The 453973-nt window shown below is 72.2% G+C and carries 420 protein-coding genes, 5 tRNA genes and 1 pseudogene (1 of these 426 running past the window's edge); 174 read left to right on the top strand and 252 right to left on the bottom strand.

Going from position 1 to position 453973, the window contains the following annotated elements; translation table 11 throughout:
* A protein-coding gene (locus EUA93_RS08580; protein ID WP_129399745.1) for a M20/M25/M40 family metallo-hydrolase crosses the window boundary here: on the top strand, positions 1–666 show its 3' portion. Its footprint begins 693 nt before the window's first position; 666 of the gene's 1359 nt are visible here — the last part of the coding sequence; its start codon lies off the left edge, out of view; the stop codon is at positions 664–666.
* Positions 663–2132, top strand: coding sequence for an MFS transporter (locus tag EUA93_RS08575; RefSeq protein ID WP_129399744.1), 1470 nt, complete (start codon positions 663–665; stop codon positions 2130–2132). The genes EUA93_RS08580 and EUA93_RS08575 overlap by 4 nt, the downstream gene beginning before the upstream one ends.
* A 44-nt stretch (positions 2133–2176) precedes the next feature.
* Here EUA93_RS08575 and EUA93_RS08570 read toward each other — a convergent pair whose 3' ends face one another.
* From EUA93_RS08570 to EUA93_RS08530, 9 genes are all read right to left on the bottom strand, one after another.
* Positions 2177–2812, bottom strand: coding sequence for a maleylpyruvate isomerase family mycothiol-dependent enzyme (locus EUA93_RS08570; RefSeq protein ID WP_129399743.1), 636 nt, complete (start codon positions 2810–2812; stop codon positions 2177–2179).
* Between the two features lie 32 nt (positions 2813–2844).
* Positions 2845–3519: a maleylpyruvate isomerase family mycothiol-dependent enzyme gene (locus EUA93_RS08565; protein ID WP_129399742.1), complete on the bottom strand. Its 675-nt coding sequence runs from the start codon at positions 3517–3519 to the stop codon at positions 2845–2847.
* Positions 3520–3535: 16 nt separating this feature from the next.
* Entirely contained in the window at positions 3536–3787 is a 252-nt protein-coding gene (locus EUA93_RS08560) for a PspC domain-containing protein (protein ID WP_129399741.1), read from the bottom strand.
* Between the two features lie 64 nt (positions 3788–3851).
* A complete protein-coding gene (locus EUA93_RS08555) occupies positions 3852–4535 on the bottom strand; it encodes a response regulator (RefSeq protein ID WP_242497290.1) in 684 nt (227 codons plus the stop codon).
* Complete coding sequence (locus tag EUA93_RS08550) at positions 4508–5857, bottom strand: histidine kinase (protein WP_129399740.1); 1350 nt, start codon at positions 5855–5857, stop codon at positions 4508–4510. Before EUA93_RS08550 ends, EUA93_RS08555 begins: the two co-directional genes overlap by 28 nt.
* A complete protein-coding gene (locus tag EUA93_RS08545) occupies positions 5854–6861 on the bottom strand; it encodes an acyltransferase family protein (protein WP_207208634.1) in 1008 nt (335 codons plus the stop codon). Before EUA93_RS08545 ends, EUA93_RS08550 begins: the two co-directional genes overlap by 4 nt.
* Positions 6858–7799, bottom strand: coding sequence for a D-alanine--D-alanine ligase family protein (locus EUA93_RS08540; RefSeq protein ID WP_129399739.1), 942 nt, complete (start codon positions 7797–7799; stop codon positions 6858–6860). Before EUA93_RS08540 ends, EUA93_RS08545 begins: the two co-directional genes overlap by 4 nt.
* Entirely contained in the window at positions 7796–9037 is a 1242-nt protein-coding gene (alr, locus tag EUA93_RS08535) for an alanine racemase (protein ID WP_129399738.1), read from the bottom strand. Before alr ends, EUA93_RS08540 begins: the two co-directional genes overlap by 4 nt.
* Positions 9034–9660 carry a M15 family metallopeptidase gene (locus EUA93_RS08530; RefSeq protein ID WP_129399737.1) on the bottom strand — a complete coding sequence of 209 codons (627 nt, stop codon included), beginning with the start codon at positions 9658–9660 and terminating at the stop codon, positions 9034–9036. Before EUA93_RS08530 ends, alr begins: the two co-directional genes overlap by 4 nt.
* A gap of 120 nt (positions 9661–9780) precedes the next feature.
* On the opposite strand from EUA93_RS08530, the gene EUA93_RS08525 reads away from it, so the two are divergent.
* Positions 9781–10356 carry a DnaJ family domain-containing protein gene (locus EUA93_RS08525; protein WP_129399736.1) on the top strand — a complete coding sequence of 192 codons (576 nt, stop codon included), beginning with the start codon at positions 9781–9783 and terminating at the stop codon, positions 10354–10356.
* 9 nt (positions 10357–10365) lie between these two features.
* On the opposite strand, the gene EUA93_RS08520 is transcribed toward EUA93_RS08525, so the two are convergent.
* Positions 10366–10728, bottom strand: a complete 363-nt coding sequence (locus EUA93_RS08520; RefSeq protein ID WP_129399735.1) for an NADH-quinone oxidoreductase subunit A — start codon at positions 10726–10728, stop codon at positions 10366–10368.
* A 213-nt stretch (positions 10729–10941) separates the two neighbouring features.
* Between EUA93_RS08520 and EUA93_RS08515 the strand changes: the two genes are divergently transcribed.
* The 3 genes from EUA93_RS08515 to EUA93_RS21545 all read left to right on the top strand — a co-directional run bounded on the left by EUA93_RS08515 (position 10942) and on the right by EUA93_RS21545 (position 13159).
* Positions 10942–12033: an HpcH/HpaI aldolase/citrate lyase family protein gene (locus EUA93_RS08515; protein WP_129399734.1), complete on the top strand. Its 1092-nt coding sequence runs from the start codon at positions 10942–10944 to the stop codon at positions 12031–12033.
* Entirely contained in the window at positions 12030–12896 is an 867-nt protein-coding gene (locus EUA93_RS08510; protein ID WP_129399733.1) for an HpcH/HpaI aldolase/citrate lyase family protein, read from the top strand. Before EUA93_RS08515 ends, EUA93_RS08510 begins: the two co-directional genes overlap by 4 nt.
* A 116-nt stretch (positions 12897–13012) precedes the next feature.
* Positions 13013–13159, top strand: a complete 147-nt coding sequence (locus EUA93_RS21545) for a hypothetical protein (protein ID WP_165355095.1) — start codon at positions 13013–13015, stop codon at positions 13157–13159.
* Between the two features lie 68 nt (positions 13160–13227).
* Here the strand turns inward: EUA93_RS21545 and EUA93_RS08505 are convergent, their stop codons facing one another.
* On the bottom strand, positions 13228–15024 hold the full coding sequence (locus tag EUA93_RS08505; RefSeq protein WP_165355094.1) for a glycerophosphoryl diester phosphodiesterase membrane domain-containing protein: 1797 nt from the start codon (positions 15022–15024) through the stop codon (positions 13228–13230).
* 27 nt (positions 15025–15051) lie between these two features.
* On the opposite strand from EUA93_RS08505, the gene EUA93_RS08500 reads away from it, so the two are divergent.
* Positions 15052–16407 (top strand): MFS transporter, encoded by a 1356-nt coding sequence (locus tag EUA93_RS08500; protein WP_476703582.1) that lies wholly within the window; start codon positions 15052–15054, stop codon positions 16405–16407.
* A 3-nt stretch (positions 16408–16410) separates the two neighbouring features.
* Here the strand turns inward: EUA93_RS08500 and EUA93_RS08495 are convergent, their stop codons facing one another.
* Positions 16411–17448 (bottom strand): M48 family metallopeptidase, encoded by a 1038-nt coding sequence (locus EUA93_RS08495; RefSeq protein ID WP_129399730.1) that lies wholly within the window; start codon positions 17446–17448, stop codon positions 16411–16413.
* A gap of 77 nt (positions 17449–17525) precedes the next feature.
* Between EUA93_RS08495 and EUA93_RS08490 the strand changes: the two genes are divergently transcribed.
* On the top strand, positions 17526–18791 hold the full coding sequence (locus EUA93_RS08490; RefSeq protein WP_129399729.1) for a phosphotransferase family protein: 1266 nt from the start codon (positions 17526–17528) through the stop codon (positions 18789–18791).
* A 177-nt stretch (positions 18792–18968) separates the two neighbouring features.
* Here the strand turns inward: EUA93_RS08490 and hutU are convergent, their stop codons facing one another.
* A complete protein-coding gene (gene hutU, locus EUA93_RS08485; protein WP_129399728.1) occupies positions 18969–20675 on the bottom strand; it encodes a urocanate hydratase in 1707 nt (568 codons plus the stop codon).
* Between the two features lie 53 nt (positions 20676–20728).
* On the opposite strand from hutU, the gene EUA93_RS08480 reads away from it, so the two are divergent.
* On the top strand, positions 20729–21214 hold the full coding sequence (locus EUA93_RS08480) for a hypothetical protein (RefSeq protein ID WP_129399727.1): 486 nt from the start codon (positions 20729–20731) through the stop codon (positions 21212–21214).
* 11 nt (positions 21215–21225) lie between these two features.
* On the opposite strand, the gene hutH is transcribed toward EUA93_RS08480, so the two are convergent.
* Positions 21226–22773 carry a histidine ammonia-lyase gene (gene hutH, locus EUA93_RS08475; protein ID WP_129399726.1) on the bottom strand — a complete coding sequence of 516 codons (1548 nt, stop codon included), beginning with the start codon at positions 22771–22773 and terminating at the stop codon, positions 21226–21228.
* Positions 22774–22932: 159 nt separating this feature from the next.
* Between hutH and EUA93_RS21540 the strand changes: the two genes are divergently transcribed.
* The 3 genes from EUA93_RS21540 to EUA93_RS08460 all read left to right on the top strand — a co-directional run bounded on the left by EUA93_RS21540 (position 22933) and on the right by EUA93_RS08460 (position 26993).
* The gene (locus EUA93_RS21540) at positions 22933–23595 is read left to right on the top strand and encodes a hypothetical protein (RefSeq protein WP_165355093.1); all 663 of its coding nucleotides are present in this window, start codon (positions 22933–22935) and stop codon (positions 23593–23595) included.
* Between the two features lies 1 nt (position 23596).
* The gene (locus tag EUA93_RS08465; protein WP_129399724.1) at positions 23597–24358 is read left to right on the top strand and encodes an IclR family transcriptional regulator; all 762 of its coding nucleotides are present in this window, start codon (positions 23597–23599) and stop codon (positions 24356–24358) included.
* A gap of 76 nt (positions 24359–24434) precedes the next feature.
* Entirely contained in the window at positions 24435–26993 is a 2559-nt protein-coding gene (locus tag EUA93_RS08460) for an amidohydrolase family protein (RefSeq protein WP_129399723.1), read from the top strand.
* Positions 26994–26996: 3 nt separating this feature from the next.
* On the opposite strand, the gene EUA93_RS08455 is transcribed toward EUA93_RS08460, so the two are convergent.
* From EUA93_RS08455 to EUA93_RS08440, 4 genes are read right to left on the bottom strand one after another with little or no spacing between them, the layout of a single operon-like run.
* Positions 26997–27851, bottom strand: a complete 855-nt coding sequence (locus tag EUA93_RS08455) for a hypothetical protein (RefSeq protein WP_129399722.1) — start codon at positions 27849–27851, stop codon at positions 26997–26999.
* Positions 27848–28207, bottom strand: coding sequence for a hypothetical protein (locus EUA93_RS08450; protein ID WP_129399721.1), 360 nt, complete (start codon positions 28205–28207; stop codon positions 27848–27850). Before EUA93_RS08450 ends, EUA93_RS08455 begins: the two co-directional genes overlap by 4 nt.
* A complete protein-coding gene (locus EUA93_RS08445; RefSeq protein WP_129399720.1) occupies positions 28204–29820 on the bottom strand; it encodes a putative T7SS-secreted protein in 1617 nt (538 codons plus the stop codon). The genes EUA93_RS08450 and EUA93_RS08445 overlap by 4 nt, the downstream gene beginning before the upstream one ends.
* A 1-nt stretch (position 29821) precedes the next feature.
* Positions 29822–30145 carry a WXG100 family type VII secretion target gene (locus tag EUA93_RS08440; protein WP_129399719.1) on the bottom strand — a complete coding sequence of 108 codons (324 nt, stop codon included), beginning with the start codon at positions 30143–30145 and terminating at the stop codon, positions 29822–29824.
* A gap of 151 nt (positions 30146–30296) precedes the next feature.
* Between EUA93_RS08440 and EUA93_RS08435 the strand changes: the two genes are divergently transcribed.
* The 5 genes from EUA93_RS08435 (at position 30297) to EUA93_RS08415 (ending at position 36590) form a co-directional block, all read left to right on the top strand.
* Positions 30297–30614 carry a WXG100 family type VII secretion target gene (locus EUA93_RS08435; RefSeq protein WP_129399718.1) on the top strand — a complete coding sequence of 106 codons (318 nt, stop codon included), beginning with the start codon at positions 30297–30299 and terminating at the stop codon, positions 30612–30614.
* Entirely contained in the window at positions 30611–30910 is a 300-nt protein-coding gene (locus tag EUA93_RS08430; RefSeq protein ID WP_129399717.1) for a hypothetical protein, read from the top strand. Before EUA93_RS08435 ends, EUA93_RS08430 begins: the two co-directional genes overlap by 4 nt.
* A gap of 127 nt (positions 30911–31037) precedes the next feature.
* Positions 31038–34943: a heterodisulfide reductase-related iron-sulfur binding cluster gene (locus tag EUA93_RS08425; RefSeq protein ID WP_207208633.1), complete on the top strand. Its 3906-nt coding sequence runs from the start codon at positions 31038–31040 to the stop codon at positions 34941–34943.
* 161 nt (positions 34944–35104) lie between these two features.
* A complete protein-coding gene (locus EUA93_RS08420) occupies positions 35105–35653 on the top strand; it encodes a toxin-antitoxin system HicB family antitoxin (protein ID WP_129399716.1) in 549 nt (182 codons plus the stop codon).
* 103 nt (positions 35654–35756) lie between these two features.
* On the top strand, positions 35757–36590 hold the full coding sequence (locus tag EUA93_RS08415; protein ID WP_129399715.1) for a DUF4097 family beta strand repeat-containing protein: 834 nt from the start codon (positions 35757–35759) through the stop codon (positions 36588–36590).
* 216 nt (positions 36591–36806) lie between these two features.
* On the opposite strand, the gene EUA93_RS08410 is transcribed toward EUA93_RS08415, so the two are convergent.
* The 6 genes from EUA93_RS08410 to dcd all read right to left on the bottom strand — a co-directional run bounded on the left by EUA93_RS08410 (position 36807) and on the right by dcd (position 42555).
* Positions 36807–37757 (bottom strand): siderophore-interacting protein, encoded by a 951-nt coding sequence (locus EUA93_RS08410; RefSeq protein WP_129399714.1) that lies wholly within the window; start codon positions 37755–37757, stop codon positions 36807–36809.
* A 162-nt stretch (positions 37758–37919) separates the two neighbouring features.
* A complete protein-coding gene (locus EUA93_RS08405) occupies positions 37920–38732 on the bottom strand; it encodes an ABC transporter ATP-binding protein (RefSeq protein ID WP_129399713.1) in 813 nt (270 codons plus the stop codon).
* On the bottom strand, positions 38729–39778 hold the full coding sequence (locus EUA93_RS08400; protein ID WP_242497289.1) for a FecCD family ABC transporter permease: 1050 nt from the start codon (positions 39776–39778) through the stop codon (positions 38729–38731). The genes EUA93_RS08405 and EUA93_RS08400 overlap by 4 nt, the downstream gene beginning before the upstream one ends.
* Entirely contained in the window at positions 39775–40788 is a 1014-nt protein-coding gene (locus EUA93_RS08395) for a FecCD family ABC transporter permease (RefSeq protein WP_242497288.1), read from the bottom strand. The genes EUA93_RS08400 and EUA93_RS08395 overlap by 4 nt, the downstream gene beginning before the upstream one ends.
* A 22-nt stretch (positions 40789–40810) precedes the next feature.
* Positions 40811–41875, bottom strand: coding sequence for an iron-siderophore ABC transporter substrate-binding protein (locus EUA93_RS08390; RefSeq protein ID WP_129399712.1), 1065 nt, complete (start codon positions 41873–41875; stop codon positions 40811–40813).
* Between the two features lie 104 nt (positions 41876–41979).
* Complete coding sequence (dcd, locus tag EUA93_RS08385) at positions 41980–42555, bottom strand: dCTP deaminase (RefSeq protein WP_165355092.1); 576 nt, start codon at positions 42553–42555, stop codon at positions 41980–41982.
* Between the two features lie 57 nt (positions 42556–42612).
* On the opposite strand from dcd, the gene EUA93_RS08380 reads away from it, so the two are divergent.
* The 6 genes from EUA93_RS08380 to EUA93_RS08355 all read left to right on the top strand — a co-directional run bounded on the left by EUA93_RS08380 (position 42613) and on the right by EUA93_RS08355 (position 47373).
* On the top strand, positions 42613–43374 hold the full coding sequence (locus EUA93_RS08380) for an SGNH/GDSL hydrolase family protein (RefSeq protein ID WP_129399710.1): 762 nt from the start codon (positions 42613–42615) through the stop codon (positions 43372–43374).
* 42 nt (positions 43375–43416) lie between these two features.
* Positions 43417–43489: transfer RNA gene (locus tag EUA93_RS08375), tRNA-Gly, on the top strand.
* 190 nt (positions 43490–43679) lie between these two features.
* A complete protein-coding gene (locus tag EUA93_RS08370) occupies positions 43680–44912 on the top strand; it encodes a cysteine peptidase family C39 domain-containing protein (protein ID WP_129399709.1) in 1233 nt (410 codons plus the stop codon).
* A 13-nt stretch (positions 44913–44925) separates the two neighbouring features.
* Positions 44926–46053: a hypothetical protein gene (locus EUA93_RS08365; protein ID WP_129399708.1), complete on the top strand. Its 1128-nt coding sequence runs from the start codon at positions 44926–44928 to the stop codon at positions 46051–46053.
* Between the two features lie 10 nt (positions 46054–46063).
* Positions 46064–46702 (top strand): DUF2461 domain-containing protein, encoded by a 639-nt coding sequence (locus EUA93_RS08360; protein ID WP_129399707.1) that lies wholly within the window; start codon positions 46064–46066, stop codon positions 46700–46702.
* On the top strand, positions 46699–47373 hold the full coding sequence (locus EUA93_RS08355) for an HAD family hydrolase (RefSeq protein WP_129399706.1): 675 nt from the start codon (positions 46699–46701) through the stop codon (positions 47371–47373). Before EUA93_RS08360 ends, EUA93_RS08355 begins: the two co-directional genes overlap by 4 nt.
* A 3-nt stretch (positions 47374–47376) precedes the next feature.
* On the opposite strand, the gene EUA93_RS08350 is transcribed toward EUA93_RS08355, so the two are convergent.
* Positions 47377–48735, bottom strand: a complete 1359-nt coding sequence (locus EUA93_RS08350; RefSeq protein ID WP_129399705.1) for an SLC13 family permease — start codon at positions 48733–48735, stop codon at positions 47377–47379.
* Between the two features lie 116 nt (positions 48736–48851).
* Between EUA93_RS08350 and EUA93_RS08345 the strand changes: the two genes are divergently transcribed.
* The gene (locus EUA93_RS08345; protein ID WP_129399704.1) at positions 48852–49469 is read left to right on the top strand and encodes a FadR/GntR family transcriptional regulator; all 618 of its coding nucleotides are present in this window, start codon (positions 48852–48854) and stop codon (positions 49467–49469) included.
* 3 nt (positions 49470–49472) lie between these two features.
* Here the strand turns inward: EUA93_RS08345 and EUA93_RS08340 are convergent, their stop codons facing one another.
* Entirely contained in the window at positions 49473–50258 is a 786-nt protein-coding gene (locus EUA93_RS08340; RefSeq protein WP_129399703.1) for a hypothetical protein, read from the bottom strand.
* 13 nt (positions 50259–50271) lie between these two features.
* Entirely contained in the window at positions 50272–50778 is a 507-nt protein-coding gene (locus EUA93_RS08335) for a SigE family RNA polymerase sigma factor (RefSeq protein WP_129399702.1), read from the bottom strand.
* A gap of 167 nt (positions 50779–50945) precedes the next feature.
* Here EUA93_RS08335 and EUA93_RS08330 point away from each other — a divergent pair, with 167 nt between their 5' ends.
* Positions 50946–51482, top strand: a complete 537-nt coding sequence (locus EUA93_RS08330; RefSeq protein WP_129399701.1) for a hypothetical protein — start codon at positions 50946–50948, stop codon at positions 51480–51482.
* Positions 51483–51589: 107 nt separating this feature from the next.
* Here the strand turns inward: EUA93_RS08330 and EUA93_RS08325 are convergent, their stop codons facing one another.
* Positions 51590–52048 (bottom strand): RrF2 family transcriptional regulator, encoded by a 459-nt coding sequence (locus EUA93_RS08325; protein WP_090968254.1) that lies wholly within the window; start codon positions 52046–52048, stop codon positions 51590–51592.
* 218 nt (positions 52049–52266) lie between these two features.
* Between EUA93_RS08325 and EUA93_RS08320 the strand changes: the two genes are divergently transcribed.
* The 5 genes from EUA93_RS08320 to EUA93_RS08300 all read left to right on the top strand — a co-directional run bounded on the left by EUA93_RS08320 (position 52267) and on the right by EUA93_RS08300 (position 57704).
* Positions 52267–54141 (top strand): acyl-CoA dehydrogenase, encoded by a 1875-nt coding sequence (locus EUA93_RS08320; RefSeq protein WP_129399700.1) that lies wholly within the window; start codon positions 52267–52269, stop codon positions 54139–54141.
* Positions 54142–54353: 212 nt separating this feature from the next.
* Positions 54354–55235 (top strand): ABC transporter ATP-binding protein, encoded by an 882-nt coding sequence (locus EUA93_RS08315; protein ID WP_129399699.1) that lies wholly within the window; start codon positions 54354–54356, stop codon positions 55233–55235.
* Positions 55232–56047 (top strand): ABC transporter permease, encoded by an 816-nt coding sequence (locus tag EUA93_RS08310; RefSeq protein ID WP_242497287.1) that lies wholly within the window; start codon positions 55232–55234, stop codon positions 56045–56047. Before EUA93_RS08315 ends, EUA93_RS08310 begins: the two co-directional genes overlap by 4 nt.
* Positions 56044–57102 carry a sensor histidine kinase gene (locus EUA93_RS08305; RefSeq protein WP_129399698.1) on the top strand — a complete coding sequence of 353 codons (1059 nt, stop codon included), beginning with the start codon at positions 56044–56046 and terminating at the stop codon, positions 57100–57102. Before EUA93_RS08310 ends, EUA93_RS08305 begins: the two co-directional genes overlap by 4 nt.
* Positions 57099–57704, top strand: a complete 606-nt coding sequence (locus EUA93_RS08300) for a response regulator transcription factor (protein WP_129399697.1) — start codon at positions 57099–57101, stop codon at positions 57702–57704. Before EUA93_RS08305 ends, EUA93_RS08300 begins: the two co-directional genes overlap by 4 nt.
* 63 nt (positions 57705–57767) lie before the next feature.
* Here the strand turns inward: EUA93_RS08300 and EUA93_RS08295 are convergent, their stop codons facing one another.
* Positions 57768–59399 carry a carboxypeptidase regulatory-like domain-containing protein gene (locus EUA93_RS08295; protein WP_129399696.1) on the bottom strand — a complete coding sequence of 544 codons (1632 nt, stop codon included), beginning with the start codon at positions 59397–59399 and terminating at the stop codon, positions 57768–57770.
* 163 nt (positions 59400–59562) lie between these two features.
* Between EUA93_RS08295 and EUA93_RS08290 the strand changes: the two genes are divergently transcribed.
* Positions 59563–60375, top strand: coding sequence for a maleylpyruvate isomerase family mycothiol-dependent enzyme (locus EUA93_RS08290; RefSeq protein ID WP_129399695.1), 813 nt, complete (start codon positions 59563–59565; stop codon positions 60373–60375).
* Positions 60372–61301, top strand: a complete 930-nt coding sequence (locus EUA93_RS08285; RefSeq protein WP_129399694.1) for an oxidoreductase — start codon at positions 60372–60374, stop codon at positions 61299–61301. The genes EUA93_RS08290 and EUA93_RS08285 overlap by 4 nt, the downstream gene beginning before the upstream one ends.
* A gap of 115 nt (positions 61302–61416) precedes the next feature.
* On the opposite strand, the gene EUA93_RS08280 is transcribed toward EUA93_RS08285, so the two are convergent.
* From EUA93_RS08280 to EUA93_RS08265, 4 genes are all read right to left on the bottom strand, one after another.
* Positions 61417–62922 (bottom strand): hypothetical protein, encoded by a 1506-nt coding sequence (locus EUA93_RS08280; RefSeq protein WP_129399693.1) that lies wholly within the window; start codon positions 62920–62922, stop codon positions 61417–61419.
* A 67-nt stretch (positions 62923–62989) separates the two neighbouring features.
* Entirely contained in the window at positions 62990–63235 is a 246-nt protein-coding gene (locus tag EUA93_RS08275) for a hypothetical protein (RefSeq protein ID WP_129399692.1), read from the bottom strand.
* A 543-nt stretch (positions 63236–63778) separates the two neighbouring features.
* Positions 63779–65020 carry a fatty acid desaturase family protein gene (locus EUA93_RS08270; RefSeq protein ID WP_129399691.1) on the bottom strand — a complete coding sequence of 414 codons (1242 nt, stop codon included), beginning with the start codon at positions 65018–65020 and terminating at the stop codon, positions 63779–63781.
* Positions 65021–65054: 34 nt separating this feature from the next.
* Positions 65055–66173 (bottom strand): ferredoxin reductase, encoded by a 1119-nt coding sequence (locus tag EUA93_RS08265; RefSeq protein WP_129399690.1) that lies wholly within the window; start codon positions 66171–66173, stop codon positions 65055–65057.
* A 137-nt stretch (positions 66174–66310) separates the two neighbouring features.
* Between EUA93_RS08265 and EUA93_RS08260 the strand changes: the two genes are divergently transcribed.
* Complete coding sequence (locus EUA93_RS08260) at positions 66311–67459, top strand: RsbRD N-terminal domain-containing protein (RefSeq protein WP_242497286.1); 1149 nt, start codon at positions 66311–66313, stop codon at positions 67457–67459.
* Between the two features lie 140 nt (positions 67460–67599).
* Here EUA93_RS08260 and EUA93_RS08255 read toward each other — a convergent pair whose 3' ends face one another.
* The 6 genes from EUA93_RS08255 to EUA93_RS08235 all read right to left on the bottom strand — a co-directional run bounded on the left by EUA93_RS08255 (position 67600) and on the right by EUA93_RS08235 (position 76742).
* A complete protein-coding gene (locus EUA93_RS08255; RefSeq protein ID WP_129399689.1) occupies positions 67600–69978 on the bottom strand; it encodes a GNAT family N-acetyltransferase in 2379 nt (792 codons plus the stop codon).
* Complete coding sequence (locus tag EUA93_RS08250; protein ID WP_165355091.1) at positions 69975–71744, bottom strand: IucA/IucC family protein; 1770 nt, start codon at positions 71742–71744, stop codon at positions 69975–69977. Before EUA93_RS08250 ends, EUA93_RS08255 begins: the two co-directional genes overlap by 4 nt.
* Positions 71741–72274, bottom strand: coding sequence for a GNAT family N-acetyltransferase (locus tag EUA93_RS21535; RefSeq protein ID WP_207208632.1), 534 nt, complete (start codon positions 72272–72274; stop codon positions 71741–71743). The genes EUA93_RS08250 and EUA93_RS21535 overlap by 4 nt, the downstream gene beginning before the upstream one ends.
* On the bottom strand, positions 72271–73575 hold the full coding sequence (locus EUA93_RS08245) for a lysine N(6)-hydroxylase/L-ornithine N(5)-oxygenase family protein (protein ID WP_129399688.1): 1305 nt from the start codon (positions 73573–73575) through the stop codon (positions 72271–72273). The genes EUA93_RS21535 and EUA93_RS08245 overlap by 4 nt, the downstream gene beginning before the upstream one ends.
* A complete protein-coding gene (locus tag EUA93_RS08240) occupies positions 73572–75044 on the bottom strand; it encodes a pyridoxal phosphate-dependent decarboxylase family protein (protein WP_129399687.1) in 1473 nt (490 codons plus the stop codon). Before EUA93_RS08240 ends, EUA93_RS08245 begins: the two co-directional genes overlap by 4 nt.
* A gap of 195 nt (positions 75045–75239) precedes the next feature.
* Positions 75240–76742, bottom strand: a complete 1503-nt coding sequence (locus EUA93_RS08235; RefSeq protein WP_129399686.1) for an amidohydrolase — start codon at positions 76740–76742, stop codon at positions 75240–75242.
* Positions 76743–76797: 55 nt separating this feature from the next.
* Between EUA93_RS08235 and EUA93_RS08230 the strand changes: the two genes are divergently transcribed.
* Both EUA93_RS08230 and EUA93_RS08225 read left to right on the top strand, forming a co-directional pair.
* Complete coding sequence (locus tag EUA93_RS08230; RefSeq protein ID WP_129399685.1) at positions 76798–77448, top strand: hypothetical protein; 651 nt, start codon at positions 76798–76800, stop codon at positions 77446–77448.
* Positions 77449–77451: 3 nt separating this feature from the next.
* Positions 77452–78090: a hypothetical protein gene (locus EUA93_RS08225; RefSeq protein WP_129399684.1), complete on the top strand. Its 639-nt coding sequence runs from the start codon at positions 77452–77454 to the stop codon at positions 78088–78090.
* An 18-nt stretch (positions 78091–78108) separates the two neighbouring features.
* On the opposite strand, the gene EUA93_RS08220 is transcribed toward EUA93_RS08225, so the two are convergent.
* Positions 78109–79569: a serine/threonine-protein kinase gene (locus EUA93_RS08220; RefSeq protein ID WP_129399683.1), complete on the bottom strand. Its 1461-nt coding sequence runs from the start codon at positions 79567–79569 to the stop codon at positions 78109–78111.
* Positions 79570–79592: 23 nt separating this feature from the next.
* Here EUA93_RS08220 and EUA93_RS08215 point away from each other — a divergent pair, with 23 nt between their 5' ends.
* Together EUA93_RS08215 and EUA93_RS08210 are read left to right on the top strand one after the other, a co-directional pair.
* Complete coding sequence (locus tag EUA93_RS08215; protein WP_129401150.1) at positions 79593–80168, top strand: RNA polymerase sigma factor; 576 nt, start codon at positions 79593–79595, stop codon at positions 80166–80168.
* The gene (locus tag EUA93_RS08210) at positions 80165–81694 is read left to right on the top strand and encodes a M1 family metallopeptidase (RefSeq protein ID WP_129399682.1); all 1530 of its coding nucleotides are present in this window, start codon (positions 80165–80167) and stop codon (positions 81692–81694) included. The genes EUA93_RS08215 and EUA93_RS08210 overlap by 4 nt, the downstream gene beginning before the upstream one ends.
* 335 nt (positions 81695–82029) lie before the next feature.
* Here the strand turns inward: EUA93_RS08210 and EUA93_RS08205 are convergent, their stop codons facing one another.
* From EUA93_RS08205 to EUA93_RS08175, 7 genes are all read right to left on the bottom strand, one after another.
* On the bottom strand, positions 82030–82359 hold the full coding sequence (locus EUA93_RS08205) for a GIY-YIG nuclease family protein (protein WP_129399681.1): 330 nt from the start codon (positions 82357–82359) through the stop codon (positions 82030–82032).
* Between the two features lie 316 nt (positions 82360–82675).
* A complete protein-coding gene (locus EUA93_RS08200) occupies positions 82676–84013 on the bottom strand; it encodes an LLM class flavin-dependent oxidoreductase (RefSeq protein WP_129399680.1) in 1338 nt (445 codons plus the stop codon).
* Positions 84014–84038: 25 nt separating this feature from the next.
* On the bottom strand, positions 84039–84875 hold the full coding sequence (locus EUA93_RS08195) for an ABC transporter permease (RefSeq protein ID WP_207208631.1): 837 nt from the start codon (positions 84873–84875) through the stop codon (positions 84039–84041).
* Positions 84868–85707 carry an ABC transporter ATP-binding protein gene (locus EUA93_RS08190; protein ID WP_129399679.1) on the bottom strand — a complete coding sequence of 280 codons (840 nt, stop codon included), beginning with the start codon at positions 85705–85707 and terminating at the stop codon, positions 84868–84870. The genes EUA93_RS08195 and EUA93_RS08190 overlap by 8 nt, the downstream gene beginning before the upstream one ends.
* The gene (locus EUA93_RS08185) at positions 85704–86753 is read right to left on the bottom strand and encodes an ABC transporter substrate-binding protein (protein ID WP_129399678.1); all 1050 of its coding nucleotides are present in this window, start codon (positions 86751–86753) and stop codon (positions 85704–85706) included. The genes EUA93_RS08190 and EUA93_RS08185 overlap by 4 nt, the downstream gene beginning before the upstream one ends.
* Before the next feature lie 201 nt (positions 86754–86954).
* A complete protein-coding gene (locus tag EUA93_RS08180) occupies positions 86955–88010 on the bottom strand; it encodes a coiled-coil domain-containing protein (protein ID WP_129399677.1) in 1056 nt (351 codons plus the stop codon).
* Positions 88011–88046: 36 nt separating this feature from the next.
* Positions 88047–89540, bottom strand: coding sequence for a coiled-coil domain-containing protein (locus tag EUA93_RS08175; protein WP_129399676.1), 1494 nt, complete (start codon positions 89538–89540; stop codon positions 88047–88049).
* Between the two features lie 140 nt (positions 89541–89680).
* Here EUA93_RS08175 and EUA93_RS08170 point away from each other — a divergent pair, with 140 nt between their 5' ends.
* On the top strand, positions 89681–90628 hold the full coding sequence (locus EUA93_RS08170) for an NAD-dependent epimerase/dehydratase family protein (protein WP_129399675.1): 948 nt from the start codon (positions 89681–89683) through the stop codon (positions 90626–90628).
* 115 nt (positions 90629–90743) lie between these two features.
* Here the strand turns inward: EUA93_RS08170 and EUA93_RS08165 are convergent, their stop codons facing one another.
* The 3 genes from EUA93_RS08165 to pdhA are packed head-to-tail and all read right to left on the bottom strand — an operon-like array spanning position 90744 to position 94474.
* A complete protein-coding gene (locus tag EUA93_RS08165; RefSeq protein ID WP_129399674.1) occupies positions 90744–92321 on the bottom strand; it encodes a dihydrolipoamide acetyltransferase family protein in 1578 nt (525 codons plus the stop codon).
* A gap of 10 nt (positions 92322–92331) precedes the next feature.
* Positions 92332–93318 carry an alpha-ketoacid dehydrogenase subunit beta gene (locus tag EUA93_RS08160; protein WP_090968278.1) on the bottom strand — a complete coding sequence of 329 codons (987 nt, stop codon included), beginning with the start codon at positions 93316–93318 and terminating at the stop codon, positions 92332–92334.
* Position 93319: 1 nt separating this feature from the next.
* Entirely contained in the window at positions 93320–94474 is a 1155-nt protein-coding gene (pdhA, locus tag EUA93_RS08155) for a pyruvate dehydrogenase (acetyl-transferring) E1 component subunit alpha (RefSeq protein WP_129399673.1), read from the bottom strand.
* 552 nt (positions 94475–95026) lie between these two features.
* On the opposite strand from pdhA, the gene EUA93_RS08150 reads away from it, so the two are divergent.
* The gene (locus EUA93_RS08150; protein ID WP_129399672.1) at positions 95027–96112 is read left to right on the top strand and encodes a family 43 glycosylhydrolase; all 1086 of its coding nucleotides are present in this window, start codon (positions 95027–95029) and stop codon (positions 96110–96112) included.
* Positions 96113–96137: 25 nt separating this feature from the next.
* On the opposite strand, the gene EUA93_RS08145 is transcribed toward EUA93_RS08150, so the two are convergent.
* Positions 96138–97127: a glutathione S-transferase family protein gene (locus tag EUA93_RS08145; protein ID WP_129399671.1), complete on the bottom strand. Its 990-nt coding sequence runs from the start codon at positions 97125–97127 to the stop codon at positions 96138–96140.
* 113 nt (positions 97128–97240) lie between these two features.
* Between EUA93_RS08145 and EUA93_RS08140 the strand changes: the two genes are divergently transcribed.
* Positions 97241–97807, top strand: a complete 567-nt coding sequence (locus EUA93_RS08140; protein WP_129399670.1) for an ArsR/SmtB family transcription factor — start codon at positions 97241–97243, stop codon at positions 97805–97807.
* Positions 97804–99057: an MFS transporter gene (locus EUA93_RS08135; protein ID WP_129399669.1), complete on the top strand. Its 1254-nt coding sequence runs from the start codon at positions 97804–97806 to the stop codon at positions 99055–99057. Before EUA93_RS08140 ends, EUA93_RS08135 begins: the two co-directional genes overlap by 4 nt.
* A 132-nt stretch (positions 99058–99189) precedes the next feature.
* Here EUA93_RS08135 and hisC read toward each other — a convergent pair whose 3' ends face one another.
* Together hisC and EUA93_RS08125 are read right to left on the bottom strand one after the other, a co-directional pair.
* A complete protein-coding gene (hisC, locus tag EUA93_RS08130) occupies positions 99190–100266 on the bottom strand; it encodes a histidinol-phosphate transaminase (protein WP_129399668.1) in 1077 nt (358 codons plus the stop codon).
* Between the two features lie 9 nt (positions 100267–100275).
* Positions 100276–100830, bottom strand: coding sequence for a VanZ family protein (locus tag EUA93_RS08125; RefSeq protein ID WP_129399667.1), 555 nt, complete (start codon positions 100828–100830; stop codon positions 100276–100278).
* 191 nt (positions 100831–101021) lie between these two features.
* Between EUA93_RS08125 and EUA93_RS08120 the strand changes: the two genes are divergently transcribed.
* From EUA93_RS08120 to EUA93_RS08100, 5 genes are read left to right on the top strand one after another with little or no spacing between them, the layout of a single operon-like run.
* Positions 101022–101411 carry a phage holin family protein gene (locus tag EUA93_RS08120; protein WP_129399666.1) on the top strand — a complete coding sequence of 130 codons (390 nt, stop codon included), beginning with the start codon at positions 101022–101024 and terminating at the stop codon, positions 101409–101411.
* Entirely contained in the window at positions 101411–101932 is a 522-nt protein-coding gene (locus tag EUA93_RS08115; RefSeq protein WP_129399665.1) for a low molecular weight protein-tyrosine-phosphatase, read from the top strand. Before EUA93_RS08120 ends, EUA93_RS08115 begins: the two co-directional genes overlap by 1 nt.
* Positions 101932–102795 (top strand): fructosamine kinase family protein, encoded by an 864-nt coding sequence (locus EUA93_RS08110; protein ID WP_129399664.1) that lies wholly within the window; start codon positions 101932–101934, stop codon positions 102793–102795. The genes EUA93_RS08115 and EUA93_RS08110 overlap by 1 nt, the downstream gene beginning before the upstream one ends.
* A gap of 60 nt (positions 102796–102855) precedes the next feature.
* The gene (locus EUA93_RS08105) at positions 102856–103551 is read left to right on the top strand and encodes a response regulator transcription factor (protein ID WP_129399663.1); all 696 of its coding nucleotides are present in this window, start codon (positions 102856–102858) and stop codon (positions 103549–103551) included.
* Complete coding sequence (locus tag EUA93_RS08100; RefSeq protein WP_129399662.1) at positions 103548–104948, top strand: HAMP domain-containing sensor histidine kinase; 1401 nt, start codon at positions 103548–103550, stop codon at positions 104946–104948. Before EUA93_RS08105 ends, EUA93_RS08100 begins: the two co-directional genes overlap by 4 nt.
* Before the next feature lie 57 nt (positions 104949–105005).
* On the opposite strand, the gene EUA93_RS08095 is transcribed toward EUA93_RS08100, so the two are convergent.
* The 4 genes from EUA93_RS08095 to EUA93_RS08080 all read right to left on the bottom strand — a co-directional run bounded on the left by EUA93_RS08095 (position 105006) and on the right by EUA93_RS08080 (position 110659).
* Positions 105006–106265: an anthranilate synthase component I family protein gene (locus EUA93_RS08095; protein WP_129399661.1), complete on the bottom strand. Its 1260-nt coding sequence runs from the start codon at positions 106263–106265 to the stop codon at positions 105006–105008.
* Entirely contained in the window at positions 106262–106822 is a 561-nt protein-coding gene (locus EUA93_RS08090) for an anthranilate synthase component II (RefSeq protein ID WP_129399660.1), read from the bottom strand. The genes EUA93_RS08095 and EUA93_RS08090 overlap by 4 nt, the downstream gene beginning before the upstream one ends.
* A 25-nt stretch (positions 106823–106847) precedes the next feature.
* Positions 106848–108554, bottom strand: coding sequence for a sulfatase-like hydrolase/transferase (locus EUA93_RS08085; RefSeq protein ID WP_129399659.1), 1707 nt, complete (start codon positions 108552–108554; stop codon positions 106848–106850).
* Between the two features lie 209 nt (positions 108555–108763).
* On the bottom strand, positions 108764–110659 hold the full coding sequence (locus EUA93_RS08080) for an anthranilate synthase family protein (protein WP_129399658.1): 1896 nt from the start codon (positions 110657–110659) through the stop codon (positions 108764–108766).
* A gap of 130 nt (positions 110660–110789) precedes the next feature.
* Between EUA93_RS08080 and EUA93_RS08075 the strand changes: the two genes are divergently transcribed.
* Both EUA93_RS08075 and EUA93_RS08070 read left to right on the top strand, forming a co-directional pair.
* Positions 110790–112160: an O-antigen ligase family protein gene (locus EUA93_RS08075; protein ID WP_165355090.1), complete on the top strand. Its 1371-nt coding sequence runs from the start codon at positions 110790–110792 to the stop codon at positions 112158–112160.
* Between the two features lie 45 nt (positions 112161–112205).
* Entirely contained in the window at positions 112206–113108 is a 903-nt protein-coding gene (locus EUA93_RS08070; protein WP_129399656.1) for a dTDP-4-dehydrorhamnose reductase family protein, read from the top strand.
* A gap of 28 nt (positions 113109–113136) precedes the next feature.
* On the opposite strand, the gene EUA93_RS08065 is transcribed toward EUA93_RS08070, so the two are convergent.
* The 11 genes from EUA93_RS08065 to EUA93_RS08015 form a co-directional block, all read right to left on the bottom strand.
* Positions 113137–114171: a GNAT family N-acetyltransferase gene (locus tag EUA93_RS08065; RefSeq protein WP_129399655.1), complete on the bottom strand. Its 1035-nt coding sequence runs from the start codon at positions 114169–114171 to the stop codon at positions 113137–113139.
* Positions 114168–115109: a DegT/DnrJ/EryC1/StrS family aminotransferase gene (locus EUA93_RS08060; RefSeq protein ID WP_207208630.1), complete on the bottom strand. Its 942-nt coding sequence runs from the start codon at positions 115107–115109 to the stop codon at positions 114168–114170. Before EUA93_RS08060 ends, EUA93_RS08065 begins: the two co-directional genes overlap by 4 nt.
* A gap of 23 nt (positions 115110–115132) precedes the next feature.
* Positions 115133–115930 (bottom strand): GNAT family N-acetyltransferase, encoded by a 798-nt coding sequence (locus EUA93_RS08055; RefSeq protein ID WP_129399653.1) that lies wholly within the window; start codon positions 115928–115930, stop codon positions 115133–115135.
* Positions 115927–117753 (bottom strand): sugar transferase, encoded by a 1827-nt coding sequence (locus tag EUA93_RS08050; RefSeq protein ID WP_129399652.1) that lies wholly within the window; start codon positions 117751–117753, stop codon positions 115927–115929. Before EUA93_RS08050 ends, EUA93_RS08055 begins: the two co-directional genes overlap by 4 nt.
* A 3-nt stretch (positions 117754–117756) precedes the next feature.
* Positions 117757–119127, bottom strand: coding sequence for an O-antigen ligase family protein (locus tag EUA93_RS08045; protein WP_129399651.1), 1371 nt, complete (start codon positions 119125–119127; stop codon positions 117757–117759).
* Entirely contained in the window at positions 119124–120428 is a 1305-nt protein-coding gene (locus tag EUA93_RS08040) for a lipopolysaccharide biosynthesis protein (RefSeq protein WP_129399650.1), read from the bottom strand. The genes EUA93_RS08045 and EUA93_RS08040 overlap by 4 nt, the downstream gene beginning before the upstream one ends.
* A gap of 5 nt (positions 120429–120433) precedes the next feature.
* On the bottom strand, positions 120434–121549 hold the full coding sequence (gene wecB, locus EUA93_RS08035) for a non-hydrolyzing UDP-N-acetylglucosamine 2-epimerase (protein ID WP_129399649.1): 1116 nt from the start codon (positions 121547–121549) through the stop codon (positions 120434–120436).
* Positions 121546–122589 carry an SDR family NAD(P)-dependent oxidoreductase gene (locus EUA93_RS08030; protein WP_242497285.1) on the bottom strand — a complete coding sequence of 348 codons (1044 nt, stop codon included), beginning with the start codon at positions 122587–122589 and terminating at the stop codon, positions 121546–121548. The genes wecB and EUA93_RS08030 overlap by 4 nt, the downstream gene beginning before the upstream one ends.
* A complete protein-coding gene (locus EUA93_RS08025; protein ID WP_129399648.1) occupies positions 122586–123740 on the bottom strand; it encodes a DegT/DnrJ/EryC1/StrS family aminotransferase in 1155 nt (384 codons plus the stop codon). The genes EUA93_RS08030 and EUA93_RS08025 overlap by 4 nt, the downstream gene beginning before the upstream one ends.
* A complete protein-coding gene (locus EUA93_RS08020; RefSeq protein ID WP_129399647.1) occupies positions 123737–125473 on the bottom strand; it encodes a polysaccharide biosynthesis protein in 1737 nt (578 codons plus the stop codon). The genes EUA93_RS08025 and EUA93_RS08020 overlap by 4 nt, the downstream gene beginning before the upstream one ends.
* A gap of 135 nt (positions 125474–125608) precedes the next feature.
* Entirely contained in the window at positions 125609–126688 is a 1080-nt protein-coding gene (locus tag EUA93_RS08015) for an NAD-dependent epimerase/dehydratase family protein (RefSeq protein ID WP_129399646.1), read from the bottom strand.
* 60 nt (positions 126689–126748) lie between these two features.
* On the opposite strand from EUA93_RS08015, the gene EUA93_RS08010 reads away from it, so the two are divergent.
* Entirely contained in the window at positions 126749–127681 is a 933-nt protein-coding gene (locus EUA93_RS08010) for a DMT family transporter (RefSeq protein WP_129399645.1), read from the top strand.
* A 13-nt stretch (positions 127682–127694) separates the two neighbouring features.
* Here EUA93_RS08010 and EUA93_RS08005 read toward each other — a convergent pair whose 3' ends face one another.
* Together EUA93_RS08005 and EUA93_RS08000 are read right to left on the bottom strand one after the other, a co-directional pair.
* A complete protein-coding gene (locus EUA93_RS08005) occupies positions 127695–128519 on the bottom strand; it encodes a hypothetical protein (RefSeq protein WP_129399644.1) in 825 nt (274 codons plus the stop codon).
* Between the two features lie 116 nt (positions 128520–128635).
* The gene (locus tag EUA93_RS08000; protein ID WP_129399643.1) at positions 128636–130816 is read right to left on the bottom strand and encodes a HelD family protein; all 2181 of its coding nucleotides are present in this window, start codon (positions 130814–130816) and stop codon (positions 128636–128638) included.
* 184 nt (positions 130817–131000) lie between these two features.
* Here EUA93_RS08000 and EUA93_RS07995 point away from each other — a divergent pair, with 184 nt between their 5' ends.
* A complete protein-coding gene (locus EUA93_RS07995) occupies positions 131001–132005 on the top strand; it encodes a hypothetical protein (RefSeq protein WP_129399642.1) in 1005 nt (334 codons plus the stop codon).
* 28 nt (positions 132006–132033) lie between these two features.
* Entirely contained in the window at positions 132034–133482 is a 1449-nt protein-coding gene (gene gndA / locus EUA93_RS07990) for an NADP-dependent phosphogluconate dehydrogenase (RefSeq protein WP_129399641.1), read from the top strand.
* A gap of 9 nt (positions 133483–133491) precedes the next feature.
* On the opposite strand, the gene EUA93_RS07985 is transcribed toward gndA, so the two are convergent.
* From EUA93_RS07985 to EUA93_RS07975, 3 genes are read right to left on the bottom strand one after another with little or no spacing between them, the layout of a single operon-like run.
* Positions 133492–133926, bottom strand: coding sequence for a DUF1772 domain-containing protein (locus tag EUA93_RS07985; RefSeq protein ID WP_129399640.1), 435 nt, complete (start codon positions 133924–133926; stop codon positions 133492–133494).
* Positions 133923–134609, bottom strand: a complete 687-nt coding sequence (locus EUA93_RS07980) for an SDR family NAD(P)-dependent oxidoreductase (protein ID WP_129399639.1) — start codon at positions 134607–134609, stop codon at positions 133923–133925. Before EUA93_RS07980 ends, EUA93_RS07985 begins: the two co-directional genes overlap by 4 nt.
* Positions 134610–134633: 24 nt before the next feature.
* The gene (locus tag EUA93_RS07975) at positions 134634–135392 is read right to left on the bottom strand and encodes an enoyl-CoA hydratase-related protein (RefSeq protein ID WP_338036344.1); all 759 of its coding nucleotides are present in this window, start codon (positions 135390–135392) and stop codon (positions 134634–134636) included.
* A gap of 104 nt (positions 135393–135496) precedes the next feature.
* Between EUA93_RS07975 and EUA93_RS07970 the strand changes: the two genes are divergently transcribed.
* From EUA93_RS07970 to EUA93_RS07915, 12 genes are all read left to right on the top strand, one after another.
* On the top strand, positions 135497–137464 hold the full coding sequence (locus EUA93_RS07970) for a glycosyltransferase family 4 protein (RefSeq protein ID WP_129399637.1): 1968 nt from the start codon (positions 135497–135499) through the stop codon (positions 137462–137464).
* A 61-nt stretch (positions 137465–137525) separates the two neighbouring features.
* On the top strand, positions 137526–139067 hold the full coding sequence (locus EUA93_RS07965) for a molybdopterin-dependent oxidoreductase (RefSeq protein ID WP_207208629.1): 1542 nt from the start codon (positions 137526–137528) through the stop codon (positions 139065–139067).
* A gap of 206 nt (positions 139068–139273) precedes the next feature.
* Complete coding sequence (locus tag EUA93_RS07960; RefSeq protein ID WP_129399636.1) at positions 139274–139933, top strand: fasciclin domain-containing protein; 660 nt, start codon at positions 139274–139276, stop codon at positions 139931–139933.
* Positions 139934–139960: 27 nt separating this feature from the next.
* Positions 139961–140587: an ECF RNA polymerase sigma factor SigK gene (sigK, locus tag EUA93_RS07955; RefSeq protein WP_129399635.1), complete on the top strand. Its 627-nt coding sequence runs from the start codon at positions 139961–139963 to the stop codon at positions 140585–140587.
* Positions 140584–141297, top strand: a complete 714-nt coding sequence (locus EUA93_RS07950; RefSeq protein WP_129399634.1) for an anti-sigma factor — start codon at positions 140584–140586, stop codon at positions 141295–141297. Before sigK ends, EUA93_RS07950 begins: the two co-directional genes overlap by 4 nt.
* On the top strand, positions 141294–143294 hold the full coding sequence (locus EUA93_RS07945; RefSeq protein ID WP_129399633.1) for an FAD-dependent oxidoreductase: 2001 nt from the start codon (positions 141294–141296) through the stop codon (positions 143292–143294). The genes EUA93_RS07950 and EUA93_RS07945 overlap by 4 nt, the downstream gene beginning before the upstream one ends.
* Positions 143291–144664 (top strand): SAM-dependent methyltransferase, encoded by a 1374-nt coding sequence (locus tag EUA93_RS07940; protein ID WP_275937864.1) that lies wholly within the window; start codon positions 143291–143293, stop codon positions 144662–144664. Before EUA93_RS07945 ends, EUA93_RS07940 begins: the two co-directional genes overlap by 4 nt.
* Entirely contained in the window at positions 144661–145971 is a 1311-nt protein-coding gene (locus EUA93_RS07935) for an SAM-dependent methyltransferase (protein ID WP_129399632.1), read from the top strand. Before EUA93_RS07940 ends, EUA93_RS07935 begins: the two co-directional genes overlap by 4 nt.
* 7 nt (positions 145972–145978) lie before the next feature.
* Entirely contained in the window at positions 145979–146770 is a 792-nt protein-coding gene (locus EUA93_RS07930; RefSeq protein WP_242497284.1) for a DUF1295 domain-containing protein, read from the top strand.
* Positions 146771–146809: 39 nt separating this feature from the next.
* Positions 146810–147265, top strand: coding sequence for a helix-turn-helix domain-containing protein (locus EUA93_RS07925; RefSeq protein ID WP_242497283.1), 456 nt, complete (start codon positions 146810–146812; stop codon positions 147263–147265).
* A gap of 10 nt (positions 147266–147275) precedes the next feature.
* A complete protein-coding gene (locus EUA93_RS07920; protein WP_129399631.1) occupies positions 147276–147737 on the top strand; it encodes a VOC family protein in 462 nt (153 codons plus the stop codon).
* Positions 147734–148213 carry a cupin domain-containing protein gene (locus tag EUA93_RS07915; protein ID WP_129399630.1) on the top strand — a complete coding sequence of 160 codons (480 nt, stop codon included), beginning with the start codon at positions 147734–147736 and terminating at the stop codon, positions 148211–148213. Before EUA93_RS07920 ends, EUA93_RS07915 begins: the two co-directional genes overlap by 4 nt.
* A gap of 1 nt (position 148214) precedes the next feature.
* On the opposite strand, the gene EUA93_RS07910 is transcribed toward EUA93_RS07915, so the two are convergent.
* Positions 148215–148592 (bottom strand): MmcQ/YjbR family DNA-binding protein, encoded by a 378-nt coding sequence (locus EUA93_RS07910; protein ID WP_129399629.1) that lies wholly within the window; start codon positions 148590–148592, stop codon positions 148215–148217.
* A gap of 119 nt (positions 148593–148711) precedes the next feature.
* A complete protein-coding gene (locus tag EUA93_RS07905; RefSeq protein WP_129399628.1) occupies positions 148712–149059 on the bottom strand; it encodes a winged helix-turn-helix transcriptional regulator in 348 nt (115 codons plus the stop codon).
* Positions 149060–149123: 64 nt separating this feature from the next.
* Between EUA93_RS07905 and EUA93_RS07900 the strand changes: the two genes are divergently transcribed.
* Complete coding sequence (locus tag EUA93_RS07900; RefSeq protein WP_129399627.1) at positions 149124–151376, top strand: LLM class flavin-dependent oxidoreductase; 2253 nt, start codon at positions 149124–149126, stop codon at positions 151374–151376.
* Here the strand turns inward: EUA93_RS07900 and EUA93_RS07895 are convergent, their stop codons facing one another.
* From EUA93_RS07895 to EUA93_RS07885, 3 genes are all read right to left on the bottom strand, one after another.
* On the bottom strand, positions 151377–151946 hold the full coding sequence (locus EUA93_RS07895; protein WP_165355089.1) for a dihydrofolate reductase family protein: 570 nt from the start codon (positions 151944–151946) through the stop codon (positions 151377–151379).
* A gap of 129 nt (positions 151947–152075) precedes the next feature.
* Positions 152076–153089, bottom strand: coding sequence for an agmatinase (speB, locus tag EUA93_RS07890; protein WP_129399625.1), 1014 nt, complete (start codon positions 153087–153089; stop codon positions 152076–152078).
* A 60-nt stretch (positions 153090–153149) separates the two neighbouring features.
* Positions 153150–153518, bottom strand: coding sequence for a DoxX family protein (locus EUA93_RS07885; RefSeq protein ID WP_129399624.1), 369 nt, complete (start codon positions 153516–153518; stop codon positions 153150–153152).
* A 101-nt stretch (positions 153519–153619) separates the two neighbouring features.
* Here EUA93_RS07885 and EUA93_RS07880 point away from each other — a divergent pair, with 101 nt between their 5' ends.
* On the top strand, positions 153620–153997 hold the full coding sequence (locus tag EUA93_RS07880) for a winged helix-turn-helix transcriptional regulator (RefSeq protein WP_129399623.1): 378 nt from the start codon (positions 153620–153622) through the stop codon (positions 153995–153997).
* Positions 153998–154009: 12 nt separating this feature from the next.
* Here the strand turns inward: EUA93_RS07880 and EUA93_RS07875 are convergent, their stop codons facing one another.
* Positions 154010–154534: a VanZ family protein gene (locus EUA93_RS07875; protein WP_129399622.1), complete on the bottom strand. Its 525-nt coding sequence runs from the start codon at positions 154532–154534 to the stop codon at positions 154010–154012.
* 161 nt (positions 154535–154695) lie between these two features.
* On the opposite strand from EUA93_RS07875, the gene EUA93_RS07870 reads away from it, so the two are divergent.
* Entirely contained in the window at positions 154696–155994 is a 1299-nt protein-coding gene (locus tag EUA93_RS07870; protein ID WP_129399621.1) for an aspartate aminotransferase family protein, read from the top strand.
* 52 nt (positions 155995–156046) lie between these two features.
* A complete protein-coding gene (locus EUA93_RS07865; protein ID WP_129399620.1) occupies positions 156047–156397 on the top strand; it encodes a TIGR03618 family F420-dependent PPOX class oxidoreductase in 351 nt (116 codons plus the stop codon).
* Positions 156398–156523: 126 nt separating this feature from the next.
* Here EUA93_RS07865 and EUA93_RS07860 read toward each other — a convergent pair whose 3' ends face one another.
* Positions 156524–157345 carry an alpha/beta fold hydrolase gene (locus EUA93_RS07860; RefSeq protein WP_129399619.1) on the bottom strand — a complete coding sequence of 274 codons (822 nt, stop codon included), beginning with the start codon at positions 157343–157345 and terminating at the stop codon, positions 156524–156526.
* A gap of 101 nt (positions 157346–157446) precedes the next feature.
* Here EUA93_RS07860 and EUA93_RS07855 point away from each other — a divergent pair, with 101 nt between their 5' ends.
* Entirely contained in the window at positions 157447–157893 is a 447-nt protein-coding gene (locus EUA93_RS07855; RefSeq protein ID WP_129399618.1) for a MarR family winged helix-turn-helix transcriptional regulator, read from the top strand.
* A gap of 10 nt (positions 157894–157903) precedes the next feature.
* On the opposite strand, the gene EUA93_RS07850 is transcribed toward EUA93_RS07855, so the two are convergent.
* Complete coding sequence (locus tag EUA93_RS07850) at positions 157904–159394, bottom strand: MFS transporter (RefSeq protein WP_129399617.1); 1491 nt, start codon at positions 159392–159394, stop codon at positions 157904–157906.
* Entirely contained in the window at positions 159391–159978 is a 588-nt protein-coding gene (locus EUA93_RS07845; protein WP_129399616.1) for a TetR/AcrR family transcriptional regulator, read from the bottom strand. Before EUA93_RS07845 ends, EUA93_RS07850 begins: the two co-directional genes overlap by 4 nt.
* A gap of 125 nt (positions 159979–160103) precedes the next feature.
* Between EUA93_RS07845 and EUA93_RS07840 the strand changes: the two genes are divergently transcribed.
* On the top strand, positions 160104–160541 hold the full coding sequence (locus EUA93_RS07840) for an SRPBCC family protein (RefSeq protein ID WP_129399615.1): 438 nt from the start codon (positions 160104–160106) through the stop codon (positions 160539–160541).
* Between the two features lie 56 nt (positions 160542–160597).
* Positions 160598–160873 (top strand): DUF7218 family protein, encoded by a 276-nt coding sequence (locus tag EUA93_RS07835; RefSeq protein ID WP_129399614.1) that lies wholly within the window; start codon positions 160598–160600, stop codon positions 160871–160873.
* A gap of 19 nt (positions 160874–160892) precedes the next feature.
* Here the strand turns inward: EUA93_RS07835 and EUA93_RS07830 are convergent, their stop codons facing one another.
* A complete protein-coding gene (locus EUA93_RS07830) occupies positions 160893–161735 on the bottom strand; it encodes a DICT sensory domain-containing protein (RefSeq protein ID WP_129399613.1) in 843 nt (280 codons plus the stop codon).
* Between the two features lie 107 nt (positions 161736–161842).
* On the opposite strand from EUA93_RS07830, the gene EUA93_RS07825 reads away from it, so the two are divergent.
* Positions 161843–162040 (top strand): hypothetical protein, encoded by a 198-nt coding sequence (locus EUA93_RS07825; RefSeq protein WP_129399612.1) that lies wholly within the window; start codon positions 161843–161845, stop codon positions 162038–162040.
* Positions 162041–162162: 122 nt separating this feature from the next.
* Positions 162163–162336: a CsbD family protein gene (locus EUA93_RS07820; protein ID WP_129399611.1), complete on the top strand. Its 174-nt coding sequence runs from the start codon at positions 162163–162165 to the stop codon at positions 162334–162336.
* Here EUA93_RS07820 and EUA93_RS07815 read toward each other — a convergent pair whose 3' ends face one another.
* Both EUA93_RS07815 and EUA93_RS07810 read right to left on the bottom strand, forming a co-directional pair.
* Positions 162337–163512, bottom strand: coding sequence for a hypothetical protein (locus EUA93_RS07815; protein ID WP_129399610.1), 1176 nt, complete (start codon positions 163510–163512; stop codon positions 162337–162339).
* Positions 163509–164249, bottom strand: a complete 741-nt coding sequence (locus EUA93_RS07810; RefSeq protein WP_129399609.1) for an ABC transporter permease — start codon at positions 164247–164249, stop codon at positions 163509–163511. The genes EUA93_RS07815 and EUA93_RS07810 overlap by 4 nt, the downstream gene beginning before the upstream one ends.
* A gap of 76 nt (positions 164250–164325) precedes the next feature.
* Here EUA93_RS07810 and recC point away from each other — a divergent pair, with 76 nt between their 5' ends.
* The 5 genes from recC to EUA93_RS07785 all read left to right on the top strand — a co-directional run bounded on the left by recC (position 164326) and on the right by EUA93_RS07785 (position 175425).
* A complete protein-coding gene (gene recC, locus EUA93_RS07805; protein ID WP_129399608.1) occupies positions 164326–167676 on the top strand; it encodes an exodeoxyribonuclease V subunit gamma in 3351 nt (1116 codons plus the stop codon).
* A complete protein-coding gene (locus EUA93_RS07800; RefSeq protein ID WP_129399607.1) occupies positions 167676–171023 on the top strand; it encodes a UvrD-helicase domain-containing protein in 3348 nt (1115 codons plus the stop codon). The genes recC and EUA93_RS07800 overlap by 1 nt, the downstream gene beginning before the upstream one ends.
* Positions 171020–172777, top strand: coding sequence for an exodeoxyribonuclease V subunit alpha (gene recD / locus EUA93_RS07795; protein ID WP_129399606.1), 1758 nt, complete (start codon positions 171020–171022; stop codon positions 172775–172777). Before EUA93_RS07800 ends, recD begins: the two co-directional genes overlap by 4 nt.
* An 86-nt stretch (positions 172778–172863) precedes the next feature.
* Entirely contained in the window at positions 172864–173457 is a 594-nt protein-coding gene (locus EUA93_RS07790) for an ACT domain-containing protein (RefSeq protein WP_420819076.1), read from the top strand.
* Positions 173458–173736: 279 nt separating this feature from the next.
* Positions 173737–175425 carry a sensor histidine kinase gene (locus EUA93_RS07785; RefSeq protein WP_129399604.1) on the top strand — a complete coding sequence of 563 codons (1689 nt, stop codon included), beginning with the start codon at positions 173737–173739 and terminating at the stop codon, positions 175423–175425.
* A gap of 103 nt (positions 175426–175528) precedes the next feature.
* Here the strand turns inward: EUA93_RS07785 and EUA93_RS07780 are convergent, their stop codons facing one another.
* The 29 genes from EUA93_RS07780 to EUA93_RS07640 form a co-directional block, all read right to left on the bottom strand.
* Positions 175529–177574, bottom strand: a complete 2046-nt coding sequence (locus tag EUA93_RS07780; RefSeq protein WP_129399603.1) for a flagellar biosynthesis protein FlhA — start codon at positions 177572–177574, stop codon at positions 175529–175531.
* A gap of 78 nt (positions 177575–177652) precedes the next feature.
* Positions 177653–178828 (bottom strand): EscU/YscU/HrcU family type III secretion system export apparatus switch protein, encoded by a 1176-nt coding sequence (locus EUA93_RS07775; RefSeq protein ID WP_129399602.1) that lies wholly within the window; start codon positions 178826–178828, stop codon positions 177653–177655.
* Between the two features lie 6 nt (positions 178829–178834).
* Positions 178835–179602: a flagellar biosynthetic protein FliR gene (locus EUA93_RS07770; RefSeq protein WP_129399601.1), complete on the bottom strand. Its 768-nt coding sequence runs from the start codon at positions 179600–179602 to the stop codon at positions 178835–178837.
* A 3-nt stretch (positions 179603–179605) separates the two neighbouring features.
* Positions 179606–179875, bottom strand: a complete 270-nt coding sequence (gene fliQ, locus EUA93_RS07765) for a flagellar biosynthesis protein FliQ (protein ID WP_129399600.1) — start codon at positions 179873–179875, stop codon at positions 179606–179608.
* 6 nt (positions 179876–179881) lie between these two features.
* On the bottom strand, positions 179882–180754 hold the full coding sequence (gene fliP, locus EUA93_RS07760; RefSeq protein ID WP_242497282.1) for a flagellar type III secretion system pore protein FliP: 873 nt from the start codon (positions 180752–180754) through the stop codon (positions 179882–179884).
* Positions 180751–181245: a FliO/MopB family protein gene (locus EUA93_RS07755; protein ID WP_129399599.1), complete on the bottom strand. Its 495-nt coding sequence runs from the start codon at positions 181243–181245 to the stop codon at positions 180751–180753. Before EUA93_RS07755 ends, fliP begins: the two co-directional genes overlap by 4 nt.
* A 1-nt stretch (position 181246) precedes the next feature.
* Positions 181247–182074, bottom strand: a complete 828-nt coding sequence (gene fliN / locus EUA93_RS07750) for a flagellar motor switch protein FliN (protein WP_129399598.1) — start codon at positions 182072–182074, stop codon at positions 181247–181249.
* A complete protein-coding gene (locus EUA93_RS07745) occupies positions 182071–183039 on the bottom strand; it encodes a flagellar motor switch protein FliM (protein WP_129399597.1) in 969 nt (322 codons plus the stop codon). The genes fliN and EUA93_RS07745 overlap by 4 nt, the downstream gene beginning before the upstream one ends.
* A 51-nt stretch (positions 183040–183090) precedes the next feature.
* Positions 183091–183531, bottom strand: a complete 441-nt coding sequence (locus EUA93_RS07740; protein ID WP_129399596.1) for a flagellar basal body-associated FliL family protein — start codon at positions 183529–183531, stop codon at positions 183091–183093.
* Positions 183528–184439, bottom strand: a complete 912-nt coding sequence (locus tag EUA93_RS07735; protein WP_129399595.1) for an OmpA/MotB family protein — start codon at positions 184437–184439, stop codon at positions 183528–183530. The genes EUA93_RS07740 and EUA93_RS07735 overlap by 4 nt, the downstream gene beginning before the upstream one ends.
* Before the next feature lies 1 nt (position 184440).
* Positions 184441–185217 (bottom strand): motility protein A, encoded by a 777-nt coding sequence (locus EUA93_RS07730; RefSeq protein WP_129399594.1) that lies wholly within the window; start codon positions 185215–185217, stop codon positions 184441–184443.
* The gene (locus EUA93_RS07725) at positions 185217–185492 is read right to left on the bottom strand and encodes a flagellar FlbD family protein (RefSeq protein ID WP_129399593.1); all 276 of its coding nucleotides are present in this window, start codon (positions 185490–185492) and stop codon (positions 185217–185219) included. Before EUA93_RS07725 ends, EUA93_RS07730 begins: the two co-directional genes overlap by 1 nt.
* 194 nt (positions 185493–185686) lie before the next feature.
* Entirely contained in the window at positions 185687–186526 is an 840-nt protein-coding gene (locus EUA93_RS07720) for a flagellar hook protein FlgE (RefSeq protein WP_129399592.1), read from the bottom strand.
* Positions 186527–186551: 25 nt separating this feature from the next.
* Positions 186552–187013 (bottom strand): flagellar hook assembly protein FlgD, encoded by a 462-nt coding sequence (locus EUA93_RS07715; RefSeq protein WP_129399591.1) that lies wholly within the window; start codon positions 187011–187013, stop codon positions 186552–186554.
* 9 nt (positions 187014–187022) lie between these two features.
* Complete coding sequence (locus EUA93_RS07710; RefSeq protein ID WP_129399590.1) at positions 187023–188318, bottom strand: flagellar hook-length control protein FliK; 1296 nt, start codon at positions 188316–188318, stop codon at positions 187023–187025.
* Positions 188315–189283, bottom strand: coding sequence for a transglycosylase SLT domain-containing protein (locus tag EUA93_RS07705; protein ID WP_129399589.1), 969 nt, complete (start codon positions 189281–189283; stop codon positions 188315–188317). Before EUA93_RS07705 ends, EUA93_RS07710 begins: the two co-directional genes overlap by 4 nt.
* Entirely contained in the window at positions 189280–189768 is a 489-nt protein-coding gene (locus tag EUA93_RS07700; RefSeq protein WP_129399588.1) for a flagellar FliJ family protein, read from the bottom strand. Before EUA93_RS07700 ends, EUA93_RS07705 begins: the two co-directional genes overlap by 4 nt.
* On the bottom strand, positions 189768–191069 hold the full coding sequence (locus EUA93_RS07695; RefSeq protein ID WP_129399587.1) for a FliI/YscN family ATPase: 1302 nt from the start codon (positions 191067–191069) through the stop codon (positions 189768–189770). Before EUA93_RS07695 ends, EUA93_RS07700 begins: the two co-directional genes overlap by 1 nt.
* Positions 191066–191650 carry a FliH/SctL family protein gene (locus EUA93_RS22200; RefSeq protein WP_129399586.1) on the bottom strand — a complete coding sequence of 195 codons (585 nt, stop codon included), beginning with the start codon at positions 191648–191650 and terminating at the stop codon, positions 191066–191068. The genes EUA93_RS07695 and EUA93_RS22200 overlap by 4 nt, the downstream gene beginning before the upstream one ends.
* The gene (fliG, locus tag EUA93_RS07685) at positions 191634–192656 is read right to left on the bottom strand and encodes a flagellar motor switch protein FliG (protein ID WP_129399585.1); all 1023 of its coding nucleotides are present in this window, start codon (positions 192654–192656) and stop codon (positions 191634–191636) included. Before fliG ends, EUA93_RS22200 begins: the two co-directional genes overlap by 17 nt.
* Positions 192653–194236, bottom strand: a complete 1584-nt coding sequence (gene fliF / locus EUA93_RS07680; RefSeq protein ID WP_129399584.1) for a flagellar basal-body MS-ring/collar protein FliF — start codon at positions 194234–194236, stop codon at positions 192653–192655. Before fliF ends, fliG begins: the two co-directional genes overlap by 4 nt.
* The gene (gene fliE / locus EUA93_RS07675) at positions 194233–194574 is read right to left on the bottom strand and encodes a flagellar hook-basal body complex protein FliE (protein WP_129399583.1); all 342 of its coding nucleotides are present in this window, start codon (positions 194572–194574) and stop codon (positions 194233–194235) included. The genes fliF and fliE overlap by 4 nt, the downstream gene beginning before the upstream one ends.
* On the bottom strand, positions 194574–194966 hold the full coding sequence (locus EUA93_RS07670; protein WP_129399582.1) for a flagellar basal body rod protein FlgC: 393 nt from the start codon (positions 194964–194966) through the stop codon (positions 194574–194576). Before EUA93_RS07670 ends, fliE begins: the two co-directional genes overlap by 1 nt.
* Positions 194966–195325, bottom strand: a complete 360-nt coding sequence (locus tag EUA93_RS07665) for a flagellar basal body rod protein FlgB (RefSeq protein WP_129399581.1) — start codon at positions 195323–195325, stop codon at positions 194966–194968. Before EUA93_RS07665 ends, EUA93_RS07670 begins: the two co-directional genes overlap by 1 nt.
* A 239-nt stretch (positions 195326–195564) precedes the next feature.
* Positions 195565–195894 carry a hypothetical protein gene (locus tag EUA93_RS07660; protein ID WP_129399580.1) on the bottom strand — a complete coding sequence of 110 codons (330 nt, stop codon included), beginning with the start codon at positions 195892–195894 and terminating at the stop codon, positions 195565–195567.
* Positions 195891–196310: a flagellar export chaperone FliS gene (gene fliS / locus EUA93_RS07655; protein WP_129399579.1), complete on the bottom strand. Its 420-nt coding sequence runs from the start codon at positions 196308–196310 to the stop codon at positions 195891–195893. Before fliS ends, EUA93_RS07660 begins: the two co-directional genes overlap by 4 nt.
* 13 nt (positions 196311–196323) lie before the next feature.
* Complete coding sequence (fliD, locus tag EUA93_RS07650; protein ID WP_129399578.1) at positions 196324–197658, bottom strand: flagellar filament capping protein FliD; 1335 nt, start codon at positions 197656–197658, stop codon at positions 196324–196326.
* Between the two features lie 97 nt (positions 197659–197755).
* Positions 197756–198544, bottom strand: coding sequence for a flagellin N-terminal helical domain-containing protein (locus tag EUA93_RS07645; protein WP_129399577.1), 789 nt, complete (start codon positions 198542–198544; stop codon positions 197756–197758).
* Between the two features lie 134 nt (positions 198545–198678).
* Positions 198679–199536, bottom strand: coding sequence for a sigma-70 family RNA polymerase sigma factor (locus EUA93_RS07640; protein ID WP_242497281.1), 858 nt, complete (start codon positions 199534–199536; stop codon positions 198679–198681).
* 259 nt (positions 199537–199795) lie between these two features.
* Between EUA93_RS07640 and flgN the strand changes: the two genes are divergently transcribed.
* The 5 genes from flgN to csrA are packed head-to-tail and all read left to right on the top strand — an operon-like array spanning position 199796 to position 203317.
* Positions 199796–200305, top strand: a complete 510-nt coding sequence (gene flgN / locus EUA93_RS07635; protein ID WP_129399576.1) for a flagellar export chaperone FlgN — start codon at positions 199796–199798, stop codon at positions 200303–200305.
* 1 nt (position 200306) lies between these two features.
* On the top strand, positions 200307–201707 hold the full coding sequence (gene flgK, locus EUA93_RS07630) for a flagellar hook-associated protein FlgK (protein ID WP_129399575.1): 1401 nt from the start codon (positions 200307–200309) through the stop codon (positions 201705–201707).
* The gene (gene flgL / locus EUA93_RS07625) at positions 201707–202606 is read left to right on the top strand and encodes a flagellar hook-associated protein FlgL (protein WP_129399574.1); all 900 of its coding nucleotides are present in this window, start codon (positions 201707–201709) and stop codon (positions 202604–202606) included. Before flgK ends, flgL begins: the two co-directional genes overlap by 1 nt.
* Positions 202603–203037 (top strand): flagellar assembly protein FliW, encoded by a 435-nt coding sequence (gene fliW / locus EUA93_RS07620; protein WP_129399573.1) that lies wholly within the window; start codon positions 202603–202605, stop codon positions 203035–203037. The genes flgL and fliW overlap by 4 nt, the downstream gene beginning before the upstream one ends.
* A 37-nt stretch (positions 203038–203074) precedes the next feature.
* Positions 203075–203317, top strand: coding sequence for a carbon storage regulator CsrA (gene csrA, locus EUA93_RS07615; protein ID WP_129399572.1), 243 nt, complete (start codon positions 203075–203077; stop codon positions 203315–203317).
* Between the two features lie 14 nt (positions 203318–203331).
* Here the strand turns inward: csrA and EUA93_RS07610 are convergent, their stop codons facing one another.
* Together EUA93_RS07610 and EUA93_RS07605 are read right to left on the bottom strand one after the other, a co-directional pair.
* On the bottom strand, positions 203332–203991 hold the full coding sequence (locus EUA93_RS07610) for a response regulator (RefSeq protein ID WP_129399571.1): 660 nt from the start codon (positions 203989–203991) through the stop codon (positions 203332–203334).
* Entirely contained in the window at positions 203988–204428 is a 441-nt protein-coding gene (locus EUA93_RS07605) for a nitroreductase family deazaflavin-dependent oxidoreductase (RefSeq protein WP_129399570.1), read from the bottom strand. The genes EUA93_RS07610 and EUA93_RS07605 overlap by 4 nt, the downstream gene beginning before the upstream one ends.
* A 61-nt stretch (positions 204429–204489) precedes the next feature.
* Here EUA93_RS07605 and EUA93_RS07600 point away from each other — a divergent pair, with 61 nt between their 5' ends.
* The 3 genes from EUA93_RS07600 to EUA93_RS07590 all read left to right on the top strand — a co-directional run bounded on the left by EUA93_RS07600 (position 204490) and on the right by EUA93_RS07590 (position 206944).
* A complete protein-coding gene (locus EUA93_RS07600) occupies positions 204490–205434 on the top strand; it encodes a 1,4-dihydroxy-2-naphthoyl-CoA synthase (RefSeq protein WP_129399569.1) in 945 nt (314 codons plus the stop codon).
* Between the two features lie 16 nt (positions 205435–205450).
* A complete protein-coding gene (locus EUA93_RS07595) occupies positions 205451–206137 on the top strand; it encodes an NAD-dependent deacylase (protein WP_129399568.1) in 687 nt (228 codons plus the stop codon).
* Between the two features lie 72 nt (positions 206138–206209).
* Complete coding sequence (locus EUA93_RS07590; protein WP_129399567.1) at positions 206210–206944, top strand: hypothetical protein; 735 nt, start codon at positions 206210–206212, stop codon at positions 206942–206944.
* On the opposite strand, the gene EUA93_RS07585 is transcribed toward EUA93_RS07590, so the two are convergent.
* The 3 genes from EUA93_RS07585 to EUA93_RS07575 form a co-directional block, all read right to left on the bottom strand.
* Positions 206934–208685, bottom strand: coding sequence for a sensor histidine kinase (locus EUA93_RS07585; protein ID WP_129399566.1), 1752 nt, complete (start codon positions 208683–208685; stop codon positions 206934–206936). The two genes, EUA93_RS07590 and EUA93_RS07585, sit on opposite strands and share 11 nt — an antisense overlap.
* Positions 208686–208820: 135 nt before the next feature.
* On the bottom strand, positions 208821–209681 hold the full coding sequence (locus EUA93_RS07580) for a M15 family metallopeptidase (protein ID WP_242497280.1): 861 nt from the start codon (positions 209679–209681) through the stop codon (positions 208821–208823).
* Between the two features lie 4 nt (positions 209682–209685).
* Positions 209686–211473 carry a sensor histidine kinase gene (locus tag EUA93_RS07575; RefSeq protein ID WP_129399565.1) on the bottom strand — a complete coding sequence of 596 codons (1788 nt, stop codon included), beginning with the start codon at positions 211471–211473 and terminating at the stop codon, positions 209686–209688.
* 116 nt (positions 211474–211589) lie between these two features.
* Between EUA93_RS07575 and EUA93_RS07570 the strand changes: the two genes are divergently transcribed.
* Genes EUA93_RS07570 through EUA93_RS07560 form a run of 3 tightly spaced genes read left to right on the top strand, consistent with a single transcriptional unit; the run spans position 211590 to position 214087 of the window.
* Positions 211590–212735: an acyl-CoA dehydrogenase family protein gene (locus EUA93_RS07570; RefSeq protein ID WP_129399564.1), complete on the top strand. Its 1146-nt coding sequence runs from the start codon at positions 211590–211592 to the stop codon at positions 212733–212735.
* 2 nt (positions 212736–212737) lie between these two features.
* Positions 212738–213304 (top strand): RNA 2',3'-cyclic phosphodiesterase, encoded by a 567-nt coding sequence (gene thpR, locus EUA93_RS07565; protein ID WP_129399563.1) that lies wholly within the window; start codon positions 212738–212740, stop codon positions 213302–213304.
* Positions 213305–213352: 48 nt separating this feature from the next.
* Positions 213353–214087, top strand: a complete 735-nt coding sequence (locus EUA93_RS07560; protein ID WP_207208628.1) for a VIT1/CCC1 transporter family protein — start codon at positions 213353–213355, stop codon at positions 214085–214087.
* A gap of 18 nt (positions 214088–214105) precedes the next feature.
* Here EUA93_RS07560 and pntB read toward each other — a convergent pair whose 3' ends face one another.
* From pntB to EUA93_RS07475, 17 genes are all read right to left on the bottom strand, one after another.
* Positions 214106–215518, bottom strand: coding sequence for a Re/Si-specific NAD(P)(+) transhydrogenase subunit beta (gene pntB, locus EUA93_RS07555; protein ID WP_129399562.1), 1413 nt, complete (start codon positions 215516–215518; stop codon positions 214106–214108).
* A gap of 4 nt (positions 215519–215522) precedes the next feature.
* Positions 215523–217073, bottom strand: coding sequence for a Re/Si-specific NAD(P)(+) transhydrogenase subunit alpha (locus tag EUA93_RS07550; protein WP_129399561.1), 1551 nt, complete (start codon positions 217071–217073; stop codon positions 215523–215525).
* A gap of 122 nt (positions 217074–217195) precedes the next feature.
* Entirely contained in the window at positions 217196–222283 is a 5088-nt protein-coding gene (locus tag EUA93_RS07545) for an alpha-L-rhamnosidase-related protein (protein WP_129399560.1), read from the bottom strand.
* A gap of 78 nt (positions 222284–222361) precedes the next feature.
* Positions 222362–228193, bottom strand: a complete 5832-nt coding sequence (locus EUA93_RS07540) for a family 78 glycoside hydrolase catalytic domain (protein WP_129399559.1) — start codon at positions 228191–228193, stop codon at positions 222362–222364.
* 23 nt (positions 228194–228216) lie between these two features.
* Positions 228217–233685, bottom strand: a complete 5469-nt coding sequence (locus EUA93_RS07535) for an alpha-L-rhamnosidase (RefSeq protein ID WP_129399558.1) — start codon at positions 233683–233685, stop codon at positions 228217–228219.
* Positions 233686–233867: 182 nt separating this feature from the next.
* Positions 233868–234452: a LutC/YkgG family protein gene (locus tag EUA93_RS07530; RefSeq protein ID WP_129399557.1), complete on the bottom strand. Its 585-nt coding sequence runs from the start codon at positions 234450–234452 to the stop codon at positions 233868–233870.
* The gene (locus tag EUA93_RS07525; RefSeq protein WP_129399556.1) at positions 234449–235951 is read right to left on the bottom strand and encodes a lactate utilization protein B; all 1503 of its coding nucleotides are present in this window, start codon (positions 235949–235951) and stop codon (positions 234449–234451) included. The genes EUA93_RS07530 and EUA93_RS07525 overlap by 4 nt, the downstream gene beginning before the upstream one ends.
* Positions 235952–236037: 86 nt before the next feature.
* Complete coding sequence (locus EUA93_RS07520; protein WP_129399555.1) at positions 236038–236820, bottom strand: (Fe-S)-binding protein; 783 nt, start codon at positions 236818–236820, stop codon at positions 236038–236040.
* Between the two features lie 54 nt (positions 236821–236874).
* Positions 236875–237084, bottom strand: coding sequence for a LuxR C-terminal-related transcriptional regulator (locus tag EUA93_RS07515; RefSeq protein ID WP_207208627.1), 210 nt, complete (start codon positions 237082–237084; stop codon positions 236875–236877).
* Positions 237081–238553 (bottom strand): rhamnulokinase, encoded by a 1473-nt coding sequence (locus EUA93_RS07510; protein ID WP_129399554.1) that lies wholly within the window; start codon positions 238551–238553, stop codon positions 237081–237083. Before EUA93_RS07510 ends, EUA93_RS07515 begins: the two co-directional genes overlap by 4 nt.
* The gene (locus EUA93_RS07505; RefSeq protein WP_129399553.1) at positions 238550–240592 is read right to left on the bottom strand and encodes a bifunctional aldolase/short-chain dehydrogenase; all 2043 of its coding nucleotides are present in this window, start codon (positions 240590–240592) and stop codon (positions 238550–238552) included. Before EUA93_RS07505 ends, EUA93_RS07510 begins: the two co-directional genes overlap by 4 nt.
* 39 nt (positions 240593–240631) lie before the next feature.
* On the bottom strand, positions 240632–241810 hold the full coding sequence (rhaI, locus tag EUA93_RS07500) for an L-rhamnose isomerase (RefSeq protein WP_129399552.1): 1179 nt from the start codon (positions 241808–241810) through the stop codon (positions 240632–240634).
* A complete protein-coding gene (locus EUA93_RS07495) occupies positions 241810–242184 on the bottom strand; it encodes an L-rhamnose mutarotase (protein WP_129399551.1) in 375 nt (124 codons plus the stop codon). Before EUA93_RS07495 ends, rhaI begins: the two co-directional genes overlap by 1 nt.
* Positions 242185–242258: 74 nt before the next feature.
* A complete protein-coding gene (gene rhaS, locus EUA93_RS07490; RefSeq protein ID WP_129399550.1) occupies positions 242259–243308 on the bottom strand; it encodes a rhamnose ABC transporter substrate-binding protein in 1050 nt (349 codons plus the stop codon).
* A 19-nt stretch (positions 243309–243327) separates the two neighbouring features.
* The gene (locus tag EUA93_RS07485) at positions 243328–244398 is read right to left on the bottom strand and encodes an ABC transporter permease (protein WP_129399549.1); all 1071 of its coding nucleotides are present in this window, start codon (positions 244396–244398) and stop codon (positions 243328–243330) included.
* Positions 244395–245477: an ABC transporter permease gene (locus EUA93_RS07480; protein ID WP_129399548.1), complete on the bottom strand. Its 1083-nt coding sequence runs from the start codon at positions 245475–245477 to the stop codon at positions 244395–244397. Before EUA93_RS07480 ends, EUA93_RS07485 begins: the two co-directional genes overlap by 4 nt.
* Positions 245474–246991, bottom strand: coding sequence for a sugar ABC transporter ATP-binding protein (locus tag EUA93_RS07475; protein ID WP_129399547.1), 1518 nt, complete (start codon positions 246989–246991; stop codon positions 245474–245476). The genes EUA93_RS07480 and EUA93_RS07475 overlap by 4 nt, the downstream gene beginning before the upstream one ends.
* A 187-nt stretch (positions 246992–247178) precedes the next feature.
* Between EUA93_RS07475 and EUA93_RS07470 the strand changes: the two genes are divergently transcribed.
* Positions 247179–248192, top strand: a complete 1014-nt coding sequence (locus tag EUA93_RS07470) for a LacI family DNA-binding transcriptional regulator (RefSeq protein ID WP_207208626.1) — start codon at positions 247179–247181, stop codon at positions 248190–248192.
* A 170-nt stretch (positions 248193–248362) separates the two neighbouring features.
* Here EUA93_RS07470 and EUA93_RS07465 read toward each other — a convergent pair whose 3' ends face one another.
* On the bottom strand, positions 248363–249379 hold the full coding sequence (locus EUA93_RS07465) for a LacI family DNA-binding transcriptional regulator (RefSeq protein ID WP_129399546.1): 1017 nt from the start codon (positions 249377–249379) through the stop codon (positions 248363–248365).
* Between the two features lie 212 nt (positions 249380–249591).
* On the opposite strand from EUA93_RS07465, the gene EUA93_RS07460 reads away from it, so the two are divergent.
* From EUA93_RS07460 to EUA93_RS07440, 5 genes are all read left to right on the top strand, one after another.
* Positions 249592–250875: a sugar ABC transporter substrate-binding protein gene (locus EUA93_RS07460; RefSeq protein ID WP_129399545.1), complete on the top strand. Its 1284-nt coding sequence runs from the start codon at positions 249592–249594 to the stop codon at positions 250873–250875.
* An 84-nt stretch (positions 250876–250959) separates the two neighbouring features.
* Entirely contained in the window at positions 250960–252564 is a 1605-nt protein-coding gene (locus tag EUA93_RS07455; RefSeq protein WP_207208625.1) for an ABC transporter permease subunit, read from the top strand.
* Entirely contained in the window at positions 252564–253475 is a 912-nt protein-coding gene (locus tag EUA93_RS07450; RefSeq protein WP_129399544.1) for a sugar ABC transporter permease, read from the top strand. Before EUA93_RS07455 ends, EUA93_RS07450 begins: the two co-directional genes overlap by 1 nt.
* 7 nt (positions 253476–253482) lie before the next feature.
* On the top strand, positions 253483–254676 hold the full coding sequence (locus tag EUA93_RS07445; RefSeq protein WP_129399543.1) for an ABC transporter ATP-binding protein: 1194 nt from the start codon (positions 253483–253485) through the stop codon (positions 254674–254676).
* Between the two features lie 12 nt (positions 254677–254688).
* Entirely contained in the window at positions 254689–255633 is a 945-nt protein-coding gene (locus EUA93_RS07440) for a glycoside hydrolase family protein (protein ID WP_129399542.1), read from the top strand.
* A gap of 69 nt (positions 255634–255702) precedes the next feature.
* Here EUA93_RS07440 and upp read toward each other — a convergent pair whose 3' ends face one another.
* A complete protein-coding gene (upp, locus tag EUA93_RS07435; RefSeq protein WP_129399541.1) occupies positions 255703–256344 on the bottom strand; it encodes a uracil phosphoribosyltransferase in 642 nt (213 codons plus the stop codon).
* 97 nt (positions 256345–256441) lie between these two features.
* Between upp and EUA93_RS07430 the strand changes: the two genes are divergently transcribed.
* The 3 genes from EUA93_RS07430 to EUA93_RS07420 all read left to right on the top strand — a co-directional run bounded on the left by EUA93_RS07430 (position 256442) and on the right by EUA93_RS07420 (position 257951).
* Complete coding sequence (locus EUA93_RS07430; RefSeq protein ID WP_129399540.1) at positions 256442–256927, top strand: tRNA adenosine deaminase-associated protein; 486 nt, start codon at positions 256442–256444, stop codon at positions 256925–256927.
* Positions 256924–257412 carry a nucleoside deaminase gene (locus EUA93_RS07425; protein ID WP_129399539.1) on the top strand — a complete coding sequence of 163 codons (489 nt, stop codon included), beginning with the start codon at positions 256924–256926 and terminating at the stop codon, positions 257410–257412. Before EUA93_RS07430 ends, EUA93_RS07425 begins: the two co-directional genes overlap by 4 nt.
* A 74-nt stretch (positions 257413–257486) precedes the next feature.
* Positions 257487–257951: a GNAT family N-acetyltransferase gene (locus EUA93_RS07420; protein WP_129399538.1), complete on the top strand. Its 465-nt coding sequence runs from the start codon at positions 257487–257489 to the stop codon at positions 257949–257951.
* Here EUA93_RS07420 and EUA93_RS07415 read toward each other — a convergent pair.
* From EUA93_RS07415 to EUA93_RS07405, 3 genes are read right to left on the bottom strand one after another with little or no spacing between them, the layout of a single operon-like run.
* Positions 257930–259327 (bottom strand): wax ester/triacylglycerol synthase domain-containing protein, encoded by a 1398-nt coding sequence (locus tag EUA93_RS07415; protein WP_129399537.1) that lies wholly within the window; start codon positions 259325–259327, stop codon positions 257930–257932. The two genes, EUA93_RS07420 and EUA93_RS07415, sit on opposite strands and share 22 nt — an antisense overlap.
* On the bottom strand, positions 259324–260757 hold the full coding sequence (locus EUA93_RS07410) for an HAD-IB family hydrolase (RefSeq protein WP_165355088.1): 1434 nt from the start codon (positions 260755–260757) through the stop codon (positions 259324–259326). Before EUA93_RS07410 ends, EUA93_RS07415 begins: the two co-directional genes overlap by 4 nt.
* A 46-nt stretch (positions 260758–260803) precedes the next feature.
* A complete protein-coding gene (locus EUA93_RS07405) occupies positions 260804–262699 on the bottom strand; it encodes a lysophospholipid acyltransferase (protein ID WP_129399535.1) in 1896 nt (631 codons plus the stop codon).
* Between the two features lie 117 nt (positions 262700–262816).
* On the opposite strand from EUA93_RS07405, the gene EUA93_RS07400 reads away from it, so the two are divergent.
* Positions 262817–262906 (top strand) — tRNA-Ser (locus tag EUA93_RS07400).
* 46 nt (positions 262907–262952) lie between these two features.
* Here the strand turns inward: EUA93_RS07400 and EUA93_RS07395 are convergent.
* The gene (locus EUA93_RS07395) at positions 262953–264098 is read right to left on the bottom strand and encodes a S1C family serine protease (protein WP_129399534.1); all 1146 of its coding nucleotides are present in this window, start codon (positions 264096–264098) and stop codon (positions 262953–262955) included.
* Between the two features lie 209 nt (positions 264099–264307).
* Positions 264308–264775 carry an aminoacyl-tRNA deacylase gene (locus tag EUA93_RS07390; protein WP_129399533.1) on the bottom strand — a complete coding sequence of 156 codons (468 nt, stop codon included), beginning with the start codon at positions 264773–264775 and terminating at the stop codon, positions 264308–264310.
* A gap of 128 nt (positions 264776–264903) precedes the next feature.
* On the opposite strand from EUA93_RS07390, the gene EUA93_RS07385 reads away from it, so the two are divergent.
* Both EUA93_RS07385 and EUA93_RS07380 read left to right on the top strand, forming a co-directional pair.
* Positions 264904–265596, top strand: a complete 693-nt coding sequence (locus EUA93_RS07385; RefSeq protein ID WP_129399532.1) for a TetR/AcrR family transcriptional regulator — start codon at positions 264904–264906, stop codon at positions 265594–265596.
* Positions 265589–268063: an MMPL family transporter gene (locus EUA93_RS07380; protein WP_129399531.1), complete on the top strand. Its 2475-nt coding sequence runs from the start codon at positions 265589–265591 to the stop codon at positions 268061–268063. Before EUA93_RS07385 ends, EUA93_RS07380 begins: the two co-directional genes overlap by 8 nt.
* Here EUA93_RS07380 and EUA93_RS07375 read toward each other — a convergent pair.
* Positions 268060–268425, bottom strand: a complete 366-nt coding sequence (locus tag EUA93_RS07375) for a metallopeptidase family protein (protein ID WP_207208624.1) — start codon at positions 268423–268425, stop codon at positions 268060–268062. The genes EUA93_RS07380 and EUA93_RS07375 overlap by 4 nt on opposite strands.
* Positions 268426–268508: 83 nt before the next feature.
* Here EUA93_RS07375 and EUA93_RS07370 point away from each other — a divergent pair, with 83 nt between their 5' ends.
* Entirely contained in the window at positions 268509–269279 is a 771-nt protein-coding gene (locus EUA93_RS07370) for an HAD-IIA family hydrolase (protein WP_129401135.1), read from the top strand.
* 109 nt (positions 269280–269388) lie between these two features.
* Here the strand turns inward: EUA93_RS07370 and EUA93_RS07365 are convergent, their stop codons facing one another.
* Together EUA93_RS07365 and EUA93_RS07360 are read right to left on the bottom strand one after the other, a co-directional pair.
* Positions 269389–270876 carry a fused MFS/spermidine synthase gene (locus EUA93_RS07365; protein ID WP_242497279.1) on the bottom strand — a complete coding sequence of 496 codons (1488 nt, stop codon included), beginning with the start codon at positions 270874–270876 and terminating at the stop codon, positions 269389–269391.
* 151 nt (positions 270877–271027) lie between these two features.
* Positions 271028–271288 (bottom strand): GlsB/YeaQ/YmgE family stress response membrane protein, encoded by a 261-nt coding sequence (locus tag EUA93_RS07360; RefSeq protein ID WP_129399530.1) that lies wholly within the window; start codon positions 271286–271288, stop codon positions 271028–271030.
* A gap of 147 nt (positions 271289–271435) precedes the next feature.
* Between EUA93_RS07360 and EUA93_RS07355 the strand changes: the two genes are divergently transcribed.
* Positions 271436–273181 (top strand): choice-of-anchor A family protein, encoded by a 1746-nt coding sequence (locus tag EUA93_RS07355; RefSeq protein ID WP_129399529.1) that lies wholly within the window; start codon positions 271436–271438, stop codon positions 273179–273181.
* Between the two features lie 3 nt (positions 273182–273184).
* On the opposite strand, the gene EUA93_RS07350 is transcribed toward EUA93_RS07355, so the two are convergent.
* Complete coding sequence (locus EUA93_RS07350) at positions 273185–274084, bottom strand: cation diffusion facilitator family transporter (RefSeq protein ID WP_207208623.1); 900 nt, start codon at positions 274082–274084, stop codon at positions 273185–273187.
* A gap of 134 nt (positions 274085–274218) precedes the next feature.
* Between EUA93_RS07350 and EUA93_RS07345 the strand changes: the two genes are divergently transcribed.
* On the top strand, positions 274219–274842 hold the full coding sequence (locus EUA93_RS07345) for a vitamin K epoxide reductase family protein (protein ID WP_129399527.1): 624 nt from the start codon (positions 274219–274221) through the stop codon (positions 274840–274842).
* 14 nt (positions 274843–274856) lie between these two features.
* Here the strand turns inward: EUA93_RS07345 and EUA93_RS07340 are convergent, their stop codons facing one another.
* Complete coding sequence (locus EUA93_RS07340) at positions 274857–275189, bottom strand: ArsR/SmtB family transcription factor (RefSeq protein ID WP_129401133.1); 333 nt, start codon at positions 275187–275189, stop codon at positions 274857–274859.
* Positions 275190–275258: 69 nt separating this feature from the next.
* Here EUA93_RS07340 and EUA93_RS07335 point away from each other — a divergent pair, with 69 nt between their 5' ends.
* Positions 275259–276524 carry an MFS transporter gene (locus EUA93_RS07335; RefSeq protein ID WP_129399526.1) on the top strand — a complete coding sequence of 422 codons (1266 nt, stop codon included), beginning with the start codon at positions 275259–275261 and terminating at the stop codon, positions 276522–276524.
* A 51-nt stretch (positions 276525–276575) separates the two neighbouring features.
* Here the strand turns inward: EUA93_RS07335 and EUA93_RS07330 are convergent, their stop codons facing one another.
* From EUA93_RS07330 to EUA93_RS07310, 5 genes are all read right to left on the bottom strand, one after another.
* Entirely contained in the window at positions 276576–277586 is a 1011-nt protein-coding gene (locus EUA93_RS07330) for an aldo/keto reductase family protein (protein ID WP_129399525.1), read from the bottom strand.
* Positions 277587–277631: 45 nt separating this feature from the next.
* Complete coding sequence (locus tag EUA93_RS07325) at positions 277632–278288, bottom strand: Pr6Pr family membrane protein (protein ID WP_129399524.1); 657 nt, start codon at positions 278286–278288, stop codon at positions 277632–277634.
* A gap of 39 nt (positions 278289–278327) precedes the next feature.
* A complete protein-coding gene (locus EUA93_RS07320; protein WP_129399523.1) occupies positions 278328–278555 on the bottom strand; it encodes a biotin/lipoyl-binding carrier protein in 228 nt (75 codons plus the stop codon).
* 69 nt (positions 278556–278624) lie between these two features.
* Positions 278625–279866: a hypothetical protein gene (locus EUA93_RS07315; RefSeq protein WP_129399522.1), complete on the bottom strand. Its 1242-nt coding sequence runs from the start codon at positions 279864–279866 to the stop codon at positions 278625–278627.
* Between the two features lie 11 nt (positions 279867–279877).
* The gene (locus EUA93_RS07310) at positions 279878–280645 is read right to left on the bottom strand and encodes a carbon-nitrogen hydrolase family protein (RefSeq protein WP_129399521.1); all 768 of its coding nucleotides are present in this window, start codon (positions 280643–280645) and stop codon (positions 279878–279880) included.
* A gap of 34 nt (positions 280646–280679) precedes the next feature.
* Here EUA93_RS07310 and mobA point away from each other — a divergent pair, with 34 nt between their 5' ends.
* From mobA to EUA93_RS07290, 4 genes are all read left to right on the top strand, one after another.
* The gene (mobA, locus tag EUA93_RS07305) at positions 280680–281243 is read left to right on the top strand and encodes a molybdenum cofactor guanylyltransferase (protein ID WP_242497278.1); all 564 of its coding nucleotides are present in this window, start codon (positions 280680–280682) and stop codon (positions 281241–281243) included.
* 71 nt (positions 281244–281314) lie between these two features.
* Positions 281315–281638: a DUF6457 domain-containing protein gene (locus EUA93_RS07300; protein WP_129399520.1), complete on the top strand. Its 324-nt coding sequence runs from the start codon at positions 281315–281317 to the stop codon at positions 281636–281638.
* 4 nt (positions 281639–281642) lie between these two features.
* On the top strand, positions 281643–282611 hold the full coding sequence (locus tag EUA93_RS07295; protein ID WP_242497277.1) for an NAD(P)H-quinone oxidoreductase: 969 nt from the start codon (positions 281643–281645) through the stop codon (positions 282609–282611).
* Positions 282612–282798: 187 nt separating this feature from the next.
* A complete protein-coding gene (locus tag EUA93_RS07290; RefSeq protein WP_129399518.1) occupies positions 282799–283434 on the top strand; it encodes a bacterial proteasome activator family protein in 636 nt (211 codons plus the stop codon).
* 44 nt (positions 283435–283478) lie between these two features.
* Here the strand turns inward: EUA93_RS07290 and EUA93_RS07285 are convergent, their stop codons facing one another.
* The 4 genes from EUA93_RS07285 to serS all read right to left on the bottom strand — a co-directional run bounded on the left by EUA93_RS07285 (position 283479) and on the right by serS (position 287036).
* Positions 283479–284066, bottom strand: coding sequence for a hypothetical protein (locus EUA93_RS07285; RefSeq protein ID WP_129399517.1), 588 nt, complete (start codon positions 284064–284066; stop codon positions 283479–283481).
* A 69-nt stretch (positions 284067–284135) separates the two neighbouring features.
* The gene (locus EUA93_RS07280) at positions 284136–284933 is read right to left on the bottom strand and encodes an HAD family hydrolase (RefSeq protein ID WP_129399516.1); all 798 of its coding nucleotides are present in this window, start codon (positions 284931–284933) and stop codon (positions 284136–284138) included.
* A 1-nt stretch (position 284934) separates the two neighbouring features.
* Positions 284935–285774, bottom strand: coding sequence for an HAD family hydrolase (locus EUA93_RS07275; protein WP_129399515.1), 840 nt, complete (start codon positions 285772–285774; stop codon positions 284935–284937).
* The gene (serS, locus tag EUA93_RS07270) at positions 285771–287036 is read right to left on the bottom strand and encodes a serine--tRNA ligase (RefSeq protein WP_129399514.1); all 1266 of its coding nucleotides are present in this window, start codon (positions 287034–287036) and stop codon (positions 285771–285773) included. Before serS ends, EUA93_RS07275 begins: the two co-directional genes overlap by 4 nt.
* A 101-nt stretch (positions 287037–287137) precedes the next feature.
* Here serS and EUA93_RS07265 point away from each other — a divergent pair, with 101 nt between their 5' ends.
* Positions 287138–288670 carry a bifunctional phosphatase PAP2/diacylglycerol kinase family protein gene (locus EUA93_RS07265; protein ID WP_242497276.1) on the top strand — a complete coding sequence of 511 codons (1533 nt, stop codon included), beginning with the start codon at positions 287138–287140 and terminating at the stop codon, positions 288668–288670.
* A 111-nt stretch (positions 288671–288781) separates the two neighbouring features.
* Here the strand turns inward: EUA93_RS07265 and EUA93_RS07260 are convergent, their stop codons facing one another.
* From EUA93_RS07260 to EUA93_RS07230, 7 genes are all read right to left on the bottom strand, one after another.
* The gene (locus EUA93_RS07260; RefSeq protein ID WP_129399513.1) at positions 288782–289477 is read right to left on the bottom strand and encodes a response regulator; all 696 of its coding nucleotides are present in this window, start codon (positions 289475–289477) and stop codon (positions 288782–288784) included.
* Entirely contained in the window at positions 289474–291975 is a 2502-nt protein-coding gene (locus EUA93_RS07255; protein ID WP_129399512.1) for an ATP-binding protein, read from the bottom strand. The genes EUA93_RS07260 and EUA93_RS07255 overlap by 4 nt, the downstream gene beginning before the upstream one ends.
* 4 nt (positions 291976–291979) lie before the next feature.
* Positions 291980–292576 (bottom strand): potassium-transporting ATPase subunit KdpC, encoded by a 597-nt coding sequence (kdpC, locus tag EUA93_RS07250; RefSeq protein ID WP_129399511.1) that lies wholly within the window; start codon positions 292574–292576, stop codon positions 291980–291982.
* 8 nt (positions 292577–292584) lie between these two features.
* Positions 292585–294663: a potassium-transporting ATPase subunit KdpB gene (gene kdpB, locus EUA93_RS07245; protein WP_129399510.1), complete on the bottom strand. Its 2079-nt coding sequence runs from the start codon at positions 294661–294663 to the stop codon at positions 292585–292587.
* On the bottom strand, positions 294663–296318 hold the full coding sequence (gene kdpA, locus EUA93_RS07240; protein ID WP_129399509.1) for a potassium-transporting ATPase subunit KdpA: 1656 nt from the start codon (positions 296316–296318) through the stop codon (positions 294663–294665). Before kdpA ends, kdpB begins: the two co-directional genes overlap by 1 nt.
* Positions 296315–296407, bottom strand: coding sequence for a potassium-transporting ATPase subunit F (locus EUA93_RS07235; RefSeq protein ID WP_129399508.1), 93 nt, complete (start codon positions 296405–296407; stop codon positions 296315–296317). The genes kdpA and EUA93_RS07235 overlap by 4 nt, the downstream gene beginning before the upstream one ends.
* Before the next feature lie 80 nt (positions 296408–296487).
* Positions 296488–296880 (bottom strand): DUF4446 family protein, encoded by a 393-nt coding sequence (locus tag EUA93_RS07230; protein ID WP_129399507.1) that lies wholly within the window; start codon positions 296878–296880, stop codon positions 296488–296490.
* 69 nt (positions 296881–296949) lie between these two features.
* Between EUA93_RS07230 and EUA93_RS07225 the strand changes: the two genes are divergently transcribed.
* From EUA93_RS07225 to EUA93_RS07195, 7 genes are all read left to right on the top strand, one after another.
* Positions 296950–297795 carry a prephenate dehydratase gene (locus EUA93_RS07225; RefSeq protein ID WP_129399506.1) on the top strand — a complete coding sequence of 282 codons (846 nt, stop codon included), beginning with the start codon at positions 296950–296952 and terminating at the stop codon, positions 297793–297795.
* Between the two features lie 107 nt (positions 297796–297902).
* Entirely contained in the window at positions 297903–298502 is a 600-nt protein-coding gene (locus tag EUA93_RS07220) for a TMEM165/GDT1 family protein (RefSeq protein ID WP_242497274.1), read from the top strand.
* Positions 298484–299635 (top strand): GNAT family N-acetyltransferase, encoded by a 1152-nt coding sequence (locus tag EUA93_RS07215; protein WP_129399505.1) that lies wholly within the window; start codon positions 298484–298486, stop codon positions 299633–299635. The genes EUA93_RS07220 and EUA93_RS07215 overlap by 19 nt, the downstream gene beginning before the upstream one ends.
* Positions 299636–299801: 166 nt before the next feature.
* On the top strand, positions 299802–300728 hold the full coding sequence (locus EUA93_RS07210; protein WP_129399504.1) for a hypothetical protein: 927 nt from the start codon (positions 299802–299804) through the stop codon (positions 300726–300728).
* A gap of 114 nt (positions 300729–300842) precedes the next feature.
* On the top strand, positions 300843–302069 hold the full coding sequence (locus EUA93_RS07205) for an arginine deiminase (RefSeq protein WP_129399503.1): 1227 nt from the start codon (positions 300843–300845) through the stop codon (positions 302067–302069).
* A 69-nt stretch (positions 302070–302138) separates the two neighbouring features.
* Complete coding sequence (locus tag EUA93_RS07200) at positions 302139–302513, top strand: cyclic nucleotide-binding domain-containing protein (RefSeq protein ID WP_129399502.1); 375 nt, start codon at positions 302139–302141, stop codon at positions 302511–302513.
* Positions 302514–302518: 5 nt separating this feature from the next.
* Positions 302519–303550: an adenylate/guanylate cyclase domain-containing protein gene (locus EUA93_RS07195; RefSeq protein ID WP_242497273.1), complete on the top strand. Its 1032-nt coding sequence runs from the start codon at positions 302519–302521 to the stop codon at positions 303548–303550.
* Between the two features lie 127 nt (positions 303551–303677).
* Here the strand turns inward: EUA93_RS07195 and EUA93_RS07190 are convergent, their stop codons facing one another.
* The gene (locus tag EUA93_RS07190) at positions 303678–304610 is read right to left on the bottom strand and encodes a DUF5926 family protein (RefSeq protein WP_129399501.1); all 933 of its coding nucleotides are present in this window, start codon (positions 304608–304610) and stop codon (positions 303678–303680) included.
* Positions 304611–304662: 52 nt separating this feature from the next.
* Positions 304663–305496 carry a glycerophosphodiester phosphodiesterase family protein gene (locus EUA93_RS07185; protein ID WP_129399500.1) on the bottom strand — a complete coding sequence of 278 codons (834 nt, stop codon included), beginning with the start codon at positions 305494–305496 and terminating at the stop codon, positions 304663–304665.
* Between the two features lie 231 nt (positions 305497–305727).
* Here EUA93_RS07185 and EUA93_RS21530 point away from each other — a divergent pair, with 231 nt between their 5' ends.
* Positions 305728–305865: a hypothetical protein gene (locus EUA93_RS21530; RefSeq protein WP_165355087.1), complete on the top strand. Its 138-nt coding sequence runs from the start codon at positions 305728–305730 to the stop codon at positions 305863–305865.
* A 115-nt stretch (positions 305866–305980) separates the two neighbouring features.
* Complete coding sequence (locus tag EUA93_RS07180; RefSeq protein ID WP_129399499.1) at positions 305981–310039, top strand: beta strand repeat-containing protein; 4059 nt, start codon at positions 305981–305983, stop codon at positions 310037–310039.
* Between the two features lie 6 nt (positions 310040–310045).
* Here EUA93_RS07180 and EUA93_RS07175 read toward each other — a convergent pair whose 3' ends face one another.
* Positions 310046–310399: a UBP-type zinc finger domain-containing protein gene (locus EUA93_RS07175; RefSeq protein WP_129399498.1), complete on the bottom strand. Its 354-nt coding sequence runs from the start codon at positions 310397–310399 to the stop codon at positions 310046–310048.
* Between the two features lie 17 nt (positions 310400–310416).
* Positions 310417–310866: a DUF2087 domain-containing protein gene (locus EUA93_RS07170; protein WP_129399497.1), complete on the bottom strand. Its 450-nt coding sequence runs from the start codon at positions 310864–310866 to the stop codon at positions 310417–310419.
* A gap of 239 nt (positions 310867–311105) precedes the next feature.
* On the opposite strand from EUA93_RS07170, the gene EUA93_RS07165 reads away from it, so the two are divergent.
* The 3 genes from EUA93_RS07165 to EUA93_RS07155 are packed head-to-tail and all read left to right on the top strand — an operon-like array spanning position 311106 to position 313047.
* Positions 311106–311600 (top strand): hypothetical protein, encoded by a 495-nt coding sequence (locus EUA93_RS07165; RefSeq protein ID WP_129399496.1) that lies wholly within the window; start codon positions 311106–311108, stop codon positions 311598–311600.
* A gap of 43 nt (positions 311601–311643) precedes the next feature.
* A complete protein-coding gene (locus tag EUA93_RS07160) occupies positions 311644–312267 on the top strand; it encodes a LysE family translocator (RefSeq protein ID WP_129399495.1) in 624 nt (207 codons plus the stop codon).
* Between the two features lie 18 nt (positions 312268–312285).
* On the top strand, positions 312286–313047 hold the full coding sequence (locus EUA93_RS07155) for an endo alpha-1,4 polygalactosaminidase (protein ID WP_129399494.1): 762 nt from the start codon (positions 312286–312288) through the stop codon (positions 313045–313047).
* An 18-nt stretch (positions 313048–313065) separates the two neighbouring features.
* Here the strand turns inward: EUA93_RS07155 and EUA93_RS07150 are convergent, their stop codons facing one another.
* Positions 313066–314043: a TerC family protein gene (locus EUA93_RS07150; protein ID WP_129399493.1), complete on the bottom strand. Its 978-nt coding sequence runs from the start codon at positions 314041–314043 to the stop codon at positions 313066–313068.
* Positions 314044–314238: 195 nt separating this feature from the next.
* Here EUA93_RS07150 and EUA93_RS07145 point away from each other — a divergent pair, with 195 nt between their 5' ends.
* The gene (locus EUA93_RS07145; RefSeq protein ID WP_129399492.1) at positions 314239–315654 is read left to right on the top strand and encodes a dihydrolipoyl dehydrogenase family protein; all 1416 of its coding nucleotides are present in this window, start codon (positions 314239–314241) and stop codon (positions 315652–315654) included.
* A 351-nt stretch (positions 315655–316005) separates the two neighbouring features.
* Here EUA93_RS07145 and EUA93_RS07140 read toward each other — a convergent pair whose 3' ends face one another.
* Positions 316006–317199, bottom strand: coding sequence for an ATP-binding protein (locus tag EUA93_RS07140; protein WP_129399491.1), 1194 nt, complete (start codon positions 317197–317199; stop codon positions 316006–316008).
* 85 nt (positions 317200–317284) lie between these two features.
* Here EUA93_RS07140 and zwf point away from each other — a divergent pair, with 85 nt between their 5' ends.
* From zwf to EUA93_RS07125, 3 genes are all read left to right on the top strand, one after another.
* Positions 317285–318793 (top strand): glucose-6-phosphate dehydrogenase, encoded by a 1509-nt coding sequence (gene zwf / locus EUA93_RS07135; protein ID WP_129399490.1) that lies wholly within the window; start codon positions 317285–317287, stop codon positions 318791–318793.
* Positions 318794–318880: 87 nt separating this feature from the next.
* Positions 318881–320326, top strand: a complete 1446-nt coding sequence (locus EUA93_RS07130) for an APC family permease (RefSeq protein ID WP_129399489.1) — start codon at positions 318881–318883, stop codon at positions 320324–320326.
* A complete protein-coding gene (locus EUA93_RS07125; RefSeq protein WP_129399488.1) occupies positions 320323–321207 on the top strand; it encodes a universal stress protein in 885 nt (294 codons plus the stop codon). The genes EUA93_RS07130 and EUA93_RS07125 overlap by 4 nt, the downstream gene beginning before the upstream one ends.
* 4 nt (positions 321208–321211) lie before the next feature.
* On the opposite strand, the gene EUA93_RS07120 is transcribed toward EUA93_RS07125, so the two are convergent.
* Positions 321212–321475, bottom strand: coding sequence for a hypothetical protein (locus EUA93_RS07120; RefSeq protein ID WP_129399487.1), 264 nt, complete (start codon positions 321473–321475; stop codon positions 321212–321214).
* Positions 321476–321521: 46 nt separating this feature from the next.
* On the opposite strand from EUA93_RS07120, the gene EUA93_RS07115 reads away from it, so the two are divergent.
* Positions 321522–322406, top strand: coding sequence for an Fpg/Nei family DNA glycosylase (locus tag EUA93_RS07115; protein ID WP_129399486.1), 885 nt, complete (start codon positions 321522–321524; stop codon positions 322404–322406).
* Between the two features lie 108 nt (positions 322407–322514).
* Here the strand turns inward: EUA93_RS07115 and EUA93_RS07110 are convergent, their stop codons facing one another.
* The 3 genes from EUA93_RS07110 to aat all read right to left on the bottom strand — a co-directional run bounded on the left by EUA93_RS07110 (position 322515) and on the right by aat (position 324189).
* Positions 322515–322901 carry a hypothetical protein gene (locus EUA93_RS07110; RefSeq protein WP_129399485.1) on the bottom strand — a complete coding sequence of 129 codons (387 nt, stop codon included), beginning with the start codon at positions 322899–322901 and terminating at the stop codon, positions 322515–322517.
* Between the two features lie 103 nt (positions 322902–323004).
* The gene (locus EUA93_RS07105) at positions 323005–323493 is read right to left on the bottom strand and encodes a hypothetical protein (protein WP_129399484.1); all 489 of its coding nucleotides are present in this window, start codon (positions 323491–323493) and stop codon (positions 323005–323007) included.
* Between the two features lie 9 nt (positions 323494–323502).
* Entirely contained in the window at positions 323503–324189 is a 687-nt protein-coding gene (gene aat / locus EUA93_RS07100; protein ID WP_338036343.1) for a leucyl/phenylalanyl-tRNA--protein transferase, read from the bottom strand.
* Between the two features lie 84 nt (positions 324190–324273).
* Between aat and EUA93_RS07095 the strand changes: the two genes are divergently transcribed.
* Positions 324274–325620: a calcium-binding protein gene (locus tag EUA93_RS07095; RefSeq protein WP_129399482.1), complete on the top strand. Its 1347-nt coding sequence runs from the start codon at positions 324274–324276 to the stop codon at positions 325618–325620.
* A gap of 21 nt (positions 325621–325641) precedes the next feature.
* Positions 325642–326319, top strand: coding sequence for an EcsC family protein (locus EUA93_RS07090; protein ID WP_129399481.1), 678 nt, complete (start codon positions 325642–325644; stop codon positions 326317–326319).
* A 4-nt stretch (positions 326320–326323) separates the two neighbouring features.
* Here the strand turns inward: EUA93_RS07090 and EUA93_RS07085 are convergent, their stop codons facing one another.
* The 8 genes from EUA93_RS07085 to EUA93_RS07050 are packed head-to-tail and all read right to left on the bottom strand — an operon-like array spanning position 326324 to position 335963.
* Positions 326324–327514, bottom strand: a complete 1191-nt coding sequence (locus tag EUA93_RS07085) for a hypothetical protein (RefSeq protein WP_129399480.1) — start codon at positions 327512–327514, stop codon at positions 326324–326326.
* Positions 327511–328620 carry a hypothetical protein gene (locus tag EUA93_RS07080; RefSeq protein WP_129399479.1) on the bottom strand — a complete coding sequence of 370 codons (1110 nt, stop codon included), beginning with the start codon at positions 328618–328620 and terminating at the stop codon, positions 327511–327513. The genes EUA93_RS07085 and EUA93_RS07080 overlap by 4 nt, the downstream gene beginning before the upstream one ends.
* Entirely contained in the window at positions 328617–329708 is a 1092-nt protein-coding gene (locus EUA93_RS07075; RefSeq protein WP_129399478.1) for a hypothetical protein, read from the bottom strand. The genes EUA93_RS07080 and EUA93_RS07075 overlap by 4 nt, the downstream gene beginning before the upstream one ends.
* Positions 329709–329732: 24 nt before the next feature.
* Positions 329733–330662 carry a hydroxymethylglutaryl-CoA lyase gene (locus tag EUA93_RS07070; protein WP_242497272.1) on the bottom strand — a complete coding sequence of 310 codons (930 nt, stop codon included), beginning with the start codon at positions 330660–330662 and terminating at the stop codon, positions 329733–329735.
* Complete coding sequence (locus EUA93_RS07065) at positions 330659–332476, bottom strand: acetyl/propionyl/methylcrotonyl-CoA carboxylase subunit alpha (protein ID WP_129399477.1); 1818 nt, start codon at positions 332474–332476, stop codon at positions 330659–330661. Before EUA93_RS07065 ends, EUA93_RS07070 begins: the two co-directional genes overlap by 4 nt.
* A gap of 5 nt (positions 332477–332481) precedes the next feature.
* Positions 332482–334047, bottom strand: a complete 1566-nt coding sequence (locus EUA93_RS07060; protein ID WP_275937862.1) for a carboxyl transferase domain-containing protein — start codon at positions 334045–334047, stop codon at positions 332482–332484.
* Positions 334048–334056: 9 nt separating this feature from the next.
* On the bottom strand, positions 334057–335271 hold the full coding sequence (locus EUA93_RS07055; protein ID WP_129399476.1) for a sensor histidine kinase: 1215 nt from the start codon (positions 335269–335271) through the stop codon (positions 334057–334059).
* Positions 335268–335963 carry a response regulator transcription factor gene (locus tag EUA93_RS07050; RefSeq protein ID WP_129399475.1) on the bottom strand — a complete coding sequence of 232 codons (696 nt, stop codon included), beginning with the start codon at positions 335961–335963 and terminating at the stop codon, positions 335268–335270. The genes EUA93_RS07055 and EUA93_RS07050 overlap by 4 nt, the downstream gene beginning before the upstream one ends.
* Positions 335964–336301: 338 nt before the next feature.
* Here EUA93_RS07050 and EUA93_RS07045 point away from each other — a divergent pair, with 338 nt between their 5' ends.
* The gene (locus EUA93_RS07045; protein WP_242497271.1) at positions 336302–336853 is read left to right on the top strand and encodes a TetR/AcrR family transcriptional regulator; all 552 of its coding nucleotides are present in this window, start codon (positions 336302–336304) and stop codon (positions 336851–336853) included.
* A gap of 24 nt (positions 336854–336877) precedes the next feature.
* Positions 336878–337390 carry a ferritin gene (locus tag EUA93_RS07040; protein ID WP_129399473.1) on the top strand — a complete coding sequence of 171 codons (513 nt, stop codon included), beginning with the start codon at positions 336878–336880 and terminating at the stop codon, positions 337388–337390.
* A 39-nt stretch (positions 337391–337429) separates the two neighbouring features.
* On the opposite strand, the gene EUA93_RS07035 is transcribed toward EUA93_RS07040, so the two are convergent.
* The 3 genes from EUA93_RS07035 to EUA93_RS07025 all read right to left on the bottom strand — a co-directional run bounded on the left by EUA93_RS07035 (position 337430) and on the right by EUA93_RS07025 (position 342502).
* Complete coding sequence (locus tag EUA93_RS07035; RefSeq protein WP_129399472.1) at positions 337430–338998, bottom strand: Calx-beta domain-containing protein; 1569 nt, start codon at positions 338996–338998, stop codon at positions 337430–337432.
* A gap of 76 nt (positions 338999–339074) precedes the next feature.
* Positions 339075–339809: an SWIM zinc finger family protein gene (locus tag EUA93_RS07030; RefSeq protein ID WP_129399471.1), complete on the bottom strand. Its 735-nt coding sequence runs from the start codon at positions 339807–339809 to the stop codon at positions 339075–339077.
* Entirely contained in the window at positions 339806–342502 is a 2697-nt protein-coding gene (locus tag EUA93_RS07025) for a DEAD/DEAH box helicase (RefSeq protein ID WP_129399470.1), read from the bottom strand. The genes EUA93_RS07030 and EUA93_RS07025 overlap by 4 nt, the downstream gene beginning before the upstream one ends.
* 136 nt (positions 342503–342638) lie before the next feature.
* Here EUA93_RS07025 and EUA93_RS07020 point away from each other — a divergent pair, with 136 nt between their 5' ends.
* From EUA93_RS07020 to EUA93_RS07005, 4 genes are all read left to right on the top strand, one after another.
* Positions 342639–343808 carry a dipeptidase gene (locus EUA93_RS07020; protein WP_129399469.1) on the top strand — a complete coding sequence of 390 codons (1170 nt, stop codon included), beginning with the start codon at positions 342639–342641 and terminating at the stop codon, positions 343806–343808.
* Positions 343809–344085: 277 nt separating this feature from the next.
* Positions 344086–345588, top strand: coding sequence for a DHA2 family efflux MFS transporter permease subunit (locus EUA93_RS07015; protein WP_129401126.1), 1503 nt, complete (start codon positions 344086–344088; stop codon positions 345586–345588).
* Positions 345589–345772: 184 nt separating this feature from the next.
* Positions 345773–346138 (top strand): YciI family protein, encoded by a 366-nt coding sequence (locus EUA93_RS07010; protein WP_129399468.1) that lies wholly within the window; start codon positions 345773–345775, stop codon positions 346136–346138.
* Between the two features lie 7 nt (positions 346139–346145).
* The gene (locus EUA93_RS07005) at positions 346146–347369 is read left to right on the top strand and encodes an RNA polymerase sigma factor (RefSeq protein WP_129399467.1); all 1224 of its coding nucleotides are present in this window, start codon (positions 346146–346148) and stop codon (positions 347367–347369) included.
* 38 nt (positions 347370–347407) lie between these two features.
* Here EUA93_RS07005 and EUA93_RS07000 read toward each other — a convergent pair whose 3' ends face one another.
* From EUA93_RS07000 to EUA93_RS06980, 5 genes are all read right to left on the bottom strand, one after another.
* Complete coding sequence (locus EUA93_RS07000) at positions 347408–349567, bottom strand: RecQ family ATP-dependent DNA helicase (RefSeq protein ID WP_129399466.1); 2160 nt, start codon at positions 349565–349567, stop codon at positions 347408–347410.
* Positions 349568–349617: 50 nt separating this feature from the next.
* Positions 349618–350118: a SigE family RNA polymerase sigma factor gene (locus EUA93_RS06995; RefSeq protein WP_129399465.1), complete on the bottom strand. Its 501-nt coding sequence runs from the start codon at positions 350116–350118 to the stop codon at positions 349618–349620.
* On the bottom strand, positions 350105–351100 hold the full coding sequence (locus EUA93_RS06990; RefSeq protein ID WP_129399464.1) for a hypothetical protein: 996 nt from the start codon (positions 351098–351100) through the stop codon (positions 350105–350107). Before EUA93_RS06990 ends, EUA93_RS06995 begins: the two co-directional genes overlap by 14 nt.
* Positions 351101–351171: 71 nt before the next feature.
* Positions 351172–352185 carry an SGNH/GDSL hydrolase family protein gene (locus EUA93_RS06985; protein ID WP_129399463.1) on the bottom strand — a complete coding sequence of 338 codons (1014 nt, stop codon included), beginning with the start codon at positions 352183–352185 and terminating at the stop codon, positions 351172–351174.
* A 120-nt stretch (positions 352186–352305) separates the two neighbouring features.
* Positions 352306–353100 carry a 2-phosphosulfolactate phosphatase gene (locus EUA93_RS06980; RefSeq protein WP_242497270.1) on the bottom strand — a complete coding sequence of 265 codons (795 nt, stop codon included), beginning with the start codon at positions 353098–353100 and terminating at the stop codon, positions 352306–352308.
* A gap of 120 nt (positions 353101–353220) precedes the next feature.
* On the opposite strand from EUA93_RS06980, the gene EUA93_RS21525 reads away from it, so the two are divergent.
* Complete coding sequence (locus EUA93_RS21525; RefSeq protein ID WP_165355086.1) at positions 353221–355011, top strand: collagen-like protein; 1791 nt, start codon at positions 353221–353223, stop codon at positions 355009–355011.
* Between the two features lie 134 nt (positions 355012–355145).
* Here the strand turns inward: EUA93_RS21525 and EUA93_RS06960 are convergent, their stop codons facing one another.
* Both EUA93_RS06960 and EUA93_RS06955 read right to left on the bottom strand, forming a co-directional pair.
* Positions 355146–356195 (bottom strand): hypothetical protein, encoded by a 1050-nt coding sequence (locus EUA93_RS06960; protein ID WP_129399461.1) that lies wholly within the window; start codon positions 356193–356195, stop codon positions 355146–355148.
* A 171-nt stretch (positions 356196–356366) separates the two neighbouring features.
* Entirely contained in the window at positions 356367–358310 is a 1944-nt protein-coding gene (locus EUA93_RS06955; RefSeq protein ID WP_129399460.1) for a M13 family metallopeptidase, read from the bottom strand.
* A 161-nt stretch (positions 358311–358471) separates the two neighbouring features.
* On the opposite strand from EUA93_RS06955, the gene EUA93_RS06950 reads away from it, so the two are divergent.
* Entirely contained in the window at positions 358472–359944 is a 1473-nt protein-coding gene (locus EUA93_RS06950; protein ID WP_129399459.1) for a hypothetical protein, read from the top strand.
* A gap of 1 nt (position 359945) precedes the next feature.
* Here the strand turns inward: EUA93_RS06950 and EUA93_RS06945 are convergent, their stop codons facing one another.
* The 8 genes from EUA93_RS06945 to EUA93_RS06910 all read right to left on the bottom strand — a co-directional run bounded on the left by EUA93_RS06945 (position 359946) and on the right by EUA93_RS06910 (position 368520).
* Positions 359946–360923: an NADPH:quinone oxidoreductase family protein gene (locus tag EUA93_RS06945; protein WP_129399458.1), complete on the bottom strand. Its 978-nt coding sequence runs from the start codon at positions 360921–360923 to the stop codon at positions 359946–359948.
* Between the two features lie 105 nt (positions 360924–361028).
* Entirely contained in the window at positions 361029–362282 is a 1254-nt protein-coding gene (locus EUA93_RS06940; RefSeq protein ID WP_129399457.1) for a M15 family metallopeptidase, read from the bottom strand.
* A 21-nt stretch (positions 362283–362303) separates the two neighbouring features.
* On the bottom strand, positions 362304–363692 hold the full coding sequence (locus tag EUA93_RS06935) for an MFS transporter (protein WP_129399456.1): 1389 nt from the start codon (positions 363690–363692) through the stop codon (positions 362304–362306).
* Between the two features lie 9 nt (positions 363693–363701).
* On the bottom strand, positions 363702–364274 hold the full coding sequence (locus EUA93_RS06930) for a TetR/AcrR family transcriptional regulator (RefSeq protein ID WP_129399455.1): 573 nt from the start codon (positions 364272–364274) through the stop codon (positions 363702–363704).
* 33 nt (positions 364275–364307) lie between these two features.
* Positions 364308–365777 (bottom strand): fatty acid desaturase, encoded by a 1470-nt coding sequence (locus EUA93_RS22265; protein WP_129399454.1) that lies wholly within the window; start codon positions 365775–365777, stop codon positions 364308–364310.
* 189 nt (positions 365778–365966) lie between these two features.
* On the bottom strand, positions 365967–366725 hold the full coding sequence (locus tag EUA93_RS06920) for an ABC transporter permease (RefSeq protein ID WP_129399453.1): 759 nt from the start codon (positions 366723–366725) through the stop codon (positions 365967–365969).
* The gene (locus tag EUA93_RS06915; RefSeq protein ID WP_129399452.1) at positions 366725–367732 is read right to left on the bottom strand and encodes an ATP-binding cassette domain-containing protein; all 1008 of its coding nucleotides are present in this window, start codon (positions 367730–367732) and stop codon (positions 366725–366727) included. Before EUA93_RS06915 ends, EUA93_RS06920 begins: the two co-directional genes overlap by 1 nt.
* 137 nt (positions 367733–367869) lie before the next feature.
* Positions 367870–368520, bottom strand: coding sequence for a PadR family transcriptional regulator (locus EUA93_RS06910; RefSeq protein WP_242497269.1), 651 nt, complete (start codon positions 368518–368520; stop codon positions 367870–367872).
* A 122-nt stretch (positions 368521–368642) separates the two neighbouring features.
* Here EUA93_RS06910 and ppgK point away from each other — a divergent pair, with 122 nt between their 5' ends.
* Positions 368643–369398: a polyphosphate--glucose phosphotransferase gene (ppgK, locus tag EUA93_RS06905; RefSeq protein WP_129399451.1), complete on the top strand. Its 756-nt coding sequence runs from the start codon at positions 368643–368645 to the stop codon at positions 369396–369398.
* 4 nt (positions 369399–369402) lie between these two features.
* Here ppgK and EUA93_RS21520 read toward each other — a convergent pair whose 3' ends face one another.
* The gene (locus EUA93_RS21520) at positions 369403–369885 is read right to left on the bottom strand and encodes a MarR family winged helix-turn-helix transcriptional regulator (protein WP_242497268.1); all 483 of its coding nucleotides are present in this window, start codon (positions 369883–369885) and stop codon (positions 369403–369405) included.
* A 189-nt stretch (positions 369886–370074) separates the two neighbouring features.
* On the opposite strand from EUA93_RS21520, the gene EUA93_RS06895 reads away from it, so the two are divergent.
* Positions 370075–372099 carry an MMPL family transporter gene (locus EUA93_RS06895; protein ID WP_129399450.1) on the top strand — a complete coding sequence of 675 codons (2025 nt, stop codon included), beginning with the start codon at positions 370075–370077 and terminating at the stop codon, positions 372097–372099.
* Between the two features lie 20 nt (positions 372100–372119).
* Here the strand turns inward: EUA93_RS06895 and EUA93_RS06890 are convergent, their stop codons facing one another.
* Entirely contained in the window at positions 372120–373493 is a 1374-nt protein-coding gene (locus EUA93_RS06890; protein ID WP_129399449.1) for an NAD-dependent malic enzyme, read from the bottom strand.
* 51 nt (positions 373494–373544) lie between these two features.
* Here EUA93_RS06890 and EUA93_RS06885 point away from each other — a divergent pair, with 51 nt between their 5' ends.
* Complete coding sequence (locus tag EUA93_RS06885) at positions 373545–373847, top strand: GNAT family N-acetyltransferase (RefSeq protein WP_129399448.1); 303 nt, start codon at positions 373545–373547, stop codon at positions 373845–373847.
* Positions 373848–373850: 3 nt separating this feature from the next.
* Here EUA93_RS06885 and EUA93_RS06880 read toward each other — a convergent pair whose 3' ends face one another.
* The 4 genes from EUA93_RS06880 to EUA93_RS06865 all read right to left on the bottom strand — a co-directional run bounded on the left by EUA93_RS06880 (position 373851) and on the right by EUA93_RS06865 (position 377245).
* Positions 373851–374870 carry a right-handed parallel beta-helix repeat-containing protein gene (locus tag EUA93_RS06880; RefSeq protein WP_129399447.1) on the bottom strand — a complete coding sequence of 340 codons (1020 nt, stop codon included), beginning with the start codon at positions 374868–374870 and terminating at the stop codon, positions 373851–373853.
* A complete protein-coding gene (locus EUA93_RS06875) occupies positions 374870–375346 on the bottom strand; it encodes a glutathione peroxidase (protein ID WP_129399446.1) in 477 nt (158 codons plus the stop codon). Before EUA93_RS06875 ends, EUA93_RS06880 begins: the two co-directional genes overlap by 1 nt.
* Positions 375343–375978: a nitroreductase family protein gene (locus EUA93_RS06870; protein ID WP_242497267.1), complete on the bottom strand. Its 636-nt coding sequence runs from the start codon at positions 375976–375978 to the stop codon at positions 375343–375345. Before EUA93_RS06870 ends, EUA93_RS06875 begins: the two co-directional genes overlap by 4 nt.
* 106 nt (positions 375979–376084) lie before the next feature.
* Complete coding sequence (locus tag EUA93_RS06865; protein WP_207208621.1) at positions 376085–377245, bottom strand: S1 family peptidase; 1161 nt, start codon at positions 377243–377245, stop codon at positions 376085–376087.
* Positions 377246–377365: 120 nt separating this feature from the next.
* On the opposite strand from EUA93_RS06865, the gene EUA93_RS06860 reads away from it, so the two are divergent.
* A complete protein-coding gene (locus EUA93_RS06860; protein WP_129399445.1) occupies positions 377366–377641 on the top strand; it encodes a YciI family protein in 276 nt (91 codons plus the stop codon).
* Positions 377642–377644: 3 nt separating this feature from the next.
* Here the strand turns inward: EUA93_RS06860 and EUA93_RS06855 are convergent, their stop codons facing one another.
* The 4 genes from EUA93_RS06855 to EUA93_RS06840 all read right to left on the bottom strand — a co-directional run bounded on the left by EUA93_RS06855 (position 377645) and on the right by EUA93_RS06840 (position 379973).
* Positions 377645–377935, bottom strand: coding sequence for a biopolymer transporter Tol (locus tag EUA93_RS06855; protein WP_129399444.1), 291 nt, complete (start codon positions 377933–377935; stop codon positions 377645–377647).
* Complete coding sequence (locus EUA93_RS06850) at positions 377932–379167, bottom strand: RNA polymerase sigma factor (protein WP_207208620.1); 1236 nt, start codon at positions 379165–379167, stop codon at positions 377932–377934. The genes EUA93_RS06855 and EUA93_RS06850 overlap by 4 nt, the downstream gene beginning before the upstream one ends.
* Positions 379168–379171: 4 nt before the next feature.
* Positions 379172–379552 carry a YciI family protein gene (locus EUA93_RS06845; RefSeq protein ID WP_129399443.1) on the bottom strand — a complete coding sequence of 127 codons (381 nt, stop codon included), beginning with the start codon at positions 379550–379552 and terminating at the stop codon, positions 379172–379174.
* A 97-nt stretch (positions 379553–379649) separates the two neighbouring features.
* Complete coding sequence (locus EUA93_RS06840; RefSeq protein ID WP_129399442.1) at positions 379650–379973, bottom strand: hypothetical protein; 324 nt, start codon at positions 379971–379973, stop codon at positions 379650–379652.
* A gap of 142 nt (positions 379974–380115) precedes the next feature.
* Here EUA93_RS06840 and EUA93_RS06835 point away from each other — a divergent pair, with 142 nt between their 5' ends.
* Entirely contained in the window at positions 380116–381987 is a 1872-nt protein-coding gene (locus EUA93_RS06835) for a helix-turn-helix domain-containing protein (RefSeq protein WP_129399441.1), read from the top strand.
* A 6-nt stretch (positions 381988–381993) separates the two neighbouring features.
* On the opposite strand, the gene EUA93_RS06830 is transcribed toward EUA93_RS06835, so the two are convergent.
* Positions 381994–382704 carry an alpha/beta fold hydrolase gene (locus EUA93_RS06830; RefSeq protein ID WP_129399440.1) on the bottom strand — a complete coding sequence of 237 codons (711 nt, stop codon included), beginning with the start codon at positions 382702–382704 and terminating at the stop codon, positions 381994–381996.
* A gap of 205 nt (positions 382705–382909) precedes the next feature.
* Positions 382910–382996 (bottom strand) — tRNA-Leu (locus tag EUA93_RS06825).
* A 187-nt stretch (positions 382997–383183) separates the two neighbouring features.
* Between EUA93_RS06825 and EUA93_RS06820 the strand changes: the two genes are divergently transcribed.
* The 7 genes from EUA93_RS06820 to pknB are packed head-to-tail and all read left to right on the top strand — an operon-like array spanning position 383184 to position 391782.
* The gene (locus EUA93_RS06820) at positions 383184–383903 is read left to right on the top strand and encodes an FhaA domain-containing protein (RefSeq protein WP_129399439.1); all 720 of its coding nucleotides are present in this window, start codon (positions 383184–383186) and stop codon (positions 383901–383903) included.
* Positions 383896–384372 (top strand): FHA domain-containing protein FhaB/FipA, encoded by a 477-nt coding sequence (locus EUA93_RS06815; RefSeq protein ID WP_129399438.1) that lies wholly within the window; start codon positions 383896–383898, stop codon positions 384370–384372. Before EUA93_RS06820 ends, EUA93_RS06815 begins: the two co-directional genes overlap by 8 nt.
* The gene (locus tag EUA93_RS06810; protein ID WP_129399437.1) at positions 384369–385628 is read left to right on the top strand and encodes a PP2C family protein-serine/threonine phosphatase; all 1260 of its coding nucleotides are present in this window, start codon (positions 384369–384371) and stop codon (positions 385626–385628) included. The genes EUA93_RS06815 and EUA93_RS06810 overlap by 4 nt, the downstream gene beginning before the upstream one ends.
* Positions 385629–385641: 13 nt before the next feature.
* Positions 385642–387060 (top strand): FtsW/RodA/SpoVE family cell cycle protein, encoded by a 1419-nt coding sequence (locus EUA93_RS06805; RefSeq protein WP_129399436.1) that lies wholly within the window; start codon positions 385642–385644, stop codon positions 387058–387060.
* Entirely contained in the window at positions 387057–388517 is a 1461-nt protein-coding gene (locus EUA93_RS06800) for a peptidoglycan D,D-transpeptidase FtsI family protein (RefSeq protein WP_129399435.1), read from the top strand. Before EUA93_RS06805 ends, EUA93_RS06800 begins: the two co-directional genes overlap by 4 nt.
* The gene (locus EUA93_RS06795) at positions 388514–389983 is read left to right on the top strand and encodes a serine/threonine-protein kinase (protein WP_129399434.1); all 1470 of its coding nucleotides are present in this window, start codon (positions 388514–388516) and stop codon (positions 389981–389983) included. The genes EUA93_RS06800 and EUA93_RS06795 overlap by 4 nt, the downstream gene beginning before the upstream one ends.
* Positions 389980–391782 (top strand): Stk1 family PASTA domain-containing Ser/Thr kinase, encoded by a 1803-nt coding sequence (gene pknB, locus EUA93_RS06790; protein ID WP_129399433.1) that lies wholly within the window; start codon positions 389980–389982, stop codon positions 391780–391782. Before EUA93_RS06795 ends, pknB begins: the two co-directional genes overlap by 4 nt.
* A 12-nt stretch (positions 391783–391794) precedes the next feature.
* Here the strand turns inward: pknB and EUA93_RS06785 are convergent, their stop codons facing one another.
* Entirely contained in the window at positions 391795–392547 is a 753-nt protein-coding gene (locus EUA93_RS06785; protein WP_242497265.1) for a DUF881 domain-containing protein, read from the bottom strand.
* Positions 392548–392609: 62 nt separating this feature from the next.
* Here EUA93_RS06785 and EUA93_RS22195 point away from each other — a divergent pair.
* Positions 392610–392867: pseudogene (locus EUA93_RS22195) on the top strand (cell division protein CrgA); the annotation flags it as partial.
* Entirely contained in the window at positions 392859–393092 is a 234-nt protein-coding gene (locus EUA93_RS22190) for a cell division protein CrgA (protein WP_338036348.1), read from the top strand. The pseudogene EUA93_RS22195 and the gene EUA93_RS22190, both read left to right, overlap by 9 nt.
* 289 nt (positions 393093–393381) lie before the next feature.
* Here EUA93_RS22190 and EUA93_RS06775 read toward each other — a convergent pair whose 3' ends face one another.
* Positions 393382–394335 (bottom strand): rhomboid family intramembrane serine protease, encoded by a 954-nt coding sequence (locus EUA93_RS06775; RefSeq protein ID WP_242497264.1) that lies wholly within the window; start codon positions 394333–394335, stop codon positions 393382–393384.
* 36 nt (positions 394336–394371) lie between these two features.
* Positions 394372–394884, bottom strand: coding sequence for a peptidylprolyl isomerase (locus EUA93_RS06770; RefSeq protein WP_129399431.1), 513 nt, complete (start codon positions 394882–394884; stop codon positions 394372–394374).
* 164 nt (positions 394885–395048) lie between these two features.
* Here EUA93_RS06770 and EUA93_RS06765 point away from each other — a divergent pair, with 164 nt between their 5' ends.
* A complete protein-coding gene (locus EUA93_RS06765) occupies positions 395049–395813 on the top strand; it encodes a hypothetical protein (protein WP_129399430.1) in 765 nt (254 codons plus the stop codon).
* A gap of 168 nt (positions 395814–395981) precedes the next feature.
* Here the strand turns inward: EUA93_RS06765 and EUA93_RS06760 are convergent, their stop codons facing one another.
* The 5 genes from EUA93_RS06760 to EUA93_RS06740 all read right to left on the bottom strand — a co-directional run bounded on the left by EUA93_RS06760 (position 395982) and on the right by EUA93_RS06740 (position 399480).
* Positions 395982–396314, bottom strand: coding sequence for a DUF3817 domain-containing protein (locus EUA93_RS06760; RefSeq protein WP_129399429.1), 333 nt, complete (start codon positions 396312–396314; stop codon positions 395982–395984).
* Between the two features lie 5 nt (positions 396315–396319).
* A complete protein-coding gene (locus EUA93_RS06755) occupies positions 396320–397084 on the bottom strand; it encodes an SURF1 family protein (protein WP_129399428.1) in 765 nt (254 codons plus the stop codon).
* A gap of 70 nt (positions 397085–397154) precedes the next feature.
* Positions 397155–397868 (bottom strand): siderophore-interacting protein, encoded by a 714-nt coding sequence (locus EUA93_RS06750; RefSeq protein WP_129399427.1) that lies wholly within the window; start codon positions 397866–397868, stop codon positions 397155–397157.
* A gap of 9 nt (positions 397869–397877) precedes the next feature.
* Positions 397878–399128, bottom strand: coding sequence for an RNA polymerase sigma factor (locus tag EUA93_RS06745; RefSeq protein WP_129399426.1), 1251 nt, complete (start codon positions 399126–399128; stop codon positions 397878–397880).
* A gap of 1 nt (position 399129) precedes the next feature.
* Positions 399130–399480 carry a YciI family protein gene (locus EUA93_RS06740; protein WP_242497263.1) on the bottom strand — a complete coding sequence of 117 codons (351 nt, stop codon included), beginning with the start codon at positions 399478–399480 and terminating at the stop codon, positions 399130–399132.
* 106 nt (positions 399481–399586) lie between these two features.
* Here EUA93_RS06740 and EUA93_RS06735 point away from each other — a divergent pair, with 106 nt between their 5' ends.
* Complete coding sequence (locus EUA93_RS06735; protein ID WP_165355084.1) at positions 399587–400201, top strand: TMEM175 family protein; 615 nt, start codon at positions 399587–399589, stop codon at positions 400199–400201.
* A gap of 3 nt (positions 400202–400204) precedes the next feature.
* Here EUA93_RS06735 and leuE read toward each other — a convergent pair whose 3' ends face one another.
* From leuE to EUA93_RS06720, 3 genes are all read right to left on the bottom strand, one after another.
* Positions 400205–400888, bottom strand: coding sequence for a leucine efflux protein LeuE (leuE, locus tag EUA93_RS06730; protein WP_129399423.1), 684 nt, complete (start codon positions 400886–400888; stop codon positions 400205–400207).
* 87 nt (positions 400889–400975) lie between these two features.
* Positions 400976–401533: a TlpA disulfide reductase family protein gene (locus tag EUA93_RS06725; protein WP_207208619.1), complete on the bottom strand. Its 558-nt coding sequence runs from the start codon at positions 401531–401533 to the stop codon at positions 400976–400978.
* A gap of 11 nt (positions 401534–401544) precedes the next feature.
* Entirely contained in the window at positions 401545–402090 is a 546-nt protein-coding gene (locus tag EUA93_RS06720; RefSeq protein ID WP_129399422.1) for a carboxymuconolactone decarboxylase family protein, read from the bottom strand.
* Positions 402091–402186: 96 nt separating this feature from the next.
* Between EUA93_RS06720 and EUA93_RS06715 the strand changes: the two genes are divergently transcribed.
* The gene (locus EUA93_RS06715) at positions 402187–402858 is read left to right on the top strand and encodes a MarR family winged helix-turn-helix transcriptional regulator (RefSeq protein WP_129399421.1); all 672 of its coding nucleotides are present in this window, start codon (positions 402187–402189) and stop codon (positions 402856–402858) included.
* Here the strand turns inward: EUA93_RS06715 and EUA93_RS06710 are convergent.
* From EUA93_RS06710 to dnaA, 11 genes are all read right to left on the bottom strand, one after another.
* Positions 402846–402921 (bottom strand) — tRNA-Ala (locus EUA93_RS06710). The two genes, EUA93_RS06715 and EUA93_RS06710, sit on opposite strands and share 13 nt — an antisense overlap.
* A gap of 15 nt (positions 402922–402936) precedes the next feature.
* Positions 402937–403062, bottom strand: coding sequence for a DLW-39 family protein (locus tag EUA93_RS21950; protein ID WP_242497262.1), 126 nt, complete (start codon positions 403060–403062; stop codon positions 402937–402939).
* Positions 403063–403094: 32 nt separating this feature from the next.
* A tRNA-Ile gene (locus tag EUA93_RS06705) sits at positions 403095–403168 on the bottom strand.
* Positions 403169–403250: 82 nt separating this feature from the next.
* Positions 403251–403811, bottom strand: a complete 561-nt coding sequence (locus tag EUA93_RS06700; protein ID WP_242497261.1) for a DUF3566 domain-containing protein — start codon at positions 403809–403811, stop codon at positions 403251–403253.
* A gap of 7 nt (positions 403812–403818) precedes the next feature.
* Positions 403819–406545 (bottom strand): DNA gyrase subunit A, encoded by a 2727-nt coding sequence (gyrA, locus tag EUA93_RS06695; protein WP_129399419.1) that lies wholly within the window; start codon positions 406543–406545, stop codon positions 403819–403821.
* A 59-nt stretch (positions 406546–406604) separates the two neighbouring features.
* Positions 406605–408800, bottom strand: coding sequence for a DNA topoisomerase (ATP-hydrolyzing) subunit B (gene gyrB, locus EUA93_RS06690; protein ID WP_420819066.1), 2196 nt, complete (start codon positions 408798–408800; stop codon positions 406605–406607).
* A gap of 287 nt (positions 408801–409087) precedes the next feature.
* On the bottom strand, positions 409088–409642 hold the full coding sequence (locus EUA93_RS06685; RefSeq protein ID WP_129399418.1) for a DciA family protein: 555 nt from the start codon (positions 409640–409642) through the stop codon (positions 409088–409090).
* Entirely contained in the window at positions 409632–410759 is a 1128-nt protein-coding gene (gene recF / locus EUA93_RS06680) for a DNA replication/repair protein RecF (protein WP_129399417.1), read from the bottom strand. The genes EUA93_RS06685 and recF overlap by 11 nt, the downstream gene beginning before the upstream one ends.
* Positions 410760–410765: 6 nt before the next feature.
* A complete protein-coding gene (gene gnd, locus EUA93_RS06675; RefSeq protein ID WP_275937884.1) occupies positions 410766–411767 on the bottom strand; it encodes a phosphogluconate dehydrogenase (NAD(+)-dependent, decarboxylating) in 1002 nt (333 codons plus the stop codon).
* A 15-nt stretch (positions 411768–411782) separates the two neighbouring features.
* The gene (dnaN, locus tag EUA93_RS06670; protein ID WP_129399415.1) at positions 411783–412919 is read right to left on the bottom strand and encodes a DNA polymerase III subunit beta; all 1137 of its coding nucleotides are present in this window, start codon (positions 412917–412919) and stop codon (positions 411783–411785) included.
* Positions 412920–413329: 410 nt separating this feature from the next.
* On the bottom strand, positions 413330–414757 hold the full coding sequence (gene dnaA / locus EUA93_RS06665) for a chromosomal replication initiator protein DnaA (protein ID WP_420819065.1): 1428 nt from the start codon (positions 414755–414757) through the stop codon (positions 413330–413332).
* A gap of 505 nt (positions 414758–415262) precedes the next feature.
* On the opposite strand from dnaA, the gene rpmH reads away from it, so the two are divergent.
* The 8 genes from rpmH to EUA93_RS06625 all read left to right on the top strand — a co-directional run bounded on the left by rpmH (position 415263) and on the right by EUA93_RS06625 (position 420554).
* Positions 415263–415400 carry a 50S ribosomal protein L34 gene (gene rpmH, locus EUA93_RS06660; protein ID WP_056156542.1) on the top strand — a complete coding sequence of 46 codons (138 nt, stop codon included), beginning with the start codon at positions 415263–415265 and terminating at the stop codon, positions 415398–415400.
* Between the two features lie 24 nt (positions 415401–415424).
* Positions 415425–415778 (top strand): ribonuclease P protein component, encoded by a 354-nt coding sequence (gene rnpA, locus EUA93_RS06655; RefSeq protein ID WP_129399414.1) that lies wholly within the window; start codon positions 415425–415427, stop codon positions 415776–415778.
* Complete coding sequence (yidD, locus tag EUA93_RS06650) at positions 415775–416041, top strand: membrane protein insertion efficiency factor YidD (protein WP_129399413.1); 267 nt, start codon at positions 415775–415777, stop codon at positions 416039–416041. Before rnpA ends, yidD begins: the two co-directional genes overlap by 4 nt.
* Before the next feature lie 36 nt (positions 416042–416077).
* Entirely contained in the window at positions 416078–417013 is a 936-nt protein-coding gene (gene yidC / locus EUA93_RS06645; RefSeq protein ID WP_242497422.1) for a membrane protein insertase YidC, read from the top strand.
* A gap of 65 nt (positions 417014–417078) precedes the next feature.
* Positions 417079–417657, top strand: a complete 579-nt coding sequence (locus EUA93_RS06640) for a Jag family protein (RefSeq protein ID WP_420819064.1) — start codon at positions 417079–417081, stop codon at positions 417655–417657.
* An 89-nt stretch (positions 417658–417746) separates the two neighbouring features.
* Positions 417747–418430 carry a 16S rRNA (guanine(527)-N(7))-methyltransferase RsmG gene (gene rsmG / locus EUA93_RS06635; protein ID WP_129399411.1) on the top strand — a complete coding sequence of 228 codons (684 nt, stop codon included), beginning with the start codon at positions 417747–417749 and terminating at the stop codon, positions 418428–418430.
* A gap of 205 nt (positions 418431–418635) precedes the next feature.
* A complete protein-coding gene (locus tag EUA93_RS06630) occupies positions 418636–419571 on the top strand; it encodes a ParA family protein (RefSeq protein WP_129399410.1) in 936 nt (311 codons plus the stop codon).
* Positions 419568–420554: a ParB/RepB/Spo0J family partition protein gene (locus tag EUA93_RS06625; protein ID WP_129399409.1), complete on the top strand. Its 987-nt coding sequence runs from the start codon at positions 419568–419570 to the stop codon at positions 420552–420554. Before EUA93_RS06630 ends, EUA93_RS06625 begins: the two co-directional genes overlap by 4 nt.
* Before the next feature lie 101 nt (positions 420555–420655).
* On the opposite strand, the gene EUA93_RS06620 is transcribed toward EUA93_RS06625, so the two are convergent.
* Positions 420656–421429: a lysophospholipid acyltransferase family protein gene (locus tag EUA93_RS06620; protein ID WP_129399408.1), complete on the bottom strand. Its 774-nt coding sequence runs from the start codon at positions 421427–421429 to the stop codon at positions 420656–420658.
* 75 nt (positions 421430–421504) lie between these two features.
* A complete protein-coding gene (locus EUA93_RS06615) occupies positions 421505–422719 on the bottom strand; it encodes a pyridoxal phosphate-dependent aminotransferase (protein WP_129399407.1) in 1215 nt (404 codons plus the stop codon).
* A 43-nt stretch (positions 422720–422762) separates the two neighbouring features.
* Here EUA93_RS06615 and EUA93_RS06610 point away from each other — a divergent pair, with 43 nt between their 5' ends.
* Entirely contained in the window at positions 422763–423407 is a 645-nt protein-coding gene (locus tag EUA93_RS06610) for a GNAT family N-acetyltransferase (RefSeq protein ID WP_129399406.1), read from the top strand.
* A gap of 6 nt (positions 423408–423413) precedes the next feature.
* Here the strand turns inward: EUA93_RS06610 and trxA are convergent, their stop codons facing one another.
* Positions 423414–423737, bottom strand: coding sequence for a thioredoxin (gene trxA, locus EUA93_RS06605; RefSeq protein ID WP_129399405.1), 324 nt, complete (start codon positions 423735–423737; stop codon positions 423414–423416).
* 121 nt (positions 423738–423858) lie between these two features.
* Between trxA and EUA93_RS06600 the strand changes: the two genes are divergently transcribed.
* The 4 genes from EUA93_RS06600 (at position 423859) to EUA93_RS06585 (ending at position 428096) form a co-directional block, all read left to right on the top strand.
* Positions 423859–424308, top strand: a complete 450-nt coding sequence (locus EUA93_RS06600; RefSeq protein WP_129399404.1) for a MarR family winged helix-turn-helix transcriptional regulator — start codon at positions 423859–423861, stop codon at positions 424306–424308.
* Complete coding sequence (locus EUA93_RS06595) at positions 424305–424922, top strand: hypothetical protein (protein WP_129399403.1); 618 nt, start codon at positions 424305–424307, stop codon at positions 424920–424922. Before EUA93_RS06600 ends, EUA93_RS06595 begins: the two co-directional genes overlap by 4 nt.
* A 274-nt stretch (positions 424923–425196) precedes the next feature.
* Positions 425197–427416 carry an ATP-binding protein gene (locus EUA93_RS06590; RefSeq protein ID WP_207208618.1) on the top strand — a complete coding sequence of 740 codons (2220 nt, stop codon included), beginning with the start codon at positions 425197–425199 and terminating at the stop codon, positions 427414–427416.
* A gap of 35 nt (positions 427417–427451) precedes the next feature.
* Positions 427452–428096 carry a helix-turn-helix transcriptional regulator gene (locus EUA93_RS06585; RefSeq protein WP_129399401.1) on the top strand — a complete coding sequence of 215 codons (645 nt, stop codon included), beginning with the start codon at positions 427452–427454 and terminating at the stop codon, positions 428094–428096.
* A 34-nt stretch (positions 428097–428130) separates the two neighbouring features.
* Here EUA93_RS06585 and trxB read toward each other — a convergent pair whose 3' ends face one another.
* The 6 genes from trxB to EUA93_RS06555 form a co-directional block, all read right to left on the bottom strand.
* A complete protein-coding gene (gene trxB / locus EUA93_RS06580; RefSeq protein ID WP_129399400.1) occupies positions 428131–429144 on the bottom strand; it encodes a thioredoxin-disulfide reductase in 1014 nt (337 codons plus the stop codon).
* A gap of 104 nt (positions 429145–429248) precedes the next feature.
* A complete protein-coding gene (locus tag EUA93_RS06575; protein ID WP_129399399.1) occupies positions 429249–429965 on the bottom strand; it encodes a hypothetical protein in 717 nt (238 codons plus the stop codon).
* Positions 429966–430022: 57 nt separating this feature from the next.
* Positions 430023–430688, bottom strand: a complete 666-nt coding sequence (gene sigM / locus EUA93_RS06570; protein WP_129399398.1) for an RNA polymerase sigma factor SigM — start codon at positions 430686–430688, stop codon at positions 430023–430025.
* Positions 430685–432622, bottom strand: a complete 1938-nt coding sequence (locus EUA93_RS06565) for a protein kinase family protein (protein WP_129399397.1) — start codon at positions 432620–432622, stop codon at positions 430685–430687. Before EUA93_RS06565 ends, sigM begins: the two co-directional genes overlap by 4 nt.
* An 81-nt stretch (positions 432623–432703) precedes the next feature.
* Positions 432704–434335 carry a murein biosynthesis integral membrane protein MurJ gene (gene murJ, locus EUA93_RS06560; RefSeq protein WP_242497260.1) on the bottom strand — a complete coding sequence of 544 codons (1632 nt, stop codon included), beginning with the start codon at positions 434333–434335 and terminating at the stop codon, positions 432704–432706.
* On the bottom strand, positions 434332–436476 hold the full coding sequence (locus EUA93_RS06555) for a DUF6049 family protein (protein WP_129399396.1): 2145 nt from the start codon (positions 436474–436476) through the stop codon (positions 434332–434334). The genes murJ and EUA93_RS06555 overlap by 4 nt, the downstream gene beginning before the upstream one ends.
* Positions 436477–436679: 203 nt before the next feature.
* Between EUA93_RS06555 and EUA93_RS06550 the strand changes: the two genes are divergently transcribed.
* A complete protein-coding gene (locus EUA93_RS06550) occupies positions 436680–438131 on the top strand; it encodes a CCA tRNA nucleotidyltransferase (RefSeq protein ID WP_129399395.1) in 1452 nt (483 codons plus the stop codon).
* A gap of 106 nt (positions 438132–438237) precedes the next feature.
* Here EUA93_RS06550 and EUA93_RS06545 read toward each other — a convergent pair whose 3' ends face one another.
* Together EUA93_RS06545 and EUA93_RS06540 are read right to left on the bottom strand one after the other, a co-directional pair.
* Entirely contained in the window at positions 438238–439320 is a 1083-nt protein-coding gene (locus EUA93_RS06545; protein WP_129399394.1) for an inositol-3-phosphate synthase, read from the bottom strand.
* A gap of 45 nt (positions 439321–439365) precedes the next feature.
* Positions 439366–439983, bottom strand: coding sequence for a PadR family transcriptional regulator (locus tag EUA93_RS06540; protein ID WP_129399393.1), 618 nt, complete (start codon positions 439981–439983; stop codon positions 439366–439368).
* 71 nt (positions 439984–440054) lie between these two features.
* Between EUA93_RS06540 and EUA93_RS06535 the strand changes: the two genes are divergently transcribed.
* On the top strand, positions 440055–442370 hold the full coding sequence (locus EUA93_RS06535; RefSeq protein WP_129399392.1) for a transglycosylase domain-containing protein: 2316 nt from the start codon (positions 440055–440057) through the stop codon (positions 442368–442370).
* An 8-nt stretch (positions 442371–442378) separates the two neighbouring features.
* A complete protein-coding gene (locus EUA93_RS06530; protein ID WP_129399391.1) occupies positions 442379–443638 on the top strand; it encodes a hypothetical protein in 1260 nt (419 codons plus the stop codon).
* Here the strand turns inward: EUA93_RS06530 and EUA93_RS06525 are convergent.
* The 4 genes from EUA93_RS06525 to EUA93_RS06510 all read right to left on the bottom strand — a co-directional run bounded on the left by EUA93_RS06525 (position 443549) and on the right by EUA93_RS06510 (position 447665).
* Entirely contained in the window at positions 443549–444628 is a 1080-nt protein-coding gene (locus EUA93_RS06525; protein ID WP_129399390.1) for an alanine racemase, read from the bottom strand. The two genes, EUA93_RS06530 and EUA93_RS06525, sit on opposite strands and share 90 nt — an antisense overlap.
* Positions 444628–445764: a lipid II:glycine glycyltransferase FemX gene (locus EUA93_RS06520; protein ID WP_242497258.1), complete on the bottom strand. Its 1137-nt coding sequence runs from the start codon at positions 445762–445764 to the stop codon at positions 444628–444630. The genes EUA93_RS06525 and EUA93_RS06520 overlap by 1 nt, the downstream gene beginning before the upstream one ends.
* Before the next feature lie 135 nt (positions 445765–445899).
* Positions 445900–446712, bottom strand: a complete 813-nt coding sequence (locus EUA93_RS06515; protein WP_129399388.1) for a deoxyribonuclease IV — start codon at positions 446710–446712, stop codon at positions 445900–445902.
* Positions 446709–447665 carry a serine/threonine-protein kinase gene (locus EUA93_RS06510; RefSeq protein WP_242497257.1) on the bottom strand — a complete coding sequence of 319 codons (957 nt, stop codon included), beginning with the start codon at positions 447663–447665 and terminating at the stop codon, positions 446709–446711. The genes EUA93_RS06515 and EUA93_RS06510 overlap by 4 nt, the downstream gene beginning before the upstream one ends.
* Positions 447666–447850: 185 nt before the next feature.
* On the opposite strand from EUA93_RS06510, the gene EUA93_RS06505 reads away from it, so the two are divergent.
* The 5 genes from EUA93_RS06505 to rplI all read left to right on the top strand — a co-directional run bounded on the left by EUA93_RS06505 (position 447851) and on the right by rplI (position 450511).
* Complete coding sequence (locus tag EUA93_RS06505; protein WP_129399387.1) at positions 447851–448504, top strand: hypothetical protein; 654 nt, start codon at positions 447851–447853, stop codon at positions 448502–448504.
* A 220-nt stretch (positions 448505–448724) separates the two neighbouring features.
* Positions 448725–449015, top strand: coding sequence for a 30S ribosomal protein S6 (gene rpsF, locus EUA93_RS06500; RefSeq protein ID WP_090968586.1), 291 nt, complete (start codon positions 448725–448727; stop codon positions 449013–449015).
* Between the two features lie 112 nt (positions 449016–449127).
* The gene (locus tag EUA93_RS06495) at positions 449128–449727 is read left to right on the top strand and encodes a single-stranded DNA-binding protein (RefSeq protein WP_129399386.1); all 600 of its coding nucleotides are present in this window, start codon (positions 449128–449130) and stop codon (positions 449725–449727) included.
* A gap of 86 nt (positions 449728–449813) precedes the next feature.
* Positions 449814–450050: a 30S ribosomal protein S18 gene (gene rpsR / locus EUA93_RS06490; RefSeq protein WP_056603689.1), complete on the top strand. Its 237-nt coding sequence runs from the start codon at positions 449814–449816 to the stop codon at positions 450048–450050.
* Positions 450051–450064: 14 nt separating this feature from the next.
* Entirely contained in the window at positions 450065–450511 is a 447-nt protein-coding gene (gene rplI / locus EUA93_RS06485) for a 50S ribosomal protein L9 (RefSeq protein ID WP_129399385.1), read from the top strand.
* A gap of 75 nt (positions 450512–450586) precedes the next feature.
* On the opposite strand, the gene EUA93_RS06480 is transcribed toward rplI, so the two are convergent.
* From EUA93_RS06480 to EUA93_RS06470, 3 genes are read right to left on the bottom strand one after another with little or no spacing between them, the layout of a single operon-like run.
* Positions 450587–450991, bottom strand: a complete 405-nt coding sequence (locus EUA93_RS06480) for a hypothetical protein (RefSeq protein ID WP_129399384.1) — start codon at positions 450989–450991, stop codon at positions 450587–450589.
* Positions 450992–451031: 40 nt separating this feature from the next.
* Positions 451032–452240 (bottom strand): hypothetical protein, encoded by a 1209-nt coding sequence (locus tag EUA93_RS06475; protein WP_129399383.1) that lies wholly within the window; start codon positions 452238–452240, stop codon positions 451032–451034.
* 34 nt (positions 452241–452274) lie between these two features.
* A complete protein-coding gene (locus EUA93_RS06470; RefSeq protein WP_129399382.1) occupies positions 452275–453600 on the bottom strand; it encodes an MATE family efflux transporter in 1326 nt (441 codons plus the stop codon).
* Positions 453601–453973: the final 373 nt, after the last annotated feature.

The raw sequence follows: 453973 nt of genomic DNA, 5'->3' as shown, positions 1-453973 counted from the left end.
GCCCGCGCCATCCTCAACGTCGAGAAGGCGCCCTTCCCGGCGTCGGCACCCGCGCCGACGCTGGAGCTGATGCGCCGGCTCGCACCCCACGTCCCGCTCCCGCTGCGCCCGGTCCTCAAGCCGCTCCTCGGCAACGCCGACAGGCTGGCGCCGGTGGTCACCCGGGCGCTGCTGGCCGCCGGACCCGAGGCCGCCGCGATGACACGGACGACGGTCGCCACCACCACGCTGAGCGGATCGCCCGCCCTCAACGTGATCGCCTCGACCGCCAAGGCCGGGCTCAACATCCGGGTGATGGTGGGCGACACGGTCGCCGGCGTGGTCGAGCACGTCCGCAGGGCCGTGGCCGACGACTCGATCCGCATCGACGTCGTCGAGGCCGGTGAGCCGTCGCCGATCTCGCCGATGGACGAGGCCTTCGAGCTGGTCGAGAGCTGCATCACCGCGGTGTTCCCCGAAGCCGTGCCGACGCCCTACGTGATGATGGCGGCGACCGACTCCCGGCACTTCACCGCGATCAGCGAGCACGTCTACCGCTTCGCCCCCTTCCGGATGACCAAGGCCCAGCGCCAGGCGATCCACTCCTACGACGAGCACATCGGCGTCGCCGACCTCGTCGACGGAGCGCGCTGGTACCAGCTGCTGATCGAGAGGCTCCCCGCATGAGCACGACGAAGCCCGCTGCGACGACGGCCGTCAAGGGCCTGGCCGCGATCGTCGGCTTCCTGGTGCTGGTGGAGTTCGCCAGCGGCATCCTGCAGGGCTACTACACGCCGATCTACCCGCAGATCGCCGAGCACCTGTCGATCCACGAGGGCGACATCAACTGGTTCGAGGCCGCGCAGCTGATCGTCAGCGCGCTCTGCATCCCGCTGCTGGCGCGGCTCGGCGACCTGGTCGGCCACAAGAAGGTGCTGCTGATCTCGACCGCGGTCACGGCCGTCGGCTCGTGGTGGCTGGCGTTCGCGCCCGGCTTCACCAGCTTCCTGCTCGGCTGGGCGATCCAGGGCGCGTACGTCGTCTGGCTGCCGCTGGAGATCGCGATCATCCACCGCCGCACACGCTCGTCCGGACGCCAGGAGCTGCTGACCCGGAGAGGGGCCGCGATCCTCGTCGGCTCGCTGGAGCTGGCGGTGATCGTCGGCGCGCTCACCAGCGGGCTGCTGGTCGACTCCCTCGACATGAACGTCCTGCTCGCGATGCCCGCCGTCGTCGTCACCGCCGTCTTCTTCGTGATCCTCGTCGGCATCGAGCAGGCGCCGGGCGACGACACCGGCGGCGGCATCGACTGGGCCGGCCTCGGCCTGGTCACCGTCGCGCTCGGCGTGCTGATGGGCGGACTGGTGTGGCTCCGCCTCGACGGTGGCGGCAACCTGCTCGGCTGGCTGACGATCCTGGTCTCGTTCGCCGTCTTCGCGGCCTTCTGGCGCTTCGAGGCCCGCCACCCCGAGCCCATCGTCGACGTGAGGCTGTTCTCCAGCTCGGCCCAGTGGCCGGTGCAGCTGACGGCCTTCCTCTTCGGCGTCCCGGTCCTCGGCGGCCAGATCCCGCTGTCCACCTACGCCCAGGCCGACCCGGCCGTGCGCGGCTACGGCCTCGGCGCCGACTCGGCCTTCATCTCGACGCTCATCGGGTTGTACGTCGTCACGCTGGCGATCGGCGCGTTCACCCTCCCGCTCACGACGCGGCTGCTGGGTGGCGTACGTCGTGCCCTCGTCGTCGCCTGCTGCCTCGTCGGCGTCGGCTACCTGCTGTGGCTGCCCTTCCACGACCACACCTGGCAGGCGCTCATCAACATGGGCATCGCCGGCCTCGGCTCGGGCGCGCTCGTCGCCGCCCTCCCGGCTGCCGCCGCCGCGGCCGCACCGCCCGAGCGCACCGGCATCGCGACCGGCATGACCAACGGCACCAAGACCGTCGGTGGTGCGATCGCCTCGGCGATCTTCGCCATCGCGCTCACCGCCACCGGCTCGCTCGACGCGACCGCCGAGAAGGTCGCGCCGCTCAGCGGCTACCTCACCGTCTGGGCCGTCTGCGCCGGCGCGTCCTTCCTCGCCGCCCTGGCCCTCCTGGCCGCGCCGAAGCACGCCTTCAGCGATGCGCCCGCCGCCCCTGGAGTGATCCCCGGCTGACCGGGGATCACTGAACATGTCGGCCTGTGCAACGCCTGACATGTTCAGGAAGACCCTGACAACCCCTGCTCCAGCCGGCCCGTCCCCGGGCCGGACAGGTCCCCGAGCGCCTGCGCGCGACCGGAGACGACCATCAGGAGCGAGACGAGCGGACCGCTGACCTCGGCCCCGTCGCCGTACGACAGGTCGGCGTCGGTCGCGACGAGGCGCAGCCCGGCCGCGCGCTGCTTGCCGCCACCCAGCCCGACCGACGTCCTGAGCTGGTGTGCCAGCGCACGCGAGACAGTCTCCTCGGGGTAGGCGCGGCGGATGCCGAGCGGCCGACGGACGTCCTCGCCGTGCACGACCTCCTCGACCAGGCGGCTGTCGAGCGGCGCCGGCGGGGTCGTCGTACGTCCCGCGACCTCGCGCAGCCGCGCATGGGTCTCGGCAGGCGTCGAGCCCTGCCAGCGCGCGACGCCGTCGTCGTTCTGCCGGTCGAAGTCGAAGCGCGCCCGCGCCATGGCGAGCACGATCCCGAGCCGGGTCGTGCGGGCGTTGTCGACGAGGTGGGCGGCCACGTCGTGGACCGTCCAGCCCCCGCACCACGACGGCACGTCCCACTGCTCGTCGGCCAGCCCGGCCAGGTCGTCGATCAGCGCCTCGCGCTCGGCGCGCACCAGCTCCCACACATCGGTCATGGCCACACCCTGTCAGGCAGCGGCGACAGCCCTCAGGGAGTGACGGGACCGGCGAGCAGCTCGGCCGTGCGGGGGTCGAGGCCGTCGACGGGGGCCCGGTGCCACAGCAGCCGCAGCAGCACCTCGGCCCGGTCGCGTACGACGAAGGCGCCGCGCCCGGTGCCGAGCCGCACGTCGGCGTCGACGTCCGTCGCGACGAGCAGGAGCTGATCGGCCAGCGGGGCGATGCGACCGAGCCGCACCTGCCGGGGGTACATCACCTCGACGACCTCGAGCACCCCGTCCCAGGCGACGTCGGGGTCGAGCGGCGCCGCAGCGCCGAGCGCCTCCTCGGCGTCCCACGTGTGCATCACGGTCTCGTGCACCTGGCGGCGTCGCCAGAAGCCTGCGGTCCGGTCGTTCTTGTCGAGGGTCCACGCGGGCGTCCCGGGAGGCGTCGAGGCCAGCACCTCGACCAGGTCGGACGCGTGGCGTCGGTACCAGGCTGCGAGGTCCGTGCCGGACGGCACCGGCTCGGCCTCGAACTCGGGGTTGCCGTCGACGACGGCGTGGGCGGCCCACTGGTGGACGCCGCCCAGGTGGTCGACGAGGTCGTGGAGCGTCCAGTCGGGGCACCAGGTGATGCGGGTGGCCGGGTCGGCGCCGTCGACCACCGCGGCGAAGCGGTCGGTGGCCTGCCGCAGGAGCGCGAGCCAGTCGTGTGCCATGCAGCAGGCCTGGAGGTCAGCGCGCGAGGTGCGGCGAGCTGGTGGCGGCGACGAGGCTGTTCTGGCTCGGCATCACGAACCAGAGGATCGGGTAGACCAGGAACTGGCTGCCCGGGATGACGACGAGGCTGATCAGGAAGAGCAGCCGGGTCACCCACGGGCCCAGGCCGAGGCGGCGGCCGACGCCCGCGCACACGCCACCGAGGATGCCCCGGTCGGCCGAGCGGACGAGGCCCTGACGGGCGAGGGAAGCACGAATCTTGTCCATGCCCCCAGCCTGCGTCACCGCTGGGCGCCGCACCATCCGGATCGACCCCGGCTCGACCCCGAGGTCAGTCCCCGACGAGCCCGTGCTCGTGCGCGAAGACCACGATCTGCACGCGGTCGCGGAGCGAGAGCTTGCGCAGCACCGAGCCGACGTGGGTCTTGACCGTCGACTCGGAAGCGAAGATCAGGCCGGCGATCTCGGTGTTGGAGAGCCCGCGCGCGACGGCGGTGAACACCTCCCGCTCTTTGTCGGTCAGGGAGAGGTACGCCGCCGGGGCGGGGGCGCGCGCGACGAACTGGCCCTGCAGCAGCAGGGACAGGTCGGCGGGGGCGAGCACCGCGTTGCCGGCGTGCACCGTGCGGATCGCGTCGCGCAGCATCACCGGCGTGGTGTCCTTCAGCAGGAACCCGCTGGCGCCGTAGCGGATCGCCGTGGCCGCGCGGTCGTCGAGGTTGAAGGTGGTCAGCACGACCACCCGGAGCGGGTTCTCGCGGCGGGAGACCCGGTCGGGCGCGAAGAGCTGGCGGGTCGCCTCGACACCGTCCATCTCCGGCATCCGGATGTCCATCAGGACCACGTCGGGCTGGAGCTCGTCGCACACCTGCACGGCCTCGAAGCCGTCGCCCGCGACGCCGACGACCTCCATCCCGTCCTGGGCGTCGACGATCACCCGCACGCCCTCGCGGAACAGCTCCTGGTCGTCGACCAGCACGACCCGGATCACGCCCCGCCCCGGACGGGCACCCACGCGGTGGAGGTGAACGTCGTGCCGCCGGCCTCCTCGCGACGGCGTACGTCGAGCTTGCCGCCCACCGCCTCCAGCCGTCGGCGCATGCCGTCGACCCCCTGCCCGGGGGTCGGGACCGGGACGGCTGCGGTCGGGTCGGAGGACACCGACCGGATCGGCTGGGTCGCGTCGGGCACGGGCTCGCCGCCGACCACGTTGCGGACCTCGATGCGCAGCTCGCCCTCCCAGTGGCGTTCGACGGTGACCGGGGCGTCCCGGCGACCGTGCTTGATGGCGTTGGTCAGCATCTCCTGCAGGACACGGTAGGCGACCGTCTCGAGCTCGGGCGGCAGGGGCTGCGGCTGCCCGACGACGGTCGAGACCACCTCGTGGCCGCTGGAGCGGACCCCCTCGATGAGCGAGTCGAGGCTGCCGCTGCGACCGGACGCCGTCTGGTCCTTGGTCGTGGTCAGCACCTGGCGCACGTCCTGCAGCGAGGTGCGCGCCGACGTCGCGATGGTCGCGAGGGTGTCCTTGAGCTTGTCGTTGAGGGCACCGGCGTCGGCGTCCTTGAGGTACTGCGCGGACTCGGCCTGGGCCAGGATCACCGCGAGCGAGTGGCCGACGACGTCGTGCACGTCGCGCGCCATCCGGGTCTGCTCCTCGCGCAGGCGGGCGATCTCGCGTGCCTGCTCCGACTCCTGCACCGCCCGGGCCGCGTGGTCCTCGGCGGCGACCTGCGAGACCCGCGACTGCTCCGCGCGCGAGCCGAAGCGCAGCGCCAGGCCGAGCAGCCACGGCGAGCCGAGGACCAGCATCCCCAGGAAGGCCGCGCCGATCTGCCACGTGGCCCCGAAACGGTAGGCCCCGTTGATGATGCTGTTGTAGTCGATGAACCCGGCGAGGACGTCGTAGACCTGCGACGCCGCGAGGAGCACCACGACCGCGGCGCCCAGCGGGATCGACAGGCCGCTCAGCAGCACCACGACGGTGCTCCCCCAACGCGCGGCGCCGAACGCGACGGCGGCGATGGACAGCTGGGTCAGCAGCACCGGCGTCCCGGTCCAGAGCTGCAGGAAGCAGATGACCCACACCAGTCCCAGCGCGATCCCCGGCATCCGTCGGCTCAGGCCCACCGCGACGGCGGTGGCGAGCACGAGGAGGACCAGCGGGAACCGACTGCCGTAGACCTGCACGGTGCTGACGGCCTCGAGGAAGCCGAGGACGAGCACGACCGATCCGAGCGCGAGCTCCGGTCCCCAGCCGCGCAGCTGCTCGAGCTGCGGGTGGTCCCCGGCAGGTCGTCGGTAGTCGGTCCCCGGCCCGGGTGCGGCGCCGCTCATGCCGCCACCTCGTGGCGGGTACGACGCATGCGCTGGGCCGGCTGCTCCACGAGCCGCCAGCTGGTCGCCGCCATGGCCAGGGTCAGGACCGCCGCCACCGGGCCGGCGTACGACTCGAGCGAGGGTCGCAGCCACAGGGTGAGGGGGTAGTTCCAGAGGTAGGCGCCGTAGGACACCGTGCCGAGGACGACCAGCGCCCGCGCCGGCCCCGTCACGGAGGTCCAGCTCCGCCACGACAGCAGCAGGACCGCGGTCAGCGCAGCGATGGCGGGGCCTCCTGCCAGGTAGGTGAGGGCGTGACCCCGCAATGGAACCACGCTGAGGACCGCCAGTCCGACGAGTGCGGCAGGCGCCGCCCAGGACGGTACGACGACCCGGTGGCCGACGATCCGCGTCGCACCGCCGATGACGAAGCAGACCGCCCACGACGTCGGCAGGGCGTAGGCCAGGTCGGGTGCCTCCCGCAGCCAGACGAGCGTCGCGACGCACGCGAGCACGCAGGCGGCGGCGACGAGCAGCAGTGCGAGCCGCACGCGCCCACGGTCGTACGCGATCACCAGGACCGCCGGCCAGAGCAGGTAGAACTGCTCCTCCGTCGCGAGCGTCCAGAGGTGGAAGGTCGCGTCGCTCGCGTGCCCGAAGGGCAGGTTCGCCGTCCACGTGAGCGCGACCAGCACGCTCTTGCCGAGCTCGCCGCGGTCGCCAAGGGGGTCGATCAGCAGCGTCACCACGACCACGCCCACCACCAGGAACAGCAGCGCGGGCACGAGTCGTCGGGCGCGGCGCAGGTAGAAACGGCGGAGGTCGACCCGGCCGGTGCGGTCGAGCTCGTCGACGAGGAGCCCGGTGATGAGGTAGCCGCTCAGCGCGAAGAACATCACGACGCCGACCACCCCCGCGCCGGGGAACGCCGAGGGCCACGCGTGCCGGAGCATCACCAGGCCGATGGCGACCCCGCGCAGCAGGTCGATCCCGTCGATGCGCCCCGTGGACCGCGCGCTCACGCCGGCAGCACGTCGCGGACGAGGCGGTCGAGCAGGTCGGCGTACGACATCCCCGCCGCGGCGAACATCTTCGGCACCTGCGACTGCTCGGTGAAGCCGGGCATGGTGTTGACCTCGTTGAGCACCGGCCCGTCCTCGGTGACGAAGAAGTCGACGCGGGCCACGCCGGCGCAGCCGAGGGCGTCGTACATCGCGAGCGCGGCCTCCTCGAGCTCCTTGCGCTCGGTGTCACCGAGCAGGGCGGGGATGCGGAAGTCGGCGCCACCGCCGTACTTCGCCTCGAAGTCGAACCAGCCGTCGACCACGATCTCCAGCGCCGGCGAGACCACGCGCGCGCCGTCGGCGGTGCCGAGCACGGCGATGTCGACCTCGCGGCCCACGACGACGTCCTCGACGAGGATCCGGTCGTCGAGGGCGAGGGCCGCTGCGACGGCATCGGCGAGCTGTGCCTCCTCGCGGACGAGGGAGACGCCGTGGCTCGAGCCGGCCGCGACCGGCTTCACCACGACCGGGTGCGTCCAGGCGTACGTCGACGCGGTGGCCGCCGTCAGCAGCCGACCCGGCGCGGTGGCGATGCCGAGCGCGCCGGCGACGAGCTTGGTCGCCCACTTGTCCATCGCGAGGGCGCCGGCGCCGACGCCGGACCCGACGTAGGCCACGCCGGCGAGCTCGCACAGCGCGGCCAGCGAGCCGTCCTCGCCGCGGGGGCCGTGCACGACCGGGAGCACGGCGGCGCACGACTGGAGGATCGCGACGGCGTCGCCCAGCGTCAGGCGACGCTCGCCCTCGTGCCAGGCGCCGTCGGGCGCGATGGTCAGCCGCACGACGTCGTACGCCGTCGGGTCGAGCGCCGCGGCGACGGCCGCCGCGGAGGCGAGGGAGACCTCGTGCTCGCAGTTCTGGCCGCCGCCGACGACAGCGATGCGGGGCGTCGTCACGACAGGCTCCTGAGGCGGGCTGGTGCGGTGGTGCCGGCTGCGGGGGCAGCGGTGCGGTGGACGCGGGAGCCGATGCCGGTGACGACCTCGTGCTCGATGGAGTCGGACCAGCCGGCCCACTCCGCGACGGTCGGCTCGCCCGCGGCGCCGGGCCCGAGGACGGTGGCGGTCTCGCCGGGACGGACGGCCTCGTCGCCGAGGTCGACGACGACCTGGTCCATCGAGATCCGGCCCACGACCGGGCGACGACGGCCGCGGAGCAGCACCTCGGCGCGACCCGACGCGACCCGGGGCAGGCCGTCGGCGTAGCCGAGCGGGAGCAGTGCGAGGTGGGTCGCCGCGGGCGCGATCCACGTGTGGCCGTAGCCGACGCCCGTTCCTGCACGGACGCGGCGGACGCTGACGACGGGCGCGGTCAGGGTGAGGCCGTGGGACAGGGCGGTCGTCCCGGTCGGGTCGATCCCGACCAGTCCTGCGCCGATGCGGACGTGCGTGTGGTGGCTGCGCGGATCGAGCAGCGTGGCCGCGGTGGCGGCGAGGTGGCGCATCGTCGGCCGGAGCCCGGCGCCGCGCGCGACCTCGAGCCCCCAGGCGAACCGTCGCCGCCCGAGCGCGTTGGCCTCGTGACCGGGGTCGTCGGCGCAGCCGAGGTGGCCCATCACGCCGACGACCTCGAGCAGGCCGGCCCGCTCGGCCCGACGGGCGGCGCGGCACAACGTCGGCCAGACCGACGGTTCGGCGCCGTCGCGGGCCATGCCGGTGTCGAGGTGCAGGTGGACGCGCGCGGGGCGCTGGAGCGAGGCGACCCGCAGGACCGCGTCGAGGTGCTCGCGCGACGGGACGGCGAGGTCGACGTCGGCGACCAGCGCGGCGCCGTACGACGCATCCAGCGGGTTGAGCCAGCTGAGGATCCGGCCGCCGAGGCCGTCGGCGCGCAGGGCGAGCGCCTCGTCGATGCTGGTGACGCCGAGCGAGGTGGCGCCGCTGGCGAGTGCCGTGCGCGCGACGTCGGCCGCACCGTGGCCGAAGCCGTCGGCCTTGACGACCGCCATCACCGCGGCGTCGGTGCGCGCGGCGAAGAGCCGGGTGTTCGCAGCGATGGCGGAGAGGTCGACCTCGAGGCGCGGGCCGTGGGTCGTGCCGGCGCTCGGCACCACGGCGAGCGCACTGCAGTTGGGGTCCCCGCGGCGTTGTTCGGGGGAGCGGAGCGGAGGAGAAGAACGCAGTGGGGTGTTCATGCCGCCACCGCGGCGGTGTCGACGGGACCGTGGAGCGCCGCGTCGGCACCGGTGACGAGCGCCCAGTAGCGGTCGCCGAAGCTCCAGTGCCACCACTCGGTCGGGTAGTTCACCAGCCCGGCGCCCCCGAGGACCTCCGCGAGCAGGTCGCGGTGCGCGCGGGCGTCGGCGCTGATGCCGGCCGCGGCGAAGTAGCAGGCACCGTCGGACTGCTCGGGGGTCGCGTCGATCGGCGTACCCATGTCGAGCTCCTCGCCCGTCACGTCGACCAGCGTCAGGTCGACCGCCGCGCCGGCGACGTGCGGGGCGACCGCCACCGGCGAGACGAAGCGGCTGGTGAGGACGTCGAGGTCGGCGGGCGAGATGCCGGGGTGCGCCGCGCACACCTCGGCGGAGTAGGCGTCGATGATCGACTGCTGGTCGGCGACGGCGCGGTGGCCCTCGACCACCCTGATCGCGAGGCCGGCCGGCAGGGCGCCCTGGGCCTGCGCGAGCCGGTGGGCGAGGCCCTCCCGCACGAGTGCCCGCGCCGGGCCGAAGGAGCGGTCGAGGTGCACGAGCGCCTCCCCCGACTCGTGCAGGGGTACGGCGCCGACGCGCGGGTCGGAGAGCAGGATGATCATGGCGTCCACGCTCCCCGCCGGACCCGGGTCCGCACCTCCACCTCAGGTGCCGCGTGCCTGTCCTCGAGGACGAGATGTCTGCGCCCGATGGCCGCGAGACCGGCCACGTAAACTGGCGCCATGCCGGAGCAGGACCGGAAGGACGACGGGTTCGAGGTGGCCGACGCCGAGGAGGTGCGGCGCGAGTCCGAGCGCGATGCCCGGACCAGCCGCTCGGCAGCCGCGGCCAGGATCGCGCAGCAGGCGACCTGGGTCGACCTGCAGGTGCGCCAGGCGATGGAGCGCGGCGACTTCGACGACCTGCCCGGTCAGGGCAAGCCGATCGAGGGCCTCGGCGTCGAGCACGACCCCGACTGGTGGGTCAAGAAGCTCGTCGAGCGCGAGAACATCGCCGTCCTCCCGCCCGCGCTCGCGCTGCGCAAGGAGGACGCCGAGCTGGAGGCGAGGCTCGACCGGATCACCGCCGAGACCGAGCTGCGTCGCGAGCTGGACGACTTCAACAAGCGGGTCGTCGAGGCGCGGCGCCAGCTCCAGGGCGGCCCGCCCGTGGTGACCCCGACCCGTGACGTCGACGCGGAGGTCGTCGCCTGGCGCGAACGTCGTACGGCCCGGATCGAGGCCCAGCGCGCGGCGAGGGCCGCCGCCGACGAGGCCGCACCGCGGCGCCCGTGGTGGCGCCGGGTCACCGGTCGCTGAGCGACCCGGTCAGTCCCACTCGAGGCCGCCGCGTCGCCACTCGTAGGCGTAGGCGATCGAGAGGTTGAGGACGAACAGGACGACCGCGAGGTAGCCGAACGTGCCGAGCTGGTCGAAGTGGATGGCCCACGGCACCAGGAACATGATCTCGATGTCGAAGATGATGAACGACATCGCGATCGTGTAGTAGCGCACCGGGATGGTGCGCCTGCCCCGGCCCGGGTCGTCGACCGGCTGGATCCCGCACTCGTAGGACTCGAGCCGGACCCGGTTGTAGCGGCGCGGTCCCACGACCGAGCTCATCAGCACCGAGCCGACCGCGAACAGCCCGGCGATCAGCGACAGCACGATCACCGGCAGGTAGAGCTCCATCGTGACTCCTCGTCGTCGGGGGCCTACGACACAGAGTCGTACAGGAAATACCAAAGGACGAGAGGGGGCTTCGCACCCCGGTTTCACGGTTGTCGGCCGAGATCTCGGCCGACAAGCGTGAGAGTCCCCGGATATCCGGTGACTCGAGCGAGACCACGATCCGAGAGACATGCGTCATATCCGCGGTCCGCTACGCGGCGGTAGTTTGCGCCCATGACACGACCCGCCAAGGACTTCTTCGCCCCCCTGGCCGTCGGGGCGCCCGCGCCGCTGCGCGAGATCCCGGCCCGCCCGAGCCGGGCGATCCACTTCTTCGACCCGGGCAACGAGAAGATGGCGGCCAAGGTCCCCGACATGGTCGGGACCGTCGACGTCCTCCTCGGCAACCTCGAGGACGCGGTCAAGGCGGAGAACAAGGAGAAGTCGCGTCAGGGCCTGGTCGACATCGGCAAGGCCAACGCCCACCTGGGCAGCACCGCCGGGCCGACCCAGTTCTGGACCCGGATCAACTCCCTCGACAGCCCGTGGGCGCTCGACGACCTCACCACGCTGGTCCCCGAGATCGGCGACAGGCTCGACGTGATCATGGTGCCGAAGGTGCAGGGCGCCGAGGACATCCACTACGTCGACCGGCTGCTCGCCCAGCTCGAGGCGAAGGCCGGCCTCACCAGGCCGCTGCAGGTGCACGCGATCCTCGAGACCGCGCGCGGGGTGGCCAACATCGAGGAGATCTGCGCGGCCAGCCCTCGCATGCAGGGCCTCTCCCTCGGCCCGGCCGACCTCGCCGCCGACCGCCGGATGAAGACCACCCGCGTCGGTGGCGGGCACCCCGGCTACCTCGTGCGCCAGGACCCCCCGCGCGACGACCTCGGCGTCCAGCAGTACGACGCCCCGCGGACGTCGTACCAGCAGGACCTGTGGCACTACACGATCGCCCGGATGGTCGACGCGTGCGCGATGCACGGGATCTTCCCCTACTACGGGCCGTTCGGGGACATCAAGGACACCGTCGCGTGCGAGGACCAGTTCCGCAACGCGTTCCTCCTCGGCTGCGTCGGGGCGTGGAGCCTGCACCCCGTCCAGATCAAGATCGCGCACCAGGTCTTCTCCCCCAGCGTCGAGGACGTCGCGCACGCCCGCCGGGTCATCGCCGCGATGGGCGACGGCACGGGCGCGGTGATGATCGACGGGAAGATGGAGGACGACGCCTCGGTCAAGCAGTGCCAGGTGATGGTGCGGCTGGCCGACGAGCTCGCCGCGATCGACCCGGACCTCAAGGCGCTCTACGACGGGATCGACGCATGAGTGACTTCACCCCCCTCCGCTCGGTGCTCTACATGCCCAGCTCCAACGAGCGGGCGCTGGAGAAGGCGAAGTCGATCGCCTGCGACGCCCTGATCCTCGACCTCGAGGACGCCGTCGCCCCCGACGCGAAGTCCTCCGCTCGTGAGGCCGCCGCCGCGGCGGCCGCCAGCGGTGACTACGGCCGGCGCACGGTCGCCATCCGGGTCAACGGCATCGGCACCGAGTGGCACGCCGCCGACCTCGTCGCCGCGGCCGCCGCCGGTCCCGACGCGATCGTCGTGCCCAAGGTCGACACCCCCGACCAGGTCCGTGGCCTCGCCACCGCGCTCGAGTGGGCCGGCGCCCCCGAGCACACGAAGCTGTGGGCGATGATCGAGACGCCCCGGGCGATCTTCGACGTCCGCGAGATCGCGGCCGCGTCGCCGCGGCTCACGGCGCTGGTCGTCGGCACCAACGACCTCGTCAAGGAGCTGTACGCCGAGCACGTCCCGGGGCGGGCGCCCATCCTGCCGAGCCTCCACACGATCCTGCTCGCCGGCCGTGCTGCCGGCATCGCGGTGATCGACGGCGTCTACAACGACGTGAAGGACACCGAGGGCTTCCTCGCCGAGTGCACGCAGGCCCGCCAGATGGGGTTCGACGGCAAGACGCTCGTCCACCCCGGCCAGGTCGAGGGGGCCAACACCGCCTTCGCCCCGAGCGAGCAGGCGGTCGAGGACGCGCGAGGCCTCATCGCCGCCTTCGAGGACGGCAAGGGGGCCGGTGTGGTGACCTACCAGGGCAAGATGGTGGAGAACCTCCACGTCGAGTCGGCCAGGCGCACGCTGGCGATCCACGAGGCGGTCGGCGCGCTCGACGGCTGAGACGTCCGACTTCCGGACACCACCCTCAGGGATGGAGCGAACTTCACAATCCGGCGCGACATCGGCAGAGTGGCCGGGCCGCCCAGCGCGGGCGGCAGAACAAAGGAGTGAAGACCATGGTTGTCCTCGGACTGATCCTTCTGATCATCGGACTGCTCGTCGCATCGGCCAAGATCCTCGTCACGATCGGCCTGATCCTGATCGTCGTGGGCCTCGTGCTCAACTTCGTCCCGATCGGCGGCACTAACCGCCGCGTCTTCTAGCGGCTCACCCCAGCCGCTCACAGGCCCCGGACACCTGGTGTCCGGGGCCTGCGTGCGTCCGGAGGACCTCAGGAGCGGGGGCCGAGGATCCGCAGCGCGCCGTCGAGGAACTGGCCCACCGGGCTCTCGACCATCGCGCCGAGCTCGCGGTCGGCGACGGCCGAGCCGACCCGGTCGGTGATGATCCCGTCGACGCCGCGGCGGATGTAGGACCGCAGCAGCCCGGAGTCGTTGACCGTCCACACCCAGACGTCCTTGCCGGCGTCCCGACCCTCACGGCGGATCCGGTCGGAGAAGGACCAGTCCTCGACCACGACGAAGTCGGCGCTCGTGGCCGGCAGCGCGCCGATGTTGAACGGCACGACGTAGCCCACGTCCTGGGGCACCAGCTCGCCGACCTGCTCGACCAGGTCCCGGTCGAGCGACTGCACCAGCCAGTCGTCGGGGACGTCGAGCGCCGCGAGGTCGGCGGCCACCCGCTCGGCGAAGCCGGGGGCCTCGTGGCCGTGCGGCTTCAGCTCCACCAGGAGGCGGACGCCGAGCTCCTCCGCGCGGGCGGCGTACTCCTCGAAGGACGGCAGCGTCGCCTCGAGACGTCCGACCCGCAGCGGCGTGCCGACGAGGTCCGCGAGGTCCTCCTCCCACACGTCGACGTCCTTGCCCGCCAGCCGCCCGAGGTTCACGTCGTGCATGACCACGAGCTGCTGGTCCCTGGTCTCCAGCACGTCCATCTCGACCACGTCGGCGCCCGCCTCGGCGGCCGCCTCCAGCGCCGGGATCGTGTTCTCGACGGCCTCGGCGGTGTAGCCGCGGTGCCCCACCACGACGGTTGAGGACGGGTCACGCACGACCCGCAGGTCCGCAGCGTGGGCAAGCGTCCCGATCCCGAGCGCGACCGCAGCGACCAGCCCGGCCGCCGCCGTGACCAGCCGCCGGTTGCGCGGTCGCATCCGCCGAGGCCGTACGTCGGGCTCGTCGGTGAGGTCACGCTCCCAGGACACCAGCCAGAGGGTCACCCAGGCCGCCGCGATGCCGAGCGCGACGAAGCGGGCGAGGTCGACGAGCGCGAGCGAGAAGCCCGGCCACCAGACACTCTCGCTGCCACCGACCGAGGCGGCCAGCGCCGTCACCACCAGCGCCAGCCCGGAGACGAGGGCGAGCACGACCACCAGCACCGCGGCCGCCCCGGCGAGCACGACCGCGGGTCGCCACGGCACCCAGCCGGTGGCACGGAAGCTGTCCCGCATCGCGCCGGGCAGCCTGCGTTCGGAGCCGAGGAAGATCGCCAGGGTGAGGACCAGCCGCAGCGCCAGGTAGACGATCACGGCGTTGAGCAGCCACCACGTGATCGCGCCGCCGGTGGTCTTGGTGAGCTCGCCGCCGATGAAGGCCGGCACCGCGACGTGCGTGGTGAGTCCGCTGGTGATGCCGATGTTGGCGAGCGGGAGGAGGAAGACCGCGTAGAGCGCGAAGAGGAGCACCGACGTCACGTCGAGCTTGCGGACCATGTGCAGCAGGTCGTCGACGAAGCCACGCAGCTGGATGCTGTCGCCCTCGAGGTGCCGCTGGGCGGCCAGCGTCAGCACGGCCAGCTCCAGGAAGACCAGCGCGATGGCCACGGCGGAGAAGACCACCAGCACCAGGACGGTCAGCGGGCTCAGCAGCACCGAGCTGATCGAGTCCATGTTGACCGCACCCTCGTCGACGGTGTCGAGCGCGAGGTCGAAGAGACGACCCAGGAGGGGCATGGCCACCCCGAGGACGAAGGCGTGCACGAGCGCGACGATCGAGAGGTAGCCGACGAGGTGTCGCCGGAGCACGCGCGTCGCCACCCGTGCCGGGGGTACGCCGATCAGCGGTTCCACGCGCACCAGTATGGGTCCGGAACCCGCGTGCCAGCTGTCGGAGGTCACCGGCATGATCATCGGGTGAGCTCCTCGGTGACCCTGCGCCAGTTCTGGACCCAGCTGTCGCGCGAGGGTCGCTGGCTGCTCTCCACCGTGGCCGTCCAGACGCTCGGGCGCGGGCTGACGCTGCCCTTCACCGTCATCTACCTCCACGAGGTGCGCGGCTTCTCCCTCGACCTCGCGGGCGCCCTCATGGCGTTCATCGCGGTCGTCGCCCTCCTGGTGACCGGTCCCGGCGGTGCGCTCACCGACCGCGTCGGCGCCCGGGCGGTCCTGCTGCTGGCGACCACCTGCCAGCTGGTCGGCTGCGCGATCCTCGCCTTCGCGACGACACCCGTCCTCGCCGCCCTCGCGATGGCCTTCCTCGGCATCAACTTCGGGATGTCGTGGCCGGCGTTCAACTCGCTCATCGCCGCGGTCACCACCGGCGAGATGCGCCAGCAGTACTTCGGCATCAACTTCGCCCTGGTCAACCTCGGCATCGGGGTCGGCGGCATCATCGGCGGCATCTACGCCGACGTGTCGCAGCCGCACACGTTCACCGTCATCTTCCTCGCCGACGCCGCCAGCATGCTCGTGCCGATCGGCCTCCTCCTCGGGCCGCTGCGCCACGTCACCAGCCGGCACGAGACGCCTGACGATGCCGAGGTCGGCAGCGGCTCCTACCTCGCGATCCTGCGCAACCCGGCGGTGATCGGGATGACCGGCCTGACCTTCATGGCGGTCTTCGTCGGCTACGCCCAGCTCGAAGCCGGGTTCCCCGCCTTCGCGCGGACGGTGGGTGGCGTGTCGACCGGCGTGATCGGCTTCTCCTTCGCGATCAACACGGCCGTCATCGTGCTGCTGCAGTTCCTGGTGCTGCGCCGCATCGCCGGGCGCCGTCGTACGCGCGTCATGCTCGTGATGTGCGTCCTCTGGGCGCTGTCGTGGACGACGCTCGGTGCCACGGGCCTGGTCCCGGGTGCAGCGGCCTCGATCGGGGTGCTGACGTTCATGGCGCTCTTCGCGCTGGGCGAGACGATGATGCAGCCGACCATCCCCGCGATCACCAACGACATGGCGCCCGACCACCTGCGCGGCCGCTACAACGCGGTCAACGCCGGCGCCTTCCAGGCCGGCGCGATCGGCGGTCCGCTGTTCGCCGGCTTCGTCCTCGACCGGGGGTGGAGCACCGCCTACGTCGCGTTGCTGGTCGCGGGCTGCGCCGTGATCGCGGTGCTCGCGCTGGTGGTCGAGCGGCTGATCCCGCCCTCGGTCAACGGTGTGCCGGACGAGCCGGTCCTCACCGCAGACCCGGCCACGGGTGAGCGGGCGCCCCAGGGGCAGCCCGGGACGACCTGACGATCAGGCGACGTCGCCGTCGCCGCTGCCACGGCGGAACCGGTCGTTGAGCCAGCCGCTCGCCTGACCCATCCAGCCGGCCAGGTCGTGGACGAGCCTGCCGAGGGTGTCCTGCGTGCGCTCGAAGGCGTCGGAGTAGCTGGCGGCCGCCTCCTGCGCGGCCGCGCTGACCGAGGCGGTGTCGTCGTCGGCGCGGCGCGGGTAGTCGCCGCCGAGGATGGCGGTGTAGGCGCCGGTGTCGATCCAGCGACGCAGCTCGGTGGCGCGCACGACGGCGAACGGGTGGGTCTGCTGCTGGAGCAGCGACAGCTTGATGAGCGACTCGCGGACGTCGCCGCCCTCGTCGTACTCCGCTCCCTGCTGGAGGAAGGAGGTGACGTCGAGCTCCTCGAGCTCGCCGCCGCTGGCCAGCTTCATGTGCGTGCGCAGCGCCGCGGTCGGGTCCTGGCTGGCGAGCAGGCCGGCACGGTCGGCCGACAGCTCGGCCTTGCGCGACCACTCGAGCAGGCCGACGGTGACCATCCGGATGCCGATGGCGCCGCCCGGGATGGCGTTGAGCAGTCCGCCGAGGCCGAGCAGGCGCAGCAGTAGCGTGCGGTAGACCGCGTGGCCGCTGATGGCGTGGCCGAGCTCGTGCCCGATGACGAAGCGCAGCTCGTCGTCGTCGAGGTGGTGCACCAGGCCCGACGACAGCACGATGATCGGCTTGTCCATCCCGATCGTCTGGGCGGTCAGCGTCGGGTCGGCCTGGACGTACAGCTCCGGCAGGGTGGTGCAGTCGAGGCTCCGACCCACCTCGGCGAGCAGCCGGTGCAGACGGGCGAACTGCCGCTCGTCGACGCGCACCGCCGAGCCGAGCAGCGTGAGCCGCCACGCCCGCTCGCGGAACACTCCCGACATGGTCTTGAGCAGCACGTCGAAGCCCTTGAGCCTGCGCAGCGCGACCAGCGCACCCCGGTCGGCGGGGTGCTCCCACGCGCGCGAGCTGATGTCGGTCAGCACGGCGCGCTGACGCGCCGGCTTCTTGTCCCCCGTTGCCATGCCCGCATCCTCACCCATGGCGCCGGGAAAGTCAGCCGTTCGAAAGTCTTGCCCCCGCGGTGTGCCACGCTGCTGGCATGGCCCGGCCGCCGCGCACCGTCCACGTCGCGCTGACGGACGGTGAGCGGCTGTGGGTCGGACCTGATGGCGAGCTGCCGCACTTCGTGCACGACCCTGAGGCGGGCGGACCGACCCCCACCGCCACCGCCAGCAGCCTGCTCACCGACGCGGTCCACCTCGCTCCGGTGGTCACGCTCGACGAGGGCTCGCGCCTGCACGTCGTGGGCTCCCGCGGGGGTACGCCGACCGACGGGCGCTGGATCCGCGTGGACGCCCTGCCCGACGAGCTGCACGCACGCGTCGCGACGGCGGCCGGCCAGCACTGGGGCACACCGCCGGAGCGCCGTCCGGCCTGGTACCGACCGGGCTGGCACGAGGCGGTCGAGACCTGGGTCGACGAGGCGCTGTCGGCGACCGACCGGACCCGGACCGGTCGTCTCCGAACCCACCGCGTGTGGAGCATCTCCGCGGTCCACACGATCCCGACCGACCGCGGGTCCGCCTGGTTCAAGGCCAGCTGCGACCACTTCGGCGCGGAGGCGGCCATCGTCGCGACCGTCGCGACACACCTGCCGGGCCTGGTCCCGCAGGTGATCGCCGTCGACCGGGAGCGATCCTGGCTGCTCACCGAGCCGCTCCCGGGAGTCTCGGAAGACGGCGCGTCGCCGGACGCCGCTGAGGCCCTCTCCCCGCTGTGGGCAGCCGCCCAGCTGGACTCGACCCGCTGGCTCGGCGAGCTCCGCAGCGCCGGCGCTCCCGACCGCGGGTTGGAGCCGACACTGTCCGCGTGGCGCGAGGCCCTGGCGACCAATACGGAGCTCGACGAGCTGACCGACGACGAGCGCGGCCAGCTCGCCTCGGCGATCCCCGTGGTCGAGTCGCGGCTCCGAGAGCTCTGGGCCTGCGGCTTCCCCGACACCCTCGCCCACGGCGACCTCCACTCGGGCAACGTGGCCCACGACGGCCAGCACCTGCGGATCTTCGACTGGAGCGACGGGTGCACCACCCACCCGTTCCTCGACGGCACCCACCTCGCCCACTGGCTCGCGGAGGCGGACGGCACACCGGCCGAACAGCATGTACGCACCGTGCTGGCGCCGTGGCGCGAGGCGTTCCCGGCCGCCGACTTCGAGCGTGCGGTCGAGCTGGCGCCGCTCGCCGACCTCGTGTTCCAGACGGTGACCTTCGACGGGCTCACGCGGTCGATCGAGCCGGGCACCGGTGACTTCGACGGGATCGTCGCGATGCTGACCCGCAAGGTGCTCGCGGTGGTCTCCGCCTGAGTCGAGGGCGACCGTCAGGGCCGTTGCCGAGAGCCTGCCGGCCACCAGGGCGCGGCGGGTCGCTGACGACGTACGGCGTGTCGCGGGCCGTCGACGCCTCAACGGGCCCCAGCGGCCGAGTCGTCGTCCACGTGCCGCACCCTGCCACTGGGACCGGCCAGTGCCGTCCCGAGACCCTCAGCCGCGGGACACCGGCGCGACCGGGATCCTCACCCCGCGCTCGTCGGCGACCTCGATGGCGCGGTCGTAGCCCGCGTCGACGTGGCGGATGACACCCATGCCGGGGTCGTTGGTCAGCACCCGCTCGATCTTCTCCGCGGCGAGGTCGGTGCCGTCGGCGACCGTCACCTGGCCGGCGTGGAGCGAGCGACCGATGCCGACGCCGCCGCCGTGGTGGAACGACACCCACGTTGCGCCGGAGGCGGTGTTGACCAGCGCGTTGAGGATCGCCCAGTCGGCGATCGCGTCGGAGCCGTCGAGCATCGACTCGGTCTCGCGGTAGGGCGAGGCGACGGAGCCGCAGTCGAGGTGGTCGCGGCCGATCACGATCGGCGCCTTCAGCTCGCCGCTGGCGACCATCTCGTTGAACTTCGCGCCGGCCTTCGCGCGGTCGCCGTACCCGAGCCAGCAGATGCGCGCCGGCAGGCCCTGGAACTGCACGCGCTCGCGGGCCATGTCGAGCCACGCGTGCAGCCGGGCGTACTCCGGCTTCTCGTCGGCCGGGAAGAGTTCCTTGATCGCGCGGTCGGTGGCGTAGATGTCCTCGGGGTCGCCCGACAGCGCGGCCCAGCGGAACGGGCCCTTGCCCTCGCAGAAGAGGGGCCGGATGTAGGCCGGGACGAACCCGGGGAACTCGAACGCCCGGTCGTAGCCGCCCTTGCGGGCCTCGTCGCGGATCGAGTTGCCGTAGTCGAAGACCTCGGCGCCGGCGTCCTGGAGCTCGACCATCGCCCGGACGTGGCGGGCCATCGACTCCTGGCTGCGCTTGGTGAAGCCGCGCGGGTCGTCGGTGCGCTCGCGCTCCCAGTCGTCGTACGACGTCCCGGCGGGGAGGTAGAAGAGCGGGTCGTGGGCCGAGGTCTGGTCGGTGACGATGTCGATCAGCGGTCCGTCCCCGGCTTCGCCCCGGTCGAGGTGGCGCTCCAGCAGCTCGGGCAGCAGGTCGGCGGCGTTGCCGAGCAGGCCGATCGACAGGCCACGGCGGGCGTCGCGTGCCTCGAGCGCGAGCTCGATCGCGTGGTCGAGGTCGCGAGCCTGGACGTCGAGGTAGCGGGTCTCGAGGCGGCGGTCGATGCGGTGCTGGTCGACCTCGACGCAGATCGCGACGCCGTCGTTCATCGTCACCGCGAGCGGCTGGGCGCCGCCCATGCCACCGAGGCCGGCGGTGACGGTGATCGTCCCGGCGAGGGTGCCGCCGAACTTCTTGTCCGCGATCGCGGCGAAGGTCTCGAAGGTTCCCTGGAGGATGCCCTGGGTGCCGATGTAGATCCACGACCCGGCGGTCATCTGGCCGTACATCGTCAGCCCTAGGTCCTCGAGCCGGCGGAACTCCTCCCAGTTGGCCCAGTCGCCGACCAGGTTGGAGTTGGCGATCAGCACGCGCGGCGCCCACGCATGGGTGCGCATCACCCCGACCGGCTTGCCCGACTGCACGAGGAGCGTCTCGTCGTCCTCGAGGTCACGCAGCGTGCGGAGGAGGGCGTCGTACGCCTCCCAGCTGCGCGCGGCCCTGCCGGTGCCGCCGTAGACGACCAGGTCCTCGGGCCGCTCGGCGTTGTCGGGGTCGAGGTTGTTCATCAGCATCCGCAGCGGCGCCTCGGTCTGCCAGGACTTCGCCGTGAGCTCGGTGCCGTGGGCGGCGTGGATGGGCAACCTGTCGTTCATCGGGGGCTCCTCGGGCACTGTCGGAAGGTGGGTCGGGGGTCTAGGTTCTGGACATGCGAGATCTGGTGCTGGTGCGGTCGGCGGACGACCGTCGCAGGTACGACATCGAGGGCGTGGGCTCGCTGCGCCGGGTCGGACTCTTCTCGCGGACCACGCTGCTCCTCCCGGACGGCGACGAGCCGCTCACCGCTCAGTCGCGCGTCTCGCTCAGCGGCCAGGCCGAGGCGGTCGCCGCGGGCGGTGACGTGGTCGGGGAGTTCTCCGAGCAGACGCTCCTGGGCCACGGCGGAGAGGTCGTCTGGCGCGGCCGCAAGCTCCGGCTCGAGTCCGGCACCGTGCTGATCAGTCGTTACGTCCTGCGCGACGGGAGGACGAGGCTGCTCGAGGTGCAGGCGCGGGGCTGGGGCGACAAGCCGGCCGACGTGACGCTGGGCGACGAGCCGGTCGACCCGGGCCTCGTGCTCTTCGTGCTGTGGCTGGCCCAGGGCTTCGTGGACCACGACTCCGGCACCGGCGTCGCCACGGCCGCGGCCACCTGAGACGGCGCCCCTCACCGCAGCTCCCCGACGACCGCCTCGGCCGCTGCGAGCACCGCGCCGGACTGCACGAGCCCGACGACGGCCTCGATCTCGGGCGACAGGTGCCGGTCGGGCCCGGGCCCGGCGACGCCGCTGGACCGGAGCAGCCCGACGACCGCACCGGTGGCCGGCGACGGGGTCAGCGGAGCTCGCAGGTCGAGCGCGCGCGCGGCCGTGAGCACCTCGATCGCGACCACGCGGGACAGCCCGTCGACGGCCGTGCGCAGCTTGCGGGCGGCATTCCAGCCCATCGACACGTGGTCCTCCTGCATGGCGCTGGAGGGGATCGAATCGACGGACGCCGGCACGGCGAGACGCTTGAGCTCGGAGACGATCGCGGCCTGGGTGTACTGCGCGATCATGTGGCCGCTGTCGACGCCCGGGTCGTCGGCGAGGAACGGCGGCAGCCCGTGGCTGCGCGCCTTGTCGAGGAAGCGGTCCGTGCGCCGCTCGCTGATCGAGGCCACGTCGGCCGCGACGATCGCCAGGAAATCGAGCACGTAGGCCACCGGGGCGCCGTGGAAGTTACCGTTGGACTCCACGCTCTCGCCGATGACCACCGGGTTGTCGATCGCGCTCGCCAGCTCCCGGCCGGCGACCATGGCTGCGTGCTCCACGGTGTCGCGCGCGGCGCCGTGCACCTGGGGCGAGCAGCGCAACGAGTAGGCGTCCTGCACCCGGTTGCAGTCGCCGGTGCGGTGCGACGCCACGATCGCCGAGTCAGCCATCAGCGCGGTCAGGTTGGCCGCGGACAGCGCCTGGCCGGGGTGGGGTCGGATCGCCTGGAGCCCGGGCGCGAAGACCCGGTCGGTGCCGAGCTGGCCCTCGACGCTCATCGCGGCGGCGATGTCGGCGGTGCGCAGCAGCATCCGTAGGTCGGTGATCGCCATGACGAGCATGCCGAGCATCCCGTCGGTGCCGTTGATGAGGGCCAGGCCCTCCTTGGCGACGAGCTCGACCGGCTCGAGCCCCGCTGCGGCCAGCGCGTCCGCGGCAGGCATCAGCGTGCCCGCCGCATCACGCACCTCACCTTCGCCCATCAGCGCCAGCGCGCAGTGCGACAGCGGCGCCAGGTCGCCCGAGCACCCGAGCGAGCCGTACTCCCGCACGACCGGGGTGATGCCGTGCGACAGCAGGTCGGCGATCAGCTGCGCCGTCCCCCGTCGTACGCCGGTGTGGCCGGTGGCGAGCGTGGAGAGGCGCAGCAGCATGAGCCCCCGCACGACCTCGCGCTCGACCTCGGGACCCGAGCCGGCGGCGTGCGAGCGGACGAGGGACCGCTGGAGCTGTGCCCGCATCTCGGTGGGGATGTGGCGCGTGGCGAGGGCACCGAAGCCGGTGCTGACGCCGTAGGTCGGGGTCTCCGCAGCGGCGAGGGTCTCGATGACGCCTCGGGCGTGGTCGATCGCGCCGAGGGCCTCCTCGGTGAGCTCGACGGACGCGCCGTCACGGGCGACCCGGACGACGTCGTCGAAGGAGACGGGACCGACCCCGACCTGGACGGACTGGCTGCTCTGCATGGCTGCCATCAAACTCCCGGCGACCGGAGCGCCACCAGAGCCCCGCGCCCACCCGGGGTCTGACATACGAGACTCGTCCCGAAGGACGGTCGTCGGCGGTGCGCGCGGGGCCGGCCGCCTGCCAGACTGAGGACACCCCTGTCGAGCGAAAGAAGAGTCGTGACTCCCATCGTGATCGTGGTCATCGTGGTGCTGGTGGTGCTGGCCGGAGCACTCGTCCTCGGGCAGCGTACGAGGAGACGGACCGGCATCGAGCGGTCCGAGGAGGTCCGGACGCAGGCCGCGACCGATGCTGCCGCCAGCGTGCCGCAGGCGCAGGAGCACGCCGCCGTGGCCGAGGCCCGGGCAGACGACGCGCGCGCCGAGGCCGACGCCGCCGAGGCTCGGGCCGCCCGGGCGGAGGTCGAGGCGGAGCAGGCGCGGGTCGCGGCCCAGCAGGCCGAGGCCGCCCACGAGGACCAGGTCCGCGAGGCCGACCAGCTCGACCCGCGCGTCGACGAGACCGCCGACGACTACGCACCCCAGGTCCCCAGCTCGGTCGACCAGCAGCCCGCGCCGCCCCCGCCCGCCACCGAGGTGGCCACGGATCCGGCACCCGAGCTGGCACCCGAGCACGCACCAGAGGCGGCACCCGAGCACGCAACCGAGGCAGCACCCGAGGCGGCACCCGAGGCGGAGGCCGACCGGACCCCGCTGCTCCCCCGCCGCACCCCGGGCGCGCAGGAGATGCCGGGCAAGCCGATCGAGCAGACCGACGCCGGCGGCGGCTGGTTCACCAAGCCGTCGTCCCCGGACAGCACCCGGGACGACACCCGGTCGTGACGTGAGCCAGGTCCCGGCCGCGACCCGCACGCTGCGGGTGCTGCGGTTCCTGGCCACGCAGGCCGACCCGGTCCCGCTCGAGCGGATCGTGCGCGCCTGCGACCTGCCGCGGAGCACGGCGTACCACCTGCTCAACACGATGATCGACGAGGGCTTCGTCGTGCACCTGCCCGACGAGCACCGCTACGGCCTCGGCGTCGCGGCGTTCGAGGTCGGCAGCGGCTTCACCCGGCAGGAGCCGCTCGCCCGGCTCGCCCGCCGCCCGCTCGCCGAGCTCGTGGACCGCGCCGGGCACGGCGCGCACCTCGCCGTCCTGCACGGCCGTGACGTGCTCTACGTGATCGAGGAGCGCGCTCCGGGACGGCCGCCGCTGGTCACCGACGTCGGCGTACGGCTGCCGGCGCACCTGACCGCCTCGGGACGCGCGATCCTCGCGGCCCTGCCGGCGAGCCAGGTCCGCGCGCTCTACCCGGACCGCGACGCGTTCGTCGACCGGCACGGCAAGGGTCCCGCGTCGTTGAGCGCCCTGCGGAGCGTGCTGTCGGAGACCCGGCAGCGCGGCCACGCGACCGAGGACGGCGAGGTCACGCCCGGACTGCGGAGCGTCGCCGCGGCCGTGCTCGACCACAACCGGCACCCGGTCGCGGGGGTCGCCGTGACCTTCCCCAGCGACGCCGGCGCCGACGTCGGTGCCATCGCCACGGCCGTCGCCCGGACGGCGACCCGGCTCACCCGACGCGTCAGCGGAGGGGTCGCCCCGTGACCCTGCGCAGGTGACCGTCGTTGGCCCAGCGACGACAGGAGCTCTCGTGGACCGGACGCCTCGCCCCCTTCAGCACGTGCTGATCTCCCTCCTCGCAGCAGGAGGGCTGGTGACCGGCGGTGTCCTGTCCGCGGTGCCCGACGGCGAGCCGTCGGCCGACCTGATCACGACCTACGACGCCGAGAGCCGGGCGCGCGCGGCTGTCCCGGCCGGTCCGGCGCCGATCACCGACCCCGGCGCGATGGCGCTCGCGACGGCCGCGGGGACCGGGCGGCTCGACGGGCACGGCCACGTCCACAACGACCCCCGCACGAAGAACGCGATCAGCCGCAGCGAGGAGGCCGTCGCCCATCCCGACCCGACGACGCCGGCGCAGCGGGAGGCGAGCCGCGCCCGCGTCGCGACCCAGCGCACGTTGAAGGAGCCGAGGCTGACGAGGGTGCCGCTGCGCAGCAAGCGGCAGGTGGTCCCGGAGAGCAGGTACGCCATGGCCGGCGGCTGCTACGACCTCGGCGGGCGGCCGACGACCTTCCAGGCGACCGGGCTGGGGACCTACCTGCTCTACGCCACCGACCGGACCTTCCTCGCCGCCTCCGGCGCGGACGGCGCGACGCAGGCGACGAGCCCGTCGGCCACCTCGGACTGGACGGTCCGCACGGCAGGCCGGGGCAGCTTCACCTTCACCCTCGCGGACGGCCGGTCGCTGCGGCGTACCTCTGGCGGGTTCGCCACCACCAGCGGCGCTGCCAGCCCGATCGGACTCCGCCTCACCGAGGGCTGCACCGCCTTCCCCGAGGTCGAGACCAACGTCAGCGGGCGGCCGTTCGGCGGCGTGACGTCGTTCCAGGAGGTGCGCGGCTACGTCGACCCGCACGTCCACGGCCAGACCCACGAGTTCCTCGGTGGCCGGGTCATCTGCAGCCCGCCGTTCCACAAGTACGGCGCCGCCGCCGCGCTCGTCGACTGCCCCGACCACCAGGTCGCCGACGGTCGCGGCGCGCTCCTCGAGGACGTGCTGGCCAGCCGGACCCCCGGCACCGGCCACGACCCCGTGGGCTGGCCGACGTTCTCCTACTGGCCCAACCCGCACTCGCTGACCCACCAGCAGGTCTACTACAAATGGCTCGAGCGCTCGTGGCGCGCCGGCCTGCGCGTCCACACCAGCCTGCTCACCGAGAACAACGTGCTCTGCGCGATCTACCCGCTCAAGAAGAACTCCTGCGACGACCGCGACGCCGTGCGCCTCCAGGCCCAGGACATGCGCGCCATGCAGGACTACATCGATGCGCAGTACGGCGGCCCCGGCCGCGGCTGGTACCGCATCGTCGGCGATCCGTTCGAGGCCAGGAAGGTCATCAACGAGGGCAAGCTCGCGGTGGTCATGGGCATGGAGACGTCGGTCCCGCTCGGCTGCAACGTGCAGCTCGGGCGACCGACGTGCACCGAGGAGCAGATGCTCGAGGAGCTCGCGCAGATGAGGGCGCTCGGGGTGAGCCAGATGGAGCTCACCAACAAGTTCGACAACGCCTTCACCGGCGTGGCCGGCGACGCAGGGTCCACCGGCACGCTGACCAACGCGGCGAACTTCCTCAACACCGGGTCGTTCCTGCGGATGCGCACGTGCCCCTCGACCAACGCCCCGGGTGTCGAGGACCGGCTCCAGTCGCCGAACCTCGGCGACCTGCCGAGCCCGCCCGGCGGCGAGCAGCTGCCCGACCAGGACGCGATCTTCGGCGCGATCTGGAAGCTCTTCGGCGACACCGGCGTCCAGCCCGGGCCGATCTACCCCGCCGGCCCGCACTGCAACCAGCTCGGCCTCAGCCCCCTCGGCGAGAAGCTGCTGTCGGCGATGATCGACCAGAAGATCCTCTTCGACCCCGACCACATGAGCGTCGCCGGCCGCACCGCCGCGCTCGACTACATGGAGGAGCAGCAGGCCGCCGGCCGGACGCCCGGCGTCGTCTCCTCCCACTCGTGGTCGACGCCCGACGCCTATCCGCGGATCTACCGGATGGGGGGCTTCGTCGCCCCCTACGCCGGTGACTCCACCGGCTTCGTCGAGAAGTGGCGCCAGCACCTGGGGTGGAGCGACCCGCGCTTCTACTTCGGCTTCGGGTTCGGCTCGGACATGAACGGCTTCGGCGCCCAGGGCGACCCGCGCGGAGCCGGCGCGGCCGACCCGGTGACGTACCCGTTCACCGGTCTGGGCGGCGTGCGGATCGACCGGCAGCGCAGCGGCGAGCGGGTCTTCGACATCAACACCGACGGCGTCTCCCACTACGGCCTGTACGCCGACTGGGTCGAGGACGCCGAGCACGTGGCCGGCGCCGACGGTCCCGCCCTCGCCGCCGACCTGGCGCGCGGCGCGGAGGCCTACCTCCAGACGTGGGAGCGCGCCTTCGGCGTCGCCCCCGACTCGTGCCGCAACCCGGGCCTGCGACAGCGGGCGGGTGCCTTCACGAGGGCCGCGACGCCGGGGATCCGCACGCGCGAGCTGATGCGGCGCGTCGGACAACCGTGGCAGCGCCTGGGGCGGGAATTCACCTACTGCGCCACGGCGCCGGGTCGGCAGCGCGTGCTGATGACGGTCGAGCTGTCCCGCGGCGGGAAGGTGAAGACGGTCCGGCGAGCGTGACCGTCAGGCGCGCGGGGCGCGCTGGGTCGGCACCGGGTCGGAGCGGACGCCCTCGGTCTCCGTCAGCTCGGCGGCCGGGGCCACCGCCTGGTAGACGCCGGGCTCGACCTCGGCCGCGCCGAGCTCCTCGACGTCGGCGGCGGACTCGGGAGTGACGAGCACGAGGACCTCCTCGCCCACCTGCTGCAGCACCCGCACCGGGTGGTCGCGCCACCGGGCGACGAGGGCGATGTCGAAGACCTCGCACGCGGAGACCGGGAGCACCCGGACGTGGATGCCGGGGCGGACCTGCGCGAAGCCCTCGGGCACCTGCTCGTCACCGACCCACACCATCTCGACCGACTGCTGGTCGGCGGTGTAGGAGCAGGGCAGGTCGAGGCCGCCGTGCTGGGCGCGCGGCCCGACGAGGTGGAGCGGCGGGATGTAGCCCTTCGCGCCCTCCCACCCGCGCGCGGCGCCGTGGAACCGGGAGAACTCCTGCTCGGAGCCGTCGAGGGAGACCCGGACGAAGCGCGCACTGACCGGCATCCGGGTCATCGTCAGGATCCAGACCGGGGCGGCGTTGCGGAGGAAGCCGGTGGGGTAGGTCGGCCACGGCACCTCGGCATGACCCGGTGCGTTGGTCGGGATCCGCAGGTCCATGAGCGGGTTGGTGCCGAAGCGGATCACGTCCACGTGGTCGGGCGCCTCGCCGAACGGGCCGTCCGCACCGTCGAGGCCCAGGGCCTTGACCCGCTCGACGGGGGTCAGCCCGATCATGTCGTCGGGGCGGTAGACCGCTCCGGTGAGCTCGTCGTGGCCCTGCTCGACGATGCGTCGCGAGAGCTCGGGGACCAGGAGCTTCTCCAGGACGGTCATGCCTCGCGCCTCCTCGGGTGGATGGACGACACCCTCTCAGTCACCTCGGACAGCTCGGCCACGGGGGCAGCGCCGTACCAGCCGTCGCGGGGGCTGCCGCCGAGGCCCTCGCGCTGGGCGAGCTCGCCGTCGTTGGTGAGGAAGCCGACCTCGTCGCCGCCCGCGTCGACGGCGTTGACCGAGATCTCCCCGCCGCGCCAGTGCGCGCGGACGTTGACCGACAGCAGGTCGTCGAGGTCCTCCATCTCGCGGCGTACGCCGTCGATCCAGACGTGGTCGCGCCCGCTCGCCGACACCAGGACCTCGGCGCCGTCGACCACGGCGTAGTGGCCGGGCGCCCTGATCGCGCCGGTCATCGGGGGACGGCGTTCCAGCCGGTGGGGCCGTACTCCGCCACGAGGTGCTGGTTGCCGAGCTTGTCGACGCTCCAGATCTGGTCGCCGACCCGGATCTGCGACGGGTCGACGTTCTTGAACTCGGGGATGCCGCCAGAGGTGTAGCCGTTGCCGGTGAACGGGTTCTCGGGGTTGAGCGCGTCGTCGTTGTACTTCGGGTCGCCACCGAGGTCGGAGTGCCGCGGGATCTCGAACTGGTCGGGGCTGTCGGCCTCGTAGCGCAGCACCTTGATCTCGTCCTGGTCGGGGCTGAACGGCGTCTTGTCGTAGTCGAGGCCGAGCTTCTCGTACATCTCGCGCGGCGTGCGCAGCCCGGAGACGTCCTCGGCACGCGAGGTGAAGCCGAAGGTCTGGTCGGACTTGAAGTAGGGGTTGGTGTCCGAGGAACCCCGCAGGTAGTCCTGGTAGGTGCTCTCCGGGATCACGCGCTGCATCGGCGTCCCGGGCTCGATCCTGATGGCGTTGCGAGCCTCGGTCAGGCGCTGGATCTCGCTGGGGCTCAGGTCGCCGATCGGCTTGTCGACGAGGTGGCGCAGGTCGTCGGGCAGGTTGTCGAGGCGGCGCAGGTCGGCGAGGTCGTCGAGTCGGTTGAGCTTGCCGAGGTCGGACAGGTTGTCGAGCTTGTTGAGGTCGCTCAACGCGTCGATCGCGTCGAGGCCGCCCTTGGCGCCACGCGAGGCGACCGCGCCGGTCCCGGCGGTCGCGACGGCGATGATCGCGTCCGGCACGAGGTGCCCGATCGCGCGAGCGGGGTCGTCGGCCCAGGTGTCCCAGTCGAGCAACGCCTTGCCGAGCTCCTTGCCGAAGCCGAGCGGGTCGGTGGTGAGGCCGGTGTAGATGCCCTTGGCCATGTCCCAGGCGTTCTCCGCGGAGAGCTCGTACTTCTTCATCAGCTCCTCCGGCGTGAGGTCGCCGGTGGCCAGCTTGTAGGAGTCGATGACCAGGTTGACCGGGCTGAAGGGGAACATCGTGAGCAGGTCCCACACGGCCTCGCCGGCACCCTCGAGGATGCCGCCGACGAAGCGCAGGCCCGACTCGAGCCAGTTCGGCTCCTCGGGGGCGTCGGCACAACCGGCCTTCACCTCGCCCGCGCAGATGGAGGCGGCGTTGTCGAGGTCGGACCTGGCCGAGGCGAGGTCGCGCAGCGCCTGCTGCTGGATCGGGTCGCCCCAGTCGTTGAAGGGCTCGGCCTGGTCGGTGCCCCCGCTGGCCCAGTAGGTGCGCATCTGGCCCATGTAGCTGTCGTACTGGTTGCGCGCGCTCTCGGACTCGCGCTGGCCGCGCTCGTACTCCGCCTTGGCCTCGGCCGCCCGTCGCTGCACGTCCTCGAGGACACCGGCGTACGTCCTCAGCCCGGCGGCTGCGCGCTTGAAGCCGTTGCCCGCCTTGGTCCAGCGCTCCGGCTCGAGGTCGTGGGCCTCGCGGAACTGGTCGGCCGCCCGGCCGGTCCAGCCGGAGACGTCGATCTTGCCCAGCGCGTCGCCGGTGTCGTAGAAGAGCTGACCCTTCTGGTCCATCGTCGTCGAGCGCGAGCGGACGCCGACGGGGTTGCCCTTGACCTCGAAGTCCGGCACGTCACATCACCTTGACCGCGGTGATGGTGCCGACGATCCCGGTGAGCGCCTCGTGGCCGGCCTTGTCGGTCTCGAAGTAGTTCATCGCGATCTTGCCGAGCCGGCCGGACATCTCCTCGACGTCCTTGCAGAGGTTGTTCATGCCCTCTTCCCACCGGCCCTTGAACTCGTCGAGCGCGTCCCACACGACGTCGCTGCCGACGTCGTCCTTGCTCGGCACGAGGTCGTCGACGTCCTTGTCCTTGAACAGCTTCACGGTGTCGTTGAGGCCCTGGGCGGCCTTGCCCATGCTCTCGAGGTCGACTTCGTAGTCGTAGGACGGCATGGGTGTGGAGTTCCCCGCGGCGCGACCGCTCAAACCAGCGGCCGTCCGGGCAAAACTGGCGCGTGTGAACCCCCGGTTCCAGGGGTAGGAACGCAGCAGCACCCCTCGACACACACCTCACCCCCGAAGATCGACCGAAGGGAGGCGGCCCGTGGCCGTCGGACTCGTCTACTCCGAGATGCAGGCGGCAGCCCAGGCTGCTGCCGATGCGGTCGATCCGCTCCAGCAGACGCTGCGCGACCTCGCCGCCACGGTCGAGACCGAGGCGGGCAAGGGCTTCAAGGGCCAGGCCGCGGTCGGCTTCGGCGAGGCGATCAACGAGTGGTTCAACGTCGCCGTGACCCTCGCGCCGATCCTCGAGGGCTACGGGCAGAACCTGATGTACGTCGCCCAGGAGCACGCCACCAACGACACCGAGCAGGCGACCCGGGCCGGGCAGCTCGCCGACCGCCTCGGCGGTCCGCGATGAGCGAGCGCGGGCTGGTCGTGCACCAGGGCTCGCTCTCCAGCATGGAGACGGCGATGGCCGACGCGACGACGAAGATCACCGAGCAGATCGACGCGCTGCTCACCCAGGCCGAGTCGCTCACCCCCGGGTGGGACGAGTCCAGCGAGTCGCACATCGCCCACCTGGAGTACCAGCAGAAGCTCCGCGACGGCGTGAAGCGCCTGACCGACGCGCTCGACCAGGTGAAGTCCAAGGTGGCCACCTACCGCGAGGACGCGCGCGAGATCGAGCTGGAGAACGTCGCGATCTCGAACTGATCGCGCCCACCCCCCGGGGTGAAGTTACCTGCGGGTAGGATTCTTCTCACTCGTGGGAGCCTGCCGTCGGTGCGCATGCCGGCCATATGCTCCGGCTCTGTACGTCCCGACCGAGGAGCAGCCCTTCATGCAGATCGTCGCGATCGTCGTCTCGCTCGCACTCACCGTCGCCGCCGTCGCCATGCTGGTGCCGGCCGTACGACGGATGCTGGGCGTGATCCGCTCGGGCCAGCCGGCTCCGGGCCGCACCGGGAACCCGACCGGTCGCGCGGCGACGATGCTGAAGGAGACGTTCCTCCACACGCGGATGCTCCAGTGGCACTGGGTCGGCGTCATGCACTGGTTCGTCTACGCGGCGTTCCTGTTCCTCAGCACGGCCGTCCTGGCGGCGTACTTCCAGCTCTTCTCGCCCTCGTTCGCGTGGCCGATCATCGGCCACTGGTACCCCTACGAGTGGTTCAGCGAGCTCATCGGCCTGCTGAGCACGATCGGCATCGTCTACCTGATCGTCTACCGCCAGAAGCACCACCCGCGCTCCGAGGGCCGCAGGAGCCGCTTCTTCGGCTCGAACTTCTGGCAGGCCTACTTCGTCGAGGCGCTTGCGCTGCTCGAGGGTGCGGCGATCCTGTTCGTCCGCGCCGCGGAGTGGAAGCTCGACGAGGACGCCGGGCGCTCGCACTACCCGATCGCCTCGTGGATCGGCGACGCGCTCTACACCAACGACGCCTCCACCCTCGAGAACCTCATCTACTTCATCGCCGCCTTCAAGATCGCGCTGGCGATGATCTGGCTGATGGTGATCGCCCGCAACATCACCATGGGCATCGCGTGGCACCGCTTCACCGCGTGGTTCAACATCTACTTCAAGCGCGAGGACGACGGCAGTACCGCGCTCGGCGCGATGAAGCCGCTCACCTCGGCCGGCAAGCCGGTCACGCTCGACGACATCGACGACCTCGACGAGGACTCGGTGCTCGGCGCGGGCTCGATCGAGGACTTCTCCTGGAAGGGCATCCTCGACTTCACCACCTGCACGGAGTGCGGTCGCTGCCAGTCGCAGTGCCCCGCCTGGAACACCGAGAAGCCCCTCTCGCCCAAGCTGCTGATCACCGCGCTGCGCGACCACGCGTACGCCAAGGGCGACCCGAAGTCCGAGGGTCACGAGGCGCACGCCGAGCGCCAGCTCGTGGGCGTCGGCTCGAAGGGCGAGAGCGCGGGCTCCGGCACCGACGTGCTCGACTACTTCTACAACCCCGCCGACGGCGACTTCGTCATCGACGAGGACGTGCTGTGGAGCTGCACGTCGTGCGGCGCCTGCGTCCAGCAGTGCCCGGTCGACATCGAGCACGTCGACCACATCATGGACATGCGGCGCTACCAGCTGCTGGTCGAGTCGAACTTCCCCGCCGAGCTCAACCAGCTCTTCAAGGGCCTGGAGAACAAGGGCAACCCCTGGAACATGTCGGCCTCGGCCCGCATGGACTGGGCCAAGGGCCTCGAGTTCGACGTGCCGGTCGTCGGGGAGGACCTGGAGTCCCTCGAGTCGGTCGACTGGCTGTTCTGGGTCGGCTGCGCGGGCGCGTACGAGGACCGTGCGAAGAAGACGACCCGTGCGGTCGCCGAGCTGCTGGACATGGCCGGCATCTCCTTCGGCGTCCTCGGCAACGGCGAGACCTGCACCGGCGACCCGGCCCGCCGCGCCGGCAACGAGTTCGTCTTCCAGGGCCTCGCGCAGCAGAACGTCGAGACCTTCAAGGAGTACAAGGTCAAGAAGGTCGTCTCGACCTGCGCCCACTGCTTCAACACGCTCAAGAACGAGTACAAGGACTTCGGCATCGAGCTCGAGGTCGTCCACCACACGCAGCTGCTCAACCGGCTCGTGCGCGAGGGCAAGCTGACCCCCGTCAAGGAGGGCGCGGGCGCCGCGAAGCGCTCGATCACCTACCACGATCCCTGCTACCTCGGCCGCCACAACCAGGTCTACTCGCCGCCGCGCGAGCTGCTCGAGATCCTGCCCGGCGCCGAGTTCGTCGAGATGGAGCGCAACTCCGAGCGCTCCTTCTGCTGCGGCGCCGGCGGTGCGCGCATGTGGATGGAGGAGAACCTCGGCGAGCGGATCAACATGAACCGCACCAAGGAGGCCGTCGGCACCGGTGCCGACCAGATCGCCGTCGGCTGCCCCTTCTGCCGCGTGATGCTCTCCGACGGGCTCACCTCCCAGCAGGCCGCGGGCGAGGCCCGCGAGGAGGTCGAGGTCCTCGACGTGGCGCAGATGCTGCTCGCGTCGGTCAAGGGCGAGCAGGCGACCAAGGCCGCGCCGGGCTCCTCGCCCGCCGCCGCCCCGGCCGCCGCCCCGGCCGCCGCCCCGGCCGCCGCGCCGGCCGCGAAGTCGGCAGACGTCGCGACCAAGGACGAGCCGGAGGCCGGTGACGTCACGATCACCGAGGACACCGTCACCGAGACCGCGGACGTCGGGCCTGCCGCGAAGGCGTCCGGCGGGTCGTCGCTCTTCGACACCCCGGCCACCGAGCCCGCCGCCGAGCCCGCGAAGCCTGCCGAGTCCGGTGGCTCGCTCTTCGACACTCCCGCTCCCGAGCCCGCCAAGCCCGCCGAGCCGGCCAAGCCCGCCGAGTCGGGTGGCTCGCTCTTCGACACTCCCGCTCCCGATCCCGCCGCCGAGCCCGCGAAGCCTGCCGAGCCCGCGGCAGGCGGGTCGCTCTTCGACGTACCCACCACCGAGCCCGAGGCTCCGGCCCCGACGGCTCAGGCACCTACCGCGAAGGCTGCACCGGCCACCGACCTGGGCAGCGGCGGGTCGCTCTTCGACGTGCCCACCACGGAGCCCGAGGCCCCCGAGGCCCAGGCACCTGCCGAGCCGGAGGCGAAGGCCGCACCGGCCACCGACCTCGGCAGCGGCGGGTCGCTCTTCGACGTACCCACCACCGAGCCCGAGGCCCCCAAGGCCCAGGCGCCTGCCGAGGCTGTCGAGCCCGAGCCCGAGCCGGAGGCGAAGGCCGCACCGGCCACCGACCTGGGCAGCGGCGGGTCGCTCTTCGACGTACCCGCCACCGAGCCCGAGGCCGCCCCCAAGGCCGAGGCGACTGCCGAGCCTGCCGAGCCGGAGGCGAAGGCCGCACCGGCCGAGGCGGCGCCGGCGGCGAAGCCCGCGGCCGACCTCGGCAGCGGCGGGTCACTCTTCGACATCGCCGCTCCGGAGCCTGCCTCCGAGCCCACGACCGAGCCCGCAGTGGCGCCTGAGTCTCCCAGCGACTCACGTGCGAGCGCGGCAGAGCCGACCACGCCTGCGAGCACGGACGGAAGCTACGGATCGCTCTTCGACGTCGCCAGCCCCGAGCCCGCCGTCGCCCCTGAGTCCCCCAGCGACTCAAGCCCGAGCGAGGCCACGGTCGACGTTGAGTCTCCCAGCGACTCGAGCCCCAGCGAGGCCGCCGAGGAGGCGCCTGAGGCAGCACCCGCGCCCGTGGCGGAGGCACCGGCCTCGAGCGGTACGACGTCCGCGCCGAGCACCGACGTCGACATCACGAGCCTCGGCTCGCTGTTCGACGTCCCCGCCCCCGAGGCGACCCCGGCCGCTGCGGCGACGAGTGACGAACCGGCGGCCCCGACCGCCTCTTCGTCCCACGTCGCCGAGGACAGCGAGCCGGAGCCTGCGCCGGAGCCGGAGCCGGAGCCGGAGGTCGCCGAGGAGGCAGCTGCTCCCAGTGCGCCCCCGAGCGGCGCGGACCTCAGCCAGGCGGCGTCGTTCTCCGAGCCGTCCGAGCCCACTGCCGAGCCCAGCGCCGCGGCCGGTGGGGAGGTCCCCGAGGCGGAGCCCGCAGCGGAGCCCGAGGCCACCGTCGAGGACCCGGAAACGGTCCTCGACGCAGATGACGACGCAGGCGCCGAGCAGGCCGACGAGGTCGACGAGCCCGATGCCGAACGGCCGAAGCCGACCGCGAGCCCGGACGCCCCGGCCCACACGCCGAAGACCGACGTCGACATCAACGGCTCCGGCTCACTGTTCGACCTCTAAGTCCTGCTGTAACGCCGGGTTCGCAGCTGTACCCACCCCTCTGCAGCAGGGGTGGTACAGCCATGAACCCGGCGTTACAGCGCGACGGTGACAGCATGCTGCACCCGCATGACATCACCATCTGCTTGACATGACATCACGGTGATGTCATGGTGGTGCACATGGACATCACCCCGTACGTCGACACCCTGCGCCGCGACCTGGTCGCCGCGGCCGAGGCGGGGAGCGACGAGCTGAAGCAGGCCGCCGAGCGGCTGGCCTTCGCCCTCGACCCGAGCGCCCGGCTCGCGCTGATGGAGGCCATCTCGCACGCGGCCGCCGAGATCACCGCCGAGCTGCCCGAGGGCAGCGTCGACGTCCGGCTGGTCGGTCGCGAGCTCGACTTCGTCGTCGAGGTCGCCCCGGCCGCCGCCCTCCCCACGCCTCCCCCGCCGCCGGTACCGCCGGCCGCGCCCGAGGAGGACGACGGCGACCTGTCCCGCATCACGCTCCGCATCCCCGAGGCCGTCAAGGCTCGCGCCGAGGAGAAGGCCGCGGCCGCCGGGCAGAGCCTCAACACCTGGATGGTCGGCCTGGTCCGCAGCGCCACCAGCGAGCACGCGATCAACGTCGACATCGACCTCAGCAGCGTCCCCTTCGTGGGCTACGACCCGTTCGCGGCCCACCGCAAGCAGGGCAACAACAGCCGCCGGATGAGTGGCTGGCAGTGACCGCCCCACACCCGTCCTCGAGGGCCTGACCGGCCCACCCCACCGCACACCGCGGACCGGCACCCGCCGGCCCGTCGGACGAACACACCCTCAGGAGCCCTCCATGAGCAACGTCCTCGACCACAGCTTCGACACCCCGGCACCCATCGGCCTCTACGTCGAGAACGGCCGCGGCCGCCTCGACGTCACCGCGACCGAGACCACCGAGACCACCATCCGGATCACCGGCGACCGCGCCGAGGAGTTCGACGTCCGCGACCTGGGCGACCGCATCGCGATCATCGCCCCGCGCCGCAACAGCGGGCTCTTCGGCCGCGAGCCCCAGCACGACATCGTCGTCGAGGTGCCCGTCGGCAGCGGCCTCAACGCGAAGGTCGGGAGCAGCGACATCGCGACGCACGGCCGCTTCTCCGACACGAAGATCGACTGCGGCTCGGGCGACGTCTCGCTCGACCTCGTCGACGGCGAGACCGACGTGCGGACCGGGTCCGGCGACGTCGTCGCCCGGCACCTCGCCGGCGAGGCCCGCGTGAAGTCCGGCTCCGGCGACGTCCTCGTACGTCGCTCCGACGCCAGCCTGGTCGTCACGACCGGCAGCGGCGACGTACGCGTCGAGGCGTCCACCGGCGAGCTCGCCATCAAGACCGGCTCCGGTGACGCCGAGGTCGGCGCGGTCAGCGGCGACGCGATCTTCACCACCGGCTCGGGCGACTTCGCGATCGGCCAGGCCTCGGCCGGTCGGATCACCGCCAAGACCGCCAGCGGCGACGTCCGCATCGGCGTCCGCGCCGGGCTCCCCGTCTGGACCGACATCCGCACCGCCAGCGGCACCCTGTCGTCCGACCTCCCGCGCACCGGCGAGCCCGCCCCCGACCAGCCCTACCTCGAGGTCCGCGCCACCACGGCCTCCGGCGACGTCACGCTCCACCAGGGCTGACGCCCGCCCGCGCGGCACCACCACCCAGACCCACCCAGACCCACCCCGACCCACCCCGACCCGCAGACCCACCTCACACAAGGAGAACCGCCATGCACGACTCGTTCACCGACATCGAGCTCATCGCCCGCCACCGCATCTCCGAGCGCGTGCGCTACTCCCCCCGCGCGCCCAAGCGTCGCTGAGCAGGACCCGCAGGGGCGCCGCGACCGGTGGTCAGGACTTCATGGCCACGCCGCGGCGCCAGTAGCCCATGAAGGCCACCTGGCTGCGGTCGAACCCGAGCTCGTTGACGAGGTGCCGGCGCAGCCCGGTCACCACCTTCGACTCGCCCGCGATCCAGGCGTACGTCCCCACTTCGCAGGCAGCCCCGGGAGCACCGCCGCCCGCCACGTCCTCGCCGGACGAGGAGTGGGTGGGCGTCTCCCAGAGGTCGGGGTCGACCTCGTCCTCGCCGACCTCGACCCGGGCGCCCGGGATGCCGAGGTGCGCGACCACCGCGTCGTGGAGCCGGACCCCGAGCTCGGCGTCCTCCCGGGGAAGCCAGACGACCTCGACCCCGGCCGGCCCGATCGTGGTCTGTACGTCGCCGACGTGGGGCACCTCGAGGAAGGCCGTCCCGCGGGCGTCCGCCGGCAGCTGCTCGAGGACCGTGCACACCGCGGGCACCGCGGTCTCGTCGCCGACGAGCAGGAGCTCCGCACCCTCGGCGGGGACGAACTCGATGCCACCGTAGAAGTGGCCGCGGCGCGGCGCGAGCACCACGATGCGGTCGCCGACGGCCGCGGTCGAGGCCCAGGTCGAGCCGGGCCCGACGAGGTCGCCCTCGAGGTGCAGGACCATGTCGACGACGAAGGTCGTGGAGGCACCCGAGCCGCGCACGTCGCGGATCGTGTAGGTGCGCATGTGCCCGCGTTCCTCGGTCGGCTGCTCCATCCACGTGGAGAACCAGGAGGCGTCGGCGCCCTCGGTCGAGGTGATCGCGCCGGTCGCGGGGTCGGGGAAGATCAGCTTGATGCGCTGGTCGTAGCGCGGGCCCTCGACGCCGAACTCCGCGAGCTCGGGGCTGGCCAGCTCGACGCGGACGAAGGTCGGGCCCAGCCGGTCGACCGAGACGACCTCGACCTCGGTGAAGAGCAGGGGCAGGACTTCGGACGTCGTGGTCATCGCATCTCCTGGGCCGACGAGGGACGAGTCGGCGCCCCAGGCCTCCCCCCAGGGAACCCGGTGACGCCGACTCGCGGTGGAGCGGTCTTACTTAGGTAACCCTAACCCCATGCCACGGGGTTTACGCAACAGGGTCGTGCCGTTAATCACCGGCGACCTGGGTCACACCCGGCCGTTGCTGCGGTGCCGACCGATCGGGACCACGAGAGGAGTGCCGGAGACGGGGTCGTCGATGACGGCGCTCTGCATGCCGAAGACCTCCTGGACCAGCGTCGTGTCGAGCACCTCCGACGGGTCGCCGACGGCGTACACCCTCCCCTCGGACACGGCGATCAGGTGGTCGGCGTAGCGCGCGGCGAGGTTGAGGTCGTGGAGCACCATGACGACCGTCGTGCCGCGCTCGACGTTGAGGTCGTGGAGCAGGTCGAGCATCTCGACCTGGTGGGCGACGTCGAGGAAGGTCGTCGGCTCGTCGAGCAGCAGCAGGTCGGTGCCCTGCGCGAGCGCCATCGCGATCCAGACCCGCTGGCGCTGGCCACCCGAGAGCTCGTCGACCACGCGGTCGGCGAGCGAGGCGGTGTCGGTGAGGACCATCGCCTCCTCCACCGCCGCCCGGTCCTCGGCGCTCCAGCGCGTGAAGACGCCCTGGTGCGGGTGTCGTCCGCGACCGACGAGGTCGGCGACGACCACGCCGTCGGGAGCGATCGGGTTCTGGGGCAGCAGCCCGAGGACCTTGGCGACCTCCTTGGTCGGGCGCTTGTGGATCTCCTCGCCGTCGAGGATCACCGCCCCGCCCTGCGGTCGCACGAGCCGGGCCAGGCCCTTGAGCAGCGTCGACTTGCCGCACGCGTTCGGGCCGACGACGACGGTGACCTTGCCGTCGGGGATCTCGACGCTCACCTCGTCGACGACCTTGCGGTCGCCGTAGCCCAGGCTCACCGCCTCGGTGTGCAGCCTGCTGGTCGGGTCGGTCATCCGGTCCTCCCGGTCGCGGCGCCGCGCGCCAGTAGCCAGAGCAGGAACGGTCCGCCGACCGCTCCGGTCACGATCCCGACGGGCAGCACCACGCCGGGGATGAGGTACGCCGCGGTGTAGTCGGCGAGCAGCATGAGGATCGCCCCGACGAGGGCACCGGCGAGCAGGCTGTGCCGCCCGCCCATGAACGCGCGGGCGATCGGTCCGGCCATGAAGGCCACGAACGCCACGGGGCCGGCGGCGGCGACCGCGACGGCGGTCAGCAGCACGCCCACCAGCAGCAGCACGTCGGTGCGGTGCCGCCCGACGCCGAGCCCGGCGGCGGCGTCGTCGCCCATCTCGAGGGCGGGCAGGGCGTGGGCCAGCACCGCGAGCAATGGCAGCAGCACGGCGAGGACGACGGCGAGCAGCCCGATCGTCTGCCACGGCACGTTGTTGACGCTGCCGACCAGCCACCGCAGCGCGAGCTGGACGTCGTACGTGTTGGAGCGGGCGAGGAGGTACTGGATGACCGACACCATCGCGGCGGCGACGCCGACCCCGACCAGCACCAGCCGGTAGCCGCCGGTCGTGCCGGCGACCCAGCGCACCACCGCCGCGATCACGACGGCACCCACGACGGCGAACACCGACACCGCGCCGTCGCGCAGGTCGAGGGTGAGGATGGCGAAGATGCCGGCCGCGCTCGCGCCGAGGCTGACCCCGACGATGTCGGGGCTGGCCAGCGGGTTGCGCAGCAGCATCTGGAAGAGCGACCCCGCCGACCCCAGGGCCAGCCCGACGAGCACCGCCAGGACGGCACGCGGCAGCTTGCTCTCCATCAGGATGAAGGTCGAGACCGGCATCTGCTCGCCGAAGAGGATCCGGAAGAAGTCGGGGACCGTGAAGGTGTAGTCACCGAGCAGCACGCGCACCGCGAAGGCGGCGACCAGCCCCAGCGCGAGGCTGGCGAGGACGAGCAGCCGGCGCCGGCGCGGTCGCGCGGTGGCGGCGCGCATGTCGGCCCACGCTGCGGAGCGGGTGGCCTGGTCGAGGACGGTGTTCACAGCCCCATCCGTCCGCGCCGGACCAGCAGCAGGAAGAACGGCACCCCGATCACGGCCGTCATGATGCCGACCTGCACCTCCGACGGTGGGAGGACGATCCGCCCGACCGTGTCGGCGAGCAGCACCAGCACCGCGCCGTACCCGGCACTGAGCGGGAGCAGGTGGCGGTGGTCGGAGCCGGTGCGGGTGCGGACCAGGTGCGGGACGATCAGGCCGACGAAGGCGATGGGGCCTGCGGCGGCCGTGGCCGTGCCCGCGAGCAGCACGATGGCGAAGCCGACCAGGACCCGGTCGCGCGCGGTGTGACGGCCCAGGCCCTTGGCCATCTCGTCGCCGAGCGCGAGGGCGTTCAGCGTGCGGCTGAGCGCGAGGGCGAGCACGGCACCGACGACGAACATCGGCACCAGCGAGACCACGAGGTCCCACGAGCGGCCGCCGATGGAGCCGACCTGCCAGCGCCGCATCACGTCGAGCGTGGTCTGGTCGACGAGCTGCACGGCGACCGTCCAGCTGCTCGCGGCTGCGGCGAAGGCGGCTCCGGCGACCGTGAGCTTCGCGGGGGTCGCACCGTCGCGACCGACCCCGGCGATGGTGTGGACCGCCACCGAGGCGACCGCTGCGCCGACGAGGGCCAGGAGGACGTACGACGTCATGCTGCCCGCGCCGAGGTAGGCGATGCCCAGCACGATGGCCAGCGCCGCCCCGGCGTTCACCCCGAGGATGCCGGGGTCGGCGAGCGGGTTGCGGGTCAGGCCCTGCATGCAGGCACCCGCGAGGCCGAGCGCCACGCCGACGCACAGGCCGAGGGCGGTGCGGACCGCGCGCACCTGGAGCACGGTCTGGTCAGGCCCGTCGCGGAAGAGCTCGAGCGGTGAGAACAGGCGCGACCCGACGAAGACCGAGACGACGGAGGCCACCACGAGGAGCGCGAGCATCACGGCGTACGCCGATGCCGGGCCGGCCGCGGAGGTGCTCCGCGGCCGGTCCAGCAGCTCGGTGGTGGTGGCCATCGTCGGTGTCGTCAGGCAGCCGTCACGGCGTGGAGCCGTCGCCGTCGACGGCCGCGGCGACGTGCGGGATGTAGCGCTCCATGCCGACGGGGATCGACAGCGGCGAGGGGGCCGAGAGGCCGATCGCCTCGGTCACGTCGACCGTGGCGTACCAGCGGTTGTCGGCCACGGCCGGGATCTGCTGGACCAGCGGGTCGTCGGCGAGCTCCTGGACGTTCTCCTCCGAGTTCGCGTAGGTGAGGAAGACGTCGGCGTCGAGCTGCGCGGTGCGCTCGGAGGAGATGTTGAAGAGGAACTGGCCGGGCTCGCTGCGCTCCTCGACGAGCGGGGAGTTCACCATGCCGAGCTCGACGAGCAGGCGCGGCCGGTTGTCCATGGAGGTGTAGACGTAGAACGACGACGGGTCGGCGTTGGGGCCGGCGAAGGTGAAGGTCTTGCCCTCGAGCTGCGGGAACTCCGCCGCCGTGTCGGCGATGACCTGCTCGGTCTCGGCCTTGACCTCGTCGGCCAGTGCGGTGCGGCCCAGCGCCTGGCCGACCATCTCCAGCGACTCCTGCCACGTGGTGTTGTAGGGCGCGTTGGGGTAGGCGACGACCGGGATGCCCGCGTCGGTGAGCTTGTCGTACTCCTCCTGCGTGATGCCGGACTGCGTCGCGGTCACCAGGTCGGGCTGGAGCTTGACGATCTCGTCGACGGGCACGCCGTCGGCGGTGCTGAAGCGGGTCGGCTGCTCGGCGCCGTCGATCTCGCCCAGGGCCTCGTCGAACCAGTCCGACGAGTCGTTCTCGTTGCCGGCGTACTCGATCTTGTCGGCACCGACCGGGACCACGCCCAGCGAGAGCGGGTAGTCGGCCTCGGCGTAGCCGACGGAGACCACGCGGGTCGGCTCCTCCTCGATCGTGGTCGAGCCGAGCGCGTGCTCGATCGTCACCGGGAACGCGTCGGCGTCGACCGAGCTGGTCGCCGTCGGGGCGGCGTCGGTGTCGTCGGCACTGGTGGACCCGGTGCTGCAGCCGGCGAGCGCGGCGAGCAGGAGGGTGGCCGCAGCAGCCTTGAGGGCAGTGGGCGCGGCAAGACTTCGCTTCATCGGGGGCTCCGTGGGGCAGGAAGGTGAGGCTAACTTAGGGAAGCCTAACCATGCTCGGCCCGCGCGTCATCATCGGGCCGGGGGACGCCCGTCACACGGGCCGCTCAGATCTGCGTGCGGTGGAAGCCCTGGAACGACCGGCTCGGTGTCGGACCGCGCTGGCCCTGGTAGCGCGAGCCGTACTTCTCCGAGCCGTAGGGGTGCTCGCTGGGAGAGGTGAGCCGGAAGAAGCAGAACTGCCCGATCTTCATGCCGGGGTAGAGCTTGATCGGCAGCGTCGCGACGTTGGCCAGCTCGAGCGTCACGTGCCCGGAGAAGCCGGGGTCGACGAAGCCGGCGGTCGCGTGGGTCAGCAGCCCGAGGCGGCCCAGCGACGACTTGCCCTCGACGCGAGCGGCGATGTCGGCGGGGAGGCTGACCACCTCGTAGGTGGACCCGAGGACGAACTCGCCCGGGTGCAGGATGAACGGCTCGTCGCCCTCCGGCTCCACCTCGCGGGTCAGCTCGGACTGGTCGGCCGCCGGGTCGATGTGCGGGTAGCGGTGGTTCTCGAAGACCCGGAAGAACCGGTCGAGGCGTACGTCGACGCTGGACGGCTGCATCATCGCGGGGTCCCACGGCTCCAGGGCGATCCGGCCGGCGTCGATCTCAGCGGTGATGTCGCGATCAGAGAGCAGCACGCGGCCGACCCTAGCCTCCGTTTTCCACGCTGGGGAGCGCGTGGTCACAATGATCCGGTGACCTACCACCGCTTCGTCGCCCTCGGCGACTCCTTCACCGAGGGAGTCGGTGACCCCGACCCCGCCCACCCCAACGGCCTGCGCGGCTGGGCCGACCGGGTCGCGGAGGTCCTCGCCCGCCAGACCGACGACTTCGGCTACGCCAACCTCGCGATCCGCGGCCGCAAGCTCGGGCCCATCGTCGACGAGCAGCTCGACGCCGCCATCGCCCTCTCGCCCGACCTGATCACGATCCACGGCGGCGGCAACGACGTGCTCCGCCCGCGGGTCGACATCGACGCGATCGCAGCGACGTACGACGCCGCGATCGCGCGGCTGGTCGCGACCGGGGCACGCGTGGTGATGTTCACCGTCTACGACCCGGGCGCCGGCGGCATCTACGGACCCGTCCGCGGCCGGATGGCGGTCTTCAACGAGTGGGTCCGCGAGATCGCCGACAACCACGGCGTCACGCTCGTCGACATGTGGCGGATGCGCGACGTCGAGATCGCCGCGGCGATGGACACCGACCGGATGCACCTCAACGCCTTCGGCCACACCTACATCGCGCGCGCCGTGCTCGACGCGATCGGTGTCGAGCACGACATCCCGCCGGTCGAGCTCGACCCGCTGCCGGTCCTCGGCCGCCGCGACCAGCTGCGCGCCAACGCGCAGTGGACCCGCGAGTTCCTCGTCCCCTGGGTCCACCGCCGGGTCACCGGCCGCTCCTCGGGCGACACCGTCTCCGCCAAGCGCCCCGGGCTCAGCGAGGTCCGCTGACCAGGCTCCGGTAGTGTTCGGCCCGCCGTACTCGTACGGCATGCGGATGTAGCTCAGTTGGTAGAGCGCGACCTTCCCAAGGTCGATGTCGCGAGTTCGAGTCTCGTCATCCGCTCCGCGAATCCATGGAGTCACCGGATATCCGGTGACCGCCCCGGTTGTCGGCCCAGATCCAGGCCGACAAGCGGGAGACTCGGGTGCACAGTTCCCCGCGCACATACCCAACCTGTGACGCATGAGGAACTTGCGACTTCTGTGACCAGAGGGGACAGTGAGTCGATCCGCTTCTCGGAGGTTCCTTCCCCATGCCCCTTCCCCGACTCCTGCCCGGCCTCGCGCACCAGATCGCCGGCGGCGACCAACCGCGGCCCCTGTGGCGCCACCCGGCCACGATCGCGGCAGCCGCGCTCGCCCTGACGCTGGGTGCGGTTCCGTTCCTGCCGGACAGCAGCGGCGACGACGGCAGCCGACCGGGCGGGATCGCGCCGGCAGCCGACGCCACGCCGGCACCGTCCGGTGCCGGCCCCGGCGAGGTCACGCCCGAGATGCAGGCCGAGATCGACCGCGTGGTCGCCGCGGGCAGCCGTCTCGACCGCGCACAGGGACGTACGGCGACGGCTGACGCGTCCGTCCGCTGCGCGACCTTCGAGGGCCAGCGCTACTGCCTCGGCTTCGGCTGGACCCACCAGTCCCGCAAGGCCCTCGCCGCCCGCCTCGACGCCCCCACCCCGGCCGGGCGCGAGCAGACCGGCGACCTGGACGCCGACGGGCTCCTGGCCCGCGCCTCGCGACGTACGTCGACCGAGCGCGCCGAGGCCGAGCGCGCCGAGCTCACCGCGGCAGCCCGGGCGGTCGGCAAGGTCTGGCTGCTCCGCCACGAGATCCAGGGCGTCCCGCTGCCGGACGACTTCGCGCAGCAGCACCCGGACCTGGCGCTCGATGGGGTGAGCGCCCGGACGTTCGGGAGGAAGTACCCCCGCAAGGACAAGATCCTCACCAGCAGGGTCGCCCGGGCACAGAACGAGACGTGGTGGTGCGGCCCGGCGACGATGCAGGCGATCGGCTGGAGCTCGCAGGGCACCCGCAAGACCCAGTCCTACTGGGCCCGCCGCCTCGGCACCACGAGCGCCGGCACGTCGATCACCGACATGGTGCGCGTGGTCAACAACAAGACCCACTACGACGCGAAGAGGTTCGCCGGACCCTACGTGGTGCTCGACATCAGCGACTTCAGCTTCCGCCAGTGGTACCGCCTGATGATGCGCCACATCCACGACTACCGGGCGCCCGTCGTGCTCCACCCGGTCCTGCTCAAGCAGTACTACCCCTACCTCGACGACGACGCGAGCGGACACTTCCAGGTCGGTCGCGGCTTCGACCAGAACCCCGGGGGCAACCGCCAGATCGGCTACTTCGAGCCGTGGGACCAGTCGAAGTTCGACCCCAGCGAGCCGGCCATCTCACGCGTCCAGTGGCGCAATGCCTACCGCTCCTACCGCGCGAACCTCGACCACTTCCAGCGCAACGTGGGCGTGTGAGGGGGCGTCTGACGTGAGGCGTACGACGATCGCGCTGGTGCTGCTGGTGCTGCTGGTCGCGCTGTCCGCCTGCTCGTCGGGCGGGAGTCCGAGCGGAAGCCCGAGCGGAAGCCCGAGCGGGAGCCCGAGCAGCCAGGACGGGAGCCCGAGCGGCAGCCCGGGCGAGGCACCGACCGGCGGGACGCGCGAGGACCCGACCGTCGTGGAGCCGACCGAGGCCCTGCTCGACTGGACCGAGACCGGCAACGCCGCCGGGACGCCGTACCTCCAGGGGCCCGCGTGGACCGCGGCCACCACGGGCGGCGGCAGCAGCGTCGTGCTGACGGGAGGCGACCCGGACGTCACGGTCGAGGCCGGTGGCGGCCGCACCATCTCCGAGGTCCTCATGGACGAGGACTGGGCGGTCGTCGTGCGCCAGGACAAGGCCGAGACCGCCCCGAGCGAGGTCGTCACGGTCGACCTCACCACCGGCGAGCGGGGCACGGTCGCCACACCGCCGGCGGCGAGCGGCGGTTCGTGGGCGATGACCGGCGGCGACCTCTACTACCCGACCTACGGCGACGGGCGGGCGTACTGCCTGGCGACCTACGCGCTCGCCGACAGCAACGGCGAGGACGGGTGGTGCGCGCCGGGGAACACCGGCTTCTCCCAGCTGACCGCCAGTGACCTCGGCGTCGCGATGATGACCTTCGACGACGCCCGGCCCGTGGCCTGCCGCACCGCGAACCTCCTCGACGGCAGCGGGGTGCCGCAGCCGGTCGAGGGCCCGACCGAGTGCCGGGCGTGGGACGTCGCCGCGGCCCACGACGGCTACGCCTGGTCCGAGGTGCCGAAGCCCAGGCGGCAGGAGGAGGCCCACTTCTACGCCTCGGCCTACGACGCGTTCTTCGACCTCGGCCCCGGCACGACCGGCAGCCTCACCCCCTGCGGCGACTCCCTCTTCTTCGTCCGCGACCCGCAGACGGGCGACGAACCAGCGCGGCTGATGCGTTGGACGCCCGACCACACCCTCGAGGTCGCCTACGAGTCCACCTCCACCGGGAACGCGTTCCTCGGCGAGCCCGCCTGCGCCGGCGGCGTGCTCACGCTGTCGTCGTTCGGCGAGCAGGGCGACGAGCAGGTGTGGGCGCCGGTCGCCTAACGTGGGAGGGGTGAGCTTCACCGGATTCCCCGTCGCGGCGCTGGACTTCTACGACGACCTCGAGGTCGACAACACGAAGTCCTTCTGGGAGGCCCACAAGCACGTCTACCAGGAGTGCGTCGCCGCGCCGACGAAGGCGCTGATGGCCGCGCTGGAGCCGGAGTTCGGCACGGCCAAGGTCTTCCGCCCCTACCGCGACGTCCGGTTCGCGAAGGACAAGACGCCCTACAAGACGCACCAGGGCGCGTTCGTCGGCGCGGGTCCGGCCACGGGGTGGTACTTCGAGATCTCGCCGCGCGGCACGCGCGTCGGCGCGGGGTTCTACGACGCCGACGGGCGACGCCTCTCCGCGATCCGCGAGGCGATGGCCGACGACGGGACCGGCAGGGCCCTCGACCGGCTCCTGAAGAAGCTCGAGAAGGACGGATTCGAGGTCGGGGGCGACCAGCTCAAGACGTCACCGCGCGGGTACGACGCCGACCACCCTCGCATCCACCTGCTCCGTCGCAAGCAGCTCGTCGTCGGCCGTCCCTACGGCTTCGAGCCCGACGCCATCGACGCCGGCCTCGTCGACCGGGTGCGCGAGGACTGGCGTGCCCTCAAGCCGCTCGTGACCTGGCTGACCGCCGTCCGGGTCGAGCCCACGTGATCGTCACGTTCGACCTCTTCAGCGCCCTGACCGACACCCGCACCGGGGCGTCGAGGACGTTCGCCGGGATCGCCGCCGAGCGCGGCTGGAGCCAGTCCGGCGAGGACCTCTACGACGCCTGGGACGCGCACAACAAGGCCCTCCAGAAGGACGCGCGCCCGCCGCGGACCTTCCGCGAGGTGTCGCGCTCGGCGCTCGTCGCGGCGTACGCCGACCTCGGGCTCGGCGCCGAGCTCGCTCCCGGCGACCTCGCCCGCCTGCACGAGACGATCCCCGACTGGCCGCTGTGGCCCGACGTCGAGGCGGGCGTCGCCGGGGTCGCCGCGCTCGACCGGGTGTCGGCCGTCGGGCTGCTCTCCAACGTCGACGACGACCTCGCCCGGCTCACCCGCGCCCACGCCCTGGTGGACCCCGACCTGGTGCTGAGCTCCCAGCGCCTCGGTGCCTTCAAGCCGAGCCCGGACATCTACACCGCCGCGGTGGCTGCCGTCGCGCCCGAACGGCTGGTGCACGTCGCCGCCTCGGCGCGGGACGTACGCGGTGCGCTCGAGGCCGGCATCACGGCGGTTCGGCTCGCGCGCCCGGGGCACGTCGTGGATGCGACAGGTCCGCGGCCCCCAAACGAGGTGCAGGACGCCGCGGACCTGGCAAGCACGATCGTCGGGCTCTAGTCGCTAGACGGTCGGCACGACCAGCACGGCCCAGGCCACGACCGGCGCCACCACGACGATCGACATGCCCCACTGCATGAGCCGCTTGAAGACCATCTCGCGCTGGTCGGGCTCGGCGTTGGCGACCACGAGAGCGCCGTTGGTGGAGAACGGGCTGCAGTCGACCACCGAGCTGGAGATGGCCAGAGCGGCGATGAGGCCGACCGCGCTGACCTGGTCGGTGAGCAGGAACGGCACCGCCAGCGGGATGAGCGCTCCGATGATGCCGGTCGTGGAGGCGAAGGCCGAGACCACGGCGCCGATGAGGCAGATCAGCACGGCCGCGACGAGCGGGGCGCCGACGTCGGCCACGCCGTCGCCGAGCCAGTCGACGACGCCCTGGTTCTGCAGGAGCGTCACGTAGGTCACGATCCCACCGATGAGGAGCACCGTGCCCCAGCTGATCTTCTCGACCGCACCCTTGGCCGAGGCCGGGAAGGCGAGGGTGAGGGCGACGGCGATGGTGAGGGCGGTGAAGCCGACGTCGAGGTCGAAGCCGAGCGCGCCGACCATCAGCGCCACCAGGCCGACGAGGGTCACGATGCGCTGGGCGTTGAGCTTGCTCGGGTCGTCGACGTCGGAGGACGCCGCGACGGAGCGCTTCGCCTCGACCGCGGAGTGCGGGGTGCCGCCGCTGCCGCCCGAGCGCGTGGCGGCGTACGACGCCTGCTCGGCCTCGGCGCCCATGGCCGCGACCTGGACGTCCTCGCGTCCGCGGGCGATGAGGGCCCGGCCACCGAAGGCGACGTAGGTGACGACGGCGATCAGCGTGGCGGCGAGGAACGTCGAGAAGAACAGGAACGTCTGGCTGCCCGGCAGGTCGTTGCCCTCGACGACGCCGTTGGTGATCGAGCCGAAGATGCCGATCGGGGAGAAGCTGCCGGCGGTCGCGCCCTGCACCACCATCATCCCCATCATCACCGGGTGGATCTGGTAGCGGACGGCGAAGCCCATCGCGACGGGCGCGACGATCGCGACGGCGGCCGGGCTGACCGCGCCGATCGCGGTGACGATCGCACAGACCAGGAACATCGCCCACGGCACGAGCGCCACCCGACCGCCGACCGCGCGCACCGAGCCGTGCACGATCCAGTCGACCGTGCCGTTGTTCTTCGCGAGCGCGAAGAGGTACGTCACCCCGACCAGGATCACGAACAGCCCGCTCGGGAAGCCGGCGAGCACGTCGTCGGTCGTCGCGTCGTAGACCGCGAGCCCCACGATGAACGACGCCACGAGCGCCAGCGCACCCATGTTGACGCCGCGCACGGTGGCGACGAGGAAGACGATCACGAGGACCGCGAGGGAGATCAGTTCGTGGGACACACGTTCCACCTAGTCGAGTCGAGGATGTGACCGGGGCCACGTCGAGCATGTGACGCGCATCATGCCAGTGGCTAGGCCACCTAGCAACCGGGCCACAGTGCCACTAGGGTGGATCCATGCCTGAGCAGCCCTCGCGGAACCTGCCACCACTGCGGCGCGAGCGCCTCTACGAGAGCCTGGCCGCGCACATCTCGGACTTCATCGAGGCGCAGGGCCTCGTCGGCGGCGACCGGCTCCCGCCCGAACGCCAGCTCGCGGCCGACCTCGGCGTCAGCCGCGCCACCCTCTCCCGTGCCCTGGCCTCGCTGGAGACCCGCGGACGGATCGAGGTCCGGCACGGCGTCGGCGCCCTCGTCCGCGACGTCGACGGCGGGGCCGACTCGCGCCTGCAGGAGCGGGTCGACACCCAGCCGCACGCGGAGGTCGCGGTCGCGCGCGAGTCGATGCTCGCCGGCCTGGCGCGCGCCGCCGCCGTGCACCCCAACGCCTCGCTGCGGCTGGCGATGCTGGCCGACGACGGGCGTCCCCGCAGCTTCGAGCACACGTGGCGGTGCGTACGACGCCTCGCCGACTCGCCGCTGCTCGTCGACCTCGACGACCTGCTCGCCGACAAGGCGCCCCCGCCGGCCGACTCCCCGGACCTGCGTCACTCGCTCGACGTGCTCGCCGACGCCGTCATCCGTGGCGACGCGAGCGCGGCCGCGACGGCGTGCGCGGGGATGCTCGCCGGCTGAGGCCTAGCCGAACCAGGAGCCGCTCAGGGCCAGGGCCTCCATCTCGGCCATGGTCAGCACCGGTTCCCCCGCCACCACGTCGCCCTGCTTCTCGTCCGTGGTGTTGCGCGCGATCACGTCGATCTGCCACCCGTCGCTGGTCGCCAGGGTGAGCGACCGCTCCAGGAACGACTCCGGGACGCCGGTGCCGCCGCTCGGACGGGCCTCCTCGCGCAGCAGTCGCGACCCGTCCGGGAGGGTCGTGCAGTCGAGGTCCGCAGCGGGCTGGCAGATGTGGCTCGGGGCCAGGGGGTCGCCGCCGTCCTCGACGACGAGCGGGTTGTTGTACCACCGGATCCGGAACGACACCTGCGCCCCGTCGACGGTGGCGTAGTAGAGGCGTGGGAGGTCCTTCCCGGACTCGTCCACGTCGACGCGCCGCACCGTGGCGGCGCCGGTGAGCTCCTGGAGCGTGGAGGCCATCGCGTCCGGCGACACCAGCGGGCGGAGCTCGTCGGCGGGTGGCGGCCGGTCGGGGTCGGCGGCGACCTCCGTGCCGGCCGTCGTGGCGCCGTCGGCGATCTCGGGGTCGCGGGCGCTGTCGGGGTCCCCGAGCAGGGGTACGACGGCCGCCAGCCAGCCGACGACGCCGATCACGGCGAGCGAGGCGACCGTCGTACCGATCCGGGCGCGGCGCTGGCGTGAGCGGCCGCGGGAGACGCCGCCGCTGACGAGGCGGTCGACGTCGGGGGCGAGGTCGTCGCTGGCGCGACGCAACAGCTCGGTGACGCCGGTGTCGTGCTGGGACATCTGTGCTGCTCCTTCAGGTTTCCAGCAGGTCGGAGAGGGACGGGCCCAGCACCGCACGGAGTCGGTCGAGCGCACGCAGCGTGCGGTTGCGCACGGCACCGGGGCTCACCCCGAGGGCGTCCGCGGTGTCGGCCACCGACACGTCCTCGAGGTAGCGCAGGACCAGGACCGCGCGGTCCATCGGCGCGAGCTCGTCGAGCGCCGCCCGGAGGGCGAGTCGGGTGGCGGCGTCCCCATCCGTCATCGCCGTCTCGGGCAGGTGCTCGGTCGGTCTCTCGTGGGTGCTGCGGCGACGCTGGGCGCTGAGGTAGGTGCGCGCCAGCGTCGTGTGGGCGTACGCCACCGGGTGCTCGATCGGTGCGCCCAGGCGGCGGTGCCACCGGACGTAGACCTTCGCCAGGGTCTCCTGGACCAGGTCCTCGGCACGGTGGGTGTCGCCGCACATCAGCCACGCCGCACGGAAGAGCTGGGGGGTCCGCGCGACGGCGAACTCCTCGAACTCCTCGGTCGGGCGGGGCACGTCTCTCCTTGCGGCTGGTCGGGGTGGGCGGGGTCGGCGTCACCAGTGAGACGCGCCCAGCCGCGTCGACGTCACACCGAGGGCGCAACGAATCCACCACCGAAGAGTTCCGGACCCGGTCAGGGGCTGTTCACGTCCGGGTCGCCCACCGGCGAGAGGCTGGCGCCATGGCCAAGCGACTGTTCCTGCTCCACATCGGCCCCGACCCGGTCGACGTCTCGGAGATGACCGAGGCGCTCGCCCTCGGCCGGATCGCCGTCCCCGAGCTCGAGGCCGAGGTCTTCGAGCACGCTGGCATCGAGATCCGGCGTGCGCACAAGGCCGCCGGCCTCAAGCGCAAGCAGGTCGAGGGCTCATGGGCGAAGGTCGCCCGCCGTGCCTGGAGGACGAGGTCCGACTGCTTCGTCAGCATCCCCGACTTCTTCGGGGCCACGCCCGAGCAGGCCGCCCTCGCGCTCGACGGGCTCGCGGACTTCAAGGTCGTCCTGGTCGTGACCAGCGGCTTCGAGGTCGAGCCGGCCGCGGCGTGGACCGAGCTGGTCAGGGGCGACCGCACCCACGTGCTGCCCTCGCACCTCACCGACGAGCAGCTCGCCGCCCAGGTCGCGCGCATCGCGCTGATCGAGGAGGAGGCCCGCCTCGACAAGCGGCTGGCCAAGCTCTCCAAGCGGCGCAAGCAGGTCAACCGGCGCCTCGCCGCGTAGGTTCGGAGGCCTCGGGAGTCACCGGATATCCGGTGACCACCCCGCTTGTCGGCCCAGATCTGGGTGCCGAAGCGGGAGACTCGGGTGCACAGTCCACCCGACCAGGGTCAGTGGGGCTGCCAGGCGTCCTCGTCGGCCGTCAGGGCGGCGATGCCCTGCGGGAGCTTGCCGTCGGCGAGGTCCTGGATGGTGACCTGCTCGAACACGCTGCGCAGCGAGTGGCGGGCAGCGATCCAGACGTGCTGCAGCACCTGCGCCGAGTCGTCGTACTCCACCGCCTCCGGCCGCAGGCCGTAGACCGACACGAGCGGGCCGTCGACGGCGCGGATCACGTCGGCGACGGTCACGGTCTCGGGCTTGCGCGCGAAGCGCCAGCCACCGGACTGGCCGCGCTGCGACACCACGACGTCGGCGCGGCGGAGGTCGGCGAGGATGGCCTGGAGGAAGCCGTGGGGGATCTGCTGGGCCTTGCCGAGCTGCTCGGCGCTGACGGCGGTCCCGTCGGTGCGCACCGCGATCTCGATCAGGGCCCGCAGGGCGTAGTCGGCTTTGGCGGAGACGCGCATAAGACCAGTTTGTCAGATATCTCGGCAGGGACAGTGTTCTTCGCGCCGCGACGGATCCGAACCGCCCCGTCGGCGACCCGCAGCGCTGTGATCTGCGACATCGGGCGTTCGTGTTGCGTGACGGCCCATCGCGAGGCATCCTTTAGTTACCGGCGAGTAGCCCACCCGCGCACCCGCCCCCAGACCGCACCGCTACGTGACACGAACAGGTGGAAGCCGTGAGCCACTACAAGTCCAACCTCCGCGACATCGAGTTCAACCTCTTCGAGGTCCTCGGCCGCGACGACGTCCTGGGTACCGGCCCGTTCGGCGAGGTCGACGGCGAGACTGCCCGCGAGGTGCTGGCCGAGGTCGAGCGCCTCGCCCGCGAGGACCTCGCGGCGTCGTACGTCGACAGCGACCGCAACCCGCCCGTCTTCGACCCGGCGACCAACACCGCGCCCCTGCCGGAGTCGTTCAAGAAGAGCTACAAGGCCTGGGAGGACGCCGAGTTCTGGCGCCTGCAGATCAGCGAGGAGCTCGGCGGCACGCCGGCCCCCTCGTCGCTCATCTGGGCCATCGGCGAGATGGTGCTCGGCGCCAACGCCCCGATCTGGATGTACGGCGCCGGCCCGGCCTTCGCGGGCGTCATCCACCGCAACGGAAACGAGCGCGACAAGCGCATCGCCCAGCACGTCGTCGACCACGGCTGGAACACCTCGATGGTGCTCACCGAGCCCGACGCCGGCTCCGACGTGGGCGCCGGGCGCACCAAGGCCACGCCCAACGAGGACGGCTCGTGGAACATCGAGGGCGTCAAGCGCTTCATCACCTCGGCCGAGTCCGACCTGTGCGACAACATCATCCACCTCGTGCTGGCCCGCCCGGTCGGCGTCGAGGGCGCCGGCGGCCCCGGCACCAAGGGCCTCTCGCTCTTCATCGTCCCGAAGGTCCACTTCGACCACGAGACCGGCGAGCTCACCGGCGAGCGCAACGGCGTCTACGTCACCAACGTCGAGCACAAGATGGGCATCAAGGTGTCCAACACCTGCGAGCTCACCTTCGGTGACTCCTCCGTCGGTGGCGGCGAGCCCGCGAAGGGCTGGCTGCTCGGCGAGGTCCACGACGGCATCGCCCAGATGTTCCAGGTCATCGAGAACGCCCGCATGATGGTCGGCACCAAGGCCATCGCCACGCTCTCGACCGGCTACCTCAACGCGCTCGAGTTCGCCAAGGAGCGCGTCCAGGGCGCCGACCTGACGCAGGCCGCCGACAAGACCGCGCCGCGCGTGGCCATCACGCACCACCCCGACGTGCGCCGCTCGCTGATGACGCAGAAGTCGTTCGCCGAGGCGATGCGCGCGCTCGTGCTCTACACCGCCACCTGGCAGGACCAGGTCCTCGTCGCCGAGCACGAGGGCAACCTCGACTCCGAGGAGACCCGCCTGGCCGCCGCGGTCAACGACCTCCTGCTCCCGATCGTCAAGGGCTACGGCTCCGAGCGCTCGTGGGTGCTGCTGGGCACCGAGTCGCTGCAGACCTTCGGCGGCTCGGGGTTCCTGCAGGAGTACCCGCTCGAGCAGTACGTCCGCGACGCCAAGATCGACACCCTCTACGAGGGCACGACCGCGATCCAGGGCCAGGACTTCTTCTTCCGCAAGATCGTCAAGGACCAGGGCAAGGCGCTCGGCCACCTCGCCCAGCAGATCGAGGGCTTCATCGCCTCCGAGGCGGGCAACGGTCGCCTCAAGAACGAGCGCGCGCTGCTCGCCACCGCGCTCGAGGACGCCAACGCGATCGTCGGCCACATGATCAACGACCTGATGTCCTCGGCCGAGGAGCAGCGCAACATCTACAAGGTCGGCCTCAACACCTCGCGCCTGCTGATGGTGCTCGGTGACGTCGTCTGCGCCTGGCTGCTCCTGCGCCAGGCCGAGGTCGCGCTCGGCAAGCTCGGCGATGACGTGTCGGCCAAGGACAAGGTCTTCTACGAGGGCAAGGTCGCCGCTGCGCAGTTCTTCGCGCAGACCAACCTGCCGAAGATCGCCTCCGAGCGCGCCATCGCCGAGGGCATCACCCTCGACCTGATGGACCTCGACGAGGCCTCCTTCTGACACCTCCCCGGGTGGCGCCGCGCTGACGGTCCACCACGGGGTATCGGGAAGACAGCACGTCCCCCACGCAGCTGCGTGGGGGACGTGCTGTCTTCCCGATACCCCGTCGTGGAGCAGCAAGGGGGTGCGGGCCGACCGGATGACAGGTGTCACGGGGAGGTCGTGACAACTCCGTCAGGCCCGGAGGCCGGTACGGCGACAGGATGAGGCCCATGAGCACACCAGCCATCCACGCGAGCGGCCTGCGCAAGCAGTTCCGGACCACCGACGGGACGCAGGTCGTCGCGGTCGACGGCGTCGACCTGACCGTCCGGCCCGGCGAGATCGTGGCCTTCCTCGGCCCGAACGGTGCGGGCAAGACGACCACGGTCGACATGCTGCTCGGCCTGACCGACCCCGACGCCGGGACGATCGAGGTCTACGGCATGACCCCGGCGGAGGCGGTCCGCAACGGACGGGTCTCCGCGGTGATGCAGACCGGCGGGCTGCTCAACGACTTCACCGTCGAGGAGACCGTCCGCGCGATCGCCGCGCTGCACGGCCGCACCGACCGCGTCGAGGTCGTCCTCGAGCGGGCCCGGCTCACCGAGCTGGCCGGCCGCCGGGTCGAGGCGTGCTCGGGCGGTGAGCAGCAGCGGCTGAAGTTCGCGCTCGCGCTGCTGCCCGACCCCGACCTGGTGATCCTCGACGAGCCGACGACCGGCATGGACGTCGGCGCACGGCAGGAGTTCTGGCAGGCGATGCGCGCCGACGCCGCGCTCGGGCGCACGATCGTCTTCGCCACCCACTACCTCGCCGAGGCCGACGAGTTCGCCGAGCGGACCGTCCTGATGAACCGCGGCCGGATCGTCCACGACGCCGCGACCACCGACGTCCGCGCGGCCTACGGCGGGCGGACGCTGACCTTCCGGCCGCCCGCCGAGGTCGTCGGCACCGACGGCATCGATCCCGCCTGGCTGGCGCAGGTGCGCCACGCGCTCGAGCCGCTCGGCGTCACCGACCTCGAGGTGTCGGCCGCCAGCCTCGAGGCGGCGTTCCTGGCCCTGACGACCGAGACACCCAACTCCCCCGAGATGATCGGAGCCACCCGATGAGCACCACGCCCGACACCATGACCGCGGCCACGACCGCCGCCACCACCACCCGGGCCAGCACCGCGCCACGACCCGACATGGCGACGTACGCCCGGCTCGACCTGCGTCGCCAGCTGCGCGACCGGATGGCGATGTTCTTCATCGTCGGCCTGCCGATGTTCATGTACCTCGTGTTCGGCCTCGGCTCCGACGACAGGGTCGGCAGCGGCAACGTCGCGATGTACATCATGATCTCGATGGCCTGCTACGGCGCCGTCACCGCGACCACCGGCATCGCCGGCAGCGCCGCGACCGAGCAGATGATGGGCTGGGGCCGCCAGCTCGGCCTGACCCCGATGCGCCCGCTCGCGTTCGTGGCTGCCAAGGCGGGCATCGCCATGGTCGTCGCGGCCATGCCGGTCACCCTGATCTTCGCCATCGGCGCGCTCACCGGAGCGCGCGGCGACTGGAGCGACTGGCTGCTCGGCGGTGCGATCGTCTGGGCCGGATCCGCGCTCTTCGCGATCTACGGCCTCGCGGTCAGCCTGCTCTTCCGCGGCTCCAACGCACCCGGCATCGCCTCGGGGTTCATCGTGGTGATGGCGTTCCTCGGCGGCCTGTTCACGCCGATGAGCGGCCTGATGCTCGACATCGGCCGCTTCACCCCGCTCTACGGGTACGCCGCGCTGGCCCGCTTCCCGCTCACCGGCGGCGAGCTCCCGCTCGGCGGCAGCGACCCGCTGTGGCTCCCGGTCGCTAACGTGCTCGCGTGGATCGTGATCTTCTCGCTGCTGGCGACCTGGGGAGTACGCCGGAGCCGGGCGCGGACGTGACCAGCACGTCCGGCGGCGCCGAGCTCCCCGTCAACCCCTGGGAGAAGTGGGGGTGGGCGTTCGCGTCGATCTGGCTCGTCTTCCTGTTCTTCCCCATCAGCTCGGCCCTCGCCGCCGACGTCTCACCGCTCGCCACCGGTGTGACCCTGCTGCTCATCGCCGGGTTCGCCGTTGCGAACGTCCTGGGCTACAGCGGCAGGGTCTCCCCCTGGCTGGCGCTGGGCGCCATGGTGCTGATCGGCGCTGCCACGATGCCGGTGATCGGGGTCGGCGTCCTCTCCTACACCCCCTACCTCTCGATGCTCTCGGCGCTCGAGCTCCCGGCCCCCGCATGGCGATGGTCCGTCGCCTTCTGGAGCGTCGTGCCGCTCGTCTCCCTGCTGGACATCGACGGCTTCCCGACCTTCTTCTTCCTGGTGCTCTGGCCGGTGATGCTCGGCGGGGTGATGCTGCGCATCTTCGGCGAGCGGGAGCGGGTCGTCGAGGTGGCCCGCAGCGAGTACGCCATGGTGGCGGAGCGGGAGCGCGTCGCGCGCGACGTGCACGACGTCCTCGGCCACTCCCTCACCGCGCTGTCGGTGAAGGCCGAGCTCGCCGCCCGCCTCGTCGACGTCGACCCGGCTCGCGCGAAGGAGGAGCTGGAGTCGATCCAGGCCACGGCACGCCAGGCGCTCGCCGAGGTCCGCGCGACCGTGGGTGGCCTGCGGGCCGGCAACCTCGAGGCCGAGCTCCTCGCCGCGCCTCGCGTGCTCGCCGACGCCGGCGTCACCACGACCGTCGACGGTGACGTCGCCGACACCGATCCGCGGCACCGCGCGCTGCTGGCCTGGGTGCTGCGCGAGTCGGTCACCAACGTCATACGGCACGCGCGGGCCGGTCGCGTCGTCATCGAGCTCGGCCCCCACGGCATCGCCGTCGTCGACGACGGTTCCGGCTGCTCCGGCCTGGAGGGCAACGGCCTGCGCGGCATGCGCGAGCGCGTCGCCGGGGCCGGCGGCACGCTCACCATCACGCCGGCCTCGCCCGGCACCCGAGTGGAAGTAGGGCTCCCGTGATCAAGCTGCTCCTCGCCGACGACCAGGCCCTCGTCCGCGGCGCCCTCGCCGCGCTGCTCGACCTCGAGTCCGACCTCGAGGTCGTGGCCCAGGTCGGTCGAGGCGACGAGGTGGTCGAGGCGGCGCGAGCGTCCGGCGCCGAGGTCTGCCTGCTCGACATCGAGATGCCGGGGCTCAACGGCATCGACGCCGCGGCCGCCGTGCGCCGGGACCTTCCCGAGGTGCGCTCACTCATCGTGACGACCTTCGGCCGGCCGGGCTACGTGCGCCGGGCGATCGAGGCCGGCGCCTCCGGCTTCGTCGTGAAGGACACTCCCGCTCGGCAGCTCGCCGACGCCGTGCGCCGCGTGCACTCCGGGCTCCGGGTCATCGACCCCGACCTCGCCGCGGAGTCGCTCATCGATGGCCCGAGCCCGCTCACCGGCCGCGAGCGCGAGCTGCTGACGTACGCCCTCGACGGTGCACCCGTCGCGACCATCGCCGCGCGGGTGCACCTGTCGGAGGGCACCGTGCGCAACCACCTGTCTGCCGCGATCGGGAAGACCGGGGCGACCACGCGCAGCGAGGCCGCGCGCATCGCCCAGGACCGCGGCTGGCTCTAGGCGCACGCGACGAGGGCCGGATACCCCCGTGGGATCCGGCCCTCGTCGTGTCTCGGTCGGGCGTCAGCGCGCCTTGCCGAGGATCAGCTTCTTCGTGACCTTGGCCCCGGCGGCGGTCGCGGTGACCTTGACCGAGATCTTCTTGCCCTTCATCGCCGAGGTGATCTTCAGCTTGGACTTCGTGGCCTTCTTGATCGCCTTGGAGCCGGCGTACCACTGGAGCTTGTACTTCACCGCGGTCCGGAAGGACGCGTCGAGCCCGGTGAGCTTGACCGTGCTGCCGACCTTGGGGGCACCCTTGACGTCGAGGCTCTTGAGGATCGAGGTGAGGGCGGCCTCAGGGGCGACGGCCGGGGTCGGCGTCGGCGTCGCGACCGGCGGCACCGGGACCGGCGCCAGGGTGACGGGTGCCGTGCCGGCCGAGCCGGCGTAGCCGTTGTCGTGACCGTCGGCGTACGCCTCGACCAGCACCCCGATCACCTTGCCGAGATCGGCAGCGGTCGGGACGTAGGTCGCGGACGTGCCGCCCTGCACGAAGTCGTTGCCGGCGAACCAGTAGTACTCGTAGCTGGTGGGCGTGGGCGTCCAGGTCCCCGGGTTGGCGGTGAGAGTCGCGCCCACGTACGGAGTGCCGGAGATGGTCGGCTCGGTCACGTTGACGACGTAGGGGAGCTCGACCGGGACGTGCTCGCCCGCGATCAGCTGGGCGTCGATGCCGACCTCGTCGTCACCGGCGGCGAGGCCGAGGACGGTGGCGTCCTCCTCCTCGCCGACGTTGTCGTAGTACTCGTCGAGGTAGGTCTGGGTCGAGTCGTCCTCGTAGCTGAAGTACACGACGTAGCCGGCAGCCCGCAGGCCGTCGAGCGTGTATCCACCGTCGGTGTCGGCCTGGGTGATGTCGGCGGGGTCCTGGAAGTCGCGGTCCGCGTAGGCGATGACGTAGGTCCCGGGCAGGGGCTGGCCCTCGGCGCCGGTGACGGTGCCGCTGATCGTGGCGTCCTCGGCGAGCACGGCGTCGATGTCCGGGGTGGCCTCGCCACCTTCCACCTCGACGAGGGCGGCGTCATCGATCGTGGCGGCGTCGTCGAAGTACTCGGTCTGGTAGCCGTCGGCGCTGAAGTCGACGAGGTACGAGCCGGCCTCGAGCCCCTCGACCTCGTAGGAGCCGAGGTCGTTGGTGGAGGCCCCGTCCACGTAGTCCCAGTCGGTGCCGCCACCCGGCAGCGACACCTCGGCGTAGACGCCCACGGACGCATCGGCCAAGGGGCCGGCGCTGGACTCGACCACGCCGGTGATCTGTCCGGACAGGGCCATGTCGGCATCGATGCCCGTGACCGACTCACCGCTGGCGACGGTGACGGGGTCGGCGTCCTCGAACTGCGTGGCGTCGTTGTAGGCCTCGTAGACGTAGGTCCCGTCCGGGACCTGGAAGGTCACGACGTAGGTGCCGGGTGCGACGCCCTCCACGACGTAGTTGCCGTCCTCGTCGGGGTAGGCCTCCTCGCCTACCGTCTGGTCGCCATCGAGCGTGAACACCGAGACGTAGACGCCGTCGGTGAGGTCGACCCCACCGGTGGTGATGTGGCCGGAGATGGAGCCGTCCGCAGCATGGGCCGCGGGTGCGAGGCCGAGGACGCTGAGGGACAGCGTCGTCGCCAGGAGTGCGACGGCGGGCCGACGCAGGCGTGAAGACATGGGAGATGCCCTTCGAAGGGCCGCGAGGCCGCGGATCGGCCCGGTCGGTGACGGCGACGCTAGGCGGCTTGTGGATCTCACGTGGCTGAATGGAACAAAAGGGCCACAACGGGCCACTACGCACCTCCCTGCGGGTGACGCGAGTGGCCCTAGGCTCGGTCGCATGAGTGATCAGGAGCGCCTCGCGTCCTACGTCGCGGTGTGGTGGGAGGCGGTCGACGACTTCACCCGACTGCTCGAGGAGGTGGGCGACGACCAGTGGTCCCAGGCGACCGACCTGCCGGGCTGGGACGTCCAGGCGGTCGCGGCGCACACCGCGCACCTCGAGTCGCTGCTCGCCGGCCGGCCCCACGACGACGTCGAGATCGGCGAGGCGCCGCACGCCCACGGGACGATGGGCCAGTTCACCGAGCAGGGCGTCGTGGCCCGGCGGCAGGCGGCGACCGACGCGCTCATCACCGAGATCCGCGAGTCGACCACCGCCCGCCACACCCAGCTGCTCGCCGATCCCCCGACGGACGCCGCCGCCCCCGCCCCGGCGGTCTTCGGAGCGATCGGCTGGAGCACGGGCCTGCTGCTGCGCAACCGACCGCTCGACGTGTGGATGCACGAGCAGGACATCCGTCGCGCGCTCGACCTGCCCGGCAACCTCGACAACGCGCCCGCACTGCACTCGGTCGACTACCTGCTGGAGAGCCTGCCCTTCATCGTCGGGAAGAAGGCGCAGGCGCCGGAGGGCAGCGTCGTACGCCTCGAGGTGGAGGGGCACGCACCGGCCGTCGCCGTGGTCGGCGAGGACGGACGAGGGCGCCCGGGCAGCGACCACGACGAGCCGTCGGCGACCCTGGCGATGGACCGCGAGACCTTCGTCGTGCTGGCGGGTGGCCGCCGCGGCGCCGACCCCGACGGCGTACGCATCACGGGCGACACCGACCTCGGCGAGCGCGTGGTCGCCGCGATGGGCGTCACGCCGTGAGCCGTGACGCCTGGACGACCGCCGACATCCCGGACCTCACCGGTCGCACCGCGCTCGTCACCGGACCGACGCTCGGCGGGCTCGGCTTCCACACCTCCCTCGAGCTCGCCCGTCACGGTGCACGCGTCGTGCTCGCAGGACGTACGCCGGACAAGCTGGGCGCCGCGGCCGACGCCATCCGCGCCGAGGTGCCGGGCGCCTCGCTCGAGACCCTCGTCGTCGACCTCGCCGACCTCTCGTCGGTCCGCTCGGCCGCCGGGGAGGCGGCCGGGATCGGACCGATCCACCTGCTCGTCAACAACGCCGGCATCATGGCCAGCCCCTACCGGCGGACCGTCGACGGGCTCGAGTCGCAGCTGGCGACCAACCACTTCGGGCCGTTCCTGCTGACCGGTCTGCTGCTCGAGCAGCTCGTCGCGTCGGGCGACGGGCGGGTCGTCACCCTCTCCTCCCAGATGCACCGCGCGGCGCGCTCGGCCCCGCTCGGTGACCCGCGCGAGCGTCGCCGCTACAGCCGGTGGCGGGTCTACGGCCAGACCAAGCTGGCCAACCTGCTCTTCACCTTCGAGCTCGACCGTCGGCTGCGTCGGGCCGGCCTGCCGGTGCAGGCGATGGCAGCGCACCCGGGCTTCGCCGGCACCCACCTCGTCGTCAACGGTCAGCTCTCGTCCACGCAGGGTCGGGTCGCCTCGATCATGGACGCCGCCGTGCGGGCGGTCTCGCAGCCGGCGCACGCCGGCGCCTGGCCGACGCTGATGGCCGCGACCGACGACCTGCCCGGCGGGACGTACGTCGGTCCCGGCGGTCCCGGTCAGGGCAGCGGGGCGCCCCGGATCGTCGGCAGCACCCCGCTCGCCCGCGACGAGATGGCCCAGCGCCGGCTCTGGGAGACGAGCGAGCAGACGGTCGGCCTCGCCTGGCCCTGACCTCGGCGTCCTCGGCCCCGCGTATCTAGGGACGAAGTGGTGGGGAAATCCCGACCGAGACCTACCAGAACGTCCCTAGATACCTGGGCGGGGAGGGGACGGGGGACGGCGGCGGTCAGGAGCGGTCGCGGACCCGGACCAGCCCGGCGAGGGTGCCGAGCCAGGCCGAGCCGTCCGAGGCGAGGGTGATCGTCGAGCCGTCGCTGCCGGCGAGGAGGCCGGTGCCGGTGCGCACGCTCCACATGCTGCGGCCGCCGGCGGCGTCGATGGCGGTGAGGTACCACGCACTCACGCCGGTGAGCGAGGGCCGCTTGGTCCACGCGTAGACCAGGCCGTTCGGCCAGCTCGCCGTCACGCCGGAGCCGGGCGACACGGCCTCGCTCGTCCACTCGACGACGCAGCCGCCGTCGACGAGGTCGACGCGGGCGATGCCAGGGCTGCTGGTGAACCCGAGCAGGGCGCTGCGGGGCGAGGAGTAGTCGTCGTTGTTGGTGACCACGACGCCCGAGCCGACGGAGGCCAGGTCGCTGTCGGTGGCGCCGTGGCCCTTCTCGAAGACGGACTGTCGGCACACCTCCTCGCCACCGGCGCGGGACACGAAGACCACCTGCAGCCGGCCGTCGTCCTCGTCGGTGATGGCGACCACCCCGCCGTCGAGCAGCGTCGGCGCCGACCCGCTCTCGCCGGCGTGCTCGGTGCGCCACGCGTCCACGGGTACGCCGTCCGCGCCGGCCCCGAGCCGGTGCAGCGCCGCGTCGGTGACGACGTACACACCTTGCTGGTCGACGGCCATCGCGCGCTCGACGTGCTCGCCGAGGTCGAGGACGCCGACCGCCTCGGTCTCCGGGGTGATCGTGCCGACGAGGCCGTCGCGCGAGACCCACCAGAGCCGGCCCGTCCAGTCCGGCACGACGTCGACGAGGCAGTCGCCGTAGGGCACCCAGGGCTTGAGGTCCCAGCTGGCGTCGGTCGTGAGCTCGACCTCGCCCTCGCTGTCGCCGGGCGCCGTCGCGATGGCCATCACCTGCCGGTCCGACGTGGCGACGACCGCGCGGTCGCCGGCGTCGAGGTGGAAACCGGTCGTCGTGCAGCCGCTCCTCCCCGGGTCGGGCAGCTCGCGGGTGGCGCTCGGCCGCATCGATGCCGGGTCGATCACGCGCAGGCTGTCCCCCGACCTGCCGGCACACAGGGCGACCAGCGCGTCGGTGGAGGTCGGCTCGATCCGCCCGCAGCGCTGGAGCCCGAACCACGACGTCTCCACCTCGGGCTGCAGCCCCAGCGGTCCCGGCCTCGTGGACGAGGCGGTGGCCGCCAGGTGCGGGTTGGTCACCACCTCGGCGGCGACCGGACGCGCCGACGCGGGACGGCCGGTGTACGACGGCCCCGCCATCACGCCCGGTGCGGGCGGGATCGGCAGCCACCCGTCGGGGACGACGAGCACCGCGCCGACCAGGGCGACGACAAAGCCGGCGACCCAGCCGGCCGTGCGACGGTCGACGTAGGCGCGGTCCTGGACCCACCAGCGCAGTCGCGGGATGCCGAGCAGCAGCGCGGCGACGACCAGGACGACCGGTCCCCAGGCCATCCAGGCGAGCAGGAGCGCACCGACCAGCCAGACCACCGGGAGACTCTAGAGGCGTCGACCCCCGGGTCTGTGGAGGCGCAACGGCGCCCGGCTGTTCAGTCGGTCACTCGGACGCGGGACGCGGCCGCGGTGCGGTCAGCGTGAGCTCGGCGAAGGCGCCCTGCCCCTCGCCGCCGCGCAGGAAGATGCGCGAGCGACGCGGCGCCGGCACGCGCTGGCTCGGTGCGTCGGTGATCGGGATGGCGTCGGCCTCGGGCTGTCGCCGGGCGACCAGCGATCCGCTGAATTGGTCGAGGGACTTGATCCGTCCGGTGAGGTCCGTGACCTCGTCGATGCTCTCGCGCTTCATGACTCCCTGCTTCCCACCCTCGGTCCCCCACGGACCGCCTGCGACAAGGCTAGGAGCGGGGCGAGCGAGAAGCCTTTACTAATGGAAGCCTGACGGAAGTCTTCGAGGACGCGTCACGTCTTGAGGGAGCCGGCGCCCCGGACGTGCAAGAGGCTCGGGCCGACGGTCCCCCGACCGCCGGCCCGAGCCGTGCTTCTTGCTGGTGCGTGTGCCCGGCCGCCTCAGGCGGCCGGTGGACGCACCGCCGAACCGTTGTCCATCGACGTCCGCGGCCTCGGCACGGCAAGTGCCAGGTCACCCCGGACGTCGTACGCCGGCTCCCCCACGGAGCCGATGCGGATCACTGGTCCGCCCCTGTGTTCATCGTGTTGCTGGTCATCGTGTTCCCACCCCATGTGTTGCTCTCGCACTCAAGGATGCGCCAGGAGGCGTCCTGATACATCCGTGCAATTACTGAGGACTAGACCAGTGGAATCCTTGTCAACTGTCAAGAGATGCCGAGGAATCCGCCTCCGAACACGCGAGCGACGGGGGCAGCCAGCGTCAGGCGGCCTTCGACATCGCGCGCGACTCGCTCTCGAGCTTGCGGCCGAGGAGGCGGCGCGTCCGACGGTCACCGGTGGCCATCTTGTAGAGGACGGCGAGCTGCTGCGGCGCGTTCTTCTTGTTCGTCGTGGCGAGCCAGCCGTTCGGCAGCGAGAGCCGGATGACCTTGTGCCAGGCCGACGCGACCTGCTGCGGCATCGGACGCGCGCAGTAGGTGAGGTCGTACTTCTCGAAGAGGGCCTGGACCTTCGGCGCGATCTCCGCGTAGCGGTTCGAGGGCAGGTCCGGGAACAGGTGGTGCTCGATCTGGTGCGACAGGTTGCCGGTCATGATGTGCAGGGCCTTCGAGCCGGAGATGTTGGCGCTGCCGAGCATCTGGCGGACGTACCACTCGCCCTTGGTCTCGCCCTCGATCGAGCGCTTCTCGAAGGTCTCGACGCCCTCGGGGAAGTGGCCGCAGAGGATGACGGAGTTGGACCAGAGGTTGCGCACGACGTTGGCGGTGAAGTTGGCCGCGAGAGTCGGCAGGAACGAGCCGGTCGGGATCGACAGCGCGGGGTGGACGACGTAGTCCTTGGTGGCCTGCTTGCGGATCTTGGTGAGGACCTGCTTGGCGCGGCGGCGGAAGTCGGGGTCCTTGGTCTGCTTCTTGGCGATGACCGCGCCGAGCTCGAGGTCGTAGGCGGCGATGCCGTACTCGAAGAAGACGGCGTTGATGAAGCAGAACACCGGCTGGGCCAGCGAGGCCGGCGTCCAGGTCTGGTCCTCGTCGACGCGCATGATGCCGTAGCCGAGGTCGTTGTCCTTGCCGATCACGTTGGTGTACGTGTGGTGCAGCTCGTTGTGGCTGTGCTTCCACTGCTCGGCCGGCGAGGCCATGTCCCACTCCCAGACGCTGGAGTGGATCTTCGGGTCGCGCATCCAGTCCCACTGGCCGTGCAGGATGTTGTGGCCGATCTCCATGTTGTCGAGGATCTTGGAGACGCTCAGGCCGAGCGTGCCGAGGACCCAGGCCGGCGGGAAGGCGCTGAACAGCAGCACCGCGCGGGAGCCGAGCTCGAGCTTGCGCTGGGTGTCGATGACCTTGCGGATGTACGCCGCGTCGCTGGCGCCACGGGTGTCGAGCACCTCCTGGCGGATGGCGTCGAGCTCGTGGCCGAGCTGCTCGATGTCGGCCTCGGTGAGGTGCGCGATCGGGTTGGCCTGGCCGAGGACGGCCTTCTTCTGGATGGTGGTCATGTCGATCTCCTGGGGGTGTGGGAGAAGCAGTCGGTCAGTGGTCGAAGTGGCACGGGCCGGCGGCGGCGTTGATGCAGGTCTGCACCTTCACGGCGCCGCTCTCGCCGGGGACGGCGGTGGTGATGGCTCCGTCGCGCAGGTCGCGCACGCTGCCCTCGCGCAGCGGGATCACGCAGCCCATGCAGATGCCCATCCGGCAGCCGCTCGGCATGAGCTTCCCGGCCTCCTCGGCGGCGTCGAGGATGGGCGTCGCGCCGTCGAGGTCGAGGGTGGTGCCGCACGCGAAGGCGACGGTGCCGCCCTCGCCCGGCTCTACCCGCGAGGTGCGGAACTGCTCGGTGGTGAGGCTGATGCCCGCGCCCTCGTGGTGGGCGCCGAGGGCGTCGAGCAGGCCGGCCGGCCCGCAGGCCAGGGTCGCCCGCTCGGCGAGGTCGGGGACCAGGTCGGCGAGGTGGTCGACGTCGAGGACGCCGTGCTCGTCGTCGTACCGGGCCACGAGGCGGATCGCACCGGCGGCGTCGAGGGCCTCGAGGTCGCGGATGAAGATCGAGTGCGGGCGGCTCGGCGCGACGTGGACGACGACGATGTCGTGGACCGCGCTGCGGGCCGGACGCAGGACGCCCTCGTCGGTGCTCGGGAAGAGGTTGCGCAGCATCCCGATGACCGGCGTGATGCCGGAGCCGGCGGTGACCATGAGGAACTTGCCGCCGGCGGGAGGGAGGACGAACTCGCCGTCTGCCTGCTCGAGGTGGACGAGCGTGCCGGGCTTCGCCTCGTGGACGAGGTGGTTGCTGACCAGGCCGTCGGGCACGGCCTTGACCGTGATCGAGATGCGGCCGTCGCGGCGCGGGCCGTGGGTCAGGGAGTAGGCCCGCCACTGGCGTACGCCGTCGACGTCGATCCCGATGCGGAGGTACTGGCCGGGCACGTGGCCGGCCCAGTCGGCGCCGGGGCGGATCACGATCGTCGCCGCGTCGGCGGTCTCGGGGTGCACGGACTCGATGCGGCCACGGAGATCGGCGCCCGAGCGGAGCGGGGCGAAGAGGTCCATGAAGTCGGACGGGAGGTAGGGCGTGGTCGCGGCCTCGGCAGCGCGGACCAGGTGGTCGCGCATGCGGTTGCCCCTGACGGGCGGCTCGAGAGTCGTGCTCATGTCATCAAGAGTCGCGGATCCGCACCACATGTTCCTGCCCTGCGCACGTGAATCGGGGCTAGACTCTTGTTCACCGCGAACAATTGTCGCCCTGTGGAGTTCCTGTGACCGCTCATCCTGTGCGCCCGAGCACACAAGTGCAGAACGTGGTGGCCCTCGACGCCGAGGTGGCCGCCGCCCTCCGCGCGCAGCTGGCCGAGGTCGCGGACAGCGTGGTGCTGGCGATCATCGACGAGGTGCCGAGCTATGCCGGGGCCCTGACCGGGCGCATGGGCGAGGTGATCCGCAACGCGGTCCAGCTCGCGCTCGGCGGCTTCCTCACGCTGGCGTCGCAGCAGGGCCTCGAGGCGCCGCGCGCGCCGGCGATGGAGGGCGCCTACCAGCTCGGCCGCGGCGAGGCGCGCAGCGGTCGTACGGCCGAGGCGCTGCTCGCGGCCTACCGTGTCGGCGCCCGCACGTCGTGGCACGACATGGCCGACACCGCCGTCCGGGCCGGCATCGACGCCAGCCAGCTGGCGAGCTTCGCCGAGCTGGTCTTCGCCTACATCGACGAGCTGTCCGCGGCCTCGGTCGCCGGGCACACCGACGAGCTCGAGAGCAGCGGGCGTGTGCGGCAGCGCAACCTCGAGCGGCTCGCGCGCGCCCTCCTCAACGGCGCGCCGGCCGACGCGGTCAACGCCGCCGCCGAGCGGGCCGACTGGGAGCCGCCGGGCGCGCTGACGGCGGTGGTGCTGCCGGAGTCGCAGGTCTCCCACGCCCTCACCGCCCTCGACCCCCGCACGCTCCAGCCGACCGACGAGGTGCCCGGCCTGCCGGAGGGCCATGCGTCGCTGCTCGTGCCGTCGACGGGGTCGGCCACTGCGCGTCGTACGTTGCTCCGGGCCCTGCGCGGCACCGACGCGGTCGTCGGCCCGAGCACCCCCTGGCTCGAGGTCGCGGGCTCGCACCGGCGGGCGTTGCGCTGCGCGGCTCTGGGGCTCTCCGGGCTCGTCGACTCCGACGACCACCTCGCCGCCCTCGTCCTCGCCGCCGACGCCGAGGCCCGCGCCGAGCTCCGCGCCCGGGTGCTCGCGCCCCTCGCCGACCTGCGTCCGTCGACGGCCGACAAGCTCACCGACACGCTCCGCAGCTGGCTGCTCAACCACGGCCGCCGCGACGCCGTCGCCGAGGAGCTCTTCGTCCACGCCCAGACCGTCCGCTACCGCGTGCAGCAGCTCCGGGAGGTCTACGGCGACCGGCTCGAGGACCCGGCGTTCGTGCTCGACGCGACGCTGGCGCTCGCCTGAGCTCCGAGCGGTGAGTGAGCCACATTCCGGGCCGCTGGAATGTGGCTCACACACCGCTCGGGGGTGTGGCGCACGACGACGCGCAGGCTGGCGGTGGCCCAGCCACATTGGAGGCCGCGGGAATGTGGCTCACTCACCGCTCAGGCCGGGCGGGGCAGGAACGCGAACTGCGCCCTCTTGGCCGGCAGGTCGGGCATCGGCGCGGGGACCTCGGTGACCGGCCCGAGCTCGGCGCCGAGGCGCAGGAGCAGGGCGAGCGACCTGGTGTTGTCGACGTCGGGCTCGAGGACCACGCGGTGCACGGCGGGGTCGGCGAAGACCTGCGCGACGAGGTACGCCGTCAGCTCGGCCGTGTGGCCGGCGCGGGCGGCGTCGTCGGCGAGGAAGAGGTGCACGCCGAGGTCGCCGGGGCGCCGGTCGTAGTGCTCGCCGATCTCGTCCACGAACGGGTCGTAGGTCTGCACCAGCCCGACCGGGTGGTCGTCGAGGAGCGCGAGCCTGGCGGTGAGGTGCGGCTGCTCGGCGATCCAGCCGTAGATCTCGCCGACCTCCTCGAGCGTGCGGGCGCCCATGCCCCAGAAGGCCGCGCGCGGCTCGGTGAACCAGCCGTGCAGCAGCGGCGCATCCGTGGCGGGTGAGACCGCTCGGAGGGCGAAGGTGGGTGAGGTGGCAGGGAGTGGGGTGACAGGGAGCAAGGTTCCGTCCTTCCAGGCGGTGAGCTGGTCGTCGTGATGGGGATCGCCCGGGATCCCCGAGGCGCCCAGCGGGACCGCCCAGCGACTCCGCGCACGGCCGCCCGGAGGCGGGCTGAGGTCCCACACGAGGCGGGCGATCGGCCCGGAGACCGACATGTCGGTGCCGGGGATCCACGCGGTGGCGGCCACGCACTCGAGGTCGCCGTCGAGCGGACTGCCCGCGACGGAGGGGAGGTACGGCGCCACGTCGAGGCGCAGGTCGGCGTGCGCGTGGATCGGGGTGAGCCGGTGCCGATCGCCCCATGTCTGGTCGGGCAGCGCGGCGACCTGGGCGAGCGCCGAGCGTGCCATCTGGTCGAGGTCCAGCCCAGTCGGTGGGTCGCGCACGAGGTCGGGCAGCACGCGGGCGATCCGCGACGGCAGGTGCCACCACGGCGCGAGCACCTCGGCATGGATCGGCGGCGCGGCGGCGCGCGCCGGGGCCAGCAGCGGGTCGGCCACGATCGCGGCGACGACCGCGTCGCGGACGGCGGCGTAGGCACCGGCGACCACCGAGCCGGCCGCCATCGAGCCGTCCCACTCCCGGAGCCGCTCGACGAGGGCGGCGCTGGGCTCCGGCAGGTCGTCGAGCCCGATCAGCAGGTCGAGCAGGTGGCCGCCGGACGGGTCGTGGTGGTCGGTGAGCACGGAGGCCGCGCGTCCCACGTCGACCAGGTCTCCGTCGACCGGGCCGGAGGCGAGCAGGGAGGCGATCCGGTCGCGGCGCCACGGTGGGGCGAAGCGACCGGCCAGGGCGTCCCACCGATCGTCGGTGCGGTCGTTGGCGGTGACCGCGACCTCGTCGTGACCGACCTCGGTGCGCGGCAGGTCGACCCAGCCCGTCCACGCGTCGCCGGCTCGCACCGGCACCCTGCCCGCGACCCGGTGCAGCACGCGCCCGGTGGTGTCGGCGACGAGCACGTTGTTGACCGGCTCGACCCAGTGCTCGAGCGCGGCGTCGACGTCGGCGACCGTCCGCGCGCGCAGCAGCGGGAGGATCGCGCCGAGCCCGACGTCGCCGAGCTCGCTGGTCGGCGTACGCACGACCAGGCGGCCACCGACGACGGACACGTCCTGGTAGTCGGCCATCGCGTTGGTGACCGCCCAGGCGACATGGCCGGTGTGGCCGAAGTGCTGCACGCCCGGGACGCCGGGGAAGGCCAGTCCGACGACGTCGAGCTCGTCGCACGCGAGCCCGACCTGCTGGTAGATCCCCGGCGACTCGAAGACCCGGTGCGGGTCGGCGCCGATCAACGGGGCACCGGAGCGCGTCCGGGACGGCCCGACGGCGAAGGCGTTGCTGCCGTGCGGCGGCTCGACGCCGAGCAGCGAGGCGAGCCGCGGGTCGAGGCCGGGCTCCACCGACGCGGCCCAGAGCGTGGTCGGGAAGCCGGCGAAGAGCACGTGCTGCACCAGGAAGACCGCCAGCGACGACCACGGCTGCCACTCCCCCGGCGCGTCGACCGACGCGAGCTCGGGAGAGGTCGCGCCCTCGGCGAAGCCCGCGCGCACCCCGTCGGCGTACGCCGCGAAGAAGGCCTGCGACTCCGCGTCGAGCGCCGAGAGCCCGCGCTGGGCGGTGTCGGCGAGGTCGAGGTCGGCGGCGAAGGCGTCCCAGGCGGCAGACCCGCCCAGCGCGCCGACCCGGCCCTCGCCGCGCAGGCGCTCGACGGTGAGCTGCCAGGCGCGGTCGTGCGCGGTGACGCGGCCCTGCTCGAACGCGAGGTCGAGCAGGGTCGCGGCTCGGACGTGCGGAATGCCGTGCGGGTCCCGCCGGACGCTCACGTCCGCACGGCTGCGGGGTTGGCCAGCGTGCCCGCGTAGATCAGCGACTCGGCCTGGTCGGTGAGGTCGACCATCTGGAGCGTGTTGCGCAGCTGGAGCCGGTTGAGGCAGGAGTGCGCGAACTCCGCGCGCAGCAGGTCGTACGTCGCTGCCGCCTCCGCCAGCTCCGGGTGGTCGTCGAGGTGGCCCGAGACGGTCTCGCGCACCAGCTCCCAGAAGTGGTCGTCGCACAGCAGGTCGGCGCCGGCGAGGATCCCGCCGAGGTGGCGCAGGAACCCGTCGAAGACGTCGGTGTGGATCGCGAGGGCCGCTGTCGCCGGGGGTACGACGGACCGGATCCGCTCGACCTCCTCGGGCAGCGGCCGGTCGGTCAGCACCGCGACCTCCTCGCCGATGTCCTTCATGACCATCCGCACCGGCACGTGGTCGCGCAGCACCATCACGAGGTTCTCCCCGTGCGGCATGAACGCGAGGTCGTGCGCGAGCAGGCAGTGCACGAGCGGGCGGAGGTAGGCACGCAGGTAGGTCGCGACCCAGTCGGCCGGGTCGAGGCCGGAGGCGGCGACCAGCTCGCCGACGAGGGGTACGCCGTCACGGTCGCGGTGCAGCAGCGAGGCCATCGTGGCGAGCCGCTCGCCCTCGCGCAGCTGCGGGACCGGGCTCTCGCGCCACAGCGCCGCGACCATCTTGCGGTAGGGCGAGGTGACCGGGAGCCGGTGGTAGGCGTCGCCCGTCCAGCCGATCGCCGCGTGCTCCTTGAGCACCGTGAAGCCGAGGGACCCCAGCTCGTCGTCCCCCCGGACGAGGTCGGCGACCCAGTCGTTGATGGCCGGCGTGGCGGCCATGTAGGCCGGTGAGAGCCCGCGTAGGAAGCCCATGTTCTGCACGGCGAGCGCGACCTTCACGTAGGACCGCTCGGGGCGGTCGACGGGGAAGAAGGTGCGGATGGACTGCTGCGCCCGGTGCGCCGAGTCGACCTCGCCGAGGGGCACGACGGCCCGGCGCGCGACGTCGGGCGCGAAGGTCACCGCGAGTCGGTTGACCCACTGCCACGGGTGGACCGGGAGGTAGAGGTAGTCGACCGGGTCGAGGCCCAGGTCGCGCAGCCGCTTCTCGAAGTCGACGAGCACGTCGGTGCCGAGCTCCTCGGCGTAGTGCTGCGCCTCGGTGCGCCCCTCGGACAGCGACAGCTGCGCCTCGTCCCGGCGTACGGCGACCCAGTGCAGGCGCACGTCGGCACCGGTCTCCGGGGCGAAGGCGGCGTGGTCGTCGACCCCGAAGCCGATGCGGCCGTTGCAGGCCACGAACCCGGGGTGGCCCTCCGACATCGCGGCCTCGATCGACTGGTAGTCGGCATCGACGAGGTCGCGCGAGGAGAGCTGGTGGTGGGTGAGCTTCCACGTCGCGGAGGCGAGGGTGCCGGCGATCTCCTCGAGGTAGACCGCGAGCAGGTGCTCGGGGATCTCGAGCAGCTCGTTGCAGTCGACGACGAAGTCCTGCGCGTCGACGGCGGCCCGGCGCTCGCCGACGAGGCGGACGATCGAGGCCGGGTCGACGACCCAGTGCTCGAGGGCGTGCCGGCGCGCCTCGAAGAGGTACGACGACCCGCCGAGCGTGAGCTGCCAGTCGTCGCCGTCCGGCTCGGGTGCGAGCAGGCGCTCGTGGGCGAACTCGGCGATCGCCTTGGCGACGAGCTCGCGGTGGGCGCGCGCCATCGTCTCGGGAGTCAGGTGGTCGGTCAGGTGGTCGGTCGGGCTGTGCGTCATGCCGCCCCTCCCAGGGTGGATGCGTGGAAGGCCGCGCGGGTGCAGAAGCTCAGCGCGGCGGTCTTGTCGGGCAGCTGGACGTGGCGGGCGACGACGAAGCCGACCGCCTCGTTGAGCGCGGCGATGCGGTGGTTGCGGGCGTCGGGCTCGACCACGACGCGGCGCACGGAGGGGTCGGCGAAGCAGGCCTTCATCACCCGCCGCATCACCGCGCCGGTGAAGCCGTGGACCGGCGTGTCCGTCGGCGCGACCAGGACGTGCATGCCGACGTCGCCGGCGCGCAGCTCGGGCAGGCCGGCGAGCGGCGAGTGCGCGGGGTCGTACCTCTCCATCAGGAACGCCGGCGCGCCGTCGGCCCGACCCAGCAGGGCCTCGTGGTGCGGGTCGGCCGCGATGCGGACGTACTCGTCGAGGACCTGCTCGGCGGAGGCGTCCTGCATGCCCCAGAAGACCGAGCGAGGGTGCGTGACCCACGCGTGCAGGAGCGCGAGGTCGCGGCCGGGGTCGAGCCGTTCGAGGGTGAGCCTCACGATGCCTCCTCGTCCCGGTGGTCGGGGTGTCGGAACCGGTCGGGGATGCCCCACTCCTGGAAGGCGATCCGCTTCTCCACGGGGTAGGGCTCGCGACCCAGCACCTGGGCGAGGATCACCGAGTTGCGCATCGCCCCCATGCCGAGGTCGGGCGCGACGAAGCCGTGCGTGTGCTCCTCGGCGTTCTGCACGAAGACCTCGCTGTCGGCGTGGTCGACGGCGAAGGTGCCGCCGGCCAGGAAGCGACCGTGCTCGTCCCAGCGGATGCGGTCGCGGACGCCGTCGAGGAAGTCGGGCACCCGTGGCGCGTAGCCGGTCGCCAGCACGAGGGACTCGGTGGTCATCCGGCCCGTCGTGCCCTGCTCGGTGTGGCGCAGGTCGAGGGCGTAGGCCCGCCCGTCCCACCTCGCGGCGGTCACCTCGGTCGCGGTGAGGAGCGTCGTCTCGACGCCGGTGGTGGCCTCGCGGCGGTAGAGCTCGTCGAAGATCGCGTTGATCGTGTCGGAGCTGATCCCCTTCGACAGCGCGGCCTGGCCCTGCTGCACCTCGGCGCGGCGCGGGGCCGGGAGCGCCTGGAAGTACGACGACCACTCCGGCGAGGTCATCTCGAGGGTGAGCTTGGTGTACTCCATCGGGAAGAACCGCGGCGAGCGGGTGACCCAGCCGAGCTCGAACCCGTGGGTCTCCTGCTCGGCCAGCAGGTCGGCGTACACCTCCGCGGCGGACTGGCCGCTGCCGACGACCGTGATCGAGCCGGTGGCGAGCAGCTCGTCCTTGCGGGCGAGGTAGTCGGCGGAGTGCAGCGCCGGGCCGTCCACGTCGAACGGGATGCGCGGCGCGGTGCCGGTGCCGAGCACGAGGTGGCGGGCACGCCAGCTGCGACCGGTCGCCGATCGGACGACGTACGCCTCCCCGTCGTGCTCGACCGCGACCACGCGCTCGCCGAGCTCGATCGAGTCGAGGCGGTCGGCGGCCCAGCGGCAGTAGTCGTCGTACTCGCGACGCAGCGGGTAGAAGCTCTCGCGGATGTAGAACGGGTAGAGCCGGCCGACGTCCTTGAGGAAGGCGAGGTAGGAGAAGCGCGAGGTGGGGTCGGCCAGGGTGACCAGGTCGGCCAGGAAGGGCACCTGCAACGTCGCGTCGGGCAGCATCATCCCGGGATGCCACGAGAAGCCGGGCTCGGCCTCGAGGAAGACCGCGTCGAGGCCGGGGATCGGGTCGGCGAGGCAGGCCAGGCCGAGGTTGAAGGGGCCGAGCCCGATGCCGAGGAGGTCGTGGATCCTCGTCGCGCGGGCGGTCATCGCGCCACCGCCAGTCGTCCCCCGCGCGGGCGCGGGGCCGTGGGGCGCTCCTGCAGCCGCTCGCCGGTCTCGCGCACCATCGCGACGACGCCGAGCACGTCGTCGACGGTCGCGATCGGGTTGAGCAGGGTGAGCTTGAGGTACGCGCGCCCGTCGACCCTGGTGGCCGCGACGAGCGCGCGGCCGTCGTCGAAGAGCTCGGCACGGATGGCGGCGTTGTGGCGAGCGAGCCCGTCCTCGTCCCGATCGGGACCCGGCACGTGGCGGAACACGATCGTGCTCAGCTGCGGTGCGGCGGCGACGTCGATGTCGGGCATCGCGGTGAGCTCGGCGGCGACCGCGTCGGCGAGGTCGAGGACGGTGTCGAGGTGCTCGCCGATCGCGTCGGCGCCCATCACGCGCAGGGTCATCCAGAGCTTGAGCGCCTCGAAGCGGCGCGTGGTCTGGAGGCTCTTGTCGACCTGGTTGGGGTGCGCGGAGTCCTTCGGGTTGAGGTAGTCGGCGTGCCAGGTGACGTGGCCGAGCGTTGCGCCGTCGCGGACGACGAGGGCGCTGCAGGAGACCGGCTGGAACCAGGTCTTGTGGTAGTCGATCGACACCGAGTCCGCCAGCTCGATGCCGGCCAGCCAGCTGCGACGGCGCGGCGAGACGAGCAGCCCGCCGCCGTAGGCCGCGTCGACGTGGAACCACGCGCCGTGGGCCTTCGCCAGCGCCGCCACCTCCGGCAGCGGGTCGATCGCGCCGAAGTCCGTGGTGCCGGCGGTGGCCACGACGGCCATCGGGGTCAGGCCGGCCGCTGCCGCGTCACCCAGGGCCCTCGAGAGCGCGGCCGGGTCCATCCGGCGCGAGACGTCGACCGCGACCGGGACGACCGACTCGTCGCCGAGCCCGAGGATCCGGGCGGCCTTCTGGACCGAGAAGTGGCCGTCGGCGCTGGCGAAGATCCGCAGGCGCTCGGGCGCACGGCCCTCCTGCTGGCCGCGGGCCAGCAGGAGGGCCTGGAGGTTCGACTGGGTCCCACCGGTGGTGAAGACCCCGTCCGCGCGGTCGTCGTACCCGATCCGGGCGGCGGTCCAGTCGACGAGGTGGCGCTCGATGAAGGTCGCGCCGGCGCTCTGGTCGAAGGTGTCGAGGCTGGAGTTCACGCCGCTGATGAAGACCTCGGCGGCGAGCGCGGGGATGACCACCGGGCAGTTGAGGTGGGCCGCCGCGGCGGGCTCGTGGAACCAGATCGCGTCGTCGAGCCACAGGCGCGAGAGCTCCGCGAGCGCCTCCGGGCCGTCGCCGATCGGACGGTCGAGATCGACGTCGGTCGCGCGGGCGGCGGCCTCGCGCGGCGAGATCCCGGTCAGCGGGCGGCCGCCGGTCTCGCCGAGGTGGTCGACGAGGTGGTCCACCGCCGAGCCGACGGCCTCGCGGTAGCGCCCCGCGTTGGCGGGGTGGAAGAGGTGCTGCCAAGGTGAGCGCACGGGGGTACGTCCCTCCGAGTAGGGATTGAGTAAGGCAAGGCTTACCTTACTCAGACTCCCGGGTGGCGCCACGTGAGCGCCATCACATGGCTCGCCCCAGCCGCTGTAACGCCCGTTTACTGCTTGTACCCACCCTGCTGCAGAGGGGTGGCTACAGCCATCAACCCGGCGTTACAGCCGGCGCTGCAGCCGCGGCTACAGCGGCTCGCGGGAGTACGCCACCTCGCCGGCCACCCAGGTCACGGCGACGTGCGAGGCGAACTCCCTCAGCCGCAGGCCGTGCTCGCGGTCGGAGGCTCCGTCGAGGGGGTCGGCGTCGAGGAGCACCAGGTCGGCCGGGTGGCCGGCAGCCACCGTGCCCCAGCCGTCGGTCGAGGCGGCGAGCGCCTCGCGGGCGGTGACCGACTGCTCGGGGTGCCAGGGCTCGCGCTCGTCGCCGGAGCGGTGGACGGCCGCGGCGATCGCGAGCCACGGGTCGAGCGGCGAGACCGGGGCGTCGGAGCCGAGCACCACGTCGACGCCGGCGTCGAGCATCCAGCGCAGCGGGAAGCACCGCTCGGCCCGACCGGGCCACAGCCGCTCGGTGACGTCGCGGTCGTCGAGCAGGTGGGCGGGCTGCACGCTCGCGCGGATGCCGAGCTCGGCCATCCGGCGTACGTCGTCGCGCGTCGTGAGCTGCACGTGCTCGATCCCGCCCCGGGCGCCGGTGTCGGCAAAGGCGGCCAGCGCCTCGGTGACGGCCCGGTCGCCGATGGCGTGGACGGCGACGTCGAGCCCACCGTCCGCCGCCCGGGCGAGCAGCGCGCGGAGCTCGTCCGGCGACTGGTTGGGCTGGCCCTCCTCGGCGCCGGGCACGGCCTTCTCGGCGTAGGGCTCGCAGCACCAGGCGGTGCGGGTGTTGAGCGAGCCGTCGCTGATGATCTTCAGCGGCCCCATCGTCAGGCGCGGGTCGTCGGCGAGCGGGTCGCCCGACCGCAGCCCGCGGGCGAGCACGTCGTCGAGGCCGTCGGCGTAGCAGGCGTGCCGGATCCTCAGGAGCGAGGCGCCCTCGGCCCACCGCGCGGCCCAGTCGGCGACGCCGCCGCTGAACTCGAGGTCGACGAGCCCGACGACGCCCTGGGCCGCGGCCGCCTCCATCGAGCGCCGGTAGGCGTCCGGCCCGGTGCCGTCGGTGCCGAGCACGGACGCGAGGCGTCCGTAGGCCATGAACCACTCGGCCTCGCTGACCACGCTGTCACGGGTCGAGAGCGCGAGCATGTGCAGCGCGGTCGTGTTGAGCCAGCCGTGGTGGCCGTCGCCGGCGATCAGCACGATCGGCTGGTCGGTCCCGATCGCGTCGAGGTCGGAGACGGCCGGGTTCTCCGGCCAGGCGGTCGGCCGGTGCCCCCACCCGATCACCGGCAGGTCGGGCCACTCCTCGAGCCGCTCGCGCACCAACGCCACCGCCTCGGCGCTCGACCGGGCCGGTGCGAGGTCGAGCCGGGCGGAGGCGAGGGTCCACTGGCCGAGGTGCACGTGCTGGTCCCACATCCCCGGCGACAGCCAGCGCCCGGAGGCGTCGTGCTTCTGCTCGCCCGGGTGCTCGTCGTCGGCGAGCCCGGGCCCGACCTCCACCACCCGCCCGTCCTCGACCCGTACGTCGACGAGGCCGGGCACGACGTCGGTCACGGCGACGAGCCGGGCGTTGCGGATCAGCATGGGCCCACCGTAGGGAATGGGACGCGACGGTGAGGAGGGCGGATAGGTTGGCCCCATGGATTGGCGGGGGCCTGCGGTTGTCGTCGCGCTCCTCGCGATCGGCGCGGGGAGCGGCTTCGCCGCGGGCGCGGCCACCCGGGACACCACCGTCGGGTCCGGCGTACCCGACCCGGTGCCTGCCGCGCGGCCCGAGATGCCGATCGAGGCGCCGCGACCCTTCACGCCCGATCCCGAGCTCCCGGCACTGCAGCCGGGCATCGCGATGCGGCAGGCGACGCTGGGCATCGGCAAGTTCGAGATCCTCTTCCCGGCGCCGAGGGGCTGGCGGATCAACGCCGTCGCCAGCAACGAGTGGAAATGGAAGCAGCCGGGCACGCCCAACAACAGCTACGTCATGCGGATCGAGCAGATCGACAGCCAGGACATCGAGATCGAGGACGCCATCGACATCCGCATCGAGCGGATGCTCGACGAGCAGGAGGACGTCGTCGTCCTCGACCGCGGCGCGGACTCGCTCGAGTACACCTACCGCAGCAACGAGGGCAACAAGCGCCACAGCTTCATGCGCTGGCTCGACCTCGACTCGAGCGGCCAGGCCGACGTGGAGATCGTCGTGCACGGTCGCGACCAGGACGCGCGCGGCGCGAAGGACCTGATCGGCCGCGTCGCCGATGGCATGCGCGGCGCCACCGGCGGACCGGTCTGAGCCGTGACCGGACGTCGTGCGCTCCTCCTCGCGCTGGTGCTGGTGGTCGGCCTGGTCGGCGGGTTCGGTACGTCGTGGGTGCTGGGCGAGAACCCTCCGGGATCCGGCGCTGCGGCTCCCGTCGCGGCCGCCTCGCCGAGCCTCCCGGTCGACCCGGTGCCCGAGCTCCTGCCCGACCCCGACTACCCGCCGCTCGAGCCGGGCATCGCGCTGGCCGACACCACGGTCGGCCAGGGCGAGGACTTCCAGATGACGGTCCCGGCGCCCGAGGGCTGGCGGTTCGTGCCGATCGCCCTCAACGAGTGGCAGTGGCGACCCTTCGACCAGGAGCAGTCGTTCGGCTACGTGATGCGGGTCGAGCAGGTGCTCAGCAACCGGCGCTCGATCGACTGGACGCTCGACCGTCGCCTCGACGAGCTCGACGAGGACGAGCTCGACTTCCGGGTGGTCCGCCAGAGCGACGACAGCGTCCACTACACCTACATCACCAACAACCACCTCCGGCACGGCTTCCTCACCTGGCTCGACGTCACCGGGACCGACAACGCCCAGGTGGAGGTCGCCGTGAGCGGGCGGCGGGTCGACGAGGCCGGGCTCGCCGACCTGATCGAGCGGGTCGCGGCCGGCGTACGCCTGGGGTGAGGGCCTGGCCGGGACCCGTCAGACGCCGAAGGTCGTGACCGAGTCGAGCACCCGGTTGGCGGTCGCGCGGTCGTTGCTGCGGATCTGGATCCAGAGCAGCTGGCTGGCATTGACCTGCACGACGCGCTCGACGGTGACGCCTGGTCCCGGGCAGCCGGTGAAGGTCATCGTCATCGACTCGTCGCCGCCCTCGGTGTCGCGGATGGGCCCGACGGGCTCGCCGGTGCAGTCGCCGTGCTGCGGGACGCGGGTCGGCAGCTTCTCGCCGGGGAGGAGGCCCACGAAGACGCCGGGCGCGGGGTCGGTGGCGGAGTTCCAGCCCGCACGCGTGCCGGACGCGATCGACGGCTGCTCCTGCTGCCCCTCGATCGGCGTCCACTGCTCGGGGTCGACCTGGACGGTCCACGCCTCCGGGACGGTCACGGCCACCGTGCCCGTGCGGTCCTCGATCGTACGCTCGGAGGTGGCGGCCCGCTCGACGGCCCACCCGGCACCGGCTCCGCCGGCGAGGACGGCGACGGACGCGACGAGCAGCGGCCACCGGCGGCGAGGGGCCTGGGCGGCCCCGCGGACGTCCTCGTCGGTCGCGCCCGCGGTGACGTCCAGCGGGGTCGACTCGGTGAGGTCGGGATCGACGGGCATCCACGCCTCGGGCGCCTCGTCGACCTGGCCGCCCATCGCCTCGACGAGCGCGCCGGTGAAGCACTGCACGTCGTCGTAGCGGTCGGCGCGGTCCTTGGAGAGGCCCTTCTGCACGACGGCCTCGGCCTCCGGGTTGTCGATGCCCATCGGCGGCGGGGGCGTCGGGTTCTCGGCGGCCGCGAGGCTCGTGTGCTGGAAGGGCTGGCGACCGCTCAGCAGGTAGTAGGTGAGGGCGGCCAGCGAGAACTGGTCGGCGCGCGGGTCGAGGCCCTCGCCGAGGGCCTGCTCGGGCGCCACGTAGGTCGGGGTGCCGCCGACCATGGTCAGCCGCGACGACATGTCCATCGCCTTGCCGAGGCCGAGGTCGCCGACCATCGCGACGACCTGCGAGCCCTTGGCGTGCTCGATGCTGCGGAAGAGGACGTTGGCGGGCTTCACGTCGCGGTGCAGCACCCCGCGGTCGTGCAGCGCGGCGAGACCCTCGCCGACCTGGTGGATCACGGTCAGCGCCTGCGACGGCTCGAGGGCGGACAGCTCGAGCCGGTCGGCGAGCGTGCCCTGGTCGGCGTACGCCATCACGAGGTAGGGGCGTTCGTCGTCGAGCTCGCCCGCGTCGTAGACGGTCACGACGTGGGGCGACTCGACCTTGCGGAGGAAGCGTCCCTCCTCGAGGAAGCGCTGGCGGATGTGGAGGTCGCCGATCCAGTTGTCGGCGAGCACCTTGATCGCGACGGGCGAGTCGAGGTGCTCGTCGTAGGCCAGCCACACGGTCGCGAACGCCCCGGACCCGATGCGACGCCGCACCGGGTACCGACCGAGACGCGAGGGAGCGGACACCCGGGCATTATCGTGCAGGCGTGATGTATTCGGGGGACGGCGGGGCCGCGGCGACGCCGGACGAGATCGACGAGCTCGCTCGTCTCGCGCGCGACGGCGACCGTGAGGCGATGGAGCAGCTGCTCGGCGTGGTGCGTCCGCGCGTGCTCAACATCTGCCGGGGCGTGCTGCCCTACTCCGGCGACGCGGAGGACGCGTGCCAGGAGGCGATGCTCAACGTCGCGACCCGGATCGACTCGTGGGGCGGCCGCGGCCGGTTCACCACCTGGCTGCACATCGTGGCGGTCAACAGCGCGCGGACGACCTACCGCCGGCTGAAGAACCTGGCCACCCCCACCGACTTCGAGGACGGCTCGCACGACCGGCCCGACCCCCGCACGACCAGCGTGATCGCCGGCACCCGGCTCGACCTGCTCGAGGCGATGGACACCATCGGCAAGGACCACCCGCAGTACGTCGAACCGCTGCTGCTGCGCGACGTCTACGGCCTGCCCTACGAGGAGATCGCCACCCTCGTCGACGCGCCGCTCGGCACGGTCAAGGCGCAGATCCACCACGGCCGCAAGCTGGCCCGGCCGCTGCTCCGCGGCGAGAGATGAGAGCGCGTACGCCGCTCGCCCCTGCGGCCCTCGTCCTGGTGCTCGCCGCGCTGGCGGGCTGCTCCTCCGAGGCCGAGACGTCGTCCGACCTGTCCACGCCCGCACCGGTCACCGCCTCCGCCGCGCCCGACGACCTCGTCGCGGCCCCGGCCTCGGACCCGGTGGTCTCCGACCCGGTCGAGCCGGACCTCGACCTCGCGCTCTCCGACCCGGTCGAGGACAGCGTCTACCCCGGCGTCGGAGACCCGGGTGTCGACGCGCTCCACTACGACCTCGACCTGACCTGGGAGCCGGGCGACGAGCGGCTGACCGGCCGCGCCGTGATCGACTTCCGCGCCACCCGTCAGGCGCCCCGCTTCCAGCTCGACCTCTCCCCTGCGCTGACGGTCGGCGAGGTGTCGCTCGACGGGACGAGCGTGGGCTTCCGCCGTCGCGGCAAGGACCTCGTCGTCCGGGCGCCGGTCGTCGCCGACCAGCGCTACCAGCTCAGCATCGACTACGTCGGCACGCCCGAGGCGGCGCCCGCACCGACCACCCGCAGCGACTTCTCCACGACCGGCTTCACCATCACCGACACCGGCGAGGTGTGGACGATGCAGGAGCCCTACGGGGCCTACACCTGGTACCCCGTCAACGACCAGCCGTCCGACAAGGCGCTCTACGACATCACCGTGCACGCCCCGAGGAAGTGGACCGGGATCTCCAACGGGCGCCTCACCTCGCTCGAGCAGACCGACGGCCGCACGACCGCGTCGTGGCAGCTCACCGAGCCCGCGTCGTCGTACCTCGTCACGCTCGCGATCGGCGACTACGCGCACAGCAGCAACACCACCGCCGGCGGGATGACCGTCGACTACTGGACGCCGCGCGGCATGGTCGACCCCGTCGAGCTCGACAACCTCCAGACCGCCGCCGTCTCGATCGACTGGATCGAGGGCAAGCTCGGCGACTACCCGTTCGACTCGCTCGGACTCGTCGTCACCGCCTCGCAGAGCGCGATGGAGACCCAGACCATGGTGACCCTGGGCCACAACGACTACGTCCTCTCACCGCAGGTGATCGCGCACGAGCTGGTGCACCAGTGGTACGGCGACCAGGTCTCGCCCGCGGACTGGAGCGACGTCTGGCTCAACGAGGGCATGACCATGCTGCTCCAGTGGATCTACGAGGACGAGCACGACATCCGGCCACTGAAGGAGACCCTGCGCAACGCCCGCGCCGGTGACCAGGGGCTGCGCGACGCCTACGGCCCGCCCGGGGCGTACGACCCCGACCAGTTCGGCGGGTCAAACATCTACTACCCGCCGGCGCTCATGTGGAACGAGCTCCGCGTCGCGCTCGGCGACGAGGAGTTCTACTCCATCGCCCGCTCGTGGCTCGTCGACCACGACGACACCTCGGCCACCCGGGCGCAGGTCTACGACCACTGGGAGACCGCGACCGGGCTCGACCTCGGCTCGTTCTTCGACGCCTGGATCACGGGGCGTACGACGCCGAAGCCGGGCGTCCCGGGCGCTGCTGGTTGAGGAGGTCGCGCAGCGCGTGCACGCTGGTTGAGGAGGTCGCGCAGCGACCGTCACGAAACCCCCCGGCCCCGGTCGCCCGACCCGCGTCACCGGGTCTCGTGACGGGACTCCGTCCTTCCTCGACCAACGGAGCCGCTGGTCGAGGCGGTCGCGCAGCACGTACCCGTTGGTTGAGGAGGTCGCGCAGCGACCGTCACGAAACCCCCCGGCCCTGGTCGCACGACTCACGTGACCGGGTCTCGTGACAGGACTCCGTCCTTCCTCGACCAACGGAGCCGCTGGTTGAGGCGGTCGCCAGCCTGTGCCCGTTGGTTGAGGAGGTCGCGCAGCGACCGTCACGAAACCCCCCGGCCCTGGTCGCCCGACCCGCGGCGCTCCCTGATCGCGGCCCAGCTCCGGCTGGACAACGGCGTGAGGTCGTCGGTCCGGCCGTCGATCAGGGCCTGCCGCTTCGCCCGCGACCACCCCTGGATCCTCTTCTCCATGGCGTAGGCGTCCTCGACCCGGTCGTAGTCCCCGCACCACACGAGCGTCACCGGTCTGCGCCGTCTGGTGTAGGCCGCACCGATCCCGAGGTTGTGCTCCGAGACCCGGCGCTCGAGGTGCCAGGTGCTCCCGACGTAGAAGCTGTCGTCCGAGCACCGGAGGATGTAGACGTGCGGCATGTCCCCACGGTGGTCGGTCTCGGCCGCCGGATCCAGACGCCTCCGGCGATCTGTGGACAGGGTTGCCGGGTCTCGTGACAGGACTCCGTCCTTCCTCGACCAACGGAGCCGTCGGTTGAGGAGGTCGCGCAGCGCGTGCCCGCTGGTTGAGGAGGTCGCGCAGCGCGTGCCCGCTGGTTGAGGAGGTCGCGCAGCGACCGTCACGAAACCCCCCGGCCCCGGGTCGCCCGACTTACGTGACCGGGTCTCGTGACAGGACTCCGTCCTTCCTCGACCAGCGGAGGACACGACTCCGTCCGTCGTCGACCAACGGGGGTCAGGCGCTCGCCTCCAGCCGGGTCACCCGCGGCTGCGGGACCGGGAGGCCGTAGTGCTCGCGCAGCGTCGTACCGGTGTAGTCGTCGCGGAACAGGCCGCGCTGGCGCAGGATCGGGACGACGTGGTCGACGAAGGCCTCCAGGCCCGAGGGCAGGACCGCCGGCATGATGTTGAACCCGTCGGCCGCGCCGGAGGTGAACCAGAGCTCGATGTCGTCGGCGACCTGCTCGGGCGTGCCGGTGAAGGACCGGTGGCCGCGGCCACTGCCGAGCTTGAGCAGCAACTGACGGACCGTCAGGTCGTCGGAGCGGGCGAGCTTCACGACGAGCTCGTAGCGCGCCCGGTTGCCCTGGATGTCGCTCGCCGGGCGGATGTCGTCCGGCAGCGGCGCGTCGAGGTCGATCTCGTCGACCGGGATCCCGATGTCGGCCGAGAGCTGGTCGAGCGGGTGGTCGAGCACGACGAGGTCGTCGAGCTGCTGCTCGATCGCCTTCGCCTCGGCCTCGGTGCTGCCGATGATCGGCACCAGCCCGGGCAGGATCTTGATGTGGTCGGGGTTGCGCCCGGCCTTGCGGGTGGCCGCCTTCAGCTCGTCGTAGAACGCCCGTCCGTCGTCGATCGACGGCTGCGCGGTGAAGACCGCCTCGGCGTACGCCGCCGCGAGCGCCATGCCGGGCACGGACGAGCCGGCCTGCACGATCACCGGGTGGCCCTGCTCCGAGCGGCCGACGTTGAGCGGGCCGCGGACGCGGAAGTGCTCGCCCACGTGGTCCAGCACGTCCACCCTGGCGGAGTCGTGGAAGACGCCCGACTGCTTGTCGGCGACCGTCGAGTCGTCGCGCCACCCGCCCCAGAGGCCGAGCACGACCTCGAGGAACTCCTCGGCCCGGCGGTAGCGCTCGGCGTGGGACGGTGCCTCGGTCATCCCGAAGTTGGCGCCGGCCTTGAGGTCGGCGGTGGTGACCACGTTCCAGCCGGCGCGACCGTGGCTGATCGCGTCGAGCGAGGCGAACGTGCGGGCGAGGTTGTAGGGCTCCTCGTAGGTCGTCGAGGACGTGGCGACCAGGCCGATCCGCTCGGTCGCGACCGCCATCGCGGTGAGCAGGAGGGCCGGCTCGATCGCCTCGGCCGGACGTCGCTCGAGGTTCACCCCGAAGATCGACGGGCTGTCGGCGAAGAACACCGAGTCCATCTTTCCGCGCTCGGCGACCTGCGCGAGCCGCTGGTAGTGCGTGACGTCGCGATAGCTCGTCACGTCGGTCTCCGGCATCCGCCACGAGGCCTCGTGGTGGCCGGTGCTCATCAGGAACGCGTTGAGGATCAGGTGCTTCGACATGGGTCGGTGTCCTTTCCGGGTCGGGTCACGCGCGCCAGCGCGAGAGCCGGCGCTCGATGGCGACCAGCCCGAAGTTCACGGCGAGGCCGATCAGCGCGGTCGTGAGGATGCCGGCGTACATCTGCGGGATCAGGAAGTTGTACTGGCTGTAGTTGATGAGGTAGCCGAGGCCGGCCGTGGCGCCGATCATCTCGGCGGCGATGAGCACCAGGATCGCGGCGGCGCCGGCGATCCGGATGCCGGTGAAGATCGTCGGCACGGCGGCCGGGAAGACCACCTTGCGGAAGGTCGTCACCGGCGACATGCCCAGCACCCGTGCAGCGCGCAGCAGCTGGACGTCGACCGAGCCGACACCGGCGATCGTCGAGAGCAGCACCGGGAAGAAGCAGGCGAACACCACGATCGCGATCTTCGAGGTCTCGCCGATGCCGAGCAGCAGCACGAACACCGGCAGGATCGCCAGCGCGGCGGTGTTGCGGAAGATCTCCAGCACCGGCGTCAGCAGCTCGCGGACCGGGGAGTACCAGGCGATGACCGCACCGAGCGGGATCGCCAGCGCGAGCGCGAGGACGAACCCGACCCCGGAGCGGACGAGGCTGGCCTGCACGTGGGTCCAGAGCTGGCCGGTGGTGGCGAGCTCCCACCAGGCGCCGACGACGGTGCTGAGCGGCGGGACGAAGTAGGGGTCGACCAGGCCGAGGCGCGGCACGACCTCCCAGACGAGGGCGAGCAGCGCCAGCCCGGTGAGCCCCCGGGTCCACCGCAGGACGGCGGCTCGCTGCTTGGCCGAGTGGACTCCGGCGGAGGCCTCCTGGCGCTGGTTGGGTCGGGCCTCGGTGCGTTCGAGCAGCAGGTTAGGCAACGCGCTCGACCTCCTCCAGGTGGTGGTCGGCCGGGTCCTGCGCCGACTTGTTGGCCTGGCGCAGCAGCGTCCAGATCTCGTGGCGGTAGCGGGCGAACTCCGGCGTGGATCGCACGTCGACGTCGGCGGCCGCCGTGCGGTCGAGGTCGATCTCGACGAGGTCGCGGATCCGGCCGGGGCGCGCGCTCATCACGGCGACGCGCTGGCCGAGGAAGACCGCCTCGTCGATGTCGTGGGTGATGAAGACGACGGTCGTGCCGGTCCGCCTCCAGATGCCGAGCAGCTCCTCCTGGAGCCGCTCGCGCGTCTGCGCGTCCAGTGCGCCGAACGGCTCGTCCATGAGCAGCACCTCCGGCTGGTACGACAGCGAGCGCGCGATGGCGACGCGCTGCTTCATGCCGCCGGAGAGCTCGTGGGGGTAGCGGTTCGCGAAGTCCGACAGCCCGACCAGGTCGAGGAACTCGGCCGCCGTCCGTCGGCGCTCGTCGCGCCTCACGCCGGCCGCCTCGAGGGCGAGCTCGACGTTGCCCTGCGCCGTACGCCACGGGAGCAGCGTGTACTGCTGGAAGACCACGCCCCGGTCGAGGCCCGGCTCGGTGACCGGGGTGCCGTCGATCGAGACCGTGCCGAGGGCCGGCGTGGACAGCCCGCTGATCAGGTCGAGCACCGTCGACTTCCCGCAGCCGCTCGGGCCGACGATCGTGAGGAACTCGCCGGGCGCGACCGTGAGGTCGACGTCGGCCAGTGCCACGAACTTCTCCATCTGCTTGCTCTGGTCGTTGCGGACGTGGAACACCTGTCCCACCCCGCTCAGGTCGATCCTGCTGCTCATCGGGTGCCTTCCTCGTCTGCTGCGTGGTCTGCGTAGGGGTTGAACTCGTTGGTGAAGACGTCGTCGACGTCCAGGGAGCCGGGCTCGACCTCGCCGTTGGACTCGAGCCAGTCGAGCCACATCGAGAAGTCGTGCTCGGTCAGCACGCCGCCGTCGTTCGGCAGGCCGTTGCCCTGCCACAGGGCGTACGTCGCCAGCTCGGGCTCGCGACCGCGCTCGGCCAGCCAGTCGCCGTACACCTCGAGGACCTCGTCCTTGGTGTGCGTCTGCTGCCAGTGGATGGCTTCGGCGAGCGCACCCACGAACTCCCGGGTGATGTCGGGGTGCTGCTCGATGAAGTCGTCCATCAGCACGGTGCTGCCGCCGGTGTAGTCGCCGACGAAGTCGGAGTCGGTCGCCAGGTCGCGCACGCCACCGTTCTTGATCGCGCTGGCGCGGGCGCTGAAGGAGATCAGCGCGCCGTCGACCTGGCCCTGGCGCAGCGCGGCCTCGAGGGTCGCGCCGGGCAGCGGCACGAGCGTGACCTCCTCGATCTCCTCGCTCGTCAGCCCCTCGTCGGCGAGGTAGGTGTCGATCAGCGCCTCGGAGTTGGCGCCGAGCGTGTTGACGCCCACGGTCTTGCCGATGAGGTCGTGGCCGTCGCGCAGGTCGCTGCTCGCGAGCGTGAGGAGCGACATCTCGACGTCACCCGACGTGCCGTAGCTGCCGACCACGGCGGTCATGTCGAGCCCGGTGGACACGGCGCGGGCGATGGCTCCGTTGAACGGACCCACGGCGAACTCCGCCTGCCCGGTCGCGAGGCCGCGCAGCTGCTCGGGTCCACCCTGGGCGGTGCCGATGTTCTGCAGCTCGATGCCGTCGAGGTAGCCGAGCGCAGCGGCCAGCTCGGCGTAGTTCATCAGTCCGGGCGTGGCCTGGTAGCGCAGCGTGGTGACGCCGTCGGCGTCCGTGATCTGCGCGCTCGCGCCGCTGCACGCGCTCGCGCCGAGCGCCACGAGGGCGGTCGAGGCGACCGCCGCGGCGAGGCGACGTACGGGGTGGGGCATGGGTGTCTCCGTCCGAGTGCTGGGGCAACCCGGACCACCATAGCCAATTTCTAGTGACTTACTCGACTTAGGGGTGGAGACATGCGCCACGACCCGCCGCTCGGCCGTGAGTCTCCTGGAGACTCACGATGCATCCCGGGCGTGTCGCGAGAGGACGGGCGGTGCGTGGGCCACCTTCCGAGCGAGCGGAAGGTGGGTGGGTCACCGCTGCTCGGAGGACTCCTCGGTCTCGACGACCTCGTCGGAGGACTCGACGACCTCGGGCTCCTCCGACGGCTCGGGCTCGTCGGCTGCTGCCGCCGGCGCGGGTACGTCGTCCGCGACCGCGGCCGGCGCGGGCTCGCCGGGGAAGGCGATCCCCGGCACGGTGCCGGTGAGGGTGGCGAGCATCTGGCGGACGTTGGACAGCTGGGCGTTGATGCTGTCGCGGCGCTGGGCGGCGGCGGTCAGCTCGCGCTCGGACTCGGCGCGCACCCGGTCGGCGGTGCCGCGGGCCTCGCTGACCATGGCGGTCGAGCGCTCCTCGGCCTCGGCCAGCATCCGGGCGATCCGCGACTCGGCCTCGGCGCGCGAGCGCTCGAGCGCCGCCTCGGCGTCGCGGTTGCGGGCATTCATCGCATCGAGCTCGGCCTGGGTCGCGGCCTGCTGGGCCTGGAACTCCGAGGTCGCCTTCTGGCGGCGCTCGGCCAGGGTCGTCTCGAAGTCCGCGGCGGCCTGGGCGGCCTTGGCGCGCTGGTCCTCGTGGAGGGCCTCGGCCTCGGCGCGGCGGGCGGAGGCGTCGCGCTCGGCGGCGTCCCGCTCGGAGTCGGCCGCCGTGCGCGCGTCGCCCAGCACGCGGGCGCCCTCTGCGTCGGCGTCACGACGGGTCTCCTCGGCGTACCGGTCGGCGTCGGCGCGCAGCCGGCCGACCTCGGCCTCGGCCTCCTTGCGCAGCGACTCGACCTCTCCGACGACCCGGTCGCGGATCTCGGCGGCCTCCGTCTCGGCGAGGGAGAGGATCTGCCCGACCCGGTCACCGAGGTGGGCGTAGGTCGGGACCTCGGGCTCCTGCTGCTGCGCGGAGACCAGGGCGTCGCGGGAGGCCGAGGCCTCGTTGCGCGCGGTCTCGGCGTCACCCCGTGCCTGCTCGGCGGCGACCTCGGCGGCCTGGAGCCGCTGCTTGAGCTCGGCCAGCTCGGCCTGCACCTGGCCGACGGCCCGGTCGACCTCGGCCTGGTCGTAGCCGCGACGGACGATCGTGAACAGCTCTTCGGGCATCGGGGATCTCCTGTGGGGGCGGGGGAAGCGGTGTGATCAGGGGCGGTCGTCGGCGTCGAGGTCGGGCGAGACGGCGACGGGGCGGTGCGGGAGGGAGGGGCGCAGGGGCTCGGCGGTCGGGGCCGCCTCGGGCAGGGGTTGGAACGCGGTCTGCTCGCGCTCGGGCACCGAGAGCGCCTCGATCACGCCCGACAGCTGGCCGAGCTCGGCGGCGATGCCGTCGCGGCGGGTCTGCAGCTGGGCGATCTCGGCACGGGCGCGCTCGACGGCGCGGCGGGCTCCCTCGCGCAGCTGGTCGGCCTCGGCACGACCCTCGGCGAGGTGGACGACCGCCTCCTCGCGGGCCCGACGACGCTCCTCCGCCGCCTCGGCACGCGTGCGGGTGACCTCCTCGGCCACGAGGGCGCGCAGGCTCGCGGCACCGGACTCGGCCTCGGCCCGGCGACGCTCGAGCCGCTCGACGGCGCGCTCGGACTCGTCGGTCGCGTCGGCGATGACGCGGGCCGCCTCCGCCTCCGCCTGCTCGAGGGCGGTCCGCGCCTCCGCCCTCCGCTCGGCCGCCGCGTGAGCGGCGTCCTGGGCGGTCTCGTCGGCTCGCTGCTTGGCCTCAGCCAGCTCGAGCGCGACACGGGCGTCGACGGCGGCGATGACTCCCTGCAGCCGGTGGCGGACCAGGCGCACGTGGTCACCGGCCTCGGCGTGGCTGGCCTTGCGGATCGACTCCGCCTCCGTGGCCGCACCGGCCAGCACGGACTCGACCGTCTGGGTCGCCCACGCGGTCTGCTCGGCCGCGTGGCGGAGCTTCTCCTCGCTCTCCGTGCGGGCCGCGGCGAGCGTCTCCTCGGCGAGCCGGCGCATCTGGTCGACCTCCGACCCCGTCGTGCGGCGCAGCTCCTCGACGTGGAGCGCCGCCTCGTCGCGCATGCGGGCCGACTCGGTCGAGGCGCTCGCCCGCAACGACTCGGCCTCGGCGGCCGCGGAGTCGAGGTGCTGCTGGCCGGCGGTGCGGGCCTCCTCGACGAGACGCGCGGCGGTCTCCTGGGCGGAGCCGACGGTCGACTCGGCCTCGAGCCGGGCTCCCTCGAGCAGGTCGGCCCGGTCGGTGGCTGCGGTGTCGCGCAGCTCCTGCGACTCGGCTCGCAGTGCGGCTGCGTCGTCCTGGGCCTGGGCGCGGAGCTTGTCGCCCTCGCTCCTGGCCGCCTCGACCTGCTCGTCGCGCGCACCGGCGGCGGAGCTCATCAGCAGCCCGGCCTGCTCGTTGGCGTCGACGACGATCGCAGAGGCCTCCGCGGACGCACCGGCCAGCACCTGCTCGGCCTGGTGGCGTGCCCGGCCGGCCTCGGCGCGGTCGCGCTCGGCCTCGACCTTGAGCAGGCGGGCCTCCTCGCGGAGGCTGGCGAGGTCGGCGGTGAGCCGCTCGGCCTCCGCACGAGCCTCGGAGACGAGCTGGTCGGCAACCTGCTGGGCCCGCGCGAGCAGGGCCGACGTGGTGGGCTGGCCTGAGGACGCCGACGTGGCATCGAGGGACATGCGTGCCCACTCCTCTCACACGGTCCGGGGACGGCCATTGTCGCAGCGCCGGGCGATACCTACAAAGGGGTCGTCCACCCGTTGCGCCGACAGCGAACCCATCTTGTCGCACGCCCCGAAGGGTGGGTGGACTGGGCCACATGAAGATCCTCGTGCTCGGCGGTACCCGGTTCCTGTCCCGCGAGGTGGCCGCGCAGGCCGTCGCGCGGGGCTGGGAGGTCACCTGCGCCTGCCGTGGTCGCTCGGGCCCGGTGCCCGACGGTGCCACCCACCTGGCGTGGGATCGCACCGAGGAGGTCCCGGCCGCGATCGCCGACGGCGACTGGGACGCGGTCGTCGACGTCACGCGGCTGCCGTCGCAGGCGCGCAGCGCGGTGGACGCCACGTCGGGCGCCCACTGGGTGTTCGTCTCGACCATCAGCGTCTACGCCGACAGCTCCTCGCCGCTCATGGAGCCGCTCGTGGACCCGATCACCGACGACGTGGACCTCGCCGTCGACCCGGAGGCCTACGGCGGGATGAAGGTCGCCTGCGAGCAGGCCGTCCTGGCCGCGGCGTCGTCCGTGGTCGTCGTACGGCCCGGGCTGATCGTGGGTCCCGGCGACACCTCCGGGCGCTTCGCCCACTGGCCGCAGAGGCTGGCGCGCGGTGGCGAGGTGCTCGCACCCGGCTCACCCGACGACGTCGTCCAGGTGATCGACGTGCGCGACCTCGCCGCGTGGCTCCTGGTGCTCGCCGAGCGTCGTACGACCGGGGTGCTCGACGCGGTCGGCACCCCCGTGCCCATCTCGGAGCTGCTCGCCCAGGTGGCCGCCGGCGTCGGTTCCGACCCGACCCTCACCTGGGTGCCGACGGACTTCCTCGAGGAGCACGGCGTCCAGCCCTGGGCGGGCGAGGACTCGCTGCCGCTGTGGCTCCCGCGCCCGGAGCACGACGGCATGCTGGCGCACGACCCCGGCCCGGCCGTGGCTGCCGGGCTGGTGCTGCGACCCGTCGCCGACACCGCACCCGACTGCCTCGACTCACCGGTCACCGCGCTCACGGCCGAGCGCGAGGCCGAGGTGCTGGCCGCCTGGCACGCCCGCTGACCCCCGCTGTCCAGGGACGTTCTGCTGCGCCCTCTGACCCCCGCTATCCAGGGACGTCCTGGTGGGCGCGATGGGCCCCGGACCTACCAGTTCGTCCCTGGACAGCGGACAAGGGTCAGAAGAGCAGGGCGGTCCCCGGGTCGTTCAGGATCCCGGCGACGTCGGCGAGGAAGCGCGAGCCCTTCTCGCCGTCGATGTGGCGGTGGTCGAAGGACAGCGCCAGCGTCGTGACGTCGCGGACGACGATCTCGCCGGTCTCCTCGTCGACCCAGGGCCGCTTGTTGATCGCGCCGAAGCACAGGATCGCAGACTCGCCGGGGTTGATGATCGGGGTGCCCGCGTCGACGCCGAAGACGCCGACGTTGGTGATCGTGAACGTGCCGCCTGCCATCTCGGCCGGCTGCGTCCGCCCGTCGCGTGCGGTGGCGGTGAGCTCGCCGAGCGCGCCCGCCAGCTCGACCAGCGAGAGGCTGTCGGCGTCCTTCACGTTGGGAACCACCAGGCCGCGCGGCGTGGCGGCCGCGATGCCGAGGTTCACGTAGTGCTTGTAGACGACCTCCTGCGCGGCCTCGTCCCAGAAGGTGTTGATCTCCGGGGTGCGCTTCATCGCGAGGATGACCGCGCGGGCGAGGACGAGCAACGGGCTGACCTTGAGGTCACGCAGCTCGGGACGTTTCTTGAGGCGGGCCACGAGCTGCATCGCCGCAGTGACGTCGGCGGTGATCCACTCGGTCACGTGCGGGCTGGTGAACGCCGACTGGCTCATCGCCGTCGCCATCATCTTGCGCACGCCCTTGATCGGCTCGCGGGTCTCGCGCTCGCGCGGTCCGGCGTGAGAGCCCGCGCCGGCGGCGACGGGTGCGGACGGAGCAGTGGCGGGAGCCGGCGTACGACCGGACGCGCCGTGGGCGGCACCCTGCACGTCGTCGCGGGTGATCGAGCCCGACGGACCCGACCCCACCAGCGTGCCGAGGTCGACGCCGAGGTCCTTGGCGAGCTTGCGCACCGGCGGCTTGGCCAGGGCTCGTACGTCGCTGGGCTCCTGCACGGACGCCGGGACGAGCGCCTCGGCGGGCGCGGTGTGCTCCGGGCGCTGGTCGACGGCGGGGACCGGCGACTCGTCGGCCGGCATGACCTCGTCGGACTGGGCGCCACCGGGCGAGAAGGCACCCTGCACCTGCAGCTGGGTCTGGCTGCCGGCCACCGTGCTCGGCGACGCCGACCCGCGGCGGGCACGGCGCATCGGGCCGCGCTCGGCCTTGATCCGGCCGACGAGCGACGCGCCCTCCATCGACCCGGACGCGGCCGGGTTGGACAGGTCGATGTCGGCCGGGTCGACCTGGTCGGGGGCGGCGGCGCTGCCGCCCCAGCCCTCCGAACCACCGTCGTCGGCGCCGGCCTTCTGGGCCATGCCGAGGTAGGGGTCGGACTCGGTCTGCGGGGCGGTCGGCGCCTCACCGGGAGCACCGATCGAGATGATCGGGGTGCCGACGGGGATGGTCTCGCCCTCGGGGACGAGCAGCGCGAGGACGGTGCCCTCGAAGGGGGACGGCAGCTCGACGAGCGACTTGGCGGTCTCGATCTCGACGATCACGTCGTTGATCTCGACCGTGTCGCCGACCTTGACCTTCCAGGCCACGATCTCGGCCTCGGTGAGGCCCTCGCCGACGTCGGGGAGGAGGAAGTCAGACATGTCGTTCCTCTCAGTACGCGAAGGTGCGGTCGACGGCGTCGAGCACCCGGTCGAGGTCGGGGAGGTACTCCTCCTCGATCCGCGACGGCGGGTAGGGCATGTCGAAGGCGCCGACGCGGAGCACCGGGGCCTCGAGCGAGTAGAAGCAGTGCTCGGTGATCCGGGCGGCGAGCTCGGCGCCCATGCCGAGGTTGACGTGCGCCTCGTGGGTGACCACGCAGCGGCCGGTGCGGCGTACGGACTCCAGGACGGGACCCATGTCGAGCGGCGAGAGGGTGCGCAGGTCGATGACCTCGAGGTGGCGTCCCTCGGTCGCGGCGGCCTCGGCGGCCTTGAGCGCGGTCTTCACGGTCGGTCCGTAGGCGAGCACGGTGGCGTCGGTGCCGGCGCGCACGACGCGCGAGGTGAAGAGCGGCTCGGGCGTCGCGGTCTCGTCGAGCTCGGCCTTGTCGGCGTGGTACTGCCGCTTGGGCTCGAGGAAGATCACCGGGTCGTCGTGGGCGATCGCCTGCTGGATCATCCAGTAGCCGTCGACCGGGTTGGAGCAGGCGACCACCTTGAGACCGGGGGTGTGCGCGAACTGCGCCTCCGGGCTCTCGGAGTGGTGCTCGACCGCGCCGATGCCGCCACCGAAGGGGATGCGGATGACGATCGGCATCTTCACCTTGCCCTGCGAGCGGTAGGTGTACTTCGCGACCTGGCACACGATCTGGTCGTAGGCGGGGTAGACGAAGCCGTCGAACTGGATCTCGATGACGGGACGGTAGCCGCGCAGCGCCATGCCGACCGCGGTGCCAACGATGCCGGACTCCGCGAGCGGGCTGTCGATGACGCGGTCCTCGCCGAAGTCCTTCTGCAGGCCGTCGGTGATGCGGAAGACGCCGCCGAGCTTGCCGACGTCCTCACCCATCAGCAGGACCTTGTCGTCGTCCTCCATCGCCTTGCGCAGGCCCATGTTGAGGCCCTTGGCGAGGGTGATCTTCTGGTTGGTGCTCATCTCAGTGGCTCCCCTCGAAGGACGCGAGGTAGGCGGCGAACTCGTCGCGCTGGGCAGCGATCTCGTCGGTCATCTCGCTGAAGACGTAGCCGAACTGGTCGAGCGGCTTCGGGTCGGGCAGCGCCTTGCAGCCCTCGCGGAGGTGGTGGCCCAGCTCCTTGGCCTCGGCGTCGAGGTCGTCGAAGAACTCCTGGTCGACGAGGCCGTTGCGGCGCAGGTAGACCTTGAGCCGCTCGATCGGGTCCTTGAGCTTCCAGTGCTCGAGCTCGTCGTTGAGGCGGTAGCGGGTGGGGTCGTCGGTCGTGGTGTGCGCGCCCATCCGGTAGGTGTAGGCCTCGACGAACGACGGTCCGTTGCCCTCACGCGCGCGCTGCAGCGCGGCCTTCGTGACGGCGTACGTCGCCAGCACGTCGTTGCCGTCGACGCGGATGCCCGGGAAGCCGAAGCCCAGCGCCCGCTGGTAGAGCGGGATGCGGGTCTGGCGCTCGATCGGCTCCGAGATGGCCCACTGGTTGTTCTGGCAGAAGAACACGACGGGGGCGTTGTAGGACGCGGCGAAGATGAAGGCCTCGTTGACGTCGCCCTGCGAGGACGCGCCGTCGCCGAAGTGGGCGATCACGGCCGAGTCGCGGTCGGGGTCGCCGGTGCCGACGACGCCGTCGCGCTGCATGCCCATGGCGTAGCCGGTGGCGTGGAGGGTCTGCGCGCCGATGACGATGGTGTAGAGCCCGAAGTTGTTCTCGTTCGGGTCCCAGCCGCCCTGGTCGACGCCGCGGAAGAGGCCGAGAAGCCGCAGCGGGTCGACGCCCTTGCAGTAGGCGACGCCGTGCTCGCGGTAGGTCGGGAAGACGTAGTCCTGGGGACGCAGCGCACGACCGGCGCCGATCTGCGCGGCCTCCTGGCCGAGCAGCTGGGCCCAGATGCCGAGCTCGCCGTGGCGCTGGAGGGCGGTGGCCTCGACGTCGATGCGCCGGGTGAGGACCATGTCGCGGTAGAGCCCGCGGAGCTCCTCGGCCGAGAAGTCGTGGTCGAACTCGGGGTGGTGGACGCGCTCGCCCTCGGGCGTCAGCAGCTGGACGAGGTCGGGGCCGCCGTCGGACTGGGAGGGCCCGAAGACCTCCGCCAGGTCGGGGCCGAAGCTCTCATGTTCGGACAACGCAGGTACTCCTTCGACAGCTAGCGGCAGTCGCGGGATCGCCGGACGCCGACGGCTTGCAGCGTGATCGTCGGCGTGTGTGACCCCGACCACATGGTGGGCTCAACGTATCCGGAGCAGCGTGACAGCACCAATCCGGAGCGGGCTCGACGGACGCTGTGCAGTGGGCGGATGAGACCGGTGCCGACGGGCTCGTGGGTACCCGCCGGCACCGGCTCGGCCTCCGTCGCACCTGCGCCGAGGGCGTGGTCGGGGACGGAGACATCCGGGTGACGCGGGGGGAGCCACCTGGCGCCGGCAGCGAATGCCCGGAGCCGGCGGCTCGGGACCGCCGGCGCCGGGCTGTCGATCTTCCGACGAAGCTTTCGCGGGGCCGGCCCCCCAGCCAGCCCCGCGTCCGATCCCCCCAGACCGGAACAGGCACCACCCTGCACCGCGTGACACCGGCAGCGGAAGGCTCCGGACGAAGGCTGATGGGTGCGTTCGACATGTCTTGACGATCCGTCCCGGAAGAGCCCATCAGGAGGGGTTCGCGGACGTAGCCTGTGCGCGATGCGCGTCGCCACCGTCCTCCTCGCCCTGCTGGTCGGACCCCTGCTCGCGCCCCTCCTCGGCCCTGGTTGGAGCCCTGCCCGAGCCACCGCCGACGTCGTCGCCTTCCCGCCCCGTCCGCTGTTCTGGGAGCAGCCGCTCGCCGACCCCAGCGTCGTCCACGACGGCACCCGCTGGTTCGCCGCCGGCACCGGGTGGCGCGGCGGCACCGCCAGCAGCACCCAGGAGTACGCCGGCTGGGCACCCGGCGCGCCCCTGCTGGGTGCCCGCCCGGACTGGGCGCGCAACGGCGACGTGTGGGCGCCCGAGGTCGTCCGGGCCCCCGACGGCACGTGGCTGGCGTACTACTCGGTCCCGGTCACCGGGCTGCCGGGCACGGAGGACCGGTGCATCGGCGTGGCCACCTCGCCCGACCTCTCGGTCCCCTTCACACCGCTGCAGTCCCAGCCGCTCGCCTGCCCGTCGGGGGCCGCCACGGCGGTCGCGAGCGACGTCGTACCCCCCGAGCGCGGGCTGCCGCGGCGCGGGGTGATCGACCCGTCCTCGTACGTCGCGCCGGACGGGCGGCGGTTCCTGCTCTACCGCACCCAGGGCACGCCGTCGTCGATCCGGATGGTGCGGCTGACGGCGAGCGGGCTGCGCGCGGCCGGACCGAGCCGCGAGCTCCTGCGCGACCCGGGCGTGCTGGAGAACCCGGAGATGGTCGATGCCCGCGGACGGCACCACCTCCTGCTGAGCCGCGGCGACTTCGGCAGCTGCGGCTATCGCACGGTGTGGCGCGCCTCGACCTCGGTGCGTCGCGGCTGGCAGACGGCGCCTGAGACGACGCTGCTGGACCGTCGGACGACGGGGATCTGCGGTCCGGGCGGCGCGGACCACGTGCCCGGCCCCCCGAACCGCCTCTTCGTGCACGGCTGGGTGTGCGACGGCGCCAACGCGCCGTGCGAGGCGACGTACTCCTCCCACGACGACGTGGCGCTGCGCGGACGCCGCGTGCTCTACCTCGCGCGAGTGCGCTGGACGGCCGACGGGCCGGTGCTCGCGCGCTTCGGGCAGGGGCCGGCGTGGGTCCCGCCGCCGGGATGAGGGGCCCAGGCGGCCCCTGGTCCGCCTAGCCGCGGCCGTGGGGCGTGAGCCAGACGGCCGGGTCGGGGCCGGCCGGGACGATCTGCGTCGGGTTGATGTCGGTGTGGACGACGTAGTAGTGCCGCTTGATCTGCTCGAAGTCGACCTCGTCGCCGAAGCCGGGCGTCTGGTAGAGGTCGCGCGCGTAGCCCCAGAGGTTCGGCATCTCGGTGAGCTTGTTGCGGTTGCACTTGAAGTGGCCGTGGTAGACCGCGTCGAAGCGGACGAGCGTCGTGAAGAGCCGGACGTCGGCCTCCGTGATCGCCTCGCCCATCAGGTAGCGACGGTCGGCGAGGCGCTCCTCGAGCCAGTCCATCGCCGTCCACAGCCGCGCGTAGGCGTCGTCGTACGCCTCCTGGGAGCCGGCGAAGCCGCAGCGGTAGACCCCGTTGTTGACCTCGGTGAAGACGCGCTTCATCACCGCCTCCATCTCCTCGCGGAGGTCGGCGGGCCAGAGGTCGGGCGCGTCGGGGCGCTGGTGCTCGCGCCACTCGAAGGAGAGGTCGTGGGTGATCTGCGGGAAGTCGTTGGTGACGACCTGGCCCGACTCGACGTCGACGATCGCGGGCACCGTGATGCCGCGCGGGTAGTCGGCCTCGCGGGCGAAGTAGGCCTGCTGGAGGCGCTCGATGCCGAGCACCGGGTCGACCCCGCCGGGGTCGAGGTCGAAGGTCCAGCTGCGCTGGTCGTGCGTCGGGCCCGGCGCCCCCCACGAGATCACGTCCTCGAGGCCGAGGAGCGAGCGGACGATGATCGAGCGGTGCGCCCACGGGCAGGCGCGGGCGGCGACGAGGCGGTAGCGCCCCGGCGTGGCCTCCCACACGGGGACGTCGCGCGGGCTGTCCTTCGAGCCGCTCGGGAACTGCTCGTCGAGCGGGTCCAGCGACGTCGAGCCGGCCAGGACCCGGTCGGGCAGGTAGGTCATGTCGCGCTCGAAGGGCTGGCCCTGCTTCGTGTAGCTCGCCGTGTCGTTCATCCTTCAACCATACGTCGCCCCGCCGCGTAGTCCAGTGCGGACCGGCTGGACTGCCCCGCACTTCTACAAAGAAGTGTTTGCAAATGACTCTTTGCAGTCGTAGCGTGGCCGGCATGCCCTCCTCCATCACCCCCGACATCGCGGGCCTGCGCGCGCTGAGCCACCCGGTCCGGCTGAAGATGCTCACCCTGCTGCGGGCCGAGGGCCCGGCGACCGCGACCACGCTCGCGCAGCGCCTCGACCTCAACACCGGCGCGACGTCGTACCACCTGCGCCAGCTGGCCCAGCACGGCTTCATCGAGGAGGACGCCGAGCGCGGCACTGCACGCGACCGGTGGTGGCGCGCGGCGCACCAGAGCACCCGGACCGACTTCCGCGAGAAGCGGGTCGACGACACCGACGTCGAGGCCTACCTCACCACCGTCGCGATGCTGTACGCCGACCGCACGCGCGCGGCCGTGACCGAGCTGCCGTTCCTCCCGGAGGAGTGGCGCACCGCCGGCACCCTGAGCGACTGGGAGCTGAGGCTCACCGCGACCCAGGCCGAGCGGCTCGTCCGCGCGCTCGCCGAGGTGATCGAGGAGGCCGACGGCGGCACGGACAACGACGCCGACGCGAAGCCCTTCGTGGTCAACCTCAATGCCTACCCGCGGCCCGGCCAGGAGTGGGGCGAGTCGTGACCAGCCGCACCCCCCTGGTCGGCGCGCTCGTCGCCGAGGGCATCTCCTACGTCGGCACCCGGGTCTCGATGATCGCGATCCCGTGGTTCGTCCTGTCGACCACCGGGTCCGCGACCCAGACCGGTCTCGTGGCCGCGGTCGAGATCACGCCGCTGGTGGTCTTCAAGGCACTCGGCGGGCCCCTGCTCGACCGCCTCGGCCCGCGCCGCGTGACGCTCACCTGCGACCTCGTCTCCGCGCTCGTCGTCGGCGCGATCCCGCTGCTGCACCACCTCGAGATGCTGTCGTTCCCGATGCTCCTCGTGCTGGTCGCGTTCGCCGGAGCGCTGCGCGGTCCGGGCGACGCGGGCAAGGCGGCGATGACGCCGGAGATCGCGAAGACCGCCGGGTTCTCCCTCGAGCGCGTCGCCGGGCTGGCCGCGGCCGTCGAGCGCACCTCGACCATGGCCGGCGCCGCACTGGCCGGCCTGCTCGTCGCGTCCGTCGGCGCGGCCAACGCGCTCTACGTCGACGCCGCGTCGTTCCTCGTCTCATTCGTGGTCTTCGGCATCGCGACGACCGGCCTCGGCCGACCGGTCCGGCCCGAGGTCGACGCCGGCCCGACGTCGTACGCCACCGAGCTGCGGCAGGGCTGGGACTTCCTGCGCCGGGACCCGGTGCTCGTCTCGATCTGCGCGATGGTCGCGGTGACCAACCTCGTCGACCAGGCCTGGGTCGCCGTGCTCGCGCCGGTGTGGGCGAAGGAGTCCGGGGCCGGCGTCGCCGTGCTCGGCACGCTCTTCGCGGTGATGAGCGGTGCGTCGGTGCTGGGTGCGCTGGTGGCCGCGCGGTGGGGCGAGACGCTGCCGCGCTACCGGACGTACGTCGTCGCGTTCCTCGTCGCGGGCGCGCCACGCTTCGTGGTGATGGCGCTCGAGTCGCCGGTCTGGGCCGTCCTTGCGGTCACGGTCGTCGCGGGTGCGGCGTCGGGCTTCCTGAACCCGATCCTCGGAGCCGTGATCCTCGAGCGGATCCCCGAGCCGTTGCTCGGGCGGGTCTCCTCGCTCAACACCGCCCTGTGCTTCTCCCTCATGCCGCTCGGCGGGATCCTCGGCGGCCTCGCGGTCACCGGGCTCGGCGTGTCGCCCGCGCTCCTCCTCGCCGGGGCGGCGTACCTCGTCACGACGATGGCACCGACCCGGGTGCCCAGCTTCCGGCGGATGGACCGGGCGCCGACGGCAGCGCCGGACTCGGTGCCCAGCGGTGCGTGAGCCACATTTTCCGCGCGTCGAATGTGGCTGCGCCACCGCTCCCCGGCGCGTCCGTCAGCGACACCTCCACGCCGGTGCGTGAGCCACATTTCGTCGGACCGAAATGTGGCTCACTCACCGCCGGAGGCGAGGTCAGGTCGACGGCGCGAAGCGGGCGGCCACCTCGACCACCCGGTCGAAGGCCTCGGACTCGCCGATGCTGACCCGCACCCCGTCGCCGGCGAAGGGGCGCACCGAGATCCCGACCTCCCCGCAGGCGGCGGCGAAGTCGAGCGCGCGGTCGCCGAGCGGGAACCACACGAAGTTCCCCTGCGCGTCGGGCAGGTCCCAGCCGACCTCGCGGAGCCGGGCGACGAGGTCGGCCCGCCGTTCGACGAGGTCCGACACCCGCTCGAACAGCGCGTCCTGCGAGGCGAGCGAGGCGATGGCCGCCGCCTGGGCGACGTGGCTGACGCCGAAGGGCGTGGAGACCGCGCGGAGCGCAGCGGCCAGCGGCGCCGGCGCGACGGCGTACCCCACCCGGAAGCCGGCGAGCCCGTAGGCCTTGGAGAAGGTGCGGGTCAGGACCACGTTCTGGTGGCGGCGGTAGGTCGCGACGCCGTCGATCGCGTCGTCCATCCGCACGAACTCGAGGTAGGCCTCGTCCACGACGACCACGACGTGCGACGGCACCTGGGCGATGAACGCGTCGAGCTCGGCCTGCGTGACGGCCGGACCGGTCGGGTTGTTGGGCGTGCAGACGATGACGACCTTGGTGCGGTCGGTGACCGCGGCCGCCATCGCGTCGAGGTCGTGGCGGCCGTCGGCGGTCACCGGCACCTGGACGCTCGTCGCGCCCCCCGCGGTGACGGCGATCGGGTAGGCCTCGAACGAGCGCCACGCGTAGACGACCTCGTCACCGGGGTCGCAGAAGGCGTTGACGAGCTGGTAGATCAGCGCGACCGACCCGGTGGCCGCCGCGAGGTCCTCGGTCGGGACACCCATCGCCTCGCCGAGCGCGGCGTAGAGCGCGGTGCTGCCCATGTCGGGGTAGCGGTTCATGGACGCCGCCGCCTCGGTCGCCGCCTCCAGCACGCCGGGGAGCGGCGGGTAGGGGTTCTCGTTCGAGGAGAGCTTGTACGACGTCAGCCCGGGGCGGGCGACCGGCGGCTTGCCGGCGACGTACGCAGGGATGGCGAGGACGTTCGGCCGGGGCTGGGGCGAGGTCATGACCGCACCCTAGACAAGGCGCCGGCGCCACGGCTTGACCACCGGCAGGAGCAGCAGCCCGAGGGCGAAGCCGATCCCGGCACCGACGATGTTGTCGACCATGTCGGTGACGTCGCACGCGCGGTCGAGCCGGGCGAGCTGGAGCTGGGTGAGCTCGATGCCGAGGCTGTACGCCGCCAGCAGCCCGAGGCCGAGCGGGGCGAGCACCAGCCCGATCCACCACCGACCCACGGCGAGCACGAGGAAGAGGCCCGCCGGCACGAAGAGCAGCACGTTGAGGGTGCGCTGGTCGAGGCCGAGGACCTCGAAGGCGGCACCCGAGGGCCCGCCGTAGTCCCACGAGCAGGTCTCGCTCCGGGTCTCCGCCGGCACGAACCCGACGTCCGGACGGGTCGGCACCAGGGTGACCAGGGCGATCGCGACGAGCGACCACAGCAGCCCCGCGACCGACACCGCCGTGACCGTGCCGAGCCAGCGCCGGGTGGCGAGCGCGAGCAGCACGGCGACCACGGCGGCGACCAGCCCGCCGAGCACCATCACGCCCGTTCCGCCGATCGTCACCACCTCACGGAGGCTAGCGGGAGCCGGGTGGCCAACAGCCTCATCCAGCCACCACGCTCGGCGCGCTACCCCGTCGTGACTGACGAGCGAGCAAGCGTGACGAGCGCAGCGAGGCAGCGCCGTCGAGCGAGGAGGGTCGACGGGGTCCTCCAGCGCGGCGAGCACCGCGCGCGGAGCGCGCTAATGTCACAGCCATGCGCTTCATCACCTGGTTGCTCACCTACGCCGCGGGACTCGCGGTCGCGGCGTGGCTGCTCGACGGGATCCGCTTCGCGGGGGCTCGCAACGGGACCGCCGAGGTGCAGGACAAGATCCTGCCGCTGCTGCTGGTCGCCTTGATCCTGGGCCTCGTCTCGACCTTCATCGAGCCGGTGATCAAGCTGCTCTCGCTCCCGTTCATCATCCTGACGCTGGGCTTCCTGCTGCTGGTGATCAACGCACTGATGCTGCTGCTCACGGCCAGGCTCGCCGACGCCTTCGACATCGGCTTCCACGTCAACGGCTTCTGGAACGCGGTCGCGGGCTCGCTGATCATCACGATCGTCGGCTGGGGCGTCCGCTCGGCCCTTCCCGCCGAGCGCTGATGCCGGGGCTGCCTCCCGCCCGCACGCCGGGCAGCTACCGCATCGCCCTGGTCTGCCTGGGCAACATCTGCCGCTCCCCCACGGCCCACGTCGTCCTGAAGAGCCGGTTGGCCGACGCCGGCCTCGACGACCGCGTCGAGGTCGCCTCGTCGGGCACCGGCGGCTGGCACGTCGGCGACCCGATGGACCGCCGCGCCGCCGCCACGCTGAGCGCCGCGGGCTACGACCCGACCCGGCACCGCGCGCGGCAGTACGACGACTCGTGGGCGACGTCGTACGACCTCGTGCTCGTGATGGACGAGGCCAACCTGGCCGACGTCGGCGGCCGCACCGAGCGCATCGGCCTGTTCCGCGACCTCGATCCGGACGATCCGAGCGCCGAGGTACCTGACCCGTACTACGGTGGAGACGACGGGTTCGAGGAGGTGCTGGCGATGGTGGAGCGGACGAGCGACGCGATCGTGACGGCGCTCGACGAGGTGCTGGGCCGGGCCGACGGGCCGCCCGGGGACCCCGCCTGATGGCTCGCCAGCCACTGGTCGCCAGGCGTGCCGAGGAGCTCCTCGGCTCGTCGGTGGTGGCGACCTCTCCCGTGGCCGGCGGCGACATCGCGACCGCGACGCGGCTGCGCCTCTCGAGCGGCCAGACCGCGCTGATGAAGACGTTGCCGCACGCGCCCGAGGGGTTCTTCGAGGCCGAGGCGGCCGGGCTGCGGTGGCTCTCGGAGGTCGACGGCGGCGTGCCGCTGCCGGAGGTCCTCGGCGCGGCCAGCGACTGCGTGATCCTGGCGTGGGTCGAGCAGAGCGCGAAGACGCCGGTCGAGGCGGCCGTGACCTTCGGCCACCAGCTCGCGACCACCCACCGCGCGGGCGCCGACGGCTGGGGGCTCGACCAGGACGGCTTCATCGGCCGCCTGCCGCTGCCCAACCGGACGGCCGGCTCGTGGGCGGAGTTCTACGCGATCCGCCGGGTGCTGCCCTACCTCAAGCTCGCCCGCGACCGCGGCGCGATCGAGGAGGCCGACGCCGCTGCGGTCGAGAAGGTCGTCGGCCGGCTCACCGACCTCCTCCCCGACGAGGCGCCGTCCCGCCTCCACGGCGACCTGTGGAACGGCAATTGCCTGTGGGGTCAGGACCTCACCATCCACGTCATCGACCCGGCGGCCCACGGCGGCCACCGCGAGGCCGACCTGGCGATGCTGCACCTCTTCGGGCTCACCCACCTGCCGCGGGTCATGGCCGCCTACGACGAGGCGCACCCGCTCGCCGACGGCTGGGAGGACCGGCTCGGGATCCACCAGCTCTTCCCGCTGCTGGTGCACGCCTGCATGTTCGGCGGCGGCTACGGCGCCCGCGCCGGCACGCTGGCCGCGCGCTACGCCTGATCACCCGATCTTCAGCCTGCGCTCAGGACGCGGTGGCATCCTGTCCGCTGTGATGTCCCTGTGAGCGAGTCCAAGCCCCGCGTGCTGGTCGTCGACGACGACCGGGCCGTGCGCGACTCGCTGCGTCGCTCGCTCGAGTTCAACGGGTACGACGTCGCGCTGGCCGCCGACGGCGCCGAGGGCCTGGTCGCGGTCGGTGCCCAGCACCCCGACGTCGTGGTGATCGACGTGATGATGCCGCGCCTCGACGGCATCGAGACGACGCGGGCGCTGCGGGCGGCGGGCAACGACGTACCGATCCTCGTGCTGACCGCGCGCGACGCGGTGGGTGACCGGGTCGAGGGGCTCGACGCCGGTGCCGACGACTACCTCACCAAGCCCTTCGCCCTCGAGGAGCTGCTGGCCCGGCTGCGCGCGCTGCTGCGCCGCGTCGTCCCGGACCCCGAGGCGGACGCCGAGGTGCTCACCTTCGCCGACCTGTCGATGGACGTCGGCAGCCGCGACGTGTCGCGCGGGGGTCGGTCGATCGAGCTCACCCGCACCGAGTTCACCCTCCTCGAGATGTTCCTGCGGCGCCCGCGCCGGGTCCTCGACCGGTCCTTCATCCTGGAGGAGGTCTGGGGCTACGACTTCCCGACGAGCGCCAACTCGCTGGAGGTCTACGTCGGCTACCTGCGCCGCAAGACCGAGGCCGAGGGCGAGGCCCGGCTGATCCAGACGGTGCGCGGCGTGGGCTACGTGCTGAAGGAATCATGACGCAGGCCACGCCCTGGCCCGACGGGCGCTGGCACTACCGCCGGTCGCTGGCGTCGCGCGTCGCCGTGCTCACCACGCTGGCGATCGGCATCTCGATCGGCATCATGGCCTTCACCGCGTTCGTGGTGATGCGCCAGCAGCTGATGAGCTCGCTCGACCAGTCGCTGCTCAACCGGGCCCACAAGGCGACGTCGGTGTCGGCCCTGTCCGAGCTCACCGTCGGCGGTGTGCCTCCCTGGTGGCTCGGGGCCGCCGACGTGCGCATCATGATCGTGACCACCGAGGGCGCCTCCGGCACCGACATCCCGCACTTCAAGCTGGGCCAGCCGGAGTACGACGTCGTGACCGGGAAGCGCGAGTCGGCCGTGCGGACCCTCGTCACCACCGAGGGCGAGCGCTACCGCGTCGCGTCGGTCCAGTCCGGCAGCGGCCAGGCGCTGGTGATCGCGCAGTCACTCGCGCCCAACGACCGGACCCTCGGCAAGCTCGGGGGCGTGCTCTTCGTCTTCGGTGCGCTCGGCGTGCTGGCCGCCCTGCTCGCCGGCTGGCTCGTCGCCCGCAACGGCCTCAGACCCGTGCGCCGGCTCACGTCGTCCGTCGAGCGCATCGCGGTCACCGAGGACCTCACGCCGCTCCGCGTCGAGGGCGACGACGAGGTCGCGCGTCTCGCGACCGCCTTCAACCAGATGCTGCTGGCCCTCGGTGCGTCCCGCGACCGGCAGCGCCGGCTGGTGGCCGACGCGGGCCACGAGCTGCGTACGCCGCTCACCTCGCTCCGCACCAACCTCGACCTGCTGCGGCAGGCCGAGGGCAACACGGCACTTCCCGCGGAGGCACGCCTCGAGCTGCTCGACGACGTACGGGCCCAGATCGAGGAGCTCAGCGCGCTCGTGGGCGACCTCGTCGAGCTCGCCCGCGACGAGCCCACGGCCCACGTCGTCGCGGAGGTCGACCTGGCCGACGTCGTCGAGCGGGCGATCACGCGCGTACGCCGTCGCGCGCACGGCATCTCCTTCGACGTCCAGCTCGAGGAGTGGCGCGTCGTGGCCGACGCGAGCAGCCTCGAGCGCGCGGTGACCAACCTGCTCGACAACGCCGGCAAGTGGAGCCCGACCGACGGCACGGTGACCGTGCGGCTGGCCGACGGCATCCTCGTCGTCGACGACGAGGGCAACGGCATCGCCGAGGCCGACCGGCCGCACGTCTTCGAGCGCTTCTACCGCGCCGAGGAGTCGCGCACCATGCCCGGCTCCGGTCTCGGGCTCGCCATCGTGCGGCAGGTCGTCGATCGGCACGGCGGCCAGGTGCGGGTCGAGACGGCGCCCGGCGGTGGGGCCCGCTTCTCGCTCTGGCTGCCGGGGGTGGGCGTCGCTCGGGAGTCTCCGGATATCCGGTGACTCCCCCGCTTGTCGGCCCAGATCTGGGGGGCGAAGCGGGAGACTCGGGTGCACAGGTCAGTCGAAGACGCGCAGCAGGCGCTCGGCCTTCCACTCCGACTCGGCCCACTCCTCGGCGACGTCGGACTTCACGGTGATCCCGCCGCCCGTTCCTAGGCTCCAGGTGCCGCTCCCGTCGGTCATCAGCGAGCGGATGACGACCCCGAGGTCGGCCGGACCGTCGCCGCTGATCCAGCCGAACGCACCGGCGTACACCCCCCGCGGCGTCGACTCGACCTCCTCGACGATCTCCATCGTGCGCAGCTTCGGCGCGCCCGTCATCGAGCCGGCCGGGAAGAGCGCGCGCAGCGCGGCGACCGTGCTGACGTCGTCGCGCAACCGCCCGCGGACGGTGCTCACCAGCTGGTGCACCGACTCGTAGGACTCGACCTGCATCAGCGCCGGCACCTCGACCGACCCCACCTCGCAGACCAGGGACAGGTCGTTGCGCAGCAGGTCGACGATCATCAGGTTCTCCGCCCGCGTCTTGGGGTCGCTCGCCAGCCGCTCGCGGTGCGCCTCGTCCTCCTCGGGCGTCGTGCCGCGCGGGGTCGTGCCCTTGATCGGCTTGGTCTCGAGGTGGCGGTCGGCGGTCACCAGGGCGTACCGCTCCGGCGAGCTCGACAACAGCCACGCCCGGGCGTCGTCGACGTCGTGCTGGAGGAAGCCGGCGTACGGCGCGGGGTTGAGCTCGCGGAGCCGGAGGTACGCCGTCACCGGGTCGAGGTCGCTCGTCCGCGCGATCCGGTGGGTGAGGTTGACCTCGTAGGAGTTGCCCGCGTGCAGGTGCTCCTGGACGCGGGCGAAGGCGGCGGCGTAGGGGGCGGGAGGCCTCTCGCTGAACTTGTCAGGCGTTGCAACGGCCGACAAGCTCAGCGATCCCCGGTCAGCCGGGGATCGCTCCGGAGCGGGGACCTCGTGCTCGAACACCCGCACCCCGGCAGGCCGCATCCAGACCGCGTCGGGGAGGGTCGGGTCCGGCGAGGCGGGGAGGTCGGGACGCGCGGCGTAGCCGAGGTAGCCGAACCACTGCTCGCCCGGGCGCATCCACTCCTCGAGGACGGTGAAGACGTCGTCGCCGACGACGGCCGAGGTGCCGCCCGAGTGCGCACGGACCTCGCGCCGGGCGGCCGACCAGGTGAGGGAGACGTCGTCGTCGGTGAGCCAGCCGACGAGCGAGCGCCGGCCGGACCACTCGCGCGCCCCGCCGCCGTCGAGCCAGAAGCACCGCTCGTGCTCGGCGGCCACGGAGGTGAAGAAGGAGACCGGGTCGCTCACGAGAGGAAGTTCCCCACGAGCGCGGCGCCGTGCGCGGAGAGGACGGACTCCGGGTGGAACTGGACGCCCTCGAGCGGGAGGTCGACGTGGCGCACGCCCATCACCACCCCGTCGTCCGACCACGCGGTCGCGACCAGTGACGACGGCAGCGAGACGGCTCCCAGCGAGTGGTAGCGCACCGCGTCGAAGTCCTGCGGCAGCCCGGCGAACACGCCGAGCCCGTCGTGCCGGACCGACACGACCTCGCCGTGCGCGGGACGCAGCCGCTCGACCGTCCCGCCGTACGCCGTCACCAGTCCCTGCATGCCCAGGCACACCCCGAGCACCGGTCGCGTCCCGGACAGCAGCACCGCGGTCCCGACGGAGAAGTCCGCCTCCACCGACGGATGACCCGGCCCGGGCGACAGCACGACGTGGGAGTGGCGCAGCACGTCCTCGACCGAGACCTCGTCGTGCTGGACGACCGTGGGCAGGACTCCGGTCACGGACGCGACGAGGTGCACCAGGTTCCACGTGTAGGAGTCGTGGTGGTCGACCACGATCACGTCGGGCTGCACGCGCCAGACAGTAGTGCCAGTGGGGCTACTGGCGGACGGACCGACAGGCGGCCGACACCGGCTGGTCGCCGGACTCCTGGCAGGTGTCGAAGGCAGCGAGCTTCGCCATCAGCAGGTCCACCTCGGCGCGCCGCTTGGGGTTGGTGACGTTGTTGCGCAGCTCGAACCCGTTGCGCCGGTAGCTGTAGAACTCGTAGCCCCACTGCGCCCGGTCGGGTCGCGGGTCGAGGTCGAAGCGCGCGAGCAGCGCGGTGCGGCTGCGCACGGCGGTGTAGGACGGGATGCGGTCGAGCTCGGGGCCGCTGAAGGCCGCGTCGGGGTCGCCGCCCGTCAGCGTCTGCTGCGTGTGCTCGAGGAACGCGTAGCCCTGGCGCACGAGCTTCGGCTGCGCCAGCGTCGGCACGAGCGAGAGTCCGCTGCGGAACGGCGCCGGCCCCAGCCCCGCCAGCTCCTCGAAGGTCGGGGCGAGGTCGATGTTGCTGGTCACCTCGCGCCGCGCCCCTGGCACCACGCCCGGGCCGGTGACCAGCAGCGGCACCCGCACGTCGGTGTCGTACGGCGTCCCCTTGCCGCGACCGAGAGCGTTCTGGCCGAGGTGGAAGCCGTTGTCGGAGGTGAGCACGACGTAGGTGTCGGGCCCGACCGCCCCGAGGATCCGGTTCACCAGCCGGTCGGCCGACTGCGCCATCCGCGCCCGGTCGCGCAGGTCGCGCGTCGCGACGGCGGGGCGCAGGCTGCCGGCGGTGTTCCAGGCGCGGCCCTTCGTGCCGTCGGCCAGCCGCGGCCGGTTGTCGCGCGGGTCGTCACCGAAGCCGGGCAGGTCGTCGACCGTGAGCTTGCGGCACGCGACGCGACCGCAGCTGCGGTCGCCGGCCCGGTCACGGAACATCGGCGGGAACAGCGGGTCACCCGGGTAGTAGCCCTGCGGCTGCGTGCGGTTGTGGGGCGCGTAGAGCGCGACCTCGAGGAAGTAGGGCGCGTCCGACGCCTCGCCCTGGCGCAGCACCTGCATCGCCCGGTCACCGATCATCGTGCCGGCATAGGCCCGGTCCTTGGCCGCGTCGCTGGCGCTGGCGGGCGGCGCGGGGTGCTGCGTCACCCGGAGCCGACCGTCGGCGAGGGACGTGCTGGCGAAGTCCCAGCCGTCGTAGGCGGAACCGAAGACCGCGTTGAAGCTCGTCCAGCCCGGCACCACCGGTGGCAGCGCGCGGCCCGGCACCCACTCGTACTCGTTGAGGAACTTGCCCACGAAGCCGGTCGTGTAGCCGGCCTCCTGCAGCCGCACGTTGAACGCGCGCTCGGGGTTGCCGTGGGTGTCGTAGGCCGGCCAGCCGCCGAGCTGCGACGTGCCCTGGTTGGACGTGTTCGTGCGCACGCCGGTCTGGTGGGGGTACTGCCCGGTGAAGAAGCTCGACCGCGACACGCAGCACAGCGAGTCGGTGACGAAGGAGAAGGGGTACGACGCTCCCGCCTTGCGCATCCGCTGGGCCGACCGCATCGTCTGGACGAGGTCCATCGAGAAGTCGTCGAGCATGACGACCACGATGTTGGGCCGCTGGTCGCGGGTCGCCGCCGGCTGGAGGTCGCCGACCGCCGACGCACCGCTCGTCGTCCGCGGCGGGCGCGCGCCGTCGGGCGCACCGGAGCCGGCCTCGCCCGGGCCGCCGCAGGCCGCGACCGTCATCAGCGCGACCAGGCACACGCCCGCCCACGCTCGCTTGAAGTGCTGCACCTGACCCCCGTCATGTCCCCCGTTGCGTACGCAACAGTGACGCTCTGGGGCGTGGATCGGTTGCGTCCACGCCGAGGGTCAATGTCTATCATTTCAGTGGACTAAACCGGGTCCCGCCCCTCGGTATCCAGGGACGAACCGGTAGGGAACTGGGGCCGGGCACCTACCAGAACGTCCCTAGGTGTCCAGCGGGCGGGACGTGCGAGCAATCAGGCGAGCAGGAGGTCGCGGACCGCGGCGTGGAGGAGGTCGTAGCCGTTCTCGGTGAGGATCGACTCGGCGTGGAACTGGATGCCGCGGAAGTGCGGGCCGGAGATGGCGTGGATGTCGCCGGCGTCGTCGGCCTCCACGGTGACTCCGTCCGGCAGCGCGCCACCGGCGGGGACACGCCCCACGAAGGTGTTGTAGAAGCCGACCCGCTCGGTGCGGCCACCGATCCGGACGGGCGACTGGGTGCCCTGGAAGACGACGTCCTTGTAGCCGAGGTCGAGACCGAGCCGCTGGCACAGCGTCTGGTGGCCCAGGCACACGGCGAGGAAGGGCTGCTCGCCGGCGAGCAGGTCGTCGACCGCCCGACGGAACGACGCGATCTTCGGGTGCTCGCCCTCGCGCGGGTCGCCGGGACCAGGGCCGACGATCACCAGGTCGGCGCCGTCGAAGGCGCCAGACGTGTAGTCCTCGTGCCGCACCACGCGCGAGGTCATGCCGAAGACGCCGAGCACGTGGACGAGCATGTTCACGAAGTCGTCCTCGCCGTGCAGTATCACGACCTGCTTCCCGGCCAGGCCGGGGTCGGCGGGCTCGCCCGCCTGGTCGGTCAGCCAGAAGCGGGACAGCCGCTGGTTGCGCGTCCCCAGGGCGAGTACGACGTCCTCGTCCCGCGCGAGGTCGGCGATGGCCGCGCCGTCGGAGGTCGCCGCCGGCGCCAGGCCGAAGGCGCTGAGGATGCCGCCGGCCTTGGCCCGCGTCTCGGCGACCTCGTAGGCCGCGTCCGAGTCGCGCACGAGCGTCGCACCCGCGGTCACCTTGAGCTCGCCGGCCGGCGAGACGTCGGCGGTGCGGATCAGGATCGGGCTGTCCATCGTGGGCGTGCCGTCGGGCGAGCGGCCGAACAGCGCGAGGGCGGCGCCGTAGTAGCCGCGCCCCTCGGGCTCGTAGTCGGCGATCAGCCGGCAGGCGTTCTCGACGGGCGCGCCGGTCACCGTGGCGGCGTACATCGTGTCGCGGAGGATCTCGCGGTGGTCGCGCTCGGAGCGACCGGCGAGGAGGTACTCGGTGTGGATGAGGTGGGTCATCGGCTTGAGGAACGGGCCGAGCACCTGGCCGCCCTCGGAGCAGATGTCGCACATCATCTTGAGCTCCTCGTCGACGACCATGAAGAGCTCGAAGACCTCCTTCTCGTCGGCGAGGAACTCCAGCAGGCCGGCCTTGAGCTCGTCCTCGGAGAGCCCGCCGACGCGGAAGGTGCCGGAGATCGGGTTCATCCGGACGTCGCCGGAGCGCACCGAGACGTGCCTCTCGGGGCTGGCGCCGATGAGGAACCGCTCGCCGGTGAAGAAGCAGAAGGTCCAGTAGGCACCGCGCTCGCGCTCGAGCAGGCGCCGCAGGACGGTCAGCGCCCGGGTGGCGTCCCAGTCGGCTACGACCGCGCGGTAGTGGCGGCCGATGACGAGGTTGGCGCCCTCGCCCTGGCCGATCTCGTCGCGGATGATCGCCTCGACGACCTTGCCGTAGTCGTCGTCGCTCGTCGCGAAGCCGCCGCGGTCGGCGAACTCGACGGGTGCGTCGGGCAGGGCGGCGAGCAGGTCGTCGACCGACACCTCGTGCTCGGCCTCGATGTCGACCACCGTCAGCGGGGTGCCGTCGTCGATCGCGGCGAACCCGCGCTCGCGCACCTGGTGGAACGGCACGGCGACCAGCCGGTCGGCGCTGCGGCCGGGCTCGGGCGCGCCCGTCTCGAGCGGGATGTCGAGCAGCGAGGCGACCTCGTGCGGCGTGCCGCCGACCAGGCCCGCCGTGGGTGCGGCCTTGCGCCGGATGACCGCCCACGCGCCGTACCCCTGGATCTGCTCCAGGAGGTCGGGGACAGGCGTGGTCTCGGTCATGGCAGAGACCCTACGGCGGCCGTGTCGGCGCTCCTCGGGTGTCTCAGGTGTCCGGGCTCCGCCCTGGCCGTACGCTAGGCGCCGGTCCCCGACCGGTCCCACGCCCATGCCGTCCCCAGGAGCTCGCTTCGTGTCCGCCAGCGACGTCGCCCGCCGCGCGCTGCGTGGACCCAAGGCACTGCTGGACTGGCACGATCGCCGCCCCCGCGCGACGCTGACGTCCCCGCGGGGCTGGATCTGGATGGCGCTGATCGCCGCCCTGCTCTACTGGATGTCCAACCCGCTCGTCTTCATCCCGAGCTTCTTCTTCTCCTTCGAGCACGCGAAGTTCTGGACCAAGATCGCCATCCTGGTGACGCTGCCGTGGCTGCGACTGCCGCGCATCCCGTGGCCCTGGCTGCTGTTCCTCGGGCTCTGCTACCTCTCGCAGCTGTGGTCCATCAGCGACGCCAACACCGACCTGACCAACCTGGTCACGATGCAGGTCGCGCTGATGGCACTCATCGTGGCGGCCAACTGCGAGGCGCTCGTGGTCTGCTGGGGCCTGGGGCTCGGCGGGATCGTCGTGCTGGCGCTGTCGGCGTACGCCTACGAGCAGGAGCTGCCCGGCGCCTCCAACCCCTACCTGACCGGGTCCGACTTCGCAGGCGTCGGCACCAACGAGAACATCCTGGCCTACACGCTCGGCGTGTCGCTGGCCGCCGTGCTGGCCATCGGGTGGCCGCGCCGCACGCCGTGGCGGGTCCTGTCGGTGGCCACCACGGCGGCCCTGCTCTACGGGATCTACCGCGCCGCGTCCGGCACCGGCTTCCTCGCCGTGCTGGGCCTCGCCGGCATGGCGGCGCTCATCGCGGCGTGGCCGCGGCTGACGACACTGCCCCGCCGCGTCAAGGTCCTCGGCTCGCTCGCGGTCGTCGTCGTGCCGCTCGTCGCGGGCCTGGTGGTGTCGTTCGCCCTCGGCAAGGACCTCGGGACCGTCTCGGGGCGCGCTCCCTTCTGGCGCGCGGCCGTCGAGGCCTCGCTCGAGACCGCCCCCTGGTTCGGCTCGGGCTGGGGCGCGGTCTGGCAGCACCCGTGGAACGCGGCCCAGCCCAACGCCGTCGCGCAGCTGATCTACGACAAGGCCGGCTACGTGCTGCCCCACGGCCACAACTACTTCGTGGACGTGATGCCCGAGCTCGGGCTCGTCGGGGTGGCGATCGTCGTCGCGATGGTCGTCCAGGCCGTCACCACCGCACGCCGCACCGGCGTGCGCGAGGGCAGCGACCCGGTCGCGGGCCGGCTGGTCGTGCTCGTGCTGGTGTCGCTGATGGTCTTCGGCATCACCGAGCCCATGTTCAGCGTCCCGCTCGGCTGGTGGAGCCTCACGCTCGTGGTGGCGACGGCACGCCAGCGTGTGCTGCCGCGCCCGGAGCGGGGCGCCCGACGGTGGCCCTGGTCCCGCACCACCGGCAGGAGGCGGGCGGACGTGCCCCCGCAGGCCGCGACCGTGCACGGGTAGCATCCGGGACCCGTCCCCACGCCCCACCCACCCTCGGGAGACCCCATGACTGCCGCCTCGTCCGCCACCGGAGGAGTGCTCGTCCTCGGCGCGTCCGGGATGCTCGGGCACGCGCTGGTGCACGAGCTCCCCCGCCACCTCGACGGTGTCGAGGTGCGCGGGACGGTCCGCTCGCTCGACGCGGTGGACGAGACGTTCCGCGCCCAGGTGGAGCCCCGGCTCGTCGACGGCGTCGACGTCCTGGACCAGCCGTCGGTGGCGGCGGTGCTCGCGGAGCTGCGTCCTGACGTGGTCGTCAACGCGGTCGGGGTGATCAAGCAGGCACCCGGCGTCGACGACACCGTGCTGACCACGCAGATCAACGCCCTCCTCCCCCACCTGCTGGCACGGGACTGCTCCGCGGTGGGAGCGCGCCTGGTCCAGATCAGCACCGACTGCGTGTTCTCCGGTCGCGTCGGCGGCTACACCGAGGACGACGTGCCCGACCCGGTGGACTTCTACGGCAGGAGCAAGCTCCTCGGCGAGGTCGCAGCCCCCCACGTGACGTTGCGGACGTCGATCATCGGACCCGAGCTGCGGCACGGGGGCTCGCTGCTGGAGTGGTTCCTGAGCCGGGACGGCGAGCAGGTCAACGGCTTCAGCCGGGCCATCTACAGCGGTCTCCCGACCGTCGAGCTCGCTCGCGTCATGGGCTCCGTCGTGCTTCCGCGGCCGGGGCTCACCGGCATCTGGCAGGTGGCCTCGCAGCCGATCTCGAAGTACGACCTGCTCCGGCTCGTCGCCGACGAGTACGGCTGGACGGGCACCATCGAGCGGGAGGACGCCTTCACGCTCGACCGCTCCCTGTCGGCGTCGCGCTTCGCGGACGAGACCGGCTACGTCGCACCGTCCTGGCCGGACCTCGTGCACGAGATGCGCATCGCACACGAGCGCTGGACCGGTCGCTGACCGGACCGGGACCACCGGGCGACGGTGGTCAGGGGGACCGGTAGGCCGGGAAGAAGCGCGGGTCCACGTCCGGACGCAGGGCGCGCAGGCGCTCGTAGGTGTCGGTGGACGACGTGAGCCGGACGCCGTGGAAGGCCACCACCCCGTCGGGGTCGAAGGCCCGCTTGTAGCGGAAGATGCCGTCCCCCGGCTGGTAGCCGCCGCCCAGGACGTAGCCGGTCAGCCCGCTCCCGGCCGCGTGGTCGATCACCGCGTGCTTGAGGAGGTCGTTGGGCGCCATCGGGAAGGCGTCGGCGTGGGTGCCACCGAGGAACGAGTAGCAGCGGGTGTCGCTCCTGAGCACGAGCTCGGTCGAGACGACGCGACCCTCGAGGTCGCGCACGTCGGCGACCCAGTAGGACCCGGCGAGCCGGTCGCGGATGCCCTCGAAGTACGCGGCGTCGAACCAGTAGCGACCGTCGGCACCGCGCCGGTCCATCGTGCCGTGGTAGACCGACACGAACTCCGCGACGTCCCCGAAGTCGTCACGGACCTCGACGCGCAGGTCGTGGCGGCGCGCCTTGTTCACGTTCTTGCGCACCTTGCGGTCGTAGTGCTGCCAGCGGTCCTCCGGCTCCCTGTCCAGCGACACGACGACGTTGTCGGTGAGGTGGACGGCTTCGTAGCCGCCGGCCACGTCGTCCGGGGGCAGGCGCACCCCGAGGGAGGCGCGCACGAAGCCTGTCAGGACGTGCTCGTCGCGCATCCACCCCCGCAGCGCCGCGAAGAACGCCGCCAGGTCGGGTTCACCCGTGACGAACGGGCCGCCGTAGCCGTAGGGCGACACGGCGTCCGTCCAGTCCCCCTCGAGGTCCTGGAGGCCCGGGCCACTCGGCAGCGGGCGCAGCAGCAGGGGCAGCAGCACCTCGCCGCCGGCGTCGCTCCAGCAGACGCCGACCACCCGCTCGCCGGGTCCGGCGGTGAGGCCGAGGTAGGAGGGGTGCGCGAACGGCTCCCGACCGGTCGCCTCCCACAGCCGGTGCCACTCGGCCGACCCCGGCACCTCGATGCGCGGCGCCGTCATCGTGCCGGCAGGGACGCCAGCGCCCGGGAGAAGCTGTCGACGAGACCGGGATAGTCCTCCGGTGCGACGTCCTGGTGGACGGGGAAGTTGATGATGTGCCGGGACAGGTCCACCATCGCCTCGTGCTCGTGCAGCTCGGCGATGAGCGTGTGGTAGAGGCTCACCATCCCGTAGCCGTCGGCGTTCATCGAGGCGTACACGTGGTCGCGGTTCTCGCGCCCCGGACCGAGGATGCGCGCCGGAAGCGTCTGGGGCGCGTCGTCAGCGTCCAGGTGCGGCCACATGAGCTCGAAGGCCGCGCCGTGCTCGGGCATCGCCTCGAGCAGGGCCGTGAGCGTGCGGAAGTTCTCCTGCCGACGTCCGGCGATCGAGAGGGCGTCGTGGTCCAGGACGTGCCGCGCCAGCTCGCGCGCGGTCTCCTGCTGGCCGGTGATCCGGGCGGGGTTGCGATAGGCGATCATCCCGCCCTGCGCCTGCGGCATCGGCAGCATCTTGTGCAGCGAGTAGAGCGAGACCTCGCCCGTCCGGCCTGCCGGTCCGCCCAGGACGTGCGTGAACCACGCGTGCGCCAGGTCCTCGAGCAGGAGCGCGCCGTGCTCGTCGGTCAGCGCGCGGACGCGCTCGATCGAGCGCTCCGTCCTGCCGAAGTAGTGGATGACGACGACCACGTCGTAGTGCTGGTCGGACAGGCACCGCTCGAGGGAGGCGAGGTCGACGGCGAGGTCGTCGCCCAGGTCGTAGAAGCCCGGCTCCAGCCCCAGACCGCTGACGGGGTCGAACACGCCGCTTCCCTCGTTGGCCGACCATCCGATGAACGCGGGGAGCAGGATGCGACGTGGGGACGACCGCCACACCTCCGGCTGTGCCAGCAGGTCCTGCATCCCCTCCCGGGCCGCGCTGTAGAACAGGCACGGGGTGGAGAACCCGGTCGGGTCCACGGCCGTCTTGCTGATCCCGGTTGTCACATCGGCTCCCATCTCGTGCGGACATCGCTGGCTGTCATCCTGATCGAGCGGTTCACCTGCCGGAGCGGGCCGATGTCGCTGGGGGGCGGCTCGTCGCCCTCGAGCGTCACGAGCACCTCCGAGAGCTCGGGCAACTCGTCCACCACCGCCGCCAGCACCGCCGGCTGCAGGAGGAGCGCGGGGTCGGGGCAGCGCAGGACCGACCGGCTCGGTCGCGCGAGGGGCATGATCGCGTCGTCGACGGCGACCGCGAGCTCCGCGAAGCCGTACGTGTCCAGCCAGGCGGTGGCCGCGTGCAGCCCCTGCACCCGTGTGCCCGCTGCGGCGCGACGCGCGCGGGGGAGGTCGGCCACCCACCACGTGGTGGTCGCGACGGACTCGAACCCCAGTCGGTCGTAGAGAGCCCGGGCCGACGCGTTGTCGTCGAACACGTCGAGCTGCATCGAGACCACGTCGGGGTTCCGGTGCAGGTAGTCGCGCAACAGCGTCCCGGCGACACCCCGGCCGCGCGCGGGCTCGGTGACGCAGACGTACGACAGGTGTGCGGTGCCGGGGTCGACGACCTGGAGGTCGACGAAGCCGATCCGCCCGTCCTCGTCGGTCTCGGCCACGAGGAAGCTGCGCCCCGGGAACGCGGCGGGGTGGGAGAGCACGACCTCCCAGAAGCGGTCGATGCCGGGCTGCGCCGAGATGAGGAAGGGGTGCAGGCGGGACGCGAACGACGCGCGGCTGACCTCGGCGAGCCAGCCGACGTCCGTAGCGACGGCCGGCCTCACCCGCACGTCCGACGTCATGACGGGGCTCCCGCGCGACTCCGCCTCGCGTCGTCGAGGTTCTGCATGATCGACTCGGGGTCGGCCACCGCGCCCGACCTGCGGAACACCCCGACGACCGTCTCGGCGATGACGCGCAGGTCGAACCAGGGCGAGATCTTCTCGACGTACTCGACGTCCATCGCGAGGCGCTCGTCCCACGAGGCCAGGTTCCGGCCGCGCACCTGCGCCAACCCCGTGATCCCCGGCCGGACGTCGAGGCGTCGCCTCTCCGACTCGGTGAAGAACTCCGTGTAGCGGGTGAGCAGCGGCCTGGGGCCCACGAGGGACATCTCGCCGCGCAGGACGTTGACCAGCTCCGGCAGCTCGTCGAGGCTCGTCAGCCGCAGGAACGTGCCGAACTTCGTCAGCCGCTGGCTGTCGGGCAGCAGCTCTCCGTCCTCGTCCACGGCGTCGGTCATCGTGCGGAACTTCACCATCGTGAACGGCTCGCCGTGTCGCCCGGGCCGCTCCTGGCGGAAGATCACCGGGGTGCCCAGCTTGCGCCTGACAGCCACGGCGACCACCCCCATCGGGAGGGCGAACACCGACAGGGCCGCACCCGACCCGACGATGTCGGCGACACGCTTGGTGCGCTCGAAGCGGTGCCGGGAGCGGCTGCCCCGGTCGAGCACCTCGACGAGTCGGCCGGCACCCACCGCCAGGGAGAGGTTCTCCTGGTAGAAGTCCTTGCCGCGCGTGCCCATGGCGGCCAGGTCGTCGGACGGGAGGGCCGCCAGCCGACGCACCGCGTGCGCAAGCGCGGCAGGGTCCTCGGGCTCGAAGCAGACCCCGGCACCGGCGTCCTCGACCATCTGCGTGGCGTCACCGGACACGCCCATGAGGATCGGCTTGCCCGCCACCATGTAGGCCTGCGTCTTGGACGGGACCGTGATCTCGAAGAGCGGGTCCTTGCGGAGGTGCACGAGCAGCGCGTCGGCGGAGGCGAGCACCTCGCCGATCTCGGACGGAGGACGACGCGGGAGGAACGTGACGTTGGTGATGCGCTCGTCCCGCACGCGGGACGTCAGGCGCTCGACCTCGATCCCGCCCCCGACCATCACGAACCGCACCGCATCGGACTGCAGCAGCACCGCCGCGTCCAGGACGGTGTCGAGGGCCTGGGCCTTGCCCATCGTGCCGGCGAACACGACCGTGAAGGGTCCGCCGTCCGGCGCAGGTGCCGCCGCGCCGGCGATGTCGTCCTCGTAGGTCCAGGTGGGGATGACGGTGATCTTCTCGTCGGGCACGCCGCGCTCGCGCAGCCGCCCACGGAACCCCTCCGAGATCACCACCACCTCGCTGGCCAGGCGGTAGACCCACTTCATCCCGGCACCGACCAGGCCCAGGGCGCCGCCCGAGGACACCATGCCCGTGGAGGAGAGGGTGTCGGGCCAGAGGTCGTGCACGTCGTAGACGAACGGCACGCCACGCAGCACCCGCAGTGCCATCGCGGGGAGGGCGATGGTGCCGGGCGGGTGGTAGACGTAGGCCACGTCGGGACGACGCGCCACGAGTGCCGCCAGGGCGGCCGAGACGGCGAACGTGCCGTAGTTCATCAGGCGGCGCACGCCCGAGCCGTCGTGGCTGGGGTAGAGCGCCACGCGCGTCACCGGCACTCCGTCGACCTCGGTGCGCTCGAACGGACGGATGCGGTAGCCGTCGTAGACCCGGCCGCCGGGGTAGTTGGGGAAGCCGGTGAGCACCTCCACCTCGTGGCCCAGGCGCTGCAGCTCCTTGGCGAAGAGCAGTCCCTTGAAGGTGGGCTCGGGGTCGAACCACTGCGTGACGAGAAGGATGCGCACGGGTCAGCTCCTCCCGGACGGCTCGTACGACTCCACGCCCGCCGTGGCGTCGCCCGAGCGGACGACCAGGCGATCGAGCTCGAGCTGGCGGGCCGCGGCCCCCAGGACGAGCATGATCGCGACCCCCGTCCAGGTCTGGCTGATGTAGAGCTCGGTGAGCCCGGCGGGGATCAGGGCCATCAGGAAGGCCAGGACGGCGCCGTAGAAGGGGTTGAACTCGGCGGGATCGCTCCTGATCCACCGCCAGAACAGCAGCCAGGACGTCAGCGCCAGGAACGCGACCAGCAGGAGAAGTGCGGGCAGCCCGCCACGGATCCCGAAGTCGAGGTACTGGTTGTGCGAGGGGAAGAGCCGGTCGAAGTTGGCGACGGCTCCGCCGACCAGGTCCGAGCCGTGGGTCCTGAACGCGTCACCCACGAACGGGTTGCTCGCGATGCGTTCCGACGACTCCTCCGCCAGCGCGATCCGGTCGCTGTCGGAGGCCTGGAGGTCGTTGAGGCGGGTGCGCTGCTCGGTCAGGCCGACGGTGACGGTCGCCGCTCCCACGGCACCGAGCACGACGGCGGTCACGACGGCAACCCCGACCCGGCGACGCCACGTCAGTCCCCGGAAGTGGCAGAAGAAGATCGAGGCGACGAACGCGACCACGACCATCAAGATGCCCGCGCGCGACCACATGACGGGCAGCAGGCAGAGGCAGCCGACGATCGTGGCCACGGAGAGGACCCGGTCGGTGCGGACGTGGGCGACCGCCAGGGCGATCGCGAGGGCCACGAGCGCGGGGAAGTAGGCGCGGTACTGGGGGAACGGGTCCTCGAGGGCGATGGAGGAGTAGTAGGCGTTGTCGATGCCGCCGTCGAGGAGCGTGTAGCCGAGGGCGATGACGACCACCACCAGCACTCCCACCATGACGGCACGGGCCACCGTGCGTGGCGCGGGCGACACCCGGTAGGCGGCGAGCCAGGCGACCAGCGGGACGATGGTCTGGACGAAGAACACCAGGCCCACGAGCCCCGCGCCTTGGGAGAGGCCCCACGCGATGGAGATCGTGAAGCCCAGCACCATCAGCAGCACGAGGACGGGAAGCGGGCGGCGCAGGCTGGGTCGCCTCCGCAGCAGGCCCACGACCGCGAGCACCGCGACGAGGGGGAGCACGAGGTGCAGGCGGCTGCCCGCGGCGTCGGGCTCCCCGAAGCCCGTGACGAGCTGGAACACCGGCATCGTCCGTTGCGCGGCGTCGACGAAGAGGGGCAGCACGGCGATGAGGAACACCGCGCCGACCAGCCGGTCCGCACGCGTCGACACCTCCCCGTCCGGCTCGTGCCCGGGACGCGGGTGGGCGTCGGTCGTCGAGTGCTTCGAGAGGTCGCTCACGGGTGCTCCAGATTCTGCCGTCGGGACCGTGCTGGCCCTCCGATGGTCACGTACGAGGTGATCCCCGCCCCACGGCGGAGGGTGATGGCCATGGCGAGCCCGAAGGCGCAGATGGCGATCGACCATCCGGCCGCTGCACCGGCCGCGCCCCAGCGCAGGCCCAGCAGTGTCTCGACGAGCACGGCACCGGGCAGCGTCACGCTGAGCGCCACCATGGCATGGCGCTCGAAGCCGGTAACCAGGGGCAGGATCGAGGCGGGACCGAGCATGACGGCCCCCACCTGCCCGACCACCAGGATCATCAGCACCGTGGCTGCGCCGCCGAAGCCGGGGCCGAAGAGCGACACGACCAGCGGTGCGGCCACCACGAGCCCGACGCCGGCGACCAGGGCGATCACCGACGCACGGACGTTCAGCACGCGCAGCTCGGCGTTCGTCTCGGCCAGCCGGTGGTTGGCGACGTGGGCGGCGATGACCGGCAGGCCCGCCGTCAGCTGGATCGTCGGGACGAGGGCGATGAGGGTGGGGAACCTGGCCGCGGCGCCGAACCAGGCGACGTCGGTCTGCGTCGCGACGACCATCAGCACCGCGATCGGCGACCAGGTGAGCAGGTAGAACATCAGCGACGAGGTCATCATCGCCCCGAGCGAGGCGATCGACGGGCGCGCGACGGCCGACGCGTGGGCGTCGGCCTGCCAGACCGGGCGCGCGGCGACGAAGGCCCACGCGCAGACCACGACCCACGACCCGGTGAACGCCAGCGCGACCCGTGTCGGGTCCGCCGTCCCGGTCAGGCCCAGCACGACCGTGACGGCGGCGGCGATCCCCTGGGCCAGGCCGAACTCGGCGAAGGCTCCCCGACCGCTCAGGCCGCTCGCCCGCAGCAGGGCGGATGCCAGGACGCCGAGGCTCTGGAACGGCACGGACAGGGCGAACACGACGTAAGCCGTGCGGTCGTCCGGCGACGCCAGGAGCAGCGCTGCGACCGCCACCGCGCTGCAGCCGACCGAGCCGAGCAGGCACACGCGCAGCAGGTAGGGCCAGTGCAGCGCCGCCGGCGACAGCGCCCGGCTCGCGACGAGCGCGGAACCGTGGCGCAGGACGGCGTACTCCGTGCCGAAGCGGGCGAGCATCCCGAGTGCGCTCACGCCCACCACGGCGGCGTACACGGTGCCCGCGTCGTGCGGGCCGAGGGTCCGCCCGACCACCAGGCTGAAGGCGAAGGTCATGCCCAGCGCCAGGATCCTGGCGACGGAGGGGCTGCGCAGCCGGCTCGCTGCGCTGGACGGGTGCCGCGTCACCACCGTCACGACGGGTGGAGGCCCAACCAGCCCTCGTGCCGAGCGTGCGTCGAGAGGATGTAGCCGACCGTCCTGCGTGCACAGTCCGCGATCCGGTAGTCCTCGGGGGTGCGGGAGGCCCGGTCGTCGTCGGAGACGGCGAAGGCGATCGCCTCCACGACGATGTCGGGGTCGAGGCCGGTCATCAGGATCGACGCGGTGTCCAGCGCCTCCGGGCGCTCGATCGAGTCGCGCAGCGTCACCGCGGGGAAGTCCAGGAGCGCCGACTCCTCGGAGATCGTGCCCGAGTCGGACAGCACGCAGTAGGCGTCCTTCTGCAGCGCGTTGTAGTCGTGGAAGCCCAGCGGGTCGTGGAACTCCACGCCCTCGACCACCCGACCGAGCGCATCGAGGCGCTTGCGGGTGCGCGGGTGGGTCGAGACGAGGGCCGTACGACCGGTGGCGCGGACCGCGGCCTCGAGGCAGTCGAGCAGGCGGTTGAGCCGGGACGGGCTGTCGACGTTCTCCTGGCGGTGCGCGCTGACGAGGAGGTACTGGCGGGGCTCGAGCCCGAGCCGGTGCAGGACATCGGAGCCGGCGATGGCGTCGGCGTGTGCCTGCAGCACCTCCCGCATCGGCGAGCCCGTCTTGAGGATCCGCTGCGGGTGCAGCCCCTCGGCGAGGAGGTTGCGACGCGCGTGCTCGGTGTAGACGAGGTTGAAGTCGGCGACGTGGTCGACGAGCCGCCGGTTGGTCTCCTCGGGCACGTTCTCGTCGAAGGAACGGTTGCCCGCCTCCATGTGGTAGACGGGGACGTTCATGCGCTTGGCGATCACCGCGGCCAGCGAGCTGTTGGTGTCCCCCAGGATGAGCACGGCGTCGGGACGCTCCGCCAGCAGCGCCTCCTCCGTCTTGACCAGCACCCCGCCCAGGACGGTGCCGAGCGAGGTCGTGTCGACCTCCATGAAGCGGTCGGGCGCGCGCAGGCCCAGGTCGTCGAAGAACACCTGGTTGAGCGAGTAGTCGTAGTTCTGTCCCGTGTGGACGAGCACGTGCTCGACGGTCTCGTCGAGCAGCTTGATGGTCTCCGAGAGCCGGATGATCTCCGGTCGCGTGCCCACGATCGTCATGACCTTGGTCATCGTCGCGCCAGCTCCTCGTCGACCTCGGGAAGGGTGCGCAGGAGGGCCTGCGTGGCGGCGATGTCGAGGCGCTCGGTGTTGTCCGAGGCGTAGTCCTGTGCCTGGGGCACCCCGCCCGCACCCTCGGAGAAGTACTTCTCGTACTGGAGCCCGCGCGCGTCGAGCGGCACCTTGAAGTAGTCGCCCTGGTCCTCCGCCTGCATCATCTCCTCGCGGCTCAGGAGGGTCTCGTGCAGCTTCTCCCCGTGGCGGGTGCCGATGACACGGAGGTCCGCCTCGCCGTCGGAGAACAGGCCGGCGACGGCCCGGGCCAGGGTGTCGACCGTCGAGGCCGGGGCCTTCTTGACGAACAGGTCACCGGGGTTCGCGTGGAAGAACGCGTGCTCGACGAGGTCGACCGACTCGGCCAGCGACATCAGGAAGCGGGTCATCGTCGGCTCGGTGACGATCATCGGCTCGCCGGCCCTGACCTGCGACACGAAGGCCGGGATCACCGAGCCGCGGGAGTACATCACGTTGCCGTAGCGGGTGATAGACACCGTCATCTCGGACGTCGGGTTGTTGCGGGCGAAGGCCTGCGCGGTCTTCTCCATCAGCGCCTTCGACATCCCCATCGCGTTGACGGGGTAGACGGCCTTGTCGGTGCTGAGGCAGACCAGGGACCGTACGCCGGCAGCAGCGGCGGTCTCGATGACGTTGTGGCTGCCGACGACGTTGGTCTTGACCGCCTGCTGGGGGAAGAACTCGCAGGACGGGACCTGCTTGAGGGCTGCGGCGTGGAAGACGAAGTCGGCGCCGGTCACGGCGGCGCGCACGGAGTCGGCGTCGCGCACGTCGCCGAGGAAGAAGCGGACACGCTCGTCGTTGAAGGCGCGGCGCATCTGGTCCTGCTTCGCCTCGTCACGGCTGAAGATGTTGACCTGGCGCACGCCGCTCGTCAGGAGGTGTCGCGCCATCGCGGTCCCGAACGACCCGGTGCCGCCGGTGATGGTCACGCAGGTGCCCTCGAGGCTCTCGGCCGACCGGGGGGTGTCACTCACAGGTGCTCCTTGATGAACTGCTCGATCGAGTCCTCGATCCTGGTGAACTGCTCGTCGCTGAGGGCCGAGCCGCTGGGCAGCGACAGCCCGGTCCGGAAGAGGCGCTCCGCGACGCCGGTGACGTAGGCGGGGGCGTGCGCGAAGACGGGCTGCAGGTGCATCGGCTTCCACAGCGGCCGCGCCTCGATGTCGACCGCGGCCAGGTGGGCCCGGAGGTCCTCGGCGTCCCAGCCGGCCGCCTCGGTGTCCACGACGATCGAGGTCAGCCAGAAGTTGTCGTGGTCGGCGCCCGGCGACGCGTCACGCCCGTCCTCGCCGCCGAAGACGGAGATGCCGGCCACGTCCGCAAAGAGCCTCGCGTAGCGCCTGCGCCAGGTGCGGCGCCGCTCCATCATCGCGGGCAGCCGCTCGAGCTGCGCGCGGCCGACGGCGGCGAGCAGGTTGGACATCCGGTAGTTGTAGCCGACGTCGAGGTGCTCGTAGTGCACGACCGGCTGGCGGGCCTGGGTGGCGAGGTAGCGCGCCCGCGCCGCCATGTCGGGGTCGTCGCACAGGAGCGCGCCGCCGCCGGAGGTGGTCATGATCTTGTTGCCGTTGAAGGACACGATCGAGGCCACGCCGTCCTGTCCGGCCCGGCGCCCCTCGCGGGAGGCGCCGAGGGACTCGGCCGCGTCGACGAGCACGGGGACCCCGTGGCGCGCCGCGGCTGCCGAGATCGAGCGGTGGTCGGCCACCTTCCCGATGAGGTCGACCGGCACCACGGCGGCCACGCGGCTGCCCTGGCGGACCTGGTCGTCGAGCGCCTCGGCCAGCAGGTCGGGGTCGACGTTGCCGGTCTCGTCCGAGTCGACGAACACCGGCGTCGCACCGGTGTAGGTGATGGCGTTGGCGGTCGCGGCGAAGGTCATCGACGACGTGATCACCACGGTGTCGGGGCCGGCACCGAGCTGGAGCAGACCGAGGTGCAGCGCGGCACTGCCCGAGGAGAGCGCGACGGCGTGCGTCCTGCCGGTGTAGGCCGCGAGCTCGACCTCGAACGCATCGACCTCCGGACCGAGCGGCGCCACCCAGCCGGAGCGGATGGCACGCAGGAGAGCGTCCTCCTCGGCCTGGGTCACGTCGGGCGAGGACAGGTAGATCCGCTCGGTCATCGCTCTCCCGAGACGTGGGCCAGGTCGGTGAGCTCGGCCGGGTCGAGTGGCGGGACGCGAACGCTCCGGATCATCGGGTGGTCGGTCGCGGTGGCCGCCTCGGACTCCGAGAAGAGCACCTCGTGCAGCTTCTCCCCCGGGCGCAGGCCGGTGAAGACGATGTCGACGCCGCGGGCGCCCGACAACGTGATCATCCGCTTGGCGACGTCCAGGATCTTCACCGGCTCGCCCATCTCCAGCACCATCGCCGACCCCGACCGTCCCATCGAGCCGGCCTGGATGACGAGCTCGCACGCCTCCGGGATCGTCATGAAGTAGCGGGTGACGTCGGGGTGGGTCACGGTGATCGGTCCCCCGCCCTCGATCTGGGCGTTGAAGGTGTGCAGCATCGAGCCGCGCGAGCCCAGGACGTTGCCGAAGCGGACGCTGATGTACTGCCCGGACCCGCGGCTCGCCTGCCAGGCGGTCAGCTGCTCGGCGACCCGCTTGGTGGCGCCGAGGACGCTGCTGGCGTCGGCCGCCTTGTCCGTGGAGATGTTCACGAAGTACGACACGTCGTGCTCCGCCGACAGCTCGAGGAGGTTCAGGGTGCCGAGCACGTTGGTCTTCCACCCCTCGTCGGGGAAACGCTCCAGCATCGGCAGGTGCTTGAGGGCGGCACAGTGGAAGACGATCTCGGGCTGTTGCTCCTCGAACACCTTCGCCAGCGCCTTGCGGTCGCGGATGTCGACGAGGACGGTGTCCGGGCGGTCGAGCAGGCCGTGGCCGAAGATCGAGAGCTGGACCGCGTGGAGCGCGGACTCGTCACGGTCGAGCATCACCATCGAGGCCGGGCCGAAGCGGTGCACCTGGCGGGCGAGCTCGGAGCCGATCGAGCCGCCGGCGCCGGTGATCAGGACGCGCTTGCCGGTCAGGTAGCCGGCGATGTCGGTGATGCTCGTGGAGACCTGGTGACGCCCCAGCACGTCGCCGATCTCGACGGGACGGATGTCGGAGGCGCTGACGCGGCCGCCGATCAGCTCACCCAGTCGCGGCAGCACCTTGAACTCGAGCCCTGCCTCGTGGGCCTGGTCCTGGACGCGGCCGATGAACCTGCCGTTGGCGGTCGGCACGGCGAAGATCACGCCGTAGGCGTCCAGCTCCGAGGCGACCTCGGCCAGGTGCTCACCGGTGCCGACGACCGGGACGCCGCTGATCTTCAGGTGCCGCTTGCCGGGGTTGTCGTCGAGGAAGCCCACGACCGAGTCGTGCTCCGAGCGCATCAGCTGGAGCACCTGCCGCCCGGCGTCGCCGGCGCCGTAGATGAGGACCCGTCGGCCCTCGGTCGTCGCGGGGGCGCCGCGGTCGCGCAGGGACCGATAGGCGAAGCGTCCGGAGGCGGAGACCAGCAGCGCCATCGGAGGCGTGAGCACCACGACGCTGGGCGGCGCCGCTGGCGACATGACCAGCGTGGACACCACCGCGGCCACCAGCGCCACGGCGCCGAAGTGCAGGGCCAGGCCGAACGCCTCGTCGAAGGACCCCACCAGGTAGCGCCCGCGGTAGAACTTCGTGGCGTAGCCCAGCGCGACGAGGAGGACCGAGACGACGAGCCAGTAGATCGCGACCGAGTCCCACAGGACCTCCGTGAGCCGGAAGTCGTGGCGGACGCCGATCACCAGGGCCGTCGCCAGGGCCCACGAGCCGACGTCCCAGAGCGCTAGGGCCCCTCGGCGCGCGATTGCGTTGTCCATGTTCTCCCCGCCCCCGTGCGTGAAGCTATGCGGCTGCTGTCCGCCCCGGAGGGCCCAGTCATGCTAGCCGCGATGGGCTGCTGCGAGCGATTCGCGTGGGGCGACCGGCGTGTGGGCGGCCGTGCCGCACGCGCGTCAGTCGAGCTGGGTCGCGATCCACTCCTGGAGCCCGGCGACGCCGTCGCGGAGGCTGACGCGGGGCTGCCAGTCGAGCTGGCGGAGGGTGACCTCGACGTCACAGGACGCGTGCCGGACGTCACCGTCGCGGTACTGGCCGGTGACGTGCGGCTCGGGCGCGTCGTGGTAGCGCGCGACCTCGCGGGCGAGGTCGCCGATCGTCGTGCGCACGCCGCTGCCGACGTCGACGGTGCGCACGTGGTCGGCCGGCTTGTGGGCGATCGCGGCGACCAGCGCGCTGACCACGTCGTCGATGTGGACGAAGTCGCGGGTGATCTCGCCGTCCTCGTAGAGCGGGATCGACCGACCCTCGCGAGCCAGCCGCGAGAAGAGCGACACGATGCCGGTGTAGGGGTTGGACAACGACTGGCGCGGGCCGTAGACGTTCTGCAGGCGCAGCACCGAGAGCCGGGTGTCGTGCGAGCCGGTCCAGGCCGAGAGGATCTGCTCCTGCGCGAGCTTGGTGGCGCCGTAGACGTTGATCGGGCTGGGGTGCGTGCCGAGGACGGTGTTGGGGACGTGGGCGGCGCCGTCGCCGTGGTCCCACGCCCCGGACTCGAGCTGCGCGTGCGTGCGCAGCCCGGGCTGGAAGGTCGAGCCGTCGACGTTGCGCCACACGCCCTCGCCGTAGACCGCGCGCGAGCTGGTCAGCACGAAGTGGCTCGGCACGTGGCCCGCGCGGGTGAGCGCGTCGAGGAGCTGGGTGGTGCCGACGACGTTGACCATGCCGTGCCGCGTGCTCTCCGAGAGGGACTGGGCCGTGCCCGTCTCCGCCGCGAGGTGTACGACGGTGTCGGGCCGCAGGTCGGCCACGACGGCGTCCAGGTCGTCGGCGCTCGTGACGTCGCCGACCCGCAGGTCGACGGAGGCCGGCAGGTCGGCGGGCGGCTCGGAGCCGGGGTGCACCTGCGGGTGCAGGTTGTCGAGCACGACCCACTGCTCCGCGGAGTCCGCGAGCTCGCGCGCGAGCGTCGTGCCGATGAAGCCGGCACCGCCGGTGACGAGGACGCGACCGCCTGCGGTTCCTGGAGCTGCCATGCGTCTCACCCTAGGAGGAATCGGCGAGGGACGCGGGTCAACCACTGGAAGACTCCGCCCATGAGCCAGACCACACACCTCAGGGGACTGGCCGAGGTCGCGGCGGCGAGCGTGCTGTGGGGCACGGGCGGCCTGGCGGTGCAGCTGATCCGCGAGCACGACGCGCTGTCGCCGGTGACGATCAGCGCCTGGCGGATGGCGATCGCCGCCGCGGTGCTGCTGGTCGCGCTCGTCGCGCTGCGCCGGGTCGGTGAGCTCGTCGAGCTGGCCCGCGCCAGGCCGCGCCAGCTGCTCGTCGTGGGCGCCGGCACCGCCGCCTACCAGGGCTTCTACTTCGTCTCGGTCACCCAGGTGGGCGTCGCCGTCTCGACCGTCGTGAGCCTCGGCCTCGCGCCCGTGCTCCTGACCGTGGCGGAAGCGGTCCGCGATCGCCGCGCGCCCGCACCCGGGCGGCTCGGGGTGCTGGCCGCGGCGCTCGCCGGGCTGCTGATGGTCAGCGTCGCCGGGCACGCCTCGTCGACCGGCCCGGCCCCGGTCGCCGGTGTGCTGCTCGCGATCGCGAGCGGGACGACGTACGCCCTCACCACCGCTGCCGGGGGCTCCATCAGCAAGGAGTCCTCGCCGCTCGTGCTCACCAGCGGCATGACGCTGGTCGGCACCGCCGTCCTGCTGCCGTGCACGGCGCTCGTCGAGGGCCCGCACGCCACGACCGACCCCGCCGCGCTGGCGTGGCTGGCCTACCTCGGCGCACTGACGATGGCGCTGGCCTACGTCCTGCTCTACTCCGGGCTGCGGGTCGTCGCGCCGAGCACCGCCGTCACCGCGAGCCTGGTGGAGCCGGTCACCGCCGCCGTGGTCGCGGCGATCGTGCTCCAGGAGTCGCTCGGCCCGGTCGCGGTCGTCGGGATCCTGCTGGTCCTCGGAGCGGTCGCCGGCCTGGGTCGGCCCAGCGCGGCGGCGGTGCCGGTGCTGCCGGACCCGGAGCTCGACTGAGAGCCGGAGAGGGCTAGGGAACCTTCACGTCGAGCGCGACCCAGTCGACGAGCATGCTCGACCGGGTGCCGCCGGCGACGGCGTACTGCGCCTCGACGAGCTTGTTGGAGAGCCGCAGGTGGAAGGGGGCGGTGTTGCCCGGCACACGGCGCGCGTCGGGCGAGGAGGCGACGGAGTAGAGGACGTTACCCTGGCCGTCGACGGCGGTGTAGGTCGTCGTGTCGCCGCCGATGGTGAACTCGGCGGTGTACTGCCAGTAGGACTCCCACGGCATGGCGCCCGCCGGGAACGCCTGTGTCACCGGCCACAGCTCGGGACCCCGGCCGGTGGCGACGCACGCGTTGCCGACGGTGTCCGGCGCGTCGTCGTAGCAGATGTGCGAGCCGAGCTGGGCGCCCGTCGGCTTGAGCGGGCCGTAGCTCTCGATGACATCGATCTCCCGCGGGTCGACGCCGTTGGGGTGCTGCACCCAGAACGCGGCATAGCTGCTGCCGGTGTCGGGCATGAGCAGGCTCGCGGTGACCTTCACCTGCGTGCCGACCGGGAGGGTCCAGCCCTGGTTGGTGCGGATCTGCGCGACCTGGCCGACGTCGAGCTGGCCGAGCCCGTTGGGCAGCGCCGGGGTCTGGCCCAGCATGGTGTGCCACTGGTCGACCGGCGCGCCGGCGGGCGCATCGAAGTCGTCGCGGAAGACCGTCTCCCAGCCCCACGAGGGTGCCGGGTCCGAGTCGACCGTGTCACCGCGCGCGATCGACGAGGAGGCCGGCACGGCGTGTGCCACGACGAGGAGGACTGCTGTCGAGAGCGCGGCGCCGAGGGCGCGGGCGAGCCGGGACATCACCCTCCCCAGGTGTCCGTGGTGTGCATGACCGACGGTCCCGTGTGACAGGTGGGACCGCGCGGGAGATGCTACGGAGACCGGCCAACCACCTCGAATCGGCGAGGCGTCGACGCTCAGCTGACCGTCGTGAGCAGCTGCGTCGCGCGGGTCAGGACGACGTAGAGGGTGGCCCGGCCGGTGGCGGACTCGTCCTCGATCTCCTGCGGAGAGACCACCACGATGCCGTCGAACTCGAGACCCTTGGTGTCGAGGCCGGTCAGCACGACGATGCGGTCCTCGCCGCTCGGCGTGACGCTCGAGTCGACCGCGGCGCGAGCCCCCGCGGCGTCGGCGGCGTGCTCGGGCCACGACGCGAGCCAGGCGTTGACCTCGGAGCGCCTCGCCACGGGTACGACGATGCCCACCGTCCCCTGGACCCGTCCGCTGGTCGTGGTGACGGCCTCGCGCACGGCGGCCTCGAGGTCGTCGACCGGGCCGACGACCTGCGGCTCCTCGCCCGTGCGGCGTACGGCATCGGGGAGGTCGGCCTCGAGGCCCACGCGGCGGGCGTAGTCGGCGGCGAAGGCGTAGATCTCGGCGGAGTTGCGGTAGTTGGTGGAGAGGTGGAACTCGTGGAGCTCCTTGCCCTCGAGCGCCTCGGCGCGCGCGGCGGCGGCCTCCGGGGCGTCGGGCCACGACGACTGCGCGGGGTCGCCGACGATCGTCCAGCTCGCGGTGCGGCCGCGGCGTCCCACCATCCGCCACTGCATCGGCGTGAGGTCCTGCGCCTCGTCGATGAGGACGTGGGCGTAGCCGTCGTCCTCGATGCGGTGCGTCGGCGCCGACCAGGCGAGCCCGCCGGGGGCGTACTCGCGCTCCGAGATCGTGGTGAGCTCCTGGAGGTCGACGCCGCCCTCGAGCAGGCCGGTCTCGTCGAGGTCGCGCTCGTCGTCGGTGCGCTGCGGCACGTCGCCGAGGGCGTAGCGCAGCTCGTCGAGCAGCGGCACGTCCTCGATGGACGGACCGGCGGCGCCGTCCCACGACTTGAGCAGGAGGACCTGCTCCTCGCGGGTCACGACCCCCTCGCCGACGCGCGCCAGGAACTCGGGCTCGCGCAGCCAGCCGAAGACGGTGGGGGCGTCGAGCGGCGGCCACCACGCCGAGGCGAACTCGACGAAGCCCGTGTGGCCGAGCATGTCGTCGTCGAAGGCCTCGCGGCCGCGCTCGCGACCACGCTCGCCGGTGACCTGGCGCCACATCGCGTCGAGCAGCGTCTTCGCGACCCGCGGCAGCTGGCGGTTGCGGCGGCCCTGCGACATGAGCTGGCGGCGCAGCCGGCCGAGCACGCCCGGGTCGAGCACGATCGTCTCGTCGCGCCAGTAGATGCGGAAGCTCGTCGGGGCTCCCGGCGCGTGCTGGCGCGCGGTGCGGCGGAGCAGCTCGGCCATCTTCGTGGCGCCCTTGACGTCGGCGACGGCGGGCTCGTCGTGCCGGGTCGCGCGGAGCCCACCGACGACCTCGCCGAGGGAGCGCAGCGCGACGGCGGTCTCGCCGAGGCTGGGAAGGACGCGCTCGATGTAGCGCATGAAGACGCCGCTCGGTCCGACGACGAGCACGCCGCCACCCTCGTAGCGGCGACGGTCGGAGTAGAGGAGGAAGGCGGCGCGGTGCAGCGCGACGACGGTCTTGCCGGTGCCGGGTCCGCCGGAGATCGACACGACGCCCTTGCCGGGCGCGCGGATCGCCTTGTCCTGCTCGGCCTGGATGGTGGCGACGATCGAGTGCATCGACCGGTCGCGGGCCCGGGAGAGCTGCGCCATCAGGGCGCCCTCGCCGACGATCGGCAGGTCGGTCCCGATCTCCTGGTCGAGGAGCTCGTCCTCGACGCCGATCACGGTGCGGTGCTGCGAGCGGAGGACGCGACGGCGCACGACCCCGGACGGGGTGGCGGCGGTGGCCTGGTAGAACACGCCGGCGGCGGGGGCGCGCCAGTCGATCAGCAGGACGTCACGGTCCGCGTTGCGTACGCCGATGCGGCCGATGTAGCGCGGCAGCGCGTCGATCGCGGGGTCGAGGTCGAGGCGGCCGAAGACCAGCCCCTCGTGCGCGGCGTCGAGCTGGGCGATGCGCTTGGCGGCCTGGAAGACCATCGCGTCGCGCTCGACGAGCCCGCCCTCGTGCTCCAGCTTGCCGCGCTGGTGGCCCTCCGCGGCGAGCGCCCTGGCGCTCCGCGTGGACGCCTCCAGCTGCACGTAGACCTCGTCGACGTAGTGCTGCTCCGCCGCGATCTCGCGCGCCTCGAGCTCCTCGCTCACTCCAGCTCCTCATCCCCCGAAACCGACTGCCCGTACCCAGCGGGCAGACCGTCAAGAGTACCGGCGAGGTCCCCCGACCGCCGACTTACCGCGAATCCGTGGAACCGCCGTCACACGCTCGTCGTCCTCCTGTCACCGGGGCACCGGTCGGAGCCATCCGGTTGGATGGGCCGGAGGAGGGGCGATGGAGGACGAGCAGCCGGCACGCCGGGCGCGGTGGGTCGTGCCCGTCGCTGTCGCGGCGGTCGCGCTCGTGGTGACCGGGGCGTTCGCGCTCCCCCGCCTGGTCGACCGCGGGTCCGGACCCGCGGCCGCACCGACGACGGACTGCGTGGCGACGACCGACGCGCGCCCCACCGACATCGGCAACGGACAGGTGAGCTGGGTGCGCTTCTGCCCGCCCGCGGGGCCAGGCACCGCGCAGCTCCTGCGTCACCCGCAGGGCGTGGTGACCGGCGACCTCGCCGCCTCCATCGCCGGCACGCTGTGGGAGACCCAGGCCGACCGCCCGGTGTGCGACGCGGGCGAGGCGGCAGCGGGCCCGGCCGGACCTCCCGGCCACTTCCGGATCGAGGTCGGGCTCGCCGACGGTCGTGTCGCCGAGCTGGCCGGTGACGTCGGCTGCAGCACCCGCGACGCGCTGCTCTTCAGCCAGCTCGAGACGACCCTGCTCATGGACGCCGCGTCGCGCAGCGGCAGCACCGGTGCGCCGGTGCCCGACCCGGTGACCTGCCCCGAGCGGCTGACCACCGAGGAGACCAACCGCGACGGCGCCTCGGCCGACCAGCTCGTCGAGACCGACCCCGGGACCGTCGACCAGCCCTGGCTCTCCACCACCCCGATCCTGGCGATGCCCGCGGTCGCCGTCGACGTGTGTGCCTACGCCGGCCGCGGGCGCGGGCTGCGGCTCGTCGAGCAGTGGCAGGGCGGGTCCGCCCAAGCCGAGCAGATCCGCTCGACCGCCACCGTCGCGCACTGGCGCGGCGCGATGGCCGACTGCGACGTGGACCGGCCGCGACCGTCGTACGTCGTCGTGCTCACCGACGCCACCGGCACCGCCCGCACCCTCACCATCGACGGCCGGGAGTGCGGCGCCCTCGACGCCGCGATCGGCACGCCGGCCACCGACACCTGGCTCGGGCTCGCCGCCCAGGCGCTGATCGACAGCGTGGCGTCGAGCCGCACCTGAGTGGGACGGCCGTCGTAGGTTCGGACGCATGAGCAACGACGCACGCGCCACGATCGGACTCACCGGCCTGGCGACCATGGGCCGCAACCTCGCACGCAACATCGCCCGCAACGGGCACACGATCGCGGTGCACAACCGGACCACGGCGAAGATGACCGCGCTGGTCGACGAGTTCGGCGACGAGGGCGACTTCGTCGGGTGCGAGTCGCTGGAGGACCTGGTCGCCGCCATCGAGCGGCCCCGGGCGGTCGTCGTGATGGTCAAGGCCGGCGAGGCCACCGACGCCGTGATCGACGAGCTGGTCCCGCTGCTCGACGAGGGCGACATCGTCGTCGACGCCGGCAACGCGCACTACCGCGACACCCTGCGGCGGCAGGAGGCGTTGAAGGAGCACGACCTGCACTTCGTCGGCATGGGCGTCTCCGGTGGCGAGGAGGGAGCGCTCAACGGCCCCTCGATCATGGTCGGCGGGTCCGACCACGCCTACGAGGTGCTGAAGCCGGTGGTCGAGTCGATCGCCGCGGTCGTCGACGGCACGCCGTGCTGCGCGCACATCGGCCCCGACGGCGCCGGCCACTTCGTGAAGATGGTGCACAACGGCATCGAGTACGCCGACATGCAGCTGATCGCGGAGTCCTACGACCTGCTGCGCTCGGTCCTCGACCTCGAGCCGACCGAGGTGGCGGACGTCTTCGAGGAGTGGAACGGGGGTGACCTCGAGTCGTTCCTCATCGAGATGACGGCCGTCGTCCTGCGCCACACCGACGCCGAGACCGGCAAGCCCTTCGTCGACGTCGTGCGCGACGCGGCCGAGCAGAAGGGCACCGGACGCTGGACCGTCCAGGACGCCCTCGACCTCGGCGTGCCGATCACCGGGATCGCCGAGGCCACCTTCGCCCGCTCGCTCTCCGGCCACACCGAGCAGCGCGCCGCTGCCCGCGAGGTCTTCTCGACCACGCCCGAGGGCACCGACGTCGACCGCGACACGTTCGTCGACCAGGTGCGCGCCGCGCTCTACGCCTCCAAGGTCGTCGCCTACGCCCAGGGCTTCGACCAGATCGCCGCCGGCGCCGAGGAGCACGGCTGGGACATCGACCTCGGCGAGGTCGCGACCATCTGGCGCGGCGGCTGCATCATCCGCGCCCAGTTCCTCGACCGGATCCGTGAGGCCTACTCCGACGAGCCCGACCTCACGACCCTGCTGACCACCCCCTACTTCGCCGACGCGGTGAAGGACGGCGTGGACTCCTGGCGGGAGGTCGTCGTCGCGGCAGTGCGCGGCGGCGTACCGACTCCGGCGTTCTCGTCGTCGCTGGCCTACTTCGACGGCCTGCGCCGCGAGCGGCTGCCCGCCGCCCTCATCCAGGCGCTGCGCGACGACTTCGGCGCGCACTCCTACGAGCGCGTCGACCGCGAGGGCACCTTCCACACCCGCTGGGCCGAGGACGGCCGGCCGGAGGAGCAGCTCGACGCGTAGTCGACCGGCTCAGCCCGACCAGGAGAGCCAGGCCGCCCCCACGAGGCAGACCAGCGCCCCGGCCGTCCGTGCCCGGTCCGCGCGGACCAGGCGTTGCAGCAGCGGTTTCCGGGCGGCGGGCGACACCCGCGACAGTCGGCCGTGCAACGGGGCCGCCACGAGTGCCGTCGCCAGGACCGACACCACCCCGCCTGCCAGAGCGACCCACGTGCCGGGCGACCGTGGCTCGGCGAGGAGCGTCCAGGCGAGCAGCAGGACGAGGCCGGCGTAGATCCCCACGGCCAGCGGTAGGACCCGCCGTGAGTGCCGGTCGTGGGCGTGCTCCCACCCCTCGGGCGGGACCTCCGCCAGCGCCGGGTAGACCAGCACCGAGATCGTCAGCTGGAACCCCAGGTGCAGCGACGCGGCCAGCAGCAGCCAGGGGGCCGGGTCGGCCGGGCTCACCCGAAGGCGCTCGCGGCGAGGTCCGTCTCGCCCGCGACCAGCGCGTCCACCACGCGGCGGGCCACCTCGGCCGGGTCCTTGCCCACCGGCAGGTCGGGCGCGCTCCCGGCCAGCGGACGCGTCGCGAGCCCCGTCTCGGTGTGCGGCGGCCGGACGTCGTAGACCTCCACGCCCGCGCGGCGCAGCTCCGTGCGGAGGGCGGTGCCGACGGCGCTCAGCGCGGCCTTGCTCGCCGAGTACGCCGCCATGCCGGGCAGCGCCCGCTCGGCCACGACGGCGCTCACCTGCAGCACGAAACCGCGCGACTCCGTGAGCAGCGGGAGCACCCGGCGCAGCAGGAAGACCGGGCCCACGACGTTGGTCAGGAAGAGCTCCTCCACGACCTCGTCCGGGGTGTCCGCGAGCGGGCCGAAGGCGACGATGCCCGCGGCGTTCACCAGCCCGTCCAGCCCACCGAGACCCTCCCGTGCGCCCTCGACCACCGCGTCGCCGAGGCTCGCGTCGCCGAGGTCGCCGACGACGACGGGCGCGTCCAGCCCGAGGCCCTCGAGGCGTTCGCGGTCGCGACCCACGAGCAGCAGCCGGGCGCCACGACCCGCCAGCTCGCGCGCGAGCAGCGACCCCAGCACGCCCGAGGCGCCGACGACGGCCACCCGCGCGCCCTCCAGCTCACGACCGGCCATGGTCCCGACCCTAGCCCGGTCGTCTCATCGGGGGCGGGAGAGGAACGCCGTCATCGCCTCGCGGGCCTCGTCGCTGGCGAAGAGCCGGGCGCTCGTGGTGGCCATCTCCTCGCCGAGCGCGTCGATGCGTGCGACGAGGTCGCGGTTGAGGATCCGCTTCGACTCACGCAGGCCCTGGGGGGCACCGGTCGCCAGGCTCGCGCAGACCGAGGAGACCTCGTCGTCGAGGGCATCGGCCGGCACGGCCTTCGTCACCAGGCCGTACGCCGCCGCCTCGGCGCCGGTGAACACCTCGCCGCCGAGGGTGGTGAGGGCAGCGGCGCGCGGGCCCATCCGATGGTGGACGGTGAGGCTGATGATCGCGGCGGCGAGGCCGAGCTTGACCTCGGTCAGGGCGAAGGTGGCGTCGTCGGCGCTGATCGCGATGTCGGCGGCTGCGATGAGGCCGATCCCACCGGCGCGCACGGCACCGAGGTTCTTGGTCACGACCGGCTTGTCGAGCGTGGCGACCAGCCGCTGCAGGTCGACGATCCGGCGGGCGCCGACCTCCATGCCCTCCGTGCTCGCCTCGGCGAGGTCGGCCCCGGAGCAGAAGACCTTGCCGGAGCTCTGCACCAGCACCACGCGTACGGCCTCGTCGGCCCCGGCCCGCTCGAGGTGGCCGAACAGCTCGGTGACCAGCTGCCTGCTCAACGCGTTGCGGTTGGCCGGGCTGTCGAGGGTGATCGTCGCGATGGCGTCGTCGACGGCGTAGTGGACCAGTTCGGCGGGAGCATCGGTCATGCCCAGCATCCTGCCCCACCGCACCGGGACCTCGGCGGCAGCGGCGCGGCCCGCGGTGCTGCAACAATGCGCAGCGTGTCGATCACGAAGACGTGCCCGCAGCGATGACCGAGCAGCACCCGGACAGCCGTGGGCGGCGGCCCGACCTGCGTCGTGGACTGCGCGGCTCCCTCGACCTGCCGGCGACGACGATCCAGCACCCGGAGCGCGCCGAGGTCGGCGGCTGGGTCTACCACCAGCGCTCGGACGTCGTCCTCGTCGTCGTCCTGGCCGACGGCCGGATCGTCGGCACGGCCGCGTGCGACATCGAGCGCGAGGACGTCGCCTCCGCCCACGACGCCGCACCCCTGCGGTCCGGGTGGTCGGCCGTGGTGGACCTCGGGCAGGTCGGCGAGGAGGTGACCCTCTCCGCGCACGCCCTCGTCCGGAGGCTCTCGCGGACCGGTGAGGACCAGACCTCCGTGCTGCTCCCCTTCGCCGAGCGCACCATCGACGTGGCCCGGGGTGGGCTCGTCCGCGGCGAGGTGACGTTGCCCGACGAGGTCGCACCGGGCACGCTGCGGGTGACGGGCACGGCCGACGTGCGGCCGTCCCTGGCCCGCGTCGAGGTGCAGGTCGACGACGCCGCGCCGGTGCGGGCCCGGCACAGCCTCCCGAGCAGCGCAGCCGCCGGGGCGGGCGCCGAGGAGCGCGTGCGCGGATTCGCCGCGACCCTCGAGATCCCCGACGGGGCGACCGAGGTCGCGCTGCGCGTCTCGGCCGTGACGACGGACGGCACGCGGGTCGAGCTCGCGTCCTCGACCGTCCCCGTGCTCGACGATCCGTCCACCGCCCGGGGCGAACGTCTGCGCGAGGTGCGCGACGAGCGGCTGACCCGCTACGTCGACACCCTCCGCGACACCTTCCCGCGGGGCCGTCGCGTGCTCGTGGCCGCACACGACCTCGGCGTCGGCGGCGCCCAGAACTACCTCGACGACATCATGCGCGGTCTCCACGAGCGCGGGGTGGAGATGTGCGTGGTGGCCGGCAGCGGTGGCGCCCTGCTGGAGCGCATCGAGACGACCTACGGCGCGCCCGTCCTCGTGGTGGGCCCGCCGCCCGAGAGCCCCGAGCTGATCGCGACGCGGGTGCAGCTCGTGGCGGGCTTCGCCCTCGAGCAGGGTGCCGCCGCCTGCCTGGCCAACACCCTGGTCAGCTTCCCGGCCGTGCTGGCCGCGTCGCGACTGGGCCTGCCCACGACGTGGGCCATCCACGAGAGCTTCGCCCCGGCGGTCCTCTGGCACGAGTACCTGAACCGGCAGGCCGACCCCGCCGTCGTGGCAGCGACCGAGCAGGCGCTGGCGAGCAGCGACGAGGTGATGTTCGTCGCCGAGTCCACCCGGCAGATGTACGCCGACCTCGTCCCCGCGGCGTCCTCCGCGCTCGTCCCCTACGGGCTCGACATCGCCGCCACCGACGCGTTGCTCGCGGAGACCCCCCGGGAGCGGGCCCGTGCCGAGCTCGGCATCCCCCTCGACCGGCGCGTGCTGCTCTGCGTGGGCTCGGTCGAGCCCCGCAAGGGCCAGCTGGCGCTGGCGCGCGCCTTCCGGCGGCTCGGCAACGTGGCCGACCACGCCTCCCTCTACCTCGTGGGCGCCACTCCCACCGCCTACACCGAGGCCCTCCGCTCCTACGTCGACGACGCCGGACTGTCGAACGTCCACGTCGTCGACTCCGACCCCGACGTCATGCGGTGGTACGCCGCGGCGGACGTCCTGGTGTCGGCCGCCGACGTGGAGTCGATGCCTCGCACGATGCTGGAGGCGATGCTCGCGGGTCGTCCGGTTGCGGCCGCCTCCGTCTTCGGCGTGCCGGAGCTCGTCGAGGACGGGGTCAGCGGGTGGCTGTGCGAGCCCGGCGACCTGGCCGCGCTGACCGACCTGCTGCGTCGCGCCGTGACGGCCGGCACCACCCAGCTCAAGTCCATGGGCGCGGCCGCCAGGACCCGCGTCCAGGAGCGCCACTCCTCGTCCGGCTTCGTCGACCACGTCGCGACTCGGCTGCAGGGCTGGCTCGGGGAGAGCCCGCGCTGACCCGAGCCGCACTGCCAGCCGCGCGACCCATCCGGACGAGCGTCGGCGACGAACTCTCGCCATGCAGACCCCTGGCAAGCGATCGATCTGGCACGTCCTGCGCTTCGCGGCGTACGGCGTGCTCGCGACCCTCGTCGGGCTCGCGGCCGCCCACCTCGTCGCGGCCTTCACGATCCCCGCCGCCTCGCCGGTGCTCGCGGTCGGCTCGACCGTCATCGACCTCACGCCGACGCCGCTGAAGGAGTTCGCGATCCGGCAGTTCGGCACCGCCGACAAGCTGGTGCTCACCGGCTCGGTCACGATCGTCGTGCTGCTCCTCGCCGCGCTCGCGGGCGTCGTCGCCCGCAAGCGCGAGACACTCGGTCTGCTCATCATCGTGGGCCTCGCCGGCGTCGCCGGCGTGCTCGCCGTCCTGCGCCCGCAGTCCGGGCCGCTGGACCTCCTGCCTGCCCTGGTCGCCGCGATCGTGGGCGCCACGTCGTTGTGGTGGCTGCGCCGCGTCGACGGCCAGGCAGACCGTGGGACGTCGGACAGGGCCGACGGACCCACTCGGCGCGGGGTCGTGCTGGCCACCGGCGGTCTCGCCGCGGCCGCAGTGACCATGGGGGCGCTGGGCCGCTGGGTGACGTCGTACCGCCTCGGCGGCACCGACATCGCACTGCCGGCAGCCACCGACCCCGCGCCGGCCTTCCCGCAGGGCCTCGAGAAGATGTACGACGGCATCTCGCCGCTGCGCACGCCCAACGCGGACTTCTACCGGGTCGACACCCGCCTCACCGTCCCGGCCGTCGACGTCGACTCGTGGACGCTGACCATCGACGGCGACGTGGAGAAGGAGGTCACCCTGACCTTCGACGACCTCGCCGCGATGGACGTCGTCGAGCGCGACATCACGCTCACCTGCGTGTCGAACGACGTCGGTGGCCCCTACGTCGGCTCCGCGCGCTGGCTCGGGATCCCGCTCAAGGACGTGCTGGCGAAGGCCGGCATCGACGCCACGAAGGCCGACCAGATCCTCTCCACCGACGTCGACGGGATGACCATCTCGACGCCGCTCGACGTGGCGCTCGACGGCCGCGACGCGATCATCGCGATCGGCATGAACGGCGAGCCCCTGCCGCGCGAGCACGGCTTCCCGGCGCGCATGGTCGTGCCCGGGCTCTACGGGTTCGTCAGCGCCTGCAAGTGGATCACCCGGATGACCCTGACGACCTACGACGCCGAGCAGGCCTACTGGACCGAGCGCAAGTGGGCGATCGACGCGCCGATCAAGATCTCCAGCCGGATCGACACCCCGAAGCCGCTGTCCAGCAGCGACGCGGGCAAGGTCATCATCGGCGGCGTGGCCTGGGCACAGGGCGTCGGCATCGAGAAGGTCGAGGTCCGCATCGACGGCGAGGCCTGGCAGCCCGCCACGCTCGGGACACAGGTGACCGACGACTACTGGCGTCAGTGGTACCTCGAGTGGGACGCCGAGCCGGGCCAGCACTTCGTCGCGTGCCGCGCGACCAACAAGGACGGCGACGTGCAGACCGACGTCCGCATGACGCCGTTCCCCGAGGGCTCCTCGGGCATCCAGGAGATCTCGCTCAACGTGAGCTGATCGACGCAGCACAGCTCGCCGCCGGGCGGTGAGTGACGCAGGTACTGAGCCTCCAGGACCTGCGTCACTCACCGCCCGGCGGCTTTTCCCAACGTTGGACGAACTTTTTCTCCGCTGGCACCCATCCGTGGATGGGACCGTGCCGAACACCTCTCGACAGCGGGCCTCACGGCCCCCACGAATGGCCCCAACCGAAAGGCAACGCCATGAACACCAAGCTCCGCACCCGCACCCTGGGTATCGCCGCGATCGCGCTGACCGCCTCCATGAGCCTGGCGGCCTGTGGCAGCGACTCGGACACCGACAGCACCGCGTCCGACACCACCAGCTCGTCGCCGTCCGAGACCACCTCGGAGACGCCCTCGGAGACCACCTCCGAGACGCCGGCCGCCGACGACGCTCCCTTCGGTCCCGGCTGCGCCGGTGTCCCCACCTCCGGTGAGGGTTCCGTCGAGGGCATGGCCGACGACCCGGTCGCCACCGCCGCCTCGAACAACCCGCTCCTCAAGACGCTCGTCGCCGCGGTGACCGAGGCCGGCCTGGTCGACACCCTCAACTCGGCCGAGAACCTGACGGTCTTCGCGCCCACCGACGACGCGTTCGCCGCCATCCCGAAGAAGGACCTCAACGCCCTCCTGAAGGACAAGGAGGCCCTGACCCAGGTCCTGACCCACCACGTGATCGGCGAGCGCCTCAGCCCCGCCGACCTCGCCGGTGAGCACGAGACCCTGGCCGGCGACATGCTGACCGTCGACGGCTCCGGCGAGGACTTCACCATCGGTGACGCCTCCGTCGTCTGCGGCAACGTGCAGACCGCCAACGCGACCGTCTACGTCGTCGACCAGGTCCTGATGCCGCAGATGTGATCGTCCTCCGACGACCACACTGCAAGGATGACTGACGTGGACCACGTGAGGCCCGTACCGGACGGGGCGCCCCAGGACAAGATCCAGGGCGCCCCGTCCGGGGGCGACGCACCCAGGCTGGCCGAGCTCCTGAGCAAGGCGGCCCTCGGTGACGAGACCGCCTTCGCCGCGTTCTACGACGCGACGTCGGCCCGCGCCTACGGCCTCGCGCTCCGCGTGGTCCGCAACCCGGCCCATGCCGAGGAGGTCACGCAAGAGGCCTACCTCGACGCGTGGCGCTCCAGCACCAGGTACGACGCCGACCGCGGCAGCGCGGCCGGCTGGCTCCTCACCATCGTCCACCGCAAGGCGGTCGACCGGGTCCGCTCCGTCGAGGCCGCCACGGCTCGCGACGAGGGCTGGAACCGCGACACCACCCCGGTCGACCACGACCAGACCTCCGAGTCGGCCCACGCGTCCCTGGACGCGGCGCGGGTCCGCAGCGCGGTCGCCACGCTCACCGACGTGCAGAGACGCGCCGTGGAGCTCGCATACTTCGGTGGCTACACGCACACGGAGGTCGCCACCCTCCTCGATGTCCCGCTCGGGACGGCCAAGACACGAATACGCGACGGACTGATCCGCCTGCGAGACCTGATGGGAGTTGCCTCATGAGCGATCTGCACAAGCTCACGGGCGCCTATGCCGTGGACGCGCTCGACGAGCTCGAGCGCACCCGCTTCGAGCGCCACCTCGCCGAGTGCGAGGACTGCCGCGCCGAGGTCGCAGAGCTCCAGGAGACGGCCGCACTGCTGGCCGAGTCCACCGCCGTCGCACCCCCGGCGTCGCTGCGCACCTCCGTGCTCGCCGGGATCTCCCAGGTCCGCCCGCTCCCGCCCGTCGTACCCGTCCCGGTCACGACCTCACCGGCGGCAGTGCGGCACCGCTTCCCTCTTCTCGTGGCTGCCGCCCTGGTCCTGATCGCCGGCTTCGGCGCCGTCGTGTGGCAGCCCTGGTCCGACCCGGCGCCCCAGCTCACCGCAGCGGAGCAGGTCCTGCGCGCCTCCGACGCGCAGAACGTCTCCCTCGACCTGGGCGACAGTGGCAAGGCCACGGTCACCCGCTCCAAGGAGCAGGACAAGGCCGTCATCGTCACCGACGGCATGGCCCTGGCACCCTCCGACAAGGTCTACGAGCTCTGGCTGATGGACGCCGAGGGGAACTTCACCTCGGCCGGACTCATGCCCGACGCCGCCGACCAGACACTGGTGCTCGACGGCCCGGCCGGTGACGCCGCCGCCGTCGGCATCACGGTGGAGCCGGACGGAGGCTCCGAGCAGCCCACGACCCAGCCCATCGCCCTGTTCGACCTGGAGTCGACGTGACCCAGACCCCGCAGCGCCGGATCGCCGTCGTCGGCTCCGGCGTCGCGGGACTGACTGCTGCCTGGATCGCCTCCCGCACCGCGCACGTCACGCTCTACGAGGCCGACGACCGCCTGGGCGGGCACGCCGACACCCACCGTGTCGCCACCCCCGACGGCGAGCTCGCCATCGACACCGGCTTCATCGTGCACAACCGTCGTACGTATCCCACGCTGCTGCGCCTGTTCGCCGAGCTCGGCGTCGAGACCCAGCCGTCGGAGATGTCGCTGTCGGTCAGCGACGCCGGCACCGGGGTGGAGTACGCCGGTGCCCTCGGCGCCAAGGGCCTCTTCGCCCAGCGGTCGTCGCTCACCTCGCGCGACCACTGGCGGATGCTGGTGGAGATCCCGCGCTTCCACCGCCGCGCCAGGGCCCTCCTCGCCACCTCCTCGGACGACGGCGGCGACGACGACGACCAGACCCTGCGCGACTTCCTGCGCGAGGGCGGCTTCACCCCGGGGTTCGTCCGCCACTTCATGGAGCCGCTCGTCGCGGCCGTGTGGTCGTGCGACCCGGCCACGTCGCTGGACTACCCCGCTCGCTACCTCTTCACCTTCCTCGAGCACCACGGCATGCTCGGCGTCTTCGGCTCGCCCGAGTGGCGCACGGTCACCGGCGGCTCGGTGCAGTACGTCGCCAAGGTCGGCGCCGGCCTGCAGGAGATCCGCCTGGACACCAAGGTGACGTCCGTGCGCGAGCTCGCCGACCGGGTCGAGGTCACCGACGGCAGCGGCACCACGACGTCGTACGACGCCCTCGTGATCGCCACGCACCCCTCGCACGCGCTCGGGATGCTCGAGCAGCCGAGCGACCTCCAGCGCGAGGTCCTCTCCGCGCTGCCCTACAGCAGCAACCCGGCGCTCCTGCACACCGACACCTCGCTGCTGCCCTCCGCCGAGGGCGCCCGCGCCTCGTGGAACTTCTTCCGCCCGGAGGACGAGAACGGCGCGGTCACGGTCACCTACGACCTCACCCGCCTCCAGCACCTCCCCACCGACACCCACTACCTCGTGACCCTCGGCGGCGAGGACCTCGTCGACCCGGCCACCGTCATCGACCGGATGGAGTACGAGCACCCGCTCTACACCCCCGAGTCCGTAGCCGCCTCGCGCCGGCTGCCGGAGATCAACACCGACCGGATCGCGTTCGCCGGCGCCTACCACGGCTGGGGGTTCCACGAGGACGGCGCGCGCTCCGGCCTGGTCGCCGCGACCCACCTCGACCTGCCGTGGGTCCGCACGACCCACGCGGTTCCGCGGCCCGGTCGCTTCGAGACCGTGGTCCGCCACACCCGTCGTACGCCGTTCAAGCGGACGTTCGAGCACCGCTCGAGCCTCTGGCTCGTCGACATCGACGACCTGCCCTCGCACGGGCCCCTCGCCAGCTTCGAGGCGCGTGACCACCTCGGCTCGCCCGAGAGGTCTCTGCGCGCCAACGTGGAGGCGTTCCTCGCCCAGAACGAGGTGGCGCTCGGCGCCGGCGGCGGCACGATCATGATGGCCGCCCAGCCCCGCTCCCTGGGCTACGCCTTCAACCCGATCAGCGTCTTCTGGTGCTTCGACGACGAGGGCGCCCAGGCCGCCGTGGTCGTCGAGGTGCACAACACCTACGGCGACCGCCACGCCTACCTCGTCCACCCCGACGAGCAGGGCCGCGCGCGGACCGACAAGGCGATGTACGTCTCGCCGTTCCACGGCACCGACGGCGCGTACGACATCGCCGTCCCGATCCCGACCGACCGGCTCCACGTCGCCGTGACCCTGCGGGGCCATGACGACGGCGGCTCCGCGCCCTTCAGCGCGAGCCTGACCGGCACCCGCAGCGACGTCCCCGTCCGCAGGACCCTCGGCGCCGCGCTGCGCGGCAGCGCGCTGATCCGGGCGCACGGCATCTGGCTGTGGGCCCGGCGGCTGCCGATCCGTCCACGACCCACCCACTCCCAGGAGGGCGTGAAGTGACTCTCGACAAGACGCGGCCCGACCGCGCCCAGAACCCCAACCCCAGCCAGGGCGTCCCCGCGCTCGAGCAGCTGCGCCGCGGTCCCCGCACGGCCGTCTCCGCGGCCGTCGCGAAGCGCCTCTTCCGCGCCGCCGTCGGCCGTCTCGCCATCACCGTCGTCGACGAGCCCAGCGGGAAGACCTACGGCCGGGGCGGGCCGACCATGCGCCTGCACCGTCCCGACGAGTTCTACGCCCGACTCGGCCGTGACGGCCTCATCGGCTTCGGCGAGGCCTACCTCACCGGAGCGTGGGACGCCGAGGACCTCGCCGGCTTCCTGACCGTGCCGGCCGCACGGATGGCGACCCTGATCCCCGAGCCGCTGCAGAAGCTCCGCGCCTACGTGACCCCTCGCCTGCCCGACCACCACCGGAGCACCGAGGCCAACAGCCAGGCCAACATCTCCCACCACTACGACCTGTCCAACGACCTCTACGCGCTCTTCCTCGACGAGACGCTGAGCTACTCCTCGGCGCTCTTCGACACCTCGACGGTGCAGGCGGGCGCCGGTCCGGGCTCCGTCGGCGACCACCTCGTCGCCACGCCGCCCGAGCCGAACGACCGGCCCGACCCCGCACTCCACCACGAGGACCTCGCCGAGGCGCAGGGCCGCAAGATCGAGCGCCTCCTCGACGAGGCCGGCGTCACCGAGGGCTCCCGGGTCCTCGAGATCGGGACCGGCTGGGGCGAGCTCGCCATCCGCGCCGCCCGTCGCGGCGCGACCATCCACTCGATCACGCTGTCGGTCGAGCAGCTCGAGCTCGCCGAGGAGCGCATCGCCGCCGCCGGCCTCACCGAGCGGTGCCGCCTCGAGCTGATGGACTACCGCGCGCTCGGCGCCGACGGGGCGACGTACGACGCCGTGGTGTCGGTCGAGATGATCGAGGCGGTGGGCGCCGAGTTCTGGGGCACCTACTTCGAGACCATCGACCGGGTGCTCGCTCCCGGCGGCAGGGTCGCGATCCAGGCGATCACCATGCCGCACGACCGGATGCTCGCCACCCGCGACGGCGAGACCTGGATCAACAAGTACATCTTCCCCGGCGGCTTCCTGCCCAGCGTCGAGGTGATCGACCAGATCACCCGCGACGACACGTCGCTGCGGCTCACCGGGCAGCTCGAGATGGGCAGCCACTACGCCGAGACGCTCCGCCGGTGGGACCGCCGCTTCCTCGCGCAGGGCGACGCCGTCCGGGCGCTCGGCTTCGACGACGTCTTCATGCGGGTGTGGCACTTCTACCTGTCCTACTCGCAGGCCGGCTTCGCGAGCGGCTACATCAACGTCTCGCAGCTGACCTTCACCCGCGAGAACCAGCAGGAGAACCAGTGACCCAGACCGCCCAGCGGACCACCACCCACGAGGGCGTCGCCCACCAGCTCGCCGAGGCCGTCCGTCCGTTCATCGGCGGCGACCTCCCGGTCCGGCTGCAGGCCTGGGACGGCTCGGTCACCGGTCCCGAGGACGGCCCGCTCGTCGTGCTCCGCTCCCCCGACGCGCTGCGGCGACTGCTGTGGCACCCGGGCGAGCTGGGCGCCGCCCAGGCCTACGTCACCGGCGAGCTGGACGTGCCCGAGCAGGACGGCTGGGACCTCTCGGCCGCGCTCACGCACGCCTTCGCGGTGGGCAGGGAGCGCGGCCTGTCCGGCGTACGCCTCTCGCCCCGCGCGCTCGTCGACGCGATCCGCACCGCCGCCGGCCTGGGCGCGCTCGGCCGGCCGCCGGCTGCGCCCGCCTCGCAGGCGCAGATCAAGGGCAAGCTGCACAGCCTGGCCCGTGACCGGTCGTCGATCAGCCACCACTACGACCTCTCCAACGAGTTCTACTCGCTGATCCTCGAGCCGCAGATGGCCTACAGCTGCGGCTACCACGCGACGCCCGACGTCCCGCTCGAGGAGGCGCAGCGCGCCAAGCTCGACCTGGTCTGCACCAAGCTCGGCCTGGAGCCCGGCATGCGGATGCTCGACGTCGGTTGCGGCTGGGGCTCGCTGTCACTGCACGCGGCCGAGCACTTCGGGGCGCAGGTCACCGGGGTCACGATCGCCGCGGAGCAGAAGAAGTTCATCGACGCCCGCATCGCCGAGCGCGGGCTGCAGGACCGGGTCGAGATCCGGCTCCAGGACTACCGCGAGGTGCCCGAGCGCGACCACTTCGACGCCGTCGGGTCGCTCGAGATGGGCGAGCACGTCGGTGCCGGCAACTACCCGACCTACGTCGAGGTGCTCCGCCGTGCCGTGAGGCCCGGTGGACGCGTGCTGGTCCAGCAGATGTCGCGGCAGGGCGTCGGCGGTGGCAAGCACCCCGGCGGCGGCCCGTTCATCGAGTCGTTCATCGCCCCCGACATGACCATGCGCCCGGTCGGCGAGACCGTCGACCTCATCGAGTCCGGCGGCCTCGAGGTCCGTGACGTGCACGCCCTGCGTGAGCACTACGTCCTGACCGTCGCCGGCTGGATGGAGAACTTCGAGGCCAACATCGAGCGCCTGACCGAGCTCGTCGGCGAGGAGGTGGTGCGCGTGTGGCGGCTCTACCTCGTCGGCGGCGCGCTCGCCTTCCGCGACGGCCGGATGGGCGTCGACCAGATCCTGTCCGTGCGTCCGGGGGCTGATCACACCCTTCCCGCCGTGAGGACCTGGTGATCTCGTCGTGATCCAGGTGCTCGTCGCGCTGCTCGCCGCCGTCGGCGTCATGGGGGTGGCGGCGGCGGTGAGCAAGCGGCAGGACCGCGTCGCCGTCGTCGACGTCGCATGGGGGTCGTCGTTCGTCGCGGTCGCCATCGTCCTCGCGCTGGTCTGGCCGGACACCCACTCGTGGCTGCTCGCGCTGCTCGTCGCCGTGTGGGGCGGCCGGCTCGCCTGGCACATCGCCCGCCGCTCGCACGGCGCCGGTGAGGACCCGCGCTACGAGAAGATGCTCGGCGGACCGGGCTGGCACGCCGGGGCGGCCCAGGTGCTCGTACGGGTCTTCCTCACCCAGGCCGCGGTCGCTTTCATCATCTCCGCCCCGCTCCAGGCCGCGGCCATCGTCGACGTGCGCTGGTGGCCGGTCGTCTGGCTCGGCGTCGCCGTCTGGGCCGTCGGCCTGTTCTTCGAGGTGGTCGGCGACCGGCAGCTGTCGGCCTACAGGGCACGGCCTCGCGATGCGCGACCGAAGATCCTCGACACCGGCCTGTGGGGCTGGACCCGCCACCCGAACTACTTCGGCGACGCCTGCGTGTGGTGGGGCCTCTGGATCGCCGGGGCCGTCTCGCTCGGCTGGGTCCCCGGCCTGGTCACGGTCTTCGCACCGGTCGCGATGACGTTCTTCATCCGCAACGTGACCGGCGCCAAGCTGCTCGAGAAGACCATGTCGCAGCGCGAGGGCTGGAGCGAGTACGCCGACCGCGTCCCGCTGTTCTTCCCCCGCCCGCCTGCCGGTCGCGGCAAGCGCCGCGCCTGACCGAGCCGGGCCGTCGTACCCACCGGTTAGCGTCGCCTCGTGGAGCTCAGCGCGCGCGAGGACACCAACCGGCGGATGCTGCGCGCCCGCGACGAGATGGACCGGCGCTACGCCGAGCCCCTCGACGTGCCGACGCTGGCCGCGATCGCGCACCTGTCGGCCTCGCAGTTCGGGCGGGTGTTCAAGGAGGTCTACGGCGAGACCCCGCACCGCTACCTCCAGCGGCGCCGGGTCGAGCGCGCGATGACGCTGCTGCGGCAGACGGACCGGCCGATCACCGACGTCGCGTGGGACGTCGGCTTCGCCAGCCTCGGCACCTTCAGCCGCACGTTCAGCAACATCGTCGGCTGCTCACCCAGCGAGTTCCGCGCCCAGCACCCGCCGATCGCGGTGCCGTCGTGCTTCATCGCGGCCTGGACCCGGCCGCGGACCAGTGCGACCTCCCCGGCAGGGACAGTCGTTTCGGAGAAGCAGGAGGAGGTCGGCGCCGAATAGCGTCATCGTCATGACCGACAACCACATCTCCTCCCTCCACATCCGCTCCGTGCCCGTCCTCGACCAGGACGAGGCGCTCGACTTCTACACGACCCACCTCGGCTTCGAGGTGCGCGACGACATCGACATGGGCTTCATGCGCTGGCTCACCGTCGGCGTCCCCGGCCAGGACACCTCGATCCTCCTCGAGCTCGTCGGCGGCCCGCAGCACGACGAGGACACCGCCGCGCAGGTGCGCGAGCTCGTCACCAAGGGCGCGCTCGGCGGGCTGTTCCTGATCAGCACCGATGTGCACGCGACCTACGCCGCCCTGCGCGACGCCGGCGTCGAGATCACCCAGGAGCCGGTGACCCAGCCCTACGGCACCGACTTCGGCATCCGCGACCCCTTCGGCAACCAGATCCGCATCAACCAGTTCAACACCGCCTCCCCGGACGAGGTCCAGGAGGCCTACGAGGGGTCGACCGCGTGAGCTACCCGCCTCCGCTCTACGACGGTGAGTCCGGCGAGGTCTCCGCCCGCGTGGTGCGGGCGGGGATCGAGCCGGCGGTCGTCTACCCCAACGGCAACAAGGTCTTCCACCTCGCCCTCGGCAGCGGGACCCAGGGCACGTTCGGCCTCTATCGCTGGGAGTTCGCCGGGCCGCGGAGCGGGCCGGACCCCCACTTCCACCGCACGATCACCGAGTCGTTCTACGTCCTCGAGGGCATCGTCACGATCTTCGACGGCACGGACTGGGTGAAGTGCCACGCCGGGGACTTCGCCCACGTCCCGGCCGGCGGCATCCACGGCTTCCGCAACGAGGACGGCGCGGCCACGATGCTGCTGCACTTCGCTCCCGGTGCGCCGCGGGAGAAGTACTTCGAGGGCCTGTCCGCCGGCCTCGGCGACCTCGACGGCGACGCCTACGACCGGTTCATGGCCGAGCACGACAACCACTGGGTCTGACTCACGCGCCCGGGCGGGTGACCTGCTCGGCGAGGCTCGCCGGGGCCTGGATGCAGTAGGAGTCGGTGAGCATCTCGGCGAGCTCGTCCCAGTCGGTGTCGTCGTCGAGGACGATGCCGATCGCGTTGCCGCCCCAGCCGGAGCGGAAGTAGGGCGGACCCATGTGCTCGAAGGCCGCGACCTCGTCGGGCTCGCCGCGGAAGGTGATCCGGAAGACCTGGTCCTCTCCGCAGAAGACGTGGGCCACGGTCGCGCCGCCGACCCGCCACCGGGTGCCGGTCCACGCGCCCTCCTGCCGGCACCGGGGCAGCGCGCCGAGCACCGCGTCGATGCGCAGCACCCACTCCTCGGGGACGAGCGGTCGGTCGGCGAGGGCCACGGCACACACCCTGCCACCGGGCTCCGACACCCCGATACCTGAGGACGTCACGTACGGGGACGAGGCCGCTCGACGTACGCCACGTCCTCAGATGTCGAGCGGGGGTGAGGGTTCGGGGCTCAGTGGCCCCAGCGCAGCTGGTAGGCCATGAGCGGCTGCAGGGCGGCGAGCAGCTCGCTGCCGCGCTCGGTGAGCCGGTAGCGCACCTGGACCGGGGTCGTCGGGATCACCTCGCGCTCGACGATCCCGTGTGCCTCGAGCTCGCGGAGCCGGGCGGTGAGCAACCGTGCCGACAGGCCGTCGACAGCCGCCTCGACCTCGCCGAACCGTGAGGCGCCGCGGCCGAGGGCGAGCATGATCGCGCCGGTCCAGCGCCGACCGACGAACTCCAGCACCGGGGTCGCCTCGCGGCACGTGGCGTCGTCGATGAGTGCGGGTCGGGGCGGCGCGGACTCGGTCGTGGTCACTTACTCATCGTAACTCACTTACCCCGACTTGTCCGCTGCCGTGGGTGCGACGGATCCTTGACCCATGCCCGACTACGGCCACCCCCTGCGCTTCGGATCGTTCCTCACGCCCACCGCCGCCTCGCCCCAGCGACCGGTCGAGCTGACCGTGCTGAGCGAGGAGCTCGGCTACGACCTCGCCACCTTCCAGGACCACCCCTACCAGCCGTCGTTCCTCGACACCTGGACCCTGATGTCGTACGCCGCTGCGCGCACCGACCGCATCCACCTCTCGGGCAACGTGCTCAACCTCCCGCTCCGCCAGCCGGCCGTGCTGGCGAAGTCGGTCGCCAGCCTCGACCTGCTGACGGGCGGCCGGGTCGCGCTCGGCCTCGGCGCGGGCGGCTTCTGGGACGCGATCGAGGCCTACGGCGGCGGACGGCTGACCCCGGGCGAGTCGGTCGACGCGCTGGGCGAGGCGATCGAGGTCATCCGCGGCATCTGGGCCACCGACGACCGCTCGGTGCTCGCCGTTGCCGGCCGGCACCATCACGTGCGCGGCGCGAAGCGCGGCCCGGCCCCCGCCCACCAGGTGCCCATCTGGCTCGGCGCCCTCAAGCCGCGGATGCAGCGACTGATCGGCCGCTCCGCCGACGGCTGGCTGCCGTCACTGCCGTACCTCCAGGACGGCGACCTCCAGCGCGGCATGCAGGTCATCGACGAGGCCGCACGAGGCGCGGGCCGCGACCCCGCCGAGATCACCCGGCTGCTCAACGTCGGCGCCGACGCCGACGCGGACGACCTGGTCCGGTTCGCGACCGAGGACGGGGTCAGCACCTTCATCGTGATGGGCGACGACGAGGGCGGACTCCGCCACTTCGCCGGGCTCTTCACCGAGGTGCGCGAGCGGGTCGCCGCAGCCCGCGACGCCAGCGGCACCCGGGAGCGCTCGCACGTCCGCGGGCCGGCGGCCCTCGCCAGGCGCCACCCCGGGATCGCGTACGACGACCTGCCGGAGGCGCTGGCCGGGAAGGCCGTCGAGCCCGGCGACCGGGCGTACTCCCGCTACCGCTCCGGCTACCTGCGCGGCGGCGCACCCGGCCTGGTCCTCCGCGCCGGGAGCGTCGGGGACGTGCAGGCCGCGGTCGCCGTCGCACGGGAGCACCGCGAGGTGCCGCTCGGCATCCTCAGCGCCGGGCACGGCATCTCCGGGCGGTCGCTCAACCGTGGCGGCCTCGTGATCGACGTGAGCGCCTTGAACACCGTCGAGGTGCTCGATCCCCTGGCCGGCACGGTCCGGGTCGGGCCCGGCGCCACCTGGACCGAGGTGGCGCGCGCCCTCGCTCCGCACGGCCTCGCGATCAGCAGCGGCGACTACGGCGGCGTCGGGGTCGGCGGGCTGGCCACCGCCGGCGGCGTCGGGTGGTTCGCCCGGAAGCACGGGCTGACGATCGACCACCTCACCGCGGTGGAGGTGGTGCTCGCCGACGGCCGGGTGGTGCGCGCGAGCGCGGACGAGGAGCCCGACCTCTTCTGGGGGATGCGCGGCGCCGGACCCAACTTCGGGATCGCCACCTCCTTCGAGCTGACGGCCGCGAAGGTCGGGGCGATCGCCTTCGCGCAGCTGGCGTTCGACGCGAGCGACACCGCCGCGTTCCTCGAGGCCTGGGGTGCCGCGATCGAGGCAGCCGACCGCTCCGTCACGGGCCAGGTGATCCTCGGCCAGCGACAGGGCGGCCAGCGCATCGCCCAGGCCATGCTGGTCGTCGACTCCGACGACCCGGAGACGGTCGTCGAGCGGCTGCAGCCGATCGCCGAGGTCGCCCCGCTCGTCCAGCAGAACGTCGCGCTGGCGACGTACGACCAGGTGATGGGCCTGTTCAGCAGTGACGGCCCGCAGCGCGGCCAAGGTGAGCCGCACACCCACTCGGGCCTCGCCGACCACCTCACGCCCGAGCTGTCGGCGGAGGTCGCGGCGCTGCTCGACGCCGGGACGTCGTACTTCTTCTCGATCCGGGCGGTCGGCGGCGCCGTCAGCGACGTGCCGAGCGCGGCGACGGCGTACGCCGGTCGCAGCGCGAGCTTCTCGCTCTCCGGCTTCGGCGCGAGCGACCGGTTCGACGAGGCGTGGGAGCGGATGGTGCCGCACCTGTCGGGCAGCTACCTCAGCTTCGAGACCGGGATCGGCCCGCAGTGGGTGGAGCGCGCGTTCCCGCCCGCCCACCTCGCCCGGCTCCGCGAGCTCAAGCGGCGCTTCGACCCGACCGGGCTCTTCCGCGACAACTTCTTCATCGAGCCGGGTGCGGTCGAGACGACGGCCGCGGGACCTGCCGCGTGATCAGCGAAGCACGCGGTACGACGTCGCGACGTGACCCGTGGCCTGCGCCGTCGATCCCTCGAGCGCGAGCCGCTGCCGGCCCAGGGACGACGGGACGAACGACCGGCCCGCGCCGATCACGACCGGCACGGTGCGCAGCCGGAGCACGTCGACCTCGCCCGCGGCGAAGAGCGCGTCGGTGAGGTCGAGGCTGCCCCAGACCACGACGGAGTCGTAGCGCTCGCGGAGCGCGGAGACGGCGGCGAGGGCGCCGTCGCCGTGCACCTCGGCGGCAGCGTGGTCGCCCCACGGTGCGGAGTCCAGGGTGGCACTGACGACGTGCCGGGGAGCGGCGTTGATCCACTCCGCGACCGCGTCGCCGTCGGCGGCCGGGGTCGGCCAGTAGCTGCTGAACATCTCGTAGGTGCGGCGCCCGAGCAGGATCGCGTCGACGCCCTGCAACCACTCGAGCTGGCCCTGGTCGGTGCGGTCCCCGGTCTGGTCGAACGCGTCGAAGAAGGAGAGTCCCCCGTCGGGCTCCGATGCGTACCCGTCCGCGGTGACGATCTGGTCGACGGTGGTGATGCCCATGGTGCGCTCCTCGTGACGGGCGGTCCGGACGACCGCTTCAACCGGGAGACGGAGCGAGCGGCCGGTCCTCGACATGCTGCCCCGACAGAGGTGCTCCACGCACCTGCTGCACGAGGGCTCGCGTGACGATCACCCGCGGTCCAGGAGAGGCCGGGACGGGTCCCACGTCGTGCCGTCGCGCTCGTCCTGGCGCTTGCGGGCGATCGCGGACAGCGCCTCGAGCACGACCCGGTTGGCCAGGGCAGCCGTGATGTCCGCGTGGTCGTAGGGCGGGCTGACCTCGACCACGTCGACGCCGACGACCGGCAGCTCGAGGCAGATCCGGCGGACCGAGTCGAGCAGCTCGCGGGCCGACAGGCCGCCGGGCTCCGGCGTACCGGTGCCGGGCGCATGGCCGGGGTCGCAGACGTCGATGTCGACGGAGAGGAAGACGCCCTCGCACTCGTCGGTCGCGATGCCGAAGGCCTCGGTGAGGCACTCCTGCAGGCCGCGGTGGACGATCTCGGTCATCTCGTAGGACCGCATCCTCTCCGCGGCCATCCAGTCCAGCGTCTCGGGCCCGGGCCAGTAGCCCCGCAGCCCGACCTGGAGGAAGCGGTCGCCGCGCAGTGCGCCCGACTCGATCAGCCGGCGCATCGGCTGGCCGTGGCCCCACAGCGAGCCGAACTCGATGTCGCCGGTGTCGGCGTGCGCGTCGAAGTGGATCATCGAGACCCGCCCGTGGCCCAGGACGTTGGCGACCCCCTTCGCGTCGGGGTACGCGATGGAGTGGTCGCCGCCGAGCACGACCGGGATCGCACCCGAGCGGGTCACCGTCTCCACCGCCGCCTCGAGCCGGCCGAGCGTGGTCTCGATGTCGCCGGGGGGAAGCTCGACGTCGCCCGCGTCGTAGACCACCAGATCCCGGAGCCCGTCGGTGCGCAGCGCGAGCGAGGGCCGTGAGCCGTCGTGCGGGAGGTAGTCGGTCATCCGGATCGCCTGAGGTCCGAAGCGCGTCCCCGGCCGGTGCGACGTACCACCGTCGAAGGGGGCGCCGAGGATGACGACGTCCGCATCGTCGTACGTCGACGTGTCGTCGAGGTCGCAGGCGGGGACGCCGAGGAAGGTGATGTCCGGTCCGAACTGTGCGCCGTAGCGAGCCATGGCCCGACTCTAGGGATCTCCGCCGGCGGCGGACAGGCTCCCGATCGTCGACCCCGACCGCTAGGCGGTCGCGAGGGCGAGCCAGACAGCCGCAGCACCGGCGACGACGAGCACCGCGTTGAGCCACAGGTCCTTCGTCTCGCCGCGCGAGGCGTGGAAGCCGAGCGCCAGCACCTGCAGCACGGTGAGGCCGATCGCCGCCGCCACGGCCAGGCCGGGCGCGACGCCGGTCAGACGCGGCAGCACGAGCCCGAGTGCGCCCGCGACCTCGAGCACGCCGATCGCGCGGACGCCGGCCATCGGGATCGTGGTCCCGGCCCAGGCCATCATCGGCGCGAGCTGCTCCTGGCTCTGCACCACCTTGGTACCACCGGCGTAGAGGTAGAAGACCGCGAGCAGTCCAGCGAGGATCCAGTAGGCGATGTCCATGTGGGCTCCAATCGTTACGATCAGTAAGGAACCCCATCGTGGAGTACTTTCGGGGTCCCTGCAAAAGGCACACGGGTGTGCCTGACCGACCTGGAGGACACGTGTCGAGCTACGAGCGGACCTGCCTCATCCGCGGCGACGGCGGTCGGGCGATCCGCGGGATCCTCGACCGGATCGGCGACAAGTGGACCCTCCTGGTCGTGGCGACGCTCGACGGTGAGCGGATGCGCTTCACCGAGCTCCAGCAACGGATCCCCGGCATCTCGCAGCGGATGCTCACACGCACCGTGCGCCAGCTCGAGCGCGACGGTCTCGTCGAGCGGCAGGTGTTCGCGGAGGTCCCACCTCGGGTCGAGTACGCCCTCACCGACACCGGCCGCACCCTCATCAAGCCCGCCGTCGCGCTCGCCGAGTGGGCCATCGAGCAGAATCCGGCGATCGAGCGGAGCCAGGACGACTACGACGCCAGGCAGGGCTGAGCGCCGTCACGGTCAGCGCGCCAGCGGCTCCCGCACGTGCGGGTCGGACGCCGGCCGGGAGCCGGCAGCACGTCGGCTGACCGCCAGTGCGACAGCGGCGAGCACTCCGCCCAGCACGGAGCCGATCGTGTTCGACAGCCAGTCGTTGGTCGAGCACGAGCGGCCGAGCGCGGTCACGAACGCCTGGAGGGCCTCGATCCCGAAGGACGCCGTGCTCCCGACGAGCACGGCGAGCACCGGCCGCCGGAGGGCCACGGCCAGGAACAGCACCGGCGCCACGAACAGCACGACGTTCGCGACCAGCTCGACCCGGCCGAGCGTCGGCACCGACCACTCTTGGGCGCACCCCACCGGGAGGTCGCGGTCGGTGGGCCAGAGCGTCAGCACGGCGATCGGCAGCGCAGCCACTGCGGCGAGGACGTACGCCGCCCGCGGGCGGGTGGCGAGCCAGGCGGCGAGGGGCGTGCCGAGGACCACCAGCGCCACGAGGGCGACGGTCGTGAGCCAGGTGTGCGCGATGAGGAACGTCGTGATCACGGGACGACCCTAGGGATCCCGGGGGCCCGCTTCCTCCACCCGAGGTACCACCCCTCGGTCCCACGGTGCCGGCCCGACGTCCACGGCCGGCCGGGTCCCCTCGCGCCGACGCCGTTCCCTTGGCAGGGTGTGCCCACCACACCACCGGCGCGGAGGACCCCATGGCAGACGACACCTTCTGGCAGGACGCGGAGCGTCACCTGATCCGCTACGGCGGCGGCTTCACCCCGCGGGTGATCGCGCGGGCGGCCGGCTCCTGGGTGTACGACGAGCAGGACCGCGCGATCCTCGACTTCACCTCCGGCCAGATGAGCGCCGTGCTCGGCCACTCCCACCCCGAGGTCGTGCGGACCGTCAGCGAGTCGGTCGCCACCCTCGACCACCTCTACTCCGGCATGCTGAGCCGTCCGGTCGTCGAGCTCGCGAAGCGCCTGGCCGAGAGCCTGCCCGGCGACCTCGAGCGGATGCACCTGCTCACCACCGGCGGTGAGGCGAACGAGGCCGCGATCAAGATGGCCAAGCTCGCCACCGGCCGCTACGAGGTCGTCGCGCTCGACCGGTCGTGGCACGGCATGACCACCGGTGCGGCCGGCGCGACCTTCTCCGCCGGTCGTCACGGCTACGGCCCGCCGCCGGTCGGCAACCTCACGCTGCCCGCGCCCGACGCCTACCGCTCGCCCTTCCGCCACCCCGACGGCAGCCACGACTGGCAGACCGAGCTCGACTACGGCTTCGCCACCCTCGACCGCCAGTCGTCGGGCAGCCTCGCGGCGTGCCTCGTCGAGCCGATCCTGTCCTCCGGCGGCATCCTCGAGCTGCCGCTGGGCTACCTCGCCGCGCTGCACGAGAAGTGCCGCGAGCGCGGGATGCTCCTCGTGGTCGACGAGGCGCAGACCGGCCTGGGCCGCACCGGGACGATGTACGCCGTCGAGCGCGACGGGGTCGTGCCCGACATCATCACGCTGTCCAAGACCCTCGGCGCCGGCCTGCCCGTCGCGGTGGTCGTGACGACCGCCGAGATCGAGGAGCGCTGCCACGAGCGCGGCCACCTGTTCTTCACCACCCACTCCTCCGACCCGCTCGCGGCGGCGGTCGCCCTGACGGTCCTCGACGTCGTCGAGCGCGACGACCTCACGCAGCGCGCCCACGACCTCGGGAAGGTGCTGGCCGACCGGCTGCAGGACCTCCGGGACCGCTACGAGTGCGTGGGCGACGTACGCGGTCGGGGTCTGCTGCAGGGCGTCGAGCTCGTGACGGACAAGGAGAGCCGTACGCCCGCCGACGCGCTCGGCCGCGCCGTCACCACCGCCGCCCTCGAGCTCGGGCTGCACATCAACATCGTGCAGCTGCCCGGGCTCGGCGGCGTGATCCGGATGGCGCCTCCCCTCACCATCTCCGACGACGACCTGGACCTCGGCATCGACCGGCTCGAGGCCGCGATCGTCGGCGCGATCGCCTGATCGCACCCACCGGGGGGAGGCAGCCCTCCTGCCCGCGGGTGACCATGGGCGGATGAGCACCGCCCCCGCCGTCCTGCTCGATGACGCCCTGCTCGAGCTCCTGCGCTCGGCTGCCACCTGCTACGTCGCCACGACCATGCCGGACGGTTCGCCCCAGCTGACGCAGACCTGGGTCGACGTCGACGCCTCGGGAGCCCACGTGCTCGTCAACACGGTCGCCACCCACCAGAAGACCCGCAACATCGCGCGGGACCCTCGCGTCGCGGTGGCCGTGTCGGATCCCGCGAACCCCAGTCGCTACCACGAGATCAGGGGCCTCGTGGTGAGCACCACGACCGAGGGCGCGGTGGACCACATCGAGGCGCTGTCGCAGCGCTACACCGGTCAGCCCTATCCCTGGTAGGGCGGCCGTGACCAGCAGCGGGTGATCGTGCAGATCGTGCCCACCCGCATCAACACGATGGGGTAGCACCCGGACGAGCGACGCGCGCGTGGCCCCGCGCACCGGGCGGGGCCACGACGTCGCGAATCAGCGCGCGAGGAACTCCAGCAGCGCGCTGTTGAACTCGTCGCGGTGGCTGACGTTGAAGCCGTGCGGCGCAGCCGGTACGACGACGAGGGTGCTGTCGGCGATCGCCTCGGCCGAGCGCTTGCCCGAGACCTCGAAGGGCACGATGGCGTCGGAGTCGCCGTGGATGACGAGGGTCGGTACGTCGACCTTCGCGAGGTCGTCGCGGAAGTCCGTGCGGCCGAAGGCGCCGATGCAGCCGACGACCGCCTCGTCGCGTGCGGGCTTCTCCAGGGCCAGCGCCTCCTGGCGCTGCTCCTCCGTGACCACGAGCTCGCCGTCGACGCTGAAGAAGTTCGTCGTGAAGCCGTCGAGGAAGTTCTCCCGGTCGGTCCGGGCGCCCTCCTCCATGCCGGCGACGTCCTCCTCGCCGAGGCCACCGTCCGGGTTGTCGTCGGTCTTGAGCAGGTAGGGCGGGACGGCGCCGGCGAGCACGGCGGACCGGATCCGGCCGGAGCCGTAGGTGCCGAGGTAGCGGGCGACCTCACCGCCGCCCATCGAGAACCCGACGATCGTCGCGTCGGTGACGTCGAGGCCGTCGAGCAGCCCGGCGAGGTCGGCGGCGAAGGTGTCGTAGTCATAGCCGTCGGCCGGCTTGTCGGAGTCGCCGAAGCCGCGCCGGTCGTAGGTGATGACGCGGTAGCCGGCGTCGGTCAGGGCCGACACCTGGCCGGACCAGGAGGCGCCGCTGAGCGGCCAGCCGTGGATGAGGACGACCGGGCGACCGGTGCCGCCGCTGTCGGTGTAGCTGAGGGTGATGTCGTTCGCGGAGATGGTGGACATGCGAGGCTCCTCGGGTCGGCGTACAGTTGTCTTGTACACGACACAACGTTGCACGGGCCACCGCGGGAATCAAGGTGGTGTCACCCTGAGGGAGGGCAGGAATGACCGATCACGACGTCCTCGACGAGCTGGTGTGCTTCGACCTCTACGCCGCCTCGCGTGCCATGACTCAGCGCTACCGACCGCTGCTCGAGGCGCACGGGCTCACCTATCCGCAGTACCTCGTCGTGGTGCTGCTGGGCGGCACCGGCCCGAGCTCGATCAAGTCGCTCGCCGGCACGCTGCGCCTCGACCACGCCACCCTCACCCCGCTGCTGCGCCGGATGGAGGACGCCGGCCTCGTGGGTCGTCGGCGCGACCCCGACGACGGCCGGTCGTCGCTCATCGAGCTGACCGACCTCGGCCGCGAGGCCTGGGCCGGCGCCGAGGCCGTGCAGTGCCGGATCGTCGAGGACCTCGACATGTCGCCCGACGACGTGCGCGCCCTCCAGGTCACGCTGCGCGCGATCACCGCGTCGATGGACCGGGCCGTCGCCAGCGAGGCCTGACCCGGCGCGCTCAGTGGTGCACGTCGTCCAGGGAGAGGTCGGCCGGCACGAGCCGCCACACGGCGTACGCCGCCAGCGCGGTGAGGAGCGCGCCCACCGCTCCGACCGAGGCGAAGGCCGTCACGAACGCGTCGGCCGCGTCGGCGAACCACGGTCCGCCGACCGCGCCGGCCACCGACTCGCGCACCGCGCCGTCGGCCCCGGAGGGCAGGCCGGCCCGGTAGACCGCGCCGACGAGGCTGCCGAGGAAGGTGATGCCCAGGACGGCGCCGAGCTCGTAGGTGATCTCCTCGACGGCCGCGGCCGAGCCGGCCTGGTCGTCGGACGCCACGCCCATGATCAGCGCGGAGCCCAGGCCCAGGGCCGAGGTGCCAAGGCCGACGACGGCGAACGCCACGGCGACGAAGGGGTACGTCGCCGGCAGCAGCGCGAGCAGCCCGAGCCCGGCGGACAGGACGAGCAGCCCGCCCGCGAGCACGATCCGCGGACTGGAGCGCTCGGCGAGCGCCGGGGCGAACGGGGAGGCGATGATCGCGCCGACCGCGAGCGGCAGGAGCGCGAGGCCGGCCTGCAGCGGCGTACGCCCGTCGACGAGCTGCAGCCACTGGCTGCCGACGAAGAGCACCGACGCCATCGCCACGCTGCTGGCGAGGGCCGCGACGACACCGGCACGCAGCACCGGGTTGGCGAACAGGCGCACGTCGAGCATCGGCCGGTCGGACGCGAGGGCGGCGCGGACGAAGGCGGTGAGCATGGCGACGCCGAGGACGAGCAGCGCCAGCGTGGCGAGCGACGGCCCGTGCTTGCCGAGCTGCTTGACGGCGTAGACGAACGCGGTCATGCCGCCCGCGGACAGGAGCACGCCGACGGCGTCGATCCGGCCCGGGCGCGGTGACCGGTTCTCGCGCAGCAGCCACACGCCGGCCACGATCGCGACGGCCATCAGGGGCACGTTGACCAGGAACGCCGAGTGCCAGCTGAAGTGCTCGAGCAGCGCACCACCGACGACCGGGCCCACGGCGCCACCGAGCGCGGCGGATGCACCCCAGATGCTGAGGGCGAGCGTGCGCTCGCGGGCGTCGGCGAAGACCGAGCGGATCAGCGAGAGCGTCGACGGCATCACCATCGCGCCGCCGATGCCGAGCAGCGCGCGGATCGCGATGACGGCGGCCGCGCTGTCGGCCCACAGGATCGCGACCGAGCCGACGGCGAAGGCGGCGTAGCCCGTGACCAGCATCCGCTTGCGGCCCCACCGGTCGCCGAGCGCGGTGACCGGGATGAGGAGCCCGGCGAGCGCGAGGGCGTACGCGTCGACGACCCACAGCTGCGACACCGAGGTGAGCTCCAGCTCGGCGGACATCTCGGGCAGGGCGACGTTGAGGATGGTCATGTCCATCACGACCACCAGCAGGCTGGCGGCGAGGACGGCGAGCGCCCACCAGCGACGGGGGTCGGAGGCGGTCTTCGCGGTGTCGGAGGTGTTCGGGATCAGGTCGGTCATGGCGTGCTTCTGTTCCGGGTCGTTGCGGGCTGGACGATCCCTGCGAGCAGGGAGGAGAGGACGAGGTGGCCGACGTCGCGCCGGGCGACGTCGCCGATGCGGACGGCCTCGCGCGCGGAGACGAGGAGGCCGTAGATCGCATGGCCGAACCACCGCGGCGGCAGGTCCGGACGGAGCACGCCGACGCGCTGGGCCGCGGCGAACAGCACGGCCTCGCGGTCGGCGAGCACTCGGGTGCGCTCCTCGAGGTCGGCGTTGGCGAGGATCACGTGGTCGGTCAGTGCGAAGCCGAAACCGTCGGAGTCGTCGACGTAGCCGAGGACGAGGGTCTCGAGCGCGGCCCGGATCGCCGGGGCGTCGCCGGACGCCGCGAGCGCCTCGGCGTCGACCTCGTCGAGCCGGCCGGCCCACTGGTCGAGCGACCGGGTGCCGAGCTCGACGAGCAGCGCCTCGCGCGAGTCGAAGTGCCGGTGCAGGGTCGCGCGGCTGATGCCGGCGGCTTCGGCGACCGCGGACATCGAGGCGGAGGGGTCGGCGTTGAACGCACCCTGGGCGGCGCCCAGGATCTCGTTGCGGTCTGCCATGGCACGTCCTCGCGCTCGGACTCTTGATGAGACACTACTGTCTCACATGAGACAACGATGTCTCAACTCCAATTCCGGCCTCTCGGGGTGATCCGTCCCACCCGCCCGCTGGCTACGGTCGGGGCATGCCGTCCATCACGCGTGCGTTCGCCACCACCGCCAGCCCCGAGGCGGCGTTCGACTACCTCGCCGACTTCCGCAACGCCGAGGGCTGGGACCCGGGCACGAAGACCTGCCAGCGGACCGGCGGCGACGGCGGGGTCGGGACGACGTACCGCAACGTCTCCGGCTTCCTGGGCCGCGAGGTCGAGTTGACCTACACCACGGCCGAGCTGGTGCCCGGGCGACTGGTCCTGCTGACCGGCAGCAACGACTCCTTCGACGGGCACGACCGCTTCGAGATCGAGCGGTCCGGCGACGCCACCCGGATCACCTACAACGCCGAGATGCACTTCTCCGGCGCCTCGAGGCTCGCCTCGCACCTGGTCGCGGCCTACCTCCCGATCCTGGCGAAGAAGACCGTCGACCAGCTGCGCGACTGCCTCGACCGGCTGTCTGCCTGAGCCTGCTCCCCCGGCAGGGTGAGCCGGGGCCGGGTGCCCGCTGGCACGGTGGCGTCATGGCCGAGAAGAAGAAGGATGCGCGCCCGTCCGTCAAGGACGACGAGGTCTACGAGGCCCTGCGCGACGAGGGTGCCAGCAAGGAGAAGGCCGCCCGCATCGCGAACGCGGCAGCCAACGAGGGACGCTCGAAGGTCGGCGAGCGCGGTGGCGAGGCCACCGACTACGAGGACCGCACCGTCGCGGAGCTGCGCGAGCGTGCGGCCGAGCTCGACATCGAGGGCCGCTCGTCGATGACGAAGGACGAGCTGGTCGAGGCCCTGCGCCACCACTGATCGACGGTCGTGCTCGGGATCAGGCGCCCGGGTCGAGTCGCGCCAGCGCTCGCACCCACATCCGGTCCGGGTCGGCCCCGCCCGGGGGAGCCGTCCGGCCGGGCTCGCCGAGCAGGCGGTCGACGGCCGCCGGGGGCCGTGCCCCCGCCGAGCCCGCCGCCGCGGCGAGCACCCGCGCCGCGGCCAGCGCGACCGGTCGCTGGCTGCTGATCACCGACTCGTAGACGGCCTCGCTCCCCGGCGCGACCGGCACCTCCCACGCCGAGACGACCGCGGCGAGACCGGCGCTCACGGACACGACGGTCCACTCACGACGCAACGGGGACCCTGCGGGCAGCTGGCACCGCGCAGGCGTCGCCGACGGGTCGGCCGGCAGGTCGTCGTCGAAGTCCGCGACGACCGCTGCCCACGACGCCGTGCGTCCCAGCTCGTCCCACCGGTGACGCGAGCCCGCGTAGCGGTGCCCCTCCTGGAACGCGCCGAGCACCACCGGCCGGTCGGCGCGGGCGAGGGACTCGTCCTCCAACGCCTGCGAGACCGCCACCAGTGCGCGCCGACCGAGGCGCTGCACGCCGAGGTGCGGGAAGTCGCGCACCAGCACCGCGTGCACCGACTCGGGTGCGTCCTCGTGTCGTCGGCGTACCGCGTCGATCGCGGCCTGCAGGGAGACGCCGGTCGAGCGCGCCTCGGCGACCTCGCGCACCTGCTCGACGTCGAGGTCGCTGAACCTGCGGTGGCCCGCCGTCGAGCGCGTGCCCTCCGGGAACCCGAAGCGGCGGTCCCAGGTGCGCAGCACGGTCGGGGTGAGGCCCGTGCGGGCGGCGAGCGTCCCGATGCTGAACCCGTGCTCGTGCTCCGGCATCGCGCTCCCCGTCGACCTGGTCGTGGACACTGCTTGTGCAATGTGCAGAACTAACCTATACAGGTTTGTAGAGGTTTTCGCCTCTCCACCACAAGGAAGTGAACCCCATGGGCACTGTGATCCTGATCGGTACGGCGGCGATCGTCGTCGCCGTCGTCGGTTGCTTCTTCATCTGGCGCATCGATGCGTCGCGAGCCGAAGAGGTCGAGCACGTCACCCCGGTGCCGCAGCCCGCTCCCCCGCCGGGCCTGCAGACCGGGACGACGGACCCGGGGCCGACACCTCCGCGGACCCTCGGGTCCTGACACCGAGCCACCGCACCCGTCCGGACATCCCCCACCCGGACGGGTGCGGTTCGGTGCCCACCTGCGTGGCACGTTGGAAGGTGACCACTCAGGTCGGCACACACTCCACAGGAGGAACCACCATGGGACTCGACGACAAGATCGGCAACAAGGCCGAGGAGCTCAAGGGCAAGACCAAGGAAGCCACGGGCAAGGCGACCGACGACGAGGAGCTCCAGGCCGAGGGCAAGAGCGACCAGGCCGGCGCCAACCTCAAGCAGGCCGGCGAGAAGATCAAGGACGTCTTCAAGGGCTGATCACCCCTGGGGCTCACCCGCCCACACGTGCCCGCCGTCCCCGGCATCGCCGATGACGAGCAGGCTCCCGCCGCCGGCTGCCACCAACGTGTGGTCGCCGGCGGTCTGTGGTTCGAGGGGCACCTCGACGCGGCTCCAGTCGCGACCGTCGGCGGTCTGCCACATCTCGTAGCGCTGGCCGGTGCTGACGGTGGCGAGCATCCCGGCCGGCGTCGGCGCGAGCGAGGCGACGTACGGCGCTCCGGTCCAGGAGTCGGCCACCTCGCCGAACCTCACCGGCTCGCTCCAGCCGTCGTCGTCGCGCAGCCACGCCGCGAAGCGCCCCTCGCTCAGGCCGACCGCCAGCAGGTCGCCGTCGTCGAGCTGCGCGACCCGGTGCACGTCCTGCGCCCCGTCGTCGTCAGGCATCTCCTCCGGGCTCCAGGACAGCCCGTCGGGCGAGGACCAGGCGAGCGGCGCCTGCTCGAGGTGCCGGCCGGTCCGCGCGCCGCCGCCGACCACGACCCACTCGTCACCGGCCCAGCCGCCCGCCTGGGCGAGCGACTCGAGGTCGCCGTCGTCGGTGAGGCCGGGCTCGGCCTCGACGCGGGTGAACCCGCGCGGGTCGTCGGTGACCCAGACGCCGGGTCCCGACGTGCGGTTGCCCACGATCAGCCAGCCTTCCGGGCCGCCGGAGACCGGGCCGACGTTGGTTGCGCTGACGCCGCCGTACTGCACGAACGTGGTGGGTACGTCGACCAGCCTCCCGACGTCGGCCGCAGAGTCGTCGAGCCAGAAGGTCGTCACGCGGGGGTTGCCGTGCGCGCCTCCCGAGCGGGCCCCCACGATCGCGACGCGGTCGCGCGAGCAGGCGACCGAGTTGAGGATCGCGCGGCGGCCCCAGTAGGTGCGGGCGTCCACCGGCACCGACGTCCAGGTCTCGCGGTCGGGGGAGAACCACGCCGCGGGACGGGTGTCCCGGGTCTCGGTGGGCTCGTCGAGGAACACCGCACCGACCACCCACCAGCCGTCGCCGCACTCGACGGCGTCGCGGAGCACGTTGCGTCCCGGCGCCCCGGACGGTGCGGGCAGCTGCTTCTCGACCCACTGCACGGTGACCTCCTCCGGCGGTGCGGCGTCGGGGGTGCAGCCGGCCAGCAGCAGCGCGGCCGCCGCTGCGAGCGCGAGGTTCCTCATCCGACGACCTCCGTCACGACGTACGCCGACCGCCCGGCGAGGCGGGTCACCACGACCGCCGTGGTGAGCATCGTCAGCGCGATGCCGGCGAGCACGACGAGCTGGAACTGCGCGGCGACGACCGGCGACGCGCCGCCGAAGAGGGCACCGACGAAGGCTCCGGGGAGGGTGACGAGACCGGTCGACCGCGTCTGGTCGAGGTTCGGCAGGAGGGCCTCGCGGGCGGCGTCGCGGCCGATGTCGTCGTAGGCCTGCTGCGGGGTCGCCCCCAGGGACAACCAGGCCTCGACCTCGTCCCTGCGGGCGCGGGCGGCGCGCAGGAAGTTGCGCCCGGACAGGGTGGAGGCCGACATCGCGTTGCCGATGATGATGCCCGCGACCGCGACGACGTAACGCGCCTCGAGGTCGACGAGGCGCAGCGCGAAGACGAGCACGAGCGTGACGGCAGCGCCCGCGAGCACCCCCGTCAGGGCGATGACGTGGCCCCGTGGCAGCTCGACGAGACGGGAGCCGGCGGTCCACGACGCGGTGCTGAGCATCAGGACGACGAAGAGGACCACCGTCCACGGCACCGCCAGGACGCCCCGCAGGATCGTCGCGACGACGGCGAGCTGGACGACCGCCCGCAGCAGCGCGGTGAGCGGCAGCCAGCCGAGCGGGATCCGCGCCGCGCGGGAGAGGGCGTACGTGAGGAGCGCGAGGACGAGCAGCCCCGCTCCCCACCGCACGTAGTCCACGCCCTGATCCAACCCGACGACGGCGGCTGGGGACAGGGCCCACGCGGTGTCGGTCCGCGCTCATAGGGTGGCGCACGTGACCTTGCACCTGCACACCGCCGAGCGGACCGACGCGCTCGCCGACGCGCTCGCGGACCTGCTGGTCACCCCGCTGCCCGACCCGTTCGCCCGCGAGGTCGTCGTGGTGCCGGCCCGTGGCGTCGAGCGATGGCTGACCCAGCGGCTGTCGCACCGCCTCGGCGTGGGGCCGCGCGGCGGCGACGGCGTGTGCGCCGGCGTCGACTTCGTCTCGCCCCACTCGCTGGTCTCGATGCTGCTCGACCGCGACGCGGAGGACCCGTGGAGCCCCGACCGGCTCGCCTGGCCGCTGCTGGAGGTCATCGACGGCTCCCTCGACGAGCCCGGCTTCGAGGACCTCGGCCGCCACCTCGGCCACGGCGACCCGGCCGACGAGCGCTCGGCCCGGCGCTACGCGGTCGCGCGACGGCTGGCCGGGCTCTTCTCGTCCTACGCCACCCAGCGTCCGCAGCTCGTCCGCGACTGGCGCGCCGGCGACGACACCGACGGCGACGGCCACCCGCTGGACGCCGACCTGCGGTGGCAGGCCGACCTCTGGCGGCGGTTGGTGGAGCGGGTCGGCTCGCCGGCCCCGGACGTGCGCCACGCCTCGACCCTCGAGCGGCTCGCGGCCGGCGGGGACGGGCTCGACCTGCCCGGGCGGCTGTCGCTCTTCGGGCACACGCGGCTGCCGGTGACCGAGGTCGAGCTGCTGCGCGCCCTCGGCGAGCACCGCGACGTGCACCTGTGGCTGCCGCAGCCGTCGCCCGACCTCTGGTCCGCGCTCGCGCCGACCGGGGTGGTCGGGCCGGTGGCGCGCTCCGTCGACGACTCCGCCCTGCTGGTCGCCCACCCGCTCCTCGCCTCGCTCGGCCGCGACTCCCGCGAGCTGCGGCGCGCGCTCGGCGACCTCGGCACCGAGCAGCACGCCGCGGGACACGCCGACGCGACGACGATGCTCGGCTGGCTGCAGTCCGACCTGCGCGCCAACCGCACGCCCGACGCCGGGCTGCTCGCCTCGCGGGTGCGCGCGGACACCGACCTGTCGGTGCAGGTGCACGCCTGCCACGGCACCGCGCGCCAGGTCGACGTGCTCCGTGAGGTGCTCGTCGGCCTCCTCCAGGACGACCCCACCCTGGAGCCGCGCGACATCCTCGTGATGTGTCCCGACATCGAGACCTACGCCCCGTTGATCTCGGCCGGGTTCGGGCTCGCCGACGTCGCCCACGAGGACGTCGGCCACCCCGCCCACCGGCTGCGGGTGCGGCTCGCCGACCGGTCACCCGGTGCGACCAACCCGCTGCTCGGGGTCGCTGCCGAGCTCGTCGAGCTCGCGGCCGGCCGGATGACCGCGACGTCGGTGCTCGACCTCGCCGCGACGGAGCCGGTGCGGGCACGCTTCGGGTTCACCGACGACCACCTCGAGCGGATCACCCGTTGGGTCGACCAGGCCGCGATCCGCTGGGGCTACGACCACGACCACCGCGCGGCCTTCGGGCTCGACCTCGACGCCAACACGTGGCTGACCGGCCTCCAACGGGTGCTGCTCGGGGCGGCGATGTCGGGCGAGGGCCACCGCTACGTCCGCGGCACCCTGCCGATCGACGACGTCGGCGACGGCCACCTCGAGCTGGTGGGCAGCTTCGTCGAGATGGTCGACCGGCTGCACACCTTCGTCCGGGCCGCCGGCGCCGCGACGTCCGTCGCCGACTGGACAACGGCCCTCAGCGCGGCCGTGCACGGACTGACGGCCAGCGAGGCGGACGACGCCTGGCGGGTGGCGCAGTTCGACCGCGAGCTCGCCCGCATCTCGGCCGGCGTCGGCGACCACGAGACGCGGCTGCGGCACGCCGACGTGCGGGCGCTGCTGCGGCACCGGCTGCGCGGACGACCGACCCGCAGCAACTTCCGCACCGGCACGCTGACCGTCTGCACGATGGTCCCGATGCGCTCGGTGCCGCACCGGGTGGTCTGCCTCGTCGGGCTCGACGACGGCGTCTTCCCGCGGCTCGAGTCGGTCGACGGCGACGACGTGCTGGCCCGACGACCCCTGACCGGCGAGCGCGACATCCGCTCCGAGGACCGGCAGCTCCTGCTCGACGCGATCGGTGCGGCGACCGAGACCCTGGTCATCACCTACGCCGGACGCGGCGAGCACACCGGCGACGACAAGCCGCCGGCCGTGCCGCTCGGCGAGCTGCTCGACACGCTCGACCGCACCAGCAGCGGGCCCGTGCGCCGGGACCTCGTCGTGCACCACCCGCTCCAGCCGTTCGACGAGGCCAACCTCACCGCCGGCACGCTCGTGCCGGCCCACCGGCGACCGTTCTCCTTCGACCGCACGGCACTGGCCGGCGCGCGCGCCGCCCGGTCGCCGCAGCCCGCCCCCCGCGCGCTCGTGCCCGGCCCGCTGCCCGCGCCCGAGGTGGTCGAGGAGGTCTCGCTGGGCGACCTCCAGGACTTCTTCGCGCACCCGGTGCGCAGCTTCCTGCGCCACCGGCTGCGGGTGACGACGCCCTACGACGTCGACGAGACCAAGGACGCCGTGCCGATCACCCTCGACGGTCTGGAGAAGTGGCAGGTCGGCGACCGGCTCGTGCACGACGTGCTCACGGGTGGCGACCCGCAGGCCGCGATGGTGGCCGAGCAGCTGCGCGGCCTCCTCCCGCCGGAGGACCTCGGCGCTACGATGCTCACCGACATCGTCCAGCGGGTGCGTCCGCTCGTGGAGGCGGCCGTGCCCCTGCGCTCCGGTCCCACCCGCACGATCGACGTCGACATCGACCTCGGCGACCGCCGCCTCACCGGCACCGTCGGCAGCGTCTTCGGCAACAACCTGGTCGCCGTCAGCTACTCCAGCCTCGGCGCGAAGCACCGCCTCGCCGCCTGGCTCGACGCGCTCGCGCTCGCCGCCGGGCACCCCGACGAGAACTGGACCGCGCACACGATCGGCCGCTGGGGTCGGTCCGGCCGGCGCGCGCTGATCCCCCCGATGACCGACGACGAGGCCCGCACCGAGCTGCGCTCGCTCGTCGACGTGATGGAGCGGGGCCAGCGCGAGCCGTTGCCGCTGCCGGTGAAGACCAGCCTGGCGTTCGCCGAGGAGTTCGCGATCGGCACTCACGGCCACGCAGACCCGGACGCCAAGGCGGCCGCCGAGTGGGTCACCCCGCGCTTCAACGAGACCGGCTTCCCGAAGGAGGACGGCGACCAGTGGCACGTCCGTGCGTGGGGCGAGTCGGCCCCCTACGACGTGCTCGCGACACCGTTGCTCCCCGACGAGGAGGGCGAGGCTCCGCACCGGCTGGGCCACTACGCGCTCCGGGTCTGGTCGCCGCTGCTGTCGCACGAGCTGGTGAGGGGGATCTGATGGACGTCTTCGACATCACCGCCCCGCTGCCGACCGGCACCACCCTGCTCGAGGCGAGCGCCGGCACCGGCAAGACCTGGACGATCGCGGCGCTGGTCACCCGCTATCTCGCCGAGGGCGTCGCGACGCTGGAGGAGATGCTCGTCGTCACCTTCACCCGGGCCGCCAGCCAGGAGCTCCGCGACCGCGTCCGGCGCCAGCTCGACGAGGCGGCCGCCGTGCTCGCCGACCCGACCTCCGCCGACGCCGACAACCGGCTGCACGACTGGCTGCTCGACGCCGACGAGCCGGAGCGCACGATCCGGCTGGGCCGGCTCACCGATGCGTTGACGTCGTACGACGCCGCGACGATCGCGACCATCCACCAGTTCTGCCAGCTGGTGCTGCGCAGCCTCGGGGTGGCCGGCGACACCGACACGGGCGCCGTGCTCGTCGAGGACCTCGAGCAGCTCACGTCCGAGGTCACCGACGACCTCTACCTCGGCCTCTTCGCCCGCCGCGAGGCCACCACCTGGTCGCACGAGACCGCGCTCACGATCGCCCGCGCGGTGGTCGGCGACCCGCGTGCCAACGTCGCACCCCGGGAGGCACTGGCCGAGGACCCGGAGGGCCAGGCCGCCGAGCTTGTGCGGTTCGCCAGCGAGGTGCTCGACGAGATCGACCGTCGCAAGCGCCGCCTCGGCGTCCTGTCCTACGACGACCTGCTCGGCCAGCTCGCCGACGCGCTGGCGGCCGACGACTCCCCCGCGCGCGCCCGGATGCGGCAGCGGTGGAAGGTCGCGCTGATCGACGAGTTCCAGGACACCGACCCGGTGCAGTGGCAGGTCTTCGAGCGCGCCTTCCACGGCGCCTCCACGCTGGTCCTGATCGGCGACCCGAAGCAGGCGATCTACGCCTTCCGGGGCGGCGACATCGTGACCTACCTCCAGGCCGCGGAGCAGGCCACGACCCGCCAGACGCTGGGCGTCAACTGGCGCGCCGACCAGCCGCTGCTCGACTCGCTCCAGGTGCTCGTCCAGGGCGCGTCGCTCGGCGACGACCGGATCCCGGTCCACCCGATCACCGCCCACCACCAGGCCTCCCGCCTCGACGGCGCCGGCGCGCCGTTCCGCCTGCGGGTCGTGCGCCACGAGGAGCTGGGGCGCAAGAAGCCGCGCATCGGCGACTGGAGGGGGCACGTCCTCACCGACCTCGCCGCCGACATCAAGCGGCTCCTGACCTCGGGCGCCACGGTCGGCGCCGGCGACGAGGCGCGGCCCGTCGCGCCGAAGGACGTCGCCGTGCTGGCGGCGCGGCGCGCCGACCTGCTCGCCGCGCAGGAGGCGCTGGCCGCCGTCGGTGTCCCGTCGGTGGTCAACGCCGGCGGCTCGGTCTTCAAGACCGCGGCCGCCACGCAGTGGCTCACCCTGCTCGAGGCGCTGGAGCAGCCGCACCGGGCCGACCGGGTGCGGGCGGCCGCCCTGACCGACTTCTTCGGGCGGACCGCCGAGGACCTCCAGGGCGAGGCCGACCCGACCGACGACCTGAGCGACGCCGTGCGCCGCCTCGCCGACGTGTTCGCCGCCCGCGGTGTCGCGGCGGTGCTGGAGATCGCCGTGCTCGGCGGGCTCGTCGCGCGGGTGCTGGGCCGGGTCGGTGGCGAGCGCACGCTCACCGACCTGCGCCACATCGGCGAGGCGCTGCACAAGGTCACCGTCAGCGAGCGGCTCGGGGTGGTCGGCCTGCTCGGCTGGCTGCGCACCCAGGTCGCCGACGACAAGATCGAGGTGGCCTCCGAGCGCACCCGACGCCTCGACTCCGACGCGGCGGCCGTGCAGCTCGTGACGATCCACGGCAGCAAGGGCCTGGAGTACCCCATCGTCTACCTCCCGACGCTCTGGGACCGCTGGGTCCGCGACGAGGAGGTGCCGCTCTTCCACGACGACAGCGGCGAGCGGTGCCGCGACGTCGGCGGACCGAGCCGGTGGCGCGACGCCGCCGCCACGGCGAGTCGTCGCGAGGACGCCGGCGAGTCCCTGCGCCTGCTCTACGTCGCGCTCACGCGCGCCCAGTCGCAGGTCGTCGCGTGGTACTGCCCGACCGCCAACAACACGGCGTCGGCGCCACTGCACCGGATGCTCTTCGGCCGCGCTCCGGGCCACGCCCACGTCAACGACGAGCAGCCGGTCCTCGGCGACGACGAGGTGGTCGAGATCCTCGGTCGCTGGAAGGCGTCGGGCGGCCCGCAGCCCGAGCTCGCCACACCGGGCCCGGTCGACACCACGCCCATCGACCGCGAGCTGCTGCCGCTCGCGGTGCGGTCCTTCGACCGTGGCGTCGACACCGACTGGCGCCGCACGTCCTACTCCGCGCTGTCCGCGGCAGGTGCCCCGCACGCCGGTGCACCCGACCGGGTGCTGTCGGAGCCCGACGAGGTCCCCGAGCTCGACGACGTACCCCTCGACGAGCTGGTCGACGACGCGCCCGCCCCCGAGGTCGACGCCGCACTCAGCGCCGTGGCCTCGCCGATGGCCGACCTGCCGGTGGGTGCCGCGTTCGGCTCGCTGGTGCACGAGGTGCTCGAGCACGCCGACCCCGCCTCCCCCGACCTGCGCGCCGAGCTGCTCGCCCAGGTCGAGGAGCACCGCGCGTGGTGGGCCGTCGAGGTCGACGCCGACGCGCTGGCCGACGCGCTCGTGGCGGTCTGCGACTCCCCGCTCGGCCCGCTCGCCGGCGGCCTGACGCTGCGCGACATCACCCTCCCCGACCGGCTGCGCGAGCTGGACTTCGAGGTCCCGCTCGCCGGCGGAGACCTCGCGGCGCGCTCCGACGACCCCCGTGCGGCGCAGGTGGTGCTCGGCGACCTCGGCCCGCTGCTCCGCGCCCACCTCCCCGACGGCGACCCGCTGCTGGCGTTCGCCGAGACGCTCGACGGCGACGCCGACCTCGCCGGGCAGCGACTCCTGGGCTACCTGACCGGGTCGATCGACGTCGTGGTGCGGGTGCCGGTCGGGGGCCGCACCCGCTACGTCACGATCGACTACAAGACCAACTGGCTCGGTGACCGGGCGGCGCCCGCGACCGCCTGGGAGTACCGCCCGGAGGTCCTCGACGAGGCCATGGGCCACTCCGACTACCCGCTCCAGGCGCTGCTCTACACCGTCGTCCTGCACCGCTACCTGCGCTGGCGGCTCCCCGGCTACGACCCGGCCGAGCACCTCGGGGGCGTGCTGTACCTCTACCTCCGCGGGATGTGCGGGCCGGAGACGCCGAGCGTGGACGGCCGCCCGTGCGGGGTGTTCTCGTGGCAGCCGCCGGTCGCGCTCGTGACCGCGCTGTCCGACCTGCTGGACGGAGTCGCCCCATGACCGACCTCTTCGAGCCGGTCGACGCCACCGACGCGCGGCTGGCCCTCGGTGCCACCGGGCTGCTGGCCTCCTTCAACGCCGCCGGGGTGCTGACCAGCGCCGACGTCCACGTCGCCTCGGCCCTCGGCCGGCTCGGCCGCGAGTCCGACGAGCGGGTGCTCCTCGCCGTCGCCCTGGCCGTGCGCGCGGTCCGCGGGGGCTCGGTGTGCGTCGACCTCGCGACCGTCGCCGACCCGCCCGGCCTCCCGTGGCCGGACGCCGCCGACTGGGCCGCCGCCGTCGCCGCGAGCCCGCTCGTGGCGGCCGGGCTGGTCCGCTGGGACAACGACCTGCTCTACCTCGACCGCTACCACGAGCAGGAGACCCAGGTCGTCGACGACCTGCTCACCCGCGCCGCTTCCGCCCCCGACCACGACCCCGCCCTGATGGCGGCGTCGCTGGCCCGCCTGGTGGCCGCGATGCAGGCGGCCCGCCCGGGGACGTCCTACGACGAGCAGGTGGCGGCGTGCCTGTCCGCCGCCGGCCAGTGGACGACCGTGCTGACCGGGGGTCCGGGCACCGGCAAGACGACCGCGGTCGCCTCGCTGCTCGTCGGGCTGCTCGACCAGCACCCGAGCGGCCTGCGGATCGCCCTCGCCGCACCGACCGGCAAGGCCGCCGCCCGGTTGCAGCAGGCGGTGCACCAGGAGGCCGAGGTCTTCGACGAGGCCGACCGCGTGCGGCTCGCGGGCGTGACCGCGTCCACCCTGCACCGCCTGCTCCGGCCCGACCCGGGCAACTCGACCCGCTTCCGCCACCACCGCGGCAACCGGCTCCCCCACGACGTCGTGGTCGTCGACGAGTCGTCGATGGTGTCGCTCACCCAGATGGCGCGGCTCCTCGAGGCCGTCCGGCCCGACGCCCGCCTGGTCCTGGTGGGCGACCCGCACCAGCTCTCGTCGGTCGAGGCCGGCGCCGTGCTGAGCGACGTCGTGCGCGGCTTCCAGGACCGGCCCGACTCGCCGGTCGCCGCGCTCCGGTCGACCCACCGGTTCGGTGCCGAGATCCACGCGCTCGCCGAGGCGCTGCGCACCGGTGACGCCGATGGAGCGCTGTCCGTGCTGGCCGCCGGGCACGAGGCCATCGAGTGGATCGACGAGGCCGACCCGTCGTCCCGCATCCGCAGCACCGCGCTCGGCGCCGCCCTCGCCGTCCGCGACGCGGCCGAGCACGGCGACGTCGAGGGAGCGCTGCGGGCCCTCGACCGGCACCGCCTGCTGTGCGCGCACCGCGACGGCCCCTTCGGCGTACGCCACTGGAACCGTCGCATCGAGCAGTGGCTCACCGCCGAGACCGGCGACGGGCTCTTCGAGCGCGCCTACGTCGGCCGGCCGCTGCTGGTCACGGCCAACGACCACCAGCTCGGCGTCTACAACGGCGACAGCGGCGTGGTCGTGCTGACGCCCGCCGGACCGCGGGCGGTCATCGCGGCGAGCGACGGCCCGCGCGACCTGGCTCCGTCGCGCCTCGGCGACGTCGAGACGATGCACGCGATGACGATCCACAAGTCGCAGGGCTCGCAGGCCGACGTGGTGACCGTGCTGCTCCCCGACGAGGAGTCGCGCCTGCTCTCGCGCGAGCTCTTCTACACCGCCGTCACCCGCGCCCGCTCCACCGTCCGGGTCGTCGGCTCGGAGGCGGCGATCCGGGCCGCGATCGGCCGGCGGGCCCAGCGCGCGAGCGGGCTCGCCGTACGCCTCGCGGCAGCACCCTGAAACAGCACCGTGACACGCCCGTCCTCAGGGCAAGATGGCGAAACGTCTGCGACACACGCGCGGGATAGCCTCACGGCATGCCCTACCTGATGCGTGTCGAGCTCCCGGACGTCCCGGGATCGCTGGGCCGCGTCGCGACGGCCATCGGTGAGGCCGGGGGCGACATCGAGGCGATCGAGATCGTCGAGAAGCGCGACGGCTACGCCGTCGACGACGTGCTGCTCGAAATCGTCCCGGGCACGATGCCCGACTCCATCGTGTCGGCGTGCAGCCAGCTCGACGGCGTCAGCGTGCTGTGGATCAACCGCTACGCCGCCGGCGGCAACCTCTTCCTCGACCTCGAGGTCGTCGAGGCGCTCACCGAGGATCCCAGGACGGCGCGCGACCGGCTGATCGACCTGCTGCCCATCGCCTTCCGCGTCGACTGGGCCGCCCGGGTCCGGCACTCGCCGGCGGGCTGGGCCGTCGTCCACGCGACCGACGCGGCCCCCACCGACTTCGACCTCGCGCCCGTCACCTCGCCGACCCGGCTGCCGGGCGACGAGATCTACGTCGAGTGCGCGTCCCCCTTCGGCGACGACCACCTGCTCATCGGCCGTCGCGGTGGACCGGAGTTCCTCGACTCCGAGCTCGCCCGGCTCGAGCACCTCGTCGGCCTGGCGATCACGATCTCCCGCTGACCTCCCGAGGCGCGGCCCCGCTGCCCGCCGTACCGTCTGAGCGATCGAGCGGTGAGTGAGCCACCTTTCCGGGCGGCAGAACGTCGCTCACGCACCGCCGGCCCGCGCGTCGGAGCACGACACGCCCCCGAGCGGTGAGTCAGCCACATTTCCGGGCGCCAGAATGTGGCTCACTCACCGCTCGGGCCAGCACAGGGTCGAGGGACGACGACCGGGAGCACGACCACCCCGCGCGGTGAGTGAGCCGTGCCGTCGACGCGGCGCTGGTTCAATGAGCCCATGGTGTTCTCCGGCGACCCGGCGCAGCGCCGTACCGACCTCCTCTCGGTCGTGTCGGTGCTCGACATCGACACCGTGCTCCAGCGCGCCGCCACCATCGCCGCAGAGCGCACCCGCGCGGGCGCGGTGGTCCTCACCGTGGTCGACGAGGTCCTTCCGGGCACCGGCCCCTGGGCGCAGCCGATCGAGCCGGTCGAGCACGCCCGGGGCATCGGTCCCGACGAGGCACGTGCCCTGCGGGCGCGGATCGGGTCCGCCGGCCTGCAGGGCGAGCCGGGCGGCCGCCCGGAGCACGACGTGGTCAGGCTGATCGACCCCGACGGTGGCGGGGAGGTGCTGCGGGTGCCGGTGATCGTCGGCGGGTGCCTGTTCGCGGACCTGCTGCTGCTCTCGCCGCCCGAGGGCGGGTTCGCCGAGGAGGACGTCGCGAGCATCTCCGTGCTCGGCCGCGTGGCCGGCGTGGCCGTGCGCAACGCGCAGAGCTACTCCTTCAACGACCGGCGCCGCGAGGTGCTCGAGCTCGTGGCGGCCGTGGAGCAGTCGATCGAGCCGCCCTTCGAGCTGGACGAGCCCTACGCGCGGATCGCCGCCGCTGCCCAGCGGATCGCCAGCGCCCGCACGGCCGCGGTCGTGAGCACCACCTCGCGCAGCGTGGACGTGTCCGGCACGGCCGGGATCGTCGACGAGGTGCTCACCGAGACCCTCGACCGCCTCGCCGACCGGCTGCGGGTCGCGCAGGACCTCGACGTCGACCTCGTCGTGCGGGCCGGTCCGCACACGGCCTGGGGGATCCCGCTGCGGCCCGACCTCGCCCGCCCCGGCGTCGTGCTGCTCGTGCTCGAGCAGTCCCACGGCCGCCTCACCGGTGACGACCGCAGCCTCATGTCCGGCTTCGTCCGGCACGCGGCGCTGATCCTCGACCACGCCGTCCTGCAGGGCGAGCGGCAGCACGCGATGGTGGCCGCCGACCGCGACCGGATCGCCCGCGACCTGCACGACGTCGTCATCCAGCAGCTGTACGCCACCGCCCTCAAGCTGCGTGCCGGGATCCGCACCGACGGCGACCCGGGCGGTCACCGCGCCGACGCGGTCCGCGAGATCGGCGACTCGATCCGCGACGTCAGGGGTGCGGTCTTCCAGCTCGAGCAGCGTCGTACGGGCTCCCTGCGCGGTGACGTGCTCGGCATGACCCGGGAGTACGAGAAGGCGCTCGGGTTCGTGCCCATCGTGCGGACGTGGGGTGCGGTGGACTCGAGGGTGCCGCTCGCACTGGGCGACCAGGCGAGCGTCGTCCTGCGCGAGGTGCTGTCCAACTGCGCCCGCCACGCGCGGGCCACCCGGTGCGAGGTCGACCTGGGCGTCGACGAGTCCGGGTGGTTCAGCCTGGTCGTCGCCGACGACGGACGCGGAATCCCCGCTGACGCCGTCCCCGGCAGCGGGCTGCGCAACCTCCGGCTGCGCGCGGAGACCCTCGGCGGGGAGCTCGTCGTCGAGCCGGCCGACCCGCACGGGACGCGGGTGTCGTGGCGGGTCCCGCTCGGCGCTCAGCCGTCGCCGGAGCCGGACCCGGCGGGTGGTTCCTCGGTCGACGACGACGGCTCGGCCAGTGCCGGGGCCACGGGATCCGACCAGAGCCACTCGGCGGCGACCGTGAGCAGCAGCCAGGACAGGGCCGACACGACGAGGTAGCGGGCGAGGGCCTGGTCGAGCGGCATCTCGCCGGTGGCCGCCCCGACCAGCGCCGGCGAGGTCAGCACGGCCGCGACGACGAGCATGGTGCCCGACACGGGCCTCATGCTGACACCGCCACGCGGTCACCGGTGACGGTGCCGACCGAGCGGACCTGCGTCGCCCCGACGAGCTCGGTGTAGGAGAGCACGGCCGTGGTCGGCAGGGCCGGCGCGACCATCCGCCGCACGGCGGCCCGAAGCTGCGGGGCGCAGACCACGACGGGTCGCAGCCCCTGCTCCTCGGCGGAGGTCCGCAGCGTGACCAGCTCCCCCAGCACGGTCTGCGCGAGCAGCGGGTCGAGCGCCACCACGGCACCCATGTCCCCCGCACGCACCGCCTCGAGCATGCGCTGCTCGAGGGTGGGCTCGAAGCTGATCACGTGGACCGCTGCCTCGGTGAGGTGCGGCGCGACGATGGCGGGTCCGAGCGAGGCGCGGGCGGCCTCGACCAGGGCGTCGGGGTCCTTGGTGGACGGTGCCTTCAGCGACAGCGCCTCGAAGATGCGGACCAGGTCGCGGACGGCCACGCCCTCGACGAGCAGGCCCTGGAGCACGCGCTGCACCTCCCCGAGGCTCAGCTGCGCCGGGGTGAGCTCCTCGACCACGACCGGGTGGGTGCGGCGTACGAGCTCGGTGAGCGTCTTGACGTCCTCACGGCCCAGCAGCCGCGCGGCGTGCTGGCCGACGACCTCGGCGAGGTGGGTGGTGATGACGGACGCGCGGTCCACGACCGTCGCGCCGCTGAGCTCGGCCTGGACCCGCAGCTCGGCGGGGATCCACGACGCCTCGAGGCCGAAGACGGGTTCGCGGGTGGGCTGGCCCGGCAGCACGCCGACGTTGTCGCCGATCGCGAGCACGGTGCCACGTGGTGCCTCGCCGCGCGCGACCTCGATGCCGAAGAGGCGGATGGCGTAGGTGCCCGTCGGCAGGTCGATGCTGTCGCGGGTGCGCACCGGCGGCACGATGATGCCGAGCTCGCCGGCGATCTTGCGGCGCAGCGCCTTCACCCGGTCGAGCAGGTCGCCTCCGCTGGCGGGGTCGACCAGGTCGATGATGTCGGGCGAGAGCTCGAGGCCCAGCGGGTCCACGTGGATCTCGGCGGCCAGGACCTCCGGGGTGTCGGGGGGCGCTGCGACGACCTGCTCGACCCCCTCGACCGGCTCACCGTCCCCGGGCCGCTGGACCCGGCTGGATGCCAGCAGCATGATCCCGCCGGCGGTGACGAAGGGCAGCTTCGGCAGCCCGGGGATCAGGCAGATCGCGAGCGCGCCGAAGCCGGCGATCTGCAGCGGCATCTTGTTGGCGGTGAGCTGGCGCAGGATGTCGGAGCCCATGTCGGAGTCACCGGTGTTGCGGGTGACGATGAGGCCCGTGGCGGTGGACAGCAGGAGCGCGGGGATCTGGGAGACGAGGCCGTCACCGACCGACAGCAGGCTGTAGGTCGTGATGGCGTCGCCGAACGACATCCCCTTCTGCGCCATCCCGACCGCGAAGCCGCCGAGCAGGTTGACCATCGTGATCACGATCGCGGCGATCGCGTCGCCCTTGACGAACTTCGACGCACCGTCCATCGCGCCGTAGAAGTCGGCCTCCGCGTGCACCTCGGCGCGTCGCCGCCTGGCCTCGTCCTCGTCGATGAGCCCGGAGTTGAGGTCGGCGTCGATGGCCATCTGCTTGCCGGGCATCGCGTCGAGGGTGAAGCGCGCGCCGACCTCCGCGACCCGCTCGGCGCCCTTGGTGATCACCACGAACTGGATGATCAGCAGGATCGCGAAGACGATGAGCCCGACGATGAGGGAGCCGCCGACCACGAAGTGGCCGAAGGTGTCGATCACCTTGCCGGCGTAGCCGTCGAGCAGCACGAGCCGGGTCGCGCTCACGTTGAGCGCGAGGCGGAACAGCGTCAGGACGAGGACGACGGCGGGGAACGCGGCGAACTCGAGCGGCTTGTGCACGAACATCGCGACGAGGAGCACCAGCAGCGCGCTGGTGATGTTGAGCGCGATGAGCATGTCGAGGACGACCGCGGGGAGCGGCACCACGAGCATCACGACGATCATCACGATGCCGGCCGGTACGCCCAGCTGGAGCAGTGCCTTGGGGGCCACGGGGTGCCTTTCGGACGGGTCGCGGAACGAGGTGCGCCCTCCGTGGCACGGGTCGGTGCCGTCCTGGCACCACGGTCCTCATCGGCCGGCGGCGAGGACTCCTGAGGGGTTCGGCTCGGCCGCCTCGCCCGCGTGGGTCGTACGACGACGGCGTCCCGCGCCGGGCAGGACGGGCAGGTCGACCTCGGTGCGGGGGCTGCGGTGCTCGCCGCCGCGCACGCCGGCCGTGCGCCGGGAGATGACGAACGCGAGGACCTGCGCCACAGCGGCGTACAGCTCCGCGGGGATCTCCTGGCCCACGACGGTCGAGCGGTGCAGCGCACGGGCCAGCGGGACGTCGCGGACCAGCGGCACCCGGTGCTCGGCGGCCCGCTCGCGGATCTTCTGCGCCACCACCCCGGCGCCGCGCGCCACGACGCGCGGGGCGCCGCGCTCGGCGTCGTAGCGCAGGGCGACGGCGACGTGCGTCGGGTTGACCAGGACGACGTCGGCGTGGGCGATGTCGGCCATCATCCGGTTGCGCGAGGCGGCGAGCTGGCGCGATCGGATCGCGCCCTTGAGCAACGGGTCGCCGTCGGACTGCTTGCTCTCCTGCTTGACCTCGTGCTTGCTCATCCGGGTCTTCTTGCCCATCCGCCGCCGGATGACGGCATAGTCGGCGACGGCCATCACGAGCCCGGCCACGGCGACGCTGCGCAGCAGCGCCAGCACCCGCTCGTGCACCACCTCGAGCACGGCGGAGATCGGGACGAGCCCGCCGATGAGGGGCATCAGCGCCACCACGGCGCCGTACGCCACGAACCCGACGACCGCGCTCTTGAGCAGCATCTTCGCGCCCTCCCACAGGGCCTGGGTGCCGAAGACGCGCTTGAAGCCCTGGATCGGGTCGAGCTTCTTCAGGGACGGCTTGACCGACTTGGTGGCCATGAAGAAGCCACCCTGGGCGAGGGCGGCGGCGACCCCGACCACCATCACCGCGCACCCCAGGGTGACGAGGGTGACCATCACGTGCCGGGCGCCGCGACCGAGCAGGGTGGTCGCGTCGGCGACCTCGACGTGCCCGCGCAGGCTGAAGCAGTCGCGCATCAGCTCCGCGAGCGCGGTGAGCTCGCGTCCGAGCAGCCCCGGCAGCAGCATCCCGACGATCAGCAGGGTCGCCCAGCCGCCGAGCTCCTGGGTGCGCGGGACCTGGCCCTCCTTGCGCGACTCCCGGCGCTTCTTGGCGGTGGGTTTCTCGGTCTTCTCCTCCGACACCGGTCCTCACCCCCCGCCCACGAGCGCGAACTGCGCCTCGTTGGCCAGCTCGACGAGCCGGGAGACGGCCTCGGGGAGCACCGGGAAGGAGAGCCCGAGGAGCAGCAGGGTGAGGCCGATCTTGGCCGGGAACATCACGTTGATGGCGTTGAGGTGCGGCGCGACCTTGGTCAGCAGGGCGAGGCCGAGGTCGGCGACGAAGAGGACCGCGACGAGCGGCAGCGCGATCTGCACGGCGGTCACGAAGAACATCCCGAACGCCGTCAGCAGCACGTCGGAGGCGCCGTCGAGGCGGGGCGCCTCGCCGATCGGCAGCACGTCGAAGGTGCGCAGCAGTCCACCCAGGACCAGGAGGTGACCACCCGTGGCGAAGAGGATCATCACCGCGAGCATCTGGTGCAGCTTGCCGAAGACGGTGTTCATGTTCATCGACAGCGGGTCGAAGCCCTGGGCGAGCTGGAAGCCGCCGAAGGTGTCGATGAGCGAGCCGGCCGTGGCGATCGCGGCCAGCAGGACGTAGGTCACCAGGCCGAGGGCGGAGCCCACCACGACCTGGGTGAGGGTGGTGACGAGCAGCTCGCCGGTCGAGGTGGGGATGGTGCCCGCCTCGACCGTGGGGACGACGGCGAAGGCCAGGGCCAGCGACAGCACGACCTTGGCGAACGTCGGGACCGCCCGCCCGGCGAACGGCGGCACCAGCGCCAGCCAGGAGACGATGCGCACCGACGCCAGCAGGTAGGCCAGCAGCGGCTCACCCGCGACGGTCAGGGTCACCGGTCAGCCCAGCAGGGAGGGGACCATCGCGAAGAGGTCCCGGGTGAAGTCGACGAGGGTCTGCAGCATCCAGCCGCCGGAGACCAGGAGGGCGACGCCGACGCCGACGAGCTTCGGCACGAAGGCGAGCGTGAACTCCTGGATCTGGGTCATCGACTGGAACAACGAGACCGTGAAGCCGATGACGAGGGCGGTGAGCAGGATCGGCGCGGAGAGCTTCAGCGCGACCACCATGGTCTGCAGCGCGATGTTGATGACGGTGGTGTCGGTCATGGCGGCCTACTGGTAGCTGGAGACGACGGACGTGATGACGAGGCCCCAGCCGTCGACGAGGACGAACAGCAGGAGCTTGAAGGGCAGCGACACCATCACCGGCGGCATCATCATCATGCCGAGCGCCATCAGCGCCCCGCTGATCACGATGTCGATGACCAGGAAGGGGATGAAGATGATGAAGCCGATGATGAAGGCCTGCTTGAGCTCGCTCAGGACGAACGCGGGCACGAGCGTCGCCATCGACACGTCGGCGCGGCTGTCGGGCAGCTCGCGGTCGGCGACGCTCGTGAGGAGCCGCAGCTCGTCGTCGCCGGTCTGGTCGAGCATGAAGTCGCGGAGCGGTCCCACGCCGTCGGTGTAGGCGGCCGAGGCGGTCTTGTCGCCGTCGAGGTAGGGCTGGAGCCCGTCGTCGTTCATCTGGCCGAGCACGGGCGCCATGATGAAGAGCGACAGGAACAGCGCGAGTCCGGCCAGCACCTGGTTGGGCGGGATCTGCTGGAGGCCGAGGGCGTTGCGGGTCAGGCCGAGCACGACGAGCACCTTGGTGAAGCTCGTGCAGGTCAGCAGGATCGCGGGCAGCAGCGAGAGCAGGGTCATCGCGACGATGACGGTGACCGAGGTGCTCGGCTTGTCGGTGATGCCGCCGAGGTCGATCGTCACCGAGCTGTCCGTGCCGGGTGCGTCCGGCCCCTTCGGGGCCTTCGGTCCCTCGGGGCCCTGCGGCGCCATCGGCAGGCCGGTCAGGGCGAGCGAGGAGGAGGCCGGGAGGGGTGCGGCCGTCGCGGGAGCGGTCGCACCGAGCAGCACGGCCAGCGCACCGAGGCCGACGGCGAGGAGCGTGGCGAGGAGGTGCGCAACCCGGGTCCGGGCGCTCACGACGCCTTCCTGGTCGAGCTGCCCGTCGCGGCGGAGATCGCCTGGCGCCAGGTCTGCACCGAGAGGACCGAGCCGGCCAGGGCGCCGGCGTCGGCCGCGCGAGCGGGGGTGGTCGTACGACGCTGGGCGGGGGCCGCGCGGTGCGAGCCGCGGACGCCCGCGGCGGGGGCCGGCAGCGGCACTGGCGCCACGGCGGCCTCGAGGTCCGTGTCGAGCGCGAGGTCGAGGTCGAGGTCGCCGACCTCCAGCTCGTCGGGGTCGAGCTCGGTGAGCAGGCTGACCTGGTGGTCGGTCGTGCCGAGGACCAGCACGCGCCCGCCGACGGTGACGACCGCGACGGAGGCGCTGCGCGACAGCGGCTGGCGGTGGAGCACCTGGACGGGCGCGCCGTCCCGCGCCCCGTAGCGCTTGCCCACGAGGCGCGCCAGGAGCAGCATCAGTCCTACGACGATCGCCAGGGAGACGACCAGTCGCACGGTCAGCTCGAGCACGTCAGCCTGCTGCGCTCTCGTCGACGATCTCGGTGATCCGGAGGCCGAAGTCCTCGTCGACGACGACGACCTCGCCGCGGGCGATGAGGTGCCCGTTGACCAGCAGGTCCGCCGGGCTGCCGGCGGCGCGGTCGAGCTCGAGGACCTCGCCCGGGGACAGCGCCAGCAGCTCGCGCACCGTGAGCCGGGTGCGGCCCAGCTCGACGGTGACCTCCATGTCGACGCCGTGCAGCATCTCCAGGCCCCGCTGGGAGCTGCGCGTCGGGGCGACGGCCGCGGTCTCGTGGGCGACGGCGTCGCGCAGGGCGCCGGCGGCATTCGCCGCCTGGTCGCTGACCAGGAGCACGCCGGCGGTGAGCCCGCCGCCGAGGAGGGGGACGGCCGTGAAGGGACCGCCCAGGTCGGTGTCGACGAGGTCGGCGGACACCTCGCGGGCCGGGCCGCAGCCGGCGCCGAGCGCCGCGGCGGCGGCCTCCAGCGCGGGCTGGGTGGCCGCAGCGAGGTCGAGCCCTCCGAGCGGGCTCGCCGCGAGCGCCTCGACGAGGTCCGCGCCGACCAGCACGGCGAACCGGGGAGCGCCGGGGAGGTGCAGCTCGGCCACGACCGCACCGGCACCGCCGGCGCTGCTCCACTCCGCGCCGGGGACCGGCTGGCCGACCTCGAGCTGCGTGGGCGCCGGGAGGACCGCTGCGGCGGCGACGGCGGCGGAGAGGACGACCTCGCGGAGGTCGGCGCCGGCCCGCGCGGTCGTCCCGCGGACCGGGTCGAGCGCCAGGTCGTGGGCCGGGTCGTGGGCCGGGTCGTGGGCCAGGTCGTGGGTGGTGGTCATGCGTTCTCCTTGGTGGCGGCGGTGCCGACGACGAGTGCCGCCAGCCGGGCGCCGTGGCTTCCCGCGGTGGCGTGCGCGAAGGTGGCGTCCGCCACGACGACGTCGAGGGGCGCGGACGAGGGGTGCGAGAGGCGCACCACGTCACCGACGGCGAGGTGCGTGAGCGCGTCGGGGGCGAGCCGCGTGGGGCGGAACCGGACCACCGCGTCCACCGGGACGTCCTGGAACCGGCGGTCGACGAGCGCGGCGGAGCGGTTGCGCTGCACCCGCTCGTGGTCGGAGACCGGTGCGGGGGCGGCGGCCTCCACCAGTCGGGGGTGCAGGCCGGCGAACGGCAGGCACAGGGTGACCCGGTGGTGACGGTCCTTGATCACCAGGTCGAAGCCCGCCACGACGACGGCGTCGCCGGGAGCGGCGGCCTGGGCCAGCTGCGGGTGGTACTCGATGCCGACCAGGGTCGGGGTCACGTCGACGATCCCGGCGAGGCTGTGGCCGAGCTCGGCCAGCAGGCGGGACACGATCCCCTGCACGACGGAGCCCTCGATCTCGGTCAGCGGCCGACGCGGCTGGTCGTCCGAGCCCGGTCCGCCGAGCATGTGGTCGATCGCGCTCATGACCACGGGCAGCGGCAGCTCGAGGAGGCCGAGGCCCGGTAGCGGCTCGGCGCCCACCTTGACGGCGTACGTCATGGTGTCGAGGGCGTCGACGTGCTCGCCGTACGTCTGCTGGGCGATGCCCTGCAGCTCGGCGGTGCAGACGGCGCGCAGGGCGGCGGTGAACACCGTGCCCATCTGGCGGGCGAAGCCGTCGAGGGCGACCTGGAGCACCCGGGTGTGCTCGCGCGAGAGCTGGATGGGACGGCGGAAGTCGTACGCCGTCGGCTCGGCCCCGCTGCGGGCGCGCCGGCGCGCCCGGGCACCGGGGTGCACGGGGTGGCGAGGCGCGGGGGTCTGCACGGGGGTCACGAAGTCCCGTATCGGCCCCCGTCGACGGCACCTGAGGAGTTGGCCGCTCCTTTACTGGGTGACGAACTCGGTGAAGTACACCTCCAGCACGTCACCGTGGTAGTCCTCGTGGAGCTTCTCCTCGAGCTCGTGCTTGAGGTCCTGGCGCTGGCCGGCCTTCACCAGGGCGGACTGGTCGGCCCCGCTGAACAGGTCGATCGCGGCGTCGAGCGCCTTGCTGCCGTCGGCCTCGTGCGCGTCGGCCGAGAGCTGGAGCGCGAGGCCGAGCCGGAGGTAGTGGCCGTCGGCGAGGTTGACCTGGATCGGCTCGAGCGTCATCACCTCGCCCGGCTCGGGCTCGGTGGGTCCGCTGGGCCGGAGGAGGAACCACCAGCCGGCGGCGGCGCCGACAACCAGCACGAGGCCGATCACCAGCAGCTTCTTCTTCCCCTTCTTCGGCGGCTCGTCGGCCGACTCGGGGGCGGCGGTCCGGTCGAGGGTGGCGCTGGTCATGAGGATCCTCCTCCTTCGGTGGTGGCGGGACTGGCGGTGGGGCTGGTCGTCGTGCCCTGGATGTCGTCGAGCAGCTCGCGGGCGGCCGGCGGGAGGGCGGAGAGCACGACGATGTCGACGCGCTTGTTGATCCGCTGCGACCCGGGCTCGGCCGGGTCGACGAGGGGGACCTCGTGGCCGTACGCCGCCGCACTGAGGCGCTCGCCCGGGATCTGGCCGACCTCCTGGAGGTAGCGCAGGACCGTGATCGCGCGGGCCGAGGAGAGGTCCCAGTCGGTGGCGAAGTAGCGGGGCTTCACCGGCACCTGGTTGGTGTGGCCGTCGATGCGGAGGTCCTCGGTCGTGCCCCGGAGCACCGGTGCGACGACCTCGAGCACCCGCTGCCCGCGCGGGCTCAGCTCGGCCCGGTCGGGCTGGAAGACCACGTGGCGCGAGGTCAGGCTGAGCACCAGGCCGTCGCCGTCGATCCGGCGGGTGACGTCGTGGGCCAGGCCGGCGTCGCGCAGCGCCCGGGTGAGCTCCTTGCCGAGCTCGTCGAGCCGCGCCTTCTCGAGCCGGGCGGCGGCGTACTCCTGGGACTGCTGGTCCTGCTGGTCCTGCTGGGTGGACACGGCCTGCTTGGTCGAGCCCATGAAGTTCTCCGGGCGCACGGGGGCGATCGCGGACACGCCGGGCTGGTCGAGCGTCGACTCCGACCCGGTCATGACCGAGGTGGAGTCGCCGAAGCCAGCGGCGAGCCCGTCCTTGAGCGCGTTGAACTTCTTCTGGTCCACCGAGCTCATCGCGAACATCACGATGAAGAGCACCATCAGCAGCGTCACCATGTCGGCATAGGTCACCAGCCAGCGCTCGTGGTTCTCGTGCTCCTCCTCCTCCGCGCGGCGCTTGCGGCTGCCCCCGCTGCTCATGTCAGGCGGCCTTGTCGAGGGACGGCGGCTGCTCGCCGGCCGGCAGGAGCGAGGTCAGCTTCTGCGCGATCACGCGCGGGTTCGACCCGGCCTGGATCGCGGCGACGCCCTCGATGATGACCTCCATGCGGGCCGCCTCGAGCTCGGTGAGCCGCTTGAGCCGGTTGCCGATGGGCAGCCAGATCACGTTGGCGGACATGACGCCCCACAGGGTCGCGATGAAGGCGGCCGCGATCAGGTGGCCGAGCTCCTCGGGCTGGGCGAGGTTCTCCAGGACGTGCACCAGCCCCATGACCGTGCCGATGATGCCGATCGTCGGGGCGTAGGCGCCCGCGTCGGCGAAGAACTTCGCGGCGTGCTTGCCCTGCGCCTTGGCGGCGTAGACCTCCGACTCGAGGATCTCGCGCACCTCGTCGGGGTCGGTGCCGTCGATCGCGAGCTGCACGCCCTTGACCAGGAACGGGTCGTCCACCTTCTTGAGGTCGTCCTCGAGCGCGAGCAGTCCCTCGCGGCGCGCGCGCTCGGCGAGCGCCACCACCATCGGTACGACGTCGCCCGCCGGCCGGACCTTCGCGGTGAAGGCGGTCTTGAGCGAGGCGAGCGCGTGCTTGGCGTCGGGGATCGTGCCACCGGCGACGGTCACCATCAGCGTGGTCCCGAAGACCAGCAGCATCGGCGGGACCAGGAGGAGGCTCATCGGGTTGCCGCCCTCCATCACGTTGGCGGCGATGATGATGACGAGGCCGACGAGCACCCCGAGCAGGGTTGCCGGGTCCATCAGCCCTCACCTTCCAGCGTGGGGTGGTCGGACACGGCCGCGAGGTGCGCGCGGGGGGCCCACGCGGTCGGTGAGGCCTCGGCCATCGCGCCGGCGGCGATGATGCTGCCGCGCCAGGCGCGGACCTCGTCCACCACCTGCAGCAGGTCCTCGCCCACGACGTACTTCTTGCCGTCGACCAGCGTCACCACCGTGTCGGGGGTGCTGTCGAGGCGTTCGATCAGGTCGGCGTTCAGGACGAACGGCGAGCCGGAGAGTCGGGTCAACACAATCATGTTCGGTGCACCATCCCTGTGCGTGTACTCGAGGCCCGTCCGTGGGCCTCGTGGTCCTTCCATCGGCCGCGCGCCGGCCGACCTGAGGGGAACTCGCCGTGGATCCGGGCCCGTCGCTCCGCCATGGCATGCAGCAGCAACGGCCCGGCGGCCCCGAGGAGGGACCACCGGGCCGTGGGCCGGGAGACGACGCGTCAGCGCTTGATGTTGACGAGCTCCTCGAGCACCTGGTCGGAGGTGGTGATCACGCGCGAGCTGGCCTGGAAGCCGCGCTGGGCGAGGATCAGGTTGGTGAACTCCGCCGACAGGTCGACGTTGGACATCTCGAGCGTGCCGCCCATCAGGTCACCGCGGCTGCCCTGGCCGGCGACGCCGAGCTCGGGGGCGCCGGAGTTGGCGCTGGCCCGGAAGGCGGTCTCGCCGACGCGCTCGAGGCCCGCCGGGTTGGTGAAGTCGGCGATCGCCACGAGGGCGATGTCGCGCTGCACGTCGTCGGAGAAGGTGCCGCGCAGGACGCCGTCGCTGCCGATCGAGTACGACGTCATCTCGACGCCGGCGGGCAGGGTCGACTGGAGCGAGTCGAGGTTGATGTCGACGAGCGTGCCGCCCGCGTCGCCCGGGGCGTACCCCTGGACCTTCTTGCCGCTCGAGGAGACCAGGTTGCCCGCCTCGTCCCACGTGAAGGCCCCGGCGCGCGTGTAGACGCGGTCGGCGCCCGAGCCGAGGACGAACATGCCGTCGCCCTGGATCATCAGGTCGGTGGCCGCGCCGGTGGTCTGCGCCGAGCCCTGGCCGAAGTTGCCGCGGGTGGCGGCGACCTGGACGCCGAGGCCGACCTGGATCGGGTTGGTGCCGCCGCCGGTCGTGCCGGCAGCGCCGGCGCCCCGCATGACCTGGCTGAGGGTGTCCTGGAACACCGTGGTGGTGGCCTTGAAGCCGACCGTGTTGGCGTTGGCGATGTTGTTGCCGGTGACGTCGAGCATCGTCTGGTTGGCGCGGAGGCCGCTGATGCCGGAGAAGAGCGAGCGGAGCATTGGTGGTTCCTTTCGGAGGACGGCGTCAGGCCGTCGGAGTGGTGGTCGGAGGGGTCGGTGCCGGGGTGGTCGTCCCGACGGAGAGGAGCTGGGCCAGCGGGACCTGGGTGCCGTCGATTTCGAAGACCGGTCCCTGTGCGCCGAAGGTGACGCCGGAGATGGTGCCGTTGTGGGTCGTGGTGCCATCGGTGTCGACCCACGACACCTGCTGGCCGACCATGGCCCCCGCACCGAAGGCCATCTGCGAGCCGAGCAGCGCGCCCACGCGGTCGGAGACGTCCTGCATCTTCTCCAGCGCGGTGAACTGCGCCGACTGCGCGAGGAACTCACCGGAGTCGGCCGGGTTGAGCGGGTCCTGGTAGCGGAGCTGGGCGACCATCAGCTCCAGGAACATCTGCTTGTCCTCGGAGGTCGACGAGAGCGTCGTCGTGCCCGTCGGGAACGCGGTGGGCGTGCCGGTCACCGGCTCGTTCGCGGAGATCGTCACTTCCCCTCCTCACATGGTCAGGTCGATGCCCGGACGGGCAGCGGTGACCGGGTCGGGACGGAGCGCGGTCGCTCCGTCGGTGAGGCCGTCCCTGGCGCCTGCTCCACCACGCGTCCGTGCGTGCTGGTCCTGCTGTCCTGCGTCCCCGCGCGTCGACGGGGTGTCACCGCCGGCACCCGCCTGGGTGTCGTACGACGTCGTGGTGCCGGTGGTGCCCGGCTGGCCGGATGCCTGGCCGGATGCCTGGCCGGCCGTCTGGCCCGAGGTGTCGCGCACGACCACCCGGGCCTCGGTCACGCCGGCGAGCTCGAGGACCCGCCGGAGCTCCGGGGCGCCCTCGGCCAGGGCGCGAGCGGCGTCGTCGCCGCCGCTGAGGTGCACCTGGACGGCGCCGTCGCGGACGGTCATCGTCACGCGCACCTCCCCCAGCGCCTCCGGCTGGAGGCGCATGGTGAGCCGGTGGACGCCGTTGCCGCGCGAGACGAGCCGGGTGACCTCCGGGGCGAGCTGCGCGACGGGTGCGGCTGCGCGCGGCGGCTCGGCCTGCGGGCTCGCCGCGGCTGTCGGGAGCGTCGGCGCCGACACCGGGACCGATGCCGGGGTGCCTGGGACCGGGGTGCCCGAGACCGGGGCCGCCGCCGACGCGGTGGCTCCCGCACCGTCCGGTCGCTGCCACCCTCCCGAGCCGTCGGACGTCCCCGGTCCGGCCCCCTCCGAGCCGGACCCGCCGTCCCGGGGAGCGCCGGCCGGGAGCGGGCCGGCCCCGTCGGACGACGTGGCCGCGGCCTCGGGAGCGGAGGCGGGGTCGGCGCCGGGAGCAGCGTCGGGAGCCGGGACGGGCGCGGCCGCCTCGACGGCCCGGCCCGCGACGTCCGGGGCCGCGGTGGCCGGGGCCGGCACGGTCGTCTGGGGCAGGGGCGCCATGTTCGCGAGCAGCGCCGTCGGGACGGCGGTCGAGCCGGCCGCGTCGCCCGACGCCTCGTCGGCCTCCTTCCCGGTGGCCGGGTCGGTGGCCGGGTCGGTGGCCGGGTCGGTGGCCGGGTCGGTGGCCGGGTCGGTGGCCGGGTCGGTGGCCGGGTCGGTCGTCGGGTCGGTCGGCTCGCCGGTCAGCTGGTCCGCGAGCCCCGGCCCCCCAGGCACCGGGCCGGCAGGGCCGGCCGCGGCGGTCGACGTACCGAGCAGTCCGGCCACCAGCGCGGCGAAGCTGCCGGCCGCGGCGGGGTCGCTCGTGGCGGGGGCGCCGTTCGGACCGATCGGGATCGACCCGAGGTCCAGGGTCGCGACGGTCAGGGATGTGATGCTCATGCGGCTGCTCCTCCGAGCCAGTGGGCCATGACCGACTTCACGTAGTTCTGGGTCTCCGGGTACGGCGGTACGCCGTCGTAGCGGACGACGGCGCCGGGGCCGGCGTTGTAGGCGGCCAGGGACATCTCGATCGAGCCGAAGCGGGTGATCAGGTTGTCGAGGAGCTTGGCCGCGCCGTCGATGGCCTGGGCCGGGTCGAACGGGTCGGTGACGCCGAGGCCCTTCGCGGTGCCGGGCATCAGCTGCATGATCCCCTGCGCGCCCGCGGGGCTGACGGCCTTCGGGTCGAAGCCCGACTCCTGCTGCGCCACCGCGGCGAGCAGCGCCGGGTCGACGTGATGGGCGGCGCCGGCAGCGCGGAAGAGGTCGGCGTACGGCGTCCCGGGCGGCACGTCGCCGCTCGACCCGGCGACCGGGGACACAGGGCTGCTGGGGGTGACCGAGGACGCCTCCGGGATGACGCGGCGGATGTAGTCGGGCGGGGTGGTCACCGGGACCACCTGCACGTGCCCGCCGGGTCGGGGCGCCTCGATCATCTGGCCGTTGCCGATGTAGATGGCGATGTGGTCGGCGCCGACGTTGCGGCTGGAGTTGTCCCACGCGATGAGGTCGCCGGGCTTCGCGTCGGCCATGCTCGCGACCGGCGTGCCGGCCCGCGCCTGGTCGGCGGAGAGCCGGGGCAGGTCGATGCCGAAGGACGAGAAGACGGACTGCACGAGGCCGGAGCAGTCGACGCCCTTCTCGGGGTCGGTCCCGCCCCAGACGTAGGGCAGGCCGACCATCTCCCTGGCCTTCGCGACGACCTGGTCGCCGGTGACCGAGCCGCCCGTGGTCGAGGTGACCGAGGCGGCCGACGTCCGGTCCAGGGCGGTGGCGAAGCTGCTCGAGCCGACCGACGACCCCGGCAGCAGGGCGAGCTGCGACTGGATCTGGGAGATGCGCGCGGTGACGTCCGTGATGCTCATGCCGCGCCACCGTCCGCGCCGTCGACCGCGCCGTCGTCCGTGCCGCGGCGGGCCCGCAGCCACCGGGCGGCGACGAGGTCGTCGATCTCGACGCGCTCGCGGCGCGCCCGCTCCTCGCGGCGCTGCTCGACGCGCCGCTCGAGCAGGAGCTCGACGGCGTCGAGGCGGGCGCGGTCTCGCTGCCAGTGCTCGCGGGCGACCGCGGCGAAGGTGGTGAAGGAGGCGAGCGAGGCCCGCGACGCGGCGATGGCGGCGACCGCATCGCCCGCCGCCAGCCGGGCGGAGGCGAAGCCGGCGGGGTCGGTGACGGCAGGGTGGGTCATCGCGGCGAGGCGTACGCCGGCCGCGTCGAGGCGGCGGGCCGCCTCGAGCTCGTCGGCGACGGCGGTGGCCAGGCCGAGGCGGCTGTCGTGCTCACGCACGCCGCGCACGCGTGCGACCGCGCGCATCCCGGCGTCGGGGTCGGAGTCGGGGGTGCGTGCCATCAGGCCACCAGCTCTCGGAGGGACTGCCAGGTGTCGGCGAGGGAGGTGCTCTCGTCCATGTCCTGGCGGAGGAAGGCGTTGATCCGGTCCATCCGCGCGAGCGCGGCGTCGGCGTCGGCGTCCGCACCGGCGACGTAGGCGCCGATCTCGACCAGCTCGCGCACCGACCGGTGCGCGGCCAGCAGCTGCCGCAGCCGGGTGGCGTCCGCGCGCTGGTCGGCGTCGGTGACCGCGCGGGTGACACGGGAGATCGACTCGAGCACGTCGATGCTGGGGAAGTGCCCGGCGGTGGCGAGGCGGCGCGAGAGCACCACGTGGCCGTCGAGGATCGAGCGGGCGGTGTCGCCGATCGGGTCCTGCATGTCGTCGCCCTCGACCAGCACGGTGTAGAGGCCGGTGATGCTGCCGGTCGCGGACGTGCCCGCGCGCTCGAGCAGCTGGGGCATCAGGGTGAACACGCTCGGCGGGTAGCCGCGCGTGGCCGGGGGCTCGCCGGCGGACAGGCCGATCTCGCGCTGGGCCATCGCCACGCGGGTGAGGCTGTCCATCATCAGCACGACGTGGCGTCCGCTGTCGCGGAAGAACTCTGCGATCCGGGTGGCGACGCCAGCCGCGCGGAGCCGCTCGACCGGAGGTGCGTCGGAGGTCGCCACGACCACGACGGACCGCGCGAGGCCCTCGGGACCGAGGTCGTTCTCGATGAACTCGCGGACCTCGCGTCCGCGCTCGCCGACCAGGGCGATCACCGACACCTCGGCGTCGGTGCCGCGCGCGACCATCGAGAGCAGGCTGGACTTGCCGACGCCGGAGCCGGCCATGATGCCGATGCGCTGGCCGCGGCCGCACGGGGTGAGGGCGTCGAGCGCACGGACCCCGAGGCCGAGCTGGTGGTCGATGCGCGGGCGGCTCAGCGCGGCGGGTGCCGCGAGGCCGACCCCGACGAGCGGCAGCGCGTCGAGCGGCGGCCCGCCGTCGATGGGCCGGCCGAGGCCGTCGAGGACCCGGCCGCGGAGGGCCTCCCCGACGGGGATCCGCAGCGGTCCACCCGTGTGTCGTACGACGTCGCCCACCCGCAGCCCGCTGGTGTCACCCAGCGGCAGGCAGGTGAGACCGCCGGGGCCGATCGCGGCGACCTCGGCGAGCACGCGCGTCGCGCCCTCGACGGCGACCAGGTCGCCGACGGCGGCGGGGAGGCCGGTGACCCGGACCTGCAGGCCGAGGAGCTCGGCGACCTGGCCCATCCGCAGCGGGGCGACGGCCTCGAGGGCGCGGGCGCGCACGTCGGTCGTCAGGAGGCTCATCCGAGCACCTTCGCGAGGCGGGCGAGCGCCTCGTCGACGCGCAGGTCGACGACGTGGTCGTCGGCCTGGGCGACGGCGTCGGCCGGGCCGAGGGTCGGGTCGGCGACGACCTGGACGCCGAGCGCGGTGAGGTCGCCCGCGACGGCCGCGACCGACGGGTGCAGGCGCACCGAGGCCACGGCGTGCCCGGGCAGCAGCCCGGCGACCCGGTCGAGCACGTGGGCCGGGTCGGACCCGGCCGCGTCGAGCGTGGCGCCGACGAGGGCACGGGTCAGCTCGAGCGCGAGGGCACCTGCCTGCTCGTCGACCCGGACGCAGGCCGCGGCCAGCAGCTCGTGGGCGGCGGCGGCCGCGGTGGTGAGCGCGGCGACGGCGGAGGCGACCTCGGCGTCACGGCGGGCCTCGTGGGCCGCTGCCGAGCGGGCGAGCTCGTCGGACTCCGCGCGGGCGGCCGCCTCGGCGTCGCGGCGACCCTGCGCCCAGCCGACGGCGTAGCCCTGGGCGCGCGCGGTGTCGTGCGTCGCCTCCAGCGTGTGCAGCTCGGGCAGCCGCGGACGCAGGACGTCAGTCGACGAACTCATCGTCACCTCCCCGGCGCACGACGACCTCGCCACGCTCCTCGAGGGTGCGGATGGTGCGGATGACCGACTGCTGCGCCTCCTCGACCTGCGTGAGGCGGACCGGGCCGAGGATCTCGACCTCGTCGAGGACGTTCTCGGCCGCACGCTCGGACAGGTTGCCGGTGATCTTGTCGCGGACCTGCTCCGAGACCCCCTTGAGGGCGAGGGCGAGCTCGGCGGGGTCGACCTGGCGCAGGACCTGCTGCACGTCGCGGTCGGAGAGCCCGACGATGTCCTCGAACATGAACATCCGGCTGCGCACCTCCTCGGCGAGGCGCGCGTCGAGGGTCTCGAGGCCCTCGACGATCTGGCGCTCGGTCGAGCGGTCGGCGCGGTTGATGATGCTGACGAGCGGGCCGAGCCCGCCGACCTGCGAGGAGTCGGTGGTCTGCAGGACCGAGGAGAGCCGGCGCTCGAGCACCGCCTCGACCGTGCGGACGGTCTCGGGGTTGGCCCGGTCCATGACGGCGATGCGGTGGGCGACCTCGGCCTGCAGCTCGGGCGCGAGGCCGGAGAGCACCGTCGAGGCCTTCTCGGCCGTCATGTGCGCGAGCACGATCGCGATCACCTGCGGGTGCTCCTCGCGGATGAAGGAGCGCAGCTGGGCCGGGTCGGCGCGGCCGAGGAACTGAAAGGGCAGGTGGACCGCGCGGGCGGCGAGGCGCTGCACGGCCTCCTCGGCCCGGTCGTCGCCGAGCGCGCCCTTGAGCACGTCGCGGGCGAAGTCCATGCCGCCCTGCAGCATGTGCTGGCGGGCGCTGAGGAGCTCGGAGAACTCCCCCATGATCGAGTGCGTCTCGTCCGGCTCCACCGCGGCGAGCTGGGCGATCTCGGCGGACACCGCCTCGACCTCCTCGTCGCTCATGTGGGCGAGCACCTGGCTGGCACGGTCCTTGCCGAGGCGCACGAGCACGATGGCGGCCTTGCGGGCACCCTGGGTCGAGTGGCCGGTGGTCATGAGGGTCATGAAGGACGCTCCACGAGCCAGCCGCGCAGGAGCGAGGCGACCTCGTCGGGCTGGCGCTCGACGAGCGCGACGAGCTCGTCGCGCATCCCGTCGACCGGCTCGACGAAGGCGGGCAGGGCGAGCGAGGTCGGCGCCTCGGCGGCCTGGAGGGCGCGGGACGCCTGCTCCTGCCGCAGCTGCTCGACGACGTACGACGTCGCGTCCTCGCGGGCCTGCGCGTTCTTGCGCGAGCGCCGCCAGGCGAGGCCGACCAGCAGCAGGACCCCGCCGGCCAGGACACCGTTGCGGATCCACGTGTTGCGGGTCGCGGCGGCCTCGGCGGACTTCGCCGCCGCGAGGGCGGCGGCGTTGGCGTCGGCCACCGAGGTGTCGAACGGGATCGAGGAGGTCTCGATGGTGTCGCCACGCTCGGTGTCGAGGCCGATCGCCGAGGCGACCAGGTCGTTGATCTGGGCGGCGTCGACGGCCTGCTTGGAGGCGGTGTCGATGACGACGGCGGCGTGGAGCGAGGAGACGGTCCCGGGGGCGGTCTCGGACTGCTCGACGACCTTGTCGACGCCGTTCTCGCGCACGGTCGAGGAGTTCTGGTAGCTGCCGTCGCCCGTGCCGCCCGCGCCCGTCTCGAGCTGGCTGTCCGGACCGACCACGCCGCCGGGCGTGGTGCCCGGGGTGGCGCCGCCCGAGTAGGTCTCGCTCTGTACCGACTCCGACAGCGTCGGCGCGTCCTTCTTGCGGCTGTAGGTGGTCGTCTCGGTCGTCTTCTTGTCGAAGTCAAGGACCGCGGTGACCTGCACCGAGGAGTGGCCGGGGCCGAAGATCTGGTCGAGCATCTGCTGCGCCTTGGAGCCGAGCTGGTCCTGGTAGTCCTGCACCTGGCGGTTGCGGCTGCTGCTCAGCCCGCTCGCCGAGTCGCCGTTGTCGGACAGCACGCGGCCGGTGGCGTCGGCGACGGTCACCTTGGCCGGCTCGAGGCCGTCGATGCTGGAGGCGACCAGGTTGACGATCGCCTGGACCTGGTCGGGGCCGAGCTGGTTGCCACCGGTGTCCACCAGGACCGAGGCCGTGGCCGGGTCCTGCTCCTCGAGGAAGACCTGCTTGGGCGGGAGCGCGAGGTGCACGACGGCGGTGTCGACGCCGTCGATCGCCTCGATCGTGGCGGCGAGCTCGCCCTCCATCGCGCGCTTGAAGTCGGTCTGCTCCTTGAACTGCGACGTCGAGATGTCCTGCTCGTCGAGCAGGCCGTAGCCGCTGTCGCCGCTGGCGGAGGGGATGCCCTCGCCGCTCAACGAGATCCGCGTCGAGTAGACCTGGTCGCGCGGCACCGAGATGGTCCCGCCGCCCCCGCCGATCTCGTAGGGGATCCCGTCGGCGTCGAGCTGGTCGACGACGGCGGACGCGTCCTCGGACGAGAGGTTGCTGTAGAGCGGGGCGTACGACGGCGCGGCGGCCCAGCGGAACACCATGAACGCCGCGAGCAGCAGGGCCGCGGTCCCGACGATCGCCACGACCTTCTGGCCGGGCGTGAAGAGCAGGAAGGCGCGACGGTAGCGGTCGAGCACCTGCGTGATCCCGGCCCTCATCCGACCTGCATCCTCATGATGTCGTTGAAGGCCTCGATCGCCTTGTTGCGCACGGCGACGGTCAGCTTGGTTGCGGTCTCGGCCTCAGTGGCGGCCAGGGTGTAGTCGTGGATGTTGGGCAGCGTGCCGGACGCGGCGCGCACGGCGAGGCCGTCCGCCTTGTCCTGGATGCCCTCGAGCCGCTCGATGCCGTCGAGCACCAGGTTGCCGAAGTCGGCGCCCCGCTGCGAGGGAGCGGTCGCCGAGGCGCCGGCGGACGGTGCGGCGGACGGGGCCTGGACCACGGGCGCGGCGAGCGGCATGAACCCGCTGACCGCCTCGATCCCACCGATGCTCATCAGCGCTGCCCGATCTGGAGGGCCGCGTTGTAGGTGTCCTGCGCGGTCTTCGTGACCTGCACGGACGCCTGGAACCCGCGCTGGGCCTGCACGAGGGAGGTCATCTGGACCGACATGTCCATCGCCGGCGCCCGGACGTAGCCGTCCTCGTCGGCGAGCGGGTGGTCCGGGGCGTACTCGAGGATGCCCTCGGCGGCCCCGAGCTCGATGCCGCCGACGTCGACGCCGCCGTCGGGTCGCGCGGTCGCGACCACCAGCTGCTCCTGGAACGCGTCCTCGCTGGTCGCGCGCACGGTGTTGGCGTTGGCGATGTTGTGGGCCAGCGCGTCGAGCCAGGTCTGGTGCATGCCCAGGCTGCTGTTGGCGATCCGCAGCATGTCGAAGGCGCCCATCAGAACTGGCCCGCCGCGGTCGAGATGAGGCCGAAGTGGTCGGAGACCGCGCGCGTCATCACCTGGTACTGGAACTGCGTCTGCACGGCGGCCAGCGACTCCTGGCGCAGGTCCACGTTGTTGCCGTCCTGGCCGACGGGGGCGTTCGTCGCCTGGCTGGTGGGGGTGACACCGGACACCGGCATCTCGCCGCGCTGGAGGGCAGCGGCCAGGGAGGACTCGAAGTCGACGCTCGTGGCCCGGAAGTTCGGGGTGTCGACGTTGGCGATGTTGTCGGCGATCACGGTTTGCCGGGTCGCCAGGCCGTCGAGGGCGGTGGCGAGCACCGAGGTGACGGCGTCGGGCATGCCGAGGGACACGTGTCCTCCTGCAGGAGAAGCGGTGCCGGTCCGTCGGCGTCAAGGGGGCGAGCGTTCCGTGCTCACGGGTCGGATCGGCCCGCGGGCCGCCCGGTTGAGGGTTTGATGAGACTTTCTTGAGCGGCCGGACGAGTCCGGGACCTTGGTCCCGGCGCGGACCACCCCGGGGGACCACTCGAGGACCACCCGCGGACCACCCGAGGACCACCCGAGGACCGCCCGGGTGACCACCCGGCCGGCTACGCCGAGATGTCGACGTACGCCGCGATGGGCCGGCCGACGCCGCCGGCCGTGCGGGACAGCGTGGAGAGCTCGGCGCGGCGGGCGCCCATGGCCTGGCTGATCTCGAGCTGCACCTGCTCGAACTCGCGGAGCAGGTGGCTCACGCGCGGGACGAGGTGCCGCGGCAGCGGGCCGTCGACCTCGGGCGGGAACCAGCCGGTCGGCTCGTCCGCAGGGTCCCCACCGGGGCGGCGCACCACGGCAGCCGCCTCCTGGAGGGAGCGCTCGAGGGAGTCGAGGACCGCCTCCCACGTCGCGGTGGGACTGGCGTCGTCGACCTCGATCATGCCGACTGCACCGCGGTCGCGGCGGCGGCCTGGCGCCAGGCGTCGGCGAGGCCGTCGACCACCTCGAGGCAGTGCTCGGTGATCGTCACGTCCCGACGAACGTTGGCCTCCACCAGCTTCACCATGACGTGGGAGTAGAGGCCGTTCAGCGACTCCGCCCCGTCCCACCCGTCCGGACGCAGCGACGACTGGAGCTCGGCGACGATGTCCTGGGCGTGGAGCAGGTGCTGGTGGGCGGCCTGGTGGTCGCCCTCCTGCTGCGCCGCGACCGCGCGACGGCAGTCGAGCACGAGCCGGTCGTAGAGCATGACCAGGAGGCGGGCCGGACTGGCGGTCTCCACCGCTGCCTGGAGGTAGGCGTGCTGCGGCGCGGCCGTGGAGGAGTACGGCGAGGAGTAGTGGGTGGAGTAGGCCATGAGGGTGCCGTCCTTAGCTTCCCGAGGTCGTGAGTGAGGAGAGTTGGCCTGCCAGCCACGAGGACTGGCTGCTCATCTGGTTGAGCGCCGTCTCGAGGGCGGTGTACTGCCGGGTGAGCGCGTTCCGTCGCAGCTCGAGCCGGAGGTCCCACGCCTCGACGCCGTCGTCGAGGCGGTCGATGGTGGCCGTGCGACCGGTGATGGCGGTCGTGAGGGTGCCGTTGACCCGGTCACTGGCGGTGGCCGCGGCGGCGCGGACCCGGTCGACGAAGCCGGTCCCGGGAGCGGTCAGCCGGGCCTGCAGGGCGGTCGGGTCGGTGTCGTACGCCTTGCGCAGCGTCGCCTCGTCCAGCACCAGCCGGCCGGAGCGGTCGGTCTGGATGCCCAGGTCGGACAGCGAGGTGCCGTCGCCGGGGAAGACGCTGTTGAGCAGCTGGTCGCGCACGCTGCGGATGCCGGTGTCCCCGGCCAGGGGGCCGCGGGTGCCGCTCCCGGTCCTGCTCTGGGTGTCGATGTCAGAGAGGATCGAGTTCACCGCCGTGACGAGCGCCTTCACCGCGGCCGTCGTGGCTGCCGGGTCGCGCGCCAGGACCACCTGCGAGGTGGTCCCGCTGGCGGTGCCGCCCGCGAGGGTCACGGTCACGCCGGGGACGAGGTCGGCGAAGGTGTTCGACGACGAGGTGGCGACGATCGAGTCACCGATGGTGACCTGGGCGTCGCGCCCGGCCCGGACGGTCGCGCCGCCGAGGAGGTCCGAGCCGTCGGCTGCGTCGGTGAGGGTGAAGTCGCCGGCGGCGCCGGTGGCCGCGGACTCCACGACCAGGCGGTACTGGTCGGGGCCGACCTTGACCGCCGTGGCGCGCAGGCCCGTGGCGTTGGCCGGGTCGTTGATCGCCCGGGCGAGGCCGTTGAGGGTCCCGTCCGTGGCCAGGTCGACCGCAGGAGTGCCGTCGAGGCGATCGAGCCTCACGGTGGCGGGCACCGTGCCGGCGGTGCTCGCGCCGACGGCGGAGGCCATCTCGAGCCGGTGGCTGAGCGCGGTCCGGTCGACCCGCACGGAGAACGACCCGGGTCCGGCGGTGCTGGCCGCGCTGACCGCCACCTTCGTCTCGGAGCTGGTGGCCGTGACGGCGTTCCAGGCGGCGGGCTTGAGGAGGTCCGCTGCGGAGGTGGCGAGCGCGGCGACCTTGGTGTTGAGGGCCTGGAGCGTCGTGAGGACCGACTTCTCCGTGGTCAGGCGCGACTTCAGCCTGGTCTGGGGCACCGCCTCGAGCTGCATGAGCTGCTCGATGATCGAGGCCGTGTCTAGGCCGCTGCTGAGCCCGCTGATGCTGGCCGATCCGCTCATCGCCGTCGTCCCTCCTGGATCGTCGTCCCCGGGCGCCGGGCCGGTCGCGTGCGCGACCCGCCCGGCGTCCGGGTGCTGTTCGCTCCCTCAGCCGCGATCAGCGGAGGAGGGACAGGACGCCCTGCGAGGACTGGTTGGCCTGCGCGAGCATCGCGGTGCCGGCCTGCGAGAGGATCTGCGAGCGGGTGAAGCTCATCATCTCCGAGGCCATGTCGGTGTCGCGGATCCGCGACTCCGACGCCGACAGGTTCTCGATCGCGACGTTCACGCTGTTGATGGTGTGCTCGAAGCGGTTCTGGAAGGCACCGAGCGAGGCGCGCTGGGTCGAGATCGCCGTGATGGCGGTCTTCACGGAGTCGCTGTCGGTGATGACGGCGGCGGAGGTGTCGACGGCCGCGAGGGCGTCGGCACCGGTGACCGTGATCGCGTCGGCGGCGTCGCCACCGACCTGGAACTTCATGTCCGTCCCACCGAACAGCGACACGCCGTTGAACTTGGCGTTGTCGGTGATGCGGGTGATCTCCTCCTGCAGCTGGTCGAACTCGGCCGAGAGGGCCGCCTGCGAGTCGGTGTTCTGCGTGCCGTTGGCGTACTGCACCGAGAGGTCGTTCATGCGCTGGAGCATGGAGTGGACCTCGGTGAGGGCACCTTCAGCGGTCTGGACGACGGAGATGCCGTCCTGGGCGTTGCGGACGCCGACCTTGAGGCCGCCGACCTGCTGGCGCAGGCCCTCGGAGATGGCCAGGCCGGCTGCGTCGTCGGCAGCGCGGTTGATGCGGAAGCCGGAGGACAGCTTCTCGAGCGACTTCGACATCTGTCCCTGCGTGACCGAGAGGTTCCGGTAGCTGTTGACGGCGTCGATGTTCTGGTTGATGCGAAGACCCATGATGGATTCCTTCCGTGGTTTCTGGGATCACCTGCTGGAGTCCGTCCGTGGACTCCGTCGAGGTCCTACTTCGGCGGGCCGGTGGCCCACCTGAGGTTTCTGCCGAACTTTTTCTGCGGACGTGGTGGGGCGCCTCAGGCGCTGGTCGCGATGCTGGGGGCGAAGGGGCGCGCGGCAGCCGCCGCGTGGCGCTCGGCGACCGCGGCGAAGTAGGCCTCGCGACGACGTACGGCGACACCGCCCGGCTTGCCGTGCACCTGCACCTTCTCGGGGTCGAGCTGGGAGTTCAGGGCGTCGCGCAGCAGCACCATCGCCTCGGCGCGCAGCTGGGAGATGCGCGACTCGGTCACCCCCATCTCGGCGGCCAGGTCGGCCATCGGCTGCTCGGCGAGGAAGTAGCCCTCGACGACGCGGCGCAGGCGCTCGGGCAGCTCGACGATCGCCTCGGAGAGGTAGGTGAGGAGCTCGGCGTGCTCGACCGCCTGCTCGGGCGTCGGGGTCGACGACGGGAGGGCGGTGGCGTACGACCCACGCGACTCGTCGGCCTCGAGCGACATCACCTGGGCGCGCGCGAGGTCCTCCCGGTTGGCGAGCACCTGCTCGACCGGGATCCCCTGGGCCGAGGCGAGCTCGGCGTCGGTCGGGGTCCGGCCGAGGCTGTGCGTCAGCCGGCTGCGCGTCTCGTCGAGCCCGCGAGCAGTACGGCGGACCGCGCGCGAGGCCCAGTCGATCCCCCGCAGCTCGTCGACGAGCGCTCCCCGGATCCGGGTCGAGGCGTAGCCGGGGAACGGCACGCCTCGCGCGGGGTCGAAGGCCTGCGCCGCCCGGACGAGAGCCGTCAGCCCCGCGGAGGTCAGGTCGTCGCGGTCCACGTGACCGGGCACCCGGGCCAGCACCTCGCGGACGAGGTGCCCGACGAGGGGGATGTGGGAGGTGACGAGCTCGTCGACGCCCTGTGGACCGTCGACGCCGGAGATCGACGCGGAAACCACAGAAACGGGGAAAGAGGGGGCCGTGTTGTTGAGCACGAGTGGGATCTTGTCCGCGTTTGTGGACCGTTTGTTACCAAAGGAACGGAACTGATCCACGCGGAACACGTTTTGGGGACCGTGGTCCCGGGACCGGATGGCCCGAACGGGCCATGGCCCGGGGCACCCGTCCGGACCATCGGACACGGCCCGCCCCGGCCACCACGAGCGTGGGTCCACCCGTTTCCCTCAGGTCGCGGTCGCCGTGGTCGATGAGCACACCATGCAGGTCACCGACGACATCCGCACCGCAGCCGTGGAGAAGCTCTCCCTCGTGCTGTGGCGTGAGCGCGAGCTCCTCGAGGAGCTCCACTACCGGCTCGAGGTCGAGCAGCTGGTCCTGGCGAGCGGCCGCACCCGCTGGCTGGCACACGCGACCCGCGACATCGACGCCCTCCTCGCCACCGTGCGCGAGACCGAGGTGCTGCGCGCGGTCGCCGCCGACGAGGCAGCTGCCGCCGCCGGCATGCGCTCCAACCCCAGCCTCGCCGCACTGGCCGAGACGTGCGGCGAGCCCTGGCGCACGATCCTGACCGACCACCGCGACGCCTTCGTGTCCCTCACCGGCGACATCACCACGCTCGCCGACTCCAACCGGCACCTCATCTCCGCCGGCTACCGCTCGGCGCGCGAGACCCTGCTCGCCCTCGGTGACTCCGTGGACGGCTACTCCGCCGACGGCAGCGCCACGGCCGAGCCCCTGCGCGCGAGCCTCGTGGACCGGAGCCTCTGACGTGGCCGGCAGCTTCGGCTCCGTCAACACCGCGGCGAGCGCCCTGCGCTACCACCAGGCGGTGATGGAGGTCGCGAGCGGCAACATCGCCAACGTCACCACCGAGGGCTACGCCCGTCGCCGTGTCGTCGGGGTGTCCGTCGGCGCGCCCGCGCAGCCGGCGATGTGGAGCCGGTACGACGGCCACGGCGACGGCGTCCGGGTCGGGTCGGTCGACCGGCTGGTCGACCCGCTCCTCGACTCCCGCACCCGGCGCGAGCACGGCGCCCAGGCCTCCCTCGACACGCGGGCCACCGCGCTCGCCCGTGTCGAGGCCTCGCTCGGCGAACCGGCCGGCGCCGGCATCTCGAAGGCCCTCGCCGCCGTCCGGTCCGCGTGGCACGACCTCGGCAACAACCCCGACTCCGGCGCCGTACGGGCCCAGGTGCTGTCGACGTCGCAGGGGCTCGTCACCGCCGTCGCCGCCCAGCGGCACAACGTCGAGACGGAGGAGTCCGACCAGCGGATCTCCCTGCTCAGCGGCATCGGCGAGGCGAACACCCTCGCCGGCGACCTGGCCTCGACCAACCAGGCGATCACGGCCGCGCGGCTCTCCGGCAACGACGCGTCCAGCCTGCTCGACCAGCGCGACACGATGGCCCTGCGGCTCGCCGAGCTGACCGGCGGCACGGCCGTGGAGAACGGCCACGGCGGGCTCGACGTCACCGTGGGCGGCGTCGCGCTCGTGGCCGGCGGCACGGCCGGCGCACTGTCGGTCACGGCCGGCATCCATGCCGACGGCACCGCCGACGGCCTGCCCCTCGCCCTCGCCGTGACCCCTCCGGGCGGGACGGCGACCGGGGTCAGCGGTCTCGCCGGCGAGATCGGCGGGAGCGCCGTGCTGATCAGCACCACCCTCCCCGCGCTGCGCGCCGGGCTCCAGGACGTCGCCCAGCAGCTGGCCGACGCGGTCAACGCCGTCCACCAGTCCGGGTACGACGCCTCGGGCGCGCCCGGGCAGGCGTTCTTCGCCGTCGACCCGAGCGCGCCGGGCGGGCCGCTCGTCCTGCTGGTCGACGACCCGGCCGAGGTGGCGGCGTCCGGCATCGGCGGCGGGGCCAACCGCGACGGCAGCAACGCCACCGCCCTGGCGAGCGCGCTCGCCTCCCCCGAGCGCGGCTACCAGCAGTTCGTGACCACCCTCGGCAACGACGTCGCGTCCATCCGACGCCTCGCCGCCACCCAGCAGAACCTCACCGACCAGGTCGACGGCTCCCGCGACCAGCTCTCGGGAGTCAGCATCGACGAGGAGACCGTGACGATGATGCAGGCCCAGCGCGCCTACGAGGCCGCCGCCCGCGTGATGACGACCCTCGACTCGGTGCTCGACACCCTCATCAACCGGACGGGACTGGTGCGCTGATGGCCGCCATCGGCAGGGTCACGCAGACGATGCTGACCGACCGCTCGCTCACCCGGCTCCAGGGCAGCCTGTCGCGCCTGGGCGAGATCCAGGAGCAGCTGTCCACCGGACGGGTGCTCAACCGCGCCTCCGACAACCCGGCCGACGCGTCGTCGGCGATGCGGCTGCGCTCCTCGATCGGCGCCCAGCAGCAGTACGTCCGCAACGCGCAGGACGGCGTCGGCTGGCTCGACGCCCTCGACTCCTCCCTCGGCAGTGCCGGCGACCTGGTGCGCCGGGCGCGCGAGCTCGGCCAGCAGGCGATCAGCGGCGCCGCCGGGCCCGAGGCCCGCGAGGCCCTCGCCACCGAGATCGACCAGGTCCGCAAGTCGCTCGTCACCAGCGCCAACGTGCGCTACCTCGACCGGCCGGTCTTCGGGGGCTCGACCACCGGCTCCGCGGCCTTCACCGAGAGCGGCGGCACGGTGACCTTCGCCGGTGACGCCAACCCGGTCAACCGCGCCGTCGCGGACGGCGTGCTGGTCGACGTGTCCGTGGCAGGACCGGTGGCGTTCGGCCCCGACGGCGACAGCGTGTTCGACCACCTCGGGGCGCTCTCGGCGGCGCTGCGGGCCGGCGACCTGACCGCGGTGCGCACCGGGCTCGACGCGCTCGAGGTCGACGGCAAGCGCATCACGGTGGCGCGGGCGGACGTCGGCGCGCGCACCAACCGCGTCGAGCAGGCCGGCACCCGGGCGAGCGATGCCGAGCTCTCCCTCACCAACGCGCTCTCGGAGATCGAGAACGCCGACCTCCCCCGGACCACCGTCGCGCTGCAGATGCAGGAGGTGGCCTACCAGGCCGCCCTCGCCGCGACCTCACGCGTGCTTCAACCGAGCCTGATGGACTTTCTGAGATGATCGCCACGATGGAGACGACGACCCCGCTGGGCACCTCGACGGGTGCCCCCGAGATCCCCGTGATCGAGCTGGTGCAGCCGATGCCCGGGTTCCCCGACCTCGCGCGCTTCGCGCTCGTGCAGCTCGACGACGCCGGGGTGCTCTGCAGCCTGACCTCGCTGGAGCAGCAGGACCTGCGCTTCCTCGTGGTGCCGCCGGCGACCTTCTTCCCCGACTACGCCCCCGAGGTGGACGAGGGCGTCCTCGCCGAGCTCGGGTCGACGTCGGCGGGCGACCTGGTCGTCCTGTGCGTGCTCACCGCAGGCGAGTCGCTCGCGACCACGACCGCCAACCTGCTCGCACCCGTCGTGCTCGACATCGTGACCCGACGGGCCGTGCAGGTCGTGCTCGACGACCCCGCGCTCTCGGTCGCCACGCCCCTGACCGCGTGAGTGCGGCAGCCCGACCCGACTCCGGTAGCGTTGGCCCATGCTGGTCGTGAGCCGTCGTGCGGGTGAGAGCATCGTCATCGGCGACGACATCACGGTCACCGTCCTCGAGGTGCGTGGTGACGTCGTCCGGATCGGGATCGACGCCCCCCGGTCGGTCGCGGTCCACCGCGAGGAGCTGCTCGCCCAGCTGGCGCAGTCCAACCAGGAGGCGGCCTCGCCCGCCGACGACGCCGTCGACTCGCTGGCGAACGCGATCCGGGACCGCTCGACCGACGCCTGAGCGGTCGGGCCAGGTCAGGCCTTGCGGCTGCGGCCGAGCTGGGAGGCCAGCACCGCCGCCTGCGTACGACGCTGCACGCCGAGCTTGGCGAGCAGCGAGGTGACGTGGTTCTTGACCGTCTTCTCGGCGAGGTGCAGCCGGTCGCCGATCTGCTTGTTGGTGAGGCCCTCGGTGATGAGGTCGAGGATGTCCGACTCCACCTCGGTGAGCGCCGACAGGCCCTCCGGGGTCCGGCTCTCGGCGCGCATGCGCTCGATCACCCGCACCGCGACGGCGGGGTCGATGAGCGACTGGCCTTGGTGGACCGCGCGGATCCCGTTGACCAGCGCGCTCTCGTCGACCTGCTTGAGGACGTAGCCCCCCGACCCGGCGAGGATCGCGTTGAACAGCGCCTCGTCGTCGTCGTAGCTGGTGAGGATGAGCGCGCGCACCGCCGGGTTGGCCGAGCGCACCTGGCGGCAGACCTCGATGCCGTTGCCGTCCGGCAACCGCCCGTCGAGCACCGCCACGTCCGGGGCGAGACGCAGGATGTCCGGCACCGCCTCGGCGACCGTCCCGGACTCGCCGACCACCTCGAGGTCGTCCTCGAGCTCGAGCACCGCGCGCAGCCCTCGACGTACGACGGCGTGGTCGTCGAGCAGGTAGACCCTGATCGGCGACCGGCCGGTCGTCAAGCGCGCTCCAGCAGGAAGAGCGGGATCTCGCGGTCGGTCTTCGTCTGGTACTCGGCATACGTCGACCAGGTGGCGACGGCGTGCTCCCACCAGTCCGCGCGCTCCTCGCCGCTCAGCTCGCGGACACGGTAGGTGTGCTTCTCCGCCTTGTCCTGGAGGTCGACCTCGGGGTGCTGGCGGAAGTTGTCGGCCCACGCCGGGTCCTCCGGCGCGCCGCCCTTGGAAGCGACCGCGAGGTAGGAGCCGTCGCGCTCGACCCGCATCACCGGGTTCTTGCGGAGGTCGCCGGACTTCGCGCCGACGGAGGTGATCACGACGATCGGGTAGCTCGTGCCGGGCAGGGTGCCGGCCTTCTCACCGTCGGAGGCCTCGTAGTCGGCCACTTGGTTGCGGACCCACTCGGCCGCGCTCGGGGCGTACGTTCCAGTCAGTGCCATGCCCTCAACAACACCACGGGCGGCGGCGAACTTCCAGTGACGGCCCCGATAGCCTCCCGGCATGACTGCGATCGAGGGCGTCAGCGAGATCTTCGACCCCGAGGCCTGGGACGTCGTGCCCGGTTTCGAGGACCTCACCGACCTGACCTACCACCGCGCCCGCGAGCACGGGACGGTCCGGATCGCCTTCGACCGTCCCGACGTGCTCAACGCCTTCCGCCCGCACACCGTCGACGAGCTCCTGAGCACCCTCGAGCACGCCCGGATGTCGGCCGACGTCGGCTGCGTGATCCTCACCGGCAACGGCCCGAGCCCCAAGAACGGCAAGTGGTCCTTCTGCTCCGGGGGCGACCAGCGGATCCGCGGCAGGGCCGGCTACCAGTACGAGGACGTGGCCGCGGGTGCCGGCGACACCGGCGCCGAGGAGCCGAGCCCGATCGACAAGGCCAGGCTCGCCCGCCTGCACATCCTCGAGTGCCAGCGGGTCATCCGCTTCATGCCCAAGGTCGTCATCTGCGTCGTGCCCGGCTGGGCGGCCGGCGGCGGCCACAGCCTCCACGTGGTCGCCGACCTCACCCTCGCCAGCCGCGAGCACGCGCGCTTCAAGCAGACCGACGCCGACGTCGGCTCCTTCGACGGCGGCTACGGCTCGGCCTACCTCGCGCGCCAGGTCGGGCAGAAGTTCGCCCGCGAGATCTTCTTCCTCGCCGACGAGTACGACGCCGAGGAGATGCACCGGATGGGTGCGGTCAACCGCGTCGTCGACCACGCCGACCTCGAGAAGGTCGCGCTCGACTGGGGCCGCAGGATCAACGGCAAGTCCCCCACCGCCCAGCGGATGCTGAAGTACTCCTTCAACCTCCTCGACGACGGCCTCGTGGGCCAGCAGCTGTTCGCCGGCGAGACCACCCGCCTGGCCTACATGACCGACGAGGCGCAGGAGGGCCGCGACCAGTTCCTCGAGAAGCGCGAGCCCGACTGGTCGCCGTACCCCTGGTACTACTGAGCCGACGGGCGCACCCATGAAGGTCGTCGTGCTGACCGGAGCCGGGATCTCGGCGGAGAGCGGGCTGTCGACGTTCCGTGACTCGGGCGGGCTGTGGGAGGGCCACGACCCGATGCAGGTCGCGACCCCGGAGGCGTACGCCGACGACCCGGGGCTGGTGCAGAGGTTCTACGACGCGAGGCGGGCCGCGCTCGACACGGTCGAGCCGAACGCGGCGCACGTCGCCCTCGCCCGGCTGGAGGAGGCACTCGGTGACGACCTGCTGGTCGTCACGCAGAACGTCGACGACCTCCACGAGCGGGCCGGCTCACGACGGGTCCACCACCTCCACGGCCGGCTCCGATCGGCGTGGTGCACCGCGTGCGGCGTACGGCACCCGTGGGACGGGCCGCTGGCGGACGGGCCGCCGTGCCCGGCCTGCGGGGCACGCGCGCTGCGGCCCGACATCGTGTGGTTCGGTGAGATCCCCTACGGCATGGACCTCGTCGAGGACGCCCTCTCGGAGTGCGACCTGTTCGTCTCGATCGGCACCTCCGGGGTGGTCTACCCGGCGGCGGCGTTCGTGCACTGGGCACGGGGCGCGACCGTCGAGCTCAACCTCGAGCCGAGCGCCGGCGCCACGGACTTCGCCGAGTCACGTCAGGGCCCGGCCGGCGACCTGGTGCCCGCGTGGGTCGACGAGGTCCTGCTCCGACTTCGGTAGGGAGTTCCGCGAAACCCCTGCCGACCACCCGCGCGCGTGGTGGGATCACTGGTCGGGACCATGAGGAGCTGTATGCGCAGGAGCTGGCACGTCGTTGCCGCCGTCGTGCTCGCCGGAGCCGTGAGCGGCTGCGGCGTCGTCGACGACCTCCGCGCGACCGGCTTCTCCCGGCAGAGCGGGCTGGAGATCGCCACCGCTGCCAGCGAGGCGATGGCCGACGTGACGAGCATGCGCCTGACCGGCCAGCTCCGGGTCAACGGCAACCCGATCGTCCTCGACCTGAGCCTGGGCGACCGCACGTGCACCGGGAGCATGCGCTTCGACAAGGGGCACTTCGCCGTACGACGCGTGGGCGGGCGCGCCTGGGTCAAGGGCGACGCGACCGCCTTCAGCCGGATCGCCTCGACGCCGCTGTCCGCCGCGGCCACTGCGCAGCTCAGCACGACGTGGATCCCGGCGGACGACGAGGCGATCCTCGGCCTGTGCGACCTCGACCGCTACCTGGAGTCCTTCAGCCTCTCCGGCTCCGAGCAGGGTGGGAGCGGCAAGGGCAAGGGCAAGGGCAAGGACGAGGCGATCTCCTTCGACGACGTCACCGTCGGCGAGGAGACCACCCAGGACGGCGACCGGGTCGTCGAGGTCACGACCACGCCGACCGAGACGTCGTGGGTCCTGAGCGAGGCACCCCACTACGTGATCCGGGTCGAGGACCGCACCCCGCGTGACGGCGGCTTCCTCAACCTCTCCGAGTTCAACCGGGACGTCCACGTGGAGGCCCCGCGGGGCAAGGACGTCCTCAGGCCCTGAAGTGCAGGCGCACGGTCGTGCCGCGACCGAGGACCGAGTCGACCTCGACGTGGCCCCCGTGGCGCTGCATGATCTGGCGCACGATGCCGAGGCCGAGGCCCGTGCCGGGGCGCATCAGCGCCTCCTGGTTGGTGCAGCGGAACAGCGGGTCGAAGAGGTCGACCTGGTCGGCGGCGGAGATCCCGATGCCCTCGTCGCGGCAGGTGAAGGTCACCCCGCCGTCGTCGCGGTGCTCGATCCCGAGCCAGATCTCGTCACCGGAGTCGGAGTACTTCACGGCGTTGTCGACGAGGTTGGCGACGGCGCTCGCGACCTCGCGGGCGTCGGCCACCACCACGGTGGGGGTGGTCTCGCCGACGAGGTGGAGGGCGATGCCGGCGCGCTCGGCGACGGCGGACATCGAGCCGATCGTGTCCTCCACGACGCCGAGGAGGTCGACCTTCTCGAGGGCGGGCGCGTTCTGCGGGTCGCTCACCCGCGACAGCATGCCGAGCCCGTCGAGCAGGTCGCCGAGGCGCTCGGTGCCGCGAAGGATGGCCTGCGCCCGCTTGAGGTCGCGCTCGTCGGCGAGGTCGTTGGTCGCGAGGAACTCGGCGTTGGCGGCGATCACCGTCATCGGGTTGTTGATCTCGTGGGTGAGCTCGCGCAGGAAGCGGTAGCGCGACTCCTCGAGCTCGCGCAGCTCCTGCAGCAGGCGCCGCTCGCGCTGGGTGGCGTACGCGTTCGCCAGCGCCCGGCCCAGGTCGTGGCCGAGCTCGAGGGCGGCGAGCGACTCGCCGTCGGTCCAGCGTCGCGAACCGGTCCGACGCGCGCACACGACCATGCCCAGCACCTGGTCCTCGACCCCCACCGGGGCGACGACCAGCGTCTCGAGGCCCGCCGTCTCGAGCTGGGCCGTGAACCAGTCGCCGTGGGCCGCCTCGAGCTCGTCGTCCCCCCAGATCCGGCCCGGTTCGATGATCACGACCCCGTCCCGGTCGGACCACGTGCGTGTGGCCGCGGCGTGCAGGGCCCGGCGCACGTCCGGGTCGAGGGCGAGGCCGAACCCCCGGGTGGCCTCGATGCGGTCGTCGACGAAGACGTCGATCTCGAGCTCGTCGACCGAGAGCGCGTCGACCAGCGCCGTGCGCGCCTCGCTCAGCAGGTGGCCGACGTCGTGGCGGGCCGGGCTCGACTGCACCATCCGCCGGGTCGCGCGGATGCTGCGCGCGAGGTGGGCGAACTCCTCGCGCTCGATCACCGCGATGATCGAGCCGAGGGACAGCGACAGCGTGTCGGTGAGGGCCTCGAACCGCACCTGCGACAGGCGCCGCAGCCCGAAGGGCTCGTCGAGGTAGAGCAGGGCGCGCAGCGTGCCGCCCTCGTCGCGCACCTCGGCGACCAGCATGTCGAGGGGGTGCCAGTCGGCGTCGTCGTCGGTGCGGGGGATGTCGGGCACCCACGACGCGTCGCGCAGCGCCTCCTCGACGCCGGGCGAGTAGGCCTCCTCGGCCACGAAGGTCCACTCGCCGAAGGTCACGCCGTCGGCGATCGCGGCGATCATGTCCTCGACCCGCGACCCGGTCCCGAGGAGCTGGGCCGAGCCCTCCGGCTCCCCCGTGATGGCGACGAACTCGAGCAGGCCCTGCGGCCGGACGACCTCGAGCGCGGCGACCTTGAAGCCCGCGCGGGCGGCGGCGTCCGCGGTGATCTCGTGCAGCAGTGCACGCGCCCGCGCACCGCCCCAGCTCGAGTCCCGCATCCCTGTCCCCGCCCACCAGATCCACCTGAGGCCGTCTCCCGGTCGAGCCTCATCGGGGATCGTACGGGCACGCCGAGCGTGGACGGGAGGGTTTTGCCGTCAGTTTCAACCACTGGTCGCCACCCGGCGACCCCGCTACAGCCCGTTCTGGCTGAAGTGCATGTAGTCCTTGGAGTAGCGCCAGGCCCCGCCCCACTCCCACCCGATCCGGGCGAAGACGCGCACCACGGGGCCGTCCGGGGTGATCATCCCGGCCCGCACGCGGTCCCGGCGCAGGTAGGACGACGCCAGCTCGGGCAGCACCACATCGCCCTTCTCGTAGGGGTTCTGGAACGAGTTGAGGTCGATGGCGAGGCCGGAGGCGTGCTGGGAGAAGTAGGTGGCGCCGGTCGAGGGCCGGCACACGAAGGCACTGGTCTCGTTGCCGTCACCGGTCGAGGGCGCGTCGGGGTCGTAGGTGCGCGCGATGGCCAGCCGCTCCTGGGGGAAGCGCACCCGGTAGAGCGTGCGGAAGACCTGCACGAGGTCGTCGGCGACCGCGCTGCCGACCAGCAGCTCGCCGGTGTGGCGCTGCGCGTCGAACCCCCAGAACGTCACCCGCACCCACGCCAGGTCGGTGGCTGCGACCGGGCAACCCGGTTGCCACGTCGAGCGCGCGACCACGCGTCGCGGGGCCGGCGAGACGACCTTGCTCGCGAAGCCCGAGCCCGGGAGCATCCGCACGTCGTCGGGCAGGGTCCAGCGGCGGTTGCGCATCACCGACGGGGTCGGCCGGACCTCGCCGTTGCCGGTGGCCGGGTCGTCGGGCAACGGCCTCGTGCCGAGCCAGCGTGGCGCGACGCTGCCCCAGCCGGCGGCCGCCTGCGGCTGCGTGCCGTCGGTGGTCGGCTCGACCCGGGCGGGCGCTGCCGGTGCGTGGTCGGCGTACGGCACCGGAACGCCGGTCGCGGTCAGCACGACCTGCAGCACGGCGGCTACGAGCGCGTGGACGGACACCTCGTCACGGTACGTCGATGGGCGGGCCGACCGGGAGCCAGACCGTGAAGGTCGTGCCCTCGCCGAGGACGGAGGCGACCTCGATCGTGCCGTCGTGGCCCTTCACGACCCGCTCCATGATGGCCAGGCCCAGGCCGGTGCCCGGACGCTTGCGCGCCTCCGGGTCGGGCGCGCGGAAGAAGGGGGTGAAGACGTGCTCGAGGGCCGACTCGGCGATGCCGATGCCGGAGTCGGCGCAGACGAGACGCACTCCGGCAGGACCGTCCGACCCACGCGTCGCCGGCTCGAGGCGGACCCGGACGTCACCGCCTGCGGCGGTGTACTTGCAGGCGTTGGAGACCAGGTTGGCGACCATCCGCTGGAGGCCGTCCGCCTCACCCACGACGACCAGCCCGTCGGCGACCTCTGTGCGGAGGTGGACGCCGCCGCTGCTCGCGGTGGGCGCGAGGAACTCGCACGTGTCACGCACCAGGGCGGACAGGTCGACCGTCGCGATGTCGGCGGACCGGTCGGTGTCGCTCACGGTGGCGAGCGCCATCAGGTCCTCGATCATGCTGGCGATCCGGCGCGAGGCGCGGTCCATCGCGTCCATCGACTCCCCGATCGGCCCGTCGGACGCCTCGGGCACGTCCATCGCGAGCATCTCGAGGTGGGAGAAGAGCACGCTGACCGGGTTGCGCAACTCGTGCGCGAGGGTGAGGACCATGTCGCGCCGATAGTCGCTGATGTCGCGGATCTCGGCGTTGAGCTCGCGCTCGCGCTGCATCAGCCTGGCCTCGAGGACGACGGTCGCCACGTCGCTCGCGACGGCCTTCGCCGCGTTGATCTCGGAGTCGATCCAGCGTGCCTCGTCGGGCGCGCGGCCCAGGCCCATCGAGCCGAGGTACTCCTCGCCCATGCCGATCGGGACGAGCAGCCACGACCCGACGCCGCGACGCTCCATCGCCTCGGCCAGCACCTCGGGCGTGGCGACGGACCGCTCGGTGACGCCCCACGTCTGCGTCGGCTCGACCACCAGGTGCCCGTGGCGCAGCCACACCCTCCGCATGTGCTCCTCGAAGAACGCCCGGTAGGGCTCGAGGGCGGGAGCAGGCGCACCCGCCAGCAGCACGTCGACGGTGTGGACCTGCATCGCCGCCACCATCGCGCCCGACAGCTCGCCGAGGAACTCGCCGATCTCCAGCCCCGGACGGACGGCCTGGCGCGCCGCGCGCGCCTGCGACACCATCCGCACCTGCTCGCCGTAGAGCTCGCGCTCGACGATGCTCACCACCGCCTCGCACAGCACGGCGATCTCGGCGTTGACCGCGGCCATCGTGCGCTGCGTGGGCCGGCGACCGGTGCGCGGCTCGTCGAGGTAGAGGGTGCCGCGCAGCTCGCCGTCCTCGTTGGTGAGCAGCTGCACGAGCCGGTCCTCGCCGGTCCAGGCGTCCGGGAGGTCGGAGGGGGGCAGGTCGGGGATGTGGCCGTAGCCGGCGAGCCACTCGCGGGTGTCGTCGTCCATCGCCTCGCCGGGGATGAACTTCCAGCCGTCCAGGTCGGTGCTGAAGGAGACGATGCGGTCGAGGTCGAGCGGTGAGGCCTTGCCCAGCAGCTCGTCGCGCGCGTCGGCGTCGCCGGCGATGGCGACGAACTCCAGGTTGCCGTCGGAGCGGAGCGCCTCGATCGCGACCACCTTGTAGCCCGAGCGGCGCGCGGCGTCCTCCGCGATGGCGTGCAGGACCGCGCGTTGGGCATCGTTGCCCCACGCCTCTCCTCTTGGACGCGTCCACGTCCCCCTGTCAGCGGCCATGCGATCCCACCCCCGGAAACGAGCCGACCGTGCGAGGCTACGTGCCCGGACCCACCCGCGTGGGTGACTTCGGTGAGAATGACCCGAAGAGGTGACTGGCTAGTAACATCGGGGCCATGAAGCGCGAGATCTACGACGAGGACCACGAGGCCTTCCGGTCCTCGGTCAAGCAGTTCCTGGACCGCGAGGTCGTGCCGCACCTCGAGACGTACGCCGAGCACCACGGGCTCGACCGTGAGTTCTGGCTCGCCGCGGGCAAGCAGGGCTTCCTCGGCCTGGAGATCCCCGAGGAGTTCGGCGGCTCGGAGGCCGGCGACTACCGCTTCAACGCGGTGCTCACCGAGGAGCTCGCGAAGGTCAACATGTCCCTGCCGAGCTGCGTCGGCATCCACGCCGACATCACCGTGCCCTACCTCGTGCACCTCACCGACGACGAGCAGAGGGCGCGCTGGCTGCCGAGGGCCGCGAGCGGCGAGCTGGTCACCGCCATCGGCATGACCGAGCCCGGCGGCGGCTCCGACCTGGCCAACCTGCGGACGACCGCCGTGCGCGACGGCGACGACTGGATCATCAACGGCTCCAAGACCTTCATCACCAACGGCGGCTCCGCCGACCTCGTGCTCGTCGCGGCGCGCACCAGCCCGGAGAAGAAGGCCAAGGGCATCTCGCTCTTCGCCGTCGACACCACCCTCGACGGCTTCAGCGTCGGCCGCGTGCTCGACAAGGTCGGCCAGGACGAGTCCGACACGGCCGAGCTCGCCTTCGACGACGTCCGCGTCAGCAACGACGACCTCGTCGGCCCGCTCGACACCGGCTTCATCTCGATGATGCAGTTCCTGCCGCAGGAGCGCCTCGGCTCGGCCATCACCAACCTGGCCCACGCCAAGCAGATCCTGCTCGAGACGGTGCAGTACGCCAAGGACCGCCAGGCCTTCGGGCAGCCGATCGGATCCTTCCAGAACACCCAGTTCCTGCTCGCCGACCTGGTGACCCGCATCGACGTGACCGAGGCCTTCGTCGACCAGTGCGTGCTCGCGCACACCAAGAAGGAGCTCACCCCCGTCGACGCCGCCAAGGCGAAGTGGTGGACCTCGCAGGTGCAGAACGACGTCCTGGACCACTGCGTCCAGGTCCACGGTGGCTACGGCTTCATGAACGAGTACCGCGTGGCCCGCGCCTGGCGCGACGCCCGCGTCACGAAGATCTGGGCCGGGTCCAACGAGATCATGAAGATGCTGATCGGGCGCGACCTGGGGCTCTAGGGATGAGTCGCATGTTCGTCGCGGTCGTCCCGCCGCCGGAGGTCGTCGAGCACCTCGAGGAGTTCCTGTCCGTGCGCCGGGAGGCGGCGGCCTTCCGCTGGTCCGATCCCGCGCAGTGGCACGTCACGCTCGCCTTCGCCGAGGACGTCGCCGACCGCAGCCTCGACGACCTCGACGACCGGCTCACGGCGGTCGCGGGTCGTCGTACGGCGTTCGGGGTGCGGGTCGCCGGCGGCGGCGCCTTCCCCGACCCGGACCGCGCGCGCGTGCTCTTCGCCCGGCTCGACGCCACGGACGAGGCCGCGGCCACCCTGGACGCGCTCTCGACCGGGTGCCGCCAGGCGGTGTCGGCCTCCGGAGCCCGCGTCGACGGCCAGCGGTTCCGCCCGCACCTGACGCTGGGTCGGCTCGGCCGCCCGGACAACGTCACGTCGTGGGTGCGCCTGCTCGATGCGTACGACGGCCCGGCGTGGGTCGTCGACGAGGTCGCCCTGGTCGCCTCCCACCTCGGCGAGGGCCCACGCCGGCGCCCCCGCCACGAGGTCATGGGGACCTACTCCCTCGGCTGAGGCTCCCCTTCGTTGCGAGCCGCTCGTCGCCGGAGTTGGATCGAGGGCGTGAGCCTTGAGATCGGGACCGACGAGGAGCCGCAGCACTGGCACGAGGACGTCGACGACGACGTCAGCGGCCGGCTGAACTGGCTGCGGGCGGGCGTGCTCGGCGCCAACGACGGGATCGTGTCCACCGCTGGCGTCGTGATGGGCGTCGCGGGCGCGACCGACGACTCCGGCACGATCCTCATCGCCGGCATCGCCGCGCTGACCGCGGGTGCGCTGAGCATGGGTGCCGGTGAGTACGTCTCGGTCAGCACCCAGCGCGACTCCGAGCGATCCATCCTGGCGATGGAGCGCAAGGAGCTCGAGCAGATGCCCCGGACCGAGCAGGAGGAGCTCGCCCGGATGTACCGCGAGAAGGGGCTGTCCCCCGAGACCGCCGAGAAGGTCGCCGAGGAGCTCACCGCCCACGACGCGCTCGAGGCGCACGCCGACATCGAGTTCGGCATCGACCCCGACTCCCTCGCGAACCCGTGGCACGCAGCCCTCGCCTCGATGGTCGCCTTCACGGTCGGCGCCCTGCTGCCGCTGCTGGTCGTGGCCCTCGTCCCCGACGCCGCCCGCATCGTGACGACCGTCGTCGTGGTCGCGCTCGCGCTCGCCGGCGCCGGCGCGGTCAGCGCGAGGCTCGGCTACAGCCCGCGCCTGCCCGCCGTCGTGCGCAACGTGGCGGGTGGCCTGCTCGCGATGGGCGTGACGTACCTGATCGGCATGCTCGCCGGGGTCCACCTCGGCTGAGGGTCCCTCGCGGCCGACTCAGGAGAGGGCGGCCACGATCTCGTTGACCTTGTCCTTGGCGTCGCCGAAGAGCATCTGCGAGTTCTCCTTGAAGAACAGCGGGTTCTGCACGCCGGCGTAGCCCGTGGCCATCGAGCGCTTGAAGACGACCACGTCGCGCGCCTTCCACACCTCGAGCACCGGCATGCCGGCGATGGGCGAGCCGGGCTCCTCGAGGGCGGCGGGGTTGACCGTGTCGTTGGCGCCGATGACGAGCACGACGTCGGTGTCGGCGAGGTCGTCGTTGATCTCGTCCATCTCGAGCACGATGTCGTAGGGCACCTTGGCCTCGGCGAGCAGCACGTTCATGTGACCGGGCAGGCGCCCGGCGACCGGGTGGATGCCGAACCGTACGTCGACGCCCTTCTCGCGCAGCCGCCGCGTCAGCTCGGCGACGGGGTACTGCGCCTGCGCGACGGCCATGCCGTAGCCGGGGGTGATCACCACGGACGAGGCGTCGGCCAGCAGAGCGGCCACGTCGTCGGACTGGATCTCGCGGTGCTCGCCGTAGTCGCGGTCCCCCTCGCCGGCGGAGCCGCCGTCGGAGCCGAAGCCCCCGGCGATCACGCTGACGAACGAGCGGTTCATCGCCCGGCACATGATGTAGCTGAGGATCGCACCCGACGAGCCGACGAGCGCTCCGGTGATGATCAGCAGGTCGTTGCCGAGCATGAAGCCGGCAGCGGCCGCGGCCCAGCCGGAGTAGCTGTTGAGCATCGAGACGACGACGGGCATGTCGCCGCCCCCGATCGCGGCGACGAGGTGGAAGCCGAGCACGAGCGCGAGGACGGTCATGATCCCGAGCGGGGCGAGGCCGATCCAGCCGTCGGTGTTCGCGAACCAGACCAGCAGCACGGCCGAGGCCACGAGGATCGCGAGGTTGAGGAGGTGTCGGCCGGGCAGCGTCACCGGTGCGGACTTCATCTTCGCGCTGAGCTTGAGGTTGGCCACGATCGAGCCGGTGAAGGTGACCGCACCGATGAAGACGCCGATGAAGACCTCGCCGTCGTGGACGGCGTCGCTCGCGAAGTCGACCGTCTCGAGCCAGGTGTTGTAGCCGACCAGCACGGCGGCGAGGCCGACGAAGCTGTGCATCATCGCGATGAGCTCGGGCATCCCGGTCATCTCGACGCCGCGGGCGAGACGGATGCCGATGACGGCGCCGATCGTGCCGGCGACCAGGATGATCCCAACGCCGACCCAGCCGGCGGTGGAGCCGAGGTCGGAGACCTGGTCGAGCACCAGCAGCAGGGTCGCGACGACCGCGAGGCCCATGCCGGCCATGCCGAGCTGGTTGCCGCGTCGGGCGGTCTCGTGCTTGCTCAGTCCGGCGAGCGCGAGGATGAAGAGGAGCGCCGCGAGGATGTAGGCGCCCTGGACGAGCTCGACCACCGGTTCAGCCCTTCTGGAACATGTTGAGCATCCGCCGGGTGACCATGAAGCCACCGAAGACGTTGATGCTGGCGAGCAGGATGGCCACCCCGGCGATCACCTGGACCACGGGGTCGTCGATCGGCGCCTGCAGGATCGCGCCGACCACGATGATCCCGCTGATCGCGTTGGTGACGCTCATGAGCGGGGTGTGGAGCGCGTGGTGGACGTTGCCGATCACGTAGAAGCCGATGACGACGGCGAGCGCGAAGACGGTGAGGCTCGGCAGGAAGTACGCCGGCGCGGTCGAGGCGAGCGCGAGGAAGAGCACCGCGGCCAGCCCGGCGGCGTACAGCCTCCGGCGCGGGTCCGGCGGCGCCTTCGCGACGACCGGCGCCTTCGCACCCCCACCGGCGGCGACCGGTGCGGCCGGGGCCGCGGAGACCTGGACCGGCGGCGGCGGCCACATCACCTCGGCGCTGTCTCCCCGGGCGAGGGTGACCGCGATGCCCCGCTGGATCACGTCGTCGGTGTCGAGGGTCAGCACGCCGTCCTTGCCGGGCGTGAGCAGCTTGAGCAGGTTGACGATGTTGGTGCCGTAGAGCTGGCTGGTCTGCGCGGCGAGGCGGCCGGCGAGGTCGGTGTAGCCGAGGATCGTGACGCCGTTGTCGGTGACGACGCGCTGGTCCTTGACCGTCGCCGCGACGTTGCCGCCGTTGGCCGCGGCCATGTCGACGACGACCGAGCCCGGCTTCATCGCCGCGACCGTCTCGGCGCTCACCAGCTGCGGCGCGGGGCGGCCCGGGATCAGCGCGGTGGTGATGACGATGTCGGCGGCGCGGGCCTCCTCGTCGTACATCGCAGCAGTGGCGGCCTCCTGGTCGGCGGTCATCTCCTTGGCGTAGCCGTCGGAGGAGACCTCCTGCTCCATGTCGACCGTGACGAACTGCGCGCCCATCGACTCGACCTGCTCGGCCACCTCGGGGCGTACGTCGAACGCGCGGACGATCGCGCCCAGCGACCCGGCGGCACCGATCGCGGCGAGGCCGGCGACACCGGCCCCGACCACGAAGACGCGCGCGGGCGGGACCTTGCCGGCAGCGGTGACCTGACCGGTGAAGAGCCGGCCGAACTCGTGGGCGGCCTCGATCACCGCGCGGTAGCCCGCGACGTTGGCCATCGACGACAGCACGTCCATCGACTGCGCACGCGAGATGCGCGGCACGGCGTCCATCGCGAGGCCGGTGACGCCGGCGGCCGCGAGCTGCTCGACGAGCTCCGGGCTGCGGGCCGGCGCCATCAGGCTGACAACAGTGGCCCCGCTGCGCAGGCGCGCGATCTCGGCCTCGGTCGGCGCGTTGACCTTCACCACCACGTCGCTGGCCCACACCTCGTCGGCGGTGACGACCTGCACCCCGGCGTCGGTGAACGCGTGGTCGGGCTGGTCGGCCGCCGCACCCGCACCCGTCTCGACGACGACGTCGTACCCGAGCGCGGCGAGCTGTGCCGCCGTCTTCGCCGTGGCCGCGACCAGCGTCTCGCCGGGTCGTGACTCGCGTGGGATGCCGATGCGCACTGCTGCCTCCTGGGTGGGGGCTCCGACCTGGTCGGGACCGGAGCGGCGTGCGGGCCGGGGCACAACGTACCGAACGGACCGGGCCTGTCCGCACCGTCCCACGTGACGTGGACCACGAACGGTCAGGCCGCTGGTCTCCTCACCACCCGGACGGTGGTGCTCGCCAGGACATGGCCCGAGCGGTCGAGGACCCGCAGGACGGTCCGCCCGGAGAGGTTCCTCGGCACCACCCGGGTGACGACGACCTTGCCGCCCCTGACCTTCACGGTGCCGAGCTTCTTGCCGCCCAGCGTGATCGTCACCCTGCTGACGGCCAGGTCGCGGACCCGGATCTTCAACCGGGCCCCTGCCCTGACCTTCGCCTTCACCGTGATGCTCGGCTCGACGGCGGGTGTCGGCGTCGGGGTGGGTGTCGGCGTCGGAGTCGGGGTCGGCGTCGGAGTCGGGGTCGGAGTCGGGGTCGGCGTGGGGGCGCCGGCCGCGACGACCTCGTAGTCGAGGGTCGCGGTCGCCCGGTTCCCGGCCCTGTCGACGATCACCTGGGTGAGGGTGTGCGCGCCCACGGCCGTCGAGTACCCCGTGATGGTGCAGGAGGCGATGCCGGAGGTGGCGTCGGTCGCCCCGCAGGCGGGCTCGGCCGGCACCTCGCCCTCCGTCACCTCGCCCGTCGGGAAGTCGCCGAAGCCGGGGACCGGCGCGGTCGTGTCGACCTTGACCGCCAGCTCCTGCACCTCGGAGGCGTTGCCCGCCGCGTCGGTCGCGGAGTAGCGGACGACGTGGCTGCCGTCCGTGGCCACCGCCACCGGGCCGGCGTAGGCCGCCATCGGTGCGTCGTCGAGGGCGACCTGGATCGACGGGTCGGCGTCGGTGTCGTCGACCGCGGTCACCTCGACCTCGGTCGGCGCGACGATCCAGCCGTTGCGTCCGAGGACGGTCGAGTCGACCGGCGCGGCCGACACCGTCGGTGCGCGCTGGTCGAGGAGGTCCTCCGGTGCCGGCGAGACCCACACGTCGGTCAGCGACGGGTCGTAGAACTCGTCGTTGCCGCCGCGGTAGAGGTACTTCACGGTGACCTCGCCGTCGCCGTCGGCGTCGAGCGCGGCCGGGTCGTCGACGAGGACCTGGTAGCTCGCGAGCGTGTTGCCGACCACGCCCTCGTTGGGCACGAGGTACTTCACCCGCTGCACCAGGACGTCGTCGACGAGCACCTGGTAGGCCTTCGGGCGGGTCTGCACCTGCGCGAGCGTGGACGGGGCCGAGGTGTCCGCGGTCTCGCGCATGGTCAGCACGAACGGCTCACCCTGCTCGACGGCCAGGTCGATGCTGAACCAGCTGCCGTCGCGCGACCAGGTGAAGCGACGCGTCAGCCCGCCCTCGGTGTTGGTGCCACCGACCGGGATCGAGGGCTGGTAGCTCCACTGCAGGTCGTGCGCGAGCTCGGTCGGTCCGGGCCTCACGTTGGCCTGGGTGTTGCCGGTCGAGCCGGTCCCGCCGTCCCCGAGGTCGACGAAGTCCGTCGCGCCCTGGATCGCGCCGGCACCCGTGGCGGTCCAGCCCTGGCCCTGGGGGCCGTACCACTTCACGCGGGCCGCGCTGGCGCCCGTGGCCAGCACGGACCCCCGGTCGGTGAAGTCGACCGTCACGGACTGCATGATCGGCAGCCAGTGGCGCCCGCCGCCGTGCACCGTGACCGACACGTCGACGCTGGCGCCGGCGGGGATCGTCACCAGCCGTGACGGCGCGCCGGCCTCGAGGACGTCGTCGACGGATCGCGCCACGGCACGACCCGTCACCGGCGCGGTGCCGTTGTTGCGCACCGTCGCGGTCGCCGTCCACTCGCCCGTCGCGGGGTAGGCGCCCGCCCGGTCGCCGACGACCACCGCGGAGACCACCACGTCGGCGGCGACCTTCGCGAAGCCGGGCACCGACGTGGTCGAGGTCCGCTCCTGGTCGCCGTAGGTCACCGTGGCGCGCACCTCGGCGTCGTAGGTCGACCCGCTGCGCGCGCCCTCCGGCACCTCGATGCTGAAGTGCAGCTGGGCGGTCCCGCCGACGGCGACATCGGTGGCGGTGAGCTCGATCGGGTCGGTGAGGCCCGGCACGTCGAGCACGGCGTCGACCGTGTCGAGCGCGGCGGTGCCGGTGTTGGCGACCTCTACGACGCCGTCCACCCGCTGGCCGGGCCGGACGGTGCCGGCCTTGGCGAGGGTGACGGTCGCCGGCGGCGACGCGGCGGCGAAGGCGTGCTCGCCGGCGGAGACCCGCACGACCGTCTCGCCGGAGGTGTCGTCGACGGTCACCTCGAGCACCCCGTCGGCGTCGTCGAGCGACCCGCCGTCGAGGGTGATGTCCTCGGGGACCGTGGTGGGGAGGTGCACCTGCGCGACGGTGCCGGTGGGCACGGTCACCGCGAGGTCGTACGTCGTCGGGTCGCTCGCGTCGATCGCGACGGCGATCTCGCCGTTGACGCTGTGCACGTCGGCGGAGACCTTCTTCATCGTCCCGAGCTGGGGCCGCACGGCGAACTCGGTGAAGCCCGGCTCGACCTGCTGGATGCCCGCGGCGTAGCGGCTCATCATCGTGAGCGGGCCGCCGGTCCAGGCGTGGTTGAACGTGCCGGCCGCGTCCTGCTCGGGTCCGGCGAAGAACTCCCACAGCGTGGAGTGCTCCGTGCTGTTGACCATCGGCGCGTAGCGGTCCTTCATTCGCGCCATCGCGTCGTCGGCGTAGCCCATCAGGTAGAGCGCCTCGAGGACGTACTTGTCCATGTAGGGGCTGGACTTCTTCACGTTCACGAGCACGTTGCGGATCTGCTCGTACTGGCCGGGCTTCGCCAGCCCGGAGTAGACGGCGAGCGCGTTGGCGCGGTCGTCGGCGCGTCCGTCGCCCGTCGACTCGTAGTAGCCCTTGCCCGGCACCCACAGCTTGTCGATGTTGGCGCGGATCGAGTCGGCGCGGCCCTGCATCCACACCACGTCGGCATCGGTGGCGGGGACGCCGGTCTCGGCTGCGGACTTCAGCGTCGAGTCGAGCGCGATGTAGTACCAGAGCGTGTCGATGAGCCGGCCGTCCTCGCCCGAGCCCCAGTCGTGCCAGTGCCAGGTGCCGCCGTGGTCGTGCTGGAGCAGGCCGTCGGCGGCCATGTTGTAGGTCCGCAGATAGGCCACCGACGGCGCGTAGGTCTCGTCGAGCACCGACTCGTCGCCGGAGTACTCGTAGAACATCCAGAAGCTCATCAAGGCGGTCAGCGACTGGGCCGGCAGCTCGGAGAACGACGCGGCGGGTGCCTGGGTCGGGATGAGGTCACCGTTGCGGAAGCCCATGATGTTGCTGATGCCCTTGCGACCGAGCGCGGCGGCCGACGGGTCGAGGGCGTAGAACGCCTCCTCGAGCTCGTTGGTCGCGTCGCCCCACCACTGCGACCGCTCGCGGTCGGGGCAGTCCATGTAGGAGTCGCGCATCGTCACGTAGAGGGTGTCGCGCGCCATGGTCCAGAGCTTGTCCATGTAGGGGTCGTCCGAGGTGAAGGTGCCGTCGAACTCCGTGTCGTAGCCGGAGAACCGGTAGCCGATCTCCTCGACCTGCGCACCCGCCGGCGCGGTGACGATCAGCTTGTCGCCGTTCATCCAGACCAGCGACTCGTAGGCCTGGGCGCCGGCCCTCGTGACGTACTCGGCCTGCACGGCCTGCTCGGTGCCCGAGCCCTTCACGGTCGCGTGGTCGGTCTTGAGCCCGACGGTCCGGCCGGCCTGGGTGCCGGCGGCGAGCCGCACCCACGGGGTGAGCTGGTGGTTGACCGGCAGCCGCATCTCGTACGTCGTCACGCCGCCGCTGGTGGTCGCCGTGACCTTCGGGTCGGTGACCGGCACGGTCACCACGTCGGCGAACTTCAGCAGCGGGATCGGGTTGTCGACCAGCAGGTTCCAGGGCGAGGAGCCCTCGTTGCCCGCGGTGACGGCGGCAGGCCACGACGAGTCGTCGAAGCCGGCGCTCGTCCAGCCGTCCCAGCCGGCGACCTCCGCGCGGGCGTCGTACCGCACGTTCGGCTCGGCGAGGCGGTAGTTGGGCTGCACGCCCATCGAGCCGTAGGCGTCGAGGTCGAGCGCCTTCCACGTGTCGTCGGAGCGCAGGTCGAGGTCGGGGGACTCGAGGAAGAGCCCGGCGCGACCGGAGTAGGGCCCGGCGTAACCCCCCTTGCCGTAGGACACGGCGAGGATCGCGAGGGTGTTCTCGCCGGAGCGGAGGTAGGGCCGCAGGTCCACGTTGTCGACGTAGGAGTCGGACTTGTTGGGGCCGCGCTTCACGCTGCCCTCGAAGACGACGAGCTCGTCGTTGAGGTAGAGCCAGTACTTCGTCTCGGCGGCGATCCGGGCGTTGACGGCCGCGGGCAGCGCGGCCACGTCGGCGACGTCGAAGGAGGTGCGGAAGGCGGTCCAGCTGTTGACCGACGTGGCGTCGGCGCTCCAGATCCAGTAGGCGTCGTCCGGGGAGTCGGGCACGGTGCAGACCTCCACGATGCCCAGCCCGGGCCAGCCGGCCGCGGTGGCTCCGGCGCCGCCCGACTGACGGCCGTCGAAGTCGTCCGCGTAGAGGTATCGGTCGTTCGCCAGGTGGCGCACGACGAGGTTGTCGAGCGTTCCGGTCTCGGCGCCGGAGAGCCGGACGCCGATGGTCCCCGAGGCCGGGAGCCAGGGTCGGGAGTACTGCGCGACCTGCTCGCCGTCGATGGTGACCGTGACCTGCTGACCGCTGACCGCGATGCGGAAGTGGAACGGCACACCGGGCACGAGGGTCCCGGCCGGGAGGGGGATGGTGCCGTCGGCCTGCCAGCCGCCGTTGTTGAGCCGCAGCGGGCCGAGGGAGTTCTGGCCGGCCGAGAACTGCAGCGACGGGCCGTTGTTGCCGCTCTGCCGGAAGGACACCGCCACGGTGTTGGACGTGGTCGCATCGCCCTCGATGGCGTAGTAGGTCCACGCCGAGGCCTGCGCCGGCGCGAGGTAGCCACCCTCGTAGGAGTCCGCTCCCGTCCCGCCTGTCGCCGGCAGCCCCAGCAGCACCACGTTGTTCGTGCCGGTGTCGAGCGCCTTCCCGCACACGCGCGGCGGCGCGGCCTGGGCGGGAGCCGTGCCGGCGAGCACGACGAGGCCGGAGGCCAGCAGCGCGAGGAGCGCGAGGCAGGCGGAGAGGAGCTGTCGGGTGCTACGGGGCATGTCGCTGCCTTCTGCTGGTGGGGGGTGGGACGGGACGGGAGGCGCCGGCCGGGGGTGCCGACGCCTCCCGTGACGGGGTCAGCTCCCGCTGACGACCCGACGGGGCGACGTCGCCCTCGACACCGAGGCGGAGCCGAGGTAGCGGACGACGACCTTGTGCGTGCCCTTGCGGACCAGGACCGACGCCGAGGCCGTGCCGTTCCTCGCCAGCCTCACGGTGGCGACGACCTTGCCGTCGACGACGAACCGCACCTTGCCGCTCGCCTTCACGCCCGGCGCCTTGACCTTGGCGGTGACCGACACCCGCGTGTCGGCCCTCACCTTCGTCCTCGCGACCTTCGCGGTGACCGTGGCGGTCGCCTTGCGGACCGGCGCGGTCGCGACGGACGTCGCGCTTGCCGGGGTCACGCCCGCCTTGCTCGCGGTCACCTGCACCGAGAGCCGGCGGCCGCGGTCGGCCACCCCGACGGCGTACGACGTCGAGGTCGCGCCCGCGATCGGCGAACCGTCGCGCAGCCACTGGTAGGCGTGCTGCAGGCCACCCGTGCTCCACGACCCGGTGGTCGCGACGAGCTCCTGCCCGATGCGGGCGGTGCCCGACACCTGCGGCGCGAGGACCGAGGTCACCGTCCCGGGCGTGCCCGGCTCGGTGGGCGGCGCGGCGGCCAGGGTCAGCACCGCCTGCCGGACGACCTCGGCGTTGCCGGCCACGTCGGTCGAGGAGTACTGCACCGTGTGGTCGCCCACCCCCTCGACCGCGACAGGCTCGCTGCCCGCGACCTGCCAGGCACCGCCGTCCACGCGGTAGCGCGTGGTGGCCACGCCGCTGACGGCGTCGGTGGCGGCGAAGGCGAGGGTCGCCCGGTCGGCCCCGGCGGCGTCCTTGGCGGTGGTGACGGAGAGCACCGTGCTCGGCGCGGTGGCGTCGATGCCGACCGTGAGGGTGCGCGTGGTGGACGCGTTGCCCGCTGCGTCGCTCGCCCGGTAGGAGAGCACGTGCTCGCCCTCACCGGTGACCGCGACCGGGCCGACGTAGTCCTGCCAGCCGGCCGCGGACCCGGGGTCGAGACCGGTCTGGGCGACCGGCACGTCGTCCCGGTTGTCGACGGTGTCGACCCGGACGCTCACGTCCGAGCGGAACCACCCGTTGCTGCCCTGCGTGCCACCGGCGACGGTGGCCGAGACGTCCGGCGCCTGGGTGTCGTCGGGCATCTCGAGGACCCACAGGTCCGCGATCGACGGGTCGCCCTGGCTGGAGCCGTCCGCGGGGAACTCGAACCGGACCCGGACGTTGCCGTCGTTGCCGACCAGCGACGGGTGGTCGATGACGGCGTCGTAGACCTTGATGCCCTGGCCGCCCTCGGTGCGCGGCACCAGCTGGGTGTGCACGAGCACGCCGTCGACGTAGACGTCGTAGTCCTTGGTGACCGCCTTGTCGAAGGTCTCCACGCCGCGCAGCACGAACGGCTCGCCGGCCGGCACGTCGACGGTGGCGGAGAACCACGAGCCCACGACCGCGGAGTTGGAGTACCGGCGGCTGAGGCCGGCCTCGCTGCTGGTGCCGCTGCTCGGAGAGGCCTGGATCCCGTGCGCGTTCTCGGACGCGCTGTTGCCGAAGTCGACGTGGTCGAGCACGTCGGCCTCGGGCGGGCGGGGCAGGTCGACGGTGATCGAGCCGGTGCGGCTGGCGAGCACGTCACCTCGGCGGACCACGGAGACGCCTGCCTGGACGGTGCCGCCGACGAGGTCGAGCGGCACCACCACGGGCACCTCGAGGGTCACGGTTCCGCCGGCCGGCACGAGCGTGTCGGACGAGGGCACGGACTTCCACCCCTGCGGGAGGGTCACCAGCGCATGGGCGCGCACGTCGGCGGAGCCGGTGTTGGTGACCGGGACCGACACGGTGGCGTGCTCGGTCGGGTCTGCGCCGTCGACCCGGGCGGCGAGGTCGCCGATCGTGAGGCCGGACGTGACCGTGGCCCAGTCGGCCGTCGACTGCTCGACGGTGAAGGTGTCGCCGCCCGCGGTGTAGGTCAGCGACAGCGTGGCGTCGTGGCCACCGGGCCTCGCGTCCTCGGGAACCGCGACGGTGACCGGCAGCTGCACGGTCGCCCCCGCACCCACGGGACCGCCCGAGACCGCGGCGTCGCCGAGCCCGTCGACCGACACCGTGCCGGTCAGCCCGGTGAGCGGGACCGAGCCGTCGTTGGTGACGTCGACCGTCCCGGTGACCGTGCCGCCCGGGAGGACGGCGCCGGCCACCGGCGGGAGCGTCGTCGTGACGCCGAGCGCCGTGGTGAGCGCGAGCACGAGGCTGTTCTCGATGGCGCCGAGGCTTCCGTCGAGCGAGCTCTTCACCGGTCCGGCGACCGCCGACGAGGCGAGCCAGGCCCGCAGGTCGCGCAGCTCGGCACGGGCCGCTCGGAGCGCGGTGGTGGACGCCGAGCCGTCGCTGTCCACTGCGGCGAGCAGCGCGTCGGAGACGTGCCCGCGGACGGCGTCGATGCCCTCGTCCATCGCGCCGCGGTCGCCCGCGGTGAGGTCGCCGTCGTCGGCGAGGACACCGACGTGCGCCTTGAGGGCGTCGAGCTGCCCGAGGATCGAGCCGAGGCGCGAGTTGCCGGCCACGACGTCGAAGTCGTAGCTGCCGGAGCCGACCGTCACGGTGACGGTGTCGCCGTCGTCGACCACGGACTGCACGCCGTCGACGTCGGCGAGCAGCGCACCGCCCTCGAGGACGGCGTACGCGTTGTCGGCCGGCAGCACGACCTCGGCCGTGGTGCCGACCGGGACCTGCGCCGCGAGCGTCATGCCGTCGTCGGTCAGGGCCCAGTCGGTCGAGATCGGGCCGAAGGCCGAGGCGAAGTCACCGGCGCCGTGGGTCAGCCCACCGCCGACGACGGGGGCGATCCGCGACACCTTGTAGCCGGCCTCGACGGCCGTGATCCCGCCGATGTTCTGGTACATCCAGTCGCCGACCGCGCCGTAGGCGTAGTGGTTGAAGGAGTTCATCTCCACCGGCCCGAACGAGCCGTCCGGCATGATCGAGTTCCAGCGCTCCCACATCGTGGTGGCGCCCTTCTCGATCTCGTAGCCCCAGGACGGGTAGTCCTTGTGCAGGAGCATCGTGTAGGCGAGGTCGTCGCGGCCGATGCTGCTGAGGGCAGGGAGCAGCCAGGGAGTGCCGAGGAAGCCGGTGGTCAGGTGGTTGTTGCTCGCGGCGAGCTTGGCGACGAACTTGTCGGCAACCTTCGCGCGCAGGGCGGGGTCCGCGACCATGTCCATGCCGAGCGCCATCGCGTAGCCCGCCTGGCTGTTGCCCTGGACCGTGCCGTCCGGCTGCACGAACTGGGCGACGAACGCCTGGCGCACCGCCGTCGAGAGGGCGGCGTAGTCAGCGGCGTCCGCGTCCTCGCCGACCGCGGCGGCCATCTCCGAGAGCATCCGGGCGTCCTCGGCGTAGTACATCGTGCCGAGCACGCCGACGCCGGTCGGGTCGTCCAGGTTGAGCCAGTCCTCCCAGTGCCCGCGACCGGAGTCGATCAGGTCGGGGCCTGCGCTGGCGCGGACGAAGCCGAGGAACTTCTCCATCGCGGCGTAGTTCTCCCGCACGATGCGGCCGTCGCCCCAGGCCTTCCAGGTGGCGTACGGCACCGTGATGGCGGCGTCGGACCACCCGAGGCCCGAGCCGAAGTCGCCGGCGTTGGGCACGACCGGAGCGATGCCCGGGACGTTGCCGTCGGTGTAGGCGGCGTCGCGCAGGTCGGTCATCCACTTGCCCAGGAAGGACCGGGTGTCGCGCAGGTAGCTCGCCGTCGGCGCGAAGACGTTGATGTCTCCGGTCCAGCCGAGCCGCTCGTCACGGGCGGGGGTGTCGGTCGGGATCGACAGGAAGTTGCCGCGCTGGCCCCACGAGATGTTGCTGACCAGCCGGTTGAGCATCGGGTCCGAGGTCTCGAGGTCCCCGGTCGCGCGCAGGTCCGAGCCCCACACGACTCCGGTCACGTCGGCGAGCGCCGGCGCCGCCGTGGTGCCGGTGATCTCCAGGTAGCGGAACCCGTGCTGGGTGAACTTGGGCGTGTACGTCGCGGTCCCGGTGCTGGAGAAGGTGTAGAAGTCGGTGACCTTCGCCGAGCGCATGTTGGCGGTGTAGAGCGAGCCGTCGCGGTTGAGCTCCTCGCCGTAGCGGATCCGGACGGTCGTGCCGGCGCTGCCCTGGAGCTTCATCCGCGCGACGCCGACCATGTTCTGGCCGAGGTCGTAGATCTCGACGCCGGGCGCGGGCGTGGTGTGCTTCTTCGCCGCGATCTCGTCGGTGACCCGCACGGGCTCGTCGGGCTGCGGCACCAGGCGCGCGGTGGTGTTGGTCGCAGTCGTGACCTGGCCCCACGCGGCGTCGTCGAAGCCCGGCTCGTCCCAGCCGGTCTGCTCGGCGTTGGCGTCGTAGGTCTCGCCCTCGACGTTGTCGGCCTGCACGTAGGGGCCGAAGTGGCTCTTCCACGTGCTGTCGGTCTTGACGACCTGGGTCGACCCGTCGGTGTAGTCGATGCGCAGCTGGGCGATCAGGCCGAGGTTGGAGCCGTAGTTGTTGAAGCCGAAGGACGCGATCTTGCCCTTCCACCACCCGTCGCCGAGCTCCGCGCCGAACGCGTTGACGCCGCTGCGCACCTGGTCGGTCACGTCGTAGGTCTGGTGCTGGATGCGCTTGCGGTACTCGGTCCACCCGGGCGCCAGGAACTGGTCGCCCACCTGCTCGCCGTTGAGCCGCATCTCGTAGACGCCCTGCGCCGAGGCGTACACGCGTGCCGACTCGACCGTCTTGCCGGGCTCGGTGGTGAACGACGTCCTGAGGAGGGGCTTGTTGGAGTCGGGAGAGCGGTAGAGGACGTCCTTGCGGTCGGCGACGCGGAGCCCGCCGGCGGTCAGGGTGCCGCCGTCGAACGGGTTGCCGTCGGAGAAGTCGGTGTCGAGGAGCACGTCCCCGTTCTTGCGGGTGACGGTGACCTTCTTGATGTCGGCGGCCTCGTTGACGTTGCCGGCGTCGACGAAGTCCTGGCGGAAGCCGACGAAGCCCTTGCTGAACGAGGTGTCGGTGCGCTGGTCGATCTGGGTGCCGTCGAGCAGGGTCGTGACGGTGCTGGCGTCGACGGTGACGGACAGGCGGTGCGTGCCGTTCAGCAGCTGGGCAGCGGTGATGCCGGGGATGACCTTGTTGTCCAGGAGGGCGTAGCCGCCGTTCACGCGCTTGTGCGGCCGGAACCGCGGCGTGCCGTCCGCGACGGAGAGCTGCCACATGAGGGCGTTGCTCGTGTTGGCGGCGCGGATGAACACACCGACGGCCATGTCGGCGATGTCGAAGTCGATGTCGGTGGTGTAGTTGTCCCAGCGGTCGACCTCGCCCGATGCGGACCGGCCGATCCAGTCGCCCTGCCAGTCACCGGCGGTCAGCAGGCCGGTCTCGAAGGACGCCGGCTCGCTCCAGCCCGACGCCTCGTCGTCGCCGTTCCAGACCCGGACCTGCCAGGCGTAGCGGGTGCCCGACTCGAGGTCGGGGCCGCCGTAGGCGACGTCGACCTGCCGGTCGGAGACGACCTTGCCGCTGTCCCACAGGGTGGCGCCGCCGAGGTCGGCCTCGCTCGCCGCGACGCGGACCTGGTACGCCGACTGCACCGCGCCGCGGCCCGTCGACGTGGAGTGCCACGACAGGCTCGGCGCGTCGCCGGGGATGCCGATCGGGTCGACCCGGGCGTTGGTCTCGAGCCCGGTGACCGTGAGCGGCGTGGCCGCCGCGGCCGCCGTGGCCGTCGTGGCCTCCTCGGCAGTGGCCGCCGTCGGGGACAGCGCGCCGAGCCCGATCGTCAGCGCGAGCGAGCCGACGAGCAGGCGCGCGAGGTGGGGTGCACGGGACATGGGGGTGCCTTTCGACGAGGTCTTCATCGGCGCACCACGACCTTCGTGGTGGCCCGGGCGGCCTGCGGTGAGCCGAGGTAGGTGACCGTGACCCGGTGGCGGGTGCCCCGGCCGAGCGGCACCCGGAGGGTGGTCGTGCCCCGCGAGGTGACGCGGGCGACCCGCGCGCCGTCGACGCGGACGACGACGGTGCCGCGCGCCTTGACGCCGACCGCCGACAGGACGACCCGCAGTCGCGCGGACCGGGCCGAGGTGCCCAGGACGCGGACCCGGACCGTCGTCGTCGCCCGGGCGACCCGGTCGGTCAGGAGCGACGTCGCGTCCACCCGCGAGGCGCCGGCGGTGGCCGTCGCCCGGACGGAGATCCGGGCCTTCAGGTCACGCCTCCCCACGCGGTAGGTCGGCTCGATCGCACCGGGGATCGGGACGCCGTCGCGCAACCACTGGTGGGTGACGGTGACGTCGGCGCGGCTCCACGAGCCGTCGGTGGCCTTCAGCCTCCGGCCGATCTCGGCGGTCCCGCTGACCTGCGGCGGGGCCAGCGCGACGAGCTGCTGGCTGCCGTCGGTCGGGATCGCTGCGACCTGGGCGTGCTGCACGGTCTCGGCGTTGCCCGCGGCGTCGGTGGAGAACCACGCGACCTGGTGCGCACCGCGGTCCGGCAGGGTCACCGGTCCGCTGGCCTGCTGCCAGTCGCCGGCGTCGACCTTCACCATGGTCGCCGCGACACCGCTCGTCGCATCGGTGGCGGTGAGGCGCACCTGCGCGGCGGCGCTGCTGCCCGTCGGGACGACGACGTCGGCCACCGTCACCGGTGCCGTCTGGTCGACCCTCACCTCGACCGAAGCCGGCGCGGTGGCGTTGCCGGCCGCGTCCGTGGCGCGGTAGGTCACCGTGTGCTCGCCGTCGGCGGCCACCTGGACCGGGGCGACGTACGGCAACCAGGTGGCGCCGTCCTGCACCTCGACCCGCGGCTGCTCGTCGAGGTCGTCGAGCGCATCGACCTGCACCTGGACCGGGCTGGTGAACCAGCCGCCCTGGCCGGCCGTGCCGTTCAGCGTGGCACCGACGGCCGGGGCCTCGGTGTCCTTCGTCGGGTCCGCGACGACCCAGAGGTCGGCGACGGACGGGTCGAAGTCGGTGGCGTCGGTCGGGAACTCGATCTTGATCCGCGCCTTGCCGTCGGCCGTGGCGGCGAGCGCCGCCGGGGCGTCGACCAGGAGGTCGTGCGCGAGCCAGCCGAGGCCGCCCTGGGTGCGCGTGACGGAGTAGCGCCCGACCGGCACGTCGTCGACGTACAGGTTGAGCTCCTTGGTGCGCGCACCGTCGAAGGTCTCGATCATCCGGACCCCGAACGGCTGTCCGGCAGGCACGTCGACCAGCGCGGAGTACCACGAGCCCGGGAACTGCGAGTTGGCGTAGCGCCGGGTCAGCCCGGCCTCGCTGCTCGTGCCGCTGTTGGGTCCGGCCTGCACCTGGTGGGCGGTCTCGGAGGCGTTGTTGCCGAAGTCGACGTGGTCGACCGGTCCGGCCGGCGGCGTCGTGAGGCTGACCGCCAGGGTTCCCTGGCCGCTCGCGAGCACCTGGTCGCCCTGGACCATCTGCGCACCGATCGCCTGGGTCCCGGCGACGATCCGCTGGGCCACGCGCACGCGGGTGGTCACCGTGCGGGTCTCCCCCGGCTCGAGGGTCACCGTGGGGCCGGCCGGCGGCGTCGGCCACCCGGCAGGCACGGTGGCGCGCACCTGTCCGGTCTGGGCCCGGGTGCCCTCGTTGCGCAGCGTGACGTCGACCGGGACCAGGCGGCCGCGGGGGTCGGCCACGGAACCGGTGACCGCGTCGACGGCCACGCCGGCGACGATCTCGGCCCACGTCGAGGTCTCGGTGACCTCGTAGTCCTGGCCCCCGCTGGTGAAGGCCAGCACGACCTCCACCTCGCGGTCGCCGAGTCGCGCGTCCTGCGGGACGGCTGCGTCGAAGGTGAGCTCGGTCGAGGCCTCGGGCGCGAGGTCGGCCGCTCGCAGGTCACCGGTGATCTCGAGGTCGCCGGCGTCGACGGTGGCCGTCAGCCCGGTGATCGGGACGCCGCCCCAGTTGGTGACCACGATGCTGCCGGCCGCGTGCTCGCCACGGACGACGGGCTCGGTGAGCGGGGCGAGCGTCAGCCAGACGTCGCGCTCGGGGTCGGCGTCGGGCTGGACCCGGAAGTCGTACGACCCGGACCCGACGACCACCTCCGCGGCGCCGTCGACGATCGTGACGCTCTCCACGCCGTCGGCGTCCGCGACGGGTGCTCCGCCCTCGAGGACCTCCTCGGCGGTCGTCGCCTCGCCCAGCGGGAGTCGCACGGTCGCGGTGCTGCCGACCGGGACCTCGGCGTGCAGCTCGAGGGTGCGGCCGCGCTTGCGCCAGTCGGAGGTGACCGGACCGTAGGGGGTGTCGGTGGTGGCCCGCGCCGAGTCCATCTGCTCGGTCGTGGCGGGCGCGATGGTGACCTGGCGGTAGCCCTCCTCCTTCGAGGGCCGGATGCCGGCGGCGTACTGGTAGAACCAGTCGTCGACCGTGCCGAGGAAGTAGTGGCCCAGCGACCGCGCGTCGGTCGACCAGTGCTCCCACATCGACGTGGCGCCGTTGTCAAGCATGAAGCCCCAGCTGGGGTACGACGTCTGCTCGGCGAGGCGGACCGCGACGTCGGCGTAGCCGTGCTCGGTCAGCACCGGGAGGAGGTACTTGGTGCCGAGGGTGCCGGTGTCGAGGTGGTAGCCGCGCTGCTCGACGTCGGCGGCCAGCCGGGCCGCGACGGCCTCGGTGGTCTCCTCGTCCGGGGTCAGCCCGAAGGCGAGCGCGAGCACGCTGTGCACCTGGCGGTAGCGGTTGCCGTCCTGGCCGGCGCCGCGGTAGCGGTCACCGTCGAGGTAGGCGGTGTTGAAGGCGTCCTTGACGACGCCCGCGCGGGTGGCGAACTGGGTCGCGTCGGCCGTCTTGCCGAGGTGCTCGGCGACGGTCGCCATCTGGTCGAGCATCAGGTAGAGGTAGGCGCTGCCCTCGACCCGCTGGTCCTCACCGGGGGCGTGTCCACCGGCGGGGCTGCCCTCCGGGCTGACCCAGTCGCCGAGGCGGTTGCTGATGACGAGCCCGTCGGCCTGGCGACGGCCGTACTCGAGGTCGACGTAGGCCTTGATGTTGTCGTAGAGCTCGGTCATCACGCGGTCGTCGCCGCCGTACTGGTACAGCCACCACGGGATCATCACGTAGGCCGCGTGCCACGGCTGCGACGGACCCCAGGCGCCCCAGGTGCCCGAGCTCGGTGCGATCACCATCGGGGCGCCGTTGGCCTCGCGGGTCTCGTCGAGGTCGTTCATCCACTTGGCGAAGAGCTCGTGGGTGTCGAGGTTCAGCATGAACATCTCGGCACCGACAGCCGCGTCGCCCGTCCAGCCGTTCTTCTCGAACATCGGGGTGTCGGTCGGGATGCCGTGGATGTTGTTGTAGAGCGTGTTCACGACCGCCTGGTGGGTGCGGTTCATGACGTCGCTGGAGCTCTGGAACTCACCGGTCTGCGCGGCGTCGGTGTGCAGCCACTCGGCGGTGAAGGCGCTCAGCGGCGGCGCCTGGTCGCCGGGCCAGCCGGTGACCTCGACGTACTGGAAGCCCTGGTAGGAGAAGCGCGGCTCGAAGGTCTCCTCCGCGCCGGTGCCGGCGAGGGTGAAGGTGTCGGTCTGGAAGCCGAGCTGGAAGCCGCCGTTGTTGTCGAGGTTGACCCGGCCGTTGGCGCGGAGCTTCTCGGCGTGCGCGAGCGTGATCGTGGTGCCCGCCGGGCCCTGGGCGGTGACCCGGGTGCGCCCCGCGATGACGTTGGGGAACTTCAGGACGTAGACGCCGTCCTCGGGCTCGGTGACCGAGACCGGCTGCAGCACGCGGGTGACCCGGATCGGCTGCTGGCGCTGGCCGACGAGCTCGCCGCTGGGGCCGTCGACCTCGGCGGCCGCGGCCCAGGCGGAGTCGTCGTACGACACCGTGTCCCAGCCGGGGACCTCGTAGCGGGCGTCGTAGCGCTCGCCGGCGTAGAGGTCGTCGAGGCGGCGGGGGCCGCCGCGCGTGGTCCAGGAGTCGTCGGTGACGACGCGACCGGTCGTGCCGTCGGCGTACTCCAGCGCCAGTACGCCGCGGGCGCGCGGCTCGCCGTGCCACGGCGGGCTCTGCCAGTTCCACACGTTGCCGCCGAGCATGCCGAAGAAGCCGCGGCCGAGCTCCATGCCGAGGACGTTGTCGCCCTGGTCGAGCTGGTCGGTGACGTCGGTGCCGACGTACTGGACGGTGTCGTCGTAGTCGGTGAAGCCCGGGGAGAGGGTGTCGTCGCTGATCCGCTCGCCGTTGATGGTGACGTCGGCGTAGCCGCCGGCGGCGACGTACCAGGTCGCGTGGGCGACCGGCTTCGAGACCGGGAACTCCTTGCGAAGCAGGGGTGCCGGCTTGTCCGGCGCCTTCAGGAGCGTCTCGGCGGACGAGGTGAAGCGCAGCTCCTTGCCGACGAGCGTGCCGCCCTGGAAGGGGTTGCCGTCGGAGAAGTCGGTGGCGAGCAGCTTCTCGCCGTCACCGGTGCGGGTGACGCGGACGCCGTGGACGGTGAACTGCTCGTTGGTGCCGGCGTTGGTGCTGGAGCGGAAGCCGACGGTGCCGCGCGACAGGGTGCCGGTGCCGGCGACCTGGCGGTCGTCGACCTGGATGCCGTCGATCTTCGTGACCACGCGGGTGCTGTCGGTCGCGGTGCCGGGGCTGACGGTGACGCTGAGGGTGTGCACGCCCTGGCTGAGCTGGGCGGCGCTGATCTGCGCCTGGATGTTCTTGTTCTCGAGGAGCGTGTAGCCCCCGTTGACCTTGCGGTGCGGTCGGAGCGCGGCGACGCCGTCGACGACCGAGACCTGCCACATGAGGGCGTTGTTCGCGCCGTTGGCGCGGAAGAGGGCGCCGAACGCGTGGCGCTGGATGGAGAAGTCGAACTCGGCGGTGTAGTCGGTCCAGCCCTCCGCGGGGTCGGCCGGCGGAGGCGCGCCGATCCAGGCGGCGCCGTCCCAGTCGGCCTCGTCGACGAAGCCGGTGCGGAACGAGCTCGACGCCACGGCCGTGCCGCTGGTGGTCACGATCGCGACGTCCCAGACGTAGCCGGTCGTCGACGCGAGCGCGGGGCCTTCGTACTGGACGTCGAAGGAGCGGTCGTCCTGGACGGTGCCGCTGTCCCACACCAGGTCGCCGTCGAGGCCCTCGGCCTCGGTCGCCACGCGGACCCGGTAGGACTCCTGCACGACACCCCGGGCGGCCGACTCGATGACCCAGCCGAAGCGCGGGTGGTCGAGGTCGATGCCGATCGGCTCGGCCTTGCGCTCGACCTCGAGGTCGGCGAGGGAGACGCCCTCGGCCGCACCGGCGGGGGCGACGGTGCCGGCGAGACCGACGCCGACGAGGCCGGCGGCCAGCAGGGCGATCGTCGCCACCGCGGAGGTGAAACGTTTACGGGCAACACGATGTGACGTGGGCACAGGAACTCCAGACTCTCCGAGCGAGGCGCGGAACGCGGTTTGAAACGTTCCAGCGCGAGCACCGTAGAACTGGCGTGACCACGGTCACAAGAGCCGAAAGTCGAATGGCCGAAACTGGCCACCAGACGACCGGGTGGTCAGGTCACGAGGAGCACGTGGAGCGTGCGGGGACCGTGCACGCCCTCGACCCGGTCGAGCTCGATGTCGCTGGTCGCGGAGGGTCCGCTGATCCAGGTCAGCGGCCGGGCCGGGTCGAGGAGGGCGATCGCGTCGGGCACGTCGGCCACGACCTGGCTCGCGTCGACGATGCAGACGTGCAGGTCGGGCACGAGGCTGATCGCACGGCGGCCCTGGTCGGGCTGGTGGTCCAGCACGATCGTGCCGGTCTCGGCGATCCCGACGGCGGCGCGGGTGACGACCGCGTCGATCGCGTCGAGCTCGGCGGAGGAGAGGCCGTCGTCGACAACTGCTCCGGCCACCTCGAGCCCGAGACCGGGAGGTACGACGGCGCGGGCGGGCCCGAGGGCTGCAGCGACCGCCTCCTGGAGTCCGTCGGACGTGCAGCGGGTGACCACGGCCCGGTAGTCGGCGACCCGCTCGTCGAAGAGCGCGACCAGGTCGCCACGGTCCGGCACGCGCGGTGCGGCGGGGACGGAGACCGCAGGTGACACGTCGGCGAGGGCCGCGCGGACGCGGCCGAGGATGTCGTCGCGGGCGCTCACGAGCGACCACCCTTCGTCGCCGTGCCGGACCCGTCCTGGTCGTCGTGGGTGCCGCCGTCGGTCCTGGCCCACCACTCGCGGAAGGACTCCCTCGGCGGGGCGGGCAGGTCACGGGCCCCGGTCCAGCCGGCGGCGGGACCGGGCAGGCGGCCGGCGGCGGTGCGGCCGCCCGGCAGCGTCGTACGGGAGAAGCGGCCGATGACACGGCCGGCCAGGCCGGACGCGCGCTCGGCGAGACCGAGGCGGCGGGCGTCGGAGAAGGTCCAGGCCGCGGCCTTCATCGCCACCGCCTCGGCCTTGGGGACCCGGTCGCCGCGGTGCGAGTCGACGACCTGGGCTCGCTGGTCGACCAGCACGGACGGGATGTCGATCCGGACCGGGCAGACCTCGAAGCAGGCGCCGCACAACGAGGAGGCGTACGGCAGCGAGGCGGTCTGCTCGTCGGAGACGCCGTTGAGCAGCGGGTTGAGGATCGCACCGATCGGACCCGGGTAGACCGAGCCGTAGGCGTGCCCGCCGACGCGCTCGTAGACCGGGCACACGTTGAGGCAGGCCGAGCAGCGGATGCACCGCAGCGCCTGGCGACCGACGTCGTCGGCGAGCGCACGGGTGCGGCCGTTGTCGAGGAGCACGACGTGCACCTCCTGCGGGCCGTCCCCGGGCGTCACGCCCGACCACGTCGAGGTGTAGGGGTTCATCCGCTCCCCGGTCGACGAGCGCGGCAGCAACCGCAGCATCGGGTCGAGGTCGTCCCAGGTCGCGACGACCTTCTCGATGCCGACCACGCTGACCAGCACCTCGGGCAGGGTCAGGCACATCCGGCCGTTGCCCTCGGACTCGACGACGACGAGCGTGCCGGTGTCGGCGACGGCGAAGTTGGCCCCGCTGACGCCGACCTTGGCCCGCAGGAACTTCTCGCGCAGGTGCTCGCGCGCAGCGCCGGCCAGGACGCTCGGCTCGTCGGTGAGGTCGCCGGGAGCGGGCCGGCCGACGACGCCCATCCGGCGCTGGAAGATCTCGCGGACCTCGGCCCGGTTGCGGTGGATCGCGGGCACGAGGATGTGGGACGGCAGGTCCTCGCCGAGCTGCACGATGAGCTCGGCCAGGTCGGTCTCCCAGGCGGCGATGCCCTCGGCCTCGAGGGCCTCGTTGAGGCCGATCTCCTGGGTGGCCATCGACTTGACCTTCACCACCTCGTCCGCGCCGTGCGACTTCGCCACCGAGGCGACGATCGCGCACGCCTCCTCGGCGTCGCGCGCCCAGTGCACGGTCGCGCCGGCGCGGACCAGCGACTCCTCCAGCGTCTCGAGGTGGGTGGCGAGGTCGCGCAGCGCGGCCTCCTTCACCCCCGCCCCGGCGAGCCGGAGGTCCTCCCAGTCCTCGACCTCGGCGACCACACGGGCGCGCTTGTCGCGGATGGTGTGGGTGGCGTGCGCGAGGTTGCGGCGCAGCTGGGTGTCGCCGAGCGCCGCACGCGCGGCGGTCGGGAAGGCCGGCATGCCGACGAAGGTGCCGCTGGTCTTTTCGGGGTCCCCACGGCGTTGTTCGGGGGAGCGAAGCGGAGGAGAGGAACGGCGTGGGGTGTTCATGCGCCGGCCGCCCGTGCGCCGACGGCGGGTCCGCTGGACTCGCCCTGCGTCTCCTCGGTGCTGGCGAGGATCTCGGCGAGGTGCATGACGCGGACGCCCGCACGCTGGCGCGAGAGGACGCCGCCGATGTGCATCAGGCACGAGTTGTCGCCGGCGACGAGCACCTCGGCGCCCGTGTCGCGGACGTGGCGGGCCTTGTCGGCGCCCATGGCGATGGACGTGTCGGCGTTCTTGAGGGCGAAGGTGCCGCCGAAGCCGCAGCACTCCTCGGCCTGCGGGAGGTCGACGAGCTGGATCCCCCGGACCGCCTCGAGCAGCCGGCGCGGCCGCTCGCCGACGCCGAGCATCCGCAGGCTGTGGCAGGTCGGGTGGTAGGTCACGCGGTGCGGGAAGTAGGCGCCGACGTCGGTCACCCCGAGCACGTCGACGATGAACTCGGTGAGCTCGTAGGTCCTCGGCGACGTCTCCGCGACGGCGGCCCGGAGCCCGGCGTCGCCCGAGCGCTCGGCGACGAGGGCGTGCTGGTGGCGCACCGACCCGGCGCAGGAGCCCGACGGCGTCACCACGGCGTCGTACCCCGCGAACGCATCGACGAAGTTGCGCACGACGGGCACGGCCTCGTCGAAGTAGCCGGTGTTGACCATCGGCTGCGCGCAGCACGTCTGCGCCTTCGGGAACTCGACGTCGACACCGAGGCGGCGCAGCAGGCGCACCACGGCCTTCCCCGTGTCGGGGAACATCGCGTCGTTGACGCAGGTGACCTGGAGGGCGACCCTCACGTCGCTGTCCTTCCTTCGTGCTCTCGGGCGTGCTCTCGTGCTTCCAGTGTGGTGCTAGACGTGGCCATGACGCACGGCCCAGACGATCGCCTCGATGGTGGTCTCGCACCCCAACGTGTCACAGGCACTGCGTGCCTTGCGACGGACGGTCCGCTCGGAGATCTCCAGCTTGCGCGCGACCACGTCGATCGTGTCGCCCTCGGCCATCAGCCTCAGGACGCTGAGCTCGTCGTCGGCCAGGACGACCTCCCGCGCATCGGTCAAGGTGTGTCCCGGCGCCGACCCGGTCCGTGCCGTCGCAGGTCGTGGGTCTCGCGCACGAGTGCGCGCATCGCACCCAGGCCACCGGTGATCGCGCCGGCGGTCCGTCCCTGCACCAGCACGTTGCCGAGGGCGGTCGCCTCGACGGGTCCGGCGACGACGGGGAGGCCGGTGCGGTCGGCGATCAGCTGGCAGAGGAGCTCGTTCTGGCTGCCGCCGCCGACCACGTGGACGACCTCTACCGAGCGGCCGGACAGGCGGGTCGCGGCCTGCAGCGCGTCGGCGTACGCCACCGCGAGGGACTCGAGGATGCAGCGCACCGTGGTGGCCGCGTCGGTCGGCGGCGCGACGTCGTGCTCGGCGCACCACGCGGCGATGCGGGCGGGCATGTCGCCGGGCGGCACGAAGCGCGGGTCCTGGACGTCGACCACCGGGACGGAGGCGGCTGGCACGTCGGCGGCCGCCGCGAGCAGGGCGGTGAGGTCGTCGCGACCCCACGTGCGCAGGGTCTCGCTGAGCAGCCACGTGCCCATGACGTTGGTGAGGAACCGGATGGTGCCGTCGACCCCGCCCTCGTGGGTGAAGTTCGCCAGCCGGCTCTCCTCGGTGAGGACCGGCTCGTCGAGCTCGAGGCCGACGAGGCCCCACGTCCCCAGGGAGATGTACGCCGACTCGGCGCGCTCGAACGGCACCCCGACGACGGCAGAGGCGGTGTCGTGCGACCCGACGGCCACCACCGGGAGGCCGGGGGCACCGACCGCCTCGCCGACCCGGGGAAGCAAGGAACCCACCAGGTCCCCGGGGTCGGCGAGGTCGGTGAACAGGGAGCGCGCGAAGCCGAGCCGCGTGAGCAGCTCGTCGTCCCACGCGCGGGTGCGGACGTCGAGCAGGCCGGTGGTCGAGGCGTTGGTGCGCTCGGTGCGCTCGACGCCGGTGAGCCAGTACGCCAGCAGGTCCGGGACGAGCAGCAGCCGGTCGGCGTCACGGTGCCACGGGTCGGCGGCGAGCTGGAAGACCGTGTTGAACGGCAGGAACTGCAGGCCGTTGCGGGCGTAGAGCTCGTCGGCGGCGACCACCTCGTGGACGATCGCCGGACCGGCCTCACCACGACGCTCGTCGCGGTAGTGGAACGGCTGGCCGAGCAGCCGGCCGTCGCGCAGCAGGCCGTGGTCGACCGCCCAGCTGTCGATGCCGACGCTGGCCAGCCGGCCTGCCGGGCTGTCGGCGGCCAGGCGGGCGGCCGCGCCGAGCCCGGCGAGGGACTGGCGGTAGAGCTCGAGCAGGTTCCAGTGCAGGCCGTCGGGTGTGCGGACCGGGTCGTTGCCGAACCGTGCGGCGGCCGTCAGGCGCAGCACGCCCGGGCCGACCTCGCCCAGCATCACCCGACCGCTCGACGCCCCGAGGTCGATCGCGGCGACGCTGACGGGGCCGGGCCTGGAGGTGGCCCCGGGCGTCGCCGCAGGGTGGGTCATCGCAGGAAGGCCGCGGCCACGCCGGCGTCGACGGGGATGTGCAGGCCGGTGGTGTGGCTGAGCTCGTCGGTGCAGAGCACGAAGACCGCGTTGGCGATGTTGTCCGGCAGCACCTCGCGCTTGAGGATCGTGCGCTGGGCGTAGAACTTGCCGAGGTCCTGCTCCTCCACGCCGTAGACCGCGGCGCGGTTGGCACCCCAGCCGGACGCGAAGATGCCGGAGCCCTGGACGACGCCGTCGGGGTTCACGCCGTTGACCTTGATGCCGTGCTCGCCGAGCTCGGCCGCGAGGAGGCGGACCTGATGGGCCTGGTCGGCCTTGGCCGCGCCGTAGGCGACGTTGTTGGGACCGGCGAAGATCGAGTTCTTCGACGAGATGTAGACGATGTCGCCGCCCATCTCCTGCGCGATCATCGCCTTGGCGGTGGCCTTGGCGACGAGGAACGAGCCCTTCGCCATCACGTCGTGCTGGAGGTCCCAGTCCTTCTCGGTGGTCTCGAGCAGCGAGCGCGAGAGCGAGAGACCGGCGTTGTTGACGACGAGGTCGACGCCACCGAAGGCGAGGACGGTCGCATCGACGGCGGCCTGGACGGCGGCCTCGTCGGAGACGTCCACCCGGACGCCGACGGCCACGTCGGTCGAGCCGATCTCCGCGGCCGCGGCCTGTGCCTTCTCCAGGTCGAGGTCGGCGATGACGACGGCCGCGCCCTCGGCCGCGAGCTTCTTCGCGGTGGCCAGGCCGATGCCGGAGGCGGCGCCGGTGACCAGCGCGACGCGGGTCGCGAGCGGCTTGGGCTTCGGCATCCGCTGGAGCTTGGCCTCCTCGAGCGCCCAGTACTCGATCCGGAACTTCTCCGACTCGTCGATGGGGGCGTACGTCGACAGGCCCTCGGCCCCGCGCATCACGTTGATCGCGTTGACGTAGAACTCGCCGGCGACGCGGGCGGTCTGCTTGTCCTTGCCGAAGCTGAACATGCCGACGCCGGGGACGAGGACGATGAGCGGGTCCTTGCCCCGGATGGCCGGGCTGTCCGGCGTGGCGTTGCGGTCGTAGTAGCCCTGGTAGTCCTCGCGGTAGGAGACCGCGAGCTCCTGGAGCCGGGCGATGCTGTCCTCCACGCTCGCGTCGGCCGGCAGGTCGAGCACGAGCGGCTTCACCTTGGTGCGGAGGAAGTGGTCCGGGCACGACGTGCCGAGCTCGCCGAGGCGGGGGTGCTCGGCGTGAGCGAGGAAGTGCAGGACCACGTCTGCGTCGGTGAAGTGGCCGACCATCGGGCGGTCCGCCGAGGCGATGCCGCGGATGGTGGGGGCCAGGGCCGCGGCCTTCGCGCGGCGCTCGGCCTCCGGCAGGGCGGCGTACCCCTCGAGCGCGGGGCCGAACGGCTCCGCCTTCGAGTGCTCGGCGATGTAGGAGGCGGCGGTGTCGATGATCCAGAGGCCGTTGGTCTCGGCCTCCTCGCTGGTGTCGCCCCACGCGGTGATGCCGTGTCCGCCGAGGATGCACCCGATGGCCTGCGGGTTCTTCTCCTTGATCTCGGCGATGTCGAGGCCGAGCTGGAAGCCCGGTCGGCGCCACGGCACCCAGACGACCTTGTCGCCGAAGATCGTGGCGGTGAGCTCCTGGCCGTCGGCGGCCGTCGCGATCGCGATGCCCGAGTCGGGGTGCAGGTGGTCGACGTGGGCTGCGTCGACGAGGCCGTGCATGGCGGTGTCGATCGACGGCGCGGCGCCGCCCTTGCCGTGCAGGCAGTAGTCGAACGCGGCGACCATCTCGTCCTCGCGCTCGACGCCCGGGTAGACGTCGACCAGCGCACGCATCCGGTCCAGGCGCAGCACCGCGAGCCCCGCGGGGGTCAACGTGCCGAGGTCACCGCCGGAGCCCTTCACCCACAGCAGCTCGACGTCCTCGCCCGTCACCGGGTCGGTCTCGGTGCCCTTGGCGGAGGTGTTGCCACCTGCGTAGTTGGTGTTCTTGGGGTCGGCGCCCAGCCGGTTCGAGCGCTCGACGAGAGCAGCGACGGTGGGGTTGAGGTCACTCACGGTGCGGGATCCTTCTGGTGGGTGTGGGTGAGGGAGGGGTCAGGTCCAGCTGAGCTGGGCGCCGCCGACGCGGTCGGCCTCGATCTGCTCCTGGTAGCCCGACGCGAGGTAGGCGCGCATCGGGTCGGCGGGCAGGCCGCGCTCCTCGCGGAAGGCGGCGAGGTCGGCGCGGACGTCGGTGTAGAAGGCGTCCATGAAGATCTCGTTGGCGCGCAGCACGTCGCCGTCGGAGCGGGCCACGTCGAGGGACTCGGTGTCGAGCAGCAGCGCCCGGGCCGTCATCTCCTGCACGTTGAGCACCGAACGGATCTGGCCGGGGATCTTGGCCTCGATGTTGTGGCACTGGTCGAGCATCAGCGCGACGTCGTTGGACGTCCCGTCGGCCTTGGCGCCGAAGCCACCGCCGCGGATGACCTCGACCATGATCCGGAACAGCTGGAACGGGTCGGCCGCGCCGACGATGAGGTCGTCGTCGGCGTAGAAGCGGCTGTTGAAGTCGAACGAGCCGAGCTTCCCGAGCCGGAGCAGCTGGGCGACGATGAACTCGATGTTGGTGCCCGGCGCGTGGTGGCCGGTGTCGAGGCACACCATCGCGCGGTCGCCGAGGGCGGCCACGTGGGCGTACGACGTGCCCCAGTCCGGGACGTCGGTGTGGTAGAACGCCGGCTCGAAGAACTTGTACTCCAGCACCAGCCGCTGGTCGTCGGAGAGCTGGTCGTAGATCGTGCGCAGGCCCTCGGCGAGGCGGTCCTGGCGGGCGCGGATGTCGCCCTGGCCGGGGTAGTTGGTGCCCTCGGCGAGCCAGATCTTGAGGTCGCGCGAGCCGGTCTGGTTCATCACCTCGATGCACGCGAGGTGGTGGTCGATCGCCTTCTGGCGGATGCGCGGGTCGGTGTGGGTCAGCGCGCCGAGCTTGTAGTCGTCGTCCTGGAACGTGTTCGAGTTGATCGTCCCGAGCTCGACGCCCTGCTCCTTGGCGTACGTCGACAGCGCGCCGAAGTCGTCGACGTGGTCCCACGGGATGTGGAGCGCCACCGACGGGGCGAGGCCGGTGAAGCGGTGGACCGCCGCGGCGTCGGAGATCTTCTCCTCGACCGAGCGCGGGGTGCCGGCCGAGCCGAAGACCTTGAAGCGCGTGCCGGAGTTGCCGTAAGCCCAGGACGGGACCTCGATCGCGAGGTCGCCGAGCCGGTCGCTGATGTCGGAGAAGGAAGTCATCACTGGTCCTGAGCTGTGTCTGTGGAGTGTGGGGTGGAGGGTCCTGCGGTGAGCTGGTCCTCGAGGTGGAAGACCTCGGCCAGCTGCCAGAAGCCCTGGTCCGGCGGGAGGTCGAGGTCCTCGAAGAACCCGGCCATCTCCGCCTGCCAGCGGGCGTTCACGTCGGTTCGGGCCATGCCGTCCTGCGCGGCGGCCAGGTCGGGCGTCTCGAGGTAGCCCACGAGGAGGCCGTCGTCGCGCAGGAAGAGGGAGTAGTTGTGCCACCCGGTGTCGTGGAGGGCCTGGAGCATGTCGGGCCACACGGCTGCGTGGCGCTCGGCGTACTCCTCCATGCGGTCCTTCCTGACCTGGAGGGTGAAGCAGACGCGGTGCATCAGGGTCCTGTCCGATGGTGGTGCTCCCGGGGCCGCCGGCGGCTGGAGGCCGACGACCCCGGGACGGGCGGCTGTCAGAAGTCGAAGTCGCCGATGTTGTCCGCGTCGAAGGTGAAGGGCTCACCCAGGAGCACGACGCCGTCGGCGCCGACCTCGAAGGTGCCCAGGTCGCCGGCGTCGAAGGAGTCGCCCTCGGCGCCGGTGATGTCACCGTCGACCAGCGCGGCCGCGGCGAACGTGGCCAGGTAGCCCAGGTCGCCCGGGTTCCACAGCGCGAACGACGTCACGGTGCCGTCCTCGACGTACTCGCGCATCTGGTTCGGGGTGCCCAGGCCGGTCAGCGCGACCTTGCCCTTGGAGGAGGAGTCGGACAGGTAGCGCGCCGCGGCAGCGATACCGACCGTGGTCGGGGAGATGATGCCCTTGAGGTCGGGGTGGTTCTGCAGCAGCGCCTCGGTCTGGTCGAAGGACTTCTGGTCCTCGTCGTCGCCGTAGACGGTGTCGACCAGCTCGATGTCGGCGTAGTCGGGGTTGTCGGCCAGCTCCGACTCCATCATGTCGATCCACGCGTTCTGGTTGGTCGCGTTGGCCGAGGCCGACAGGATCGCGATCTCGCCCTTGCCGCCGATCTGGTCCGAGATCAGCTCGAGCTGCTTGGCCGCGATGCCCTCGGCGGTGGCCTGGTTGATGAACAGGTCGCGGCAGTCGGGGTTGGTGTCGGCGTCGAAGGTGACGACCTTGACGTCCGCGCTGCGGGCCTCGTCGATCGCGTCGCACAGGGCGTCGGGGTCGTTGGCCGAGAGGATCAGGGCGCTCTTGCCCTGCTGGGCCACGGTGTTGATGTATGACACCTGGGCGTCGGGGCTGGCGGTGTCGGGACCGACCTCCTCGAACTCGGCGCCGATCTCGGTGGCGGCCTTCTCGGCACCGTCGGTGCTGGTGTCGAAGTAGGCGTTGCCGAGGTTCTTCGGGAGCATCGTGATGCTCAGGTCACCACCACCACCGCCGCTGCCGCCGTCGCTGGCCGAGCCGCCGTCGTCGCTGTCGCTGCCGCAACCGGCAAAGGCGAAGGTCGCCGTGAGCAGGATCGCGGCGAGAGCCGTGGACCGCTTCTGGATCTTCATCTGTCTACCTTTCGGATGTTCAGACGTCGGCGGTCGCCGCGTCCTTGTCGGGGCGCGGTCCCGCAGGAGCCGCTGATGCCTTGCGGGGCAGCCGCGAGCCGGCCCACCCAAGGACGCTGGGGAGGATCACCGAGGCCACCAGGAGCAGGCCGACGATGATGTTGGTGACGTTGACCGTCACCGACTCCAGGCGCAGGGCGCTGGAGAGCACGCCGATCAGGACGACGCCGGCGAGCACGCCGTGCAGTCGGCCCCGACCGCCGAAGATCGAGACGCCGCCGAGCAGCACCGCGGCGATCACCTGGAGCTCGTAGCCGGTGGCGTTGTCGCCGCGGGCCGAGCCGTAGCGCAGCGTGAAGTAGATGCCGGCCAGCGCCGAGACCACGCCGGAGAGCAGGAAGAGCACCATCTTGGTGCGGGCGACGTTGACGCCCGTGAAGTGGGCGGCCTCGTCGTTGAGGCCGATCTCGTAGACGCCGCGGCCGAAGGTGGAGAAGTGCAGCAGCACGACGAAGCCGACGGCCAGGACCGCGAACGGGATCATCACGAGCGGGATCCGCGAGTCGCCGATGGTGCCGGTGGCGAGGTCGGCCCACTTCTCGGTGAAGTCGGTGATCGCGGTGGTGCCGAGCAGGCCGACCGCGATGCCGCGGAAGAGTGCGAGCGTGCCGATCGTGACCGCCAGCGAGGGCAGTCCGACGTAGGCGATCAGGAAGCCGTTGAGCGCGCCGCAGACCAGTCCGGCGAGCAGCGCGAGCAGCGCGGCCGCGGGGACCGACATGCCGGCGTCGTGGAGCACGCCGAGCAGCACGCTGCTGAGGCCCATGATGCTGGCCACCGACAGGTCGATCTCGCCGGTGATGATGACGAGCGTCATCGGGAGCGCGATCAGCAGGATCGGGGCGATGTCCTGGAGCAGGAACTTCAGGGTCAGCGGGCCGTCGAAGTTGGGCACGTTGGCCAGGGAGTAGAGGATCACCGCGGCCGTCAGGACGATGACGGCGGTCTCGCGGGTGACCAGCCAGCGCTTCCAGAGCGGTGCCGAGTACGACGAGTAGGTGCGGGCCGGGGTCGCAGTCGCGGTGCTCATGCGTGGTCCCTCGATTCTGCGAGCTTGCGGGCTTGTCGGCGGGCCAGGATCCGGTCGAGCACGATCGCGCCGAGGATCAGGACGCCGACGACGGCGCGCTGCCAGAAGTCCTCGATGCCGAGGCTGGGCAGGGCCCGGTTGATGGTGATGAGGAGGAAGGCGCCGATGGCGGCGCCCCACACGGTGCCGCTGCCGCCGAAGATCGCGATGCCCCCGATGACGGCTGCGGCCACGGCCTGCAGCTCGATGCCGGAGCCGACGCTCGAGCTCACCGTGCCGTAGCGGGCGGTGTAGAGCGCACCGGCCAGGCCGGCCAGCGCGCCGCTGAGCACGAACGCGGCGAGCAGGCGTCGGCGTACGGGCAGCCCGTAGAGGACGGCCGCGTCGGGGTCCGACCCGATCGCGTAGAGCTCGCGACCACCGCGGGCGGTGTGGAGGTAGTAGCCGACGACGGCCAGCACGACGACCGCGATGATCGTGAGCACCGGGACGCCGACGACGGTCTTCGTGCCGAGGCTGAGGAACTCGCGGGGCAGGTCGCCGGCGTTGATCCGGTCGCTGCCGGCCCAGGTCAGCATGATGCCGCGGTAGATGTAGAGCGTGCCGAGCGTGATCACCAGCGCCGGGACCTTGCCGTAGGCGACGAGCACGCCGTTGACCAGGCCGAGCACCGCGCCCATGAGCAGGCAGGCGGCGAGGACCACGACGATCGGGAGGTTCGGCTGCTCGATGAACAGGCGACCGGTGAGGTAGGCCGTCAGCGCCATCGTCGAGCCGACCGAGAGATCGACGTTGCGGGTGATGATGACGACCGCCTGGCCCACCGCGAGGAGGAGCAGGATCGACGGGTTGAGCAGGAAGTTGCGCCAGCCGTCGGCGCTGAAGAGGAAGCTGTTGTTCTTCGTCGTGGCCAGCACGACGACCGCGACGAGCACCAGGAAGATGGAGAGCTCGCGCGAGCGGAGGACCGTCGTCAGCGCCCGGCGCGTCGGCGAGAGCCGGCTGGGCTCGACGAGGAGCGCCTCCCCGGCGGAGACGTCGGCCGAGGTCCCGGGGCGCTCGATGTCGGTGTGGCTCATCGGGCGTCCTCCAGCTGGTGGGTGGCCGCGTGCATCACGGCTTCGGGGGTGGCGTCCGCGCGGTCGAGCTCGGCGGTGAGGTGGCCCTCGCAGAGCACGAGGACGCGGTCGGCCATGCCGAGCACCTCGGGCAGCTCGGAGGAGATCATCAAGATCGCGAGGCCCTGGCCGGCGAGCTCGGAGAGCAGGCGGTGCACCTCGGACTTGGTGCCGACGTCGATGCCGCGGGTGGGCTCGTCGATGATCAGCAGCTTCGGGTTGGTCGCGAGCCACTTGGCGATGACGACCTTCTGCTGGTTGCCGCCGCTCATCGTGGCGGCGTTCATGTCGAGCGCGCTCGTCTTGACCTCGAGGCGGGCCGCCCACGGACCGGCGGCCCTGTTCTCCATCGAGCCGGTGATCAGGCCCGCCTTGGCGATGCTGCGGCGGATGACGGCTGCGACGTTGCCGGCGACGGAGGAGTCGATGACCAGGCCCTGCTTGCGGCGGTCCTCGGGGATGAAGGCCATGCCGGCGTTGATCGCCGAGCGCGGGTCGCGCGCCTTCACCGGCTTGCCCGACATGGTCACCGTGCCGGAGTCGTAGGCGTCGACGCCGAAGACGGCGCGGGCGACCTCGCTGCGTCCGGCACCGACCAGGCCGGCGAGGCCGACGATCTCGCCGGCGCGGACGTCGAGGTTGATGTCGTGGAAGACGCCGGCACGGGTGAGGCCGCGCACCTGGAGGACCGGCTCACCGACCTCCGCGGGCGTCTTGGGGAACAGGTCGTCGACGTCGCGGCCGACCATGAGCGAGACCAGGTCGGACGGCGTGGTCTCGTCGACGCGACGGGTGTCGACGTAGGAGCCGTCACGCATCACGGTGACGGTGTCGCACAGCGCGAAGACCTCGTCGAAGCGGTGGGAGATGAACACCAGCGCCCGGCCCTCGTCGCGGAGGCTGCGGGCGACGGCGAAGAGCCGCTCGACCTCGACGCCGCTGAGCGCTGCCGTCGGCTCGTCCATGACGAGCAGGCGCGCGTCGAGCGAGATGGCCTTGGCGATCTCGATGATCTGCTGGTCGGCGATGGAGAGGCCCTCGGCGGGACGGCGGGGGTCGATCCGCACGCCCAGGCGCTGGAACAGCCCCTCGGCCTCGACGTACATCGCCTGGCGGTCGATGCGGCGGCCGCGGGCCAGCGGCTGGCGGCCCATGAAGATGTTCTCGGTCACCGACAGGTCCGGGAAGAGCGTCGGCTCCTGGTAGATGACCGCGATGCCGGCCTGCTTGGACTCCGCGGTGGAGCCGAAGTCGACGGCCTCGCCGTCGAGCTCGAAGGTGCCGGAGTCGCGGCGGTGGACGCCCGCGACGACCTTGACGAGGGTCGACTTGCCGGCACCGTTCTCGCCGATGAGGGCGTGGATGGAGCCCGCCTCGACCGAGATGCTGCCCGCGCGCAGGGCGACCACGGGCCCGAACGACTTCGAGACGTCGCGCAGCGCGAGCACCGGTGCGGCGGTGTTGCTGGTCGGCATGGAGCTCCTCGGTTTGAAAGGTTTCAACGAAAGGTAGGTGAAGGTGATCACACGTGTCAAGGGTCACTTCCGGGCGTTTTCTCCGTCGTTATCGACTGGTGACCTCAGCCGCTGCGATGGCGTACGCTCCGAGCCACATCGTTTCAACGGGGGTTGGAGCGACATCCAGCAGGAGGAGGTACGGCGAGTGGCGCGGGCCTCCTCCGTCAAGGACGTCGCTGCCCTGGCGGGCGTCTCGCTCGGCACCGTCAGCAACGTCCTCAACCGCCCGGACCGGGTCTCCCCGTCCACCCGCGGCAAGGTCGAGCAGGCGATGCGCGACCTCGGCTTCGTGCGCAACGAGTCGGCGCGCCAGCTGCGCGCCGGGCACAGCCGGATGCTGGCCTACGTGCTGCTCGACGCGCGCAACCCGTTCTTCACCGACGTCGCCGAGGGGGCCGAGCGCGCCGCCGAGGCGGCCGACCTCTCCCTCTTCCTGTGCCACTCCGACAACCGCGCCTCACGCGAGGGCGACTACCTCGCGCACCTCGTCGAGCAGCGCGTGCAGGGCATCCTCGTCACCCCGGTCGACCCGCACGCGAGCGTGCTCGACGACGTACGCCGCAACGGCACCCCGCTCGTCATCGTCGACCGCACCCGCGGCGACGCCGAGTTCTGCTCGGTCGCCGTCGACGACGTCCTCGGCGGCCGGCTCGCCGTCGAGCACCTCCTCGAGCAGGGACACACGCGCGTCGCCTTCATCGGCGGTCCGGACACGATCGGCCAGGTGCGCGACCGTCTCGAGGGCGCGCGCCAGGCGTGGGCCGAGTCGGGACTGCCCGGCGACCAGCTCGTCGTCGTGCCGACCGACGGCCTCACCGTCGTCGAGGGCCGCTCCGCCGGCGAGCGGGTGATGGGCATCGGTCGCAAGCGTCGCCCCACCGCGGCCTTCTGCGCCAACGACCTCCTCGCCCTCGGCCTGCTCCAGCAGCTGAGCACCTCCGGCTCGACGGTCCCCGGCGACCTCGCGATCGTCGGCTACGACGACATCGAGTACGCCAGCGCCGCCGCCGTACCCCTCACCTCCGTGCGCCAGCCCCGCCAGGAGCTGGGCCGTCGCGCCACCGAGCTCGTGCTCGACGAGGCCGACAACCCCGACCACCGCCACGAGCAGGTCGTCTTCACCCCCGAGCTCGTCGCCCGGCGCTCCACCCTCGGCTGATCCCCTCCCCCGCCCTCTTCTCGTGCCGCTCGCTTGAGCGGTGAGTGAGCCACATTCCGCGACCTCGAATGGTGGCTCACGCACCGCCCGTCGGCGCGTCACCGCGGACATGCGGACCCAGCGGTCTGTGAGCCACACTCTCGGTGCCGGGAACGTGGCTCACGCACCGCTCAGCGGGACGACGGCGGGGCGATGGACGCGCGCTCACGCACCGGCATCGGGAGTCGTACGACGCCCGAGGGCGGGTCGGAGCCGAGGAGGAGGTCGACGGCCGTGCGGCCCATCTCGAACTCCGGGAGCCCGATCGTGGAGAGCGCGGGTCGCAGCCAGCTGGCCAGCTCGGAGTCGTCGAAGGAGACCACCGAGACGTCGCCCGGGACGCTGAGCCCGGCGGCGGCGAGTGCCTGGTAGGCCCCGAGCGCGACGCGGTCGTTGAGGCAGACCAGCGCCCGCGGCCGGAGCCCGGCGGCCAGCGCCGCGGTGAGGGCGTCGAACGCCGCCTCGGGCCACCAGGGGCAGTCGATCCGGTCGGCGAAGTCCGTGTCCGCGGCGGCGAGCACGTCGAGCAGGCCCTGCAGCCGACGCTGGGCGGGCAGCTTGCGGGCGAGGGTCTCGCCCACGAGCACGATGCCGTCCCGGTGTCCGGCATCGGTGAGCAGCCGCGCGGCCGCCCGACCGCCCTCGACCTCGTCGGGCACGACGCTCGGGAGGGCGGGGGTGCTCTCGCAGTTGACGAGCACCACCCGCTGGTCGCCGAGCGAGGCGGGGAGCTCGACGGCGTCGTGGGACGCGGTCGTGAAGAGGATGCCGTCGACCTGGCGGGCGACGAGGTCGTCGACGAGCACCGGCTCGAGCTTCGGGTCGCCCTCGGACTCGCAGATGAGCAGCCGGTGCCCGTGCTCGAGGGAGGCGGTGAGCGCGCCGCGGATGATGTCGCCGCCGTAGTGGCCGGTGATGATCGTGTCGGCCACCAGCCCGATCGTGCTGCTCACCTGCGTCCGCAGGCTGCGAGCCATCAGGTTCGGTCGGTAGTCGAGCTCGCGGGCCGCGCGCAGGATGCGCTGACGGGTGTCCTCGGAGACGCGCACGTCACGGCCGCCGAGCACGAGCGAGGCAGTGGCGGACGAGACGCTGGCGTGCTCCGCGACGTCGCGCAGCAGCACGCGCCGCCGGGCCGACGACGCCATGTGGTTCCTTTCCGACTTCGTTACACGGCTGTGCCTTGACCCCGGGCACCGCCGGGCAGAGCCTAGGCCCAGGACTCTTGACGTGGCGTACGTCACAAGGTTTACTCCCGCTAAATCGTTTTATCAAGGGGTTGTCCGGTCGGTCGTCCCACCGCTGACCGTGTCTCGCGGCATGGCCACCCCTGCTCCAGACCCGCACTAGAGGAGTCCTCATGGCACGTAGGAAGCACACCGTCCGGATCGCGGCGGGCCTGCTCGCGACCGGCCTCGCCCTGACCGCCTGTGGCGGCTCGAGCGACGACAGCTCCGGCGGAGGCGGCGGCGGTGGGGGCGGCGACACACCCGCAGCCGGCGGCGAGCTCCTGATCTGGGTCGGCACCGGTCCCGGTGGCGACGCCACGACCGAGCTCGGCAAGGCGTTCGGCGAGGAGAACGGCGTCGACGTCAAGGTAGAGGTCGTCCCGGGTGACAAGCTCCAGGCGCAGTTCGTCACCGCGGCGCAGGCCGGCGACCCGCCGGACGTCGTGATGGGTGCCCACGACTGGATCGGCAACCTGGTGCAGAACGGCACCATCGACCCGATCCAGATCCCCGAGGCCACGGCCTCGACCCTGCAGCCCCTCGCCCTCGAGGCCGTCACCTTCGACGGCCAGACCTACGGCATGCCTTTCACGATGAACAACATCGTCCTCATGCGGAACACCGACATGGTCCCCGACGCACCTGCGACGGTCGAGGACATGGTGGCCGCGGGCGAGAAGGCGGTCCAGGACGGCGACGCCCAGGAGCCGCTGGCGTGGCCGGTGAGCGACACGGGCAACCCGTACTTCATCAACCCGCTCTACACCTCCGGCGGCGGCTACATGTTCGGCCAGGGCTCCGACGGCAGCTTCGACCCGGCCGACCTCGGTGTCGCGACGCCCGGCGCGGTGACGGCGTACGAGAAGATCGGCGAGCTCGGCGAGAAGGGCTCGGGCGTGCTCAAGCGCTCGATCAACACCGACAACGCGATCTCCCTCTTCACCGCCGGCAAGACGCCGTTCCTCATCGAGGGCCCGTGGCAGCTCACCACCCTCGACGACAGCGACATCAACTACGAGGTGTCCGCGGTGCCGGGCTTCGAGGGCATGGACCCCGCCTCGCCGTTCATCACCGTCGATGCGGCCTACGTCGCCAGCGGCGGCGCGAACAAGACGCTCGCGCAGGAGTTCGTGACCAACTACTGGTCGCGCGCCGACGTCGGGCAGACGCTCTTCGAGGCCACCAAGAACGTGCCGGCGAACACCGACACGCTGGCCGCGATCGAGGGTGACAACCCGGCGGTGGCCGCGGTCGCCCAGGCCGGTGCCGACAACGGCCAGATCATGCCGAGCATCCCGCAGATGGCGGCGGTCTGGGACCCGCTGGGCAAGGCCGAGGCCGCCGTCATCGGCGGCGCCGACCCGGACAGCACCATCAAGGCCGCGGCGAAGACGATCGAAGCCGCGATCAAGTAGCAGCCCGTCGCTCCACGGAGTCCCGGGTCGGGCGAGAGCCCGACCCGGGGCCCGGGAGGCACGCGTCCGCAAGAGGAGAGCCACGTGTCCCACAGCTCCGCACCGCCCCCCGAGCGCTCCCGGCCGCGCTTCGGCCTCGGGGCCGACGGCACCAGCAGCCCGCTGATGCTGCTGGTCAAGATCGCCGGCCTGGCGATCGTCGCCGCCATCGCCGTGTGGGCGGCCATGCCGCTGCTCCGCACCGACAACTGGGTGGGCCTGGCGATCCTGGTCGCCGTCACCGCCCTCGCGTTCTACGTCTACCTGTCCCCGCGACCGGTCCCGCTGAAGTACCTGCTGCCGGGCACGCTCTTCCTCATCGCCTTCCAGATCGTGCCGGTGGTCTACACGGTCTCCACCGCGTTCACGAACTTCGGTGACGGCCACCGCGGCAGCAAGGAGCAGGCGATCACCGCGATCGAGGGCGCCTCGGTCAAGCAGGTCCCCGACTCCACGATCTACACGTTGACCCTGGCCACCGACGGCGACCCGGCCACCGGCGACATCGTCTTCCTGCTCGCCGACCCGTCGACCCAGGAGAGCTTCGTCGGCACGGCCGACGGCCTCGAGCAGCTCGACGACGGCACCTTCGAGTCGCCGACACCGGGCGGCAAGATCACCGAGGCCGACGGCTACACGGTGCTGACCGTCCCGCAGGTCAACGCCCGCCAGACCGACATCCAGGAGTTCAGCGTCCCGACCGACGCGGGCGCGATCAAGAGCCAGGGCCTCTCTGCCGCGTTCGAGGGCGCTCCGCAGCAGTCGTACGACACGGGGTGCGACTGCGTCACGGACGCGACGAGCGGCAACACGTGGACCGCCGACGACTCCAGCGGGTCGTTCGTCTCCGACGACGGAGGCCGGGCGTTGGCGCAGGGCTGGAAGGTCGGCGTCGGCTTCGACAACTTCACCCGCGTGCTGACCAACGACACGATCCGCTCGTCGTTCCTGCGGATCGTGGTGTGGAACTTCGCGTTCGCCATCGGCACCGTGGTCATCTGCTTCGCCCTGGGCCTGCTGGTCGCGGTGGCGCTCAACAACCCGCTGCTGAAGGGCCGCACGCTCTACCGCTCGCTGATCATCCTCCCGTACACGATGCCGTCGGTCGCGATGTACCTCGTCTGGCGCGAGATGTTCAACACCGACTTCGGCCTGATGAACCGGCTGCTCGGCACCGACATCAACTGGTTCGGCACGACCGCGAGCTCGATGTTCGCGATCTTCCTGATCCAGCTGTGGCTCGGCTACAACTACATGTTCCTGGTCATCACCGGCGCGCTGCAGTCGATCTCGACCGACCTGGTCGAGGCCGCCGGGGTCGACGGCGCGAAGCCGTTCTACGCGTTCCGCACGATCACGTTCCCGCTGCTGCTCGTGGCGCTCGCGCCCCTGCTGATCACATCGTTCGCCTTCAACTTCAACAACTTCCCGGCGATCTTCCTGACCAGCCAGGGCGGCCCGTTCCCACCTGACAACCCCAGCGCGGGCGGCACCGACCTGCTGATCACCTACACCTACCGGCTCGCGTTCGGCGGGTCCGGCGCTGACTACGGCTTCGCCGCGGCGATCTCGGTCTTCATCTTCCTGATCGTCGCCGTCGTCTCGATCATCGGCTTCCGCCGCACCCAGGCCCTCGAGGAGATCAACTGATGGCCACCGCAACTGCAGACCCCACGACGTCGGACGACCAGGTCGTCCGGCTCGGCTCGGCCAAGGGCGGCTGGTTCCGCCGCGTCGGCTGGAGCCACCTCGTCGGCGTGCTGGCGCTGCTGTTCTCGATCTTCCCGATCCTGTTCGTCTTCTCGGCCTCGCTCAACCCGGTCGGCACGCTCAGCACCTCCGAGCTGCTGCCGACGAGCTTCAGCCTGAACAACTACCGGGAGGCGCTGGGTGGCTCGTTCCCGCGCTGGTTCCTCAACAGCATCGTCATCGCCTCGCTCTCGGCGGCGGCGTCGATGTTCATCTCGGCCTGCGCGGCGTTCGCGTTCTCACGCTTCCGCTTCATGGGCCGGCGCACCGGGCTGCTCGGCCTGCTGCTGATCCAGATGTTCCCGCAGTTCCTGGCGATCGTGGCGATCTACCTGATGTTCGCCAACATCACCGAGCTGTGGCCGGCCATCGGCCTCAACACCCGGTGGGGCCTGCTGATCCTCTACCTCGGTGGTGCGCTCGGCGTGAACACCTGGCTGATGAAGGGCTTCTTCGACACCATCCCGAAGGACCTCGACGAGTCCGCGAAGGTCGACGGCGCCACCCACGTGCAGGTCTTCTTCGGGATCATCCTCCCGCTGGTCGCGCCGATCCTGGCGATCACCGGCCTGCTCGGCTTCATCGGCGCGATCAACGAGTTCCTCATCGCCAGCATCTTCCTCACCGACGACAGCTCCAAGACGGCAGCCGTCGGTCTCTACGGCCTCGTGGCCGACCCGCTGACCAAGAACGCCAACTTCGGTGTGTTCGCGGCCGGCTCGATGGTGCTCTCCATTCCCACCGTCGCCCTGTTCATGTACCTCCAGCGCTACATCGTCGGCGGACTGACCGCCGGCGCCGTGAAGGGATGAGTGGATCGTGGCCGAAGTAGTCCTTGACAAGGTCAACAAGCTCTACGAGAACGGCTTCCACGCCGTGCACGACCTCTCGATCGACATCGCCGACGGCGAGTTCATCGTGCTGGTCGGCCCCTCCGGCTGCGGCAAGTCCACAGCCCTGCGGATGATCGCGGGACTGGAGGACATCAGCACCGGGACGCTCTCGATCGACGACCGCGTGGTCAACACGCTGTCCTCGCGCGAGCGCGACATCGCGATGGTCTTCCAGTCCTACGCGCTCTACCCGCACATGAGCGTCGCCGACAACATCGCCTACGGCCTCAAGATCCGCCGGATGGAGAAGTCGGAGATCCAGGCGCGGGTGAAGCGGGCCGCCGACATGCTCGAGCTCGGGCCCCTGCTCGACCGCAAGCCCAAGCAGCTCTCCGGCGGCCAGCGCCAGCGGGTCGCGATGGGCCGCGCGATCGTCCGCGAGCCCAAGGTCTTCCTGATGGACGAGCCGCTGTCGAACCTCGACGCCAAGCTGCGCGTGCAGATGCGCGCCGAGATCGGCCAGGTCCAGCGCGACCTCAACGTCACCACCATCTACGTCACCCACGACCAGACGGAGGCGATGACGATGGGCGACCGGGTCGCCCTGATGAAGGCCGGGGTGCTCCAGCAGCTCGGCGCACCCCAGCACCTCTACGACAACCCCGACAACATCTTCGTCGCAGGGTTCATCGGCTCACCGCCGATGAACATGGCCCTCGCGACGGTGGACCGCGCGTCACGGGGCGTGACGGTCAGCATGGGGGGTGCCGAGGTCACTGTTCCCGAGACCGTGACCTCGGCACGCCCAGCCCTCGCGTCGTACGCCGGCCGCCAGGTCGCGATCGGCCTCCGCAGCGAGGACATGGAGGACGCCTCGCTCGCACGCGACGGCGGCAACCGGGCGACGCTGTCGACGACCGTCAGCCTCACCGAGGCGCTCGGCTCCGAGATCGTCGTGCACTTCCCGGTCGACGCCCCGCGCGTGGTCACCGAGGACACCAAGGCGCTCGAGGAGGACGCCGGCACCGAGGACATCCCGACGACCACCGCCGGGAACACCTGGGTCGCGTCCTTCAGCCCGCGCTCGCGGGTGCGGCCGGGGGACACGGTGCAGATCGCGCTCGATGCCGAGCGGCTGCACTACTTCGACCCCGACACCGGCCTCGCCATCCGCGACTGATGCCCTGATCCCGTGCTCCGTCTCCCCCACCACTGGGTCTGGGACAGCTGGGTCGTGGACGACGGCGACCTGTTCCACCTGTTCTTCCTCAAGGCCGAGCGGCACGAGGACGGCATGGCCTCCCGGCACGCCCGGGCGGTCGTGGGCCATGCCACCTCGCCGGACCTCTCCACCTGGACCGAGCTCCCCGACGCCCTCGGCCCGGGTGAGGACGGCGCTTTCGACGACCTCGCCACGTGGACCGGGTCGGTCATCCGGTGCGACGGCGGGCGGTGGCGGATGTTCTACACCGGCATCTCGCACCGCGGCGGGCTGACCGACCAGCGCATCGGGCAGGCGGTGTCCGACGACCTCGTCACGTGGACCCGGCTCTCCGGCGAGCCGCTGGCGCCGGTGCGTCCCGACCTCTACCGGACCGACCCCGCGGACCCCCCCGCCAGCGAGACCTGGCGCGACCCGCTGGCGCTGCGCGACGACGACGGCTGGCACCTGCTGGTCACGGCCCGGGCCGTCGGCGCCGACCGCAACGACGACGGCGTGCTCGGCCACGCGTGGAGCCGGGACCTCCTGGAGTGGGAGACGCGCGAGCCGCTCACCCGCCCGGGCGCCGGCTTCGGCCAGCTCGAGGTGGCCCAGGTCAAGCAGGTCGAGGGCCGGTGGGTGCTGGTCTTCACCTGCCACCCCGACGAGCAGAGCGACGTACGCCGTGCGACCTGGGGCGCGTTCTGCACCTGGTCGGTCCCCGGCGAGTCGATGCTCGGGCCGTGGGACGTGTCGGCCGCGCGTCCGTTCACCGCGGTGCCCGACCTCTTCGCCGCGCCGCTCGTGCAGCGCCGCGACGGGTCGTGGTGCCTCATCGGCTTCCGCAACCGGGAGGAGGAGGGCGTGGACGCGATGGCGATCATCGACCCGCTGCCGGTCGGGCTGGACGGGGACGGCTACCTCACCGCTCGGTAGTCCGCATCAGTCTTCCGGTGCCGGGGCCGGTTCGACCGGATTCCTGATGCGGAGCATCCCCCGAGGCGGCTAGTGGGCGACGCCGTACAACCGGTCGCCGGCGTCACCGAGGCCCGGGACGATGTAGCCCTTCTCGTTGAGCTTCTGGTCGAGCGCGGCAGTCACCACGGTGACCGGCACGTCGAGGCCGGCGAGGCCCTTCTCCAGGTTGTCGACGCCCTCGGGTGCGGCCAGGAGGCAGATGGCGGTGATGTCGTCGGCGCCGCGGTCGGTGAGGAACTTGATCGCCGCGGCGAGGGTTCCGCCGGTGGCGAGCATCGGGTCGAGGACGTAGCACTGGCGACCGGAGAGGTCCTCGGGCAGGCGCTCGGCGTACGTCGACGCCTCCAGCGTCTCCTCGTTGCGGACCATGCCGAGGAAGCCGACCTCGGCCGTCGGCAGGAGCCGCATCATGCCGTCGAGCATGCCGAGCCCGGCGCGCAGGATCGGCACGACCATCGGCTTGGGCTGCGCGAGGTAGACGCCGGTGGTCGGACCGACGGGGGTGGTGATCGGCTTGGGGTCGACGCGGACCTCGCGGGTCGCCTCGTAGGCCAGCAGGGTGACCAGCTCGTCGGTCAGCCGACGGAAGGTCGGTGAGTCGGTGTGCTCGTCCCGGAGGACGGTCAGCTTGTGGGAGACGAGGGGGTGGTTCACCACGTTGACGCGCATGGCGCCCACCCTAGGGCCTCGATGACCGAATCAGGGTTGGCGGTCTCCGGCGTTCATGGCACATTGGACGGGTCGGGATCCCCGTGGGAGGTCGGTCATGTCCGAGCAGAGCGGTGAGGTCGACTTCGCGCTGGCCGCGTTCGTCGAGCACGGCAGCTGGCAGGTGCGTGACATCGCCTCCCCGGCGTTCGAGACGATCGACTCGTTGAGCCACGCGCTCCGTCACGTCTCGGGTGACTCCGGTGCGGTCGGCATGGTCGCGGTCGACGAGGACTTCTTCGTGCTCGTCCGCGTCGACGGCACCTCGACCCGGGTGCTGCTGTCCGACGTGACCGCCGCCGACGAGTGGGAGCTGGCCCAGTCGGCCATCGCCTTCCTCGGCCTGCCCCCGCCGGAGGACGACGACGTCGAGGTCCCGGCCGGCGACCTCGACCTGCTCGGCGACCTCGGCGTGCACGCGATCGAGATGGGCGCGCTCCTCGACGACGTCGAGCTCTACCCTGACGAGATGCTCTCCGACATCGCGCGCCGGCTCGGCTTCGGCAAACTCTTCGACGACGCCGTCGGGCTGACGTCTGCATGACGTGGCACGACCCGATGCGCCTGGCCCTCGCCGAGGCGCAGGCCGCGCTCGCGGGCGACGACGTACCGGTCGGGGCGGTCGTGCTCGACGAGACCGGCGCCGTCATCGGCACCGGCCGCAACACCCGTGAGTCCGACGGCGACCCGACCGGCCACGCGGAGGTCGTCGCGCTCCGCGCCGCCGCAGCGACCCGCGGCGGGTGGAGGCTGTCGGGCTGTGCCCTTGTCGTCACCCTCGAGCCCTGCACGATGTGCGCGGGCGCCCTCGTGCTCGCCCGGGTCGACCGCCTCGTCTTCGGCGCGTACGACGACAAGCTCGGCGCCGTCGGCTCCCTCTGGGACGTCGTCCGCGACCGCCGCCTCAACCACCGGCCCGAGGTCGTCGCCGGGGTGCTCGCCGAGGAGTCCACCGCCCTCCTCGACGGCTTCTTCGCCCGCCACCGCCTTCCCGCACCTCCCGCACCCCCGGCACCCCCGGGTATCTAGGGACGTCCTGGTAGGTCGCGGGCGGGTTCCACCACCCATTTCGTCCCTAGGTACCCGGGGAGCAGGAGGCCAAGATGACCGACGTACGCCGCGCGACCACGGACGACGCGGGGGTGCTCGCCCGGCTGCTGTGGGACTTCAACACCGAGTTCGAGACCGAGGTCGACGACGTCGACGTGCTGGAGGCGCGGTTCGCCCGGATCCTCGTGCTGCCCGGGGTGTTCGCGGTCCTCGCCGAGGACGGCCCCGATGCGGTGGGCTTCGCCCTGGTGACGCTGCGTCCGGCGATCTGGTTCGACGGGCCGGTGTCCCAGCTCGAGGAGCTCTACGTCGTACCCGCGCTGCGCGACCGCGGCATCGGCACGCAGGTGCTCGGCCTCTGCACCGAGCTCGCGCGCGACCAGGGGTCGCCCGAGATGCACATCAACGTCGACGAGGTCGACGTGGACACCCGGCGGTTCTACGAGCGGCACGGCTGGGTGAACATCGAGGAGGGCGCCGACTACCGGATGCTCTGCTACGTCGGACCCACCGGCTGACCGACGGCGAACGATCCGACCTCCTCGCGCAGGCACTCCTCCAGCGCTGCGACGTCGGCGACCGCGCTGGCGTCGACGTTGACCCCGACGCAGGCGGTGTCGCCGACGGTCGTGAGCACGACGGTCAGTGCTGCGCCGGGCAGCGGCCCGAGGACGTACATCCCCTCGACCTGCGCCCCGGCCATGAATCGCTTCCGTGGCGGACCGGGCAGCGTCGTCACGAAGGCGTCGGGCGCGACTGCGAGGCGGAGCGCCCCGGCGCCGACGAACGACGGCGTGCGGTTGATCGCAGGCGCGACCGCGTCGAGCACCTCCAGCGCCCGCTCGGTGTGGAGCGACAGCACCTCGCCGCGGACGGCGGCCACCCGGTCGACCGGGTCGTCGATCGCGAGCGGTCCGGAGATCACCGCGCCGGCGAAGCGGTTGCCGAGGTCGTCGGCGCGGTCGAGCGAGACGCGTACGCCGACGGGGAGCTCGGCCAGCTCGCTGTCACGTCGTCGGTGGTAGCGGGCGAGGCCGCCGAGCACCAGCGCGACCGCGGCGTCGTCGAGCGTCCCGCCACCCTGCTTCGCGACCGCGCGGATGGGCTCGAGCGGGGCGTCGAGGGTGAGGAAGGTCCACCTCTTCCCGGTGCGCGGCGACAGCTCGGGCGAGGCGGGAGCGGCGTGGGTCAGGAGACGGCGCACGGACGCGCCGTAGCGCAGCGCCGACGCCAGCACGGTCTGCGGCCGGGTCGTCGCGAGCCGCCTCGCGGCGTCGAGCGCAGCCTCCGGGAGGGCCGCCACGTCCGTCCGGAGGCCGGTGAGGGCGAGCTCGACCGGGTCGACGGACGTGGGGTCGTCGACCTCGCCGACCGGCTTGCGCGCGGTGTGGGCGCGCTTGCCGGACTGGAGCATCGCGAGCAGCTGCACGGTGCCGAGCGGGTCGGCCAGCACGTGGTGGATCTTGAGGACGTACGCCGCTCCCTCCGGCAGCTCGTAGAGCACCCCCTCCCACAGCGGGCGCGTGCGGTCGAAGGGCCGCAGCGCGAGCTGGGCCGCCTGGGCCAGCATCTCGTCGCGGTCCGCGACCCGCTCGCGGCGGAGGTGGTAGCCGAGGTCGAAGGTCGGGTCGTCGGCCCAGGTCGGCGCGGCGGTCGGGACGACCGGGTCGACGACGCGCTGGCGGAGACGTCGTACGAGCCGGGTGCCCCAGTCGGTCGCAGCGACGAGGCGCTTCCAGTCGGGGGCACGGTCGAGGTCGATCACCACGACGGAGGTCGACGACTGGACCGGGTGGCGCTCGGAGCGCCACATCAGGGTCTCGACGGGCGTCAGGTCGGCACGGGTCGACCAGCCCGCGGCGCCACCCCATCGTTCGAAGTCCTCGGTCGTCACGACGGCCACCTCGCGAGGGTCGCCTCGAACTTCGCGTGCAGCGCGGCGATCCGCTCGGACATGTCGTCTGTGCTCCAGTCGGTCTCGGGCTCGAGGACGCAGACGTCGACGACGCCGGGGTTGAGCACGAGCGAGCTGCGGCCCATCAGCTCGCCGGTGTTGCGGAGCACGACGGGCACGATCGGCACGCCTGCCTGCGCAGCGAGGTGGAACGCGCCCTTGCGGAACGGACCGAGCACGGGCGTCGGCGATCGCGTGCCCTCCGGGAAGATCATCAGCGAGGTACCGCCGCGGATGCGCTCGACGACCCCGTCGAGCGTCGCCCGGGCCGAGCCGGAGTCGGAGCGGTCGATCCAGGCCGGGTCGATCACGACCGAGCCGACGATGGCGCGCGGGTCCCAGCGCGCCTCCTTCTTGGCCACGATCGTGAAGTCGCGCTCGAGCAGCCGCCCCAGGACGGGGATGTCGAGCGAGCTCTGGTGGTTGGCCACGAAGATCGCCGGCCGGTGGGTCCAGAGGCGCTCCTGGTGGAGGACGTCCAGCGTCACTCCGGCGACGGCCATGGGGATCCGGGTGGCGAGCTTGACGGCGAGGTTGCGGCCCTCGCGTCGGTCACCGCGGGCGAGCCCGTAGGCGATGCCTGCCGTCACGCCCGCGTTCATCCCGGCGAGCGCCGCGACGGTGCGTCCGGCGGCGAGGAGCGACCCGCCGACCGGGTCGGTGAGGTCGAGGACCGGCCAGCCGAGGCGGGCCGCCGCGGAGCGGAGGTCGCGGTGCGGGTTGAGCGCGGTCGGGTGGCCGACCGAGGAGAGGAAGGCGACGTCCTCGTAGCCGTTGCCGTAGGCGTAGGACTGCGCGAGGTCGACGTCGTGCGCCTTCGCGAAGCGTCGTACGCCGCTCGCCTTGTGCCGGCCCCACAGCATCGGGCCGTCGGTGGCACCGGTGAACTGGCCGTCCTCGACGACGAGCTGCGTGCAGACCAGGTGCTCGACGCCGAGGTCCCGCGCGACGGGCCGGACCTGGTACGACGTCGCGGCCGAGGCGACCGCGACCGTGTGGCCGGCCCGCTGGTGCGCGGCGACGAGGGCGCGCGACTCGCGCCGGACGGTGCCGGCGATCTTGGAGCGGAAGAGCCGCTCACCGAGGTCGGCGAAGGCCTCCTCGGACTCGCCGCGCATCGCGGAGAACGCGACGTGGGCGATCTTCGTCGGGTCGCCACCGAGCTCGCCGTCGACGGCGGTGACGACGGTGCGGACGAACTCGGCCGGCGAGACCTCGCGGCCCTTGAGCCGGTCTCCGTAGAAGGTGGCGGCGGTGTAGCCCGCGACGAGGGTGCCGTCGAGGTCGAAGAAGGCGCCGACGGACGGGCCCTGCGGTCCCGCCTCGATCGCCTCGATCGCCGCCCGGACCTCCGCGGACAGGCCGCTCATCCGGGGTCCCCGCGGCGGGGCGCAGGAGAGCATCGTCGCCGGGTGGTCACACGGTCTCCTGCCGGCGCGGCTGGGGGACGATCGAGGGAGCCACGTCGGCGGCGATCTCGCCGATGATGTTGACCCGGCGGACCGAGTCGCGGAGCTCGGCGGCGAACGCCTCGCGCGCGGTGCCGACACCGTCGGCACCCTCGAGCAGCCCGCGGTGGCGGGCGAGCGCGAGCGCGGTGCGGAAGAGCTCGAGCGAGATGGACTCGAAGCTCGCGACCCGCCGCTGGAGCGCCCACTGCCGGCCGACCGCGAGGGCGTCGGCGAGCAGGTCGTCCTCGTCGACCGCCGCGTCGCCGCGGTCGGCGAGGCGGTCGGCGACGACGAGGTAGGCGTCGAGGAACGGACGCAGCACGAGGTGGGCGAGGTGCGGCCGGGCGGTGACCAGCAGCTCGCGGGCGCGCACGGGCGTGAGCCGGGTGACGTCCTCGCCCACCAGCAGCTCGAGCTCGGTGCGCAGGTCGTCCTCGAAGCCGGCACGGGCCGGGAAGAAGAACTCGAACTTGAGCAGGTCGCGCATCCGCTTGGCCTCGTCCCAGCCCACCTGCAGCTCGCCGCCCTCTGGCAGCTCGGCGTCCGGGCCCAGCTCGCTGACCGTGAGCAGCGACAGCTCACCGATCGCGCGCTCGACGAGGATGTGGATGACGGTGTTGCGGTAGAACGCGGCGACCAGGTGCTTGTCGTCGGCGATCGTCCAGACCGGCTCGGTGCCCTGGTCGTACGCCGTCAGCACCTCGCTGCGGGTCAGCTCGGTGAGCGCACGGCGGATCGTCGAGCGGTCCCGGAGGTCGGCGGCGCCGGCGACGGGCCAGCGGCGGGCCTCGATGTAGGTGGCGAGCGGCTCGACGGTGTCGAGCACCTCGTCGACGGTCAGCGCCCGGTCGGCGCCGAGGAGCGCGAGGCTGACGATCGCGGTGACGGTCACGGGCGTGGCGCGGTTGAGCCGGTGCGAGATGTCGAGCGCGACGCGCTCGACCGCGGCGTGCCCGGTGACACCGTCGGCGGCGAGCTCGCCCATCCGCTCCTTCAGCGAGAACGGCTCACCGACGGTGAGGTAGGCCCGGCCGAGCCGGTTGCGCTGGAGCCGGGCGAACTTCACCAGCCAGCGCCAGTCCTCCGGCGTCTTGCTGGCGCCCCGCGCCTCCTCGGTCATCAGCGTGACCTCGTGGAGCTGGTCGTAGACGACCGAGACCGGGACGACCTGCACGTCAGGGGCGTCGGCCCCGTCCACCGTGTCGGTGAGGTACTTCAGGATCCCGTGCACCGGCGGCCGGAGCTTGCCGGTGCGGGTGCGACCGCCCTCGATGGACCAGGCGAGGTTGCGCTTGTTGGTCACCATCTGGCGGATGTAGGACCTCAGCGCGAGCCGGTAGACCGGGATCTCCTGGGTGGCCCGCCGGATGAAGATGACGCCCGTCCGGCTGGCCACCGAGCCGATGAGCGGCAGGTTGAGGTTGGCCCCGCCGAAGGTGTAGGTCGGAGAGAACCGCCGCGCCATCAGCACGTTGGGGATGACCATGCCGTCGAGGTAGGACCGGTGGCTGAAGGCGAGGGCGAGGGAGTGCGTCCGGTCGACCTTGCGGAGCTGCTGCACCTGGTCCTCGTCCACCAGGACGTCGTACGCCCTGAGGAACCACTCGCCCATCCGCGCCCAGCCCTGCGAGGCACGGTCGTCGTGCGCCGCCGACATCTCGTGGAGGTAGCCCTCGACCTCCTCGAGGACCTCCGACTCGCTGCGGTCCTGGCTGGCGGCCTGCTCCTTCACGGCGGCCAGGAAACGCTCGTCGCTCAGCAGCTCGCCGACCTCCTGCGGCGGCGCGGCCGGCAGGCGCTCCCCGACCGCCCGGGGCAGCGCTGCGCGGGCGACCTCACGGATTCGACGTACGGCAGCCATGGGCGAAAGTTACCGGCGTCACACTCGTCTGGCCACGGGATCGGTCCATTGCTGGACGAACCTTGAGGACCGCCGCCGGTTTCGGCCTCGCCCGGTCCCTCCGGTAATGTTCCGCGCGGTGGCGTGTCCGAGCGGCCGAAGGTGCAACACTCGAAATGTTGTGTGGGGTCAAACCCACCGTGGGTTCAAATCCCACCGCCACCGCCAGCCGATCGGGCCGGTCCCTCACGGGGCCGGCCCGATCGTCCTCTCGTCACTGCACCACGCCCTGCGCCAGCGTCGCCGTGCCCGACTGCTGGGCGCCTGAGCTGTCGGTCCAGGTCACCGTCACCTTCTCGCCCGCGTCGCGGGCGCCGATCAGGTCGCCGAGCTCCTCGGCCGTGGTGACCGGGGTGCCGTCGACCGCCGTGACCAGGTCTCCGGCCTCGAGCCCCAGCGAGGCGGCGGGACTGTCGGTGACGACGCCCGCGACCGTGGGGCCGGAGGTGGTGTCGGCGGTCGTGATCCCGAGCATCCCGCCCTGGCCGATGACGATGCTGCCGCCCTCGTCGCCGTCGAGGATCCGGTCGGCGATCCGCAGCACGCGCGCGATCGGGATGACGTAGCCGGTGATGTCGGCCGTGCCGCTGGAGGCGGCGACGTTCATGCCGACGACGTCGCCGTCCGCGTCGAGCAGCGCACCGCCGGAGTCGCCGCCGATGATGTCGGCGTCGATCTCGATCAGCCTCGCCAGCTCGGTCGACTCCCCGGTCTGCTCGTCCGCGACGTCGATGCTCGTGCGCAGCGCGGTCACCGTGCCGGCGGCCGCGGTGAGGTCGCCGCCGTCACCGCCCGCGTCGCCGACGGCGGTCACCGCGTCGCCGACCGAGACGTCGGTGTCGGTGGTGACGGGCGTCAGGGCGGACGCGTCGTCGAGCCGCAGCACCGCGATGTCGCGGGCGGAGTCGGTCCCGACCACCGTGGCGTCGTACGTCTCCCCCGTCGTCGCGACGGTGACCTCGACGGTCGTCGCGCCCTCGACCACGTGGTGGTTGGTGACGATCGTGTCGCTGTCGACGACGATCCCGCTGCCGGCGGCCGTGCCCTGGTCGTAGCCCAGCGTCGAGGTGACGAGGACCAGCCCGGCCGACTGCTCGGCGGTCGCCGTGGAGACGTCGAGCCCGGCGGTCGTGGTCGCGGTCGTCGCACCCGGCACCGACCAGCCCCCGCCGTAGGAGCGGCCGTACGGGTCGCCGCCCCGGCCGGCGTACGGCCACGTGCTGTCGGCCTGTACGACGTCCGGGTGCCGTGGCGCGGCAGCCGCGGCGGGCATCGCGACCCCGGTCACCGTGAGGAGCGAGGCGGCGGCGATGGCGGCGCCGCGCCGGCGCCAGCTGCGGGGGGTGGTGGACGTGGTCATGACGGCTCCTCGGGTCGGCCTCAGGTCGGTGTGGACCTGAGCCTGATCAGCCCGCTTGTGCGGTTGCTGTGGAGGAGCCAGCGGCCCGCCATGAGCCCTGAATCGAGGAGCTGTGCACCCGAGTCTCCCGGTTGTCGGCCTGGATCTGGGCCGACAACCGGGGTGGTCCCCGGATATCCGGTGACTCCAGGGAGGGACCCGACCAGACGTCAGGCCGGGTCGGTCACGTCCGCGACCTTGGCACCAAAGTGGCGTACGACGTCGTCGGCCGCGAGCGTCGCGGCGACCCCGTGCCCGCCGGCCCCGAGGGAGATCGTCCGGCCGACGATGCGCTCGTCGGCGACGACCGGGAGGTCGCCGCGGGCGCCGAACGGGGTGATCGTGCCGCGCTCGTAGCCGGTGACCTCGCGCGCCGCCTCGGCGTCGGGCATGGAGATCCGGTTGACGCCGAGCAGCGCGCGGAGCTTGGGCCAGGAGATCTGACGATCGCCCGGCACCAGGACGAGCAGGTGGTCACCCTCGCCACGCCGCACGACCATCGTCTTCACGATCGCCGACGGGTCCACCCCGCGGATCGCGGCTGCCTCGGCCAGCGACCCGACCCGCCCGTGCCGGGTGATGGTGTGCGCGATCCCGGACTCGGTCAGGGCGGTCGTCGCGGGGGTCTCCTCGTCCACGGCTCGACCCTACGGCGCCCGCGGAGCCGATACCTGAGGACGTGGCGTACGGAGACGAGGTCGTCCGACGTCCACCACGTCCTCAGCTATCGGGCCCCTCCATTTGCACTGAGTGCAACACTGGTCCGGTGACCGCCACCGACGACGACCCCGGGACCCAGCGCGACCAGCGCCACCGGGCGATCGTCGACGCCGCCCGGTCCCTGGCGACCGAGCACGGCGCGCACGGCTTCACCGTCGACCGGGTCGCGGAGGTGGCGGGCGTCTCGCGGCGGACCGTCTTCAACCACTTCACCGGCGTCGACCAGCTGCTCGTCGCGGTGTGCGAGGAGGTGCTGACCGAGGTCACGACCGAGCTCCTCGACGGGGTCGACCGGCTCACGGCCGACCTGCCCGCGGGAGCGGAGGGCCACCACCGCGCGCTCGACGCGCTCGGGGAGGCGGCTCGCGAGGTCGACCTGGCCGCCGCGATCGTCACGATCAACCACGTGCTCGGCGAGCCGGGACCGCAGGACGTACGGGCCGCGGGCATCTCCCGCTCCGCCTTCGAGCTCGTCGGCAGCCGCCTGCGCGAACGGCTCCTGGCCCGCGCTCCCGGCCTCGACCCGCTGGACCTCGAGCTCACCCTCTGCCTGCTCACCAACGGCCTGGCCCTGATCGCCGGGTACTGGTTGCAGCACCACCCCTCGATGACGTACGACGTCCCGCCCGGCGCCCGCACCGACTGGGACGTGCTGCTCGACCGCCTCCTCCACCGCCTCCGCGTCGGCCACGCCGGCGCCACCACCACGACCCCCGAAAGGCCGGCCCCGCATGGCTGAGCTCCTCTACCGCCTCGGTCGCTTCGCGGCCCGCCGCCACTGGACGGTCGTCGGCGCCTGGCTGGCACTGCTGGTGCTCACCGCGGTGACGTACGTGTCGTTCGCCGGCGCGCTGTCGTCGTCGATCACGCTGCCCGACACCCCGACGACGCGGGTCTCCCAGCAGCTCGAGGACGACTTCGAGGGCACCGGCGGCGGCAACGGCGCGCTGGTCGCCGAGACCACGGACGGCTCGGCCTTCACCGACGAGCAGAAGACCCGGCTCGGCGAGCTCTTCGACCGGGTCGCGAAGTCCGACGAGGTCGCCGACGTCACCGACCCGTTCGAGACGCAGCAGCAGCTCGACGACTCGGCCCAGCAGGTGGCCGACGGCGAGCAGCAGCTGACCGACGGGATCGCCCAGCTCGACGCCGCGCAGGCACAGATCGACGCCGGACGCACGGCCCTCGAGGAGCAGCGGGAGCAGGCCCGCGAGAGCGGCACCCTCGCCGCCGTCCGCGACCAGCTCGCGGCCGCGGAGCAGCAGCTCGACGACGGTCAGGCCCAGATCGACCGCAACCGCGCGAAGATCGACGAGCAGTCGCCCCAGCTCGAGCTCGGCAAGACCCTCTCCGACCTCTCCTCGCCCTACCGGTCCGTGTCCGAGGACGGCTCGGCCGCGGTGGCCAACGTGGTCTTCCAGGTCGCGACCAACGAGGTCAGCGCCGAGGCCAAGACCGCGATCGAGGACCTGGTCGCCGACGCCGGCATCGACGGCGTACGCGTCCTCCCCTCGCAGGAGATCGCCCAGACCGTCCCGTCGATCCTCGGCCCGGGCGAGATCGCCGGCGTGGTGATCGCCGCGATCGTGCTGGCGGTCATGCTCGGCACGCTCGTCGGCGCCGCACTGCCGCTCCTCACGGCGCTGCTCGGCGTCGGGGTCGCCTCGCTCGGCTCGCTGTCGCTGTCGGGCATCGTGGACTTCGTGTCGGTCACGCCGGTGCTCGGCGTGATGCTCGGCCTCGCGGTCGGCATCGACTACTCGCTCTTCATCATCAACCGGCACCGCCGCCAGCTGAAGCAGGGCGCCGCCCTCCACGAGTCGATCGGGCTCGCCAACGGCACCTCCGGCAACGCGGTCGTCTTCGCCGGGATCACCGTCATCGTCGCCCTGCTCGCGCTGAACATCACCGGCATCGGCTTCCTCGGCCTGATGGGCACCGTCGGCGCCGTCGCCGTGCTCGTCGCGATCCTGATGGCGGTCACCCTCACCCCGGCGATCCTGTCGCTGGTGGGCATGCGGATCCTGCGCAAGAAGGAGCGGGCCGCCCACGTCGCCGGCGTCCGTGCCGACGACGACGCCGTCACCGAGCGCGACCGGCCGATGAGCACCACCCGCGCGTGGGGGGTGCTCGGGTTCGGCATCGCCGCCCTCCTGGCCGTCGCCGCGCCCGCCACGCAGATGCGCCTCGGCCTGCCAGACGGCGCGACCCAGCCGCCGGACTCGGCCGCCTACCAGGCCTACGAGGTGCAGGCCGAGAAGTTCGGCGACGGGTTCAATGGCCCGCTGCTCGTCGTGGCCGACCTCCCCCAGCCGATCGCGCAGGACGAGGTCCTCGCGGCGCAGGCGGCCGTCGGGAGCGCGATGGGCGAGCTCGGCGACGTGGTCGCCGTGGTGCCGATCGGCGCCTCGAAGGACCGCGACGCGCTCGCCTTCCAGGTGATCCCGGACCGGTGGCCGTCCAGCGAGTCGACCGAGGCACTGGTCCACGACCTGCGCGACCTGACGCCGGTGACCGACGGCGGCGTGGCGACCCTCGGCGTCGCCGGCAACGCCAGCGCCAACATCGACATCTCCGAGCAGCTCTCCGGCGTGCTCCCGCTCTACCTCGTGCTGGTCGTCGGGCTCTCGCTGTTGATCCTGGTGGTGGTGTTCCGCTCGATCCTGGTGCCGCTCACGGCGACGCTCGGCTTCGTGCTCTCGCTGCTCGCGGCCTTCGGCGGGATCACCGCGATCTTCCAGCTCGGTTTCCTCTCCGACCTGTTCGGCGTCCACGAGCCCGGTCCGGTGCTGAGCTTCCTGCCGATCATCGCGACCGGGATCCTCTTCGGCCTGGCGATGGACTACCAGCTCTTCCTCGTGTCGGGGATGCGCGAGTCGTACGCCCACGGCGCGCCTGCGCGCGTCGCCGTCCAGCACGGCCTCCACGCCGGCCGGTCGGTCGTGACGGCGGCCGCGATCATCATGATCTCGGTCTTCGCGGGCTTCGTCTTCTCCCACGACTCGACCATCAAGCCGATCGGCTTCGGGCTGGCGTTCGGCGTGCTGCTCGACGCCTTCGTGGTCCGGATGCTGCTCATCCCGGCCGCGATGCACCTGCTCGGCGACCGGGCGTGGTGGCTGCCCGGCTGGCTCGACCGGATCCTGCCCGACGTGGACGTGGAGGGCGCGAAGCTCGAGCGGTCACACCCGGCGGCCGCCGACTAGTACCAGCCGAGCTCGTGGAGCCGCTCGTCCGAGAGCCCGAACGCGTGCCCGACCTCGTGGCCGAGCACCTTCAGCACCCGCGCCGGTACGTCGTCCGCGTCGCGGCAGGTGGCCAGGATCGGCAGCCGATAGAGGGTGATCGTGTCCGGCATCGATCCGGGCGGGCGGCCGCCGTAGCGCGTGCGCGGGACACCGCGGTAGAGGCCCAGCAGGGTCCGGCCGGGCCCGACCATCTCGGCGGGCGGCAGGTCCTCGACGGTGATCACGATGTCCTCGACGAAGTGCTCGACCCACTCGGGGAGCTCGTCGATCGCGTCGCGGACGAGCTCGTCGAACGCCTCTGCCGTGACCAGCTCCTCCACGTCGCGAGCCTACGACCGCCCACCTCGGCCAGACTGTCCCCGTGACCGACACCCCGCGCCCCGTGCTGACCTGGCTCACCGACATGGACGGCGTCCTCGTCCGCGAGGAGGAACCGATCCCGGGCGCCAAGGAGTTCATCGCCGCGCTCCGCGACCAGGACATCCCGTTCCTGGTCCTCACCAACAACTCGATCTTCACCCCGCGCGACCTGCGGGTGCGCCTGCTCCGCAGCAGCGGCATCGACGTGCCGGAGGACCGGATCTGGACCTCGGCGCTCGCGACCGCGCAGTTCCTCGACGACCAGCGTCCGGGAGGGTCGGCGTACGTCGTGGGCGAGTCGGGCCTCACCGCCGCGGTGCACGACATCGGCTACGTGATGACCGACCGCGACCCCGACTACGTCGTCCTCGGCGAGACCCGGACCTACTCCTTCGAGGCGATCACCCGGGCCATCCGCCTCGTCAACGACGGCGCACGGTTCATCGCGACGAACCCCGACCCGAGCGGACCCAGCGCACAGGGCATGCTGCCCGCCACCGGGTCGGTGGCCGCGCTGATCAGCACCGCGACAGGACGCCAGCCGTACTTCATCGGCAAGCCCAACCCGCTCATGATGCGCAGCGCGCTCAACCGGCTCGAGGCGCACTCCGAGACCACCGTGATGATCGGCGATCGGATGGACACCGACATCATCAGCGGCCTCGAGGCCGGCCTCCGCACGATCCTCGTCGCGACCGGCGCCACCGAGCGGCACCAGGTGGAGAACTTCCCCTACCGCCCGACCCGCGTCGTCGACTCGATCGCCGACGTGGTCTCGCTCGTGCACGAGTTCTTCCGCCCGGACGACGTCTGACCCGCCCCGCTGTAACGCCGGGTTGGTTGCTGTACCCACCCTGCTGCAGAGGGGTGGGTACAAGCAGCAACACGGCGTTACAGCGGCCGGCCCGACTCAGCTGTCGGGTTCAGCTGCGGTACGGCGTCAGCAGCTGGTCGACCGGCGCGAAGTCGTCGGTGAGGAGCGGCGCGTCGCCGAACCACGCGGCCAGGTCGTCGCCCGACAGCGACGCCCACGCCAGCTCGCGCTCCCCCATGCGCGCCCTGACCGGGGGCAGCTGGACGGGCTGCTGCGAGGCGACCACCACGAGGTTGCCGCCGCCGGTGCCTGCGAGCACCTCGGGCGCGGCCAGCAGGGCCACCTCATCGAACACCTCGGCCGTCGTGCGGACGTAGGCGCGGGCGAAGGCGAGCGGCGCGTTGTCGATGACGTTGGCGACGTAGACGCCGTCGTCGCCGAGCGCGCGCTCGATCCCGGCCAGCGCCTCCTCGGTCGCGAGGTGCCACGGCACGCTGATCCCGCCGAAGGCGTCTCCGACGACGAGGTCGCGGCTCCCGGGCTCGAGGTCGTCGAGGGCCAGGCGGCCGTCCTCGATGCGTACGTCGGTGCGCGCGGGGAAGTCGTCGCCCAGGAGCTCGCGGTCGACCTCCACCACGCCGCCGTCGATCTCGGAGACGAGGTTGTCGGAGCCGGGCCGGGTCGCGGCGACGTACCGCGGCAGCGTCAGCCCGCCGGCGCCGAGGTAGTAGGCCTCCAGCGGATCCCCCTCGGGGAAGGCGGTGTCGACGACCGAGGCCATCGCCTGCACGTAGGCGAACTCGAGCCAGGTCGGGTTGTCGTCGACGTAGGAGTGCCGGAGGCCGTCGAGCACGAGGACCTGGCCGCTCGCGCGCAGCGGGTCGGCGTCGACGGCGAGGCAGTGGTACGTCGTCTCGGTGTCGCAGCCGCTCGGCGCGGCCACCGCACCGAGGGCGCCGAGCGCGACCACCGCTGCGGTCACGAGGTCGCCACGTCCGCGCCGGCCGGCGACCTGCACCAGCACCGACGTGACGAGCAGCGCGACGCCGAGGCCGACGAGGATCCCGCTGACGGGCACCCGCGAGATCAGCACGAAGCCGGTGACGACGGTGCCGAAGATCGCGCCCACGGTGCCGATGCCCGAGAGGTGCCCGACGACCGAGCCGGTCTCGTCGAGGCTCCGCAACCGCAGCTTGATGACCACCGGGCTGACCGCGGAGAGCAGCGCGCCGGGCACGAGGATCGACAAGGTGGCGGCGATCAGGAGCAGGCCGGGGTTGTCGCCGGCCGCCGATGCGCGCACGACGTAGGGCGTCACGGCGACCGCGGCGCCCGAGATCCCGAGCAGGGGGCCGAGGAGGTGTCGCGGCGGCAGCCGGTCGGCGGCCGACCCGCCGGCCCAGGTGCCGGCGGCGATCGCGGTGAGGGCGAGCCCGATGACCATCGTGTTGGTCTCGAGGGTCAGTCCGTAGTGGGGCGCCAGCAACCGCAGGGCGACCAGCTCGACGACCAGCACGGCGGCCGACGACCCGAAGACCAGCGCTGCCGCGGCCCACGCCCCGATGCCGTACGCCATCTCCTGCCGCTCCTGGCTCACGCCGCCGATCCTGTCAGCCGAGCGCGCGCACCGACGACCGCGGCCCTGAACTTCCACCCGGAGGAGTGGAGATTCAGGGCCGTACGGCAGTGCTCACGCGTGAGGCCCGATGGACTTCCACCCAGGTGGGCGGAAGTCCATCGGGACGGGCTCAGACGGCCGACTTGTCCTTGCCGGCGACCGACTCGGCAACGCCGATGAGCAGCACGGCAGCAACCACGGCGAGGATGAATCCGAGGACGTTGAGCTCCCAGATGCCGCCGGTGCCGAAGAACTGCGCGATGACGCCGCCGATCAGCGAGCCGACGAGGCCCAGGCCCAGCGTGGCGAGGATGCCCAGGTTCTGCTTGCCGGGCTTGATGAGTCGGGCCAGCGCTCCGATGATGAGGCCGGCGACGAGGAATCCGATCATGACGTGCTCCTGGTGACTCGGGTGGTGGGAGCAGTGGCTCCCTCCCCTCAAGGATAGGCGGCCCGCCTCCGCCACCCATCGGGGTGAGCCCTGAGATCGACCCTGACGTGATGGCCCTCACCCGGCCCGCGGTGCCATGATCTGCAGGTGACGTCGGTGCGTCTGCGCTCGGGTGCAGTGCTCGCGGCCGCGGTCGGAGTCGTGGCCGTCGGTCTCGCAGCGCTGTCCGGACCCCCACCTGCCGACGCGGCCGTCGGCGAGTGCCCGCCGGGCTACGGACCGGTGGGGCCGATCGACTCCGGAGACCCGGGCTTCCCGCCCTACACCGACGACAACGTCAACGTCTTCGTCGGCGGCGACCTCTCCGTCGTCCAGCGGGCGGCCGAGGCGGAGGGCAGGGTCGTGGTGATGGGCGACGCCGCCTTCACCCGCGCTGCCGCCGGCACCTACAACCTCGGCGTGGTGGGCGTCGGGTCCGGCATCGTCCCGCCGCCGGGCACCGTGATGCTCGCGGTCGGCGGCGACCTCGGCGGCAACGCCGCCACCCGGCTCGACGTCGGCGCCGGTGTCGGCGGGGACGTCGAGGTCGGCGGTGCCGCGGATCCCGCACTCACCGTGGAGACCAACGGGGGCGACCTGCGCGCAGGCGTCGCGGACGCGACCGCGGCGTACGCCGGCACGCGCGACGTGATCGCGGCGAAGTCGGCCGCGTGGGCGGCGCTCGCGCCGACGGGGACCGTGGCGGTCACGCCGTTCTCCCTGACCGCGACGGGCGACGGCAGCTCCGACCCGCAGGTGTTCCGGATCGACGGCGCGGCGCTCGCGGGAGGTCCCCGCAGCCTGCAGCTCCTCGGCCTACCTGCCGGTGCCGGCGTGGTCGTCACGCTGACCGGCGACCCGGTCGCCCTCGACCTCAACGCGCTCCTCGGGCCGACCGGCACGGTCGTCGACCCCTTCTCCGACCCGTTCTTCGTCGACCTCACCACGCGGCTGGTGTGGAACGTGCCGACCGCGACGGCATTCGGTGTCGGCGGCACCGCGCAGGTCCCCGGCTCGATCGTGGTCGCCGACCCCGCCAGCACGACGACGATCACCGCGCCCGGCACCAACGGCAGGATCTGGGTCGCGGGCGACCTGGTCCACGGGGGCGACGGCGCGGAGATGCACGCCTACCCGCTCGACCCGGACGACGACCTCGAGTGCAAGCCGCTGATCGGTGCGGTGTCGGTCGACAAGGTGCTCGACGACCCCGACGGCGTGGTCCCACCGGGACGGCTCTTCACGGGCTCGATCTCGTGCGACCTCGGCGGCGACGACGTGACGCCCGACCCGGCGACGTGGAGCGTCACGGCAGCCCAGGGGCCGGTCGTGCTCGCCAACGACGTACCGGTCGGAGCCGTCTGCACCCTCGTCGAGGACTCCCTCACCGCGCCGCCGGGCGCCGACCACGAGTGGGGTCCGGTCGTCGTGGCACCGACCTCGGTCACCGTGGCGGACGACGCCGTCCTGGGCTTCACGGTCACCAACGTCGTACGCCGGACCGACCCACCGACCGACCCACCGACGACGGACCCACCGACGGACCCGCCGACCGACCCGCCCACCACGGACCCGCCGACGAGTCCGCCGACCAGCGACCCACCGACCACGCCACCGACCAGCCCGCCCACCTCGACACCGACGGTCGATCCGTCCTCCGGCACGCCGTCACCCACGACCGCCCCGGCGACGGGAGGCACCACGGACCCGGACGTCGATCCGGACGCGACCGGCGAGCTGCCCGACACCGGCGCACCGTCCGGGCTGGCCCTGCTGGTCGCCGTCGCGGTCGGCCTCCTGCTGGCGGGCCTGACGACCCTGGTGCTGGCGCGCCGACGGAGGTCCGGGAGCTAGGCCTCACCAGGTGGCGGCGTGGCACTCCTTGGCGGGGTTGGCCTCGACCTGGAGGGTGGCGTGCTCGATGCCGTGGCCCTCGCGCAGCGTGGTCTGGGCGCCGGCGAGGACGGCTTGGGAGTCCGCGCCGACGCAGAGCACGAGGTGGGCGGTGGCGACGTTCATCCCCGAGGTCAGCGTCCAGGCGTGGAGGTCGTGCACCTCGGCCACGCCGGAGACCTGCTCGAGGTCGCGCACGACCGCGGTGAGGTCGACGTCCTGCGGTGCGTGCTGGCCGAGCACCGCCAGCACCTCGCGGCCGAGGACGATCGCGCGGACGGCGACGAAGACACCGATCGCGACGGCGACCGCGGTGTCCCACTGCCCGGCTCCGGTGAGGCCGACCAGCAGGCCGGCGACGAGCACCCCGACGCTCCCGGCCGCGTCGGCGACGACCTCGAAGTAGGCGCCCTTCACGTTGATCGACTCCCGCGCTCCCCCGCGGAGCAGGACCAGGCAGACCACGTTGACGAGCAGCCCGAGGCCACCGACGACCAGCATCGGGCCCGACGCCACCTCGACCGTCTCGCCGATCCGCGTCACCGCCTCGACGACGACGTAGACCGAGACGCCGAGCATGATCAGCACGGTCAGCCCGGAGGCGAAGACCTCGGCGCGGTAGGAGCCATAGGTACGACGCCCGGTGCCGTCGGGCCGGGTCGCGATCTTCGTCGCGACCAGCGCGGCGCCGAGGGCGACCACGTCGGCGGCCATGTGCCCGGCGTCGGAGATCAGGGCGAGGGACTGGGCGGCCAGGCCGACGACGAGCTCGACGACGAAGAAGGCCGCCACCAGCCCGAAGGCGACCCCGAGGCGCCAGCGGTGCCGACCGGCCGCGCTGCCGTGCCCGTGACCTGCGCCCACCGTCGTACTCCATCGCTCGTGATCTTTGTCATCGCTCATTGGCGATGATAGACGGGACCACCCGCCACGTCCACCCTTGCCCCGATGTCGGAGGATGGTGCCGACCCGGCCCGCACCGTGACGAGGATCCGCCGATGACGCAGCACGACACCGACACCGGTGCCGACCTCGATGTCCGCGACCGCCGGCTCGCCATCGGCCTGGTGGTCGGTGGCCTGATCGGGCTGGTCGCCGCCGCCGTGCTGCTGGTGGAGCGGATCCACCTCGCCGAGGACCCGACCTACGTCCCGTCGTGCAGCATCAACCCGATCCTCAGCTGCGGCAACGTGATGCAGACGTCGCAGGCGGCCCTCCTGGGCTTCCCCAACCCGCTCATCGGCGTCGCCGCGTTCCCGGTCGTGATCGCCACCGGGATGGCGCTGCTGGCCGGCGGTCGCTTCGCCCGCTGGTACTGGGCCGGGCTCCAGGCCGGAGTCACCGTGGCCCTCGCGCTGATCGGCTGGCTGGCCTTCCAGAGCCTCTACCGCATCGGCGCGCTGTGCCCCTACTGCATGGTCGTCTGGGTCGTGGTGATCCCGACCTTCTGGTACGTCACCCGCCGCAACCTGCGCGAGGGCGTCTTCGGGGAGGCCGCCGCCGAAGGCGGTCTCCGCCGCTTCCTCGACGGCTGGTCGGCGCCCCTGCTCTTCGGGGTGTACGCCGTCGTGGTGCTGCTGACCCTGCAACGATTCTGGTCGTACTGGTCGACGCTGCTCTGAGCCGGGACCGCCGCTCAGCGGTGGTGGTCCTCGTAGTGGTGCGCCGGGCTCATGGCGGTGAGGCCGAGGAGGCGCTCCGCGGTGCCGAGCACCTCGAGGAGCTCCTCGGAGTGGTTGAGCGACCACATCGACGCCCGTCCCTCCGGGCGTGACGCCACCAGCCCGCAGTCCTTGAGGCAGGCGAGGTGCTTGGAGACCGTGCTCTGCGCCAGCCCGAGGTGGGCGGTGAGATCGACGACGCGGTGCTCGCCGAGGACGAGGTGGCGCACGATCAGCAGCCGCGACGGGTCGGAGAGGGCGTGGAAGAGGGCTGCCTCGGCGGTCAGGCCGGCCGACTCCTGGTTCATCGCCACCCGACGATGCTAGGCGATGGACCCCCTGGGCCGCCCGCTGCGCACCTCACCTAGCCTGCGGAGGTGGACAGGCGACTGCTGGCGGACACCCGCCCGTTGGCGAACCCCCACTTCAAGCGGCTGTGGCGCGCCAACATCGTCACGGTCATCGGAGCGCAGCTGACCGTCGTGGCGGTGCCCGCGCAGATCTACGCGATGACCGGCTCGTCGGCCTACGTCGGCCTCACCGGTGTCTTCGGCCTGGTCCCGCTCGTGGTCTTCGGGCTCTGGGGCGGCGCGCTGGCGGACGTCTTCGACCGGCGCACGCTGCTGGTGGTCACCACGATCGGGCTGATCGTCACGAGCGCGTGCTTCTGGCTGCAGGCGGCGCTCGGCGCGGAGGACGTGTGGCTCCTGCTCGGGCTCTTCGCGGTGCAGCAGGCCTTCTTCGCGGTGAACCAGCCGACCCGCTCGGCGCTGCTGCCGCGACTGCTCGACAAGGAGATGCTGCCCGCGGCGAACTCGCTCAACATGACGGTCATGCAGGCCGGCGGCATCGCCGGCCCGCTCGTGGGCGGCGCGCTGATCCCGCTGATCGGCTTCTCGTGGCTCTACCTGCTGGACACCGTCACGCTCTTCGCGACGCTCGGTGCCGTCGTACGCCTCCCGCCCCTGCCGGTGATGGGGTCGACCGTGACGCCCGGCCTCTCGGCCGTCATCGACGGCTTCCGCTACCTGCGGACCCAGCCGGTGCTGATGATGTCGTTCGTCGTCGACATCATCGCGATGGTCTTCGGGATGCCGCGCGCGCTCTTCCCGGAGATGGCGCACGTCGACTTCGGCGGCCCGAGCGAGGGCGGCCTGGCCTTCGCGCTGCTCTTCGCCGCCATCCCCGCCGGCGCCGTCATCGGCGGCGTGCTGTCGGGCTGGGTCTCCGCCGTGGAGCGGCAGGGCGTGGCCGTCATCGCCGCGATCATCGTCTGGGGCCTGGCCATGGTCGGCTTCGGTGTCGCCGCGATGCTCGCGTCCCTCGCGCCCACGGCCATGCTCGTCGTCGCGGTGGTCATGCTCGCGATCGGCGGCGCGGCCGACATGGCGTCGGCTGCCTTCCGTACGTCGATGCTCCAGGCCGCGGCCGACGACTCCGTGCGCGGCCGGCTGCAGGGGATCTTCATCGTCGTCGTCGCGGGCGGCCCACGCATCGCCGACGTCGCCCACGGTGCCACCGCGGCGGCCACCGGCGCCGCCGTCGCCGCGGCCGGCGGAGGCGTGCTGGTGGTGGTCTTCACCGTCCTCGCCGCGCTCCTCGTCCCGGCCTTCGTGCGCTACCGGATCACGCGGGTTTCCTGAGGCTGCGCCCGGTCGCTGCCTGTCCACCCTGGGAAAGGCAGCGACCAGGCCTCAGACCGGTCGCGACTGCGGCGAGTTCTCGGCGGTCAGCTTCGGGTCGCGGATCACGACCGAGCCGATGGCGTCGTCGATGCGCTTCATCACGTCGGCGTCGAGCTTCACCCCGGCGGCCTTGACGTTGTCGTGGACCTGCTCGGGGCGGGAGGCGCCGACGAGGGCGGACGCGACGTTGTCGTTCTGCAGCACCCAGGCGACGGCCAGCTGCGCCATGGTCAGGCCGCAGTCGGCGGCGATCGGCTCGAGGTCCTGCACCGCGGTGAGGACGTCGTCCTTCATCCAGCGCGAGATCATGTCGGACCCGCCCTTGGCGTCGGTCGCGCGCGACCCGGCCGGCGGCTCCGCGCCGGGCTTGTACTTGCCGGTGAGCACGCCCTGGGCGATCGGGCTCCACACGATCTGCGAGACGCCGAGCTCCTGCGACGCCGGCACGACCTCGTCCTCGATGACGCGCCAGAGCATGGAGTACTGCGGCTGGCTCGAGATCAGCTGGAAGCCGAGCTCCCTCGACAGCTCGACGCCGGCACGCAGCTGGTCGGCGGTCCACTCGCTCACGCCGATGTAGAGCGCCTTGCCCTGGCGTACGACGTCGGCGAAGGCCTGCATCGTCTCCTCGAGCGGCGTCTCCGTGTCGTAGCGGTGGGCCTGGTAGAGGTCGACGTAGTCGGTCTGCAGCCGCTCGAGCGAGCCGTCGATCGCCTCCATGATGTGCTTGCGCGAGAGGCCGGCGTCGTTCTTGCCCTTCGGGCCGGTCGGCCAGTAGACCTTGGTGAAGATCTCGAGCGACTCGCGGCGCTCGCCCTTGAGGGCCTCGCCGAGCACGGTCTCCGCCGCCGTGTTGGCGTACACGTCAGCGGTGTCGAAGGTCGAGATGCCGGCGTCGAGGGCCGCGCGCACGCACTGCGAGGCGACGTCGTTCTCGACCTGCGAGCCGTGGGTGAGCCAGTTGCCGTAGGTGATCTCGGAGATCTTCAGTCCGCTGTTGCCGAGGTATCGGAATTCCATGCTCCCGACCCTAGCCCCGGGCCCACCGCCCCTCGACGGCCAGCCTCACGCCCCGGCCGAGGGCGGGGTCGGCGCGAGCTTGCGGTCGAGCCACGCGTAGAGCGCGAACAGCAGCAGGAAGAGCACCGTGATCCCGGCGCACGCGATGCCGACCGCTCCCCAGCCGTCCTCGTCCGGGTCGAGGAACGGGTAGGGCACCCAGCCGTTGAGCTGGGCGAACACGAGGGTCCAGGCGGTCCACGCGATCGGCCAGACGAGGGCGTACGCCGCCTCCTTCAGCGAGGCGCGCGGCCGCGGGCCGACCCAGGCCCAGGCGATCACGGCGAGCAGCGGCACGACCATGTGCAGCAGCTTGTCGGCGACCCAGTTGGCTCCGTCGAGGTCGAGCAGCGGGCGGAGCAGGAAGAAGTGGACGAGCCCGGTGACCGTGATCCCGACGATCCCCGCCAGCCGGGCGATCCGCCAGCCGGTGCGGTCGAGCAGCGGATCGCGCGCGAGGGCGGTCGAGGTGACCGCGACCAGGATGTTGCTCTGGATCGTGAAGTAGAAGAAGTACTGGTAGATCCGCTGTCCCAGCCCGGGCGGGTCGGTCTCGACCAGCACGGCCTCACCGGAGATCGTCAGCACGAGCTGGAAGACCAGCGCGAACCAGGCCACGACGGCGACGACCAGGTGCACCTGACGGGCGCGAGCGGGAGTCATGGCAGGAGCGTAGGGCTCCGGCAGTCGGAGGGGGAGGTGTCAGTCCAGCACGACGAGGACGTCGCCGTCCTGGACGACGTCGCCGACGGTCACCTTGATCGCGGTCACGGTGCCCCCGCGCTCGGCGAGCATCGGGATCTCCATCTTCATCGACTCCAGCAGCACGACCGTGTCGCCGGCCTCGACGGTGTCGCCCTCCGCGACCTCGATCGCCAGGACGTTGGCGACCAGCTCGGACACGATCTCGAGGGAGGTGGGACGGGCCATGTCGCTGACGCTAGCGGTTACCGCTCCGTACCCGGGGATCGGGCGGTCGGGGCAGCCCCGGGGACGTGCTCAGAGCGCGGCGAACCGGCTCGGCTCGGGACGGTGCGGACCGGCCTCCTCGGCGCGGCGCCCGCGGCGCCCCTTGGTCCCGGTGAAGGCGAGGTCGAGGCGGATCAGCACGTAGCCGATCAGGGCGCCGAGCACGAGCGCGTAGACCGCGCGCAGGCCCGCCTCCTGGTACGAGCTCTCCGGCGAGACCAGGCTCGTCGCGAGCGGCACGGTGGCCGCGACGCCGAACGCGCAGACCCACCATCCCTGGCGGCGACGGGCCCGCAGGTGCGTGCCCCACACGATCGCCGGGATCCCGAGGAGCACGACGAGGGGGCGCGGGAAGGCGCCGATCCGGGCCGTCGTCCAGTCGGCGAAGTCGAGGAACGAGGAGACGAACGACTGCACGCCGTAGCGCCGGAGCAGCTCGGCGTACGCCAGTGTCACGACGAGCACGGCGAGCCCGCTCGCGACGACGAGCAGCCCGCGCCGGCCGAGGCCGTGGAGGCCGGCGCCGAGGCGGTAGACGATCGTGAAGACCAGGCCCAGCGCGAGGAAGAGCGCGGCGAGGTCGAACCGCTCGGTGGACACCGTCGGCTCGAAGCCCACCGCGGCGAGCGCGGTGACCAGACCGACCAGGGCGGCGATGACCACCTCGCGCACCGCCCGCAGCCAGGTGATCGCCGGGACGGTCACCATGACGGCGTACACGCTGCCCACGACGCACGTCATCACCGCCGCGCCCGTGAGCAGGACGCGGCCGCCGACGAGCAGGCTGGCCACGGAGAGCACGAGGGCGAGCCCGGCCGAGATGAGCGGGCGCCCGGCGGTGCGGGTCGCGAGCAGCCACGACAGCGCGGTCACGACGAGCGCCGAGCCGGTGCCGTCGACCCAGTCGGGCACCGGTCCGAGCGCGCGGAGCGTCTGGTTGTGGTGGAAGATCCCGTTGATCGCCGACCACCCGAGTGCCCCGACGCCGAGCGCGAGGACGCCGAAGGAGAGGGCGAGCTGGGAGCCCCTCGGTCGATCGACGAAGTCGGGCTCCGGGACCTCCGTGGCGGGCGCTGCAACCGGCGCCGCGACGGGTGCCTCGACGGGTGCCTCGACCGTCGTCGTGGGGGCTGGGGCGCCCAGGTCCGCCGCCGGTGTCGTCGTGGCCTCGCCCTCGGACTTCCGCGTCCTGCGCAGCCGCGAGGGCGGTCGCTCGGCAGCCCGCTTGCCGCGGGACGAGCCGCGGCGGCTGTCGGGGGTGGGGGAAGACACGACGGACGAGGTTACAGCCGACGGTTGGCCAGGGACGGGTTGGTGCGACGGGCCGCCTCGAGGGTGGCGCGGTCGAGGGTGGCCTCGAGGGTCTGCTCGGAGCCGTCGGCCTCGGCGAGCACCTCGCCGAGTGGCCCGTAGACGGCCGAGTGACCGCTGTAGCGCGGCTCCGGCTGGCCGGCTCCGACGACGAAGCAGGTGTTCTCGATGGCCCGCGCCGCCAGCAGGGTGCGCCAGTGCTCGACCTTGCGGTCGCCGGGCAGCCACGCGGCGGGTACGACGACGACCTCCGCGCCGGCGTCGACCAGCCGCCGGGCCAGCTCGGGGAAGCGCAGGTCGTAGCAGGTCATCAGCCCCACCTGCCAGCCCGCGACCTCCACGACGACGGGCTCGAGGGCGCCGCCGGTGAGCCGGTCGGACTCGCGGTAGCCGAAGGAGTCGTAGAGGTGGATCTTGCGGTACGACGCCTCGCTGGCGCCGCGCACGACGAGGGTGTTGAACGGACGACCGGGGTCGTCCGCCGTCTCGAACATCCCGGCGACGACCGTGCACGCTCCCTCGGCCGCAGCCTTCGCCGCCGCGGTCGCGAACGGGCCGTCGAGCGTCTCGGCGTACGCGCTCACGTCGGACCCGGCGCTGCCGAAGTCGCGGGCGAAGGCCTCCGGGAACACCACCAGGTCCGCCCCGGGCGCCACGCCCTCGGCCAGCCGGGTCCGGTTCTCGGCCGGCTCGAGCCCGCTCGCCCACTGGTGGACGCGCACCCGCAGCTCCTCGCTCATGCCTCCAGCGTAGGACCGCTGCAAGGATGGGGCGGTGACCTTCTGCGGCATCGTCCTCGCCGGCGGCACCGCGGTGCGGATGGACGGGGTCGACAAGGCGAGCGTCGAGCTCGACGGACGGACCCTGCTCGCCCACGCGATCGATGCGTACGTCGACGCCGACGAGGTGGTCGTCGTCGCGCCCGAGGCGGTGCGCACCGAGCGTCCGGTGACCACCGTGTGCGAGGACCCTCCGCGAGGCGGACCGGTCGCCGGGCTCCTCACCGGGGTCGACGCGCTGCTGCTCTGCCCCGACCTGATCGGCGTCCTGGCCGTCGACATGCCGCGCGTCACCGCGACGACGATGCGACGGCTGCGTGACGCGGCCGCCGGCCGGGACGGGGCGTTCCTCCACGACGCCGATGGTCGGCGCCAGCTCGCCGGTGTGCTCGACGCGCGCCGGCTGGGCGACGTACGCCCCGGTCTCGAGGGGCAGCACGGGATGGCGCTCCGTCGGCTGCTCGAGCCGCTCGACCTGGCGGCGGTCTCCTCGAACGGCGACGAGGCGATGGACGTCGACACCTGGACCGACCTGCGGGACCTGGGCCCGGGTTCGTAGCAGGTTCCGGACGCGCGCGGTCCGACCCGGGTCGCTTGCCCGCGGGCGGCCGGGTGCGAGACATTGGCGGGGTGAACCTCCACGACTGGATCGATGAGCTGAGCGACGTGCTCGACGTCGAGGCAGAGGTCGACGAGGGGCTTGTCCTCGACCTGGCCAAGACGGTCGCCGACAACGTGCAGAAGACCGCCGCCCCCATCACGGCCTACCTCCTGGGTGTCGCCGCCGGTGCCGGCGCCGCCAACCCGGAAGCGGTGGAGCGGCTCGCCGCGCGGGCCCAGCAGCTCGCGGAGAGCTGGGACCGACCCGCCGACGCGGCCGATCCGGTCGACGTGGACGATGAGGTACCGGACGACTCTTCGGTCGACCACTCCGCCGATCTCTACGAGGACTGATCCCTTGCGCGCTGTCGTGACCACCGCCGACGGTGGCCCTGAAGTCCTGTCCATCGGCGAGGTCGACGACCCGCGCCCGGCCGCCGGCGAGGTGCTGATCGACGTCGCCGCGACGGCCGTCAACCGCGCCGACACCCTGCAGCGGATGGGCCTCTACCCGCCGCCGCCCGGCGCCTCCGACATCATCGGGCTCGAGTGCAGCGGCCGGATCGCCGAGCTCGGCGACGGCGTCGAGGGCTGGAAGGTCGGCGACGAGGTGTGCGCGCTGCTCGCCGGTGGCGGGTACGCCGAGAAGGTGGCCGTGCCGGTCGGTCAGGTCATGCCGATCCCCGCGGGCCTCTCGCTCGTGGAGGCGGCGGCGCTGCCCGAGGTCGCGACAACCGTGTGGTCCAACGTCTTCATGACCGCGCACCTGACCAAGGGCGAGCGGTTCCTCGTGCACGGCGGTGCCGGCGGCATCGGCACGATGGCGATCCAGCTCGCGTCCACCCTCGGCGCCGAGGTCTTCACCACCGCCGGGTCTGCCGAGAAGCTCGACCTCTGCCTCTCCCTCGGCGCCACCCGGGCGATCAGCTATCGCGACGAGGACTTCGTCGAGGTGCTGGAGGAGGCCGGCGGCGCCGACGTCATCCTCGACAACATGGGGGCGAAGTACCTCCCCCGCAACGTCTCCGCCCTCGCCACCGGTGGCCGGCTCGTGATCATCGGGATGCAGGGCGGCGCCAAGGGCGAGCTCGACATCAACGCCCTGCTCCGCAAGCGCGCCTCGGTCACCGCGACCTCGCTCCGCGCCCGGCCGCTCGCCGAGAAGGCCGCCATCTGCTGCGGCGTGGTCGAGAACGTCTGGCCCCTCGTCGCCGCCGGGAGCGTCAGGCCGATCGTCGAGGCGACGATGCCGCTCGCCGAGGTCGGCCGCGCCCACGAGGCCATGGAGGCCGGCGGGCACGCGGGGAAGTTCGTCCTGACGCTCTGACCTCGCCACGCCGGTCTGGCGGTGAGTGAGCGACATTCCCGCGCCGTCGGATGTGGCTCACGCACCGCTCTTGCGGCGGGGTCGCGCGACACGCCGGTCGGGCGGTGAGTGAGCGACATTCTCGCGCAGTCGGATGTGGCTCACGCACCGCCCCGAGGCCATTGAGACGCCCGGATAGGGTCGTGGCATGACCGAGCAGCAGCCCGACCAGTCCGCAGCGAGCACCGACAGCCCGGGTCAGGGCGAGGACATGGTGGTGGTCGTCGGGCCCGACGGCCAGCCGATCGGGACCATCCCGGCGAGCGCCCTCCCGGCCATGACCCAGGCCGCCGGGGACGACGACGAGCACGAGGGCGAGCGCCACATCACCGAGCTCGTCGAGCAGCCGGCGAAGGTCATGCGGATCGGCAGCATGATCCGCCAGCTCCTCGAGGAGGTGAAGGCCGCGCCGCTCGACGAGGCCAGCCGCCAGCGCCTCAAGGAGATCCACGCCGCCTCGATCAAGGAGCTCGAGACCGGCCTGGCCCCTGAGCTCGTCGAGGAGCTCGAGCGGCTCTCGCTCCCGTTCACGGAGGAGGGCACGCCGTCGGAGGGCGAGCTCCGGATTGCCCAGGCCCAGCTCGTCGGCTGGCTCGAGGGCCTCTTCCACGGCATCCAGACCGCGATCTACGCCCAGCAGGTCGCCTCGCGCGCCCAGCTCGAGCAGATGCGCCGCGCCCTCCCGATGGGCCAGGGCGGCCAGCCCGAGCAGCCCGGGCAGCCCGGCATGCCGCAGCCGGGCGGCGACACGGGCCAGGGCCCGACCGGCGGCATGTACCTCTGACCGATCCGGGTAGTCCGCCCGCCCGGTGACCGGGGAGACGCGACCTAGGAGCGGCGCGCGAGACGTCGTACGACGACGAGGCCGAGCAGGCCGATGATCGCGGCAGCGGCCCCGGGAGCCGCGAGCCGGGCGAGCCCGCGCGGCGGCGAGTCCTCGACCTTGGTGAGCTCGGCGGTGGGCGGCGGCGGGGGCTCGACCGAGGTGCCCGCACCGAGGATCGCCTCGATCTTGGTGACCTTGGTCGGGTTGGCGGTGCCGGTGCCACCACGGCGGTCGGCCGAGTAGGGCGCGACGTCGCCGGTGGCGAAGAACACGTAGTCGTTGCCGACCTTCAGGTCGACCAGTCCGCACGCCTGGGGGCGGTCGAGGGTCTCGACCTGGGTCGAGCGCTCCGGGGTTCCCTTGTAGGCGCGTGACGCCGTGATGCCGTACGTCGTCGTGCTGCCGGCGGTCGAGACCGTGTCGACCTTGCCGATGAAGATCGCCGCGGCCTGGTCGACCTGTTCCTGCAGCGGCCCCGGGGTGCAGGGTCCCGCGGCGCTCGCCGGGGAGCCGGCGGTGACGGCCAGCCCGAGGCTCGCGAGCAGCATCGCAGCGGCGATGCGCAGGGGTCGGGACAGCGCGGCGGACATGCGGGCCAGCCTAACCAGCCGGACCGCCTGGAATGCGAGCCCCCGCGGCGAGCAGTGCCGAGGCGGCAGTCAACCGGAGAGCGAAAAGAGCTCCGCGAGCACGGCCGCCACGCCGTCCTCGTCGTTGCCGGGCGCCACGTGGTCGGCCAGGTCGAGCACGGAGGGGTGGGCGTTGGCCATCGCGTAGGACGTCCCGGCCCACGCGAGCATCGGCAGGTCGTTGGGCATGTCCCCGAATGCGACGACGTCGGCCGCCGAGACGTCCATCTCGGCCGCGAGCGAGTCGAGGGTCGTGGCCTTGGTGACGCCGGCGGCGCTGATCTCGACCAGCGCGAAGGTCGAGGACCACGTCGTGGTGACGAGGTCGCCGACGGCGTCGTCGACGCGCTTCCAGAAGTCCTCGGCGTCGAGCTCGCGGTGCACGGCGAGCACCTTGACGACGTCGTCGCGCCAGATCGACTCCCACGGACCCTGCTCGGAGTCGCGGTCGTCCGGGTGCGTCGGGAAGTCGACCTCGCTCGCCCAGCCCGAGGTGTGCTCGACCCCGAAGGTGGTCCCGGGGACCGCGGCACGCACCCGCTCGGCGAGCTCCATGCCCACCTCGCGCGGCACCGCGCTGAAGTCGCGCACCCGCCGCGCCGCGACGTCGTACACGATCCCGCCGTTGCTGCAGATCGCCAGCCCGTGCCCGCCGACGGCGTCCCACAGGTCGACCATCCACCGCACCGGACGGCCGGTGGTGAACACGACGGGTACGCCACGCGTGTCGAGCTCGTCGAGCACGGCCCGGGTCCGCGCGGACACCTGCCCGGACGGGTCGAGGAGCGTCCCGTCGAGGTCGGTGGCGACCAGGCGCGGAGCGGTCACGTCAGGCCCGGGGAGCGGGGAACCATCGCGACATCTCGACGGCCGCACCCTCGTCGACGACCGAGTCGGTCACGAAGTCGGCGGCCTCCTTGACGGCGTCGACCGACTGCCCCATCGCCACGCCACGACCGGCCCAGCGGAGCATCTCGATGTCGTTGCGGCCGTCGCCGATCGCGAGCACGTCGGACGCGCCGAGACCGAGCTCGCGGCACACGTGCTCGAGGCCCGAGGCCTTCGAGACGCCGACCGGGGACAGGTCCATCCAGGCCGTCCAGCCGACGACGTAGTCGGTGCCGTGGAGGCCGAGGCGCGCCGCGAGCTCGATGAAGTCGTCGGCGGTGGCCTCGGGGTCGCGGATGATCACGCGGCTGACCGGCTCGCCGACGATGTCGTCGACCTCGGTGATGATCTGCTCGCCGGAGATCTCGCCCTCGGGGAAGACCCGGTTGACGCGGTAGCCACCGACACCCCTCTCCTCGACGGCGACGAGTGCCCGGGGGTGGTGCTCCAGGACCGCGGCCACGGCGGGTGCGGCGTCGAAGGTCTCCTCGTGGACGACCTCGATCGGCGGGTAGCGGAAGACGACGGCACCGTTGGAGGCGACGATCCAGAGCCGGTCCGTGCCCTCACGGGGAAGGCCCAGCAGGTCGGCGATCCGGGTCATGCCGTGCGGCGAGCGGCCGCTGGACAGCACGATGTGCGCGCCCGCGTCGAGCGCGCGGTGCACGGCGTCGAGCACCGGCGCGGTGATGGTCTCGTAGTCCTCGGTCTGCCCGTCGACCCACTTGAGCAGGGTGCCGTCGATGTCGAGCGCGACGATCCTGGGGAGCCAGTCCGTCATGCGATCGGCTTCAGGACCTCGAGGCCGCCCAGGTACGGGCGGAGGGCCTGCGGCACGGTGACCGAGCCGTCCTCGTTCTGGTGGGTCTCGAGGATCGCCACGATCGCGCGGGTGACCGCGGTGAGGGTGCCGTTGAGGGTCGCGACCGGCGTGGTGCCGTGCTCGCCCCGGGTGCGGATGTCGAGGCGCCGGGCCTGGAACTCGGTGCAGTTGGAGGTGGAGGTCAGCTCGCCCCACCCGTTGCGGGTCGGGATCCACGCCTCGCAGTCGAACTTGCGCGACGCGCTCAGGCCGAGGTCGCCGGCCGCGGTGTCGATCACGCGGTAGCAGAGCTCGAGCTTGTCGAGGAACTCCTTCTCCCACGCAAGGAGGCGCTGGTGCTCGGCGTAGGACTCCTCGACGGTCGTGTAGACGAACATCTCGACCTTGTCGAACCAGTGCACGCGCCAGATCCCGCGGGTGTCCTTGCCGTGCGAGCCGGCCTCCTTGCGGAAGCACGGGCTGAAGGCGGCGTAGCGCAGCGGCAGCTGGGCGGCGTCGAGGATCTCGTCGGAGTGGAAGGCCGCCATCGGCACCTCCGAGGTGCCCACGAGGTAGAGGTCCTCGCCCTCGATGCGGTAGACGTCGTCGGCGGCCTGGCCGAGGAAGCCGGTGCCCTCCATCGCGCGCGGGCGGACCAGGGACGGCGCCGCGGTCTGGACGAACCCGGCGGCGCGCGCCTGGTCCATCGCCATGTTGACCAGCGCGAGCTGCAGCTGAGCACCGACGCCGGTGAGGAAGTAGAAGCGCGAGCCCGACACCTTGGCGCCGCGCTCGAGGTCGAAGGCGCCGAGCATCTGGCCGAGCTCGACGTGGTCGCGCGGCTCGAAGTCGAACTCGCGCGGCGTGCCGACCTGCTCGATGACGGTGTAGTCGTCCTCGAGGCCCGCCGGTGCCGCGTCGTCGGCGATGTTGGGGATCGCCTTCATCGCCTCGTCCCAGGCGGCCTCGGCGGCGATGCGCGCGGCCTCGGCCTCCTTGACGCCGGCGGCGAGCTCCTTCACCTGGGCGAGCAGGGACTGCTTCTCCTCGCCCTGCGCCTTGGCGACGAGGGCGCCGCTGGCCTTCTGCTCGGCCCGCCTGGACTCGAAGTCGGCGATCGCCTGGCGTCGCGCGGAGTCGGCCTCGAGCGCCCGGTCGACCACGTCGTCGGACAGCCGACGCTTGGCCTGGGCGGCGCGCACGCGGTCGGGGTCGTCACGGAGCAGGCGAGGGTCGATCATGACTGAAGGCTAGCCGTCGAGGACTCGGGTTCTCGCATCGGTTTGGGCATACTTCACCGGTGACCCCCGCCTCCCGGAACCGCTGCCTCACGTGGGCTGCCGTGGCCGCCGTTCTGTTCGGCGCCCTCGCGTTCATGGTGACGCGCGACCGGGCGCCGCTCGACTCGTTCGACGTCAACGGCCGGCGCCTCGAGGACTGGGCCGACGGCTACGCCGCGCTCGTCGACGTGCTGCGCGTCATCGAGGTCGCCTTCGGCACCATCGGGATGACGATCCTGACGATCCTGCTGGCCCTCGTGCTGGTCGTACGACGGCAGCGCTGGGCGGCGCTGCTGACGGTGGTCGTGATGGCCGCGGTCTCGCTGGCGACCACCGGGACCAAGCTCTGGCTGGGCCGCGACCGGCCGAGCTGGCAGGACACCCTGGGCCTGCACGAGAACTACAGCTTCCCGTCGGGCCACGCCTCGGCCGTGGCGGCGTACGCGTGCATCCTCGTCATGCTGCTGGTGCTGTTCGTCCGGCGCACGAGCCTGCGCCGGCTCGGCGTCACGGTCGTGGTCGCGTGGTGGCTCCTCGTGTGCTTCGACCGGCTGCTCCTCGGGCGGCACTACCCGACCGACGTCATCGGCGGCTCGCTGATGGCGATCGCGGTGTTCCTCCTCGTGCTCGCCTTCGTCGACCCCCGCCCGCGCTCGACCGCGGCGAAGGCGGAGCCGCTGCCGGAGGTCTACGCCTCGGAGAAGCGGCTCGCGGTGATCCTCAACCCGGTGAAGGTCGAGGACGTCGGCCAGTTCCGCGCGATCGTGGGCTCGATGGCCAAGGAGTCGGGCTGGTCCGAGCCGACCTGGCAGTACACGACGGTCGAGGACCCGGGCACCGGCATGGCCGAGCAGGCCGCGGTCTCCGGCGCCGACCTGGTGATGGTCTGCGGCGGCGACGGCACCGTGCGCGAGGTCTGCGCCGAGCTCGCGGGCACCGGCATCCCGGTCGGCATCATCCCGGCCGGCACCGGCAACCTGCTGGCCCGCAACCTCGACATCCCGCTCTACCTCCGCTCGGCGATCGACGTCGCCCTCAACGGCCAGGACCGGGCGATCGACCTGGTCGAGGTCGGCGGTGACGGCATCGAGGACACCCACTTCATGGTGATGGCCGGCATGGGCTTCGACGCCGCGATCATGGAGGGCGTCAACGAGGACATCAAGAAGCGGATCGGCTGGGTGGCCTACGTCGTCTCGGCGCTGAAGTCGCTGATGTTCCCGGCCGTGCGGATCGAGATCCAGATCGACGACCAGGAGCCCACCACCCACCGTGCCCGCACGGTCGTCGTCGGCAACGTCGGCTTCCTCCAGGCCGGCATGCCGCTGCTGCCCGACGCGACGATCGACGACGGCATCCTGGACGTCGTGATCATCCATCCGCGGCAGTTCCTGTCGTGGATCACGGTGGCCTCGCGCGTGCTGCGCAAGAGCACCGTCGTCGACGAGACGCTCGACCGGCGCACCGGATCCCGCGTGCGGGTCAAGGCCTCCTCCGACACCCCGCGCCAGCTCGACGGCGACTCCATCGGCGAGGGCCGCGAGCTCTGGATGGAGTGCGTCCACGGGCGGCTCCTGGTCCGCGTCCCCCGCTGACCCACCCTTCCTTCCGTCGCCGCACTCCGCGCTGCAACCGTCGCCGCACTCCCGCTGTAACGCCGGGTTACCTGCTGTACCCACCCTGCTGCAGGGGGGTGGGTACAAGCACTAACCCGGCGTTACAGCGGGGTCGGCGGCGAAGCGGTAGCCCATCCCCGGCTCGGTGAGGAAGACGGCCGGACGGCCGGGGTCGGCCTCGAGCTTGCGCCGGATGCTGGCCATGTGGACGCGGAGGTAGTTGGTCTGGGTGTCGTACGCCGGACCCCACACCTCGCGCAGGAGCTCGGCCTGGCGGACCAGGCGGCCGCGGCGGCGGGCGAGCACGTCGACGATGCGCCACTCGGTCGGCGTCAGGTGCACCTCCGCCCCGTCCCGGGTCGCGCGCGAGTCGGTGAGGTCGAGGCGGAGGCCATCGACCTCGACGACGAGGTCGGGCTCCTCGCGGCCGGCCCGTCGGACGGTCACCCGGATCCGGGCGAGCAGCTCCTCGATCGAGAACGGCTTGGTGATGTAGTCGTCGGCGCCGAGGTCGAGCGCCTCCACCTTGTCGTCGGACTCGGTGCGCGCCGACACCACGATCACCGGGACCTGGGTGAACGACCGCAGCTGCGCGAGCACCGAGACGCCGTCGAGGTCGGGCAGGCCGAGGTCGAGCAGCACCACGTCGGGCATCCGCTCGTCGACGACCTGCAGCGCCGACCGACCGTCGCCGGCTGTCTCCACCTCGTAGTCGCGCGCGCGGAGGTTGATCGTCAGCGTGCGCCGCATCGCCGGGTCGTCGTCGACCACCAGCACGAAGGTCACGTGGCCCCCTCCACCGCACAGCCCTCCAGCTCCAGCACGAACGTCAGCCCACCGCCGGGCGTCTCCTCGGTCGCGATCGTGCCACCCATCGCCTCGGTCAGGCCGCGCGCCACGGCGAGCCCGAGCCCGACGCCGTCCTGCTGCGGCACGTCGCCGAAGCGCTGGAAGGGCGCGAAGATCCGGTCCCGGTCCTGGTCGGCGACCCCGGGCCCCGAGTCCGCGATGCGTACGACGACCCGCTGGCCGTCGGCGACCGCGTCGACGCGGACGTCGGCGGAGGCGGGGGTGTACTTGAGCGCGTTCTCGCAGATGTTGGCCAGCACCCGGTCCAGCAGCCCGGCATCGGCCCTCACGACCAGCGAGGGGTCCACGTCGACCTCCACCCGCGAGCCACCGTCGAGCGGCGCGAGGCTGGTGCGCACGGCGTCGGCGAGCCCGACCTCGCGCAGCACCACGCTCACCGAGCCGGTGCTGATCCTGCTCATGTCGAGCAGGTTGCCCACGAGCGCGATGAGCCGGTCGGTCGACTCCTCGATGGTGGCGAGCAGCTCGCCGCGGTCCTCGTCGGACCACACGACGTCGGTGCTGCGCAGGCTGTCGACCGACACCTTCACTGCGGCGAGCGGGTTGCGCAGGTCGTGGGAGACGGCCTGGAGCAGGGCGGTGCGCGTGCGGTCGAGCTCGGTCAGCCGCAGCCGCTCGACCTCGGCGACGGTGGCGAGGCGTCGCTCGTCCATCACCTTGGCGTAGGCGGCGTACGCGTTGAGCAGCCCGCGCTGGGTGGCGGGCAGGGTCGAGCCGGCGAGCACCAGGGTCGACCGGTCGTCGATCGCGGCGGACATGTCGGCCTTGTCCACCGAGGGCGGCGGGGAGCCGCAGCTCGCCACGACGACGGTCTCCTCGGCCGACGACGACCGGCGCAGCACGGCCGCGCCGTCCGCGTTGAAGAGCCGGCAGGCCGACGACAGCAGGCCGGGCAGGTCGTCGGTGGAGGTCAGCAGCGAGTGGGCGAGCACGGTCAGCGCATCGGCCTCCGACCGCGCAGCCCGGGCCTCCGCGGTCCGGCGGGCGGCATTGTCGACGACCGTGGCGACCGCGATGCCGACGGCGACGAAGATCGAGATCGTGACGACGTTCTCCGGCTCGGCGATCGTCAGCGTGTAGAGCGGTGGCGTGAACAGGTAGTTGAGCAGCAGCGCGCTCACCAGCGCCGAGAGCACCGCCGGCACGAGCCCGCCGATCAGCGCGGTCGCCACCACGACCATCATCAGCGACATCGCCTCGATGGGCAGGCCGTGCAGGTCCTGGGTGGCGTACAGCAGGGCGCTGAGCCCGACCGGCACAGCGACCCCGAAGGCGAACCCGACCGCTCGACGACGGGCGCCGAGGTTGTCGGCGGGCGGCCGCATCGACGACTGGCGCGCGTGGTCGTGCGAGACGATGTGCACGTCGATGTCGCCCGAGCCCGCGACCACCCGCTCGCCGACCCCGGGTCGCAGGACCGTCGAGACGCGGCCCCGCCGGCTCGCGCCGATCACCACCTGGGTCGCGTTCTCCGCCCGCGCGAACGCGAGGATCGCGTCGGCCGGGTCGTCGCCGACGACGGTGTGGAAGCTGCCGCCGAGCTCGTCGGCCTTGGCGCCGAGCGCGGCCAGCCCGTCGGGCGCGATGCCGCGCAGCCCGTCCTGCCGGGTGACGTACAACGCCTGCCACTCGCCACCCGACCGCCGGCTCGCGATCCGTGCGGCCCGGCGCATGAGCGTCGAGGACTCCGGACCACCGCTGACGGGTACGACGATGCGCTCGCGCGTCGCCCACGTCGAGTCGATCTCGTGCTGGTCGCGGTAGCGCTCCAGCCCCTCGTCGACCCGGTCGGCCAGCCACAGCAGGGCGAGCTCGCGCAGCGCGGTGAGGTTGCCCTCGCGGAAGTAGCGCGACAGCGCGGCGTCGATCTTGTCGGCGGCGTAGACGTTGCCGTGCGCCATCCGGCGGCGCAGCGACTGCGGGCTCATGTCGACCAGCTCGATCTGGTCGGCCGAGCGCACGACGTGGTCGGGCACCGTCTCGCGCTGCCGGACGCCGGTGACCTGCTCGGTCACGTCGTTGAGCGACTCGAGGTGCTGGATGTTGATCGTGGTGACGACCTCGATGCCGGCGTCGCGCAGCGTCTCGACGTCCTGCCACCGCTTCGCGTGCGCGCTGCCGGGCACGTTGGTGTGCGCGAGCTCGTCGACCAGCACCACCTCGGGCCGGCGCTCGAGGATGGCCTCGAGGTCCATCTCCTCGTGGTGGGTGCCGCCGTGCTCGAGGGTGCGCCGCGGCACGACCTCCAGGCCCGAGACGGCCTGCTCGGTCTTCGCGCGCCCGTGCGTCTCGACGTACCCGACGACGAGGTCGGTGCCGCGCTCGAGGCGCCGGTGGCCCTCGTCGAGCATGGCGTAGGTCTTGCCGACGCCGGGCGCGGCGCCCAGGTAGACCCGCAGCCGTCCTCTCTCCACGGGATCAGTCTCCACCTGGACCGGAAGCAGCAGCAGAGACGGCGAGGTTGAGCTCGAGCACGTTGACGCCCGGCTCACCGAGGAAGCCCAGACCTCGACCCTGGGTGGCATCCGCGACGAGGCCCTCCACGACGGCCACGGACAGCCCGTTCGCCCCGGCCACCCGGGCGACCTGGAGCCGGGCGTAGGCCGGCGAGATGTGCGGGTCGAGGCCGGAGCCCGAGCCGGTCAGCGCGTCGGGGGGTACGTCGCCGGGCTCGACGCCCTCGCGCGCCGCGACCTCCGCACGACGTTCGGCGATGGCCGCGACGAGGTCCGGGTTGCTGGGGCCGAGGTTGCTCGGGGCCGAGGCGAGGGTGTCGTGGTCGTTCGGCGAGGGACGGGAGTGGAACCACTCATCGCCGTCGAACTGCTGGCCGATCAGGCGGGAGCCGACGACCTGGCCCTCGAGGCTGACGGGTTGGCCGGAGGCGCGGTCGCCGAACGGCTGGCCGGCGGCCCACACCGCGGCGGGGTAGCCGACGCCGAGCAGGACAGTCATGGCGAGCAGGAGACGCAGCGAGGCTAGGGACTGGCGGGCGAGGTCGGAGAACATGGTCATCGCCTTTCTCAGGAGCTGAAGCCGGGGAGGGTGGAGACGAGCAGGTCGATGAGCTTGATCCCGACGAACGGCACGACGATGCCGCCGAGGCCGAAGACCAGGATGTTGCGGCGCAGCACGGACGTCGCGGACGCCGCCCGGAAGCGCACCCCGCGCAGGGCCAGTGGGATGAGCGCGACGATCACGAGGGCGTTGAAGACGACCGCCGAGAGGATCGCGGACTGCGGCGACGACAGGCCCATCACGTTGAGCCGGTCGAGCGAGGGGTAGGCGGTGACGAACATCGCCGGGATGATCGCGAAGTACTTCGCGACGTCGTTGGCGATGGAGAAGGTCGTCAGCGCGCCGCGGGTGATGAGCAGCTGCTTGCCGATCTCGACGATGTCGATGAGCTTCGTCGGGTCGGAGTCGAGGTCGACCATGTTGCCGGCCTCCTTGGCGGCGGCGGTGCCGCTGTTCATCGCGACGCCGACGTCGGCCGCGGCCAGGGCGGGGGCGTCGTTCGTGCCGTCGCCGGTCATCGCGACGAGCCGGCCGCCCGCCTGCTCGCGCTGGATGTAGGCCATCTTGTCCTCGGGCGTCGCCTCGGCCAGGAAGTCGTCGACCCCCGCCTCCGCGGCGATCGCCTGCGCGGTGAGCGCGTTGTCGCCGGTGATCATCACCGTGCGGATGCCCATCGAGCGCAGCTCGGCGAACCGCTCGGCCATGCCGTCCTTCACGACGTCCTTGAGGTGGATCACGCCGAGCACGGCACCCGACCCGGCCGCGTCCTTGCGGCCGATCACCAGCGGCGTACCCCCCTCGCGGGAGATCTGCTCGACGATCTCGCGCACCTCGGGCGGCTGCTCGACGCCCAGCCACGCGGCGATCGCGGAGCCGGCGCCCTTGCGGACCTGGGTGCCGTCGGCCAGGTCGACGCCGGACATCCGGGTCTGCGCGGTGAACTCGACGAAGGTCGCGTCGCCCGGGAGGAGGCGGTCGTCGGCGCCCTGCGTGAGGGCGAGCTCGACGACCGACCTCCCCTCGGGGGTCTGGTCGGCGAGGCTGGAGAGCCTGGCCGTGTCGCGCAGCTCGTCGTCGCCGACGCCGGGAGCCGCGACGAAGCGGCTGGCCTGGCGGTTGCCGTAGGTGATCGTGCCGGTCTTGTCGAGCAGCAGGGTGCTGACGTCGCCTGCGGCCTCGACCGCTCGGCCGGACATGGCGAGCACGTTGACCCGCACCAACCGGTCCATGCCGGCGATGCCGATCGCCGAGAGCAATGCGCCGATCGTCGTGGGGATGAGGCAGACCAGCAGTGCGACGAGGACGACGAGGTCCTGCGGCGCACCGGCGTACGTCGCCATCGGCGCGAGCGTCGCGACCGCGGCGAGGAAGACGAGGGTCAGGCTGGCGAGCAGGATCGAGAGCGCGATCTCGTTGGGGGTCTTGCGGCGCGAGGTGCCCTCGACCAGCGCGATCATCTTGTCGAGGAAGGTCTCGCCGGCCGCCGCGGTGATGCGTACGACGATCCGGTCGGACAGGACGCGCGTCCCACCTGTCACCGCCGACCGGTCGCCGCCGGCCTCCCGGATGACCGGGGCGGACTCGCCGGTGATGGCCGACTCGTCGACCGAGGCGATGCCCTCGACGATGTCGCCGTCGCCGGGCACGACCTCGCCCGCCTCGACCATCACCCGGTCGCCGACCTTCAGCTGGGTCGCCGCGACCCGGGACTCGGTGCCGTCGTCGGCGAGGAGCCGGGCCACGGTGTCGGTGCGGGTGGCGCGCAGCGAGGCGGCCTGGGCCTTCCCGCGACCTTCGGCCACCGCCTCGGCGAGGTTGCCGAAGAGCACGGTCAGCCAGAGCCACGCGGCGATCGAGACGGTGAAGACGCTCGGGTCGCCGACCGCCGCGACCGTGGTCACGACCGAGCCGAGCAGCACCAGGAACATCACGGGCGAGCGCCACATGTGGCGCGGGTCGAGCTTGCGGACGGCCTCGGGCAGCTGGTGTGCGCTGAGCGACCAGATGGTCGGAGACTCGGGGTCCCCGCGGCGTTGTTCGGGGGAGCGCAGCGGAGGAGAAGAACGTCGTGGGGTGAGTTTCATCAGAGGGCCTCTGCGATCGGTCCGAGGGCGAGCGCCGGGAAGTAGGTGAGGCCGGTCATGATCACGATGACGCCGACCAGCATCCCGACGAAGAGGGGTGTGTGGGTGGGGAGCGTGCCGGCCGTGGCGGGCACCTTGCCCTGCTCGGCGAGCGAGCCCGCGAGCAGCAGGACCAGGACGATCGGCAGCAGCCGGCCGAGCAGCATCGCCAGGCCGAGGGTGATCTGGAAGAAGTCCGAGGTCACGGTGATCCCGCCGAACGCGCTGCCGTTGTTGTTGGCCGCCGACGTGTAGGCGTAGAGCACCTCGCTGAAGCCGTGGCCGCCCGGGTTGCCCATCGCCTCGGCCGTGCTGCCGCGGGCGATCGCCGCGCCGGTGCCGACGAGGACGAGGGCGGGGGTGGTGAGCGTGTAGAGCGCGACGTAGGTCATCTGCTTCGCGCTGATCTTCTTGCCCAGCAGCTCGGGCGTCCGGCCGACCATCAGGCCGGCCACGAAGACGGTGAGGATGGCCATCACGAGGATGCCGTAGATGCCCGCGCCGACGCCGCCGGGGACGATCTCGCCCAGCATCATGTTGACCAGCACCGTGCCGCCGCCGGCGGGGGTGAGCGAGTCGTGGGAGGCGTTGACGGCGCCCGTCGACGTACCGGTCGTGGCGACCGCGAAGAGCGCCGACGCCCACTCGCCGAAGCGGGTCTCCTTGCCCTCCATCGCGGCGCCCGCTGCCCGGCCGGCGACGGAGTGTGCCCCCACCTCGGCCCAGGTCGTGACGACCAGCGACACCGTCCAGAGCAGGCCCATCACCGAGAGGACGGCGAGGCCCTGACGGCGGTTGCCGAGCATGGTCCCGAGGGTGCGGGTGAGCGCCACCGGGAGCACGAGGATCAGGAACACCTCGAGGAAGTTGGTGATCGCCGTCGGGTTCTCGAAGGGGTGCGCGGAGTTGGCGTTGAAGAAGCCACCGCCGTTGTTGCCGAGCTCCTTGATCGCCTCCTGGCTCGCGACCGGTCCACCGGTGAGCACCTGCGAGTGGCCGGCGAGCGTGGTGATCGTGGTGTCGGTGAAGCTCTGCACCACCCCGCCCGCGACGAGCAGCAGGGCCGCGACGAACGACAGCGGCAGCAGGATCCGGACGGTCGCGCGGGTCAGGTCGACCCAGAAGTTGCCGAGCGTGCCGCTGCGCGAGCGGACGAAGCTGCGGATCAGTGCGACCGCGATCGCGATGCCGACGGCGGCCGACAGGAAGTTCTGGACCGCCAGCCCCGCCATCTGGGCGGTGAAGCCGAGCGTCGACTCGCCGGCGTAGGACTGCCAGTTGGTGTTGGTGACGAAGGAGACGGCGGTGTTGAACGACATCCACCACGGCATGCCGGGCAGGTCGCGGCTCATGGGCAGCGCCGCCTGGCCGAGCAGGACCGCCATCAGGACGACGACGCTGACGAGGCTGAAGCCGACGACGCTGGTGGCGTAGGACCGCGCGCCCTGCTCGGCGGTGGGATCGACCCCGCTCAGCCGGTAGACGAGGCGCTCGACGCGCAGGTGGCGGGTGCTGGTGAAGACCCGCGCCATGTAGTCGCCGAGGGGGACGTACGCCGCTGCGAGCAGGGCGACGAGGACGGCGATGGTGAGGAGTCCGGAGGTCGTGTCGCTCACTCGAAGCGCTCCGGGAAGACGAGGGCTGCAAGGACGTAGAGCGCGATGACGACCACCGCGACCACGAGCAGGCTGCTGGAGAGGGACATGCCCCCACCGTCACCCTCGTCGGCGCACCCGGACCCGGTCTTGACGCGGTCTTAGCGCCCGTTGACGCAGGCTTGTCGCGTCAGGGGCGGGCGTGCTCGATCGCCTCCTCCTCCTCCGGCGAGAGCTGCTGCTCGCAGGTCCACGACGACACCGACTTGGCGTAGGTCCGGGCCTCGCTGCGGCCGTGGATGGAGGTCAGCACGACGCCGTGGCCGGCGTCGTCGAGCACGGCGAGGCTCCAGCTGAGGTGCCCGCCCACGTCGCCGAACGCGTCGTAGCGCACGACCGAGAGGTGCCGCAGCGCGTCGCGGTTCTCGGCCTTGAGGGCCGCGACCTCCTGCCGCAGGCCGTGGACGTCCTCGGGCAGCGCCTCGACGTCCGCGCCGCCCGCGCGAGTCGTCGTACGACGGAGGGCGAGCGCAGCGAGGACGCACGCGACAGCGGCAAGGGCGACGGCGACCACATCGAGCATGGGGCGACCCTATGTTCGGCGACTGGTCACGGCCGGTCGGACACGGCCGCGCGTGGAAGACTCCCGGACGTGAACGACGACAGGCGCCGCATCGCCTACCAGGGCGAGCCCGGGGCCAACGGGCACCTGATCTGCCAGGAGGCCTACCCCGACTGGGAACCGATGCCGTGCGCGTCCTTCGAGGACACCTTCGCAGCCGTCGAGAACGGTGACGCCGACCTCGCGATGATCCCGATCGACAACTCGATCGCGGGTCGGGTCGCCGACATCCACCACTTCCTGCCGACCTCGTCGCTCAAGATCGTCGGCGAGCGCTTCCTGCGGATCCGCTTCGCGCTGATGGCGCTCCCCGGCGCGGGCGTCGGGTCGCTCCGCACGGTGCACAGCCACGTCCACGCCCTCGGCCAGTGCCGGGGCGTCATCCGCGAGCTCGGCCTGACACCGGTCGTCGCCGGCGACACCGCCGGCGCCGCGCGCGAGGTGGCCGAGAGCGGCGACCCGACGCAGGCCGCCCTCGCCCCTCCCCTGGCGGCCGAGATCTACGGCCTCGAGATCCTCCGCGACGACGTCGAGGACGAGGACCACAACACCACCCGCTTCGTCGTCCTCTCCCGTGACTTCGAGCAGGCGCCGGCCGGCAACGGACCGGTCGTGACGACCTTCATCTTCAACGTCCGCAACCTGCCGGCCGCGCTCTACAAGGCGCTCGGCGGCTTCGCGACCAACGGGGTCAACATGACCAAGCTCGAGAGCTACATGGTCGGCGGGCACTTCACCGCCACCCAGTTCCTCGCCGAGGTCGACGGCCACCCCGACGACGTGGGCGTGCGCAACGCGCTCGAGGAGCTCGCGTTCTTCACCACCGAGGTGAAGGTCCTCGGCGTCTACCCGGCCGACCCGTTCCGCGGCGCCTAGGACGTGCTTCGCACCCGAGTCTCCCGGTTCGTCACCCAGATCTGGGCCGACAACCGGGGGAGTCACCGGATATCCGGTGACTCCGGGCCAGGTGGCATGCTCAGCCGGTGATCGATCCCCTCGTCGTGGCCCTGGCGTTCGGAGCCATCTTCGTCGTCGAGCTGCCGGACAAGACGTTCATCGCCACGCTCGTGATGTCGACGCGGATGCGTCCGCTGCTCGTCTGGCTCGGCGTCGCGCTGGCCTTCCTCGTCCAGACCGCCGTGGCGGTCGGCGTCGGCAAGGCGGCGTCGTTCCTCCCCGCCGACCTGATCCACGGCGTCGCCGCGGCGATGTTCGTCATCGGCGCGATCATCCTCTTCCGCGAGGCCCGCACGTCCGACGACGACGAGTCCGAGCAGGAGGACGAGTACGCCGCTCGCTCCACCGCGCAGGGCTTCCGCGTCGTCGTCACCTCGTTCCTCGTGCTCTTCGCGGCCGAGTGGGGCGACCTGTCGCAGCTGCTGACGATCTCCCTCGTCGCCAAGTACGACGACCCGGTGTCGGTCTTCCTCGGCTCGTGGGGTGCCCTCCTCGCGGTCTCCGGCCTCGCGGTCGTCGTCGGCCGGGTGCTGCTCCAGCACGTGCGGCTCGCGGTCCTCCACTACGTGGGTGCGGCGGTCTGCGTCCTGATGGCAGGCTTGACCCTGTGGGAGATGACACGCTGAGGAGCCCGGTCGAGATGGCCGTCCACGACCGCTTCGTCGCGGTCAACGGCGACCACCCCATGACGGCCGAGGACGACGCCTACGTCCGCGCACACTTCGTCGCGGCCACGCCCGAGGCGCTCGACGCGATGCTGGCCGGCCTCCTGCCGCTGCCGTCGTACGTCCTCGGCGACGGGACGCCGATGGTCCCCGCCACGCACGCCTCGCTCGCCGACGTCGCGGGCGGCACCGACCGCCTCCACGACTGGTTCGTCGCGTTCTGGGAGGGCGACGCCGAGACCGGCGAGCAGAAGTGGGTGCACTACCTCAACGGGCAGTACGTCGCCCTCCGCGAGGTGACGCCCGTCCGGATCAAGCAGCTGCTCGAGCGCGTCGCCGAGGCCGCTGCCGCCGTCGACCTGCTGCGCCACGACCCCCACGACGGCGTCGGCCGCGGGATGCTCGGCGAGGCCATCGACGGCGTGATCGCCGTCGCCGGGCTCGACTCGCTGCTCCTGCCGATGACGGCGTACGACCGGCTCCGCTTCGGCCAGCCCACGCTGCGCGAGACGTGGGTCGACCACCCGCGCGCGGAGTTCCTCACCCCCGTCCCACCGGTCTGGCCGCTGCGGACCGAGCGGCTGCTGCTGCGCCCGTTCGAGCCGGGTGACGCCGACGCGTTCGTCGGGGCCTGGGCCTCGGAGGAGTGGACCAGCCTGCTGCTGACCCGCCCGCAGAACCGGGCCGAGGTCGTCGACATGGTGCGGCGCCGGATGGAGCCCGGCGACGGGAGGTTCGTCGGCCTCGCGGTCGTCACGCACGACGGGACAGTGGTCGGCGACTCCATGCTCCACCTCCAGGGCACCGGCCTCAGCGAGGGCGAGATCGGGTGGACGATCCTCCCCGACCAGGGCGGTCGCGGCTATGCCACCGAGGCCGCGCAGGCCGTGCTCGGGCTCGGCTTCGAGCACTACGGCCTCCGGCGGATCGTGGCCAACCTCGACACCCGCAACGACCGCTCCGCCGCCCTCTGCGAGCGCCTCGGGATGCGCCGCGAGGTGCACCGGGTCGGCGACTTCTGGTCCAAGGGCCAGTGGACCAGCTCCTACGAGTACGCCCTCCTACGCGACGACTGGCGCGCGACCCAGCCCTGACGTCGTACGTCGTGCGTCGCCCGCCCGGCGCGCCAGGCCCACACGTGTCCGCGTTCTTGCCCTCGAGAGCCACCTGCGAGGGCAGCTTCTCGGACACGTGTACGCCGCTGGGCTGGCCTGTGGAGGACGCGAGCGAGCACGCCGTCCGATCGTCGACCCTGACGCCATGGCGTTCGACCCGACCCGACCGTTCCTGCGTGCCGAGGGTCTCGAGCACGGTCTCACCGAGAAGACCATGCGCGGCCCCGGCTACCGGCGGCTGTTCCGCAACGTCCTGGTCGCCTCGACGACCCCTCCCACGCCGCTCCAGCGGGTGCGCGGCGCACTGGTGCTCCAGTGCGAGGCGGCGTGGGCCAGCCACGTGTCGGCCGCGCGGGTGAAGGGCTGCCCGATTCCGACCATCGCCGACGAGCACGTCAGCGTCCCCCACCAGAAGCTGCGGCGGCACCACCGCGGGGTCCGCTGCCACGTGGGCGACCCAGCAGGGGTGGTGGTCGAGAAGGGCATGCGCGTGTCGGGCGACATCCCCATGTTCATCGAGCTCAGTGGACAGCTCACGCTCGTCGACCTGGTCGTGGTGGGCGACTGGCTGGTCCGACGCCGGGGCGTCACGCCCGAGCAGCTGGTCAGCGCGTGCACGAAGAGCCGTCACCGCGACCGTCGCAAGGCGATGGCCGCCGCAGCGTTCGTGCGCCGGGGCGCCGACTCGCCGATGGAGAGCAGGCTGCGCATGCTTCTCGTCCTCGCCGGACTCCCGGAGCCGGCCGTCAACCTCGAGGTCCGCGACGACGCTGGCGAGCTGATCCGCAAGTACGACCTCAGCTACCCCGTCGTGAAGGTGGCGGTCGAGTACAACGGCAAGGTCCACATCGAGGTCATCGCGACGTGGGAGGACGACCTCGAGCGTCGCGCCGACATGGACGACGAGGACTGGCGCCTGGTCGTCGTCATCTCCGCAGGCATCTACAAGGACCCGCTCCGGACCCTGCGCCGCGTGCACCGGGTGCTGCTCGCGCGTGGCATGCCGGGTGTCCCACTGCGGCTGCTCGACGACTGGCGTCCGCACTTCCCCGGGTTCGCCGACGCCGCCTGACGCCGTACCCCGACCCGTCCTCCACACGTGTCCGCGATCCTGCCCCTCGGGGCGAGGTTCGAGGGCGACATCTCGGACACGTGTCCCCGCGGTCGGACGCACTAGAGTCGCGCCATGGCACAGACTCCCCACGGCGCGGACAGCGAGGTCGGCCGGCTGGCGACCGTCATGCTCCACCGGCCCGGCAACGAGCTGAAGCGGCTCACGCCCCGCAACAACGACCGCCTCCTCTTCGACGGGATCCCGTGGGTCAGCCGGGCGCAGGAGGAGCACGACGCGTTCGCCGAGACGCTGCGCAACCGCGGAGTGGAGGTGCTCTACCTCACCGACCTGCTCACCGAGACCCTCGACAGCGAGCTCGCCCGCAACCACGCGATCACGAGCGCGCTCTCGGGCCTGCACCTCGGCGACACGATGCGCCGCTACCTCGCGACCGCGCTCAAGGACCTCTCCCCGGCCGAGCTCACCGACGTGCTGACCTCGGGCATCCGCAACGACGAGGTCAAGGGCGGCCACGGCCTGGTCACCAGCCTGCTCGACCCCCACGACTTCCTCGTCGACCCGCTGCCGAACCTGCTCTTCACGCGCGACTCCAGCGTGTGGGTGCGCGACCGCGTCGCCGTCACCAGCCTCGCCATGCCGGCGCGCAAGCGAGAGACCCAGCTGACCGAGCTGATCTACACCGAGCACCCGCGCTTCGCCGGCACCCGCAAGATCCACGGCTGGCACAACGAGCACGTCGAGGGCGGCGACGTGCTGCTCCTCGCGCCCGGCGTGATCGCGGTCGGCGTCGGGGAGCGTACGACCCCCGCCGGCGTGGAGCGGCTCGCCCGCCAGGTCTTCCACGCGGGCCTCGCCCACACCGTGCTGGCCGTGCCGATCGCGCAGGAGCGCGCCACGATGCACCTCGACACCGTCTGCACGATGGTCGACGTCGACAAGGTCGTGATGTACCCCAACGTCGCCGACAACCTCCGGGCGGTGACGGTCACGATGTCGGGCAGCGGCGACGACGAGGCCGACCTCGAGCTCGAGGTCAGCGGCTCGGAGCCCTTCCTGGTCGCCGCGGCCAAGGCGATGCAGATCGACACGCTGCACCAGATCGACACCGGCCTCGACCCGGTCACCGCCGAGCGCGAGCAGTGGGACGACGGCAACAACACCCTGGCCCTCGCACCGCGGGTGGCGGTCGCCTACGAGCGCAACGACGAGACCAACGACCGGCTCGAGGACGCCGGCATTGAGGTCGTCCGGATCGCCGGTTCCGAGCTCGGCTCGGGTCGCGGCGGGCCGCGCTGCATGAGCTGCCCGATCTCGCGCGAGCCGCTCCACGCGGAGTGATCCGCGACTCAGTGCACGACTGTTGACCGAAAGTCCGTCACGTCCCGGTGCGTGACTCGTTGAGCAGGCATGACTGAGTCCATTCTGGATGCCCTGAGCCCGGCCGACGCCGAGCGCGTGATCGCGGCCGGCCGGGCGCTGACCCTGCCGCAGGGCTGGTCGCCGATCGCCGAGAGCACCCCCGCCGACAAGGCCTACCTGATCACCGAGGGCGAGGTGTCGGTCCGCAAGGGCGGCGTCGAGGTCGCCACCCTCGGCGCCGGCTCCGTGGTCGGCGAGGCCGCGATCGTCAACAGGACGCTGCGCTCGGCCACGGTCGTGGCCCTCACCCCGCTCCGGGTCGTCCACTTCACCAGCGAGCGGCTCGCGGAGCTCGTCGACGAGGTCCCGGCCTTCGGTGCGGCCCTGCGCGCGGCCGCGGCCGGACGCGCCGCCGGCGGCTGATCGGCATGAGCGCGGAGGAGGCGACGCCCCCGCTGGAGGTCCCCGCCGAGGTCGCCGAGGCGATGGAGGCCTTCCTCCTGGGCGAGGCACCCGGCCTGACCCAGCACGAGGTCGCCGCGCGCGCCGGCGTACCCCTCGAGGACGCCATGGCGCTGTGGCACCAGCTCGGCTTCCCGCACCACAGCGACGAGGACCGGGCGTTCGCCGAGAGCGACGTGGAGGCGCTGCGACTGGCCTCCGACCTGGTGCGGATGGGCATCCTCCCGCCCGAGCAGCAGGCCGCGCTCGTCCGCACGTGGGGCCGGAGCTATGCCCGGCTCGCGGAGTGGCAGGCCTCGCTTCTGGTGGGGCTCGCCGCCGAGTCGGACGACCCGGCGACCCACCTGGCCGAGCTGGCCACCGACGTGCTGCCACGAGTCGAGGCGCTCCAGACCTACGTCTGGCGACGCCACCTCGCCAACGCCTCCCAGCACCTCCTCGAGGACGGCGCCGCGATCACGATCGGGGAGGCCGAGACGTCGGTCTGCTTCGTCGACATCGTCGGCTACACCGCGCAGAGCCGCCGCCTCGACGGGGCCGAGCTCGTGGCGTGGGTCGACGGCTTCGAGCAGGACACGACCACGCTCGTCGTCGACCACGGCGGTCAGGTCATCAAGACGATCGGCGACGAGGTGCTCTTCACCGTCGCCGATCCCGCCGCGGCCGTCCAGATCGCGCTGGCGCTGACCGCGCGGGGGGACGACGAGGACGACCCCTTCCCGGCGGTGCGGGTCGGCATCGCGCACGGTGCCGTCGTACGACGTCTCGGAGACGTGTTCGGCTCGACCGTCAACGCGGCCTCCCGACTGACCTCGGCCGCGCGCCCGGGGTCCGTGCTGGTCGACGCCGGGGTCCACGAGGCCCTGGTCGCGCGCGACGAGGACGGCGAGCCCGAGGAGCAGGACGGGGCCGCCTGGCGCTTTCGCCGGCTGCGCCGGATCTCGGCCAAGGGCTTCAGGAATCTGGAGGCCTGGCGCGTCAGGGCGCATGAAATGTGAGTGCCCGGTCGTTGTCGACGGGGGAAACGACAACGACCGGGCGAAAGTGAATCTACTCCGCTCGTGAGCGCACGCACAACCATTGGCCCGGTTGTGTTCGACACGTGGCCAAGCCGTAGGAGGGCCCTTACCGGATCGTCACCTGACGGTTGGCGAGTCCCGCACGGGCCGACCGCTCGGCCGCCGAGAGGTCGCCTCCCTGCAGCGCCTCGGCGAGGTCGGAGGCGAACCTCGCGGCCGGCTCCTCGAGCACCTCGGCGCCCGTCCCGACGGGCAGGTCCCACACCGGGGCCAGGAGTCCGTGGGCGCGGAACATGCCCACGAAGCGCGAGCCGTCGGCCACCGAGTCCTGGCCGGCGGCGTGCAGCCGGGCGAGCGCGTCGAGCAGCTGGTCCTCGGGGTGCGGCATCACCCAGCGCAGGTGCTCCTTGGTGCCGACGTTGGTCCAGTACGCCGCCTCGACCGAGGTGAGCCGGCTGGTCGGCATCACGCCGCCGTTGGCCTGCTCGAGGGCGGCCTCCATGCTGGCGTCGCGCTCGGGGATGTCGTCGATCCAGTACTCGAAGCCGTCGTGGACGGTGATGTCGAGGCTCGTGTCGGAGATCAGGTCCTGGATGCTCGGGCCGTCGCCGGGGGCGCTCATCAGCCCGACGATGCCGGCCTCCTCGGTGGCGAGCGCGGCCTCGAGGACGGCTCCGAGGTCGCGGGCCGGGTTGCCGTAGGAGTGCTGGACCTGGAGGCCGAGCCAGATGTCCCCGGAGTCGCGGACCATCGCGGGTGCGGCACCCGGGAGCAGGGTGGCGAGGCGGACGTTCGGGCCGCCGGCCTTGAGGGTGAGCGGGGCGGTCGCGGCCGGGACCAGCTCGCGCAGCGCGATCACGTCGCACTCGGCGGGCATGCCCTCGAACGGGCGCGCCACGAAGGTGGGCGCGGCGCCACCGGCCGCACCGTGGCAGGCCTTGTAGCGCTTGCCCGACCCACAGGGGCAGGGCTGGCGGGGTCCGACCTCGCCCTCGGTGCGGGAAGCGGACGTCTGCGTGCTGCGGGACTTCTTGGCCATGGGGCGAACCCTAGTCGGGCCGGTCTCGCGACCGGGCTTCCGCGAGCGGCGCTCAGGAGTCGAGCAGGTCGAGGATGAACTTCGGGCGGTCGGTGATCACGGCGGTGACGCCGAGGTCGAGGCAGACCTGCAGGTCGTCGGCGGTGTTCACGGTCCACACGTGGACCTCGCGGCCGGCCTTCACCAGGTGCTTGCCCAGGCCCGGGTGGTCGCGCAGCTCCTCGACCCCGGGACCGATGATCCAGTCGTCCGCGACGAGGGGCCGCAGGACCGGCCAGTGGTGGGCCTTGTCGACGAGCATCACGATGTCGAGCTCGGGCGCGAGGCGGCGTACGCGGTTCATCGCGTTGACCGAGAAGCTCATGATCCGGGCCGGCGAGCCCGCCCCTGCCCAGCCGACCTCGTCGAGCGCCTCGACCAGGCGCCGCTCGACCAGCCCGCCGTACCTCGTCGGGTGCTTGGTCTCGATCGCGAGCTCGACGTGCCGGTCGTAGTCGGCGACGGTCTCGAGCAGCTTGCGCAGCGTCAGCACCTTGCCCTGCATCGGGTCGCGCTCGGGGGCCTCGTCGTCGAGATCGGACCACGGGCTCTTCCACGAGGCGAAGTCGAGCTCGTCGAGCTCGGCCAGGCTCATCGTCGACACGAGCCCCATCGTGGACGTCGTACGCCTCAGGTCGCGGTCGTGGACGCACACGAGGTGCCCGTCGGCGGTCAACCGCACGTCGCACTCGAGCGCCTCCGAGCCCTCGTCGAGCGCCTTCACGTAGGCCTCGAGCGTGTGCTCGGGGGTGTCGTGGCTGCTCCCGCGGTGCGCGACGACCTGGGGCCGGGTGCGGGACTCGCCCTGCCGCTCCCGGGTGCGGCGGAGGCGCGGCGTGCGACGCATGCGAGAAAGCATGGCACGCACGCACACCGCTGCGGGGGACGTCCGACGCGCGCGCCGGTGGTCCAGACCACGGGCGCGGTTATCGTCCTACTTTCGGATCGGATCGACGGATTCCACGCCGTTCGGTCCCCGCGGCCACGGACTCGTGGTTAACCTCGGCAGCAACAAGGGCATCCGTGCTGGTGCGTGGGGGGTCACGCTGCGGGTCCTGACGTGGGGAATGGGGATTCCATGAGTGCAGTCACGCTGTCCGTACGCCGCCTGCTGGGCGGGGTCGACGCCGCTTCGCTGCCCGCCGGGCCGCCGGCAGGCGCACGGACCACCGGGCGCAACGCGGCGTCGCCGCGCGCCGGCACGTCCTTCGGCTGAGCGTCGGCTCACGACCCCCGACAGAATTCTCCGTTCGGCGGTGCACCGGCGCGGTTCGCCCTAGATTTCGTGGCACCCGGCGCCGCTCGTGCGACGCCCCTCCAGGAGGTCCGTCGTGCCCCGCCGCCGCTTCGCCCTGCCCGTCGTTCCCGTCGTCCTCGCCGTGCTCGCCGGCACGCTGGCCGCGGTCGGGCTCACCTCGCCCGCGCAGGCCGCCGTCGTCCGCCCCTTCACGCTGAACTACAGCGGTTCCGTGCACGGCGACGTCACCTCTGTGGGCAACACCGTCACCGCGTGCCCGGGGCAGACCGCACCGACCGACCCCTTCGGCACGTCGAAGACCGAGTGCGCGACCGCCCAGGCCGGCACCAACACCCAGTCGTCGGGCATCAACGACTCCTTCTACATGCAGTGGGCCGACGTCGACGGCAGCGCCGCGACCTACAACTCGTCGCGCGCGAGCGTCACCATCCCGGCCGGCGCGACGGTGGCCTTCGCCCGGCTGAGCTGGGCCGGCGACACTGGCACCATCCGGCTGGCCGACGGCACGGTCTCGGCACTGCCGGGCTGTAACACCCGCCAGTTCCTCGCCGGCGCCGGCACGGCCGTCCTCCCGGCGGGCACCCCGGAGAGCACCTCCGTGCGGCTGACCGTCGGCACCGCGGCGACGGTCACCAAGGCACCGAAGGTCATCTCCCGCGACGCCCTCGCCAGCGTCCCCTCCAGCCAGCCGCAGTTCTACTCGGCGTACGCCGACGTCACCGCCCAGCTCGCCGGCGCGCCCACCGGCTCACCCGTCACCATCGACGTCGGCAACATCTGGACCCCACAGGGCTTCGGCTGCTTCGGCGGCTGGAACCTCCACGTCGTCTACGACGACCCGACCGACACCCTGCCGCTGCGCGACGTCATGGTCTACGACGGACACGTCCGACAGAGCCCGATCGACCCGGCCACCACGATGACCGCCAGCGGCTTCCGCGCGATCGGCGCCGGCCGGGTCGCGGTGGCGGCCTACGAGGGCGACTTCAACATCAGCGGCGACCGGTTGGCGCTCAACGGCACCAACATCGCCCAGCCCGGCACGGGCTCCACGAACAACTTCTTCGTGTCGCAGGCAGACGGCTCGGTCAACCCCAGCACGTTCAACAACATGAGCGTCGACACGGTCACCGTCGACGACCCCATCGCCGCGGGGGCCACGTCGGCCCCGGTCACGTTCAGCACGTCGAACGACACCTACCTGGCCACCACCGTCGCGTTCTCGGTGCCTGTGGCCGACCTCAAGCTCCGCGCCGCGACCACGACCCCCGGCCCGTTCCGCCCCGGCCAGACCGTCACCTACGCGGTCGGCGTCACCCCGGTCGGCGATGACGCGACGAGCGCCACGGTCACCGTGCCCGGCCTCACCGACTGCACCCGCAGCCTCGGCCCGCTCACCAAGGGCGTCGAGGCCCCCTACACCTGCAGCGGGCCCGCACCGGGCGCCGACACGACGTACGCCTTCTCGGCCGACGCGACGGTCGCGGGTGGCTCGCTCTCGGCGACCGTCGACGTGCCTGTCGACGTTATCAACCCCTCCCTGCAGCTCACCGCGGTCCCCGACCAGGCGACGTACTCCACCGGCCAGACGATCACCCTGCAGGTGTCGGCGAAGAACACCGGCGACTCGTCCCTCTCCGGCCTGACCCTGACCCCGGCGCAGGGCTCGTGCGGTCCGCTGTCGGCGACCTCGGTCGCCGCCGGGGCCACGGCCACCGCCACCTGCTCCGCGACCGCGCCGGCCGCCGGCGACGCCATCACGCTCTCCGCCTCCGGGACCGACGTCCTTGGCGGCACCGTGAGCGACAGCACCACGGTCGCCGTCCCGACCGTGGGCGAGGTGTCGGGAGCGGTGTACGTCGACCGCGACCGCAACGGCGAGCGCGGCACCGGTGAGTCCGGGATCTCCGGCGTCACGATCTCGCTCGTCGGCACCACCGCCCAGGGCACGCCCGTCAGCCTCACCACGACGACCGCAGGCAACGGCGCCTTCACGTTCACCGGCGTCCGTGCCGGGACCTACAGCGTCACCGAGACGCAGCCGTCGGCCTACGACGACGGCGCCGACACGCCGGGTACGCACGTGAGCACGTCCGGCAACGACACGTTCGGGATCAGCCTGACGCCCGGCCAGTCGAGCACCGGCAACCTGTTCGGCGAGCTGCCGCGCCCCGTGGCCATCCGCTCCGTGACCGCCTCACCCGACACGATCGTCGCGGGTGGCAGCACCACGCTGACCGCCGAGGGCGCCGACAGCGGCGGCGGGTACGCCGGTGACGTGACGTCGACGACGACGTTCGCGACCACGACTGCCGGTGCCTCCTGCACCGACAACACCTGCACCTCGACCCGTGCCGGCACCTTCTCGGTGACGTCGTCCTACGACGGGACGTCCGGACCCACCACGACGATCACCGTCCTCGCCGGCCCGGCGCACAGCCTCACCGTGGTCTCCGGCGACAACCAGTCGGCGGCGTCGGGCACCGATTTCGCCGCGCCGCTCGTCACCCGGGTCACCGACGTTGACGGCAACCCCGTCTCCGGTGTCGACGTGGGGCTCACCCTGTCCGGCACCAACGGCTCCGCCACCTTCGCCGGCGGCAGCACGACCGCCACCGTCACCACCGGCGCCAACGGCCTGGCCACCAGTCCCGCCGTGCGCGGCGTGCTCGCGGGACCGGTCGCGGCGACCGCATCGGTGGACGGGATCGGCAGCGCCACCTTCGCCCTGACCGTGCTCGCGGGTGCGCCCGACCGGGTCCTCGCCACGTCAGGCGGTGGTCAGACGATCACCTCCGGCACCGTGGCCGCCGACCCGCTGGTCGCGACCGTCACGGACGAGGCCGGCAACGCCGTCGCGGGCGCCGAGGTGGTCTTCGCATTGCCCGGCACCGACGGCACCGCGACCTTCGCCGGCGGCTCCACCACCGCCACCGTCAGCACGGGTCAGGACGGCAACGCGACCAGCCCGGTGATCCGCGGCCTGCGAGCCGGCGCGGTCGCCGCCACGGCCACGGTCGGCGGGCTCGACGCCGCGACCTTCGCCCTGAGCGTCGTCCCCGGCGACCCTGCCGAGGTCACCGCGACCTCGGGCGGCGGCCAGACGATCACGTCCGGCGACGACGCCGACGACCCGCTCGTCGCGACGGTGCGCGACGCCGCCGGCAACGGCGTCGCGGGCGTCGAGGTGGTCTTCGCGCTGCCTGGCATCGACGGCACCGCGACTTTCGCCGGCGGCTCCACCACCGCCACCGTCAGCACCGGTCGGAGCGGCAGCGCGACCAGCCCGACGATTCGCGGCCTTCGAGCCGGCATCGTGGCGGCGACGGCCACCGTCGAGGACCTCGACAGGGCGACCTACGGGCTCACCGTGACGTCCGGAGCCGCCGCGCACGTGGACGCCACCGACGGCGACGGGCAGAGTGCCGCCGCCGGCAGCACCTTCGCCGACCCGCTCGTCGCCACGGTCACCGACGCGGCCGGCAACACCGTCGAGGACGCCTCGGTGGTCTTCACGCTCCCCGGCACCGGCGGCTCCGCGACCTTCCCGGGCGGCGCGACCACCGCCACGGTCGAGACCGGCGCGGACGGCACCGCGACCAGCCCGCGGGTCACGGCCGTGTCGGCTGGGACCGTCGCGGGCCGCGCCGCGGTGGGCGGCCTCACCCCGGCGACGTACGCCCTGACCGTGACGTCGGTCCCCGTGCCGACGCCCAGCCCCACCCCGAGCCCCACCCCGAGCCCCACCCCGGACCCGCAGCTGCCGTCGGCGGACCTCGGCGTGGAGTTCCAGGCGTTCCGGCCCGAGTGGGCCGGGCCCGGGACGGTCGCCCGGATCCGGGTCATCGCCACCAACGCCGGCACTTCCCGCGCCGACGAGGCGACCCTGACGATGCGACTGCCGAACGGCTGGGTCGTACGCCGGATCCAGGACCGCGCAGAGCGCGACGGACGCACGGTGACCCTCACCCGCAGCATCGGTGCGGGCAAGTCGGTCCGCTTCTACGTCGTCGTGGGACTGCCCACGCGGAAGCCGAAGCGGGTGACCGCGACCGTGTCGTCCGAGCTCAGCGATCCCGACACATCGGACAACGGCGCGACGATCCGCCTCCGACCGGGGTCGCTGCGCTGACGGCCGTCAGTGGACGTGGTCCTGCCAGTCCGCAGGCACCCGGCCCGCGGGGCCGGGGACCGGCTGGTCGGCGGGGTGGCTCTGCGGGTCGCTGAGCCGCGGACCCACCACGCCGACCTCCTGCGCGAAGTCCCAGAACCAGTCCTCGCCGGGCTCGTAGCTCTGCATGACGGGGTGCCCGGTCTCCCGGAAGTGCTTCGTCGCGTGCTGCGCCGGGCTGCTGTCGCAGCACCCGACGTGGCCGCACTGGGCGCACCGGCGCAGGTGCACCCACCAGCCGCCGTCCTCGTCGCACTCCACGCAACCGGCGCCGGACGGGGCGACCTCGGGATCGATGCCTTCAGGGGTCGTGGCTGTCATGCCCCCAGCCTGCCCCGTCACCGGCCGGTCAGGAAGCCCTCCAGCCAGTGCGCCTCCCACGCCGGGATCTCCTGGCGCTCGAGGTCCGACCGTGTCGGGGCGTGCGGAGCCGTGCGGTAGCGACCGTCCTCGCGCTCGAGGTAGTGGTAGTTCACCAGCTCGCGGCGCAGGTAGGCGAAGTCCTCGTGCACGCCGGTCAGCACCTCGTTGACCTCCTTCTCGGGGTAGACCCGGCCCGGCTCGAACCGGGTCACCACCTCGAGCAGCACCGCCGCGCGGACCTTGCGCTTCGCCGGCACGCGCTCGATGCGCCCGTCGCTGAACAGCCGGGCGACCAGCCGTTCCTGCTCGGCCCGCGCGGCGTCGTACGCCTCCCTCTCGAGCGCCGAGCGGGCGGCCGTGTAGGTCTCACCGGTCTCGGCCATGCGGGTGCGCACGACGCGCTTGAAGTCACTGTCCCTGGTCATCGTCATCACCTTCGACTGCGCTGCGTCCCCAGTACGCCGCTGCAGCGGGCGTCGACGAATCCGTTGAGTGAGCTGCCCGAGGATCTGCTCCCCTTCGCCACCTCGCTGCGGACTGGGGCCGACGCGTGGGCTGGGCGCTGGACGGCGCCCTCGGAGTTGACCCTACCGCGTCGATCGGGTCGGGTGGAGGGAGCGGCGAGCCCATCGGGGGTCTCGCCACGACAGGAAGGCACGCCTTCATGCACCGCACCACCAGCAGGATCGTCCTGGCCGTGATCGCCTCGTTCGTCGCGATCATCGGCCTGTCCAGCCCCTCGCAGGCGGTCACCAAGCTGACCGACGCGCAGGCCGCCAGCCAGCTCTCCGCAGCCGGCATCAGCCGGGTCTCGACCGGCGGCTGCACCGACCGCAACGTCGGCAGCTGCACGTCCTACGACCAGATCAACCAGGAGACGGTCAGCGGCATCATCACCTTCAAGGGCGCCAGCGGCTGCGCGATCACCATCACCGGCGGCACCGAGACCGGCCACGCCGACGGTCCCAACAGCCACTGGAACGGCTACAAGGTCGACATCCGTCCGACCGACTGCGTCTCCGGCTTCATCACCAGCACCTACGCCTACTCGGGCGTGCGCGGTGACGGCGCCACCCTCTACACCGCTCCGTCGGGCAACGTGTACGCCCGCGAGGGCAGCCACTGGGACATCACCTACTACTCCTGCGGCGGCTGCTGAAATCAGGCAGACAGCGACGGCGGCGTGGTCCCACACTGGGGCCATGCCGTCGTCCAGCCAGTGGCTCGCGTTCCTCCTCGCGTCGTTCCTCTTCATCCAGGTGCCGGGCCCGAGCCTGCTCTTCACGATCGGCCGCGCGCTGACCGTCGGCCGTCGCGAGGCGCTGCTCTCCGTGCTCGGCAACGGCCTCGGCGTGCTGGTGCAGGTGGTCCTCGTCGCGATCGGCCTCGGCGCGCTCGTCGCGGCCAGCGCGGCGGCGTACACCGCGATCAAGGTGGCCGGAGCGGCGTACGTCATCTTCCTGGGGATCCAGGCGGTCCGCCACCGCGCCGACGCGCGGCTGGCGATGGTCGAGGCGACGCCGGTACGCCGGGGGCACCCGGTGCGCATCGGGCTGACCGTCGGCGCCACGAACCCGAAGACGATGGTCTTCTTCGTCGCCTTCCTGCCGCAGTTCATCGACCCGGGCGGCCCGGTCCTGGTCCAGACACTCGTCCTCGGGCTGGTCTTCAGCGCGATGGCGGTCATGTCCGACAGCACCTGGGCGATGGTCGCCGGTGCCGCGCGCACCTGGTTCGCCCGCCGGCCGCAGCGGCTCGACGTCCTCAGCGCCGGCGGTGGCACCATGATGATCGGCCTCGGTGCGACCATGCTGGCCACGGAGTAGCCGCCTACGCTGGCGCCCATGCGCACCCTGCTCGTCGCCCTGCTCCTGATGGCCGGCCTCTCGGCACCCGCCCACGCGGCCGAGCCGCAGCCGCTCCCGACGGGCACGGACGTCGACTACCAGCTCGGCGGCCCCGCCTACGTCCCCGACAACGTCGGGATCGTCGTGCGCGACCGCACGGCCGAGCCGGCGCCGGGCGTCTACAACGTCTGCTACGTCAACGGCTTCCAGACCCAGCCCGACGCCAGGCGCTACTGGCGCAAGCACCGCGACCTGCTCCTGCAGGACGGCAGGGGCCGGCTCGTGGAGGACGAGGCGTGGGGCGAGTGGCTCCTCGACGTCCGCACGAAGGCCAAGCGCGAGAAGCTGGCCGGGATCGTCGGCCGCTGGACCTCCGGCTGCGCCCGCGACGGCTTCGACGCCGTCGAGTACGACAACCTCGACTCCTACTCGCGCAGCCGCGGGCTGATCAGGGCGAAGCAGGCCAAGGCGTTCGCCCGACTGCTCACCGGGGCGGCCCACGAGTCCGGCCTCGCGGTCGGCCAGAAGAACTGGGCCACCCTCGACGGCACGAGGCTCGGCTTCGACTTCGCCGTCTCGGAGGAGTGCGGGCGCTACGACGAGTGCGGCGACTACGTCGAGCACTTCGGCGACCAGGTGCTCGTCGTCGAGTACCGCGCGCGGGACTTCGCGAGGACCTGCGACCAGTGGGGCCCGATGCTCTCGGTGGTCCTGCGCGACCTCGACCTCAGCCCCGACGGCGTACGCCGCTGGTGCTGAGGCCGGGCCACGACGGGGTCAGCCCACGGCCTCCGGCTCGCGCGCCTTCTGCCTGCGGCTGGCGATGAGGCTCGTCGTGACGGTGACGGCGAGGATGCCGACGATCACGAACAGCGAGGCGAGGGTCGGGACGTCGGGGATCGACGGCCAGACCAGGTGGGCCCAGTGGAGGACCAGCTTGAACCCGATGAAGCCGAGGATCGCGGCCAGGCCGTAGCTGAGGTGGACCAGCGCGCTGAGCGCGCCCTCGAGCACGAAGTAGAGCGCGCGGAGCCCGAGCAGGGCGAAGGCGTTGGTCACGAAGACGAGGTAGGGGTCGCCGGTGATGCCGTAGACGGCGGGCACCGAGTCGACGGCGAAGACGATGTCGGTGGCGAACACGGCGGCGGTCACGAGGGCGAAGGGCGTCAGCATCCGCACGCCCTTCTCGACGACGGTGAGCTTGGCGCCGTCGTACTCGTCACTGACCGGCATGAACCGGCGCAGCAGCTTCACGATGCGCATGTCGGCCACGTCGACCTCGTGCTCCTGGCCGCGGATCGCGTCGCGCAGGAGCTTGATGCCGGTGAGCAGCAGCACGCCGCCGAAGATCAGGAACACCCAGTCGAAGCGCGACAGCGCGGCCGCACCGAGGGCGATGAAGATGCCGCGCAGCACGAGCGCGCCGATGATGCCGTAGAGCAGCACCCGCTGCTTGAGCACCTCGGGCACGGCGAAGGCCGCGAGCAGCAGCATGAAGACGAACAGGTTGTCCACGCTCAACGTCTTCTCGACGAGGTAGCCGGTGTAGTACTCCAGCCCCCGGTCGCCGCCGTGGGCGTTCCAGACGTAGAGGCCGAACGTCAGCGGCAGGGCGACGTAGAACGCCGACCAGGCCAGGGCCTCCTTCATCGACACCTCGTGGGGCCGCCGGGTGGCGACGAAGTCGACGACGAGCAGGGCCAGCACCACGCCGATGGTGATGAACCACAGGGTGGGGGAAGCGATGGACGACATGGGTCTCCTCAGGAATTCAGATTCGTGCCATTTCCTGAGGTCTCCCCCACCGCTTCCGAGAGCGGTCTCCGCCGGGGTGCCTGCGGAGGCACCGTACTGACCGACGAATGTTGGGCGGGGTACTCCCCTCGTGCACAAGACTAATTGAACAGGCAAGGGCCGCGCCAATCCTCGAAGCGCCGTAGTGTCGCCGGCATGAGCAACCCGGTCGAGACAGTGGAGTACGACGTCGTGGTGATCGGCGGCGGCCCGGCGGGCGAGAACGCCGCCCAGTACGCCGTCGAGGGCACCGAGATGTCCGCGGCGATCGTCGAGCGCGAGCTGCTCGGCGGCGAGTGCAGCTACTGGGCCTGCATGCCCAGCAAGGCGCTGCTCCGACCGATCGCGGTCGCGGACGTCACCGCCGACCTGCGGGGCGTGTCGACGGCCACGGTGAAGCCGAAGGGCCTGCTGAAGCGCCGCGACTACTGGGTCTCGAGCTACTCCGACGCCGGTCAGGTGTCGTGGGCAGAGGGCGCCGGACTGGCTGTCGTCCGCGGCGACGGGCGGCTCGCGGGCGAGAGGACCGTCCGGGTCGGCGACACGATCGTGAAGGCGCGGCAGGCCGTGGTGATCGCCACCGGCAGCGAGGCACGCGTCCCGGAGATGTACGCCGACGCCCTCCCGTGGGACTCCCGCGACGCGACCGGTGTCGTCGAGGTGCCCGACCGGCTGGTCATCGTCGGTGGTGGCGTGGTCGCGTGCGAGGCGGCGATCTGGATGCACGCCCTCGGATCGGCCGTGACCCTGGTCGTGCGTGACCGGCGGCTGCTCGGTCGCACCGAGCCGTTCGCCGGCGAGGCCGTGCTCACGGGGCTCCGCGAGCGCGGGATCGAGGTGCGGCTCGGGATCGAGGTCACCGCCGTCCACCGCGACTCACCCGACGCGACCGGCATCGGGAAGGTCCACGGGGGTGCGGTCACGCTGACGACCTCGGACGGCGAGATCGAGGCCGACGAGGTCCTGCTGTCCATCGGCCGCGCGCCCCGACTGTCCGACATCGGCCTGGACTCCGTCGGGCTGGAGCCCGACGACGTGACGGGCGGCCGGCTCCCCGAGTGGCTCCACGCCGTCGGCGACGCGAGCGGCGGCCCGCCGCTCACCCACTGGGGCAAGCACCAGGCGCGCGTGGTCGGCGCCCGGATCGCCGCGGCCGCCGCGGGCGAGATCGCCTGGGAGCCGGACCGCGAGGCGCCGGTGCCGCAGGTGGTCTTCAGCGATCCCGAGGTCGCCTCCGTCGGCATGACGGAGGCCGAGGCCCGCGAGGCGGGCCACGACGTCGTGACGACGCGCGTGCCGACGTCGTCCGCCGCGGGCACCGGGCTGCTGCGCGACCACGTCGTCGGCGACGCCCAGCTCGTCGTCGACGCCCAGACGCGGCTCCTGCTCGGCGCGACCTTCGTCGGCCCCGAGGCCGGTGAGCTCGTGCACGCCGCGACGGTGGCCGTCACCGGCGGGGTCCCCGTCCACGTGCTGCGCCACGCCGTGGCGTCGTACCCCACCGCGGCCGAGCTCTGGCTCCGGCTGCTCGAGGAGCTCCCGCGCGAGTTCCGGACGCCACCCGCCACCTGAACGAGGCCCAGCGGGTGTTTCGTCCGCGGCGCGCCCGCCCCGCTGGTTGAGCAGGGCGCCCAGCGCCCGTGTCGAAACCAAGGTCGTGTGTCCGGTCGACCGTGACCACGGATCACGGTGTCTTTTTGCGCCTCCGCTTCGCTTCGGCGCGTGTCCGCGGCGCCGGAGGCCCGCTCGTGCGTCCTCGTTGCCGCGCTCTCCTCCGCTTCGCTCCCCCGAACGCAGCCCTCGTCCTTACTTCACGGGCGCGCCGCGGACGAACCCCCCGCCGACGACCGGCGGCCAGCGTCACCCCTGCTCGACTTCACGGGCGCGCCGCCGACGGAAACCCGCCGACGATCGGCGGTGGGCTCAGCCCCGCTCGCGGAGGTACCTCCCGAAGTGGGGGACGGTGAAGGCGATCCGGCCGCGCTCGCCGGAGTAGACCAGGCCCTTCTTCAGCAGCGAGTCGCGGGCGGGCGAGAGGGACTGCGGCTTCTTGCCGAGCGCAGCGGCGACGTCGGCGCTGGGGACGGAGTCCGGGTCACCGAGTGCGACGGCCACGTCGGCCATCGCCATCAGGTAGTCGCGCTCCCCCGGCGTCGCGCGCTCGTAGCGCGAGCCGAAGAAGCCGACGGCCAGCTCCGACTCGGCCTCGGGTGCGGCGACCGCGACGTCGGCGGCCGTGATCGGCGAGCGGGGCGCGAGGTCCCAGACCGCCTTGCCGTAGGCCTGGATGAAGTACGGGTAGCCGCCGGTGGCGTCGTACATCGCGGCCAGGGCCTCGGGCTCGAAGGCTGCGTCCTCCGACGCGGCGGGCGCCTCGAGGGCGTGGTCGGCGGCCTCCCGGGCGAGCCGGTCGATCCGCTGGTAGCGGAAGAGCCGCTCGCTGTAGGACTTGCTGGCGCTGAGCACGGCCGGCAGGTGGGGCAGCCCGGCGCCGACGACGATCACGGGCAGTCCCGACTGGCTGAGCTCGTGGCACGCCGCGCACAGCGCGGACACGTCGTCGGGCCCGAGGTCCTGCATCTCGTCGACGAAGATGCCGATGCCCTTGCCGACCTCGGCCGCGAGCCCGCCGAGATCGGTGAAGAGCTCGACGAGGTCGATCTCGATGTCGCCGGAGTCGGCCCGACCGCGGACGGCGGGCGCGTCGATGCCCGGGCTCCACTGGTCCTTGAGCTTGGCGTTCGCGCCGGCGTCGCGGTGGGCGAAGGACTTGATCACCCCGAGCACGTGGTCGACCGACTCCTCGTCCCCCGACCGACCGAGCTCGCGCACGGCCTGGTGCAGGGCGCTGCTCAGCGGGCGCCGCAGCCCCTGGCCGGGACGGGCCTCGAGCTTGCCGGTCCCCCAGCCCTTGCGCACGGCGGTCCCGCGCAGCGCGTTGAGCAGCACGGTCTTGCCGACGCCGCGCAGCCCGGTCAGCACGAGGCTGCGCTCGGGGCGCCCCTTGGCAACCCGCTCGAGGACGACGTCGAAGGCGGAGAGCTGCTCGTCACGCCCGGCGAGCTCGGGCGGGCGCTGGCCCGCGCCGGGGGCGTACGGGTTCCGGATGGGGTCCACGATCGGACGCTATCGCGGAATCTAAGGCGTTCTGTAGAGACATGGATACTCGGCGAGTCGCGCAAAGAGTGGAACGACCACATCCGTGACCGAGCCGCAGGCACCGCACCCCGCGCAGTCCATCTCCTACCCCGCCGAGTCCAGGCCGTCGTCGCGCTACGCGCAGGAGCAGCTCGATCCCCACGTGATCGTGCTCTTCGGCGCCACCGGCGACCTCGCCCGCCGCAAGCTGCTGCCCGGCATGGCGCACCTCGTCCTGTCCGACCTCGCCCCCGACATCCGCATCGTCGGCACGTCGCTGGAGGACATGAGCGACGAGGAGTTCCGCGCGTTCGCCCGCTCCGCCGTCGAGCAGTTCGGGCACAAGCAGCTCAGCCCCGAGCAGTGGGACCTCTTCGACGACAACCTCACCTACGTCGCCCAGTCCGCCGGCCCCGCGGCGCTCGCCGCCGCGGTCGAGCGCGCCGAGCAGGCGCTCGGTGGCGACGTACGACGACTCCACTACCTCTCCGTGCCCCCGAAGGCGGCGCTCCCCGTGATCGACATGCTCCGCGAGGCCGACCTCGTCGCGCGGGCGCGCGTGGTGATGGAGAAGCCGTTCGGCACCGACCTCGCCAGCGCGATCGCGCTGAACGCCCGCGTCCACGAGACCTTCAAGGAGTCGCAGGTCTTCCGGATCGACCACTTCCTCGGCAAGGAGGCTGCGCAGAACATCCTGGCGTTCCGCTTCGCCAACGGCCTCTTCGAGCCGATCTGGAACCGCAACTTCATCGACCACATCCAGATCGACATCCCCGAGACGCTCGGCCTCGACCAGCGCGCCAACTTCTACGAGTCGACCGGCGCCTACAAGGACATGGTGGTCACGCACCTGTTCCAGGTGATGGCGTTCGTCGCGATGGAGCCGCCGACCGCGCTGGAGCCGCGGGCGATCTCGGAGGAGAAGAACAAGGTCTTCCGCTCGCTGCTGCCGATCCGGCCGAGCACGGTGGTGCGCGGGCAGTTCACCGGCTACACCAGCCTCCCCGGCGTCGCACCCGACTCCGACACCGAGACCTTCATCGCGATGGAGTGCCGCCTCGACAACTGGCGGTGGGCGGGCGTGCCGTTCTACCTGCGCACCGGCAAGGAGATGGCCGAGGGGAAGCGGATCATCTCGATCGCCTTCAAGGAGGCGCCGCGATCGATGTTCCCGGCCAACTCCGGCGTCGGACAGTCGGGGCCGGACCACCTGACCTTCGACCTCGCCGACGAGTCCAAGGTGTCGCTGTCGTTCTACGGCAAGCGTCCCGGCCCCGGCATGCGGCTGCAGAAGCTCTCGATGCAGTTCTCCACCGGCGAGACCGAGTCGGCCGGCGACGTGCTCGAGGCCTACGAGCGGCTGATCCTCGACGCGATGCGCGGCGACCACACGCTCTTCACCACCGCCGAGGGCATCGAGTCGCTGTGGGACCGCTCGGCGCAGCTCCTCGACAACCCGCCGCCGGTGAAGCCGTACGCCCCCGGGACCTGGGGGCCCAACGCCATCCACCAGCTCGTCGCCCCCCACGCGTGGCGGCTCCCGTTCGAGCGGGAGTGGCGCGCGAAGAAGTAGCCGGGGGCCGTCGTGGGACGGGCGATGACGAAACGCCCGGTCAGGTCTAGATTCCGAGGACGCGACGTTCTTGGGAGGGATCCGTCCATGGCCGGTCTGAGTCAGCAGCTCCTGCGGAGGAAGCCCTTCGCCCAGCCACGCGGAGCCCACGACGGGCCCGAGCTCGCCCGGACGCTCGGCACGTTCTCGCTGATGATGTTCGGCGTCGGCGCGACCGTCGGCACCGGCATCTTCTTCGTGCTGCAGGAGGCCGTGCCCGACGCCGGCCCCGCGGTGATGGTCTCGTTCCTCGTCGCGGGCGTCGCGGCCGGCCTGTCGGCGCTCTGCTACGCCGAGCTCGCCAGCTCGATCCCGGTCAGCGGGTCGACGTACTCCTTCACCTACCACTCGATGGGCGAGCTGATGGCGATGGTGATCGCCGCCTGCGTGCTCCTGGAGTACGGCGTCGCCGCGTCCGCGGTCGCGGTCGGGTGGAGCGGCTACTTCAACGAGCTGCTCAACAGCCTCTTCGGGTTCCAGCTGCCCGACGCGCTGTCGTACTCCCCCGTCCCCTACGAGGACGACGTCACCGGCCTGGTCAACCTGCCGGCCGTCGTGCTCGTCTTCCTCTGCACGATCCTGCTGATCCGCGGCGCGAGCGAGTCGGCGAAGGTCAACACGATCATGGTGCTGATCAAGCTCGGCGTGCTCCTGCTCTTCGTGGTCGTCGCGCTGACCGCGTTCCGCGCCGACCGCTTCGACCACTTCTTCGCCTCCGGCTCGGCCGGCATCAGCGCGGCCGCCGGCACGATCTTCTTCTCCTTCATCGGCCTCGATGCCGTGTCGACGGCGGGCGAGGAGGTGAAGGACCCGCAGCGCGCCCTGCCACGCGCGATCATGGGCGCGCTCGTCATCGTGGTCGGCGTCTACCTGCTCGTCGCCTTCGCCGGCGTCGGCTCGCAGCCGCTGGCGGAGTTCTCCAGCGACGAGCAGCAGAGCGCCGGGCTGTCGGTCATCCTCGAGAACATCACCGGGTCCTCGATCCCCGGCACGGTCGTCGCCGCGGGGGCGGTGATCTCGATCTTCTCGGTGACGCTCGTGACCCTCTACGGCCAGACCCGCATCCTCTTCGCGATGGGCCGCGACCGGATGCTCCCCGACCGCTTCGCCTCGGTCGACTCCCGCACGATGACCCCGACCTTCAACACGATCGTGGTCGGTGTGGTCGTCTCCCTGATCGCCGGATTCGTGCCGGCCGACTACCTCTGGGACACCGTCTCCATCGGCACCCTCGTCGCCTTCAGCGTGGTCGCGATCAGCATCCTCATCCTCCGCCGCACCCAGCCCGGCCTCGAGCGCCCGTTCCGGGTGCCCGGCTATCCCGTGACCCCGGTCATCACGGTCGTCGCCTGCGTCTACGTCCTCTCCGGCCTGGCCGCCATCACGTGGGTGATCTTCAGCGTCTGGCTCGCGATCGTGCTCGCCTTCTACTTCCTGTGGGGCCGTCGGCACTCCCGCCTCGAGAGCGGCGACCACGAGGGAGCCACGCGGTGACCCTCGTGGTCGGCTTCGCCCCCGGCAAGGACGACCGCTCGGGCCTCGAGCTCGGCGCGCTGCTCGCGCGCTCCGACGGCGACGACCTCCGCATCGTCACCGCCGCACCCGCGAGGTGGCCGACCCCGGTGGCCGGCGGCACCGACCGCGAGTACGCCGACTGGGCGCGCGCGCACGGCGAGGCAGCGGTCGCCGAGGCGACCGCCCTCATGGCGCAGATCGACCCGGACGTGCGGGTCAAGGCCGCCTGGGTCGAGGGCCGGTCGGCCTCCTCGGTGCTGCTGTCGCAGGCCGGGAAGCACGGCGCGCGCGCCGTCGTGGTCGGCTCGGGGCAGGCCGGCGCCTACGGCCAGGTGCACCTGAGCTCCACGGCCGACGTGCTGCTGCACTCGGCGTCCGTGCCCGTGGCGATCGCGCCGCGCGGCTTCGACGCACCTGCGGGGTCGACCGTCACCCGCGCCACCTGCGCGTTCCGCGGCGACGAGCAGTCGCGTCGTACGTTGGCCGCGACCGCCGAGGTCTGCGCCCGCACGGGCGCTGCGCTGCGGGTCGCGACCTTCGCCGTGCGGGGCCGCACGATGTACCCGCCGGAGACCGGCCTGCGCGACGAGGACATGGTGATGGAGGCGTGGATCGAGCAGACCAACGCCCTCCAGGCCGAGGCGCTCGCCACGATCGGCGAGCCGCGCCCCGACGACGTGCGCGCCGTGGTGGCCGACGGCCGCACCTGGCAGTCCGCGATGGACCGCCTCGACTGGCAGCGGGGCGACCTCCTGGTGGTCGGGTCGTCGCGGGCCGGGCTCGCGTCACGACTCTTCCTCGGGCCCAACGCGACGAAGATCCTGCGCGCCTCGCCGGTGCCCGTCCTCGTCGTGCCGTGAGCCGCTAGCCCGCCCGGCTCGGCCGCTCGACCCGCGCGACGCGGTCGCGGGCGCTGTCGTAGGCCTCGTCGAGGCCCTGACGCAGCAGCCCGATCAGGTCGGGCACCTCGTCGGCGGCGAGCCGGAACGTGCCGGCGCAGACGTTGTCGCGCCACAGCGACAGCACGACCAGCTGCGAGTCCTGGTGCCAGGTCACGCGCAGCGAGCGGTCCTCCCCGCGCGGATCGAGGAAGACCCCGCCGGTGCGAGGTGGGTGCTGCTGGGCCATGTCCCATTGTGACCCGGCACACAACTTCCTGCCTAGACTCGACGTCATGCCCGAGCTGCCGGAGGTCGAAGCCCTCGTCCAGGACCTGCGCGGACGGCTCGTCGGCCGGGCGATCAGCAGGGTCGACCTCACCGCCTTCAGCGCGCTCAAGACGTTCGACCCGCCGCTGCACGCGCTGCACGGCACGCTCGTGGACAGCGTCACCCGGCACGGCAAGTTCCTCGACATCGACGCGAGCGGCGTGCACGTGGTCATCCACCTCGCGCGGGCCGGCTGGATCCGGTGGAAGGACGAGGTCCCCGCGCTCCCGGCCCGGCCGAACCCGAAGAACCCCCTGGCCGCCCGCATCGTCATCGACGACCCGGACCTCGACGTCCAGCCCGGGCTCGACATCACCGAGGCCGGCACCAAGAAGGGCCTGGCGATCTACGTCGTGCGCGACCCGCAGGAGGTCGAGGGCGTCGCCCGCCTCGGCCCGGACCCGCTGTCCGACGACTTCACCATCGACGTGCTGCGCGCGATCCTGGCCAAGGAGGGGCGCAAGCAGATCAAGGGCGTGATGCGGATGCAGTCGATCATCGCGGGCATCGGCAACGCCTACTCCGACGAGATCCTGCACGCGGCGAGGATGTCGCCGTTCAAGCCGGCCAACAGCCTCGAGGAGGACGACGACCTCCAGACGCTGTACGACGCCATCCGCACCACGCTGGGCGACGCGGTCGCCCGGTCGAGCGGGCTCGCAGCCAGCGAGCTCAAGGGCGAGAAGAAGAGCAACCTCGCCGTCCACGGCCGTACCGGCCAGAAGTGCCCCGTCTGCGGCGACGTCGTGCGCGAGGTGTCGTTCGCCGACTCCAGCCTGCAGTACTGCCCGACCTGCCAGACCGGCGGGAAGCCCCTCGCGGACCGGCGGATGTCGAAGCTGCTCAAGTAGCGGCCGGCCGACCGAGCAGACATAGCAAAAGGTGCCGGTCGGCCTCACCCCCGTGACAGACCGACCAGCACCTTCACGTCAAGTCTAACCTGACGGACGGCGATCTTCTCACGCCGTGGCGCCGTTGTCTCCCGTTTTCCTGGCGAACCTCTCCCAGGCCGCCTGGCGCGAGACGCCGAGCGTGCGGCCGATCTCGGCCCACGACACCTTCCGCTCGCGCAGCAGGTCGACCCACTCGCGTGCGAAGGCCTGGTTCTGCTCGGCCGAGGCCATGATCTGCGGGAGCACGGCCAGGACCTCGGCGTCGCTCATCGAGTCCCACGGGAAGGCGCGGGACGCGGCCATCGCCTCGTCGTCGTGGAGCGTCGCGTGGAAGTCGTCGACGCAGGTGCCGCACACCTGCGCACCCAGCCCGCCGATCAGGGGCACATCCGTGCCCGGGCCACCCGGGGTGGCGCAGAAGGAGCAGATCCTGCCCTCACGCGTCACTGACATTGCGTCCACTCACCTCTCACGATCCCCGCAAGGAGGGTACCCCTGCGGTGGTCGGACGTCCGTCGAACGGCGACCTCGCCGGACGTGGTGTGCGACCCTCCGGTCAGGGCGTCTCGCTGGGCATCTCCGGCATCTCGAGGTCGTCGAGCGGGTTGCCGCACGTGTCGGTGAGGTAGGTCGCGAAGGCGGTCGCCTGCTCCTGCGCCTCCTCCGAGGCCCCCTTGCCGCCCTGGGCGAGCTCGTCGAGCTTGTCGATCGAGAAGTCGTCGGCGTCGATGCTGTTGGCCTGGTCGACCAGGTCGTCGAACCCGGCCCGCGCGTCGTCGGTGATGTCCTCGGGGGTGCCGACGGCCTCGAGCTTGTCGGCCCAGTCCTTGACCGCCGTGGCCATCTGCTCGTCGCTCGGGACGTCGCTCATGTCGCCCATGAGGTCGGCGAAGAGGTCCGAGTAGGTGCTGCAGAAGTCGTCCTTGCTGGCGTCGGTCGGCGCGCCGTCACTGCCGCTCCCGCTGCCACCGCCCCCGCAGGCCGACGTGGCGACGCCGACCATCAGTGCGGCGCTGGTGAGGGCGAGGCGGGTGCGGATCGTCATGCGCGCACGCTACTCGTCCACCCGGAAGGCGGGCGGCAGCGGGACGTCGAGGGACTGCTCGAGCTGCTCGAGGTACTCGGCGCGCGGACGTCGTACGACACCCAGGGAGGCCAGGTGCGGCGTCTGCCACTGCACGTCGAGCACCCGGTGGTCGGCGTGGGAGTCGCGCAGGACGTCGACGAGGCCGAGCAGCGCGACCTTCGAGGCGTCGCGGTCGCGGTGGAACATCGACTCGCCGGCGAACAGCCCACCGATGCTGACGCCGTACAGCCCACCGGCCAGCTCACCGTCGCGCCACGCCTCGACGGAGTGCGCCCAGCCGAGGCGGTGGAGACGACCGTAGGCCCGGACGAACGCCGGGGTGATCCAGCCGTCCTCGCGGTCCGGGCTGCCGCACCGGGCCACCACCTCGTCGAAGGCGGTGTCGATCCTGATCTCGAAGTCGCGCGCCGAGCGTCGCAGCGACCGGGAGACGCGGATCCCGTCGAGCGGCAGCACCCCGCGCTCGACCGGGGAGAACCAGCCGAGCTGCTCGTCGCCCTCGAGCGTCACCGGCATCGGGAACAGCCCGAGGCCGTACGCCGTCAGCAACGTGCCGCTGTCGAGGTCCGCGCCGAGCGCGACGAGGTCGTCGTCGGGGTCCCACGTCGAGTGGTGCGGGAAGGCCCAGGGCGTCGGATCGGGGGCGATGGGCACATTTCGCACCGTAGCGAACAACCTTTCACCCGGGAACGCCGTCTCCCACCGGACCGGCCCCACGCGCACGCCCGGAGGACCCCGATGAGACGCACCGCGACCGCCACCGCCCTGATCGGCATCGCCGTGACCGCCCTGGCGCCGGTCGCGGCCGCAGCGCCCGCCCGGGCGGCCGAGACCTGCGACGGCAAGGTGCCCACGATCGTGGTGCCGGAGTCGACCTCGTTCCCGATCACCCCCGTGCAGGGCACTGCCGGCGACGACGTCATCCTCGGCTCCTCGCGCAGGGACGTGATCGAGGGGCTCGGCGGCAACGACACCATCTGCGGGCTGGCCGGTGCCGACCGCATCTTCGGTGGCGAGGGCGACGACCGGCTCTTCGGTGGCCTCGACGAGGACTACTACCCCGACGACGGCTACTACGGCGACCACCTCGCTCCCGGCCCCGGCGACGACTTCGTCGACCTCGGCCACGACCCCGCCTCCGAGGACATCTGGTGGGGCGACCGGCCCTACTTCGACGTCGTGGCCTTCGAGGACGCACCCGGCCCGGTGACGGTCGACCTCGGCGCCGGGACCGCCACCGGCGAGGGCACGGACACGATCGCCCCGCTCGTCTCCAACGGCGGCATCGCGGGATCGGCGTACGACGACGTGCTGATCGGCTCTGCCGCGGACGACTTCATCACCGGCGGCGCCGGCGAGGACCGGATCGAGTCCGCCCAGGGCGATGACCTCGTCTATCCCGACGCCGACTGGCTGTGGGCGGTCGAGGGCCGGGGGGACGGCCTCCTGTCCGGTGACGACCGGGTGTCCGCCGGTCCGGGCGCCGACGAGGTCATCTCCTACCGGGGCGCCGACGACCTGGACGGCGGCGCGGGCAACGACGCCCTCTCCGCGATGGGGCGTGACCAGGGCGCGAGGCTCGACGGCGGGTCGGGCAGCGACTACCTGGCGAGTGCGGGCGGGTCGGACCTCTTCGGCTTCGGCGGCCTCGACGCCCTCGAGGTCTTCGTCGTGGGCCGCGGCGACGTCCTCGACGGCGGGCCCGGCGTCGACCGGCTGACCTTCGGCGCGTCCCGGACGGTCGTCCCCCGGGGGTCACGGCTCACCGTGGACCGCTCGCGCGCACGGATCGCGGTCGACGGCCGGAAGATCGCCGGCTTCGTGGACCTCGAGGGCATCGACTTCAACCGCGCACCGCGGCTGCGCCTGCTGACGTACGTCGGTGGACGCGGCCCCGACCACGTCGACGGCAGCGCTGCGCGCCGGGTGCGGGCGTGGGGACGCGGAGGTGACGATCGCCTGCTCGGGTCCGGCGGACGCGACCTGCTCGACGGCGGCCCCGGACGCGACGTGCTCGACGGGCGCCAGGGCCGGGACCGCTGTCTCGCGGGCGAGCGCCTGAGGTCGTGCGAGGTCCGCCGCTGACCGGGACCGTACGATCGAGGCATGGGCCTGAAGGAAACCGTCGGACGCCAGCTGGCGCCGAGGATCCAGGAGATCGCGCCGGGCGCGACCTCGACCTTCGTGCGCGAGGCGTTGCGGCGTGCGATCGACGGAGTCGGACCGCTCGCACCGGCGTCCGTCGCCGCCGACAAGCAGCTCAAGGAGCAGGGCGGCAACGTCGAGCGCGCCATCCACGAGGTCATCGAGAACAACGTCCGCATCGCCGGCGCCCAGGGCTTCGCCACCAACCTCGGCGGCCTGGTCACCATGGCCGTCGCCATCCCGGCCAACATCACCGGCCTGGCCCTGATCCAGTGCCGGATGGTCGCGGGCATCGCCCACCTGCGCGGCCACGACCTCTCCGACCCGCGCGTGCGCAACGCCATCCTCGCGCTGCTGCTCGGCGAGGAGCAGGTCGCCGAGCTGGTCTCGAAGCGCAAGCTCCCCGCCACCCCGATGGCGCTCGCCACCGCGCCCGCCCACGACCCGACGCTCGACGGCACGATCTCCGCGGTCGTGGCCACCGACATCATCACGCGCGTCGCCGGCAAGCGACTCGCGACGACCGTGGGCCGCCGCGTGCCGGTGATCGGCGGGGTCGTCGGGATGGGTGCCGACGGCTACGCCACCTGGAAGGTCGGCCGCTACGCCGACCGGGAGCTGCTGCAGCGCCGGAAGTGAGGCCTCAGCCCCGCCGGCGCACGCGGCGGTAGGCGTCGAGGGTCCCCCGCCCGGCGGCGGAGTCCTCGAGGGTGGTGACGATCTTCCGCCTCGCGCGGTACGTCGCCGTCGTACGCGCGCGGTCACGCTCCTCGCGCGCCTCGCGCAGCTCCTCGTGCAGGCGCTCCTCCACGTCGCGGAGCCGGGCGGCCTCGACGAGCAGGGCCCCGATCGCGTCGAGGGCGGGCGGCAGGAGCTGCTCGGCCGTCGTGGTGTCGGGGTCGGCGAAGGTGCCGGGCTCGGGGCCGACCAGGTCCTCGAGCGAGCCGGAGACGTCGTAGCCCCGCTCCTCCAGCACCGCCACCCAGCCGCGGGAGAGGTCCTGCGCCCACGCGTGGTCGTCGGGCGAGAGTCCGAGACGGGCCGAGTCGATGCTGCGCGACAGCGTCTGGTGGGCGAGCACCTCACGCACGAGCGGGCGGTAGTCGGGCGGCGCGATGATCGAGGTGACCCGCTGGTTGATGGTGCGCAGCAACGACGTCTCGGGCACGCCGAGCGAGGGGTTCTCGCGCTCGGCGGTGAGGTCGAGCTCGATCCCGGCGAGTCCGAACGTGTGCGAGAACCGGCGCCACAGCTCGCCCCGGTCGGAGCCCGACGGCGGGACGGTCACCAGGTGGACCCGCTCGGCCGGGAGGCTCGAGCCCCAGCGGTCCAGGATGTCGGGGACCTCCTGCACCGCCCAGAACCACGACCCGATCTTGGAGTCGCGGCCGGGGTCGCGGATCGTCTCGAGGAACTTCGCGTAGGTGATGTGGCTGCGGTGCTTGACGTTCTCCTGCCACTCCGCCGGGATCTGGCGGACCAGGTCGCGCACCGACAGCACCAGGTGCACCTCGGCGTCACCGAGCGAGGCGAGCGCGCGCTCGACCTGCGTCGGCGTCGCGCGGGCGAAGATCTCGTGGCTGATGATCGCGGTGCCGTGCCACTCGCGCACCTGCGCGGCGAGCCGGTCCCACGCGCCGACGGCCTCGGTCTCGAGCCCGCCCCACGGCAGGGTCATCAGGTCGAGCGCGGCGAGGAAGTGCGCGTCGAACCGGTCGGCGGGGTAGAGGATGTCGTGCTCGCGCAGGACCTCCTGGTTGCGGAAGAGCACGTCCTGGAGGTAGGACGTGCCGGTCTTGGGGCAGCCCACGTGCAGCAGGACCCGCCTGCTCATCGCTCCACCCCTCTCGTGCGCCAGCTCGGGTCGGCGACCATCCTGATCGCCAGGTCCAGGACCTGCTGGTCGCCGACGGCCGGTGACGGCGTCTCGGCCCGAGGTGCGAGGTCGGCGAGGTCGCCGACGACAGGGTAGCCAGCGCGGGCGATGTTCCTGCCCATCCGGGCCGCCGACTCGGCGACCCACTCGCGCTCGCGGGCCGGTACGACGACGGGCGCGGCGCCGCTGCCGGGCATCCGCCGCTGCAGCGTCCGCATCAGGCCCGGGCGCTCGCCGGCCGGGACCTTGAGGCCCACGACGGAGGCGATCCGCCGGGCCAGCTCGGCCTGGTCGGCGCCGGGCACGCGCACCTCCGGGAGGTGGCGTACGCCGAGCTGGCGGGGCAGTCGGTCGATGTCGGTGACGATCCGGACGAAGGGCCGGCGCGCGTTCCAGCGCAGCACGGACGCGAGGAGGTCGGTGCGGGCGGGCAGCTGGTCGCGCTCGCGCCAGAACCGCAGCCAGTCGGCGAACGGCTTGGTGCCGGTCTCGAAGCAGCGCTGGGTCCAGGTCCGGGCGAGCAGCTCGTCGAGCGGAGCGCCGACGGCGACGAGGAACGGACGCGGGCCACCCTCGGGACGTCCCAGGGCGAGCAGGTGCTCGCGCAGCTCGGTGGCCGTGACCGGGTCACCGACGAGGCGGAACCGGCGGCGCCACGGCCGCGCCCAGCTCGACCGGGCGGGGTCGGCGCCGAGGGAGACGAGGTCGTCGGCCAGCAGCACGCTGGCCACCCGCAGCAGCTCGCGGGCGCCCACGTGCTCCGGGTCGACGGCGCGCGGACCGAAGCCGGTCCCGCCGTCGAGGCCCACGAGCGGGAGGTCGGCCTTGCCCCGACCGGCCGCCGGTGCTGCGAGGACCCGGTCGGCGAGGACGGCCGTGGTCGCTCCTGCGCTCGCCACGTTGACCCGCCGCAGCAGCTCGAGCTGCTGGGCGCCCGGGAGGGTGCGCGAGGTGGGCGCGCCAGGCGCGGACGGGCCGCCGGACCACGCCAGCCAGGGCGTCGTACCGCCCTCCCGCAGGTGCGCTACCCACCCGTGCGCGCGTGCGGCGTCGACCTCGCTCAACGGTCGCGCAGCCGACGGGCGGCGGTGCGCACCCGCTTGGTCATCGGGCCGCCCTTGGCGCCTGCCTCTGCGGCCTCCTTCGTCATCACGGTCAGCGCGTCGAGAGCGGCGCTCAGCTCGAGCTTGGCGCGGACCCGGTCGGGGTTGCGCCACTCCTCGTCCTCGGCGGGACGACGGGGTCGCAGGTCGTCGAGGTCACCGACGACGTCCACGCCGCTGCCCTTGATCCACTCGATCCAGCGCTCGCCCTGCTCCTCGGCGAAGTCGTAGCGCTCGGGCGGCAGCCGCACCGGGATGGCGTCGCGCGCCACGAGCACCTCCTGCGCGAGGATCTCGCGGATGAGGTTGTCGTAGGTCGCGTCACGATGCATGCCGAGCTCGAGGCGCCGGTTCAGCTTGCGGAGCAGCGAGGTCTCGGCGATGCCGAGCGAGCGGTTGTCGCGCTCGGAGTCGAGGGGCGCCCACGCCGGGTCGATGCCGAAGGCACGGCAGAAGCGCTGCCACAGCTCGTCGCCGTCGGGTCCGCGGTCGTGCGGCACCGTCACGACGTGGATCCGGTCGGGCGACATCTTGGAGCCCCAGGCCGTGAGGACCTCGGGAAGGTCGAGCGCCTGGCGGAAGAAGAACGGCTTGCCGCCCTCGTAGCGGTTGAGGAAGCGGTTGAACCCCCACTTGCGGCCCTGCTTGATCGACTCCTGCCAGGCCGCCGGCACCTGGCGGGCGAGGTCGCGCGCGGAGTAGACGATGTGGACGTCGTTGCCGGCGAGGTCGTTCATCGCCTTGGCGATCTTGTCCGGCTTGGCGCCGGCGAGGATCTCGTGGCTGATGACGACGTTGCCCTCGGCGCGCCTGACCCTCCGCACCATCGCGTCCCACGCGCCCTTGGCGTGCCCGGGCGAGCCGCCCCAGTCCTGGTCGAGCAGGTCGAGGGCCGCGCGGAAGTGGAACATGTCGGACGTGCCCGGCCGGGTCGCCGGGATGGTCACGCCGTGGCGCGCCAACGACGGGGCGTTGATCCGCAGCCGGTCCTGGAGGTACGTCGTCCCGGTCTTGGGGGCACCGATGTGCAGGTGGACCACGCGGCTCATGGGGCTGATTGTGCCCGAGCCCGGCTAGTCCGCGGAGGAGAGGGCTCGTACGACGGCGCTGGGGCTGGGGCGCCCGAGGTGGCCGGCCATCCAGGTGCTGGTCGCGACGACCGCGGCGAGGTCGACGCCGTGCGCGATGCCGAGGCCGTCGAGCATCCAGACGAGGTCCTCGGTGGCCAGGTTGCCGGTGGCCGACTTCGCGTAGGGGCAGCCGCCGAGGCCGCCGGCGCTGGCGTCGAAGGTGGTGATGCCGGCCTGGAGCGCGGAGAAGGTGTTGGCGAGCGCCTGGCCGTAGGTGTCGTGGAAGTGCATGGCCAGCCGGTCGGTGCCGACGCCGGCGTCGGCGAAGGCCGCGACGAGCGCCTTCACGTGCCCGGCGGTCGCGACGCCGATGGTGTCGCCGAGGCTCAGCTGGTGGGCGCCGAGGTCGAGCAGCCGGGTGCCGGCGGTGACGACCTGCTCGATCGGCACGGGGCCCTCCCACGGGTCACCGAAGCACATCGAGACGTAGGCCCGCACGTCCATCCCCGCCTCGCGGGCACGGGCGACGGTCGGCTCGAACATCGCGAACTGCTCGTCGAAGGTGCGGTTGAGGTTCTTGCCGGCGAAGGTCTCGGTGGCGCTGCCGAAGATGGCGACGTGCTCCAGGCCGAGCTCGAGCGCCCGGTCCAGGCCGCGCTCGTTGGGCACGAGCACCGGGAGGTGCCGGCCCTCCTCGCCCAGGTCGGCCATCAGCTCGGCGGCGTCGGCGAGCTGCGGCACCCACTTCGGGTGGACGAAGCTGGTGGCCTCGACGATCGGGAGCCCGGCGGCCACGAGTCGTCGTACGAACTCGGCCTTGACGTCGACCGGCACGATCGCGGACTCGTTCTGCAGGCCGTCGCGCGGTCCGACCTCGTAGATCGTCACCCGCTCGGGCATCCCGTCCGCGGGGACGGTCGTCGGGAGGCTCACGACTCCTCCACCGTGAAGAGGACGGCGCCGAGCTTCACCAGGTCGCCCACCGTCGCGCCGACGGCGGTGACCGTGCCCGCGAAGGGGGCCTTGAGCGCGAGCTCCATCTTCATCGCCTCCATCACACCCAGCGTCTCACCCTCGGCCACGGCCTGGCCCTCGGCGACGTTGACCGCGAGGACGGTGCCGGGCATCGGCGCCACGAGCGTGCCGTCGCCGGCGGTGGCGGCCGTGTCGGCGAACGGGTCGGGGCGGGTGAAGACGAAGCGCTGGCCGTGCAGGACCACCTCGACGGCCGCCGTCGTCACGCCCACGAAGGCCGCAGCGGGACGGGTGTCGGGGCCCACGTCGACCAGCTCGCCGCCCACGACGACCCGCACGGGAGCCGGGTCGCCGCCGGACCGCCAGCCGTCGGCCCGCCACGGCCCGCCGGTGCGGACGGGGACGAGCGCGGCGGCAGCGAGCCGTCGGGCCTCGGTGTCGTCGGGAGGGGGTACGTCGTGGTGGTCGAGCCAGGCGGTGTCGAGGGTCGCGTCACGCAGCTCGTCGCTCGCCACCAGGGCGCGGAGGAAGCCGGTGTTGGTGGTGAGGCCCGCGACCTCCGTGCGGTCGAGCGCCCGGACCAGGCGGTCCCGGGCCTCCTCCCGGTCGACGCCCCGGGCGATCACCTTGCCGAGCATCGGGTCGTAGGCGGTGCTGACCTCCTGCCCGCCCTCGAGCGCGTGGTCGACGCGGATGCCCTCCCCGAGCGGCCACGCGACGTGGGTCGCGACGCCGGCCTGGGGCAGGAAGCCGTTGAAGGAGTCCTCGGCGTAGACGCGTGCCTCGATGGCGTGGCCCTCGAGGGTGATCCGGTCCTGGTCGATCCCGAGCGGCTCGCCTGCCGCGACCCGGAGCTGGAGCTCGACGAGGTCGACCCGCTCGCCGTCGACCCGGGTGACCTCCTCGGTCACCGGGTGCTCGACCTGGAGGCGGGTGTTCATCTCGAGGAAGTAGAACTCCCCGGTCGCGTTGTCGAGCAGGAACTCGACCGTGCCGGCGCCGGTGTAGCCGCACTGCCGCGCGAGGGCGACCGCCGACGACGTGATCGCGGCCTGCTGCCCGGCGGTGATGGTCGGCGCCGGCGCCTCCTCCAGCACCTTCTGGTGCCGACGCTGCGTGGAGCAGTCGCGCTCGAAGAAGTGCAGCACCGTGCCGTGGGTGTCGCCCATGACCTGCACCTCGATGTGCCGGCCGGACTCGACGTACTTCTCGACCAGCATCGTGTCGTCGCCGAACGACGACGCCGCCTCGCGCCGCGCGGCGGCCAGCGCCTCGTCGTACTCGCCGGGCGAGCGCACGACGCGCATGCCCTTGCCGCCACCGCCGGCGGCGGCCTTGACCAGCACGGGATAGGCGAAGGTCGAGGGGTCGCTGCCGGGTCCGTCGAGGGAGTACGACGGCACCACCGGCACCCCGGCCGCCGTCGCGACCTCCCGGGCGGCGTCCTTGCGTCCCATCGCGTCCATCACGTCGGCCGACGGGCCGACCAGGGTGATGCCCGCCTCGGCCAGGGCGCGGGCGAAGGGCGCGCGCTCGGACAGGAAGCCGTAGCCGGGGTGCACGAACCCCGCGCCGGACTCGCGCGCGGCCGCCACGACGGCGTCGATGTCGAGGTAGGACCCGAGCCGCACCGCCCGGTCGGCGGCGCGCACGTGCATCGCGTCGGCATCGAGGTCGGTGTGGATGGCGACGGTGGCCCAGCCGAGCCGCCTGGCGGTCCGCATGACCCGCAGCGCGATCTCGCCGCGGTTGGCGATCAGGACGGTGTTCATCGCGCTCACATCCGGAAGATGCCGTAGGACGGCTCGGGGATCGGGGTGTACGACGTCGCGGCGAGGGCCATGCCCAGCACCCGGCGGGTGTCGGCGGGGTCAATGATCCCGTCGTCCCAGAGCCGGGCGGACGCGTAGTAGGGCGAGCCCTGGGTCTCGTACTGCTCGCGGATCGGAGCCTTGAACGCCTCGACGGCGGCCTCGTCCTCGAGGTCGGTGCGCACGGTGGCCAGCACCGAGGCGGCCTGCTCGCCGCCCATCACCGAGATCCGCGCGTTGGGCCACATCCACAGGAAGCGCGGGTCGTAGGCGCGCCCGCACATGCCGTAGTTGCCGGCGCCGAACGAGCCGCCGATGACGACGGTGAACTTGGGGACGACGCTGCACGCGACCGCGGTGACCAGCTTGGCGCCGTCGCGCGCGATGCCCTTGTTCTCGTACTCGCGGCCGACCATGAAGCCGGTGATGTTCTGCAGGAACACCAGCGGGATCCCGCGCTGGTTGCACAGCTCGATGAAGTGCGCGCCCTTGAGCGCCGACTCGCTGAAGAGGATGCCGTTGTTGGCGACGATGCCGACCTCGTGGCCGTGGATCCGCGCGAAGCCGCACACGAGCGTGTCGCCGTACAGCTTCTTGAACTCGTGGAAGCGGCTGCCGTCGACGACCCGCTTGACCACCTCGCGCACGTCGTAGGGCGTGCGGGTGTCGGTGGGCACGACGTCGTAGAGCGACTCCGGGGGCTCGTGCGGCTCCTCCACCTCGGCGGCCGGCACCCGTGCGGGAGTCGCAGCGGGAAGCGTGTCCACGATCGAGCGGACGATGGCCAGCGCGTGCGCGTCGTCCTCGGCGAGGTGGTCGACGACGCCGGAGGTGCGGGCGTGCACGTCGCCGCCACCGAGGTCCTCGGCCGTGACGACCTCACCGGTCGCGGCCTTCACCAGCGGCGGTCCGCCGAGGAAGATCGTGCCCTGGTTGCGCACGATCACGGTCTCGTCGGACATGGCCGGGACGTAGGCGCCGCCGGCGGTGCACGAGCCCATGACGCTCGCGATCTGCGGGATCCCCTGGGCCGACATGTTGGCCTGGTTGAAGAAGATCCGGCCGAAGTGCTCGCGGTCGGGGAAGACCTCGTCCTGCATCGGCAGGAACGCCCCACCGGAGTCGACGAGGTAGATGCACGGGAGGTGGTTCTCGGCGGCGATCGTCTGCGCGCGCAGGTGCTTCTTCACCGTCATCGGGTAGTAGGTGCCGCCCTTGACGGTCGCGTCGTTGGCGACGACGACGCACGGGCGCCCGGACACCAGGCCGATGCCGCTGACCACGCCGGCGGAGGGAACGGCGTAGTCGTCGGCGTCCTTGCCGTACATGCCGTAGGCCGCCAGCGGCGCGAGCTCGAGGAACGGGCTGCCGGGGTCGAGCAGCCGGTCGACGCGGTCGCGGGCCAGCAGCTTGCCGCGGTCGGTGTGCTTGAGGCGCGCCGCCTCCGAGCCGCCCTGGCGGACCCGGGCCAGCCGGGCGCGCAGGTCGTCGACGAGGTCGCGCATCGTGGGGGTGGCTACGGTCTCGGGCACCCCGTCAGGTTAGCGATCGTTAACCTCCGGTGTCCATTGGCCGGGAGGCGGGGAGGTGGGGAACTCGCCGCGCAGGGTGGTGCCCCAGCCGGGTGCCGTCTCCAGGCGGAGCGTGCCGCCGGCCGCGGCGGCGCGGGCCTCCATGCCGAGGAGGCCACCGGGGTCCACCGCGCCGCGGTCGAACCCCCTCCCGTCGTCGGACACCACGAAGCTCAGGTGCGGCAGCCCCCGCACCGTGATCAGCACCTCGGTGGCGCCGGAGTGCTTGGCGGCGTTGGTGAGCGCCTCGAGGATGCAGAAGTACGCCGCCACCTCGACCTGGCGGCTGGGCCGCTCGAAGTCGGCGACGTCGAGGGTCACCGGCACCGTCGACCGGCGCGCGGTCGACTGGAGGGCGGCGACCAGGCCGCGCTCGGTGAGCAGCGGCGGGTAGATGCCGCGCGCGAGCTCGCGCAGCTCGGTCAGCACCTCACGGTTGGTCGCGGCGAGCTGCCCCATCAGCGCGGTCGCACTCTCGTGGCGCCCGGCGAGCAGCTCCTTGCGGGCCCGCTCGATCGTCACGCTCATCGCGAGCAGGCGCTGCTGCGCGCCGTCGTGCAGGTCGCGCTCGATGCTGCGGCGGGCGGCGTCGGCGACCTCGACGACGCGCGTGCGCGACTCGGCGAGCTGGACCGACTGGTCGCGCAGGCGGGTGTAGGCGTCGCGCACGAGGAAGACCACGACGGCGACGCCGGGCGGCAGCGAGACGGCGACGACGACCGCGTTGACCCACCAGATCTCGTTGAGGTTGTCGACCCGACGCCACTCCCCCAGCGCGGCCACCCCCGCGCTCCCGACCACGGCGACGACCATCAGCGCGCGGATCCACGGCCGGGTGAGGTAGGGGAAGCCGACCAGCAGCGGGACCATCGTGAGCAGCACGGTGAGCGGCGCGAGGTTGGGCGTCGCCCAGGTGCCGCCGGCGGCGAAGAGGCACGCCGACAGGGTGAGGCCGATGATCGCCGCGGGTGCGCCGTAGCGCCGGCACAGCGGCGGCGTCACCAGCATCAGCACGATCGAGACGACCATGACCGCGAGGTCGATCTCGACGGCCGTGTGCTTGAACCCGGCGAGGTACGCCGCCCCCAGCAGGATGGTCGCGGAGGTCAGCGCGATCAGGTTGATGCGCAGCAGCCAGCGCAGCGCGGGATCGAGGCCGTCCCAGCCCGAGAGCAGGCCCCTCATCGACGAGGGGCGACGCCGCCGCCCACGCCCGCCTCGCTGAGGAAGACCAGGGTGGCCGCCACCCGCCGGTGCACCGGGGCGTCGGCGGGCAGGTCGAGCTTGGTGAGGATCGAGTTGATGTGCTTCTCCACGGCGCGGTCGGTGATCACCAGCTCACCGGCCACGGCGGCGTTCGTCATGCCGCGTGCCACCATCCCGAGCACCTCGAGCTCGCGCGGGGTGAGCCGGTCGAGCAGCGAGTCGTGCCGGCGGGTGCCGGTGGCCATCAGCGCGTCGACGACGATCTGGTCGATGACCGAGCCGCCGGCCGCGACCGTGCGCAGCGCGGCCACCAGCTCGTCGACGTCGGCCACCCGCTCCTTGAGGAGGTAGCCGCGACCGTCACTGCCGTCGCGCACCAGGTCGAGGGCGTACTCGACGTCGGAGTACTGGGTCAGGGCCACCACACCGGTGTCCGGATGGGTGCGCCGCAGCTCGCCCGCCGCGCGGATGCCCTCGTCGGTGAAGTCGGGCGGCATCCGGATGTCGGTGAGCAGCACGTCGGGACGGTGCTCCTCGACGGCCGCCAGCAGCTCCGGCAGGCTCGTCGCGGTCGCTACGACGTCGATGTCGTCGTAGGCGTCGAGCAGGGCGAGCACCCCGGCCCGGAGCAGGTCTCCGTCCTCGGCGAGCACGACTCGGATCTGCGGCATGCGCGCACTGTAACCACGCCCTGCTCCGTACGTCGGTAGAGCAGGCACCACCGTCACGACACCGTGTCGTCGCAGCGCCCCGGACGCGCCCGCCCGAGCGGCGCTCGTCACGAAAGTGGTGCTGGCACCACTGGCCAACTGGATCGTTCACACGCACACTCGTGTGCGGGAGGGTGTGCTCTTGGGGATCAGTGGGCCGCCGCGGGGGTGCGGCCCACTGGAAGCACCGATCAGGGGAGATGGTTGCCGTGATTCCGCTTGCCGGACGTGAGCCGCGGGTGCGCCCGCCGGCGCCGCGGGCTCCGCGCAACGGCACGGGCGGCACTAACCTCGAGCTCGTGACGCCCCGCCGCCAGCAGATCCTCGACATCGCCGCCGAGCTCTTCGCGGCACGCGGGTTCCACGGCGTCTCGGTGGCCGAGCTCGGCTCCGCGTGCGGGGTCTCCGGTCCGGCGCTCTACAAGCACTTCGAGTCCAAGGACGCCATGCTCGCCGAGATGCTGGTCAGCATCTCCGAGACGCTCCTCAGCGAGGGCCGTTCGCGCGTCGGCAGCGCCGCGGGTCCGCGCGAGGCGCTCACCGCGCTCATCGAGTGGCACATCGAGTTCGCCCTCGCCCACCGTCCCCTGATCGTGGTCCAGGACCGCGACTGGAGCAACCTGCCCGACGCGGCGCGTGAGCGCGTGCGAGCGCTGCAGCGGTCCTACGTCGACGTGTGGGCCACCCAGCTCCGCCTCCTCGACGACCGGCTCGGCCCCGAGGCGTCCCGCACCCGGGCGCACGTGCTGTTCGGACTGCTCAACTCGACGCCGCACAGCGGCCGTCTGCCCGACCCGCAGATGCACGACGTGCTCCGCGAGATGGCGCACGGAGCACTGGGTCTGGCCTGAGCCGGTCCCGCTAGGCTTCCGGCCATGAAGCTGAGCGAGACTCTCGAGAACGCCTTCAACGCGCAGATCACCCTGGAGTTCCAGGCCTCCCTGGTCTATCGCCAGCTCGCGATCGAGGTCGACCTGATGGACCTGCCCGGCATGGCCCTGTGGTTCCGCCACCAGGCCGACGAGGAGATCGTCCACGCCAACAAGTTCATCGACCACGTCGCCGACCGCGACAACCACCCGCGCATCGGTGGCACGTCTGCGCCCGCGCCCGTGGTCGGCTCGGTCCTCCACGCCTTCGAGGCGGCCCTCGCCCACGAGGAGAAGGTCTCGGCCTCGATCCGCGACCTGTTCCGCCTCGCCGAGTCCGAGGGCGACCTCGACTCCCGTCCGCTGCTCAACTTCTTCCTGGAGGAGCAGATCGAGGAGGAGGCCACGGTGCGCGAGATCGTCGGCCGCGTGAAGCTGATCAACGACGACGGCCCCGGCCTGCTCCGCCTCGACGAGGAGCTCGGCGCCCGCCCGGGCGGCACCACCGAGGCTCGCTGACCCCGGCATCCGGGTACCGGGCGTGCCTGACCCAATGCCCTAGCGACCCCTGCCGGGCCTGCGGTCGCTGGCCCGGATCACCAGCCACGCCTTGCTCCGCCCGACCAGCGACGTCCCCGGTGACGGCTCGACCAGCGTGACGCGGGCCTTCTCCTTCTTCTCGGAGAGCTTGTCGTCGCGGATCCTGATCGTGATCCATCCCTCGGTCTGGCCGGCTGCGAAGCGGACCGCGCCCCGACCGCCCCGGAAGTCCTTGCCTCGGGTGGCTCCCCTGCCGGTCCCCTCCACGCGGTAGCGGACCTCGACCGGCTGGCGCACGTCACCCGAGCGCACCACCCTGATCCGCGCCATCATGCCCTCCGACGCCTTCGTGGTCCTCCGGGCCAACCGGAAGGACGCGTCCCCGACGGTCGTGAGCGTCCAGGCCGTCGCCCGGGCGTCCGTGCTGCCCGGGACGCCGGACGAGGTGCCGACGACCGTGGCGCCGGCGAGGTCGACCGCCTCGCTGCGGGTGAGTCCCGGCTGCGGGTCGAGCTCGACGACGACCCCGCTGGCGACGTCGAGGACGAACCCCCGGTCTCCGACGGCCGTCCGACGGGTGCCGACGACCCGGCCCTCGACGACCCGAGGGGCCGGGGAGCCGGTGGCCGGGGTGCCGAGGTCGTGCAGGACGTAGGGCACCGTGCGCAGGTCGGTCCACCAGATGCCGACGGACCCGTCGGGCCGGGTCGACGTGCCGACGACGACCTCACCATCGACGTCGGTAGCCTCGGAGGTGGGACCGCCGAGCGTGCCGATCGGGGTGATCGGGGTCGGGGCCGAGGGGCGCACGGCGAAGGCCTGGCGCTCGCCGCCAGTCGCCTCCGCCCAGCCGACCACGACATCGCCCGAGACCGCGGTGGCCGCGCTCTCGGCACCGCCGAAGGTGCCGAGGTCCCGCATGGGGCGACCCGGCGCGGCGAGGTCCACGACATAGCCGTGACCGGCGAGGTCCGGGCCGTCGGCCTGACCGACGACGATGTCCCCGCTGACGTCCACTGCCGTGCTGTCCTCGCCGCCCAGCGTGCCGAGGTCGAGCACTTCCCGGGCGCCGTCGACGTCGTAGGCGAAGGCGTGCCACCCGCGGTACAGCTGGGACCTGCCGACCACGACCCCCTGGTCGATCGCCGTGGCGGACGCCTGGAGGCCCCCGAACCCGATCCGGGGCACCCGCACCACGGTCTGGCTGCGCAGGTCGAGGACGAAGGCGCTCGTCGATGCGGTGCCGGCCCGCTGGGTGCCTGCCACGTACGCGTCGTCGGCGTCGGCGATGGTGCTCAGGTTGGCCTGGCCGAGGGGGTCGTCGTCGAGCTTCCTCATCGACGCCGCCGGCTCGTCGAGGTCGTACTGGGACAGCCACATGTCGCCGGGGGTGGGGCCCAGGGTGGTGCCGACGACCACCCGCCCGGCCAACGCCACCGTGCGGCTCGACGTGCCCACGCCCGTCCCGAGGTCGCGCGGCACCGCGAGCGGCGAGTCGGCGACCGCGGCCCCGGGTGACGACACCACCCCACCCGCGACCAGGCTCGACACGAGCACCACCGACATCCCGATCCACGTGCGTCCCACGGCCATCCCCCTCGCGCTTCGTGCCCTGCCGGGCACATGGTCCCACCGGTCGCTCGGGTGGGACTCCGACCGCGGTCTAGAAGTTGTCGGGGGACCCGCCCGCGAGGATCTCCTCGACCACCTGCTGGGCCCGCTCGGCGGCGTCCTGGGCCACTGCCAGGTCGTCCGGGTCGTCCCCGGCGTGGTCGTCGTACGACGCCACGCTGGGTGTTGAGTCTCCTGGAGACTCACGGCCCACGCGCCCGCTCGACGCGTGCCGGGTGGTGAGCTCGTGCAGGTCGCGCAGCACCCGGTCGCGGGACAGCCCGCGCAGGTGGGTGAGCACGAACGGGTCCGCCTGGATGAGCCAGGCCAGCTGCGTCAGCACGGCCAGCGCGTGCGGGCACGGGTCGAGCCAGGCCTCGCAGGTGCAGGCCGAGCCCAGCTCGCCGCCGTACGGCAGCAGCTCGACGCCCGCCTCCTCCACCGCCTCCACGAAGGCGTGCGGCAGCTGGCCGGAGAGCAGGGCGCCGATGCGTCCGGACTCCGTCGCGACCAGCTCGATGAAGGCCGCGGCGTCGGTCTCGTCGAGGACCGGCACCGTCACCTCGACCGTGAAGGCGTCGTGGCCGTCGGTCACCGCGGCGACCGCGCCGCCGTCGGACACGGTGATCGAGCCGACGTCCCCTGCCCGCGCCATCGACCGGCCCCTGCGGAGGTCCTGCTGGCTGAAGGCGGCCTCCTCCACGGCGCGGAGCACGGCCTTGCTCCACCACGTGCCGGCACCACCGCCCCGGCGCGGGGCCAGCCGGGGATGGGTGGCGACGCTCATCGGCGCAGCTCGACGAGGTCGCGGAGCTCGTCGTTGGAGAGCTCGGTCAGCGCCGTCTCGCCGCGGGACAGCACCGAGTCGGCGAGCGAGCGCTTGCGGGTGAGCAGCTCGGCGATCTTCTCCTCGATCGTGCCCTGCGTGACGAAGCGGTGGACCTGCACGGGCCGCGTCTGGCCGATCCGGTAGGCGCGGTCGGTGGCCTGGTCCTCGACGGCGGGGTTCCACCAGCGGTCGAAGTGGATGACGTGGTCGGCGCGGGTGAGGTTGAGCCCGGTGCCGCCGGCCTTGAGCGACAGCAGGAACACCGGCGCCTCGCCCGCCTGGAAGCGCGCGACCATCGCGTCGCGCCCGCGCACGGGCGTGCCTCCGTGGAGGAACTGGTGGGGCACCCCCGTCGTGCCGAGGTGGCGGACGAGCAGGTCGGCCATGGCGACGTACTGGGTGAAGACGAGGACGGCACCGTCCTCGGCGATGACGGTCCCGACGAGCTCGTCGAGGAGCTCGAGCTTCTCCGAGCGGCCGCGGAGCTTGGGGTTGGCCTGGCGCAGGAAGTGGGCCGGGTGGTTGCAGATCTGCTTGAGGCCGGTCAGCAGCTTGAGGACCAGGCCGCGTCGGGTCTCCTCGTCGGCCTCCTCGATGCGGCGCATCGACTCGCGCACCAGCGTCTCGTAGAGCACGACCTGCTCGCGGCTCAGGCCGAGGACGTGGTCGGTCTCGGTCTTGGGCGGGAGCTCGGGGGCGATGCCGGGGTCGGACTTGCGTCGGCGGAGCAGGAAGGGGCCGATGAGGTCGGCGAACTGTCGCGCCTTGGTGGGCTCGAGGCCGGACTCGATCGGTCCGGCCCACACCTTGCGGAAGGCGTTGCGGCTGCCGAGCAGACCCGGGATCGCCCAGTCCAGGATCGACCAGAGCTCGGTCAGGTCGTTCTCGACCGGGGTGCCGGTGAGCGCGACCCGCGCGGTGCACGGGATGGTGCGGATGGCACGCGCGGCGGCGGACCGGGAGTTCTTGATGTGCTGCGCCTCGTCGGCGACGACGAGGTCCCACGGCACCTCGGACAACAGCTCGGCGTCGTTGCGCATCGTCCCATAGGTCGTGAGCACGAAGCCCGAGGCGACGCCGTCGAGGTCGCGCGCGCTGCCGTGGTGACGGCGTACGGCGACTCCCGGAGCGAAGCGACGGATCTCGGCCTCCCAGTTGCCGAGCAGCGATGCCGGGCACACGACCAGGGTGGGCCCGCCTCCGCGGTGCAGGTGGAGCGCGATCAGGGTGATCGTCTTGCCGAGCCCCATGTCGTCGGCGAGGCAGGCTCCGAGCCCGAGCGAGGTGAGCTCGGCGAGCCAGCCCAGCCCCCGGCGCTGGTAGTCGCGGAGGTCGGCCTGCAGCCCGGCCGGCACCTCGACGGGCTCTCCGGTCGCCGCGTCGCGCACGCGGTCGCGCACCTTCAGCAGGCTGGCCCCGACCACCGCCTCGTAGGGCACCTCCTCGATGTCCACGACCCCGGTGAGGGTGGCCGCGAGTGCCTGGACCGGGGTGATCGAGCGGATCAGGCGCTTGCGGGCACGCTTGATGACGCCGGAGTCGACGGCGACCCAGTTGTCGCGCAGCTTGATGATCGGGCTGGTGGTGCGGGCCAGCTCGTCCATCTCCGCGTCGGTCAGCTCCTCGCCGTGGAGCGAGAGCTGCCACTCGAAACCGAAGAGGGCCTGCGGTCCGAAGAGCCCGTCGTTGAGCGCCTCCTCGCGCGGGCCCGCCGCACCGGCGGGACGGCGCTGCTGGCCGAGCTCGACGCGCTGGGTGACCTCGCGGTCGAGGTACTTCGGCCACATCACCGGGTGCCCGGCCTCGTTGAGCGCGGCGGCGCCGGAGTCGAGCAGGGAGAGGATCTCGTCGGAGTCGAGGGTGATCTCGTCGGGGATCCGCAGGTCGAGGAGCCGGTCGAGGACGGGCCACGCGTCGGCCGCCGAGCGCAGGGCGATCGCGGCGTGCGTGCGCGCCCGGTCGCCGAAGCCGTGGGCGGCCTCCGGTCCGGTGTCGGCCCACAGCTCGGAGGCGTCCGCGAGGTGCGCGGCGTTGTCGGCGGCGTGCACCTGCAGGACCAGGCGGACGGCGCCGGCGACCAGCTCCTCCTCGTCGGCCTCGATGCGGAACGAGATGGTGACCAGGTGCGGGCGGTCGTCGCGCCCGCGCGAGCGGAGCCGCGCGATGCGCTGCTGGAGCTCGCCGCTGAAGGCGTCCGGGCTGCGCGTGGGCGGCGGCGCCGGTGCCCGCGTCGGACGGCGTGCGTTGCCGGGCGTCGTGCGCGGCATCGTGTCGACCACGGCGTCCAGCACGCCGCGCACCATGCCCTCGGCGGTCGCCTCGTCGAAGTCCTCACCGGCCCGGGCGCGCGCCAGGTCCAGGATGCGCCGCTCGGAGTCGGCGTCGAGGCCGGCGACCTGCCAGTGCCGGCCCTCGGGGTCGGGCGCGAACCGGCCCTGCGCGACGAGCTGGAGCCCCATCAGCGCGGCGCCTGCGAGCAGCTGCACCGACGGGTGGAGGTCCGACTGGTCGCGGACCTTGGCGAGCACCGGCAGCGCACCGCGGATCGGCATCACGATCGTGCGCCGGTCGTCGGTGAACTCGATCGAGCCCTCCCGGGGCGGCACCCCCGCCAGCAGCCTGGCAGGACCGGTCACCGGGACGAAGGTCATGCAGGCACCTCTCGGTCGATCTCGGTCTCGGCACGCTCGCGGCGCTCGCTGCTCGACCAACGAGGATCGCACCAGGGACGGTAACGCGCGGCACCGACAGGGAGTTCCCGGGAGCCGGGCGCTAGCGTGCTGCGGCATGGACATCTCGGCGCTGCTCGCGGCCCACCCGGTGGTGGACGGCCACAACGACCTCCTCTGGACCGCGCGCGCCGAGGCGGCGTACGACTTCTCCCGCCTCGACGTGGGCGCCGGCGGCACGCCGACCCACACCGACCTGCCGCGGATGCGGGCGGGCGGGATGGGTGCACAGTTCTGGTCGGTCTACGTGCCGTGCCGCTTCGAAGGCGGCGACGCGGTCACCGCGACCCTGGAGCAGGTCGACGCGGCGCGGCTGCTGACCCGGACGTTCGCCGACCAGCTGGCCTGGGCGACGACGGCCGACGAGGTCGAGGACGCCTGGTCGCGCGACCGGATCGCCTCCCTCATGGGCGCCGAGGGCGGGCACTCGATCGACTGCTCGCTCGGCACCCTGCGCCAGCTCTTCGACCTCGGCGTCCGCTACCTCACGCTCACCCACAACGCGAACACCCCGTGGGCCGACTCGGCGACCGACACCCCGGCCGTCGGCGGGCTGACCGCCTTCGGCCGCGAGGTGGTCCGCGAGATGAACCGGCTGGGGATGATGGTCGACCTCAGCCACGTCTCGCCCGACACCATGCGCGCCGCGCTCGAGGTGACCGAGGCCCCGGTGATCTTCAGCCACAGCTCGGCGCGCGCCGTCACCGACAGCCCGCGCAACGCACCCGACGACGTGCTCGTGTCGATGGCGGCGGGCGGCGGCGTGTGCATGGTGACCTTCGTGCCGAAGTTCGTGAACGCCGACTGCGCCGACCACCACCGCGAGCTCGTCGCCGCGGCCGCCGCCGCGGGCGTGCCCGAGTCCGACGGGTTGCGGTTCGCCGCGTTCGAGGACCGCTGGCTCGAGGACCACCCCGCGCCCACCGCCACCCTCGACGACGTGGTCACGCACGTCGAGCACGTGCGCGAGGTCTCCGGCATCGACCACGTCGGGCTCGGCGGCGACTACGACGGGGTCGAGACCCTCCCGACCGGCCTCGAGGACGTCTCGGCGTACCCCGCCCTGCTCACCGCCCTCGCCGACCGCGGCTGGTCGTACGACGACCTGGCCCGGCTGACGTGCCGCAACACGCTGCGGGTGATGCGCGAGGTCGAGGAGCGGGCCGAGGAGATCCAGCTGGTCCGCGAGCCGAGCCTGGCCCGGATCGAGGACCTGGACGGCGCGTGATCCCTCGGCGGTCACCGGATATCCGGTGACTCCCCCGGTTGTCGGCCCAGATCCAGGCCGACAAGCGTGAGACTCGGGTGCAAAGGTCCGGTCGCCGGGCGCAGTCTGGCAGCCGTTTGTTTCGCCTGTTCGCTCGTGCGGCCGTGATCCAGCCCACCCCGAAAAGGATTGGGTCGTTGTCAGTGGCAACCAATACCGTGGACCCGTGACAGACACCCAGCTCCAGCCCGGCGACACCCAGCCGGCGAACTCCGACAAGCTCGACAAGGGCGTCCTGATGGTCGCCGGCGTGGTCGTCCTCGGCGCCATCATGTCGATCCTCGACATCACCGTCGTCTCGGTCGCGCTCAACACCTTCCAGCAGGAGTTCAACGCCACCGCGGCCGAGGTCGCGTGGACGATGACCGGCTACACCCTCGCCCTCGCCAGCGTCATCCCGCTGACGGGCTGGGCCGCCGACCGCTTCGGCACCAAGCGCCTCTACCTGATCGCGGTCACCCTCTTCACCGCCGGCTCGGTGCTGTGCGCGACCGCCAGCTCACTCGAGCTGCTCGTCATCTACCGGGTGCTCCAGGGCCTCGGCGGCGGCATGCTGATGCCGCTCGGCATGACGATCCTGACCCGCGCCGCCGGCCCCGAGCGCGTCGGCCGCGTCATGGCCGTGCTCGGCATCCCGATGCTGCTCGGCCCGATCTTCGGCCCGATCATCGGCGGCGCGCTGATCGAGTCCGCCTCGTGGCACTGGATCTTCCTGATCAACCTGCCCATCGGCATCGCCGCGATCGTCTACGCCTGGTTCGTGCTGCCGAAGGACGACGTCGAGCCGTCGGAGACCTTCGACTGGCTGGGCATGCTGCTGCTGTCGCCGGGTCTCGCGCTGTTCCTCTTCGGGGTCAGCTCGATCCCGGAGGAGGGTACGGCGATGGCGCCGCGCGTGCTGATCCCGATGGTCGTCGGCGCGATCCTCATCGTGGCCTTCGTGCCGTGGGCCCTCGGCAAGCGCAACATCCACCCGCTCGTCGACCTGCGCCTGTTCCAGAACAAGAACATGACCGTCGCGATCATCGCGATGAGCCTGTTCGCCGTCGCCTTCTTCGGCGCCTCGCTGCTCTTCCCGCTCTACTTCATCCAGGTCCGCGGCGAGGGCACCCTCGACACGGGCTGGCTGCTGGCCCCGCAGGGTGTCGGCGCGATGATCACCATGCCGATCGCCGGGATCCTGGCCGACAAGATCGGCCCCGGCAAGATCGTCCTCGTCGGCGTCACCGTGATCACCGTCGGCATGGCGATGTTCACCCAGATCGGTGCCGACACGTCCTACGTCTACATCCTCGGCGCGCTCTTCATCATGGGCCTGGGCATGGGCGGCACGATGATGCCGATCATGACCGCGGCGCTCGCGACGCTGACCGCGCACAACGTGGCCCGCGGCTCGACCCTGCTCAACATCAGCCAGCAGGTCGCGGCCTCGGTCGGCACCGCGCTCTTCTCGGTGATCCTGACCAACCAGCTCAAGGGCTCCGACTACGTCGCCGCCGGGCAGGCGCTCCAGGCCGCCGGTGACGACCAGTCCGCGGTGGCGGCGATCCTGGAGAAGTTCGGCCTGACCCAGGACCAGCTCGCCAACCTCCCGAGCCTGGTCACCAGCGACATGGCCGACGCGTTCGCGACGGTCTTCATCGTGGCCACGGTGCTCGTCGCGTGCTGCCTCATCCCGGCTGCCTTCCTGCCCCGCAAGAAGGTCGCCCCGGTCGACCCGACCGCCATGATGGGTCACTGACCCTCGTCCCGGTGCGACGTCCGCGGCCCGTCCTCCTCACGGAGGGCGGGCCGCGTGCCATTTCCCCCCTCGCCGAGGAAGATCGTCGAAGAAAGTTCCCGCGGGCTGTCGATCTCCGGCGGTGGGCGGCGACGAGGTGGTGACGGGCCCCGGGACGCGGGGCCGCGACAGAGAGGCACGAGCCATGAAGTACGTCCTGATGTACACCTCCCGCCCCGACCTGGCAGCGGGTGCCGACCCCGAGGCCGCCCAGGCGATCTACCAGCGGGTCTACGAGTGGTTCGGGGAGAACGCCGGCGTGATGGCCGACTCCGGCGCCGAGCTGCTCGGTGTCGAGACCGCCACCACCGTGAGGCACGACCCGGCCGGAGCGGTCGTCGTCGACGGTCCGTTCAACGAGGCCAAGGAGGTGATCGGCGGCTTCAGCGTGATCGACGTCGCCGACATGGACGCCGCCATCGCGGTGGTGAAGACCTGGCCGATGCTCGACCTGCCCGGCGTCGCCGTCGAGATCCGGCCGATGGTCGAGGACTACACCCAGTTCGAGTGAGCCTCGCGTGACCACCTCCAGCACGGACGACCTCCTCGCGCGCACCCTGCGCGAGGAGGCCGGCCCGCTGGTGGCGCGGCTGACCCGCCGCTTCGGCGACTTCGACCTCGCCGAGGAGGCGGTGCAGGGTGCGGTCGTCGAGGCGCTCACGACGTGGCGGCGTGACGGCGCCCCGCACCGGCCCGGCGCCTGGCTCCAGGTCGCGGCCACCCGCAACGCCATGGACGGCATGCGCCTGCGCGACCGGCAGCGTGCACTCGCGCACCGCGCCACCCCGCCGGCGTACGACGTCGAGGTGGGCGACACCGACGACCGCCTCGCACTGCTCTTCGCGTGCTGCCACCCGGCGCTCGCGCCGGACGCCAGGCTCGCCCTCACCCTGCGTGCCGTGGTCGGCCTGACCACCCCGCAGATCGCGCGGGCGTTCCTCACCCACGAGTCGACGCTGGCCCAGCGCATCGTGCGCGCCAAGCGCAAGGTCGTCGCCGCGGGCATCAGCCTGACGGTGCCGGCCGAGTCCGACCTCGGCGCCCGCCTCGACGACGTCCTGGCGGTGGTCTACGTGATGTTCAACGAGGGGTTCGTCTCCTCGACCGGTCCGACGCAGGACCGTGACCTGGCCGCGGACGCGGTCTGGCTCGCGGGCGTGGTCGCGACCGCGCTGCCGGACGAGGCAGAGGCCTGGGGACTCGCCGCGCTGCTCACCATCCAGCACGCCCGCAGCCGGGCACGCTTCTCCGACGGCGACCTCGTCCTGCTGCGCGACCAGGACCGGTCCCTGTGGGACCACGACGCGATCGCCGAGGGCGAGCGGATGATCGAGCGGGCCGCGTCGCTGGGCAGCCCGGGCCGCTTCCAGCTGCAAGCAGCCATCGCCGCCGTGCACGCCACGGGGGCGAGCTGGGCGGAGACCGACTGGCTGCAGGTCTCGTTGCTCTACGACGAGCTGGCGAGGTGGGACGCATCGCCCGTCGTGCGACTCAACCAGGTCGTCGCGCGAGCCCAGGTCGTCGGTCCGCTCGACGCGCTCGCCGGCCTCGAGCCGCTCGCCGTACCCCTCGACGGCTACCACCTCTTCCACGCCACCCGCGCCGAGCTGCTCAGCGCCGTCGGCCGCGTCGACGAGGCCGCGGTCGCCAACCGGCGCGCGCTCGAGCTGACCACCAACGACGCCGAGCGGCGGCTGCTCACCACCCGGCTCCACCGTCGGCCGTTGTCCGACGGGTCCTGACGGGTCCTGAGGGGTCCGACCGGCCCGCCGCGCGGGCGTCAGCCCTGGGTGGCGAGCACCAGCGGCAGCACGGCCGCGGCCCCGGCCGCACGGAGCGCGGTCGCGGCGACGGTGAGCGTCCAGCCGGTCGCGACCTGGTCGTCGACGAGGAGCACCGTGGCACCGGGCGGGACCTGGGCGTCGAGCCCGCCCCGGCGCCGGACGGCGGCGACGCGCTGGGCGGAGTTGGACGCACCCGCCCGCGGCGGGACGGAGTCGTCGCGGATCGACCACGTGCCGACGATCGGGATCTGCATGACCCGGGACAGCCCGTCGGCGAGGTCGCGGCCGAGGATCGGTCGGGACGCCGACTCGACGACGACGATCGCGTCGGGTCGCGCCTTCCACTCGGGCGACCAGTCCTTCATCACGTCCATGACGGCCTGCGCGAGGCCGGGCGGGACCGCGCCGTCGGGGGTGTCCTCGCGGAAGAGCGCGCGCAGCGCCTGGCCGTGGCCGAGGTCGGTGAGCCGGGCGACCGCGCGCCCGGGTTCGGCGCCGTCGGCGATCTTGCCCTTGAGGTCGAGGCCGAGGTTGGCCAGGGCGGTCGGCCACATCCGGCGTGGCTCCAGCACGACCCCCGGCCGGGACAGCCGCTCGCCGGCCTCCGCAACGGCCGCCTCGCTCACCGACGTCGAGAGCGTGAGCCCGCCGCAGTTGTCGCAGCGCCCGCAGTCGTCGGCCCGCCCGTCCGGACCGACGTCGTCGAGCTGCTCGCGGAGGTAGCGCATCCGGCACTCGGTCGTGCGCAGGTAGCCGAGCATCGCCTGCTGCTCGCGCTCGCGAGCCTCCGCGACGCGCGCGTAGCGCTCGGCGTCGTAGGCCCACGGCCGGCCGGTCGCGACCCAGCCGCCCTGCACCCGCTGCACCGCCCCGTCGACGTCGAGGACCTTGAGCATCGACTCCAGGCGGTTGCGGCCGAGCTCGACCCGGGTCTCCAGGGTGGCGGTCGACATCGCGCGGTCCGACTCGGCCAGCGCCGCGAGGGTCTCGCGCACCTGCTCCTCGCGCGGGAAGCCCAGGGAGGCGAAGTAGGCCCAGATGTCGCGGTCCTCGATCTGGGGCAGCAGCACGACCGTCGCGTCGTCGGTGCCACGACCGGCGCGCCCGACCTGCTGGTAGTAGGCCACCGGCGAGGCGGGCGCTCCCAGGTTGATGACGAAGCCGAGGCTCGCGTCGAAGCCCATCCCCAGCGCACTCGTCGCGATCAGGGCCTTGACCCGCCCGTCGACCAGCGCCTGCTCGAGGGCATGCCGCTCGTCGGCCTCGGTCTGCCCGGAGTAGGCCGCGACCTCGAGCCCGCGGTCGCGGAGGTAGCCCGCGACCTCCTGCGTCGCCGCGACGGTCAGGCAGTAGACGATGCCGGAGCCCGGCTGCTCGGCGAGGTGGTCGGCCAGCCAGGCCAGCCGCTGCTGGGGGGTCTTCAGCTGGACCACCCCCAGGCGCAGGGACTCGCGGTCGAGGGTGCCGCGCTGGACGAGGACCTGGGCCCCGTCCTCGGACGTCGAGGACGCGTGGACGCCCAGCTGCTCGGCGACGTCGGAGGTCACCCGCGCGTTGGCGGTCGCGGTCGTGGCGAGGACGGGGATGCCGGACGGCAGCTCGGCCAGCAGCGTGCGCAGCCGGCGGTAGTCGGGGCGGAAGTCGTGGCCCCAGTCGGAGATGCAGTGGGCCTCGTCGACGACGAGGAGGCCGCACGTCGCGGCCAGGCGGGGCAGGACCTCGTCGCGGAAGCCCGGGTTGTTGAGCCGCTCCGGGCTCACCAGCAGGACGTCGACCTCGCCGGCGTGGATCTGGTCCTGGATGACCTGCCACTGGTCGATGTTGGTCGAGTTGATCGTGACCGCGCGGATGCCGGCGCGCTCGGCGGCGGCGATCTGGTTGCGCATCAGCGCGAGCAGCGGGCTGACGATCACGGTCGGGCCGGCTCCACCCTCGCGCAGGAGCTTGGTGGCCACGAAGTAGACGGCCGACTTGCCCCACCCGGTGCGCTGGACGACGAGCGCGCGCCGGCGGTCGACGGCGAGGGCCTCGATGGCGGACCACTGGTCCTCGCGCAGGGACGCGTCGTCGCGTCCGACCAGCGCGCGCAGGTGACGCTCGGCGGCCTCCCGGGAGGAGTGGCGTACGTCGTCGGTGACGGCTGGCGCGGTGGTCATGCCCCCTGTCTACCAACCGCCACCGACGGCTCGCTCGCTGCGTCCACAGCTCAGCCGACGTCGGCCGGCAGCCCGACTCGTGCGCGGAGCGCGGCCAGGCCACGCGAGGAGTGGCTCTTCACGGTCCCCTCGCTGATGCCCAGCTCGGCGGCGGTGTCCTCGACCGAGAAGCCCAGCCAGTAGCGCAGCACGACGGTGCGGCGCTGCATCTGCGGGAGCCGGCGCAGCTCGGCGAGCAGCTCGATCCGGTCCTCCGTCGACGCACCGGACCGCTCCGGTCCGTCGACCAGCTCCAGCGGGACCGAGGAGCGGCGGCGGTGCCACGGCCGGCGGCGCTGGTCGAGGTCGGCGTTGACGATGATCCGGCGGACGTAGGCCTCCTCGCGGCCGGTGCCCTCCACCCGGGCCCAGGCGAGGTAGAGCTTCACGAACGCCTCCTGCAGCACGTCCTCGGCACGGGCGTCGTCGCGGCACACGGCGTACGCGATGCGGCGCAACGTGGCCTGGCGCGACGCCACGAACTCGACGAAGGACTCGTCACGCTCGCTCATCCGCGCCCGCCAGCTCGTCGAGGAAGTCGTCGAAGTCCCGGTAGCGGGAACCGTCGTAGGGGATGTACCAGGCCCCGCCATCGCGCGGGTCGGACGCCTGGACGAACCACGTCGTGCCGGCCCACCTCACCTCGGCCGCCGCCTCGCGGGTGCCGGGCTCCCACATGGGGTCGACCTCGGGGTCCTGCACCTGGCGCACGATCTCGACCCCGTCGGCCCCCGGCACCAGGACGTCGGAGGTGCCGTCGGCGAAGTGCGCCAGCCGCTCGACGAAGGACGGGCGGCCCTGCTCCAGCGAGGTCTGGTCGTCCACCCAGAGCTCGAAGTCGTCGGTCCAGCGCCCCGGCTCGTCCATGCTCCCGCCGCCCCTGCCGGTGCCGTCGGTGGAGAGGAGCACCCACACGACACCGCTCAGGAAGCTGGTGGGCGCACCGTCGTACTCCGCCTCGACGGCGTACGACGCCGTGGCCCCGTCGAGGCCGCCGAGGATGGGGTCGACGACGATGCGGCGGATGGTGGCGTCGGGTGCCACCCACAGCCGGCCGTCCGCCAGCAGCTGCACCGGGCCGTGGCTGCCGTACTCCTGGGCCCACTGCGGGATGCCGTCGGTGGTGAACCAGTCGATGTCGTCGGCGACCTCGGACCACGGGACCGCCTCGACGGGGTTGTTCGGCTCGGGCGCGACGAAGTCCGGGTCCGTCGACAGGTCGGGCAGCGGCGACGCGACGCTGGTCGGCTCCTCGACGGTGGTCGGCTCCACGACGCCGGTCGGCTCCTGGGCGACCGAGCCCTGCCGGTCGTCGCCGCCGGGGGCGAGCACCTGGACCGCGACCACGGACACGGCCGCGATCGCGCCGGCCGCGATCGCGCGGCGACGACGGCGCACGCGGCGCCCCTGCTGGAGGTAGTGGCCGGCCGGACGGGACGGCAGGTGGTCCAGCTCGTGGTCGAGCCGGTCGCGGAGGTCGATCTCTGGACTCATGCTCCCTCGACGTGTCGGGACGACGTCAGGTTGTCATGGGTCGGGACCGACCTCCGCGGGTCCGTCTTCCGTCAGCGCGCGGCGCGCTCGCTGCGGGCGATGAAGCGGTCGAGGTCGACGCCCGCCTGGCGCGCGGCCTTGCGGATCGCGGGCGTGGTCAGGTCGGGGGCGACGAACTCGTCGGGCTCGATCGTGCGGTCGGCGGCGGCGTACTGGCGCTGGAGCGCGGCCTGGTCGGCCGCCGTCGCGTCGGACGTCGCCTCGAGCTCGCGCGTGACCGTGAGGGCGAGGCCGGTCACGGCGCTGACGACCGGCGTGTAGCCGTTGGCGTGGCCGAGCGCGTTGGGGTGGTAGCTCTCCGAGATCGGGTTGGACAGGCCGTTGAGCCACTCCGGGTCGTCGCAGACCGCGTGGCCGATGAAGGCGTTGGTCGGGTTGGCGAACTGGAAGCCTGCGGCCGAGGCGGCGGAGGCGGTGCGCGTGTTGATGAGGTCGGCCATCGCGTTGAGCCGCGCCTCCTCCTCCGGGGAGAACCAGGTGAGCGCGTTGCAGTCCTCGCCCATGAAGATCCGCGGGTAGCCGACCACGGTCACCTGCGCCGAGGGTGCCCGGCCGCGGATGTCGGCGTACAGGCTCGCCAGCTGCGGGGGCAGCGCGCCGTCGACGAAGGCCTGCGCCCCGTCGATCGCGCCGTCGCAGTCGCTGGCCCAGCCGGGCAGCGCGCACTCGGTCAGCACGTCGGCGAAGCCGGCGTCGTTGCCGCCGACCGAGATCGTGACGTAGCTCGTCGCCGCGCTGAGCGCGCTGAGCTGGGTGCCGGTGACGTCCGGGATGGTCGCGCCTGAGCAGGCGCGGAGGTTGAGCTCGTAGCCGCGGCCGGCCGCGATCAGGCTCGGGTAGGCCTGCGTGGAGCGCATGCACTCCGTGCCGTCGTCGATGTAGGAGCGGGTGCCGGTGCCCGAGGAGTAGGAGTCACCGAGGGCGACGTAGACGGGCGCCGCCGCCTGGGCGGGCTGGACGAGGAGGGGCGAGAAGAGGGCTGCCAGGGCAGCACCGAGCATCGCCCACCGAGGTGAGATGTGCATGGTCCGAGAACCTCCGAGATGAGTGACCACCCGAGTGTGGTCCCCTTCACACTAGGGAAGTGACCCGCCGGTAGCCAGTGTCGGACCGACTGCTCGCCCGCTGGTCGCCGGCCCGTCGGCTCAGATCCGCCGCAGGTGCGAGCCCCGCGGCGCGAGTGTGGTGCTGTCGCGGAACGACTCCCCGACCAGCACGGGCACGACGTCGCTGGCGTCGTGCTGCGCGGCGATCTCGACGTCGGCCACGAAGCCCGCGTCGGCCAGCTCGCGACCGCTCGCGCACTGGAGCAGGTCGAGCGGGAGGACGGCGGCCTCGAAGGCGGCGATCGCCATCCTGGCCTCCGGGCTGGCGCTCGCCTCGACCTCCTCGTCCAGGGCGGCGAGGACGGCACCGGCGCCCCACAGGTCCTCGACCGCGGGCCGGAGCGTGTCGTCGTACCACCTCTCCCCCGCAGGTACGACGACCACGCTGGCGCCGTCGGCGACCTTGGGCGCGAGCCACCGGGCGACCGCACCCGCGTTGCGCAGGCTCGCCCCGACGACCTGCGCCCCGGAGTCTGCCAGCGCGAAGGCGATCGTCGAGCCGTTGGGCGAGGGCAGCACGAGGCGTTCGATGCCCTCGACCTCGGAGAGGCTGGCCGGGGAGAGCGACACGTGGCGGGCATCGCCGCGGGACTTGGCCTCGAACCGGCCGACGGCCAGGGTCGCGCCGTGGCGCATGGCGTGCTCGGCGGCGCGCGAGTCCCTCCAACGGAACGGGAAGACCTCGATGCCGCGCTCGAGCGCCACGTTGAGCGTGGTGGTGAACGACAGCACGTCGACCACCACGGCGTAGTCCGCGGGCACGGCGTCGGCGCCCGTCGGACCCCACTCGAGGCGGAGCCGATAGGTGGACTGGTCGTGGCCCGGCAGCGTCACCCCGACATTCAACAACCACGCGGGCACCGAGAGGGAAATTCTGAATCTCCTGCGCTCGATCGGGTCGCTATCTACTCTCGACATCTACATCAGATCTACGCAACATCCTCGGAGTCACTCGTGAAGGCACCATCCCGCACCGCCCTGGCGGTGGCCGCCATCGTCGCCGCCCTGACCGTCTCGGCCGGAGCCGGCGCAACTGCGTCGATCCTGATCACCGGTGCGCAGATCAAGGACGGCACCATCACGTCCGCCGACGTGAAGAACCGCTCGCTCACGCTCCGCGACCTCGCCGCCGGCACGCGGCAGAAGCTCGAGGGCGCGACGGGCGCGACCGGTGCGCCGGGAGCCAGCGGCGCGACGGGGGCCACCGGGGTGACCGGGGCTGCGGGCCTCGACGGCGCGCCCGGGTCCGCCGGGGCGACCGGCGCCCAGGGCATCCAGGGCTTGCAGGGCATCCCCGGCTTCCAAGGGTTGCAGGGTCTCCAGGGCCTCGTCGGCGAGCAGGGTGTGCAAGGCCTGATCGGACTCACCGGGCTCCAGGGCATCCAGGGACTGCAGGGCATCCCCGGCCTCCAGGGGTTGCAGGGTCTCCAGGGCATCGCGGGCGAGCAGGGGCTGCAGGGCATCCGCGGGCTCCAGGGCATCCAGGGACTCGAGGGCGTGCGCGGCCTGACCGGACTCACGGGGGACAAGGGCGAGCAGGGACTGCAGGGACTCCAGGGCCTGATCGGCGAGCAGGGCATCCAGGGGATCCAGGGCATCCAGGGACTGATCGGTGAGCAGGGCCTCCAGGGACTGCAGGGCCTCATCGGTGAGCAGGGCCTCCAAGGCATCCAGGGACTCACCGGACTGACCGGCCTCACCGGCGAGCAGGGCCTCCAGGGGATCCAGGGGGTCGCCGGCCTGACCGGACTCACCGGCGAGCAGGGCATCCAGGGGATCCAGGGGCTGCAGGGCCTCCAGGGCCTCGTCGGCGAGCAGGGTGTGCAGGGCCTGATCGGACTCACCGGGCTCCAGGGCATCCAGGGTCTTCAGGGCATTCCCGGGCTCCAAGGCCTCCAGGGTCTCCAGGGCCTCGTCGGCGAGCAGGGTCTCCAGGGCATCCCCGGCGTGCAGGGCATCCAGGGGCTCGAGGGCGTGCGTGGCCTGACCGGGCTCACGGGCGAGCAGGGCGAGCGCGGCCTCCAAGGACTCCAGGGCCTGATCGGCGAGCAGGGCATCCAGGGGATCCAGGGCATCCAAGGCCTCATCGGCGAGCGCGGCCTCCAAGGACTGCAAGGACTCATCGGCGAGCAGGGCATCCAGGGCGTCCAAGGACTCACCGGCCTCGCGGGCGAGCAGGGCATCCAGGGACTCACCGGCGCGACGGGTGCCGCTGGCGCCGTGGGTGCTGTCGGCGCCAAGGGGGACCAGGGCATCCAGGGCCTCACCGGACTCACCGGTCTCACGGGAGCGGCAGGGGCGGCGGGCGCCAAGGGGGACCAGGGCCTCCAGGGCATCCAGGGCCTGACCGGCGACCAGGGACTGCCCGGACTCACCGGCGCGACCGGGGCCGCCGGAGCCGTGGGTGCTGCCGGCGCCAAGGGCGACCAGGGCATCCAGGGACTTCAGGGCATCCAGGGGCTCCAGGGCCTGCCCGGCCTCAGCGGCTTCCAGGTCGTCACCGACTCGATCAGCATCGGCGGCCTCGGTGGCACCGGCACCGTGTCCGCGGGCTGCACCGGCGGCAAGAAGGCCATCTCCGCCTCCGCCACCTTCAACGCACCTCTCGGCCTGCTCACCGGGCTGTTCACCCAGGTCAGCCGCACCAGCGACACCGCCTTCACGGCGCTCGGCGCCACCGGCCTCAACATCGGCAACGCCCAGCTCCTGAGCCTGAGCGTCGTCTGCGTCACCGTCGCCAGCTGAGCGGCGTACCCCTCTCCCCTCGCCCGTGGGTCCCTCCGAGATCCACGGGCGAGAGGTCTGCCCCCGGCGCTACCGAACAGTCCGGTCGTCACCAGCGCCGATCGGGACACGACCGTTCGGTAGCTCCACGAGACTCACCCCACCTCCGGGAGGTCGACGGCGTCCGGGAGGTTCTCGTAGAACGTCGCGGTCTCCTCGCGCTCGGTGAGCCAGGCCTCGAGGTCGTCGTCCACGCCCCTGAGGCGCCACCGGCGTTCGTCCGACTCCGGCGCGCGCGCCTCGGCACGCAGACGTACGGCGACGAGGCGGGCGGCCAGCGTCGACGGGTCGAGCGCCTGCGCTCCGGTTGCGCGCGCGACCTCGAAGCCGACGTCCCTGAGGCCCTCCTCCTTCGTGATGTCCCAGGCCTGCTGACCCGACGAGCGGTGGTCGGCGCCGTCGACCTCGATGGCAGCCCGGAGGTCGACGGCCACGAGGTCGACCTCCCCGACCGATGCCCCGTCGAGGCGCTGGACGACCCGGTTGACCAGCAGTCGCGGCCAGCCGGCGTCCTCCTCCGCGATCGTGCGGACGCGGACCTCCATCGGTGACCGGGCACGCCCGCGCGCTCGCAGGAGCGCCCAGCGCACGACCTCGGACCGGCGGGCACTGCGGTGGGCGTCGGCGTACGCCGCGAAGCGTTGCAGGGAGGTGACACGGGCCGCCAGCACGGCCTCGAGGACGACGAGCGCCTCACGGCAGTCGTGGCGCCGCATCTCGTCGAAGGTCGCCCGCTCGACGCGCGTCACCCGGACGCCGTAGCGCTCGCAGACCTCCCACTCGGGCAGGGCCTCGAAGCTGATCACCCGTCCGGGACGGCGACGGACGCCGCCTCGCGTCCCGACCGCGACGGCGATCGGGAGCCTGGTCGTCGCGTCGGTCGCCAGCCCGTCACACCACGCCGCCCCGTGGAGCAGGCAGGCGGCCCACCCGGTGATGGCGGCCGTCGCCGGCAGGCATGCCGACTCCTCCACGATCCGCTGCTGGGCGACGTCACGATCGACCGAGCTCGGGACGTAGAGCGACGATCCCGTGCGCACCCAGCCCGGCCCTCGGGCCTGCCCCGGCGTCAGCCCGTCCCCCACCCGACGTGGGTGCACGACGACGACCCGGGGTGCGACGGGGTCCCAGCGGTGCCTGGCCACCGTCGCAGCCTGCAGCAGGACGGCGTACGCCCGCTCCACCTCTCCACAGCGCCGAGCTACCGAACAGTCAGGTCGTCGCCAGCAGGTTTCGGGACACGACTGTTCGGTAGCGGCGCGGCTGATCGCGGCGCTGGCTCGTGAGTCTCCAGGAGACTCACGGGCGAGGGCGGGTCACCAGATGCGGACGCGAGCCTCCGGCTCGAGCCAGAGACCGTCGCCGGGCTGGGTGTCGAAGACCTCGTGGAACTCGTCGAGGTTGCGCACGATGTTGGCGCGGAACTCGGCGGGGCTGTGGGGGTCGATGGTGAGGTACTGGACCTCCTGCTCCTTGCGGCGCTTGGTGCGCCACACGTGGGACCAGTTGAGGAACAGCGTGCGCCGGTCGTCGGCCGAGGCGTCGCCGCCCTGGCTGATGACATAGGCCTTGTGGGCGATGGTCAGGCCGCCGAGGTCGCCGATGTTCTCACCGACGGTGAGGCTGCCGTTGACGTGCTCGCCGGGCAGGTTGCGCGGCTCGAAGCCGTCGTACTGCTTGACGAGCGCCTGCGACTTGGCCTCGAAGGCCGACTTGTCGTCGGAGGTCCACCAGTCGTGGAGGTTGCCGTCGCCGTCGTACTGCGCGCCCTGGTCGTCGAAGCCGTGGCCGATCTCGTGGCCGATGACGGCGCCGATGCCACCGTAGTTCTCGGCCTCGTCGGCGTCGGGGCTGAAGAACGGCGGCTGGAGGATGGCGGCCGGGAAGCAGATCTCGTTGGTGCCCGGGTGGTAGTAGGCGTTGACGGTCTGCGGGAGCATCAGCCACTCGTCGCGGTCGACGGGCTGGCCGACCTTCTCGAGCTGGCGGTCGGTCTCGAAGGCGCTCGCGGCGGCGACGTTGGTCATCAGGTCGTCGGGCGTCGTGGTGAGCGCGGAGTAGTCGCGGAACTCCGTCGGGTAGCCGATCTTGGGGTAGAAGCGGTCGAGCTTGTCGTAGGCCTTCTGCTTGGTGTCCTCGCCCATCCAGTCGAGCGCCTCGATCGAGCGGCGGTAGGCCGTGACGAGGTTGGCGACCAGCTCGTCCATCATCTCCTTCGACGCCGGCGGGAAGTGCCGCGAGACGTAGACCTTGCCGACCGCCTCGCCGACGCAGCCCTCGACGAAGTCGACGCCGCGCTTCCAGCGGGCGCGCAGCTCGGGGGTGCCGTTGAGGGTGCGGCCGTAGAAGTCGAAATTGGCCTCGACGAACGGGTCCGGGAGGTACGGCGCGGAGCTCCGCACGATGCGCACGTGGAGGATGTCGCGCCAGGTCTCGATCGGCGTCTCCTCGAGCACCGTCGACAGGTGCGAGAAGAAGTCCGGCTGCATCACGATGGAGGTGCGCAGCATCTCCTCGGTGCCGCCGAGGCCGGTGACGTAGGTGTTCCAGTCGAAGGCCGGGCAGAGCTCGACCAGCTCCTCCAGGCTCTTGTGGTTGGTGGTCTTCTGGACGTCGCGCGTCTCCGCGGCCTCCCAGTGGCCCTGGGCCAGCCGGGTCTCGTACGCCAGCACGCGCGCCGCCGCGCCGGCCGGGTCGGGGTGCTCGCTGAGGGTGAGCAGCGTCGTCAGGTAGGCGACGTACTTCTCCCGGATGTCGGCGAACTTCTCGTCGCGGTAGTAGGACTCGTCGGGCAGGCCGAGGCCGCCCTGGGCCAGGTAGACGATGTTGCGCGAGGCGTCGGCGCGGTCGGGCGTGATGTAGGAGCCGAAGAGGCCGGGGCCGCCGATCCGCTCGAACATGCCCAGGAAGGCGGCGAGCTCGGTCAGGTCGGACACGTGGTGGGCGCGGTCGAGCAGGCCCTGGACCGGGCGCAGGCCCTTGGCCTCGATCGCCTCGGTGTCCATGAACGCGGCGAACAGGTCGCCGATGCGCCGCTCGTCGTCGTCGAGGGTGTCGGCGGGCCGGTCGGCGAGCTCGGTGATGATGTCGCGCACCTGCTGCTCGGCGTCGTCGGCGAGGGCGACGAAGGCACCCCAGCTCGACTTGTCGGAGGGGATCTCGGTGTCCTCCAGCCAGCGTCCGTTGACGTGGCCGAAGAGGTCGTCCTGCGGGCGGATGTCGAGGTTCATGCCCTCGCGGGCAGCGTCGAGGATCGTCACGCGCTCGACCCTAGGTCATCCTCCCCAAGCCGGGCGTGCCACGTCGGGCGCTCGTGCCGGTCCAGACCGGGGTGCCAGCACCATCGCCGCCACGCCGTCCGCGGGTGGAGTGTGGTGCCGACCACATCGTCGCTCACCACGCCACCCGGGGGAGATCACCCATGTCCGTACGTCCGCGCGCACTCGCGCTGCTCGCCTCGAGCGGCCTCGTCGCCGCCGCCCTCGCGCCCTCGGCCGGTGTCGCCGCCGGTGGTGCGGCCCCGCCCGCCGAGCGGTCGGCCATGGCCGGCGGCGGCTGGACGAAGGTGTCGACGGGCGCGGTCGGCACGCTCTCCGAGATCACCACGACGCGGACCGCGGACGGCGTGCTCCACGCGGTCTACGTCCAGGACGTCGGGACCGCCGACAGCTACGAGCACAGCACCCTCTCGACCAGCGGCAAGGTCATCGGCCACAGCAACGTCCTGGGCACCTGGGGCTCCCTGATCGCCAACCCCGAGCTGCTCGCGACCGCGTCGGGAGGCCTGCGGCTGGTCTTCAGCGGCCTCCAGGACACCAACAGCGCCAACTTCTACTCGCAGGGCTACGGCTACGACACCGTGAGCGACGCGAGCGGTGGGGTCTGGACCATCGAGCCCCACGCGCTGACGAAGTCGACGGCTCCCTACTCCGGGTACGGCGTCGGCGCGACCACGCTGTCCAACGGCACGCCCGTCACGGTCGGCACGATCAACTCCGACATCCGCTACCGCGTCGGCGACATCGCGACGACCGACCCCGGCGTCGTCAACGCGGCCGCCGACGACAGCGCCTACACGGCACCGGCGTGCTGCCTGTACGACACCCAGCTGGTCAACTCCGGCGACGCGATCTGGATGACGTGGTACTCCAACGGCACCGGCGAGCCCAACAACGGCATCTTCGTCCAGCAGGTCTACCCGACCGCGGGGCCCGTCCTGAAGGCACCGGGCTCGAGCGTCGGTGGCGACTCCCTCGCCGCAGACCAGGCGGTCGCCGTCGTCGCCCGCCCGGGCGGCGGTGTCGTCCTGGCCTACAAGCTCGGCTACCCCACCGCGAAGGGCATCGGCCTCTGGCAGGTCGGGTCGAGCAAGGTCGTGAAGGTGCCGGACAGCAAGGGCGCCCGCTACGTGTCGCTGTCGACCGGGGTGTCCGGACGGATGTGGCTGGCCTGGACGAACGACGCGAACGACGCGTTCGCCCTGCGCACGTCCCCGCAGGGCTTCGGCCTCGGCACGGCGCAGGAGCTCACGTCCCCGGCAAAGGCGTCGGAGCTGTGGAGCATCGCGGTCGACGCCTCGCTCAACCAGGGCACCGTGCTCGTCAACGACGTCACGTCCCGCGCGGTCTTCTCGCGGATCGTGAACCCCGGCCTGACCCTGAAGGCCAAGGGCTCGGCCAGGGTCGGCAAGCCCACGAAGGTCACGTTCACCGTGACCGACGCCGGTGACGGCGTCGGTGGCGTCAAGGTCAAGGGCGGCGGCGACTCGTGCACCACCACGAGCAAGGGGAAGTGCACGCTCACGATCAAGGCCGGCAAGCCCGGCAAGGTGTCGGTGAAGGCGACGAGGAACGGCTACGGCTTCGCGGTCACCGACGTGAAGGTGAAGAAGTAGGTCAGCAGACCCGCACGACCGACTTGCCGAGGGTGCGGCGCTCGTCCATGTCGACGAGCGCCCGCCCGAAGTCGGCGAGGTCGTAGGTCGCCCCGATCGGCGGCTTCACGACGCCCGACTCGATCATCGGCGCGAGCCGGTGCCACTGCTTCTGCATGTAGCCCGGCCGTGCCATGGCGTAGGCGCCCCAGCCGACGCCGCGGACGTCGGTGTTGCCGAGCAGCAGCCGGTTGACCTTGACCTCGGGGATGCCTTGGCCGGCGGCGAACCCGACGACCAGGACCCGGCCCTGCTCGGCCAGGCAGCGCAGCGAGTCGGTGAAGGCGTCGCCGCCGACGACGTCGACGACCACGTCGACGCCCTTGCCGCCGGTGAGCTCCTTGACCGCGTCCTTGAAGTCCGGGCCGATGACGACCTCGTCGGCGCCCGCCGCCCGGGCGAAGGCGGCCTTCTCCTCCGTGCTCACCACGGCGATGGTCCGGGCGCCGAGGCCCCTGGCCACCTGGATGGTCGCGGTGCCGACACCGCCGGCCGCACCGTGGACCAGGACCGTCTCGCGGTCGCGGAGGCCGCCGCGCTCCTCGAGCGCGAAGAGGGCGGTCAGGTAGTTCATCGGCAGCGCCGCGCCCTCGTCGTACGACATCGAGTCGGGCAACGCGAAGGTGAAGACAGACGGGTTGGCGACCTGCTCGGCCGCGCCGCCGTGGAGGTTGACCCCCGCGACGCGCTGGCCCGCGGTGAAGCCGCTCGACTCGGGGTGGCCGGGGTCGATCACGACGCCGGCGAAGTCGACGCCGAGGGTGAACGGCGGCTCCGGCTTGAACTGGTACTCCCCGCGGCTCAGCAGCAGGTCGGGGAACGCGATGCCGACGCTGTGCACCTCCACCAGCACGTCGTGGGGGCCCGGCTGCGGCGGGTCGACCTCCCGCACCTCGATGTCGCCGGGACCGGTGAGCGTGACGACCTGGACTGCCTTCATGGCTGCGACCCTAACCACCGGGGAGTCACCGGATATCCGGTGACCGCCCCGCTTCGCCCCCCAGATCTCGGCCGACAACCGGGAGACTCGGGTGCACAGGTTCGTTCAGCCCACCCGCTTCACCTCGGCGAGCTCGAAGTGCATCGGGTCCGTGTAGCGCCAGTCGCCACCCCAGGCGAAGCCCCAGCGCTTGAAGATCGCGACGACGCTGCGGTCCATCTCACCGACGGTGCCGCGCTGGTTGCCCGGGACGTTGAGGTCGAGGGCGAGGCCGAAGGCGTGGTTGGACAGCGAGGTGGTGTTGGCGATGAACCGCGGGTAGTAGCAGCCGGCGTACTCACCGACGTGGATCTCGTCGGCGAGGCCCTGCTGCTGGACCTCGAGGAGCGCCGCGCGGAGCTGGGGGAAGAGGTCCTTGTGGCAGGTGACGCTGCCGAGGATCGGGACGGCCTCGGTGCGGATGTTGGCCGCGACCCAGGCCGGGTCGGGCTGCACCTGGCCCCCGGCGACCCGGTAGGTGTAGGTGCCCACGACGCTGCCGAGCGTGCTCCCGGTCGGGATGGCGGTGAGCCTGGCGTCCGGGTCGAGGCCGAGCCGCGAGGCGACGTCGAGCATCTGCACCGACGCGCCCTTGCCGACGAGGCGCTCGAGCGGCTTGCGGATGCTGGCGGGCGTGGCGTCGTCGGTCGAGATCAGCAGGCCGTTGTCGGTGGCCATCTCGATGTCGTCGGCCCAGGCGGTGTTGACCACCATGTCGACGGTCGGGACCTGCGGCGTGAGCGCGCCGACGTGCAGGGTCGGCGCGCCGTCGTCGTTGCCGAGGCGGATCGACCCGGCCTTGTCGGCCAGCCGCTTCGAGACCGCCTGGGTGGTTGACATCTCCCCGCCCGCGACCCGGTCCCAGCCCTCCTGGAAGTCGGCGACGTCGGCGCGCGCGAAGTGTCGGTAGGCGCCCGGGTCGACGGCGGCGACGGTGAGGACTCGGTTCTCCAGGCTGACCTGGCCGAGGCCGATGCGCTCGGTGTGCGCGACGCCCTTCAGGCGCTCGATCTGCTTCACCAGCGCGTCGTCGAGCGGCTTGTCCCACTGCACGAGGATGTCGGCGCTCCACAGCCGCCCCTCGCGGGCGCCCGGTGGATCGACCGCGTGGGCCGGGTCCGCGACCGGGACGGACGGCGTCTCGCCGGCCGACGGGCTGGGCTCGCCGTTGGGCTCGTCGGTGGGCTCGTCGGTGGGTACGTCGCTGCTGCCGGCGGACGTCGGCGACTCGTCCTCCGGTGCGGCCGAGCCGCTGCACGCCCCGAGCAGCAGGGTCAGGGCGACGGCCGTCGCCACCCCCGCCCCCCGTCGTACGCGCATGCTCGTCAGGTTAGCGACGCCTCAGGCGTCCGGTGTCCGGACCCGGTGGGGAATGGTGAACCACGAGACCAGCCCGCCGAGCACGAGGAGCACGGCACAGATCACCATCGCGGTGCTGTACGACGCGTCGAACACGCCCGGGTCGCGGTAGTCGTCGCCCGAGAGACCGACGGCCATGGGGAGTGCGGCGACCGCGAGCAGGGACCCGGCGCGCGCGACGGCGTTGTTGATGCCGCTGGCGATGCCGGTGACCTCGTCGGGGGCGGCGGCCAGGACGGTGGCCGTCAGCGGCGCGACCATCAGCGCCAGGCCGAGGCCGAAGACGGTCAGGCCCGGGGCGACGTCACGCCAGTAGACGGCATCGGGGCCGGCCATGAGGAGGAGCAGGGTGCCGGCGGCCATCACCATCGGCCCGAAGGTCATCGGGATGCGCGGGCCGATCCGCTCCCCCAGCGCGCCTCCGCGGGCGGCGAGGAAGAGCATGCAGAGCGTCATCGGCAGCGTCGCGAGGCCGGCCTCGAGTGCGTTGTAGCCGGAGACCGTCTGGAGCTGGAGGACGAGGAAGAAGAGGATCGCGCCGAGCGCGGCGTAGACGACGAGCGTCATCATGTTGGCGGCACTGAAGGTGCGGTCGGTGAAGAGCCCGAGCGGGACCATCGGCCCGTGCGTGCGGCGCTCGACCACGATGAAGCCGACGGCCGCAGCGACCCCGATGCCGGCCGCCCACCAGGTGGCGGACCCGCCCGCGTCGGTGAGCGCCCAGGTGATCCCGGCGAGCGAGAGCGAGGCCAGCGCGGCCCCCGGCACGTCGAACCGGTCGAGCGCGCGCGTGTCCCGCGTCTCGGGGACCCACCGGAGGGCCAGCCAGACGGTCACCGCGGCGAGCGGCAGGTTGATCAGGAAGATCCAGCGCCACGAGGCGTGGTCGATGAGCAGCCCGCCGACGAGCGGGCCGAGCGCGGCGGAGATGCCGCCGAGGCCGGACCAGGCGCCGATCGCCCGGCTGCGGTCCTCGGCGCGGAAGGCGCCCTGGATCATCGCCAGGCTGCCGGGCGTGAGCAGCGCGCCTCCGATGCCCTGCAGGACGCGCGCGACGATCAGCACCTCGGCGGTCGGCGCGATGCCGCACAGCAGCGAGGCCAGCGCGAACCAGACCGTACCGATCACGAAGACCCGCCGGCGCCCCAGCCGGTCGCCCAGCGATCCGCCGAGCAGGATCAGGGAGGCAAGGGAGAGGAAGTAGCCGTTGGTGATCCACTGCAGCTGCACCAGAGAGGCGTCGAGGTCTTCGCCCACCGTCCGCAGCGCGACGTTGACCACCGTGCCGTCGAGCAGCGTCAGCCCCGACCCGAGGGTGGCGGCCGCCACGATCCCGCGCGCGGTCGGCGTACCCCAGGCAGCTCCAGTCACGAACGAAGACTAGGGGCGTTTGCCGGTGAGCACCTGCCCGGCGAGCCACGCGATGTCGGCGCCGGTCCTCTCAGGTGAGGCCGAGGGCTGCATCACGTGGCTGAGCACGACACGCACGACCATGTCGATCGCTGCGTCGAGGTGGTCGGGGTCGATGCTGGGCTGGTACGGCGCGACGCGGAGGCCGATGACCTCCTTGGCCACCCCGAGGAGACCGGCGGCGTTGGTCGTCAGCAGCGGGAGCAGCTCGGTGTCGGCGCCGTGGGTGGCGCTGACGACGGCGTGGAGGAGGGTGTTGGCGCTGGCATAGGTGAGCACGTCACGGACCGCGCGCTCGATGGCGCGGGTGAGGTCGTCGGGCTCGGCGTCGAACGCCTCCTCGACGGCCCGGAGGAAACGGGCGAGCTCGTCGAGGATCATCGTCTCCGCGAGCGCCGGCTTGGAGCCGACCTCGTTGTAGACGGTCTGCCGACTGACGCCCGCGGCCTCCGCCAGCCGGGCCATGGTGACCGCCGCCCAGCCCGACGAGGTGGTCATCTCGACGGCCGCCGCGACGATGCGGTCGCGGGTGGTCGCCTCCATGACGGCCAGTCTAGGAGCCGACCCGGACGGTGGTCAGGCGACCGAGCGCTCGGGCTCGACGGGGACGAAGTCGACCTTCTCCCGCACGCCGCAGTCGGGGCAGCACCAGTCGTCCGGGATGTCCGCCCAGGCCGTGCCGGCCGCGAAGCCCTCGTGCTCGTCGCCGGCCGCGACCTCGTAGACGTACTCACAGCTCGGGCAGCGCGCGGCAAGGACCTCCTTCGCGGTCACCACCGCGCCGTCGGCGCCGACCGCGACCTCGTGGTCGACACCGTGGTAGCGCTGGAGGTACGCCGCTCGCTTGCGCGGGCTGATGTTGGCCAGCGAGACGTCGCCGCCGAAGTGGTCGACCACGCGCTGGTCCATCACGCGGCGCCAGACGAAGGGCACCATCGCGAGCACGATCATGCCGGCGTAGCCGGTGGGGAGCACCGGGCTCTCCTCGAAGTCGCGCAGGGTCTGGTAGCGCCGGGTCGGGTTCGCGTGGTGGTCGCTGTGGCGCTGCAGGTGGTAGAGCAGCACGTTGGTGGCGATGTTGTTGGAGTTCCAGCTGTGGCTGGGCAGGACCCGCTCGTAGCGCCGGCGGTCCCCCTCGCCGACCTTCTGGCGGAGCATGCCGTAGTGCTCCATGTAGTTGACGACCTCGAGCAGCGAGAAGCCGACGACGGCCTGGACGACGAGGAACGGCAGCACCTCGACGCCGAACGCCACGACCACGACGGCCCACAGGGCGAGGGTCATCAACCACGCGTTGAGCACGTCGTTGTCGAGGCGCCACGGGCTCTGCTTGCGGCGGGCCAGGCGACGCTTCTCGAGGCGCCAGGCGGACCTGACCGATCCGCCGACCGTGCGGGGCCAGAACTGGTAGAAGTTCTCACCGAGCCGCGAGCTCGCCGGGTCCTCCGGGGTGGCGACGCGGACGTGGTGGCCGCGGTTGTGCTCGATGTAGAAGTGGCCGTAGAAGACCTGGGCGAGCGCGATCTTGGAGAGCCAGCGCTCGTTGGCCTCCTTCTTGTGGCCGAGCTCGTGCGCGGTGTTGATGCCGATGCCGCCGATGCAACCGATGGAGATGGCGAGCCCGACCTTGTCGACCACCGACAGCGGCATGGAGTCGAGGGCGCCGAAGACGCTCCACCCGCCGACGACCGCCATCGCGCCGAGGAAGCCGGCGTACTGGATCGGCAGGAAGAGGTAGGTGATCCACCGGTAGTACCGGTCCTGCTCCAGCGCCTCGATCACGTCGTCCGGCGGGTTGGAGCGGTCGAGGCCGGCGACGAGGTCGATCGTCGGGACGATGCCGAGGATCACGATCGGGCCGACCCAGAACCAGACCGACCAGCCGGTGGCCAGGTAGCCGCCGAAGGCGACGAACGCGAGGCTCGGCACGACCAGGCCGATCAGCCACAGGTAGCGCTTCCGGTCCTTCCACAGCTCGGTCGTGCCCTCGGGCACCGTGCCGCTGGGGGCGAGTCGGGTGGGGACCTGCGTGGGGTAGCCGGCCATCTGTCTGACCTCCTGCCATGGGGTTTACAAGACCATAGGATCTGTAAAGCAGTTTGACAAGAGGTGCGTGTTTGTCAAGTCAGGAGTCACCGGATATCCGGTGAGACTCCCGCTTGTCGGCCTGGATCTGGGTGACGAAGCGGGGCGGTCACCGGATATCCGGTGACCGCCCCGCAGACAAGACGACGATCAGGCGTTCTCCTTGCGGAACGTCGCGGTGCCCCACCAGACCGCGAGGGCGAAGAGGGCGAAGGCCCAGGTGGTGCCCCACATGACTCCGCTGGCGGCGAAGTCGCCGGCGAACGAGCTGCGTACGCCGTCCACGATCCAGCGGAACGGCATGAAGTCGCTCAGCCGCTCGAGCCACGCGGGGCCGAGGGTCATCGGCAGCATGATCCCGCTGAGCAGCAGCACCGGCATCATCACCATGTTGATCACCGGCGCCATCACGTCCTCGGACTTGGTGGTCAGGGCGAGCGCGTTGGACGCGGCCGCACAGGCGCCGCCGACGAGCACGGTGATCCCGACCCCGGCGACGACCCCGCCCCACGACGGGCGCATGCCCATCGCCGTACCGAGCCCGATGAGGATCAGCGCCTGGACGAGCAGCTGGAGCAGGTCGCGCATCAGCCGGCCCATCAGCAGGGCGGTGCGCGAGGCGGGCGTGACCCGCTCCGCCTCGACGACGCCCTCGCGCCACTCGGCGATCAGGCCGAAGCCCGCGAAGAACGCCCCGAACATGCCGAGCTGCACGAGCAGGCCCGGGACGAGGAAGGTGTAGGCGTTGGTCGCCCCGAACTGCGCGACGAGCGGCTTGAGCAGCGGCCCGAAGAGCAGCAGGTAGAGGATCGGCTGGAGGGCGCCGATGATCACCCAGGCCGGGTTGCGGAGGTTCATCCGGAGCTGGCGGCGGAAGACGATGTAGGTCTCCCTGAGGAAGGTGGACATCAGGCGTTGGCTCCTTCGGTCGACGCGGCGGACTCGTCCGCCGGCGTCTCGGACTCGGCGTCGCGCAGCGAGCGGCCGGTGAGGGTGAGGAAGACGTCGTCGAGCGTCGGGCGGTGGACCTCGATCGACTCGAGCGCGACACCGGCTGCCTCGACCTCGCGCAGCAGGCTGGGTACGACGCGGCCGGCGCGGGCCACGCGGCCCGAGACGTGGGTGCCGGAGACCTCGACGGACTGGGCGACCGAGCCCAGCTTCTCCGCGGCGAGCGACACCTGATCGGCGGCGACCTCGAGGGTCACGAGGTCGCCGGAGACCTGCGCCTTGAGGTTGTCGCTCGTGTCGGAGGCGACGATCCGGCCCTGGTCGATGATGACGATCCGGTCGGACAGGGCGTCGGCCTCGTCGAGGTAGTGCGTCGTCAGGAAGACGGTCGCGCCGCGCTCGGTGCGCAGCCGGGCGATGTGCTCCCAGAGGTTGGCCCGCGCCTGCGGGTCGAGGCCGGTCGTGGGCTCATCGAGGAAGACGAGCGTCGGGTCGTGGATCAGCCCCATCACGATGTCGAGACGGCGCTTCTGGCCACCCGACATGTTCTTCGGCATCCGCTCCCACAGCCCGTCGAGCTGGAGCTGGGCAAAGAGCTCCTTGCCGCGCGTCTCGACCTGCTTCTGCGAGAGGCCGTAGAGCATCCCGTGGTCCATCACCTCCTCGCCGGCCCGCGCACCGGAGGAGACCCCACCGGCCTGCGAGACGTAGCCGATCGAGCGACGCACCTGGGCCGACTCCTTCACCACGTCGTACCCCGCGACCGTGGCCGTGCCCGCGTCGGGGCGCAGCAGCGTGGTCAGCATCCGCAGCGTCGTGGTCTTGCCGGCCCCGTTGGGCCCGAGGAAGCCGACGACCTCGCCCTCGGCCACGTCGAGGTCGACACCGTCGACGGCGCGGACCTCCTTCTTCTCCTTCCCCACCCGGGTGTGGAAGGTCTGCACGAGTCCTCGCGCTGTGATCATGAGCTCCCCCGTCGTCTGTTCAAACTTGAACATCAGTGTGCAGCGGTCGCCCGTCCGCCCGCAACCGCATTCTGCGACCGCCCACCGACACCCGGCCAGCGGCCGCGGGGGAGGGATGGGGAGGACCGGGGGAACGATCAGGCGTCGCGCGAGGACGTACGACGGAGCAGGTCGCGGTAGCGCTCGCTGTCGACGCCCATCTGGCGACCGGGGTCGTCCACGGGTGGCACCCACCGCCAGGGCTCGCCGGCCAGGTCGAACTCGCCGTCGCGGAGCCGGCCGACGGTGTCGGCGACCCAGGTGCGCTCCTCGCCCAGGGCGGCCAGCCACAGTCGTACGCCGTGCACCGCGTGCGGGGGTGCCTGGTCCCCGGCTCCCGGGTCCCAGGCCTCGAGCGACCGGTCGATCTCGTGGAGCCGGACCTCGAGGTGGCGCAGCGCGACTTCGCGCGAGAGCAGCGGCAGCATCCCGAAGGCCGCGTGGAAGCCGACCGAGCTGAAGAGCGTGACCGTCTCGAGCCCCTCGCCGAGGAGCCGGGCGAGCTCCCCGCGGCCGGCCTCGGTGATCTCGTAGACCGCGACGTCACGACCGTCGTCGCTGAGGTCGTGGCGCCGGACCTGACCGAGCTTCTCCAGGGTGGTCAGGCCGCTGTAGATCGAGCCCGGGCCGAGGTTGGCCCACTCGTCCACGCGCCACGAGACCAGCTCGCGACGGATCTGGTAGCCGTTGACCGGCTCGAACATCGCCACCGCGCCCAGCAGGAGCATGCGGGTGGTGTGGACGGCCATGCACCGGATCGTAGGTCGTCCGCGGGACGACCTCGGCGGTGTCCGGTTTCTGCCGACCCCGCAGATTCACCAGGGTGAGAGCGCGATCACACGGCTGGAGGCGTGGCGCTAGGTTGTTGCCCATGAAGCACCCCTTCGGCATCGACTTCGGCGGCACCGGCATCAAGGGCGCGCCGGTCGACCTCAAGCACGGCGACTTCGCGCACGACCGGGTCCGCATCGACACCCCCAAGCCGGCGAGCCCGAGGGCCGTCGCCGAGGTGTTCGCGCAGATCGTCGGCAGCTTCCCGGCGTCCTCGAGCCCCGTCGGCGTGACCGTGCCCGGCATCGTCAAGCACGGCGTCGTCCTGTCGGCGGCCAACATCGACAAGTCGTGGATCGGCGAGGACGCCGACGCGATCTTCACCGAGGCGCTCGACCGCGAGGTGCACGTCGTCAACGACGCCGATGCCGCAGGGCTCGCCGAGGCGGAGTACGGCGCGGCGAAGGGCCGCAAGGGCGTGGTCATGGTGATCACGCTCGGCACCGGCATCGGCTCGGCCCTGATCTACGACGGGGTCCTGGTGCCCAACACCGAGATGGGCCACCTCGAGATCGGTGGCGCGGTCGCCGAGGCACGCGCGGCCACGAGCGCGCGCGAGCGCGAGGGGCTGTCGTGGGAGGCCTGGTCCGAGCGGCTCACGGCGTACTTCCGCCACCTCGAGCGCCTCTTCACCCCCGACGTCTTCGTGATCGGCGGCGGCGTCAGCAAGTCGTGGGAGAAGTTCGGCCACCTGATCGAGATCGACACCGAGATCATCCCGGCCAAGCTGCAGAACCGTGCCGGCATCGTCGGCGCCGCGCTCGTCGCGCACCGCAAGGCCGGCCTGGCCGACTGACGGGCTACGGCTCCAGCACCTGCTCGATGGCGGCCTTCGCACCTCGGAGGTAGCGCTCGACGACGGCGCGCTCGTCGTCGCTGAACGACGCGTCGTGCGCGTCGAGCCCGCGGAACATCGGCATCAGGTGGCCGACGATCTCCGCTCGCCCCGAGTCGGTGATGTGGAGGTCGGTCCGTCGCCGGTCGACCTCGTGCGGCCGCCGCTCGACGTGTCCGCGCGAGACGAGGCGGTCGACGATGCCCGTGGCCGCTGCCGTCGACACCTCGAGGCGGCGCGCCACCTCGGCCGGCCCGATCTGCTCGCGGGTGAGGTGCTCGAGGGTCACCATCTCGCTCTCGCTGAGCCCCGCACGGCGCGCCACGTGGTGGCTGACCCGGCTGCCTGCGGCGATCAGGTCGCGCAGCGCCACCAGCGTCGGCGGCTGCTCGCGCTCGCGGTCGCGACCCACCCAGGCCGGGGCCACCGGCTCCTGCTGGTCCGTCACGAACGACCTCGCACTACTCGACCTCTTCCGATCCGGGGAATGCCCTCGGCACGCCCACCCCGTCCCGGTCGCACCGGTCGTTGCGAGAGGTCGGCTTGCCACTGCCGACATCGTACCGCTAACTTGATAAGTAACTTGGTTAGCAACCAGTCTCGCTAACCACTCCGCGCACCATCCTCGAGGAGCACCGTGTCCCACCAGTCCCCCGCCCTCGCCCGCCTCGTCACCGGACGTCGTACGGCCTGGCTCGTCGCGGTCGTGCCGCTGCTCCTTGCGATCCTCGCGATCGGGTTCGTCCCCGAGGGCGAGCACGACGCGAAGGCGACCGACACGCTCCCGCAGGGCGCGGACAGCACGCTCGCGGTGCAGCTCGCCGAGCAGCTGCCGGAGGACGAGGGCCAGGTCGCCCTGGTGCTGTGGACCACCGACGGCGAGCTGACCAAGGCCGACGAGGCGGCCCTCACGAAGCAGGCGGCCGCCCTCGCGGACGGGCAGCAGGGCCCGCCGCCGAGCATCTCCGACGACCGGAGCGCCGCGCTCGCCGTCGTACCGATCACGTCGACGTCCAACACCGACAACATCGACCGGATCACCGAGCTCCGCGAGCAGCTGCGTGCCGACGTGCCCGACGGCCTCGACGTGCAGGTCACCGGGCCGGCCGCGATCCAGGCCGACATCGGCCAGGTCTTCGACGGTGCCGACCTCCGGCTCCTGATGGCGACTGCGGCGGTCGTCGCGGTGCTGCTGATCATCACCTACCGCAGCCCCGTGCTGTGGCTCGTGCCGCTGACCGTCGTGGGCGTCGCCGACCGGTTCGCCGCGATCGCCGCCACCAACGTCCTCGAGTGGACCGGGCTCGCCTGGGACGAGTCGACCGTCGGCATCCTGAGCGTGCTGGTCTTCGGCGCCGGCACCGACTACGCGCTGCTGCTGATCTCGCGCTACCGCGACGAGCTCAAGACCACCGACTCGCGGCACGCGGCCATGGCGCACGCGCTCGCCCGCACCACCGAGGCCGTCTGCTCGAGCGCGATCACCGTCGTCCTCGGCCTGCTCACCCTCCTGCTCTCGGCGATCCCGACGACCCGCGGCCTCGGCGTCGCCTGCGCCGTCGGCATCGTGATCGCGGCGACCTTCGCGCTCGTGGTGCTGCCGGCCGCGCTCGTGCTCTTCGGCCGCTGGGTCTTCTGGCCGCGCGTGCCGCACGTCGGCGACACCGTCCTCGTCGACTCGAACTCGATCTGGCACCGCGTCGGCGAGGCCGTCTCCCATCGCCCGCGCACCTTCGTGGTCGCGACGCTGGTCGGCCTCGCGGTCCTCGCGACCGGCACCCTCTCGATCAGGACGGGCCTCGACCCTGCCGAGCAGTTCCTCCAGGAGCCGGAGGCGATCACCGCGGCCGCCCGGCTCGCGGAGTCGTTCCCGGCCGGCACGACCGACCCGGTCCAGGTCCTCACCAAGAGCAACCCCGAGCAGGTCCTCGCCGCCGTCGAGAAGGTCGACGGCGCGACCTCGGCCCGCATCACCTCGCAGGGCGACGGCGTCGCCGGCATCGACGTCGTGCCCGATGCGGAGCCCGGCAGTGCCGCGGCCGAGGCGGTCGTCGCCGACGTACGCACTGCGGTGGCCGACTTCGACGACACCCACGTCGGCGGCGGTGACGCCGAGGCGATCGACGAGCGCACGTCGGCCTCCGACGACCGGCTCCTGATCCTGCCGATCATCCTGCTGCTCGTGCTCGGCGGGCTGGTCCTGCTGCTGCGCTCGCTGCTCGCGCCGGTGCTGCTGGTGGCGACGGTCGTCGCGACGTACGCCGCCGCGATGGGGGCCTCGTGGTGGCTGTTCCAGGGCGTCTTCGGCTTCGAGGCGATGGACAGCGGGGTGCCGCTGCTGGCGTTCCTGTTCCTCGTCGCGCTCGGCGTCGACTACAACATCTTCCTCGTCACCCGGGCCCGCGAGGAGGCGGCCGGGCACGGCACCCGCACCGGGATGCTGCGCGCGCTGACCGCCACCGGCGGCGTGATCACGAGCGCCGGCGTCCTGCTCGCCGCGGTGTTCGCCGTGCTCGGGGTGCTGCCGCTGGTGGTGCTGGCGCAGCTCGGCGCGATCATCTTCGTCGGCGTGCTGCTCGACACGCTCGTCGTCCGCACCGTGCTCGTCCCGGCGCTCGCGATGACGCTCGGCGACACCTTCTGGTGGCCCCGGAAGGTCTGAACCTCAGCCAGCACCAGCCATCAGGCACCGCTGATGGCGGCGGCGACGCGCTTGGTCACGTCGGGGTGGAAGACGCTCGGGATGATGAAGGCCGGGTGCAGCTCCTCGGGCTTCACCGTGTCGGCGATCGCCTGGGCGGCGCGGAGCAGCATGTCGACGGTGACCTCGGAGGCGCCGGCGTCGAGGAGGCCGCGGAAGACGCCGGGGAAGGCCAGCACGTTGTTGATCTGGTTGGGGTAGTCGGAGCGACCCGACGCCACCACGGCGGCGTACTTGTCGGCCTCGGCGGGGTCGATCTCCGGGTCGGGGTTCGCGAGTGCGAAGACGACCGGCTTCTCGGCCATCGTCGGCAGCCACTCGGGCTTGAGGATGCCGGGGGCCGAGACGCCGACGAACACGTCGGCACCGGCCAGCACGTCCTGGAGCGACCCGGTCGCGCGGCGCGGGTTGGTCGCCGTCGCGAGGTCGCGGTGCGCGGGCGAGAGCGACTCGTCGTCGGCGGAGAGCGCGCCGAAGCGGTCGACGACCACGACGTCCTTCGCGCCGGCGGCGAGCAGCAGCGTGACGATGGCGGTGCCTGCGGCACCCGCGCCCGAGACGACGATGCGCACGTCGGCGAGCTGCTTGTCGACGCAGCGCAGGGCGTTGGTCAGCGCGGCGAGGACGACGATCGCGGTGCCGTGCTGGTCGTCGTGGAAGACCGGGATGTCGAGCGACTCGCGCAGCCGCGCCTCGATCTCGAAGCAGCGGGGGGCGGCGATGTCCTCGAGGTTGATGCCGCCGAAGCCCGGCGCGATCATCTCGACGGCCTTCACGATCTCGTCGGTGTCCTGGCTGGCCAGGCAGATCGGCCAGGCGTCGATGTCGGCGAACCGCTTGAACAGCGCGGCCTTGCCCTCCATCACCGGCATCGCGGCACCGGGGCCGATGTTGCCGAGGCCGAGCACCGCCGAGCCGTCGGTGACGACGGCGACCGAGTTGCCCTTGATGGTGAGCTTGCGGACGTCCTCGGGGTTGTCGTGGATCGCCATGGACACGCGACCGACGCCGGGCGTGTAGGCCATCGACAGGTCGTCGCGCGTGCGCAGCGGCACCTTCGACTCGACCGAGATCTTGCCGCCGAGGTGGAGCAGGAAGGTCCGGTCGGACACCTTGTGGACCGTGACGCCCTCGACCTCGGAGACGCACGCGACGAGCTCCTGGGAGTGGGTCGCGTCGGCGGCCGAGCAGGTCACGTCGACCACGAGGCGGTCGTGGCGCGACTCGGTGACGTCGATCGCGGTGACCACGCCCCCGTTCCTCGCGATCGTGGTCGCGACGGCGCCGACGACGCTGTGGTCGGGAGCGGTGTACAACCGCATGGTGATCGAGTACGACGATGCGGTTGCTGCCATGACCCCGACCTAACCCCTCGGGGAGGGTTACGGGCAAGTACGCTCGGGGTTGTGGACACAGTGTTCATCGACACAGCCGCCCGCAGCCGCTACGAGCTGCACGTCGCCGGCGACGGGGACGACGCCGACGGCGAGCTCGTCGGCCTCATCGCCTACCACCTCGAGGGCGACGTGATCACCCTCATCCACACCGAGGTCCTGCCCGCCTTCAGCGGCCAGGGCCATGCCTCGACGCTCGCCCGCGGGGCGCTCGACGACGCCCGGGCCCGCGGCCTGGAGGTCGTGCCCTCCTGCCCCTACGTGGCGGCGTACATCACCAAGCACCCGGAGTACGCCGACCTGGTCCGGGCGTGAGCCTCAGCGCACGACGCTGTCGGTGAAGGTGTGGTCGGCCCCGAGGAAGAAGATCCCGGGGAAGGTCTCGAACCCGTCGCTGGGGTTGTCGGTCAGCTCGGAGCCCTCGATGGTGAGCGTGCCGCTGCGGTCGTTGGAGACGAAGAAGATCGCGCCGCCGCCCTCGCGGGCACGGTTGCCGGTGATCGTCGAGCCGGTGAGCGTCAGGTGGATGTCGTCGCCGTCGAGGTAGATCGCGCCGCCCGAGCCGCCGCCGGGGGTGCCGGGTCGTGCCGGGTTGGCACCGCGACCGACGGCCTTGTTGTCGGTGAAGGTCGAGTCGCTGATCCTCCACGAGACGCCGATGCTGCTGATCGCGGAGCCGTTGCTGCAGCGGCCGCCCGTGAAGGTCGAGCGCTTCACGACCACCGGCTTGTCCTGGGACTGGTCGAAGACCCGGACGGCTGCGCCGCCGACGTCCGGGCCGGTGCGGGCGCAGCGGTTGCCGACGAAGGTCGAGTCGATGATCTTGAAGCGGCCGCCGCGGACGAAGATCGCCCCGCCACCACCGCCGCCCTCGTCGGACCGGTAGGCCTCGTCGGTGGCGTTGCCGTCGGCGAAGCTCATCCGCCGCACGACCAGCTTCGGCTCGGGCTGGTCGTTGCAGTGCGACGTCGTCCAGACCTGGGCCTGGTCGCAGGTGTTCATGTAGAGGATCCGCCGCTGGCCCTCACCGCTGAGCGTCACCTTGCCGCCCCCGTCGAGGACGACCCTCGCCGAGGTGTTGACCACCTTCGCGGTCCTCCTCATCACGATCGTGACGGGGTCGGGACCGCAGCTGAACGCGATCGTGCCGCCCTTCGCGACGGCACGGACGACCTTCGCGGACGTGCACGACGCGGGCGTGCCGTTGCCGATCACGGTGTCGGCCTTCGCCGCCACCCGTGCGGCAGGCGCCGGGCTCGCACCCGCCGGAGCAGCCGACGTCACCACCGCGGCGACCCCGAGACCGAGGAGCGTCGCGGCGAGGACGCCGGCGCGCATCACAGCGCCTTCTCGATGTCCTTCGACAGCTTGGCGGGCTCGGTCGTCGGGGCGTAGCGGTCGATGACCTGCCCGTCGCGGCCGACGAGGAACTTCGTGAAGTTCCACTTGATCTTGCTGCCGAGCATCCCGCCCTTGGAGTCCTTCAGCCAGGAGAAGAGAGGGTGGGTGCCGTCGCCGTTGACCTCGATCTTGGAGAACAGCGGGAAGGTCACGCCGAAGTTCTTCTCGCAGAAGTCCGAGATCTCGTCCTCGGTGCCGGGCTCCTGGCCGCCGAACTGGTCGCACGGGAAGCCGAGGACCACGAGGCCCTGGTCGGCGTAGGTGTCCTGGAGCTCCTGGAGGCCCTTGTACTGGCCGGTGAACCCGCACTGCGAGGCGGTGTTGACCACGAGGACGACCTTGCCGTCGTACTGCGAGAGGTCGCTGTCGGTGCCGTCGATCGCGACTGCCGAGAAGTCGGAGAGAGAAGTCATGCCTGCGAGTCTGCCACCCCGGCCTCGCCGAAGGCGCCGGTGAAGGCCCACTCCGACAGCGGCCTCCGCACGCGGTCGCGGTGGTCGCGGGCCGCGGTGCGCTCGTCGACCTCGCCCGGGTCGCCCGGGAGGCCCACCGCGATGCCCGTGAGCAGCTGGTGCGTGGCGGGTACGTCGAGCGCGCCGGCGAGGGCCTCGTGGTCGAACCCGGCGAACTGGTGGGCCAGCAGCCCCATCGAGTGCGCCTGCAGCGTGAGGTGGGCCGCGGCCTGGCCGACGTCGTAGAGCGCGTAGTCGCTGAAGGCCGGGGCGTCGACCTCGTCGCCGCTGCGCACGTGGGCGGCGGTGAGGAAGACGACCGACGCGCGCGGCACCCAGCCGGAGTTGCCGCGGCTCAGGTTCGCCACGAGCCGGTCGTGGTTGGTCGTCCCGGGCACGCAGACGAAGAACGTCCACGGCTGGCTGTTGCCGGCGCTCGGCGCCCACTGGGCAGCGTGGAGCAGGAGCGCGACCTCGGCGTCGCCCAGCCGGTGGGAGGCGTCGTACACGCTCCCGCTCCAGCGTGACCGCATCGGCTCGGCGAGGGACTCGGCGGACGGCTGCGGCGCCTGCGGACGGTCGGGTTCGGTCACCCGGCGAGTATGCCGAGGCCGGACGCCACGAGGATCACCGGTGCACACCGGGGACTCCCATGACGTCCGGCCGCGACGTGGCCCGGACGTGGTGGGGCGGGGTCGATCAGCCGGTGGTCAGCGACAGGCCGTAGGCACCGAGGATCTCGTTGACGGGCTGGAACCAGGTCTGCGGGCTCGCCGAGCCGCAGCCGCCGGCGATACCGGAGGTCACGCCCTGGGCCTGGTTGCCGGAGATCACCGAGCCGCCGGAGTCACCGGGGTTGGCGCACGCGCTCATCCGGGACAGGCCGTAGACCGGTCCGTTGGAGTAGTTGACCGTCTCGTCGCGGCCCTGCAGCGTGCCGCAGGTCCACTGCGAGGTCCGGCCCGAGCGACAGATCGAGCTGCCGACGGCCGCGTCCTGCGAGCCGAGCACGAGGACCGCCTGGCCCGCGTAGTTGTAGACCCACGGCTGGGAGACCCAGCTGCCGTTGGTCCGGACGAAGGCGTAGTCGTTGCCGGGGAAGGACGACTGCTCGAAGGTGCCCTGCGCCTGGCCGAAGCCGGTGGTGGTCGCGCCGACCCCGCCGCAGTGGCCGGCGGTGACGAAGCCGCCGTTGACGGCGAACCCGACCGAGCAGAGCGCGCTGTTGTTGATGACGTACTCGTCACCGCCGCGGATGTCGGCCACGGTGCGCGGGGCCTCGGCCGAGGTCACCACGCGGACGCTCGCGGCGCCACTGCGCTTCGCGAAGGCGGTCGCCTGCTGCTTCGCGCCCGGCGCCGCGGTCACCACGACCGAGTTGGTCGCCACGTCGACGTACCAGGAGTGGACCCCGGCGGCAGCCGACGAGGCGCGCTCGTCCAGCGCCGAGCGGTCGGCGGTCAGCTCCGCCTGGGTGTGGCGCACGACGACCGCGCGGGCGCCGCCGCGACGGATGGCCGCGGCCTCCGTGCGGTCGGTGGTCGCCACCGTCAGCCTGGTCGCACCGTCGGCGATCCAGGAGCCGGCGTAGGACGCGCCGAGCTTCTTCTCCAGCGACCTGGCGACGACGGGGGCCCTGGCCTCCATCGCCAGCCGGGCACGGACCTGGTCGGCGTCGATGCCGAGGTCGCGCTCCATCGCGGCGACGAGACCGGGCGAGACGGCCGAGCGGTCGACCGACGGTGCCGGGTCGTCCGGCGCCGCGGACGCCGTCGGCGCCATGAGTGAGCCGAGCCCGATGGCTGCGGCGGCGAGGGTGGCGACCCCGAGGGTCGCGTTGGCCATGCGTGATCTGGACATGCTGGGACCTCCTGCAAGAGCCCGAGAGAGAGGTGTGCTTGCGTCGATCACCCCTGTAGGAGGGGCTCTTTCAACGTAAGGAAGCGCTTCCACGGAGGTCAACACGACCAAGGTCGGGGTCTGCGAGGTTTTTGTGCGGAGGGTGTCGAATCCCGTCGGCACGGCCACTGGGTCTTCGCAGGCGGCCTCGAGTCCGCCACGAACGCCAGGGTGGTCAACGGCCAGGACGGTCCGCCGGTCGTGACCGACGGCCCCTACCTCGAGTCCGAGGAGCACCTCGCCGGCTTCTGGATCATCGAGGCCGCCGACCTCGACACCGCCCTCCGGCTCGCCGCGGAGGCCTCGGTCGCCTGCCGCGGCAAGGTCGAGGTGCGCGCCTTCGACGGGCTCGGCTGACCGTCAGTCGTCGAGCGCGTCCAGCTCCGCCAACGCCGACTCCCAGCGCTCCCGGCGCTGGGAGTCGGTCTGCTCCCACCACGGGGTGCCGCGCTCCCCGAGCCCGACCTTCGCCAGCTGCGTGCGGTGCCGGGTCGCCTTCGTCTCGGCCTCGGTCGTGGCCGTGCGCACCCCGGACCTGCCCCGACCCAGGTGGGACTTGAGCCGGGCGAGCTCGTCGTCGGGGATGGCGGGGTCCGTACGCCGCCAGCGGCGGCCGTCGACCACCAGCCACCTGTCGTCGTCAGTCGTCATCCGTGGGCCTCCTGCCCGTCGAGGGCTGCCAGCCGGTGGTTGAGGTAGCGCTGCTCGCGGACGTTGGTCGCGAGCCGCGCCGCGGTCGAGTACGACGCCCGCGCGTCGGCGAGCGCCCCGGACTCCTCGAGCAGGTGCGCGCGCACGGCGTGGACCCGGTGGCGACCCGACAGCACCGGGTCGTCGAGCAGCGGGGCCAGCTCGGCGAGCCCGGCCTCGGGACCCATCGCCGCGGCGACCGCGACGGCGAGGTTGAGCGTCACGGTCGGGTCGGGGAAGTGCTCGGCGAGCATCCGGTAGAGCGCGACGACCTGCACCCAGTCGGTCTCCTCGAAGGTCGCCGCCTCCGCGTGCACCGCGGCGATGGCCGCCTGGAGCTGGTAGCGCCCCACCCGTCCGCGCGGCAGGACCTGCTCGACGAGACCCACGCCCTCGACGATCGCCGCGGCGTCCCACCGCGAGCGGTCCTGCTCCGCCAGCGGCACGAGGTCGCCGGCACCGTCGACCCGACCGGGACGGCGGGCATGGGTGAGCAGCATCAGGGCGAGCAGCCCGGTCACCTCGTCGTCGTACGGCAGCCGGGTGTGGAGGTCGCGCGTCAGGCGCAGCGCCTCGCTCGCGAGCGAGCCGTCGACGAGGTCCTCGCCGGCGCTGGCGGTGTGTCCCTCGGTGAGGACGAGGTAGAGCACGCGCAGGGCCGCGGTCAGCCGGTCGGGCAGCTCGGCGGGATCGACGCGGCCGAAGCCAACGCCGTGGTCGCGCAGGGTCTTCTTCGCGCGGCTGATCCGCTGCGCCATCGTCGCCTCGGGCACGAAGAACGCGGCCGCCACCTGCGCCGTCGTGAGACCCGCGACCGCGCGCAGGGTCAGCGCGACCTGGGAGGCCGGCGTCAGCACCGGGTGGCAGCACAGCAAGAGCACGTCGAGGGTGTCGTCGCGCTCGGCCGGTGCCTCCGCGACCTCGCCGGCGTGATCGGCGTACGACTCCTCGCGGGACTCGCGCGCGACCTGCGACCTCCGCGCGTCGATGAGGCGGCGCGACGCGACCCGGACGAGCCAGCCGCGCGGGTGCTCGGGCACGCCGTCGCCGGGCCACTGGTCGTGCGCGGCGAGGAGCGCCTCCTGCACGGCGTCCTCGCAGTCGCCCCAGTCGCCGTAGCGCCGGGCGAGCGCGCCGAGCACGTGCGGTGCCTCGCGGCGCCACACGTGCTCGGGCGACTCGCTCGAAGCCACCCGCTCAGTCCTCGTGGACCATCACAGGGCGCACCTCGACCGTCTCGCCGGGACCGGCGAACGCACGGCCGACCTGCTCCGCGCGGGCCGGGTCCTCGACGTCGATGAGGAAGAACCCGGCGAGGTGCTCCTTGGCCTCGGAGTAGGGGCCGTCGGTGACGACGGCGCCGTCGTCCCAGCGGTAGAGCCTCGCCGTGGCCGGGTCACCGAGGGCCTGGCCCCCGACGAGCTCGCCGTTCGCCTCGAGCTCGCCGAGCAGCGTCTCGAACGCGTCGTTGAGCTGCCGGCGCTGCTCGGCCGGGAGGGCCTGGTGCTCGGCGACGAAGTCCCCGGTGGGGTGGCCCCAGGGCTGCGGGTTGGAGTGGATCAGGACGACGTACTTCATGGGTGCTCCTCGTGTCCGACGGTGTCCGACGGTGTCAGCCGGGGCCGCGGTTCGGCCCCACACTGCTACATCGGAGCCGGGTGCGTCGTCCTCGACATCAGCCCGCCATGCACGTCGCGATCGAGTCGGTGGAGATGCTCTCGAGCGCCTTCTCGTCGTCGTCGCCACCCTCGTAGTCCTCGTCGTTGTCGACGATGGCCTGGAGGGTCTCGTCGGACACGTCGGAGTCGTGGAAGGCCTCGGCGACGCAGTCGGCCTGGGTCTCCGTGAGGCCCAGGTTCATCACGTTGTCCTCGTCCTGGAAGGCGGTGGACAGCTCGTCGACCGACGGGCGGCCGCCGCCGTCGCCACCACAGCCGGTGAGGAGGGTGAGCGCCATCAGGCTGGCGGCGATGAGCTGGGCGGGTCGGTTCTTCGTCACGGAGGTTCCTGTTCGTCGAGTGGTGCTCGGGTGCTGCTGACGGGCGCGCCCACCGTAGGACGCGCGGTTGCACCCGGTGCATCACCGGTTCCGGGCTGTTTGAAACCTTCGGTGCGGCCCCGAGGGCCGGATAAGGTGAGCCATGCCGACGACGGCCACCTCCCTGCTCGAGCTCCAGGTGCTGCGTGGCGTCGCCCGGGCACTGGGATCGGACCCGGACCCGAGGGTGGTCCTCACCCGGGTCGCCGAGGCGGTCGCGTGCGGGCGACCCGATCGCGACGTCTACCTCTACACCTACGACCCGACCGACAACGACCTGGTCCTGGTCGGCGCCACGGAGAGCCCGGCGGCGACGCACGTCGGCTCCTTGCGCGTCGCCTACGGGTCCGGCGTCACGGGCTGGGTGGCCGCGTCGCGGGAGAGCTACCTGGTCGCCGACGAGCCTGCTCGGGACCCTCGGTTCCTCGCCTACCCCGGGATCGGGGAGGAGCGCTACGGGGCGATCTTCTCGGTCCCCATCGTCTCGGCGGGCGACGAGCTGGTCGGGTGCATCACCGTGTGGGCGACCACGGGCAACCGGTTCGCGGACTTCGAGGTGGGCCTCGTCGAGGACGTCGCCGCCATGGTCGCGGCGTCGTTCGAGAGGGAACGGCTGGCCGGGGCGGCGCAGCGCTCCGCCCGGGACCTGGACGGCGTCCACGCACTGGCCGCGATGGTCACCGGTCGGGTGCCCGTCGCGACCGTCGTCGACCGGGCCACCGAGCTCGCCCGCAGCGCCACCGACGCCGACGTGGCCGTCGCGGTCGTCACCGATCCGTCGGGCGCGGACCGCATGGTGCTCAAGACCGGTCCGGCCAGCGACCCTGGTGTGGCCGCGACACTCGCCTCCCTCCGTCCCGCGCTGCTCGAGATCGACCTGGAGCTGCGTCGCTCGCGCATCTCCTGGCAGGTGGCGTCCGACCGGGTGGCGCGGGCCCTCGAGGGGTCCGCCCGGGCCGTGACGACGGCAGCCGTCCGCGTCGGCGCCGACGAGCTCGGCTCGATGGCCTGCTACCGGCTGGACCCACGCGGGTTCGGCGCGCCCGGGCCCGACGTGGTGCGCACCATCGCGCACCAGGTGGCGACGGCCATCAAGCTCACGATCGCGCTGGACGGGCTCGAGGAGCGCAACGCCCTGAGCTGGTTCCTCCGCGACCTCACGTCGGGCCGCCTCGGCAGCGACGAGCTGGTCCGGCGCGCCACGGCCGTGGGGCTCGACCGCGCACGCTCGCACGTCATCGCGGTGGCCAGCCTCACCGGGCTCCCCGCCGTCGCGAGCCTGACACCCGCCGGGATGTCCCCGGCCCCGCTCGAGGGCGGCCTCTCCGACCACCTCGCCCGCACGGCCGGACTGCCTCGCGACACCCTGTTCGCGTCGACCCCGCACCAGGTCGTCGCGGTCGTGCCGTGGACATCGGGACGCAGCTCGCTGGAGGCACTCCGGCTCGCGCTGGTCGAGGCGTGCGCCACGCTGCGGTCCTCGACCGGGGCGGCACTGACCGTGGGGTTGTCGCGACCGGTGTCCTCGCTCGAGGAGCTCGGCGACGGGCTCGCCGAGGCTCGCGAGGCGATGATCGTCGGCAGCACCATGGCGAACCCGTCCGGGGTCTTCACCCTCGACGACGTCGGCCACCACCTCCTGCTCAGCCGCGTCTCGAGTGCCGCGACCGTGCCCGACCGGTACGCCGTCGCGGTGGCGCGCATCGCCGAGTACGACCGCGTGAAGCGCACCGAGCTCCTCGACACGCTGGCCGCGTTCCTCCACGTCCGCAGCCAGAGCGCGGCGGCGCGCGAGCTGATCATCCACCGCAACACGCTCAACCAGCGGCTCACCCGGGCCTCCCGGCTGGGCGGGCTCGACGTCCACGACCCCGCCGAGTGGTTCCCCCTCCAGCTGGCGCTCAAGGTGCACCAGGCGCGCACGGGGACCTGGCCGGGCGAGCTGGCAGGACCACCCGCGGAGCGCGCCACCTGACCGGTGTCAGCGACTGGCGACCAGCGCGTCCTGGGTGGCCCGGACGATGACCTCGGCGACCGCCTCGGCCTGCGTGAGGTACACCGCGTGGCTGCCCGGAACGGTCGTGACGGTGGCGCCGGCGCGCTCGGCCATGTGCCGGAGCATGGCCTGGTCGAACGCCTTGTCCTCGGTGCCGTACACCGCCCAGCTCGGCTTGTCGTGCCAGGCCGCGCGGGTCACGGGCTGGGCGAAGACGGCCATGTTCACGGGGACTTGCGAGTCCCGCATGAAGGCGGCCTCGGCGTCGGTGGCGTCCGCGGCGAAGCCGGTCTTGAACGTGTCGTGGTCGAGGAACCCGAAACCGTCCTCGCCGATGTCGATGACGAAGTCCGGGGTCGCGGCGAAGCCCTCGTACTGCTCGCCGGAGGTCTGGCCGCTGTCCGGCACGAGCGCTGCGACGTAGACCAGGCCCGCGACCTTGTCGTGGCTGCCGGCCTCGGTGATGACGGTGCCGCCCCACGAGTGCCCGACGAGGACGGTCGGGCCGTCCTGCCGGTCGAGGACCCGGCGGGTGGCGGCGACGTCGTCGTCGAACGAGGTGAGCGGGTTCTGGACGATCGAGACGCGGTAGCCGCGGCTCGTGAGGTGGTCGTGGACCAGGCGCCAGCCCGATCCGTCGGCGAACGCGCCGTGCACCAGGACGACGTTCCTGATCGCTCCTGCAGTGGTGTCCATGGGGGTCTCCTTCAGTGGTCGATGCTCTTATATGCAATATATTGGCGAGCATCGAGCGCTGAAATGGGCACGTTGCACACACAACTCGGGCAGGTCCCGAGGCGGGTCCGACGCCCGGTCACGCCTCCCGGTCGCCTGGATGAGCCGCCGGCGCAGCGGGGCGGGAACGACGAAGGCCCCGGACGTCGTCCGGGGCCTGCCGTGGTGGTGCGCGAGGGGGGAGTTGAACCCCCACGTCCTTTCGGACACACGGACCTGAACCGTGCGCGTCTGCCTATTCCGCCACTCGCGCTTGAAGCGGGCTCAGGCTACCCCAACGGTGAGTCGCGCTCCCAATCGGCTGGAGGACGGGGCGGCACCCGCGCACTCGCGCGACCGGCCGGTACGGTTGGCGAGCCGGCCTCGCGGTCGGTGATGCCTGCCCACCCCGGCCAGCGAGCCGCTGATCGACCCCCGAGCGCGAGGAGAGGAGGCCCCCGGTGCCGAACCCGTTGCAGCGATTCGAGCAGAAGCTGGAGTCGGCTATCTCCGGCGTCTTCGCCCGGGCCTTCCGCAGCGCGGTGCAGCCGGTCGAGATCGCGGCGGCCCTCCAGCGCGAGTGCGACAACAACGCGCAGGTGCTCAGCCGCCAGCGCCGCCTCGTGGCCAACGACTTCCACGTCGAGCTGTCCGAGGCCGACCTCGACCGCATCGTCGGTCTCGGCCGCGCGCTCGAGCAGGACCTCGTCGACCAGCTCCAGGACCACGCCGACGCCCAGGGCTACGTCTTCACCGGCCCGATCTCGATCGCGTTCGAGCAGGCCGACGACCTCACCACCGGCCGCTTCCGGATCCGCAGCAAGGCGCAGGCGAGCGTGACCGACAACGACCAGCGCACCCGCACGCGCTCGTCCCACGCGACCCTCGAGGTCAACGGCACCCGCCACCCGCTGCGCCCGCCGGGCCTGGTCATCGGGCGCGGCACCGAGGCCGACCTGCGCATCAACGACCCCGGCGTGAGCCGGCGCCACGTCGAGCTCGTGGTGAGCATCGACGGCGTCGAGGCGGTCGACCTCGGCTCCACCAACGGCATCCTCGTCGACGGCGCGAAGGTCGGCCGGGCCGGCCTGCGCGACGGCTCGACGATCAAGATCGGGCACACCGAGATGACGGTCCGCATCGACGGCGGGCGGGACGAGGCCGGGGGCTGGAATGTCTGAGCTGACCCTCTTCCTGATCCGGATGGCGTTCCTGGCCATCCTGTGGATCTTCGTGCTCTCCGCGATCTCGGTGATCCGCTCCGACATGTTCGGCGCGCGGGTGCCCGAGACCGCCCGCGGGGCCGCAGCACCGGCGCCCGCCCGCAAGACCAAGGCCCGGAACAAGCCCCGTCGCGGCGCGCCCACCCACCTGGTCGTCGTGGAGGGCGAGAACCCCGGCACCCGCGCCGAGCTCGACGACGCCCCGCTCCTCATCGGACGCGGCAGCGACGCAGCGATCAAGCTCGACGACGACTACGTCTCCACCCGCCACGCCCGGGTGGCGGCCAGCGGCGACGAGTGGTTCGTGGAGGACCTCGGCTCCACCAACGGCACCTACGTCGGCCCGGTCCGCATCACGCAGCCCACCACCATCGGCCTCGGGGTCCAGGTCCGCGTCGGCAAGACCATCCTGGAGCTGCGGAAGTGAGCCTCTACCTCCACTACTCCGCGATCTCCGACGTCGGCCGGGTCCGCCGGGAGAACCAGGACAGCGGGTACGCCGGACCGTGGCTGCTGACGGTCTGCGACGGGGTCGGCGGTGCCGTCCGCGGCGACCTCGCCTCGAGCACCGCGGTCCAGGCGCTGCGCAAGCTCGACCAGCGGCCCGACGAGGACATCCTCGGCCAGGTCGCCGGCGCCGTGCACCGCGCCGACGACCGGATCGCCGAGATCGTCGAGGAGGACCCGGGCCTCAACGGCACCTCGACCACGGCGACGGTCGCCCTCTTCGACGGGGCACGCTTCGGCGTCGGCCACATCGGCGACAGCCGCGCCTACCTCTACCGTCGCGGCGAGCTGCGCCAGCTCACCCACGACCACACCTTCGTCCAGTCCTTGATCGACGAGGGCCGCATCACCGAGGACCAGGCGCGGACCCACCCGCACCGCAACCTCATCCTCAAGGCGCTCGACGGCATCCGCCACGAGGAGCCGGACCTCTTCGAGTTCCCCGCCGAGCCCGGCGACCGCGTCTTCCTCTGCAGCGACGGCGCCTGCGGCACGCTCACCCTCGAGCGGATGGCCGACATCCTCGGCACCGGCACACCCGACTTCGCCGCGGTCGAGCTGGTCCGCGCGAGCCTCGACGCCGGCAGCACCGACAACGTCACCTGCATCGTCGCCGACGTCTCCGAGGAGCCCCCGGACGACGACCTGGTCCCGCTCCTGGTCGGCGCGGCCGCCGACCTGCCGCGACGCGCACCGATCGGCGGCGGCGTGAGCGGCGCGGTCGGCGGGCTGTTCCGCGGCCACCGCTCCGGCGACACCGGGGAGATCGCGCCGGTCCCCGACGACGTACCAGCGGGTGCGTTCGTCACCGACCCCATCGACGCCGAGACCGCCCGCTACGCACCGCTGGCGCCCGACCGCTACACATGGCTGCGCCGCTTCCTCGTCGTCGCGACCCTCGTCGGCATCGCGTGGGTGGTCCTGGCCGCCGGCTGGTCGTGGAGCCAGCAGCAGTTCTACGTCGGCGAGAGCGACGGCAGGGTCGCGATCTACCGCGGGCTCAACGCCGACCTTCCCGGCCTCTCGCTCTCGCACCCCTACGAGGTGAGCGACGTCGACCTCAGCCTGCTCAGCGAGCTCGACGCCGAGACCGTGCGCGAGGGCATCGAGGCCGGCAGCCTCGACGAGGCGCAGGCGACGGTCGACAACTACGCCGCGCGGCAGGAAGCCAGCTGACGGGCGGGGTGGGATGAGCCAGACCGGAAACCTGATGGCCGGACCCCTCATGACCTTCGTGCACCGGCGCCGCCGGGGCGCGGAGCTGTTCCTGCTCGTCCTCGCGCTCGCGGTCGGGATCGGGGCCTACGCCGCCGTCGGCCTCGGCGTGGAGGGCGTCGTCCCGGCCGACCTCGTCGGCTACGGCGGGTGGCTCACGGGTCTGATCGTCGCCGCCCATATCACCGTCCGGCTCGTGGCGCCGTACGCCGACCCGGTGCTGCTGCCGCTCGTCGCCGCGCTCAACGGGCTGGGCCTGGCGGTGCTCCGCCGGCTCGACCTGACCTACGAGACGCTCGGCCAGTCGCACACCTTCGCGCGCCAGCAGCTCACGTGGATGACGGTGGGCGTGATCCTCTTCATCGCCACGCTCTTCCTGCTGCGCGACCACCGCTCGCTGCAGCGGCTCACCTACACCTCCGGCCTGGCCGGCATCGTGCTGCTGATCCTGCCGTTCGTCCCGGTCATCGGCCGCGACATCAACGGCGCGAACATCTGGATCCGCGTCGCCGGCTTCAGCCTCCAGCCGGGCGAGGTCGCCAAGGTGCTGCTCGTGGTCGCGTTCTCGGGCTACCTCGTCCTCCACCGCGACGCCCTCGCGCTGGCAGGTCGCCGCGTGGTCTTCGTCGACCTGCCCCGCGGCCGCGACCTCGGACCGATCCTGGCGATGTTCGGCGTCTCGATGATGATCCTGGTGCTCCAGAACGACCTGGGTTCCTCGCTCCTCTTCTTCGGGCTGTTCCTCGCCATGCTCTACGTCGCGACCGAGCGTCCCGGCTGGCTGGTCGTCGGCGGGCTGATGTTCGCGGGCGGTGCGCTGGCGGCCTACACCTTCGTCGGCAACGTGCAGCGCCGCTTCGACATCTGGCTGCACCCGATGGACTACTACACCGACCCGGGCACCAGCTTCCAGCCGGTGGAGGCGATGTTCGGGATGGGCTGGGGCGGCCTGATCGGCCGCGGCCTCGGCAACGGCTTCCCCGAGCGGGTGCCGTTCGCCTACTCCGACTTCATCCTCTCCACCATCGGCGAGGAGCTCGGCCTGACCGCGGTCATGGCGATCGTGCTCTGCTACGGGCTCATCGTGGAGCGTGCGCTGCGCATCGCGCTGATCTCGCGCGACGGCTTCGGCAAGCTGATGGCCGTCGGGCTCGGCGCGATCTTCGCCCTCCAGGTCTTCGTCGTCATCGGCGGCGTGACCGGGCTGATCCCGCTGACCGGCCTCACGACTCCCTTCCTCTCCTACGGCGGCTCCTCGCTGGTCGCCAACTGGGTCGTGATCGCACTGCTGCTCCGCATCTCCGACCAGGCCCGCCGCCCGGCGCCGCGTCTCGACCCCGTCGACGACGACGAGGTCGACAGCGAGAGCACGCAGGTGGTGAAGCTCCGGTGAACAAGCCCATCCGCGTGGTCTCGGTCTTCTGCCTGGTGCTCTTCATGGCGCTCCTGGTCAACGCGACGTACCTGATGTACGTCCGCTCCGACGACCTCTCCAAGGACCCGCGCAACCGCCGCATCATCACCGCGACGTTCTCCCGCGAGCGGGGCGCGATCCTCGTCGGCAAGGACGTGATCGCGCGCAGCGTGCCCTCCGACGACCAGTACAAGTTCCAGCGCGTCTACTCCCAGCCGTTCAAGTACGCCCCGATCACCGGCTACTTCTCCTGGTTCGGCCAGACCGGCGTCGAGCGGTCGCAGAACTCCGTGCTCGCCGGCGACGACTCGCGCCTGTTCGTCACCCGCCTGGTCGACATGCTCAGCAACGGCGACCCCAAGGGCGGCAACGTCCAGCTGACCGTGAACGCCGCGGCGCAGGACGCCGCGTGGGAGGGCCTGGAGAACCTCCCCGGCGACGCCCAGGGCGCCGTCGTCGCGCTCGAGCCGACCACCGGCCGGGTCCTGGCGATGGCCTCGACCCCGACCTTCGACCCCAACAACTTCGCCTCGCACGACTTCGGCGAGGTGAAGGACGTCAGCGACCGGCTCAACGCCGACGAGCGCGACCCGCTCATCAACCGGGCGATCGGCACCACCCTGCCGCCGGGGTCGACGTTCAAGCTGGTCACCGCCGCCGCCGCGATCGAGTCGGGCAACTACGACGCCGACTCGATGGTCCCGGGCGGCTACAAGTTCAAGCTGCCGCAGTCGAGCACGGAGATCAGCAACCACGACGGCGGCAACTGCGGCGGCAACCGGATCACCATGACGCAGGCGATGGAGGTCTCCTGCAACGTCACCTTCCTCAGCCTGGCCAACGAGCTCGGCACCGAGGCGATGGCCGACCAGGCCGAGGCGTTCGGCTTCAACTCGACCTCGCTGGAGGACCTCGGCGGCCAGGCCTCGTCGCTCTACCCGCGCGACATGGACCCGCCGCAGACCGCGATGTCGGGCATCGGCCAGTCCAACGTCACCGCGACCCCGCTGCAGATGGCGATGGTGGCCGCGGCGATCGCCAACGACGGCGACGTGATGCGCCCCTACATCGTCGACGAGGTGCGCGCGCCCAACCTCTCGGTCCTCGCCCGCACCGACCCGCAGAGCATCAGCAAGGCGATCTCGAGCTCGACGGCCGAGGAGCTCACCAAGATGCTCGTCGCGACGGTCGACGAGGGCACCGCCACCCCGGCGCAGATCCCCAACGTCGAGGTGGCCGGCAAGACCGGCACCGCCCAGTCGACGCCCGAGCGCCCGCCCTATGCCTGGTTCGTCTCCTTCGCCCCCGCCAACGACCCCAAGGTCGCCGTCGCCGTGCTCGTCCAGTCCAGCGACACCTCGCGTGACGAGATCGCCGGCGGCCGTCTCGGCGGGCCGATCGCCAAGGCGATCATGGAGGCGGTGATCAACCGGTGAGCGTGCTCGCGCCCGGCGCCGCCGTCGACGAGGCCCGCCGCTACGTCCTCGACTCCCGCATCGCGACGGGCGGCATGGGCGAGGTCTGGGCTGCCCGCGACACGCTGCTCGACCGCCCCGTGGCGGTGAAGGTGCTGAAGGCGGAGTACGCCGACGACCCGCTGTTCCGCACGCGCTTCGAGACCGAGGCTCAGCACGCCGCCGCGCTCCAGCACCCCGGCATCGCGTCCGTCTACGACTACGGCGACAGCCTGCTCGACGACGGGTCGGCGGCCCACCGGCCCTTCCTCGTGATGGAGCTCGTCGACGGCCAGCCCCTGTCGAACCTGCTGCGACCCAGCGCCCCGCTCGACCCCGACGCCACGCGCGAGCTGCTCGCACTCGCCGCGGACGCGCTCGGCGTCGCCCACGCCGCCGGGATCGTGCACCGCGACGTCAAGCCCGCCAACCTGCTGGTCACCCCCGACCGGAGGATCAAGGTCACCGACTTCGGCATCGCCCGCGCCGCCGACGGGATGGCGCTCACCGAGACCGGCCAGGTCCTCGGCACCCCCGCCTACATCTCGCCCGAGCAGGCCGAGGGCGGCACCGCCACGGCGGCGTCCGACGTCTACTCCCTCGCCGTGGTCGCCTTCGAGTGCCTGGCCGGCGAGAAGCCCTTCGTCGCCGCGACGCCGGTCGCCACCGCCATCGCCCACCTGCGCAACCCGGTGCCCGACCTGCCCGGCTCGGTGCCTGCCGACCTCGCCCGGGTCGTACGACGTGCGCTGAGCAAGGCGCCTGAGGACCGGTACGCCGACGGCACCGCGTTCGCGGCGGCCCTGCGGGACCCCGGTGCGGACGCCGGCGTGGCCCCGGTCGCCGCCGTGCCCGCCGCTGCTGCGGACGCGACCCAGGTGATCCCGACGATGGCACCCGCGGCCGAGCCGGCGCCGGTCCCGACGCCGGTGGTCACCCCCGTCGCCACCCCGCCGGTGGACGACGCGCAAGCTCCGCGGCGTACGACGCCGTGGTCGGTCGTCCTGGGCCTGGTGACCGTGGTCGTCGCGGTGCTGCTCGTCGCGATCTGGCTGGGCACCCGCGACTCCGGCTCGCCGAGCGACGAGACGCCGAGCGAGTCGCCGAGCCGGTCCGAGTCACCCCGTGAGTCCCCCAGCGACTCACCGTCGGACACGCCGACTGAGTCCCCGAGCGACTCACCGTCGCAGACGCCGACCGAGTCGCCCACCGAGACCCCGAGCGAGAGCCCGAGCCAGAGCCCGACGGAGTCGCCCACCCCGACTCCCACCGAGACGCCCACGGAGACGCCCTCGGAGTCCCCGACCACACCGACGCCGACGGAGACGCCGACCGCCTCCCCCACGGAGTCGCCCACCACGAGTCCGGCCGCGACACCGAGCAGCACGACGACCCCCGCCGGCGACGGCTTGACCATCACCACCGATGGAGAGGACGACCAGGGATGACGCAGCCGGAGCCGACACTGATCGGCGGCCGCTACGAGCTCGGCGAGCTCCTCGGACGCGGCGGCATGGCCGAGGTCCGCAAGGGACGTGACCTGCGGCTGGGCCGCACCGTGGCCGTGAAGCGACTGCGCACCGACCTGGCCAGCGACGCGACGTTCCAGGCCCGCTTCCGCCGCGAGGCGCAGTCGTCGGCCTCGCTCAACCACCCCTCGATCGTGTCGACCTACGACACCGGCGAGGAGATGGCCACCGACGGCTCGGGCGTCGCCCAGCCCTACATCGTGATGGAGTGCGTCGAGGGACGCACCCTGCGCGACATCCTCCGCGAGGGCCGCAAGATCCTGCCCGAGCGGGCGCTCGAGATCACCGCCGGCGTGCTGTCGGCGCTCGACTACAGCCACCGCGCGGGCATCATCCACCGCGACATCAAGCCGGGCAACGTGATGCTGACGCCGACAGGCGACGTCAAGGTGATGGACTTCGGCATCGCCCGGGCGATCTCCGACGCCTCGTCGACGATGACCCAGACGGCGGCGGTCGTCGGCACCGCGCAGTACCTCTCGCCCGAGCAGGCCCGCGGCGAGACGGTCGACTCGCGCTCCGACGTGTACTCCACCGGCTGCCTCCTCTACGAGCTCCTCACCGGGCGGCCGCCGTTCGTCGGCGACAGCCCGGTGGCCGTGGCCTACCAGCACGTCCGCGAGCAGGCCTCGCCCCCGTCCGACCTGGACGACCAGCTCGACCCCGAGATCGACGCCATCGTGATGAAGTCGCTCGCCAAGCGCGTCGAGGACCGCTACCAGAGCGCGGCCGCGATGAAGGCCGACATCGAGCGCTACCTCTCCGGTCACCCGATCCAGGCACCCGCCGTCGTACCCCCTCCGGCGGAGACGCAGTACGTCCCGCCCGTCCCGCCGGTCGATGCCACCGCGGCAATGGCCGCGGCCGCCCCGCCCCCGCGGCAGGACGAGCCGCGGCGCAGCCGCACCGGGCTGTGGGTGCTCGTCGGCCTCCTCGTGGTGGCCGTGCTCGGCGTCGGGGCGTACGTCCTCAACGGCCTGCTCTTCGACTCCGCGCCCACGCGCGAAGCGGTGCCCAACGTGGTCGGGCTGACCGAGGAGCAGGCGCGCCTGGCGATCGTCGACGCGGGCTTCGTGGTCGGCGACATCTCGCGCGAGAGCTCCGACACCGTCGAGGCCGACCAGGTCATCCGGCAGGACCCCAACCGCGACACCTTCCACGACCCCGGCACGTCGGTGGACTTCGTGATCTCCAACGGCAAGCCCGAGGTGGAGGTGCCGTTCGTCGTGGGACAGCTGCGCAAGGAGGCGCGCGCCACGCTCGTCGCGGCCGGCCTCAAGGTGCGCTTCGAGCCCCAGGACTCCGACGAGCCGAAGAACCAGGTGCTCAGCACGAACCCGGCCGCCGGCGCGTCCGTGGCCGACGGCACGACCATCACCGTCAGCTACTCCAATGGACCGGTGCAGGTCCCCGACGTGCGCGGCCTGGACCAGCGCGCGGCCGAGCGGGCGATCCGCGACGCCGGCTTCGTCGCCGACATCCGCACCGACCCCACCTCGGTCGAGCCCAAGGGCACCGTGGTCGACCAGATCCCGCTCGGCGGCACCCTCGACCAGGGCAGCACGGTGACGATCTTCGTCTCGGCCTACGAGGAGCCGGTGGTCCCCGACCCGACGGAGACGCCCACCGACCCCACCGAGACGCCGACCGACCCGACGACGACCCCGACCGACCCGACGGAGACGCCGACCACCCCGCGGGTGCAGGTGGTCGGCTAGGCCGGGAGCGGTCTACTCCGCCATCGGGGTCGCGTAGGTGAGGTCGAGCAGGCCGGTGTACGCCGGCGCGGTGGCCGACGCGAGCTCGGCCATGTCCCAGGAGACGCCACCACCCGGGATGTCGGTGTAGTCGCGGTAGGCCGCGAGGATCGGGTCGGTCGAGAGCTCCGCCTCGAGGGCCGCCGGGTCGCCAATGCCGACGATGACGTAGGGCGGCGAGTAGGGCAGGCCGTGCAGCGTGACCTGGTTGCCCTCGCACTTGATGCCGGTCGTGGAGATCAGGCGCTGGCCCTGGATCGTCACGGCGGTGGCGCCGGCGTTCCACATCGCGTTGGCGACGGCCTGGATGTCCTGCTGGTGCACGACCAGGTCGTTGGGGTTGTCCTCGTAGCTCAGGCGCGCCTCGAGGGGGGCGTCGTCGAGGGTGACCTGCACCGCGGTGCCGGTCTTCTCGGTCAGCCCGGCGGGGTCGGCGAGCTCGGCGACCTCGCGCTGGGCGCGCCGGACGGACCGGTCGCCCAGCTCGGTGCTCAGCGAGTCGACCTCGACGTTGAGCGCGGCCGCCTGGGCGGTGAGGTCGCCCGCCTCGTCGCGTTCCGCGCGCACCACGGAGGCCAGGTCGGTGAGCCGGCCGCCGCGGAGGTCGAGGCCGTCGCTCTGCTTCGCGCTCACCGCGAAGAGCACCCCGCTCAGGAGCACGATGACCGGCGTGGCCACCCGCCAGACGCTCCGCCGCCCGGGGGACGAGTGGGACGGCGGGGGCATGGCGACTACGCTAACCCCCCGTTGGGCGGCGTACGCCCTCCGCAGTCTCGTCGAAGTCCCGTCGAACTCCCGCCGAAGCCACAGGAGCAGCAGTGTCGAAGTCCAAGACGATCATCGCCGAGGAGAAGACCAGCCTCTTCTCCGTGAGGTTCCTGGTCGCCCTGCTGCTGATCATCGCCGGCATCGCCTGGATCGCCTACTACTACGTCGGCCCGCGCGGGAACCCGCTCGCCTTCCCGCCCGTCGAGGGCAGCCCGAAGGCCGTAGCGGACCTCGGCCGGTGGAACTACCTGATCGGCTTCGGCGTGCTCATGCTCGGCCTCATGGTCTCGGCGCACCCCTCGACCCCGCTCGGCCGCGGCCGCGGCGTCGTGGTCGGCATGCTCGGCTGCTTCCTCATCGGCCTGATCTGGATCTGCACCTTCTACGTCTTCTCCGACGACCTCTCCCGGCTGTGGGTCCTCAACGACCTGGGCCAGTGGAACCTCGTCGTCGGCATCGCGTTCATGGCGGTCGGGTTCAGCTTCGCCACCAAGTGGGAGTAGGTTTCTCCCGCGGCCACTGAGCGGTCGCACACCATTCGTCGCCTCGAGCGGTGAGTGAGGCGCCTTCCTGGGGAAGGGAAGGCGTCTCTCTCACCGCTCGAGTCGATTTCAGGGGCCGGTTCAGGGGTCGGTTCCCGGGTGTGGGGACGCCGTTCGATTTCCACACTGGGGACAAACCCTGTGGAGAATTACACGCGTGTAGTTATCCACAGCTGTGTGCACACCTGTGGGAAACGGGCGCACCCGTCCGGTCGTACGGCACGGGGCCGTACGACGCGGGCGCGGCGAGCTAGCCGAGCATCCCGTCGCGCACGAAGGCGAGGACGAGGAGCACGACGGCGAGCAGCGCGAGGCCGGCCCACTGGACGACCGAGCGGCTGGACCTCGGGGCGTAGGCGATGATCGCGGCGGCGAGCGCCCCGGTGACGATGCCGCCGAGGTGGCCCTGCCAGGAGATCATCCGCCAGCCGAAGACGGTGATCGCGACGGCGAGCCCGAGGTTCTGCACGAGGCCCTGCATGTTGAGGCGGGCCTTGCGGGCCACGACGAGCAGCGCGCCGAGCAGGCCGAAGATCGCGCCGGACGCGCCGACGGTGCTGGAGTCGGCGCCGGCGAGGAAGACCACCAGGACCGACGAGCCCAGGGCGCTGACCAGGTAGACGGCCAGGAACCGGGCCCGGCCGATGATGCCCTCGAGTGCGGGGCCCAGGACGAACAGGGCCAGCATGTTCATCGCGACGTGCCAGACCTCCACGTGCGTGAAGGCCGCGGTGACCAGCTGCCACCACGAGCCGTCGGCGAAGCCGGCGCGCCACACGCCGTCGCCGCCGGTGGCGCCCTCGCAGACCTGCTGGCTCGCGACGCCGGGGTAGTACTGGCTCGGCGAGGACTCCGAACCGCAGATCCCCGTCGGCGCCAGCGCGAAGAGCTGGGCCAGGCGGGAGTTGTTGCCACCCGTCGCGGTGATCGCCAGCCAGATGACGGCGTTGATGCCGATCAGCACGAACGTGGTCAGGCGCGGGTCGGCGCTGCGCTCACCGCCGTACATCGCGCGGTTCTGGCGGGTGCCCTTGGCACCCTCCTTGATGCAGTCAGGGCACTGGAAGCCCACCGCGGCGTCGCGCATGCAGTCGGGGCAGATCGGCTTGTCGCAGCGCTGGCAGCGGATCCAGGTCTCGCGGCCGGGGTGCCGGTAGCAGGTCGGCACCCCGGTCGCGGCCGTGCCGTCGGACGGCTGGGTCATCGAGTCGTTCCGGAGGCGTCAGTCAGGAGGGACGGATCAGTGCTCGATCGTCACGGACTCGATGACGACCGGCTCGGTCGGACGGTCCATGGCACCGGTGGGGGTGGTGCCGATGGCGTCGACGACGTCGCGGCTGGCCTGGTCGGCCACCTCGCCGAAGATCGTGTGCTTGCGGTTGAGCCACGGGGTCGCGGCCACGGTGATGAAGAACTGCGAGCCGTTGGTGCCCGGGCCGGCGTTGGCCATCGCGAGGAGGTAGGGCTTGTCGAAGACGAGCTCAGGGTGGATCTCGTCCTTGAAGGTGTAGCCCGGGCCGCCGGTGCCGGTGCCGAGCGGGCAGCCGCCCTGGAGCATGAAGCCGTCGATGACGCGGTGGAAGCCGAGGCCGTCGTAGTACTTCTCGCCCGAGCGGCCGGCGTCGTCGCGGTAGTCCTTGGTGCCCTCGGCGAGGCCGATGAAGTTGTCGACGGTCTCGGGGGCGTGGTTCGGGAACAGGTTGACGACGATGTCGCCGCGGTTGGTCTTGAAGGTCGCCTTGGGGTCGGCCATGGGATGTGCCTCTCAGTGATGCTCTCAATGATCTTCTGTGTGCGCCTCGATCCTGCCACGCGGGGCCCACGCGGGGCGTACTGCTCCCCCACCACCCGGACGGGGCTGGTCGCCTCAGGGTGGGCATGGTGAGATGGAGGGACTACTGAAAGAGGAGGATCCGCATGCCTTTCGGCCGCAAGAAGTCCCTCGGGGACCGGGCGCACGACTACGTCGACCAGATCGCCGACCAGTTCACCGACAAGGTCCTGCCCCAGCTCGAGCACGCGTGGGAGCAGGCCGTGGACAAGGCCGGACCTGCGATCTCGGATGCCCGCGACAAGGCTGCGCCCCTGATCGAGGACGCCCGCACCAAGGCCACCGAGGCAGCCTCGGCCGGCGCCGCGACCGCCGTCGAGAAGACGGCCGAGGCCCGTGACAAGGCCGCACCGCTCCTCGCCGAGTACCGCGCCACCGCTGCCGAGCGTGCGTCGTCCGTCGCCTCGACCGCCGCCGCAGTGGCCGCCGAGCGTGCAGCCGAGGGCCGCGACCTGGCGGCCGCGAAGGTCAACGAGCTGCGCGGCATCGAGCCCGAGCCCAAGGGCGGCAAGCTCAAGAAGTTCCTGCTCGTGGGCGCCCTGCTCGCCATCGGCGGCGCGGTCTTCAGCAAGCTCAAGGCCAAGCAGGACGACAGCTGGCAGTCGACCTACGTCCCGCCGGCCCCGCCCGCGCCGAAGCCCGCGACCCCGCCGTCCCCGGCCGCACCCGCGTCGGGTGCCGCGCCCACGGCCGCCGACGTCGTGACCGAGGAGCCCCCGGCCGTCGAGGACGCCGGCGGCGGCGCCCCCGGCGAGGCGATCAGCGACTCGGTCGAGGAGGCCCACGAGGCCACCACGCCCGACGAGCCGGCCGAGGTCATCGACATCGACGACGTACCGCAGAAGAAGTAACGCCTGCACCTGGCGGTGTCCCAGCCACATTCCGTACGACGCGAATGTGGCTGGGGCACCGCCAGAGTCATGTCTCGGGCGTGTCGGCTGCCGAGCGGTGCGTGAGCCACGTTCCGAGCGCGCCGAAGGTGGCTCACTCACCGCTCGAGCGGGAGTACGACGAGGGAGCTAGGCCAGCTCGGGGTGCTCGGCCTTCATCCGCTCGGCCGCGCGGTGCTCGACGAAGAACATCAGCAGCGGCACGAGGCCCGCGATGAGCAGGAGCAGCGTGAACTGGGGCGACCACCGGGCGCGGTAGGCGAGCATCAGCGCGACGAGGAAGTAGACCATGTAGAGGGTGCCGTGCAGCGCCCACAGGATGCTGAGGGAGTCACCGAGCTCCTGGATGCTGCTGCCCTCGGCGAAGAGGTACTTCATCGGGGCGGCCACGAGGGCGCAGAACGCGAGCGCGACACCGACGATGAACGCCAGGACGCGGTAGGTGGTGAAGAGGGGACGCACGGCGCTCAACCTATCCGGCCGCTGGTGGCGTCCGAGGAGTCCCCGCCCGCGTTGAGCGGGGACGAGACCCCGGTCACCACGTCGCGCCGCCAGCGCCACCAGATGAAGGCGGCGAAGGCGCCGAAGACCCACCACTCGAAGGCGTAGAGCAGGTTGCGGATGCCGGTGAAGCTGCTCGCCTCCGGCAGCGCCTCGAGCTCGGCGGACTGCAGACCGTCAGCGGGCTCCTGGCTGATGACGTAGGCCGAGTAGAGGTCGATGTCGACGCGCTGGACGGCGTCGGCGACGCGAATCTCGGGGAAGACGTCGTCGGTGGGGTCGTCGTCGACGACGAGGCTGCCCTCGGGCGGCTGGAGCCAACCGGTGACAGAGGCGTCGCCGGTCGCCGCGAGGAGGTCCGGGTCGGGCTCGGGGGCCCATCCGCGTACGACGAGCACGGCGGCGTCGCCGACCTCGAGCGGGGCGACCGCCCAGTATCCCGGCGTGCCGTCGTGGTCGCGGTCGGCGACCCAGAAGCCGCCCTCGATCCAGGTGCCCGAGACGTCGACCGGTCGACCGACGTCGGTCCCCGGGAACGGGTCGTCGTTGCCCATCACGTCGGTCAGCGGCACGGCCGCCAGCCCGGTCAGGTCGCGAGCCTCGGCGTCACGGTGCGCCTGCCAGGCGTCGTACTGCCACTTGCCCAGCATCCCGGCGAGACCGATCAGCACGAGCGCGAGGACGGCCGCCCCGAGGTCGGCCATCAGGCTGGGTCGGCGGGGGGCACTCACGGGCTCGATTGTCCCAGCCGACTCCTGCGGCGGGTGCGGCGGCCGGGGCGGTGCGGGGGCGCTCACGTGGTCAGGCTTCGGCCTCGGCGAGCTCGCGCTTCCAGACCCGGAATGACTCCTCGGTGCGACCGGCGCGCCAGTAGCCGGAGATGGAGGCGTCGGCGCGGGGGAGGCCGCGCTCCTTGAGCAGGTAGGGCCGCACCCCGTGCATGACCTCCTGCGCCTCGCCGTGGACGAACGCCTGGACCCGGCCCTCGGGCCACGGCCATGCCCGCACCGCGTCGCCGAGCGACTGCCCGGCGTCGCGGTGGAGGAACGTGATCGTCACGCCCGCGGGCGCCGTCAGGGCGGGCTCGTGCGCAGCGTCGTCGACCAGGACGAACGCCTGGCCGGTCGCGTCCGCGGCCAGCGAGGCGAGGGCCGCGGAGATCGCCGGGACCGCCGAGTCGTCGCCGGCGAGGAGGTGCACGTCGGCGGTCGGGTCGGGGCGGTAGCCGCCGCCGGGGCCGTTGACCTCGAGCTCGTCGCCGGGCTGCGCGCGCTGGGCCCACGGGCCGGCGATGCCCTCGTCGCCGTGGACCACGAAGTCGATCGCCAGCGTGCCGGCGGCGACGTCGGGGAAGAGCGCGGTGTAGGTCCGCACGCCGTCGTGGAACACCAGCTTCACGTAGCGGTCGGTGTCCTCGCTCGCGGCGAAGGCGGACAGGTCGTCGGAGCGGAACCAGACCCGGCGCAGGCTGGGCGTGACGGACTCGGTGGAGGTGACGGTGAGGCGGGTGGACACCCCAGCAGGCTACGTCGATGCTCCTGAGGCCCCGAGCTCGTCACGACGCCGGGTGAGGTACGCCGACTCCGCGCTGTTGCCGGCCAGCGCGATCGCCCGGTCGTAGGCCGCGCGGGAGTCGGCCGACCGACCGAGCCGCCGCAGCAGGTCGGCCCGGGTCGCGTGGAAGGCGTGGTAGTCGTCGAGCGGCCCGCGGAGCGCGTCGACCTGGGCGAGGGCGACCTGCGGGCCGTCGAGCTCGGCGACGGCGATCGCCCGGTTGAGCGCGACGACCGGGTTGGCGTCGAGCCGCACGAGCTGGTCGTAGAGGGCGACGACCTGCGACCAGTCGGTGTCGCGCGCGTCGGCGGCGTCGGTGTGCACGGCATTGATCGCGGAGAGCACCTGGTAGCGCCCGGGTGCCTGTCCGGACGCCAGCCGCTCCCGGACGAGGGCGTGGCCCTCGGCGATGAGCCCGCGGTCCCTCGAGCCCCGGTCCTGCTGGTCCAGGGTCACCAGCTCACCCGACGCGGATACGCGGGCGCCACGGCGGGCCTCGGTCAGCAGCATCAGGGCGAGAAGGCCGGCCACCTCGCCGTCGTACGGCAGCAGGGTGCGGACCAGGCGGGCCAGCCGGATCGCCTCTCCGGTGAGGTCGGCACGGACCGGGTCGGACTCGGCACCGCTGGCGAGGTAGCCCTCGTTGAAGACGAGGTAGAGGACGGCGAGCACCCCGTCCACGCGGGAGGGCAGGTCGGCCGCCTCCGGCACGCGGTAGGGGATGCGGGCGTTCTTGATCTTGGCCTTCGCGCGGGTGATGCGCTGGCCCATCGCGGTCTCCTGGACGAGGAAGGCACGTGCGATCTCGGCGACGGTGAGGCCGCCGACCATGCGGAGGGTGAGCGCCACGCGCGCCTCCATCGCGAGGGCGGGGTGGGCGCAGGTGAAGAGGAGCCGGAGCCGTTCGTCCTCGACGGCCCCGGTCGGCTCCGGCGGACCGGAGAGCTGGTCGGTGAGCATGTGCGCCTGCTTCTGCTTGTCGTCGCGCTTGCCCTCGCGACGGACCCGGTCGAGCGCCTTGTTGCCGGCCGTCGTGGTCAACCAGGCGGCGGGATTGGGAGGCACGCCGTCGGCGCGCCACTTCTGGAGGGCGACCGCGAAGGCCTCGGCCGCGGCGTCCTCGGCGACGTCGAGGTCGCCGAAGCGCCGCACCAGGACGGCCACGAGCCGGGCCCACTCCTCGCGGTGGACCCGGGCGAGGACGTCCTCGACGGCCGTCACGTCAGGCGACACCGTCGAAGGGGCGCACCTCGATCTTGCGGTGGCACGCACGCGATGCGTCGACCGAGAGCGCGAGCGCCTCGTCGAGATCGGCGGCGGTGACGACCCAGAAACCGGCGAGGAACTCCTTGGACTCCACGAACGGTCCGTCGCTGAAGACCGGGTCGCCGCCCCGGTTGTCGGTCACGGTCGCGTCGGCCGGGTCGGTGAGGCCGCCGGCGAAGACCCAGCGCCCCTCGTCCTTGAGCCGGTCGTTGAAGGCGTCGATCGCGCCCGGTGCCGAGTCGTCAGCGGGGTTGTCGGTGTCTCCGACGACGGTGAGGAGGTAGTGCATGTCTGCTCCTGTGGTCATGGGCACCCGTTGTCGGGCAGCCTCTCACCACTTCTACGAACACGCCCGCGCGGATCCGACAACGTCGCTGCACGAGTGTGCGGCCCGCTCGCCCTATCGTGACGTCATGGCCGGTGACGAGGTGGTGGAGCACCGCTCCGCCGAGCGGCTGACGTTCTTCACCGACGCGGTCGTGGCGATCGCGATGACGCTGCTCGTCCTGCCGCTCACGGAGGCGGTCTCGGAGACGGCCTCCGAGGGGCTCTCGACCGCCGACTACCTGCGCGACCACTCCGACCAGCTCTTCGCCTTCGCCCTCAGCTTCGCGATCATCTCGACCTTCTGGCGCGCACACCACCGCCTCTTCGAGCACGTCGCGGCGTACTCCCAGCCGCTCATGCTGCTCAACATCGTCTGGATGTTCACGATCGTCTGGCTGCCGGTCCCGACGGCCCTCGCGGGATCGCTCGAGACCGACCGGCCGCAGCTCGCGCTCTACATCGGCAGCATGCTGGCCAACGCCCTGGTCAGCGTCGCCCTCCACGTGGTGCTGCGCCGCAATCCCGCGCTGTGGGTGGCCGACAACCCGCCGAACAGCTCGGGCACCTACGGCCTGCTGACCTTCGCCGTCCTGCTCACGCTCGCGCTGGTCATCGCGCTGGTGCTGCCGGGTGTCGGCTACCTCTCGCTGCTCGTGCTCGTCCTCAGCGGACCGATCGAGCGGCTCCTGTTCCGTCGCTGAGCATCACGCCGAGGCGAGGGCCAGCTTGACGGCGAAGCCGACGAACACCGCACCAACGGCCGAGGTCGCGCCGGCGGAGAGCCGCTTGCGACGGGCGAAGGCGGCGGCCAGGCGGGTGCCGGCGAAGATCAGGACGCTGAGGTACGCCGCGCTCGCGACGGTCGCGAGGCTGCCGAGCACCAGGAACGAGATCGCCGGGTGCGCGTAGGCCGGGTCGACGAACTGCACGAAGAAGGCGACGAAGAAGAGGATCGCCTTCGGGTTGAGCAGGCTGATCACGAGCGCGCGGCGGTAGGGCCGCTCGCCCTTCACCCTGACCTCGGGCGCGGTCTCGAAGCCGGCCTCGACCGCGGCGTCCGCGATCTGCTCGGCCACGCTGCGGCGCGAGCGCCACATGCCCCACGCGGCGCGCATCATGCCGATCGCGAGCCAGAGGAGGTACGACGCTCCCGCCCACTTGACGACGCTGAACGCCGTCGGGTTGGCCTGGAGCAGCGACGCCACGCCCGCGGCGGACAGCGTCATCAGCACGGCGTCGCCCGTCCACACGCCCGCTGCGGCGCCGTACCCGGTGCGCACCCCCCGCCGCGCGGCGACGGAGAGGACGTAGAGCGAGTTCGGACCCGGCAGCAGGACGATCAGGATCAGGCCGACGAGGTAGGTCGGGAGGTCGGTGATGCCCAGCATGGGACCAGTGTGGGACCAGCGTCAGCGCCGCGATGACCATTTCCGAGGGATGGGCGGGACGTCACACGCGTGGGCAGATACCTCCGCTCACACCCGGCATCCCGTCTCGTCGCAGGCGTAGGCCCTGCTGGGTCGTACGTCGTGCGCCACCGGTGGTGCCGCCGTCGGTCCGTCCTCCAGCACCAGCGCCGCGACCTGGGCGCCGAGCTCGAGGTCGGGGACGTGGCCGAAGGTGCGGCGCCGCAACGCCCCCGCGCGGTCGTACAGCATGACGGTGGGCGTGCCCTGCATCGCGAACCGCTCCATGGTGACGGGCACCTGGCCGCGCCGCGCCGGTTGGTCCATCGCCACGGGGAACGTCACGCGGTACTCGTGGAGGAAGGCCTGCAGCGCGACCGGGGTCATCGCCTCGTGGTGCTCGAAGACCGTGTGGAGCCCGACGACAGCCACCTGGTCGGCGGGGAACGTCGCGGCGGCTCGTCGCAGCTGGGGGATGGTCGTCTCGACACAACCCGGGCACAGCATCTGGAACGCTGCCGCGAGGACGACGCGGTCGGCGAGGTCACCGACCGCGAAGTCCGGGCGCGGCGTCCCCAGCCACCCGGCCACGGTCCAGTCGCGGATGGTCAGGTCGTGGGTCGTCACGTCGGGTCTCCTCAGCGAGCGGCGAGCAGCGCGACCCTCGGGAAGTCCACCGGAACTCCGAGCGCCACGTTGACGTAGTTGGTGAAGAGGTTGAGCGCGACGTGCGCGACCAGCTCCACCACGTCCTCGTCGTCGAGACCGGCAGCCCGCAGGGACTCGACGTCGGCGTCGGTGACCTGGGCGCGGTCCTGGACCAGCTTCTCGGCGAACGCGAGCACGGCAGCGGTGCGTGGGTCGGTCGAGCGTCCAGCCTGGGCCTCACCCATCTCCTCGGGGCTCGCGCCTGCCTTGCGGCCCAGCGCCGTGTGGGCGGCCAGGCAGTACTCGCACGCATTGCGGTCCGCGACCAGCACGGCGACCTGCTCGCCGAGCTTCGCGCCGAGGCGCCCGTGGCCCAGCGCACCGAAACCGGCCCACATCATCTCGAGCGCTGCGGGGGAGTTGGCGACGGCGCGGAACATCGCCGGCGTGGTGCCGAAGGCGGCGTGGATCTCGTCGAGCACCGGCTTGGTGCCGGGACCGGCGGTGGCGGGGTCGACCAGGGCGACTCGTGACATGACATCTCCTCGAATAGGCAGGCTCGGAGTCGAACCCTTAGGACTACTATGCAATTCGTCGTTGAGCCGTGTCAACGATTCGCTTAGGATTCCTAAGTGACCAGCCACGAGCGCACGGCCGACGGACTGCCGGAGGACGCGACGGTCCATCCGGACGCCTCGCTGCCGGTCCACGACCTCGACCAGCGCCTCGCCGGAGCGCTCGAGCGGATGGGTCACGTGAGCCGGACGATGCTGCTGCGCCAGGCGTACGCCGAGGGCGTGAGCCCGCTCCAGCACCAGCTGCTGCTGCGGGTGCACGCCATGGCGGGCCGGGCGCGGGTCAGTGACCTCGCGGTTGAGCTCGACGTGTCGCAGGCGACGGTGAGCGAGGCCCTGGGCACGCTGCGCCGCAAGGAGCTGGTCACGAAGGCACCGGACCCGGTCGACCGCCGCAACACGATCTACTCGGTGACCTCCGCGGGCGAGGCGCTGCACACGCGCCTCAGCAGCTGGGACGGTCCGCTCGCCGAGAGCCTCGCGGTCGTCGGCGACGATGACAAGGCGACCGCACTGCGCGTGGTGCTCGGTCTGGTGGCCGACCTCCACGACGACGGGGTGGTCGCGGTTGCCCGGACCTGCCTGACCTGCCGTTACTTCGACGACGCGGGCGGCAGTACGCCGGCTCCGTACCGCTGCACGCTGCTCGCTGTCGACTTCGGGGACGCCCAGCTCCGGGTGGACTGTGCCGAGCACGAGGCCCGGGCGTCAGCCGGTGGTGGAGCCTAGGGGACTCGAACCCCTAACCCCCTGCTTGCAAAGCAGGTGCGCTACCAATTGCGCCAAGGCCCCGTGAGGGAGCGAGCGTCAGGCCTTCTCGACGGTGTCGGTGGCCTCTGCCCAGAGGGCCTGCTCGTGCTTGCCCTCGTCCATCTTCCTCTTCGCGAAGAGCGCGGCGCCGGCGGCCGCGACGACCAGCAGGAGCTTCTTCATGGAGCTCTCCTCGAGAGAAGAAGGGGATGGAGTGGGCCTAGGAGGACTTGAACCTCCGACCTCTTCCTTATCAGGGAAGCGCTCTAACCGTCTGAGCTATAGGCCCGCAACGCTGCACCAGCAGCGACGCCGAAGATTACCTGACCGTGGTCGGGCGGTGCCAATCGAGGGTGCCTACCCGCGATCGGTCACTTCTCGTCCTCGGCGAGGGTGACCTCGATGCCGCCGAGCAGGGCGGCCGCGAGGTTGTAGAGGAACGCCGTCAGGGTGGCCAGCGCGGTCAGCAGGATCACGTCGATCACCGACACCAGGAGGGTGAAGCCGAGCACCCGCGACATGCCGACGTAGTCGGTCACGTCGAAGGTCGAGTTGCCGCTGTCGCCCTCGACGATGCTCGCCACGGCGGAGTTGATCGAGTCCCAGACGCCGGCGGCGCCGAGCACCGACCAGACCATGAAGATCGCCACGAAGGTGACCACACCGAAGGCGACCGACAGCAGGAACGACGTCTTCATGACCGACCACGGGTCGATCCGGGTCAGCCGCAGTCGGGCGCGACGGGGCTGGCGACCCGCCTGACGACGCGTCCGGCTGCCCTTCGGCTCCTCCGCGCTCGCGTTGGCGCGGTGCTCCTCGGCGGCGTTGGACAGCGTGCTCTGCAGGCGCTCGGTCAGCGACCTCCGCGGGGGCTCGTCCCCCGACGTACGACGGGCGGTGTCACGACTGGGGGGTGCGGTGCGTTCCGACACGGGTCCCTCACTCCTCAGTGTTCTCGTCGGGGGCGGGCTCGGCGGTCTGAGCATCGATTGTTGCACCGTCGCCCACAACCGGCGATTCGTCACCCGGCGTCACGGCCTCGCCCTCGACACCTTCGGCGAGCTCCTCCTCGTCCTCGCGGGCCTCGACCGAACGAGCCACGACGGCCACCGTGTCGCCCTTCTTGGGCGTCACGAACTTCACGCCCTGGCTGTCGCGACCGGTCGCCCGGAAGTTCGCGTCGATGGGGCTGCGCACGACCTGGCCACCGCTGGTGATCGACAGGACCTCGTCGCCCTCCTCCACGATGAACGCGCCGACCAGGCCGCCGCGGTCCTCGTTGCTGAGCTTGACCGCGCGGATGCCGACGCCGCCACGGTTGGTGATGCGGTAGTCGGTGATGCGCGAGCGCTTGGCGTAGCCGCCGTCGGTGATCGTGAAGACGTACTGCTCCTTGACGTCGGGCAGCGTGCCCGGCTCGATGGCGTCGGGAGCCTCGCCGCCCTCGACGAGCCGCGCCTCGGCGGCCTCCTCGGCCGCCACCTGGGCGGCGCGGATCACCGAGAGGGACAGGACGTGGTCGTCCTCGTGCTTGAACTTCATGCCGCGCACGCCGCCGGTGGCGCGACCCATCGGCCGCAGCTGGTCGTCGCTGGCCTGGAACCGGATCGCCTGGCCCTTGCGGGAGACGAGCAGGATGTCGTCGTCGGCGTTGACCAGCTCGGCACCGATCAGCTCGTCGTCGTCCTCGCGAAAGTTGATGGCGATGACGCCGGCCTGGCGCGGGCTGTTGTAGTCGCCGAGCTTGGTCTTCTTGACCAGGCCGGTGCGGGTGGCGAGCACGAGGTAGGGAGCCTGCTCGTAGTCGCGGATCGCCAGCACCTGGGCGATCTCCTCGTCGGGCTGGAAGCTCAGCAGGCCGGCGACGTGGCCGCCCTTCGCGTCGCGTGCGGCCTCGGGCAGGTTGTAGGCCTTGGTCCGGTAGACGCGTCCGGCCGTGGTGAAGAACAGCAGCCAGTGGTGGTTGGTCGTGGCGATGAAGTGCTGGACGACGTCGTCGCCGCGCAGCGTCGCACCGCGCACGCCCTTGCCGCCGCGCTTCTGGAGCCGGTACTGGTCGGCGCGGGTGCGCTTGGCGTACCCGCCGCGCGTGATCGAGACGACGAGCTCCTCGTCGGGGATCAGGTCCTCCATCGAGAGGTCGCCGTCGGCCGCGATGATCTGCGAGCGCCGCTCGTTGCCGTACTTGTCGACGATCTCGGTGAGCTCGTCGGAGACGATCTGCCGCTGGCGGGCCTCGTTGGCGAGGATGTCCTCGAGGTCGGCGATGACGCGCTCGAGCTCGGCGAGGCGGTCCATGATCTTCTGGCGCTCGAGGGCGGCCAGGCGGCGCAGCTGCATCTCGAGGATGGCGTTGGCCTGGATCTCGTCGATCTCGAGCAGCTCGATCAGGCCCTGGCGGGCCTCCTCGACGTCGGGGCTGCGGCGGATGAGCGCGATGACCTCGTCGAGCGCGTCGAGCGCCTTGGCCAGGCCGCGGTAGATGTGCGCCTGGCGCTCGGCCTCGGCGAGGCGGAAGCGCGTACGCCGCTGGATGACCTCGATCTGGTGGGTGACCCAGCTGGAGATGAACTGGTCGATCGACAGGGTGCGCGGCACGCCGTCGACGAGCGCCAGCATGTTGGCCGAGAAGTTCGACTGCAGCTCGGTGTGCTTGAAGAGGTTGTTGAGCACCACGCGCGCGACGGCGTCGCGACGCAGGATGATGACCAGGCGCTGACCGGTGCGCGAGCTGGTGTCGTCGCGGACGTCGGAGATGCCCTGGATCCGGCCCGAGTCGGCGAGCTCAGCGATCTTGAGCGCGAGGTTGTCGGGGTTGACCATGTAGGGCAGCTCGCTGATCACCAGCATGACGCGGCCCTTGGCGTCCTCGTCGATCTCGACGACCGCGCGCTGGGCGATCGAGCCGCGACCGGTGCGGTAGGCCTGCTCGATGCCCTGGCGGCCCACGATGAGGGCGCCGTTGGGGAAGTCGGGGCCCTTGATCCGCTCGATGAGCGCGTCCTGGAGCTCTTCCTTGGTGGCGTCGGGGTGCTCGAGCGCCCACTTCGCGCCGTCGGCGACCTCGATGAGGTTGTGCGGCGGGATGTTGGTCGCCATGCCGACCGCGATGCCGGCCGAGCCGTTGACGAGCAGGTTCGGGAACCGGCTCGGCAGGATGGTCGGCTCCTGCGAGCGACCGTCGTAGTTGGGCTGGAAGTCGACGGTGTCCTCGTCGATGTCGCGGACCATCTCCATGGCCAGCGGCGCCATCCGGCACTCGGTGTACCGCATGGCCGCGGCGGAGTCGTTGCCCGGCGAGCCGAAGTTGCCCTGGCCGTTGATCAGCGGGTAGCGCAGCACCCACGGCTGCGCGAGGCGGACCATGGTGTCGTAGATCGCGGAGTCGCCGTGCGGGTGGTACTGACCCATGACGTCGCCGACGACGCGCGAGCACTTCGAGAACCCGCGGTCGGGGCGGTAGCCACCGTCGTACATCGCGTAGAGGATGCGGCGGTGCACCGGCTTGAGCCCGTCGCGTACGTCGGGCAGCGCGCGGCCCACGATGACGGTCATCGCGTAGTCGATGTAGGACTGCTGCATGAGGGTCTGCAGCTCGATCGGCTGGATGCGGTCGTCGCCGAAGCCGAAGCCGCCTGCGCCGGTGCCGGTGGGGGTCTCAGTCATGTGTCTCTCTCCTGCGTTCTAACGATGTCTAGGTCTGGTCGTAGAGGGAACCGACCGACCTAGATGTCGAGGAAGCGGACGTCCTTGGCGTTGCGCTGGATGAAGGACCGTCGCTGCTCGACGTCCTCGCCCATGAGGATCGAGAAGATCTCGTCGGCCTGGGCGGCGTCCTCGAGCGTGACCTGCTTCATCAGGCGCGCGTCGGGATCCATCGTGGTCTCCCACAGCTCGTCGGCGTTCATCTCGCCGAGGCCCTTGTAGCGCTGGACCGGGTTCTCCTTGGGGAGCTTGCGGCCCTGCGCGAGGCCGTCGCGCATGAGGGCGTCGCGCTCGGCGTCGGAGTAGACGAACTCGTGCTCGGCCGGCTTGTTCCAGCGCAGCCGGTAGAGCGGGGGCTGCGCCATGTAGACGTAGCCGTGCTCGATGAGCGGCTTCATGAAGCGGAAGAGCAGCGTCAGCAGCAAGGTGTTGATGTGGTGGCCGTCGACGTCGGCGTCGGCCATCATCACGACCTTGTGGTAGCGCAGCTTCTCGAGGTTGAACTCCTCGTGGATGCCGGTGCCGAGCGCGGAGATGATCGCCTGCACCTCGGTGTTGGCGAGCACCTTGTCGATGCGCGCCTTCTCGACGTTGAGGATCTTGCCGCGGATCGGGAGGATCGCCTGGATGCGCGGGTCGCGGCCCTGGCGGGCCGAGCCGCCGGCGGAGTCGCCCTCGACGATGAACACCTCGCACTCGGCGGGGTTGGTCGACTGGCAGTCGCTCAGCTTGCCGGGGAGGCCGCCGCCGCCGAGCAGGCCCTTGCGGCTGCGGGCGAGCTCGCGCGCCTTGCGGGCGGCGATCCGGGCGTTGGCCGCGGCCTGCGACTTGCGCACGATCTCCTTGCCCTCCGCCGGGTTCTCCTCGAACCAGGCGCCGAGCTGGTCGTTCATGATGCGCTGCGCGAAGCCCTTGGCCTCGGTGTTGCCGAGCTTGGTCTTGGTCTGGCCCTCGAACTGCGGCTCGCCCAGCTTGATCGAGATGATGGCGGTCAGGCCCTCGCGGATGTCGTCCCCGGAGACCCGGTCCTCCTTCTTCTTGATCAGGCCCCACTCCTCGCCCCAGTTGTTGACCAGGGAGGTGAGGGAGGCGCGGAAGCCCTCCTCGTGGGTGCCGCCCTCGTGGGTGTTGATGTTGTTGGCGAAGGTGTGGACCGACTCGGTGTAGGAGGTGTTCCACTGCATCGCGACCTCGAGGCTCATGTGCTGGCCCGAGGCGCCCTCGGCCGTCTCGGCCTCGAAGGAGATGACGGTCGCGTTGGCGATCGTCTTGCGGCGGTTGAGGTGCTCGACGTAGTCGACGAGACCGCGGTCGTACTTGAAGACCTGCTCGAGGCCGCCCGACTCCGCACGCTTGATCGCGTCGTGGCCGGCGTTGTCGACCTCGTTGTCGATCGTGTCGTCCTCGATCGCGTCGACGCGCGCCTCGGCGTCGGCCCGCTCGTCGCGCACGACGAACTCGACGCCCTTGTTGAGGAAGGCCATCTCGCGCAGGCGCGAGGTGATCGTCTCGAGGTTGTAGTTGGTGTGCTCGAAGATGTCCTCCGAGGCATACCAGGTGACCGTGGTGCCGGTCTTCTCGTCGGCCTCCATCGGCCGGACCTGCTCGAGGTCGGCGTCGGGCACGCCGAGCCGGAACGTCTGGCGCCACAGGTGGCCGCGGTTCCGCACCTCGGCGACGAGGCGCGTGGACAGGGCGTTGACGACCGAGACGCCGACGCCGTGCAGACCGCCGGAGACCTTGTAGCCGCCACCGCCGAACTTGCCGCCGGCGTGGAGCATCGTGAGCGCCATCGTGAGCGCGGGCATCTCCTGGCCGGGTGCGGTGTCGGTGGGGATTCCGCGACCGTTGTCCTCGACGCGCACGCCGCCGTCGGACTGCAGCGTCAGCGCGATCTTGGTGGCGTAGCCGGCCAGCGCCTCGTCGACACCGTTGTCCACGATCTCCCAGATCAGGTGGTGCAGGCCGCGCTCACCGGTCGAGCCGATGTACATGCCCGGGCGCTTGCGGACCGCCTCGAGGCCCTCGAGCACCTGGATCGCGGAGGCGTCGTACTCGGTGCCCTCGTCGACGGCCGTCGAGGAGCGCTTCGCCTCGACGACGGCCTCCTCGACCGCCTCGGCGATGGCCTCGGCGGGAGAAGGGTCGGGAGTGGGCGATGGTGCCGGCGAATCGGGGGTCTGAGCTGCGTTGGTCTCGACGTGGTCTTCGCTCAAGGCACTGCCTTCTTCTCATCGCGCCGGATGTCTCGCCGCCGCGCTGGACATGAGTCGAGTCGCTGCGGTTGCGCCTGCAACACGACGTGCGACTCGTCCGCTCATACTAGCCGTCAGCGGCCCTGAACCGAAGGACCCACCCCGGCCCGGGGATGGATCTGGACGAAAAAGTGCCTCCAGAGGCCCCGTGGGACGCCGTGAGCCGGTCGAGCAGGGGGGTCCATGGGCCCCCACAGGTCCGGGAGGCTGCCAGATCGGCAGATCGGGGCTGTGGCGCCGGCGCGGTCTCAGCCGTAGGTGTCGCGCGGCCCGCGGCCGTCCCGGCTCGACAACCTGCCCTTGGTCCAGGTCGGCAGGTGGGGTCCGTGCACGTCGATGACGCTCACGGTCCCGTGGCCCAGCTCCTCGTTGAGGCGGCGCACGATCGTCGGCGCGAGCAGCTTGAGCTGCGTCGCCCAGGCCGTGGAGTCGGTGCGCACGACGAGCCGTCCGTCGTCGAACGACTCGGGGGTGCAGTGGTCGCCCACCTCGGTGCCCACCAGCTCGGCCCACCGGCCGAACACGCCCTGCACCTTGAGGTCGACCTCCCACCCGTGGTTGGCGATCAGCCGTCCCATCGCCTGCTCGAGCAGCTGCGGGTCGCGGTCGTCGGGCCGGGCGCCGGACGACTTCGTGAAGGTCCGGCGCCGGGTGGACGTCGTACGACGCCGGGCCGGGGTCCCCGGGCTCGCCGCCGCCGCACGGGCCGCGGCACGGGCGAGGTCGAGGCCGTCCGGACGGTGCTCCTCGGACTCCCCGGACTCCTCAGGCGCCCCCTCGTCGGGGGGCTCCTCACTCGTCACGGGTCACCTGGCCGTCCGCGACCAGGAAGCGGATCCCCTGCAGCGCGGCCGGCACGTCGGCCGCGACGGCGGCGGTGACCAGCACCTGCTCGGCGCCGGCGACGAGCTCGGCAAGCTGGGCGCGGCGCTCGGCGTCGAGCTCGGCGAAGACGTCGTCGAGGACGAGGATCGGGTCGTCGCCGTCGGCGCGGAGCAGGTCGTACGACGCCAGGCGCAGCGCGAGCGCGAACGACCACGACTCCCCGTGGGACGCGTAGCCCTTCACCGGGAGCCGCAGCTCCGGGCTGCCGAGGGTCAGCAGCAGCTCGTCGCGGTGCGGGCCGACCAGCGAGATGCCGCGGTCGAGCTCGTCCTTGCGCTTGGTCGCGATCGCGTCGAGCAGCGCCTTCTCCAGGTCGTCACCGACCTCCACGCTCGCCCTGTAGTCCAGGTCCGCGTCGTCACGGGTGGCGCCGCGGGCGACCGCCTCGTAGGCCTTGCCGAGGTAGGGCCGCAGGTCCTCGACCAGCCGGAGCCGTGCGCCGAGGAGCTCGGCCCCGACCCGGGCGAGGTTGTCGTCCCAGATCTCGAGGGTCGACATGGCGGCGTCACGCGACGAGCCGCGCGCGACGCCGGCGGTCTTGAGCAGGCTGTTGCGCTGCTTGAGGATCCGGTCGTAGTCGGACCGGACGCCGGCCAGGCGAGGAGCCCGCAGGACCAGCAGGTCGTCGAGGAACTTGCGGCGGTCCGACGGATCGCCCTTGACCAGGGTGAGGTCGTCGGGTGCGAAGACGACCGTGCGGACCAAGCCGATGATCTCGCGGGGTCGGGGGAGCGGCGAGCGGTTGATGCGCGCCCGGTTGGCACGACCGGGGTTGAGCTCGACCTCGATCAGCGCCGGGCGTCCCTCCTTCACCACCGAGGCGCGGACGATCGCCTGGTCGGCGCCGGCGCGGACCAGCGGCGCGTCCGTCGCGACGCGGTGCGAGGAGAGCCGGGAGAGGTAGTCGATCGCCTCGACGAGGTTGGTCTTGCCCTGGCCGTTGCGGCCGATGAACGCCGTGGCCCCCGGTTCCAGTGCGACGTCGATGTCGCTGTAGGAGCGGAAGTTGTGGAGGGTCAGGTGCGCGACGTGCAAGTCGTCCTAGCTCTCGCCGTGTGCCTTGTCGTCGCCGGCTCCGGCCTGCCTGGCCGCCTCGGACTGCTCGGCGCCGGTGCTGCCCTCGGCGTCGCCGCCCTTGGGCGCGGCCGAACGGACGGCGTGGCCACCGAACTGGTTGCGCATCGCGGCGATCGCCTTCATCGTCGGCGAGTCGTCCTGGCGCGAGACGAACCGCGCGTAGAGCGCGGCGGTGATCGCCGGCGTGGCCACGGCGTTGTCGATGCCGGCCTCGACGGTCCAGCGGCCCTCGCCGGAGTCCTCGGCGTAGCCGGCGATCTGCTGCAGCCCGGGGTCCTCGTCGAGGGCGTTGACCATGAGGTCGAGCAGCCACGAGCGGATGACGGTTCCTTCACGCCAGGAGCGGAAGACCTCCGTCACGTTGTCGGTGAGGTCGACCTTCTCGAGCAGCTCCCAGCCCTCGGCGTAGGCCTGCATGATGGCGTACTCGATGCCGTTGTGGACCATCTTGGAGAAGTGGCCGGCGCCCACCTTGCCGGCGTGGACGGCACCGAAGTCGCCCTCGGGCTTGAGGGCGTCGAAGGCCGGCTGGACCTTGGCGATGTCGGCCGGGTCGCCGCCGTACATCAGGGCGTAGCCGTTCTCCAGGCCCCACACCCCGCCCGAGACGCCGCAGTCGACGTAGCCGATGCCGAGCGGCGCGAGCAGCTCGGCGTTGGCGATGTCGTCGGTCCAGCGGGAGTTGCCGCCGTCGACGATCACGTCGCCCTCGCCGAGGAGCCCGGAGAGCTCCTTCACGGTCGCGCGGGTCGGGTCGCCGGCGGGGACCATGACCCATACGACCTTCGGGCTGGGCAGCGCCTCCACCAGCGCGGCCAGGGAGTCGACGTCGCTGACGTCGGGGTTGCGGTCGTAGCCGACCACGGTGAGTCCGGCGCGACGCATGCGCTCGCGCATGTTGCCGCCCATCTTGCCCAGGCCGATGAGTCCGATGTCCATGCCGGTGAGCCTAGCCGTGCGGGGCAGCCGGCGGGGAGTGGCTCAGGACAGCAGGCGACGCGGCATCAGCAGGTAGCGGAAGGAGCTGGCGTCGTCGTCGGCGTCGGTGCCGGAGATGACGACCGGCTTGGTGGCCTGGGTGAAGGCCAGGTCGACGAACTCCCCGTCGATGGCGGTGAGGCCGTCGAGGAGGAACTGCGGGTTGAAGCCCGTCGTCAGGTCGTCGCCGTCGATGTCGGCGTCGACGGCCTCGGTCGCCATCGCCTCGTCGCCGGACCCGGCGTCGAGGACGATCTGGTTCTCCCCGAACTTCATCTGGACCGCGGTGTTGCGCTCGGCGACGAGCGCGACGCGCTTCACGGTCTCGATCAGCTCGGCCTTGTTGACCTTGGCGACGGTGAGGTGCTCGGCCGGGAAGAGCGAGCGGACCTTGGGGAACTCGCCGTCGAGCAGACGCGTCGTCGTGCGACGCACACCGCCCAGGCCGGTGCCCTCGAAGCCGATGAGGCCCTCGCCGGCGCCGCTCGCGGCGAGCGCGATCGTGACCTCGGCACCCGAGGTGAGCGACTTGGCGGTGTCACCGAGGACCTTCGCCGGGACGAGCGCGGCGATCGACTCGTCGGGCGACTGCGGGTTCCAGGTCAGCTCGCGGTGGGAGAGGCGGAAGCGGTCGGTGGCGAGCAGCGCCATGGTGGAGCCGTCGATCTCGATGCGTACGCCGGTGAGGACCGGGAGCATGTCGTCGCGACCCGCCGCGGTGACCGCCTGGGAGACGGCGTGGGCGAAGTCGGCGCTGGAGACGGTGCCCGTGGCGGACGGCATGTCCGGGAGCGTCGGGTAGTCGTCGACCGGCATCGTCTGCAGGCTGAAGCGCGCGGATCCGCAGGTGAGGGAGACGCGGGGTCCCTCGAGGGTGAGCTCGACGGGCTTGGCCGGGAGGCTGCGGCAGATGTCGGCGAGGAGGCGGCCGCTCACGAGCGCCTTGCCCTCGTCGTTGACCTCCGCGGTGAGCGTCGCGCGGGCGGACGTCTCGTAGTCGAAGGTGGAGAGCACCAGGCCGGCGTCGCTCGCCTCGATGAGCAGGCCGGCCAGGACCGGGGAGCTCGGGCGGACCGGGAGGCTGCGGGCAGCCCAGGCAACGGCATCGGCGAAGACGTCGCGTTCGACGCGGAACTTCACAAGGGTCTCCTCGGGGAGCGGACGAGCTGGCGGTGATGACAAGTCTGGTGGCCCCGCGCACGCGCGTGGGATGAGCATCCTGTCACGCGGTCGTGCGGCTTCGGCAGGGTTCTCCCCAGAGGAGGGGCCGTTCGGTGGTGGTGGGAGATCGGGACAGTCTTGAGGTTCATAGTCGTCATAGGGTCCGTGGAAACTGTGGACAACTGATGTTCGTGCAGGTCAGGGGCCCGTTTGGCTGTGCACGACGGGTGTGGATGGATCCGGGTCATCCCGTTGCGGGGTGTGGAGCCCGGGCGGCGGCGTGTGGTTCGTCCCGACCTCTCCACAGGGGCTGGGGATGAACTGGCCGGACGAACCACATGTTCTCCACACGACGTGGGCGGCACGTGGCCTGCACGACCGGCTGCGGATCAGGACTGTCGTGCCTGCATCTTGACGCGGTTGGTGAGCTCGCTGACCTGGTTGAAGACGGCGCGGCGCTCGGCGAGGAGCTGGCGGATCTTGCGGTCGGCGTACATCACCGTGGTGTGGTCGCGACCGCCGAACTCGCGCCCGATCTGCGGGAGCGACATGGAGGTGAGCTCGCGGCAGAGGTACATGCCGATCTGGCGGGCCATGACCAGGTGCCTGCCCCGCGACGGTCCGGTCAGGTCCTCCAGGGAGACGCCGAAGTAGGCGGCCGTCTGGGCGATGATCAGCGCGTGGGTGATCTCGGGCTCGCCGCCCTCGGGGATCAGGTCCTTCAGCACGATCTCGGCCAGGGTCATGTCGACCTCCTGGCGGTTGAGGTTGGCGAAGGCGGTCACCCGGATCAGGGCACCCTCGAGCTCACGGATGTTGGTCTGGATCTTGGAGGCGATGAACTCCAGCACGTCCGGCGGCGCGGTCAACCGGTCCATCGCGGCCTTCTTGCGGAGGATGGCGATGCGGGTCTCGAGGTCGGGCGGCTGGACGTCGGTGATCAGGCCCCACTCGAAGCGGTTGCGCAACCGGTCCTCGAGCGCCTCGAGCCGCTTGGGCGCGCGGTCGGAGGTCAGCACGATCTGCTTGTTGGCGTTGTGGAGCGTGTTGAACGTGTGGAAGAACTCTTCCTGCGTCTGGGTCTTGCCCTCGAGGAACTGGATGTCGTCGATCAGCAGCACGTCGACGTCGCGGTAACGCCGCTTGAACCGGTCCTGCCGGTCGTCGCGGATCGCGTTGATGAACTCGTTGGTGAACTCCTCGCTGGAGACGTAGCGCACCTTGGCGTTGCTGTAGAGGCTGCGGACGTAGTGGCCGATCGCGTGGAGCAGGTGGGTCTTGCCGAGGCCGGACTCGCCGTAGACCAGGAGCGGGTTGTACGCCTTGCCCGGTGCCTCGGCGACGGCCACGGCCGCCGCGTGCGGGAAGCGGTTGGACGACCCGATGACGAACGTCTCGAAGGTGTACTTCGGGTTGAGCCGCGTCTCGAGCGCGGAGGGTCGCCGCTCGCCGCTCGGCGCCTCGACGTGCTCCGGGTAGTGCGAGACCGGCTCGTAGTCGTCGGTTGTCGACAAAGCGATAGATGGATCTGTCGATTCATCGATCGGCGGCTGCTGGCCGGGCTCCTCGAGGGCGGGGTTCACCGTGACGAGCATCCGGATCTCGCGACCGAAGCCCTCGGTCAGCGCGGCCTCGATGTGGTTGCGGAGGCGCCCCTCGAGCTGGTTGCGCGTGAAGTCGTTGGGAACGGCGATGATCGCGGTGTTCTCGTGGAGCGTCATCGGCACGCTGGGCCGCAGCCAGGCGCGCTGGTTGGGCTGGAGGTCCTCGACGATCTGCTGCCACGCCGTCCCGAGATCTACCTGCTGGTCGTCCACCCGGATCGCCTTCGTTCTGTGCTGTTGTGCGGCTCGTCCCCGGATCGGGCCGGAGCTGAGTCCACAGGGTTGTCCACAAGCTGTGAGTTGCCGGGCCCGCACATCGGGAACAAGCCCCCCGCCACGCCGGGAAACCGGATCCTCGCAGTGTTCCTGCAGGTCAGAGCCGGTTCCATCGAGCATGTGGCCTGGGTCACACCGACTGGTCGACCCGGGCCGGGCCGTGATTTCCACAGGCCCCGAACGGCTGGAACGTAACAACCGGGTGCGCTCTCGGGCAAGATGTCATCCACAGGGCGACCCTGGAGGGGTCGTCGCGGGTTTGACCCCAACTTTGGGCTCCGCGTACCGTTGGCCGGTCGCTCCTTGTCGACGGGTGCCGCATGTCCACGATCCGCCTCCTGGCGGCCGCGCGGGCGGGCGGTGCCGGCCGAATGCCTGAACACGGGCCCGCATCGATCCTCGCGTGGAGTGGACATCCCTCGAAACCTTCGGAGAAATAGCCGTGAGCAAGCGTACCTACCAGCCGAACAACCGTCGCCGTCACAAGGTGCACGGCTTCCGTCTGCGCATGCGGACCCGCGCCGGTCGCTCGATCCTGTCCAGCCGTCGTCGCAAGGGCCGCAAGAGCCTGGCCGTCTGACGGCCAGGGCTCACGGCAGCAGCCGTGCTCTCCGCTGTCCATCGCCTCCGCGACAGTGACGGTTTCCGCCGCGCTGTGCGCAGCGGTCGGCGCGCCGGCAGCCCGACCATGGTGGTCCACCTCTGGGTGGACCCCGTCGCGGTCGCCGGCCCGGTGCAGGTGGGGTTCACGGTCAGCAAGGCCGTGGGCGACGCCGCCACCCGCAACCGTGTGAAGAGACGACTTCGGCACCTGACCCGGGAGCACCTTCCCCAGCTGGAAGGGCTCCCGGGTCGTGCTGCACTGGTGGTGCGTGCGCTGCCCGCCGCGGCCGGTGCGTCGTACGAGACCCTCGGCGCCGACCTGGCCCGTAGTCTCGAGCGCGTGAGCCCGGCATGAAGCACCTCCTGATCGGCTTCATCCGCGCGTGGCGCTTCGCGATCAGCCCGCTCTACGGCCAGGTCTGCCGCTACCACCCCAGCTGCTCGGCGTACGCCCTCGAGGCGGTCACCGAGCACGGTGCGGTGCGCGGCACCTGGTTGTCCGTACGCCGTCTCGGTCGCTGCCACCCGTGGGCCGCCGGCGGCTACGACCCCGTTCCCTCCCGGGCCCCCTCGGCCGCGGAGACCACGTCCCAGTCACCCTCAACTCGAGGAGCATGAGTGCTCGACTTCTTCGGCACCATCGGCGGCGCCATCATGACGCCGCTCTACTACGCGGTGTCCTTCATCCTGGTGGGCTTCCACCGGGGGTTGACCGCCATCGGCCTCGACGCCGCCGGCGGCTGGACGTGGATCCTGTCGATCATCGGACTCACGCTCGTCGTGCGGACGGCACTGATCCCGCTCTTCGTGAAGCAGATCAAGTCCAGCCGCAACATGCAGCTCATCCAGCCCAAGGTGCGTGAGCTGCAGAAGAAGTACGGCCACGACCGGGAGAAGCTCGCCCAGGAGACGATGAAGCTCTACAAGGACTCGGGCACCAACCCGTTTGCCTCGTGCCTTCCGATCCTGCTGCAGATGCCGATCTTCCTGGCGCTCTTCCGGATGCTCGACCAGGCCGCCCGCCGCGGCAAGGCCCACGGCTTCATGGACTCCACCCTCGCCGGCCAGTTCCGTGACGCGAAGTTCCTCGGCGACATCAAGGTGTCCGGCACCCTCACCGGGGGCGAGACCGGCGTGATGATCGTCGCCGGCATCCTGGTGATCGCGATGACCGCGACGACGTTCATGACCCAGCGCCAGCTGATGAGCAAGAACATGCCGGCGGACGCGCTCTCCGGCCCCTACGCCCAGCAGCAGAAGATGCTGCTCTACGTGCTGCCCGTGGTCTTCGCCGTGGGTGGTATCGCCTTCCCGATCGGCGTGCTCGTCTACTGGACGATCTCGAACCTCTGGACGATGTGCCAGCAGTTCTACGTGATCCGCAACAACCCCGCTCCCGGCACCCCCGCCGCCGAGGCGAAGGAACAGCGTGAGCGCGCCAAGGCCGAGAAGAAGGGCCTGAAGACGCCCGCCCAGATCGAGGAGGAGCGGATCGCTGCCGAGGCGGACGCCAAGCGCGAGGAGAAGGCGAGCACCCGCACCCAGCCCCAGCGCCAGACCAAGGCGCAGCGGACCAAGAAGAAGAAGTAGCAGGCCCCACGATTCTCTGCGCGCCCGGTGAGGCGTGCACCCGTTTGACGAAGCAGGAGACACACGTGACTGACCAGGTGAGCGACGCCGACGGCGTCGAGACGGTGGAGACCGGCGAGATCAGCGAGACCAGCGAGACGGACGCGCCCACGGACGGCGGCGCCGAGGGCAAGGCCCGCCCGTCGAAGGTCGCGCGGCTCGAGAACGAGGGTGACATCGCGGCCGACTACCTCGAGGAGCTCCTCGACATCGCGGACCTCGACGGCGACCTGGACATGGACGTCGAGGGCGAGCGCGCCAGCGTGCAGATCGGCGGTGCCGACCTGAGCATCCTCGTCGGTCGCAACGGCGAGGTGCTCGAGGCGCTCCAGGAGCTGACCCGCCTGGCGGTCTACCGGGAGACCGGTGAGCGGTCCCGTCTGATGCTGGACGTCGGTGGCCACCGCGCCGAGCAGCGCACCCGCCTGGTGGCACTGGCCGAGAAGTCGATCGCCGAGGTGAAGGAGTCCGGTGACAGGATGTCCCTGGACCCGATGAGCGCCTTCGAGCGCAAGGTCGTCCACGACGCCGTCGCCGCCGCCGGCCTGACGTCCGAGTCCGAGGGCGCCGAGCCGAACCGTCACGTGGTGATCCTCCCCGCGTGAGCGACGACGTTTCACGTGAAACCGGGGGCCCCAATGGGCCTCCCGGCGCAGTGTCGCCACCACCCTCCGTGCCCGACGTGGCGCGGAGGGTGTTCGCGTCCGACCGGCTGCCGCTCGCAGAGCGCTACACCGAGCTCCTGGCGACTGAAGGGGTGGTGCGCGGTCTCATCGGCCCCCGTGAGGCGCCTCGGCTGTGGGATCGGCACGTCCTGAACTCGGCGGTCCTCGCCGAGGCCATCCCCGACGGTGCCACGGTGTGCGACATCGGCACGGGCGCTGGACTGCCGGGACTGGTCGTCGCCATCGCGCGACCCGACCTCACGATCACCCTGGCGGAGCCCCTGCTGCGGCGGACGACGTTCCTCGACGAGGTGGTGGCCGAGCTCGGTCTCACCCACGTGACCGTCGTCCGCGGGCGCGCCGAGGACCTCCACGGCGTGCACACGTTCGACGTGGTGACCTCGCGAGCCGTCGCCCCGCTCGAGCGGCTGCTCGGGTGGTCGATGCCGCTGGTGGCGCCGCACGGCGCCCTCGTCGCCATGAAGGGTCAGAGCGTCGCCGACGAGATCGAGTCGTCCCGAGGGTTCCTCCAGAGGTGGCGCTGCGGCGAGCCCGAGGTGTTCACCGTCGGGGTCGGCGTCGTCGATCCGCCGACCACCGTGGTGCGGGTGCCGTGGGAGGACCCGTCCCGGATAGGTTGGCCCCTTGTCCCTGAACCGAAGCGGCGTGGCAAGCGTCGTGAGCAGCGCTCCGCGAAGCGAGAGGTGTCCTGACGTGTCCGAGCGTCCGAGCGAGAACGTGGACTGGCGGTCGTACGGCGACTCCACCGGCACGTTTTCCACCGGCGACCCCGCGTCGTCTGAGCCTGAATATCCACAGCGCGCGGCAGTTTCTCCACAGGCGGGGGAGGAATCGGGTGTTTCACGTGAAACCCCGAGCGCGGACGTTTCACGTGAAACACGAGCGGCGTGGCAGCCGATGACGGCAGCCGACATCGCCGCACAGGAGAACGACTTCGACGACCACGGGACTCCGCTGGCGCAGGCTGCCCAGCACTCGGTGCTCGCGCGCTCCGGTGGGCTCCGACGCCAGGGCGTGCCACGGCCGGACGCCACCCGGGTCCTGGTCGTGGCCAACCAGAAGGGCGGGGTCGGCAAGACCACGTCCACGGTCAACGTCGCGGCGGGCCTCGCCCAGCTGGGGCAGAAGGTCCTGGTCATCGACCTCGACCCGCAGGGCAACGCCTCCACGGCGCTCGGCGTCGACCACCACCGCGGCGTCCCCTCGACCTACGACATGGTCGTCGACGGCCAGCCGCTCGCCGACGTGGTGACCGAGTGCGCCGACCTGCCGGGGCTGTGGGTCGTGCCGGCCACCATCGACCTCGCGGGGGCCGAGATCGAGCTGGTCAGTGTCGTCGCGCGCGAGCAGCGGCTGGCCCGGGCCATCGCCGCGCACCCCCTCGTCGGCTCGGCGGCGGAGGTGGGGGACGAGCGCTTCGACTACGTCTTCGTCGACTGCCCCCCGTCGCTCGGACTGCTGACCCTCAACGCCCTCGTCGCGGGCCGGGAGATGTTCATCCCGATCCAGGCGGAGTACTACGCCCTCGAGGGGCTCGGGATGCTGCTCGAGACCGTCGACATGGTGCGCCAGCACCTCAACCCCGGCCTGACGATCTCCACGATCCTGCTGACGATGTACGACGCCCGCACCCGGCTCGCGTCCGGGGTCGCGGAGGAGGTCCGCAGCCACTTCGGCGACCAGGTCCTCCGGACCGCGGTGCCGCGGTCGGTGCGGGTCTCCGAGGCACCGTCCTACGGCCAGACCGTGATGACCTACGATCCTGCGTCGGCGGGCGCCCTCTCCTACCTCGAGGCAGCCCGGGAGATCGCGACCAAGGGAGCACCTGCATGAGCGCCAACGCACCCCGCCGGGGACTCGGACGTGGCCTCGGCTCGCTGATCCCGACGTCCCCGTCGCAGCCGGCTCCGCCCCCCGAGGCGAGCGCCGCCCAGGACGCCCCTCCGGCTTCCGGTGGATCCGGTGCCCAGGACCCGGCCGACGGCGGTGCCGCCGGTCCCCACGTCACCGGTGCCTACTTCGCCGAGCTGCCGATCACGCAGGTGCGCCCGAACCACCGCCAGCCGCGCCAGGTCTTCGAGGAGGAGGCGCTCGCCGAGCTGGTCCACTCGATCAAGGAGGTCGGCCTCCTCCAGCCCGTCGTCGTACGGCGCACGGGCGAGGACGCCTACGAGCTGATCATGGGCGAGCGCCGCTGGCGTGCCTCGCAGGTCGCCGGGCGCGACACGATCCCGGCGATCGTCCGTGAGACCGACGACGACGACATGCTCCGCGACGCGCTGCTGGAGAACCTCCACCGCTCGCAGCTCAACCCGCTCGAGGAGGCCGCGGCCTACGGCCAGCTGCTCGAGGACTTCGGCTGCACGCACGACGAGCTCGCCCAGCGCATCGGTCGTTCGCGTCCGCAGATCTCGAACACGCTCCGGCTGCTCAGGCTCTCACCGGCCGTCCAGCGACGCGTCGCCGCCGGCGTCCTGTCCGCCGGCCACGCCCGTGCGCTGCTCAGCGTCGACGACGCAGGGCTGCAGGACAGGCTGGCGGCGCGTGTCACGGCTGAGGGCATCTCCGTGCGCGGTCTCGAGGAGATCGTCTCGGTTGGCGTCACGGACGACACCCCCCGCGTCGTGCGGAGGAAGCCGGTCGCACCCGGCCTGTCCGAGCTGGGCGACCGGCTCTCCGACCGTCTCGAGACCAGGGTCAAGGTCGACCTGGGCAAGGCCAAGGGCAAGATCACCGTGGAGTTCGCCAGCCTGGAGGACCTGCGGCGCATCGTCGACATCATGGACCCGCGCAACCGCGACGACCGCCCCATCTGAGGCGTACGACGACCGGCCACGCCTGCCCCGTCTCGGGCGTCGTGCCCGTTTTGTCGACAAAACGATATGGCGACTGATCGATAGATCGATCAGTCGACGAGTCACTTCTTGCGCGCCGCCCGCTTCTCGGCGCGCTTGCGGGCACGCTCTCGCTTCTCCTCGACGTCGAGGCGCTCGGCCTCGTCGGGCGTGGGGGCGGAGCCACCCAGGGAGGCCGGCACCCACCAGGACCCGGGGGGCTGCTCGTCGACCGGGTAGTCGCGCACGGCCTCGACGAGCATCTGCGACATCCGTGCGTGGAGGTCGGCGGTCTCGGCCGTCGGGTCGTCGCCGGTCGGGTGGAGGGGTTCACCGATGGACAGCGAGATCGTCTTGCCGCGGGAGAAGTCGCGCGGCCGGCCCTTGGTCATCATCCGCTGCGTGCCCCACATGATGACCGGCACGACAGGGACGCCGGCGGCGGCGGCGATGCGCACGGCTCCGTTCTTGAACTCCTTGAGCTCCATCGAGCGCGAGATCGTCGCCTCGGGGAAGATCCCGACCGCCTCGCCGTTGCGCAGGTAGTCCACCGCCGTGTGGAAGCTCGCCACGCCGTCACCGCGGTCGACCTCGATGTGGTGGAGCGAGCGCATCAGCGGACCGACGTAGGTGTGGTCGAAGAGCTCGCGCTTGGCCATGAAGCGCACCAGCCGGCCGGACGGGTTGGCCGCGAGGCCGCCGTAGACGAAGTCGACGTAGCCGACGTGGTTGTAGGCCAGCAGCACGCCGCCCTCGCGCGGGACGTTGTCCGCCCCCGTGATCCGGATGGACTGGCCGAGCGCCTTGAAGGCGACCTTGGCCGTCACGATGATCGGGGGGTAGGTGATGTCTCGCACGACGAGGAGCCTAGGGCCGCGCGGAGGATGCGGCGAGCGGGCGACGGCGTGAGGAGCGACTCACCCGAGCGGCGGTCAGCGACGCGTCTCGAGGAAGTCCGCGATCCGGCCGATGGCCTCCTCCAGCAGGCTCGCCTCGGGGAGGGTGACCAGCCGGAAGTGGTCAGGGCTCGGCCAGTTGAAGCCGGTGCCGTGGGTGACCAGGATCTTCTTGGCCCGCAGCAGGTCGATGACGAACTCCTGGTCGTCCTCGATCGCGTAGACCTCGGGATCGAGGCGCGGGAAGCAGTAGAGCGCGCCACGCGGCTTGACGTTGGTGACGCCGGGGATCTCGTTGAGCAGCCGGTGCGCCAGCATCGACTGCTCGTAGAACCGGCCGCCGGGGCCGATGTACTCCTCGACCGACTGGTAGCCGCCGAGCGCGGTCTGGATGGCGTGCTGGGCCGGGACGTTGGCGCACATGCGCATGTTGGCGATGAGGGTGAGGCCCTCGAGGAAGTCGGTGGCGATCTCCTTGGGCCCGGAGATCATCATCCAGCCGGCCCGGTAGCCACAGACCCGGTAGGCCTTGGAGAGCCCGGAGAAGGTCAGCGTCAGCACGTCGTTGCCACCGAAGGTCGCCGCGTGGTGGTGCACCGCGTCCTCGAAGAGGATCTTCTCGTAGATCTCGTCGGCCATCACGACCAGCTCGTGGCGTCGCGCGATGTCGACGAGGCCCTTGACGATCTCCTCGCTGTAGACCGCGCCGGTGGGGTTGTTCGGGTTGATGATCACGATCGCGTGGGTGTTCTCGGTGATCTTCGACTCGATGTCGGCGAGGTCGGGGTTCCAGTCGTTCTCCTCGTCGCACCGGTAGTGCACCGGGATGCCGCCGGCGAGAGTGACGGCCCCCGTCCACAGCGGGTAGTCGGGCGCGGGCACGAGGATCTCGTTGCCGTCGTCGACGAAGGCCTGCAGCACCATCGAGATCAGCTCGGAGACACCGTTGCCGATGAAGACGTCCTCGACGCCGACGTCGCGGAGCCCGTGCGACTGGTAGTAGTGCATGACCGCCGTGCGCGCCGACCAGATGCCCTGGCTGTCGGCGTACCCCTGCGACTGCGGCAGGTGGTGGATCATGTCGGCGAGGATCTGCTCGGGGGCCGCGAAGCCGAACGGCGCGGTGTTGCCGATGTTGAGCTTGAGGATCCGGTGGCCCTCGGCCTCCAGCCGCTGGGCCTCCACCAGGATCGGTCCGCGCACGTCGTAGCGGACACCTTGCAGCTTCTTGCTCTGTCGGATCGGGCGCACGGAGTCATCCTCGCAGGGACCCGCGGGGGCTAGCATCGACGATGTGTCCCGCAAGACCGCGCGCCTGACGGTCGACCACCTCGCGGAGCTGGCCGACCCGGTGCGGTCGTGCCTGTTCTGGGAGCTCGGCCCGGTGGACCGGGCCCGGCTCGACGAGGCCGACCGGATCGCGGAGAAGGAGCGCTGGGTCTCCACGCTCCTGCGTGACTGGGGCTCGTGCGGGCGCGTCGTACGCGTCGACGGGCGTACGGTCGGGATGGTGCTCTACGCGCCCGCGCCCTTCCTGCCCGGCGCGGCCGCGCTGCCGACGGCACCCGGTTCGCCGGACGCGGTCGTCGCGGCGACTGCGTGGATCGACCCCGCGCACCGCGGCGGTGGGCTCGGCCGCCTGCTCGTGCAGGCGATGGCGGCGGACCTGGTCGAGCGCGGGCACACCGCGATCGAGTCGTACGGCGACACGCGTGGGCGCGCGAACGGATGCGTGCTGCCGGCCGAGTTCCTCGGCAGCGTGGGCTTCAAGACCCAGCGGGCGCACCCGACGACTCCCCGGATGCGGATGGAGCTGCGCACCGCGCTCAGCTGGAAGGACGAGGTCGAGCTCGCGCTCGAGCGGCTCCTCGGCGTCGTGCGACCGACGCAGAAGGCGGCCCGCCCGATCGGATCGGTGCGGGCCGCCTCCGGCGACTAGCGGGACTCAGATGAGGCCCTCGAGCTCCTTGAGGAGCGCGGCCTTCGGCTTGGCGCCGACGATGGACTTCACGACCTCCCCGCCCTGGTAGACGTTGATGGTCGGGATGCCGGTCACGCGGTACGACGAGGGCGTGACGGGGTTCTCGTCGACGTTCATCTTGAGGAAGGTGATCTTCTCACCGTGCTCGGTGTTGAGCTCGTCGAGGATCGGGGCGACCTGGCGGCACGGACCGCACCACTCCGCCCAGAAGTCCACCAGGACGGGCTTGTCGGACTTGAGGACCTGCGCCTCGAACTCGGCGTCGGTCACAGCGGCGATGTTGGCCACAGCACTGCCTTTCCACGGGGTCGTTGGGGTGATGTCCAAGTGAACACCACCGTGGGGACAGTTGTTCCCGACCACCCGCGACCATTGGTGCACTCCCTACATGGTGAAGTACATTCACCGCATGACCGACATGACGGACGTCCTCGACCGGGTGCTGATGCTCGCCCAGCTCGTGCAGGCCGACCTCACACGCTTCGAGCGCGAGCAGGGACTGACCACGTCTCGCGTCCACCTGCTCTGGGTCCTCGGCGCCACCGGCGCCTCGACGCAGCAGGCCCTGGCCACGGCGCTCGACGTCACGCCCCGCAACGTCACCGGCCTCGTCGACGGCCTCGTCGCGAGCGGCCACGTCACCCGCGAGCCGCACCCGGGCGACCGGCGCGCCACACTGGTCACCCCGACCGCCCTCGGGGCCAGCACGATCGCAGGCCTGGCGCGCTCGCACGCGGAGCTCGCCGACCAGCTCTTCGGCGACGTGCCCGCCGCGCGTCTCGCGGCCTTCGACGGCGTGCTGACCGCGACCGTCGAGCGGTTCGCCGCCCTGATGGAGGCCGAGCGGAGCGGGCGATGAGCGACGTACGCCGCACCCTGGCCGTGGTCCGCGAGGTGCTCGCCTCCGAGGTCGCGCTCTACCGCCAGCTCGGACGCTGGATCACCCGACGGCCGGACGTGCCCCCGGGCGCCACCCCGGTGCCGTACAGCCGGCTGGCCACTCCGGTCATCTGGCTCTTCGTCTTCGGCTCGACGATCGAGGTGGTCGCCTTCGACCTGATCCTCAGCCGCTGGCTGACCTTCCTGCGGATCCCGTTCCTGGTGCTGGGGATCTGGGGCGTCGTGTGGATGCTCGGGCTGATGGCGTCCTACCGGATGCGCCCGCACCTGCTCACCGACACGGCACTGCACGTGCGCCACATGGCGCGGACGGAGGTCGTCGTACCCCTCGAGGCGATCGCGTCCGTGCGCGTGGCCGACCGCGACGAGGGCGGCATCCGCGCGCTGAGGGTCGTCGACGACGACCTGCTGGTGCTCGTCTCGGGACGGACCAACGTCCAGCTGACGCTGGCGGCCGGTACGACGCTGGGCACGCCGCTCGGAGAGCTGGGACCGGACGCCGTGGGCCTGTGGGTCGACGAGCCGCGCGCGGTGGCGGAGCTGCTGAGGCGCCGCGCTGCCGAGCGAGCCTGACGCACCGGACCGCGAACCCCCGTACCGCGGTCCCGGCGCGTCGACGGTCCCCAAAGTAGGTGATGACGCTCACGTGCGTCTGTCCCCGGAACCGGGGGGCGAACCTCAAGAGTCCGTCCAGCCCGGACGCCGCGTCGGTGCACGAACATGCTCCGACCTAGCATCATGGACGTCGTTGTCCGGTGTCGGGGGGTCTCACGTGCGTTGGCCGTCGTGGGCCGCCGTCCCCACCCCGCCCCCGGTGCCGCGTGGGACGACCGGCGGCGCCTACCGGATGTATCGCAGCATCCTGGGCGCGCACGCCTGCCTCCTGGTCACGCTGGCGATCTTCACCGCGCTGCCCCTCGTGGGCCGGATGGCACCCGACGACCCGAGCGTCCCCCCGCGCGCCGCGATCTCGCTCGTCCTGCTGGTCGTCGCCGCGGACCTCTACCGCCGCGGCGAGCACCTGCTCCAGCTCGCGATCCTCTCGGTCGCCTTCCTCGTCCTCTCGCCGACGCTGGTCGCGCAGCCCGTGACCAACGACAGCACCGTGAGCCTGACCCTCACGGCCGTCGGCATCATGGCCGCGCGACTGGTGCCGATCACCCGTGCGCTCGCGCTCGTCGGCGCACTCGGTGCCGTCCACGTGGCGACCCTGGTGCTCCTCGACCTCCCCAACAGCGGACTCCCCTTCGAGGCCATGGTCCTCGTGGTCGCCACGGCCGCGGCCGCCATCGGCTTCGTCAACGCCATGCAGGCCAGCGCCATCGCCACCGAGCGGGTGCGCGAGGCCAACCGCGAGCAGGAGCTCGAGATCACCCGGACCGAGGCCGAGCTCCTCGCCCGCACGATGAGCCGGCGCGTCCTGCACGACGACGTGCTCGGCACCCTCCACCTGCTCTCCGACCCGAACGCACCGATGCGCAACGCCGAGCAGCAGTGTCGCGCGACCGCCGAGGTGATCCGAGGCGTGCTCGCGACGTCGGAGGCACCGGAGGGCGACCATGACTCCGCGCCCGCACCCGACGAGGACCTGCCCGACACGTGGTCGGACCTGGTCGCGCAGCTGCGCGCCTCGGCCCCGGTCGACGTCGAGGTCGTGGTGGTCGGACGTCCCCAGCGCCTCCCCGCGCTCCCCGAGGCCCAGTCGGCCGTGCTGCTGCGGGCGGCCGGCGAGGGCGTGCGCAACGCGGCGCGGCACGGCCACGTCGAGGCGGCGACGGTCCGGCTCTCGGCCGACCGCAACGAGGTGCGGGTCGAGGTGCTCGACCGCGGACTCGGCCCCGGCGCCTCCGCCGCCAAGGGCTTCGGGCTCAGGGAGTCCGTCGATCGACCGCTGGCGGCCGTCGGTGGGCGCTCGGCGCTGCTCCCGCGTCCCGGCGGAGGGGCGGTGCTCCTCCTGGTCGTCCCCCGCGACAACACCGGGGTCCTCGACCACGCGTACGGCCTCACGACCGGCGGCCTCGGCCCCGTCCGGACGCTGGCGCGCACCGTCGCCGTGCCCCTGACCCTCGCCTGGTGCGTCATCGCCGCGCACTCGGTCCTCGACCACCCCTCCACCTGGCCGTCCCTCGTCGTCTGCGTGGGCTGGGTGCTGATCACCGCGAGCATCGTGCGGCGCCTGGAGGGGCCTGGCCCGGACGCGCGGTGGGTGGTGCTCGTCGTCGGCGCCAGCACCGTGCTGCAGGTGGTCGGGATCGCGCTGCTGCCCGAGGGCGCGATGCTCGACTTCCGCTCGTGGTCGATCGGCATGTGCGCGGTGCCCCTGTCTGTCCTCGTCCTGAGCCTGCCGCTGCCCGTCGGCATGGTGGTGCTCCTCCTGCAGGTGCTCGTCGTCGTGGTCGCTCCCCAGGTCGAGCCCGACCTGACGAACGGCCTGTTCCCCTGGGGATCGCTCAACTCCGTGTTCACCCCACCCGTGCCGGCCCTCGTCCTCGGCACGCTCATCCGGCGCCAGGGAAGGGCCCTGCGCAGCCAGCGCCGGCGCGAGCTCGCACTCGACCAGCGCCGTGCGGTCGAGGAGTGGCGCGCGACGACGATCGACCTCTACTTCGCCCACGTCCGCGACGAGGTGCTGCCGTGGCTCGACCGGATCGGCGACGGCTCCGTCGCACCCGACGCGCCCGACACGGTAGCCCGCGCCCGGATCCTCGCCTCGGCGGCTCGCGACGACCTCTACGCGCCGGGCTTCTTCGACGAGGGCCTCCGCGAGGACGTGGCCCGGTTCCGCTCGGCGGGGGGCACCGTGGAGCTCCGCGCCGGCCTGGAGCCGGGCGGACACCAGCGGACGGCCGGACGGGTCCTGCGCGGCCTGCTGCCCATCGCCGCCGGTCGTCGGATCATCGTCACGCCGCCCGCCGCCCAGGAGAGCAAGGTGCGCATCGCCGTCGTACCGCCCCCGCTCGCCGCCGACATCGAGCGCCTCCACGACGGTGCGGGCGCCGGCTTCGAGAGCGACGTCGACGACTTCCGCGCCGTCCTCCTCGTCGACGACCTGCCCGGATCCGGGTAGGGACAGCGACCGTCTGGTCCGGATAATCAATCACCATGACCGACCAGCCGGAACGACGCCCCAGCGTCGACGTCCTCGACAACCAGCAGGTCGTCAGGGACGGCGTCCTCGCCGCGATCGCCCGGCACCCCGACGAGCTCGCCTGCGGAGCGGCGTACGCCTCGATCGACGAGGTCGACCTGGCCGCACCCGGACCCGACGTGCTGGTGCTCGACCTCTACCTCGGTCGCGACGACGAGTCGGTCCTCGAGCACGTCCCCGCCCTGACCGCGTGGGCCGGTGTCGTGGTGCTGCACACCGCCGAGGAGAAGCCGGTGCCGCTGCGCCGGGCCGTGGCGCTGGGCGTGCACGGCATCGCGCTGAAGAACGACGGGACCGAGACCCTCCTCGACGTCGTACGCCGCTCGCTGGCCGGCGAGTTCGTCTGCAGCAGCGTGCTGGCCGAGGCGCTCATCAGCGACCAGACGACGACACCGCGGCTGACGGCGCGGGAGGTCGAGGTCCTGAGCAACCTGCGCGACGGACTGACCCAGCGCCAGGTCGGCTCACGGCTGCACGTGGCCGAGGAGACCGTGCGCGCGCACCTGAAGTCGGTGCGGGCGAAGTACATGGAGGCCGAGCGCGAGGTCACCAACACCGGGAGCCTCGTGCGCGAGGCCGGCCGGGACGGGTGGATCTGAGTCCACGCCCGGTCCCGGCCGACCGCGGTGAGCGTCAGGCTCCGGCGGTCTGCACCTGCTCCTCGATCGCCTCCACCGTCGCGGCGGCCTCACCGGCGGTCGAGGCCTCGTGGTCGAGCGCGGCGATGAAGCGCTCGGCGTCGAGCGCCGCGGCGCAGCCGGTGCCGGCGGCGGTGATCGCCTGTCGGTAGTGGTGGTCGACGAGGTCGCCCGCGGCGAACACGCCGGGCAGGTTGGTCGCGGTGGAGGGGTGGTCGACCAGGACGTAGCCGTCGTCGTTGAGGTCGACCTGGCCGGTCAGCAGCTCCGAGCGCGGGTCGTGACCGATGGCGATGAACATCCCGGTGACGTCGAGCTGGCGCTCCTCACCGGTGACGGTGTCGCGCAGGGTGATCGACTCGAGCTTGTCGGCGCCGTTGATCGCGGCGACCTCGGAGTTCCACACCATCTCCAGCTTGGGGTCGGCGAACGCGCGCTCCTGCATGATCTTCGAGGCACGCAGCTCGTCGCGGCGGTGGATCAGGTAGACCTTCGAGCCGAAGCGGGTCAGGAAGGTGGCCTCCTCGATCGCGGAGTCGCCGCCGCCGATGACGGCGATGGCCTGCTCGCGGAAGAAGAACCCGTCACACGTCGCGCACCACGACACGCCACGACCGGACAGCTCCTCCTCGCGGGGCAGGCCGAGCTTGCGGTAGCTCGAACCGGTCGAGAGGATCACCGAGCGCGCGGTGTAGGTGTCGGTGGCGGTTTTGACGACCTTGATGTCGCCGGTGAGGTCGACCTCGACGATGTCGTCGGCGACCAGCTCCGCACCGAACCGCTCGGCCTGGGCGCGCATCTCGTCCATCAGGGCCGGGCCCATGATGCCGTCGCGGAAGCCGGGGAAGTTCTCGACCTCGGTGGTGTTCATCAGCGCACCACCGGCGGTCACGGAGCCCTCGAAGACCAGCGGCTCGAGCGATGCGCGGGCGGCGTACACCGCAGCGGTGTAGCCCGACGGGCCCGAGCCGATGATGATGACGTTGCGCGTCTCGGTGCTGGTGCTCATGAGCGGTCAGTGACTCCTGCTGGATCGACGGTGTGGATCGGGTGGATGGCGTACGCCGTGCTCAACCGATCGTAGGCGACCGTTGTTCCTGCGGGAGGCCCCCGTCAGGGTGCGGGCAGCGTGATCGTGCGCACGGGCTCCGCGGTGCCGCAGACGTAGAGCTCGACCTGCTGCGCCGCCCCCGACGGGCGCCTGAAGACGATGAGACCCGGCTGGCCGTCCACCTCCGCGCCGACCTGCCGGCCCCGGCCGAGGTCGGGGAGGTCACAGGCGGCGTACGCCTCCGAGGTCCCGGAGCCGGCGGCAGGCGCCGGGGCCGTGGACCGGGCCACGAGCAGCTCGTCACGGAGCGCGGGGTCGTCGGCCGTGACGGTCGGGGTGCCGGCGAAGGGGGAGACGCTCTTCTGCGACTCGGGCGCGAGCTGGGAGTCGGAGCTCCCGCCGCCGTCCGAGCCGCCGCCGTCGGCGGGCTGGTCGCCGAGCTCGCGCTCCACGCCACCGCCGTCGGCGGACGAGGCCGAGTCGTTCGAGGTGCCCGACCCGATCGGCAGCACCTGGCCCAGGCCCACACCGGCGACCACGACGGCCGCAGCCGCGAGCAGGCCGATGCCGACCGTCCGGCGCCGGCGGGCACCGAGGTCGACGACCGGCGCCGGGGGCCTCTCGGACGGCAGCGGGCTGCTCGCCCGCTCGGCCACCAGGGAGGCGAGGGCGTCGTCGAGGCGCGCGACGACCTCGGGCGGGGTGGGCCCGTCATGGCGCGCGTCGGCCAGCAGGCGGCGTACGGCCTCCTGCTCGGGCGTCAGGTCGGGTTCGGTCATCGGGTCACCTCCTCGGGGTCGTCGTCGACGGGTGCGGTCATGTGGTCGGTTCGCGGGTCAGGGCGTGGGGGGTCCCCGTGGCCGCGCAGTGGCTTGGACGGGTCCGTCGGGGGGCGGGTTCCCGTGAGGCGGGTCACTGGTCGGGTGGTGCAGGTCGGCGAGCAGCCCGGCGAGCCTGGCCCGGCCGCGGGAGCACCGCGACTTCACCGTGCCCTCGGCACAGTCGAGCATCAGGGCCACCTCGGCGACCGGGTAGCCCTCCATGTCGACCAGCACCAGCGCCGCCCGCTGGTCGGGGGGCAGGGTCGCGAGCGCGGCCAGCACCCGTCGGCGGCGCTCGGAGTCCTCGGCCACCGCGTCGGGCTGGTCGTCGTGGACGGCCGTCGCGACGAGGGTGCCGCGGTCCTCGACGTCGTCGGGGAGGCTGTCGAAGCGCCGGATCTTCGCCGCGCGGAGCCGGTCGAGGCAGGCGTTGACGACCACGCGGTGCAGCCAGGTGGTCACGGCGGCCTCGCCCCGGAACGAGCCCGCGCGCCGGAAGGCCGCGATCATCCCGTCCTGCAGGCCGTCGGCCGCGTCGTCGGGGTTGCCCATCGTGCGCAGCGCGACCGCCCACAGCCGGTCGCGGTGGCGCGCGAAGAGCAGGCCGAACGCGTCGGCGTCGCCGTCGACGTGGGCCTGGAGGAGCTCCCGGTCCGACGGGTCGGTCACCGGGGTGGTCATCCGAGCACCTGCACCTCGGAGATCGTGCCGCGGAACCCGTCGGCACCGATCGACGGGATCAGGGTCAGCCACACCGTGACGTAGCGACCCGACACCGCCTCGTCGAGGCTGATCGTCAGGTCGCCGGTGCCCGCCGCCGTGCCGACGGGAGTGAGGTCGGCGACGCCGGTGGGCGGCTCGGAGGTGACGTACGCCGCGAGCGCGGTCTGGCCGCCCTCGGTCGACACCACGACCTGGCGTACGCCCTTCGTCGCGCCGAGGTCGATGACCAGGCCGACCCCGGTCTTGAGCCCGCCGGGGCCGAAGTTCTGCCGGTAGGTGGAGGTGCTCCACGTCGTGGCGGGGTCGCCGTCGACCACGTTGGGGACCTCGTCGGGGTTCTCGTCCTGCGGCGGGTCGCCCTGCGGGTCGAAGTCGTCGGCGACGAGCCCGGTGAACGGCGTCGGCGCGACCACGCTCGGTGACGCCGAGGTGGACGGCTCGTCGTCGGAGTCGGAGGCCGGCGGCTTGATGCCGAGCTGGTAGGCGGCCACGACCGCCACGCCCACCAGCAGGCAGACGATCACGGCCAGGGCCAGCCGGTTCCAGCTGCGGCCCGGCACCCGGTCGTCGGTGTCGTCGAACCCCTCGCCGGTGCCCCAGCGGTCGTCTGTCCAGTGGCCCGAGCTCCACGACCCGGTGTCGCGCCCGGCCGGTCGTCCGGCGGCGTCGACGGAGGAGCCGTGGCGCGAGTCGTCCCACGGCCAGTAGTCGGCGCCGGTCGCCGCCTTGCTGCCCGGGCGCGGACGGCGCACCGGCTCGCCGTCGGGCGGGTCGGGTGCGAACAGCGGGCGCGGAGTCGGCGCCTCCAGCGGTGGCGGGGGAGCGGGCTTGTCGGCCCGGGCGCGCAGCCAGTCCACCTCGTCGTCGTCGTGGAAGACGGGCATCCCGGCCTGCGTCGGCAGGTCGGTGACGGCCGTGGGGGCGGAGGTCTCGGCAGGCTCGAGGTCCGGCTCGGGCTCGATCTCAGGCTCGGGCTCGGTCGTCGGCTCCGGGTCGGTCGGCTGCTCGGGCTCGACCACCAGCTCCGGCTCGGTCGGCTCGGGCTTGGGCTCGGCGACCGGGACGGGGGTCGACACGGGCGGGGGAGCCGTCGGGCGCGGGGCCGCGACCGGGGCGTGGGTGCCGGTGACGTCGCCGACGTAGTCGCGGAGCAGCTCGTTGACGTGGCGCGCGGTGTGGTCGCTGCCACCGCCCCCGGGTGCGTGCTCGGGGTTGAGGACCTGGTCGCACAGTGCGTCGAGCATGCGGGGGATCCCGGCTCGCACCCGGCGTGGGCGCAGCACCTCGCCGTGCACCTCCGGCGCGCTGGGCACGGCGGACGACGAGACGCCCGCCCACTTGCCGGTGAGCGCGCAGTAGAGCAGCCCGGCGAGGTCGACCTCGTCGACGTTGATCCGCCCCGCGGGGAGCCCGCGCAGGGCGGCCTCGACGCCGAAGCCGATGATGCGGACCTGCCCGTGCTGGTCGACGAGCACGTTCTCCGGGGTCAGGCAGCCGTGCGCGATGCCGGCGGCGTGCGCCTCGGCGATGCTGTCGGCGACCTCGGCGACCAGCCAGGCGGCACGACGCGGCGGCAGCGGGCCCTCGCGGGTGAGCAGGATGTCGAGGGAGTCGCCCTGGCCCCACTCGTTGACGACGTAGCAGCGGTCGCCGGAGATCTCGGCGTCCAGGACGCGGAGCAGGCGGCGGTTGATGACCGGGCCGACCGTGCGGGCGGCCTGGAGGACCGCCTCGGCGCGCTCGTCGTCGCCGGCGAGGATGTGCACCGCGACCGGCCGGTGCAGGACGAGGTCGTGGGCGCGCCAGAACCGGCCGGCACCGCTCTCGGCGAGCAGGTCGTCGAGGCGGTAGCGGTCGGCGAGCACGTCACCGGCCTGCATCGACGTCGTCACCTGCTCCCCCTTCCCACGGACCCCACCTGTGCGGTTCCTTTGCCTTGCGCCACTCTAGGAGCCCGTGGGCCCCCGCGAGGCTCATCCGCGCCGGAGCCGCCCCGAGACGGTGGCGACCAGGCTGGTCACCTCGCGGACGTGGAGCAGGCGGGCGCCGACCAGCACCACGACCAGGCCGACGCCGGCGCTCGCCCCGCCGCGGACGAGGGACAGTAGGGTGCCGGGGTACTCGCCGAGCCCGGACAGGCTCCACTCGACCAGCCACGCGGCACCACCCCCGGCGACCAGCACGATCGCCATCCGGACGAGGAACCGGACGAGCTGGGGCGTCTCGAGGCCGCCGACGGTGCGCCGCAGGAGGGCGAAGGCGACGACCGCCCCGACGGCGTACGACGTCAGGTAGGCCACCACGAGCAGGGGCGCGGTGTCCTCGGCGCTGCCCCGCGGGACGAGCACGCTCGCGACGACGACGTTGGTGAGCGAGACCGCCACCTGGATGAAGAAGACCAGCCGGGTCATCTCCATCGCGTAGAAGCCGCGGAGCATGAAGTAGTGGACGGTGAAGAAGACCAGCGCCGGGCCGAAGACGGCGAGGGTCGGGGCGAACCTCGCGGCCTCCTCGGCGTCGGCCCAGCTGAAGGCGACGCCGGCGACGTCGACCGCGGTGATCGGCAGGAGGACGGCGAACGGCAGCACGAGCGCGAGCGCCGTGCGCAGCGTGGAGCCCACGGTGCTGCCGAGCTCGGCGAGCCGGTCCTCGTGGGCGTACGACGACAGGCGCGGCAGGATCGCTGTCGCCAGCGACACCGTCACGATCGCGTGCGGCACCATCATGATCAGCAGGCTGTTGGAGTAGACGAGGTAGCCGGTGCCGCCGCCGACCGCGCCGCCGGAGGCCAGGCGGACCACGACGAGGTACGCCGCCTGGGTGACGACGACGAACAGCACGGTCCAGATGCCCAGCGACAGCGTCTTCGCGAGCTCGGGGTCACGGAAGTCGAAGCGCGGCCGGTAGGTGAAGCCGGAGGCCCGGAGGTAGGGCACCAGGACCAGGAACTGCAGGACGATCCCGAGCGTGGAGCCGAGGCCGAGCAGCACCTCCGCGCTCGTGCCGAGCGCCAGGTCGCGCTCCGGTCCCTGGCCGGTGGCGCCGTAGAACACCAGGTAGGCGGCGAGGATCGCGACCGAGAGCAGGTTGTTCGCGATCGGCGCCCACATCATCGGGCCGAACCGGCCGCGCGCGTTGAGCACCTGGCCGACCAGGACGTACATCCCGTAGAAGAAGACCTGCGGCAGGCACCACCGGGTGAGGTCGACGATCGAGGCCAGCTGCGCGGACAGCCCGGGATCGAGGAACCGCTGGTCGAGGTAGACGCGCAGCAGCAGCGGCGCGAGCACCACCAGGAGCAGCGTGACCGCGCCGAGGAACAGCGCCGACAGGGTGATCACCCGACTGGCGTAGGCGTCTCCACCGTCGGCGTCGTCCTTGATCCGGCGCACCAGCTGCGGCACCAGGACGGCGTTGAAGATGCCTCCGGCCAGGAGGATGTAGACCATGTTGGGCAGCGTGTTGGCGATGGCGAAGAGGTCGCCGCGGATGCCGGAGCCGAGCGCCACCACCAGCAGGCCCGCGCGGACGTAGCCCGACGCCCGCGACACGACGGTGCCGGCGGCCATCACCGCCGAGGAGGCCAGGATCCGCTGGTCGCTCACGTGTGCTCCGGGGCGGGCGCGTGCCCGTCCTCGTCGGCGTGCTCCCCGTCCTCGCCGCCGTCCTCTGACTCGGCTGCCTCGGCTGACTCGGCCGCCTCGGCGAGCTCCGCCCGGCGGGCCCGGATCTGGCCCGGCAGCCGGTAGCCGATCATCCCGAACAGCACGAGCGCGCCGGCCGCCATCACGATCCAGATGATCGCGCTCACCCGCGCGGCGCGGATCGGCAGCTGGTCGGACGACCCGAGGGGGACGCCGTCGACGTTGGTCACGGCGAGCCGGACGTTGTGCACGCCGGGCTGGGTGGTCGAGGCCTCGTAGCGCAGCACGCTGCGCGCGCCGGGGCGCAGGGTGCGGGTGCCGGAGGCGCCGGTGAGGGTGAGCTGGCCGTCGGTGCTCACCGCGACCCGGACGTCGACCGGCTCGTCGAGGCCGTTGACCAGGGTCGCGCCCAGCGGGCCGGAGTCGCTGGACAGGGTGACGGCCGTCGGTGCCTCGATCTCGATCTTGTCGAGGTCCGCGCGCAGGGCGTCGAGCACCCGCTCGGCCGCCGCGCGGGCGAGGTTCGGCCGGGCCCGGTGCTGCTCGGACAGCGTCGTGAGCACCTCGTCGAGCACCTGCTGCTCGATCCGGGTCTGCAGGCTGAGCACGCTCTCGAGGAGGGCGGAGGCGTCGGTGGTCCGGGTCGCCGCGGTGAAGCTCGTGGAGTCCAGCTCGGCCTCGAGGTCCTCCTCGGTGTAGACCAGGCTCGTCGCCGGGACGAAGGTCGTCGACTGTGCGGCGACCTCGCCCACGGGGACCAGGTCGAGCCACGGCTGCTCGAGGTCCTCGAAGAACGACGACGCGTCCTCGCCGCGCCACACGGTCGGCAGCGTCACGACCAGCGGCGCCGGCTCGTCGCCGATCGCCCGCAGGGCCGCCTCGCTGATCAGCCGCTGGCGCAGGGCGAGCGGGTCGGTGGCCGCCGTCGGACCGGGGCCACCGGACTCCGCACCGGTGCTCGTCACCACCACCTTGTGCCCGAGCAGGCGCACGACCGAGCTGTCACCGGTCGGGGGGACCGAGAAAGCGGTGTCGCCCAGCAGGATCACCGTGTCGGCCGGGACCGCCCTGATCGCCTCGGGGCTCAGCACGTCGTCACGGGGGGCCACGGTCGCGACGAACGGGACCTGGAGGGTGGTCAGCACCTCCGCGGACCGCGCCGCCGCCTGGTTGTAGCGCGCCGGGTCGTTGCGCATCACCGCCGACACGTCGAGGTCACCGAACGGCAGGGCCAGCACCTGGTTGTCGGCGGCGAGCGCCCGGAAGCGGTCGAGCCAGGTCTGGGCCGCCGCGGCCAGCGCGAGCTCGTCCGCGCTGGGGTCGTCCGTCGCCTCGGACTGGCCGGGGGTGAGCGTCTCCGGGGTCTCGCTCTCCTCGTCGGTGGGCGTGTCCGTCGGCGAGGGAGCCTGGCCGGGGACGGTCGGGTCCGGGAGCAGGTTGCGCGGCTGGTTCCCCTCGCTGAGCCGGACCAGCGCGACCAGCACCGCGGGGTCGACCAGGAAGCTGTACGGCGTCGAGCCGGCCGACTCGGCCATGTCGAGCACCCCGGCGAGGCTGCCGCCCGTGGCGAGCCGGCGTGCCCACCGGTCGGCGCCGGCGATGGATCCGTCCTCGGCGAACCAGACCCGGTTGCGGATGGAGAGCATCACCGACGCCTCCTGGGTCCGGTCGCCGGTGGGGCGGGCCGGGATGAACGTCCGCGCCCGACCGTCGGCCACGCTGTCGCGCGGGGTCGAGGTGCTGTCACCGAGCGCGTGCACGCCGATCCAGTAGACGCCGGGATCGCCGGAGGCCTCGAGCAGGCCGACGGGGACGGAGTCGGTGAAGGACGCGGTCTCGCCCGGGTCGAGCTGGTCGATCGTGGCGAACGTGCCGGGCACGGTGACCCGCTCACCCACCGCGGCGGCGGAGTCGGTCAGGGCCGACTGCGCCAGCGCCTGCGAGGTGGGGATCGGGGTCGAGGACGAGAACGCGTGCAGGTTGATCCGGGTGAAGGTCTCGTCGCTGACGTTGGTTACCGTCCCGGAGATCTCGACCCGGCCCCTGGTGGGCAGGACCGAGGTGATCTCGTCGAGGTGCACCAGGAGCGGGTCCGCGGTCACGGCCCGCGCGGCTGCCTGTCTCACCGACGTGGGGGCCGACGTCGAGGCCGTCATTGAGGCTGACGCTGGGGGCAGGAGGGCCGGTGGGACCGCGAAGCCGATCGCCAGGAGCCCCGCCAGCGCAGCACGGAGCGACGAGGGGCGGGGCACGCACAGACTGTAGTTGTTAGCGGGTCGCCCACCGCCACGTAGAGTGGCCTGTCGTGTCCGACGTCGCCCTGCAGCCCCTGACGATCGTCGAGATCCAGCGTCGCGTCGCCTCCGAGCTCGCACGCATCGGATCGGTGATCGACGAGCTCGGTGCCCTGTTCGCCGCGGCCGGCGAGGAGCTGGCGCTGGTCGGGGGTCCGGTCCGCGACGCGATGATCGGCCGGCTCCAGAACGACCTCGACTTCACCACCTCGGCCCGGCCCGACACCACCGAGCGCCTGGTCTCCGGCTGGGCCGACGCCGTGTGGGACATGGGCCGCGACTTCGGCACGATCGGCTGCCGCAAGGGCGAGTGGCAGGTCGAGATCACGACCTACCGCTCGGAGACCTACGACCCGTCCTCGCGCAAGCCCGACGTCGACTTCGGCGACAGCCTCGAGGGCGACCTGGGCCGACGCGACTTCAGCGTGAACTCGATGGCCGTGCGGGTGCCGGGCCGCGAGTTCGTCGATCCCTTCGGCGGCATCGTCGACCTCGCCGAGCGGGTGCTCCGCACGCCCGGCGCCCCCGAGGACTCCTTCTCCGACGACCCCCTGCGGATGATGCGGGCCGCCCGGTTCGCCGCTCAGCTCGGCTTCTCCGTGGCGCCCGAGGTCGTCGAGGCGATGACCGAGATGGCCGGCCGGATCGAGATCATCTCGGCCGAGCGCGTGCGCGACGAGCTGGTGAAGCTCGTCTGCGCGCCCCACCCCCGGCTCGGGCTGACGCTGCTGGTCGACACCGGCCTGGCGTCGTACGTCCTCCCGGAGCTGCCGGCCCTCGCGCTCGAGCGCGACGAGCACCACCGCCACAAGGACGTCTACGAGCACACCCTGACCGTCCTCGAGCAGTCGATCGACCTCGAGCACCGCCTCGGCAACGGCCCCGACTTCGTCTCGCGCTTCGCCGCGCTCATGCACGACGTCGGCAAGCCCCGGACCCGGAAGTTCGAGTCCGGCGGGATCGTGACCTTCCACCACCACGACGTCGTCGGCGCCAAGCTCACCCGCAGGCGGATGAAGGCGCTGCGCTTCTCCAACGCCGACATCGAGGCGGTGTCCACGCTGGTCGAGCTGCACCTGCGCTTCCACGGCTACGGCTCGGGGGAGTGGACCGACAGTGCCGTGCGCCGCTACGTGCGCGACGCCGGCGACCAGCTCGAGCGGCTGCACATCCTCACCCGCGCCGACTGCACGACGCGCAACCAGCGCAAGGCCGACCGGCTGCGCCGGACCTACGACTCCCTCGAGGAGCGCATCGCGCGCCTCGGTGAGGAGGAGGAGCTCGCCTCGATCCGGCCCGACCTCGACGGCAACCAGATCATGGGCATCCTCGGCATCGGCCCGGGCCGCGAGGTCGGTGAGGCGTACGCCTTCCTGCTGGAGCTCCGGATGGACGAGGGCCCGCAGACGCCCGAGGCCGCCGAGGCCGCCCTCCGCGCCTGGTGGGACGCGCGCCCGTCCTGACCGTCTGACGGACAACAGCACTGCGGCCGTACGACGACCCCGGACGGATCCGGGGCGGCGTACGGCCGCAGTGCTGTGCTGGTGCCCGTGCGGGCGAGCGATCAGGTCACTCGCCGGCGATGAACTTCTCGAGCTCGGCGCGGCCGAGGTCGTCCGGCATCTGCACCGGCGGGGACTTCATCAGGTAGGTCGAGGCCGGGATGATCGGGCCACCGACGCTGCGGTCCATGGCGATCTTCGCGGCGCGGACGGCGTCGATGATGATGCCGGCGGAGTTCGGGGAGTCCCAGACCTCGAGCTTGTACTCGAGGTTGAGCGGGACGTCGCCGAAGGCGCGACCCTCGAGGCGGACGTAGGCCCACTTGCGGTCGTCGAGCCACGCGACGTAGTCGGACGGGCCGATGTGGACGTTGCGGCTGTCGATCTTGTCGGCGAGCTCGCCGGTCAGGTTGGACGTCACGGCCTGGGTCTTGGAGACCTTCTTCGACTCCAGGCGCTCACGCTCGAGCATGTTCTTGAAGTCCATGTTGCCGCCGACGTTGAGCTGGTAGGTGCGGTCCAGCGCCACGCCGCGGTCCTCGAAGAGCTTGGCCATCACGCGGTGCGTGATGGTGGCGCCGACCTGCGACTTGATGTCGTCGCCGACGATCGGGACGCCGGCGTCCTCGAACTTCTTGGCCCACTCGGGGTCGGAGGCGATGAAGACCGGGAGGGCGTTGACGAAGCCGACACCGGCGTCGATCGCGCACTGGGCGTAGAACTTGGCGGCCTGCTCGGAGCCCACGGGGAGGTAGCACACGAGGACGTCGACCTCGGCGTCCTTGAGCGCCTGGACCACGTCGACGGGCTCGGCGGCCGACTCCTCGATGGTCTGGCGGTAGTACTTGCCGAGGCCGTCCATCGTCGGGCCGCGCTGCACCTCGACGCCGAGGGTCGGGACGTCGGCGATCTTGATGGTGTTGTTCTCCGAGGCGTTGATGGCCTCCGAGAGGTCCTTGCCGACCTTCTTGTCGTCGACGTCGAACGCCACGACGAACTCGACGTCACCGACGTGGTAGTCGCCGAACTTGACGTGCATGAGCCCGGGGACGGTCCCGGCCGGGTCTGCGTCCTTGTAGTACTCAACGCCCTGGACGAGGGAGGTGGCGCAGTTGCCGACTCCGACGATCCCTACTCGTACCGAACCCATGGGGCTCTCCTTCTCCGTTACTTGGTGTGCCGTGCTGGCGGATGGTCAGTCGTTGCTTGCTCGGGGTGTGCTGCCGTGCGGTGTGGCGGGGGATGTGGCTGGGGTGGTGCTGGTGGGTGATGACTCGTCGCCGCGCTCGGCGCGGATGAGGTCGGAGAGCCAGCGGACCTCGCGCTCGACCGACTCCACGCCGTGGCGGTTGAGCTCGGCCGCGTAGCGGTTGACCTCGGCCTGGGTCCGCTCGAGCTCACCCTGGACGCGGGCGAGCCGCTCCTGCAGCCGCGAGCGGCGACCCTCGAGGACCCGGAGGCGGATCTCCATGTCGGTCGAGGAGAAGAACGCGAAGCGGATGTCGAAGTTGTCGTCCTCCCACGCGGTGGGGCCGACCTCCGACATGAGCCGCTGGAAGTGCTCGTTGCCGGCGGCGGTGACCTCGTAGGTGATGCGCGGACGGCGGTTGACCGGCGTCGAGGTGTCGGCCACCTCCGTGATCAAGGTGGCGCGCAGCATCTTCTTGAGCGCGGGGTAGAGGGAGCCGTACGACAGCACGCGCCCCCAGCCGAGCATCAGGTTGAGCCGCTTGCGCAGCTCGTAGCCGTGCATGGGTCCCTCGTGCAGCAGTCCGAGGACTGCGAGCTCGATGGTGTCTCCACGGCGTGCCATGCGATCTATCGTACCGATATATCCGCTGGTGACGAATCGGGATGCTGGGCCGGCCCCCTTACCCTTTTCCGGTGAGTGCGAAGAAGCGCAGGGCCGACGGCAAGGCCCAGACCCGTCGACCCAAGCCGAGGCGCACGACGCGCCAGCGGGTGGCGAAGGTCGCGAAGGTCCTTGCCGTCCTCGGGGTCGTCGGTGCCCTGCTCCTGGGCGGCGTCGTCGTCGTGCTCTACCAGGCGATCAGCATCCCGACGCCGAACTCCGCCTTCCAGGCGCAGACCACGTTCGTCTACTACCGCGACGGCGAGCAGCAGCTCGGCACCTACTACGACGACCAGAACCGTGAGTCGATCCCGCTGTCGACCATGCCCGACTCGATCCAGGACGCGGTGGTCGCGGCGGAGAACCAGACGTTCTGGACCGACAAGGGCATCGACCCCAAGGGCATCCTGCGCGCGCTGTTCTCCAACGCCGCGGGCAACGCCCGCCAGGGTGCGTCCACGATCACCCAGCAGTACGTCAAGATCCTCTACCTGACGAGCGAGCAGAGCTACAAGCGCAAGATCAAGGAGGCGATCGTCTCCCTCAAGATCCAGCAGCAGCTCGACAAGAAGGAAGTCCTCGAGGGCTACCTCAACACCATCTACTTCGGCCGCGGCGCCTACGGCATCCAGGCCGCGTCGAAGGCCTACTTCGACCACGACGCCGCCGACCTCAACCTGCGCGAGTCGGCGGTGCTGGCGACGGTGCTCAACAACCCGACGAAGTACGACCCGGCCAACGGCAAGGAGGCCAGGGACGACCTCAAGGGTCGCTACGCCTACGTCCTCAACAGCATGGCCGACATGGGCACCATCACGACCGAGCAGCGCGACAAGGCGGAGAAGAAGCTGCCTAAGTTCCCCGAGATCGCCGCCTCCAGCCAGTACGGCGACCAGAAGGGCCACATGCTCGCACTGGTGAAGAAGGAGATCCTGTCCCGCGGGATCGCGACCGAGGACCAGATCGACGGCGGCGGCCTGAGGATCACCACGACCTTCGACCCGCAGGTCATGTCCGACGTCGAGGAGGCGGTCAACGCCAACCGCCCCGACGCCGGCATGCCCGGACCGGCCGGCAACGCCGACCTCCACATCGGCGCTGCGACCGTCGACACCCAGACCGGTGAGCTCCTCGGGTTCTACGGGGGCCAGGACTACCTCGACTCCCAGATCAACTGGGCCGTGGCCGGCGGCATGGCCGGCTCGACGATGAAGGCCGCCACCGACGTGGCCGCCATCCGCGACGGCTTCTCCCTCACCGACACCTTCGACGGCAACAGCCCGATCGACATCGCCGGCACCGAGTTCGAGAACCAGGGCAACGAGAGCTACGGCTCGGCCGTCTCCATGCTCACCGCCACCGAGAACTCGATCAACACCGCCTTCGTCGACATGGTCGACGCGATGGACGACGGACCGCAGAAGGTCATCCAGGCCGCCGAGGACCTGGGCGTCCCCGGCAACGAGGGTGCGAAGTTCGGCATCCCGCGCCAGTCGATCGACTTCCAGGAGAACGTCGGCGTCACCCTCGGCACCGCGCAGGTCAGCCCGATCAACATGGCCAACGCCTACGCCACCATCGCCAACGGCGGGGTCCGCAACGACGTCCACGTGGTGCAGAAGGTCGTCGACAAGAACGGCGAGGTCCTCTACGAGGCGAAGGACCGCAGCAAGGAGACCGTCGACCCCGACATCGCCTCCGACGTGTCGTACGCCCTCCAGCAGGTGGTCTCGAGCGGCTCGGGCACCGAGGCGCTCTCGATCGACCGCCCGGCAGCCGGCAAGACCGGCACCGCCACCAACGACGACGGCGACGTCTCCTCGTCGTGGTTCGTCGGCTACACCCCGCAGATCTCCACCGCGGTGATGTACGTCCGGGGCAAGGGACGCGAGGGCCTCGACGTGCCGCGCCCCGACGGCGCCGACCTGTGGCTCCCGACCAGCTCCGACGGCCGCTCGGGCTACTTCGGCGGCAACTACCCGGCCAAGACGTGGGCCGGGATCATGGAGCGCGTCATGGACGGCATGGAGGTCGAGGACTTCCCCGAGCCCGCCATGGTCGACGGTGACGCCCCGTCGACGGGCCACGAGTACACCCCGCCGCCGCCCCCGCCGCCGAAGCCCACCCGGCCGACGCAGACGGTGGTCCCGCCGAGCGAGACCCCGACCGAGACGCCGACCGAGACTCCGACGGAGACTCCCACGGAGACGCCGACCGAGACGCCGACGATTCCTCCGACGGAGACCCCGACCGTGCCGACCGAGACGCCGACGGTCCCCCCGACGGAGACCCCGACCGTGCCGGCCGGGCGCCTCCAGCCGCGCCAGACGCCCGACGCGCGGTCCTGAGCACGACCGTGGCGAACGCGCCTCGCGGCCCCGAGTCGGCCCCGACCCGCACCGACCCCGTGGTCGCGGCGATGTCCGAGGTCGTCGGGGGCCCGGTGGGCGACCACGCGGGCGGCCACCCCTGGTGGAGCCCGGCGCGGGTGCTCGTCGGCTCGACCGCGGTCGTCCTGGCCGCAGGCATGGTCTCGAAGGGCGCGTGCGTCCCGTCGGGCTGGAGCAAGCCCGACCAGCCGTTCGCCCAGCAGTGCTGGAGCGAGCTGGCCGGGCGGTCCACCGGCGACGCCACCGCTCCCCACGTCGCGACCTGGCTCCAGCGCCTGGGCGAGCTCTTCCCCGGCTCCGGCACCGTCAGCTCGACCGCCGGTGCGGCGGTCCTGCTCGCCGCGCTGGCCCTGCTCGCCACCGCCCTGCTCGCGCGGGTCGACGTACGACGTCCGTGGGCGGCCGCCGGATGGGCGATGTCGCCCCTCCTGCTGGTGCACTGGCTCTCGTGGGAGCTCGTCGCCGCGGTCGGAGTCGCGGTGCTGCTGTGGGGCTGGACCTCGGGTCGCGCCTGGGTCGCCGGCGTCGGCGCGGGCATCGGGGCCGCGTTCGCGCTGCCGGTGCTGCTGGCGTTCGTCGGCGTGATCGCGATCGGCGGGCGGATGCGCGACCGGTTCGACGCCCTCCTCGCGGCGGCCGCGGCCTACGTCGTCATCACCCTGCCGGGTCGCGGCACCGTCCCGGACGTCGACACCGGGTCGATCTGGCTGCTGCTCCAGCAGGCCGGCCACACGCCCTCCTCCACCCTGCGCACCGCGGTCCAGCTGGTGGTGCTGGCCGCTGCGGCCGGCGCCGTGTGGTGGTCCGCGCGCCGGTCCAGGCGAGCCACCGTGACCACCTGCGCACGGTCCGGGCTGGTGCTCCTGGCGGCCGCGCTCGTCGTCGCGCCGTCCGCCCCTCCGGAGGCCGCCCTCCTGGCACTGCCGCTGGCCGCGATCGGCGTACGCCGCTGGCGCGACCTGCTCGTGTGGCAGGGACTCACCCTGCTCAGCTCGGTGATCACCGGCTGGTGGGTGGGGCAGGCGCTCGACCCGACGATCACCGACGACGATCGGGCCTACTGGCTGGCCGTGGTGCTGCGGGTCGGCGCGCTGGTGTGGCTGGTGGTCGCCGTGCTGCGCGAGGCCGGGTCGGAGTCAGCTGACGACGACGCGGTCGAAGTCGGTCGCGGTGAAGCGGACCCGGACGTCGATGTCCTCGCCGACGCGGGGGACGCGCGCGCCTGAGGGCACGAACAGCATCGAGGCCTGCATGTGCGGGGGCTCGGCGAACAGTCGCTGCTTGCCGTCGATCGAGAAGGGCGAGCGGACGAAGCCGACCGCGTCCATGCCGCCGCGGGCCAGGGTCGCCGCGCGTGCCTTGAGCGACTGGTCCCCGGTCGGTGCCTCGAGCCCGATGCCGTGCGCGGTGCCACCGCTGACCACCACGATGTGGCCGCTCTTGGGCACGCTGCGGCCGCGGTAGCCGAAGGTGTCCCCGCGCTCGACCTGGTGCACGTCGAGGACGGTCGCGCCGACCGTGAGCGCGCCGCGGTCACCGAGCCAGAGGTCGGTGCCGACGCGCGGGCGGACGGTGAAGTCGGGGTAGCTCGTGGCCAGCCGCGCGAGCTCGCTGGCGGTCAGGTGCGAGACGAAGACGGTGGTGGTCGGCAGGCCGGAGGCGACGACCTCGTTGATCAGCCGGGTGACCTCGCCGAGGTGGGAGGTGGTGTTGAGCGGCAGGTGCATCGCGACGCCGCGCAGCCCGCTGCGGGCCCGGCCGAGCTCCTCGGCGGCCGTCGCGAGCTCGCGCCGGGTCATGCCGTGGCGACGCATCGAGGTGAGCTGCTCGAGGACGAAGCGCGCCCGGGGGTCGCGCTCGCGCAGCGCGGCGAGGTCCTGCGGACGGCTCACCGTGTGCACCACCCGCGCGGCCGTGCGCTCGTCGAGGTCGAGCGCGGCACCGAAGGGACGCCACGGGGTGAGCACCAGCAGGTCGCCGGAGTAGCGGGTGGCGGCCTCGCCGATCTCGTCGTAGGTCCCGACGGCAATCGTGTCGACGGCCGCTCCGGTCTCCGCCGCGTGGTCGGCGAGCCACTGGGCGCGCCGGGCCAGCCGGCCGAGGCCGAGGCCGTAGCCGTTGCCCTTCGCGACCGGCACGATCCCGGGGTGGGCGGTGACGGTCGCGAGCAGGTGCCGGCGCCAGCGGTCGCCGTCGACGCTGAGGGTGAGGCTCATCAGCCTCGCCTCGCGAGGTAGACCTGGAACGCCTTGTAGATGACACGGTTGAGCGGCAGGTCCCACTCGCCGGCGTGCTCCACGGCCTCGCCGCCGGTGCCCACCTTGAACTGGATCAGCCCGACGTGCGGGTCGTCGGCGTCGAGCGTCTCGGTGATCCCGCGCAGGTCGTAGACCTCCGCCCCGGCCTCGAGCGCGTGGCGGATCATCGCCCACTGCACGCCGTTGGACCCCCGGACGTCGCGCTTCTCGGTCGATGACGCGCCGTAGGAGTACCACGCGTGGGTGCCGACCCGGATCGCGATCGTGGCCGCGACCAGGTCGCTCTCGTGCCGGGCCAGCCAGAGCTGGATCCGGTCGGCGTCCTCCGCGGCGAGGGCGTCGTACATCGTCTGGAAGTACGCCAGCGGCCGCGGCGTGAAGTGGTCGCGCTCGGCGGTGTGGACGTAGAGGTCGTGGAAGGCCTTGAGGTCCTCGCGACTGCCGAGGGCGACCTCGACACCGGACTTGTCCGCCTTCTTGATGTTGCGGCGCCAGAGCTGGTTCATCCCGGCGAGGACGTCGGCCTCGGTGCGCGGGGCACCTTGGTCGTCGACCAGCGGGATCTGGAAGTTGAACTGCGGCTGCCCGGCCGAGAAGCCGCCCTCGGCCGACTGGAGCTGCCAGCCGAGCTCGTGCAGCTGGGCGATCACGCGCGCGCCGACCTGGGACCGCTCCAGCGGAGGTACGTCGCCGAGCCGGCGCACCGACTCGTCCGCGATGCCGGCCTTGACCTGCTCGGCCGACCAGCGCCGGGTCACGACCGGCGGTCCCATCCGGACCGCGAACGCACCCTGCTTCCTCAGGTGGGCCACCATCGGACGCAGCCACGCCTCGAGGTCGTCGCCCGTCCAGTCGATGACCGGCCCCTCGGGCAGGTAGGCGAGGTAGCGCTTCACGCGCGGCAGCTGGCGGTTGAGCACCAGCGCGGCCCCGACGATCTCGCCACCGCGGAACCAGCCGAGCGACTCGGCCTTCCACTCCGCCTTCACGCTCGCCCAGCCCGGGGTCTGGAGGAAGCTCGCGGACGACCGGCCGGCGATGAAGTCGCGGTGCTCCTGCGGGGAGATCGGGCGCAGGGTCAGGGGGGTCGTCACCGCACCCACGCTACAAGGGACCAGACACGACCCCCGTACGTGTCTGGTCCCCTCACAGGTGCAGACGCGACTGAGCGGCGTTTGGTTGCACGGTCGCGGCAGATTTCTCGCCGGTGTCGTGCCGGCGTGCCCGGCTCAGAGGTGCTCGCGCAGCCACGCGAAGTCGGCGAGGTGCTCGGCCGCGCCGCCCGGGGTCTCGCAGATGACCGGTGCACGGGCCTCGCGCACGACGCCCGCGAACTCGTCGGGCGGCAGGTGGCCCTGGCCGAAGTTGGCGTGGCGGTCGGCGCCGGAGTCGAAGTCGTCGCGCGAGTCGTTGGCGTGGACGAGGTCGATGCGCCCGGTGATCGAGCGCACCTTCTCCACCGCGTCGCCGAGCTCGATGCCGCCGGCCCAGGCGTGGCAGGTGTCGAGGCAGAAGCCGACCTGGTCGGCGTTGGGCGCGGCGGAGATCGCGTCCCAGACGCCGGCGATGCGGTCGAGGTGGCGCGCCATCGCGTTGTCGCCGCCGGCGGTGTTCTCGATCAGCAGCGGGATCTTGATGTCGGTCGCCTCGACCGCCTTGCGCCAGTTGTCGAAGCCGACGGCCGGGTCGTCGTCCTTGTTGACGTGGCCGCCGTGCACGATCAGGCCCTTGGCGCCGATCTCGGCAGCCGCGTCCATGTGCTGCTGGAGGAGCTTGCGGCTCGGGATCCGGATCCGGTTGTTGGTCGTGGCGACGTTGACGATGTAGGGCGCGTGGACGTAGAGGTCGACCCCCGCCTCCTCGGCCGCGGCGCGCAGGGCGGCCGCGCCGCCGTCGAAGCGGACCTCGGGGCCCTTGTAGCCCTGCGGGTCGCCGAGGAAGAACTGCACCAGCGTGGTCTCGCGGGCGATCGCCTCGGCGACCGGGTCGGTCTGCTCGACGTGGGCGCCGATCGAGGTCTGGGCGGACGGCTGGGTGCTCATGGGGCCCACCCTAGGAGCAGGCACAGACAGCCGGCGACCACGCCGACCAGCCCGGCGACGGCGAGCCAGCCTGCCCAGTCGGTCCGGGTGCCCACCCCCGCCCCGGCTGGCGTACGACGACCGCGCGGGGCAGGCCCGAGGCGGTCGGGCACCGGTGCGCACTGCGGCTCCGGCAGGTCGAGCCGGCGGAGCAGGCGCAGCGCCGCGTCGGCGGTGGCCAGGCGCTGGGCCGGGTCGGCGACGAGCAGCCGCTCGATGAGCGGCCGGAGCGGGTGCGAGGGCACGTCACGCTGCCGGTCGGGTCGCAGGCCGGTCACCATCTCGAGCGCGACGCGGCCGACGGCGTACAGGTCCTGCGTCGGCTCGGGCAGCGCTCCTCGTGCCTGCTCGGGCGCCATGTAGCCGTCGGTGCCGATCGCGCCGGGGACGGTGGTGAAGCGGCGGTCGGCGATGGGCGCGGCCACGCCGAAGTCGCCGAGCCGCAGGTGGGGCTCGCCGTGCGCGGACGCCTCCAGCAGCAGGTTGGCCGGCTTCACGTCGCGGTGCACGAGCCCGGCCGCGTGCACCGCCGCCAGGCCGAGGAGCAGCTGCTCGACCAGCACGCCGACGGTGCCGGCGTCGAGCGGGCCGCGCTCGCGCAGCAGGTCGGCGACCGAGCCGCCCGGCACCAGCTCCATCGCGAGCACGACGAGGTCGTCCTCGGCCGCCCACCCGTGCGGCGCCACCACGTGGGGGTGCCGCACCCGGACCGCCTGCTCGCGGACGAACCTCGCGAGCAGCGCGGCGCTGTGCCGGCCGAGCACCTTCACCGCGACGTGGTCGCCCGTGCGCTCGTCGCGGGCCCGCCACACCGAGCCCATGCCGCCGGTGCCGACCTGGTCGAGCAGCCGGTAGCGCCCCGCCACCACGACGGGCGGGCGCGAGGCGGCACGAGCAGGGGCTCCCGACAGCACCCCGCGACGCTAGCCGCCGAGACGCGCTCGGGGTCGGCGTCGTCCACAGGCCCCTCGTCGGGGTGCGGTGACGACCGTCTCCGGCTCGGCAAGGCTCGTGTCAGCCCCCTTGCGGGTGGGCACGGACCTGCGACATCCTCCGGCTGATCGGCCCCGCACCCCGGGGCCCAGCAGGGGAGATCCCAATGTCTGACACCACACCCGGGGCCGGGCCCACGCCCGACCCCACGGAGCCCACGGAGCCCACGCCCGGCTCCGGTGAGCCCGCTGCCTCGACCCCGCCGCCGTACACCCCGCCGGCCGGCCAGCCCGCCGGCCAGAGCGCCGGCCAGCCGGGCACCCCGCCCGCCGCGCAGCCGACGTCCGGGCCTGACTACGGCGCGCAGGCCAGCCAGGCGGCGGCGACGCTCAAGGCCGGCAACCCGCTCGACCTCGGCATCATCGGAGCGGGGCTGGTCGCGTTCATCGCCTCGCTGTTTCCCTACTACACCGTCTCGGTGGAGGGCTTCGGAGGCGGCTCGGCCAACGCCTGGCACGGCTTCTTCGGCTGGTTCGGCGCCCTCGTGGCCCTGGTCGGAGCGGGTCTGCTCGCGGCCAAGGTCCTCGGCGTCCTGCCCGCCCTGCCCGTCCCGGTGCGCACGGCCGTCCTGGGCTGCTTCGCGCTCGCCACGCTCTGCACCCTCCTCGCGCTGTTCGTCACCCCCGGGGGCGGCTGCGACGACGCCGGCCTCGGGCTCTGCGACGCGATCGACCAGGGTCACGGCATCGGCTACTGGCTCGCGCTGCTCGCCGTCATCGCCGGGACCGCGCTGTCGTTCGTGCGCCGCTCGGCCGACTGACCCGCTTCCCGCTGCCGTCCACCCGCTGTGACCACCGGTCGGAGCCGTCGTACGACGATTCCGGCCGGTGGTCGCTGCGCTGGTAGCCTTCCCCGGTTGCCCCTCGGGACTCCCGTCGGGGCGACACCGCGGCGCGCGGCCCAGCCCGTGCGCCGTACGCACAGCCCTCCTGCCACGGAAAGCCCGTGGCCGCTCTAGCCCAGAGGAGGTGGAGACCGCTATGCGTGCCTATGAAGTGATGGTCATCCTCGACCCGAGTCTCGACGAGCGCACCATCGAGCCGTCGCTCGACAAGTACCTCAACGTGATCCGCAAGGACGGTGGCTCGATCGAGTCGCTCGACGTGTGGGGTCGCCGTCGGATGGCCTACGAGATCAAGAAGAACGCCGAGGGCATCTACGCCGTCATCAACCTGACGGCCACGCCCGCGACGGTCAAGGAGTTCGACCGCCAGCTCACGCTGAACGAGTCGATCCTGCGCACGAAGGTCATGCGTCCCGACGCCCACTGATCGCCCTCACCGGCATCTGTGGATAGACCTTTCCCGCTGTGGGTGCCTGCCTGTTTGATGGGCAGCACCCAGAGCACCACCGGATCAGCAGGAAATTCTGAGGAGACCTGACATGGCAGGCGAGACCACGATCACCGTCATCGGCAACCTCGTCGACGACCCGGAGCTGCGGTTCACCCCCTCGGGTGCCCCCGTGGCCAACTTCCGGATCGCGTCGACGCCGCGCACCTTCGACCGCCAGAGCAACGAGTGGAAGGACGGCGACACGCTGTTCCTCTCGTGCGCTGTGTGGCGCCAGGCCGCGGAGAACGTCGCCGAGTCCCTCCAGAGGGGCATGCGCGTGATCGTCCAGGGTCGCCTGAAGTCGCGTCAGTACGAGACCCGCGAGGGTGAGAAGCGCACCGTCTTCGAGATCGACGTCGAGGAGGTCGGCCCGTCGCTGCGCTCCGCATCGGCCAAGGTCACCAAGACGACCCGGTCCGGCGGCGGTGGCGGCTACTCCGGCGGTGGCGGCGGCTACTCGGGTGGCGGCGGTGGCGGGCAGCAGTCCGCTCCGGCCGACGACCCGTGGGCCAGCCCCGCTCCCTCGCAGGGCGGCGGCGGCAGCTGGGGCGGACAGCCCCAGGGCGGCGCCCCCCAGGGCGGCGCTCCCGCCAACGACCCGTGGGCCACGCCCGGGGTCAGCGGCGGCAACGACGAGCCGCCCTTCTAGGTCCTGATCCGGACCACCCGAAACATCCACCACCATTCCGTCCCTGATTGCCTTCAGGGCCGGGCTCACTGAAAGGGAGCACCACAATGGCCAAGGCAATTCTGCGCAAGCCCAAGAAGAAGGTTTGCCAGTTCTGCAAGGAGAAGGCGACCGGTGTCGACTACAAGGACACCACGCTCCTCCGCAAGTTCATCTCCGACCGTGGCAAGATCCGCGCCCGTCGCGTGACCGGCAACTGCGTCCAGCACCAGCGCGACGTGGCCATCGCCGTCAAGAACGCGCGCGAGCTGGCTCTGCTGCCCTACACGTCCACCGGTCGCTGAGAGGAGCACGAGACATGAAGCTCATCCTGACCCAGGAGGTCGACGGCCTCGGCGCCCCCGGCGACGTGGTCGAGGTCAAGGACGGCTACGGCCGCAACTACCTCGTTCCCCGTGGCCTCGGCATCCGCTGGACCCGTGGCGGCGAGAAGACCATCGAGTCCATCAAGACCGCCCGCACCGCTCGTGCGGCGCGCGACGAGGACCACGCCAAGGAGATCAAGACCAAGCTCGAGACCAACGCGGTCAACGTGAAGGTCCGTGCCGGCGAGGGCGGTCGCCTCTTCGGCGCCGTCACCACCTCGGAGATCGCCGACGCGATCGCCGAGGTCTCCGGCGAGAAGGTCGACCGACGCACGATCCTCGTCACCAACCCGATCAAGTCGCTCGGCTCCCACACGGTGGCGGTCAAGCTGCACGACGAGGTGTCCGCCACGGTGGCCCTCAACGTCGTCCCGGCCTGATCACGCCCGACGCACCACAGCGACGGCCCGCTGCCCCTCCGGGGGCGGCGGGCCGTCCGCCGTTCCCGGACCGGTCTACTCGGTCGGGTCCTCGCAGAGCGCCGGCGGCTGGGCGCCGCCGGAGTGGTACTCGTGGTCCGTGCCGTCCACGCGGAGCGTGATCCGGGCCCCGTCGACGAGCGCCTGGGTGTACATGTCCCCGGCCGTGGCGCACCCGCGGCTGCCGTCGCGCCAGGTGACCTGCTCGACCGCGACGACCTCCACCTCGCCCGCGTCCACCCCCAGTCTCGCGGCCAGGTCGTCCACCGAGGCCCGGACGTCCGGGGAGGCCGACCCGGTCGTGGCCTGGGAGCTGGGGTCGGTTGCGTCCACGGCGGTCTCCTCGCTCGGCGGGGGGTCGGTGTCGTCCGTGCACCCCGCCAGCGCGAGGCAGCAGGCCGCGAGCACCAGCCACGTGCGTACGGCCCGGGTCCCGGTCATGTGCCCAGCATGCCCGACCGACCGCGGGTCGGGTCGGTCCTCAGGTCGCCGACGGGAACCGGTTGGGCCGGGCGACGACCGCGTCGACGACCACGGGCTTGCTGCCGAGCGACTCGATGGTGATCCGCCCGGTCCGCATGCCGGAGTAGCGGTCGATCACCACGAGCTGGCGCCCGGGCGAGCGCGGTCCCGACAGGTCGACCACGTGCCAGTCGCGGTGGCCCACGCGCACCCGCACCTTGCCGTACCCCGGGGCCGTCGCGGCCAGCAGGCGCAGCTCACCGACGCGCGTGCGCGGCAGCACGAGCCGCGCACCGCGCGTGGTCGTGCGCAGCGCGTCCCCGCGGAAGTAGCCGGCGTCGCGGACGGTCTGCCAGCCCCGCGAGGCCGTCACCGACCTCGTCGTGCTCCCCTTCGATCCCGAGGACCGCTCGAGGTTGCGCGGCACGAAGAACTCGATCGGCTCCGACCAGGCGCTCGCGTTGCCGGCCCGGTCGATGGTGCGCGCGGTGAAGCTGTGGCGTCCGGGTCCGGCGTCCGCGAGCTCGAAGCGACCGGGCGAGCAGGCGAGCGCGTCGCCGTTGTCGAGGCACTCGAAGGTCGAGCCGGGCTCGCTGCTGTTGAGCCGGATCGGCACGGTCTCCCCCGTGACCACCGGCTGCGTCGGTGTCGCCTCGTCGTACGTGCTGGCGGTGACGAAGACGAACGGGGCCCTGGTGTCCTGGCCCCACGCGACGCGGACCGGGGTCGGGTCCTCGTCGGGGGTGTCGGCGACGCTGCCCGGCCCGAGGAGGGTGTCGGGGTCGACCGCGCGGTCGCCGAGGTCGACGGCGCGGGCCTCGAAGACGTAGGTCCCCGGTGCCGCGTCCGGCAGGCCGGCGAGGGTGACGGTGCCACCGCACGCCTGCCAGTCGTGCGGCGCCGGGGTGCCGGTGAGCCGGCACTCGAAGCCGAACGGCCCCACGTCGCCGTCGTCGACCGAGGAGCCGAGGGTGAAGGTGAGCGTCGAGGTGGTGACCAGCCCGGCGGCGTTGGGCGTGGCGCTCGAGGTCACGGAGGTCTCGGGCGGGGAGGCGTCGTCGCACCCGTCCTGGAGGACCGACGGGGGCTTCTCGTCGGTGCAGCCCGTTGCTGCCTGCGCGGGTGCGGCACCCGCGAGCGGCACGAGGCCGCCCGCGACCAGGGCGACGAGCGCCCACTTCGCTGTGGACGTCGCTGTCGACGTCGCTGTGGCGCGTTCCGGGTTCATCTGCCCTCCCGAGGCATGGCGTCTGCTCGAGGGCTCAACGAGCGAGCGTGGCTCCGGTCACCATCCACTTCTCGCCGCGGGCCCGCCGGGTCAGCAGCAGCCCCCGGGCGCCCATGAACACGAAGGTCATCGCGACCCACACCGCGACCAGCCCGTGGGGCAGCGTGGCTGCCCAGAGAGCAGCGGGGGCGTACGCCGCCAGCACGACGAGACCGGCCCACGCGAGGTAGGTGCCGTCGCCGGCGCCGATGAGCACGCCGTCGAGCACGAAGACGACGCCGGCCAGCGGCTGCCCCAGGGCCGCGACCAGCAGGACCGGCACGAGGAGCGAGCGGACCTCGGGGTCGGTGGTGAACAGGGCGCCGATGAACGGCGACACCGCGGCGAGCGCCAGCCCGGCGACGATCCCGCTGCCCCAGCCCCACTGGACCATCCGCCGGGTGAGCCGACGCGTGCTGTCGACGTCGCCGCTGCCCAGGGCGCGGCCGGTCAGCGCCTGGGCCGCGATCGCGATGGCGTCGAGGGCGAATGCGAGGAAGCTCCACAGCGTGATCGCGATCTGGTGGGTGGCGATGGTGACGTCGGAGCCCTGGGTGCCGGCGCGGGTGACGGCGTACGTCCCGACGAGCAGGCAGGCGCGCAGCGCGAGCGTGCGGACCACGAGCGCGACCGCCGCGTGGGCGGCCGACCGGATGCCGGCGACGTCCGGGGTCAGGGGTGCGTCGTGCTCGCGGGCGGCGCGGACCACCACGGCGACGAGCCACGCCGCGGACAGCACCTGCGCGACGACCGACCCGATCGCCGAGCCGGCGATGCCGAGGTCGAGGCCGTAGACGAGGACGACGTTGAGGACGATGTTGAGGCCGTTGCCGACCACGGCCACCAGCAGGGGCGTCCGGGTGTCCTGCAGCCCGCGCAGCACGCCGGTCGTCGCGAGCATGACGAGCAGCGGCGTGGTGCCCAGGAACGCCAGGGCCAGGTAGGTCTCGGCGTGGTCGGCGACCTCGGCACCGGTGTCGAAGGCGCCGACGAGCGTGGGGGTGAGGAGGATGCCGGCGACGGTGGCGATCGACCCGATGAGCACCGCGAGCCAGACGCCGTCGACGCCCTGGGCGAGCGCCGCGCGCAGGTCGCCCGCGCCGAGGTGGCGCGCGACGCTGGCGGTGGTGCCGTAGGCGAGGAAGACGCACAGTCCCACGACGGTCTGGAGGACCACCGCCGCGACGCCGAGCCCGGCGAGCTCGGGGGTGCCGAGGTGGCCGACGATGGCGGCGTCGGAGAGCAGGAACAGGGGCTCGGCGACGAGCGCGAGGAACGCCGGCACGGCCAGGCGCAGGATCTCGCGGTCGACCGGCTTCACGGGTCCAGCCTAGGAAGGGGCGCCGACGTCGCCGCGCCGGCGTTCACATATCGACCGTCGTCCCCCGCTGTACATAGCCCATTCGGACCACCTGTGCATGGCGGTGTGGATGATGGCGCGGCAGTGGTCGTCCCCCACCGGTGTCGACAAAGCAACCGGTGACTCCCAGATGTCGGACAGGTGAACGACCCCACCGGCCAAGGATTTTCCATCCACAGGGTGTGTAGAACGTTTCCGCAGGTCAGAGCGCATCCATCCGGCACATTGGATGCGCTGTCCACAGGACGGTCCACGGCGTGTGCACGCTGCTGTGCGTGTCGTCCACGAGAGTGCCCAGCTTGTCCACAGAGCCTGTGGACAACTCGGCCTCGCC

Origin of the sequence: Nocardioides oleivorans (assembly GCF_004137255.1) — a bacterium.
In the GTDB taxonomy this organism is placed as follows: domain Bacteria; phylum Actinomycetota; class Actinomycetes; order Propionibacteriales; family Nocardioidaceae; genus Nocardioides; species Nocardioides oleivorans.
The sequence above is the reverse complement of the archived record's forward strand: the minus strand, read 5'-3'. Positions and strand labels throughout refer to the sequence as shown.

Excerpts from the sequence above, each read along its gene's own strand:
- EUA93_RS07865 (WP_129399620.1), top strand. The coding sequence starts at position 156,047 with ATGAGCACCGCCCCCGCCGTCCTGCTCGATGACGCCCTGCTCGAGCTC.
- EUA93_RS06995 (WP_129399465.1), bottom strand. The coding sequence starts at position 350,118 with ATGAGCGAGCGTGACGAGTCCTTCGTCGAGTTCGTGGCGTCGCGCCAG.
- EUA93_RS07960 (WP_129399636.1), top strand. The coding sequence starts at position 139,274 with ATGAACACCAAGCTCCGCACCCGCACCCTGGGTATCGCCGCGATCGCG.
- EUA93_RS08205 (WP_129399681.1), bottom strand. The coding sequence starts at position 82,359 with ATGCCGCACGTCTACATCCTCCGGTGCTCGGACGACAGCTTCTACGTC.
- EUA93_RS07115 (WP_129399486.1), top strand. The coding sequence starts at position 321,522 with ATGCCCGAGCTGCCGGAGGTCGAAGCCCTCGTCCAGGACCTGCGCGGA.
- EUA93_RS08405 (WP_129399713.1), bottom strand. The coding sequence starts at position 38,732 with ATGACCGACCCGACCAGCAGGCTGCACACCGAGGCGGTGAGCCTGGGC.
- alr (WP_129399738.1), bottom strand. The coding sequence starts at position 9,037 with ATGAACACCCCACTGCGTTCTTCTCCTCCGCTCCGCTCCCCCGAACAA.
- EUA93_RS08080 (WP_129399658.1), bottom strand. The coding sequence starts at position 110,659 with ATGACCGAGACCACGCCTGTCCCCGACCTCCTGGAGCAGATCCAGGGG.
- leuE (WP_129399423.1), bottom strand. The coding sequence starts at position 400,888 with ATGCTGGGCATCACCGACCTCCCGACCTACCTCGTCGGCCTGATCCTG.
- EUA93_RS06480 (WP_129399384.1), bottom strand. The coding sequence starts at position 450,991 with ATGACCGGGACCCGGGCCGTACGCACGTGGCTGGTGCTCGCGGCCTGC.
- EUA93_RS06930 (WP_129399455.1), bottom strand. The coding sequence starts at position 364,274 with ATGGAGGCGACCACCCGCGACCGCATCGTCGCGGCGGCCGTCGAGATG.
- EUA93_RS07670 (WP_129399582.1), bottom strand. The coding sequence starts at position 194,966 with ATGGGCGCCTTCGACATGCTGCGGATCGCCAACAGCAGCCTGGGCATG.
- EUA93_RS07380 (WP_129399531.1), top strand. The coding sequence starts at position 265,589 with ATGGCTGAGCTCCTCTACCGCCTCGGTCGCTTCGCGGCCCGCCGCCAC.
- EUA93_RS06600 (WP_129399404.1), top strand. The coding sequence starts at position 423,859 with ATGACCGACATGACGGACGTCCTCGACCGGGTGCTGATGCTCGCCCAG.
- rhaI (WP_129399552.1), bottom strand. The coding sequence starts at position 241,810 with ATGACTTCCTTCTCCGACATCAGCGACCGGCTCGGCGACCTCGCGATC.
- EUA93_RS08190 (WP_129399679.1), bottom strand. The coding sequence starts at position 85,707 with ATGAGCAGCAGGATCGACCTGAGCGGGGTGGGACAGGTGTTCCACGTC.
- EUA93_RS07975 (WP_338036344.1), bottom strand. The coding sequence starts at position 135,392 with ATGACCGATGCTCCCGCCGAACTGGTCCACTACGCCGTCGACGACGCC.
- hutH (WP_129399726.1), bottom strand. The coding sequence starts at position 22,773 with ATGCAGAGCAGCCAGTCCGTCCAGGTCGGGGTCGGTCCCGTCTCCTTC.
- yidD (WP_129399413.1), top strand. The coding sequence starts at position 415,775 with ATGAAGCACCTCCTGATCGGCTTCATCCGCGCGTGGCGCTTCGCGATC.
- EUA93_RS06585 (WP_129399401.1), top strand. The coding sequence starts at position 427,452 with ATGACCGACCAGCCGGAACGACGCCCCAGCGTCGACGTCCTCGACAAC.
- rpsF (WP_090968586.1), top strand. The coding sequence starts at position 448,725 with ATGCGTGCCTATGAAGTGATGGTCATCCTCGACCCGAGTCTCGACGAG.
- EUA93_RS07420 (WP_129399538.1), top strand. The coding sequence starts at position 257,487 with ATGACCGACGTACGCCGCGCGACCACGGACGACGCGGGGGTGCTCGCC.
- EUA93_RS06770 (WP_129399431.1), bottom strand. The coding sequence starts at position 394,884 with ATGGCCGACCCCAAGGCGACCTTCAAGACCAACCGCGGCGACATCGTC.
- EUA93_RS08490 (WP_129399729.1), top strand. The coding sequence starts at position 17,526 with ATGGCCCGGCCGCCGCGCACCGTCCACGTCGCGCTGACGGACGGTGAG.
- hisC (WP_129399668.1), bottom strand. The coding sequence starts at position 100,266 with ATGACCTCGCCCCAGCCCCGGCCGAACGTCCTCGCCATCCCTGCGTAC.
- EUA93_RS08265 (WP_129399690.1), bottom strand. The coding sequence starts at position 66,173 with ATGAGCACGACTCTCGAGCCGCCCGTCAGGGGCAACCGCATGCGCGAC.
- EUA93_RS07340 (WP_129401133.1), bottom strand. The coding sequence starts at position 275,189 with ATGAACCAGGAGTCGGCCGGCCTGACCGCCGAGGCAGCCCTCTTCCAC.
- EUA93_RS06540 (WP_129399393.1), bottom strand. The coding sequence starts at position 439,983 with ATGGCACGCCGTGGAGACACCATCGAGCTCGCAGTCCTCGGACTGCTG.
- EUA93_RS08390 (WP_129399712.1), bottom strand. The coding sequence starts at position 41,875 with ATGAAGCGAAGTCTTGCCGCGCCCACTGCCCTCAAGGCTGCTGCGGCC.
- EUA93_RS07185 (WP_129399500.1), bottom strand. The coding sequence starts at position 305,496 with ATGCGTCGCACGCCGCGCCTCCGCCGCACCCGGGAGCGGCAGGGCGAG.
- speB (WP_129399625.1), bottom strand. The coding sequence starts at position 153,089 with ATGGCTCGCTACGGCGCACAGTTCGGACCGGACATCACCTTCCTCGGC.
- EUA93_RS07590 (WP_129399567.1), top strand. The coding sequence starts at position 206,210 with ATGCGCAGGAGCTGGCACGTCGTTGCCGCCGTCGTGCTCGCCGGAGCC.
- fliD (WP_129399578.1), bottom strand. The coding sequence starts at position 197,658 with ATGAGCGGATCGGCCAGCATCAGCGGGCTCAGCAGCGGCCTAGACACG.
- EUA93_RS06630 (WP_129399410.1), top strand. The coding sequence starts at position 418,636 with ATGACGGCAGCCGACATCGCCGCACAGGAGAACGACTTCGACGACCAC.
- EUA93_RS08170 (WP_129399675.1), top strand. The coding sequence starts at position 89,681 with ATGAAGATCCTCGTGCTCGGCGGTACCCGGTTCCTGTCCCGCGAGGTG.
- EUA93_RS07825 (WP_129399612.1), top strand. The coding sequence starts at position 161,843 with ATGGGCACTGTGATCCTGATCGGTACGGCGGCGATCGTCGTCGCCGTC.
- EUA93_RS07235 (WP_129399508.1), bottom strand. The coding sequence starts at position 296,407 with ATGTCCCTCTCCAGCAGCCTGCTCGTGGTCGCGGTGGTCGTCATCGCG.
- EUA93_RS07040 (WP_129399473.1), top strand. The coding sequence starts at position 336,878 with ATGAAGCTGAGCGAGACTCTCGAGAACGCCTTCAACGCGCAGATCACC.
- EUA93_RS08565 (WP_129399742.1), bottom strand. The coding sequence starts at position 3,519 with ATGGCACACGACTGGCTCGCGCTCCTGCGGCAGGCCACCGACCGCTTC.
- EUA93_RS07495 (WP_129399551.1), bottom strand. The coding sequence starts at position 242,184 with ATGCACCGCGTCTGCTTCACCCTCCAGGTCAGGAAGGACCGCATGGAG.
- EUA93_RS07285 (WP_129399517.1), bottom strand. The coding sequence starts at position 284,066 with ATGTCCGCCGCGCTGTCCCGACCCCTGCGCATCGCCGCTGCGATGCTG.
- EUA93_RS08560 (WP_129399741.1), bottom strand. The coding sequence starts at position 3,787 with ATGGACAAGATTCGTGCTTCCCTCGCCCGTCAGGGCCTCGTCCGCTCG.
- EUA93_RS07855 (WP_129399618.1), top strand. The coding sequence starts at position 157,447 with ATGACCGATCACGACGTCCTCGACGAGCTGGTGTGCTTCGACCTCTAC.
- EUA93_RS07570 (WP_129399564.1), top strand. The coding sequence starts at position 211,590 with ATGAAGCGCGAGATCTACGACGAGGACCACGAGGCCTTCCGGTCCTCG.
- EUA93_RS06495 (WP_129399386.1), top strand. The coding sequence starts at position 449,128 with ATGGCAGGCGAGACCACGATCACCGTCATCGGCAACCTCGTCGACGAC.
- EUA93_RS07410 (WP_165355088.1), bottom strand. The coding sequence starts at position 260,757 with ATGAGCGGCCTGTCCGCGGAGGTCCGGGCGGCGATCGAGGCGATCGAG.
- EUA93_RS21950 (WP_242497262.1), bottom strand. The coding sequence starts at position 403,062 with ATGAAGAAGCTCCTGCTGGTCGTCGCGGCCGCCGGCGCCGCGCTCTTC.
- EUA93_RS08430 (WP_129399717.1), top strand. The coding sequence starts at position 30,611 with ATGAGCGAGCGCGGGCTGGTCGTGCACCAGGGCTCGCTCTCCAGCATG.
- EUA93_RS07475 (WP_129399547.1), bottom strand. The coding sequence starts at position 246,991 with ATGCCGACCAGCAACACCGCCGCACCGGTGCTCGCGCTGCGCGACGTC.
- EUA93_RS07525 (WP_129399556.1), bottom strand. The coding sequence starts at position 235,951 with ATGCCGGCCTTCCCGACCGCCGCGCGTGCGGCGCTCGGCGACACCCAG.
- EUA93_RS07840 (WP_129399615.1), top strand. The coding sequence starts at position 160,104 with ATGCCGTCCATCACGCGTGCGTTCGCCACCACCGCCAGCCCCGAGGCG.
- gndA (WP_129399641.1), top strand. The coding sequence starts at position 132,034 with ATGAGCAACGACGCACGCGCCACGATCGGACTCACCGGCCTGGCGACC.
- EUA93_RS08070 (WP_129399656.1), top strand. The coding sequence starts at position 112,206 with ATGACTGCCGCCTCGTCCGCCACCGGAGGAGTGCTCGTCCTCGGCGCG.
- EUA93_RS07025 (WP_129399470.1), bottom strand. The coding sequence starts at position 342,502 with ATGACCTTCGTCCCGGTGACCGGTCCTGCCAGGCTGCTGGCGGGGGTG.
- EUA93_RS07900 (WP_129399627.1), top strand. The coding sequence starts at position 149,124 with ATGCCCGACTACGGCCACCCCCTGCGCTTCGGATCGTTCCTCACGCCC.
- EUA93_RS08015 (WP_129399646.1), bottom strand. The coding sequence starts at position 126,688 with ATGGCAGCTCCAGGAACCGCAGGCGGTCGCGTCCTCGTCACCGGCGGT.
- fliS (WP_129399579.1), bottom strand. The coding sequence starts at position 196,310 with ATGGCCTACTCCACCCACTACTCCTCGCCGTACTCCTCCACGGCCGCG.
- EUA93_RS06835 (WP_129399441.1), top strand. The coding sequence starts at position 380,116 with ATGCCGACGACGGCCACCTCCCTGCTCGAGCTCCAGGTGCTGCGTGGC.
- EUA93_RS08025 (WP_129399648.1), bottom strand. The coding sequence starts at position 123,740 with ATGACCGAGCGGATCTACCTGTCCTCGCCCGACGTGACCCAGGCCGAG.
- csrA (WP_129399572.1), top strand. The coding sequence starts at position 203,075 with ATGCTGGTCGTGAGCCGTCGTGCGGGTGAGAGCATCGTCATCGGCGAC.
- EUA93_RS07165 (WP_129399496.1), top strand. The coding sequence starts at position 311,106 with ATGCACCGCACCACCAGCAGGATCGTCCTGGCCGTGATCGCCTCGTTC.
- EUA93_RS07050 (WP_129399475.1), bottom strand. The coding sequence starts at position 335,963 with ATGCCGCAGATCCGAGTCGTGCTCGCCGAGGACGGAGACCTGCTCCGG.
- EUA93_RS06985 (WP_129399463.1), bottom strand. The coding sequence starts at position 352,185 with ATGCACATCTCACCTCGGTGGGCGATGCTCGGTGCTGCCCTGGCAGCC.
- hutU (WP_129399728.1), bottom strand. The coding sequence starts at position 20,675 with ATGAACGACAGGTTGCCCATCCACGCCGCCCACGGCACCGAGCTCACG.
- EUA93_RS08145 (WP_129399671.1), bottom strand. The coding sequence starts at position 97,127 with ATGAACGACACGGCGAGCTACACGAAGCAGGGCCAGCCCTTCGAGCGC.
- EUA93_RS08345 (WP_129399704.1), top strand. The coding sequence starts at position 48,852 with ATGCCTGAGCAGCCCTCGCGGAACCTGCCACCACTGCGGCGCGAGCGC.
- EUA93_RS07015 (WP_129401126.1), top strand. The coding sequence starts at position 344,086 with ATGGTCGCCGGCGTGGTCGTCCTCGGCGCCATCATGTCGATCCTCGAC.
- kdpC (WP_129399511.1), bottom strand. The coding sequence starts at position 292,576 with ATGACCATGTTCTCCGACCTCGCCCGCCAGTCCCTAGCCTCGCTGCGT.
- EUA93_RS07330 (WP_129399525.1), bottom strand. The coding sequence starts at position 277,586 with ATGGAATTCCGATACCTCGGCAACAGCGGACTGAAGATCTCCGAGATC.
- EUA93_RS07155 (WP_129399494.1), top strand. The coding sequence starts at position 312,286 with ATGCGCACCCTGCTCGTCGCCCTGCTCCTGATGGCCGGCCTCTCGGCA.
- EUA93_RS07540 (WP_129399559.1), bottom strand. The coding sequence starts at position 228,193 with ATGTCCCGTGCACCCCACCTCGCGCGCCTGCTCGTCGGCTCGCTCGCG.
- EUA93_RS06740 (WP_242497263.1), bottom strand. The coding sequence starts at position 399,480 with ATGACCACAGGAGCAGACATGCACTACCTCCTCACCGTCGTCGGAGAC.
- EUA93_RS07010 (WP_129399468.1), top strand. The coding sequence starts at position 345,773 with ATGAAGTACGTCCTGATGTACACCTCCCGCCCCGACCTGGCAGCGGGT.
- EUA93_RS08530 (WP_129399737.1), bottom strand. The coding sequence starts at position 9,660 with ATGATCATCCTGCTCTCCGACCCGCGCGTCGGCGCCGTACCCCTGCAC.
- EUA93_RS06830 (WP_129399440.1), bottom strand. The coding sequence starts at position 382,704 with ATGGACACCACTGCAGGAGCGATCAGGAACGTCGTCCTGGTGCACGGC.
- thpR (WP_129399563.1), top strand. The coding sequence starts at position 212,738 with ATGAGTCGCATGTTCGTCGCGGTCGTCCCGCCGCCGGAGGTCGTCGAG.
- fliG (WP_129399585.1), bottom strand. The coding sequence starts at position 192,656 with ATGACCCTCATGACCACCGGCCACTCGACCCAGGGTGCCCGCAAGGCC.
- EUA93_RS21530 (WP_165355087.1), top strand. The coding sequence starts at position 305,728 with ATGAGTGCAGTCACGCTGTCCGTACGCCGCCTGCTGGGCGGGGTCGAC.
- EUA93_RS06775 (WP_242497264.1), bottom strand. The coding sequence starts at position 394,335 with ATGACCCAGCCGTCCGACGGCACGGCCGCGACCGGGGTGCCGACCTGC.
- EUA93_RS07275 (WP_129399515.1), bottom strand. The coding sequence starts at position 285,774 with ATGACGGACTGGCTCCCCAGGATCGTCGCGCTCGACATCGACGGCACC.
- EUA93_RS07965 (WP_207208629.1), top strand. The coding sequence starts at position 137,526 with ATGCAGACCCCTGGCAAGCGATCGATCTGGCACGTCCTGCGCTTCGCG.
- EUA93_RS06945 (WP_129399458.1), bottom strand. The coding sequence starts at position 360,923 with ATGAAGGCAGTCCAGGTCGTCACGCTCACCGGTCCCGGCGACATCGAG.
- EUA93_RS08325 (WP_090968254.1), bottom strand. The coding sequence starts at position 52,048 with ATGCGCGTCTCCGCCAAAGCCGACTACGCCCTGCGGGCCCTGATCGAG.
- EUA93_RS08480 (WP_129399727.1), top strand. The coding sequence starts at position 20,729 with ATGCGAGATCTGGTGCTGGTGCGGTCGGCGGACGACCGTCGCAGGTAC.
- gyrA (WP_129399419.1), bottom strand. The coding sequence starts at position 406,545 with ATGACTGAGACCCCCACCGGCACCGGCGCAGGCGGCTTCGGCTTCGGC.
- EUA93_RS07830 (WP_129399613.1), bottom strand. The coding sequence starts at position 161,735 with ATGCCGGAGCACGAGCACGGGTTCAGCATCGGGACGCTCGCCGCCCGC.
- fliE (WP_129399583.1), bottom strand. The coding sequence starts at position 194,574 with ATGAGCATCGGTGGGATCGAGGCGGTCAGCGGGTTCATGCCGCTCGCC.
- EUA93_RS06865 (WP_207208621.1), bottom strand. The coding sequence starts at position 377,245 with ATGTCCAGATCACGCATGGCCAACGCGACCCTCGGGGTCGCCACCCTC.
- EUA93_RS08165 (WP_129399674.1), bottom strand. The coding sequence starts at position 92,321 with ATGTCTGACTTCCTCCTCCCCGACGTCGGCGAGGGCCTCACCGAGGCC.
- recD (WP_129399606.1), top strand. The coding sequence starts at position 171,020 with ATGACCGACCTCTTCGAGCCGGTCGACGCCACCGACGCGCGGCTGGCC.
- pknB (WP_129399433.1), top strand. The coding sequence starts at position 389,980 with ATGACGCAGCCGGAGCCGACACTGATCGGCGGCCGCTACGAGCTCGGC.
- EUA93_RS08290 (WP_129399695.1), top strand. The coding sequence starts at position 59,563 with ATGAGTGATCAGGAGCGCCTCGCGTCCTACGTCGCGGTGTGGTGGGAG.
- EUA93_RS07175 (WP_129399498.1), bottom strand. The coding sequence starts at position 310,399 with ATGACAGCCACGACCCCTGAAGGCATCGATCCCGAGGTCGCCCCGTCC.
- EUA93_RS07720 (WP_129399592.1), bottom strand. The coding sequence starts at position 186,526 with ATGCTCCGCTCGCTCTTCTCCGGCATCAGCGGCCTCCGCGCCAACCAG.
- EUA93_RS07210 (WP_129399504.1), top strand. The coding sequence starts at position 299,802 with ATGGCGTTCGACCCGACCCGACCGTTCCTGCGTGCCGAGGGTCTCGAG.
- fliN (WP_129399598.1), bottom strand. The coding sequence starts at position 182,074 with ATGACCACCACCCACGACCTGGCCCACGACCCGGCCCACGACCCGGCC.
- EUA93_RS06940 (WP_129399457.1), bottom strand. The coding sequence starts at position 362,282 with ATGCGCGTACGACGGGGGGCGGGGGTGGCGACGGCCGTCGCCCTGACC.
- EUA93_RS07450 (WP_129399544.1), top strand. The coding sequence starts at position 252,564 with ATGGCCACCGCAACTGCAGACCCCACGACGTCGGACGACCAGGTCGTC.
- EUA93_RS07120 (WP_129399487.1), bottom strand. The coding sequence starts at position 321,475 with ATGGCCCAGCAGCACCCACCTCGCACCGGCGGGGTCTTCCTCGATCCG.
- EUA93_RS06525 (WP_129399390.1), bottom strand. The coding sequence starts at position 444,628 with ATGAGCCTCACCCTCAGCGTCGACGGCGACCGCTGGCGCCGGCACCTG.
- EUA93_RS07360 (WP_129399530.1), bottom strand. The coding sequence starts at position 271,288 with ATGATCGGATTCCTCGTCGCCGGCCTCATCATCGGAGCGCTGGCCCGA.
- EUA93_RS08420 (WP_129399716.1), top strand. The coding sequence starts at position 35,105 with ATGGACATCACCCCGTACGTCGACACCCTGCGCCGCGACCTGGTCGCC.
- EUA93_RS08235 (WP_129399686.1), bottom strand. The coding sequence starts at position 76,742 with ATGCTGATCCGCAACGCCCGGCTCGTCGCCGTGACCGACGTCGTGCCC.
- EUA93_RS08160 (WP_090968278.1), bottom strand. The coding sequence starts at position 93,318 with ATGAGCACCAACCAGAAGATCACCCTCGCCAAGGGCCTCAACATGGGC.
- EUA93_RS08150 (WP_129399672.1), top strand. The coding sequence starts at position 95,027 with ATGCGCGTCGCCACCGTCCTCCTCGCCCTGCTGGTCGGACCCCTGCTC.
- EUA93_RS07920 (WP_129399631.1), top strand. The coding sequence starts at position 147,276 with ATGACCGACAACCACATCTCCTCCCTCCACATCCGCTCCGTGCCCGTC.
- EUA93_RS07480 (WP_129399548.1), bottom strand. The coding sequence starts at position 245,477 with ATGAGCCACACCGACATCGAGCGCCCCGGGACCTCGGCCGACGTCTCC.
- EUA93_RS07430 (WP_129399540.1), top strand. The coding sequence starts at position 256,442 with ATGTCCGAGCAGAGCGGTGAGGTCGACTTCGCGCTGGCCGCGTTCGTC.
- EUA93_RS22190 (WP_338036348.1), top strand. The coding sequence starts at position 392,859 with ATGCTCGGCCTCATGGTCTCGGCGCACCCCTCGACCCCGCTCGGCCGC.
- EUA93_RS06475 (WP_129399383.1), bottom strand. The coding sequence starts at position 452,240 with ATGAACCCGGAACGCGCCACAGCGACGTCGACAGCGACGTCCACAGCG.
- EUA93_RS07595 (WP_129399568.1), top strand. The coding sequence starts at position 205,451 with ATGAAGGTCGTCGTGCTGACCGGAGCCGGGATCTCGGCGGAGAGCGGG.
- EUA93_RS07065 (WP_129399477.1), bottom strand. The coding sequence starts at position 332,476 with ATGAACACCGTCCTGATCGCCAACCGCGGCGAGATCGCGCTGCGGGTC.
- EUA93_RS08185 (WP_129399678.1), bottom strand. The coding sequence starts at position 86,753 with ATGCCCCACCCCGTACGTCGCCTCGCCGCGGCGGTCGCCTCGACCGCC.
- EUA93_RS08110 (WP_129399664.1), top strand. The coding sequence starts at position 101,932 with ATGGCTCGCCAGCCACTGGTCGCCAGGCGTGCCGAGGAGCTCCTCGGC.
- EUA93_RS08175 (WP_129399676.1), bottom strand. The coding sequence starts at position 89,540 with ATGTCCCTCGATGCCACGTCGGCGTCCTCAGGCCAGCCCACCACGTCG.
- EUA93_RS07660 (WP_129399580.1), bottom strand. The coding sequence starts at position 195,894 with ATGATCGAGGTCGACGACGCCAGTCCCACCGCGACGTGGGAGGCGGTC.
- EUA93_RS07950 (WP_129399634.1), top strand. The coding sequence starts at position 140,584 with ATGAGCGATCTGCACAAGCTCACGGGCGCCTATGCCGTGGACGCGCTC.
- EUA93_RS08005 (WP_129399644.1), bottom strand. The coding sequence starts at position 128,519 with ATGTCCCGGCTCGCCCGCGCCCTCGGCGCCGCGCTCTCGACAGCAGTC.
- EUA93_RS06765 (WP_129399430.1), top strand. The coding sequence starts at position 395,049 with ATGCCTTTCGGCCGCAAGAAGTCCCTCGGGGACCGGGCGCACGACTAC.
- EUA93_RS06815 (WP_129399438.1), top strand. The coding sequence starts at position 383,896 with ATGTCTGAGCTGACCCTCTTCCTGATCCGGATGGCGTTCCTGGCCATC.
- EUA93_RS06915 (WP_129399452.1), bottom strand. The coding sequence starts at position 367,732 with ATGATCACAGCGCGAGGACTCGTGCAGACCTTCCACACCCGGGTGGGG.
- kdpB (WP_129399510.1), bottom strand. The coding sequence starts at position 294,663 with ATGAAACTCACCCCACGACGTTCTTCTCCTCCGCTGCGCTCCCCCGAA.
- EUA93_RS08410 (WP_129399714.1), bottom strand. The coding sequence starts at position 37,757 with ATGACCACGACGTCCGAAGTCCTGCCCCTGCTCTTCACCGAGGTCGAG.
- EUA93_RS07700 (WP_129399588.1), bottom strand. The coding sequence starts at position 189,768 with ATGGCACGCACCCCCGACTCCGACCCCGACGCCGGGATGCGCGCGGTC.
- EUA93_RS08520 (WP_129399735.1), bottom strand. The coding sequence starts at position 10,728 with ATGGAGCTCTACCTGCCGGTGATCGTGCTGTCGCTGATCGCCGGGCTG.
- EUA93_RS08115 (WP_129399665.1), top strand. The coding sequence starts at position 101,411 with ATGCCGGGGCTGCCTCCCGCCCGCACGCCGGGCAGCTACCGCATCGCC.
- EUA93_RS07105 (WP_129399484.1), bottom strand. The coding sequence starts at position 323,493 with ATGACGATCCGCACCCGCCTCGCCCTCACCAGCGCCGCACTGATGGTC.
- EUA93_RS06920 (WP_129399453.1), bottom strand. The coding sequence starts at position 366,725 with ATGTCCACCTTCCTCAGGGAGACCTACATCGTCTTCCGCCGCCAGCTC.
- EUA93_RS06515 (WP_129399388.1), bottom strand. The coding sequence starts at position 446,712 with ATGAGCACCCAGCCGTCCGCCCAGACCTCGATCGGCGCCCACGTCGAG.
- EUA93_RS07710 (WP_129399590.1), bottom strand. The coding sequence starts at position 188,318 with ATGAGCATCACATCCCTGACCGTCGCGACCCTGGACCTCGGGTCGATC.
- EUA93_RS06720 (WP_129399422.1), bottom strand. The coding sequence starts at position 402,090 with ATGTCACGAGTCGCCCTGGTCGACCCCGCCACCGCCGGTCCCGGCACC.
- EUA93_RS07870 (WP_129399621.1), top strand. The coding sequence starts at position 154,696 with ATGGCAGACGACACCTTCTGGCAGGACGCGGAGCGTCACCTGATCCGC.
- fliQ (WP_129399600.1), bottom strand. The coding sequence starts at position 179,875 with ATGACCGACACCACCGTCATCAACATCGCGCTGCAGACCATGGTGGTC.
- EUA93_RS08425 (WP_207208633.1), top strand. The coding sequence starts at position 31,038 with ATGCAGATCGTCGCGATCGTCGTCTCGCTCGCACTCACCGTCGCCGCC.
- EUA93_RS07860 (WP_129399619.1), bottom strand. The coding sequence starts at position 157,345 with ATGTCCACCATCTCCGCGAACGACATCACCCTCAGCTACACCGACAGC.
- EUA93_RS07090 (WP_129399481.1), top strand. The coding sequence starts at position 325,642 with ATGGGCCTGAAGGAAACCGTCGGACGCCAGCTGGCGCCGAGGATCCAG.
- EUA93_RS06575 (WP_129399399.1), bottom strand. The coding sequence starts at position 429,965 with ATGACCGAACCCGACCTGACGCCCGAGCAGGAGGCCGTACGCCGCCTG.
- EUA93_RS06785 (WP_242497265.1), bottom strand. The coding sequence starts at position 392,547 with ATGCCCCCGCCGTCCCACTCGTCCCCCGGGCGGCGGAGCGTCTGGCGG.
- EUA93_RS06950 (WP_129399459.1), top strand. The coding sequence starts at position 358,472 with ATGTCCGTACGTCCGCGCGCACTCGCGCTGCTCGCCTCGAGCGGCCTC.
- EUA93_RS08200 (WP_129399680.1), bottom strand. The coding sequence starts at position 84,013 with ATGTCGAAGCACCTGATCCTCAACGCGTTCCTGATGAGCACCGGCCAC.
- EUA93_RS08315 (WP_129399699.1), top strand. The coding sequence starts at position 54,354 with ATGAGCACACCAGCCATCCACGCGAGCGGCCTGCGCAAGCAGTTCCGG.
- EUA93_RS07325 (WP_129399524.1), bottom strand. The coding sequence starts at position 278,288 with ATGACTCCCGCTCGCGCCCGTCAGGTGCACCTGGTCGTCGCCGTCGTG.
- EUA93_RS06595 (WP_129399403.1), top strand. The coding sequence starts at position 424,305 with ATGAGCGACGTACGCCGCACCCTGGCCGTGGTCCGCGAGGTGCTCGCC.
- EUA93_RS07395 (WP_129399534.1), bottom strand. The coding sequence starts at position 264,098 with ATGACCACGTCCACCACCCCCCGCAGCTGGCGCCGGCGCGGCGCCGCC.
- EUA93_RS07030 (WP_129399471.1), bottom strand. The coding sequence starts at position 339,809 with ATGAGCGTCGCCACCCATCCCCGGCTGGCCCCGCGCCGGGGCGGTGGT.
- EUA93_RS08495 (WP_129399730.1), bottom strand. The coding sequence starts at position 17,448 with ATGGCAACGGGGGACAAGAAGCCGGCGCGTCAGCGCGCCGTGCTGACC.
- EUA93_RS08180 (WP_129399677.1), bottom strand. The coding sequence starts at position 88,010 with ATGCCCGAAGAGCTGTTCACGATCGTCCGTCGCGGCTACGACCAGGCC.
- EUA93_RS06845 (WP_129399443.1), bottom strand. The coding sequence starts at position 379,552 with ATGAAGTACGTCGTCCTGATCCACTCCAACCCGCAGCCCTGGGGCCAC.
- EUA93_RS06735 (WP_165355084.1), top strand. The coding sequence starts at position 399,587 with ATGGCCGGTGACGAGGTGGTGGAGCACCGCTCCGCCGAGCGGCTGACG.
- upp (WP_129399541.1), bottom strand. The coding sequence starts at position 256,344 with ATGCGCGTCAACGTGGTGAACCACCCCCTCGTCTCCCACAAGCTGACC.
- fliF (WP_129399584.1), bottom strand. The coding sequence starts at position 194,236 with ATGAGGGCCGGGATCACGCAGGTGCTCGACCGCTACCGTCGCGCCTTC.
- EUA93_RS08230 (WP_129399685.1), top strand. The coding sequence starts at position 76,798 with ATGGATTGGCGGGGGCCTGCGGTTGTCGTCGCGCTCCTCGCGATCGGC.
- EUA93_RS08370 (WP_129399709.1), top strand. The coding sequence starts at position 43,680 with ATGCCCCTTCCCCGACTCCTGCCCGGCCTCGCGCACCAGATCGCCGGC.
- EUA93_RS07145 (WP_129399492.1), top strand. The coding sequence starts at position 314,239 with ATGAGCAACCCGGTCGAGACAGTGGAGTACGACGTCGTGGTGATCGGC.
- EUA93_RS08455 (WP_129399722.1), bottom strand. The coding sequence starts at position 27,851 with ATGACCGTCCTGGAGAAGCTCCTGGTCCCCGAGCTCTCGCGACGCATC.
- EUA93_RS08340 (WP_129399703.1), bottom strand. The coding sequence starts at position 50,258 with ATGTCCCAGCACGACACCGGCGTCACCGAGCTGTTGCGTCGCGCCAGC.
- EUA93_RS07605 (WP_129399570.1), bottom strand. The coding sequence starts at position 204,428 with ATGGCACTGACTGGAACGTACGCCCCGAGCGCGGCCGAGTGGGTCCGC.
- EUA93_RS07735 (WP_129399595.1), bottom strand. The coding sequence starts at position 184,439 with ATGAGCAGCGGGGGCAGCCGCAAGCGCCGCGCGGAGGAGGAGGAGCAC.
- EUA93_RS07460 (WP_129399545.1), top strand. The coding sequence starts at position 249,592 with ATGGCACGTAGGAAGCACACCGTCCGGATCGCGGCGGGCCTGCTCGCG.
- EUA93_RS07645 (WP_129399577.1), bottom strand. The coding sequence starts at position 198,544 with ATGGGTCTTCGCATCAACCAGAACATCGACGCCGTCAACAGCTACCGG.
- EUA93_RS07200 (WP_129399502.1), top strand. The coding sequence starts at position 302,139 with ATGACTGAGTCCATTCTGGATGCCCTGAGCCCGGCCGACGCCGAGCGC.
- EUA93_RS21545 (WP_165355095.1), top strand. The coding sequence starts at position 13,013 with ATGGTTGTCCTCGGACTGATCCTTCTGATCATCGGACTGCTCGTCGCA.
- EUA93_RS07705 (WP_129399589.1), bottom strand. The coding sequence starts at position 189,283 with ATGAGCATCACGGACGTCACCGCGCGCATCTCCCAGATCCAGTCGCAG.
- EUA93_RS08275 (WP_129399692.1), bottom strand. The coding sequence starts at position 63,235 with ATGAAGCGCGAGAGCATCGACGAGGTCACGGACCTCACCGGACGGATC.
- EUA93_RS07980 (WP_129399639.1), bottom strand. The coding sequence starts at position 134,609 with ATGGCCGGTCGTGAGCTGGAGGGCGCGCGGGTGGCCGTCGTCGGCGCC.
- EUA93_RS07130 (WP_129399489.1), top strand. The coding sequence starts at position 318,881 with ATGGCCGGTCTGAGTCAGCAGCTCCTGCGGAGGAAGCCCTTCGCCCAG.
- EUA93_RS08250 (WP_165355091.1), bottom strand. The coding sequence starts at position 71,744 with ATGACGCACAGCCCGACCGACCACCTGACCGACCACCTGACTCCCGAG.
- EUA93_RS08270 (WP_129399691.1), bottom strand. The coding sequence starts at position 65,020 with ATGACCACCATCCAGAAGAAGGCCGTCCTCGGCCAGGCCAACCCGATC.
- EUA93_RS08210 (WP_129399682.1), top strand. The coding sequence starts at position 80,165 with ATGAGAGCGCGTACGCCGCTCGCCCCTGCGGCCCTCGTCCTGGTGCTC.
- EUA93_RS06990 (WP_129399464.1), bottom strand. The coding sequence starts at position 351,100 with ATGAGTCCAGAGATCGACCTCCGCGACCGGCTCGACCACGAGCTGGAC.
- EUA93_RS08570 (WP_129399743.1), bottom strand. The coding sequence starts at position 2,812 with ATGACCGATGTGTGGGAGCTGGTGCGCGCCGAGCGCGAGGCGCTGATC.
- EUA93_RS07740 (WP_129399596.1), bottom strand. The coding sequence starts at position 183,531 with ATGACCAGCGCCACCCTCGACCGGACCGCCGCCCCCGAGTCGGCCGAC.
- EUA93_RS07995 (WP_129399642.1), top strand. The coding sequence starts at position 131,001 with ATGGAGGACGAGCAGCCGGCACGCCGGGCGCGGTGGGTCGTGCCCGTC.
- EUA93_RS06545 (WP_129399394.1), bottom strand. The coding sequence starts at position 439,320 with ATGGGTTCGGTACGAGTAGGGATCGTCGGAGTCGGCAACTGCGCCACC.
- EUA93_RS07230 (WP_129399507.1), bottom strand. The coding sequence starts at position 296,880 with ATGCTCGATGTGGTCGCCGTCGCCCTTGCCGCTGTCGCGTGCGTCCTC.
- EUA93_RS07820 (WP_129399611.1), top strand. The coding sequence starts at position 162,163 with ATGGGACTCGACGACAAGATCGGCAACAAGGCCGAGGAGCTCAAGGGC.
- EUA93_RS07600 (WP_129399569.1), top strand. The coding sequence starts at position 204,490 with ATGACTGCGATCGAGGGCGTCAGCGAGATCTTCGACCCCGAGGCCTGG.
- EUA93_RS08395 (WP_242497288.1), bottom strand. The coding sequence starts at position 40,788 with ATGGCCACCACCACCGAGCTGCTGGACCGGCCGCGGAGCACCTCCGCG.
- EUA93_RS07190 (WP_129399501.1), bottom strand. The coding sequence starts at position 304,610 with ATGGCCAAGAAGTCCCGCAGCACGCAGACGTCCGCTTCCCGCACCGAG.
- EUA93_RS07785 (WP_129399604.1), top strand. The coding sequence starts at position 173,737 with ATGGTGTTCTCCGGCGACCCGGCGCAGCGCCGTACCGACCTCCTCTCG.
- EUA93_RS08065 (WP_129399655.1), bottom strand. The coding sequence starts at position 114,171 with ATGACGGCGCCGCGCATCGAGGTGCCGGGGTCGGCCGAGTGGCACCGG.
- sigK (WP_129399635.1), top strand. The coding sequence starts at position 139,961 with ATGACTGACGTGGACCACGTGAGGCCCGTACCGGACGGGGCGCCCCAG.
- EUA93_RS07205 (WP_129399503.1), top strand. The coding sequence starts at position 300,843 with ATGGCACAGACTCCCCACGGCGCGGACAGCGAGGTCGGCCGGCTGGCG.
- EUA93_RS07425 (WP_129399539.1), top strand. The coding sequence starts at position 256,924 with ATGACGTGGCACGACCCGATGCGCCTGGCCCTCGCCGAGGCGCAGGCC.
- fliW (WP_129399573.1), top strand. The coding sequence starts at position 202,603 with ATGATCGCCACGATGGAGACGACGACCCCGCTGGGCACCTCGACGGGT.
- EUA93_RS07320 (WP_129399523.1), bottom strand. The coding sequence starts at position 278,555 with ATGGCCCGTCCCACCTCCCTCGAGATCGTGTCCGAGCTGGTCGCCAAC.
- EUA93_RS06880 (WP_129399447.1), bottom strand. The coding sequence starts at position 374,870 with ATGCGCGCCGGCGTCCTCGCCGCGACGCTCCTCGGTCTCGGGGTCGCC.
- EUA93_RS08245 (WP_129399688.1), bottom strand. The coding sequence starts at position 73,575 with ATGACCGCCCGCGCGACGAGGATCCACGACCTCCTCGGCATCGGGCTC.
- EUA93_RS06855 (WP_129399444.1), bottom strand. The coding sequence starts at position 377,935 with ATGACGACTGACGACGACAGGTGGCTGGTGGTCGACGGCCGCCGCTGG.
- EUA93_RS07725 (WP_129399593.1), bottom strand. The coding sequence starts at position 185,492 with ATGATTGTGTTGACCCGACTCTCCGGCTCGCCGTTCGTCCTGAACGCC.
- EUA93_RS07075 (WP_129399478.1), bottom strand. The coding sequence starts at position 329,708 with ATGAGCCGCGTGGTCCACCTGCACATCGGTGCCCCCAAGACCGGGACG.
- EUA93_RS07695 (WP_129399587.1), bottom strand. The coding sequence starts at position 191,069 with ATGAGCCTCCTGACGACCGACGTGCGCGCCCGCGCCCTCGAGGCCGTC.
- EUA93_RS07885 (WP_129399624.1), bottom strand. The coding sequence starts at position 153,518 with ATGGACATCGCCTACTGGATCCTCGCTGGACTGCTCGCGGTCTTCTAC.
- EUA93_RS07020 (WP_129399469.1), top strand. The coding sequence starts at position 342,639 with ATGGACATCTCGGCGCTGCTCGCGGCCCACCCGGTGGTGGACGGCCAC.
- EUA93_RS07485 (WP_129399549.1), bottom strand. The coding sequence starts at position 244,398 with ATGAGCACCGCGACTGCGACCCCGGCCCGCACCTACTCGTCGTACTCG.
- EUA93_RS08550 (WP_129399740.1), bottom strand. The coding sequence starts at position 5,857 with ATGAGCGGCGCCGCACCCGGGCCGGGGACCGACTACCGACGACCTGCC.
- EUA93_RS07465 (WP_129399546.1), bottom strand. The coding sequence starts at position 249,379 with ATGGCGTCGTCGGCCCGGCGGCGCGTGCTGCTGCGCGACGTCGCGGAG.
- EUA93_RS08510 (WP_129399733.1), top strand. The coding sequence starts at position 12,030 with ATGAGTGACTTCACCCCCCTCCGCTCGGTGCTCTACATGCCCAGCTCC.
- EUA93_RS07095 (WP_129399482.1), top strand. The coding sequence starts at position 324,274 with ATGAGACGCACCGCGACCGCCACCGCCCTGATCGGCATCGCCGTGACC.
- EUA93_RS07575 (WP_129399565.1), bottom strand. The coding sequence starts at position 211,473 with ATGGCCGCTGACAGGGGGACGTGGACGCGTCCAAGAGGAGAGGCGTGG.
- EUA93_RS07345 (WP_129399527.1), top strand. The coding sequence starts at position 274,219 with ATGACGCAGCACGACACCGACACCGGTGCCGACCTCGATGTCCGCGAC.
- EUA93_RS06505 (WP_129399387.1), top strand. The coding sequence starts at position 447,851 with ATGTCTGACACCACACCCGGGGCCGGGCCCACGCCCGACCCCACGGAG.
- EUA93_RS07085 (WP_129399480.1), bottom strand. The coding sequence starts at position 327,514 with ATGAGCAGGCGGGTCCTGCTGCACGTGGGCTGCCCCAAGACCGGCACG.
- EUA93_RS22200 (WP_129399586.1), bottom strand. The coding sequence starts at position 191,650 with ATGAGTTCGTCGACTGACGTCCTGCGTCCGCGGCTGCCCGAGCTGCAC.
- EUA93_RS07850 (WP_129399617.1), bottom strand. The coding sequence starts at position 159,394 with ATGACCGACCTGATCCCGAACACCTCCGACACCGCGAAGACCGCCTCC.
- EUA93_RS07585 (WP_129399566.1), bottom strand. The coding sequence starts at position 208,685 with ATGCGGGACTCGAGCTGGGGCGGTGCGCGGGCGCGTGCACTGCTGCAC.
- EUA93_RS07895 (WP_165355089.1), bottom strand. The coding sequence starts at position 151,946 with ATGGGCATCACCACCGTCGACCAGATCGTCACCGCGGACGGGTACGCA.
- EUA93_RS08100 (WP_129399662.1), top strand. The coding sequence starts at position 103,548 with ATGACGCAGGCCACGCCCTGGCCCGACGGGCGCTGGCACTACCGCCGG.
- EUA93_RS08055 (WP_129399653.1), bottom strand. The coding sequence starts at position 115,930 with ATGACGTCGGACGTGCGGGTGAGGCCGGCCGTCGCTACGGACGTCGGC.
- EUA93_RS07815 (WP_129399610.1), bottom strand. The coding sequence starts at position 163,512 with ATGAGGAACCTCGCGCTCGCAGCGGCGGCCGCGCTGCTGCTGGCCGGC.
- EUA93_RS08440 (WP_129399719.1), bottom strand. The coding sequence starts at position 30,145 with ATGCCGTCCTACGACTACGAAGTCGACCTCGAGAGCATGGGCAAGGCC.
- EUA93_RS07150 (WP_129399493.1), bottom strand. The coding sequence starts at position 314,043 with ATGTCGTCCATCGCTTCCCCCACCCTGTGGTTCATCACCATCGGCGTG.
- EUA93_RS07290 (WP_129399518.1), top strand. The coding sequence starts at position 282,799 with ATGACCGAGCAGCAGCCCGACCAGTCCGCAGCGAGCACCGACAGCCCG.
- ppgK (WP_129399451.1), top strand. The coding sequence starts at position 368,643 with ATGAAGCACCCCTTCGGCATCGACTTCGGCGGCACCGGCATCAAGGGC.
- EUA93_RS08415 (WP_129399715.1), top strand. The coding sequence starts at position 35,757 with ATGAGCAACGTCCTCGACCACAGCTTCGACACCCCGGCACCCATCGGC.
- EUA93_RS06890 (WP_129399449.1), bottom strand. The coding sequence starts at position 373,493 with ATGGCAGCAACCGCATCGTCGTACTCGATCACCATGCGGTTGTACACC.
- EUA93_RS07970 (WP_129399637.1), top strand. The coding sequence starts at position 135,497 with ATGACCGAGCAGCACCCGGACAGCCGTGGGCGGCGGCCCGACCTGCGT.
- EUA93_RS06805 (WP_129399436.1), top strand. The coding sequence starts at position 385,642 with ATGAGCCAGACCGGAAACCTGATGGCCGGACCCCTCATGACCTTCGTG.
- EUA93_RS08330 (WP_129399701.1), top strand. The coding sequence starts at position 50,946 with ATGGCCAAGCGACTGTTCCTGCTCCACATCGGCCCCGACCCGGTCGAC.
- EUA93_RS08140 (WP_129399670.1), top strand. The coding sequence starts at position 97,241 with ATGCCCTCCTCCATCACCCCCGACATCGCGGGCCTGCGCGCGCTGAGC.
- EUA93_RS07405 (WP_129399535.1), bottom strand. The coding sequence starts at position 262,699 with ATGGCTGCCGTACGTCGAATCCGTGAGGTCGCCCGCGCAGCGCTGCCC.
- EUA93_RS08575 (WP_129399744.1), top strand. The coding sequence starts at position 663 with ATGAGCACGACGAAGCCCGCTGCGACGACGGCCGTCAAGGGCCTGGCC.
- yidC (WP_242497422.1), top strand. The coding sequence starts at position 416,078 with ATGACGCCGCTCTACTACGCGGTGTCCTTCATCCTGGTGGGCTTCCAC.
- EUA93_RS07545 (WP_129399560.1), bottom strand. The coding sequence starts at position 222,283 with ATGCCCCGTAGCACCCGACAGCTCCTCTCCGCCTGCCTCGCGCTCCTC.
- EUA93_RS07370 (WP_129401135.1), top strand. The coding sequence starts at position 268,509 with ATGGACGGCGTCCTCGTCCGCGAGGAGGAACCGATCCCGGGCGCCAAG.
- EUA93_RS06625 (WP_129399409.1), top strand. The coding sequence starts at position 419,568 with ATGAGCGCCAACGCACCCCGCCGGGGACTCGGACGTGGCCTCGGCTCG.
- flgL (WP_129399574.1), top strand. The coding sequence starts at position 201,707 with ATGGCCGCCATCGGCAGGGTCACGCAGACGATGCTGACCGACCGCTCG.
- EUA93_RS08450 (WP_129399721.1), bottom strand. The coding sequence starts at position 28,207 with ATGACCGGCGCGATCAGGGCGCCCGGCCACTACGCCGTGGTCGACGGC.
- rplI (WP_129399385.1), top strand. The coding sequence starts at position 450,065 with ATGAAGCTCATCCTGACCCAGGAGGTCGACGGCCTCGGCGCCCCCGGC.
- EUA93_RS07835 (WP_129399614.1), top strand. The coding sequence starts at position 160,598 with ATGGCCGAGAAGAAGAAGGATGCGCGCCCGTCCGTCAAGGACGACGAG.
- trxB (WP_129399400.1), bottom strand. The coding sequence starts at position 429,144 with ATGAGCACCAGCACCGAGACGCGCAACGTCATCATCATCGGCTCGGGC.
- rhaS (WP_129399550.1), bottom strand. The coding sequence starts at position 243,308 with ATGAAGATCCAGAAGCGGTCCACGGCTCTCGCCGCGATCCTGCTCACG.
- EUA93_RS08310 (WP_242497287.1), top strand. The coding sequence starts at position 55,232 with ATGAGCACCACGCCCGACACCATGACCGCGGCCACGACCGCCGCCACC.
- EUA93_RS07845 (WP_129399616.1), bottom strand. The coding sequence starts at position 159,978 with ATGGCAGACCGCAACGAGATCCTGGGCGCCGCCCAGGGTGCGTTCAAC.
- sigM (WP_129399398.1), bottom strand. The coding sequence starts at position 430,688 with ATGACCACCCCGGTGACCGACCCGTCGGACCGGGAGCTCCTCCAGGCC.
- EUA93_RS08295 (WP_129399696.1), bottom strand. The coding sequence starts at position 59,399 with ATGTCTTCACGCCTGCGTCGGCCCGCCGTCGCACTCCTGGCGACGACG.
- EUA93_RS07730 (WP_129399594.1), bottom strand. The coding sequence starts at position 185,217 with ATGGACCCGGCAACCCTGCTCGGGGTGCTCGTCGGCCTCGTCATCATC.
- EUA93_RS22265 (WP_129399454.1), bottom strand. The coding sequence starts at position 365,777 with ATGGCCGGCTACCCCACGCAGGTCCCCACCCGACTCGCCCCCAGCGGC.
- EUA93_RS06590 (WP_207208618.1), top strand. The coding sequence starts at position 425,197 with ATGTATCGCAGCATCCTGGGCGCGCACGCCTGCCTCCTGGTCACGCTG.
- EUA93_RS08515 (WP_129399734.1), top strand. The coding sequence starts at position 10,942 with ATGACACGACCCGCCAAGGACTTCTTCGCCCCCCTGGCCGTCGGGGCG.
- EUA93_RS07000 (WP_129399466.1), bottom strand. The coding sequence starts at position 349,567 with ATGACCACCGCGCCAGCCGTCACCGACGACGTACGCCACTCCTCCCGG.
- EUA93_RS07110 (WP_129399485.1), bottom strand. The coding sequence starts at position 322,901 with ATGTCAGTGACGCGTGAGGGCAGGATCTGCTCCTTCTGCGCCACCCCG.
- EUA93_RS07160 (WP_129399495.1), top strand. The coding sequence starts at position 311,644 with ATGCCGTCGTCCAGCCAGTGGCTCGCGTTCCTCCTCGCGTCGTTCCTC.
- serS (WP_129399514.1), bottom strand. The coding sequence starts at position 287,036 with ATGATCGACCCTCGCCTGCTCCGTGACGACCCCGACCGCGTGCGCGCC.
- EUA93_RS08120 (WP_129399666.1), top strand. The coding sequence starts at position 101,022 with ATGCGCTTCATCACCTGGTTGCTCACCTACGCCGCGGGACTCGCGGTC.
- flgN (WP_129399576.1), top strand. The coding sequence starts at position 199,796 with ATGCAGGTCACCGACGACATCCGCACCGCAGCCGTGGAGAAGCTCTCC.
- EUA93_RS08215 (WP_129401150.1), top strand. The coding sequence starts at position 79,593 with ATGTATTCGGGGGACGGCGGGGCCGCGGCGACGCCGGACGAGATCGAC.
- EUA93_RS07195 (WP_242497273.1), top strand. The coding sequence starts at position 302,519 with ATGAGCGCGGAGGAGGCGACGCCCCCGCTGGAGGTCCCCGCCGAGGTC.
- rpsR (WP_056603689.1), top strand. The coding sequence starts at position 449,814 with ATGGCCAAGGCAATTCTGCGCAAGCCCAAGAAGAAGGTTTGCCAGTTC.
- EUA93_RS06875 (WP_129399446.1), bottom strand. The coding sequence starts at position 375,346 with ATGACTTCTCTCTCCGACTTCTCGGCAGTCGCGATCGACGGCACCGAC.
- EUA93_RS07510 (WP_129399554.1), bottom strand. The coding sequence starts at position 238,553 with ATGACCCACCCTGCGGCGACGCCCGGGGCCACCTCCAGGCCCGGCCCC.
- EUA93_RS08020 (WP_129399647.1), bottom strand. The coding sequence starts at position 125,473 with ATGGACAACGCAATCGCGCGCCGAGGGGCCCTAGCGCTCTGGGACGTC.
- EUA93_RS08525 (WP_129399736.1), top strand. The coding sequence starts at position 9,781 with ATGCCGGAGCAGGACCGGAAGGACGACGGGTTCGAGGTGGCCGACGCC.
- EUA93_RS07170 (WP_129399497.1), bottom strand. The coding sequence starts at position 310,866 with ATGACCAGGGACAGTGACTTCAAGCGCGTCGTGCGCACCCGCATGGCC.
- EUA93_RS06910 (WP_242497269.1), bottom strand. The coding sequence starts at position 368,520 with ATGGCCGTCCACACCACCCGCATGCTCCTGCTGGGCGCGGTGGCGATG.
- EUA93_RS07055 (WP_129399476.1), bottom strand. The coding sequence starts at position 335,271 with ATGAGGGGCCTGCTCTCGGGCTGGGACGGCCTCGATCCCGCGCTGCGC.
- wecB (WP_129399649.1), bottom strand. The coding sequence starts at position 121,549 with ATGACCAAGGTCATGACGATCGTGGGCACGCGACCGGAGATCATCCGG.
- EUA93_RS08010 (WP_129399645.1), top strand. The coding sequence starts at position 126,749 with ATGAGCCAGACCACACACCTCAGGGGACTGGCCGAGGTCGCGGCGGCG.
- EUA93_RS07310 (WP_129399521.1), bottom strand. The coding sequence starts at position 280,645 with ATGAGCGAGGAGCTGCGGGTGCGCGTCCACCAGTGGGCGAGCGGGCTC.
- EUA93_RS07800 (WP_129399607.1), top strand. The coding sequence starts at position 167,676 with ATGGACGTCTTCGACATCACCGCCCCGCTGCCGACCGGCACCACCCTG.